The 452,133-nt window shown below is 60.8% G+C and carries 434 protein-coding genes, 10 tRNA genes and 17 pseudogenes (2 of these 461 running past the window's edge); 211 read left to right on the forward strand and 250 right to left on the reverse strand.

The window, feature by feature from the left end:
* Positions 1-79, reverse strand: a pseudogene (gene fabI / locus RGV59_RS24145) (enoyl-ACP reductase FabI) (its annotated part extends 320 nt beyond the left edge of the window); the annotation flags it as partial.
* A 109-nt stretch (positions 80-188) separates the two neighbouring features.
* On the opposite strand from fabI, the gene RGV59_RS24150 reads away from it, so the two are divergent.
* Both RGV59_RS24150 and RGV59_RS24155 read left to right on the forward strand, forming a co-directional pair.
* Positions 189-740, forward strand: a complete 552-nt coding sequence (locus tag RGV59_RS24150) for a hypothetical protein (protein ID WP_173677844.1) — start codon at positions 189-191, stop codon at positions 738-740.
* 85 nt (positions 741-825) lie between these two features.
* On the forward strand, positions 826-2,229 hold the full coding sequence (locus RGV59_RS24155) for a surface-adhesin E family protein (RefSeq protein ID WP_126587374.1): 1,404 nt from the start codon (positions 826-828) through the stop codon (positions 2,227-2,229).
* A gap of 119 nt (positions 2,230-2,348) precedes the next feature.
* On the opposite strand, the gene istB is transcribed toward RGV59_RS24155, so the two are convergent.
* Both istB and istA read right to left on the reverse strand, forming a co-directional pair.
* Entirely contained in the window at positions 2,349-3,104 is a 756-nt protein-coding gene (istB, locus tag RGV59_RS24160) for an IS21-like element ISPsy14 family helper ATPase IstB (protein ID WP_057711072.1), read from the reverse strand.
* Positions 3,105-3,123: 19 nt separating this feature from the next.
* Positions 3,124-4,637, reverse strand: a pseudogene (gene istA / locus RGV59_RS24165) (IS21 family transposase).
* Positions 4,638-4,924: 287 nt separating this feature from the next.
* Here istA and RGV59_RS24170 point away from each other — a divergent pair.
* Complete coding sequence (locus tag RGV59_RS24170; protein ID WP_026139890.1) at positions 4,925-6,130, forward strand: ISL3 family transposase; 1,206 nt, start codon at positions 4,925-4,927, stop codon at positions 6,128-6,130.
* Between the two features lie 83 nt (positions 6,131-6,213).
* Here the strand turns inward: RGV59_RS24170 and RGV59_RS24175 are convergent, their stop codons facing one another.
* The 4 genes from RGV59_RS24175 to RGV59_RS24190 form a co-directional block, all read right to left on the reverse strand.
* Positions 6,214-6,504, reverse strand: coding sequence for a hypothetical protein (locus RGV59_RS24175; RefSeq protein WP_126585723.1), 291 nt, complete (start codon positions 6,502-6,504; stop codon positions 6,214-6,216).
* 148 nt (positions 6,505-6,652) lie between these two features.
* On the reverse strand, positions 6,653-6,967 hold the full coding sequence (locus tag RGV59_RS24180; protein ID WP_046485314.1) for a hypothetical protein: 315 nt from the start codon (positions 6,965-6,967) through the stop codon (positions 6,653-6,655).
* A gap of 105 nt (positions 6,968-7,072) precedes the next feature.
* Positions 7,073-7,381, reverse strand: coding sequence for a putative quinol monooxygenase (locus tag RGV59_RS24185; protein ID WP_108525121.1), 309 nt, complete (start codon positions 7,379-7,381; stop codon positions 7,073-7,075).
* Between the two features lie 98 nt (positions 7,382-7,479).
* Entirely contained in the window at positions 7,480-7,977 is a 498-nt protein-coding gene (locus tag RGV59_RS24190) for a hypothetical protein (protein WP_079444170.1), read from the reverse strand.
* An 83-nt stretch (positions 7,978-8,060) separates the two neighbouring features.
* Here RGV59_RS24190 and RGV59_RS24195 point away from each other — a divergent pair, with 83 nt between their 5' ends.
* A complete protein-coding gene (locus RGV59_RS24195) occupies positions 8,061-8,420 on the forward strand; it encodes a hypothetical protein (RefSeq protein WP_312023627.1) in 360 nt (119 codons plus the stop codon).
* On the opposite strand, the gene RGV59_RS24200 is transcribed toward RGV59_RS24195, so the two are convergent.
* A complete protein-coding gene (locus tag RGV59_RS24200; protein WP_079444171.1) occupies positions 8,417-8,920 on the reverse strand; it encodes a GNAT family N-acetyltransferase in 504 nt (167 codons plus the stop codon). The two genes, RGV59_RS24195 and RGV59_RS24200, sit on opposite strands and share 4 nt — an antisense overlap.
* 255 nt (positions 8,921-9,175) lie before the next feature.
* Between RGV59_RS24200 and RGV59_RS24205 the strand changes: the two genes are divergently transcribed.
* Positions 9,176-9,409 carry a hypothetical protein gene (locus RGV59_RS24205; RefSeq protein ID WP_126585724.1) on the forward strand — a complete coding sequence of 78 codons (234 nt, stop codon included), beginning with the start codon at positions 9,176-9,178 and terminating at the stop codon, positions 9,407-9,409.
* A gap of 20 nt (positions 9,410-9,429) precedes the next feature.
* Here the strand turns inward: RGV59_RS24205 and RGV59_RS24210 are convergent, their stop codons facing one another.
* Positions 9,430-10,314, reverse strand: coding sequence for a DUF2971 domain-containing protein (locus RGV59_RS24210; RefSeq protein ID WP_126585725.1), 885 nt, complete (start codon positions 10,312-10,314; stop codon positions 9,430-9,432).
* Positions 10,315-10,396: 82 nt separating this feature from the next.
* Positions 10,397-10,723, reverse strand: a complete 327-nt coding sequence (locus RGV59_RS24215; protein ID WP_126585726.1) for a hypothetical protein — start codon at positions 10,721-10,723, stop codon at positions 10,397-10,399.
* A gap of 60 nt (positions 10,724-10,783) precedes the next feature.
* On the opposite strand from RGV59_RS24215, the gene RGV59_RS24220 reads away from it, so the two are divergent.
* Both RGV59_RS24220 and RGV59_RS24225 read left to right on the forward strand, forming a co-directional pair.
* Positions 10,784-10,954 carry a phosphoadenosine phosphosulfate reductase family protein gene (locus RGV59_RS24220; protein WP_260473870.1) on the forward strand — a complete coding sequence of 57 codons (171 nt, stop codon included), beginning with the start codon at positions 10,784-10,786 and terminating at the stop codon, positions 10,952-10,954.
* A pseudogene (locus RGV59_RS24225) lies at positions 10,942-11,715 on the forward strand (DNA cytosine methyltransferase); the annotation flags it as partial. The gene RGV59_RS24220 and the pseudogene RGV59_RS24225, both read left to right, overlap by 13 nt.
* Positions 11,716-11,868: 153 nt before the next feature.
* Here RGV59_RS24225 and RGV59_RS24230 read toward each other — a convergent pair.
* Together RGV59_RS24230 and RGV59_RS24235 are read right to left on the reverse strand one after the other, a co-directional pair.
* Positions 11,869-12,024: a hypothetical protein gene (locus tag RGV59_RS24230; RefSeq protein ID WP_185833582.1), complete on the reverse strand. Its 156-nt coding sequence runs from the start codon at positions 12,022-12,024 to the stop codon at positions 11,869-11,871.
* Between the two features lie 100 nt (positions 12,025-12,124).
* Positions 12,125-12,757, reverse strand: coding sequence for a hypothetical protein (locus RGV59_RS24235; RefSeq protein ID WP_126585727.1), 633 nt, complete (start codon positions 12,755-12,757; stop codon positions 12,125-12,127).
* An 89-nt stretch (positions 12,758-12,846) separates the two neighbouring features.
* On the opposite strand from RGV59_RS24235, the gene RGV59_RS24240 reads away from it, so the two are divergent.
* Positions 12,847-13,329: a hypothetical protein gene (locus RGV59_RS24240; protein ID WP_126585728.1), complete on the forward strand. Its 483-nt coding sequence runs from the start codon at positions 12,847-12,849 to the stop codon at positions 13,327-13,329.
* A gap of 88 nt (positions 13,330-13,417) precedes the next feature.
* Here RGV59_RS24240 and RGV59_RS24245 read toward each other — a convergent pair.
* Positions 13,418-13,508, reverse strand: a tRNA-Ser gene (locus tag RGV59_RS24245).
* Positions 13,509-13,660: 152 nt separating this feature from the next.
* Here RGV59_RS24245 and RGV59_RS24250 point away from each other — a divergent pair.
* On the forward strand, positions 13,661-14,332 hold the full coding sequence (locus RGV59_RS24250; protein ID WP_017848008.1) for a Bax inhibitor-1/YccA family protein: 672 nt from the start codon (positions 13,661-13,663) through the stop codon (positions 14,330-14,332).
* A gap of 73 nt (positions 14,333-14,405) precedes the next feature.
* Here the strand turns inward: RGV59_RS24250 and murB are convergent, their stop codons facing one another.
* The 8 genes from murB to RGV59_RS24290 all read right to left on the reverse strand — a co-directional run bounded on the left by murB (position 14,406) and on the right by RGV59_RS24290 (position 21,249).
* The gene (murB, locus tag RGV59_RS24255; protein ID WP_017848009.1) at positions 14,406-15,425 is read right to left on the reverse strand and encodes a UDP-N-acetylmuramate dehydrogenase; all 1,020 of its coding nucleotides are present in this window, start codon (positions 15,423-15,425) and stop codon (positions 14,406-14,408) included.
* Positions 15,422-15,886 carry a low molecular weight protein-tyrosine-phosphatase gene (locus RGV59_RS24260; protein ID WP_017848010.1) on the reverse strand — a complete coding sequence of 155 codons (465 nt, stop codon included), beginning with the start codon at positions 15,884-15,886 and terminating at the stop codon, positions 15,422-15,424. The genes murB and RGV59_RS24260 overlap by 4 nt, the downstream gene beginning before the upstream one ends.
* On the reverse strand, positions 15,886-16,650 hold the full coding sequence (kdsB, locus tag RGV59_RS24265) for a 3-deoxy-manno-octulosonate cytidylyltransferase (RefSeq protein ID WP_017848011.1): 765 nt from the start codon (positions 16,648-16,650) through the stop codon (positions 15,886-15,888). Before kdsB ends, RGV59_RS24260 begins: the two co-directional genes overlap by 1 nt.
* On the reverse strand, positions 16,647-16,832 hold the full coding sequence (locus RGV59_RS24270) for a Trm112 family protein (protein WP_003174668.1): 186 nt from the start codon (positions 16,830-16,832) through the stop codon (positions 16,647-16,649). The genes kdsB and RGV59_RS24270 overlap by 4 nt, the downstream gene beginning before the upstream one ends.
* Positions 16,833-16,855: 23 nt before the next feature.
* Complete coding sequence (gene lpxK, locus RGV59_RS24275; RefSeq protein ID WP_126585729.1) at positions 16,856-17,866, reverse strand: tetraacyldisaccharide 4'-kinase; 1,011 nt, start codon at positions 17,864-17,866, stop codon at positions 16,856-16,858.
* The gene (locus tag RGV59_RS24280) at positions 17,866-18,294 is read right to left on the reverse strand and encodes an ExbD/TolR family protein (RefSeq protein WP_017848013.1); all 429 of its coding nucleotides are present in this window, start codon (positions 18,292-18,294) and stop codon (positions 17,866-17,868) included. The genes lpxK and RGV59_RS24280 overlap by 1 nt, the downstream gene beginning before the upstream one ends.
* On the reverse strand, positions 18,291-18,926 hold the full coding sequence (locus RGV59_RS24285) for a MotA/TolQ/ExbB proton channel family protein (RefSeq protein WP_046382924.1): 636 nt from the start codon (positions 18,924-18,926) through the stop codon (positions 18,291-18,293). The genes RGV59_RS24280 and RGV59_RS24285 overlap by 4 nt, the downstream gene beginning before the upstream one ends.
* Before the next feature lie 109 nt (positions 18,927-19,035).
* Entirely contained in the window at positions 19,036-21,249 is a 2,214-nt protein-coding gene (locus RGV59_RS24290) for a DNA internalization-related competence protein ComEC/Rec2 (RefSeq protein ID WP_126585730.1), read from the reverse strand.
* A gap of 147 nt (positions 21,250-21,396) precedes the next feature.
* Here RGV59_RS24290 and RGV59_RS24295 point away from each other — a divergent pair.
* A pseudogene (locus RGV59_RS24295) lies at positions 21,397-21,912 on the forward strand (DUF2062 domain-containing protein).
* 3 nt (positions 21,913-21,915) lie between these two features.
* Here RGV59_RS24295 and RGV59_RS24300 read toward each other — a convergent pair.
* Positions 21,916-23,286 carry a sensor histidine kinase gene (locus RGV59_RS24300; RefSeq protein WP_046485252.1) on the reverse strand — a complete coding sequence of 457 codons (1,371 nt, stop codon included), beginning with the start codon at positions 23,284-23,286 and terminating at the stop codon, positions 21,916-21,918.
* Entirely contained in the window at positions 23,273-24,001 is a 729-nt protein-coding gene (locus RGV59_RS24305; RefSeq protein WP_102617229.1) for a response regulator transcription factor, read from the reverse strand. The genes RGV59_RS24300 and RGV59_RS24305 overlap by 14 nt, the downstream gene beginning before the upstream one ends.
* A gap of 204 nt (positions 24,002-24,205) precedes the next feature.
* On the opposite strand from RGV59_RS24305, the gene RGV59_RS24310 reads away from it, so the two are divergent.
* The 4 genes from RGV59_RS24310 (at position 24,206) to RGV59_RS24325 (ending at position 28,935) form a co-directional block, all read left to right on the forward strand.
* The gene (locus RGV59_RS24310; RefSeq protein WP_046382920.1) at positions 24,206-26,959 is read left to right on the forward strand and encodes a response regulator; all 2,754 of its coding nucleotides are present in this window, start codon (positions 24,206-24,208) and stop codon (positions 26,957-26,959) included.
* Between the two features lie 73 nt (positions 26,960-27,032).
* Complete coding sequence (locus RGV59_RS24315) at positions 27,033-28,022, forward strand: 2-hydroxyacid dehydrogenase (protein ID WP_017848020.1); 990 nt, start codon at positions 27,033-27,035, stop codon at positions 28,020-28,022.
* A gap of 71 nt (positions 28,023-28,093) precedes the next feature.
* Positions 28,094-28,534 (forward strand): hypothetical protein, encoded by a 441-nt coding sequence (locus RGV59_RS24320; RefSeq protein ID WP_102617230.1) that lies wholly within the window; start codon positions 28,094-28,096, stop codon positions 28,532-28,534.
* Entirely contained in the window at positions 28,531-28,935 is a 405-nt protein-coding gene (locus RGV59_RS24325) for an META domain-containing protein (protein WP_102617231.1), read from the forward strand. Before RGV59_RS24320 ends, RGV59_RS24325 begins: the two co-directional genes overlap by 4 nt.
* 115 nt (positions 28,936-29,050) lie before the next feature.
* Here RGV59_RS24325 and RGV59_RS24330 read toward each other — a convergent pair whose 3' ends face one another.
* The gene (locus RGV59_RS24330) at positions 29,051-29,512 is read right to left on the reverse strand and encodes a TlpA disulfide reductase family protein (protein WP_017848023.1); all 462 of its coding nucleotides are present in this window, start codon (positions 29,510-29,512) and stop codon (positions 29,051-29,053) included.
* A gap of 115 nt (positions 29,513-29,627) precedes the next feature.
* On the opposite strand from RGV59_RS24330, the gene arsC reads away from it, so the two are divergent.
* From arsC to RGV59_RS24345, 3 genes are read left to right on the forward strand one after another with little or no spacing between them, the layout of a single operon-like run.
* Complete coding sequence (gene arsC / locus RGV59_RS24335) at positions 29,628-29,981, forward strand: arsenate reductase (glutaredoxin) (protein WP_017848024.1); 354 nt, start codon at positions 29,628-29,630, stop codon at positions 29,979-29,981.
* The gene (wrbA, locus tag RGV59_RS24340) at positions 29,978-30,592 is read left to right on the forward strand and encodes an NAD(P)H:quinone oxidoreductase (RefSeq protein WP_046485241.1); all 615 of its coding nucleotides are present in this window, start codon (positions 29,978-29,980) and stop codon (positions 30,590-30,592) included. The genes arsC and wrbA overlap by 4 nt, the downstream gene beginning before the upstream one ends.
* Positions 30,576-30,995: a DUF2069 domain-containing protein gene (locus RGV59_RS24345; protein WP_017848026.1), complete on the forward strand. Its 420-nt coding sequence runs from the start codon at positions 30,576-30,578 to the stop codon at positions 30,993-30,995. The genes wrbA and RGV59_RS24345 overlap by 17 nt, the downstream gene beginning before the upstream one ends.
* 84 nt (positions 30,996-31,079) lie before the next feature.
* On the opposite strand, the gene RGV59_RS24350 is transcribed toward RGV59_RS24345, so the two are convergent.
* Entirely contained in the window at positions 31,080-31,751 is a 672-nt protein-coding gene (locus RGV59_RS24350; protein WP_017848027.1) for a DNA-3-methyladenine glycosylase I, read from the reverse strand.
* A 67-nt stretch (positions 31,752-31,818) separates the two neighbouring features.
* Positions 31,819-32,643 (reverse strand): tRNA 2-thiocytidine(32) synthetase TtcA, encoded by an 825-nt coding sequence (gene ttcA, locus RGV59_RS24355; RefSeq protein WP_017848028.1) that lies wholly within the window; start codon positions 32,641-32,643, stop codon positions 31,819-31,821.
* Positions 32,644-32,946: 303 nt separating this feature from the next.
* On the opposite strand from ttcA, the gene RGV59_RS24360 reads away from it, so the two are divergent.
* Complete coding sequence (locus RGV59_RS24360) at positions 32,947-33,549, forward strand: Yip1 family protein (RefSeq protein ID WP_102617232.1); 603 nt, start codon at positions 32,947-32,949, stop codon at positions 33,547-33,549.
* A 129-nt stretch (positions 33,550-33,678) separates the two neighbouring features.
* The gene (locus RGV59_RS24365; RefSeq protein ID WP_026140162.1) at positions 33,679-34,173 is read left to right on the forward strand and encodes a SprT family zinc-dependent metalloprotease; all 495 of its coding nucleotides are present in this window, start codon (positions 33,679-33,681) and stop codon (positions 34,171-34,173) included.
* A 114-nt stretch (positions 34,174-34,287) separates the two neighbouring features.
* Here the strand turns inward: RGV59_RS24365 and RGV59_RS24370 are convergent, their stop codons facing one another.
* A complete protein-coding gene (locus RGV59_RS24370) occupies positions 34,288-35,469 on the reverse strand; it encodes a CaiB/BaiF CoA transferase family protein (protein WP_102617233.1) in 1,182 nt (393 codons plus the stop codon).
* 158 nt (positions 35,470-35,627) lie between these two features.
* Between RGV59_RS24370 and tusD the strand changes: the two genes are divergently transcribed.
* From tusD to RGV59_RS24400, 6 genes are all read left to right on the forward strand, one after another.
* Positions 35,628-36,020: a sulfurtransferase complex subunit TusD gene (gene tusD / locus RGV59_RS24375; protein WP_017848032.1), complete on the forward strand. Its 393-nt coding sequence runs from the start codon at positions 35,628-35,630 to the stop codon at positions 36,018-36,020.
* A 1-nt stretch (position 36,021) separates the two neighbouring features.
* The gene (gene tusC / locus RGV59_RS24380) at positions 36,022-36,372 is read left to right on the forward strand and encodes a sulfurtransferase complex subunit TusC (RefSeq protein WP_017848033.1); all 351 of its coding nucleotides are present in this window, start codon (positions 36,022-36,024) and stop codon (positions 36,370-36,372) included.
* On the forward strand, positions 36,372-36,650 hold the full coding sequence (gene tusB / locus RGV59_RS24385; protein ID WP_017848034.1) for a sulfurtransferase complex subunit TusB: 279 nt from the start codon (positions 36,372-36,374) through the stop codon (positions 36,648-36,650). Before tusC ends, tusB begins: the two co-directional genes overlap by 1 nt.
* Positions 36,647-36,982 (forward strand): TusE/DsrC/DsvC family sulfur relay protein, encoded by a 336-nt coding sequence (locus RGV59_RS24390; protein ID WP_017848035.1) that lies wholly within the window; start codon positions 36,647-36,649, stop codon positions 36,980-36,982. Before tusB ends, RGV59_RS24390 begins: the two co-directional genes overlap by 4 nt.
* Positions 36,979-37,980, forward strand: coding sequence for a glycosyl transferase family protein (locus tag RGV59_RS24395; protein ID WP_046382915.1), 1,002 nt, complete (start codon positions 36,979-36,981; stop codon positions 37,978-37,980). Before RGV59_RS24390 ends, RGV59_RS24395 begins: the two co-directional genes overlap by 4 nt.
* A gap of 88 nt (positions 37,981-38,068) precedes the next feature.
* Positions 38,069-39,064 (forward strand): glutathione S-transferase family protein, encoded by a 996-nt coding sequence (locus tag RGV59_RS24400; RefSeq protein ID WP_102617236.1) that lies wholly within the window; start codon positions 38,069-38,071, stop codon positions 39,062-39,064.
* Positions 39,065-39,168: 104 nt separating this feature from the next.
* On the opposite strand, the gene cysG is transcribed toward RGV59_RS24400, so the two are convergent.
* Genes cysG through ftsK form a run of 6 tightly spaced genes read right to left on the reverse strand, consistent with a single transcriptional unit; the run spans position 39,169 to position 46,668 of the window.
* A complete protein-coding gene (cysG, locus tag RGV59_RS24405; protein WP_017848038.1) occupies positions 39,169-40,563 on the reverse strand; it encodes a siroheme synthase CysG in 1,395 nt (464 codons plus the stop codon).
* Complete coding sequence (gene serS, locus RGV59_RS24410) at positions 40,564-41,844, reverse strand: serine--tRNA ligase (RefSeq protein ID WP_017848039.1); 1,281 nt, start codon at positions 41,842-41,844, stop codon at positions 40,564-40,566.
* Positions 41,845-41,860: 16 nt separating this feature from the next.
* Positions 41,861-42,235, reverse strand: coding sequence for a fluoride efflux transporter CrcB (crcB, locus tag RGV59_RS24415; RefSeq protein WP_017848040.1), 375 nt, complete (start codon positions 42,233-42,235; stop codon positions 41,861-41,863).
* Complete coding sequence (locus RGV59_RS24420) at positions 42,235-43,557, reverse strand: replication-associated recombination protein A (RefSeq protein WP_017848041.1); 1,323 nt, start codon at positions 43,555-43,557, stop codon at positions 42,235-42,237. The genes crcB and RGV59_RS24420 overlap by 1 nt, the downstream gene beginning before the upstream one ends.
* 27 nt (positions 43,558-43,584) lie before the next feature.
* Entirely contained in the window at positions 43,585-44,208 is a 624-nt protein-coding gene (lolA, locus tag RGV59_RS24425; protein ID WP_017848042.1) for an outer membrane lipoprotein chaperone LolA, read from the reverse strand.
* Positions 44,209-44,262: 54 nt separating this feature from the next.
* Positions 44,263-46,668, reverse strand: coding sequence for a DNA translocase FtsK (ftsK, locus tag RGV59_RS24430; protein WP_017848043.1), 2,406 nt, complete (start codon positions 46,666-46,668; stop codon positions 44,263-44,265).
* 496 nt (positions 46,669-47,164) lie between these two features.
* Between ftsK and aat the strand changes: the two genes are divergently transcribed.
* From aat to infA, 3 genes are all read left to right on the forward strand, one after another.
* Positions 47,165-47,845, forward strand: coding sequence for a leucyl/phenylalanyl-tRNA--protein transferase (gene aat, locus RGV59_RS24435; RefSeq protein ID WP_017848044.1), 681 nt, complete (start codon positions 47,165-47,167; stop codon positions 47,843-47,845).
* 55 nt (positions 47,846-47,900) lie between these two features.
* Positions 47,901-48,608 carry an arginyltransferase gene (locus RGV59_RS24440; RefSeq protein WP_017848045.1) on the forward strand — a complete coding sequence of 236 codons (708 nt, stop codon included), beginning with the start codon at positions 47,901-47,903 and terminating at the stop codon, positions 48,606-48,608.
* A gap of 100 nt (positions 48,609-48,708) precedes the next feature.
* A complete protein-coding gene (gene infA / locus RGV59_RS24445; protein ID WP_002553999.1) occupies positions 48,709-48,927 on the forward strand; it encodes a translation initiation factor IF-1 in 219 nt (72 codons plus the stop codon).
* 185 nt (positions 48,928-49,112) lie between these two features.
* On the opposite strand, the gene clpA is transcribed toward infA, so the two are convergent.
* Both clpA and clpS read right to left on the reverse strand, forming a co-directional pair.
* A complete protein-coding gene (clpA, locus tag RGV59_RS24450) occupies positions 49,113-51,383 on the reverse strand; it encodes an ATP-dependent Clp protease ATP-binding subunit ClpA (RefSeq protein WP_017848046.1) in 2,271 nt (756 codons plus the stop codon).
* Positions 51,384-51,412: 29 nt separating this feature from the next.
* Complete coding sequence (clpS, locus tag RGV59_RS24455) at positions 51,413-51,781, reverse strand: ATP-dependent Clp protease adapter ClpS (RefSeq protein WP_010567912.1); 369 nt, start codon at positions 51,779-51,781, stop codon at positions 51,413-51,415.
* Between the two features lie 224 nt (positions 51,782-52,005).
* On the opposite strand from clpS, the gene cspD reads away from it, so the two are divergent.
* Positions 52,006-52,284 (forward strand): cold shock domain-containing protein CspD, encoded by a 279-nt coding sequence (gene cspD, locus RGV59_RS24460; RefSeq protein WP_032804724.1) that lies wholly within the window; start codon positions 52,006-52,008, stop codon positions 52,282-52,284.
* A gap of 79 nt (positions 52,285-52,363) precedes the next feature.
* Here the strand turns inward: cspD and icd are convergent, their stop codons facing one another.
* On the reverse strand, positions 52,364-53,620 hold the full coding sequence (gene icd, locus RGV59_RS24465) for an NADP-dependent isocitrate dehydrogenase (RefSeq protein WP_026140163.1): 1,257 nt from the start codon (positions 53,618-53,620) through the stop codon (positions 52,364-52,366).
* A 505-nt stretch (positions 53,621-54,125) separates the two neighbouring features.
* Here icd and RGV59_RS24470 point away from each other — a divergent pair.
* The 22 genes from RGV59_RS24470 to nuoN all read left to right on the forward strand — a co-directional run bounded on the left by RGV59_RS24470 (position 54,126) and on the right by nuoN (position 80,638).
* Entirely contained in the window at positions 54,126-56,351 is a 2,226-nt protein-coding gene (locus tag RGV59_RS24470; protein WP_017848049.1) for an NADP-dependent isocitrate dehydrogenase, read from the forward strand.
* 215 nt (positions 56,352-56,566) lie between these two features.
* Entirely contained in the window at positions 56,567-57,013 is a 447-nt protein-coding gene (locus RGV59_RS24475; RefSeq protein WP_017848050.1) for an NUDIX hydrolase, read from the forward strand.
* A 59-nt stretch (positions 57,014-57,072) separates the two neighbouring features.
* Positions 57,073-58,197, forward strand: coding sequence for a tRNA 2-thiouridine(34) synthase MnmA (gene mnmA, locus RGV59_RS24480; RefSeq protein WP_046485054.1), 1,125 nt, complete (start codon positions 57,073-57,075; stop codon positions 58,195-58,197).
* Positions 58,194-58,817, forward strand: a complete 624-nt coding sequence (gene hflD, locus RGV59_RS24485; protein ID WP_017848052.1) for a high frequency lysogenization protein HflD — start codon at positions 58,194-58,196, stop codon at positions 58,815-58,817. Before mnmA ends, hflD begins: the two co-directional genes overlap by 4 nt.
* 125 nt (positions 58,818-58,942) lie before the next feature.
* Positions 58,943-60,313 carry an adenylosuccinate lyase gene (purB, locus tag RGV59_RS24490; RefSeq protein ID WP_017848053.1) on the forward strand — a complete coding sequence of 457 codons (1,371 nt, stop codon included), beginning with the start codon at positions 58,943-58,945 and terminating at the stop codon, positions 60,311-60,313.
* An 84-nt stretch (positions 60,314-60,397) separates the two neighbouring features.
* Complete coding sequence (locus RGV59_RS24495; protein ID WP_102617237.1) at positions 60,398-61,567, forward strand: cupin domain-containing protein; 1,170 nt, start codon at positions 60,398-60,400, stop codon at positions 61,565-61,567.
* Positions 61,560-61,982: a GNAT family N-acetyltransferase gene (locus RGV59_RS24500; protein ID WP_017848055.1), complete on the forward strand. Its 423-nt coding sequence runs from the start codon at positions 61,560-61,562 to the stop codon at positions 61,980-61,982. The genes RGV59_RS24495 and RGV59_RS24500 overlap by 8 nt, the downstream gene beginning before the upstream one ends.
* 489 nt (positions 61,983-62,471) lie before the next feature.
* Positions 62,472-63,209: a secretin N-terminal domain-containing protein gene (locus RGV59_RS24505; RefSeq protein WP_017848056.1), complete on the forward strand. Its 738-nt coding sequence runs from the start codon at positions 62,472-62,474 to the stop codon at positions 63,207-63,209.
* 491 nt (positions 63,210-63,700) lie between these two features.
* Positions 63,701-65,026, forward strand: a complete 1,326-nt coding sequence (gene aceA, locus RGV59_RS24510) for an isocitrate lyase (RefSeq protein WP_024076175.1) — start codon at positions 63,701-63,703, stop codon at positions 65,024-65,026.
* 657 nt (positions 65,027-65,683) lie between these two features.
* A complete protein-coding gene (locus RGV59_RS24515) occupies positions 65,684-66,097 on the forward strand; it encodes an NADH-quinone oxidoreductase subunit A (RefSeq protein WP_003219575.1) in 414 nt (137 codons plus the stop codon).
* Positions 66,098-66,107: 10 nt separating this feature from the next.
* Positions 66,108-66,782: a NuoB/complex I 20 kDa subunit family protein gene (locus RGV59_RS24520; RefSeq protein ID WP_003219572.1), complete on the forward strand. Its 675-nt coding sequence runs from the start codon at positions 66,108-66,110 to the stop codon at positions 66,780-66,782.
* 72 nt (positions 66,783-66,854) lie between these two features.
* Positions 66,855-68,639, forward strand: coding sequence for an NADH-quinone oxidoreductase subunit C/D (gene nuoC, locus RGV59_RS24525; protein ID WP_017848058.1), 1,785 nt, complete (start codon positions 66,855-66,857; stop codon positions 68,637-68,639).
* 2 nt (positions 68,640-68,641) lie between these two features.
* Complete coding sequence (gene nuoE, locus RGV59_RS24530; protein ID WP_017848059.1) at positions 68,642-69,139, forward strand: NADH-quinone oxidoreductase subunit NuoE; 498 nt, start codon at positions 68,642-68,644, stop codon at positions 69,137-69,139.
* Entirely contained in the window at positions 69,136-70,491 is a 1,356-nt protein-coding gene (gene nuoF / locus RGV59_RS24535; protein WP_017848060.1) for an NADH-quinone oxidoreductase subunit NuoF, read from the forward strand. Before nuoE ends, nuoF begins: the two co-directional genes overlap by 4 nt.
* A 135-nt stretch (positions 70,492-70,626) precedes the next feature.
* Positions 70,627-73,341, forward strand: coding sequence for an NADH-quinone oxidoreductase subunit NuoG (nuoG, locus tag RGV59_RS24540; RefSeq protein WP_126585732.1), 2,715 nt, complete (start codon positions 70,627-70,629; stop codon positions 73,339-73,341).
* On the forward strand, positions 73,338-74,345 hold the full coding sequence (gene nuoH / locus RGV59_RS24545; RefSeq protein WP_017848062.1) for an NADH-quinone oxidoreductase subunit NuoH: 1,008 nt from the start codon (positions 73,338-73,340) through the stop codon (positions 74,343-74,345). Before nuoG ends, nuoH begins: the two co-directional genes overlap by 4 nt.
* Before the next feature lie 11 nt (positions 74,346-74,356).
* The gene (nuoI, locus tag RGV59_RS24550) at positions 74,357-74,905 is read left to right on the forward strand and encodes an NADH-quinone oxidoreductase subunit NuoI (protein WP_003174725.1); all 549 of its coding nucleotides are present in this window, start codon (positions 74,357-74,359) and stop codon (positions 74,903-74,905) included.
* Between the two features lie 9 nt (positions 74,906-74,914).
* Complete coding sequence (gene nuoJ / locus RGV59_RS24555) at positions 74,915-75,418, forward strand: NADH-quinone oxidoreductase subunit J (protein ID WP_046382908.1); 504 nt, start codon at positions 74,915-74,917, stop codon at positions 75,416-75,418.
* A gap of 2 nt (positions 75,419-75,420) precedes the next feature.
* Positions 75,421-75,729, forward strand: a complete 309-nt coding sequence (gene nuoK, locus RGV59_RS24560; RefSeq protein ID WP_026140165.1) for an NADH-quinone oxidoreductase subunit NuoK — start codon at positions 75,421-75,423, stop codon at positions 75,727-75,729.
* Complete coding sequence (gene nuoL, locus RGV59_RS24565) at positions 75,726-77,579, forward strand: NADH-quinone oxidoreductase subunit L (protein ID WP_017848065.1); 1,854 nt, start codon at positions 75,726-75,728, stop codon at positions 77,577-77,579. The genes nuoK and nuoL overlap by 4 nt, the downstream gene beginning before the upstream one ends.
* A 55-nt stretch (positions 77,580-77,634) precedes the next feature.
* A complete protein-coding gene (nuoM, locus tag RGV59_RS24570; protein ID WP_010566880.1) occupies positions 77,635-79,167 on the forward strand; it encodes an NADH-quinone oxidoreductase subunit M in 1,533 nt (510 codons plus the stop codon).
* Positions 79,168-79,174: 7 nt separating this feature from the next.
* Positions 79,175-80,638 carry an NADH-quinone oxidoreductase subunit NuoN gene (gene nuoN, locus RGV59_RS24575; RefSeq protein WP_017848066.1) on the forward strand — a complete coding sequence of 488 codons (1,464 nt, stop codon included), beginning with the start codon at positions 79,175-79,177 and terminating at the stop codon, positions 80,636-80,638.
* Between the two features lie 88 nt (positions 80,639-80,726).
* Here nuoN and RGV59_RS24580 read toward each other — a convergent pair whose 3' ends face one another.
* Complete coding sequence (locus RGV59_RS24580; protein ID WP_126585733.1) at positions 80,727-81,551, reverse strand: arylamine N-acetyltransferase family protein; 825 nt, start codon at positions 81,549-81,551, stop codon at positions 80,727-80,729.
* A 120-nt stretch (positions 81,552-81,671) separates the two neighbouring features.
* Between RGV59_RS24580 and RGV59_RS24585 the strand changes: the two genes are divergently transcribed.
* Positions 81,672-81,908 (forward strand): DUF6555 family protein, encoded by a 237-nt coding sequence (locus RGV59_RS24585; RefSeq protein ID WP_017848068.1) that lies wholly within the window; start codon positions 81,672-81,674, stop codon positions 81,906-81,908.
* A gap of 224 nt (positions 81,909-82,132) precedes the next feature.
* A complete protein-coding gene (locus RGV59_RS24590; protein ID WP_046382904.1) occupies positions 82,133-82,654 on the forward strand; it encodes a DUF3087 domain-containing protein in 522 nt (173 codons plus the stop codon).
* Here the strand turns inward: RGV59_RS24590 and RGV59_RS24595 are convergent.
* From RGV59_RS24595 to RGV59_RS24610, 4 genes are all read right to left on the reverse strand, one after another.
* A complete protein-coding gene (locus tag RGV59_RS24595) occupies positions 82,651-83,091 on the reverse strand; it encodes an MEKHLA domain-containing protein (protein ID WP_126585772.1) in 441 nt (146 codons plus the stop codon). The two genes, RGV59_RS24590 and RGV59_RS24595, sit on opposite strands and share 4 nt — an antisense overlap.
* Positions 83,092-83,134: 43 nt before the next feature.
* A complete protein-coding gene (locus RGV59_RS24600; protein ID WP_017848071.1) occupies positions 83,135-84,265 on the reverse strand; it encodes an MFS transporter in 1,131 nt (376 codons plus the stop codon).
* A gap of 70 nt (positions 84,266-84,335) precedes the next feature.
* Positions 84,336-85,700, reverse strand: a complete 1,365-nt coding sequence (locus RGV59_RS24605) for an MFS transporter (RefSeq protein WP_046485032.1) — start codon at positions 85,698-85,700, stop codon at positions 84,336-84,338.
* Between the two features lie 176 nt (positions 85,701-85,876).
* On the reverse strand, positions 85,877-86,740 hold the full coding sequence (locus RGV59_RS24610; RefSeq protein WP_102651088.1) for a Dyp-type peroxidase: 864 nt from the start codon (positions 86,738-86,740) through the stop codon (positions 85,877-85,879).
* A gap of 138 nt (positions 86,741-86,878) precedes the next feature.
* On the opposite strand from RGV59_RS24610, the gene RGV59_RS24615 reads away from it, so the two are divergent.
* Both RGV59_RS24615 and RGV59_RS24620 read left to right on the forward strand, forming a co-directional pair.
* Positions 86,879-88,495, forward strand: a complete 1,617-nt coding sequence (locus tag RGV59_RS24615) for an NADP-dependent glyceraldehyde-3-phosphate dehydrogenase (protein ID WP_104902875.1) — start codon at positions 86,879-86,881, stop codon at positions 88,493-88,495.
* Between the two features lie 23 nt (positions 88,496-88,518).
* The gene (locus RGV59_RS24620) at positions 88,519-89,580 is read left to right on the forward strand and encodes an FUSC family protein (protein ID WP_126585773.1); all 1,062 of its coding nucleotides are present in this window, start codon (positions 88,519-88,521) and stop codon (positions 89,578-89,580) included.
* 168 nt (positions 89,581-89,748) lie between these two features.
* Here the strand turns inward: RGV59_RS24620 and RGV59_RS24625 are convergent, their stop codons facing one another.
* Entirely contained in the window at positions 89,749-90,501 is a 753-nt protein-coding gene (locus tag RGV59_RS24625; RefSeq protein WP_017848076.1) for a TetR/AcrR family transcriptional regulator, read from the reverse strand.
* Between the two features lie 356 nt (positions 90,502-90,857).
* On the opposite strand from RGV59_RS24625, the gene RGV59_RS24630 reads away from it, so the two are divergent.
* The 4 genes from RGV59_RS24630 to RGV59_RS24645 are packed head-to-tail and all read left to right on the forward strand — an operon-like array spanning position 90,858 to position 95,478.
* Positions 90,858-91,565, forward strand: a complete 708-nt coding sequence (locus RGV59_RS24630; protein WP_017848077.1) for an ABC transporter ATP-binding protein — start codon at positions 90,858-90,860, stop codon at positions 91,563-91,565.
* Complete coding sequence (locus RGV59_RS24635; RefSeq protein ID WP_126585734.1) at positions 91,562-92,761, forward strand: ABC transporter permease; 1,200 nt, start codon at positions 91,562-91,564, stop codon at positions 92,759-92,761. Before RGV59_RS24630 ends, RGV59_RS24635 begins: the two co-directional genes overlap by 4 nt.
* A complete protein-coding gene (locus RGV59_RS24640) occupies positions 92,754-94,235 on the forward strand; it encodes a TolC family protein (protein WP_126585735.1) in 1,482 nt (493 codons plus the stop codon). The genes RGV59_RS24635 and RGV59_RS24640 overlap by 8 nt, the downstream gene beginning before the upstream one ends.
* Complete coding sequence (locus RGV59_RS24645) at positions 94,225-95,478, forward strand: efflux RND transporter periplasmic adaptor subunit (protein ID WP_079444198.1); 1,254 nt, start codon at positions 94,225-94,227, stop codon at positions 95,476-95,478. The genes RGV59_RS24640 and RGV59_RS24645 overlap by 11 nt, the downstream gene beginning before the upstream one ends.
* A gap of 22 nt (positions 95,479-95,500) precedes the next feature.
* On the opposite strand, the gene RGV59_RS24650 is transcribed toward RGV59_RS24645, so the two are convergent.
* The 3 genes and pseudogenes from RGV59_RS24650 to RGV59_RS24660 form a co-directional block, all read right to left on the reverse strand.
* Positions 95,501-96,895, reverse strand: coding sequence for an FAD/NAD(P)-binding protein (locus RGV59_RS24650; RefSeq protein ID WP_126585736.1), 1,395 nt, complete (start codon positions 96,893-96,895; stop codon positions 95,501-95,503).
* 12 nt (positions 96,896-96,907) lie between these two features.
* Positions 96,908-97,493 (reverse strand): annotated as a pseudogene (locus RGV59_RS24655) (ABC transporter ATP-binding protein).
* Positions 97,490-97,639, reverse strand: a pseudogene (locus tag RGV59_RS24660) (acyl-CoA synthetase); the annotation flags it as partial. The pseudogenes RGV59_RS24655 and RGV59_RS24660, both read right to left, overlap by 4 nt.
* A gap of 401 nt (positions 97,640-98,040) precedes the next feature.
* Here RGV59_RS24660 and RGV59_RS24665 point away from each other — a divergent pair.
* The gene (locus tag RGV59_RS24665; protein ID WP_126585737.1) at positions 98,041-98,940 is read left to right on the forward strand and encodes a hypothetical protein; all 900 of its coding nucleotides are present in this window, start codon (positions 98,041-98,043) and stop codon (positions 98,938-98,940) included.
* 68 nt (positions 98,941-99,008) lie between these two features.
* Here RGV59_RS24665 and RGV59_RS24670 read toward each other — a convergent pair.
* Positions 99,009-99,713: pseudogene (locus tag RGV59_RS24670) on the reverse strand (LLM class flavin-dependent oxidoreductase); the annotation flags it as partial.
* 94 nt (positions 99,714-99,807) lie between these two features.
* Complete coding sequence (locus tag RGV59_RS24675; protein ID WP_017848086.1) at positions 99,808-100,371, reverse strand: helix-turn-helix domain-containing protein; 564 nt, start codon at positions 100,369-100,371, stop codon at positions 99,808-99,810.
* A 92-nt stretch (positions 100,372-100,463) separates the two neighbouring features.
* Between RGV59_RS24675 and RGV59_RS24680 the strand changes: the two genes are divergently transcribed.
* From RGV59_RS24680 to RGV59_RS24710, 7 genes are all read left to right on the forward strand, one after another.
* Positions 100,464-101,393: a DMT family transporter gene (locus RGV59_RS24680; RefSeq protein ID WP_017848087.1), complete on the forward strand. Its 930-nt coding sequence runs from the start codon at positions 100,464-100,466 to the stop codon at positions 101,391-101,393.
* Positions 101,394-101,604: 211 nt separating this feature from the next.
* Positions 101,605-104,526 (forward strand): monovalent cation/H+ antiporter subunit A, encoded by a 2,922-nt coding sequence (locus RGV59_RS24685; RefSeq protein WP_126585738.1) that lies wholly within the window; start codon positions 101,605-101,607, stop codon positions 104,524-104,526.
* On the forward strand, positions 104,526-104,870 hold the full coding sequence (locus tag RGV59_RS24690) for a Na+/H+ antiporter subunit C (protein WP_007986256.1): 345 nt from the start codon (positions 104,526-104,528) through the stop codon (positions 104,868-104,870). The genes RGV59_RS24685 and RGV59_RS24690 overlap by 1 nt, the downstream gene beginning before the upstream one ends.
* Positions 104,867-106,549 (forward strand): monovalent cation/H+ antiporter subunit D, encoded by a 1,683-nt coding sequence (locus tag RGV59_RS24695; RefSeq protein WP_046382882.1) that lies wholly within the window; start codon positions 104,867-104,869, stop codon positions 106,547-106,549. The genes RGV59_RS24690 and RGV59_RS24695 overlap by 4 nt, the downstream gene beginning before the upstream one ends.
* Positions 106,546-107,034 (forward strand): Na+/H+ antiporter subunit E, encoded by a 489-nt coding sequence (locus RGV59_RS24700; RefSeq protein WP_017848090.1) that lies wholly within the window; start codon positions 106,546-106,548, stop codon positions 107,032-107,034. The genes RGV59_RS24695 and RGV59_RS24700 overlap by 4 nt, the downstream gene beginning before the upstream one ends.
* Positions 107,031-107,309 (forward strand): K+/H+ antiporter subunit F, encoded by a 279-nt coding sequence (locus RGV59_RS24705; protein WP_017848091.1) that lies wholly within the window; start codon positions 107,031-107,033, stop codon positions 107,307-107,309. The genes RGV59_RS24700 and RGV59_RS24705 overlap by 4 nt, the downstream gene beginning before the upstream one ends.
* Entirely contained in the window at positions 107,306-107,644 is a 339-nt protein-coding gene (locus tag RGV59_RS24710; RefSeq protein WP_017848092.1) for a Na+/H+ antiporter subunit G, read from the forward strand. The genes RGV59_RS24705 and RGV59_RS24710 overlap by 4 nt, the downstream gene beginning before the upstream one ends.
* A 125-nt stretch (positions 107,645-107,769) precedes the next feature.
* On the opposite strand, the gene RGV59_RS24715 is transcribed toward RGV59_RS24710, so the two are convergent.
* Entirely contained in the window at positions 107,770-108,228 is a 459-nt protein-coding gene (locus RGV59_RS24715; RefSeq protein WP_046385231.1) for an HIT family protein, read from the reverse strand.
* Between RGV59_RS24715 and RGV59_RS24720 the strand changes: the two genes are divergently transcribed.
* Positions 108,157-108,399 (forward strand): hypothetical protein, encoded by a 243-nt coding sequence (locus tag RGV59_RS24720; RefSeq protein ID WP_173678060.1) that lies wholly within the window; start codon positions 108,157-108,159, stop codon positions 108,397-108,399. The genes RGV59_RS24715 and RGV59_RS24720 overlap by 72 nt on opposite strands.
* Before the next feature lie 58 nt (positions 108,400-108,457).
* Here RGV59_RS24720 and cysS read toward each other — a convergent pair whose 3' ends face one another.
* Positions 108,458-109,846, reverse strand: coding sequence for a cysteine--tRNA ligase (cysS, locus tag RGV59_RS24725; RefSeq protein WP_017848094.1), 1,389 nt, complete (start codon positions 109,844-109,846; stop codon positions 108,458-108,460).
* Between the two features lie 14 nt (positions 109,847-109,860).
* A complete protein-coding gene (locus RGV59_RS24730; RefSeq protein ID WP_126585739.1) occupies positions 109,861-111,558 on the reverse strand; it encodes a glutamine--tRNA ligase/YqeY domain fusion protein in 1,698 nt (565 codons plus the stop codon).
* A 248-nt stretch (positions 111,559-111,806) separates the two neighbouring features.
* Here RGV59_RS24730 and RGV59_RS24735 point away from each other — a divergent pair, with 248 nt between their 5' ends.
* Together RGV59_RS24735 and RGV59_RS24740 are read left to right on the forward strand one after the other, a co-directional pair.
* Positions 111,807-112,310 carry a peptidylprolyl isomerase gene (locus RGV59_RS24735; RefSeq protein ID WP_017848096.1) on the forward strand — a complete coding sequence of 168 codons (504 nt, stop codon included), beginning with the start codon at positions 111,807-111,809 and terminating at the stop codon, positions 112,308-112,310.
* On the forward strand, positions 112,307-113,056 hold the full coding sequence (locus tag RGV59_RS24740; protein ID WP_046484993.1) for a UDP-2,3-diacylglucosamine diphosphatase: 750 nt from the start codon (positions 112,307-112,309) through the stop codon (positions 113,054-113,056). Before RGV59_RS24735 ends, RGV59_RS24740 begins: the two co-directional genes overlap by 4 nt.
* Before the next feature lie 266 nt (positions 113,057-113,322).
* On the opposite strand, the gene RGV59_RS24745 is transcribed toward RGV59_RS24740, so the two are convergent.
* The 7 genes from RGV59_RS24745 to RGV59_RS24775 form a co-directional block, all read right to left on the reverse strand.
* Entirely contained in the window at positions 113,323-114,852 is a 1,530-nt protein-coding gene (locus RGV59_RS24745) for a DHA2 family efflux MFS transporter permease subunit (protein WP_017848098.1), read from the reverse strand.
* Positions 114,852-116,048, reverse strand: a complete 1,197-nt coding sequence (locus RGV59_RS24750) for an efflux RND transporter periplasmic adaptor subunit (RefSeq protein WP_017848099.1) — start codon at positions 116,046-116,048, stop codon at positions 114,852-114,854. The genes RGV59_RS24745 and RGV59_RS24750 overlap by 1 nt, the downstream gene beginning before the upstream one ends.
* 15 nt (positions 116,049-116,063) lie before the next feature.
* On the reverse strand, positions 116,064-117,515 hold the full coding sequence (locus tag RGV59_RS24755) for an efflux transporter outer membrane subunit (RefSeq protein ID WP_126585740.1): 1,452 nt from the start codon (positions 117,513-117,515) through the stop codon (positions 116,064-116,066).
* Complete coding sequence (locus RGV59_RS24760; RefSeq protein WP_017848101.1) at positions 117,512-117,985, reverse strand: MarR family winged helix-turn-helix transcriptional regulator; 474 nt, start codon at positions 117,983-117,985, stop codon at positions 117,512-117,514. The genes RGV59_RS24755 and RGV59_RS24760 overlap by 4 nt, the downstream gene beginning before the upstream one ends.
* Before the next feature lie 142 nt (positions 117,986-118,127).
* The gene (locus RGV59_RS24765; protein ID WP_126585741.1) at positions 118,128-121,799 is read right to left on the reverse strand and encodes a translocation/assembly module TamB domain-containing protein; all 3,672 of its coding nucleotides are present in this window, start codon (positions 121,797-121,799) and stop codon (positions 118,128-118,130) included.
* Positions 121,799-123,526: an autotransporter assembly complex protein TamA gene (locus RGV59_RS24770; protein ID WP_017848103.1), complete on the reverse strand. Its 1,728-nt coding sequence runs from the start codon at positions 123,524-123,526 to the stop codon at positions 121,799-121,801. The genes RGV59_RS24765 and RGV59_RS24770 overlap by 1 nt, the downstream gene beginning before the upstream one ends.
* Positions 123,527-123,589: 63 nt before the next feature.
* Positions 123,590-124,240 (reverse strand): GNAT family N-acetyltransferase, encoded by a 651-nt coding sequence (locus RGV59_RS24775; protein WP_017848104.1) that lies wholly within the window; start codon positions 124,238-124,240, stop codon positions 123,590-123,592.
* A gap of 168 nt (positions 124,241-124,408) precedes the next feature.
* Here RGV59_RS24775 and xthA point away from each other — a divergent pair, with 168 nt between their 5' ends.
* Positions 124,409-125,221 carry an exodeoxyribonuclease III gene (gene xthA, locus RGV59_RS24780; protein WP_104902866.1) on the forward strand — a complete coding sequence of 271 codons (813 nt, stop codon included), beginning with the start codon at positions 124,409-124,411 and terminating at the stop codon, positions 125,219-125,221.
* A gap of 134 nt (positions 125,222-125,355) precedes the next feature.
* Positions 125,356-126,687, forward strand: coding sequence for a substrate-binding domain-containing protein (locus tag RGV59_RS24785; protein WP_126585742.1), 1,332 nt, complete (start codon positions 125,356-125,358; stop codon positions 126,685-126,687).
* 128 nt (positions 126,688-126,815) lie between these two features.
* On the opposite strand, the gene RGV59_RS24790 is transcribed toward RGV59_RS24785, so the two are convergent.
* Positions 126,816-128,045 (reverse strand): acyl-CoA dehydrogenase, encoded by a 1,230-nt coding sequence (locus RGV59_RS24790; protein ID WP_017848107.1) that lies wholly within the window; start codon positions 128,043-128,045, stop codon positions 126,816-126,818.
* A gap of 151 nt (positions 128,046-128,196) precedes the next feature.
* Between RGV59_RS24790 and RGV59_RS24795 the strand changes: the two genes are divergently transcribed.
* The 3 genes from RGV59_RS24795 (at position 128,197) to RGV59_RS24805 (ending at position 130,629) form a co-directional block, all read left to right on the forward strand.
* Complete coding sequence (locus RGV59_RS24795) at positions 128,197-129,132, forward strand: LysR family transcriptional regulator (RefSeq protein ID WP_017848108.1); 936 nt, start codon at positions 128,197-128,199, stop codon at positions 129,130-129,132.
* A gap of 185 nt (positions 129,133-129,317) precedes the next feature.
* Positions 129,318-129,713: a MerR family transcriptional regulator gene (locus RGV59_RS24800; protein WP_017848109.1), complete on the forward strand. Its 396-nt coding sequence runs from the start codon at positions 129,318-129,320 to the stop codon at positions 129,711-129,713.
* Positions 129,714-129,729: 16 nt separating this feature from the next.
* Positions 129,730-130,629: a hydroxymethylglutaryl-CoA lyase gene (locus tag RGV59_RS24805; RefSeq protein WP_057004446.1), complete on the forward strand. Its 900-nt coding sequence runs from the start codon at positions 129,730-129,732 to the stop codon at positions 130,627-130,629.
* Positions 130,630-131,230: 601 nt separating this feature from the next.
* Here RGV59_RS24805 and RGV59_RS24810 read toward each other — a convergent pair.
* Positions 131,231-132,913, reverse strand: a complete 1,683-nt coding sequence (locus RGV59_RS24810; protein ID WP_126585743.1) for an AMP-binding protein — start codon at positions 132,911-132,913, stop codon at positions 131,231-131,233.
* A gap of 151 nt (positions 132,914-133,064) precedes the next feature.
* Between RGV59_RS24810 and RGV59_RS24815 the strand changes: the two genes are divergently transcribed.
* Genes RGV59_RS24815 through RGV59_RS24830 form a run of 4 tightly spaced genes read left to right on the forward strand, consistent with a single transcriptional unit; the run spans position 133,065 to position 138,591 of the window.
* Positions 133,065-134,228, forward strand: coding sequence for an isovaleryl-CoA dehydrogenase (locus RGV59_RS24815; RefSeq protein ID WP_057004448.1), 1,164 nt, complete (start codon positions 133,065-133,067; stop codon positions 134,226-134,228).
* 11 nt (positions 134,229-134,239) lie between these two features.
* On the forward strand, positions 134,240-135,847 hold the full coding sequence (locus RGV59_RS24820) for a carboxyl transferase domain-containing protein (RefSeq protein ID WP_046485391.1): 1,608 nt from the start codon (positions 134,240-134,242) through the stop codon (positions 135,845-135,847).
* A gap of 15 nt (positions 135,848-135,862) precedes the next feature.
* The gene (locus RGV59_RS24825; protein WP_046485393.1) at positions 135,863-136,669 is read left to right on the forward strand and encodes a gamma-carboxygeranoyl-CoA hydratase; all 807 of its coding nucleotides are present in this window, start codon (positions 135,863-135,865) and stop codon (positions 136,667-136,669) included.
* A complete protein-coding gene (locus RGV59_RS24830) occupies positions 136,666-138,591 on the forward strand; it encodes an acetyl/propionyl/methylcrotonyl-CoA carboxylase subunit alpha (RefSeq protein ID WP_126585744.1) in 1,926 nt (641 codons plus the stop codon). Before RGV59_RS24825 ends, RGV59_RS24830 begins: the two co-directional genes overlap by 4 nt.
* Here RGV59_RS24830 and RGV59_RS24835 read toward each other — a convergent pair.
* Positions 138,588-139,223: a LexA family protein gene (locus RGV59_RS24835; protein WP_126585745.1), complete on the reverse strand. Its 636-nt coding sequence runs from the start codon at positions 139,221-139,223 to the stop codon at positions 138,588-138,590. The two genes, RGV59_RS24830 and RGV59_RS24835, sit on opposite strands and share 4 nt — an antisense overlap.
* 129 nt (positions 139,224-139,352) lie before the next feature.
* Here RGV59_RS24835 and RGV59_RS24840 point away from each other — a divergent pair, with 129 nt between their 5' ends.
* Together RGV59_RS24840 and RGV59_RS24845 are read left to right on the forward strand one after the other, a co-directional pair.
* Complete coding sequence (locus tag RGV59_RS24840; protein ID WP_126585746.1) at positions 139,353-139,703, forward strand: DUF6124 family protein; 351 nt, start codon at positions 139,353-139,355, stop codon at positions 139,701-139,703.
* A 464-nt stretch (positions 139,704-140,167) separates the two neighbouring features.
* On the forward strand, positions 140,168-141,319 hold the full coding sequence (locus RGV59_RS24845) for a M14-type cytosolic carboxypeptidase (protein ID WP_046485401.1): 1,152 nt from the start codon (positions 140,168-140,170) through the stop codon (positions 141,317-141,319).
* Positions 141,320-141,359: 40 nt separating this feature from the next.
* Here RGV59_RS24845 and RGV59_RS24850 read toward each other — a convergent pair whose 3' ends face one another.
* The 5 genes from RGV59_RS24850 to RGV59_RS24870 all read right to left on the reverse strand — a co-directional run bounded on the left by RGV59_RS24850 (position 141,360) and on the right by RGV59_RS24870 (position 146,806).
* Positions 141,360-141,899: a cytochrome b gene (locus tag RGV59_RS24850; RefSeq protein WP_126585747.1), complete on the reverse strand. Its 540-nt coding sequence runs from the start codon at positions 141,897-141,899 to the stop codon at positions 141,360-141,362.
* Positions 141,896-142,978: a catalase family peroxidase gene (locus RGV59_RS24855; RefSeq protein WP_126585748.1), complete on the reverse strand. Its 1,083-nt coding sequence runs from the start codon at positions 142,976-142,978 to the stop codon at positions 141,896-141,898. Before RGV59_RS24855 ends, RGV59_RS24850 begins: the two co-directional genes overlap by 4 nt.
* Positions 142,979-143,099: 121 nt before the next feature.
* The gene (locus RGV59_RS24860) at positions 143,100-143,864 is read right to left on the reverse strand and encodes an enoyl-CoA hydratase-related protein (protein WP_017848122.1); all 765 of its coding nucleotides are present in this window, start codon (positions 143,862-143,864) and stop codon (positions 143,100-143,102) included.
* A 43-nt stretch (positions 143,865-143,907) separates the two neighbouring features.
* The gene (locus RGV59_RS24865) at positions 143,908-145,206 is read right to left on the reverse strand and encodes a hypothetical protein (protein WP_102617256.1); all 1,299 of its coding nucleotides are present in this window, start codon (positions 145,204-145,206) and stop codon (positions 143,908-143,910) included.
* Positions 145,199-146,806, reverse strand: a complete 1,608-nt coding sequence (locus RGV59_RS24870; protein WP_102617257.1) for an amino acid adenylation domain-containing protein — start codon at positions 146,804-146,806, stop codon at positions 145,199-145,201. Before RGV59_RS24870 ends, RGV59_RS24865 begins: the two co-directional genes overlap by 8 nt.
* Positions 146,807-147,004: 198 nt before the next feature.
* Here RGV59_RS24870 and RGV59_RS24875 point away from each other — a divergent pair, with 198 nt between their 5' ends.
* From RGV59_RS24875 to RGV59_RS24890, 4 genes are all read left to right on the forward strand, one after another.
* Complete coding sequence (locus tag RGV59_RS24875; protein WP_046382864.1) at positions 147,005-147,511, forward strand: sigma-70 family RNA polymerase sigma factor; 507 nt, start codon at positions 147,005-147,007, stop codon at positions 147,509-147,511.
* Positions 147,508-148,245, forward strand: coding sequence for an anti-sigma factor family protein (locus tag RGV59_RS24880; protein ID WP_017848126.1), 738 nt, complete (start codon positions 147,508-147,510; stop codon positions 148,243-148,245). Before RGV59_RS24875 ends, RGV59_RS24880 begins: the two co-directional genes overlap by 4 nt.
* 117 nt (positions 148,246-148,362) lie before the next feature.
* Positions 148,363-149,457, forward strand: a complete 1,095-nt coding sequence (gene zapE, locus RGV59_RS24885) for a cell division protein ZapE (RefSeq protein WP_046485411.1) — start codon at positions 148,363-148,365, stop codon at positions 149,455-149,457.
* A 40-nt stretch (positions 149,458-149,497) separates the two neighbouring features.
* Positions 149,498-150,811, forward strand: coding sequence for a leucine-rich repeat-containing protein kinase family protein (locus RGV59_RS24890; RefSeq protein WP_102617291.1), 1,314 nt, complete (start codon positions 149,498-149,500; stop codon positions 150,809-150,811).
* 122 nt (positions 150,812-150,933) lie between these two features.
* Here the strand turns inward: RGV59_RS24890 and RGV59_RS24895 are convergent, their stop codons facing one another.
* Positions 150,934-151,641 carry a YebC/PmpR family DNA-binding transcriptional regulator gene (locus tag RGV59_RS24895; RefSeq protein ID WP_017848129.1) on the reverse strand — a complete coding sequence of 236 codons (708 nt, stop codon included), beginning with the start codon at positions 151,639-151,641 and terminating at the stop codon, positions 150,934-150,936.
* A gap of 101 nt (positions 151,642-151,742) precedes the next feature.
* Positions 151,743-152,600, reverse strand: coding sequence for a LysR substrate-binding domain-containing protein (locus RGV59_RS24900; protein ID WP_017848130.1), 858 nt, complete (start codon positions 152,598-152,600; stop codon positions 151,743-151,745).
* A 126-nt stretch (positions 152,601-152,726) separates the two neighbouring features.
* Here RGV59_RS24900 and RGV59_RS24905 point away from each other — a divergent pair, with 126 nt between their 5' ends.
* From RGV59_RS24905 to RGV59_RS24915, 3 genes are all read left to right on the forward strand, one after another.
* Positions 152,727-153,836, forward strand: a complete 1,110-nt coding sequence (locus tag RGV59_RS24905; protein ID WP_102617258.1) for a 2-aminoethylphosphonate--pyruvate transaminase — start codon at positions 152,727-152,729, stop codon at positions 153,834-153,836.
* Positions 153,837-153,865: 29 nt separating this feature from the next.
* On the forward strand, positions 153,866-154,693 hold the full coding sequence (gene phnX, locus RGV59_RS24910; protein WP_126585749.1) for a phosphonoacetaldehyde hydrolase: 828 nt from the start codon (positions 153,866-153,868) through the stop codon (positions 154,691-154,693).
* 114 nt (positions 154,694-154,807) lie between these two features.
* The gene (locus RGV59_RS24915) at positions 154,808-155,353 is read left to right on the forward strand and encodes a cytochrome b (RefSeq protein WP_046485421.1); all 546 of its coding nucleotides are present in this window, start codon (positions 154,808-154,810) and stop codon (positions 155,351-155,353) included.
* Here RGV59_RS24915 and RGV59_RS24920 read toward each other — a convergent pair.
* Positions 155,350-156,240: a 1-aminocyclopropane-1-carboxylate deaminase/D-cysteine desulfhydrase gene (locus RGV59_RS24920; protein ID WP_126585750.1), complete on the reverse strand. Its 891-nt coding sequence runs from the start codon at positions 156,238-156,240 to the stop codon at positions 155,350-155,352. The two genes, RGV59_RS24915 and RGV59_RS24920, sit on opposite strands and share 4 nt — an antisense overlap.
* Positions 156,241-156,297: 57 nt before the next feature.
* Positions 156,298-158,337 (reverse strand): NADPH-dependent 2,4-dienoyl-CoA reductase, encoded by a 2,040-nt coding sequence (locus RGV59_RS24925; protein ID WP_046485425.1) that lies wholly within the window; start codon positions 158,335-158,337, stop codon positions 156,298-156,300.
* Positions 158,338-158,548: 211 nt separating this feature from the next.
* Between RGV59_RS24925 and RGV59_RS24930 the strand changes: the two genes are divergently transcribed.
* Entirely contained in the window at positions 158,549-159,679 is a 1,131-nt protein-coding gene (locus RGV59_RS24930) for a carbon-nitrogen hydrolase family protein (RefSeq protein ID WP_102617261.1), read from the forward strand.
* 4 nt (positions 159,680-159,683) lie between these two features.
* A complete protein-coding gene (locus RGV59_RS24935) occupies positions 159,684-160,718 on the forward strand; it encodes an AraC family transcriptional regulator (RefSeq protein WP_046485428.1) in 1,035 nt (344 codons plus the stop codon).
* 8 nt (positions 160,719-160,726) lie between these two features.
* Here RGV59_RS24935 and RGV59_RS24940 read toward each other — a convergent pair whose 3' ends face one another.
* Positions 160,727-160,906: a hypothetical protein gene (locus tag RGV59_RS24940; RefSeq protein ID WP_126585751.1), complete on the reverse strand. Its 180-nt coding sequence runs from the start codon at positions 160,904-160,906 to the stop codon at positions 160,727-160,729.
* Positions 160,907-161,049: 143 nt separating this feature from the next.
* Between RGV59_RS24940 and RGV59_RS24945 the strand changes: the two genes are divergently transcribed.
* The gene (locus RGV59_RS24945; RefSeq protein ID WP_046485430.1) at positions 161,050-162,054 is read left to right on the forward strand and encodes a transketolase-like TK C-terminal-containing protein; all 1,005 of its coding nucleotides are present in this window, start codon (positions 161,050-161,052) and stop codon (positions 162,052-162,054) included.
* A 108-nt stretch (positions 162,055-162,162) separates the two neighbouring features.
* Here the strand turns inward: RGV59_RS24945 and RGV59_RS24950 are convergent, their stop codons facing one another.
* Complete coding sequence (locus tag RGV59_RS24950) at positions 162,163-162,633, reverse strand: MarR family winged helix-turn-helix transcriptional regulator (RefSeq protein WP_108525050.1); 471 nt, start codon at positions 162,631-162,633, stop codon at positions 162,163-162,165.
* A gap of 145 nt (positions 162,634-162,778) precedes the next feature.
* Between RGV59_RS24950 and aceE the strand changes: the two genes are divergently transcribed.
* Positions 162,779-165,439, forward strand: coding sequence for a pyruvate dehydrogenase (acetyl-transferring), homodimeric type (gene aceE / locus RGV59_RS24955; RefSeq protein WP_126585752.1), 2,661 nt, complete (start codon positions 162,779-162,781; stop codon positions 165,437-165,439).
* A 1-nt stretch (position 165,440) separates the two neighbouring features.
* On the opposite strand, the gene RGV59_RS24960 is transcribed toward aceE, so the two are convergent.
* Both RGV59_RS24960 and RGV59_RS24965 read right to left on the reverse strand, forming a co-directional pair.
* The gene (locus RGV59_RS24960; RefSeq protein WP_102617264.1) at positions 165,441-166,241 is read right to left on the reverse strand and encodes a DUF2242 domain-containing protein; all 801 of its coding nucleotides are present in this window, start codon (positions 166,239-166,241) and stop codon (positions 165,441-165,443) included.
* A gap of 89 nt (positions 166,242-166,330) precedes the next feature.
* On the reverse strand, positions 166,331-167,230 hold the full coding sequence (locus RGV59_RS24965) for a LysR family transcriptional regulator (protein ID WP_046382850.1): 900 nt from the start codon (positions 167,228-167,230) through the stop codon (positions 166,331-166,333).
* Between the two features lie 120 nt (positions 167,231-167,350).
* Between RGV59_RS24965 and RGV59_RS24970 the strand changes: the two genes are divergently transcribed.
* Positions 167,351-168,517, forward strand: coding sequence for an MFS transporter (locus RGV59_RS24970; RefSeq protein ID WP_126585753.1), 1,167 nt, complete (start codon positions 167,351-167,353; stop codon positions 168,515-168,517).
* A 48-nt stretch (positions 168,518-168,565) separates the two neighbouring features.
* Here the strand turns inward: RGV59_RS24970 and RGV59_RS24975 are convergent, their stop codons facing one another.
* The 10 genes from RGV59_RS24975 to RGV59_RS25020 all read right to left on the reverse strand — a co-directional run bounded on the left by RGV59_RS24975 (position 168,566) and on the right by RGV59_RS25020 (position 177,966).
* Entirely contained in the window at positions 168,566-170,440 is a 1,875-nt protein-coding gene (locus tag RGV59_RS24975; RefSeq protein WP_126585754.1) for a SurA N-terminal domain-containing protein, read from the reverse strand.
* A 233-nt stretch (positions 170,441-170,673) separates the two neighbouring features.
* Positions 170,674-170,946 carry an HU family DNA-binding protein gene (locus RGV59_RS24980; RefSeq protein ID WP_003174819.1) on the reverse strand — a complete coding sequence of 91 codons (273 nt, stop codon included), beginning with the start codon at positions 170,944-170,946 and terminating at the stop codon, positions 170,674-170,676.
* Positions 170,947-171,094: 148 nt separating this feature from the next.
* Entirely contained in the window at positions 171,095-173,491 is a 2,397-nt protein-coding gene (lon, locus tag RGV59_RS24985) for an endopeptidase La (RefSeq protein ID WP_046382847.1), read from the reverse strand.
* A gap of 161 nt (positions 173,492-173,652) precedes the next feature.
* Positions 173,653-174,936 carry an ATP-dependent Clp protease ATP-binding subunit ClpX gene (gene clpX, locus RGV59_RS24990; protein WP_017848146.1) on the reverse strand — a complete coding sequence of 428 codons (1,284 nt, stop codon included), beginning with the start codon at positions 174,934-174,936 and terminating at the stop codon, positions 173,653-173,655.
* 112 nt (positions 174,937-175,048) lie between these two features.
* The gene (gene clpP, locus RGV59_RS24995; RefSeq protein ID WP_017848147.1) at positions 175,049-175,684 is read right to left on the reverse strand and encodes an ATP-dependent Clp endopeptidase proteolytic subunit ClpP; all 636 of its coding nucleotides are present in this window, start codon (positions 175,682-175,684) and stop codon (positions 175,049-175,051) included.
* 91 nt (positions 175,685-175,775) lie between these two features.
* On the reverse strand, positions 175,776-177,086 hold the full coding sequence (gene tig / locus RGV59_RS25000) for a trigger factor (protein WP_046382846.1): 1,311 nt from the start codon (positions 177,084-177,086) through the stop codon (positions 175,776-175,778).
* Positions 177,087-177,486: 400 nt separating this feature from the next.
* Positions 177,487-177,562: transfer RNA gene (locus tag RGV59_RS25005), tRNA-His, on the reverse strand.
* Positions 177,563-177,639: 77 nt separating this feature from the next.
* Positions 177,640-177,724: transfer RNA gene (locus tag RGV59_RS25010), tRNA-Leu, on the reverse strand.
* Between the two features lie 57 nt (positions 177,725-177,781).
* Positions 177,782-177,857 (reverse strand) — tRNA-His (locus tag RGV59_RS25015).
* A 32-nt stretch (positions 177,858-177,889) separates the two neighbouring features.
* A tRNA-Arg gene (locus RGV59_RS25020) sits at positions 177,890-177,966 on the reverse strand.
* Between the two features lie 275 nt (positions 177,967-178,241).
* Between RGV59_RS25020 and folD the strand changes: the two genes are divergently transcribed.
* The 5 genes from folD to RGV59_RS25045 all read left to right on the forward strand — a co-directional run bounded on the left by folD (position 178,242) and on the right by RGV59_RS25045 (position 183,562).
* Positions 178,242-179,096 carry a bifunctional methylenetetrahydrofolate dehydrogenase/methenyltetrahydrofolate cyclohydrolase FolD gene (gene folD / locus RGV59_RS25025; RefSeq protein ID WP_017848149.1) on the forward strand — a complete coding sequence of 285 codons (855 nt, stop codon included), beginning with the start codon at positions 178,242-178,244 and terminating at the stop codon, positions 179,094-179,096.
* 140 nt (positions 179,097-179,236) lie between these two features.
* A complete protein-coding gene (locus RGV59_RS25030) occupies positions 179,237-179,521 on the forward strand; it encodes a hypothetical protein (RefSeq protein WP_046382845.1) in 285 nt (94 codons plus the stop codon).
* Positions 179,522-179,854: 333 nt separating this feature from the next.
* The gene (gene pbpG / locus RGV59_RS25035) at positions 179,855-180,778 is read left to right on the forward strand and encodes a D-alanyl-D-alanine endopeptidase (RefSeq protein WP_017848215.1); all 924 of its coding nucleotides are present in this window, start codon (positions 179,855-179,857) and stop codon (positions 180,776-180,778) included.
* Positions 180,779-180,989: 211 nt separating this feature from the next.
* Positions 180,990-181,379 (forward strand): DUF2946 domain-containing protein, encoded by a 390-nt coding sequence (locus RGV59_RS25040; RefSeq protein WP_126585755.1) that lies wholly within the window; start codon positions 180,990-180,992, stop codon positions 181,377-181,379.
* 95 nt (positions 181,380-181,474) lie between these two features.
* Entirely contained in the window at positions 181,475-183,562 is a 2,088-nt protein-coding gene (locus RGV59_RS25045; protein ID WP_126585756.1) for a TonB-dependent receptor, read from the forward strand.
* Positions 183,563-183,592: 30 nt separating this feature from the next.
* Here RGV59_RS25045 and RGV59_RS25050 read toward each other — a convergent pair whose 3' ends face one another.
* Both RGV59_RS25050 and RGV59_RS25055 read right to left on the reverse strand, forming a co-directional pair.
* Positions 183,593-184,927 (reverse strand): sensor histidine kinase, encoded by a 1,335-nt coding sequence (locus tag RGV59_RS25050; RefSeq protein WP_102617272.1) that lies wholly within the window; start codon positions 184,925-184,927, stop codon positions 183,593-183,595.
* Positions 184,924-185,583 (reverse strand): response regulator transcription factor, encoded by a 660-nt coding sequence (locus RGV59_RS25055; RefSeq protein WP_017848219.1) that lies wholly within the window; start codon positions 185,581-185,583, stop codon positions 184,924-184,926. The genes RGV59_RS25050 and RGV59_RS25055 overlap by 4 nt, the downstream gene beginning before the upstream one ends.
* Before the next feature lie 131 nt (positions 185,584-185,714).
* Between RGV59_RS25055 and RGV59_RS25060 the strand changes: the two genes are divergently transcribed.
* From RGV59_RS25060 to RGV59_RS25080, 5 genes are all read left to right on the forward strand, one after another.
* A complete protein-coding gene (locus RGV59_RS25060) occupies positions 185,715-186,038 on the forward strand; it encodes a PepSY domain-containing protein (RefSeq protein ID WP_017848220.1) in 324 nt (107 codons plus the stop codon).
* Positions 186,039-186,120: 82 nt separating this feature from the next.
* Entirely contained in the window at positions 186,121-186,591 is a 471-nt protein-coding gene (locus tag RGV59_RS25065; protein ID WP_017848221.1) for a DUF2271 domain-containing protein, read from the forward strand.
* A 25-nt stretch (positions 186,592-186,616) separates the two neighbouring features.
* The gene (locus tag RGV59_RS25070) at positions 186,617-188,797 is read left to right on the forward strand and encodes a PepSY domain-containing protein (RefSeq protein WP_126585757.1); all 2,181 of its coding nucleotides are present in this window, start codon (positions 186,617-186,619) and stop codon (positions 188,795-188,797) included.
* Positions 188,787-189,776, forward strand: coding sequence for an FAD:protein FMN transferase (locus tag RGV59_RS25075; RefSeq protein WP_017848223.1), 990 nt, complete (start codon positions 188,787-188,789; stop codon positions 189,774-189,776). The genes RGV59_RS25070 and RGV59_RS25075 overlap by 11 nt, the downstream gene beginning before the upstream one ends.
* A 13-nt stretch (positions 189,777-189,789) precedes the next feature.
* A complete protein-coding gene (locus RGV59_RS25080; protein ID WP_046485620.1) occupies positions 189,790-190,491 on the forward strand; it encodes a VIT1/CCC1 transporter family protein in 702 nt (233 codons plus the stop codon).
* A gap of 43 nt (positions 190,492-190,534) precedes the next feature.
* Here the strand turns inward: RGV59_RS25080 and RGV59_RS25085 are convergent, their stop codons facing one another.
* Positions 190,535-191,197: a C39 family peptidase gene (locus RGV59_RS25085; protein WP_046382837.1), complete on the reverse strand. Its 663-nt coding sequence runs from the start codon at positions 191,195-191,197 to the stop codon at positions 190,535-190,537.
* A gap of 211 nt (positions 191,198-191,408) precedes the next feature.
* Here RGV59_RS25085 and RGV59_RS25090 point away from each other — a divergent pair, with 211 nt between their 5' ends.
* Complete coding sequence (locus tag RGV59_RS25090) at positions 191,409-191,570, forward strand: hypothetical protein (protein ID WP_167331319.1); 162 nt, start codon at positions 191,409-191,411, stop codon at positions 191,568-191,570.
* Here the strand turns inward: RGV59_RS25090 and RGV59_RS25095 are convergent.
* On the reverse strand, positions 191,567-191,977 hold the full coding sequence (locus tag RGV59_RS25095) for a hypothetical protein (RefSeq protein WP_017848227.1): 411 nt from the start codon (positions 191,975-191,977) through the stop codon (positions 191,567-191,569). The genes RGV59_RS25090 and RGV59_RS25095 overlap by 4 nt on opposite strands.
* Positions 191,978-192,186: 209 nt before the next feature.
* Between RGV59_RS25095 and RGV59_RS25100 the strand changes: the two genes are divergently transcribed.
* The 4 genes from RGV59_RS25100 (at position 192,187) to RGV59_RS25115 (ending at position 199,755) form a co-directional block, all read left to right on the forward strand.
* A complete protein-coding gene (locus RGV59_RS25100; RefSeq protein WP_102617276.1) occupies positions 192,187-195,408 on the forward strand; it encodes an efflux RND transporter permease subunit in 3,222 nt (1,073 codons plus the stop codon).
* On the forward strand, positions 195,398-196,567 hold the full coding sequence (locus RGV59_RS25105; protein ID WP_017848229.1) for an efflux RND transporter periplasmic adaptor subunit: 1,170 nt from the start codon (positions 195,398-195,400) through the stop codon (positions 196,565-196,567). Before RGV59_RS25100 ends, RGV59_RS25105 begins: the two co-directional genes overlap by 11 nt.
* Positions 196,551-197,969: an efflux transporter outer membrane subunit gene (locus RGV59_RS25110; RefSeq protein ID WP_102617277.1), complete on the forward strand. Its 1,419-nt coding sequence runs from the start codon at positions 196,551-196,553 to the stop codon at positions 197,967-197,969. The genes RGV59_RS25105 and RGV59_RS25110 overlap by 17 nt, the downstream gene beginning before the upstream one ends.
* A 1,327-nt stretch (positions 197,970-199,296) precedes the next feature.
* Positions 199,297-199,755 (forward strand): REP-associated tyrosine transposase, encoded by a 459-nt coding sequence (locus RGV59_RS25115; protein ID WP_126585758.1) that lies wholly within the window; start codon positions 199,297-199,299, stop codon positions 199,753-199,755.
* 373 nt (positions 199,756-200,128) lie between these two features.
* On the opposite strand, the gene RGV59_RS25120 is transcribed toward RGV59_RS25115, so the two are convergent.
* Together RGV59_RS25120 and RGV59_RS25125 are read right to left on the reverse strand one after the other, a co-directional pair.
* On the reverse strand, positions 200,129-201,412 hold the full coding sequence (locus RGV59_RS25120) for a Zn-dependent hydrolase (protein ID WP_046485629.1): 1,284 nt from the start codon (positions 201,410-201,412) through the stop codon (positions 200,129-200,131).
* Between the two features lie 132 nt (positions 201,413-201,544).
* A complete protein-coding gene (locus tag RGV59_RS25125; RefSeq protein WP_046485631.1) occupies positions 201,545-203,032 on the reverse strand; it encodes an NCS1 family nucleobase:cation symporter-1 in 1,488 nt (495 codons plus the stop codon).
* 602 nt (positions 203,033-203,634) lie between these two features.
* On the opposite strand from RGV59_RS25125, the gene hydA reads away from it, so the two are divergent.
* The 3 genes from hydA to preA all read left to right on the forward strand — a co-directional run bounded on the left by hydA (position 203,635) and on the right by preA (position 207,872).
* Positions 203,635-205,074: a dihydropyrimidinase gene (gene hydA / locus RGV59_RS25130; RefSeq protein ID WP_126585759.1), complete on the forward strand. Its 1,440-nt coding sequence runs from the start codon at positions 203,635-203,637 to the stop codon at positions 205,072-205,074.
* Between the two features lie 156 nt (positions 205,075-205,230).
* Positions 205,231-206,598 carry an NAD(P)-dependent oxidoreductase gene (locus RGV59_RS25135; protein ID WP_046485765.1) on the forward strand — a complete coding sequence of 456 codons (1,368 nt, stop codon included), beginning with the start codon at positions 205,231-205,233 and terminating at the stop codon, positions 206,596-206,598.
* Positions 206,598-207,872, forward strand: a complete 1,275-nt coding sequence (preA, locus tag RGV59_RS25140; protein WP_126585760.1) for an NAD-dependent dihydropyrimidine dehydrogenase subunit PreA — start codon at positions 206,598-206,600, stop codon at positions 207,870-207,872. Before RGV59_RS25135 ends, preA begins: the two co-directional genes overlap by 1 nt.
* Positions 207,873-208,680: 808 nt before the next feature.
* On the opposite strand, the gene RGV59_RS25145 is transcribed toward preA, so the two are convergent.
* On the reverse strand, positions 208,681-209,301 hold the full coding sequence (locus RGV59_RS25145) for a TetR/AcrR family transcriptional regulator (protein ID WP_046485637.1): 621 nt from the start codon (positions 209,299-209,301) through the stop codon (positions 208,681-208,683).
* A gap of 115 nt (positions 209,302-209,416) precedes the next feature.
* Between RGV59_RS25145 and copC the strand changes: the two genes are divergently transcribed.
* The 9 genes from copC (at position 209,417) to RGV59_RS25190 (ending at position 217,752) form a co-directional block, all read left to right on the forward strand.
* Positions 209,417-209,782 (forward strand): copper homeostasis periplasmic binding protein CopC, encoded by a 366-nt coding sequence (gene copC / locus RGV59_RS25150; RefSeq protein ID WP_126585761.1) that lies wholly within the window; start codon positions 209,417-209,419, stop codon positions 209,780-209,782.
* Between the two features lie 3 nt (positions 209,783-209,785).
* A complete protein-coding gene (gene copD, locus RGV59_RS25155; protein WP_126585762.1) occupies positions 209,786-210,643 on the forward strand; it encodes a copper homeostasis membrane protein CopD in 858 nt (285 codons plus the stop codon).
* 167 nt (positions 210,644-210,810) lie between these two features.
* On the forward strand, positions 210,811-212,073 hold the full coding sequence (locus RGV59_RS25160) for an OprD family porin (RefSeq protein WP_126585763.1): 1,263 nt from the start codon (positions 210,811-210,813) through the stop codon (positions 212,071-212,073).
* Positions 212,074-212,259: 186 nt separating this feature from the next.
* On the forward strand, positions 212,260-213,075 hold the full coding sequence (locus RGV59_RS25165) for an NAD-dependent epimerase/dehydratase family protein (protein ID WP_126585764.1): 816 nt from the start codon (positions 212,260-212,262) through the stop codon (positions 213,073-213,075).
* Between the two features lie 30 nt (positions 213,076-213,105).
* The gene (locus tag RGV59_RS25170; protein ID WP_126585765.1) at positions 213,106-213,981 is read left to right on the forward strand and encodes an SMP-30/gluconolactonase/LRE family protein; all 876 of its coding nucleotides are present in this window, start codon (positions 213,106-213,108) and stop codon (positions 213,979-213,981) included.
* 51 nt (positions 213,982-214,032) lie between these two features.
* On the forward strand, positions 214,033-214,995 hold the full coding sequence (locus tag RGV59_RS25175) for a TRAP transporter substrate-binding protein (RefSeq protein ID WP_126585766.1): 963 nt from the start codon (positions 214,033-214,035) through the stop codon (positions 214,993-214,995).
* A gap of 66 nt (positions 214,996-215,061) precedes the next feature.
* Positions 215,062-215,589 carry a TRAP transporter small permease gene (locus tag RGV59_RS25180; protein WP_057004482.1) on the forward strand — a complete coding sequence of 176 codons (528 nt, stop codon included), beginning with the start codon at positions 215,062-215,064 and terminating at the stop codon, positions 215,587-215,589.
* A 1-nt stretch (position 215,590) separates the two neighbouring features.
* A complete protein-coding gene (locus RGV59_RS25185; RefSeq protein WP_017847471.1) occupies positions 215,591-216,871 on the forward strand; it encodes a TRAP transporter large permease in 1,281 nt (426 codons plus the stop codon).
* On the forward strand, positions 216,871-217,752 hold the full coding sequence (locus RGV59_RS25190) for an aldose 1-epimerase (RefSeq protein ID WP_322247063.1): 882 nt from the start codon (positions 216,871-216,873) through the stop codon (positions 217,750-217,752). Before RGV59_RS25185 ends, RGV59_RS25190 begins: the two co-directional genes overlap by 1 nt.
* 103 nt (positions 217,753-217,855) lie before the next feature.
* Here the strand turns inward: RGV59_RS25190 and RGV59_RS25195 are convergent, their stop codons facing one another.
* The 10 genes from RGV59_RS25195 to pedF form a co-directional block, all read right to left on the reverse strand.
* Positions 217,856-219,334: a DASS family sodium-coupled anion symporter gene (locus RGV59_RS25195; RefSeq protein ID WP_017847473.1), complete on the reverse strand. Its 1,479-nt coding sequence runs from the start codon at positions 219,332-219,334 to the stop codon at positions 217,856-217,858.
* An 80-nt stretch (positions 219,335-219,414) separates the two neighbouring features.
* Positions 219,415-220,785 (reverse strand): hybrid sensor histidine kinase/response regulator, encoded by a 1,371-nt coding sequence (locus RGV59_RS25200; protein WP_017847474.1) that lies wholly within the window; start codon positions 220,783-220,785, stop codon positions 219,415-219,417.
* A complete protein-coding gene (ercA, locus tag RGV59_RS25205; RefSeq protein WP_017847475.1) occupies positions 220,769-221,932 on the reverse strand; it encodes an alcohol dehydrogenase-like regulatory protein ErcA in 1,164 nt (387 codons plus the stop codon). Before ercA ends, RGV59_RS25200 begins: the two co-directional genes overlap by 17 nt.
* A 127-nt stretch (positions 221,933-222,059) precedes the next feature.
* Positions 222,060-222,131: a pyrroloquinoline quinone precursor peptide PqqA gene (gene pqqA, locus RGV59_RS25210; protein ID WP_010209364.1), complete on the reverse strand. Its 72-nt coding sequence runs from the start codon at positions 222,129-222,131 to the stop codon at positions 222,060-222,062.
* A gap of 1,124 nt (positions 222,132-223,255) precedes the next feature.
* Positions 223,256-224,776, reverse strand: coding sequence for an aldehyde dehydrogenase family protein (locus RGV59_RS25215; protein ID WP_017847476.1), 1,521 nt, complete (start codon positions 224,774-224,776; stop codon positions 223,256-223,258).
* A gap of 121 nt (positions 224,777-224,897) precedes the next feature.
* On the reverse strand, positions 224,898-226,673 hold the full coding sequence (locus tag RGV59_RS25220; protein ID WP_046382819.1) for a PQQ-dependent methanol/ethanol family dehydrogenase: 1,776 nt from the start codon (positions 226,671-226,673) through the stop codon (positions 224,898-224,900).
* Between the two features lie 135 nt (positions 226,674-226,808).
* Positions 226,809-227,741: a quinoprotein relay system zinc metallohydrolase 1 gene (locus tag RGV59_RS25225; protein WP_046382818.1), complete on the reverse strand. Its 933-nt coding sequence runs from the start codon at positions 227,739-227,741 to the stop codon at positions 226,809-226,811.
* 16 nt (positions 227,742-227,757) lie between these two features.
* Complete coding sequence (locus RGV59_RS25230) at positions 227,758-228,519, reverse strand: quinoprotein dehydrogenase-associated SoxYZ-like carrier (protein WP_126585769.1); 762 nt, start codon at positions 228,517-228,519, stop codon at positions 227,758-227,760.
* Positions 228,520-228,528: 9 nt separating this feature from the next.
* The gene (locus tag RGV59_RS25235; RefSeq protein ID WP_046382816.1) at positions 228,529-229,404 is read right to left on the reverse strand and encodes a substrate-binding periplasmic protein; all 876 of its coding nucleotides are present in this window, start codon (positions 229,402-229,404) and stop codon (positions 228,529-228,531) included.
* Positions 229,405-229,407: 3 nt separating this feature from the next.
* Positions 229,408-229,869, reverse strand: a complete 462-nt coding sequence (gene pedF, locus RGV59_RS25240; protein WP_017847481.1) for a cytochrome c-550 PedF — start codon at positions 229,867-229,869, stop codon at positions 229,408-229,410.
* A 255-nt stretch (positions 229,870-230,124) separates the two neighbouring features.
* On the opposite strand from pedF, the gene exaA reads away from it, so the two are divergent.
* Positions 230,125-232,032, forward strand: a complete 1,908-nt coding sequence (exaA, locus tag RGV59_RS25245; RefSeq protein ID WP_079444253.1) for a quinoprotein ethanol dehydrogenase — start codon at positions 230,125-230,127, stop codon at positions 232,030-232,032.
* Positions 232,033-232,110: 78 nt separating this feature from the next.
* Entirely contained in the window at positions 232,111-232,758 is a 648-nt protein-coding gene (locus tag RGV59_RS25250) for a pentapeptide repeat-containing protein (protein WP_017847483.1), read from the forward strand.
* Positions 232,759-233,068: 310 nt separating this feature from the next.
* Here RGV59_RS25250 and RGV59_RS25265 read toward each other — a convergent pair.
* The 4 genes and pseudogenes from RGV59_RS25265 to RGV59_RS25290 form a co-directional block, all read right to left on the reverse strand.
* Positions 233,069-233,155: pseudogene (locus RGV59_RS25265) on the reverse strand (outer membrane lipoprotein carrier protein LolA); the annotation flags it as partial.
* A 355-nt stretch (positions 233,156-233,510) separates the two neighbouring features.
* Positions 233,511-233,597, reverse strand: a pseudogene (locus RGV59_RS25280) (outer membrane lipoprotein carrier protein LolA); the annotation flags it as partial.
* Positions 233,598-233,938: 341 nt separating this feature from the next.
* Positions 233,939-234,565, reverse strand: a complete 627-nt coding sequence (locus RGV59_RS25285; protein WP_017847484.1) for a response regulator transcription factor — start codon at positions 234,563-234,565, stop codon at positions 233,939-233,941.
* Entirely contained in the window at positions 234,562-235,824 is a 1,263-nt protein-coding gene (locus tag RGV59_RS25290) for a histidine kinase (RefSeq protein WP_102618997.1), read from the reverse strand. The genes RGV59_RS25285 and RGV59_RS25290 overlap by 4 nt, the downstream gene beginning before the upstream one ends.
* Before the next feature lie 279 nt (positions 235,825-236,103).
* Between RGV59_RS25290 and RGV59_RS25295 the strand changes: the two genes are divergently transcribed.
* The 6 genes from RGV59_RS25295 to RGV59_RS25320 all read left to right on the forward strand — a co-directional run bounded on the left by RGV59_RS25295 (position 236,104) and on the right by RGV59_RS25320 (position 241,145).
* Positions 236,104-237,288, forward strand: coding sequence for an ABC transporter substrate-binding protein (locus RGV59_RS25295; protein WP_102618998.1), 1,185 nt, complete (start codon positions 236,104-236,106; stop codon positions 237,286-237,288).
* Between the two features lie 34 nt (positions 237,289-237,322).
* Positions 237,323-238,282 carry a YVTN family beta-propeller repeat protein gene (locus tag RGV59_RS25300; protein WP_046487263.1) on the forward strand — a complete coding sequence of 320 codons (960 nt, stop codon included), beginning with the start codon at positions 237,323-237,325 and terminating at the stop codon, positions 238,280-238,282.
* Positions 238,279-239,019, forward strand: coding sequence for an ABC transporter ATP-binding protein (locus RGV59_RS25305; RefSeq protein ID WP_046487266.1), 741 nt, complete (start codon positions 238,279-238,281; stop codon positions 239,017-239,019). The genes RGV59_RS25300 and RGV59_RS25305 overlap by 4 nt, the downstream gene beginning before the upstream one ends.
* Complete coding sequence (locus RGV59_RS25310; protein ID WP_017847490.1) at positions 239,016-239,807, forward strand: ABC transporter permease; 792 nt, start codon at positions 239,016-239,018, stop codon at positions 239,805-239,807. Before RGV59_RS25305 ends, RGV59_RS25310 begins: the two co-directional genes overlap by 4 nt.
* 108 nt (positions 239,808-239,915) lie before the next feature.
* Positions 239,916-240,455, forward strand: coding sequence for a PQQ-dependent catabolism-associated CXXCW motif protein (locus RGV59_RS25315; RefSeq protein ID WP_017847491.1), 540 nt, complete (start codon positions 239,916-239,918; stop codon positions 240,453-240,455).
* 24 nt (positions 240,456-240,479) lie between these two features.
* Entirely contained in the window at positions 240,480-241,145 is a 666-nt protein-coding gene (locus RGV59_RS25320) for a response regulator transcription factor (protein WP_017847492.1), read from the forward strand.
* A gap of 266 nt (positions 241,146-241,411) precedes the next feature.
* Here RGV59_RS25320 and RGV59_RS25325 read toward each other — a convergent pair whose 3' ends face one another.
* From RGV59_RS25325 to RGV59_RS25335, 3 genes are all read right to left on the reverse strand, one after another.
* Positions 241,412-243,376, reverse strand: coding sequence for a PAS domain-containing hybrid sensor histidine kinase/response regulator (locus RGV59_RS25325; protein WP_079444258.1), 1,965 nt, complete (start codon positions 243,374-243,376; stop codon positions 241,412-241,414).
* A complete protein-coding gene (gene nosP, locus RGV59_RS25330; RefSeq protein ID WP_102618595.1) occupies positions 243,306-244,463 on the reverse strand; it encodes a nitric oxide-sensing protein NosP in 1,158 nt (385 codons plus the stop codon). Before nosP ends, RGV59_RS25325 begins: the two co-directional genes overlap by 71 nt.
* Before the next feature lie 577 nt (positions 244,464-245,040).
* Positions 245,041-246,216 (reverse strand): porin, encoded by a 1,176-nt coding sequence (locus RGV59_RS25335; RefSeq protein WP_017847495.1) that lies wholly within the window; start codon positions 246,214-246,216, stop codon positions 245,041-245,043.
* Positions 246,217-246,535: 319 nt separating this feature from the next.
* Between RGV59_RS25335 and RGV59_RS25340 the strand changes: the two genes are divergently transcribed.
* Entirely contained in the window at positions 246,536-247,399 is an 864-nt protein-coding gene (locus RGV59_RS25340) for an MBL fold metallo-hydrolase (RefSeq protein ID WP_046382806.1), read from the forward strand.
* Positions 247,400-247,430: 31 nt separating this feature from the next.
* Here RGV59_RS25340 and RGV59_RS25345 read toward each other — a convergent pair whose 3' ends face one another.
* Together RGV59_RS25345 and RGV59_RS25350 are read right to left on the reverse strand one after the other, a co-directional pair.
* Entirely contained in the window at positions 247,431-249,056 is a 1,626-nt protein-coding gene (locus RGV59_RS25345; RefSeq protein WP_126585770.1) for a methyl-accepting chemotaxis protein, read from the reverse strand.
* Positions 249,057-249,471: 415 nt separating this feature from the next.
* Positions 249,472-249,954: an Lrp/AsnC family transcriptional regulator gene (locus tag RGV59_RS25350; RefSeq protein ID WP_017847498.1), complete on the reverse strand. Its 483-nt coding sequence runs from the start codon at positions 249,952-249,954 to the stop codon at positions 249,472-249,474.
* A gap of 195 nt (positions 249,955-250,149) precedes the next feature.
* On the opposite strand from RGV59_RS25350, the gene RGV59_RS25355 reads away from it, so the two are divergent.
* The 5 genes from RGV59_RS25355 to RGV59_RS25375 all read left to right on the forward strand — a co-directional run bounded on the left by RGV59_RS25355 (position 250,150) and on the right by RGV59_RS25375 (position 256,312).
* Positions 250,150-251,385: a 3-methyl-2-oxobutanoate dehydrogenase (2-methylpropanoyl-transferring) subunit alpha gene (locus RGV59_RS25355; protein WP_046487271.1), complete on the forward strand. Its 1,236-nt coding sequence runs from the start codon at positions 250,150-250,152 to the stop codon at positions 251,383-251,385.
* A 1-nt stretch (position 251,386) separates the two neighbouring features.
* Positions 251,387-252,445 (forward strand): alpha-ketoacid dehydrogenase subunit beta, encoded by a 1,059-nt coding sequence (locus RGV59_RS25360; protein ID WP_017847500.1) that lies wholly within the window; start codon positions 251,387-251,389, stop codon positions 252,443-252,445.
* Positions 252,446-253,714 carry a dihydrolipoamide acetyltransferase family protein gene (locus tag RGV59_RS25365; protein WP_102618598.1) on the forward strand — a complete coding sequence of 423 codons (1,269 nt, stop codon included), beginning with the start codon at positions 252,446-252,448 and terminating at the stop codon, positions 253,712-253,714.
* Between the two features lie 4 nt (positions 253,715-253,718).
* Entirely contained in the window at positions 253,719-255,098 is a 1,380-nt protein-coding gene (lpdA, locus tag RGV59_RS25370; RefSeq protein ID WP_102618599.1) for a dihydrolipoyl dehydrogenase, read from the forward strand.
* 194 nt (positions 255,099-255,292) lie between these two features.
* Entirely contained in the window at positions 255,293-256,312 is a 1,020-nt protein-coding gene (locus RGV59_RS25375) for a branched-chain amino acid aminotransferase (protein WP_017847503.1), read from the forward strand.
* A gap of 128 nt (positions 256,313-256,440) precedes the next feature.
* On the opposite strand, the gene RGV59_RS25380 is transcribed toward RGV59_RS25375, so the two are convergent.
* Entirely contained in the window at positions 256,441-257,334 is an 894-nt protein-coding gene (locus RGV59_RS25380) for a GNAT family acetyltransferase (RefSeq protein WP_017847504.1), read from the reverse strand.
* Positions 257,335-257,645: 311 nt separating this feature from the next.
* On the opposite strand from RGV59_RS25380, the pseudogene RGV59_RS25385 reads away from it, so the two are divergent.
* From RGV59_RS25385 to RGV59_RS25395, 3 genes and pseudogenes are all read left to right on the forward strand, one after another.
* Positions 257,646-258,086 (forward strand): annotated as a pseudogene (locus tag RGV59_RS25385) (ABC transporter permease subunit); the annotation flags it as partial.
* A gap of 3 nt (positions 258,087-258,089) precedes the next feature.
* Positions 258,090-258,929, forward strand: a complete 840-nt coding sequence (locus tag RGV59_RS25390) for an ABC transporter ATP-binding protein (protein ID WP_173677838.1) — start codon at positions 258,090-258,092, stop codon at positions 258,927-258,929.
* A 5-nt stretch (positions 258,930-258,934) separates the two neighbouring features.
* Positions 258,935-259,432, forward strand: coding sequence for an Lrp/AsnC family transcriptional regulator (locus tag RGV59_RS25395; protein ID WP_017847507.1), 498 nt, complete (start codon positions 258,935-258,937; stop codon positions 259,430-259,432).
* 2,932 nt (positions 259,433-262,364) lie between these two features.
* Here the strand turns inward: RGV59_RS25395 and RGV59_RS25400 are convergent.
* The gene (locus RGV59_RS25400) at positions 262,365-263,702 is read right to left on the reverse strand and encodes a lysine N(6)-hydroxylase/L-ornithine N(5)-oxygenase family protein (protein WP_126587143.1); all 1,338 of its coding nucleotides are present in this window, start codon (positions 263,700-263,702) and stop codon (positions 262,365-262,367) included.
* A gap of 119 nt (positions 263,703-263,821) precedes the next feature.
* On the reverse strand, positions 263,822-264,304 hold the full coding sequence (locus tag RGV59_RS25405) for a sigma-70 family RNA polymerase sigma factor (RefSeq protein ID WP_017847509.1): 483 nt from the start codon (positions 264,302-264,304) through the stop codon (positions 263,822-263,824).
* 255 nt (positions 264,305-264,559) lie between these two features.
* On the opposite strand from RGV59_RS25405, the gene RGV59_RS25410 reads away from it, so the two are divergent.
* The 13 genes from RGV59_RS25410 (at position 264,560) to RGV59_RS25470 (ending at position 280,259) form a co-directional block, all read left to right on the forward strand.
* Positions 264,560-265,735, forward strand: a complete 1,176-nt coding sequence (locus RGV59_RS25410; RefSeq protein WP_102618600.1) for an efflux RND transporter periplasmic adaptor subunit — start codon at positions 264,560-264,562, stop codon at positions 265,733-265,735.
* Entirely contained in the window at positions 265,732-267,702 is a 1,971-nt protein-coding gene (locus tag RGV59_RS25415) for a MacB family efflux pump subunit (protein ID WP_126587141.1), read from the forward strand. The genes RGV59_RS25410 and RGV59_RS25415 overlap by 4 nt, the downstream gene beginning before the upstream one ends.
* A complete protein-coding gene (locus tag RGV59_RS25420; RefSeq protein WP_126587139.1) occupies positions 267,695-269,110 on the forward strand; it encodes an efflux transporter outer membrane subunit in 1,416 nt (471 codons plus the stop codon). The genes RGV59_RS25415 and RGV59_RS25420 overlap by 8 nt, the downstream gene beginning before the upstream one ends.
* Positions 269,111-269,246: 136 nt before the next feature.
* Positions 269,247-270,866, forward strand: coding sequence for an alpha/beta fold hydrolase (locus RGV59_RS25425; RefSeq protein WP_126587137.1), 1,620 nt, complete (start codon positions 269,247-269,249; stop codon positions 270,864-270,866).
* 107 nt (positions 270,867-270,973) lie between these two features.
* Positions 270,974-271,741, forward strand: a complete 768-nt coding sequence (locus tag RGV59_RS25430) for a FadR/GntR family transcriptional regulator (RefSeq protein WP_046382795.1) — start codon at positions 270,974-270,976, stop codon at positions 271,739-271,741.
* Positions 271,742-271,982: 241 nt separating this feature from the next.
* Positions 271,983-273,185 carry an ABC transporter substrate-binding protein gene (locus RGV59_RS25435; protein ID WP_046382794.1) on the forward strand — a complete coding sequence of 401 codons (1,203 nt, stop codon included), beginning with the start codon at positions 271,983-271,985 and terminating at the stop codon, positions 273,183-273,185.
* A 58-nt stretch (positions 273,186-273,243) separates the two neighbouring features.
* Positions 273,244-274,104 (forward strand): branched-chain amino acid ABC transporter permease, encoded by an 861-nt coding sequence (locus RGV59_RS25440; protein WP_126587135.1) that lies wholly within the window; start codon positions 273,244-273,246, stop codon positions 274,102-274,104.
* Between the two features lies 1 nt (position 274,105).
* Entirely contained in the window at positions 274,106-275,116 is a 1,011-nt protein-coding gene (locus RGV59_RS25445; RefSeq protein ID WP_017847517.1) for a branched-chain amino acid ABC transporter permease, read from the forward strand.
* Complete coding sequence (locus RGV59_RS25450) at positions 275,113-275,862, forward strand: ABC transporter ATP-binding protein (protein WP_126587133.1); 750 nt, start codon at positions 275,113-275,115, stop codon at positions 275,860-275,862. The genes RGV59_RS25445 and RGV59_RS25450 overlap by 4 nt, the downstream gene beginning before the upstream one ends.
* On the forward strand, positions 275,862-276,557 hold the full coding sequence (locus RGV59_RS25455) for an ABC transporter ATP-binding protein (protein ID WP_017847519.1): 696 nt from the start codon (positions 275,862-275,864) through the stop codon (positions 276,555-276,557). Before RGV59_RS25450 ends, RGV59_RS25455 begins: the two co-directional genes overlap by 1 nt.
* Before the next feature lie 13 nt (positions 276,558-276,570).
* On the forward strand, positions 276,571-277,839 hold the full coding sequence (locus RGV59_RS25460; protein ID WP_104902820.1) for a Zn-dependent hydrolase: 1,269 nt from the start codon (positions 276,571-276,573) through the stop codon (positions 277,837-277,839).
* Positions 277,836-279,242: an amidase gene (locus RGV59_RS25465; protein ID WP_126587131.1), complete on the forward strand. Its 1,407-nt coding sequence runs from the start codon at positions 277,836-277,838 to the stop codon at positions 279,240-279,242. Before RGV59_RS25460 ends, RGV59_RS25465 begins: the two co-directional genes overlap by 4 nt.
* 153 nt (positions 279,243-279,395) lie before the next feature.
* Positions 279,396-280,259, forward strand: a complete 864-nt coding sequence (locus RGV59_RS25470) for a LysR family transcriptional regulator (RefSeq protein WP_017847522.1) — start codon at positions 279,396-279,398, stop codon at positions 280,257-280,259.
* Positions 280,260-280,435: 176 nt separating this feature from the next.
* Here RGV59_RS25470 and RGV59_RS25475 read toward each other — a convergent pair whose 3' ends face one another.
* The 10 genes and pseudogenes from RGV59_RS25475 to RGV59_RS25520 form a co-directional block, all read right to left on the reverse strand.
* Positions 280,436-281,947, reverse strand: a complete 1,512-nt coding sequence (locus tag RGV59_RS25475) for a hypothetical protein (protein WP_017847523.1) — start codon at positions 281,945-281,947, stop codon at positions 280,436-280,438.
* 117 nt (positions 281,948-282,064) lie between these two features.
* On the reverse strand, positions 282,065-282,442 hold the full coding sequence (locus RGV59_RS25480; protein WP_046490576.1) for a hypothetical protein: 378 nt from the start codon (positions 282,440-282,442) through the stop codon (positions 282,065-282,067).
* Between the two features lie 247 nt (positions 282,443-282,689).
* On the reverse strand, positions 282,690-283,052 hold the full coding sequence (locus RGV59_RS25485) for a hypothetical protein (RefSeq protein WP_046490578.1): 363 nt from the start codon (positions 283,050-283,052) through the stop codon (positions 282,690-282,692).
* A gap of 30 nt (positions 283,053-283,082) precedes the next feature.
* Positions 283,083-283,294 (reverse strand): annotated as a pseudogene (locus RGV59_RS25490) (hypothetical protein); the annotation flags it as partial.
* A 26-nt stretch (positions 283,295-283,320) separates the two neighbouring features.
* On the reverse strand, positions 283,321-283,698 hold the full coding sequence (locus tag RGV59_RS25495) for a hypothetical protein (RefSeq protein WP_376741862.1): 378 nt from the start codon (positions 283,696-283,698) through the stop codon (positions 283,321-283,323).
* Positions 283,698-284,060 carry a hypothetical protein gene (locus tag RGV59_RS25500; protein ID WP_046490582.1) on the reverse strand — a complete coding sequence of 121 codons (363 nt, stop codon included), beginning with the start codon at positions 284,058-284,060 and terminating at the stop codon, positions 283,698-283,700. Before RGV59_RS25500 ends, RGV59_RS25495 begins: the two co-directional genes overlap by 1 nt.
* A gap of 2 nt (positions 284,061-284,062) precedes the next feature.
* Positions 284,063-285,059 (reverse strand): annotated as a pseudogene (locus RGV59_RS25505) (hypothetical protein).
* Between the two features lie 136 nt (positions 285,060-285,195).
* Entirely contained in the window at positions 285,196-286,260 is a 1,065-nt protein-coding gene (locus RGV59_RS25510; RefSeq protein ID WP_046490586.1) for a lipocalin-like domain-containing protein, read from the reverse strand.
* Positions 286,250-288,712, reverse strand: coding sequence for an ABC transporter permease (locus RGV59_RS25515; protein ID WP_126587127.1), 2,463 nt, complete (start codon positions 288,710-288,712; stop codon positions 286,250-286,252). Before RGV59_RS25515 ends, RGV59_RS25510 begins: the two co-directional genes overlap by 11 nt.
* Before the next feature lies 1 nt (position 288,713).
* Positions 288,714-289,382, reverse strand: a complete 669-nt coding sequence (locus tag RGV59_RS25520; RefSeq protein WP_104902811.1) for an ABC transporter ATP-binding protein — start codon at positions 289,380-289,382, stop codon at positions 288,714-288,716.
* Between the two features lie 279 nt (positions 289,383-289,661).
* On the opposite strand from RGV59_RS25520, the gene RGV59_RS25525 reads away from it, so the two are divergent.
* The 3 genes from RGV59_RS25525 (at position 289,662) to RGV59_RS25535 (ending at position 293,711) form a co-directional block, all read left to right on the forward strand.
* Positions 289,662-290,342: a histidine phosphatase family protein gene (locus RGV59_RS25525; RefSeq protein ID WP_026140097.1), complete on the forward strand. Its 681-nt coding sequence runs from the start codon at positions 289,662-289,664 to the stop codon at positions 290,340-290,342.
* A gap of 186 nt (positions 290,343-290,528) precedes the next feature.
* The gene (arnT, locus tag RGV59_RS25530) at positions 290,529-292,184 is read left to right on the forward strand and encodes a lipid IV(A) 4-amino-4-deoxy-L-arabinosyltransferase (protein ID WP_046490592.1); all 1,656 of its coding nucleotides are present in this window, start codon (positions 290,529-290,531) and stop codon (positions 292,182-292,184) included.
* 9 nt (positions 292,185-292,193) lie between these two features.
* Entirely contained in the window at positions 292,194-293,711 is a 1,518-nt protein-coding gene (locus RGV59_RS25535) for an ArnT family glycosyltransferase (protein WP_126587125.1), read from the forward strand.
* Between the two features lie 23 nt (positions 293,712-293,734).
* On the opposite strand, the gene RGV59_RS25540 is transcribed toward RGV59_RS25535, so the two are convergent.
* The 12 genes from RGV59_RS25540 to RGV59_RS25595 form a co-directional block, all read right to left on the reverse strand.
* The gene (locus RGV59_RS25540) at positions 293,735-294,448 is read right to left on the reverse strand and encodes an AAA family ATPase (protein WP_017847537.1); all 714 of its coding nucleotides are present in this window, start codon (positions 294,446-294,448) and stop codon (positions 293,735-293,737) included.
* Positions 294,448-295,191 (reverse strand): ABC transporter permease, encoded by a 744-nt coding sequence (locus tag RGV59_RS25545; RefSeq protein ID WP_126587123.1) that lies wholly within the window; start codon positions 295,189-295,191, stop codon positions 294,448-294,450. Before RGV59_RS25545 ends, RGV59_RS25540 begins: the two co-directional genes overlap by 1 nt.
* A gap of 8 nt (positions 295,192-295,199) precedes the next feature.
* Positions 295,200-296,402 carry a YcaO-like family protein gene (locus tag RGV59_RS25550; RefSeq protein ID WP_126587121.1) on the reverse strand — a complete coding sequence of 401 codons (1,203 nt, stop codon included), beginning with the start codon at positions 296,400-296,402 and terminating at the stop codon, positions 295,200-295,202.
* Positions 296,389-297,195 carry a SagB/ThcOx family dehydrogenase gene (locus RGV59_RS25555; RefSeq protein WP_046490599.1) on the reverse strand — a complete coding sequence of 269 codons (807 nt, stop codon included), beginning with the start codon at positions 297,193-297,195 and terminating at the stop codon, positions 296,389-296,391. Before RGV59_RS25555 ends, RGV59_RS25550 begins: the two co-directional genes overlap by 14 nt.
* A complete protein-coding gene (locus RGV59_RS25560) occupies positions 297,192-298,052 on the reverse strand; it encodes an McbB family protein (protein ID WP_256351057.1) in 861 nt (286 codons plus the stop codon). Before RGV59_RS25560 ends, RGV59_RS25555 begins: the two co-directional genes overlap by 4 nt.
* Positions 298,053-298,143: 91 nt before the next feature.
* Positions 298,144-298,278 carry a hypothetical protein gene (locus tag RGV59_RS25565; protein ID WP_274521375.1) on the reverse strand — a complete coding sequence of 45 codons (135 nt, stop codon included), beginning with the start codon at positions 298,276-298,278 and terminating at the stop codon, positions 298,144-298,146.
* A gap of 810 nt (positions 298,279-299,088) precedes the next feature.
* On the reverse strand, positions 299,089-300,021 hold the full coding sequence (locus RGV59_RS25570; RefSeq protein WP_126587119.1) for a pyridoxamine 5'-phosphate oxidase family protein: 933 nt from the start codon (positions 300,019-300,021) through the stop codon (positions 299,089-299,091).
* 79 nt (positions 300,022-300,100) lie between these two features.
* The gene (locus tag RGV59_RS25575; RefSeq protein ID WP_126587117.1) at positions 300,101-300,985 is read right to left on the reverse strand and encodes a LysR substrate-binding domain-containing protein; all 885 of its coding nucleotides are present in this window, start codon (positions 300,983-300,985) and stop codon (positions 300,101-300,103) included.
* A complete protein-coding gene (locus RGV59_RS25580; protein WP_102618816.1) occupies positions 300,985-301,905 on the reverse strand; it encodes a LysR family transcriptional regulator in 921 nt (306 codons plus the stop codon). The genes RGV59_RS25575 and RGV59_RS25580 overlap by 1 nt, the downstream gene beginning before the upstream one ends.
* A gap of 18 nt (positions 301,906-301,923) precedes the next feature.
* Positions 301,924-302,556, reverse strand: a complete 633-nt coding sequence (locus RGV59_RS25585; RefSeq protein WP_046490607.1) for a glutathione S-transferase family protein — start codon at positions 302,554-302,556, stop codon at positions 301,924-301,926.
* Positions 302,557-302,688: 132 nt separating this feature from the next.
* Positions 302,689-303,480: an ABC transporter permease gene (locus tag RGV59_RS25590; RefSeq protein ID WP_126587115.1), complete on the reverse strand. Its 792-nt coding sequence runs from the start codon at positions 303,478-303,480 to the stop codon at positions 302,689-302,691.
* Complete coding sequence (locus RGV59_RS25595; protein WP_126587112.1) at positions 303,477-304,154, reverse strand: ABC transporter ATP-binding protein; 678 nt, start codon at positions 304,152-304,154, stop codon at positions 303,477-303,479. The genes RGV59_RS25590 and RGV59_RS25595 overlap by 4 nt, the downstream gene beginning before the upstream one ends.
* Positions 304,155-304,410: 256 nt before the next feature.
* Here RGV59_RS25595 and RGV59_RS25600 point away from each other — a divergent pair, with 256 nt between their 5' ends.
* The 3 genes and pseudogenes from RGV59_RS25600 to RGV59_RS25610 all read left to right on the forward strand — a co-directional run bounded on the left by RGV59_RS25600 (position 304,411) and on the right by RGV59_RS25610 (position 307,078).
* Positions 304,411-305,616, forward strand: coding sequence for a DUF1835 domain-containing protein (locus tag RGV59_RS25600; protein WP_126587110.1), 1,206 nt, complete (start codon positions 304,411-304,413; stop codon positions 305,614-305,616).
* A gap of 188 nt (positions 305,617-305,804) precedes the next feature.
* Positions 305,805-306,005 (forward strand): annotated as a pseudogene (locus RGV59_RS25605) (IS5/IS1182 family transposase); the annotation flags it as partial.
* A gap of 353 nt (positions 306,006-306,358) precedes the next feature.
* A complete protein-coding gene (locus tag RGV59_RS25610; protein ID WP_126587108.1) occupies positions 306,359-307,078 on the forward strand; it encodes a hypothetical protein in 720 nt (239 codons plus the stop codon).
* 236 nt (positions 307,079-307,314) lie between these two features.
* Here RGV59_RS25610 and RGV59_RS25615 read toward each other — a convergent pair whose 3' ends face one another.
* The 4 genes and pseudogenes from RGV59_RS25615 to RGV59_RS25630 all read right to left on the reverse strand — a co-directional run.
* The gene (locus tag RGV59_RS25615) at positions 307,315-308,205 is read right to left on the reverse strand and encodes a DMT family transporter (RefSeq protein WP_260473905.1); all 891 of its coding nucleotides are present in this window, start codon (positions 308,203-308,205) and stop codon (positions 307,315-307,317) included.
* Positions 308,206-308,222: 17 nt separating this feature from the next.
* The gene (locus RGV59_RS25620) at positions 308,223-309,335 is read right to left on the reverse strand and encodes an ornithine cyclodeaminase family protein (protein ID WP_046382765.1); all 1,113 of its coding nucleotides are present in this window, start codon (positions 309,333-309,335) and stop codon (positions 308,223-308,225) included.
* A gap of 627 nt (positions 309,336-309,962) precedes the next feature.
* Positions 309,963-310,877, reverse strand: coding sequence for a LysR substrate-binding domain-containing protein (locus RGV59_RS25625; RefSeq protein WP_046490617.1), 915 nt, complete (start codon positions 310,875-310,877; stop codon positions 309,963-309,965).
* Positions 310,878-310,952: 75 nt separating this feature from the next.
* Positions 310,953-311,060, reverse strand: a pseudogene (locus RGV59_RS25630) (IS5/IS1182 family transposase); the annotation flags it as partial.
* 22 nt (positions 311,061-311,082) lie between these two features.
* Here RGV59_RS25630 and RGV59_RS25635 point away from each other — a divergent pair.
* Positions 311,083-311,310, forward strand: a pseudogene (locus tag RGV59_RS25635) (hypothetical protein); the annotation flags it as partial.
* Between the two features lie 43 nt (positions 311,311-311,353).
* On the opposite strand, the pseudogene RGV59_RS25640 reads toward RGV59_RS25635, so the two are convergent.
* Positions 311,354-311,638: pseudogene (locus RGV59_RS25640) on the reverse strand (Hcp family type VI secretion system effector); the annotation flags it as partial.
* Positions 311,639-311,748: 110 nt separating this feature from the next.
* On the opposite strand from RGV59_RS25640, the gene RGV59_RS25645 reads away from it, so the two are divergent.
* From RGV59_RS25645 to RGV59_RS25665, 5 genes are all read left to right on the forward strand, one after another.
* Positions 311,749-312,108: a hypothetical protein gene (locus RGV59_RS25645; protein WP_238587298.1), complete on the forward strand. Its 360-nt coding sequence runs from the start codon at positions 311,749-311,751 to the stop codon at positions 312,106-312,108.
* Positions 312,109-312,255: 147 nt separating this feature from the next.
* Positions 312,256-313,701 (forward strand): PAAR domain-containing protein, encoded by a 1,446-nt coding sequence (locus RGV59_RS25650; RefSeq protein WP_322247064.1) that lies wholly within the window; start codon positions 312,256-312,258, stop codon positions 313,699-313,701.
* Positions 313,698-314,315, forward strand: coding sequence for a hypothetical protein (locus RGV59_RS25655; protein WP_046487397.1), 618 nt, complete (start codon positions 313,698-313,700; stop codon positions 314,313-314,315). Before RGV59_RS25650 ends, RGV59_RS25655 begins: the two co-directional genes overlap by 4 nt.
* Positions 314,316-314,590: 275 nt before the next feature.
* A complete protein-coding gene (locus RGV59_RS25660) occupies positions 314,591-316,030 on the forward strand; it encodes a PAAR domain-containing protein (protein WP_322247065.1) in 1,440 nt (479 codons plus the stop codon).
* Positions 316,027-316,641: a hypothetical protein gene (locus RGV59_RS25665; RefSeq protein ID WP_126586309.1), complete on the forward strand. Its 615-nt coding sequence runs from the start codon at positions 316,027-316,029 to the stop codon at positions 316,639-316,641. The genes RGV59_RS25660 and RGV59_RS25665 overlap by 4 nt, the downstream gene beginning before the upstream one ends.
* A gap of 23 nt (positions 316,642-316,664) precedes the next feature.
* On the opposite strand, the gene gspD is transcribed toward RGV59_RS25665, so the two are convergent.
* From gspD to RGV59_RS25755, 18 genes are all read right to left on the reverse strand, one after another.
* Positions 316,665-318,788 carry a type II secretion system secretin GspD gene (gene gspD, locus RGV59_RS25670; RefSeq protein ID WP_126586365.1) on the reverse strand — a complete coding sequence of 708 codons (2,124 nt, stop codon included), beginning with the start codon at positions 318,786-318,788 and terminating at the stop codon, positions 316,665-316,667.
* A gap of 5 nt (positions 318,789-318,793) precedes the next feature.
* A complete protein-coding gene (locus RGV59_RS25675) occupies positions 318,794-319,312 on the reverse strand; it encodes a general secretion pathway protein GspN (RefSeq protein ID WP_046382760.1) in 519 nt (172 codons plus the stop codon).
* The gene (gene gspM / locus RGV59_RS25680; protein ID WP_017847564.1) at positions 319,309-319,908 is read right to left on the reverse strand and encodes a type II secretion system protein GspM; all 600 of its coding nucleotides are present in this window, start codon (positions 319,906-319,908) and stop codon (positions 319,309-319,311) included. Before gspM ends, RGV59_RS25675 begins: the two co-directional genes overlap by 4 nt.
* On the reverse strand, positions 319,883-320,881 hold the full coding sequence (locus tag RGV59_RS25685; protein WP_126586311.1) for a type II secretion system protein GspL: 999 nt from the start codon (positions 320,879-320,881) through the stop codon (positions 319,883-319,885). The genes gspM and RGV59_RS25685 overlap by 26 nt, the downstream gene beginning before the upstream one ends.
* Positions 320,878-321,579: a general secretion pathway protein GspK gene (locus RGV59_RS25690; protein WP_126586313.1), complete on the reverse strand. Its 702-nt coding sequence runs from the start codon at positions 321,577-321,579 to the stop codon at positions 320,878-320,880. The genes RGV59_RS25685 and RGV59_RS25690 overlap by 4 nt, the downstream gene beginning before the upstream one ends.
* Positions 321,576-322,184, reverse strand: coding sequence for a prepilin-type N-terminal cleavage/methylation domain-containing protein (locus tag RGV59_RS25695; RefSeq protein WP_046486562.1), 609 nt, complete (start codon positions 322,182-322,184; stop codon positions 321,576-321,578). Before RGV59_RS25695 ends, RGV59_RS25690 begins: the two co-directional genes overlap by 4 nt.
* Positions 322,181-322,513, reverse strand: a complete 333-nt coding sequence (locus tag RGV59_RS25700) for a type II secretion system protein (RefSeq protein WP_046486565.1) — start codon at positions 322,511-322,513, stop codon at positions 322,181-322,183. The genes RGV59_RS25695 and RGV59_RS25700 overlap by 4 nt, the downstream gene beginning before the upstream one ends.
* Positions 322,510-322,935: a type II secretion system protein gene (locus RGV59_RS25705; RefSeq protein WP_126586315.1), complete on the reverse strand. Its 426-nt coding sequence runs from the start codon at positions 322,933-322,935 to the stop codon at positions 322,510-322,512. The genes RGV59_RS25700 and RGV59_RS25705 overlap by 4 nt, the downstream gene beginning before the upstream one ends.
* 7 nt (positions 322,936-322,942) lie before the next feature.
* Entirely contained in the window at positions 322,943-323,353 is a 411-nt protein-coding gene (gene gspG, locus RGV59_RS25710) for a type II secretion system major pseudopilin GspG (protein ID WP_156422917.1), read from the reverse strand.
* A gap of 20 nt (positions 323,354-323,373) precedes the next feature.
* The gene (gspF, locus tag RGV59_RS25715) at positions 323,374-324,576 is read right to left on the reverse strand and encodes a type II secretion system inner membrane protein GspF (protein ID WP_104902794.1); all 1,203 of its coding nucleotides are present in this window, start codon (positions 324,574-324,576) and stop codon (positions 323,374-323,376) included.
* On the reverse strand, positions 324,573-326,282 hold the full coding sequence (gene gspE / locus RGV59_RS25720) for a type II secretion system ATPase GspE (protein ID WP_126586317.1): 1,710 nt from the start codon (positions 326,280-326,282) through the stop codon (positions 324,573-324,575). Before gspE ends, gspF begins: the two co-directional genes overlap by 4 nt.
* 387 nt (positions 326,283-326,669) lie before the next feature.
* Positions 326,670-329,060, reverse strand: coding sequence for a TonB-dependent receptor (locus RGV59_RS25725; protein WP_126586319.1), 2,391 nt, complete (start codon positions 329,058-329,060; stop codon positions 326,670-326,672).
* Between the two features lie 177 nt (positions 329,061-329,237).
* Entirely contained in the window at positions 329,238-329,525 is a 288-nt protein-coding gene (locus RGV59_RS25730; RefSeq protein WP_017847574.1) for a cyd operon YbgE family protein, read from the reverse strand.
* Positions 329,522-329,644: a cytochrome bd-I oxidase subunit CydX gene (gene cydX / locus RGV59_RS25735; protein WP_017847575.1), complete on the reverse strand. Its 123-nt coding sequence runs from the start codon at positions 329,642-329,644 to the stop codon at positions 329,522-329,524. Before cydX ends, RGV59_RS25730 begins: the two co-directional genes overlap by 4 nt.
* Before the next feature lie 22 nt (positions 329,645-329,666).
* Entirely contained in the window at positions 329,667-330,803 is a 1,137-nt protein-coding gene (gene cydB, locus RGV59_RS25740) for a cytochrome d ubiquinol oxidase subunit II (RefSeq protein ID WP_017847576.1), read from the reverse strand.
* The gene (locus RGV59_RS25745; protein WP_104902791.1) at positions 330,796-332,367 is read right to left on the reverse strand and encodes a cytochrome ubiquinol oxidase subunit I; all 1,572 of its coding nucleotides are present in this window, start codon (positions 332,365-332,367) and stop codon (positions 330,796-330,798) included. The genes cydB and RGV59_RS25745 overlap by 8 nt, the downstream gene beginning before the upstream one ends.
* Positions 332,364-332,540, reverse strand: a complete 177-nt coding sequence (cydP, locus tag RGV59_RS25750; protein WP_017847578.1) for a cytochrome oxidase putative small subunit CydP — start codon at positions 332,538-332,540, stop codon at positions 332,364-332,366. The genes RGV59_RS25745 and cydP overlap by 4 nt, the downstream gene beginning before the upstream one ends.
* Positions 332,541-332,699: 159 nt before the next feature.
* Positions 332,700-334,037 (reverse strand): sigma-54 interaction domain-containing protein, encoded by a 1,338-nt coding sequence (locus RGV59_RS25755; protein ID WP_046486586.1) that lies wholly within the window; start codon positions 334,035-334,037, stop codon positions 332,700-332,702.
* Positions 334,038-334,278: 241 nt separating this feature from the next.
* Here RGV59_RS25755 and RGV59_RS25760 point away from each other — a divergent pair, with 241 nt between their 5' ends.
* From RGV59_RS25760 to RGV59_RS25810, 11 genes are all read left to right on the forward strand, one after another.
* The gene (locus tag RGV59_RS25760) at positions 334,279-335,157 is read left to right on the forward strand and encodes an MBL fold metallo-hydrolase (protein WP_017847580.1); all 879 of its coding nucleotides are present in this window, start codon (positions 334,279-334,281) and stop codon (positions 335,155-335,157) included.
* Between the two features lie 53 nt (positions 335,158-335,210).
* Positions 335,211-336,881, forward strand: coding sequence for a bifunctional protein tyrosine phosphatase family protein/NAD(P)/FAD-dependent oxidoreductase (locus tag RGV59_RS25765; RefSeq protein WP_017847581.1), 1,671 nt, complete (start codon positions 335,211-335,213; stop codon positions 336,879-336,881).
* A gap of 28 nt (positions 336,882-336,909) precedes the next feature.
* Complete coding sequence (locus tag RGV59_RS25770; RefSeq protein WP_017847582.1) at positions 336,910-337,716, forward strand: sulfite exporter TauE/SafE family protein; 807 nt, start codon at positions 336,910-336,912, stop codon at positions 337,714-337,716.
* A 396-nt stretch (positions 337,717-338,112) separates the two neighbouring features.
* Positions 338,113-338,346 carry a hypothetical protein gene (locus RGV59_RS25775; protein ID WP_126586321.1) on the forward strand — a complete coding sequence of 78 codons (234 nt, stop codon included), beginning with the start codon at positions 338,113-338,115 and terminating at the stop codon, positions 338,344-338,346.
* A 351-nt stretch (positions 338,347-338,697) separates the two neighbouring features.
* Entirely contained in the window at positions 338,698-340,254 is a 1,557-nt protein-coding gene (locus RGV59_RS25780; protein ID WP_104902790.1) for a methyl-accepting chemotaxis protein, read from the forward strand.
* A gap of 255 nt (positions 340,255-340,509) precedes the next feature.
* A complete protein-coding gene (gene pstS, locus RGV59_RS25785) occupies positions 340,510-341,541 on the forward strand; it encodes a phosphate ABC transporter substrate-binding protein PstS (RefSeq protein ID WP_126586323.1) in 1,032 nt (343 codons plus the stop codon).
* A 74-nt stretch (positions 341,542-341,615) separates the two neighbouring features.
* A complete protein-coding gene (gene pstC, locus RGV59_RS25790; RefSeq protein WP_026140104.1) occupies positions 341,616-342,581 on the forward strand; it encodes a phosphate ABC transporter permease subunit PstC in 966 nt (321 codons plus the stop codon).
* Positions 342,581-343,474 (forward strand): phosphate ABC transporter permease PstA, encoded by an 894-nt coding sequence (gene pstA / locus RGV59_RS25795; protein ID WP_026140105.1) that lies wholly within the window; start codon positions 342,581-342,583, stop codon positions 343,472-343,474. Before pstC ends, pstA begins: the two co-directional genes overlap by 1 nt.
* Before the next feature lie 76 nt (positions 343,475-343,550).
* Positions 343,551-344,312 (forward strand): phosphate ABC transporter ATP-binding protein PstB, encoded by a 762-nt coding sequence (pstB, locus tag RGV59_RS25800; protein WP_017847588.1) that lies wholly within the window; start codon positions 343,551-343,553, stop codon positions 344,310-344,312.
* Positions 344,313-344,416: 104 nt separating this feature from the next.
* Positions 344,417-345,118: a hypothetical protein gene (locus RGV59_RS25805; protein WP_017847589.1), complete on the forward strand. Its 702-nt coding sequence runs from the start codon at positions 344,417-344,419 to the stop codon at positions 345,116-345,118.
* Positions 345,115-345,750 carry a hypothetical protein gene (locus tag RGV59_RS25810; RefSeq protein WP_063837682.1) on the forward strand — a complete coding sequence of 212 codons (636 nt, stop codon included), beginning with the start codon at positions 345,115-345,117 and terminating at the stop codon, positions 345,748-345,750. The genes RGV59_RS25805 and RGV59_RS25810 overlap by 4 nt, the downstream gene beginning before the upstream one ends.
* Before the next feature lie 248 nt (positions 345,751-345,998).
* Here the strand turns inward: RGV59_RS25810 and RGV59_RS25815 are convergent, their stop codons facing one another.
* Positions 345,999-346,898, reverse strand: coding sequence for a LysR family transcriptional regulator (locus RGV59_RS25815; RefSeq protein ID WP_046382743.1), 900 nt, complete (start codon positions 346,896-346,898; stop codon positions 345,999-346,001).
* A 275-nt stretch (positions 346,899-347,173) separates the two neighbouring features.
* Here RGV59_RS25815 and RGV59_RS25820 point away from each other — a divergent pair, with 275 nt between their 5' ends.
* Entirely contained in the window at positions 347,174-348,109 is a 936-nt protein-coding gene (locus RGV59_RS25820) for an amidohydrolase family protein (RefSeq protein ID WP_322247148.1), read from the forward strand.
* 405 nt (positions 348,110-348,514) lie between these two features.
* A complete protein-coding gene (locus tag RGV59_RS25825; RefSeq protein ID WP_017847593.1) occupies positions 348,515-348,784 on the forward strand; it encodes a DUF2790 domain-containing protein in 270 nt (89 codons plus the stop codon).
* Positions 348,785-348,951: 167 nt separating this feature from the next.
* On the opposite strand, the gene RGV59_RS25830 is transcribed toward RGV59_RS25825, so the two are convergent.
* The 4 genes from RGV59_RS25830 to RGV59_RS25845 form a co-directional block, all read right to left on the reverse strand.
* Positions 348,952-350,094: an FAD binding domain-containing protein gene (locus tag RGV59_RS25830; protein ID WP_046486601.1), complete on the reverse strand. Its 1,143-nt coding sequence runs from the start codon at positions 350,092-350,094 to the stop codon at positions 348,952-348,954.
* A gap of 52 nt (positions 350,095-350,146) precedes the next feature.
* Positions 350,147-351,259 carry an alkene reductase gene (locus tag RGV59_RS25835; protein WP_126586325.1) on the reverse strand — a complete coding sequence of 371 codons (1,113 nt, stop codon included), beginning with the start codon at positions 351,257-351,259 and terminating at the stop codon, positions 350,147-350,149.
* 37 nt (positions 351,260-351,296) lie between these two features.
* On the reverse strand, positions 351,297-351,941 hold the full coding sequence (locus tag RGV59_RS25840; protein WP_057005726.1) for a DsbA family oxidoreductase: 645 nt from the start codon (positions 351,939-351,941) through the stop codon (positions 351,297-351,299).
* Positions 351,942-352,052: 111 nt separating this feature from the next.
* Positions 352,053-352,970, reverse strand: coding sequence for a LysR family transcriptional regulator (locus tag RGV59_RS25845; RefSeq protein WP_126586327.1), 918 nt, complete (start codon positions 352,968-352,970; stop codon positions 352,053-352,055).
* A gap of 235 nt (positions 352,971-353,205) precedes the next feature.
* Here RGV59_RS25845 and RGV59_RS25850 point away from each other — a divergent pair, with 235 nt between their 5' ends.
* From RGV59_RS25850 to RGV59_RS25860, 3 genes are read left to right on the forward strand one after another with little or no spacing between them, the layout of a single operon-like run.
* A complete protein-coding gene (locus tag RGV59_RS25850; RefSeq protein ID WP_126586329.1) occupies positions 353,206-354,480 on the forward strand; it encodes a c-type cytochrome in 1,275 nt (424 codons plus the stop codon).
* Positions 354,477-354,941 (forward strand): (2Fe-2S)-binding protein, encoded by a 465-nt coding sequence (locus tag RGV59_RS25855; protein WP_017847599.1) that lies wholly within the window; start codon positions 354,477-354,479, stop codon positions 354,939-354,941. Before RGV59_RS25850 ends, RGV59_RS25855 begins: the two co-directional genes overlap by 4 nt.
* Positions 354,938-357,235 (forward strand): xanthine dehydrogenase family protein molybdopterin-binding subunit, encoded by a 2,298-nt coding sequence (locus tag RGV59_RS25860; protein ID WP_126586331.1) that lies wholly within the window; start codon positions 354,938-354,940, stop codon positions 357,233-357,235. Before RGV59_RS25855 ends, RGV59_RS25860 begins: the two co-directional genes overlap by 4 nt.
* Positions 357,236-357,321: 86 nt before the next feature.
* On the opposite strand, the gene RGV59_RS25865 is transcribed toward RGV59_RS25860, so the two are convergent.
* From RGV59_RS25865 to RGV59_RS25880, 4 genes are all read right to left on the reverse strand, one after another.
* A complete protein-coding gene (locus tag RGV59_RS25865) occupies positions 357,322-358,041 on the reverse strand; it encodes a TetR/AcrR family transcriptional regulator (RefSeq protein ID WP_126586333.1) in 720 nt (239 codons plus the stop codon).
* A gap of 67 nt (positions 358,042-358,108) precedes the next feature.
* On the reverse strand, positions 358,109-358,753 hold the full coding sequence (locus tag RGV59_RS25870) for a DsbA family protein (RefSeq protein WP_126586335.1): 645 nt from the start codon (positions 358,751-358,753) through the stop codon (positions 358,109-358,111).
* A gap of 85 nt (positions 358,754-358,838) precedes the next feature.
* Entirely contained in the window at positions 358,839-359,756 is a 918-nt protein-coding gene (locus tag RGV59_RS25875) for a LysR family transcriptional regulator (protein WP_126586337.1), read from the reverse strand.
* Positions 359,757-359,769: 13 nt separating this feature from the next.
* Positions 359,770-361,002, reverse strand: a complete 1,233-nt coding sequence (locus RGV59_RS25880; RefSeq protein ID WP_104902781.1) for an MFS transporter — start codon at positions 361,000-361,002, stop codon at positions 359,770-359,772.
* Positions 361,003-361,389: 387 nt separating this feature from the next.
* Here RGV59_RS25880 and RGV59_RS25885 point away from each other — a divergent pair.
* Positions 361,390-361,788 (forward strand): annotated as a pseudogene (locus RGV59_RS25885) (transposase); the annotation flags it as partial.
* A 64-nt stretch (positions 361,789-361,852) separates the two neighbouring features.
* Here the strand turns inward: RGV59_RS25885 and RGV59_RS25890 are convergent.
* Positions 361,853-363,436, reverse strand: coding sequence for an ABC-F family ATP-binding cassette domain-containing protein (locus RGV59_RS25890; RefSeq protein WP_126586339.1), 1,584 nt, complete (start codon positions 363,434-363,436; stop codon positions 361,853-361,855).
* Positions 363,437-363,893: 457 nt separating this feature from the next.
* Here RGV59_RS25890 and RGV59_RS25895 point away from each other — a divergent pair, with 457 nt between their 5' ends.
* Positions 363,894-364,556 (forward strand): hypothetical protein, encoded by a 663-nt coding sequence (locus RGV59_RS25895; protein ID WP_126586341.1) that lies wholly within the window; start codon positions 363,894-363,896, stop codon positions 364,554-364,556.
* Positions 364,557-364,917: 361 nt separating this feature from the next.
* Here RGV59_RS25895 and RGV59_RS25900 read toward each other — a convergent pair.
* From RGV59_RS25900 to thrS, 9 genes are all read right to left on the reverse strand, one after another.
* Positions 364,918-364,994, reverse strand: a tRNA-Pro gene (locus tag RGV59_RS25900).
* Positions 364,995-365,084: 90 nt separating this feature from the next.
* On the reverse strand, positions 365,085-365,441 hold the full coding sequence (locus RGV59_RS25905) for a MerR family transcriptional regulator (protein ID WP_003174972.1): 357 nt from the start codon (positions 365,439-365,441) through the stop codon (positions 365,085-365,087).
* Positions 365,422-365,724 (reverse strand): integration host factor subunit alpha, encoded by a 303-nt coding sequence (ihfA, locus tag RGV59_RS25910; protein WP_002553164.1) that lies wholly within the window; start codon positions 365,722-365,724, stop codon positions 365,422-365,424. The genes RGV59_RS25905 and ihfA overlap by 20 nt, the downstream gene beginning before the upstream one ends.
* A 3-nt stretch (positions 365,725-365,727) precedes the next feature.
* Positions 365,728-368,106, reverse strand: coding sequence for a phenylalanine--tRNA ligase subunit beta (gene pheT, locus RGV59_RS25915; protein WP_102618316.1), 2,379 nt, complete (start codon positions 368,104-368,106; stop codon positions 365,728-365,730).
* Between the two features lie 26 nt (positions 368,107-368,132).
* Positions 368,133-369,149, reverse strand: coding sequence for a phenylalanine--tRNA ligase subunit alpha (gene pheS / locus RGV59_RS25920; RefSeq protein ID WP_017847666.1), 1,017 nt, complete (start codon positions 369,147-369,149; stop codon positions 368,133-368,135).
* 109 nt (positions 369,150-369,258) lie between these two features.
* A complete protein-coding gene (gene rplT, locus RGV59_RS25925; protein WP_002553161.1) occupies positions 369,259-369,615 on the reverse strand; it encodes a 50S ribosomal protein L20 in 357 nt (118 codons plus the stop codon).
* A gap of 30 nt (positions 369,616-369,645) precedes the next feature.
* Positions 369,646-369,840, reverse strand: a complete 195-nt coding sequence (gene rpmI, locus RGV59_RS25930) for a 50S ribosomal protein L35 (protein ID WP_002553160.1) — start codon at positions 369,838-369,840, stop codon at positions 369,646-369,648.
* A 60-nt stretch (positions 369,841-369,900) separates the two neighbouring features.
* Positions 369,901-370,452 carry a translation initiation factor IF-3 gene (infC, locus tag RGV59_RS25935; RefSeq protein ID WP_169850653.1) on the reverse strand — a complete coding sequence of 184 codons (552 nt, stop codon included), beginning with the start codon at positions 370,450-370,452 and terminating at the stop codon, positions 369,901-369,903.
* Entirely contained in the window at positions 370,452-372,374 is a 1,923-nt protein-coding gene (thrS, locus tag RGV59_RS25940; RefSeq protein WP_017847667.1) for a threonine--tRNA ligase, read from the reverse strand. Before thrS ends, infC begins: the two co-directional genes overlap by 1 nt.
* Before the next feature lie 367 nt (positions 372,375-372,741).
* Here thrS and RGV59_RS25945 point away from each other — a divergent pair, with 367 nt between their 5' ends.
* Both RGV59_RS25945 and RGV59_RS25950 read left to right on the forward strand, forming a co-directional pair.
* A complete protein-coding gene (locus tag RGV59_RS25945; RefSeq protein ID WP_082118816.1) occupies positions 372,742-373,056 on the forward strand; it encodes a hypothetical protein in 315 nt (104 codons plus the stop codon).
* 289 nt (positions 373,057-373,345) lie between these two features.
* Entirely contained in the window at positions 373,346-373,558 is a 213-nt protein-coding gene (locus RGV59_RS25950) for a cold-shock protein (RefSeq protein WP_003234260.1), read from the forward strand.
* A 72-nt stretch (positions 373,559-373,630) separates the two neighbouring features.
* On the opposite strand, the gene RGV59_RS25955 is transcribed toward RGV59_RS25950, so the two are convergent.
* Together RGV59_RS25955 and RGV59_RS25960 are read right to left on the reverse strand one after the other, a co-directional pair.
* Positions 373,631-373,951, reverse strand: a complete 321-nt coding sequence (locus tag RGV59_RS25955) for an I78 family peptidase inhibitor (protein ID WP_017847669.1) — start codon at positions 373,949-373,951, stop codon at positions 373,631-373,633.
* Between the two features lie 144 nt (positions 373,952-374,095).
* Positions 374,096-374,404: a hypothetical protein gene (locus RGV59_RS25960; RefSeq protein WP_026140116.1), complete on the reverse strand. Its 309-nt coding sequence runs from the start codon at positions 374,402-374,404 to the stop codon at positions 374,096-374,098.
* Between the two features lie 171 nt (positions 374,405-374,575).
* Here RGV59_RS25960 and RGV59_RS25965 point away from each other — a divergent pair, with 171 nt between their 5' ends.
* Positions 374,576-374,788, forward strand: a complete 213-nt coding sequence (locus RGV59_RS25965) for a hypothetical protein (protein ID WP_017847671.1) — start codon at positions 374,576-374,578, stop codon at positions 374,786-374,788.
* Positions 374,789-374,821: 33 nt separating this feature from the next.
* On the opposite strand, the gene RGV59_RS25970 is transcribed toward RGV59_RS25965, so the two are convergent.
* From RGV59_RS25970 to RGV59_RS26000, 7 genes are read right to left on the reverse strand one after another with little or no spacing between them, the layout of a single operon-like run.
* Positions 374,822-375,850, reverse strand: a complete 1,029-nt coding sequence (locus RGV59_RS25970; RefSeq protein WP_046382653.1) for a nucleoside hydrolase — start codon at positions 375,848-375,850, stop codon at positions 374,822-374,824.
* 26 nt (positions 375,851-375,876) lie between these two features.
* A complete protein-coding gene (rbsD, locus tag RGV59_RS25975) occupies positions 375,877-376,281 on the reverse strand; it encodes a D-ribose pyranase (protein WP_017847673.1) in 405 nt (134 codons plus the stop codon).
* Positions 376,278-377,195 carry a ribokinase gene (gene rbsK / locus RGV59_RS25980; RefSeq protein ID WP_046486744.1) on the reverse strand — a complete coding sequence of 306 codons (918 nt, stop codon included), beginning with the start codon at positions 377,193-377,195 and terminating at the stop codon, positions 376,278-376,280. The genes rbsD and rbsK overlap by 4 nt, the downstream gene beginning before the upstream one ends.
* Before the next feature lie 23 nt (positions 377,196-377,218).
* A complete protein-coding gene (locus tag RGV59_RS25985; protein WP_046486747.1) occupies positions 377,219-378,241 on the reverse strand; it encodes a LacI family DNA-binding transcriptional regulator in 1,023 nt (340 codons plus the stop codon).
* Positions 378,242-378,244: 3 nt separating this feature from the next.
* A complete protein-coding gene (locus tag RGV59_RS25990; RefSeq protein WP_126586343.1) occupies positions 378,245-379,222 on the reverse strand; it encodes an ABC transporter permease in 978 nt (325 codons plus the stop codon).
* Positions 379,219-380,772: a sugar ABC transporter ATP-binding protein gene (locus RGV59_RS25995; RefSeq protein WP_017847677.1), complete on the reverse strand. Its 1,554-nt coding sequence runs from the start codon at positions 380,770-380,772 to the stop codon at positions 379,219-379,221. The genes RGV59_RS25990 and RGV59_RS25995 overlap by 4 nt, the downstream gene beginning before the upstream one ends.
* Before the next feature lie 57 nt (positions 380,773-380,829).
* Positions 380,830-381,789, reverse strand: a complete 960-nt coding sequence (locus tag RGV59_RS26000; RefSeq protein ID WP_026140120.1) for a sugar ABC transporter substrate-binding protein — start codon at positions 381,787-381,789, stop codon at positions 380,830-380,832.
* Between the two features lie 563 nt (positions 381,790-382,352).
* Here RGV59_RS26000 and RGV59_RS26005 point away from each other — a divergent pair.
* The 3 genes from RGV59_RS26005 to RGV59_RS26015 all read left to right on the forward strand — a co-directional run bounded on the left by RGV59_RS26005 (position 382,353) and on the right by RGV59_RS26015 (position 384,580).
* On the forward strand, positions 382,353-383,441 hold the full coding sequence (locus RGV59_RS26005; RefSeq protein ID WP_126586345.1) for an asparaginase: 1,089 nt from the start codon (positions 382,353-382,355) through the stop codon (positions 383,439-383,441).
* Between the two features lie 190 nt (positions 383,442-383,631).
* A complete protein-coding gene (locus tag RGV59_RS26010; protein ID WP_017847680.1) occupies positions 383,632-383,883 on the forward strand; it encodes a DUF1654 domain-containing protein in 252 nt (83 codons plus the stop codon).
* Positions 383,884-383,887: 4 nt separating this feature from the next.
* Positions 383,888-384,580, forward strand: a complete 693-nt coding sequence (locus RGV59_RS26015) for an endonuclease (RefSeq protein WP_057005677.1) — start codon at positions 383,888-383,890, stop codon at positions 384,578-384,580.
* A 43-nt stretch (positions 384,581-384,623) separates the two neighbouring features.
* Here RGV59_RS26015 and RGV59_RS26020 read toward each other — a convergent pair whose 3' ends face one another.
* Entirely contained in the window at positions 384,624-385,004 is a 381-nt protein-coding gene (locus RGV59_RS26020) for a hypothetical protein (RefSeq protein WP_026140121.1), read from the reverse strand.
* Between the two features lie 247 nt (positions 385,005-385,251).
* Between RGV59_RS26020 and csrA the strand changes: the two genes are divergently transcribed.
* The 3 genes from csrA to RGV59_RS26035 all read left to right on the forward strand — a co-directional run bounded on the left by csrA (position 385,252) and on the right by RGV59_RS26035 (position 386,313).
* The gene (gene csrA / locus RGV59_RS26025) at positions 385,252-385,446 is read left to right on the forward strand and encodes a carbon storage regulator CsrA (protein ID WP_003192511.1); all 195 of its coding nucleotides are present in this window, start codon (positions 385,252-385,254) and stop codon (positions 385,444-385,446) included.
* A gap of 211 nt (positions 385,447-385,657) precedes the next feature.
* Positions 385,658-385,921, forward strand: coding sequence for a hypothetical protein (locus RGV59_RS26030; RefSeq protein ID WP_017847683.1), 264 nt, complete (start codon positions 385,658-385,660; stop codon positions 385,919-385,921).
* A gap of 95 nt (positions 385,922-386,016) precedes the next feature.
* A complete protein-coding gene (locus RGV59_RS26035; RefSeq protein WP_017847684.1) occupies positions 386,017-386,313 on the forward strand; it encodes a hypothetical protein in 297 nt (98 codons plus the stop codon).
* Positions 386,314-386,330: 17 nt separating this feature from the next.
* Here RGV59_RS26035 and RGV59_RS26040 read toward each other — a convergent pair whose 3' ends face one another.
* Positions 386,331-387,008 (reverse strand): HAD family hydrolase, encoded by a 678-nt coding sequence (locus RGV59_RS26040; RefSeq protein ID WP_017847685.1) that lies wholly within the window; start codon positions 387,006-387,008, stop codon positions 386,331-386,333.
* A gap of 844 nt (positions 387,009-387,852) precedes the next feature.
* On the opposite strand from RGV59_RS26040, the gene RGV59_RS26045 reads away from it, so the two are divergent.
* On the forward strand, positions 387,853-388,206 hold the full coding sequence (locus RGV59_RS26045; RefSeq protein WP_322247066.1) for a hypothetical protein: 354 nt from the start codon (positions 387,853-387,855) through the stop codon (positions 388,204-388,206).
* Here the strand turns inward: RGV59_RS26045 and RGV59_RS26050 are convergent.
* The 40 genes from RGV59_RS26050 to RGV59_RS26245 form a co-directional block, all read right to left on the reverse strand.
* Entirely contained in the window at positions 388,154-388,693 is a 540-nt protein-coding gene (locus tag RGV59_RS26050; protein ID WP_322247067.1) for a lysis system i-spanin subunit Rz, read from the reverse strand. The two genes, RGV59_RS26045 and RGV59_RS26050, sit on opposite strands and share 53 nt — an antisense overlap.
* A complete protein-coding gene (locus tag RGV59_RS26055) occupies positions 388,690-389,199 on the reverse strand; it encodes a glycoside hydrolase family 104 protein (protein WP_322247068.1) in 510 nt (169 codons plus the stop codon). The genes RGV59_RS26050 and RGV59_RS26055 overlap by 4 nt, the downstream gene beginning before the upstream one ends.
* A 60-nt stretch (positions 389,200-389,259) precedes the next feature.
* Positions 389,260-389,532, reverse strand: coding sequence for a hypothetical protein (locus RGV59_RS26060; RefSeq protein ID WP_322247069.1), 273 nt, complete (start codon positions 389,530-389,532; stop codon positions 389,260-389,262).
* Positions 389,525-389,851 carry a hypothetical protein gene (locus RGV59_RS26065; RefSeq protein ID WP_322247070.1) on the reverse strand — a complete coding sequence of 109 codons (327 nt, stop codon included), beginning with the start codon at positions 389,849-389,851 and terminating at the stop codon, positions 389,525-389,527. The genes RGV59_RS26060 and RGV59_RS26065 overlap by 8 nt, the downstream gene beginning before the upstream one ends.
* A complete protein-coding gene (locus RGV59_RS26070) occupies positions 389,848-390,753 on the reverse strand; it encodes a hypothetical protein (protein WP_322247071.1) in 906 nt (301 codons plus the stop codon). Before RGV59_RS26070 ends, RGV59_RS26065 begins: the two co-directional genes overlap by 4 nt.
* 20 nt (positions 390,754-390,773) lie before the next feature.
* The gene (locus RGV59_RS26075) at positions 390,774-391,421 is read right to left on the reverse strand and encodes a hypothetical protein (protein WP_322247072.1); all 648 of its coding nucleotides are present in this window, start codon (positions 391,419-391,421) and stop codon (positions 390,774-390,776) included.
* Between the two features lie 325 nt (positions 391,422-391,746).
* Positions 391,747-395,268: a phage tail protein gene (locus tag RGV59_RS26080; protein ID WP_322247073.1), complete on the reverse strand. Its 3,522-nt coding sequence runs from the start codon at positions 395,266-395,268 to the stop codon at positions 391,747-391,749.
* Positions 395,269-395,321: 53 nt separating this feature from the next.
* Positions 395,322-395,909: a tail assembly protein gene (locus RGV59_RS26085; protein WP_322247074.1), complete on the reverse strand. Its 588-nt coding sequence runs from the start codon at positions 395,907-395,909 to the stop codon at positions 395,322-395,324.
* Entirely contained in the window at positions 395,906-396,688 is a 783-nt protein-coding gene (locus RGV59_RS26090; protein WP_322247075.1) for a C40 family peptidase, read from the reverse strand. Before RGV59_RS26090 ends, RGV59_RS26085 begins: the two co-directional genes overlap by 4 nt.
* 2 nt (positions 396,689-396,690) lie before the next feature.
* On the reverse strand, positions 396,691-397,395 hold the full coding sequence (locus RGV59_RS26095) for a phage minor tail protein L (protein WP_322247076.1): 705 nt from the start codon (positions 397,393-397,395) through the stop codon (positions 396,691-396,693).
* A gap of 48 nt (positions 397,396-397,443) precedes the next feature.
* Complete coding sequence (locus RGV59_RS26100; protein ID WP_322247077.1) at positions 397,444-397,794, reverse strand: phage tail protein; 351 nt, start codon at positions 397,792-397,794, stop codon at positions 397,444-397,446.
* Positions 397,794-401,237: a phage tail tape measure protein gene (locus RGV59_RS26105; RefSeq protein WP_322247078.1), complete on the reverse strand. Its 3,444-nt coding sequence runs from the start codon at positions 401,235-401,237 to the stop codon at positions 397,794-397,796. The genes RGV59_RS26100 and RGV59_RS26105 overlap by 1 nt, the downstream gene beginning before the upstream one ends.
* Positions 401,238-401,283: 46 nt before the next feature.
* The gene (locus RGV59_RS26110; RefSeq protein ID WP_322247079.1) at positions 401,284-401,685 is read right to left on the reverse strand and encodes a hypothetical protein; all 402 of its coding nucleotides are present in this window, start codon (positions 401,683-401,685) and stop codon (positions 401,284-401,286) included.
* Positions 401,686-401,751: 66 nt separating this feature from the next.
* Positions 401,752-401,982 (reverse strand): hypothetical protein, encoded by a 231-nt coding sequence (locus RGV59_RS26115; RefSeq protein ID WP_322247080.1) that lies wholly within the window; start codon positions 401,980-401,982, stop codon positions 401,752-401,754.
* Between the two features lie 41 nt (positions 401,983-402,023).
* Positions 402,024-402,353: a hypothetical protein gene (locus RGV59_RS26120; protein ID WP_322247081.1), complete on the reverse strand. Its 330-nt coding sequence runs from the start codon at positions 402,351-402,353 to the stop codon at positions 402,024-402,026.
* Between the two features lie 39 nt (positions 402,354-402,392).
* The gene (locus RGV59_RS26125; RefSeq protein ID WP_322247082.1) at positions 402,393-402,887 is read right to left on the reverse strand and encodes a hypothetical protein; all 495 of its coding nucleotides are present in this window, start codon (positions 402,885-402,887) and stop codon (positions 402,393-402,395) included.
* A 54-nt stretch (positions 402,888-402,941) separates the two neighbouring features.
* On the reverse strand, positions 402,942-403,328 hold the full coding sequence (locus RGV59_RS26130; protein WP_322247083.1) for a DUF3168 domain-containing protein: 387 nt from the start codon (positions 403,326-403,328) through the stop codon (positions 402,942-402,944).
* Positions 403,321-403,824: an HK97 gp10 family phage protein gene (locus RGV59_RS26135; protein ID WP_322247084.1), complete on the reverse strand. Its 504-nt coding sequence runs from the start codon at positions 403,822-403,824 to the stop codon at positions 403,321-403,323. The genes RGV59_RS26130 and RGV59_RS26135 overlap by 8 nt, the downstream gene beginning before the upstream one ends.
* Positions 403,825-403,827: 3 nt before the next feature.
* Positions 403,828-403,998 carry a hypothetical protein gene (locus RGV59_RS26140; RefSeq protein ID WP_322247085.1) on the reverse strand — a complete coding sequence of 57 codons (171 nt, stop codon included), beginning with the start codon at positions 403,996-403,998 and terminating at the stop codon, positions 403,828-403,830.
* Positions 403,999-404,007: 9 nt separating this feature from the next.
* Complete coding sequence (locus tag RGV59_RS26145) at positions 404,008-404,343, reverse strand: head-tail adaptor protein (RefSeq protein WP_416152042.1); 336 nt, start codon at positions 404,341-404,343, stop codon at positions 404,008-404,010.
* Complete coding sequence (locus RGV59_RS26150; RefSeq protein WP_322247087.1) at positions 404,340-404,657, reverse strand: head-tail connector protein; 318 nt, start codon at positions 404,655-404,657, stop codon at positions 404,340-404,342. Before RGV59_RS26150 ends, RGV59_RS26145 begins: the two co-directional genes overlap by 4 nt.
* On the reverse strand, positions 404,650-405,063 hold the full coding sequence (locus RGV59_RS26155; RefSeq protein WP_322247088.1) for a HeH/LEM domain-containing protein: 414 nt from the start codon (positions 405,061-405,063) through the stop codon (positions 404,650-404,652). The genes RGV59_RS26150 and RGV59_RS26155 overlap by 8 nt, the downstream gene beginning before the upstream one ends.
* 41 nt (positions 405,064-405,104) lie before the next feature.
* Positions 405,105-406,310: a phage major capsid protein gene (locus RGV59_RS26160; RefSeq protein ID WP_322247089.1), complete on the reverse strand. Its 1,206-nt coding sequence runs from the start codon at positions 406,308-406,310 to the stop codon at positions 405,105-405,107.
* Between the two features lie 10 nt (positions 406,311-406,320).
* Positions 406,321-406,980 (reverse strand): HK97 family phage prohead protease, encoded by a 660-nt coding sequence (locus tag RGV59_RS26165; protein WP_322247090.1) that lies wholly within the window; start codon positions 406,978-406,980, stop codon positions 406,321-406,323.
* Positions 406,958-408,169: a phage portal protein gene (locus RGV59_RS26170; RefSeq protein WP_322247091.1), complete on the reverse strand. Its 1,212-nt coding sequence runs from the start codon at positions 408,167-408,169 to the stop codon at positions 406,958-406,960. Before RGV59_RS26170 ends, RGV59_RS26165 begins: the two co-directional genes overlap by 23 nt.
* Positions 408,169-408,360, reverse strand: a complete 192-nt coding sequence (locus tag RGV59_RS26175; RefSeq protein WP_102617988.1) for a hypothetical protein — start codon at positions 408,358-408,360, stop codon at positions 408,169-408,171. The genes RGV59_RS26170 and RGV59_RS26175 overlap by 1 nt, the downstream gene beginning before the upstream one ends.
* Positions 408,357-410,084 carry a terminase large subunit gene (locus RGV59_RS26180; RefSeq protein ID WP_322247092.1) on the reverse strand — a complete coding sequence of 576 codons (1,728 nt, stop codon included), beginning with the start codon at positions 410,082-410,084 and terminating at the stop codon, positions 408,357-408,359. Before RGV59_RS26180 ends, RGV59_RS26175 begins: the two co-directional genes overlap by 4 nt.
* Positions 410,084-410,569 (reverse strand): phage terminase small subunit P27 family, encoded by a 486-nt coding sequence (locus RGV59_RS26185; protein ID WP_322247093.1) that lies wholly within the window; start codon positions 410,567-410,569, stop codon positions 410,084-410,086. Before RGV59_RS26185 ends, RGV59_RS26180 begins: the two co-directional genes overlap by 1 nt.
* Positions 410,570-410,704: 135 nt before the next feature.
* On the reverse strand, positions 410,705-411,055 hold the full coding sequence (locus RGV59_RS26190; RefSeq protein WP_370737516.1) for an HNH endonuclease: 351 nt from the start codon (positions 411,053-411,055) through the stop codon (positions 410,705-410,707).
* Between the two features lie 47 nt (positions 411,056-411,102).
* Entirely contained in the window at positions 411,103-411,432 is a 330-nt protein-coding gene (locus tag RGV59_RS26195) for a phage holin, lambda family (RefSeq protein ID WP_322247094.1), read from the reverse strand.
* Positions 411,433-411,646: 214 nt separating this feature from the next.
* Entirely contained in the window at positions 411,647-412,000 is a 354-nt protein-coding gene (locus tag RGV59_RS26200; protein WP_322247095.1) for an antiterminator Q family protein, read from the reverse strand.
* 3 nt (positions 412,001-412,003) lie between these two features.
* Positions 412,004-412,321 carry a hypothetical protein gene (locus RGV59_RS26205; protein WP_083272296.1) on the reverse strand — a complete coding sequence of 106 codons (318 nt, stop codon included), beginning with the start codon at positions 412,319-412,321 and terminating at the stop codon, positions 412,004-412,006.
* A 16-nt stretch (positions 412,322-412,337) separates the two neighbouring features.
* The gene (locus tag RGV59_RS26210; RefSeq protein WP_322247096.1) at positions 412,338-413,618 is read right to left on the reverse strand and encodes a tyrosine-type recombinase/integrase; all 1,281 of its coding nucleotides are present in this window, start codon (positions 413,616-413,618) and stop codon (positions 412,338-412,340) included.
* Positions 413,615-414,046, reverse strand: coding sequence for a VRR-NUC domain-containing protein (locus tag RGV59_RS26215; protein WP_322247097.1), 432 nt, complete (start codon positions 414,044-414,046; stop codon positions 413,615-413,617). The genes RGV59_RS26210 and RGV59_RS26215 overlap by 4 nt, the downstream gene beginning before the upstream one ends.
* Complete coding sequence (locus RGV59_RS26220) at positions 414,043-414,339, reverse strand: DUF1364 domain-containing protein (protein WP_322247098.1); 297 nt, start codon at positions 414,337-414,339, stop codon at positions 414,043-414,045. The genes RGV59_RS26215 and RGV59_RS26220 overlap by 4 nt, the downstream gene beginning before the upstream one ends.
* Positions 414,336-415,019, reverse strand: coding sequence for a replication protein P (locus RGV59_RS26225; protein WP_322247099.1), 684 nt, complete (start codon positions 415,017-415,019; stop codon positions 414,336-414,338). Before RGV59_RS26225 ends, RGV59_RS26220 begins: the two co-directional genes overlap by 4 nt.
* Positions 415,019-415,771, reverse strand: a complete 753-nt coding sequence (locus RGV59_RS26230; RefSeq protein ID WP_322247100.1) for a DnaT-like ssDNA-binding domain-containing protein — start codon at positions 415,769-415,771, stop codon at positions 415,019-415,021. The genes RGV59_RS26225 and RGV59_RS26230 overlap by 1 nt, the downstream gene beginning before the upstream one ends.
* Complete coding sequence (locus tag RGV59_RS26235; protein ID WP_416152048.1) at positions 415,771-416,430, reverse strand: phage antirepressor KilAC domain-containing protein; 660 nt, start codon at positions 416,428-416,430, stop codon at positions 415,771-415,773. The genes RGV59_RS26230 and RGV59_RS26235 overlap by 1 nt, the downstream gene beginning before the upstream one ends.
* A 150-nt stretch (positions 416,431-416,580) precedes the next feature.
* Entirely contained in the window at positions 416,581-417,003 is a 423-nt protein-coding gene (locus RGV59_RS26240; protein WP_322247102.1) for a phage regulatory CII family protein, read from the reverse strand.
* 82 nt (positions 417,004-417,085) lie between these two features.
* Complete coding sequence (locus tag RGV59_RS26245) at positions 417,086-417,400, reverse strand: helix-turn-helix transcriptional regulator (RefSeq protein ID WP_371918427.1); 315 nt, start codon at positions 417,398-417,400, stop codon at positions 417,086-417,088.
* 20 nt (positions 417,401-417,420) lie between these two features.
* Here RGV59_RS26245 and RGV59_RS26250 point away from each other — a divergent pair, with 20 nt between their 5' ends.
* Positions 417,421-418,272 carry an XRE family transcriptional regulator gene (locus tag RGV59_RS26250; protein ID WP_102618001.1) on the forward strand — a complete coding sequence of 284 codons (852 nt, stop codon included), beginning with the start codon at positions 417,421-417,423 and terminating at the stop codon, positions 418,270-418,272.
* Between the two features lie 87 nt (positions 418,273-418,359).
* Here RGV59_RS26250 and RGV59_RS26255 read toward each other — a convergent pair whose 3' ends face one another.
* A complete protein-coding gene (locus RGV59_RS26255; RefSeq protein ID WP_102618030.1) occupies positions 418,360-418,677 on the reverse strand; it encodes a DUF1654 domain-containing protein in 318 nt (105 codons plus the stop codon).
* A 633-nt stretch (positions 418,678-419,310) separates the two neighbouring features.
* Positions 419,311-419,541, reverse strand: coding sequence for a hypothetical protein (locus RGV59_RS26260; RefSeq protein ID WP_102618002.1), 231 nt, complete (start codon positions 419,539-419,541; stop codon positions 419,311-419,313).
* A gap of 172 nt (positions 419,542-419,713) precedes the next feature.
* Here RGV59_RS26260 and RGV59_RS26265 point away from each other — a divergent pair, with 172 nt between their 5' ends.
* Positions 419,714-420,148: a tellurite resistance TerB family protein gene (locus RGV59_RS26265; protein ID WP_322247103.1), complete on the forward strand. Its 435-nt coding sequence runs from the start codon at positions 419,714-419,716 to the stop codon at positions 420,146-420,148.
* 48 nt (positions 420,149-420,196) lie between these two features.
* Here RGV59_RS26265 and RGV59_RS26270 read toward each other — a convergent pair whose 3' ends face one another.
* A complete protein-coding gene (locus tag RGV59_RS26270) occupies positions 420,197-420,406 on the reverse strand; it encodes a hypothetical protein (protein WP_322247104.1) in 210 nt (69 codons plus the stop codon).
* Between the two features lie 11 nt (positions 420,407-420,417).
* Between RGV59_RS26270 and RGV59_RS26275 the strand changes: the two genes are divergently transcribed.
* The 17 genes from RGV59_RS26275 (at position 420,418) to RGV59_RS26355 (ending at position 430,627) form a co-directional block, all read left to right on the forward strand.
* Positions 420,418-420,564: a hypothetical protein gene (locus RGV59_RS26275; protein ID WP_322247105.1), complete on the forward strand. Its 147-nt coding sequence runs from the start codon at positions 420,418-420,420 to the stop codon at positions 420,562-420,564.
* Between the two features lie 486 nt (positions 420,565-421,050).
* Entirely contained in the window at positions 421,051-421,410 is a 360-nt protein-coding gene (locus RGV59_RS26280; RefSeq protein ID WP_322247106.1) for a hypothetical protein, read from the forward strand.
* Entirely contained in the window at positions 421,410-421,724 is a 315-nt protein-coding gene (locus RGV59_RS26285) for a hypothetical protein (RefSeq protein ID WP_322247107.1), read from the forward strand. Before RGV59_RS26280 ends, RGV59_RS26285 begins: the two co-directional genes overlap by 1 nt.
* A gap of 91 nt (positions 421,725-421,815) precedes the next feature.
* Positions 421,816-422,163, forward strand: a complete 348-nt coding sequence (locus tag RGV59_RS26290; protein ID WP_126589550.1) for a hypothetical protein — start codon at positions 421,816-421,818, stop codon at positions 422,161-422,163.
* 45 nt (positions 422,164-422,208) lie between these two features.
* Positions 422,209-423,024 (forward strand): DUF2303 family protein, encoded by an 816-nt coding sequence (locus RGV59_RS26295; RefSeq protein WP_126589551.1) that lies wholly within the window; start codon positions 422,209-422,211, stop codon positions 423,022-423,024.
* A 76-nt stretch (positions 423,025-423,100) separates the two neighbouring features.
* Entirely contained in the window at positions 423,101-423,577 is a 477-nt protein-coding gene (locus RGV59_RS26300) for a hypothetical protein (protein ID WP_322247108.1), read from the forward strand.
* Between the two features lie 120 nt (positions 423,578-423,697).
* Positions 423,698-424,291 carry a DUF1566 domain-containing protein gene (locus RGV59_RS26305; protein WP_322247109.1) on the forward strand — a complete coding sequence of 198 codons (594 nt, stop codon included), beginning with the start codon at positions 423,698-423,700 and terminating at the stop codon, positions 424,289-424,291.
* A 57-nt stretch (positions 424,292-424,348) separates the two neighbouring features.
* Positions 424,349-424,702, forward strand: coding sequence for a four helix bundle protein (locus RGV59_RS26310; protein WP_322247110.1), 354 nt, complete (start codon positions 424,349-424,351; stop codon positions 424,700-424,702).
* A gap of 213 nt (positions 424,703-424,915) precedes the next feature.
* Complete coding sequence (locus RGV59_RS26315) at positions 424,916-426,073, forward strand: RNA-directed DNA polymerase (RefSeq protein WP_322247111.1); 1,158 nt, start codon at positions 424,916-424,918, stop codon at positions 426,071-426,073.
* 44 nt (positions 426,074-426,117) lie between these two features.
* Positions 426,118-427,053, forward strand: a complete 936-nt coding sequence (locus tag RGV59_RS26320; protein ID WP_322247112.1) for a hypothetical protein — start codon at positions 426,118-426,120, stop codon at positions 427,051-427,053.
* Between the two features lie 80 nt (positions 427,054-427,133).
* On the forward strand, positions 427,134-427,445 hold the full coding sequence (locus RGV59_RS26325; RefSeq protein WP_322247113.1) for a hypothetical protein: 312 nt from the start codon (positions 427,134-427,136) through the stop codon (positions 427,443-427,445).
* A 4-nt stretch (positions 427,446-427,449) separates the two neighbouring features.
* Complete coding sequence (locus RGV59_RS26330; protein WP_322247114.1) at positions 427,450-427,806, forward strand: hypothetical protein; 357 nt, start codon at positions 427,450-427,452, stop codon at positions 427,804-427,806.
* A 49-nt stretch (positions 427,807-427,855) separates the two neighbouring features.
* The gene (locus RGV59_RS26335; protein ID WP_322247115.1) at positions 427,856-428,326 is read left to right on the forward strand and encodes a class I SAM-dependent methyltransferase; all 471 of its coding nucleotides are present in this window, start codon (positions 427,856-427,858) and stop codon (positions 428,324-428,326) included.
* Between the two features lie 50 nt (positions 428,327-428,376).
* The gene (locus tag RGV59_RS26340; protein ID WP_322247116.1) at positions 428,377-428,997 is read left to right on the forward strand and encodes a hypothetical protein; all 621 of its coding nucleotides are present in this window, start codon (positions 428,377-428,379) and stop codon (positions 428,995-428,997) included.
* Between the two features lie 36 nt (positions 428,998-429,033).
* Positions 429,034-429,255 (forward strand): hypothetical protein, encoded by a 222-nt coding sequence (locus RGV59_RS26345; RefSeq protein ID WP_322247117.1) that lies wholly within the window; start codon positions 429,034-429,036, stop codon positions 429,253-429,255.
* Positions 429,256-429,257: 2 nt separating this feature from the next.
* Entirely contained in the window at positions 429,258-429,491 is a 234-nt protein-coding gene (locus RGV59_RS26350) for a hypothetical protein (protein ID WP_058419760.1), read from the forward strand.
* Positions 429,491-430,627, forward strand: coding sequence for a tyrosine-type recombinase/integrase (locus RGV59_RS26355; protein ID WP_198865680.1), 1,137 nt, complete (start codon positions 429,491-429,493; stop codon positions 430,625-430,627). Before RGV59_RS26350 ends, RGV59_RS26355 begins: the two co-directional genes overlap by 1 nt.
* 120 nt (positions 430,628-430,747) lie before the next feature.
* Here RGV59_RS26355 and RGV59_RS26360 read toward each other — a convergent pair.
* Positions 430,748-430,824 (reverse strand) — tRNA-Val (locus RGV59_RS26360).
* 184 nt (positions 430,825-431,008) lie between these two features.
* Between RGV59_RS26360 and RGV59_RS26365 the strand changes: the two genes are divergently transcribed.
* Positions 431,009-432,292 (forward strand): NAD(P)/FAD-dependent oxidoreductase, encoded by a 1,284-nt coding sequence (locus RGV59_RS26365; RefSeq protein ID WP_017847687.1) that lies wholly within the window; start codon positions 431,009-431,011, stop codon positions 432,290-432,292.
* 224 nt (positions 432,293-432,516) lie between these two features.
* On the opposite strand, the gene RGV59_RS26370 is transcribed toward RGV59_RS26365, so the two are convergent.
* From RGV59_RS26370 to leuC, 19 genes are all read right to left on the reverse strand, one after another.
* Positions 432,517-432,593, reverse strand: a tRNA-Asp gene (locus RGV59_RS26370).
* A 105-nt stretch (positions 432,594-432,698) separates the two neighbouring features.
* A tRNA-Asp gene (locus RGV59_RS26375) sits at positions 432,699-432,775 on the reverse strand.
* 55 nt (positions 432,776-432,830) lie between these two features.
* Positions 432,831-432,906, reverse strand: a tRNA-Val gene (locus RGV59_RS26380).
* Positions 432,907-433,013: 107 nt separating this feature from the next.
* Complete coding sequence (locus RGV59_RS26385) at positions 433,014-433,778, reverse strand: SDR family oxidoreductase (RefSeq protein WP_017847688.1); 765 nt, start codon at positions 433,776-433,778, stop codon at positions 433,014-433,016.
* A gap of 11 nt (positions 433,779-433,789) precedes the next feature.
* On the reverse strand, positions 433,790-435,001 hold the full coding sequence (locus RGV59_RS26390; RefSeq protein WP_126586347.1) for an O-succinylhomoserine sulfhydrylase: 1,212 nt from the start codon (positions 434,999-435,001) through the stop codon (positions 433,790-433,792).
* A 65-nt stretch (positions 435,002-435,066) separates the two neighbouring features.
* Positions 435,067-436,572 carry an amidophosphoribosyltransferase gene (purF, locus tag RGV59_RS26395; protein WP_017847690.1) on the reverse strand — a complete coding sequence of 502 codons (1,506 nt, stop codon included), beginning with the start codon at positions 436,570-436,572 and terminating at the stop codon, positions 435,067-435,069.
* Positions 436,573-436,613: 41 nt separating this feature from the next.
* Positions 436,614-437,171 carry a CvpA family protein gene (locus tag RGV59_RS26400; RefSeq protein WP_026140123.1) on the reverse strand — a complete coding sequence of 186 codons (558 nt, stop codon included), beginning with the start codon at positions 437,169-437,171 and terminating at the stop codon, positions 436,614-436,616.
* Positions 437,172-437,428: 257 nt separating this feature from the next.
* Positions 437,429-438,082: an SPOR domain-containing protein gene (locus RGV59_RS26405; protein WP_046486756.1), complete on the reverse strand. Its 654-nt coding sequence runs from the start codon at positions 438,080-438,082 to the stop codon at positions 437,429-437,431.
* Complete coding sequence (gene folC / locus RGV59_RS26410; RefSeq protein ID WP_017847694.1) at positions 438,066-439,373, reverse strand: bifunctional tetrahydrofolate synthase/dihydrofolate synthase; 1,308 nt, start codon at positions 439,371-439,373, stop codon at positions 438,066-438,068. The genes RGV59_RS26405 and folC overlap by 17 nt, the downstream gene beginning before the upstream one ends.
* Complete coding sequence (gene accD / locus RGV59_RS26415) at positions 439,370-440,290, reverse strand: acetyl-CoA carboxylase, carboxyltransferase subunit beta (protein ID WP_017847695.1); 921 nt, start codon at positions 440,288-440,290, stop codon at positions 439,370-439,372. Before accD ends, folC begins: the two co-directional genes overlap by 4 nt.
* A gap of 244 nt (positions 440,291-440,534) precedes the next feature.
* Positions 440,535-441,167 (reverse strand): phosphoribosylanthranilate isomerase, encoded by a 633-nt coding sequence (locus RGV59_RS26420; protein WP_126586349.1) that lies wholly within the window; start codon positions 441,165-441,167, stop codon positions 440,535-440,537.
* 64 nt (positions 441,168-441,231) lie between these two features.
* Positions 441,232-442,056: a tRNA pseudouridine(38-40) synthase TruA gene (truA, locus tag RGV59_RS26425; protein ID WP_046382638.1), complete on the reverse strand. Its 825-nt coding sequence runs from the start codon at positions 442,054-442,056 to the stop codon at positions 441,232-441,234.
* 158 nt (positions 442,057-442,214) lie between these two features.
* On the reverse strand, positions 442,215-444,767 hold the full coding sequence (locus tag RGV59_RS26430; RefSeq protein ID WP_126586351.1) for a FimV/HubP family polar landmark protein: 2,553 nt from the start codon (positions 444,765-444,767) through the stop codon (positions 442,215-442,217).
* A 162-nt stretch (positions 444,768-444,929) separates the two neighbouring features.
* Positions 444,930-445,940, reverse strand: a complete 1,011-nt coding sequence (locus RGV59_RS26435) for an aspartate-semialdehyde dehydrogenase (protein WP_017847699.1) — start codon at positions 445,938-445,940, stop codon at positions 444,930-444,932.
* Between the two features lie 175 nt (positions 445,941-446,115).
* The gene (gene asd / locus RGV59_RS26440; protein ID WP_017847701.1) at positions 446,116-447,228 is read right to left on the reverse strand and encodes an aspartate-semialdehyde dehydrogenase; all 1,113 of its coding nucleotides are present in this window, start codon (positions 447,226-447,228) and stop codon (positions 446,116-446,118) included.
* Between the two features lie 64 nt (positions 447,229-447,292).
* Complete coding sequence (gene leuB, locus RGV59_RS26445; protein WP_017847702.1) at positions 447,293-448,375, reverse strand: 3-isopropylmalate dehydrogenase; 1,083 nt, start codon at positions 448,373-448,375, stop codon at positions 447,293-447,295.
* Positions 448,376-448,427: 52 nt separating this feature from the next.
* Positions 448,428-449,192, reverse strand: coding sequence for a class I SAM-dependent methyltransferase (locus RGV59_RS26450; RefSeq protein ID WP_126586353.1), 765 nt, complete (start codon positions 449,190-449,192; stop codon positions 448,428-448,430).
* Positions 449,193-449,344: 152 nt separating this feature from the next.
* A complete protein-coding gene (gene leuD / locus RGV59_RS26455; RefSeq protein WP_026140124.1) occupies positions 449,345-449,989 on the reverse strand; it encodes a 3-isopropylmalate dehydratase small subunit in 645 nt (214 codons plus the stop codon).
* Between the two features lie 10 nt (positions 449,990-449,999).
* Positions 450,000-451,418 (reverse strand): 3-isopropylmalate dehydratase large subunit, encoded by a 1,419-nt coding sequence (gene leuC, locus RGV59_RS26460; protein WP_046382634.1) that lies wholly within the window; start codon positions 451,416-451,418, stop codon positions 450,000-450,002.
* A 147-nt stretch (positions 451,419-451,565) separates the two neighbouring features.
* Between leuC and RGV59_RS26465 the strand changes: the two genes are divergently transcribed.
* On the forward strand, positions 451,566-452,133 hold the 5' portion of the coding sequence (locus tag RGV59_RS26465) for a LysR family transcriptional regulator (protein WP_017847706.1). 323 nt of this gene lie beyond the right edge of the window; the window shows 568 of its 891 coding nt (coding positions 1-568); its start codon is at positions 451,566-451,568; its stop codon lies beyond the right edge, outside the window.

Genomic DNA, 452,133 nt, shown 5'->3' on the forward strand with positions numbered 1-452,133 from the left:
AGTTGGGCATGGTGCGTTCTGCGCCCAGGTAAGACAGGGTCAACAGGCTGCCATTGCGGCCCTTCATCAGCTCCCGACCGGGAATATTACGAGGCCCATGGGCGGTTGGGGAGATACTTTTTCAAGTGATGGCATTAAGCTATCTCGCACTTAACCATCATGGCATTTAACAGGGTTTGAATTTATCTATGGGTCGTTCCTTTGCTTGGGTCTTTCCGTTGTGCCTGGTGGCTGTTTTTGGTGCGGGTTGTTCTTCTCATAAAGGCCTGCCGCCGGCCAAACCCAAGCCGGTCGTACTGACGGCAGACGACCACCATGCGAAGGTTATTTTCAGAATGCTCAGCACCGAATCGCAGGTGAGCTTCAGCGCTGGGCCCGAGGGGAATTTGAGCAGCGTGGGGGTTGTTTACAACGATTCCCTGGAGCAACAGGCGCCGGCGTTTGTCCGAGGGTTATACAAGGGCCTGGCCCATGGGCTCTATCGTGCCCGGCCGTTCCGGGAGACGTTGGTGCCGGCGAATCAGTTGACGGTGGTGGAAGGCGTTGCGAACTGGCGCAATGATCGCGGGACCTCGTACAGCCTGGAAAAGTGCGGGCCGTTGTCGCGCAGCTTTCTGCCGAAAGCGAACAAGACCTATCTGGTGGAGTTTGATTTGCAGGGGTTCTCGGTGTGTAGCGAGAAGGTTTATGACGTGACGGTGGAAGGGCAGAAGGAGTTGGTTTTACCGGTAGCGAAATGACCGGTCACGACGCGCAAAATACGGCGCGCACCGAGATGACTCTTGAAAAACGGCGCTTACTCCAGAACTTCTCTAAGGAATACCTGTGCAACGAATTGCGTTACTGCTTTCCATGGCAGCCGTCGGGGGGTGTGTTAGTCAGCCAGTGTCGCTGAGCAAAAGTGCGGTAAAGGCATATGGCGTTTTTCTGGGTCAACCTGTGGTAGCTGATACGGTATTCCGTGACGGAGACAGATTGAATTTCCAGCTCGTCGCTCCGAAAACAGATGCAAAACCGGAACGCACCGTTGTGCAATTGGAGGCGTCTTGCAGCGTGGCACAACTGCGTGCCGCTTACATTGATTCTCCCTTTGCGCGGGTTTACATCAATCGGCAAAACGGGGTGTACGTGGGCGCACGCTCCCTGACGTCATCCCTTTATTCAGGGCTCACCAGTAACCCGAGTTTCATTCACGCCTGTTCTGAGACACCGCAGCCCGACTGGAGAGTCGTCAGCGTAAAAGAGGATGACCAATGGGTGATGCTTGATAGGCATAGCATCAAACAGCAAGGCTCGGAAACGCTGTTCTGGGGGGCGTATGACAATAAAAAAATAGTGACGGATGCCTCGCAAGGCACGCCGTCTGCCCAAAAGCGTGAACACTATGCTGTCGATTGCACCGAGCAGAAGTTTCGTCGGCTGGCCAGTTATGACGTTGATATATTTAACAGTGTGATAGACGGTGAGACCCCGCAGAATCCAGTCGTCAAGACTGTTGCGCAAGCCCGCGATGATTACAAGCTGTTGTTCAAGACGCTGTGCGCCGGCGCTGAACAACTGAAGCAACTGCCCACGTATAAACCGCGCTACAAAGTGCGTGCTGTGCCAAGCCCATATAGTGTTGGTACGCCAATGCTTTCTGCAATCAACGCCCTCAATCTGCAACCGGCAGCCAAAAAACTCAGCTATGTTGCGACGAGCCGGACACCCACCCGCAAGGGTGGTGCTTCGTTGGTGTACGAAGAGAATTTCCTCACCACGGACTCAGCGAGCGGGCAAGTAGTTGTCGATGTACGCAGTGAGGCGTACGAGATACGTAGAGTTACTTGGCGGGGGTTGATTGTGCTCGCCAGTACCATCACTACGTTTGACCAGAAAGTGGGCACCTATGAACTCAAAAGCTTGAGTTTTTCCGGGGATTGGCAGCGCATGCCCATAGGCTCTCTCCTGAGTTACTCCGCTCAGGGGCGCCAGCACGGCGCTGAGCAACGTTGGGGCGACGGGAAAGGCTACGCGGTCGACTGCACTGTAAAGCGCGAACTTGACGCCGATGAGCTCAGTGCTGGACTGACTGGAAAAGCCAAGGAAATGGGCTGCACGACTCAAGGCGACAAGCACGCAATCGTTAGAAAATTTTATTATTTGGCTGACTACGGCTATTTTTTCGCATGGGGTACGCAGAGCAATTCGCTCTCTGGTGATGAAGTTCATATTTTGAGCGTTCGCTAAACGATAGCGCTAAAATGCGCATTCCACGCCATCCGGCCACCCAGCCCACCAACATCCGGCCACCTATTCCACGCTCATCCGGCCGGGCAGTCGGAGCGCAGCGACGCAGGCTTGCATTGTTAGTCTGAAGTCTCTGTCGCCGTCAATTTCGTTGCGCGTCTGCGCATCGATTCGCCCTTCAGTTCGATCCGATAAGCGTTATGTACCAGCCGGTCGAGGATCGCATCGCCCAGGGTCGGATCGCCGATCAGTGCGTGCCATTTGTCCACCGGCATCTGGCTGGTTACCAGCGTCGAGCGGTTGCCGTAGCGGTCGTCCAGCAGTTCAAGCATGTCGCGCCGCTGAGCAGCGGTAAACGGCGCCAAGCCCCAGTCATCCAGGATCAGCAGGTCGGTCTTGGCGTAGCCGGCCATTAGCTTGGCGAAGCGGCCGTCGCCGTGTGCCAGGCCCAGTTCTTCCATCAAGCGCGGCAGGCGCAGATAGCGCACGCTGTAACCGTCGCGGCAAGCTTTATGAGCCAGCGCGCAGGCGAGCCAGGTTTTGCCTACGCCCGTCGGCCCGCCGATGATCAGGTTCAGGCCATCGCGCAGCCACTGGCCGCTACCCAGTTGCAGGATCAGCGCCTTGTCCAGGCCACGAGGGCTGCGGTAATCGATGTCTTCCAGGCAGGCGTTATGGCGCAGTCGTGCGGCTTTGAGGCGAGTCGTCAGGCGGGCGTCTTCGCGCTCGGTCAGCTCGCGGTCGACCATCAGGCCGAGGCGTTCGTCGAAGCTGAGATCGTTGATGTCGGGCGTTGCGTGTTGTTCGCCAAGCGCCTTGATCATGCCGTGCAGGCGTAGGATTTGCAGCTTGTCGAGGGTCGGGTTAGGCAGCATGTTCGTGCTCCTTTTTCAGTCAGTGGTAGTAGCCAGGGCCGCGCAGATTGATATGTTCATCGGGCAGTAACGGCAGGTTTTGCTGGGCAAGAGGTAGCCGTTCCAGGCCTTGGCGCAGGATCGATTCGAGGCTCTTGTAACTGCATGCGCCTAGGGCCAGCGCACGTTGGCAAGCGGCTTCCAGCCGCTCTTCGCCGTGCTGTTTGCTCAAGCGCAGGATGCCCAGACAGGCGCGGAAGCCATGCTGCGGATGGATTCGGCGTTCGAGGATGTAGGCGATGACACCGGCCGTATTCGGGCCCGTCTGCTCAGCCCAGCGGATCAGCCGCTGGGGCGTCCACTCGGCGTGTTCGCGGTGACTTTTGGGCATGTGCTCGGTGTGGGTAGTGTGGCGGCCTTTGTGCGGCGAGCGCAGATGGCTGGCCACGCGCTGGTTGGCGTGGAAGCACTCGACGGTCTGCGCGGTCAGGCGTACTTCGAGTTGGTGTTTCACCAGTTGGTACGGCACGGAGTAAAAATGGCCGTCGACTTCGACGTGGTAGTCGATGTGGACTCGCACCTTTTTCCATTCGGCGTAGACATACGGATGTTCTGGTAGCGGTTGCAGCGCGGGTTGGTCGATGGTCTCGAAGGCCGAGCGGCGTGAGCCGGGCAGTTTCTTGAAGGGCTTCTGATTGAGGCGATCCAGCAGCAGTCCGATGGCGGTGTTGAGTTCACCCAGCGAAAAGAACTGCCGATTGCGCAGCACCGCCAGGATCCAGCGCTCGACCACTTGAACACCGACTTCGACCTTGGCTTTGTCCTTGGGTTTTCGTGAGCGAGCGGGCAATACGGCGACGCCGTAGTGCTCGGCCAGATCGCGGTAGCTGGGGTTGATATCGGGCTCGTAACGGTGCGCCTTGGTCACGCCACTGCGCAGATTGTCGGGCACCAGGATCTGTGCGGTGCCGCCGAAAAAGCAAAACAGCGGGCATGCGAGCCCAGCCAGTCGGGCAGTTTCTGCGACCAGGTCGCCTCGGCGAAGGTGTAGCTGGAGGCGCCGAGGACGGCGACGAAGATCTGGGCCTGGCGGATCTCTCCGGTTCGCCGGTCGATGATCGGCACGGTCTGACCCGCGTAATCGACGAACAGCTTTTCGCCGGCGCGATGTTCCTGGCGCATGACCACGTCGACCTTGGCGGCCCAGAGCCGGTAGTGCTCGCAGAACCAGCTGTATTGGAAGCCTTGCGGATGGGCGAGTCGATATTCTTGCCAAAGCAGGGCCAGGGTTACGCCGGGGCGGCGCAACTCTGCGTGGACATGAGTCCAGTCCGGCATCGGACGTTGATCGCTGGGGACGTCGGGTGGTGGCGGAAAAAGACGCTGCTGCAACTGCGCCTCGCTCGCCGCACACGGCCAAGTCAGCCCGCTGGCAGCAAAGCGATTGAGGTACTCACCGATAGTTGCGCGACCCACCTGCAAGCTGACAGCGATCTGGCGAGCAGATAGGCCGACCTCAAACTTGAGACGTAGCACTTCCTTAATTTTACGCATGGATAACCGCTCCACGACGACCTCTCTGCTTCGATAAAAGAGGTCGATGGTAGTGAATTAATCCTGCGTTGCTGCCTGCCTTGTGGGTGGCCGGATGGCCGTGGAACGGGTGGCCGGATCATCGTGGAATCAGTGGCCGGATGTTCATGGAATGGGTGGCCGGATGCCCGTGGAATCCGCAGCTAAAAAAAGGTTCTTCACGGAATCCCGGGAAACACAGAAACAAGAACGCCGATTTGATGGATGATGTTCGTGCGAGCAAACACATCTAAAAAACCGGCGTTCTTATGCGCAATATTAATACTTTCCTTCCTTTTTGGGAGGGCTTTTCTGTCGTTGCGATCAAACCTGACGGCGATGCCCTTCAAATCGATCTGATCCCCCAGGCCACGCGATTTCCCACCTGTGGTGGCTGCCAAAAGCTCTGTTCAACAACTCATGAGTACTGCGATCGAGTCGTGCGTGACTTGCCGATTCTCGGTCGCGCAGTCCGCCTCAACGTGCAGCTCAGGCGTGTTAGTTGCCGTGATTGTGGCAAGCGCATGGAGGTCGTCAGTTGGCTGGATCGCTATGCCCGCATGACGCGCCGGCTGGCGGAGGCCGTTATTCAAGCCTGCGAACGCCTTCCTACACTGCATGTTGCGCAAATGTTCGGGCTGCACTGGGACACCGTTCGGTTGCTGGAGCGGCGCGCTCTGCAAGCGGCGTTGAGTGCCTTACCCAAGGCCCAGCCACGGCGCCTGATAATGGACGAGTTCGCGTTATTCAAAGGTCATCGCTACGCCAGCGTGGTGTTGGACGCTGATACTCGGCGAGTGCTTTGGATCGGCGAAGGCCGTAGCCGAGCGGCAGTCAGACCGTTTTTCGAAGAGCTGGGGCCAGAAGGGTGCGCCCGAATTGAAGCGGTAGCGATGGACATGAACACGGCTTATGACCTGGAAGTTCGCCAACACTGCCCAAAAGCACGAGTGATTTATGACCTTTTCCATGTGGTCGCCAAATATGGCCGAGAAGTGATTGATCGTGTTCGCGTTGACGAGGCGAACCGATTGCGCCATGACAAGCCCGCTCGAAAGATCATAAAGCAAGCGCGATGGTTGCTATTGCGTAACCCGGAGAACCTGAAAAAGCCGGAACAGCAGGTTCATTTACAGGATCTGCTGGCCGCTAACCAATCGTTAATGACGGTCTACTTGATGAAGGCCGAGCTCAAAATGCTCTGGGCGCCGAGCGATGCCTGGGACTGGAGATCAGCCTGGAAGCAGTGGCTGCGTCATGCTCAAGAAAGCGAAATACCCGCACTGATCCAGTTCGCAAAGCGACTAAAGGGCTACTGGCGGGGCATCGTGAGCCGGGTACGCTGGCCAATGCACACTGGTCAGTTGGAAGGAATAAACAATCGAATAAAGGTCATCAAACGAATGGCGTACGGTTACCGGGACAGCGAATTCTTTTTCATGAAGATCAAGAGCGTCTTTCCCGGCAATCCGTGAAGAACCTAAAAAAAGAGGGGTGGTCAGGCACAAGAAGCCATCAACGCATTGGTATGGTCGATCTGGCTCTGCATTTGTATGTCTTACTGTGTAGCCTTAGAAGCGACCTTCAGAGCCGCGTCGAGATCCTGCTCAGCGATGGAAAGAATGATCCTTAGATTCTCCATCTCGTAATGATGATCCTTGGATACCGCAGCCATTTCGAGCAGATTCTGTTTATTGATTTCCTCAATTTCGGCGCGGAGCTCCTGGCTTAGGGCGTTCTGACGAACCACGCTCGAACCGAGGGTCGCTGCGACCTCTGCTCTCGCTTTTTTGCTCTCGATTAACGTTAGTACCAGTACACCGGTCACGATCAGAAGCGCACCGATCACGAACACCCAGCCAGCAGAATAACCGCCAGTCCCGCTACAACACTTCGCATGTCGTTCCCTCTTTGGTTTGGCGGGACTGTAGCACCTGGCCGCAGAAAGCAAAAAGCCCAGCGCGAGGCTGGGCTCAAAGCAACTAATCTGCAAGAGACTAAGCGTCTGGAACTTCTTTATCGAGTGCAAGCTTTGGATCAGCCACCTCTACCCAGCCCTTCTTCAAATACTCATCTGCCACAATTCTACGTATCAAAAAACAGTAGATGATTGGCAGTCCAGCAATAGGTATAGCTGCCCAAGGCGGGCCTGCAAACAGCCCCAACCCTATAGCAATACCCCAGATCAATAAATGGCGCCAAAGGCCGGCGAAGCAAAGATAGAGTGGGCCTAGGAACAATATTGCCAGAACCTGAAACGCATCGACTTCTTCAACCTTGCCATTGTCTAGACTTTTGAAGTATCGGGCCATTGCACTCTCCGTGTGGGGGTTAATTCGGAAAAATAGCACTGGGAAAGCCAGATGCAAAGAGCCCTGCGTGGGGCTGGGCTCTTCTGTTGTGAGCTCAGCCCTTCTTCAGTGCGATGAAAGCACCGCCGATTCCAAAAACAGCACTGTAGCCGGCCCCGCACGGAACGTCGGGTTGTGCTTGGCTGCCTCAAGCATATGCGGAGCGAGATCATGGGCATCAAGCGCTTCTTTTGATGCCCACTTCTCGATCAATACAAAGCTATCGCTATTTCCGACTACAGGATGGATATCATATTGAATGCACCCTTGCTCAGCCCTGACCAAAGGAGCGAGTTTTTCAAAAGCCGCGAGCTGGCCCGAGCCTCGACCTGGCTGGGTATTGATGATGACGACAAGCCGAACTTCATCAGACATAGGTAACACGCCGCATACTAAAGAGGGGAAAATACAGTACGCTACAACCAAGTACAGATGCAAAAAGCCCAGCGATGAGCTGGGCCTAACTGGTTCAACTAGGCTCCGGTCACGGGAACTCTGCCAGCGTTGCAGTAAGGTAGTTGAATCTTTGATTTAGACTTATCGGCGGACTTCACCGTCCCATAGGCGGTTGCTAGTGTGGACACCGCGTCCACTGCCATCTTCAGTCCGGGTGTCGAATCGGCGCCCACCTTTGCCAAGCTACCGTTATCGTTTAGGTCTACCGAGAATTTAGAGGTTTCGAGCCATCCAGCCTCGTAACGGATATAGCTTTCCTGGGCCGCCGGGATTAGCTTCGTTTCAGTGACTTGGACCGCAAAGCAGCCAGTGTTTTCGTCGCCGCCGGCGTAACGTAGCATCTCACCTTCTTTATTCAGGATTTTGTCCTGAATGTAATGCTCCTTTACCTGAACTAGCCGAAAAAAAGGAACACCCTCACAACCATTCTTGCAGTCAGATTGCTCATACGTGACAATTTTCCCTGAGCATCCTGCCAGCACTGCTATCACTGAAAAAATCATAAACCGTTTCATGCCCACTTCCTCCCCTATATGGCTTATTGCCACAACAAGATCGTAGCGGGCGCTAGCGGAAGCGCCATTTTCTACGATCTCACATGCTGACCTGTCCAGGCATCCAGCGTGAATGGAATGCCAGTGGCGCCGGGGAGCGCGTCGATAGTAGCCTCTGGCTTTCACTCAACCAAGGAATGGTCATGTCGATCAGAAGTCTTGCAAAGAACCTACCCGCCGATCCAAACAACAAGGGTCACGTACTCGGATGGGGCATGTGCCGCAATGCGACATGGGACTTTGTAGATATTTATGCCTCAAAAGATGCGGCAGATGCCGAAACTGCAAGGCTCGGCGAGGGTTATTCGGTTGATTTTGGCTCTCATGAGCTGGGTACCGACAACTACCTTGGCGGGCTTACGCCACCGGGCGCGCCAGACAAGCAACGGGGCACTAAAGGTTAACGTATGCGAGCCATAGTAAGGGCGTCGACCAGCACGCCGTCACGGACGGCGTATTTCCGTAGAGTCCCCTCCACTTCAAACCCAAATTTCTGGTAGAGGGCCAGAGCGGCTTCGTTGTCTGAATACACAGTCAGCTCAACCCGGACCAGGTTCATCCAGTTGTCAGCGATGTCTAACACAGCGGCCATCAACTTGGATCCGACACCTTTACCGTGCCAGTCCTGAGCCACGCCCATGTAGACCGACCCGACATGGCTTTGGCGGATTCGCGCGTATTGGTCCAAGCCTATATTGCCGATAACCTTAGCCTGATTGATGGCAACTAGCTGAACGCGACGCTCATCACAGCCCGCTAGACGACTACGCCAAATATCGTTTGGCTGATAGGGCATCTGAAGCACTTGGCGGCATACAGCCGGCTCGTTGTAGAGCGCGGTCACGCCTTCCACGTGAGCATCAGTGAATCGCTCAATGACGATTTCTGCGGATGAGACGGTCACTGTTTTCAATCCTCTGTGAAGCGAATGGCAAAGTAGTTTAGAAAATCACGCCGCCAAAAAGCCAGTACCAAATATATGGCCTTCAAAGGCATTAGCTGACACTAAGCGGAGCAGGAGTTGCATCGCATAGCCCGCATCCAGTAACGCAAACGACAAACCTGGCTCGCACTGCCGGCCAGCGGGATAGAAGAGGTAGGCCATGGCTGTCGAGCAGAAAGCGCGGTCAGCAAAAACCGCGGCGAAGAGGAATTGCGGATGCACGCCCTTGCCGATACACGGAAGGTGCTTTCTGACCTGATGACTTGGCACCAAATCGAGGAACAAGGCGAGGCAATGACATTGGCCCTGCATCATCTGCATGCACTAGGGCCGGCAGGATCAGCGCCGTTCTTCACACCGCCGCGACGCGAAATCACTATCAGCGAAAACGTATCACGGAAACTGAAAAAGCTGGGCATAGCTGAGATAGATCCTGATGAGGTCGATTAACGTCCGGAGTTTATTCCCTGCTAGCACTTGTGATTGACGAACTCAGACATGGGATGCTTTTCAATTGCCCACCTCGCGAGTTCACCTAATTGCCCACCTTCTTCTTTGAACATATGAGCAGTTCGGGGTGAAATCACAGGACTTCCGACCAAAGGGCCTTTAAATTTGATCAATTCATATCGGAACGCATACTCCCAATTTGCGATTGCCGCCAGGCTGAGCTCTATATCGGTATTTTTAATCAAGTCCCATACCAGTCGCTGATTTTCGATACTCATACGCTCGCCGATATAGACCGCTTTGATACATTCGCGAGGAAGGTCCATCGTCACAATCGGAAAGTTCGAAGCTTCGCTATCAGCGACTTTGCAGTCAGACAATGACCGGACCAGTCTGACTTCGCGTTCATAACTCCAGACGTTTGACTTAACGCACAGGTCTGATATCGGTACATGACGGTCAAAAAAATCTTCAATATTAAATACAGGCCTACGTTTCTGGTATTTGACGGGGTTTAATCCAGTAAAGAATTCGTGCAATTCATCAAATTCTATGATTGCCCCGGCGTAATCCTGAGCGTAATGCCCCCACATCAAAAGGCTGTCCGGATTTCTACTCAAGCAGAGGATGCCCAAACTTCGATTCAAAGAGCTGACGATTTTACGGGCTTGAATGTCACTACGATGCTCCTCGGGACCAGGGATGTGGCTTCGATCAATACCCTTCCGCCTAGGGCTCGTTACACAAAATGAAAACTCGCGATCCTTTTCTTCAATATCGGCAGGAATAATAAATTGAGGAAGTAGCTCGAACGGATCATTGAACGCGCCAGGCTGTGTGAACTTAATGCTGCCTTTGAGAATTCTCAACGCTGTACCGGCGGTGACGTATTTGTACAGAGCCACTTGCAACACTCCTTGACCCGGCCCCATGCCGGTCACCCGTAATACCCCATATCAAAGGGCCATGTCAGATAACGATTCCAGCTCAAGAAGACTTTTGCCCGTTGCCGATGCTTTTCGCGCGATCCATACCCCAGTCAATGGCCTCATCAACTGTCATGCCTTGAACGTCGGAAGTGTAGTCCTCGAGCACTGGCTTCCCTTCGGCCGTGTAAACACCAACAAAAAGCTGAATCTGGCCATCACCTCGGTGTCGTCCACAAGATTCCACAAATACCCCGTTGCTCAGCGTCAGCTCTTTGCTTTTATAGGGCTCGCGTACAGCCGCCCAATCGAAATACGCCTTTGTCCTTTCGCGTGAAATCAATCCCATCGCCTCAACCTCCTCATATTTGAGCCAGAAGTAAGGCACATCATTCCATTTACCGCCAGCAGGCGAAGATCCCCTATGCCTACTCACAACATCGTCAGCATGAGCGGCGGCAAAGACAGCACAGCTACGCTGCTGGTCGCCCGCGAGCTGGAGGTGCCGAACCTAAGTACTGTGGTGGCTGACACCGGGCATGAGCATCCAGAGAGACTTACGACTACATCCACTACCTGGCCGAAGCCACTGGAGTTCCCATCTGCTCCCACGGGGTGAACGATATATGCGGGCCGATCGGCACCGTAACAGCTAGCGGCGGCGGCCAGTCCATCAGCACCGCGGTGATGATCCAGGCCAACGGTGGCTTCAACACCACCCACGCCAAGGACATCCACGAACCGATGACCACAGTGACCAACACCGGCAGCCAGCAGCAACTGGCTGTGGCGAACCTGGTGCACTTGCGCGGCAACTGTGATGCACGCGACTTGAACGACCCGCTGCACACCGTCAGCGCCAGCGGCCAACACCACGGGTTGGTCAGCGCATTCACGGAGCGGGCATTCGGCGGCAGCGTGGGCCAGGGCCTGGATGATCCGGCGCCGACCATTACTGCCGGAGGCGGCGGTAAAAGTTCACTGGTGCCGCTCATGCTGTCGCCAGAGCATGAAGCTGGCGCCCTTCGCGTCGCCACCTTCCTGATCAGCTACTACGGCACCGAGAACACTAGCGCTTGTGACTCACCAGCACCGACCATCACCACCAAGGACCGCCTCGCAACGGTCACCGTAATGGTGAAAGGCACGCCATACGTGATCGTCGACATCTGCTTGCGAATGCTGAAACCCAAAGAGCTGTACAAGGCTCGGGGCTTCCCGGCCGACTACATCATCAGCCACGGCGCAGACGGCAAGCCGTTCACCAAGACCCAACAGGTGCACATGTGCGGCAACAGCGTCAGCCCGCCGCCGATGGCCGCGCTGGCACGGGCCAACGACCCGTGGCGGGTAGCGGTCTCGATTCATAAAGCAGCATAGATTTTATAGAAACCCGACGAACGGTCGAGAAATACCACCAGAAAAGGCGCCCGGCCTTTCCACTATCAATACATGTGAATCATTTCTAGATTCATATCAACGCGAGTAGGTGCTGTTTCTATGAGTAAAAAATGTGAGTGCTGCAAAACCATTTCAGACCGGGAAAAAAGGGAACACTTCTGTGCTGGAATCTTCTTTTCCGTCGTTGTGGCTGGTTTCTTCTACTACTGGGGATACTGGCATTTCTAAGTCGAGCGCTGTGACAAGCGCCTGATGACCACAAGCCGATGGCTGCACCAACGCAGCCATCGGCAACCTCAATACACTAGCAACCACCCTCCCTTGTTCGCTCCCCCTCCCCTTCAAAGTCAGCCGCTATAGCGGCAAGGAAGAATGAACCCGTCACTTGCTACTTGGAGATGTGTTTTAAAAGGTCTCGGCATCGCTGTTCGAAATCTGAAAAAGCTTTCTCAACCTTAACCGCTCCCTGACTTCCGGCTTGGTGAACAGATAATAGCGATTTCCTATCTTCCCCAACCGCCATTTGCATCATCTCATTCACAACATCCCTCACCATCTTTTCCAGCGACATTGGATTACTTGGCAGCATAGACAGCTCTAAATCTGACAACAGGATAGAAACAACATTCCAAGTCCTGGTCATCTCATTTACTTTAACAAACCACTCGCGCTGGATTTCATACGGATACAGCTCAGCCAACGCATTATCGTCTCGAGACCTTAGGTAGTGAGAAAAATGCTCACACATGCTGTTCAAGTAAACAAGTGGAGGACTTGCATTTAAGGCATGGGACCTTAGCTCCATGACGGCGTCATAGCGCTTCTGCAATTTGAACTGATGCTTCCAGCTATTTAAAGCAACGAGAGCCACTACCGCAGTAGCCACAGTGGCAATACTGGAACTTGCACTAAGAAAGCTCACCAAACCAATCTGCCCATCCTTGGAAAATATGAAACCAAAGACACTTCCGGAAAGAAACAGCAAGACGCAATAAATAGTCGTCGCTATTTTATCAGTCATTATTTTTCCTAAATTCCATCCACTTTTTATCTGCGGAGAATACTCGTACACCCGAAAATAAACAAAGACCCATCCTGTTCTCGGCACCGATGGTGCACGCCATCCTGGAAGGCCGGAAGACGGTCACACGGCGGGCAATCAAGGTTCAGCCGCATATCGATGCCAGTGGCAATTTCTGCGTAGGCCGCTCCAACTACGGCCGGGACGGTTACGGCAGACCTGTGACCAAGCACGTCGTCAACGGCTGCTGCCCCTACCTGATTGTCACTGAGGATGGGCGGCAGGTGACCAAGCCGATGCTGCGGCTGCGCTTTGACGATGCCAGGAACCTGGCGATTGCGACAGCGCGCGAGAAAGGAGACGGGATTCTCGCTGCGAGCATTCGCCAGTTCCAACTCCGCGATATCCGGCCGAAAGCCGCCAGCGAGATCCTAGACCTGGGCGATGCCAGCCGCTTCCTGGGGCACACGGACAAGCGCATCACGGAGACGGTCTACAGACGCATTGGCGAGATCGTAAAGCCGACTCGTAGATCTCGAATCTGGCGGAGTTGCGGAAACCGCCTGAAATGAAGCGGAAACGATCAGATGCTTCACTGCCGACACTCCTAAACCCCAGAAACGCAAAAGCCCCGCATCAGCGGGGCTTTCGTGTAAATCTTGGCGGGAAACCAGGGATTCGAACCCTGGGAACGCTATTAACGTTCGCCGGTTTTCAAGACCGGTGCATTCAACCACTCTGCCAATTTCCCTTTTGCATCACAGGATTATAGCAGCCCATCCTGTCTCAGCGGGCGCCATAATACCCGAATGAAACACACTGTCAAACTCTCGCCATCGCTTGTTACAGAGCGTCTGTTATGATCTTTGCGACTGAACGTTTCAAAACCGAAGGAGTGTCGCCATGCGCGAACAGAATTACGCAGTGAATGGTAACGCGCAGGCTGAGCAGCTTGAAGTCAGCCGCGTCTTGCGCAACACCTATGGCTTGCTCGCCCTTACCCTCGCATTCAGCGGCGTGATGGCGTTCATGGCGCAGCAGATGCGCGTCGGCTACCCGAATGTCTTTGTCGTGTTGATCGGCTTCTACGGTCTGTTCTTCCTGACCAACAAGCTGCGTGACTCGGCCTGGGGACTGGTGTCGGCGTTTGCCTTGACCGGTTTCATGGGCTTTATCCTCGGCCCGATCCTTAACCGTTACCTCGGCATGGCCGGCGGCGCGGAAGTGGTCAGCTCGGCGTTTGCCATGACAGCCCTGGTGTTTGGTGGTTTGTCGGCGTATGTGCTGATCACCCGCAAGGACATGAGTTTCCTGGGTGGCTTCATCACCGCCGGCTTCTTCGTGTTGCTGGGGGCGGTGGTCGCTGGCATGTTCTTCCAGATCAGCGGTCTGCAGTTGGCGATCAGCGCAGGTTTTGTGCTGTTCTCCTCCGTGTGCATCCTGTTCCAGACCAGCGCCATCATCCACGGCGGTGAGCGCAACTACATCATGGCGACCATCAGCCTGTATGTGTCGATCTACAACCTGTTCATCAGCCTGTTGCAGATCTTCGGCATCATGAGCCGCGACGACTGATTGCCAGCAGTATAAAAATGCCCCGTATCGCAAGATACGGGGCATTTTTGTTTCAGGACGCTTTGTTCAGGGCTCAGTACTGGTTGGGCTCCATCTCCAGATCGACCTTGAAACGCTGGGCAATATCCTGCTGGATACGTAGCGCCAGGTTGGCGATGTCATGCCCGGTGGCGCCGCCGTAGTTGACCAGCACCAATGCCTGCATCTTATGCACGCCGGCATCTCCATCACGAAAGCCCTTCCAACCGGCCTTGTCGATCAACCAGCCGGCAGCGAGTTTCATCTGTCCGTCGGCCTGGGGATAGGCCACCAAGTCCGGATACAAGCCCTGCAACTCGGCGGCCAGCGCCTGGGACACCAATGGGTTTTTGAAGAAGCTGCCGGCATTGCCCAGCTCTGCGGGGTCCGGCAGTTTTTCCCGACGGATGCCGCAGATCGCCCGGCTGACATCGCTCGGGGTGGCGTCGGTAATCCCCTGCCCGGCCAGGCGCTGTTGCACGGGGCCGTAGTCGAGCTTGAGGTGGCTGACGCGGCTCAGGGCAAACCGCACCCGCAGGATCAGCCAGCGTCCGGTTTCGTGTTTGAACAGGCTGTCCCGGTAGGCGAAGTTGCATTCTTCCAGGCTGAAATCACGTAACTCGCCGGTCTGGCGATCCAGGGCCGTCAAGCCGGCGAACACATCCTTGATCTCCACTCCGTAGGCGCCGATGTTTTGCATCGGTGCGGCGCCCACGGTGCCCGGGATCAGGCTGAGGTTTTCGAGGCCGCAGAAGCCATGTTCCAGGGTCCACAGTACGAACGGGTGCCAGGCTTCGCCCGCTTCGGCCTCGACCACCACATGCTGGCCGTCATCCTGCAGCACCCGAATACCCTGGGTCGCCATGCGCAATACCAAGGCCGGAATATCCCGGGTCAGCAGCAGGTTGCTGCCACCACCGATCACCAGCAGCGGTACTGCCTGGGCGGCGGCATAGGCCAGGGCCTCGCGAACATCCGCGTCGCTGTGGGCCTCGGCGAAGAGCTGGGCACGCACGTCGATGCCGAAGCTGTTGAATGGCTTGAGCGATACCTGCGCAAGCACTTGCAAGGTCATAACCGCCCCTTCAATTCGATCACCAATAAATCACAGGCTCGTTCGATCAGGTCCAGGACCCGCTCAAAGCCTTGTTCGCCTTCGTAGTAAGGGTCTGGCACCTCGTCCACTTCAGAGTCGTAGCGGCGCAGGAACAGGTCGAGCTCGGCCTTGCCCTGCCCCGGCTGCATCGCTTTGAGGTTACGCAGGTTGCTGTGGTCCATGGCCAGGATCAGGTCATAACGCGCAAAGTCGGCGCGGGAGACCTGCTGCGCACGCTGGGCCGACAGATCGTAACCGCGCTGCCGCGCTGCCTGTTGGCTGCGTGAGTCCGGTGGGTTGCCGATATGCCATTCCCCCGTGCCGGCGGACGCTACGTCGACCTGGCCAGCCAAACCCGCTTCGCGCAATTTATGGCGCAATACGCCTTCAGCGGTGGGCGAGCGGCAGATGTTGCCCAGGCAGACAAACAGAACCTCCATCAGGCCCCCAGCAGGCGGCGGACGCGCTCGAGGTCTTCGTGGGTGTCGACACCCGCAGGCGGTGCTTCCAGAGCATCGCCGACATGGATACGCACGCCGTGCCACAGGGCACGCAGTTGTTCCAGGGATTCGGTGTTTTCCAGCCAGCACGGGCCCCAACTGACGAAGTCATGCAGGAAACCGGCGCGGTAGGCATAGATACCGATGTGACGGCGGTACGGCACGCCTTCTGGCAACCGGTCAGGATGCCTGGCAAAAGCATCCCGCGCCCAGGGCAACGTCGAGCGGCTGAATGTCAGCGCCAGGCCGTTGATGTCGCTGACCACCTTGACCACGTTCGGGTTGAACAGCGTTTCAATGTCTTCGATGGGCTCGGCCAGGGTCGCCATGCGCGCTTCGCCATGGGCCGCCAGGTTGGCGGCCACCTGGTCGATCACGCGCGGCGGGATCAACGGCTCGTCACCTTGCACATTGACCACGATGGCATCAGGCGCCAGGCCAAGTTGTGTGGCCACTTCGGCCAGGCGGTCGGTGCCGGAATTATGGTCTTCGCGGGTCAGTACCGCTTCGGCACCGAAGGTTTTGCACGCATCGATAATGCGCGGATCATCGGTGGCCACCACCACGCGTTCGGCGCTGCTTTTGCAGGCCTGTTCCCACACCAGCTGAATCATCGGCTTGTTGCCGATCAGTTGCAGCGGTTTACCCGGCAAGCGGGTCGAGGCGTAGCGCGATGGAATGACAACGGTAAAGGCTGTAGTCATTTATCCAGGCGCTCGTCGGTGGTCAGCGTGCGGGCTTCGCTTTCCAGCATCACCGGGATGCCATCACGGATCGGGTAAGCCAGGCCGGCGCCTTTGCTGATCAGTTCGGTCTTGTCCGCGCTGAGCTTGAGTGGGCCTTTGCAGATCGGGCAAGCGAGGATGTCGAGCAGTTTGGTGTCCATGAGTGTTTCCTGGAATGAAGCGTTTAAGGCAAGAGACGGGCGGGCAACAGACGCATCAGTTGCATGTCGAACCAGGCGACAAACGCTGGCGACGGCACCGCATCCACCGCAAGGTACCACCAGTCGGACTGGGCAAAGGCGCGGCACTTCACCGCGTCCTTCTCGGTCATGACCAGCGGCAATGATGGCGTGAAATTCAAGACTTCCGCGCTGTAGGACGCATGGTCGGCAAAAGCATGGGGTATCGGCTGCCAGTGTAGCGTTTCAAGGGTGTTGAAGAAACGTTGCGGGTTGCCGATACCGGCGACCGCATGCACCTGCTGGCCCGCCGGGAAGTAATCGACCGGCTGGCGTTCGCCGGTTTGCAAGTTGACCAACGCCGTGGGCAGCAGACGAAAGGCGAAACCATCTTCGCGATCGGCCCCGGCGCCATTATAGAGCAGCGCATCCACGCTCTTCAGGCGCTCCGCCGGTTCGCGCAACGGCCCGGCAGGCAGGCAGCGGCGATTGCCCAGGCCCCGGGCGGCGTCGATCAGCACCAGCTCAAGGTCGCGAGCCAGGCGGTAATGCTGCAGGCCGTCGTCGGAGAGGATCAGGTCCAGGGTTTCGCTGGCCAGCAGCGTCTTCACTGCGCGGCTGCGATCGGGGTCGATCATCAAGGGGACGCCGCAGCGCTGCACGATCAGCAAGGGTTCATCGCCAGCCACTTCAGCAGCGTGGCCGGCCTCGACCCGCCACGGCAACTGCGGTGGCTTCGCGCCATACCCGCGACTGACCACGCCCACACGCAAACCTCTGCGCTGGCAATGCTCGATCAACCACAGGATCAACGGCGTCTTGCCAGTCCCGCCCACGGTGATATTGCCGACCACCACCACCGGCACCGGCGATTGGTAGATCTCGCCCTCGCCCGCCAGGAAGCGCGCGCGCTTGCGCTGCACCACCGCGCGATACAGCGACTCCAGCGGCCGCAGCAACGTCAGCGCCGGATGGCCTTCGTACCAGGCCTTGAGCAAGCGATCGGACATGGCCATCAGGGTTGGCTCACCGCCTCGACGGTGCTCATGCGCAAGTGGCTGAACCCCAGCTTGCCGGCAGCGTCCATCGCAGTAATGACAGCCTGGTGCTGGGTCTTGCCATCGGCACTGATCGACAGCGGCATCTTGGTATCGCCACCGGACTCTTTCTGCAGGGCCTCCATCAGGCTGTTGAGGTCGTTCTTCGCGAGCAACTGGTTATTCACCGAAAACACGCCGTCGGCACTGATGGCGATATCCAGTTGCTTGACTTCCTGGTCCTCGGCCGGCGAGCCGCTGACCGCTTCCGGCAAATCGACCCGTAGCTCGGTCTGCCGCGTAAAGGTGGTGGTCACGACAAAAAACAGCAGCAGGATAAACACCACGTCGATCAGCGACGCGAGGTTGATATCAACATTTTCCCGTTGCTTGCGGCGAAATTTCACGCTTTGTCCCCGACCAAGTCCACGTCACGGTCGCCCTGCACCACTTCCACCAGCTTGATGGCTTCCTGCTCCATGCCGACCACCAGTTCATCGATCCGGCGCTGCAGGAAACGGTGGAAGAACACCGAGGGAATACCGACCATCAGGCCCGCCGCCGTGGTGATCAAGGCCTTGGAGATACCACCGGCCAGCACCGCGGCGTTGGTGCTCATGCCCGAGCCCATGAACGAGCTGAAAATATCGATCATGCCCAGTACCGTGCCCAGCAGGCCGAGCAACGGTGCCATGGCGGCGATAGTGCCTAGGGCGTTGATATAACGCTCCAGCTCATGGATGACCCGCGCCGCGGCCTCTTCGATGCACTCTTTCATGATCTCGCGACCATGCTTGGAGTTGGCCAGCCCGGCCGCGAGGATTTCACCCAGGGGTGAATTGGCACGCAGTTCCTTGAGTTTCTGCTTGTCGAGCTGCTTGTTCTTGATCCAGCCCCAGACCTGCCCCAGCAGATGCTCGGGTGTGACACGGCTGGCGCGCAAGGTCCACAGGCGTTCGGCAACGATGCCGAGTGCGGCGATGGAGCTCAAGATGATCGGCAACATCATCCAGCCACCGGATTTGACCAATTCCCACACAGTGAATGTCCCCTCGAAAAAGTGCGCCACTTTACCATATAGGTCAGGCAGCGGGGCTCGTCGACCCACGACCCGCCGATCACAGGCTTCGGCCATTGGTAACGTGCGGTTACGGTAGCGCTTCTCGCCAGAAGCGGCGTTGACTGCGCGCAACAATCGGTGGCGCGAAGGCGCCCAATCGCAAACGTACCGCGCCCTGTTCGGCGCTGTCATACACCTGCGTTCCCAACGCTTGATAGCGCTCCACCACCTGTGGATGAGGATGACCGAACGCATTGCCGCGCCCTCGGGAAATCAGCACCGACTTCGGCGCCAGCCGCTGCAGAAACGGCCAGGATGACGAACTGCGGCTACCATGGTGAGGGGCTTGCAGCCAATCGGTCGGCACCGCCAGGGTCGAGGCCAGAAACGCCTGCTCTGCGGCGCGATCGATATCGCCGGTGAGCAACAGGCGCTCGCCATTGGCCTGTACGTGCAATACACAGGATTTCGGGTTGCCATCAACTGCGTCTGGCCATTGCCACAATTCAAAGGACACGCCGTCCCACGCCCATTGTTCACCGCTGATACAAGGCTGAGTGTCGAGAAGCGCCGGCAACCCTTCGGTTTCACCACCGACGACCCGTTTGATCGGCAGCCCACGGGCGACAGCCGCCGCACCGCCGGCATGATCGGCATCGGCATGGCTCAGTAACATCATGTCCAGAGCGTCTACCCCGAGCCTCTTCAGCGACGGCAACACCACCCGCGCGCCGAGATCGACCGCCCCGGAGCGCGGGCCGGCATCGTAGAGCAAGGTGTGATGGCGGGTGCGCAGGATCAACGCCAGCCCCTGCCCGACATCCAGTTGCAGTACGTCCACCTGCCCGTGGGGCACCGGCTCGCGCGGCGGGAACACCGCCAACAACAGCATCGGCCAGCCGAGCAACCGAAACGGCACACCCTTGGGCAGCAACAGCAACACCGCACCGACCAGGCTAACCAGCCAATAACCCATGGGCACCTCGGCCGGTATCCACGCGGGCAATTGCCCCGCCAGCAGCGCCAGGGCGTTGAACAAGCCGTCCAGCGCCCCACCCGCCAGCCACAACAAGCCCGCGCCCACGAACGGCACCGCCAGCAATGCCGTCCCGAGCAGGGCCAGGGGCAACACCACCAGGCTGATCCACGGCACCGCAAATAGATTGGCCAGCGGCGCGCTGAGGCTGATGGGCAAACCCAGCACCAGCAACACCGGGAAAAGACCGATGGCTATCAACCATTGCGGACGGGTCCATGCCTGCCAAGCGCTCCAGCGGCCTAACCGACCGCCGAACGTCAGCCCCAGTACCGCCACGGCCGCAAAGGACAACCAGAACCCCGGCTGCAAGCTGGCCAAGGGTTCAAGGATCAGCACACCATTGAACGCCAGCAACAGCGGCCACCAGATGCCCAGATGACGGAAACGCAAACGCCACAGCAACACCAGCCCCACCATTACACAGGCGCGCTGCACCGGCACGCCGAACCCCGCCAGCAGGCCGTACCCCAACGCCGCGGTAAACGCCAGGCCACACGCCCACGGCAGCCACGGCCAGGTGCGCGGCCAGCAGCCGTAGCGCGCCAGAGCGGCGACGAGCGCGTAGATCAACCCCGCCAACAGGCCAATGTGCTGGCCGGAAATGACCAGCAAATGCACCGTGCCGGTGTCCTGCAAGACACGCCAGTCGTCGACCGTCAGCCCGGAGCCGTCCCCCAGCACCAGGGCCGCCAACCCCGCCTCGCGCCCTTGGGCGTCCACCGCCGTCAAGCGCTGACGGACCGCGTCGCGCCAAGCATTGCGGGCCGGCGCCAAGCGTTCGCCGTCCTTTACCGAGCCGGTGGCACCGATGCGCTGGGCGAGCAGCCAGGCTTCATGGTCGACGCCATGGAAGTTGAGCAGCCCCGACGGACGTTTAAGCGTCACCGCGAGGCGCCAACGCTCACCGCTGCGTACCGGTGGGCCACCGTGCCAGTACAGCCGAATGCGCACGGGCAAGCGGGCGTTGCGCGACCGGCTGTCGCTCAGTTCGAAACGCACGCCGCTGTCAGTCTGCTGCGGCAACCCGCTCACACGCCCCTCCAGCCAACGCGTCTGGCCGTCGAGCGGCGGACGCAAGCGGTCATCCAGCGCCCACTGCGCGCTCACACATGCCCAACACAAGCCGAACAGGAAAAACGCCAGCGGATAAGTGCGAAACGGCAGCAACATCAACGCCACCAGGGCCAGGGCCAACAGCATCCCGGCAGGCGGCAGTGCGGGTAGAAATCGCAGCGCAAGCAGCCCGAGTGCAAGCGCGAACATCCCTGTCCTCATGGATCATTCCTTTGACGTGATCCATTCAGTCTTAGCTGCCCCCCGGCCGCAGCCTATGATGTTTTGTCACAAAGTCTGAATTTTCTGTTTATAGAATGCGCGCATACTTGCCCCTCGACTTGATCTGGACCCCTTATGCCCCGGCGCTTATTCAAACGGTACATGCCCGACCCCACCAGTATCAGGGAACACAAGTCATTACAGTTTCTGGGCACCTTGCTGCATGACCCGAACCTCTGGCACCTGAATCGGCACTCGGTAGCCCGCGCCATGGCGGTAGGCCTGTTTGCGGCGTTTATCCCGATCCCCTTGCAGATGCTCTTGGCGGCGGTGCTGGCGATCACGGTGCGGGGCAATATGCCGATTGCCATCAGCCTGGTGTGGCTGACCAACCCGATCACCATGCCAGTGGTGTTCCTGTGTACCTACATGACCGGCGCCTGGCTGATGAACGTGCCGGCGCGCAGCCTGCCCGACGACCTGACGTGAGAGTGGATCAGCGGTCAGTTGAGCACGCTGTGGCAGCCGTTCCTGCTCGGCTCGCTGGTACTGGGTGTGGTGTTGGGCGCGCTGGCCTATTGCCTGACCATGGGTTATTGGCGCTGGTGGGTCGCGCACCAATGGAATAAACGCAAACTGCGTCGCGCTTGAGTCCTAGGCTGCCCACAAACGCAGATGCACACGCAAGCCCTGGCCGGTATTCTCCGCCCACAAGCTGCCGTCCTGACGTTGCACCGCATTGCGCGCGATGCTCAACCCCAGCCCGAAGCCACCGTCGCCAGGCCGTGAGCCGTCCAGGCGGATGAACGGCGCGAAGATCCGTTCCAGATCGCGTTCGTCAATACCTCCGCCCTGATCCTCCAGCCATAGGTGCCAATATGCGCCATCACGGCGCCCATCGAGGCTGACGACACCGCCGGCAGGTGAATGCCGTATGGCGTTGCGCAGGATATTTTCCAGCGCCTGGGCCAGGGCGTTCAGATTGCCGCGTACCCAACAATCCGGCCCCAGCAGGCATGGCAGCAGCGAGGCTGGCCAATCGCTTTCGAAACAGGCGTTGTCCTTGAGCATGTCCCACAACGCCTGAACCTGAATGTCTTCGACAGGCAGCGGCGTCCGCTCGGTGTCCAACCAGGCCAATTGCAGGCTGTCCTCGACCAGGCGCTGCATGATGTCGATCTCCCGCCCCAGCCGTTCACGCAGTTGCGCCAGATCCTGCTCGCTGTCACAGGCCACACGCAAACGGCTGAGGGGGGTGCGCAGTTCATGGGACATGTCCCGCAACAGCTGTTGCTGCAATACCACCGTGCCCTGCAACCGCTCGGACATATGGTCAAACGCCCGCCCCAGCTCGCCCAATTCATCCTGGCGGCTGGTGGCATCGTGGGATAGCCGCGTGTTCAATTGATCGGCACGCCAGGCGTTGGCCTGCTCGCGCAGTTGATTGAGCGGCATGATCAGCAGCCGGTACAGGCCGATGCACAACAACAGGGTAAACAGACCGGGAATCACGCCATTGGTCACCACCCGCCAGAACAGTTGGTAGCGCCCCGGCATAAAGCGCTGGGGCAACTCGATCACCAACGAGCCGACACTGGGGTCCAGGGGAAACGGGATTTTCAACCATGGCAGGCCTTTGGCGTGGCGGCTGACCGGCCAGTCCAGGCCGCGCAGAAAAGTCAGGCGCTGGCTTTCCTTGTCGGTCAACGGCGTGCTGGCGAGGGATTGCAGGTCGTTGCCGATCACGCCGATCCAGGTGCGCTCACGCGCAGCCATCAGTTGCAACCAGGCGTCCACGCCGTCAGCGCCCTGGGTACTCCAGGCCAACTCCGCTCCCGCCGCATAACCGCTGAGAATCTCGCGGGAGGTGTCGGACAGATAAGCGTTCTGCTGCTCCATGTACCGGCCCCAGGACCAACTGAGCCAGATCATCAACAAGCAGAAGGCAATCAGCAGGCAGGCCAACTTCCAGAATAACGAGTGCCTGCCCGGCAGACGTTTCAAGCCTCCCTCAAAGGCCGTCATCGTGACCGCTCAACACATAGCCCTTACCCCAGACGGTACGCACTTCACGCTCGCTATAGCCGATGGTCTTGAGTTTGCGGCGAATCTGGCTGATATGCATGTCGAGGCTGCGGTCATGGGGCGCATAACCGCGCTGCAGCACGTGCTGATAAAGGAAGGCTTTGCTCAGCACTTCCTCGCCGTTGTTGTGCAAGGTCTGCAGCAGGCGGTACTCGCTGCGGGTCAGCCCGGCCCACTGCTGCTGGTAGAAGACGTCGGACAGTTCATCATCAAAGCGCAGGCTCCGGGCGTCGTCGCGCGCGGGCGGCAAACTCAGCGGCGGACGACGATCCAGGGCCACCCGGCGCAGGATGGCTTCAATACGCACGCGCAACTCGATCATGCTGAACGGCTTGGGCAGGTAGTCGTCCGCACCCAGGCGAAAGCCGTTCACGCGATCGGCTTCGGCGCCCAGGGCCGACACCAGGATCACCGGGACCGCATGGCTCTGGCGCAGATGCGTGAGGATCGACAGCCCGTCCAGCCCCGGCAGCAGAATATCCATCAACACCACGTCGAAGACGTGCTCGCGGGCCATCTGCAGGCCTTGCTGGCCGTTCCGACACCACGTGACCTGAAAGCCACAGCGCCCCAGATGCTCGTGGACATAGGCGCCCAGCACGGGGTCATCTTCGATGGTCAGGATAGTGGGTAGACCAACTTCCACGGGATTCATTAGCGCCTGCAAGTCATTCTCAATCACTGATTATTCAAGATTCCCCCGCGCCAGGCAATCGCCACGTCGCGCCAAATGGCCCGAAGATTGCCCGCTGTCATTAATTTGCAAGATTCCACGCCGCGCAAATGGCTACACTGCGCAGGGGTGCGGGCCGGATGCCTGCACGGGCGATCGATCACAACGTGGTAGCAGGAGAGTGGCGTGCTTAGAAGAATGGGGATAAAAGGCCGCGTACTGTTGCTGACCTTATTACCGACCAGTCTGATGGCCTTGTTGTTGGGCGGCTATTTCACCTGGATGCAGCTCTCGGAGTTGCAGTCCCAGTTGCTGCAACGTGGCGAAATGATCGCCGAGCAGTTGGCCCCACTGGTGGCTCCGGCGCTGAGCAGCAAGAACGCCGACCTGCTCGAACGCATCGCCACCCAATCCCTGGAACAACAGGACGTGCGCGCCGTTTCCTTCCTTGCGCCGGACCGCTCGTCGATGGCCCACGCCGGCCCGACCATGCTCAACCAGCCGCCGGTGGGTAACAGCTCGCACCTGTTGCAGCGCACCGGTAACGACGCCACGCGCTATCTGCTGCCGGTGTTTGGCCGTCATCGCAACCTTGCCGGCGAGCTGATTCCCGATGAATCCGACCGCTTGCTTGGCTGGGTCGAGGTGGAACTGTCCCACAACGGCATGTTGCTGCGCGGTTATCGCAGCCTGTTCGCCAGCCTGCTGCTGATCGCCATCGGCCTGATCTGCACGGCGACCTTGGCCCTGCGCATCAGCCGCACCATCAATTCGCCGATCGGCCAGATCAAGCAAGCCGTGGCCCAACTCAAGGACGGCAACCTGGAAACCCGCTTGCCGGCGCTGGGCAGCCAGGAGCTGGACCAACTTGCCTCAGGCATCAACCGCATGGCCGAGACCCTGCAGAACGCCCGGGAAGAACTGCAGCACAGCATCGACCAGGCCACCGAAGATGTGCGCCAGAACCTGGAAACCATCGAGATCCAGAACATCGAGCTAGACCTGGCGCGCAAGGAAGCCCTGGAGGCCAGTCGCATCAAGTCGGAGTTCCTGGCGAATATGAGCCACGAGATCCGCACCCCGCTCAACGGCATCCTCGGCTTCACCCATCTGCTGCAAAAAAGCGAGCTGACACCGCGTCAGCTGGATTACCTGGGCACCATCGAAAAGTCCGCCGATAACCTGCTGGGCATCATCAACGAGATCCTCGATTTCTCGAAAATCGAAGCCGGCAAGCTGGTACTCGACAGCGTGCCCTTCAACCTGCGTGACCTGCTGCAAGACACCCTGACCATCCTCGCCCCCGCCGCCCATGCCAAACAGCTGGAACTGGTGAGCCTGGTGTACCGCGACACGCCGCTGGCATTGGTGGGTGACCCGCTGCGCCTCAAGCAGATCCTGACCAACCTGATCAGCAATGCGATCAAGTTCACCCGCGAAGGCACCATCGTGGCCCGGGCGATGATCGAGGATGAACAGGAAGACAGTGTGCAACTGCGCATCAGCGTGCAGGACACCGGCATCGGCCTGTCCAACCAGGACGTGCGCGCGCTGTTCCAGGCGTTCAGCCAGGCCGACAACTCGCTGTCGCGCCAACCGGGCGGCACCGGCCTGGGCCTGGTGATTTCCAAGCGCTTGATCGAGCAGATGGGCGGTGAAATCGGCGTCGACAGCACACCCGGCGAAGGCTCGGAATTCTGGATCAGCCTGAACCTGCCCAAGACCCGCGACGACGTCGAAGACCTGCCCTGCGCGCCGCTGCTCGGCCGCCGCGTGGCCGTGCTGGAAAACCACGAACTGGCGCGCCAGGCCTTGCAACACCAGCTCGAAGACTGTGGCCTGGATGTCACGCCGTTCAATACCCTGGAAAGCCTGACCAACGGCATCACCGGCGCGCATCAGACCGAACAGGCGATCGACCTGGCGGTACTCGGCGTCACCGCCAATGACCTCCCGCCCGAGCGCCTCAACCAGCATCTGTGGGACCTCGAACACCTGGGCTGCAAGGTGCTGGTGCTGTGCCCGACCACCGAGCAAATGCTGTTCAGCCCGTCGGTGCCCAACCCCAACAGCCAGTTGCAGGCCAAGCCCGCGTGTACGCGCAAGCTGCGCCGCGCCCTGACCGACCTGATCAGCCCGCGCCCCACGCGCTGCGAACCGGGCGAACCGTTGTCCAGCCGCGCGCCGCGGGTGCTCTGCGTGGATGACAACCCGGCGAACCTGTTGCTGGTGCAAACCCTGCTGGAAGACATGGGCGCCAAGGTCCAGGCCGTGGAAAGCGGCTATGCGGCCATCAATGCCGTCCAGCAGGAAACCTTCGACCTGGTGCTGATGGACGTGCAGATGCCCGGCATGGACGGTCGTCAAAGCACCGAGGCGATTCGCCAGTGGGAAAGCGAGCGCCACGGCACACCGCTGCCGGTGGTGGCCCTCACCGCCCACGCCATGGCCAACGAAAAGCGTGCGCTGCTGCAAAGCGGCATGGACGACTACCTGACCAAACCCATCAGCGAACGGCAATTGGCCCAGGTGGTGCTGAAATGGACCGGCCTGGCCCTGCGCAACCAAGGGCCGGAGCGCCCGACCGAAGGCCTCGGCCCAGGCGTGCGATTGCTGGTGCTGGACCACGAGGAAGGACTGCGGCTGGCCGCGGGCAAGGCGGACCTGGCGGCGGACATGCTCGCCATGTTGCTCGCCTCCCTCGAAGCCGACCGCCTGGCCATTACCCTCGCCCGTGAGGCCAATGACAACCATGCCTTGATCGAACGCGTCCATCGCCTGCATGGCGCCACCCGCTACTGCGGCGTACCGCAACTGCGCGCCGCCTGCCAACGCGCCGAAACCCTGCTCAAGCAGGACGACGCCAAGGCCATGGCCGCGCTGGACGAGCTGGACATGGCCATTGCCCGGTTGGCCAGTGAAGCGCGGGTCAGCGCCTGAGATTTTTTTACAACGCCGGGCCCGATCCCACAGGGTCCGCGTTACCAAAACGTACATTGCAGGGAGCTTTTTCATGCGCGTCATTCTTTTCAGCAGCCAGACCTACGACCGCGACAGTTTTCTCGGCGTGCCGCTGCCGCCCGGCCTGGAACTGCAATTCCAGCCCGCCCGGCTCACCCTCGACACCGTGGCGCTGGCCGAACGCCACGAAGTGGTCTGCGCGTTTATCAACGATGACCTCAGCGCGCCCGTGCTCGAGCACCTGGCCACGGGCGGCACCCGCTTGATCGCGCTGCGCTCGGCCGGTTACAACCATGTCGACCTCGCCGCTGCCAAACGCCTGGGCCTGACCATCGTGCGTGTGCCCGCCTATTCGCCTCATGCCGTCGCCGAACACGCCGTGGCACTGATTCTCGCCCTGAACCGGCGCCTGCACCGTGCCTACAACCGCACCCGCGAGGGCGATTTCAGCCTGCATGGCCTGACCGGCTTCGACCTTGTCGGCAAGACCGTCGGCGTGGTCGGCACCGGGCAGATCGGCGCCACCTTCGCCAAGATCATGGCCGGTTTCGGCTGCCACCTGCTGGCCTACGACCCGTTCCCCAACCCGCTGGTCCAAGCGCTCGGTGCGCGCTATGTGAGCCTGCCCGAGCTGCTGGCCGAAGCGCAGATCATCAGCCTGCACTGCCCGCTCACCACCGACAGCAAGCACCTGATCAACGCCCGCTCCCTGGCGCAGATGCAGCCCGGCGCAATGCTGATCAACACCGGGCGCGGCGGCCTGGTGGACACCCCCGCGCTGATCGAAGCGCTCAAGGACGGCCAACTCGGCTACCTGGGGCTGGATGTGTATGAAGAAGAAGCCCAGCTGTTTTTCGAGGACCGCTCCGACCTGCCCCTGCAGGACGACGTGCTCGCGCGCCTGCTGACGTTCCCCAATGTGATCATCACCGCGCACCAGGCATTTCTCACCCGCGAAGCCCTGGCGGCGATCGCCGAGACCACCCTGGCCAACATTGCGGCCTGGGCCGATGGCCGGGCGCAGAATCGTGTCGACGGATGATCAGCGGTCACATACCAGGCGCATGATCCGCAGGCGCGCGTGCTAGGATGCCGCGCCTATTTGGAGGAACCATGGCCGAACACGATTTCCGCTTCAGCTTGCTGAGCCCGCAACACACCCTGATCGAATGCCGCGCCCTGGTGCCGGGCCGCTATCAGGTCACCGGCAACGGTGGTTCGATCAAGCATGGCGACGTACTGATCGTCACCCTGCGCGGCAGTAAAACCCTGTCGATGCGCCTCACCGTCGAAGGTGACGCGCGCTACTCCATCCGCCCGGCAGGCCAGTGGGTCGCCATGGCCCAGGGGCCGAAGTTCGGCGAACTGGAGATTCACACCTGGAAGGTCAACTGCGACAGCTGCGAGGCCGTGCTGGAGTTTGAATTCGCAGTGGAGACCAAGCTGACCAAGGATCCGCTGCAACCGGCCGCCAATGCGCGCATTGCCGAGTTGGGCTGGGCCAGCGAAGGCGCCAAGCACCGCTGCCCGAAATGCCAGAAGGCCGCGCAATGAAAGCCCTGCTTCTGCTGGCCGCCGTCGGCGCGAGCCTGATGGGCTGCGCTGGCGATGCGGCAAAGCTCGAGCGGGATCACAGCTACGTGGTGGAATGGATCGGTGAGCGGCCGCTGATGGATTACGCGCACCTGAGTGTCACCCTGGGCGCCGATGGGCGCGCCTACGGCAACGGCGGGTGCAACCACTGGTTCGCACCGTACACCGTGGAGGGCGACAAACTCAGCTTCGGCAAGATCGGCAGTACGCGCAAACTCTGCGGCGACGCCCTGATGGAGCAGGAACACCGCTTCTTTCAGGCCCTGCAAGGCGTTGAGCGCTGGGACATCTCGCCGATCGAGCAGACCCGCTTCTGGCCGGCCGAAGGCAAGCCTATCCGCCTGTGGCTGGAAGAAGGCTGATAGCAGGCTCAATGGAATCTAACTGTGGGAGGGGGCTTGCTCCCGATTGCGCTATGTCAGTACCGAATATGTTGGCTGACACACCGCCATCGGGAGCAAGCCCCCTCCCGCATGTTCAACCGCGCAGGGCCTTGAGCTTGGCCAGCACGCCTTGCGCCGTCTGTTCGCCCATCAACTGCTCACGCACCTTGCCCTTGTCGTCGATGATGTAAGTCACCGGCAACGCTTCGCTGCGTGGAATATCAAAGATCCCGTCCGGGTTCTGCGCCAGCACGGTGAACTTGATGCCCAGCTTGTCACTGGCTTCCTTCAGTTCCGCGCCCTGCACATTGTCGAAATTGACCCCGAACACGCCGACGTTCTGCCCTTTGAGCTGTTCAGCCAAGGCATTGAGCTCCGGGATTTCCGTGCGGCACGGGCCACACCATTCCGCCCAGTAGTTGACCACCAGCCATTGCTTGTCCAGGCGTTCGGCCGCCACTTTCTGGCCATATTGGTCAACGCCGTAGTCATTACCGCAGCCGCTGAGCAGCAGGGTTGTGATGATCGCCAATGCACCGATCAGTCGCCTTGTCATGGGGTAATCCTTCGCAAAAATGAACGTTGGCTGCGACGGATCGCCTCTTACGGTTTAAGGACCGGGCGCAGCGCAGGTAGAATACCCGCCACCTTACGCAAGATGCGACCCGCACATGACCGATCTGACGCTTTATCACAACCCGCGCTGCTCGAAATCCCGCGGAGCGCTCGAACTGCTGGAAGCACGCGGCCTCGCGCCGACGGTGGTGCGCTACCTGGAAACCCCGCTGAATGCCGCGCAACTGAAGGCCCTGCTGGGCAAACTGGGGATCAGCGCACGCCAATTGCTGCGCACCGGCGAAGAGGAATACAAAACCCTCAACCTGGCAGACGCGACGCTCAGCGAAACACAGTTGATCGCCGCCATCGCCGAGCACCCCAAGTTGATGGAACGGCCGATCCTCGAAACCCCCGACAAAGCCATCATCGGCCGCCCACCGGAGAGCGTGCTGGAGATCCTGCCGTGAGTGCGCCGTATGTGCTGGTGTTGTATTACAGCCGCAACGGCTCGGTCAGCGAAATGGCCCGGCACATTGCCCGAGGCATCGAACAAGGCGGGATGGAAGCGCGCCTGCGCACCGTACCGGCGATCTCCAGCGAGTGCGAAGCCGTAGCGCCGAGCATTCCGGCCGAAGGCGCGCTGTATGCCAGCCTGGATGATCTGAAGAACTGTTCAGGCCTGGCCCTGGGCAGCCCGACCCGCTTCGGCAATATGGCCGCGCCATTGAAGTACTTTATCGACGGCACCAGTAACCTGTGGCTGACCGGCGCCCTGGTCGGCAAACCGGCCGGGGTGTTCACCTCCACCGCCAGCCTGCACGGCGGCCAGGAGACCACGCTGATGTCGATGCTGCTGCCGCTGCTGCACCACGGCATGCTGATCACCGGCCTGCCCTACAGCGAACAAGCGCTGCTCGACACCCAGGGTGGCGGTACGCCTTATGGCGCCAGCCACCATGCTGGCCCCGACGGCAAGCGCCTGCTGGATCAACATGAAATCGCCCTGTGCAAGGCCCTCGGCCTGCGCCTGGCGAAAACCGCTGCGTTGCTGGAGAACGGCCGTGGCCAAAAAACCTAAGATCCTGCCACCCCAGGCATGGCTGGAGCCGCGGGTCAAAGTCGCACGCGCCCTGAGCCTGCTGGCGTTTTTCGGCCTGGTGGGCCTGCTCTGCGTGTATTACCTGTTCGTCGCCGACCTGCACGGCGCACGGCCGTGGGTGATCCTGCTGATCGAACTGGTGCCGCTGCTGGTGCTGGCGCCGGGGATACTGATCGGCAGCGCACGCGGACATTCATGGATGTGCTTTGTGGTGAACCTGTATTTCATCAAGGGCGCACTGGCGGCGTATGACCCGAACCGCCAGTGGTTCGGCGTGCTGGAAATGCTCGCGAGCCTGGCGCTGTTCTGTACGGCGCTGCTGTATGTGCGCTGGCGGTTCCAGTTGGATCGGCGCTTGGCCGGCGAGGGTCAGCCAGCCTGACCCGCCGTCATCGCGGGCAAGCCCCACATCTGGAATGCAGTTTCCTGTGGGAGTGGGCTTGCCCACGATGGCATCACCTCGGTCTCAATGATTGACCGTATACGCCAGCATCATCGACAACTGACACATCGGCCGCCCGCTCTCGGCATGCCACTGGTTGAACGCCCCCTGCACCGTCGCCAGGTCGCGCAGGCTGGTGGGGGCCTTGTCGACGATCTTCTGCGCGTGCAGTGCCGCGACCACGTCATCGCTCGGCACGAACGTATCCTTGCCCACCATGCGCAGAAAGCGCGGCGCCGACAGCCCGCCCAACTGATGACCGTGCTTGCTCAGGTATTTCCACAAGCCGACGATATCGGTCACCGGCCAGTCGGCGATAAACGCGCCGAAACTACCCTTCTCCTGGGCGATATCCAGGATCATCTGCGCGTTGCGCGGCACACTCTTGAGCTTGCCCAGGTGGCGGATGATGCGCGTATCCTGCATCAAGCGCTCCAGGTGCTCGGCGCCCATCAGCACGACTTTTTCCGGGTCGAAGCCAAAGAACACCTGCTCGAATGCAGGCCATTTGGCATCCACCACGCTGTGCTTGAGCCCGGCGCGGAAAACCCGCAGCGCCAGGGTTGACAGGTAGCGATCATCACTGATCTGGCGTAATTGCGCCGGCGTCTTGGGCACAGGCAGACGGGCTTCCAGTTCGGCCGCCGAACCGAAGCGGTTCAGACAATATTCGTGCAGCCACTTGTAATCGCGCATGCCCTCTCCTGGGGATTGAAATGAAAACGGCGCCTGTGAGCGCCGTCGTTCAGAGCGTTGAGAAACGTCAGAGGTTCACCACGTTGACGAAGCGCGAAGCGGCGTTCTCGTCGATACGCAGGCTGGTGAAGTCGAACAGGTTACGGTCGGCCAACTGCGACGGGATCACGTTCTGCAAGCTGCGGAAGATACTCTCGGTACGCCCTGGGGTCTTGCGTTCCCAGTCCTGGAGCATCTCCTTGACCACCTGGCGCTGCAGGTTTTCCTGGGAGCCGCACAGGTTGCACGGGATGATCGGGAATTGCTTGAAGTCGGAGTAGGCCTGGATGTCCTTCTCGTTGCAATACGCCAGCGGGCGAATCACCACGTTGCGTCCGTCATCGGCGCGCAGCTTGGGCGGCATGGCCTTGAGGGAGCCGTTGAAGAACATGTTGAGGAAGAATGTCTCGACGATATCGTCGCGGTGATGCCCCAGGGCCATCTTGGTCGCACCGATCTCATCGGCAAACGTGTAGAGCGTGCCACGGCGCAGGCGCGAACACAGCGAGCAGGTGGTCTTGCCCTCCGGGATCAGCTCCTTGACCACCGAATAGGTGTCTTTTTCGACGATGTGGTACTCGATGCCCAGTGTCTTGAGGTAGGCCGGCAGCACGTCTTCGGGGAAGCCCGGTTGTTTCTGGTCCATGTTGACGGCAACGATCTCGAACTTGATCGGCGCAACCTTTTGCAGGTGCAGCAGCACGTCGAGCATGGTGTAGCTGTCTTTGCCGCCGGAAAGGCAGACCATGACCTTGTCGCCGTCCTCGATCATGTTGAAATCGGCGACCGCTTCACCGGCCAGGCGACGCAGGCGTTTTTGCAGTTTGTTCTGGTTGACCGTAAGAGTGCCCATGGCGCTTGGATCCGCTAGAGGTGTGTGACGAAAAGCGCGGTATTTTACCGGTAAGGTTGACCAAGTTCCAATGTGAGAGGGAGCAAGCCTCCTCCCCCACTTGAGTGCATTGCCAACGACAGACCGCGCCGCGATTAAGCCCACTGTTTACAGCGCAATTTGCTCTAAAGCCCTACGGTTTTTCCGGTCATCACTTCCTATACTGCGACTTGAGGTCGCACATAACTATCCAGACCTTTCAGGCCATCTGGCCCGTGGGCGCTCCGATGGGGGGCGATGGTAATAACGACAGGAGTGACTGGCATGATCCATCACGTCGTGGGGCTTTTTACCCATCCCGACCAGGAATGGCGGGAAATTCGTGGCGATAAAGAAGAAAGCGTCGGCCACATGTACCTCACTCACACCTTGATTCTCGCGGCGATCCCCGCCGTATCAGCTTTTATCGGCACCACCCAGGTCGGCTGGGTCATCGGCAGTCGCTCCCCGGTCATGCTGACCCAGGAAAGCGCCTTGTGGATGACCGTCATGTCATACCTGGCGATGCTCGGCGGCGTAGCGGTCATGGGCGCCTTCATTCACTGGATGGCGCGCACCTACGACTCCAGCCCCAGCATGGCGCGTTGTGTCGCCTTTGCCACCTACACCGCGACACCGTTGTTCATCGGCGGGCTGGCGGCGCTCTACCCGCACATGTGGCTGGGGATGGTCGTCGGCACGGCAGCGATCTGTTACACGGTGTACCTGCTGTATGTGGGGTTGCCGACGTTCATGAGCATCGATCCGGACGAAGGCTTTCTGTTTTCCAGCTCGGTGTTGGCCGTGGGTCTGGTCGTGCTGGTGGCAATCATGGCGTTCACCGTGATCGTCTGGGGTCTGGGCGTTGGCCCGATCTATACCAACTAAGCGGTTTCACCCAGCAGGCAAGGCCACCGCAAGGTGGCTTTGTGCGCCATGCATGACCATTCGGCGCCTGACCGATTCGGAAACACCCGCCTTTGCGGCATACTGGCCACCTCTGGAGAGATGTACAGCATGCCCGAGCAACTCAATACCCGCGTCGAAGATTGTTTCCTGCTAGCCGAATCCTTTTTCAAACGAAGCTTCAAACGCCCCCAGGTCAGCCTCAAGTTGCGGGGCCAGAAAGCCGGTGTCGCGCATTTGCACGAAAACCTGCTGCGCTTCAACCCACAGTTGTACCGAGAAAACAGCCAACACTTCCTGAAACAGACCGTGGCCCATGAAGTGGCGCACCTGATCGCCCACCAATTGTTTGGCGAGCGCATCCAGCCCCATGGCGAGGAATGGCAACTGATCATGCGCGGCGTGTATGAACTGCCGCCAGACCGTTGCCACACCTATGAGATCAAGCGCCGCCAGGTGACCCGCTATATCTACCGCTGCCCATGTGCCGACAGCGACTTCCCGTTTTCGTCACAGCGCCATGGGCTGGTGAGGCAGGGGCGGCGTTATCTGTGCAGGCGCTGTCGGCAGACGTTGGTGTTTACCGGGGAAACTCGCGTTGAGTGAAATATGCGGTGTGTGTGAGGGCCTCATCGGGGGCAAGCCCCCTCTCACATTTTGACCCTGTTCACAGAGCTAATTGTGGGAGGGGGCTTGCCCCCGATGAGGCCCGCCCAGTCACTACACAATCACCTTGGCAGCACGCAACGCGCTGATGCGCTGTGAGCTCAAGCCCAACTCCATCAGCACTTCATCACTGTGCGCGCCCACCGCGGCCCCGATATGCCGAGGGGCTGGCAACCCTTCGGAGAACTTCAGCGGGCAAGCCATCTGCGCCTGGGTCGAGCCGTCGGGCCGCGGCACCTGGGTGACCAGTTCCCGCGCCTTCAACTGCGGATGCTCCACGGCTTCGCTCAGGCTCAGCACCGGTTCGACGCACGCATCGACCCCGGTAAACAACTCGCACAATTCCTCGAAGCTGCGCTTCTCGAACTCAACCTGCAGCGCCTGCTTGAGCGCCTTTTGCTGCTCAGGCTCGGACGACAAGCCTTGTGCCGCCAGTTCCGGTCGCCCCAACGCGGCGCACAATTGCTGCATGAATGCCGGTTCCAGACTGCCGACCGACATCCAGCGCCCATCGCGGGAACGGTAATAATCGTAGAAACTGCCGCCATTGAGCACATGGGTCTCCCTCCCCGGCTCCACGCCACAGGCCAGGTAGCCAGCGCCGGCCATGGCATTCAAGCTGAACGAGCAGTCGGTCATGCTCACATCCAGGTACTGGCCAACGCCGCTCTGTTGCCGCGCAATCACCGCCGCGAGCAGGCCCACCACCGCGTGCAGCGAGCCGCCGGCGACATCCGCCAATTGCACGCCCAACGGCAGCGGCCCGCTGTCCCGCCGCCCGGTATGGCTGGCCACTCCGGCCAACGCCAGGTAGTTGATGTCGTGCCCGGCGCGGTCCTTGTAGGGGCCGGTCTGACCGTACCCAGTGATCGACACGTAAATCAGCCGCGGGTTGATCGCCTTCAACGCCGCATACCCCAGGCCCAGGCGCTCCATCACCCCGGGGCGAAACTGTTCGAGCACGATGTCGTAGCCCTTGACCAGCTCGCGCACAATCTCCAGCGCCTCGGCCTGCTTCAGATCCAGGGCGAGGCTGCGCTTATTGCGATTGAGGTAAGCATGGCTCGCCGAGGTGCCCTGATCATGGGGCGGCAGCACGCGCAGCAGGTCCATGCGCGTGGGCGATTCGATGCGCAGCACCTCGGCGCCCATGTCCGCCAGCATCAGCGACGCAAACGGGCCGGGCAGCAAGGTGGAAAAATCCAGTACTTTGAGCGACGCCAAGGGACCTGACATGGAGACTCCGTTTCCGATTCGACTGGCGACAGCGTAGTCAGCCTTCAGCGCCGACGGCAATCGTCAGAACGATCATCGGCAGTGACCGTTTTGATCACGGCGGGCTTTTTCCCGGCGGCGGCCTTATCATTGGCCTACGTTTGCTTGCAGGGGGTTCCATGAAATTTGCGATAGCACTGTTTTCCGCCGCCCATGCGCCCTCCTCGCGTCGCGCCTTGCTGTTCGCCCAGGCGGCGCTGGCCGGCGGACACGAGATTGTGCGCCTGTTTTTTTATCAGGACGGCGTCTACAGTGCCTCCAACACCATCGTTGCGCCACAGGATGAGCAAGACATCGCTCGCCAATGGCGTGAGTTTGTCAGCGTGCATCAGTTGGACGCCGTGGTGTGCATCGCCGCCGCTCTGCGCCGTGGCGTGCTCGACAGCGAAGAAGCCGCGCGTTACCAGCGCAGCGCGGTGAACCTGGAGGCGCCATGGGAGCTGTCGGGCCTTGGGCAATTGCACGACGCGACCCAGGCCGCCGACCGCCTGATCTGTTTTGGAGGGCCGTGACATGTCCAAATCCTTGCTGGTGATCAGCCGCCAGGCACCGTGGTCCGGGCCGAGCGCGCGGGAAGCCCTGGATATCGTATTGGCCGGCGGCGCGTTCGATCTGCCCATCGGCCTGTTGTTCCTGGATGACGGCGTGTTCCAACTGGCGCCGCACCAGGACGCCAAAGCCGTGCAGCAAAAAGACCTCGGCGCCAACCTGCAGGCACTGGGGCTGTTCGGTATCGATGAGGTGTTTGCCTGCGGCCATAGCCTGGCTGCGCGCGGGCTGACGCACCCGGTCAATGCACAGCCGCTGAACGACGAACAGATTTCCCAGTTGATTGACCGTTACGACCAGGTGATAACCCTCTGATGTCGACTTTACATGTGGTGTCCCACTCCCCGTTTACCGATAGCCGCCTCGACAGCTGCCTGCGCGTCTGTGGCAGCGACGATGCGATCCTGCTCTGTGGCGACGGCGCCTACGGGCTGCGTCACCCGGCGCTGCTGACCAAAGGCGTGAAGGTCTTTGTGCTGGCCGAAGATAGCCTGGCGCGCAACCTGCCGCTGCCCGACTGGGCCGACTGCGTGGATTACCCAGGTTTCGTGCAACTGTCGATCGACTACGACAAGGTCAACACCTGGCTATGAACACCCTGACCGTGGGCGCGCGCACCCTCGAACTGGACAAGGACGGCTACCTCGTCGACCTGAACGAGTGGTCGGCCGACGTGGCCAACGCCCTCGCCGCCGCCGAAGCCCTCGAGCTGACCCCGGCGCATTGGGAAATCCTCGAGCTGCTGCGCCAGTTTTATCAAGAGTTCCAGCTGTCCCCCGCCACACGCCCGCTGATCAAGTACACCGCCTTGAAGCTGGGCGCGGACAAGGGCAACAGCCTGCACCTCAACAAACTGTTCAACGGCACTCCCGCCAAACTCGCCGCCAAGCTGGCCGGCCTGCCCAGACCGACGAATTGCTTATGACCGACTTTGCTCCGCTGACCCTCGAAACCCCTGCCGAGCACCCGTTTGCGCCGTTCGTGCGTATCCTGGGCAAAGGCAAGCGCGGTGCGCGCAACCTGACCCGCGAAGAAGCCCGCGAAGCCATGGGCATGCTGCTTGACGAAAAAGTCGAAGACACCCAGCTCGGTGCCTTCCTCATGCTGCTGCGCCACAAAGAGGAAAGCCCGGAAGAACTCGCCGGTTTCACCGAAGCGGTGCGCGAGCGCCTGCACGCCCCGGCGCTGAAGGTGGATATCGACTGGCCGACCTATGCCGGCAAAAAGCGTCACCTGCCGTGGTTCCTGCTGGCCGCCAAGTGCCTGGCGCAGAACGGTGTACGCATCCTCATGCATGGCGGCGGCGCCCACACGGCCGGCCGGCTGTACACCGAGCAATTGCTGGAAGGTCTACAGATCCCGCTGTGCCGCAATTGGCAGCAGGTCGAGACGGCCTTCGAGCACGGCAACCTGGCATTCATCCCGCTGGGCGACTGGGCCCCGCAACTGCAACGCATGATCGACCTGCGCAACACCCTGGGCCTGCGCTCGCCGATCCACTCCCTGGCACGCCTGCTCAACCCGCTGAATGCACGCTGCGGCCTGCAAAGCATCTTCCATCCCGGCTACCAGGGCGTACACCGCGATGCCAGCGGCCTGCTCGGCGACACGGTGATTGTGGTCAAGGGCGATGGCGGCGAAATCGAGATCAACCCCGACACGATCAGCCACCTCTACGGCAGCACCGGTGGCGAAAGCTGGGACGAAGAATGGCCCGCCCTCGCCGCCCAGCGCCATGTCAAACCGGCCAGCCTGGAGCCCGAGCAGTTGAAAGCGCTGTGGCGCGGCGAGGTCGAGGACAGCTACCCGCAACTCGCCTTGATCGCCACCATGGCCCTGGCCTTGCGCGGCCTCGGGCATCCGCGGGAGCAAGCGTTCGAATTGGCCCAGCAATACTGGGACGCACGGGATAAATCGATTTAATCGATCATTCCCCCGCAATCTTTGCGCTTTTAGTTCGAACTCATCCCTTTAGACTGGACTCCAACGCTTATTAGCCAAGGAGCCAGTCATGGGTTTGCTGATTGAAGGACGCTGGCACGACCAGTGGTACGAAAGTAGCGCGGATGGCGCGTTCCAGCGGGAACAGGCACAACGCCGCCACTGGGTGACCGCTGACGGCCAGCCCGGCCCCAGCGGCGAAGCTGGCTTCAAGGCCGAAGCCGATCGTTACCACCTGTATGTGTCGCTCGCCTGCCCGTGGGCCCATCGCACGCTGATCCTGCGCAAACTCAAGGGGCTGGAAGGTCTGATCGACGTGTCTGTGGTCAGTTGGCTGATGCTGGAAAACGGCTGGACCTTCGACAAAGCCCGCGGCTCCAGCGGCGACTCGCTGGATGGCTTCGCGTTCATGCACCAGCGCTACACCGCCGACACGGCCGATTACACCGGGCGCGTCACGGTGCCGGTGCTGTGGGACAAACAACTCAAGCGCATCGTCAGCAATGAATCAGCGGAGATCATCCGCATGTTCAACAGCGCGTTCAACGGGCTGACCGGCAACACCCTGGACTTCTACCCCGAGGCTCTGCGCCTGAGCATCGATGCGCTGAACGAGCGCATCTACCCCGCCGTGAACAACGGCGTGTACCGCGCAGGTTTCGCCACCTCGCAGCAGGCCTATGAGCGTGCGTTCGATGATGTGTTTGCCGAACTGGACCACTTGGAACAGCACCTGGGCGAGCATCGCTACCTGGCCGGTGAGTACCTGACCGAGGCGGATGTTCGGCTGTTTACCACGCTGATTCGATTTGATGCGGTGTATTACAGCCACTTCAAATGCAACCTGCGGCGGATTGCGGATTATCCGAATCTGTCGAATTGGTTGCGGGAAATCTATCAATGGCCGGGAGTGGCCGAGACGGTGGACTTTGCGCACATCAAGGGGCATTACTATGCCAGCCACCGCACCATCAATCCGACGGGGATTGTGCCCAAGGGGCCGTTGCAGGTGTTTGATACCGAGCATGATCGCGTGCGGTTGAGCGGTAAGGGCGTCTGGCGCTGATCCAGAGGATGGGTTGGATCTAATGGCCTCATCGGGGGCAAGCCCCCCCACATTGGAAGGCATTCCAAAATGTGGGAGGGGGCTCGCCCCCGATGCATTCAGGCTCAGACCTGGGCCTGGGCGCCTTCAAACCATTTGAGCTTCTCGCGCAGCACCACCACTTCACCGACGATCACCAGCGTCGGCGCATGCACTTCATGCTCCGCCACCAGGCGCGGCAGGTCGGCCAGGGTGCCGGTGAACACGCGCTGGTTGGACGTGGTGCCCTGCTGGATCAACGCCGCTGGCGTGTCCGCCGAACGTCCATGCTTGATCAACTGTTCGCAGATGATCGGCAAACCGATCAAGCCCATGTAGAACACCAGGGTCTGCGACGGGCCCACCAGATCACCCCAAGGCAGGTCCGAGGTGCCGTTCTTCAGGTGCCCGGTGATAAAGCGTACCGATTGCGCATAGTCACGGTGGGTCAGCGGAATCCCGGCATACGCCGCGCAGCCGCTGGCCGCCGTGATCCCCGGCACCACCTGGAACGGAATGCCATGGGCCGCCAGTTCTTCGATCTCTTCGCCGCCACGGCCGAAGATGAATGGATCGCCGCCCTTGAGGCGCAGCACGCGCTTGCCTTGCTTGGCCAGGTCGACCAATTGCTGGTTGATCTGGTCCTGGGGCACGGCGTGATCGGCGCGACGCTTGCCCACGTAGACGCGCTCGGCATCACGACGGCACAGCTCAAGAATCGCTGGGGCCACCAGACGGTCGTAGAGCACCACATCGGCTTGCTGCATCAAACGCAAGGCGCGGAAGGTCAACAGGTCCGGATCGCCGGGGCCGGCGCCCACCAGGTAGACTTCGCCCGGCGCATAAGGCGGCGCGCCGTTGACCTTTTCGATCAGCAAACGCTCGGCTTCATCGCCCTGCCCGGCCAGTTGCCGGTCGGCAATCGGGCCCTGGAAGACTTCTTCCCAGAACGCGCGGCGCTGCTGCACGTCCGGGTACAAACGCTTGACCTGGGCCCGAAAGCGCGCCGCCAGCCCGGCCAACTGGCCATACGTGGACGGAATCCAGGTTTCCAGCTTGGCCCGGATCAAGCGCGCCAACACCGGCGCATCGCCGCCGCTGGACACCGCGATCACCAAGGGCGAACGGTCGACAATCGCCGGGAAGATCACGCTGCACAGGGCTGGCGCATCCACCACGTTGACCGGTACGCAACGGCGCTTGGCATCACTGGACACTTGCGCGTTCAGCGGTTCGTCATCCGTTGCGGCGATGATCAGGGTGCAACCGTCAAGGTCGGCCTCCTGATAACCGCGCACGATCAGTTCCCCGCCACTGCCCAGCACCAGTTCACGCAACTGGTCTTCGATCTGGGGAGCAACCACCCGCAGCAGCGCACCGGCGTCGGCCAGCAGGCGGGACTTGCGCAAGGCAATCTCCCCGCCACCGACGACCAACACACGACTGCCGCGCAGGTTATGAAACAGCGGCAGAAATTCCATTTAGCCGATGACCTCGATGCCCGCCATGTACGGCTTGAGCACGTCCGGCACACGGATCGAACCGTCGGCCTGCTGGTAGTTTTCGAGCACGGCCACCAGGGTACGGCCTACAGCCAGGCCCGAACCGTTGAGGGTATGCACCAGTTCCGGCTTGCCGGTTTCCGGGTTGCGGAAACGCGCCTGCATGCGACGGGCCTGGAAATCACCGCAGTTGGAGCACGACGAGATCTCGCGGTATTTGTCCTGGCTCGGCACCCACACTTCGAGGTCGTAGGTCTTCACGGCGCTGAACCCCATGTCGCCGGTACACAGCGCCAGCACGCGGTACGGCAGCTCCAACAGTTGCAGCACGCGTTCGGCGTTGGCGGTCAGACCTTCGAGGGCTTCCATGGAGGTCGACGGCTCGACAACCTGCACCATCTCGACTTTGTCGAACTGGTGCTGGCGGATCATGCCGCGGGTATCGCGCCCCGATGCACCGGCTTCACTGCGAAAGCACGGCGTGTGGGCGACGAGCTTGAGCGGCAGGTGCTTGGCGTCGAGGATCTCGCCGGCGACGATGTTGGTCAGCGACACTTCGGCGGTCGGGATCAGGTACAGGTCGGCTTCGCCATCGCGGCTGATCTTGAACAGGTCTTCCTCGAACTTCGGCAACTGGCCGGTGCCCTGCAGGGCCGGCGCCTGAACCAGATACGGGGTGTAGGCCTCTTCGTAGCCGTGCTCGCCGGTGTGCAGGTTGATCATGAACTGCGCCAGGGCGCGATGCAGGCGGGCAATCGGGCCGCGCAGCAAGGCAAAGCGCGCACCGGACAGCTTGGCGGCGGTTTCGAAATCCAGGCCGCCGTTCAGTTCGCCCAGGGCGACGTGGTCCTTGATCGCGAAATCAAAGGCCTTTGGCGTGCCCCAGCGGCGCACTTCGACGTTGCCGTCTTCGTCCGCACCGACCGGCACCGACTCGTGCGGCAGGTTCGGAATGCCCAGCAGGATCGAATCCAGCTCGCCCTGGATCTTGTCCAGTTCGAGTTTGCCGTCGGACAGCTCGGTGCCCATGCGCTCGACATCCGCCATCAACGGCGCGATGTCTTCACCGCGCTGCTTGGCTTGCCCGATGGACTTGGAACGCGCATTACGCTCAGCCTGCAGTGCTTCGGTGCGGGTCTGGACGGTCTTGCGCTGTTCTTCCAGCGCTTCGATGCGCGCAACATCCAAGGCAAAGCCACGGGATGCCAGGCGGTCCGCTACGTCCTGAAGGTTGCTACGTAACAGTTTGGAATCGAGCATGTCGGTCTCTCGTTTATCAAAGTTTGGTCAAGGACAGGCCGGCCCAGGTGGCGAGCAGCCCGCCGAACACGCTGATGCCCAGGTACCCGAAGGCAACCAGGGCCTGCCCGCTTTCCAGCAGGCGCACCGTATCCAGTGAAAAGGATGAAAAGGTCGTCAGACCGCCTACAAAGCCGACAATCAAGCCGGCACGAATTTCAATCGGCACTTCCGGGCGCAACAGGAACCAACCGTACAACAGCCCGATGATCAGGCAGCCCACCAGGTTGACCGCCAGGGTCGCCGTATAAAAATGCCTCGGCCAGTTGGCGTTAACCCAATTACCAGTGGCGAAACGCAATAATGTACCAGCGATGCCGGCAACGGACACGGCAAGAATCGTCTTGAGCACTACTTTCTCCGCTGTTTGGGGCTGAGACGGTCGAGTTGAGCGAGGTGATTGAGCTTTTCACCGATCTTCAGCTCCAGGCCACGGGGCACTGGCTGGTAGAACGGCTGCGGCTCGAGCGCGTCGGGGAAGTAATCTTCGCCGGCGGCATAGGCGTCCGGCTCATCGTGGGCGTAGCGGTATTCATCGCCGTAACCCAGTTGTTTCATCAATTTGGTCGGCGCATTGCGCAGGTGCAGCGGCACCTCGAGGGAGCCATGTTCGGCCGCGGCACGCAGTGCCGATTTGAAGCCCATGTACACCGCGTTGCTTTTCGGCGCGCAGGCCAGGTAGGTAATGGCCTGCGCCACCGCCAGCTCGCCTTCGGGGCTGCCCAGGCGCTCCTGCACTTCCCACGCCGCGAGGCACAGGCTCAAGGCGCGGGGGTCGGCGTTGCCGATGTCTTCGCTGGCCATACGCACCACGCGGCGCGCGAGGTAGAGCGGGTCGCAGCCACCGTCGATCATGCGCGCGAACCAGTACAACGCGCCGTCGGGGTTGGAGCCGCGCACCGATTTGTGCAGCGCCGAAATCTGATCGTAGAACGCTTCGCCACCCTTGTCGAAACGCCGGCGTGTGTCGCCGAGCAGGCTTTGCAGGAGTTCGACGCCAATCTCGCTGCCGTCCTCGGCCAGGTCGGAGGCGTTCTCCAGCAGGTTCAGAAAGCGCCGCCCATCGCCGTCGGCGGCGCTGAACAGGATCTTGAAGCCTTCATCGCTGAGGCTCAACTGCCGCTTGCCCAAGCCCTTGTCTTCGCTCAAGGCGCGCTGCAGCAGCTTTTGCATCGCCGCTTCATCCAGGCTCTTGAGCACATACACCCGCGCCCGCGAGAGCAAGGCGTTGTTCAATTCGAAGGACGGGTTCTCGGTGGTTGCACCGATAAAAATCAGCGTGCCGTCTTCGACATACGGCAAGAACGCGTCCTGCTGCGACTTGTTGAAGCGATGCACTTCGTCGACGAACAAGATGGTGCGCTTGCCGTATTGCCCGGCCTGCTGCTTGGCCACTTCCACGGCCTGGCGGATCTCTTTGACCCCAGCCAGCACCGCCGAGACCGTTTCGAAGTGGGCATCCGAGACTTTCGCCAACAGCCGCGCCAGCGTGGTTTTACCCACCCCCGGCGGCCCCCAGAAAATCATCGAGTGCAGCGCACCCTGCTCCAGGGCTTCGCGCAAAGGCTTGCCGCGAGCGAGCAGGTGTTCCTGACCGACGTACTCATCCAGGTTGGTCGAACGCAAGCGTGCGGCCAGGGGTTGAGCGATCGGGTCACTTCGAAACAGGTCCATGGGCAGCGTTTGAAACCTCTAGGCAGGTTATTCCTGGATCACGTCGGCACCCTTGGGGATGTCGAACTTGAACGTGGACGCGGGCACCGGCACGTTGGCCTTGACCCCGGTGAACAGGATATCGGTGCGCTGGCCGACGCTGTCGATCAGGCGCATGTTATTGATCACGCCGTTACCGAACGAAAGGTGCAGGCTGTCGAACAGCGTGTCCTTGGATTTCGGCTTGAGGGTGAATTCGATCACGTTGCTGGTTTGCTTGGAGGTGATCTCGAAGCTGTCGTTGATCTTCGACACATCGCCCGACAGCAACAGCGCCGGGGTCTGGTTCAAGCGCGGATCGAGCTTTTTGATGGTCGCCTGTTCCAGGTCCGGGTCCCACAGCGTGACTTTCTGGCCATCGGAAACGATGGTCTGCTCGGCCTTCCCTTCCGTGTGCCAGTAGAACAGCCCAGGGCGCTGCACGGCCATTTCACCGGCGGTTTCCTGCAACTGGGTGCCGCCGGCATCCAGGGTCAGCTGGGAGAAGCGCGCGGTCAGGGTCTTGGATTTGTCCAGCAGGTTGGTCAGGCTGGCGACGGAGGCCGGATCAGCGTGAGCCGAAACAGCAGTCAGGGCCAGTGCCGGCAACAACAGCATGCGGATAAGACGCATGGGAGTCCTCATTGAGTCGTTAGGGCGCGCCGCGTGCTGCCACGCGGCGCGTGATCAGTCGCGCATCTGCCCGGGGGCGATGACTTCGCGCGAGCCGTTGGTGTTCATTGCGGTGACGACGCCGGCATTTTCCATGGCTTCGATCATGCGGGCGGCGCGGTTGTAGCCGATTTTCAGCTTGCGCTGCACGGCGGAGATCGAGGCGCGACGGCTTTCCAACACGAAGGCCACCGCTTCGTCGTACAGCGCGTCGGTTTCGGCATCATCGTCGCCACCACTGCTGCCGCCGTCGAAGCCGCTGCCGGCTTCTTCAACACCGGCGAGGATGTCGTCGTTGTATTCCGGCGCACCGCGCAGTTTCCAGGCTTCCACCACGCGATGCACTTCATCGTCGGAAACGAACGCGCCATGCACGCGAATCGGTAGGCTGGTGCCCGGCGGCATGTAGAGCATGTCACCGTGGCCCAGCAATTGTTCGGCGCCGCCCTGGTCGATGATGGTCCGCGAGTCGATCTTGCTCGACACCTGGAACGCCATGCGCGTCGGGATGTTGGCCTTGATCAGACCGGTGATCACATCCACCGACGGCCGCTGGGTCGCGAGGATCAAGTGGATACCGGCAGCACGCGCCTTCTGTGCGATACGTGCGATCAACTCTTCAACCTTCTTGCCGACGATCATCATCATGTCGGCAAATTCGTCGACCACCACGACGATGGTCGGCAACTTGGTCAGCAATGGCGCTTCGTCGTGGATGCTTTCGCGCTTGTACAGCGGGTCGGTCAGCGGCGTGCCGGCGTCCTGGGCTTCCTTGACCTTGGCATTGAAGCCCGACAGGTTGCGCACGCCCATCTTCGCCATCAGCTTGTAGCGCCGCTCCATCTCGGCAACGCTCCAGCGCAGGGCGTTGGCGGCGTCCTTCATGTCGGTGACCACCGGGCAGAGCAAGTGCGGAATGCCTTCGTAGATCGACAATTCGAGCATCTTCGGGTCGATCATGATCAGCTTGGCGTCTTCCGGGCCGGACTTGAACAGGATCGACAGGATCATCGCGTTGACCCCCACCGACTTACCCGAACCGGTGGTACCGGCCACGAGCAGGTGAGGCATTTTCGCCAGGTCGGTGATTACCGGCTTGCCGCCGATGTCATGGCCCAGGGCCAGGGTGACCGGCGATTTGAAGTTGTCGTATTCCGGGGTCGACAGCACCTCGGAGAAGCGCACGATCTGACGGTCTTCGTTGGGAATCTCGATGCCCACGGTGGTTTTGCCGGGGATCACTTCCACCACGCGCACGCTAGTCACGGCCAGGGAGCGGGCGAGGTCTTTGGCCAGGTTGGAGATTCGGCTGACCTTGACCCCGGCCGCTGGCTGGATTTCGTAACGGGTAATCACCGGGCCGGGGTGGATCGAGTCCACCGAGACTTCGACGCCGAATTCCTTGAGTTTGATTTCCAGCAGATGGCCGACGGCCGCCAGGGACTCCGGGGAATAGTTGAGCTGTTTCTTCTCGGCCGGGTCGAGAATCGAGATCGGTGGCAGCGTGCCTTCGACCGCGCTGTCGACAAACAACGGTGCCTGTTTTTCTTTCTGCACGCGATGGCTCGGTTCGGGAGCCTTGGGCGGCGCCGGGGCAATCACCGGCGGCACCTGTTTCTCGCGCTCCGACATGTGCTTGCTCAGGGCTTGTTCGCGTTCGATCAGGCGTTCCTTGACCTTGGCCTGTTCACGCCGGTCCGGCGTGCTCGGGGCCACGACCTCGTTGACGCGGGTGTCCACCTCGCGCAATTGGGCCACCATGCGCTTGCGCTCCACCCGGGCCGCCCACCAGCGGTTCGCGGCGCCCTGGAACAGCTCCAGCAGGTCGAGGGTGATTTTGCCGGTCACGTCCATCACCTTGAACCACGACAGGTCGGTGAACACGGTAAGGCCGAACAGGAACAGCGCGATAAACATCAGGGTGCTGCCCTGGATATTCAGGGTCTTGCGGGCCAGGTCGCCGAGGCTCTCACCCAGCGCGCCGCCAGCACCCGCCGGCAGGCCGGTCGGCGCATGGAAATGGATATGCGCCAGCGCCGCGCCGGACAGCACCAGGAACACCAGGCCGATCAGGCGCCAGGAAAACAGCCAGCCACTCCACTGCCACGGCTCATGACGCTGGCGGAAGATCTGCCAGGTCTTGATCGCCAGCAGCAACGGGAAGATGTACGCGAAATAACCCAGCACCATGAACAGGATATCGGCGCTGTAGGAACCGGCAGGCCCACCGAAGTTCTGCACGTCATCGATCTTGCTGTTGTGGCTCCAGCCCGGATCGTCCTTGCCATAGGTGAGCAAGGCCATCATCAGGAACAGGCACAGCGCGCCGATGGCGATCAGCGCACCTTCCTTGAGCCGATAATGCAGGTGCTGACGCCAGGCCGGCACGACTGTTTTTTGTGTCGCGGTGGATTTCTTCAAAACGGGTCTTTTCCTGCGCCTTTAGCGCGTCCATCTGTTGAATGACTGCACACTGCCGCCCAATCCGAGCAGCCGAAAAATAAACGAACGCCGTTAAATCTACCTTTAACACCGAGCGATTGACGAGTGAAACGGCGATAACGCCAGAATGCCCGCATTGTACGGGTTTGTGTCCGCGATGCCACGCCCTTGCCCCTTGCGCGGCAGCCTGGACAATTCACGGGTCACACACTGTTCAATTTGAGCATGCATTGTCTTTGCTGACAAAGGCTTATGCGCTGTTTTTAGCAATCCAGGCAAGCTTGGCAATTGGCCTGCATGGGGCAGCCCCGAATACGACCACGTCTCAGAGAGAGAGTTGCAGAAACACCCGCTCATGCTAATCCACAGCAATGCCCGATTCGGGCTGGCCCCCTGACGCCGTGTCGACAATAATCAACCTCCTGGGCAGGCCCGACGCCTGCCACTCCCCTCCCCTTCCGTAAGCCTGGATGCCATGCTGACCTGGTTACAACGCGACACCCTGACCTTCCCGCCGCTGGCCAAAGCCATGCGCGAACCCAACGGCCTGCTCGCCGCCGGTGGCGACCTGTCGGCCGAGCGACTGATCCAGGCCTATCGCCACGGCTGCTTTCCGTGGTTCTCGCAAGGCCAGCCGATTCTCTGGTGGTCACCGGACCCACGCACGGTGATTTTCCCCGACGAACTGCACGTATCCCGCAGCCTGGGCAAATTATTGCGCCAGCAGCGCTATCGCGTGACCTTCGACCAGGACTTCGCTGCGGTCATCCAGGCCTGCGCTGCGCCTCGCGCCTATGCAGATGGCACCTGGATCACCGAAGGCATCCAGAGCGCCTACCAGGAGCTGCACGCACGGGGTTACGCGCACTCGGTCGAGGTCTGGGACAACGGCGAACTGGTGGGCGGCCTGTATGGGCTGGCGATGGGCCGGCTGTTTTTTGGCGAATCCATGTTCAGCCGCGCCGATAACGCCTCGAAGTTCGGTTTTGCCACGCTGACCCGGCAGCTGCAGGCATGGGGTTTTGTGCTGATCGACTGCCAGATGCCCAACGATCACCTGCACAGCCTGGGCGCCCGCGCCATACCGCGCAGCGAGTTCGCCGGCTTCCTGCGCGACTATCTGGACCAACCCAACGCTGGACCGTGGGTTTCCTAGGCGACTTCCTCGCACCTGGCTTACACTTATTTCAAAGCTTATCCGAGGGTTGATCATGACCGAGCTGGCGCGCTTGAAGTTTTATGCCACTCAAGCCCACTCTTGCAGCTATCTGCCCGACGAACAGGCCACTACGCTGTTCCTCGACCCCAGCCAGCCGATGGACGTGCATGTGTATGCCGACCTTTCGGAAATGGGCTTTCGGCGCAGCGGCGATCACCTGTACCGACCGCACTGCCAAAACTGCAATGCCTGCGTGCCGGCACGTATTCCCGTGGCGCAGTTTGTGCCGGACCGCAATCAGAAGCGCATCCTCAAGCGCAACGCCGACCTGACGGTCACGGCGGCCAACCCCCGGTTCAGCGAAGAATACTTCGATCTTTACCAGCGCTACATCGAACAACGCCACGCCGACGGCGACATGTTCCCACCCAGTCGCGACCAGTTTTCCACCTTCCTGGTGCGTGAACTGCCCTTTTCACGCTTCTACGAATTCCGACTCGACGGGCGCCTGCTGGCCGTCGCCGTGACCGATTTGCTGCCCAACGGCCTGTCGGCGGTGTACACCTTCTATGAACCCGACGAAGAGCGGCGCAGCCTGGGACGCTTCGCGATCCTCTGGCAAATCAGCGAAGCCCGGCGCCTGGAACTGGAGGCGGTGTACCTTGGATACTGGATCAAAAACTGCAAAAAGATGAACTACAAGACCCAATATCGGCCGATTGAACTGCTGATTAATCAAAGATGGGTCACGCTTAACTAGAACCTCTTGGCTTAAACACCCTTTTTCGGGCACAATGCACGCCGCTTTTGCCTGGCGCAGTTGCACCGGGCCATTCACTGGATACCGAGGGCTTTACTGCATGTCGAAAGAAGACAGCTTCGAAATGGAAGGCACTGTCGTCGACACCCTGCCCAACACCATGTTTCGTGTGGAGTTGGAAAATGGGCACGTCGTAACCGCGCATATCTCCGGCAAGATGCGCAAGAACTACATTCGTATTCTTACCGGTGACAAAGTGCGCGTCGAGCTGACGCCCTATGACTTGAGCAAAGGGCGCATCACTTACCGCGCCCGCTAATCAAGTCAATACAAGACGCCCGGTTATGCCGGGCGTTTTTGTGTGTATAGAATTTACCTGACACCCGAAACCCAATGCGGGAGGGAGCTTCCCCCCTCCCACATTGGATCGCCATTGTTCTGGCAATTACATTTCAAGACAGTAAAAAGGCGCCTTTCGGCGCCTTTTGCGTAGCTGCAGAACGATCAGGCCATTTCGGCCGTGGTTTCGAACTCGAAGGTCAGCTCGCCGTCCTTCAGGTCGATATGCACCACGCCACCATGGTCGGAGAGCTCGCCGAACAGGATCTCTTCGGCCAATGGCCGCTTGATCTTGTCCTGGATCAGACGCGCCATCGGGCGAGCGCCCATTGCCGCGTCGTAACCACCTTCGGCCAGCCAATTGCGCGCCGCGTCCGTCACTTCCAGCTGCACGCGCTTGTCTTCCAACTGCGCTTGAAGCTCGGTGAGGAACTTGTCCACCACGTTTTTGATGACCTCATGGCTGAGGCGACCAAACTGGATAATGGTGTCCAGACGGTTGCGGAACTCCGGCGTGAAGCTCTTCTTGATCACTTCCATCGCATCGGAAGAGTGATCCTGATGCGTAAAGCCGATCGACGCCCGCGCCGCGGTTTCAGCACCGGCGTTGGTGGTCATGATCACGATCACGTTGCGGAAATCCGCCTTGCGCCCGTTGTTGTCGGTCAGGGTGCCGTGGTCCATGACCTGCAGCAGCAGGTTGAAGACTTCCGGGTGAGCCTTCTCGATTTCATCGAGCAGCAATACGCAATGCGGTTGCTTGGTGATCGCCTCGGTCAACAGGCCGCCCTGATCAAAACCGACATAGCCCGGAGGCGCACCGATCAGGCGCGACACGGTGTGACGCTCCATGTATTCGGACATGTCGAACCGCACCAACTCAATGCCCATGGCCTTGGCCAACTGCCGGGCCGCTTCGGTCTTGCCGACGCCGGTCGGGCCGGCGAACAGGAACGAACCGACGGGCTTGTCCGGCGACTTGAGGCCCGCCCGCGACAACTTGATCGCAGTGGACAGCGAGTCGATGGCCGCATCCTGGCCAAACACGGTGAGCTTGAGGTCGCGCTCCAGGTTACGCAGCAGCTCTTTGTCGGAGGTGGTGACGTGTTTTGGCGGAATCCGCGCGATCTTGGCCACGATATCCTCGACCTGAGCCACGTCGATGCGCTTCACACGCTTCTCGACCGGCTGCAGACGCTGATAGGCACCCGCCTCGTCGATCACATCGATGGCCTTGTCCGGCATGTGCCGATCGTTGATGTAGCGCGACGCCAGCTCGGCAGCGGCCCGCAACGCTTCATCGGTGTACTCGATGCCATGGTGCGCTTCGAAACGCCCCTTCAGCCCACGCAGGATGCCGATGGTGTCTTCAACCGAAGGCTCGGACACGTCGACTTTCTGGAAGCGACGCGCCAGGGCACGGTCTTTCTCGAAGATCCCGCGGAATTCCTGGAACGTGGTCGAGCCGATGCAGCGGATATCACCCGACGACAACAACGGCTTGAGCAGGTTGGAAGCATCCATCACACCACCGGAGGCCGCACCAGCCCCAATGATCGTGTGGATTTCATCGATGAACAGGATCGCCTGCGGGCGTTTTTTCAGCTCGCCGAGCAGCGCCTTGAAGCGCTTCTCGAAATCGCCGCGGTACTTGGTCCCGGCGAGCAACGCGCCGAGGTCAAGGGAGTAGACGACGCTGCTGGCCAGCAAGTCCGGCACCTGGTTGTCGACGATACGCTTGGCCAGGCCTTCGGCAATCGCGGTTTTACCCACGCCCGCCTCACCTACCAGCAACGGGTTGTTCTTGCGACGACGCGCTAGGATCTGCGCCACGCGCTCAACTTCAGCCTCGCGCCCCACCAGCGGATCGATCCGCCCCTGGCGCGCCAGCTCATTGAGATTGCTGGCATAGGCATCCAATGGGTTGCCCGAAGAAGAAGACTCACCGCCCTCGTCGTCCTGCATTTCCTGCTCACCCTCGGAATGATCGCCGTGCCCAGGCACTTTGGAGATACCGTGGGCGATGTAGTTGACGACATCGATACGGGCAACGCTCTGCTGCTTGAGCAGGAACACTGCCTGGCTTTCCTGTTCGCTGAAGATGGCGACAAGCACATTGGCGCCCGTGACTTCACGCTTACCGGAGCTCTGTACGTGGAAAACAGCACGCTGCAATACCCGCTGAAAGCCCAGGGTCGGCTGGGTTTCACGGTCCTCGTCATGCACGGGGATCAGTGGCGTCGTGGAGTCGATGAACTCCTGCAGGTCATGCTTGAGTTTGTCGAGGTTGGCGCCGCACGCACGCAAAACGGTGGCGGCAGCTTCGTTATCCAAAAGTGCCAGCAGCAGGTGCTCGACGGTCATGAATTCATGACGCTTCGAACGGGCCTCTTTGAAGGCAAGATTGAGGGTGACTTCGAGCTCGCGGTTTAACATAGCTTCACCTCATACCCAAGTGGTCGGCGTTAACCGTCCTTCTCGATTTCACAGAGTAGCGGATGCTGGCTTTCCCTGGCGTACTGGTTGACCTGCATGGCCTTTGTCTCGGCGATGTCGCGGGTAAACACTCCACATACTGCCCGTCCTTCTGTGTGAACGGCCAGCATTACCTTGGTCGCCAACTCGCGGTTCAGGTTAAAAAACACCTCGAGTACTTCGACCACGAAATCCATCGGTGTGTAGTCATCGTTGAACAAAACCACCTTGTACATCGGCGGCGCCTGTAGAGCAGGCTTGGCCTCCTGAACAGCAATGCCTGCAGAACCGTCGTCATCGTGCTCGTGATCCGGTCGATCCTGATTGAATGTTAGTCGAATCTGGCTGATTGCATGCATGGAAAGAAAGGTTCGTCAGTGGTTCAAATACAGTGGTGGGGGCGACCTGTCAGAATTTCAACTCTGACCGTTCGGTCACCTTGACTATCGGCAAATCGGTGTTACAACCAATAGAACCCACAGTGGGTAAAAAAGGTCCGCGCAGTCAACCTTATTTATTCGGGTTAGGACGGATAAACTGGATGATACTCCAGTGATGGAGTCTGGTGCAGAGGGATATGGGTATGTCTGGCGTCAAGATCAGTGGCAAGGTCAAATGGTTCAACAATGCCAAGGGTTACGGCTTCATTAATGAAGAAGGTAAGACCGAGGACCTTTTTGCGCATTATTCCGAGATCAAAATGGATGGCTACAAAACGCTGAAAGCGGGCCAAACTGTGAGTTTTGAGATCATTCAAGGACCGAAAGGGCTGCACGCTGTGAATATCTGTGCAATCGCGATCACTACACCTGCAAAACCCGTTGTATCCGCCGCTCAAAAAGAAAAGAAGCTAACGGCCTGATTCACTGCCAAGCGAGAAGCATGCAAATAAAAAACGGCCACCCAACCCATTGGAGTAGCCGTTTTTTATGCCTGCGTGTTTACATGTGCGAGATCAGCGCATCGCCAAAGCCCGACGACGACACCAACTTCGCGCCCTCCATCAGGCGCTCGAAGTCATAGGTCACGGTCTTGGCCGAGATAGCACCATTGGTGCCCTTGATGATCAGATCGGCCGCTTCGGTCCAGCCCATGTGGCGCAGCATCATTTCCGCCGACAGGATCAGCGAACCCGGGTTGACCTGGTCCTTACCGGCATATTTCGGCGCGGTACCGTGGGTGGCTTCAAACATTGCCACGGTGTCGGACAAGTTGGCGCCCGGCGCAATACCGATACCACCGACTTCCGCCGCCAGGGCGTCAGACAGGTAGTCACCGTTGAGGTTAAGGGTCGCGATCACATCATATTCAGCCGGACGCAGCAGGATCTGCTGCAGCATGGCATCGGCAATCGCATCCTTGACCACGACATTCTTGCCGGTCTTCGGGTTCTTGAACTGCATCCACGGCCCGCCATCGAGCAGGGTTGCGCCGAATTCTTCAGCCGCCACTTCGTAGGCCCATTCCTTGAAGGCACCTTCGGTGAACTTCATGATGTTGCCTTTGTGTACGATGGTCAGCGACTCGCGGTCGTTATCCACGACATATTGCAGGGCCTTGCGCGCCAGGCGCTTGGTGCCCTCTTTGGACACCGGCTTGATGCCGATACCGCAATCCTGGTCGAAACGGATCTTGGTGACACCCATTTCCTCCTTGAGGAACTTGATCACTTTGATCGCTTCCGGCGAACCGGCTTTCCACTCGATCCCGGCGTAAATATCTTCGGAGTTTTCGCGGAAGATGGTCATGTCCACGTCGCCAGGCTTTTTGACCGGGCTCGGCACGCCTTCGAACCAGCGCACCGGGCGCAGGCACACATACAGGTCGAGTTGTTGGCGCAGGGCCACGTTCAACGAACGGATGCCACCACCGACCGGCGTGGTCAGCGGGCCTTTGATGGAGACTACGTAATCGCGCACCGCGTCCAGGGTTTCCTGGGGCAGCCAGGTGTCCTGGTCATAGACTTGGGTCGCCTTCTCACCGGCGTAAACTTCCATCCACGAAATCTTGCGCTTGCCGCCGTAAGCTTTTTCAACAGCGGCGTCGACCACCTTGATCATCACTGGGCTGATGTCGACACCGATACCGTCACCTTCGATATAAGGGATGATCGGTTGGTCAGGAACATTGAGAGAATGGTCTGCATTGACGGTGATTTTGTCGCCGACTGCCGGAACCTGAATCTTCTTGTATCCCATGCTGAACTCCATCTATGGATTGAACATCTGGCTGCGTTCGAGCCTACTCCAGATAAATGACGACTTAAACCTCACGCCACGCTCATTTGCATCGAAAACAGCATATTTAGTCGCCTACAAGCTTGAAAGCAAAGGGAAAAGCGCCAATCTTGAGCACATCATGCGACTTTAGGCGCAACTTGGTCCCTGCGACCTTTAGACCAATGGACGACCCACCTTTTGTATGAAGGCTCGGCGTAAGCATAGCGACCTATGTATAATGCCGCCGCTGACCAAAGAGTCACGACGGCCGACTGCCTGCTTCTTCAATAGAAAGCAGCGCCCAGCGCCAGAAAAGCCGGACTAAACAATAGTCCACCCGCTTGACGCTCGACTGATGCAACCCAACATCACCGCGAAGAAACCTCGACCTTTCGCTCATGGATGACTTTGAACGAACGCGCTCTACCCGGCGCATCTCGAGTTTCTGCGCACGCTTTCAGCAAAGAAGAGAGTTAATCCGAATATGCCCACCCGCTCGAAGATCATCTACACCTTCACCGACGAAGCACCAGCCCTCGCCACCTATTCACTGCTGCCTATCGTAGAGGCCTTCACCGCTTCCGCTGATATTGCCGTGGAAACCCGCGACATCTCCCTCGCCGGGCGCATCCTCGCAAGCTTCCCCGAGCAACTGGGCACCAAAGCCGTCCCGGACCACCTCGCCGAACTGGGCGCCCTGGCCGTTACGCCTGAAGCCAACATCATCAAGCTGCCTAACATCAGCGCCTCGACGCCTCAACTGCAGGCGGCGATCAAAGAACTGCAAGCCAAGGGCTACGCCCTGCCGGACTACCCGGAAACCGTAACCACCGACGCGGAAAAAGAAACCCGTGCACGTTACGACAAGATCAAGGGCAGCGCCGTGAACCCGGTACTGCGCGAAGGCAACTCCGACCGCCGCGCACCGCTGTCGGTCAAGAACTACGCACGCAAGCACCCGCACAAGATGGGCGCCTGGGCTGCCGACTCCAAGTCCCACGTCGCTTACATGAGCCACGGCGACTTCTACGGCAGCGAAAAAGCCGTACAGATCGAGGCAGCCGACGCGGTCAAAATCGAACTGATCGCTAAAGACGGCACCGCGACCGTACTGAAGGAAAAGACTTCCGTACAAGCTGGCGAAATCATCGACAGCTCCGTGCTGAGCAAGAACGCCCTGCGCAGCTTCATCGCCGCTGAAATCGAAGACGCCAAGAAACAAGGCGTACTGCTGTCGGTTCACCTGAAAGCCACCATGATGAAGGTCTCCGACCCGATCATGTTCGGCCAGATCGTTGCCGAGTTCTATAAAGACGCCCTGACCAAGCACGCCGCCGTGCTGGAGCAGATCGGCTTCAACCTGAACAACGGCATCGGCGACCTGTACGCTCGCATCAAGGCCCTGCCGGCCGAGCAGCAAGCGCAGATCGAAGCCGATATCCAGGCGGTCTACGCCGCTCGCCCTTCCCTGGCGATGGTCAACTCCGACAAAGGCATCACCAACCTGCACGTGCCGAGCGACGTGATCGTCGACGCCTCGATGCCGGCCATGATCCGTGACTCCGGCAAAATGTGGGGCACCGACGGCCAGCTGCACGACACCAAGGCCGTGATCCCGGATCGCTGCTACGCCACCATCTACCAAGCTGTCATCGAAGACTGCAAGGCCAATGGCGCGTTCGATCCGACCACCATGGGCAGCGTGCCGAACGTTGGTCTGATGGCACAGAAAGCCGAAGAGTACGGCTCTCACGACAAGACCTTCCAGGTCAAGGCTGACGGCGTCGTCCGCGTTACCGACAGCAAGGGCAACCTGCTGATGGAACAGGCCGTCGAAGCCGGCGACATCTTCCGCATGTGCCAGGCCAAAGACGCGCCGATCCAGGACTGGGTCAAACTCGCCGTCAACCGCGCCCGCGCCAGCAACACCCCGGCCATCTTCTGGCTGGACCCACAGCGCGCCCACGACGGTGCGGTGATCGAGAAAGTCCAGACCTACCTGAAAGACCACAACACCGACGGCCTGGACATCCGCATCATGTCGCCGGTCGACGCGATGAAGTTCACCCTGGAGCGCACCCGCAAGGGCCTGGACACCATCTCGGTGACCGGTAACGTACTGCGCGACTACCTGACCGACCTGTTCCCGATCATGGAACTGGGCACCAGCGCCAAGATGCTGTCGATCGTGCCGCTGATGAACGGTGGCGGTCTGTTCGAAACCGGCGCTGGCGGTTCGGCACCCAAGCACGTGCAGCAACTGCTGGAAGAAAACTTCCTGCGTTGGGATTCCCTGGGCGAGTTCCTGGCCCTGGCCGCATCGCTTGAGCATTTGGGCGTGACTTACAACAACCCGAAAGCTCTGGTACTGTCCAAGACCCTGGACCAGGCCACCGGCCAGTTCCTCGACAACAACAAGTCGCCATCGCGCAAAGTCGGCAACATCGACAACCGCGGCAGCCACTTCTACCTGGCGCTGTACTGGGCCCAAGCCCTGGCCGCACAGACCGAAGACACCGCGCTGCAAGCGCAATTCGGCGAACTGGCCAAGACCCTCGCCGCGAACGAGGCAACCATCGTTGCCGAGCTCAACGCCGTACAGGGCAAGCCAGTGGACATCGGCGGCTACTACGCGCCGAACCCGGAGCTGACCAGCAAAGTCATGCGCCCGAGCAACACCCTCAACGCGGCAATTGCCAAGCTGAAGTAAGGTTGTAAGGATGCAAACAAACCCCGGCCCCGTGCCGGGGTTTGTGTTTCCAGCGAATAAACCGGATTCAAATGTGGCAGGGAGCTTGCTCCCGATGGCAGTGAGTCAGCTACCAACAAGTCGACTGCCCCACCGCCATCGAGAGCAAGCCCCCTCCCACACCGACTGCAATCCTGCCTGAAGACCGCACCGCACTCAGAATCGAGAGGCATCCAATGACCTGGCAACCCCACATCACCGTCGCCACCATCGTCGAAGACAACGGCCGCTTCCTGATGGTCGAAGAACTCAAGGGCGGCCGCGCCGTGCTCAACCAGCCCGCCGGCCACCTCGACCCGCACGAAACCCTGACCGAAGCCGCCGTGCGTGAAACCCTCGAAGAAACCGGCTGGGACGTCGAAGCCACCGGCATCGTCGGCATCTACCTGTACACCGCGCCGAGCAACGGCGTGACCTACCAGCGGGTCTGCTTCACCGCCAAGGCGCTGAAACACCGCCCGGACTATCAACTTGACGACGGCATCGTGCGCGCCCGCTGGCTGAGCCGTGACGAGCTGATGGGCCTGCGCGACGCCTGGCGCAGTGAGCTGATCATCCGGTGTATCGATGATTATCTGGCCGGCTTTCGCCACAGTCTCGAATTGATCCGACCTTCTCTTTAGCCTTGAAGGCTCGGGCCTGTTAGAATCGCGTCCTTTTTCAAGACACCCGTTGAAACCCTATGCGTGATCCAGCCCCTTCTGACACACAAAAGAAGCGCGTCATCGTCGGCATGTCCGGCGGCGTGGATTCTTCCGTTTCCGCCGTTCTGCTCATGGAGCAGGGTTATGAGGTGGAAGGCCTGTTCATGAAGAACTGGGAAGAAGACGATGGAACGGAATATTGCACCGCCATGGACGACCTGGCGGATGCCCAGGCCGTGTGCGACAAGATCGGCATCAAGCTGCATACCGCCAACTTCGCCGCCGAGTACTGGGACAACGTGTTCGAGCACTTCCTGGCCGAATACAAGGCCGGCCGCACGCCGAACCCGGACATCCTGTGCAACCGCGAGATCAAGTTCAAGGCGTTCCTCGACTACGCCATGATGCTCGGCGCCGACCTGATTGCCACCGGCCACTACGTGCGCCGTCGTGACATCGACGGGCGCACCGAACTGCTCAAGGGCCTGGACCCCAACAAGGACCAGAGCTACTTCCTGCACGCCGTCGGCGGCGAACAGATCGCCAAGACCCTGTTCCCGGTCGGCGAACTGGAAAAGCCCGAAGTGCGCCGGATCGCCGAGCAGCACGACCTGGCCACCGCCAAGAAGAAGGATTCCACCGGGATCTGCTTTATCGGCGAGCGCCGTTTCAGCGACTTCCTCAAGCAATACCTGCCAGCGCAACCGGGCGAGATCAAAACCACCGAAGGCGAGGTCATCGGCCACCATCACGGCCTGATGTACCACACCATCGGCCAGCGCCAGGGCCTGGGCATCGGCGGCTTGAAAGACGCCGGCGACGAGCCGTGGTACGTGCTGGTCAAGGACCTGGAGCACAACGAACTGATCGTGGGCCAGGGCAATGACCACCCATGGCTGTTCTCCCGCGCACTGCTCGCTTCGGATATCTACTGGGTCAACCCGGTGGACCTGAGCGCGCCGCGCCGCCTGACCGCCAAGGTGCGCTATCGCCAGAGCGACCAGCCCTGCACCCTGGAAAAAACCGCCGACGGTTACCGCGCCACCTTCGATGACCCGCAACGCGCGGTCACGCCTGGCCAGTCCGTGGTGTTCTACGATGGCGAGGTGTGCCTGGGGGGCGGCGTGATTGAAGTCGCCGAACCCTGGAGCAACCCGGCATGAGCCCGATCCAGGAGCAACTGACGGCACTCGGCGGGGTCTTCCTCGCCGCAGTGCTGGTGGACAAGATCGCCAAGACCGGCCAGGTTACCGAGGCCGGCCTGACCTGCATGCTCGGCAGCCTGCTGGTTCGCGACCCCAAGGATACCCTGGAAGTCTATGGCGGTGACGACCTGGCGCTGCGTGAAGGCTACCGCGCACTGGTCGGCGCACTGGAACGCGACCCGAGCACCTTGCAGCGCGAACCGCTGCGCTACGCCCTGTCGATGCTCGGCCTCGAGCGCCAACTGGCCAAGCGTGACGACCTGCTGGAGACCATCGGCAAGCGCCTGCCGCAGATCCAGTCCCAGGTTGAACACTTCGGCCCGGCCCACGAAAACGTCATCGCCGCCTGCGGCGCGCTGTACCAGGACACCTTGAGCACATTGCGCCAGCGCATCCAGGTGCATGGCGACATGCGCAACCTGCAACAACCGAACAACGCCTCGAAGATCCGCGCCCTGCTTCTGGCCGGTATCCGCTCGGCGCGGTTGTGGCGCCAGTTGGGCGGTCATCGTTGGCAGTTGGTCATCAGCCGTCGCAAATTGCTCAAAGAGCTTTACCCGTTGATGCGCAACGAATAAGTCGCAGCCACGGGCTATTTTCAAGCCGTTACGCGTAATACGCCGGTCAGTTGGCAACGGACCGGCGGATTTTTTCATGTATGATACGCGCCCCATTTCGTTGCCCGACTGTCCGAGAACACCCCATGCAGCTCTCTTCGCTCACTGCGGTTTCCCCTGTTGACGGCCGCTACGCCGGCAAGACCCAGGCCCTGCGCCCGATTTTCAGTGAATACGGCCTGATCCGTGCCCGCGTACTGGTTGAAGTGCGCTGGCTCCAGCGCCTGGCCGCTCACCCTGCCATCAGTGAAGTGCCGGCGTTCTCCGCCGAAGCCAACGCGGTATTGAACACTCTGGCGGAAAACTTCTCTCTGGAGCACGCCGAGCGTGTCAAAGAGATCGAGCGCACCACCAACCACGACGTCAAAGCCATCGAATACCTGCTCAAAGAGCAAGCGGCCAAGCTGCCGGAACTGGCCAACGTCAGCGAATTCATCCACTTCGCCTGCACCAGCGAGGACATCAACAACCTGTCCCACGCCCTGATGCTGCGCGAAGGCCGTGATGAGGTGATGCTGCCGCTGATGCGCCAGACCGCCGAAGCCATCCGCGAACTGGCGATCCGCTTCGCCGCTGTGCCGATGCTGTCGCGCACCCACGGTCAACCGGCCTCGCCGACCACCCTGGGCAAAGAACTGGCCAACGTGGTGTATCGCCTGGAGCGCCAGATCGCTCAAGTGGCGGCCGTCCCGCTGCTGGGCAAGATCAACGGCGCCGTGGGCAACTACAACGCCCACCTGTCGGCCTACCCGGAGGTCGACTGGGAAGCCAACGCCCGCGCCTTCATCGAAGACGAACTGGGCCTGGGCTTCAACCCGTACACCACGCAGATCGAACCGCACGACTACATCGCCGAGCTGTTCGACGCGATTGCGCGCTTCAACACCATCCTGATCGACTTCGACCGTGACGTCTGGGGCTACATCTCCCTGGGCTACTTCAAGCAGCGCACCATTGCCGGCGAAATCGGTTCGTCGACCATGCCGCACAAGGTCAACCCGATCGACTTCGAAAACTCCGAAGGCAACCTTGGCATCGCCAACGCCCTGTTCCAGCACCTGGCCAGCAAGTTGCCGATCTCCCGCTGGCAGCGCGACCTGACCGACTCCACCGTACTGCGCAACCTCGGCGTGGGCTTTGCCCACAGCGTGATCGCCTACGAAGCCAGCCTCAAAGGCATCAGCAAGCTGGAACTCAACGAGCAGAAAATCGCCGCTGACCTGGATGCATGCTGGGAAGTTCTGGCCGAACCGATCCAGACCGTGATGCGCCGCTACAACATCGAAAACCCGTATGAGAAGCTCAAAGAGTTGACGCGCGGCAAAGGCATCAGCCCTGAAGCACTGCAAACTTTCATCGACGGCCTGGACATGCCCGCCGCTGCCAAGGCCGAGCTGAAACTGCTCACCCCGGCCAACTACATCGGCAACGCCGTGGCCCAAGCCAAACGCATCTGATCATCGCAAGCCCCTTTGAGACGCCCGGCCGCGCCGGGCGTTTTTATTCCAGTCTGAAAAGTGCTTTTTTTCAATAGGTTACACATGAATCCTGATATCCCTCTTCAACTTCTGGGCGGCATCACGGCACGGGAATTCCTGCGCGACTACTGGCAGAAAAAACCGCTGCTGATCCGTCAGGCCATTCCTGATTTCGAAAGCCCGATCGACGCCGATGAACTGGCCGGCCTGGCCCTGGAAGAAGAAGTCGAGTCGCGCCTGGTGATCGAACACGGCGAGCGTCCGTGGGAACTGCGCCGCGGCCCGTTCGCCGAAGACACCTTCAGCACCCTGCCCGAGCGCGAGTGGACCCTGCTGGTGCAGGCGGTCGACCAGTTCGTGCCGGAAGTCGCCGAACTGCTCGAACAGTTCCGCTTCCTGCCCAGCTGGCGCATCGACGACGTGATGATCAGCTTCGCCGCGCCCGGTGGCAGCGTGGGTCCGCACTTCGATAACTACGACGTGTTCCTGCTGCAAGCCCATGGCAAGCGCAACTGGAAGATCGGCCAGATGTGCAGCTCTGACAGCCCGATGCTGCAACACGCCGACCTGCGCATCCTCGCCGAATTCGAAGAGATCGCCGAATGGGTGCTGGAACCGGGCGACATGCTCTATCTGCCGCCACGCCTGGCCCACTATGGCATTGCCGAAGATGACTGCATGACCTACTCGGTCGGCTTCCGCGCGCCAAGCGCCGCCGAAGTGCTGACCCACTTCACCGACTTCCTCAGCCAGTACCTGACCGACGAAGAGCGTTACACCGACGCCGACATCCAGCCGACCAGCGACCCACACCAAATCCAGAGCGATGCCCTCGACCGCCTCAAGAGCCTGCTGGCCGAGCACATGAGCGACGAGCGCATGCTGCTGACCTGGTTCGGCCAGTTCATGACCGAGCCGCGCTACCCGGAACTGGTCGCCGGCCCGGAAGAACTGCTGGAAGAAGACGTGGTCGGCAGCCTGGAAGATGGCGGCGTATTGATCCGCAACCCAAGCGCGCGCATGGCCTGGTCCGAAGTCGACGACGACCTGCTGCTGTTCGCCAGCGGCCAGAGCCGTTACCTGCCGGGCAAGCTGCGCGAACTGCTGAAAATGATCTGCGCAGCCGACGCCCTGCACATCGACAACCTGAGCGAATGGCTGGCGGACGACGATGCCCGCGACCTGATGTGCGAGCTGGTCAAGCAGGGAAGCCTGGGGTTTGCCGATGAATAAGATTCACGTCAATGTCGCGAACTGGCATAAGGATATCGCCGAGATTCGGCGCATTCGTGAAGCGGTATTTATCGCCGAACAATCGGTCCCACCCGAACTGGAATGGGACGCAGACGACGCGGACGCCGTGCATTTCCTCGCGTTCGAGGGCGACTTTCCGATTGGCACCGCTCGCCTGCTGCCCAGCGGCGAGATCGGCCGCGTGTCGGTCCTCAAGGATTGGCGCGGGCTTAAAGTCGGCGACAAGCTGATGGAAGCCGTGATTGGCGAAGCCGAGAAGCGCGGCCAGAACAAACAGTTCCTCAGTGCGCAGGTCTATGCCGCGCCGTTCTATGAGCGACTGGGCTTCAAGATCGTCAGCGAGGAATTCCTTGAAGTCGGGATTCCGCACGTCGATATGGTGCGCGAGGGCTGATCCGGGACCGCGTCGCTGCTATCGGGGGCAAGCCCCCTCCCACATTTTGACCGAGAGCATCCCTTGGAATGCCGTCAAGTGTGGGAGGGGGGCTTGCCCCTCCCACATTTTGACCGAGAGCATCCCTTGGAATGCCGTCAAGTGTGGAAGGGGGCTTGCCCCTCCCACATTTTGACCGAGAGCGTCCCTTGGAATGCCGTCAAGTGTGGGAGGGGGGCTTGCCCCTCCCACATTTTGACCGAGAGCGTCCCTTGGAATGCCGTCAAGTGTGGGAGGGGGCTTGCCCCTCCCACATTTTGACCGAGAGCGTCCCTTGGAATGCCGTCAAGTGTGGGAGGGGGCTTGCCCCCGATAGCATTACCAGCAGCACCCCAAAACACCCTGCCATCCACCGATGCCAGGGTGTTTTGCCGTCTACGATTCAACTTGCGACCCGCCAGGCCGACAAACTGGCACTATCAAGCCTTATGACTCGCAGAGATAACGGACATGTCCCTACGCACCCTGCTCACCGCCCTCCTCCTGACCGCCAGCTTCACAGCGGCGGCCGACACCGAAGTCGTCAATTTGAGCCACCGTACCAGCGCCGACCTGCTGCCCGTGGCGCAGAACTTCCTCGGCAAGGACGGCACCGTCAGCGCCTACGGCAATCAACTGATCGTCAATGCCGACCCTGTCAGGATCCAGGACCTGCGCACCCTGCTCTCGCAACTGGACATACCGGCCAAGCGCCTGCTGATCACCGTCGACACCAACGAAAACAACCAGCAAAGCAGCGGCGACAGCCAGACCCGCATCATCAGCTACGGCACCGCCAGCCGCGACGGCGGCATCCAGCAGATCCAGGCCAGTGAAGGCGTGCCCGCACTGATCCAGGTAGGCCAGAGCGTGCCACTGACCACCACCCAGCCCGATGCCTACGGACGCCCGCAGAACCAGACCCAATACCGCAACGTCACCCAGGGTTTCTACGTGACCGCCAGCGTGACCGGCGACACCGTACACCTGGCGATCAGTACCAACCGTGACCGCATGAGCCAGGAGCGTCCCGATGTAGTGAACGTGCAAAGTACCGACACAACCGTCAGCGGCCGCCTGGGCGAGTGGATTCCGCTGGCCGGCATCAATCGCGAAACCCAGGCCGACAAATCCTCTACGACCCGCACTTACGCTACCCAGGGCCGCGACGACCTGACTTTACGGGTTAAAGTCGACACCTTGAACTGAAGCACCGATAACTGACTGATGAGTCGTATAAGACTAAAGATGTAGTGCCTGAAAAAAAGCACTACAAAACATTTGACGATCCAAAAAAGCATGGGCATGATGGCCTCGCTCCCGCTAATCAGAGGCCCTGGCAAGGGCCTTCGGATCGTCGCTCTAAGCTACCCAACTGAGCCGATTCGTGTCTGTACCGCCCACAAGGTGTGTTTGACGAGGTTGCGACTGGAACGAAGTTGTCCCGAGGGACGGAAGCTAACCAGGTAACCCGGCTACACACTGATGAATCGCCCCAAGGCCCACGACGCCCGAAGACCGTTCGCAGTTTGCCCCTACCTGCCCCACTCCCCCTCGTTATTCGTTCATCCCGTCGCTTCCCCGCCAGACTTGACTTGAACACCTGTGCTTCTGGTCAGCGAGCAGCCAAGCCCACGCACTGTATACGTGGCTGGCAAACGGAATTTTCCACCCAGACCTATGCGACGAGGTTTATCTCCATGGCACTGACACGCGAACAGCAAATTGCAGCCCTTGAAAAAGACTGGGCTGAAAACCCACGCTGGAAAGGCGTGACCCGCGCTTATTCCGCTGCTGACGTCGTCCGCCTGCGTGGCTCGGTTCAACCTGAGCACACTTTTGCAAAACTCGGCGCCGAGAAGCTGTGGAACCTGGTCACCCAGGGCGCCAAGCCATCCTTCCGTCCCGACAAAGATTTCGTCAACTGCATGGGCGCCCTGACCGGTGGCCAGGCAGTCCAACAGGTAAAAGCCGGTATCCAGGCGATCTACCTGTCCGGCTGGCAAGTGGCAGCGGACAACAACTCCGCTGAATCCATGTACCCCGACCAATCGCTGTACCCGGTGGACTCCGTACCGACCGTGGTCAAGCGCATCAACAACTCGTTCCGTCGCGCCGACCAGATCCAGTGGAAAGCCGGTAAAGGCCCAGGCGACGAAGGCTACATCGACTACTTCGCACCGATCGTGGCTGACGCCGAAGCCGGTTTCGGCGGCGTGTTGAACGCCTACGAGCTGATGAAGAGCATGATCGAAGCAGGCGCCGCCGGCGTTCACTTCGAAGACCAACTGGCCTCGGTGAAAAAATGCGGCCACATGGGCGGCAAGGTACTGGTACCGACCCAGGAAGCTGTACAGAAGCTGACCGCTGCCCGTCTGGCGGCTGACGTTGCCGGCACACCGACCATCATCCTGGCCCGTACCGACGCCAACGCTGCCGACTTGCTGACTTCGGACTGCGACCCGTATGACCAACCGTTCGTCACTGGCGAACGTACCCAGGAAGGCTTCTACAAAGTGCGCGCCGGTCTCGACCAGGCCATCGCTCGCGGCCTGGCCTATGCGCCTTACGCCGACCTGATCTGGTGCGAAACCGCCAAGCCGGACCTGGCAGAAGCCCGTCGCTTCGCCGAAGCGATCAAAAAGGAATACCCGGACCAACTGCTGTCCTACAACTGCTCGCCTTCCTTCAACTGGAAGAAAAACCTGGACGACGCGACCATCGCCAAGTTCCAGCGCGAACTGTCCGCCATGGGCTACAAGCACCAGTTCATCACCCTGGCCGGCATTCACAACATGTGGCACAGCATGTTCAACCTGGCGCACGACTACGCCCGCAACGACATGACCGCCTACGTGAAACTGCAGGAGCAGGAATTCGCTGACGCCGCCAAGGGTTACACCTTCGTGGCTCACCAGCAGGAAGTGGGCACCGGCTACTTCGACGACATGACCACCGTGATCCAGGGCGGCACCTCGTCCGTGACCGCGCTGACCGGTTCGACCGAAGAAGAACAGTTCCACTGAGTGACTGAGCAAACGGCCATTGCGGCCCCGGTAAACAGCTAACCGCAATGCCGCACGACCTGACGCCCCGACTGGTTCGGGGCGTTTTTTTGCCCAAAGAAAATCCCCCTGACACCACAAAGCTCAAAAATGTGGGAGGGGGCTTGCCCCCGATTACGGTGTGCCAGTCAATACCTCTGCTGCTGATCCACCGCCATCGGGGGCAAGCCCCCTCCCACATCGAGGAATGGGCCAACCAGAAGAATTTGTGTGAAACATTGATCCAAAGCGGTATTTGGTTCAGATAAATCAGTTAAAAGATGCGCTCCGGCAACTAGCGGTAATCAAGCAAGTAACGACAACTTCCTGCACCACACCGCAACCACCCGCTTAACGCCCACCCAAATAACATTCATTATCATTTGGACCATGAAAGCGTCGTTACAGGTTAAACAAAACATATTTGATAAAAAGCCGGCTAATGCCCGTAACTCAAGGGCTGTAGCCCTACGGAGGCGTACTATGTGCTTATTCCACCGAATAATTTCGCTATATGAATTTTACTTGCCCGGTGTTTAGCCATAAAATCACCGCGATTGATTGCGCTGCGACATATCGTCACTGCATTGTTACTTTTTCGAGCTCAGAGACCTTTGCTCTCTGCTAAGGATTACCAGCATGACCGAAGCGACAGGACTCATGGCCCACAACTGGGGCTTTGCCATTTTCCTCCTCGGTGTTGTCGGCCTCTGTGCCTTCATGCTCGGCGTCTCCAGCCTACTCGGGTCAAAAGCCTGGGGCCGCAGCAAAAACGAACCGTTCGAGTCCGGCATGCTGCCCACAGGTGGCGCCCGCTTGCGGCTCTCAGCCAAATTCTATCTGGTCGCGATGCTCTTCGTGATCTTCGATATCGAAGCCCTCTTTCTCTTTGCCTGGTCTGTGTCCGTCCGCGAAAGCGGCTGGACCGGATTCGTCGAAGCCCTCGTTTTCATAGCAATTCTGTTGGCAGGCCTTGTCTACCTATTTCGAGTGGGCGCCCTTGATTGGGCTCCGGAAGCTCGTCGCAAGCGGCAAGCGAAGCTGAAACAATGAGGCTTTGGCGATGCAATACAATCTCACCAGGATCGACCCGGATGCTCCTAACGAGCAGTACCCCATCGGCGAACGGGAAACCGTTTCCGATCCGTTAGAAGACCAAGTCCACAAAAACATCTACATGGGCAAGCTGGAAGACGTGCTGAGCGGCGCGGTCAACTGGGGGCGTAAAAACTCCCTGTGGCCGTACAACTTCGGTCTGTCCTGCTGCTACGTGGAAATGACCACCGCCTTCACGGCGCCCCACGACATCGCGCGCTTCGGCGCCGAAGTGATCCGGGCCTCGCCGCGTCAGGCGGATTTCATGGTTATCGCCGGTACCTGCTTTATCAAGATGGCGCCGATCATTCAGCGTCTCTACGAGCAAATGCTCGAGCCGAAGTGGGTTATCTCCATGGGTTCGTGCGCCAACTCCGGTGGCATGTACGACATCTACTCCGTTGTTCAGGGGGTGGACAAGTTCCTGCCCGTGGACGTCTACGTGCCTGGCTGCCCGCCCCGCCCCGAAGCATTTCTGCAAGGCTTGATGCTGTTGCAGGAATCGATTGGCAAGGAGCGTCGCCCACTTTCCTGGGTTGTCGGAGATCAAGGCGTTTACCGCGCCGAGATGCCGTCACAAAAGGAACAGCGCCGCGAACAGCGTATTCAGGTCACCAACCTGCGCAGCCCCGACGAAGTCTGATCCAGAGCCGCTTCTTTTATAGAACGAAAACCTGGCTTCATTCTTTACGTTGACCGAAAGCGATAAAAAACCATGACTACAGGCAGTGCTCTGTACATCCCGCCTTATAAGGCAGACGACCAGGATGTGGTCGTCGAACTCAATAACCGTTTTGGCCCTGACGCCTTCACCGCCCAGGCCACACGTACCGGCATGCCGGTGCTGTGGGTGGCGCGCGCCAAGCTCGTCGAAGTCCTGACCTTCCTGCGCAACCTGCCCAAGCCGTACGTCATGCTCTATGACCTGCATGGCGTGGACGAGCGTCTGCGCACCAAGCGCCAGGGGCTGCCGAGCGGCGTCGACTTCACCGTGTTCTATCACCTGCTGTCGATCGAACGTAACAGCGACGTGATGATCAAGGTCGCCCTCTCCGAAAGCGACCTGAGCGTGCCGACCGTCACCGGCATCTGGCCCAACGCCAGCTGGTACGAGCGTGAAGTCTGGGACATGTTCGGTATCGACTTCCCGGGCCACCCGCACCTGTCGCGCATCATGATGCCGCCGACCTGGGAAGGTCACCCGCTGCGCAAGGACTACCCTGCCCGCGCCACCGAATTCGACCCGTTCAGCCTGACCCTGGCCAAACAGCAACTGGAAGAAGAAGCCGCACGCTTCCGTCCGGAAGACTGGGGCATGAAGCGTTCCGGCACCAACGAGGACTACATGTTCCTCAACCTGGGCCCGAACCACCCTTCGGCGCACGGTGCCTTCCGTATCATCCTGCAGCTGGACGGCGAAGAAATCGTCGACTGCGTGCCGGACATCGGCTACCACCACCGTGGTGCCGAGAAGATGGCCGAGCGCCAGTCCTGGCACAGCTTCATCCCGTACACCGACCGTATCGACTACCTCGGCGGCGTGATGAACAACCTGCCTTACGTGCTCTCGGTCGAGAAGCTGGCCGGCATCAAGGTGCCCGACCGCGTCGACACCATCCGCGTCATGATGGCCGAGTTCTTCCGGATCACCAGCCACCTGCTGTTCCTGGGGACCTACATCCAGGACGTCGGCGCCATGACTCCGGTGTTCTTCACCTTCACCGACCGTCAGCGCGCCTACAAAGTCATCGAAGCCATCACCGGTTTCCGCCTGCACCCGGCCTGGTACCGCATCGGCGGTGTGGCCCACGACCTGCCGCGCGGCTGGGAAAAGCTGGTCAAGGAATTCGTCGACTGGCTGCCCAAGCGTCTCGACGAATACACCAAGGCCGCCCTGGACAACAGCATCCTCAAGGGTCGGACCATCGGCGTCGCCGCCTACAACACCAAAGAGGCCCTGGAATGGGGCGTCACCGGTGCCGGCCTGCGTTCCACCGGTTGCGATTTCGACCTGCGCAAGGCCCGTCCGTACTCCGGCTATGAGAACTTCGAATTCGAAGTACCGCTGGCTGCGAACGGCGATGCCTATGACCGCTGCATGGTCCGCGTCGAAGAGATGCGCCAGAGCATCAAGATCATCGACCAGTGCCTGCGCAACATGCCGGCCGGCCCGTACAAGGCGGATCACCCGCTGACCACGCCGCCGCCGAAAGAGCGCACGCTGCAGCACATCGAAACCCTGATCACGCACTTCCTGCAAGTTTCGTGGGGCCCGGTGATGCCGGCCAACGAATCCTTCCAGATGATCGAAGCGACCAAGGGTATCAACAGTTATTACCTGACGAGCGATGGCGGCACCATGAGCTACCGCACCCGGATTCGTACTCCAAGCTTCCCGCACTTGCAGCAGATCCCTTCGGTGATCAAAGGCGAGATGGTCGCGGACTTGATTGCGTACCTGGGTAGTATCGATTTCGTTATGGCCGACGTGGACCGCTAAGCATGAATAACACGCTTATCCAGACAGACCGTTTCACCTTGAGTGAAACCGAGCGCTCGGCCATCGAGCACGAGCTGCATCACTACGAAGACCCGCGCGCGGCGTCGATCGAAGCCTTGAAGATCGTCCAGAAGGAACGTGGCTGGGTGCCGGACGGCGCTCTCTACGCCATCGGCGAGATCCTCGGCATCCCCGCCAGCGACGTTGAAGGCGTGGCCACGTTCTACAGCCAGATCTTCCGCCAGCCGGTGGGCCGCCACATCATTCGCGTATGCGACAGCATGGTCTGCTACATCGGTGGTCACGAGTCGGTGGTCAGCGAGATCCAGAACAAGCTTGGCATCGGCCTCGGCCAGACCACCCCGGACGGCCGCTTCACGCTGCTGCCGGTGTGCTGCCTGGGCAACTGCGACAAGGCGCCGGCGTTGATGATCGACGACGACACATTCGGTGACGTGCAGCCTGCTGGCGTGACCCAATTGCTCGAGGGCTACCCATGACCCTGACTTCCTTCGGCCCGGCCAACCGCATCAAGCGGTCGCCCGAGACTCACCCGCTGACCTGGCGCCTGCGTGACGATGCCGAGCCGGTATGGCTCGAGGAGTACCAGGCCAAGAACGGTTACGCCGCTGCGCGCAAAGCCTTCGCCGACATGGCCCAGGACGATATCGTCCAGACCGTGAAGGACGCCGGCCTCAAGGGCCGCGGCGGCGCAGGCTTCCCCACTGGCGTGAAGTGGGGCCTGATGCCCAAAGACGAATCCATCAACATCCGCTACCTGCTGTGCAACGCGGATGAAATGGAGCCAAACACCTGGAAAGACCGCATGCTGATGGAGCAACTGCCCCATCTGCTGATCGAAGGCATGCTGATCAGCGCCCGCGCGCTGAAAACCTACCGCGGCTACATCTTCCTGCGTGGCGAATACACCACCGCCGCCAAGCACCTCAACCGTGCCGTGCAAGAAGCCAAGGCTGCGGGCCTGCTGGGCAAGAACATCCTCGGTTCGGGTTTCGACTTCGAACTGTTCGTACACACCGGCGCCGGGCGTTATATCTGCGGTGAAGAAACCGCACTGATCAACTCCCTCGAAGGCCGCCGCGCCAACCCGCGCTCCAAGCCGCCCTTCCCTGCCGCCGTCGGCGTGTGGGGCAAGCCGACCTGCGTGAACAACGTCGAAACCCTGTGCAACGTGCCGGCGATCATTGCCGACGGCGTGGACTGGTACAAATCGTTGGCCCGCGAAGGCAGTGAAGACATGGGCACCAAGCTCATGGGCTTCTCCGGCAAGGTCAAGAACCCTGGCTTGTGGGAACTGCCGTTCGGCGTGACCGCGCGCGAACTGTTCGAGGACTACGCCGGCGGCATGCGCGACGGCTACACCCTCAAGGCCTGGCAGCCAGGCGGCGCCGGTACCGGCTTCCTGCTCCCCGAGCACCTCGACGCACAGATGTATGCCGGCGGCATCGGCAAGGTGGGCACCCGGATGGGTACTGGCCTGGCGATGGCGGTGGACAACACCGTGAACATGGTCTCGCTGCTGCGCAACATGGAGCAGTTCTTTGCCCGTGAATCCTGCGGTTTCTGCACCCCGTGCCGCGACGGTCTGCCGTGGAGCGTCAAGCTGCTGATGGCGCTGGAAAAAGGCGAAGGCCGCGAGGGTGACATCGAAACCCTGCTGGGGCTGGTCGGTTTCCTCGGCCCAGGCAAGACCTTCTGTGCTCACGCACCGGGCGCCGTGGAGCCATTGGGCAGCGCAATCAAATATTTCCGCTCGGAGTTCGAAGCCGGCATCGCGCCTACCAGCGCCGCCGTCCCGCCTCTGGCGAGGCCGATCGTAGTCGGCGCGTAACGCTTAAACAGGCGAAGGGTCCGTGCCCTTCGCCTCGTCATGTGCTGACGCCGTCAAGGCTGTGTTGATGCACATGAATAACAAGATTCCATTAGCCACGCCCGCTGACAACGGGCCAACGAAGATCTTTGAACCATGGCCACTATCCACGTAGACGGCAAAGCGCTCGAAGTCGACGGGGCAGACAACCTGTTACAGGCGTGTCTGTCACTAGGCCTCGACATCCCTTATTTCTGCTGGCACCCCGCTCTTGGTAGCGTCGGTGCCTGTCGCCAGTGTGCGGTCAAGCAGTACACCGACGAGAACGACACCCGTGGTCGCATCGTCATGTCCTGCATGACCCCAGCCACCGACAACACCTGGATCTCCATCGACGATGAAGAATCCAAGGCGTTCCGCGCCAGTGTCGTCGAATGGCTGATGACCAACCACCCTCACGACTGCCCGGTCTGTGAGGAAGGCGGCCACTGCCACCTGCAAGACATGACGGTGATGACCGGCCACAACGAGCGCCGCTATCGCTTCACCAAGCGCACCCACCAGAACCAGGAACTGGGCCCGTTCATTTCCCACGAAATGAACCGCTGCATCGCCTGCTACCGCTGCGTGCGCTTCTATAAAGACTACGCGGGCGGCACCGACCTCGGCGTCTTCGGCGCCCACGACAACGTGTACTTCGGTCGCGTTGAAGACGGCGTACTGGAAAGCGAATTCTCCGGCAACCTCACCGAGGTCTGCCCGACCGGTGTGTTCACCGACAAGACGCACTCCGAGCGCTACAACCGCAAGTGGGACATGCAGTTCGCCCCGAGCATCTGCCATGGCTGCTCCAGCGGTTGCAACATCTCCCCGGGCGAGCGCTACGGCGAACTGCGTCGCATCGAAAACCGTTTCAACGGTTCGGTCAACCAGTACTTCCTGTGCGACCGTGGCCGTTTCGGCTATGGCTACGTCAACCGCGAAGACCGCCCACGCCAGCCACTGCTGGCCAGCGGCGCGAAGCTGAACACCGACGAAGCCCTGGATAAAGCCGCCGACCTGCTGCGCGGTCGCAACATCGTCGGCATCGGTTCGCCGCGTGCCAGCCTCGAAAGCAACTACGCGTTGCGCGAACTGGTCGGCGCCGAGCACTTCTACTGCGGTATCGAAGCCGCTGAACTGGAGCGCATCCGCCTGGTCCTGCAAGTGCTGAACGACAGCCCGCTGCCAGTGCCGAACATGCGCGACATCGAAGACCACGATGCGATCTTCGTGCTCGGTGAAGACCTCACCCAGACCGCCGCACGTATGGCCCTGTCGCTGCGCCAGTCGGTCAAAGGCAAGGCCGAAGCCATGGCCGACGCCATGCGCGTACAGCCTTGGCTCGACGCCGCGGTGAAAAACATCGGCCAGCACGCGCTGAACCCGCTGTTTATCGCCAGCCTGGCCGAAACCAAGCTCGACGACATCGCCGAAGAATGCGTACACGCAGCGCCAGATGACCTGGCCCGCCTCGGTTTCGCCGTGGCCCACGCCCTTGACGCCAGTGCGCCGGCCGTCGAAGGCCTGGACGCTGAAGCAATGGCACTTGCCCAACGCATCGCCGACGCCCTGCTGGCGGCCAAGCGCCCACTGATCATCGCCGGCACCTCGCTGGGTTCCAAAGCGCTGATCGAAGCGGCGGCCAACATCGCCAAGGCCTTGAAGCTGCGCGAGAAGAACGGTTCCATCAGCCTGATCGTGCCGGAAGCCAACAGCCTCGGCCTGGCCATGCTCGGTGGCGAGTCCGTCGACAGCGCCCTGCAAGCCGTGATCGACGGCAAAGCCGACGCCCTGGTAGTGCTGGAAAACGACCTGTACACCCGCACGGATTCGGCCAAGGTCGACGCCGCGCTGAACGCCGCCAAAGTGCTGATCGTCGCCGACCACCAGAAGACCGCTACCAGCGAGCGTGCCGACCTGGTATTGCCGGCCGCGACCTTCGCCGAAGGCGACGGTACCCTGGTCAGCCAGGAAGGCCGCGCCCAGCGCTTCTTCCAGGTGTTCGATCCGAAGTACATGGACGCCAGCATCCTGGTTCACGAAGGCTGGCGCTGGCTGCATGCCCTGCGCTCGACTCTGCTTAATCAGCCGATCGACTGGACCCAACTCGACCACGTCACCGCAGCCGTCGCGGCGAGCGCCCCGCAACTGGCGCGTATCGTCGACGCTGCACCGTCCGCCGCGTTCCGCATCAAGGGCATGAAACTCGCCCGTGAACCGCTGCGCTACTCCGGTCGTACCGCCATGCGGGCCGACATCAGCGTGCATGAACCGCGTACTCCGCAAGACAACGACACCGCGTTCGCCTTCTCCATGGAAGGTTACTCGGGTTCGGTCGAGCCGCGTCAGCAAGTGCCATTTGCCTGGTCGCCGGGCTGGAACTCGCCGCAGGCCTGGAACAAGTTCCAGGACGAAGTCGGTGGTCACATCCGCGCTGGCGACCCGGGCACCCGCCTGATCGAACCCCAGGGCGATGCGTTGAACTGGTTCGCCGCCGTACCGCGTCCGTTCAACCCGGCCCAGGGCACCTGGCAGGTTGTGCCGTTCTTCCACCTGTTCGGCAGCGACGAGACCTCGTCCAAAGCCGCACCGGTTCAAGAACGCATCCCGGCTGCCTACGTGTCCCTGGCCAAGTCCGAAGCCGACCGTCTCGGCGTCAACGATGGTGCCCTGCTCAGTCTGAACGTCGCTGGCAAGACCCTGCGTCTGCCGCTGCGCATCAACGACGAGTTGGGTGCCGGCCTGGTTGCACTGCCAAAAGGCATCGCCGGTATTCCACCGTCGATCTTTGGCCAAACCGTTGACGGTCTGCAGGAGGCAGCGCAATGACCTGGTTCACCCCTGAAGTCATCGATGTGATCATTGCGGTCGTCAAGGCCATCGTGATCCTGTTGGCCGTGGTCGTGGCGGGCGCCCTGCTCAGCTTCGTCGAACGTCGCCTGCTGGGCTGGTGGCAGGACCGTTACGGTCCGAACCGCGTTGGCCCGTTCGGCATGTTCCAGATCGCTGCCGACATGCTGAAAATGTTCTTCAAGGAAGACTGGACCCCGCCGTTTGCCGACAAGGTGATCTTCACCCTGGCACCGGTCGTGGCCATGAGCGCCTTGCTGATCGCCTTCTCGATCATCCCGATCACCCCGACCTGGGGCGTGGCGGACCTGAACATCGGCTTGCTGTTCTTCTTCGCCATGGCCGGCTTGTCGGTCTACGCGGTGCTGTTCGCCGGCTGGGCCAGTAACAACAAGTTCGCCCTGCTGGGCAGCTTGCGGGCCTCGGCCCAGACCGTGTCCTACGAAGTGTTCATGGGCCTCGCGCTGATGGGCATCGTGGTGCAGGTCGGCTCGTTCAACATGCGCGACATCGTCGAGTACCAGGCGCAGAACCTGTGGTTCATCATTCCGCAGTTCTTTGGCTTCTGTACGTTCTTCATCGCTGGCGTCGCCGTGACTCACCGTCACCCGTTCGACCAACCGGAAGCGGAACAGGAACTGGCCGACGGTTACCACATTGAATATGCCGGCATGAAATGGGGCATGTTCTTCGTCGGTGAGTACATCGGCATCATCTTGATCTCGGCCCTGCTGGTCACGCTGTTCTTCGGCGGCTGGCACGGTCCGTTCGGCATCCTGCCGCAGCTGGCGATCTTCTGGTTCTTACTGAAGACCGCGTTCTTCATCATGCTGTTTATCCTGCTGCGCGCTTCCATTCCGCGTCCACGGTATGACCAGGTGATGGATTTCAGCTGGCGCTTCTGCCTGCCGCTGACCCTGATCAATTTGCTGGTGACTGCTGCCGTTGTGTTGTTGAACACGCCCGCGGGCGCGGTTCAGTGAGGATTTGACCCATGTTCAAATATATTGGCGACATCGTTAAGGGTACCGGTACCCAGTTGCGAAGCCTGGTGATGGTGTTCGGTCACGGCTTTCGCAAACGCGACACCCTGCAATACCCGGAAGAAGCGGTGTACCTGCCGCCGCGCTATCGCGGCCGCATCGTACTGACCCGCGACCCCGATGGCGAAGAGCGTTGCGTAGCCTGCAACCTGTGCGCCGTGGCGTGCCCGGTGGGTTGCATCTCCCTGCAGAAAGCTGAAACCGAAGACGGTCGCTGGTACCCGGACTTCTTCCGCATCAACTTCTCGCGCTGCATTTTTTGCGGCCTCTGCGAGGAAGCTTGCCCGACCACCGCGATCCAGCTCACACCGGATTTCGAGATGGCCGAGTTCAAACGTCAGGACCTGGTGTACGAGAAAGAAGATCTGCTGATCTCTGGTCCCGGTAAAAACCCTGATTACAACTTCTATCGTGTTGCAGGTATGGCCGTTGCCGGTAAGCCGAAAGGCGCCGCACAAAACGAAGCCGAGCCGATCAACGTGAAGAGCTTGCTGCCTTAAGGAAGAAAGATGGAATTCGCTTTCTATTTCGCATCGGGTATTGCAGTGGTGTCCACGCTTCGCGTGGTCACCAACACCAACCCCGTGCACGCCCTGCTCTACCTGATCATTTCGCTGATCGCCGTGGCCATGACCTTTTTCAGCCTCGGCGCACCGTTCGCCGGTGTACTGGAAGTGATCGCCTACGCTGGCGCCATCATGGTGCTGTTCGTGTTTGTGGTGATGATGCTCAACCTCGGGCCGGCCTCGGTCGCCCAGGAACGCGTCTGGCTCAAGCCGGGCATCTGGCTCGGCCCGGTGGTCCTCGCCGCGCTGCTGCTGGCTGAACTGCTGTATGTCCTGTTCGCTCACCAGAGCGGCCAGGCCATCGGCCACACCACCGTTGACGCGAAGGCCGTGGGCGTCAGCCTGTTCGGCCCGTATCTGCTGGTGGTCGAACTGGCTTCGATGCTGCTGCTCGCCGCAGTCATCACCGCCTTCCACTTGGGCCGTAACGAAGCCAAGGAGCAATGATGATGCCTGCTATCCCTTTGGAGCATGGTCTGGCGGTCGCCGGCATCCTGTTCTGCCTTGGCCTGGTCGGCCTGATGGTTCGCCGTAACATTTTGTTCGTGTTGATGAGCCTGGAAGTCATGATGAACGCTGCGGCACTGGCATTCATCGTGGCAGGTAGCCGTTGGGGCCAGCCGGATGGACAAGTCATGTTCATCCTGGTGATCAGCCTGGCAGCCGCCGAGGCCAGTATTGGCCTGGCGATCCTGCTGCAACTGTATCGTCGCTTCCACACGCTTGATATCGACGCTGCCAGTGAGATGCGCGGATGAACATGATCTTTCTGACTTTCGTATTTCCCCTGATCGGTTTCCTGCTGCTGTCGTTCTCTCGCGGACGCTGGTCGGAAAACCTCTCGGCCCTGGTCGGCGTGGGCTCCATCGGCCTGTCGGCGATTGTCGCCGCCTACGTCATCTGGCAATTCAACGTCGCGCCGCCGGAAGGCGGCCACTACACCCTGGTGTTGTGGCAGTGGATGTCGGTGGAGGGCTTCAAGCCCAACTTCGCCCTCTACGTCGACGGCCTGTCGATCACCATGCTCGGCGTGGTGGTGGGTGTAGGTTTCCTGATCCACCTGTTCGCGTCCTGGTACATGCGCGGTGAAGCCGGTTACTCGCGCTTCTTCGCGTACACCAACCTGTTTATCGCCAGCATGCTGTTCCTGGTGCTGGGCGATAACCTGTTGTTCCTGTACTTCGGCTGGGAAGGCGTGGGCCTGTGCTCGTACCTGTTGATCGGTTTCTACTACAGCAACCGCAACAACGGTAACGCGGCACTCAAGGCCTTTATCGTGACCCGGATCGGCGACGTGTTCATGGCCATCGGCCTGTTCATCCTGTTCCAACAGGTGGGCACGCTGAACATCCAGGAACTGCTGGTGCTGGCACCGCAGAAATTCCAGGTCGGCGACTTCTGGATCACCCTGGCGACCCTGATGCTGCTGGGCGGCGCTGTCGGTAAATCCGCGCAACTGCCGCTGCAAACCTGGCTGGCGGATGCAATGGCCGGCCCGACACCTGTTTCGGCACTGATCCACGCCGCAACGATGGTGACCGCGGGTGTCTACCTGATCGCCCGTACCCACGGCCTGTTCACCCTGGCGCCGGACGTCCTGCACCTGGTGGGCGTGGTCGGCGGCGTGACCCTGGTACTGGCCGGCTTCGCCGCGCTGGTGCAGACCGACATCAAGCGTATCCTCGCCTACTCGACCATGAGCCAGATCGGCTACATGTTCCTGGCCCTGGGCGTCGGCGCCTGGGACGCGGCGATCTTCCACCTGATGACCCACGCGTTCTTCAAGGCCCTGCTGTTCCTCGCCTCCGGTGCGGTGATCGTCGCCTGCCACCACGAGCAGAACATCTTCAAGATGGGCGGCCTGTGGAAGAAACTGCCACTGGCCTACGCCAGCTTCATCGTCGGTGGTGCCGCACTCGCAGCCCTGCCATTGGTGACCGCCGGTTTCTACTCGAAAGACGAAATCCTCTGGGAAGCCTTTGCCAGCGGTAACCAGAACCTGCTCTACGCAGGCCTGGTGGGTGCGTTCATGACCTCGCTGTACACCTTCCGCCTGATCTTCATCACCTTCCACGGTGAAGCCAAGACCGAAGCACACGCAGGCCACGGCATCTCCCATTGGCTGCCACTGTCGGTGCTGATCATCCTGTCGACCTTCATCGGCGCCATGATCACCCCGCCACTGGCCGGCGTACTGCCGGAAAGCGTCGGCCATGCCGGCGGCGAAGCCCAGCACAGCCTGGAAATCGCCTCGGGCGCCATTGCCATCGCGGGTATCCTGCTGGCGGCCCTGCTGTTCCTCGGCAAGCGTCGCTTCGTCACTGCCGTCGCCAACAGTGGCATCGGCCGTTTCCTTTCGGCCTGGTGGTTCGCCGCCTGGGGCTTCGACTGGATCTACGACAAACTGTTCGTCAAGCCTTACCTTGCGATCAGCCACGTACTGCGCAAAGACCCGCTCGACCAGACCATCGGTTTGATCCCGCGTGCCGCCAAGGCTAGCCACACCGCCCTGAGCCGCAGCGAGACTGGCCAATTACGTTGGTATGCAGCTTCCATGGCGGCCGGTGCCGTTCTGGTGATCGGCGCCATCGTTGTGGTAGCGGTCTGACCATGTCTAAGTACATTGCGAACTTTGCGAACTTGCGAAAGGAAACGAGCCCGTCATGATTCTGCCCTGGCTAATCCTGATCCCCTTTATCGGCGGCCTGCTCTGCTGGATGGGTGAACGCTTCGGCGCCACCCTCCCCCGCTGGATTGCGTTGCTGACCATGTCCCTGGAACTCGCGCTCGGCCTCTGGCTGTGGGCCCATGGCGACTATTCATTTGCTCCGGCGCCTGGCGCCGATCCGACCTGGGCGCTTGAGTTCAAGCACGTCTGGATCCAGCGCTTCGGCATCAACGTACACCTGGCCCTCGACGGCCTGTCGTTGCTGATGATCCTGCTGACCGGCCTGCTGGGTGTCCTCTCGGTACTCTGCTCCTGGAAAGAGATCCAGCGTCACGTGGGCTTCTTCCACCTGAACCTGATGTGGATCCTGGGCGGCGTGGTCGGCGTGTTCCTCGCCCTCGACCTGTTCATGTTCTTCTTCTTCTGGGAAATGATGCTGGTGCCGATGTACTTCCTCATCGCGCTCTGGGGTCATAGTTCTTCGGACGGCAAGAAAACCCGGATCTACGCGGCGACCAAGTTCTTCATCTTCACCCAGGCTTCCGGCCTGATCATGTTGGTGGCGATCCTCGGTCTGGTCTTGGTCAACTTCAACAGCACGGGCGTGATTACCTTCAACTACGCCGATCTGTTGAAAACCAAGATGTCCCTGACCACCGAGTACATCCTGATGCTGGGCTTCTTCATCGCCTTCGCGGTGAAGCTGCCGGTGGTGCCGTTCCACTCCTGGCTGCCGGATGCCCACGCCCAGGCGCCGACCGCCGGTTCCGTGGACCTGGCCGGTATCCTGCTGAAGACGGCGGCCTACGGCCTGCTGCGTTTCGCCCTGCCGCTGTTCCCGAATGCCTCGGCCGAGTTCGCGCCGATCGCCATGACCCTGGGTCTGATCGGGATCTTCTACGGTGCGTTCCTGGCCTTCGCGCAAACCGACATCAAGCGTCTGGTTGCCTTCTCGTCCGTTTCCCACATGGGTTTCGTACTGATCGGTATCTACTCCGGCAGCCAGGTGGCGTTGCAAGGCGCCGTGATCCAGATGTTGGCGCACGGTGTTTCAGCCGCCGCACTGTTTATCCTCAGTGGTCAGTTGTACGAGCGCCTGCACACCCGTGACATGCGTGAGATGGGTGGCGTGTGGTCGCGCATCGCCTACCTGCCGGCGATCAGCCTGTTCTTTGCCGCCGCGTCCCTGGGTTTGCCGGGCACCGGTAACTTCATCGGCGAGTTCCTGATCCTGATGGGGACCTTCGTGCAGACACCGTGGATCAGCGCCATCGCCACTTCCGGCCTGGTATTCGGCTCGGTCTACTCGCTGATCATGATCCACCGCGCGTACTTCGGTCCGGCCAAGTCCGACACCGTCCTGCGCGGGATGGATGCTCGCGAACTGATCATGGTGCTCGGTATGGCGGTCCTGCTGATCTACATCGGCGTGTACCCGCAACCGTTCCTGGACACTTCTGCCGCAACGATGCATGGCGTGCAGCAGTGGTTCGGCACCGCCTTCTCTCAACTCGCTTCGGCCCGGTAAGAGCGCTATGGAATTCACGATCCAACACTTTATCGCGCTTGCGCCGCTGCTGATCACCAGCCTCACCATTGTGGTGGTGATGCTGTCGATCGCCTGGCGTCGCAATCATGCGCAAACCTTCCTGCTGTCCTGTGCGGGTTTGAACCTGGCCTTGCTGTCGATCATCCCGGCACTCAAGGTCGCGCCCCTGGCGGTGACCCCGCTGATGATGATCGATGACTTCGCGCTGCTGTATATCGCGTTGATCCTCGTCGCCACCCTGGCCTGCGTCACCCTCGCCCACGCCTACCTCGGCGAAGGCGGCACCGGCTACCCGGGCAACCGCGAAGAGCTGTACCTGCTGATCCTGCTGGCTGCGGCCGGCGGCATCGTGCTGGTCAGCGCGCAGCACCTGGCTGGCTTGTTCATTGGCCTGGAACTGCTGTCGATCCCGACCTACGGCCTGGTGGCCTACGCCTTCTTCAACAAGCGTTCCCTGGAAGCCGGCATCAAGTACATGGTGCTGTCGGCCGCCGGTTCCGCGTTCCTGTTGTTCGGTATGGCCCTGCTCTACGCCGAAGCCGGCAGCCTGAGCTTCACCGGTATCGGCCACGCCCTGGCGGCCACCAGCATGCCTGCGCCGATCGCCCAACTGGGCCTGGCGATGATGCTGATCGGCCTGGCTTTCAAACTGTCGCTGGTGCCCTTCCACCTGTGGACACCGGACGTGTACGAAGGCGCTCCGGCGCCGGTGGCCGCGTTCCTGGCCACGGCGACGAAAGTTGCGGTGTTTGCGGTGGTGGTGCGTCTGTTCCAGATCTCCCCAGCGGCCAACACCGGCGTGTTGAGCGACGTACTGAGCGTGATCGCCGTTGCCTCGATCCTGTTCGGTAACCTGCTGGCGCTGACCCAGAACAACCTCAAGCGTCTGCTGGGTTACTCGTCCATCGCCCACTTCGGCTACCTGCTGATCGCCCTGGTGGCGAGCAAAGGCCTGGCCCTGGAAGCGATCGGCGTGTATCTGGTCACCTACGTGATCACCAGCCTCGGCGCCTTCGGTGTTATCACCCTGATGTCCTCGCCTTACAAAGGCCGTGACGCCGACGCCCTGTACGAATACCGCGGCCTGTTCTGGCGCCGTCCGTACCTGACCGCCGTGTTGACCCTGATGATGCTGTCCCTGGCCGGTATCCCGCTGACTGCGGGCTTTATCGGCAAGTTCTACATCATCGCGACCGGCGTTGAAGCGCATCAATGGTGGCTGGTTGCCTCGCTCATCCTGGGTAGCGCCATCGGCGTGTTCTACTACCTGCGCGTGATGGTCACCCTGTACCTGATCGAGCCAAACCTGCGTCGTGTGGATGCCGAGCTGCACTGGGAACAGAAAGCCGGTGGCGTGATGCTGCTGGCCATCGCCGTGCTCGCCTTCTTCCTCGGCGTGTACCCACAACCGTTGCTCACTTTGGTGCAGCACGCGGTACTGGGCGTTTGATCGCTTAGCGGTACGCAGTAAACAGAAACGGCACCTTCGGGTGCCGTTTTTGCGTTTATGGGCCAGAGAAGATGCGGCCTCAATGCGTCTAAAGATTGGCCGACACTAAACCATCGAGCGTTTCGCGAAGCCGCTGATGCACCGGTAAGCGAAGGCCAAAGGTGCCGCGCAGCACATCAAGCAATTCATCGGCACTGGCTATCGCGCGTTTTTCGCTGGGACCGTCCAGGGAGTGCATCGCGTAGTGGCCGTTGTTCAAGGTGTGACGCTTACCCGGCGCGAGCAGTGCCACTTTCAACTGACCGAGAAACGGCGAGTCCGCGTGGGTGGAGACGTACCAGTTGCCGATTTCATAATCGATGTCTGCCTGCACCTGCAGGTCGAACACATACAAGCCACGCCACTCCCCGCCGACCTCGGCCCACAGGGTGTAGCTGCCGTGCTTAACGGTCAGCCGAAAGGGTTCGTGGGCGGTGGCCTGGATCGCTTCGCTGTCCAGCAGCAACGGGCTGCTCGGCACCATGCCGCCAAAGCCGACGTCGCAGATATAGCGCACACCGTCCACCGTCACGAGGCTCAGGCGATGGGTACGCGCGGTGTGTGCATCCGGTGGCCCGCCCATCACGACCCGTCCGGTGATGCCGCGTGCGTCGAAGCCCAGCTCCTGCAGCAGTTCCAGGAACAGTTGGTTCAGTTCATAGCAATACCCGCCGCGTCCATCGAGCAAGACTTTTTGTTCGACGCTGGGCAGGTCGATCGGCACCGGCAAGCGCAGCAGGGTCGACAGGCTTTCAAAGGCGAACGTACACACATGCCGCAATTGCAGGTCCCGCAAGGTTTGCAGGGTCGGCGGCGGCGGCGCAGCGTAGCCCAGGCGTTGCAGGTACAGGTGGCTTTGGGTCAGGCGGGACATGACGCGATCCTTGGGCGCGTGGCGAAGGCCCCACTATGCCGCCCGGACCGGCAATTTGTCATTTCGAATGAACCTTTTTAAACGCTTTCCTATCCATCTATAACAAGACAGGGAGGCAACATGAGTAGCGCAAAAATCTACACCATTACCTATCAACTGCACGGTCAACCGAAGTCTTTCGTGGTGCGTGCCGAAGTGATGAATAACGCCGAGGCCTGGCACTGGGCGGCCGTTGATGCCGATATTGCGCATGTCAGCCGCATCGGTCGGGTCGGCCACGAACAGGTGAAAAAAACCACCCGGCCCTGGGCCGAGAAGTACGGCATCACCGACGTCAACTGGGCACCGCCCAAATAAACAAACGCCCCGTTCAACGACGGGGCTTTTTTTTCGACAGCATTTGGTTGCTCACGCTCTTTCGGGGCATTGCGTGTGCGATCCGGGCCGGGGCTGCTTGTAATCGATCATAGAGAACGCCCCACACGCCTTCGCTCAACGTGTTTACCGCACACCCCATCGCCAAGCATGAGAAGATGCCGCCCTGCCCTATCCCCTACAAACGCCAAGGAGATTTTCCCCGGATGTTCGAACTCAAACCCTGCGACCCCATCACCTACCGCCAGCAGACCCGCCGCAGTACGTTGATCGTGGCCGTGTTGTTCGTGGCCCTGGCGATGCTGTTGTCGAGCCTGGCGGTGATGCTGTTTGGCGAAGCCGGCGGCGACAACTTTCGCTACAACGTGGGTGGGGTGTTTGCCGGGGTGTTGATCACCCTCGCCCTGGTGCGCGGCCCGTTCTGGACCCAGCCATGGCTGGCGCCGGCGGTGTATGGCTGGCAGCTCAAGCGCAACCTGATGCGCGTGACCAACGTGATGCACAAGGTCACCGACCGCGTGCAAGCCAATGACCCGACGGCGCTCAAGGTGCTGCGGTTCTATCACCTGGGGCTGACGCAGATGCATGAGCTGGATGCCAACTCCAGCGCCCAGGTGCAGTTGGTCGGCGAGATCGAGGCACATAGGGCGAAGATGCAAGCGTTGGGGCTCGATACCGAGCAAACCCGTTTCGACCCGTCCTGGCTGGACAGTTTCAAGGGCGCTTAAGCCAACACCCCGATACGCTGCGCATCCGGCCAGAACAGCGCCGCCTGCCCACACGGCAGGCCGGCGGCATCGAGTAACGTCCACACCACACCGGCATGGATCATGAACGGCTGCTGATGTGCATCCACCCGCCAGCCGCTGTAGCCATGGGCGATGCCGTTGGCGCTGACGTGCTCCAATAACACCTGGCGCGCGGCGCGGTCGAGTTCCGAGGCGCTGAAGCGTGACGGCATGCCAATGAAGGTCTCCTGCGGGTATTTGAAGCACGCCAAGGCGCACGCATTGGCGTAGTTAAACCGCGGGTCTGCCGCGCCATCGTGGGCCAGCAGGCTGTAGGGCGCATGGGCATGCAGCCAGGTCAGGCGTTGCTGTGCGTCCAGATGCTCGGGCGCCGGCAAGCCCTGGCCGGTCCAGTGTCGATAGGCGTCATCCAGCACGCGTACACAGTCTTCTTGTCGGGTCACACACTACCTCACATTGTCAGTTGGAACGCTTTGCCCGCCAGCAGAACACGGCGCTGATGGCTATCGCGGCGCCCGCCAGGCCAAACACCCAAGGGGCCGCGGCGACCGGCAGCAACAACCCCGCCAGCAGCGGCCCGAGGCCGGCGCCGATATCGCGCCATACCGCGTTGGAGGCCAATGCCGACACGCGCATCGAACCGGGGTTGCGTTCGGCCACCAAGGTCGTCACCAGGGGCAACTGCAACGCCCGCAACACCAGCACTGCCGCCGCGCCGACGATCACCCAATAACTGCCGAATGCCGCCAGGGCCAAAGCGCTCAGGAACGAAAACAACAACAGCATCGACGTGGCGCCGAAGCGTTGCGCGGCGCGACCGCCCAGCGGGCTCAGAAGCATCTCCGAGACATAACGCAAGGCCATCAAGGCACCGGCGATCAACACCGCGTCGCCCCCGAGAAGCTTCTGTGCCTGGATCGACAGGCCAAAGATAAACAGCCCATCCAGCGCCACGCCTTCAATAAACGACCACAGCGCCACGCTGTCGGGCCACTTGAAACGGCGCCCCGGACTGCTGTGCAAATCATGGCCGACAGTAGGCAACCCCCGCGCCATCCACAAGCCCAGCAGGCAGCATCCAGCGAGAATCAGAAAGATCGGACGCGGTCCGGCCCATAAGGTCAGCCAGCCGCCGAGCGGCAATGCGAGCATCGGCCCGAGGGCGATCAAGGCCCGCGACCGCCCTGCCCGGCGTGCGGCACCCGTCGGCTCGGCGGTCGCCAGCACTTGGGTCGACAGATTCAACGCGGCAAAACACAGGCCCCAGACCAGCCGCAAGCCCAGCAATGCAGCGAAGCCCGACAGCATCGAGTTACCCAAGGCACACAGCGTCGCGGCACCGGCGGCGATCATGCAGGTCAGACGATCGCCGTGGCGCGCATAGAAATTGAGCACGTGGCGGTAACCGAAAATCCGCACCAATCGGTTGGCCGCCAGCAGCACCCCAGCCTGGGCCAGCGTGATGCCGAACGCCTGGGATTCCATGGGCAGCAGCAGATAAAGCAACACGTCACTGGGCAGGCATAAAGCCAAGGTCAGCGCGGCGCGGCGGGAGGTGATGTCGGCAGTGCGTTGGGCCTGGCTTGCCATAAATCTGAAACATCCCGAAATATTCAGGTCGCCACCGTAGCCTTCTCGAACGGCTTTTTACAACGCTCGATTAAACCTTTTTGTCATACGGCAACAACCGCAGGCCGCTGGCCACACTGCCCACCAACGCAAACGCACAGCCCAGCCACAACGCGTAGTGCGGGCCGCTGCCCAGGGACCAGTGAAAACACAACGCCACCAACGACGCTCCCAGCGTCTGCCCCAGCAACCGCGAGATCGCCACAATGCCACTGGCCCCGCCGCTGCGGGCCAAGGGCGCGCTGGTCATCAATGCCTTGAGGTTGGGCGACTGGAAGAACCCGAAACCGGCTCCGCACAAGGCCATGCGCCAGCCGATCTCGAACGCCGACGCATCATTGTGCAACGTCGCCAGGGCCGCCATGCCCACGCTCAGCATCAACAGGCCGATCCCACACAACAGGCCGAGGGACACGCGGTCGGCCAGGCGCCCGGCGACCAAGGCCATCACCGCCACCACCGCAGGCCAGGGCGTCATCAGAAAGCCGGTCTCCACCTGGCTGTGCCCGAGCACTGCCTGCAGCAGAAACGGCAGCGACACAAAGGCCAGGCCCTGGGCACTGAAGGCGCAGATCGCCGTGAGCGAAGACAGCGCAAACACCGGGCGCTTGAACAAGTCCACTGCCAGCATCGGCGCCGGGTGCCCGGCCTGGCGGCGCAGCAGCAGCGCGCCGCAGACCAGCGCCAGCGCGATCAGGCCCAGGGTCAACGCACCTTGGGCGCCATGCACCGCCGTCCCCAGGCCAAGCACCAGCAAGGCGAACAGCCCGGCACACAACAGCGCGGCGAGGCGATCGAAGGCATGCCCGGCCATGGGAATGACCGGCAATGAGCGCAGGCCCAACATCAGCGCCAGCAAGCCCAGCGGCACGTTGATCAGGTACAGCCAGTGCCAACTCGCCACCGACAGGATCGCCGACGCCGCCGTCGGCCCGAGCGTGAACGCCAGCCCCACCACCAGCGAGTTATAGCCCAGGCCGCGCCCGAGCATGCGCGACGGATAGATATGCCGCAGCAACGCCGTGTTGACGCTCATGATCGCGGCCGCACCGAGCCCCTGCACCACCCGCGCCGCCGTGAGCGTCACCAGCGACCCGGCGATCCCGCAAAACAGCGACGATACGATAAACAGCAACAAGCCACCGAGGTACACCCGACGGTGCCCGAGCACATCGCTCAGCGAAGCGAAGGGCAACACCGTGGCAATGATCGCCAACTGGTAGGCGTTGACCACCCAGATCACCGACGCGGAGTCGGTGCCAATGCCGTCGGCCAGGGTCGGCAGCGCCGTGTTGACGATGGCCGTGTCCAGGGTCGCCATGCCGATGCCCAGGGAAATGGCGATCACCGCCGGCAGGCGTTTATTCAGGGGCAGCCCATCGGCAACAGAAGACATGCACAACCCGCACAGGTGACAAAAGGCCTCTAGATTACGGGCTGCGGCGATTTTTTCCAGTCGCCAATGCGTTGGCTGTCAACATCTTCATGTTGCCTGCAGCCGTAAAAAAAACGCGCCAACTCCGTATCGGTGATGGCGCGTGGGCTGACGCAATGACCCAGGCAAGCGCCTGGTCAGATCAACACGGCACTCAGGTCCAGGCGCCCGTCCTTGAGCGGCGGGCACCAGTAATAGCCGCCGGTCAACGGTGTGCTGATGCGGTACAGGCCGTCGACGATGCCGTCTTCCAACCCGCTCATGCGGTGCAGTTGCGCTTCAAACGCATCGAAGGAATGCCCGAACGCGAGGAACATCAAGCCAGCCTGGCCGTTTTCTGCCCAAGGCATCGAGCGGCGCACCACGAACGCTTCCGGGGTGAAGCTTTCCTGGGCGGTGCGTTTGGTGTGGGCGGACTCGGGCGCGTCTTCCAGTTCTTCGTTGTCGCCGTGGCGGCGACCGATGATGTGGTCACGTTCCTGGGCAGGCAACGCGGCAAAACCATCGAGGTCGTGCTGCCATTGCTGGATCGCGGCGAAGCTGGCGCCGCTGTCGGTCAGCGCGGCTTCGACGGCGGCATCGTCGTGGGGGTTTTCGGTGCCGTCTTCGTAATCGGTCAGGTCAAAACCGCTCTTGTAGCGGAAGCCTTCAGTCGACTGCACCAGGCGGAACGCCGGGGCCAGGGCTTTCTCCAGCGCACGGCTGCGCAAGAGCAATTCGCCGCGATCCACGCCATGCAGCCACACCCACAATGCTTGCTGCGTGGAGGGGTTGTGCGCGCCCGGCGCGCTGACGGCGGGGAATGCGCGCAGCCCTTCGATCCGCGCGCCCAGTGCGTTGACCAGCGGCTCACCCAGACCGACCACTGCGGCCGAATCCGTCCACTGCACCAATGCGTTCAACGCAGCAGGTACAGCGGCCAGGGAGTCCACGGCAAAAAACAGATGGCGTGCCTGTAACGGCACCGGTGCGGCAAGAATGCCCGGCTGGTACTGACTCATGTGAACTCCTTCAAGAAAGCCTCGCAGTTTACCCGCCATGTGCAGCCGTGCGTACAAGAAAGCGCGCAAGCCTTGCCACAGAACCCGTTGTTGGGTGACTCTCTAGTCATGTTTTGCAACTATTTCAGGGGTAGCGACATGACCACCGATAACCTGCTCGCCCAGCTGTTTCCTTCCTGCGCCGCCGATATTCCCGAGCAATTCCGCCTGGGAGCGCCCATCGAACAGCGCGATTACCTGGTCGACGGCCAGTTGCGGGTGTGGAACGGCCCCTTGGCCCAAGTGCTCAGCCCGGTGCAACTGGGCGATGAGCGCGTACAAATCGGCAGCACGCCACTGCTGGATGCCGACACCGCCCTCAGCGCCCTCGACGCCGCCGTGCGCGCCTATGACCGTGGCCAGGGGGAATGGCCGACGATGCGCGTGGTCGACCGCATCCGCCACGTCGAAGCGTTTTTGCGGCGCATGCGCGAACAGCGTGATGCGGTGGTCAAGCTGCTGATGTGGGAAATCGGCAAGAACCTCAAGGACTCGCAGAAAGAGTTCGACCGCACTTGCGACTACATCACCGACACCATCAATGCCCTCAAGGAACTCGACCGCCGCAGCAGCCGCTTCGAGCTGGAACAGGACACGCTCGGCCAGATCCGCCGCGTACCGATGGGCGTGGCGCTGTGCATGGGGCCGTACAACTACCCGCTGAACGAGACGTTTACCACACTGATCCCGGCGCTGATCATGGGCAACACCGTGGTGTTCAAGCCGGCCAAGCTCGGCGTGCTGTTGATCCGCCCGCTGCTGGAGGCATTCCGCGACAGCTTCCCGGCCGGGGTGATCAACGTGATCTATGGCAGCGGCCGCGAAACCGTCAGCGCGCTGATGGCCAGCGGCAAGATCGATATCTTCGCGTTCATCGGTACCAACAAGGCCGCCAGCGACCTGAAAAAACTGCACCCGCGCCCGCACCGCCTGCGCGCAGCCCTGGGCCTGGACGCGAAAAACCCAGGCATCGTGCTGCCCCAGGTCGACCTGGACAATGCCGTCAGCGAAGCGGTCACCGGCTCGCTGTCGTTCAACGGCCAGCGCTGCACCGCGTTGAAAATCCTGTTTGTGCATGAAGACGTGGTCGACAGTTTCATCCAGAAATTCAACGCCAAGTTGGCGACCTTGAAGCCCGGCATGCCGTGGGACGACGGCGTGGCGCTGACGCCGCTGCCGGAAGTGGGCAAGGTCGATTACCTCAAGGCACTGGTGGCCGATGCAGCCCAACACGGCGCCCGCGTGATGAATGCCGATGGCGGCGTCAGTCGCGGTTCGTTCTTCTACCCGGCGGTGCTGTACCCGGTCAACCCGCAGATGCGCGTGTACCACGAGGAACAGTTCGGTCCGGTGGTGCCGATCGTGCCCTACCGTGACCTGGAGACAGTGATCGATTACGTACTGGAATCGGATTTCGGCCAGCAACTGAGCCTGTTCGGCACCGACCCGGCCGAAATCGGACGGCTGGTGGACACCTTCGCCAATCAGGTCGGCCGCATCAATATCAACGCCCAGTGCCAGCGCGGCCCGGACACCTTCCCCTTCAACGGCCGCAAGAACTCGGCCGAAGGCACACTGTCGGTACATGACGCCTTGCGTGTGTTCTCGATCCGCACCCTGGTGGCGACCAAGTTCCAGGACAGTAACAAGGCACTGCTCAGCGAGATCCTGCACAACCGCAACTCGAGCTTCTTGACCACTGACTACATTTTCTAGAGGACGCCTCGCCGTTGATTAACCTGCACTTGCCTGTATTTGCCCGGCGCCTGCTGCGCCCGCTGCTCGACCCTTACCGCCGCTATCGCCATGCCAAGCTGATCCACGCCGTGCGCGTGTCCATCGGCTTGCTGGCGACGATCCTGCTGACCACCGGCATCAACCTGCCCCACGGCGAGTGGGCGTCGGTGACCATGCTGGTGGTGATCGGCGGCCTGCAGCACCACGGCAATATCGGCAAGAAAGCCATGGAGCGCGCCTACGGCACACTGATCGGCGCCAGCGTCGGCTTGCTGCTGGTGGTGCAGGAGACGTATGTGGGGCAGCCGCTGCTGACCTACTTGTTGATGTCGGTGGTGTGCGGGTTCTTCTCGTATCACGCCATCGGCAAGGGCGGATACACCGCCTTGTTGTCGGCGATCACCGTGTTTATCGTCGCCGGGCATGGCGACAATCCGCTGTCGGACGGGCTGTGGCGCACGGTCGATATCCTGATCGGTATCGCGTTGGCCCTGGCGTTTTCCTTCGCCTTGCCGCTGTATGCCGTGTACTCCTGGCGCTACAACCTGGCCAGTGCCTTGCGCGACTGTGCCGCGATCTATAACCGCATCATCAGCGGTCAATCGGTCACCGACGACGAACACCTTAAACTGCTCAGCCACGTGAATACGGCGATGCTGCAACTGCGTTCGTTGATGCCCTCGGTGTCCAAGGAGGTACGGATCTCCATGACCCAGTTGGACACGATCCAGCGGCATTTGCGCATGTGCATCAGCACCCTGGAGATTCTGGGCAACACCCGGCCGGACCCTCGCGACGAGCAGGCGATGGCGCGGATGCAGGTAATGTTGAAGGGCGAGCATCGGAAGATTCGCGTGCAATTGGTGGGCATGGCGCGCGCGCTGAGGTCGGGCGTGACACCACGGTTGGAGCGGCCGAGCCAGGCCACCGCTACCGAGCCGACATTGGATACGCCGGTCTACAGTGCATTGGATGGGTATCGGTTGCTGACCGTGCAATTGGCGGCAAATGTGGATGAGATGCGCCAGCAGTTGGCCAAAAGTGCTGGCCGCTGGAAGATCTGAACCTGAGGGCATTTAGCGCGTTTACCTGCGCCAACACTTTCACACTTTTTCTTACATATTTTTCACGACTTATTCACATCGCGGGACGTAGGGTGAAGCCTCATCCGTTACAAACGTTGTACATCAAGCCCGCCGCCCCAGCGGGCTTTTTTTTGTCCCGGATTCGAGCTAGCGCGCCACCTTGCCGGCGGGCGCGGACGCTTGCTCGCGAATGGCGCGCTGGGTATCGAGCACCTTGGCCAACGCCACTTGCGCCTCGGGGCTTTGCTGCGGCACGCGAATCGCCGCCGAGACCAGCGTGATCAACTTGGCCATTACTTCGGCATCCGTGGCCGGGCGGCCCAGGCTCATGGAGTTCATCAGCAGGCGCAGTTCGGTGCCGGCCATCACACCGGAAATCGCCTTGAGGGCAAATTGCAGGCGTACCCCCAGTTCGTTGCGCGGCAAGTCCGGCAAGGCCAGGGCGAAGGCTTCGAAGAAGCGCTGGAACACCGGCTGGTAATGGACCTTGAGGTATTCCTGGATAAACGGCGAGGTGTCGCTGTAGACCCGCCCCAGGAAACGAATGAACGAACGCCCTTCCCCACTCGCCGGGTCGCTGCGCTCCAGGCCCATGGCCGGGGCGAACAGCACACCGAGCAGCGTGTCGCAATCGAGGGGGCCGTCGGATTCGGCTTCGCAGCGTGCCAGCAGTTCCAGGCGCTGCTCGTTGAGCGGCTCCAGGCGCTGCATCAGCAGGGTTTTCATCAGGGCGTCCTTGTCCCCGAAGTGATAGTTCACCGCAGCCAGATTCACCTGGGCACGCTCGGTAATCTGCCGCAACAAAACAGCGTCATACCCGTATTTGATGAAGAGAGCCTCTGTCGCATCCAGCAATCGAGTCTTGGTAACGTTTGGAGAACTGACTTTCTTCACGACCATAAAAGTTCCACGCGGGAAATATTGTTTTAAAAATAAATTTGATTTTTTATACCGGGGCCACCGCTCGAAAGCAAGTAGTGACACTGCGCCATATCAGCGCAAGCCTTGGCAGACGGGCCCGTCGAGGCTGACCAAAGGATTTTTGCGCGGTGGGTTTTGCCCCCGGTGCATTTATTTCAAAGGGTAAAAACCCTCTACAACGATGGCTGGCGGAGCCGGTTGAACGCGGTTAGTATTCAAAGAATATTTTAAAAACAAGAAATCAAACCAGTCCGTGACGTGTCCCAGGCAGCTCCCGAACTTGTTACAAATCTTTACCGGGGCAGCACGGCAGCGTCGAGACTGCAGGCGTAGTCATGATGACAGATACCCCCGCGCACCCAGGCTTGATCTCCCTGCAAGGCATCGGCAAACGCTATCAGCTCGCCGGACAGCACCTGTCCATCCTCAACGATGTGTGCCTGTCCATCGCCCGCGGTGACAGCTGCGGCATCCTCGGCGCCTCCGGCTCCGGCAAAAGTACCCTGCTCAACATCCTCGGCCTGCTGGATCTGCCCAACTGCGGCCAGTACCGCTTTGCCGGCCACGACATTTTCAGCGCCAGCCCGGATGAACTGGCGGCGATCCGCAACCAGCAGATCGGCTTCGTGTTCCAGAGTTTCAACCTGCTGCCGCGCCTCAGCGCATTGGACAATGTCGCCCTGCCCCTGAGTTATCGCGGCGTGTCGCGCCACGAGTCGGTGGAGCAGGCCCTGCGCATGCTCGAACAAGTCGGCCTGGCCGAGCGCGCGCACCATCGCCCCGCCGACCTCTCCGGCGGCCAGCGCCAACGTGTGGCGATTGCGCGGGCGCTGGTGGGCAAGCCCTCGGTCATCCTGGCCGACGAACCCACCGGCAACCTCGACAGCAGCACCGCCCAGGACATCATGGACCTGCTCCTGGCGCTGAACCGCGAGCAGCAGGTCACGCTGATCATCGTCACCCACGACGCACACATCGCCGAACGCCTGGAGCGCAAGATCCTGGTGCGCAACGGCGTGGTGCATGAGGCCGGGCGCCCATGAGCCTGCGGGTCGAGCAGAGCCTGAGCCAATTACTGCATGAAGCGTTCGTCAGCCTGCGCACCCTGGGCAAGCGCTCGATCCTCGCGCTGCTGGGCATCGTGATCGGCAGTTCGTCGGTGGTGGCGCTGATCAATATCGGGCATAACGCGGCGGTGGATGCCGCGCTGATTTTCAAGGACATGGGCACCGACACCCTGGTCGCGCAGTTTCCGCCCAAAGCCGACAGCAGCGTACCGATGCGTACCCGCCTAGACCTCGACGCCGTGCGCCAGGCAGTGCCCGGGATCGCGCACATCGGCGCGCTGAGCCTGTTCAGCGGCCCCATCGTGTTCCAGGGCCGCAGCGTCAACGCCAACTTCGTCGGCAGCACAGCGGATATCCCCGCGGCCCTGCGCCTGGCGCTGCGCGAGGGGCGCTTCCTGTCGGCGTTCGATGCCAACGAAACCTACGGCGTGATCGGCGACCAGATCGCCCAGGCCCTTGGCCCCCCCGGCGCGCCGTTAAAGCTGGGCGACCGCGTGCGTATCAACGACTACCTGTTCCAGGTGGTCGGCATCCTGCACCACCAGCCCCGGGCGATGCTGATGCCGGTGCAGGCCAACGAATCGCTGTTCATTCCCGCCGACGGCATGCGCCGCATCTACGCCAGCCCGCAAATCGGCAACGTGATCATCCGCGCCGCACCGGGCCAGGACATGGAACGCATCGCCCGGGACGCCGCCGCCGCGCTGCAACGCCAATTGACCGAGCACAGTGTCGACATCACGGTGCCCCAGCAAATGATCGACGGCATGACCCGGCAGAGCCGCACCTTCGCCTACCTGCTGCTGGCCCTGGGCGCGATCTCGCTGGTGGGCGGCGGTGTCGGGGTGATGAACGTGATGCTGATGAACGTCTCCGAACGCCGCCGCGAGATCGGCATTCGCATGGCGCTCGGCGCGCGCCAGCGGGATATCCGCAACCTGTTCCTGCTCGAAGCCATCACCCTCACCGCCGTCGGCGCGCTGTGCGGCGCGGTGCTCGGCATGACCGCCGCGTGGCTCTACGCCTGGCTGTCGGGCTGGGCCTTCGCCCTGGCGGTCGCCGCCCTGCCCCTGGGGGTGGGCAGCACCTTGCTGGTGGGGTTGTTCTTCGGCATTTACCCGGCGGTCTCGGCCTCACGGTTGCAGCCGGTGGAGGCGTTGCGCGATGAATAAACGCCTGCTGCTGCTCCTGGCGCTGATCAGCCTGCCGAGTGTCGCCGCCGACGTGGTGATCCGTCCCGCAGCGCCCAGCACCACGCGCAGTGGCTATGATCGCGGCGTCTCGCTGAATGCCCAGGTCACCGCCGTTACCCTGGGCGACGCGGTGTACTTGGGCCTGCGCAACAATCCGGCGATTCGCAGCGCCTACCTGCAGCGGGTCGCGCAGAAATTCGACCTGCGCGTGGCCGAAGACGTGTTCAACCCCAAGCTCACCCTCAACAGCTATTACCGCAGCTCCCGCGGCTCCGCCGACAATGCACGCAATACCAACGTGGCCCCTGCCACCAGCCTGCTGGGCGAGTACGGCACGCGCCTGAGCATGGCCTGGACCCAGCAACTGAATAACGCCAACCGGGCCGGTCGCTACCGCAGCGACGGCCTCGACCTGGCGCTCATCCAACCGCTGATGCGCGGCGCCGGCTGGGACGCGACCACCGCGCCGTTGCGCCTGTCGCGCCTGTCGGAGCAGGCCAACCGCCTGAACCTCAAGGCCACCGTGGCACAAACCATCAGCCAGATCATCGCCACCTACCGCGAGTTGCTGCGCGCCCAGGAGCAACTGAGCATCGTCCAGGACGCGCTGAAACGCGCCAACACCTTGCTGGAAGTCAACAAGGCGCTGATCAGCGCCGGGCGCATGGCCGAGTTCGAGATCGTGCAGACCGAAGCCGATATCGCCACTCAGCAACTGGGCGTGGAAGAAGCGCAGAACCAACTCGACACCAGCCGCCTGGCCTTGCTGCGCCTGCTGGCCCTCGACCTGTCGACGCCGATCCGCGCCACCGAAGCCCTGGAGGCCAAGCCCATGCAGATCGACAAACGCGAGGCCTTCAACCTGGCGCAGAACCAGCAACCGGAGTACCTCGCCACCCTGCTCGGCAGCCAGCAGGCCGACCTCAACCTGGTGATCGCCAAAGACTCCGGGCGCTGGCAAGTGGACCTGGTGGCCGGGGCGAACCAGATACGCAACAACTACGACAACGACACCGGCAGCGGCGACAACCGCAGTTGGGACAGCTACGCCGGGGTGCAGGTGCAAATCCCCATCGGCGACATCAGCACGCGCCAGGCCGAAGTGCGCGCGCGGGTGAATGTGGAGGATCAGGCCATCCGCATCACCGACGCCCGCCAGGAACTGGAACGCAGCGTGAACAACGTGGTGCGCGACCTCGGCACGCGCTGGCGCCAGTACGAAATCTCCCAACGCGCCGTGGAATTGTCGCGGCGCAAGATCGAGATCGAACGCGAAAAACTCAGCGCCGGGCGCTCCACCAACTTCCAGGTGCTGAGTTTCGAGACCGACCTGCGCAACGCCGAAAACACGCAGCTCAATGCGCTGATCGCTTACTTGAACGCCCAGACCCAGCTCGATCTGACCCTGGGCATGACGCTGGAAAGCTGGGAAATCGCCCTCAATGACTACTAACCAAAAACGCCTGCTGGCGGCTGGATTGATCGTGTTGCTGGCGGCCGCCGGCGTTGCGGTGCAAAGCCATCGCAGCGCCGCCGACCCGATCCTCCCGACCGAACAGTGGCTGGCGGTGACGCCTGGCGCGCTGGTGCATCAGATCGGCCTGGTGGGCAAGATCGAGCCCGACACCACCCTCACCCTCACCGCGCCGTTCGACGGCAATGTGCAGGCCAACCTGGTGGAGCAAGGCCAACGCGTCGACGCCGGGCAAGTGTTGCTGCGCATGGACCCGGCCCTGCTCGAAGTGCAACTGCGCGATGCACTCTCCGCGCAACTCAAGGCCCGGCGCACCGTGCAGGAAATGCAAGACTGGGACAGCAGCCCCACCGTCAGCCGTGCACGCCGCAGCCTGCGCACCGCGCAAATGAGCGCCGACAACACCCAGCGCAAACTCACCGAAAGCGAAAACCTGTTTCAGCGCGGCATCATCCCGCGCAACGAACTGGACGACCTCAAGCAACAGACCCAGCAGCAACAACTGGACCTGATCGCCGCACGCGATGAACTGCAACAGGCACTGGAGCAAGGCAAGGGCGAATACCGACAGATCGCCGAGATGGAGCTGACCAATGCCACGGTGAAGTACGACGCGCTCTACCGACAGCTCGAAGACAAGGAGGTCAAGGCACCCTTCTCCGGCATCGTGGTGCCCGCACCCGGAAGCAGCAACGCGGCAGCAGGCGCGGGCAACACCAACGCCCCGGTGCAGGCCGGCAGCAAGGTCAGCCAGGGCCAGGTGTTGTTCGGTCTGGCCAATATCGAACGGCTGAAAATCGTCGCCAGGGTCTCCGAGCTGGACATCAACCAACTGCACCAGGGCCAGGCGGTGGAAGTGATGGGCGATGGCTTCGACGGCGAACGGTTGAGCGGCTCGGTGAGTGTGGTCAGCGGTTTGGCGATTGCCGGCGATACCCAGGGCAGCGCGCAGTTCCCGGTAACCCTGTCGATCCCCAGGCTGACCCCGCAGCAATTGCAGCGGGTACGGCTGGGGATGAGTGCGCGACTGACCATCGTCACTTACAACAACGCGCAGGCGATCGTGATTCCGAGCCAGGCGATCCAGCCGGACATGACCGTCGAATATCGGCCGACGATGGACCAGCCGGTGGAGCGCGTGACCGTGACCACCGGGCAATCGACGCCGCAGGGCGTCGAGGTGTTTGGCCTAAAACCCGGTTTTGTGAAGACCCCTAGGTAGAGGAAGTTGCCCCCTCCCACCTTTAGATCGTTGTCAGCTTCAACGCCAGCGCCTTGGCCTGAAGCGCCACATCGGTCACCGCCGTGCTCTCCCACCACATCCCGCGCAGCGGCGGGCCCATGGCGAACAGGCGCCGGCTGGCCTGGCCCTGGGCATCCAGCACCGCCCCCGAGGCATCCGCTGCGATCCCCAGCGCCAGCGGCCCGGGCTGGATCAACCCGCGTTTGAGCAACTGCTGGGGCAACGGCCGGGCTACGCGGCGCCAGTCGTATTCGATGCCGCTGGAATTGATCAGTGCCGCGCCCGCAACCTGGGTGATCGCTTGCTCGCCACGGTAACGCAAGCGGATGCTGACGCCGTTGACCGCAGGCGCCAAGCCCTTGAACGACGCCGCGCGAATGCGCAGGCGCCCTTCCTCATGCAGACGCGCCACCAACTGCGCACTCAGCGGCGGCGAACGGTGGTGATGACTTTCCCACCACGGCCGCACATGCCGCACGAACTGGCGCTTCTCGCGCTCGCTGGCCTGGCTCCACAAACGGCCGATATGCGCGCGCACGGTGTCCAGCGGCGCCTGCCAATCGATGCCCTGCGCCGTCGCGATGCGACACTGCCGACGCACCTCGCGCAGCAACTGCCGAGGGCTGCGCAGGCGGTGGTCGGCGGCGAGAAAATCGTCCCAGCCCGGTGGCTGTCGACGCACATGGGGCAGCAGGCCGTGGCGCGAGAACACCTCGATCGGGCCCCGGTGCCCAGCCTGTTCCAGGGACACCACGGCGTCGACCATGGTCAGCCCGGAACCGATGATCAGCACCGTCGCGCGCGGGTCGAGTTGGCTCATGGCCTGCACGTCCCACGGGTCGACTGCGGCAGCGTTCAAGCCGCTGGATTCGGTCTGCGGCGTGCGCGCCGCCGGGAACATGCCGGTCGCCAACACCGCCTGGGCACCGCGCAATTGCTGGCCGTTATCCAGGGTCAGCAGCGTCGAGGCGGAGTCCACTTGCAGGTCGACCACTTCGGCGCGGATATGCTCGACGGTAGACGTCGACAGCGCCTTGGCCTCGGCCAAGCGTTGCTGCGCGTACAACCCGAACATCCCGCGCGGCGGGAACAGCTCGCTGATCGGCACATGCTGCTGGTCCGACTCCGGCCAGCCGCCGGCGCCGATGTAGTCGGTGAGCCATTGGGTCAGGTCGTCGGCGTTGTCCGGGTCGACACTCATGCGCGCCGCATTGCCGTTCAAGGTATGGCCCAGCTCGACCGCACTGTAGGCCTCGCCGCGGCCAAGTTCGGCGCGCGGTTCGATCACCAGGATCTGCCGCGAGCCGGGCAAGCGCAGCAGTTGCACGGCCAGCATCGTACCGCTCAGGCCGCCGCCGATGATCAGGACATCGGCGTTGCGGATGGATTCAGTCATGCCTGTTCGCCTTTACTGTTTACCCAGATAGATGTCATGCAAATCGCCCCGCGCCAACAGTTCAGCGGCGCTGCCGCTCAAGACCACGCGGCCAGTATCCAGCACGTAGCCGTGGGACGCATAGTTGAGCGCGACGTTGATGTTCTGCTCGGCGATCAGGAAGCTCACCTGCTGCTCGCGGTTGAGCTGCGCGACGATCTCGAATATCTCCTGCACGATCATAGGCGCCAAACCCATGGACGGCTCGTCGAGCAGTACCAAAGTAGGACGGGTCATCAACGCCCGGCCGATGGCGACCTTCGAGTACATGCACCATGCCCTGGCGCACCCGTTGGCTGGGGTCGACGCCGGCCAGGTCGTGGCCGGCGTATTCGATCACGCCACGGCTGACTTCGGCACGCTCGGCGCGCACCAGCCCGGAGATCGCCTTGAGCGTGGTGCTCTTGCCGGCGCCATTGGCGCCGAGCAAGGCGACGATCGCGCCCTTGGGCACGCTCAGCGACACCCCGGCCACGGCGAGGATCGCGCCGTCGTAGATCACTTCGATGTCGTTGACCGTCAGCGAGATATCCCGCACCTGGAGAATGGCTTGGCTCATGCGATGTCCCGTTTGAATTCAGCCAGCCACACCGGCTCGACAACGGACTTGCCCGTGCTGGGTGGCTGCCAGATAGAGGCCAGGCGTTGAAAGCCCAGCAGTTTGCGCACGCGGTTTTTCAGCAGACGGCGCAGAGCCGACGGAGGTTTGAGTACATGCACGCTCATAGGGGTGATGCTCCTATTGGGTGGGTAAGCGTGCGGTGGTCCGCTGGCTGAATGAGGATTGAACGGAAAGTCGATAGCGTTGATATAAAGGCTAAGCAGGAACCATGCCGATATAAAACGCCGCATAACCCAGGCGTTCATCAACAGTTATGAAGCTGACACAGCACAAAGTGCTTCTTCGCTGTTGCTGGAGCAACAGCGAATACCCTGCCGAGCGGGGTCGGAATTGATAAGTGAGCGGCATTCAAACATGTGTTCCGAATAACCATTTTCGCTATTAGAAACGATCACGTTATACCTGTCATTTTTGACAGTAGATATTGTATTGCCCGCTTAATAGACTCAAGCCGAACCCACGTCACAACAAAGGAGAGCCGCTTATGAGCAGCTCGAATAAAACCAAGCCAAAAGCCACTTCAGGCACAGCCAGTGCAATAGTGAATGACGACGAGGACTTTAACAGTTTCGAGGGCACACGCTTCTATTTCTATCTGGATGAAAAAACAAACAGATGGTATATCTCAGGCGCAAGCGATGAAGACCATCTTGGTCAATATCAATATATTTCGCTGTGGTTGCCTAACGAGGGTGACGTTGTAAAAAAAACCTACGCAATCGTTGACGACCATGGTGCGCAGGGGAAAGCCAATGCGTCATGGACAAAAGCAACTTCCTCGTCATTTCGCCCTTACACCGCCATCAGCGGAAGTGTGACGGTCACGCTGAACAGCAACCTGCAGACAGTGGAGTCAACCTTCGAGTTTGCAGCACAAAGCGGTTCAAAAACAGTCTCTCTTACCCAGGGCGAGATGAAACTCCAAGGATTTACCGAGGACGAAAAAGCCAGAGCCAGCGGTTCAATAGTATGCGACTTCAGCGAGTTAATTACTGAGCGCTATGAATCTACTGAGACAGCGTTCAGCCTAGGAGACGATTCAGGTAGTTTCCCTGCTTATCTACAGGCCTGGTCACGACAGTTCACGTCGAAACCCGACCTCAAGGACTATCGATTATCCATCAACATAGCCAAAGGCCTTGCACCCGGCACTTACAGCTTTAGTCCAGACAGTAAACAGGTGCGGATATTCTTCTTCAATATCCCTGAAAGCCTCGTCTGGCCGGCCGACAGCGGCACGATCACATTTAAATCCATTCCAAACTTCGAGAGCTTTGCAGGAAAACTCTCAGGACAATTTAACTTCACGGCAACCGTCGAACTTGACGATGGCAGAGTACGCGTCTTAAAAGTAGAAAATGGAATTTTCGATATGGAACGATGAGAACCGTGAGTCGTCGTCGGGTGTTGTGAGTTATTCACACCACCCGACGGTCCTTTCACACGGTTGAATCAGGCACGCTCAACAGCTCTATCTTTCTGCACATTAGCTAACGTTCGATAGCGACTGCCTGGATGGGACACCGGCAACCTCGGGCCTTCACCAAACAACTTCTCGCGCAACGTGCCCTGGGCGTATTCCTTCTTGTACACCCCACGCTTCTGCAACTCCGGCACCAGCAGTTCCACCGCGTCGATAAAGGTTTCGTGGGTCAGCGCATAGGCCAGGTTGAAGCCGTCCACATCGGTGTCTTTCACCCACTCCTGCAGCAAGTCCGCGACCGTCTCCGGGCTGCCGACAAACAGCGGGCCAAAGCCGCCGATACCGACCCAGTCGGCCAGTTCCTTGGGCGTCCAGACCTTGCTCGGGTCCGCCGTGGAGAAGGCTTCCACCGCCGACTGAATCGCATTGGTATGCACATGCTTGAGCGGTTCGTCGGGCTTGAACTGGCTGAAATCGATGCCGGTCCAGCCGGAGATCAGCGCCATGGCGCCTTCGTAGCTGACGTAGGATTTGTACTCGTCGAACTTGGCCTTGGCCTTCGCGTCGGTCTCGCCGACGATCACCGTCTGCAGGTTGAAGATCAGGATCTTGCGCGGATCACGCCCGGCCTCGGCCGCGCGGCGACGAATGTCGGCGACGGTGTTTTTCAGCTGCGTCTTGGACGGTGCGGCGACAAACACGCACTCGGCCTGCTCGGCAGCGAACTGCTTGCCACTTCAATAAGATCAGTAGGTTGCCGTCATTTCAATGCAAAGGAACCCGCCTGCGATCGAGCAAAGTGTCCATCCGCTGTTGGCGGGTCAACAGTCAGATCACCACATTGCGCACAAAGCGCACCGCCACGTCGCCGTCATTGCGATAGGCGTGGGCCTGGCGGCTGGCGAACATGAAGAACTCACCGGCGCCGACCGGTTTTTCCTGACCATCCAGCACCAATGTCAGGCGGCCTTCGAACACGAACAACTGCACGCTCCAGCCATCCGGGTCCGGCTCGGGGCTGTAGCAATCGCCCGGCTCCAGGCGCATCTCCCACAGCTCGACTTCACGCCGCGCCGTGGCCTTGGCAAGCAATACAGCTTTGCTGCCGGGGATGTCACCGGCCCAGGCCAGTTCGTTGATACGGCTATGGTCAGGTGCATCCGGGGCCTGGATCAGGTCGCTGAAAGCCACATCCAGCGCTTCGGCGACGCGGTCGAGGGTGGACAGGCTGACGTTTTTCTCGCCAGCCTCGATGGCCACCAGCATGCGTCGGCTGACCCCGGACTTTTCCGAGAGCGCGGTCTGGCTCAAGTCGGCGGCATGACGCAGGCGACGAACATTCTGGCTGACATGCTGCAGGACCGAGGCCCGTTGCGGATTTTCTTTGTGCACTATATTGCTCAATGGGTGGGTGTGCGCAGTATACTGCCCAGCGTGCGGCGCATTGTGCGTTCCGCGCCCTTCCCTTGCAAGACTGAGCCGCCATGACCACCCCGAATGCTCCCTCGCGTTTCAACCGCTTCAGCAAAGCCGAATGCATCCTGGTGTTCATCACCATGATCTGGGGCGGCACCTTTTTGCTGGTGCAGCACGCCATGACTGTCAGCGGGCCGATGTTTTTCGTGGGCCTGCGGTTTGCTGCGGCGACGATCGCGGTTGGTTTTTTCTCTTTGCGCACCCTGCGCGACCTGACCCTGTTCGAGTTGAAAGCCGGCGTGTTTATCGGCGTGGCGATCATGTTTGGCTACGGGCTGCAGACCATCGGCCTGCAGACAATTCTGAGCAGTCAGTCGGCGTTCATTACCGCGCTCTATGTCCCGTTCGTGCCGTTGTTGCAATGGCTGGTGCTGGGTCGCCGGCCAGGGTTGATGCCGAGCATTGGCATCATGCTGGCGTTCGCCGGGTTGATGCTGTTGACCGGCCCGGCCGGTGCTTCGCTGAATTTCAGCCCCGGCGAGATCGCCACGCTGATCGGCGCGGTGGCGATTGCCGCCGAGATCATCCTGATCAGCGCATTTGCCGGGCAAGTGGACGTGCGCCGGGTGACCGTGGTGCAACTGGCCACGGCGTCGTTGTTGTCGTTCCTGATGGTGGTGCCGATGGGCGAGGCGTTGCCGGGGTTCTCCTGGTTGCTGTTGTTCAGCGCGGTGGGCCTGGGCTTGACCAGCGCGGTGATCCAGGTGGCGATGAACTGGGCGCAGCAAAGCGTTTCGCCGACGCGGGCCACATTGATTTATGCCGGGGAACCGGTGTGGGCCGGCGTGGTTGGGCGGATTGCCGGGGAGCGGTTCCCGCCGATTGCCATGGTCGGGGCGGCGTTGATCGTAGCGGCGGTGGTGGTGAGTGAGTTGAAGACGCGCGGGCAGAAGGCGATCGAATTGCAAAATGCGCGGGAACAGGAACAGCAGGGGTAAGGTCCGAGCCCGGGCGGTGGCTGTCAAATCGCCATCCCGGGCACGCCCAGCGTCCACAATCAGGCGCTGGTGCGCGTGGTGGGGGGTTAGCTGAAACAATGCCAAATGGGCGTTTTCAGCCTACCTTGTAGGATCCTGCCACACGTTGCCGTTTGGTGATCAAGAAAGCGGCACGTATGATGCATCCCAAACTCCCGCAGATTAGAAGCCTATGTCCCTGATAGTTCTACTGCTTCTGCCTTTTATCGGCAGCTGTCTGGCGGCCTTGCTGCCGCACAACGCACGTAACACCGAATCCTTGCTGGCCGGCCTCATCGCCCTGATCGGTACTGTTCAAGTCGCCCTGCTCTACCCTCAAATCGCCCACGGCGGGGTGATCCGCGAAGAATTCATGTGGTTGCCCAGCCTGGGCGTGAATTTCGTCTTGCGCATGGACGGCTTCGCCTGGCTGTTCTCGATGCTGGTGCTCGGCATCGGCACGCTGGTGTCGCTGTATGCGCGTTACTACATGTCGCCGGACGATCCGGTGCCGCGCTTCTTTGCGTTTTTCCTGGCATTCATGGGGGCCATGCTCGGCCTGGTGATCTCCGGCAACCTGATCCAGATCGTGTTTTTCTGGGAACTGACCAGCCTGTTCTCGTTCCTGCTGATCGGTTACTGGCACCACCGCGCCGATGCGCGACGCGGTGCCTACATGGCGTTGATGGTCACTGGCGCGGGCGGTTTGTGCCTGCTGGCCGGCGTGATGCTGCTGGGGCATATCGTCGGCAGCTATGACCTGGACCTGGTCCTGGCGGCGGGCGATCAGATTCGCGCGCACTCGCTGTACCCGGTCATGCTGGCCCTGGTGCTGATCGGCGCGTTGAGCAAAAGCGCGCAGTTCCCGTTCCACTTCTGGCTGCCCCACGCCATGGCGGCACCGACACCGGTGTCGGCCTACCTGCATTCGGCGACGATGGTGAAGGCCGGCGTGTTCCTGCTGGCCCGCCTGTGGCCGTCGCTGTCCGGCAGCGAAGAATGGTTCTGGCTCGTCGGCGGCGCCGGCGCCCTGACCCTCCTGCTCGGCGCTTACTGCGCCATGTTCCAGAACGATCTCAAGGGCCTGCTGGCCTACTCCACCATCAGCCACCTTGGCCTGATCACCCTGCTGCTCGGCCTCAACAGCCCACTGGCCGCCGTCGCCGCAGTGTTCCACATCCTCAACCACGCTACCTTCAAGGCCTCGCTGTTCATGGCGGCCGGCATCATCGACCACGAAAGCGGCACCCGCGATATCCGCAAGCTCAGCGGCCTGGTGCGCCTGATCCCGTTTACCGCAACCCTGGCGATGGTGGCCAGTGCGTCCATGGCCGGCGTGCCGTTGCTCAATGGCTTTCTGTCCAAAGAGATGTTCTTCGCTGAAACCGTATTCATCTCGTCGACCGCCTGGGTGGAAATCGCCCTGCCGGTGATCGCGACCATCGCCGGCACGTTCAGCGTGGCCTACGCGCTGCGTTTCACCGTGGATGTGTTCTTCGGCCCGCCCGCGACGGACCTGCCCCACACCCCGCACGAGCCTCCCCGCTGGATGCGCGCGCCGGTGGAGCTGTTGGTGTTCACCTGCCTGCTGGTGGGGATCTTCCCGGCCCAGGTGGTCGGCTCGATCCTCGCCGCCGCCGCGCTGCCGGTCGTCGGCGGCGTGTTGCCGCAATACAGCCTGGCCATCTGGCACGGCTGGAACGCGCCGATGATCATGAGCCTGGTGGCGATGTGCGGCGGGGTGCTGCTCTACCTGCTGCTGCGCAAGCAACTCAAGCGCGGGCGCTTCAAGTACCCGCCGGTGATCAGCTACTTCAACGGCAAGCGCGGCTTCGAGCGCTGCCTGGTGCTGATGATGCGCGGTGCGCGCAAAATCGAGAAACGCATCAGTACCAAGCGCCTGCAGACGCAGTTGTTCCTGCTGGTGCTGGTCGCCGTGATCGGCGGGCTGATCCCGCTGCTCAACAGCGGCCTCAGTTGGGGCGACCGGCCGAAGATCCCGGGCTCCATCGTGTTCGTCACCCTGTGGCTGCTGGCGATTGCCTGCGCCCTCGGCGCCGCCTGGCAGGCCAAGTACCACCGGCTGGCGGCCCTGACCATGGTCAGCGTGTGCGGCATGATGACCTGCATCACCTTCGTGTGGTTCTCGGCGCCGGACCTGGCGCTGACGCAACTGGTCGTGGAAGTGGTGACCACCGTGCTGATCCTGCTGGGCCTGCGCTGGCTGCCACGGCGGATCGAAGAAGTGTCGCCACTGCCCAGTACGCTGCGCAAGGCACGCATTCGCCGCTTGCGCGACTTCCTGCTGTCCACCGTGGTCGGTGGCGGCATGGCGCTGCTGTCCTACGCGATGCTGACCCGCCAGACGCCCAACGACATTTCCTCGTTCTACTTGAGCCGCGCCCTCCCCGAAGGCGGCGGCAGCAATGTGGTGAACGTGATGCTGGTGGACTTCCGTGGCTTCGACACCCTCGGCGAAATCACCGTGCTCGGCGCCGTGGCGCTGACCGTGTACGCCCTGCTGCGACGCTTCCGCCCCTCCAAGGAAAGCATGCAACTGCCCGCGCAACAGCGCCAACTCGCGCCGGACGTGGCCACCGACCTGATCAACCCGCGCCAGGCCAGCGACACCGCCCTGGGCTACATGATGGTGCCGGCGGTGCTGGTGCGCCTGCTGCTGCCGATTGCGCTGGTGGTGTCGTTCTACCTGTTCATGCGCGGCCACAACCAGCCGGGCGGTGGTTTTGTCGCCGGCCTGGTGATGTCGGTGGCGTTTATCCTCCAATACATGGTCGCCGGCACCCAGTGGGTAGAGGCGCAGATGAGTCTGCGGCCGATGCGCTGGATGGGCTTCGGCCTGTTCTCGGCGACCCTCACCGGGCTCGGCGCATTGTTCGCCGGCTACCCGTTCCTCACCACCCACACCTGGCATCTCAGCTTGCCGGTGCTGGGCGACATCCATATCGCCAGCGCCCTGTTCTTCGACGTCGGCGTGTACGCCATGGTCGTCGGCTCGACGCTGCTGATGCTCACCGCCCTCGGTCACCAATCAGTGCGGGCCCATAAACCGAGCAACCAGCCGAAAACCGTTGCCACACAGGAAGGAGCCGCCTGATGGAAGAAGTCATCGCAATTGCCATTGGGGTCCTGGCGGCCTCCGGCGTCTGGTTGATCCTGCGGCCACGGACGTTCCAGGTGGTGATGGGCCTGTGCCTGTTGTCGTATGGGGTCAACCTGTTCATTTTCAGCATGGGCAGCCTGTTTATCGGTAAGGAGCCGATCATCAAGGACGGCGTGCCGCAAGACCTGTTGCACTACACCGATCCCCTGCCCCAGGCCCTGGTGCTGACGGCGATCGTGATCAGCTTCGCCATGACCGCGCTGTTCCTCGTGGTACTGCTGGCGTCGCGGGGCCTGACTGGCACCGACCATGTGGACGGCCGGGAGCCCAAGGAATGACCTGGGTCAACCAACTGATCGTCGCGCCGATTCTGCTGCCGTTGCTGACCGCCGCGCTGATGCTGATGCTCGGCGAGAAGCACCGCCCGCTCAAGGCGCGTATCAACCTGTTCTCGAGCATGCTCGGCCTCGCTATTGCCATCTTGCTGTTGTACTGGACGCAACAAGGCGGCCCCGGTTCGATCGGCGTGTACTTGCCCGGCAACTGGCAAGTGCCGTTCGGCATCGTGCTGGTGGTGGACCAACTGTCGGCGCTGATGCTGGTACTCACCGGGATCATCGGCGTGAGTGCGCTGCTGTTCGCGATGGCGCGCTGGGACCGTGCGGGCACCAGTTTCCATGCGTTGTTCCAGATCCAGATGATGGGCCTCTACGGCGCCTTTCTCACCGCCGACCTGTTCAACCTGTTCGTGTTCTTCGAGGTGTTGCTGGCGGCCTCCTATGGCTTGATGCTGCACGGTTCCGGCCGGGCGCGGGTGTCGTCGGGGCTGCATTACATCGCGATCAACCTGCTGGCCTCGTCGCTGTTCCTGATTGGCGCGGCAATGATCTATGGCGTCACCGGCACACTGAACTTCGCGGACCTGGCGCTGAAAATCCCGCTGGTGCCAGAAGCCGATCGCGGCCTGTTGCATGCGGGTGCGGCGATCCTCGCCACCGCATTCCTGGCCAAGGCCGGCATGTGGCCGCTGAACTTCTGGCTGGCGCCGGCGTACTCATCGGCCAGCGCGCCGGTGGCAGCGATGTTCGCGATCATGACCAAGGTCGGCGTGTACACCGTGCTGCGCCTGTGGACCCTGCTGTTCTCCGGCCAGGCCGGGGCGTCGGCGCTGTTCGGCGGCGACTGGCTGGTGTACGGCGGCATGGCGACCATCATCTGCGCGGCGCTGGCGATGCTGGCGGCGCAGCGCCTGGAGCGCATGGCCAGTTTGAGCATCCTGGTCTCGGCCGGCATCCTGCTCTCGTCGGTGGGGTTCGCCCAGCCGAGCCTGACAGCCGGAGCACTGTTCTATCTGGTCAGTTCCACGCTGGCGTTGAGTGCGCTGTTCCTGCTGGCCGAATTGATCGAACGCTCGCGCTCGGCCAACGACCTGCCGCTGGATGAAGAGATCGATGCGCTGCCCAAAGCCATGGAATCCCTGCATCCGCGCCCCGGCGTGAACCTTGATGACGAACAGAAAGCCGTGGTCGGCCAGGTGATTCCCTGGACCATGGCCTTCCTCGGCTTGAGCTTTGTCGCCTGCGCCCTGCTGATCATCGGCATGCCGCCGCTGTCGGGGTTTATCGGCAAGCTCAGCCTGTTGAGCGCGCTGGTCAATCCGCCGGGCTTGGGCCATGCGCTGGATGAGCCTGTCCGCCCTGCCGCGTGGGGCCTGGTGACGTTGCTGATCCTGTCCGGCCTGGCCTCGCTGATCGCCTTCGCCCGCCTGGGCATCCAGCGCTTCTGGACCCCGGAAGAACGCCCGTCACCGCTGCTGCGCCGTTATGAGTGCGTGCCGATCTTCTTCCTGCTCGGCCTGAGCATCCTGCTGACCTTCAAGGCCGAGCCGCTGATGCGCTACACCCTGGACACCGCCAAGAGCCTGAACAACCCGGAACAGTATGTGATGGCGGTCATGGCCACGCGCCCGGTGCCCAGCCCTGAAGCCAAGACCGCGGCGCTGGAGGTGCAGCCATGAAGCGCCTGTTCCCGGCCCCGTGGTTATCGCTGGCGTTGTGGGTGTTGTGGCTGCTGCTGAACCTGTCGATCAGCCCCGGCAACCTGTTACTGGGCGCGCTACTGGGTTTGCTCGCGCCGCTGCTGATGGCGCCGCTGCGCCCGCTGCCGATCCGCATCCGCCGCCCCGGGGTGATCATCCGCCTGTTCTTCCGGGTGGGGCGTGACGTGATCATCTCCAACCTGCAAGTCGCCTGGGGCGTGCTGGTGTGCGGCTCGCGGCCACCGCGTTCGCGCTTTATCAAAATCCCCCTGGACCTGCGCGACGCCAACGGCCTGGCCGTGTTGTCGATGATCACCAGCGTGACCCCCGGCACCGTCTGGTCGGAACTCGCCCTGGACCGCAGCATCCTGCTGCTGCATGTCTTCGACCTGGACGATGAAGCGCAGTTTATCCAGCACTTCAAACACGACTACGAACGGCCCTTGATGGAGATCTTCGAATGAGCGCCCTGCTCTCCAATGCGATCCTGTTCAGCCTGTTCCTGTTCTCGCTGGCCATGGCGCTGACACTGGTGCGCCTGTTCAAAGGCCCATCGGCCCAGGACCGGGTCCTGGCGCTGGACTACCTGTACATCCTGGCGATGCTGATGATGCTGGTGCTGGGCATTCGGTATGCCAGTGATACCTACTTCGAAGCGGCGCTGTTGATTGCGCTGTTTGGCTTTGTCGGGTCATTTGCCCTGGCCAAATTCCTGCTGCGTGGCGAGGTGATCGAATGATGCCGTTATGGGTTGAAGTGTGCGTGGCCGTGTTGCTGGTGCTGAGCAGCGTGTTTGCCCTGATTGGCGCAATCGGGTTGCTGCGCATGAAGGATTTCTTCCAGCGCATGCACCCGCCGGCACTGGCCTCGACGCTGGGCGCGTGGAGCGTGGCGTTGGCGTCGATCATCTATTTTTCGGTGCTCAAGTCCGGGCCGGTGTTGCATGGCTGGTTGATCCCGATCTTGTTGTCGATCACCGTGCCGGTGACGACGCTGCTGCTGGCGCGCACCGCGCTGTTCCGCAAGCGCATGGCCGGTGACGATGTGCCCGCCGAGGTCAGCAGCCGTCGCTGAGTTCTGATGCGACACGGTCAAAAAAATGTGGGAGGGGCTTGCCCCCGATAGCAGGGTGTCAGTGAATGCAGCTGTCGCTGACACACCGCTATCGGGGGCAAGCCCCTCCCACATTTGGATCGAGGCTAGGCGAAGGATCGGATGTGCGCCGCCAACTCCGCCAATTCGGCATCATCCGCCCGCACAAAATCGTGGGACGAGATGTACCCCTCGTAGCGATCAAAGAACTTGTCGACCCTGGAACTGATGGGCTTGAAGTCACTGTCCTGCCCGGTCCCATGCATGGGAAACAGCTTCGCATGCAGGTGATCCACCCCGTAGCCTTCCAGAATCATCCCCGTGCGCGCCACATCGGGAAACGCCCGGTCGATCTGCTGCGCGGTTTTCTTCGCCGCCACCACCAGACCTGCCAGCACTTCATCCGACTGGGCGAAGGCATAGCTTCCGTAGTGCTGCTTGGGGATCACCACGCTGAAACCGGGCGTGTTGGGGAAAATAGACAGGAAGGCCATATGCTGTTGGTCTTCCCACAGAATATGGGCCGGGGAGGTTTTTCGGACAATGCTGCAGAAAATACAATCCATTTGAATCACCGTCAGTTTCATCATGGGCTTGGTCTGGTCGACCATCTAAAGCCAGGATTGGGCGGGCGTCAAAACAAATGGGCTTTTTCCAGAACGTCGCAGGTTGGCTACGGCTCGAAGCCGTGTTCCGACAGCGTTGCGAAGACCGGCCCTTCGCGCATGTTTCGCTGAGCCCAAAATGAAAAACGCCCCGAACCAGTCGGGGCGTTTTTCATTCAGCGTTTACTGATCAAGCCTGATCAGCCAAGCGCCACGTCGTCCCACCCTTGCCGTCTTCCAACACCACACCCATCGCGGTCAGTTGGTCACGGATCCGGTCGGACTCCGCCCAGTCCTTGTTGGCCCGCGCCGTCAAGCGCGCCTGGATCAGCGCGTCCACTTCAGCCGCATCCACACGCCCTTCGGCGCCGGCTTGCAGGAAGTCGTCGGCTTCCATCTGCAACACGCCCAGCACGCTGGCCAGTTCTTTCAGGCGTGCAGCCAGACCGGCCGCTGCGTCGAGATCGCTCTCACGCAGGCGGTTGATCTCGCGCACCATCTCGAACAGCACCGCGCAGGCTTCCGGTGTGCCGAAGTCGTCGTTCATCACTTCGGTGAAGCGGGCCACGAACGCTTCGCCGCCGGCCGGCGCCACAGAGGGCAGGCCTTTCAACGCGTGGTAGAAACGCTCCAGGGCGCCTTTGGCGTCCTTGAGGTTGTCTTCCGAGTAGTTGATCGCGCTGCGGTAGTGGCTGGACACCAGCAGGTAGCGGACCACCTCCGGGTGGTACTTTTCCAGCACGTCACGGATGGTGAAGAAGTTGTTCAAGGACTTGGACATCTTCTCGCCATTGATGCGGATCATGCCGCAGTGCATCCAGGCGTTGGCGTAGGTCTTGCCGGTGGCGGCTTCGCTTTGGGCGATTTCGTTTTCGTGGTGCGGGAACTCGAGGTCGCTGCCGCCGCCATGAATGTCGAAGGTCTCGCCCAGGCAGCAGGTGGACATCACCGAGCATTCGATGTGCCAGCCCGGACGCCCGGCGCCCCAAGGCGATTCCCAGCTTGGCTCGCCGGGCTTGGTGCCTTTCCACAGCACGAAGTCGAGCGGGTCTTGCTTGGCTTCGTCGACTTCGATGCGCGCGCCGATGCGCAGGTCTTCGATTTTCTTGCGCGACAGCTTGCCGTAGCCCATGAACTTGGCGACGCGGTAGTACACGTCGCCATTGCCTGGAGCGTAGGCGTAGCCCTTGTCGATCAAGGTCTGGATCATCGCGTGCATGCCCGGGATATGGTCCGTGGCACGCGGTTCCATGTCCGGCTTGAGGATGTTGAGGCGCGCCTCGTCCTCGTGCATGGCGGCGATCATGCGCGCGGTCAGGACGTCGAACGGCTCGCCGTTTTCCTTGGCGCGGTTGATGATCTTGTCGTCGATGTCGGTGATGTTGCGCACATAGGTCAAGTCGTAGCCGCTGAAACGCAACCAGCGGGTCACCAGGTCAAAGGCGACCATGCTGCGGCCGTGGCCGATGTGGCAGTAGTCGTACACGGTCATGCCGCACACGTACATGCGTACCTTGTTGCCATCCAACGGCTTGAAGACTTCTTTGCTCTTGCTGAGCGTGTTGTAGATCGTTAGCACGACGGTTCCTTAAATCACTGGCCCCACGAATCACGCAAGGTCACGGTACGGTTGAATACCGGATGGCCAGGTTTCGAGTCCTTGATATCCGCGCAGAAGTAGCCTTCGCGCTCGAACTGGAAACGGTCTTCCGGCTGTGCATTGCCAAGGGATGGCTCGGCACGACAACCCGTGAGTACTTGCAGGGAGTTCGGATTGATGTTGTCGAGGAAGCTCGCGCTGTCTTCGGCTTTCTCAGGGTTCGGCGAACGGAACAGACGGTCGTACAGACGCACTTCGCACTCGACGCTGGCGGCGGCCGGCACCCAGTGGATCACGCCCTTGACCTTGCGGCCTTCAGGGTTTTTGCCCAGGGTTTCTGGATCATACGAGCAGCGCAGTTCGACGATGTTGCCCGCGGCGTCCTTGATCGCTTCGTCGGCGCGGATCACGTAGCTGCCGCGCAGGCGCACTTCGCCGGTAGGTTCCAGGCGCTTGTAGCCTTTTGGCGGCTCTTCCATGAAGTCGTCACGGTCGATGTAGATTTCACGGGCAAACGGCAGTGCGCGCACGCCCATGTCTTCTTTCGGGTGGCGTGGCAGTTCGAGGTTCTCGACCTGGCCTTCCGGGTAGTTGGTGATCACGACTTTCAGCGGGCGCAGCACGCACATGGCGCGCGGGGCGCTGTGGTCGAGGTCGTCACGGATGCTGAATTCGAGCATGCCGAAATCGACCACGCCGTCGGAACGGTTGGTGCCGACCATTTCGCAGAAGTTGCGGATGGACTTGGGCGTGTAACCGCGACGGCGGAAGCCCGACAGCGTCGACATGCGCGGGTCGTCCCAGCCGTTGACGTGCTGTTCATCCACCAGTTGCTTGAGCTTGCGCTTGCTGGTGATGGTGTAGTTCAGGTTCAGGCGGCTGAATTCGTACTGGCGCGGGTGTGCCGGAACCGGCAGGTGCTCCAGGAACCATTCGTACAGCGGACGGTGGCTTTCGAACTCCAGGGTGCAGATGGAGTGGGTGATGCCTTCGATGGCGTCCGACTGGCCGTGAGTGAAGTCGTAGTTCGGGTAGATGCACCACTTGTCACCGGTCTGGTGGTGATGGGCATGGCGGATGCGGTACATGATCGGGTCGCGCAGGTTCATGTTCGGCGAGGCCATGTCGATCTTGGCACGCAGTACACGAGCACCGTCTGCGAACTCACCGGCGCGCATGCGGGCGAACCAGTCCAGGTTCTCTTCCACCGAACGGTCGCGGAACGGGCTGTTCTTGCCCGGCTCGGTCAGCGTGCCACGGTATTCCTTGGCCTGTTCAGGGGTGAGGTCGTCGACGTAGGCCTTGCCGGCCTTGATCAGCACGATGGCCCAGTCGAACAACTGGTCGAAATACTTGGACGCATAGCGCACTTCACCGGACCATTCGAAGCCCAGCCACTTGATGTCGCTTTCGATGGCGTCGATGTATTCCTGGTCTTCCTTGGCCGGGTTGGTATCGTCGAAACGCAGGTGCGTGACGCCACCGAACTCCTGGGCCAGACCGAAGTTCACACAGATCGACTTGGCGTGACCGATGTGCAGGTAGCCGTTGGGCTCCGGCGGAAAGCGCGTGATGATCTGCGTGTGCTTGCCCGAATCCAGGTCCGCCTGGATGATCGGGCGCAGGAAATTGACCGTGGCGGCAGGACCGGCCTTGGCGTTCGAGGTAGGGTCGACAGTGGGCTTGCTCATATTATCCTTGAACAGACGAGTACGTGGCCTTGGGCAGGCCAGATAAAACAAAGGGCTCATCATAGCCGAAGCGGTCAACCGCCTGACAGGGTGCGGCCAAAAACTGCTGCTTTAATTGCCCGGGCGGTAAAAAACCACCTCGAAATTCCCGCAGGGCACGCTAAACTGCGCGTCTTGGCCAACGTTTAGCCAAACAGGTCAGGCGCACAGCGCCCGAACCCACGAATTCCCTGAAAAGAGTAGTACACATGACTCAAGTCAAACTGACCACCAACCACGGTGACATCGTCATCGAGCTGAACGCCGAGAAAGCGCCGATCACCGTCGCCAACTTCATTGAATACGTGAAAGCCGGCCACTACGAAAACACCGTTTTCCACCGTGTCATCGGCAACTTCATGGTCCAGGGCGGCGGTTTCGAGCCTGGCATGAAAGAAAAGAAAGACAAGCGCCCAAGCATCCAGAACGAAGCGGACAACGGCCTTTCCAACGACAAATACACCGTCGCCATGGCCCGTACCATGGAGCCGCATTCGGCCTCCGCGCAGTTCTTCATCAACGTCGCCGACAACGCCTTCCTCAACCACAGCGGCAAGAACGTGCAGGGCTGGGGCTACGCGGTGTTCGGTAAAGTCACCGAAGGCACTGACGTCGTCGACAAGATCAAAGGCGTTGCCACCACCAGCAAAGCCGGCCACCAAGACGTGCCAGCAGACGACGTGATCATCGAGAAAGCCGAGATCATTGAGTGATATTGCTGATTTCAGACTTGCATCTGGAAGAGGAGCGCCCGGACATTACCCGGGCGTTTCTGGATTTACTCCACGGCCGCGCCCGTGGCGCCCAGGCGTTGTACATCCTCGGGGACTTCTTTGAAGCCTGGGTTGGCGACGATGGGATCACCCCTTTCCAGCGCTCGATTTGCGCGGCCCTGCGCGAACTGAGCGACAGCGGCACCGCGATTTTCATCATGCACGGCAACCGCGACTTCCTGCTCGGCAAGACGTTCTGCAAAGCCGCAGGCGCCAAGCTGCTCAAGGACCCGAGCGTCGTGCAACTCGCCGGCGAGCCCGTGCTGTTGATGCACGGCGACAGCCTCTGCACCCGCGACGTCGGCTATATGAAGCTGCGGCGCATCCTGCGCAACCCGATTGTGCTGTTTATCCTGCGTCACCTGCCCTTGCGCACTCGCCACAAACTGGCGCGCAAGCTGCGCAACGAAAGCCGGGCGCAGACGCGGATGAAAGCCAACGACATTGTCGACGTCACCCCCGAAGAAGTGCCGCGGGTGATGCAGCAGTTCGGTGTGCGTACCCTGGTCCACGGCCATACGCACCGCCCCGCCATTCATAAGTTGCAGATCGGCGAGCAGGCGGCCAAGCGTATTGTGCTGGGGGATTGGGACAAGCAAGGCTGGGCATTGCAGGTGGATGAGCAAGGGTTTCAGTTGGCGGCGTTTGACTTCGTCAATCCGCAACTGGCACTGCCGGGCGCCTGATCAAATGTGGGAGGGGCTTGCCCCCGATGGCAGTGGGTCAGCTTCAAATAGGTTGACTGATACACCGCTATCGGGGGCAAGCCCCCTCCCACAGTTGATTGCATTCCAACCTTGGTTGATTGCATTCCAACCCTGGTTGATTGCATTCCAACCTTGGTTGATTGCATTTCAGCCCTGGTTGATTGCATTCCAACCTTGGTTGATTGCATTTCAGCCCTGGTTGATTGCATTCCAGCCCTGGTTGATTGCATTTCAGCCTTGGCCGATCAGTGCCCTGATGCAGCCGGGCCCGCCTTCGCGGTAAACGGCGGTTTGGCGAACCACACCAGCAGCATCAAGCCCATGAACATCCACCCCAGCAACGTGAAGTAATCCACGGTGGACATCATGTACGCCTGGCTGGTGAGGATCTGGTCGAGTTGGGCGTAGGCCTTTTGCCCCGCGCCGCCCAACGCATTCAACGCATCGCGGGTCGCCGCGTCGTAGGTGGTCATGTTCTCGCTCATGTACGCATGGTGCTGGTCCGCGCGGCGAATCCAGATCCAGGTGGTCAGCGAGGCCGCGAAGCTGCCGCCCAGGGTCCGCAGGAACGTCGCCAGGCCGGCGCCGTCGGCGATCTGGTGCGGCGGCAGGTCGGACATCAGGATGCTCAAGGTCGGCATGAAGAACAGCGCCACGCCGATGCCCATGAACAGCTGCACCAGGGCGATGTGCTGGAAGTCCACCTCATTGGTGAAGCTGGCGCGCATGAAGCAGCTCAAGCCAATCGCCAGGAACGCCAGGCCCGCCAGGACGCGCAGGTCGAATCGGTGCGCGTACTTGCCGACAAACGGCGACATCAGTACCGGCAGAATACCGATCGGCGCCACGGCCAGCCCGGCCCAGGTCGCGGTGTAGCCCATCTGGGTTTGCAGCCACTGCGGCAGGATCAGGTTGATGCCGAAGAAGCCTGCGTAGCCGAGGACCAGCACGATGGTGCCGATGCGGAAGTTGCGGTAGGCAAACAGCCGCAGGTTGACCACCGGGTGTTTGTCGGTCATCTCCCAGATGATGAACACCGCCAGGGCAATCACCGAAATCGCCGCCCCCACGATGATGAAGTTGGATTCGAACCAGTCCAGGTCGTTGCCCTTGTCGAGGATGATCTGCAACGCGCCGACCCCGACGATCAAGCTCAACAACCCCACATAGTCCATCGGCTGGTAGCTGGTGACCACCGGGCGTTTCTTCAACTGCGAACGCACCACCATCACCGCAAAGATGCCGATGGGCACGTTGATGAAGAAGATCCACGGCCAGCTGTAGCTGTCGGTGATCCAGCCGCCGAGGATGGGACCGGCAATCGGCGCCACCACCGTGACCATCGCCAGCAGTGCCAGGGCCATGCCGCGCCTCGCCGGCGGGTAGACCGCGATCAGCAACGTTTGGGTCATCGGGTACAACGGCCCCGCCACCAGGCCTTGCAACACCCGAAAGCCGATCAGCTCGGGCATCGACGTGGAAATACCGCAGAGAAACGAGGCCAGCACAAACAGCACGGTGGCCCAGAGAAACAGCTTCACCTCGCCGAAGCGCCGGCTCAACCAGCCGGTCAGCGGCAGGGCAATGGCGTTGCTCACCGCAAACGAGGTGATCACCCAGGTGCCCTGCTCCGAACTCACGCCAAGGTTGCCGGAAATGGTCGGCAACGCCACGTTGGCGATCGTGGTATCGAGCACCTGCATGAAGGTCGCCAGCGACAGGCCAATCGTGGCCATCACCAAGCTGGGTGGCGAGAAGGACGCGTTCTGGCTCATCAGCGTTGCACAGCCTTGGGCGCGGCGAGGCTGTTGTCATGAATCAACTGGCTGATCATGGCGTCGGCTTCGGCCAACTGGCGGTCATACACATTGGTGGTGAACGAGGCCTTTTGCGGCGCCTGTTGCGCCAGTACCGGGCCGCTCTGGTCATGCAGGTCGACGCTGACCACCGTGCTCAAGCCCACCCGCAGGGGGTGTTTGGCCAGTTCTTCGGCATTGACGTGGATGCGTACCGGCACCCGTTGCACGATCTTGATCCAGTTGCCGGTGGCGTTCTGCGCAGGCAGCAAGGCAAACGCGCTGCCAGTGCCGGCGCCGAGGCTGTCGATGGTGCCGCTGAACTTCACATCGCTGCCGTAAATGTCCGCTTCGATGTCCACCGGTTGGCCGATACGCATATTGCGCAGTTGGGTTTCCTTGAAGTTGGCGTCGATCCACAGCTGGTTCAGCGGGATCACCGCCATCAACGCCGTCCCCGGCTGCACGCGCTGGCCCAGTTGCACGGTGCGCTTGGCCACATAGCCGGTGACGGGGGCGATCAGGGTGCTGCGCGCATTAGCCAGGTAGGCCTGGCGCAGTTGCGCGGCGGCGGCTTGCACGTCCGGATGGGACGAGATCACCGTGTCGTCGACCAGGGCGTTGCTGCTTTTGAGCTGCTGCTCAAGGTTGGTCAGGGCATTCTTGGCCGCGGTCAGGCTGTCACGGGCGTGGGACAGTTCTTCCTGGGAAATCGCCCCGCCCTGGGCCAGGGTCTTACGCCGGTTGTAGTTGTCCTGGGCAGTTTGCACGTCGGCTTTCTGCGCATTGACCTGGGCTTTCATGCCGTCGACGTTGCTGTACAAGCCCCGCACCTGGCGCACGGTGCGGGCCAGGTTGGCCTGCGCACTTTGCAGGCCGACCGCCGCGTCGTTGGGGTCGAAGTTGATCAGCACCTGGCCTTCGTGGACCAGGTCGCCATCGTCGGCGCCGATGCTGACCACGGTGCCGGTGACCAGCGGGGTGATTTCCACCACGTTGCCGTTCACGTAGGCGTCGTCGGTGCTTTCATTGAAGCGGCCGTAGAGTTCATACCAGCCCCACACGCCGACCACGCCGAGGATGACGATCAGCACCAGGCCGACCAGCATGACTTTGCGTTTGCGCGGGTTGTTATCGGGCGTTCCCGTTGCGTTGTTGCTTTCGGCAGTGGCCATGTCAGTTACCTCAAATTATTCCGTGCGTGTAGCTGGGGTGGTCGATGCCACATTTGCGGCGTCGTAGCCGCCACCCAGGGCTTGCATCAATTGGATCGACAGATCGATTTGCGCGGCGTTCAAGGTCGCCAGCTGACGCTGGGCCTGCAGCAATTGCTGCTCGATGCTGAGCACGTCCAGGTAGTTGCCGATCCCGGAGCTGTAACGCTGCATCGCGGTGTCGTAGGACTGCTGGGCAATGTCCGCGGCGTGTTGCTGGGCCTGGATCTGCCGACCGGTTTCGCGCAGTTGTGAAAGGCTGTTGCCGATATCGCCGAGGGCTTGCACCAGGGTTTTGTTGTACTGGGCCACGGCCAGGTCATAGTCGGCATCGCGCGCATCGAGGTTGGCGCGCAGGCGGCCGCCATCGAAAATCGGCAGCGAAATCGTCGGCGCAATGTTGAAGAAGCGGCTGGCCGAACCGAACATCGCATCCCCCAGCAACGACTCGGCCCCGGCGCTCGCGCTCAGGTTGAGGTTGGGGTAGAAGCTGGCCTTGCCGGCGGCGATATTCTTGCTCGCCGCTTCCACCCGCCAACGTGCGGCGATCAGGTCCGGGCGCCGGCCCAGCAGTTCGGCGGGCAGCACCGAGGGCACGGCGACGGCGCTGGGCTTGAGCACCGCCGGGCGCGCCAGTTCGTTGCCGCGGTCCGGGCCTTTGCCGAGCAATACCGCCAGGGCGATTTTCGCGCTCTGCAGTTGTTTTTCCGCATCGATCAGTTGCGACTGGGAGCTGGCTTCCAGGCTTTCGGTCTGCTGGTACTGGTACCGGCTGTCGATGCCCGAGTTCAGACGGCGCTGGCTCAGGCTGAGCATTTGCCGGGTGCGCTTGAGGTCGTCATTGGCCAGGTCCCGCACGATATGCGCCTGGCCCAGGTCGCTATAGGCCTTGGCCACATCGGCCGCCAGGGTCAGGCGCGCGGCCTGCTGGTCGACTTCGGCGGCGCGGGCCTGGCCCAACGCGGCTTCCCAGGCAGCACGCTGGCCGCCCCAGAGGTCGAAGTTGTAGTTGAAGCTGGCGCCGATGTTTCGCACCGTCGAGTAGGCATCGCCCTGCCCCAGCGGGTCCTTGTCCCTGGCCAGGCGCGAACGGCTCACACCGGCGCTGGCGTCCAGGGTCGGCAGGCGTGCGGCGTTGGAGGCATAGGCGGCGGCTTCGGCCTGGTGGGCGCGGGCGCTGGCCACTTGCATGTCGGGACTGTTTTGCAGGGCTTCCTGGATCAAACTGTCGAGCTGCGGATCGCCGAGGCTTTTCCACCAGTCGGCGCTGGGCCAGGCGGCGCTCGACAGGGTCACGCCGGTCAACGACTTACCGGTCTGCAGGGTGTTCGCGTCGAGGCGTTGGCCCTGGGTGTCGAGGCCGCTGAAATTGGCGCAACCGGCCATGCTCATGGCCGCCAGCACCAGGCAAAGGGCACGTGTATTCATGCTTTACCTACCCGCTGCAGGGTGATCGGATCACCGGCAGCTATCAGCATTTTCTTGAGGAGCTTTTCCAGGGTTTGCAATTCATCCGGCTCCAGTGCGCCGGCCAACTGGTTCAACGCCTCGGCGCCGATGTACGGCAGCCTGTCCGCCAGGCGCTGGCCGTCGTCGGTCAACACCAGTTGCACTTGGCGACGGTCCAGCGCCGAACGCTTGCGATCAAGCAGGCCTTTTTGCTCCAGGCGATCGAGCATGCGGGTCATCGAACCGCTGTCCAGGGACAGGTGGCGACACAGCTCCGCCGGGGTGTCGACACCGAACTGCGCCATGATGATCAACACCTTGAACTGCGCGGCGGTGATGCCGTGCGGTTCCATATGGGTGTCGATGATTTTGTCTTTAAGGATCGCCGCACGGCCCAGCAACAGCCCGAGGCGGCAGTTGTGGAAGTTGTCCGGGGTGAAGTGTTTCATCGGAAGTCACCTTATTACTGCCTAGGCAGCGAATGTGTGACGAGATATTACTGCTTAGGCAGCTAATGTCAAATGAAATGATTAGCTTGCTTGGTATATGCGAGCGCAGACACGCGCTCCCACTTTTTTACCGAGTCCGGCGCTAGAAATCGCGCTTGTAGAAAATATCCAACGAACTGGCCACCCCACTGGCCACTTCCAGGTACACCTTCTTGCTCAACAGGTAACGCAAGGCAATGGTGCTGGCCGGTTCGAACACCCCGACCCCATAACGCAGGCTGAGCTTCTCCGAGATCTTGCCGCTGGCGACCACGGCGGTGTTGGTGCCGCTGCCTTGGGTGTCGAGCTCGAAATCCTGGATGCCGAGGTCCTTGGCAATGTCCGAGGTCACGCCGGCACTGCCCATCAAGCCCAGGCCCAGGGCGGCTTGGGCGAGCATATTGTTGTCTTCACCGGTGGTGCTCAGCGGACGGCCGAGCACCAGGTAGGACAGCGCCTGCTCCTGGCTCATGGCCGGCTCGGAGAAGATCTGCGTAGTGGGCTGTTCGGCGCTGCCGCTCAGGCGGATACCGGCGACGACATCGCCGGTCTTGCGGATCGCTTCGATATCCAGATAAGGCTGGTCGAGTGGCCCGGCGAACAGCAAACGCGCACGGCGCACATCTAGCTTCTGGCCGTAGGCACGGTAGCGGCCGTCGTTGAGCCACAGCTCGCCGCGGGTGTCCAGGTTGTCGCCGATATGCACATGCCCCTGCACCTTGGCGGTGAGGCCGAAGCCCGAGAAGTTGAGCTGGTCTTCACCCACCGCCACATCGATATCCATCGCCATTGCCATCGGCGGCTTGCCCTCTTCGGTCTGGCTGCCGACGATCACCGTGTCATCGGAGACCTTGACCGTCGACGGCGGCAGTTCGCGCACGGTGATGTCACCCCGCGGGATCTGCACCTTGCCGGCGATCGCGAGCTTGTCGTTCTTCAGGCTGATCTTCAGGTCGGGCGCGACTTCCAGCACCGCGTAAGGTTCGACGGTGACCGGCAGATGCGAGCCTTGCAGGCTGAGGTCGACCGCCAGAGCTCGCCCCCAGTCGATGTGGCCCTTGAGGCTGCCCTGCCCGGCCTTGCCGCTGTGCCAGTTGCCATCGAGTTGCACGCTTTCGCCGGCAATCAGCGCCTGTACGTTCAAGCCTTCGAGGCTGATGGGCAGTTCCGCCCCGGAAATCTCGCCGCCCACCAGGTTCATGCTGCCGTTGACCAGCGGCGCCAGCAGGCCACCGGAGATGCGGCCATTGCCGTTGAGCTTGCCGTTGAGTTTTTCCACCATCGGCACAAACGGCCGCGCCACGGTGAGGTCCAGACCGGTGAGGCTGAAAGTACCGGTGATCGGCTTGTTTTTCGCCAGCGGGTTGATCTGTGCCTGCAACCGCAACTCACCGAGCTTGCCGCCTTGGAAGTTGAGTTGGGTGTCGATGCGCTTGGGGTTGAGGGTGGCGTCCAATTGCAGCGTGTCGTAGGGGAAATCCAGCCACTGGTGCTTGTCCTTGACGCGCAACGTGCCGCCACTGGCATCCACTGCGATCACGCCTTTGGGGCCGCTGGCCGGCAGGTCGAGCTGTACGTCGGCGTTGAGCGTGCCCTGCCAGGCGAAGTCCTTGGGCAACCAGGCCGCCAGGCTATCGATGGGGAATTGCTTGAGGTGGTAACGCAGCTTCGGTTCAGGCATCAGGCGCTGATCTTCAGCACACAGGCTGGCCGGGCCCGCGACCCAGCAGTGGGCGGCGAAGGTCAGCCTGCCATCGGCCAGGCGCTCGATTTTCGCCGGGGCCTGCAGCTTCCAATCCTGGCCGCCGGCCTGCACGTCACCGCTGGCCAGGCGTCCGCGCCAGTTGCCTTGGTCGAGGTTGCCATCCAGGGCCAGGGCCAGCTTGACCAGTGGGCCGGCCAGATCCAACTGGACCTTCTGTTGCCTGACATCGCCCTGGGCGCTGGCTGTCAGGGTGCCGACTTGGCTGTCGCCGCTTTGGATGCCGCTGCCCTTGAGGTCGATCTTTGCGCGCTGGGCGTTATCGAGCGTGGCGTCGAGGCTCAGGCTTTGCAGGCGATTGTCGGCAAACGCCAGTTGCTGGCCCTTGAGGTCGAGTTTGCCTTGAGGCGCTTTGAGGCTACCGGCCACATCGAGTCGGCCATTGACCTGCCCGCGTAACTGCGGCCACAGCTGGGCCAGCCGCGTCAGTTTGATATCGATCTGCCCGGCCAGGCGTTGTTGCAGGCTGCCGCTGCCGTTGATGCGGTTGTCGCCCAGGCGGATATCCAGGTTGGCCAGGGTCCATTGCTCACCCGCGCCTTCGGCCTTGGCGGCCAATACGGCGGGCTGCCCGCGCAGACGGCCCTTGAGGCCGAGGTCGGCGCTCAGTTTGAGCTGCTGGTTCTTGAACTCGCCTTTGCTGCGCAGCGGTCCGGCCAGCGTGCCCGGCAACTCCGCAACCCAGTACGCTGGGTTCAGCGCCGACAGGTCGAGCGCCGTGTCCCAGGCGAGGCCGTCGGCGAACTGCAGGTTGAGGTGGCCTTCGGCCTTGCCTTGGCCAGCGGTCAGTTTCAGCTCGGGCAGGAACACTTGTTTGAGGTCGCCGCTGAACGGCGTGACCACATTGAATTTGCCCGCGGGGCCATCGAGGTCGGCCTTGAGGTTGCCGAGGTAGTTGCCGTCTTTATAGGAAATTTCACCATTGAAGGTGCGCAAGATGACTTGCGGCTCGTCGATCAAGGGGTAGAGGCGATGCCAGGGGAAGTCCAGCCAATCGATTTTCGCATCGGCTTGAAAGCCCTGCTGCCAGTCCAGCTGTGCCGTGAGTTTCAGGCTTTGCTTGTCACCGGCGCTCAGATCCAGGCCGGCGATCTGCGCGCCCTTGGCATCGACCTTACCTTGCAGCAGTAAGTCCACCGGGCCCTTTTCTGCGGGCAGTACGGCTTTGCCGAGCAATTGGTAACCGCTGTCCAGGTCGCCTTTGGCGGTGAGGTCAAGTTGATTGAGTTGCAGGGTGTCAGGCAAATCGGCGCTGGGTTTGAAGGCGTCGGCGGTGATGTGCAACTGTGCCGGCAGGTTTTCCACCAGCGGCTGCAACTCGCCGCTGAGCTTGGCCGGCAGGTAGCCGCTGCTGTCGGCGTCGAGCTTGAGGGTCTTGAGCAGGTCGCCATCGGCCCTGAACGCCACCGTCCACGGCGCGCCGCCGGGGGCGTAAGGCAGGCTCAGGTTGCCGCTGGCGGTCAACGGCCAGTCGCCGCTGGGTTGGAGTAGCCCGGACAGGTCCAGCACCAGATCATCGCGTTGCAGATGCACGGAATCGATCTGCAGGCCCGCGGCGGTCCAATGCGCCGCCAGTTGCATACCCTTGAGTTCCTCACTGCCGTTAAACAGCAGGCTGCCGACGCGAACGTCGCCCAACTGGAGCGCAACCGGCAACTTCAGCGCCGGCAGCTGGATCGGCCCGCTGCTCGGCTCCGTGCTCGGCGCAAATTGCAGGCTGACTTGATCCACCGCCAACCGGTCAATGCACAGCGTCAGGCGCAGCAGGCAGGCCGGCGACCAGTCGAACGTCGGCGCGTTGAGCTCGACACGGTCACTGCCCTGCTGCCACAGCAGATGCTCGGCACTCCATTGGCCGCCCAAACGGCCCTGAAAATTGTCCACGCTCAAGCCCGGCACCTGGCCCAACGCCCAACGGCTGCCCGCCTGGGTTCCGAGTACGGTCCACAGCGCCAGCAACACCACGGCCAGGAGGGCAACGGCAGCCAGCCCGGCTATTTTCAAACCACGCATCACAGCTCAGGCCCCATGGAAAAGTGCAAACGGATACCGCCCGGGTCTTCCAGGGCATGGGCCAGGTCGAGGCGAATCGGCCCGACGGGCGACACCCAGCGCAGGCCGACGCCCACGCCGGTTTTCAGGCTTGGCATTTCCAGGGTGTTGAAGGAGTTGCCCTGGTCGATAAAGGTCGCGATCCGCCATTTTTCGGCGATGGAATATTGATACTCGGCGCTCAAGGCCACCATGTAGCGGCCACCGATGCGGTCGCCACGGTCGTTCTCCGGCGACAGGGTCTGGTACTCGTAACCACGCACGCTCTGGTCGCCACCGGCAAAGAAACGCAGCGACGGCGGCACCGACTTGTAGCCGTTGGTGGCGCTGCCGCCGATCTGCGCCCGCGCGAGGAAGCGGTGCTTGTCCCACACGGTGGTCAGGCCTTTGACCATGGCCGTGCCGTAAAGCAGGTTGGTGTCGGAGCCGAAGCCTTCCTTGGCCAGCTTGGTGTCGAATTGCAGGCGATAGCCGTGGTGGGGATCGATGCGGTTGTCGCTGCGCAAATAGGAATAGCTGAGCCCCGGCATCAACAGGTTGCTCAGGCCCGAGTCATCGCCCAGGCGATACTCTTCACGCTGCCACTTGAGGGAGACCACCCGGGTCCAGCCGCTGGGCAACTTGCTGTGCCATTCCGGGCCGAGGGTGAGCAATTTACTCAGGGTGTCGGTGTTGGCCAGCTCTTCATTCTGGTAGCCGCCGGCAAAACGCAGTTTGTCGGTAAGCGGTGGGTCGAGCGGGATGTCGTACCACAGGCCGACGTTCTGCCGTGGCGCCGACAATTCGGCTTCCCAGCCGTAACTGTGGCCCTGCGGATTGACCCAGTGGCGCGTCCAGTTGGCTTTGCCGCGCGGGCCGACGTCGGTGGAAAAGCCGAGGCCCAGGCCCATGGTGCGTGGCTTGCGGGTTTCCAGTTGCACCGCGACCGGGATCACATCGTTGGCCGACGCAGCCGGCGCGGCGTCCACCCGCACGCCCTCGAAAAAGCCGCTGGCTTGCAGGTTCTGGTTCAACTCGGCGATCAGTTCGGAATCGTAGGGCGCGCCGTTTTTGAACGGCACCATGCGTTGCAACAGTTCTTCATCGAACGGCGTATCGCCGGCAAAATTGACCTTGCCCAAGGTGTAGCGCGGGCCGCTGTCATACACCAGTTCGATATCGGCGACGCCCGCCTTGGGGTCGACCGACAGGGTCTGGCGGGTAAAGCGCCCATTGAAAAAGCCGTAGCGCGAGGCCTGGTTCTGGATCAGACGCTTGGCGTCTTCGTAATGGCCGTGGTTGAGCACGGCACCGGATTCAAGGTCGCGGCTGGCAGGCACACGAAAGGCTTTGAGGGCGGCGGCCGGGCCGTCGACCCGAATGGTCACGTCGCGCAAATGCACCGGTTCGCCGGGCTCGATGGTCAGGGTCAGGCGCGGGTTCTTGCCGCCCTGCACATCACTGCTGATCTGCGGCTGATAGAAGCCCAAGGCCTGGGCCGCTTTGCGCGCCTGTTCTTCGGCGCCACGGCTGAAGCGCAGCAACGCTTCTTCATCGCGATCGCCTACCCCGCCGATGTAGCCTTCGATGTTGGCTTTCAACGCGTCGTTTGAGGGTTTGACTCGCACGTCCAGTTCGCTTTGCGCCAAAGCGCCGCAGCTTGTGAACAGCAGAATCAAGCCGCTGGTAAATCTTCCTGGAAACTTCATAGGCGCGGATGCTACACGAGCTGAGGAGACTCTTTGAACTCGGATTTATCTGAAAATCCTGACTCAAGTCGTTACAGCCTGTAACGGCTGTGGATTGGCATGGAAAAACACATGCTCCAGGATCGGTCCTACAGCAACTTCGCCGATTTCCTCATAACCCTGACGCTTGTAGAACTCCAGGTAACGTGAGTTGCCGGTATCGAGCACCACACCGGACGAATGCGGGTCCTCGGCGCACCAGTTGTGTACCGCGCCGAGCAGTTGCTCACCGAAGTGCTTGCCCTGGAATTGCGGGTGAATACCCAGCAACGGCAACACATGCACCGAATCGCTGGGCAGGCACGCCAGCACCGCCTGGTGATAATCCAGGTAACGCCGCGTCCCCCGCACACCGGTGCTCAACCACATGCGCAATTGCCACGCCCAGCTCTCGGTGATGCCCAGGCGCCGCTGGGGTGGCGCGATCAACGCAACGCCGATCAGTCGATCGTCGACGAACAGGCCGATGGCGGGAAGCTTCTGGAAGAAATGCTGTTTGACCAACTCGCGCACGGTGGCACGGACCCGCTGCTCATACCCCGGCCGCTCAGCTTCGAAGATGTAGGCGAACGTCGGCTCATGACGATAAGCCTGGTACAGCAGGGAGCGCGCTTCGCTGGAATAGTCGCTATTGAGCAGGCGGATTTCGGCAATCGCAGTTGAAGTGTCAGACATACAGTGAATCTCCCTGGGCGCCATTCAAAAGACGGCGTTCTTATGGGTACGAACTTACGCAGCGCGAGTCGTTCCCAGACATTAGCAGCGCATCCGTCCTACCGCCACGCTGGCCCCCGTCCGACTTGTCGGCTAGCATCGCCCTTTTGCCAGACTGGACAGCCGACCATGAAAATCGTCTCTTTCAATATCAACGGGCTACGGGCTCGCCCGCATCAGTTGGCGGCGCTGATTGAAAAGCATCAACCCGATGTGATCGGCCTGCAGGAAACCAAGGTCCACGACGACCAGTTCCCGCTGGCAGAAGTGCAGGCCCTGGGGTATCACGTGTACTACCACGGCCAGAAAGGCCATTACGGCGTGGCTCTGCTCTCGCGCAAAGAAGCGTTGAGCGTACACAAAGGCTTTGCCAGCGATGAAGAAGACGCCCAGCGCCGCTTTATCTGGGGCACCTTCGCCGATGCGCAAGGCAACCCGATCACCATCATGAACGGCTATTTCCCCCAAGGCGAAAGCCGCGACCACCCCACCAAGTTCCCGGCCAAGCAGCGCTTCTACGCAGACCTGCAACAGTTGCTGGAAAGCCAGTTCAGCAACGACCAGGCGCTGGTGGTGATGGGCGATGTGAATATTTCCCCGGAAGACTGTGACATCGGCATTGGCCCCGACAATGCCAAGCGCTGGCTGAAAACCGGCAAGTGCAGCTTCCTGCCGGAAGAGCGCGAGTGGATGGCCCGCCTGAAGAACTGGGGCCTGGTGGACAGCTTCCGCCACCTCAACCCCGACGTGACCGACCGCTTCAGCTGGTTCGACTACCGCAGTCGCGGGTTTGAAGATGAACCCAAGCGTGGCCTGCGTATCGATGTGATCCTGGCGTCCAACGGCTTGCTGCCCAGGGTCAAGGATGCTGGGGTGGACTACGAACTGCGCGGCCTGGAAAAACCCTCGGACCATGCACCGATCTGGCTGGAATTGAGCTGACTTCACGGACGGCGCGCTTAAACAATGTGGGAGCAAGCCCGCTCTCACATTTTTACGGTTGAGTGACAGTCATATTACTGAAACCCAACTGACTTAATCTCGCGGCACTCCCTTTGCCTTGAGACGGTGCCGGCATGATCCTGCGCGTTCTGTTACTGCTGACCCTTTTTCCCCTGAGTGCCGTTAGCGCGCCGCTGCCCATCCCCGATCAGGGCCCCGCCTTGCGCATCCAGGGCTCCAACACGATCGGCGCGGCGCTTGGCCCGGCGCTGGTCAAAGGGTTGATGGAGCAGCAGGGCCTGCAAGGGGTCCACGCTGAACCCGCCGAAGGCGCCAATGAACAGCGCGTGATCGGCAAGACCCGCCAGGGCAAGACGCTAACCATCGAGGTCGACGCCCATGGTTCCAGCACCGGTTTTGCCGCCCTGCACAAAGCCAGCGCCGACCTCGCCGCCGCCTCCCGCCCGATCAAAGACAGCGAACTGGTGGACCTCGAACCCCTGGGCGACCTGAAAAGCCCCGAGGCCGAACAGGTGATCGCCATCGACGGCCTGGCCATCATCCTCAACCCGCGCAACCCGCTGAATACGCTGAATACCGAGCAACTGGCGCAAATTTTCAACGGTGAAATCAGCACCTGGGAAGCACTCGGCGGCATCGGCGGGGCGATTCATTTATATGCGCGGGATGATCGGTCGGGCACCTATGACACCTTCAAGGACCTGGTCCTGAGCCGTCGCGGCAAGGCGCTCGCCGCTTCGGCCAAGCGGTTCGAGTCCAGCGAGCAACTGTCGGACGCGGTGAGCCAGGACCCGCAAGGCATCGGTTTCATCGGCCTGCCCTATGTGCGCCAGGCCAAAGCGGTGGCGATCGTCGACGGTGACTCGCAACCGATGCTGCCGCTGAACAGCCTGATTGCCACCGAGGACTACCCGCTGTCGCGCCGCCTGTTCTTTTACCTACCGCCGACCTCGCACAATCCGTGGGCCAAGGCGCTGGTGGACTTCACCCAGAGCAGCAAGGGCCAGGCGATCGTGGCGGCCAACGGGTTTATCGCGCAGCGGGTCCAGGCGATAAGCGTGGAACCACGCCCGTCCATGCCCGAGGACTATCAGGCAATTGCCCGCGAGGCCCAGCGCCTGACGGTGAATTTCCGCTTCGAAGAAGGCAGCGCCAGCTTGGACAACAAGGCGCGCCAGGATGTGCAGCGCGTGGTGGCGTATATAAAAGGCCACGGCAAGCTCGACAAGCAGGTGACGCTGGTAGGGTTTGGCGATATCAAGAATGACCCGCAACGCGCGGCGCTGTTGTCCAAACTGCGGGCGATGGCGGTGCGTCGGGAATTGGTCAAGAGCGGCGTAGTGCTCCGCGATATCCGCGGGTTTGGCGCACAGATGCCGGTGGCGGCGAATACCGCGGATGAGGGCCGGATCAAGAATCGGCGGGTGGAGGTTTGGGTGTACTGAGGTTTGTGTTTTGTGTTGTTCGCACGGGCCTCGTCGCGGGCAAGCCCCCTCCCACACTAGACCGCGTTCTCATGCACAACTCGGTCAACTGTGGGAGGGGGCTTGCCGCGACGGCAGGCGACGCGGTGTTACTGCCCGCCGCGCATCAGCTCTTTAGGCACATACTTGCCGATCTCGAACTTGCCGATCGCCGCACGGTGGACTTCGTCCGGGCCATCGGCCAGGCGCAGGGTGCGTTGCATGGCGTACATGTAGGCCAACGGGAAGTCGTTGGAGACGCCGGCGCCGCCATGGATCTGGATCGCGCGGTCGATCACCTTCAACGCCACGTTCGGCGCCACCACCTTGATCTGGGCGATTTCGCTTTTCGCCACTTTGTTACCCACGGTGTCCATCATGTAGGCGGCTTTCAGGGTCAGCAGGCGTGCCATGTCGATTTCCATGCGCGAGTCGGCGATCTTGTCGATATTGCCGCCCAGGCGCGCCAACGGTTTGCCGAACGCGGTGCGGCTGATCGCGCGTTTGCACATCAGTTCCAACGCACGCTCGGCCATGCCGATGGAGCGCATGCAGTGGTGAATGCGGCCAGGGCCAAGACGCCCCTGAGCAATTTCAAAACCGCGGCCTTCACCCAGCAGGACGTTTTCATACGGCACGCGCACGTTGTCGAACAGCACTTCGGCGTGGCCGTGGGGCGCATCGTCGTAACCGAACACCGGCAGCGGGCGCACGATTTTCACGCCGGGGGCGTCCACCGGCACCAGGATCATCGAGTGCTGCTGGTGGCGCGGCGCATCGGGATTGCTCAGGCCCATGAAGATCAGGATCTTGCAACGCGGGTCGCAGGCGCCGGAGGTCCACCATTTTTTGCCGTTGATCACCCACTCATCGCCCTGGCGCTCGGCGCGGGCGGCCATGTTGGTCGCGTCCGAGGAGGCCACGTCGGGCTCGGTCATGGCGAAAGCCGAGCGGATTTCACCGCGCAACAGCGGTTCGAGCCAGCGCTGTTTCTGTTCGGCGTTGGCGTAGCGCACCAGCACTTCCATGTTGCCGGTGTCCGGGGCGGAGCAATTGAACGGCTCCGGGCCCAGCAGCGAACGGCCCATGATTTCCGCCAGCGGCGCGTATTCAAGGTTGGTCAGGCCAGCGCCCAGTTCGGATTCGGGCAGGAACAGGTTCCACAGGCCTTCGGCTTTCGCCTTGGCTTTGAGCTCCTCCATGATCGCGGTGGGCTGCCAGCGGTCGCCTTCGCTGACCTGGCGTTCGAACACCGGTTCGGCCGGGTAAACGTAAGCGTCCATGAACGCAGTGACGCGTTCACGCAGTTCCTGAACCTTGGGCGAATAGGCGAAATCCATGAGCAGCTCCCTTCTTTGAGAGGTTGTTTAGGTCATGCAATCGATGCTAGAACAGCGTTGATAATTTACCTAGCCTATTCTCGGCGTGTATTAACATTCATCACCGATATATGATCGGGGCATGGCCACCTAACAATAAGAGCGCAACGAAATGAATCTGAGCAAGGTCGACCTCAACCTGTTTATCGTCTTTGACGCGATCTACACCGAAGCCAACCTGACCCGTGCCGGGCAGATTGTCGGCATCACCCAACCGGCGGTGTCCAACGCTCTGGCACGCCTGCGCGAGACCTTCAACGACCCGCTGTTCGTGCGGACCGCCCAAGGCATGGTGCCCACGCCGATGGCGCAGAACATCATCGGCCCGGTGCGCAACGCACTGTCATTGCTGCGCGTGTCGGTGCAGGAAAGCCGGATTTTCAACCCGCAACAGGCGGCCAAGACCTACCGCATCAGCATGACCGACTTGACCGAAGCGGTGATCCTGCCACTGCTGTTCCAGCGCTTGCGTCGCCTGGCGCCGACGGTGGTGATCGAGAGTTTCCTGTCCAAACGCCGCGAGACCACCAAGGAGCTGGCCGCCGGGCGCCTGGATTTTGCCGTCGACGCACCGCTCAACACCGACCCGCAGGTGCGTCACGTCAAGCTGATGGAAGACCGCTACGTGTGCGCCATGCGCAAGGGCCATCCGATGGCGGGCAAGGACAAGTTCACCCTGGACGATTACCTGTCGCTGACGCATATCCATATCTCCAGCCGCCGCAACGGCCTGGGCCATGTCGACCTGGCCCTGGGCAAGATGGGCATCCAGCGCAAGATCGCCCTGCGCTCCCAGCACTACCTGATGGCCTCGCAAGTGTTGCAACAGACCGACATGGTGATGACCGTGCCCGAGCGCTTCGCCCGCCGCCATGAACTGCACTGGTTCAACCTGCCGGTCAACGACGTGCCGCCGGTGGAAACCCACCTGTACTGGCACGAGAGCACCGACCAGGACCCGGCCAACCGCTGGATGCGCGAGCAAATGATCGAGTTGTGCCAGCAGGTCACGGCGCACGAGAAGAAACTCGACAAGCTGCAAGCCTGAACCTGTCGCCCTGTAGGAGCGAGCTTGCTCGCGAAAAACCCGAGGGCGCCTTTGGGTATCAGGGCTACCGCGTTAGCGTTGACGTTTTTCGCGAGCAAGCTCGCTCCTACAGGGATTGACGATCAACCTTGACGTTTACGTCAACCTGACATTAGCTTAGCGCCAAGACTTTCTTGAGCGCCTTCATGAGCACGACCTACAGCATTTCCGACCTCGCCCGCGAGCTCGACATCACCACCCGCGCCATTCGCTTCTATGAGGAACAAGGCCTGCTGGCCCCGGAACGCCGGGGTCAGGAACGCATCTACTCGGCGCGGGACAAGGTCAGCCTCAAGCTGATCCTGCGCGGCAAGCGCATCGGTTTTTCCCTGGCCGAATGCCGTGAACTGATCGAACTCTACGACCCCACCAGCGGCAACCATGTCCAACTCAACAGCATGCTGGTGAAAATCGCCGAGCGTCGCGAACAGTTGGAGCAGCAGTTACTGGACATCGAACAAATGAAGCTGGAACTGGACACCGCCGAAGAGCGCTGCACCCAGGCCCTGGCCGAAACCATCCAAGGCCAGGCTGGCCATTGATCATAAGGTAGTTGCCATGTCCCTCCCCTCCCACGTGCGCCTGGTCGAAGTCGGCCCGCGCGACGGTTTGCAGAATGAAGCCCAACCCATCAGCGTGGCCGACAAGGTGCAGTTGGTGGATGCCCTCAGTGCCGCGGGCCTGAGCTACATCGAAGTCGGCAGTTTTGTTTCGCCCAAATGGGTGCCGCAGATGGCCGGTTCCGCCGAAGTCTTTGCGCAGATCCAGCGCCAGCCCGGCGTAACCTACGGCGCACTGGCGCCAAACCTGCGCGGCTTTGAAGATGCGCTGGCCGCCGGGGTCAAGGAGGTCGCGGTGTTTGCTGCGGCGTCCGAGGCGTTTTCGCAGCGCAACATCAACTGCTCGATCAGCGAAAGCCTGGAGCGATTCGTGCCGATCATGGCGGCCGCCAAACAGCAGGGTGTCAGTGTGCGCGGCTATGTGTCCTGCGTGCTGGGTTGCCCTTACGAAGGCGCGGTCGCCCCGGAACAAGTGGCGGCGGTGGCCCGCGAGCTGTTTGCCATGGGCTGCTATGAAGTGTCCCTGGGCGACACCATCGGCACCGGCACCGCGGGAGCCACGCGCCGGCTGTTCGAGGTGGTGGGCGCGCACGTGCCACGGGACAAGTTGGCGGGGCACTTCCATGACACCTATGGGCAGGCCGTCGCCAACGTCTACGCCAGCCTGCTGGAAGGGATCAACGTGTTCGACAGCTCTATCGCCGGCCTCGGCGGTTGCCCATACGCCAAGGGCGCCAGCGGTAACGTCGCCACCGAAGATGTGGTGTACCTGCTCAACGGCCTCGGGATCGAGACCGGCATCGACCTGGAGCGATTGATTCTCGCGGGCCGGCAGATCAGCGACGTACTCGGCCGGCCCAGCGGCTCGCGCGTTGCCCGGGCGCGTAACGCCAGTTGAGTAGCTTAGCCGTGACAATGTGTTACCGCAGGCCGGCCGGACGAGTAACACGGGAACATATTTTCTTGTGTTTACCGTAGGACATTTCTCACAAAAAACTCAACTCATTGATTTTAAACGATTTTTAAAAGTTGGCACGGCTTCTGCTATCTCTATGGCATAACAAGAATAAAAAGCGCCAAACCTAATAAAAATAAGACGAAACGACTCTGACATAACAAAAACAACACGGCAGAGACGCAGCTAACAGATTTTTTTGGAGAAGATGTGCTTCGCAGGGTACGGCATGCCGAAACCCGCAACCGGATAGAGAAAAATAAAACTACCTCAGGTAGCTACCCACTGGTTGGATCGTGTACGAAGAAGCAGATCAGCGCTCAAAAAAATACGTTTGCTCTTGACCCTGGATGGGGTCGCCAAAAACAGCGGTAAAGGGTAACGGTTGCCAAAAACAACAATAGACCGCCCCTCAATAATAAAAAAAGAGCACGTAACAACAAATTAAAGGGGACCTTCGGGTCCCCTTTGTGCTGTCTGGGATTACGCAATTTAAACTGTGGGAGGGGCTTGCTCCCTCCCCCACAAGTTTTCAGCGAAACGACTAAGACTGCGTTCGCAGCTCTTCGATCGAGATCTCGCGCATGCGGAATTTCTGGATCTTGCCGGTGACCGTCATCGGGAATTCGTCCACGAACTTGAAATGCTTGGGCGTCTTGAAGTGCGCGATACGCCCCTTGCACCACGTGTGCAACTCCAGCGCGCTGGCCACATGCCCGGGGTGACACTTGACCCAGGCAACAATCTCTTCGCCATAACGCTCATCCGGAATACCAATGACCTGCACATCGGCCACCGCCGGGTGCGTGAAGAAAAACTCTTCCAACTCGCGCGGGTACACGTTCTCGCCACCGCGAATGATCATGTCCTTGTTGCGCCCGACGATGCACACGTAGCCGTGCTCGTCCATGGTCGCCAGGTCACCGGTATGCATCCAGCCGGCGTCGTCGATTGCGTCGCGGGTGCCGTCGGGGTTGTTCCAGTAACCGAGCATCACGCTGTAGCCACGGGTACACAGCTCACCGATCTCGCCACGCGCGACGGTGTGACCGGCGAGGTCGACGATCTTGCTTTCCAATTGCGGCTGGGTGCGGCCGACCGTGGTGACGCGGCGCTCCAGATCGTCATCGGGGCCGGTCTGCAGGGACACCGGGCTGGTTTCGGTCATACCGTAGGCAATCTGCACTTCGCTCATGTGCATTTCGCCGATGACCCGACGCATCACTTCGATCGGGCAGGTGGCACCGGCCATGATCCCGGTGCGCAGGCTGGACAGGTCGAACTCGCCGCGTTGCGGATGGTCGAGCATGGCGATAAACATGGTCGGCACGCCGTACAGGGCGCTGGCGCGTTCTTCGGCGACGGCGGCCAGGGTCAGCAGCGGGTCGAAGCCATCGTTCGGGTAAATCATGGTGGTGCCGTGGGTGATGCAGCCCAGGTTGCCCATCACCATGCCGAAACAGTGATACAGCGGCACGGGGATCACCAGGCGGTCCTGCGCGGTCAAGCCCAGGCTTTCGCCGACCATGTAGCCGTTGTTGAGGATATTGAGATGACTGAGGGTGGCGCCCTTGGGGAAGCCGGTGGTGCCGGAGGTGTACTGGATATTGACGGCCTGGTCGAAGTGCAGGCTGGCTTGGCGCGCGGTCAATCGCTCAGGCGGGATGCCCGCACCAAGGGCCGCCAGTTGCGACCAGGGCAAAAAGCCCGTGGGCGGGCGCGGCGCAAGGCTGATCACGCCGCGCAGGTCCGCCAGTTTTTCGCAGTTCAAGCGGCCGACGGGTTGCTCCGCCAGCTCGGGCAGCAGTTCCTGCAACATCGCGTGGTAATCGGAGGTCTTGAACGAACCGGCACACACCAGCCATTGGCAGCCGGATTGCTTGAGCACGTATTCCAGCTCAGTGCTGCGATAGGCCGGATTGATATTGACCAGGATCACCCCGAGCTTGGCGCTGGCCAGCTGGCTGATGCACCACTCGGCGCAGTTCGGCGCCCAGATGCCCAGGCGATCACCGCGCTGCAGGCCCAACGCCAGCAGCGCGCGGGCGTGCAGGTCGACGGTCTCGGCCAGTTGCCGCCAGGTGTAGCGGCGTTGCTGGTGACGCACCACCAAGGCTTCCCCATCGGGAGACTGCGCAACCGTGTGATCGAAGGCCTGACCGATCGTCATGGCCAACAAGGTCTTGTCCTGAGAGCCACGGCTGTAGCTCTGATTCGGTTGATCCATAACGACCCCTGTTGTCTTTTTTGTAGGTTGACGTAAACGTAAACTACGATTGACAGCGCCGCAACGCAAGCTTACGTTAACGTAAAGGTGAGCATCCCCTCCCCCGGTGCCGTCACCCCACAACAACAAAGCTCAATAAAGGTGCCTGTCCATGAGTTACCCCTCCCTGAACTTCGCCCTCGGCGAAACCATCGACATGCTGCGCGACCAAGTGCAGTCCTTCGTGGCCAAGGAGATTTCTCCGCGCGCGGCACAAATCGACATCGACAATCTGTTCCCCGCCGACCTGTGGCGCAAGTTCGGTGACATGGGCCTGCTGGGCATTACCGTGGCCGAAGAATACGGCGGTGCCGGCCTGGGCTACCTGGCCCATGTGGTGGCCATGGAAGAGATCAGCCGTGGTTCGGCGTCGGTGGCGTTGTCCTACGGCGCCCACTCCAACCTCTGCGTGAACCAGATCAACCGCAACGGCAGCCATGAACAGAAACTCAAGTACCTGCCGAAGCTGATCAGCGGCGAACACGTCGGCGCCCTGGCCATGAGCGAGCCGAATGCCGGCTCCGACGTGGTCTCGATGAAACTGCGCGCCGACAAGCGCGGCGATCACTACGTGCTCAACGGCAGCAAGACCTGGATCACCAACGGCCCCGACGCCAGCACCTACGTGATCTACGCCAAGACCGACCTGGACAAAGGCGCCCACGGCATCACGGCGTTCATCGTCGAGCGCGACTGGAAAGGCTTCAGCCGCAGTAACAAGTTCGACAAGCTCGGCATGCGCGGCTCCAACACCTGCGAGCTGTTCTTCGATGACGTGGAAGTGCCGGAGGACAACATCCTCGGCGTGCTCAACGGCGGCGTCAAAGTGCTGATGAGCGGCCTGGACTACGAACGCGTCGTACTGTCCGGCGGCCCGACCGGGATCATGCAAGCCTGCATGGACCTGATCGTGCCGTACATCCACGACCGCAAGCAGTTCGGCCAGAGCATCGGCGAATTCCAGCTGATCCAGGGCAAGGTCGCCGACATGTACACCCAACTCAACGCCAGCCGCGCCTACCTGTACGCGGTGGCCCAGGCCTGCGAGCGCGGCGAAACCACGCGCAAGGACGCGGCCGGGGTGATCCTCTACAGCGCCGAACGCGCCACGCAAATGGCCCTCGACGCGATCCAGATCCTGGGCGGCAATGGCTACATCAATGAATTCCCCGCTGGACGCCTGCTGCGCGACGCCAAGCTGTACGAAATCGGCGCCGGCACCAGTGAGATCCGGCGCATGTTGATCGGTCGCGAACTCTTCAACGAAACCCGCTGAAGGAGCGCGCCATGGCCACCTTGCACACCCTGCTCAACCCGCGTTCGGCGGAGTTCGCCGCCAACAGCGCGGCGATGCGCCAACAGGTCGACGCCCTGCACACCCTGCTCGCCCAGGTGCAGCAAGGCGGCGGCGCCAAGGCCCAGGAGCGCCACACCTCGCGCGGCAAACTGCTGCCGCGCGAGCGGATCAACCGCTTACTCGACCCGGGCTCGCCGTTCCTGGAACTCAGCCAACTGGCCGCCCATCAGGTGTATGGCGAAGACGTGCCGGCCGCCGGGGTGATTGTCGGGATCGGCTGCGTGGAAGGCGTCGAATGCATGATCGTCGCCAACGACGCCACGGTGAAAGGCGGCTCCTACTACCCGCTGACGGTCAAGAAACACCTGCGCGCGCAGACCATCGCCGAACAGAACCGCCTGCCATGCATCTACCTGGTGGATTCCGGCGGCGCTAACCTGCCGCGCCAGGATGAGGTCTTCCCCGACCGCGAGCACTTCGGGCGGATCTTCTTCAACCAGGCCAACATGAGCGCCCAGGGCATCCCGCAGATTGCGGTGGTGATGGGCTCGTGTACTGCCGGCGGCGCCTATGTGCCGGCGATGGCGGACGAAGCAATCATGGTGCGCCAGCAAGCCACCATCTTCCTCGCCGGCCCGCCGCTGGTGAAGGCCGCCACCGGCGAAGTGGTCAGCGCCGAAGACCTCGGCGGTGCCGACGTACACTGCAAGATCTCCGGCGTGGCCGACCACTATGCCGACAGCGATGAACACGCCCTGGCCCTGGCCCGGCGCAGCGTGGCCAACCTCAACTGGCGCAAACAAGGCCAGTTGCTGCAACGCACGCCAGTGGCGCCGCTGTACAGCGGCGAAGAGTTGTACGGCGTGATCCCGGCCGATGCCAAGCAGCCGTTCGACGTGCGCGAAGTGATTGCGCGGCTGGTGGACGGTTCGGTGTTCGATGAGTTCAAGGCGCTGTTCGGCACCACCCTGGTCTGCGGCTTTGCACACTTGCACGGCTACCCGATAGCGATCCTGGCCAACAACGGGATTCTGTTCGCCGAAGCCGCGCAAAAAGGCGCGCACTTTATCGAGCTTGCGTGTCAGCGCGGGATTCCGTTGCTGTTCCTGCAAAACATCACCGGTTTTATGGTCGGCCAGAAGTACGAGGCCGGCGGTATCGCCAAGCACGGCGCCAAGCTGGTCACGGCGGTGGCCTGCGCCAAGGTGCCGAAATTCACCGTGATCATCGGCGGCAGTTTTGGCGCGGGTAACTACGGCATGTGCGGCCGCGCCTACGACCCGCGGTTTTTGTGGATGTGGCCCAACGCGCGCATCGGCGTGATGGGCGCCGAACAGGCGGCCGGCGTGTTGGTGCAGGTCAAGCGCGAGCAGGCCGAACGCGCCGGCAACGGCTTCAGCGCGCAAGAGGAAGCGGCGATCAAACAGCCGATCCTCGACCAGTACGAAACCCAGGGCCACCCGTATTACTCCAGCGCACGCCTGTGGGATGACGGCGTCATCGACCCGTTGCAGACCCGCGACGTGCTGGCCCTGGCCCTGTCTGCCGCACTGAACGCCCCCATCGAGCCGAGCCGCTTCGGCGTGTTCCGCATGTAAATGGAGCTGTACCCCATGAACGATTTCAACACCCTCGAACTGATCACCGACAGCCGTGGTTTCGCCACGCTGTGGCTCAGTCGCGAAGCCAAGCACAACGCCTTCAACGCCGAGATGATCCGCGAACTGATCATCGCCCTCGACCAGGTGCAGGGCAATGCGGCGCTACGCTTTCTGGTCCTGCGCGGGCGCGGCAAACACTTCAGCGCCGGCGCCGACCTGGCCTGGATGCAACAGTCGGCCGAACTGGATTACGCCACCAACCTCGACGACGCCCGCGAACTGGCGGAGCTGATGTACAACCTGGCCAAGCTGAAAATCCCGACGCTGGCGGTGGTGCAAGGCGCGGCCTACGGTGGCGCGCTGGGCCTGATCAGTTGCTGCGACATGGCGATCGGGGCCGATGACGCGCAGTTCTGCCTGTCCGAAGTACGCATCGGTTTGGCGCCTGCGGTGATCAGCCCGTTTGTGGTGCAAGCCATCGGGGAACGCGCGGCGCGTCGTTATGCGCTCACGGCCGAACGTTTTGGCGGCGAACGCGCGCGCGACATCGGCCTGCTGGCGGAAAGCTATCCGGCCGAAACCCTGGATCAACAGGTCGACCACTGGATTGCCAACCTCCTGCAAAACAGCCCGGCAGCGATGCGTGCAAGCAAGGATCTGCTGCGCGAAGTCGGTAACGGCGCCCTCACCCCGGCGCTGCGGCGCTATTGCGAAAATGCCATCGCCCGGATCCGCGTCAGCGCCGAAGGCCAGGAAGGTTTACGCGCATTCCTGCAAAAACGCCCGCCCAGCTGGCAGTCGCAGGAGCCACGCTCATGAGCACACTGACCACGATACTGGTGGCCAACCGTGGCGAAATTGCCTGCCGCGTGATGCGTACCGCCAAGGCGATGGGGTTGACCACCGTGGCGGTCCACAGCGCCACCGATCGCGATGCGCGCCATAGCCGCGAAGCCGATATCCGCGTCGACCTGGGCGGCAGCAAAGCGACCGACAGTTACCTGCAAATCGACAAACTGATCGCCGCCGCCCAGGCCAGCGGCGCCCAGGCGATTCATCCGGGCTACGGCTTCCTTTCCGAAAACGCCGGTTTTGCCCGCGCCGTCGAGGCGGCCGGGTTGATCTTTCTCGGCCCGCCCGCCTCGGCAATCGACGCCATGGGCAGCAAATCCGCCGCCAAGTCACTGATGGAAACCGCCGGCGTGCCGCTGGTGCCGGGCTACCACGGCGAAGCTCAGGATCTGGATACCTTCCGCGCCGCCTGCGCGCGCATCGGCTACCCGGTGCTGCTCAAGGCCACGGCCGGTGGCGGCGGCAAGGGCATGAAAGTGGTCGAGGACGTCAGTCAACTGGCCGAAGCCCTGGCTTCCGCCCAGCGTGAGGCGCTGTCGTCCTTCGGTAACGCGCAGATGCTGGTGGAGAAGTACTTGCTCAAGCCACGCCATGTGGAGATCCAGGTATTTGCCGATCAGCAGGGGCACTGCCTGTACCTCAACGAGCGCGATTGTTCGATCCAGCGGCGCCACCAAAAAGTCGTCGAGGAAGCCCCGGCGCCCGGCTTGAGCGCCGACCAGCGCCGGGCGATGGGTGAAGCCGCGGTGCGTGCGGCCCAGGCCATCGGTTATGTGGGCGCGGGCACGGTGGAGTTTTTGCTGGATGCCCGTGGCGAGTTTTTCTTTATGGAGATGAACACGCGGCTGCAAGTGGAGCACCCGGTGACCGAGGCGATTACCGGCCTCGACCTGGTGGCCTGGCAGATTCGCGTGGCCCAGGGCGAAGCGCTGCCGATCACCCAGGCGCAGGTGCCGTTGATCGGCCATGCGATCGAGGTGCGCTTGTATGCCGAAGACCCGGCCAATGATTTCCTCCCCGCGACCGGCCACCTGACGCTGTACCGCGAATCCGCACCCGGCCCGGGCCGCCGCGTGGACAGCGGCGTCGAGCAAGGCGACAGCGTTTCGCCCTTCTACGACCCGATGCTCGGCAAGCTGATTGCCTGGGGCGAAGACCGCGAACAAGCGCGGCTGCGGCTGTTGAGCATGCTCGACGAGTTCGCCGTCGGCGGGCTCAAGACCAACCTGGGCTTTGTGCGACGTATCATCGCCCATCCGGCGTTTGCCGCCGCCGAGCTGGATACCGGCTTTATTCCGCGCTATCAGGACGAACTGCTGCCGCTGCCCGGAGCATTGAGCGACGAATTCTGGCAGGCCGCGGGTTCGGCCTTCATGCAGAGTCTGCCGACCGGCGACGGACCGTGGGCAGACACCCGCGGCTTTCGCGCAGGGCTGCCCGCCGAAGTCTCGCTGCACTTGAGCTGCAACGGCCAGGATCGCCTGGTGACGTTGGCGCAACACACGCCGCGACTGCAAGGCGAACAGCTGCTGATCGACCATCAGGGCGTGCGCCGTGCCCATCTGGCCGTGCGTAGCGCAGGCACGCTGTTCCTGCGCTGGGAGGGCGACATACATGCCGTCAGCCTGTTCGATCCGATTGCGGCAGTCGAAGCCAACCAATCCCACCAAGGCGGCCTCACCGCACCGATGAACGGCAGCATCGTGCGGGTACTGGTGGACATCGGCCAGACCGTCGAAGCCGGCACTCAGTTGGTGGTGCTGGAAGCGATGAAGATGGAACACAGCATCCGCGCGCCCCAGGCCGGCGTGGTCAAGGCACTGTTCTGCCAGGAAGGCGAAATGGTTGCCGAAGGTTGCGCGCTGGTCGAGCTTGAACCAGCGGACTAGAACTTCGCCGTGGCCTGCACGACGACGCCGAGGATGCGGCAATCGCCGCTGAACAGGCGCTTGGGGTAAGTCGGATTGAGCGGTACCAGGTACAGCTGGCCGCTCTCTTCGCGCAACTGGCGGAAGGTCGCCTGCGGGCTGTGCGCCCACTGCGCGACCACCAGCTTGCCGGGTTCGGCGTCGATGGCCGGGTCCACCAGGATCATCATCCCGGCACCGATGCTCAGGCCACTGGGCGCGGTCATCGCGTCGCCGACCACGGGCAGCCAGTAAGCCTCGCCCCGGGCATGGTAGTCCGTCAGTTCGAAGCGCGCCGCGCCGTAGGCCGGGCGCTCTTCGCGAAGTTCGCACACGCCTTTCCAATCGCTGACCGGGTAGCGGAAGTACGGGTTGTAGTGTGGTGGCCCAACCGGCAGCGCATCGGCCTTGCGACGAATATCCAGCGCGACTTCCAGGGAGCCCAGCCCCAGCGCTTCCAGCACCCGGTTCATATCCGCCAGGCTTGGCACCCGGCGCTTGTTCAGCCAATGCCCGACACCGCCCTGGGACATGCCCAGGCGTTCGGCCAGTTCATCCTGCGTGACCTTGCGGTCTTTCATGTTGGCCCTGACCAACGCGATCCATTTATCCATGGGGCCTGACAATACGTCGCGTATTTTTCAGGGCAATAAACAGTTTGTAGTAATCCATAAAACGACATAAATACGATACGTACTATCATCGGGTATCAGCGTTTCGACACCCAACCCGAGTACCGCCCTATGACGACAAGCCCGTATCGCCTGCCCTGCGAACCCGAATCCCATGAGCTGCTCGACATGCGCAGCAGCGGCGCCGCCCAACGTGCGCTGGATTACTATTTGAAAGAAGAGATGTGCGCCTCGGCCCCGAACGACGCCTTCTTCAGCATCAAGCCCGGCGTCAGCCCGGAGGAAGCCCTGGTGCATGCCTCGGACCTGTTGCGCAGCGCGGCTGCCACAGCCTACGAATCGGCGAGCAGCCATCAAGGCAACCAGCGTGACCTGGCATTTTCAGTGGTGTATTTGATTGATATGGCGAAGGCGATGGTGGAGCGATCGTTGCAGGCGCCGCAGACTCAGGACGGTGCATGAGCCACGCGAAAGAAAAATATTTCTATCCCACGGATAAAAACATTTGACTTGCAAATGATAATGATTATTATTGGACCAAGCTGATCGCGAGATCAGTCGATAGACCAAGGGACCTTAGGTCGGACTCTTGGAATATCTCCTCATCAGGCTAATCACGGTTTTTGACCCGGCTCTTTGGCCGGGTCTTTTTTTTGCCAGCGTCTCTGGCTTTGCTTCAGGCTAATGAAGACTGTGTGTTGCTTGATGGCACGCATGATAGCAAAAGACCATCGTCAAAAGAAAGTCGGGCGACCGCTCTGGCTCAGACCTTTGCGAAATAGCACTTGAGAATCAATCTCATAAATTCTAAGCTGCTGCGGCGTCAAGGATGACGCCCCCTCCTCCCGCAACAATTTTGCATCCGGATTTTGCCCGGCCTCTGTGTAAGATAACCGCCACAACACTCATACTCAGGCAGCCAGACTATGACCGTGGCCTTGACCTCCATCAAAATCAGCACCAACTTCGACAGCGGCAACATCCAGGTTCTGGATGCCAGCGATGCCTATCACTTGTTGCTGGCAATCAAACCCGATACCCGCAGTCACCATTTCCAATGGTTCCATTTCAAGGCCGAAGGCATGCACGTGGGCCACACCCACACCTTCCGCCTGAGCAATGCCGGGCAATCGTCCTATAAACACGCCTGGAGCGGCTACAACGCCGTGGCGTCGTATGACCACGTCAATTGGTTTCGGGTGCCTACGCGTTTCGACGGCGAAACCCTGCACATCAGTCTCGAAACCCGTGAGAAACACGCCTGGTTTGCCTACTTCGAACCCTACAGTCGCGAACGCCACGACTGGCTCATCGACCAGGCGCTGAACCATGCGGGTACCCGCTTGCTGGCCACCGGTAAAAGTGTCGAAGGCCGCGATATCCAACTGTTGCGCCGTGGCAAAGGTGGTGAAGGCCGGCGCAAGGTGTGGATCATCGCCCAGCAGCACCCCGGCGAGCACATGGCCGAATGGTTTATGGAAGGCATCATCGAACGCCTGCAGCAGGACGGTGACGCCGAGCTGAAAAAGCTGTTGGCCGTCGCCGACCTGTACCTGGTGCCGAACATGAACCCCGACGGCGCGTTTCACGGCCACCTGCGCACCAACGCCATGGGCCAGGACCTCAATCGCGCCTGGCAGAGCGCCAGCCAGGAGATCAGCCCGGAAGTGCTGTTCGTCCAGACGCAAATGGAAAAGTATGGCGTCGACCTGTTCCTCGACATCCACGGTGACGAGGAAATCCCCTACGTATTCGCCGCCGCCTGCGAAGGCAACCCCGGCTACACCCCGCGTATCGAAGCCCTGGAAAAGCACTTTCGCAGCCACCTGAGCGCCTTGACCCGTGACTTCCAGACCACCCACGGCTACACCCGCGACCTGCCGGGCGAAGCCAATATGACCCTGGCCTGCAATGCCGTCGGTGAGAAGTACGACTGCCTGTCGCTGACCCTGGAGATGCCCTTCAAGGACAACGACGACGCGCCCAACCCGAACACCGGCTGGTCGGGCAAACGCTCGATGCAGTTGGGCAAGGATGTGTTGAGCAGCGTGGCCGATATCGTCGGCCTGTTGCGCTGAATGTGGCGAGCGTGCTCGCCACACGGATCAAGCGCGGGCCTCAGTCCTGGGTGCCCGTCATGCTCTGCAGCACGCCGTCACGGCGAATCAACCCATGGAACAGCGCCGCCGCCAGGTGCAACAACACCGTGAAAAACAGCACGTAGGCAAGATAGCCATGGGCCTTGCGCAGCACCGCGAACAGCGGTGCGTTGGCCGACACCAGCGCCGGCAGTTGCACCGAATGGCTGAGCATCACCGGGTCGCCCGCCGCCGAAATCATCGCCCAACCGAGCAGCGGCAACACCAGCATCAAGGCATACAGCAGCCAATGGGAAGCCTTGGCCGCCAACACTTGCCATCGCGGCAAATCGCTAGGCAACGGCGGTTGGCGCGTGAAAAAACGCACCGCCAAACGCACGATCACCAACGCCAGGATCGCGATACCCAGCGGCTTGTGCAGGAGGATCAACCATTCATGCCGTTCGGAAACCGACGCTGCCAGGCCCGCGCCGATGAACAGCATGGCGATGATCATCAGCGCCATCAGCCAGTGCAGCAGGCGCGCCAGGGGGGCGAAAAACCGTGGTTGGGCATTCATGGCTTCGACTCCTGAGGGGGGCGGTGCAACGGGCTGACTTCTGCGGCGCGGCGCAGGTAGGAACTGGCGTAGGCGGCCGAACGCGCAGCCAACAGCGGGTCATTCGAAGCCTCGATGCCGCTTGGCAGAATCAGCGGATCGAAGTTGATGTCGCGGCAATCGCCGTCTGCTTGCGCTTGGCTGCTTTGCAGCACCAGGGTGCCGGCGTTGAGTATTTTGTGCTCACCGATCCAGGGTTTGCTTGCATCGTCGAGCGGATCGCCGGGGTTGGCCAGGGTCAGGTTCAACTGCCAACGCAGCGGTCCTGAAGCCAGACGTTGCACCAGGTCTTTTTCCAGGAAGTCACTGCCGGCTGGCGCGGTATCGCCCACAGCATCCTGGCTTTGCGCGACAACCGCCCAACGCACGGCCTGGCGCTTGCCATCGGCGCCCACCAGGAAAAACGCGTTGATACCGTTGTAGGTTTCCGTCGCATAGCTGGCGGATGGCTTGGCCGTCTTGACCCACGCCAGGAACGGCGCAGCCTCGGGATGGGCCGCAAAGAACGCCGGCATATTCGCCGGGTTGGGCTTGCCGGTGGCCGGATCGGGCGCGCCGGCCTTGAGCAGTTGGTAGAACGCCTCGGGGGTGCCCACCGGAAACACCGGCATGCTGTTCATCCCGGTGCGCCACTGCTGGCCGTTGGCCTGGCTGAATTGCACGGCAAAACTGCGGATCGGCACACTGCTGTCCGGCGCGTAGGGGTTACCGCTGGGCAAGGCAAACCGGCCGATCAATGGGGTCCTGGCCGCATTGAATACCTGGGCACTGGAGTAGGCACGCGCCTCGGCGCTGCTCTCGAAGTACCCCGCGACACACATGCCCTTGGCATGGTTGCGCCGAAACCCCGGGTGGATGCCGTTATTGGTTTCCAGGGCATTGACCAGGGTTTTGGGCTGCAGGCGTTGTGGGTCGAAGGTGCCGTTGACGTAGGCAAACGCCCCGGCGACAGCCGCTACCACGCCACCGATACACGCCAGCCTGATCGCCAGGCTGGCCGTGCTGAGTGGCGGACGGGGCGGTGATGAGTGATCTACCATGAAAAGCTCCAGGGCACATGGCCAAGGGGAAATTGAGCTATGAGACGAATCCCATGTAGGTTTATTCCTCCTTCACTGTAGTTTTTTTTCAGAGCAGCCCAACGCCGAGTCCTTGGCCCTCCTACACCCGATTGAACGCGGCCGGTCGTTTGTCGAGAAACGCCTGCATGCCCTCCTGCTGATCGGGCGTGGCGAACAGACTGTGGAACAGTCGACGTTCCAGCCGCACGCCCTCGTGCAGCCCGAGCTGCAGGGATTGCTCGACCGCCTCGCGCGCCGCCCGGGTGGCCAGGCGAGAAAAACCGGCGATTTGCGCGGCCACTGCCAGCGTCTGCTCCAGCAAGCTCGCCGCCGGATAGACCCGCGACACCAACCCGGCCTGTTCAGCCTCGTGAGCCGTCATCGGCCGCCCGGTCAGCACCAGATCCATGGTCTTGGCCTTGCCGATCAAGCCTGTCAGACGTTGGGTCGCCCCCATGCCAGGGATCACGCCGAGCTTGATCTCCGGCTGGGCAAAGGTGGCGCTATCGGCGGCAAAGATCATGTCGCACATCAGCGCCAGTTCGCACCCTCCGCCGAAGGCGTAACCGTTGACGGCGGCGATGGTCGGCGTGCGCAGGCGGGTAAATGCCTCCCAGCCGACGAAGTAATCCTCGTTGAGCATGTCCTGATAGGTCTTGCCGCTCATCTCCTTGATATCGGCTCCGGCGGCAAAATACTGCGCACCGCCGGTAATGACAAAACACCCGACCTGGGGGTCCTGGTCCAGGGCCTCCAGACAGGAAACCAGCTCGGTCATCAGCGCCGAGTTCAGCGCATTCTTGACCTGGGGACGATTGAGCCTGACCAGGACCACCCGACCCTGACGCTCGATCACTACATTCATAGGCACCTCCATTGATTGATATCGTTTAATGAACACATGCGCTTCACGAATCCCAGATCGCGCCATAGGCGGGTATCCCCCGGGCTTCCAGCTCTTGCACGACCTGCCGCGTCAGTCGTTGGTTGGCGATACAGATCACAGCCTCCGCGCCACAGGCTTGCACCGCGCCGTAGGCCAACTGCACCAGGTCAGGTTTGCCGCGCTCATCGGTGTCCCAGATCAACGCGTCGGGCTGGGCACGCAGGATCTCGTCGACCCATTCGTCGCCGTAGGTCTTGCGCGGGCTGCGGGTCGACCAGATCAGCTGGATCGGCAGCCGCGCCGCGAGTAAATGCGGCATGACCGGGCCGATCCCGCTGCCGGTGGCGACGTACACCACCGACTTGAACAGGGTTTCCACATGGGCCACGCCAGCGGTGGTGATGCCCTTGACCCACACATGGCGCGGCAGGTCCTCGATAAACCGCCCCGTCCAATCCCCGGCGCGGGAAATGGTCAGCCGAAACCCGGTTTGGCCCGGTGTGGGGATGTTGGCAAACGAGTGCCACTCCAACAGCGGATGTCGGCTGATCGCGGTCGACGAACCGGCGAATGGCGTGGTGTGGGTAAAGCGCGTAATCACCGCATGCCCGGAAGGCCGCGTGTGCTCAACGGCGACCTTGCGCAGCCGCAGCCAGGGCAGCGCGATGCTCAGCGTCAACAGCACCAGCATCCAGAACGCGCCACTGTGCAGCAGGCTCGCACCGCGTTCGACGGACGCCAGCAAGGTCTGCGCCCAAAACAACAGCAACGCGGCCCACCCCGCAAACCGATGAACCCGCTCGAAGCCATTGTGAAATCGCCCCCGGATGCGCGGTTGCGCCATGCCCACCATCAACAGCAACACGCCGAGCAGCGTCACGCCAAGCCACAACCCAGCGGACGAAACGCTGCCCGGCCGCTGCAGATAGTCCGTGGCCTGCACACCGACCCACCCCGCGAACCAGCCCGTGGCCGCCAGGGCCGCGCCACTGTGCAGCCCGCCGACGTGGTACACCTTGGCCGCGCTGCGCCGCACACGCAGCGGCCAGGTGACGGGGATGCGCGTCGCCAGCCAGAACAACGCATTGATCAGGTATTGCTGGCGAATCAGGATGGCCAGCGACAGGTTGATCAGCACCAGCGCCGACAACGTCTGGGCGCTGACGCCCTGCAGGCCGACGCCCAGCACCGCAAACGCCAGGTTGCTGAGCAACACCAGCGCTGCCAGGCGGTTGTAGTAGGAAAACACCGGCAACGCCGTCCAGCGCCGCCAGAGCGCCGGTTTGGGCGGCACCACGGTTTGACTCAGGGCATCAAGCATGGCCGGGCTCCTGCACCGCGAACGCCTGCATGGCCACCCATCTTTCACGCGCCCGTTGCAGCAACAGCGCCTTGTCGATCTTGCCGCGGGCGGTCAGTGGAAAATGCTCCACTGCGTCGATCAGCGCCGGCACGCAGTAGTAGGCCAGGCGCTGCTCGCATTGGCGTCGGCAGGACGCCACGTCGGCGCTGGCCGGCGAAACAAAGGCGACCAAGGTGCGGCTGTCGAGTTTTAGCGTGACGGCCCGCGTGCAGCCATCGCCGGCTTCCAGGGCGCTGGACACCGCGTCCAGTTCCACCCGGAACCCTCGGACTTTCACTTGGTCATCGACGCGCCCCAGGTGCTCGAGTTGCCCGTCGGCCGTCCAGCGCCCCAGGTCGCGTGTGCGGAACATCATAGCGTCGCCGCCCACAAAGGGGTCCGGACGGTACCGTTCGTGGGTCAATGCGCGGTTGTTCAGGTAGCCCGCCGTTACCCCGGCGCCGCCCGCCCACATTTCCCCGGCTTGCCCCGCCTCACAGGGGTAGCCCTGTTCGTCGAGCACGTACACGCTGTTGTTGGGGGTCGGCTGGCCGATGGTCAATGGGGTGCCAGGTACATGCCGATGCAGCGTATTGACGATGGTGGTTTCGGTGGGGCCGCAGCCGTTGTAGAACGTGCAATGCGCCGCCCAACGCTCGGCCAGGGCCTGGGAACAGGGTTCTCCGGCGACCGCGACCACCTGGAGATCGGGGCACTGCCGAGGATCGAGGCCGGCCAGGATCGAAGGGGTTGCGATCAACACATGGCACTGTGCAGCGGTCTGCGCAATGGCTTTGCCGCGAATCAGCAACGTCGCGCCATGGGCCAGGCAGCCGAGTATTTCCCAGGCCGCCATGTCGAAGCCGATATTGAGGATCTGCCCGACGTTGCGGCCCGGCGCCATGCCCATCCGCCCAGGCTGCGTCAACAGGATGTTGCATACGTTACGGTGACTGACACACACGCCGTTGGGGCGCCCCGTGGTGCCGGACGTGAACAGCACGAAACACAGGTCATGGGTGTCGACGACGGCGCCCACCGGCTTATTGTCCTGGGCGATCCAGGGTACTTCGGCCAGGAACGTGTCCAGGCACAAGCTGCGATGGGCGGCGTCTGACGGGATGCGATCCGCCAGGTGCGACAGGGTCAGGATCAGCGGGCTGGTCAATGACTCGAGGACCATGGCCAGTTGCAGGGGCGGGACGATTCTGGCGTCCTGCGGCACATACGCGGCGCCGACCTTCAACACGGCCAACAGGCCCACCAGCATGGGGATCGAACGCTCGACGAACAGCGCCACAGTGTCGCCGCGTTTGACGCCCTGCTCGATCAAGCCCGCGGCCAAACGATTGGCTTGGCGGTTGAGTTGTTCATAACTGATGCGCTGCCCCGCACACACTGCCGCCGTCGCATGCGGCGCCAGCGCCGCTTGCGCTTCGATGGCGTGGTGGATACAGGCGGCGCTCGGCGGGGTCGATGGGCCAAAGCCCCATTGTTCAACCAAGGCGCGCTGCAGGACAGGCAGAGGCGCCAGCATGGGCGGGGAAAAAAGCGGTTTTTCGGTCGGTGAAAACATCATGGATACACCCTCATCGGTTGACTGCCGAAAAATGGCTGGCAGGTATGAGGGTGGATTGAGGTACGAGCCCGCGATTACAGGCGCTCAGGCTTTACAGAAACTTCTCACCGACACGCGTAAAGTTTCTTTTCATCGCGAGTGGAATAACCTACGGGGAGCAGCGTCTACCTGCACACAACCGGTTAGACTCGACTCCCCATGCATGAACTCGACGAACAGTTACGTGAACTCATCCCCAGGCTGCGGCGCTTTGCCCTGTCCCTGAGCCGTAACGCCAGCAGCGCCGACGACCTGGTGCAATCGACCCTGGAACGGGCGATCACCCGCTGGGCCGACAAAACCGTCGACGGCGACCTGCGCGCCTGGCTGTTCTCGATCCTCTACCGGCAGTTCCTCGATGCCCATCGGCGCACCCGGCGTTATGCGCGCATGCTCGAGTTCTTCACCGGCCGCGACGATGTGCAGCCGTCGGTCGAACGCACGGTAATCGCCCAGTCGACCCTGCAAGCCTTCGACCGGCTCAACAGCGAACAGCGCGCCCTGCTGTTGTGGGTGTCGGTCGAAGGCTTGAGCTACAAGGAAGTCGCGCAGATTCTCGACGTGCCCATCGGCACTGTGATGTCGCGTCTGTCCAGGGCGCGCCAAGCCCTGCGTCAACTCAGCGATGGCGAAATGACCAGCCCTTCCCTGCGGATACTCAAATGATCAGCCTGCCCCCCAGCGAACGCGATTTGCATGCCTATGTCGACCAGCAACTGCCGGAGAGCGATCGACGCGTGCTGGAAACCTACTTGGCCGCCCACCCCGAGGTCGCCGCCCAGGTGCATGCCTGGCAGCAGGACGCGCACGTATTGCGCGCCGCCTTGAGTGGCGCGTTGCAGCAGCCGGCCAACCCGGCCCTGGACCCGGCGCTGATCCGCCAGCGCATCAAGCAGCAGTCGCGCCGCCATTTCGCCACGGCGGCGGTGCTGCTGATGGCGGTCAGCCTCGGCGGCCTGGGTGGCTGGCAGGCGCGCGAAGCCACGCAACCGCCCATGCTGCCCATGGCCGATGCCATGCAGGCTTACCGCCTGTTTGCCCAGGACGGCGTGCTGCCCGCCGACTATCACGCCCAGGGCAACGCCACGATGCAAACCTGGCTCGACCGCTATTTCAACCAGGCCCAGCGTCTGCCCGACTTGAGCCAGGCGGGTTTCACCGCCGTCAGCGGGCGCTTGCTCAGCACCGAACAAGGCGCGGCGGCGATGGTGCTGTACGAGGATCGGCAAGGCCGGCACATCAGTTTCTACATCCGCCCGCCGGGCCCGGAAAATAACTTCCTGCCCCGCGGCAGCCGCAGCGCCGATGGTTTGCTCGCCGAGTACTGGTCCGGCGGCGGGTACAACTACGCAATGGTCAGCCCGCAGGGGCTGCCGACCACGCCGCTGCTGCAGTTCTGAAGCCCACGCCCCGTAAAGGCCATGCGTTTTCGAGATGGCTGGCGGCGCGCTTCGCTATTGGTCAAATCCCGATTGTCGCCCTAAAGTGAGCGACCACCGCACACAGAGTGACTCCCCTTGGCGCCGCGTTCCCTGATCCGTCGTTTGCTCGGTAAAAAACACCCCACCCACGACGACTCACCCATCCCCACCTTCTTTCAGACCAAGGCCGAGCAGCACGGCTATACCCTCAGCGCCGCACAGGCCCGGGCGATTGCGGCGATGGCGCGCGAGACCCACCACCTGCTCGCCGGCCAGCCCACCCGCAGCCTGTATTTGCACGGGCCGGTGGGGCGCGGCAAAAGTTGGCTGCTGGACGGGTTTTTCCAGGCATTGCCGATCGCCGAAAAACAACGCGTGCATTTCCATGATTTTTTCGCCCGCCTGCACCGGGGCATGTTCGCCCACCGTCAGCACCACGATGCGCTGGCCGTGACCCTGGATGCGCTGCTGGATGGCTGCCGCGTGCTGTGTTTCGACGAATTCCATGTCCACGATATCGGCGATGCGATGCTGATCAACCGCCTGTTCAAGGCGTTGTTCCAACGTCGCGTCCTGGTGCTGGTGACGTCCAATTATCCACCGCAAGGGCTGTTGCCCAACCCGCTGTACCACGAGCGATTCAAGCCGGTGATCGACCTGATCGCAGCGCGCATGGACGTGCTGGAAGTCAGCTCGCCCAAGGACTTTCGCAGCCTGCCCCAGGCCCATGCCGAACAGCGCTTCAGCAGCGGTCGGTACGTGTGGCCGGGTACACCGGCGCAGCGAACCGCGCTCGGGCTGCCGGCCACGGATTGCCCGGCGCAGGCGCTGACGGTCGGCAACCGCCAGTTGCGCTGCCGCAGCCAGCAGGCACGGCGCATCGCCTTCACCTTCCATGACCTCTGCGAACAACTCACGGCGGTGATGGATTACCTGCTGCTGTGCCAGGACTTCGACGAGTGGATCATCGACGGGCTGCCGCACCTGGCAGACTGCCCGATCGCCGTGCAACAGCGCTTTATCAACCTGGTGGACGTGCTCTACGACCAGGATAAACAGCTGATCCTGATCGGCGCGCACCCGCTGGAGCAGGCCTTGAGCGGCCAGGCCATCGATCTGGCGCGCACCGCCAGTCGCCTGAACCAATTGCAGGCGGTCCGCCCGCAACACACGCCCGACCCGGTATCATGAGCGCCTTTTTACGCCCCCTTGCCGAGTGACCGCGCCGTTCATGAATACCCTCGTCCAACTCAAGGCCGGCCAATTGGCCGGCATCCAGCGCCTGGACCTGTCCTGTGGGCTGACCGAATTCCCCCGGGAAATCTTCGAACTGGCCGACTCCCTGGAAATCCTCAACCTCAGCGGCAACGCCCTGAGCAGCCTGCCCGACGACCTGCATCGCCTGCCGCACCTGCGCGTGCTGTTCTGCTCGGACAACGCCTTTACCGAACTGCCGGCCTGCCTGGGCCAATGCGCAAAGCTGAGCATGATCGGCTTCAAGGCCAACCGCATCCGCCACGTGCCGGCCGCCGCGTTGCCGCCGCTGTTGCGCTGGTTGATCCTCACCGATAACTGCATCAGCCAACTGCCCGACGAATTGGGCGAGCGGCCGCTGCTGCAAAAACTGATGCTGGCCGGCAACCACCTGGCGCACCTGCCGCCAAGCCTGGCCAATTGTCACAACCTGGAGCTGATCCGCATCGCCTCCAACCGCCTCACCGGCTTGCCCGATTGGCTCCTGGCGCTGCCCAGCCTGACCTGGCTGGCCTACGCCGGCAACCCGGTGGAAATGGCGGCGGACGTGGCCGCCGACGATGCGACGCCCGACATTCCATGGTCGGCGCTGGAACTGGCCGAGGTGCTCGGGGAAGGCGCCTCCGGGGTGATCCGCAAGGCACTCTGGCAGCCCTCGGCCAAGCCGGTGGCGGTCAAGCTGTACAAAGGCAGCATCACCAGCGACGGCTCACCGCTGCACGAAATGCAGGCATGCATTGCCGCCGGGTTGCACCCCAACCTGATCAAGGTGGAAGGCCGCGTGGTTGGCCACCCCGACGACCAGGCCGCGCTGGTGATGGACCTGATCGAGCCGAGCTACCGCAACCTCGCCGCCCTGCCGAGCCTGGCGTCCTGCACCCGCGACATCTACGAACCGGCTACCCGCTTCAGCCTCGCGGTGGCATTGCGCATGGCTCGCGGCATCGCCTCGGTGGGCGCGCACCTGCACCGCCATGGCATCACCCATGGCGACCTGTACGGCCACAATATTCTGTGGAACGCGGCGGGCGACTGCTTGCTCGGGGATTTCGGCGCGGCGTCGTTCCATGCCACCGCCGACACCCTGGAAACCCGGGCACTGCAACGCATTGAAGTGCGTGCGTTCGGAGTGTTGCTCGGGGAGTTGTTGCAGCGGATCGACGTAGGCTTGAGCGACACCACACGCCAGATCCTGGAAGGCTTGCAGGCGCGCTGCTGTCAGCCCGAAGTGCTGGCGCGGCCGGGCTTCGAGGAAGTCGAAGCGCTGCTGCAATCTATTCCACAGCACTGAACCCAATGTGGGAGGGGGCTTGCCCCGATGGCTGTGGCCCATTCAACATTGTCGTTGACTGACACACCGCTATCGGGGCAAGCCCCCTCCCACAGTTTTGAGCGCGTTTATTCAGGCATGGATCAGCCGGCCAGGCCGACGAACATATCCTGCACGTCATCGTGGTTGTCCAGGCCTTCGAGGAAGGCTTCGACTTCAGCCATCTGCTCGTCGGTCAACCCCGTCACCGGGTTCTTCGCGATATAGCCCAGTTTGGCCGACAGCACGGTAAAACCCTGCTCCGGCAGCGCTTTCTGCACGGCGTCGAGGTCGGTGGTTTCGGTGATGAACAGGGTGGTGCCCTCTTCTTCGCCCTCTTCGAAATCCTGGGCGCCGGCTTCAATGGCCGCCATTTCAGGATCGGCGTCCGGGCTGTCCGGCGCGGCTTCGATCAGGCCGACGTGGTTGAAGTCCCAGGCCACGGAGCCGGAAGCGCCCAGTTGGCCCTTGCGGAACGCCACGCGGATTTCCGCCACGGTGCGGTTGATGTTGTCGGTCACGCACTCAACGATCAGCGGCACCTGATGCGGGGCGAACCCTTCGTAGGTCACGCGGTGGTACTGCACGGTTTCCCCGAGCAGACCGGCGCCTTTCTTGATGGCACGGTCCAGGGTTTCCTTGGGCATCGAGGCTTTTTTGGCCTGCTCCACCACCAGACGCAAGTGGGCGTTGGTCGCGGTGTCGGCACCGTTACGGGCAGCGATGGTGATCTCTTTCACCAGTTTGCCGAAGATCTTGCCCTTGGCATTGGCTGCCGCTTCTTTATGTTTGACTTTCCACTGTGCGCCCATGACTTGCTCTCTTCCTCATGCATCGCGCCGAGACGTCTACTGGCCGGCGCTTTGGGGGCAGAGTTTATAGGGCAAAAACGCAACGTTCCACCAAAAAACCTTCACGGCGCCAGCTCGAAAAACGCCTGAATCAAACGCAGCGACCGACGGCGCTCCATGCACCCCAACATGTGTCGGTTGAGCAGCCCCTGCCCGTGGATCGGCAGCGCACGCACGCGTGGGTCCGGGCTGACCTCCATCGAGGACACCACGCCAACCCCCAACTCGGCGGCAACGGCTTCGGTCACCGCTTCACGGCTGTCCAGCTCCAGCAGCACTTTCGGCTGCACCCCGGCGCCGAGGCAGGCGTGATCGAAGGTGCGCCGGGTAATGGAGCCCGGCTCGCGCAGCACCATGATTACCTCGTGCAATTGCTCCAACTGAATGCCCTGGGCCAGCGTCGCCCACGGGTGGCTGGCCGGCACCAACGCGCAGATCCGCGATTCGCCCAGCGCCTGCAAGTGCAGGCCGTTGCGTGGTTCGACTTCGGTGAGCACCGCCACATCCGCATGCTCGGACAGCAGCGCCGCCAGGGTTTCCTGGGCATTGCCCAGGCGCAGGTTCACGGTGATCCCTGGGTAGCGCGCGCGCAGGCTGGCGATCATCGGCATCACCAGGTGCGGTCCGTCCGCCGCCACTTCGAGGCGCCCGCTGAGCAACTGCCGATTGGCCTCCAGCAGGGCCTGGGCTTCGTCCACCAGGCCAAAGATCGCCCGGGTGATCGCTGCCAGGCGTGTCCCCTCTTCGGTCAACTCGACGCGCCGCGCAGTGCGGCGCAACAAGGGGATCTGGTAGTGCTCTTCAAGGGCCTTGATGTGCCCGGTCACCGCCGGCTGGCTGATGAACAACCGCGCCGCCGCGCGGGTAAAGCTGCCCTCACGGGCCACTGCATCGAATGCGCGCAGTTGGAACAAGTTCATGTTGAGTGACCTTTCTATCGGCCTGACTGATAGCTCGCATAACAACAAACAATTTGATTGATGACAAGCCAAACTGCAATTTAGGCGCCGTAACGTCCACCCCCGGACACTTTGCGAGGACTTGAAATGAGCAGCGCCGCGCCGATCCTGCTGACCCCAGGCCCCCTGACCACCTCTGCCCGCACCCGCCAGGCAATGCTGGTGGACTGGGGTTCATGGGATGAGCGCTTCAATCAACTGACCGCCAGCGTCTGCTCGCAACTGCTGGCGATCCTCAACGGCGCCGCCACTCACCATTGCGTGCCGTTGCAAGGCAGCGGCACCTTCGCCGTCGAAGCGGCCATCGGCACCCTGGTGCCACGCAACGGCAAGGTGCTGGTGCTGATCAACGGCGCCTATGGCAAGCGCCTGGCGCAGATCTGCGAAGTGCTCGGCCGCGATTTCAGCACCTTTGAAACCGCCGAGGACGAACCCACTACCGCCGCCGACGTCGACCGCCTGCTGCACGCCGACCCGGCCATCACTCACGTCGCGTTGATCCATTGCGAAACCAGTACCGGCCTGCTCAACCCGCTGCCGCAGATCGCCCAGGTGGTCAAAGAGCATGGCAAGCGCCTGATCGTCGACGCGATGAGTTCCTTCGGCGCGCTGCCGATCGATGCCCGCGAAGTACCGTTCGACGCCCTCATCGCCGCCTCGGGCAAGTGCCTGGAAGGCGTGCCGGGCATGGGCTTTGTCTTCGCTGAAAAACACGCGCTGGGCGCCGCCCAAGGCAACTGCCACTCCCTGGCGCTGGACCTGTTCGAGCAGCACGAGTACATGGCCAGGACCGGCCAGTGGCGCTTCACCCCGCCGACCCATGTGGTCGCCGCGCTGCACGAAGCGCTGCTGCAATACCACGAAGACGGCGGCCTGCCCGCGCGCCAGCGACGCTATGCCAACAATTGCCAGGTGCTGCTGGACGGCATGGCCGAACTGGGCCTGCGCAGCTTCCTGCCGGCGGCGATCCAGGCACCGATCATCGTCACCTTCCACGCGCCGACAGACCCGCGCTACCAGTTCAAGGCGTTCTACGAACGGGTCAAGGCCAAGGGTTTCATTCTGTACCCCGGCAAATTGACCGAAGTGGACACCTTTCGCGTGGGCTGCATCGGCCACGTCGATGCGACCGAGATGCGCGCGGCGGTCGCGGCCATTGCGCAGGCGCTGCACGCGATGCAAGTGCTGGACATCTGATTGCCCTTTTTACCCCCAGGATCTGAACCATGAACTATCAACACCCTAATACCCTGCAGGCTGTCATCCTCGACTGGGCCGGCACCGTGGTCGACTTCGGTTCGTTCGCGCCGACGCAGATTTTTGTCGAAGCCTTCGCCGAGTTCGGCGTCCAGGTCTCCATCGAAGAAGCCCGTGGCCCGATGGGCATGGGCAAATGGGACCATATCCGCACCCTGTGCAACCAGCCGCAGGTCGCCGAGCGTTACCGCCAGGCGTTCGGCCGCACGCCCAGCGACGAGGACGTGAGCGCGATCTACCAGCGCTTCATGCCGCTGCAGATCGAAAAGATCGCCGAGCACTCGGCGCTGATCCCCGGCGCCCTCGACTGCATCGCCGCACTGCGTGCGCAAGGGCTCAAGATCGGCTCCTGCTCCGGCTATCCCAAGCAAGTGATGGACAAGGTCGTCGCGCTGGCCGCCACCAACGGCTACGTCGCCGACCATGTAGTCGCCACCGACGAAGTGCCCAACGGCCGCCCATGGCCGGCGCAGGCCCTGGCCAACGTGATCGCCCTGGGCGTTGACGATGTGGCGGCATGCGTCAAGGTCGACGACACCGTACCGGGCATTCTCGAAGGCCGTCGCGCCGGGATGTGGACCGTGGCGCTGACCTGTTCCGGCAACGCCCTGGGCCTGACCTACGCGCAGTTCCGCGCCCTGGACAGCGCCGGCCTGGCCCATGAGCGCACGCGTATCGAAGCGATGTTCGAAGGTTCGCGCCCGCACTACATGATCGACACCATCAGCGACCTGCCAGCGGTGATCGCCGACATCAACCAGCGCCTGGCCCGCGGTGAAATGCCGCAAAGCCACTGATCGAGGTCAACTCAACGGCATTCGCGCCGGGCAAACCCTGCAAAACAGGCTTACAGTAAAAGGACTTCGTCGCCAAAGAACGGAGGTTTGCCCTGATGAGTGAGGAATCAAGCGATGCCGTGGAAAAATTCCGAGTCACGTTACAGCACCATGTCGGTTGCGTTGCACTGGTTGATGGTGGTGCTGCTGGCGGTGGTCTACGCCTGTATTGAGTTTCGCGGGATCTTCCCCAAAGGCAGTGGCGGGCGGGCGCTGATCGTGGAAATGCACTTCATGTTCGGCCTGACCGTGTTTGTGCTGGTCTGGCTGCGCCTGTTTGCCCGCTCGCTGGGGGTCGCGCCGAAAATCGTACCGGCACCGCCGCAATGGCAGAGCCTGCTGGCGACCCTGATGCACTTTGCACTGTATGCCTTCATGATCGGCATGCCGATCGCTGGCTGGCTGATCGTCAGCGCCCAAGGGCATTCCGTGATGTTCTATGGGATCGAGTTACCGCCCCTGATCGGCGAAAACAAGGACTTGTCCAAGCAGATCAAAGAGTGGCACGAGCTGGGCGGCTCCATCGGTTATTGGTTGATCGGCCTGCATGCCGTGGCGGGTCTGTACCACCACTACTTCATCCGCGATAACACTGTGTTGCGCATGCTGCCCAAGCGTTAGGCAGCCAACCCTCGGCGGCCTTGCAAGCCGCCGGTGTGGACGAAGATCAGACGCGTGCCGGGAGGGAAGCGTCCGGCTTCGACCTGTTGCTTCAACGCCAGCAGTGCCTTGCCGGTATAGAGCGGCTCCAGCGGCAGGCCGCAGGCCCGTTGCGTGGTCTCGATAAAGTCGAGCAACAACGGGTCGACCTTGGCGAAGCCGCCCCGGCTGGCGTCCAACAGCGCATAGCCGTCCTGTACGATAGCGCGCACGTTCTGCGCCACGCCGTGATCGTCCGGCACCGCCATTGCACCGTACACCGGATGTCTCCCCGCCTCGGCCAACGCCAGCCCGGCCACAGTCGTGCCGGTGCCTGCCGCCAGCCACCATGCGTCGTAATCGTCCCACCCCACGTTGCTCAATTGCGCACGCGCCTGCTCGACCAATACGCCGCAACCCAACGCCCCGGCGATGCCCCCGCCGCCTTCGGGCACCGGGTAGAGATGGGGATAGTGTTCGTGCCACGGCTGCCAGAAACCGGGTTCACGCCGCGCGCGGTAGCCGCCATAGCCCAGCCAATGCAACTGCATGCCGAAGGCTTTCAAATCGAGAACGGTGGGCGTGTTTTGGGGATGGCCGCGCAACAGGCCGACGGTGGAAAAATCAAAACGCTTGCCGGCCGCCGCCAGCGCATGCAGGTGGTTGGAGTACGCCCCGCCGAGGCTGATGATCCCGTCGGCACCGGCCTGTTGCGCCAGGGCCAGGTGTTCGCTGAGCTTGAACCACTTGTTGCCGCTGATCAGCGGGTCGATGCGGTCCAGGCGCAGCACGGCCAATTCGACCCCGTTCAGCCAATCCAGCGGCAGCGGTTCCAGGGGCGCATGGGGGAGCCAGTCGAAAGGGCCCATCGGCGCAAGTCCGTATAAAAAAGGGGCAGTAGTCTAACACTGCCCCTTCTCGGCGTTTTACAACTCAGCTGCCAGGCGCGAGCCCTGGTTGATGGCGCGCTTGGCGTCGAGTTCGGCGGCGACGTCGGCACCGCCGATCAGGTACACGTTCTGGCCCGCTGCGACCAGGCCGTCCTGCAATTCGCGCAACGGGTCCTGGCCGGCGCAGATCACAATGTTGTCCACCGCCAACAATTGCGGCTCGCCCTCGGCGCCGATGCGGATATGCAGGCCCGCGTCGTCGATCTTCAGGTACTCGACGCTGTTGAGCATCTGCACCTGCTTGTTCTTCAACCCGGTGCGGTGAATCCAGCCGGTGGTCTTGCCCAACCCGTCACCGACCTTGGAAGCCTTGCGCTGCAGCAGGAACACCTCGCGCGCCGGCGGGTGCGGTTGTGGCTTGATCCCGGCGACGCCGCCACGCGCTTGCAACTGCGTGTCGATGCCCCACTCTTTCCAGAACGCATCGCGGTCCAGGCTGGTGGACACGCCCTGATGCACGAGGAATTCCGACACGTCGAAGCCGATACCGCCGGCACCGATCACCGCGACGCGCTTGCCCACGGGTTTGCGCTCGAGGATCACGTCGAGGTAGCTCAGCACCTTCGGGTTATCGATGCCCGCAATTGCCGGCGTGCGCGGGGCGATACCGGTGGCGAGGATGATCTCGTCGTACCCGCCTGCCGTCAGTTGCGCGACGTCGACGCGGGTGTTGAGGCACACCTCCACATGGGTGGTCTGCAATTTGCGGTTGAAATAACGCAGGGTCTCGAAAAACTCTTCCTTGCCCGGCACGCGCTTGGCGATGTTGAACTGGCCACCGATCTCGCTGGCCGAATCGAACAACGTCACCTGATGGCCGCGTTCGGCCGCCACCGTGGCAGCGGCCAGGCCCGCGGGACCGGCGCCGACCACGGCGATTTTCTTGATCTGTTTGACCGGCAGGTAGTTGAGCTCGGTCTCGTAGCACGCGCGCGGGTTGACCAGGCAGGTGGTCAACTTGCCGCCGAAGGTGTGGTCGAGGCAGGCCTGGTTGCAGCCGATGCAGGTGTTGATTTCATCGGCACGACCGGCCGCGGCCTTGTTGACGAACTCCGGGTCGGCGAGGAATGGCCGCGCCATCGAGACCATATCGGCATCGCCTGCGGCGAGGATCTGCTCGGCAATCTCCGGGGTGTTGATGCGGTTGGTGGTGATCAGCGGGATCTGCACCGCGCCGCGCAATTTGGCGGTGACTTTACTGAACGCGCCCCGCGGCACCTTGGTGGCGATGGTCGGAATGCGCGCTTCGTGCCAACCGATCCCGGTGTTGATGATGCTCGCACCGGCCTGCTCGATGGCCTTGGCCAGTTGCACGATTTCTTCCCAACTGCTGCCGCCTTCCACCAGATCGAGCATCGACAGGCGGAAGATAATGATGAAGTTCGGGCCGACCGCTTCGCGCACCCGGCGCACGATCTCCACCGCCAGGCGCATGCGGTTTTCGTAGCTGCCGCCCCAACGGTCGGTGCGGTGATTGGTGTGGGCGGCGAGGAACTGGTTGATGAAGTAGCCTTCGGAACCCATGATTTCCACGCCGTCGTATTCGGCGGACTGCGCCAGTAGCGAGCAGGTGACGAAATCCTGGATCTGTTTCTCGATGCCCGCTTCGTCCAGTTCCTTGGGCTTGAACGGGTTGATCGGCGCCTGGATCGCGCTCGGTGCCACCTGCTTGGGGCTGTAGGCATAACGGCCGGCGTGGAGGATCTGCATGCAGATCTTGCCGCCGGCTTCGTGTACGGCGCGGGTCACGATCTTGTGCTTCTGCGCCTCTTCGTCGGTGGTCAGCTTGGCCGCGCCGGAATACACCCCACCTTCATCGTTCGGGCCAATGCCGCCGGTGACCATCAGGCCCACGCCGCCACGGGCGCGCTCGGCGAAGTAGGCCGCCATGCGTTCGAAACCGCCCGGTTTTTCTTCCAGCCCCGTGTGCATCGAGCCCATCAGGGTACGGTTGCGCAAGGTGGTAAAACCCAGGTCCAACGGGGCCAGCAGGTGCGGGTACGCAGCAGCGGTCATGGTCAAGCTCCACAACGGATCATCACGGGACGTGGCACGCTCTTACGGCTTGCCATCGGTTTATGTCCCACAGACTAAGAGGCGTTCGGCTAGCACTCAATGACCGAAACTGACAAGTTATTGATCCAAATGCACAGCGCCCCTTGGCAAGCCGAGCCGCGGGCCCTACCCTAGTCGCGAACCCTGCACTCGGTCTGTTGTCTGTTTCCCCATGCGTAAACTTCTCGCTTTTACCGTCACCCTGGCGCTGGTTGCCGCCGTCGCCGCCTATCTGGTCTGGACCCAGGAACGCCCCGTGGCGCATTACCTGTCCGACCTGCGCATCACCCTGGCCGTCAACGAAGGCCAGCCTGCCGATCGCGGCAACCTGCTGGGCATTCAGCCGGAACTGTTCCCCGGCGACTACCAGAGCCTGGAACGCCTGCACCTGAAGCTCGCGGCCTACCTGCAAACGGCGCGAAACCAGGGGCTGATCAATGAAAAAACCATCGTGGTGCTGCCGGAACATATCGGCACCTGGCTGATGCTCAGCGGCGAAAAAAACGAGCTGTATCAGGCGACCCACCTGAAAGATGCGATGAACTGGCTGTCGATCAGCAACCCGCTGCAGTTCATGCGCGCCTGGATCAGCGCCACCGGCGACAACCGCATGGACGACGCGTACTTGCGCATGAAAGCCCCGGCAATGGCGCGGGACTACCAAGTGCTGTTCGGCGGCCTGGCCAAGGAGTTTGGCGTGACCCTGGTGGCCGGTTCCATCGCGTTGCCCAACCCCAGCGTGAGCGAGGGGCAACTGCAGGTCGGGCATGGCGCGCTGTACAACGCCAGCCTGGTATTTGCGGCCGATGGCCTGCCCCTGGGCCAGCCGCAGCGTCAGCTCTACCCGATCTACGACGAGCGCGGCTTCATTGCGCCCGGGGATGAAAACACCGTCAGCGTGGTCGACACCCCGGCCGGACGCCTGGGCATCCTGATCGGCAGCGACAGCTGGTACCCGGACAACTACCGCAAGCTCAATGAGCAAGGTGCAAGGTTGATCGCCGTCCCCGCGTTTGTTATCGGCCGCGACACCTGGGGCCGCCCTTGGCGCGGCTTCAAAAGCGTGTCGACGCCCGCGGAAATCAGCCTCAAACCCGAAGAACTCAGCGAAGGCGAAGCCTGGCGGCGCCTGACCTTGATCAGCCAGCCGCCCATCAGCCAGGCCATCGCGGGCATGAGTGTGTTTCTGCGCGGGCAGTTCTGGGACCTGGGCAGCGCCGGCCAGAGCTTTCTCAGCAGCAACGGCCAGGTGTTCGCCGACGGCGACGCCCGTGGCGCGCGCTTGCTGAATATCTGGCTGTAACGCCGTGAAGCCGGTACGCCTGGGGGATCTGTCGGTGGGCTTCGTGCACACCCTGGCCGACGCCATCAGCAGCCACGGCCTGGACCCGCAACCGCTGTTGCTGCAATACGGCCTGGACCCGCTACGGCTCGCCGAAGCCGGCGCGCGCTTGTCGATCCCGCGTTACATGCGCTTGGGCCATGCCGCCATTCAACTGACCGGCGATCCGGGCCTCGGCCTGCGCATGGGCCAGTCGAGCCGCTTGAGCCAGGCCGGCCTGGCCGGTGTCACGGCCGCCCAGGCGCCCAACGTGCGCGAAGCGGCCCGCACCCTCACGCGCTTTGAAGCGCTGTACGGCTCCAACTATCGCGGGCAGTCGAGCTTTCATGAAGACGCCGAAGGCGCGTGGCTGCGTTTCTACTCCATCAGCCCGTACAACGCCTATAACCGCTTTGTGGTCGACTCGATCATCGCCGGCTGGCTGCACCAACTGTCGAGCCTGGCCCAGCAGCCGGTACAGGCGCAGCGCATCGAGATCGAATTCGAAGCACCGGACTACAGCGAACAATACAGCGTGCTGGGTGACAGCCCGGTCCACTTCGGCGCCGAGGCCAATCAACTGCGCCTGAGCCAGACAACCCTGGCGCTGCGCAACCCGGAGCATTGCCCGAGCACCTGGCAACTGCTGTTACAACTGTGTGAAAGGGAGTTGGAGCAGTTGACCCGCACCCGCAGCCTGCGCGAGCGCATTACCCGCTTGCTCGGGCCGATGCTCAATGGCGGCCGGGAACCCGACCTGGAAGAAGTGGCGGCGCGCTTGAAGCTGCCGACCTGGACCCTGCGCCGCAAACTGGCCGATGAAGGCACTCAGTTCCGGGCGATCCTCAACGATACCCGCCGCGACCTGGCCATGACCTATATCCGCGATACGGAACTGGCATTCGGCGAGATCGCCTACTTGCTCGGTTTTGCCTCGGCCCAGGCCTTTCAACGGGCGTTCAGGCGGTGGAACAACCAGACCCCAGGGGAATTTCGCCGCAGTCAGCGGCAATCCGCCTGAAGCCGGTCTTACAGCTCAGTAGCGTCGTCGGCGGGGTCCAAAGGGTCCCATTCAAAGGCCTGGTACTCCAGCAGTTCTTCTTGGTAATCGTCCATGGTGAACTCCTTTTTGAGTTGAAAGCAGCCGCAGGTAAATGACCTGCACAGCCAGCCTAATGTGCCGTGATGACGGAAAAATGTCGGTGTCATGACGTTCCTGCACGTTCAGATTAAACGTAGCAGCGTTGTGCGGATTTAGCACTGGGCCATCGAAAAACAATTGCAACCATTGCAATTGCAATTATAAGTCGATTTCCCTTAGGGTAAGCCTCCCTTGCCGAGGAGTCAGACCGATGATTGCCACCACCGCGCACGCCGCACAGCTTTGCTGTGATGCGTTGAACCAGGCCGGACATACACGAAGTTCGCCATTGCATACCGTCATGAGCATGGCCAACACCCTGGAAGCCAGCCGGCAGGCCTGGGTGATTCGCGGCCAGTCCCGTTCCCGGCGTGTGGGCAGTTGGCCCGTCTGGTTTGCGCGCAAAACTGCGGAAAAACCGTTGCTGTACCTGCACAGCGCGGTGTCGTCGGCACAACTGTGTGCCTTGTCGGCCGAGACGGCGCAGCGCGGCATCCTGTGCAACGACATCGAAACCCAACCCTCGGCCTGGCCCAAGGGCGCACAGCCTTCTCTCCCGCTGTGGCTGGCGAGCAATCCGCATTGCACGCCCTACGATCCTGCCACGGGCGAGGAAGTCCGGGCGATCGTGCTGGCGGGACTGCGCACCTTGTATATCGACGGCAAGCCCGGGTTTTACTACCTGGCGCTGCATGACGACGACAACGCAGTACCGTTGACCGAGCAGGACCGTGAAGATGCGCTCAAGGGTATGTATCCGCTCCAGCGCGATGCCCCAGGGGACGTGCGCTTGCTCGGCGCAGGTCGGGCGCTTGAAGAGGTCGTGCAGGCCAAACGCTTGTTGGCACAGGACTGGAATATCACCGCGCAGCTGTGGAGTTGCCCCAGCTACACGCGGCTGGCCCGAGAGGCCGCGGCGGCCGAACGCTGGAATCGCCTGCACCCCACCGCCCCCAGACGCAGCAGCCACTTGCGCGAGTGCCTGGCCGGGAATGCCGCGCCGGTGATTGCAGTGACCGGCTATGCACAGCCGATTGTCGACCCGTTGGCGGCTTACGTGGATGCGCGGTTCGTGGGGCTGGGCGCGGGCTCGGTGCAGGCATCGGCGCCCAGTCGCTATTGGATTGCGGTGTCTGCATTGAGCGCCCTGGCGAAGGACGGGCTCATCGCTGCACAGCAGGTCGAACGGGCGATGAAGCGCTACTCACTGCAATGAGCCGGAATGCGAACAACGGCGCAAGGGGCTTGCTCCCGATAGCGGCGGGTCAGTCGACAGCTGCCTGTTATCGGGACCACGCCATCTTCCACGTTGAATCGTCGTGTCTCAGGATTTGCGCCGGCTACGGACCTGCACACCGGCCTCCATCGCCAACCCGGCAGTACGTTCCAGGGCTTCGGCAAACCCCTGGCGCTGCTCCGGTGCGATCTGCGACAGGAACAGCTCATCCACCGTGCTTTCGTAGATGCCCCACATCTTTTTGCGCAACACCCGGCCGGCCTCGGTGATCGTGGCAAACGCGGCACGGCCGTCGCCGTCGGAGCGGGAGCGCACCACCAGGCCGTCTTTTTCCAGGCGGTCCACCAGGCGCGTCAGGTTGTAGCGCTCGATGGCCAGCACATCGGCCAATTCATGCATGCGCCGAGTACCTTCGGGGCCGCTTTCCAGGCCCCACAATGCGTCGTACCAGGCGTAGGGCGGCAGGTCGGCCGCAGCCAGGCGCCGCTCGATTTCACGGATGACCGTCCTGTGGGCCCTGACAAAACGGAACCAGACATCAGGCTCTTTCGACGACATGCAACACCATCCGGGGAATTTCAAGAAGGTTGCAATAGTAGCTCATCCCGCGCTAGATTCAGACATGTAGTTGCAATTGCAACTATATGTGCGCCGCTCCCACAAGGAGCTCGCTGCTTGATATTCGCCGACCCTGGAGCCTCACATGACCCCGAATACCGCAGTAAGACTGGACGACGACCCACAGGAAACCCGCGAATGGCTGGAAGCCATCGAATCGGTGCTGTCCACCGAAGGCCGCCCGCGTGCCCACTACCTGATCGACCAGTTGCTGGATTTCGACGTGGCGCAACATGGTGACGTCTACGGGCGGGTAACCACGCCCTACATCAACACAATCCCGCTGGACCGCCAGTTGCCCTACCCTGGCAACCTGGCCCTCGAACGCCGCACCAGTGCGTTTATCCGCTGGAACGCCATGGCCATGGTGCTGCGCGCCGGTAAACACTCCGGCGTCGGTGGGCATATCGCCACCTACGCGTCGGCCGCCGTGCTGTATGACGTCGGCTTCGACCACTTTTTCCGTGGGCGCACCGACACCTTCGATGGCGATCTGGTCTACATCCAGGGCCACTCCTCCCCCGGCATCTACGGCCGCGCGTATCTCGAAGGCCGCATCAGCGAGGCCCAGCTCGACAACTTCCGCCGCGAAACGGGCGGTGCAGGCTTGTCGTCCTACCCGCACCCACGGCTGATGCCGGATTTTTGGCAATTCCCCACCGTGTCCATGGGGCTCGGACCGATCACCGCCGCCTACCAGGCGCGCTTTATGCGCTACCTGGAGTTGCGTGCGCTCAAGCAGCACCAGGGCCGCAAGGTCTGGGCGTTCCTTGGTGATGGCGAAATGGACCAGCCGGAATCCCTGGCCGCCATTTCCCTGGCCGGGCGTGAAAAACTCGACAACCTGATCTTCGTGGTCAACTGCAACCTGCAGCGCCTGGACGGCCCGGTACGCGGCAATGCCAAGGTGATCCAGGAATTCGAAAGCCTCTACCGCGCGGCCGGCTGGAATGTGATCAAGGTAATCTGGGGCGGCGGCTGGGATGCGCTGCTGGAAAAAGACCAGAGCGGGCTGCTGCGCCAACGCATGATGGAGTGCGTGGACGGTGATTATCAGAACTACAAATCCCAGGACGGCGCCTACGTGCGCGAACATTTCTTCGGCAAATACCCGGCGTTGCTGGCATTGGTTGCGGACCTGTCAGACGAGGACATCTGGAAACTCTCACGCGGCGGTCATGACCCGGACAAGGTCTATAACGCCTATGCTGCCGCCATGAGTCATTCAGGCCAACCCACGGTGATCCTGGCGAAAACCGTCAAGGGCTTCGGCATGGGCGAAGCCGGCGAAGGCCAGAACATCAACCATCAGCTGAAAAAAATGGGCGCCGACGCCGTCAGAGCGTTCCGTGATCGCTTCGGCCTGGAAGTCCCCGACGAGCAGTTGGCTGAAACTCCTTACCTCAAGCCGGCTGCCGACAGCGAAGAGGCGCGCTACTTCGCCGCCCGGCGCCAGGCGTTGGGTGGCTACGTGCCGGCGCGCCACAGCGCCGTCGAATCGCTGCGGATTCCTGAACTGAGCGCTTTCGCGACCCAGCTCAAAGACACCGGCGAGCGCGCCATCTCCACCACCATGGCCTTTGTGCGGATCCTCGGCACACTGCTCAAGGACCCGCACCTGGGCAAGCTGATCGTGCCCATCGTGCCGGACGAATCACGCACCTTCGGCATGGAAAGCCTGTTCCGTCAGATCGGCATTCACTCCGCCGTCGGCCAGCTCTACACCCCACAAGACGCCGGGCAACTGAGCTACTACAAAGAGAGCAAGGACGGACAGATCATGCAGGAAGGTCTGAATGAGTCCGGTGCGATTGCCTCTTGGATCGCGGCGAGTACGTCCTACAGCAACCATGCTCTGATGACCGTGCCCTTCTACATCTTCTACTCGATGTTCGGCTTCCAGCGCGTCGGCGACCTGGCCTGGGCGGCAGGCGATGCCCGGGCACGCGGCTTCCTGCTGGGTGCCACGGCCGGGCGCACCACCCTGATGGGCGAAGGCTTGCAGCACGATGATGGGCATAGCCATATCCTGGCGTCGGTGATTCCGTGCTGTGTGTCGTATGACCCAACTTTTGCCTACGAACTGGCGGTGATCATTCGCGAAGGCATGCGGCGCATGTATGTCGAGCAGGAGGACATTTACTACTACATCACCCTGCTCAACGAGAACTACCCGCACCCGGCAATGCCCGAAGGCGTGGAAGAAGGCATTCTCAAGGGCTTGTATCCGCTGAGCACACACCAGCAGGCACAGGTGCAATTGATGGGCAGCGGTTCGATCCTGCGGGAAGTGATCGCCGCAGCAGCGTTGCTCGACAAGGATTTCGCCGTACACAGCAGCGTATGGAGTGCGCCCAGCCTGACCGAGCTGCGCCGTGACGGGCATGAAGCCGAACGCTGGAACCTGTTGCACCCGGAACACGAGCCGCGCTTGAGTTACGTCGAGCAATGCTTGGCCGGGCATACGGGTCCGGTGCTGGTGGCCACTGACTACATGAAGCTGTTCGCCGACCAGATCCGCCCCTTTGTGCCGAACCGACGCTTTGTAGCGCTGGGCACGGACGGCTTCGGGCAGTCGGATACCCGGGAGGCCTTGCGCGAGTTCTTCGAGGTGGACCGGCATTTCATTGTGCTGGCGGCACTGAAGGCGCTGGCCGATGACGGACTGATAGGTCGCGAGAAAATCAGTGAGGCGATCAGTCGCTACGGGATCAATGTCGACAAGACCAATCCCGTAGCGGTCTGACTCACTGCGCGGGCGTCGGCAGGGGCGGAATCGCCTCTGTCGGCGGCGGCAGGTCCGGCGTGGTTGGCGCAGGTGCCGGTGCCGGCGCAGGGCTCGGTTCTGCCTGCGGGACGATCGGCGCAGGCTCCGGTGCCGGTGTAACCGGCGTCGAGACGGCCGGCGCTACAGGTTCTTCCTTCGGCGCTGGCACCTTCTCCGCTGCCGGGGCAACTTTGGGTTCCGGCACCCCCAGTTCAGCCTTGGGCTGTTCTGGAATATGTTCGGTCTTCTTCACCTCTTGGGGCAGGAACACATCCACCAGCGCGAAGTAGCGCTCGTAGAACTTCGGCGCCGAGACAGTCTCACTCGCCACCTTCACCATCGAGTCGTCGGTGGAGCCGATCGGCATCGACACCGAGCCCAGCACACCCACACCCAGGCTGGCGGAGTTGTTGACCTTCTTCAGCGCATAACGATCCTGCAGGGCGTTGGCGAACATCGTCGAGTGGCTTTTACCTTTGCCATCATTGGCACACACCACATTGAAGCTGATCTGCATGTGAGTTTCGCCGGTCTGCTGGAAACTCTTGTTACCCACCACCAGCTTCGGATCGCTACTGGTGATGATGTAGCCCTGGCTCAGCAAGGCACGGCGGGCGGCCTCGCACGCGGCGATGTCACTGACCGGGTAATTACGGGAGAACGTACCGGAGTCGTCGAAATTCTCGTGCTCGTAAATAGCGGTCTTGGGTGACGAGCAGCCCGTGGCGCCCGCCAACACCAGCGCCAACCCGAGGCTACGCAAGTGAAATGATGTCGACATTGAAAATCCTGAGGAAAACGGTCTGGGCAGTATTGTGCAACAGAACGAGGCCTTGGCGCGCGCATTCCTGTCGATAAAACGTCACAAGCCTACACAGCGGTGCCTGCAGGGAAAAGCCCGGCGCACATATGGTCAATAAACACGCGCAACTTGGCAGATGCATGACGACTTGACGGCCACAATATCCAGAAACTGCCACGGTGTTCGAGATAATCATCCAACACCCGTAGCAAGCGCCCCTGCCCCACGGCCTCGTTGACCATGTAGTCGGGCAGACAGGCGATGCCCAATCCCTCGTGTACCACATGGTTGAGGGACTCAATGGTGGTACTGACCAGCGGTGTACGCAAGGTCGGCTCGGCGGCGCCCGGCAGGTGACGCAACGGCCAGTTTTCCAGCTTGCCGGTGGCGCAGAATTTGTGCCGCAGGCACGCGTGATCATTGAGATCCTGCGGTTGCTGCGGGGTGCCGTGTTGAGCGAAGTAGCCCGGCGTGCCCACAAGCACCAACTGGTAATAGCCCAGATGCCGCGCCATCAAGCGCGAATCTTCGGGCTTGCCTGTGCGAATCACCGCATCGAAACCTTCCTCGATCACGTCCACCATGCGGTCGGAAAAATCCACATCCAACTCGATATCCGGGTAGGCGCGCATAAAGTCGCTGAGCACCGGCATCAACAAGCCGCGTACCTGCGGCAGGCTGACGCGCAACTTGCCGCGGGGCGTGGCGCTGGCGTCCGTCAATTCCTGCTCGGCCGCCTCGACCTCGGCCAGAATGCGCCGGGAACGCTCAAGAAATAGCGAGCCTTCGCTGGTCAGGGTGATACTGCGCGTGCTGCGGTGAAACAGCCTGACGCCCAGGCGCTCTTCCATGCGCGCGATACTTTTGCCCACGGCCGACGACGATACCCCCAGCACGCGACCGGCGACGGTGAAGCTGCGCGTCTCCGCCACCTGCACAAATACCGACAGGCTGCTCAAGCTGTCCATGATCACGCCTCGACTGATTACGGACACCTATGTCCGCTAAGTTCGGAACCTTAGCCTGTTTTTCCGCACAGCACAGCCCCTTACTCTGCCGCCTTGCCCCTTTTATATGGATCAAGCGTCATGAGCGACAACCCTTCACTTACCCATTGCCCGGCGAACGCCGAGCCTGACGTGCTGCCGCTGGGAGGCTTGTTGGCCCTGGCTTGCGCGGGTTTTATCACCATCCTCACCGAAGCCATGCCCGCGGGGCTCCTGCCGCAGATGGGCGCAGGCCTGGGTGTGTCGCCCGCCCTGGTTGGCCAACTGGTCACGCTCTACGCACTCGGATCATTGCTCGCGGCCATCCCCTTGACGCTGCTGACGCGGGGTTGGCGCCGACGCCCCCTACTGCTGGTGGCCATTGCTGGCTTCGCCCTGGTCAACAGCGTGACGGCCATATCCAGTCACTACGGGCTGACCCTGGTAGCGCGCTTTTTCGCCGGGGTATTCGCCGGGTTGCTCTGGGCCCTGTTGGCCGGTTACGCCAGTCGTATGGTCGCCCCTCACCTGCAAGGCCGGGCGATTGCCATCGCAATGCTTGGCGCACCGCTGGCCCTGACCCTGGGCGTGCCGGCCGGCACCCTGCTGGGCACCCTCGTTGGCTGGCGCTTGAGTTTTGCGATCATGACCGGGCTGACGCTGGCATTGCTGCTCTGGGCGCGCTGGCAACTCCCGGACTTTGCCGGCCAAGCAGCACAACAGCGCCTGGGCCTGCGCCAGGTGATGAGGTTGCGCGGTATTCGCCCGGTGCTTTGGGTGACCTTTACCTACGTGCTGGCGCACAACATTCTCTATACCTACATCGCCCCCCTGCTGGAGCCCGCCGGCATCCAGGCCGATATCGACCGGGTACTGCTGGTGTTTGGCCTGACGGCGTTGTTGAGCATCTGGCTGGTGGGCCTGCTGATCGATCGATGGCTGCGCTCGCTGGTGCTACTCAGTTGCATGCTGTTTGGCCTTTCGGCGCTGGCGTTGGCGTTCTGGATCGACTCGCCGGCGATCATCTACATCGCCGTCGCGGCCTGGGGGCTGGCATTCGGTGGCCTACCAGCCTTACTGCAAACCGCCCTGGCCAAGTCGGCAGGCGAGTCGGCGGACGCCGCGCAGTCGATGCTGGTGACGGTATGGAACCTGGGCATTGCCGGTGGCGGTCTGGCGGGCGGGTTGTTGCTGCAGAGCTGGGGCGTGCTCGCGTTTCCCTGGGCGGTAGTGGCGTTGATGTTGCTGGCCCTTTGCAAACGCCCATGAAAAAGCCCCCGGTCTTTTCAGGCCGGGGGCTTTTTATTCAAACCGAGATCAGTACTTCTTGATCTCAGCCTTGGTTTCCAACTGCTTGCGGTACGCCGCGAAATCCTGCTGCCCAACACGGGAAGCGAGGAAACGGCGGTATTGCGCCTTCTCATCGTCCGATGGAGCCGCCGCTTCGGTGACGCCGTTCAAGCGCACGATCACCAGGCTGCCATCAGCGAGGGTCACGGTGGTGAAGGTCGGCTTGTCCTTGGACGCAGGCTTGGGCATGCGGAACAAGGCTTGCAGCACCACCGGGTCGATCGTTTCCTGGCTACGGGTAGCCGCTTGGGTGACTTTCCAGACCTGGCCATCAACGGGCTGGTTCAGCGGGGTCTTGCCATCACGCAGGCTGGCGATCAACTCGTCAGCGTGAGTCTTGGCGGCCGCGCTGGCGCGTTCCTTGGTCATCTGGGTGCGGATCGCCGCTGCCACGCTTTCCAGCGGCAGTTGCGTAGGCTTCAGATGCTCTTTGGCCCGCAGCACGATGATGGTTTCCGGGTCGAGCTCGATGGCGGTGCTGTTGGCACCCTCATCCAACACTTCCGGGCTGAACGCGGCAGTGACCACGGCACGGTTGGCCGCGACACCCTCACCGCCTTCGCGACCAAACGGCGCAGAGGTGTGAACGGTCAGCTTCAGATCGGAGGCCGGCTGAGCCAGGTCGGAGGCTTCGAACGCCGCATCTTCCAATTGCTTGGTCGCTTCGACAAAACGCTGTTCAACCTGTTGGTTCTTGAGCTCGTGAGTCAGCTTGTCTTTCAGGCTGGCGAACGATGGCACTTCTGGCGCTTCAACGCCCAACAGCTTGATCAGGTGCCAACCGAAGGTGCTGCGCACCGGTGCCGAGACCTGGTCCTTATTCAAGGCGTACAGGGCAGCTTCGAAGTCCGGATCGTAGACGCCAGGACCGGCAAAACCAAGGTCACCGCCATTGCTGGCCGAACCCGGGTCCTGGGAGAACTCCTTGGCCAGGGCTTCGAACTGTTCACCCTTGGCCAGGCGCGCCTGGATTTCCTCGATCTTGGCCTTGGCTTGAGCGTCGGTGACCTTGTCGTTGACTTCAATCAGGATGTGCGCCGCACGACGCTGCTCAGCGAGGTTGGCGGTTTCTTTCTCATACGCTGCCTGCAGTTCATCGTCCTTGACGGTGACCTGGTCGAAGAAAGACGACTTCTTCAACTCCAGATAGTCGATGACCACCTGGTCCGGGGTCATGAACTCTTTGGCGTGCTGGTCGTAGTAAGCCTTGACCTCGTCGTCGGTGAGTTTCACCGCCGCAGGGTTGGCCTTGATATTGACGGTGGCGAAATCGCGGGTCTGTTTTTCCAGGCGGGCGAATGCCAGCACCTGCGCATCAGTCACGAAGGCGCTACCGAGGATGCCCAAGCGAGTCTGCTCGATCAGCATTTGCTGGGTCATCATCTGACGGAACTGCAGACGGCTGTAGCCCAGTTGACGGATCACCTGGTCAAAACGCTCGGCGTTGAACTTGCCGTCCACCTGGAACTCCGGCGTCTGCAGGATCACTTGGTCCAGCGCGGCGTCAGAGAAGGCAAACTTGGAATCAGCGGCACCTTGCAGTACCAGCTTGCGATCGATCAGGCTCTTGAGCGCCGCGTCGCGCAGCAGTTTTTCGTCCAACAGGGAAGCATCGAAATCCTTGCCCATCTGTTGCATCAGTTGGCGACGTTGCATGTCGACGGCCTGGCTCAGTTCGGTCTGGGTGATTGCTTCACCGTTGACCTTGGCCACGTCCTGCTTGGTGTTGGTCGAAGCCTGAAAAATAGCCTCGATACCGGTGAACGCCATCAATGCGACGATGATCCCGATAATGGTCTTGGCAATCCAGCCTTGTGAATTGTCCCTGATATTTTGCAGCATGCGTCCCCCAGAAACGGTTGAACTTCAAAAATTGGCAACCGTGGAGCGTGGGTAGAGTCCGGATAGAAGAAAGGCGCATCCGAGGATGCGCCTTCTCTCGTAACTGGCGGAGCGGACGGGGGTTAGAACCCACACCCCCGGCGTGGTGACCCGATGGATACGTGGGTCAGCTGCCGCTCCGCTGCCAGGCCAGACCTGCGTCGGACCCGGGTAGGTAAAGGCTTGATCGAGGCTTAGTTAACGGCTTCTTTCAGGGCTTTACCGGCTTTGAAACCTGGTTTCTTGGCAGCAGCGATTTGCAGTGCTTTGCCAGTCTGTGGGTTACGGCCAGTGCGAGCTGGGCGGTCAGTCACAGAAAAAGTACCGAAGCCTACCAGTACCACCGAATCGCCGGCCTTCAGAGCGCCAGTGACGGATTCGATTACTGCGTCCAGCGCACGGCCAGCAGCAGCTTTCGGGATATCAGCGGATGCGGCGATAGCATCAATCAGTTCCGACTTGTTCACTCTAAGTCCCCTTATATATCTATTGAGTATGATTCTAAGTTTTTTGGTGAAAGCAAAAACCAGTGCTGAATGGCCTACAGACACTTAAGAGCCGCTTTATAACAAGGGCTCTAAAAAGCTGTCAAGGAAGCCCCCAGGCTTTAACGCATTAATGCGTGCTAATTCTTTCCTTGGAATCAGACTCGCGCTTTTCGTCCTTCGCGACTATCTCCGGAGCCACATCTGGCAAGGGCTCCGGCGCGTATTGCAGCGCAATTTGCAGGACCTCGTCAATCCATTTAACCGGTTTAATCTGAAGATCTTGCTTGATATTGTCAGGAATTTCCTTCAAGTCGCGGACATTCTCTTCAGGAATGATCACGGTCTTGATTCCACCCCGGTGTGCGGCGAGCAATTTTTCTTTCAGACCACCGATGGCCAATACCTGGCCACGCAGGGTGATTTCCCCGGTCATGGCCACATCGGCGCGTACCGGAATGCCGGTCAGGGCCGATACCAGGGCCGTACACATGCCTACGCCAGCGCTAGGGCCGTCTTTCGGGGTCGCCCCTTCCGGCATGTGGATATGGACGTCGTGCTTCTCATGGAAGTCCAGGGGAATCCCCAGGCTCCGGGCGCGGCTGCGCACCACGGTCTGCGCGGCGGTGATGGATTCGACCATCACGTCACCCAGGGAACCGGTCTTGATCAATTGGCCTTTGCCCGGGATCACCGCGGCTTCGATGGTCAGCAACTCGCCACCCACCTGGGTCCACGCCAGGCCAGTCACCTGCCCTACCTGATCCTGCTGTTCCGCCAACCCGTAGCTGAATTTACGCACGCCCAGATAGTGCTCCAGCACATCGGCGGTGATCTTCACCGAGAAGCGTTTTTCCAGCGCATGTTCCTTGACCGCCTTGCGGCAAATCTTCGCAATCTGGCGCTCAAGCCCCCGTACACCGGCCTCGCGGGTGTAGTAACGCACCATATCGCGGATCGACTCGACCTCGAATTCGATCTCGCCTTTTTTCAGGCCATTGGCCGAAATCTGCTTGGGCGCGAGGTATTTGACGGCGATGTTGATCTTCTCGTCTTCGGTGTAACCCGGCAGACGAATCACCTCCATCCGGTCCAGCAACGCTGGCGGAATGTTCATGGAGTTGGAGGTACACAGGAACATTACGTCGGACAGGTCGTAGTCGACTTCCAGGTAATGGTCGTTGAAATTGTGGTTCTGCTCAGGATCGAGCACTTCGAGCAAGGCCGATGCAGGATCGCCACGCATGTCGCTGCCCATTTTGTCGATTTCATCGAGCAGGAACAGCGGGTTGCGCACGCCGACCTTTGTCATCTTTTGAATCAATCTTCCTGGCATCGAACCGATATATGTGCGGCGATGACCACGGATTTCCGCTTCATCACGCACGCCGCCAAGGGCCATTCGCACGAATTTACGGTTGGTGGCATTGGCAATCGACTCGGCCAGGGAGGTTTTACCCACACCCGGCGGACCGACCAGGCACAACACCGGGCCACGAATTTTCTTCACGCGCTTTTGCACGGCAAGGTATTCGAGAATGCGTTCTTTGACTTCTTCGAGGCCGTAATGGTCGGCATCGAGGATATCTTCGGCGCGAGCCAGGTCCAGGCGCACCTTGGTCTGAGCCTTCCACGGCACCTGCACCAGCCAATCGATGTAGGAGCGAACCACGGTGGCTTCGGCCGACATCGGCGACATTTGCTTGAGCTTGTTCAGCTCGGCGTTGGCCTTGGTCAGGGCGTCTTTCGGCAGGCCGGCGGAATCGATGCGCTTTTTCAGCTCTTCGATCTCGTTGTGGCCTTCCTCGCTGTCGCCGAGTTCCTTCTGAATGGCCTTCATCTGCTCATTCAGGTAGTACTCGCGCTGGCTGCGCTCCATCTGTTTCTTCACGCGACCACGGATGCGCTTTTCAACCTGCAGCAGGTCGATTTCGGCATCGAGCAGCGCCAGGACGTGTTCGACACGGGCCGGCAGGTCGATGATTTCGAGGATGTCTTGCTTCTGCTCGATTTTCAGCGCCATGTGCGCGGCCATGGTGTCGACCAGGCGGCTAGGCTCATCAATGCTGTTGAGGGAAGACAGGACTTCAGCCGGGACTTTCTTGCCCAACTGCACATACTGCTCGAATTGCGAGAGCAGGCTGCGTACAAATACTTCGGACTCGCGCTCCGGGGCCTCGACTTCGTCGATCAGTGCCACTTCGGCGCGCAGGTGGCCGTCCACCTCCATGAAGCGCTCGACCGCACCGCGCTGCTCACCTTCCACCAACACCTTGACAGTGCCGTCGGGCAGCTTGAGCAATTGCAGGACAGTCGCAACAGTACCGACGCGATACAGGGCGTCTTCGCCTGGATCATCATCAGCAGGATTTCTCTGGGCCAACAGCAGGATCTGCTTGTCGCCCGTCATCGCGGCCTCGAGGGCTTCGATAGACTTCTCGCGCCCCACGAACAGCGGGATAACCATGTGCGGATAGACGACGACATCACGCAACGGCAGGAGAGGCAATTCGATGGTTGTCTTCATGATTTCGCCTCTATGACAGTTGAAAAGTAAGCATGAAACCAAGATGGGGGCTGCCGGCAAAAAAAACAAGCTCAATGCCAGCAGTTAAATGCAGGAAAAACACGCCCTTAAAACAAAAGGGGCCCCTAAAGGCCCCTTGTTGTTATGCAGCAGCCGGACGCTTACGCGTCTGGCGCAGCCTTGGCAGCCGGCTCACTGTTTTCATAGATATACAGTGGCTTGGACTTGCCTTCGATAACACTTTCGTCGATCACCACTTTGCTCACCTCGGACTGCGAGGGGATTTCGTACATGGTGTCGAGCAATACGCCTTCGAGGATCGAACGCAGGCCACGCGCACCGGTTTTGCGCTCCAGTGCCCGTTTGGCCACTGATTTGAGTGCGTCGGTACGGAACTCGAGGTCTACGCCTTCCATTTCGAACAGCTTGGCATATTGTTTGGTCAGGGCGTTTTTCGGCTCGGTGAGGATCTGAATCAGAGCAGCCTCATCCAGCTCGTCCAATGTCGCCAGGACCGGCAGACGACCAACGAATTCCGGGATCAGACCAAACTTGACCAGATCGTCAGGTTCGACTTCACGCAGGGACTCGCCCACCTTCTTGCCTTCTTCCTTGCTGCGCACTTCCGCACTGAAGCCGATGCCGCCACGGGTGGAACGGTTTTGAATAACCTTTTCCAGACCGGAGAACGCACCGCCGCAGATGAACAGGATATTGCGCGTATCAACCTGAAGGAATTCCTGCTGTGGATGCTTGCGGCCGCCTTGTGGCGGTACGGAAGCAACCGTGCCTTCGATCAGTTTCAACAAGGCTTGCTGCACGCCTTCACCGGAAACATCCCGAGTGATCGACGGGTTGTCGGACTTGCGCGAAATCTTATCGATTTCGTCGATGTAGACGATACCCATCTGGGCCTTCTCTACGTCGTAGTCGCACTTCTGCAGCAACTTCTGAATGATGTTCTCGACGTCCTCACCCACGTAGCCAGCCTCGGTGAGGGTGGTGGCGTCGGCGATGGTGAACGGAACGTTCAGCAGGCGAGCGAGGGTTTCCGCAAGCAGGGTTTTACCCGAGCCTGTAGGACCGATCAGCAAGATGTTGCTCTTGCCGAGCTCGACTTCGTCGTTTTTCTTGTCACGCTGGTTCAAACGCTTGTAGTGGTTGTACACCGCTACGGCCAGAACCTTTTTTGCACGCTCTTGACCAATCACGTACTGATCAAGGATGCCGCTGATTTCTTTAGGCGAAGGCAATTTATGCGCGCTGCTTTCGGCCTGGGCTTCCTGCACCTCCTCACGGATGATGTCATTGCACAGGTCGACGCACTCGTCGCAGATAAAGACCGAGGGGCCGGCAATCAATTTGCGTACTTCATGCTGGCTTTTGCCACAGAAGGAGCAATAGAGCAGCTTGCCGTTGTCCTCGCCGTTGCGGGTGTCAGTCATTCGTTCGATCCAAATCCGATAGGCTTGCAACACAAGATGAAGGCTTATGCGGGCTTTTTCAAGCCCGCAGGTGATCGGACTTGCCGACCTGGCCTATTTTGAGCTGCTTATATTAAGCGGGGCGCTTGTCAATCACTGCGTCGATCAACCCGTAATCACGCGCGGCTTCGGCGCTCATGAAATTGTCACGGTTGGTATCACGCTCGATTTCTTCCAAGGTGTGCCCGCTGTGCTTGGCCATCAGCGTGTTAAGACGCTCACGAATAAAGAGGATTTCCTTGGCATGGATTTCGATGTCCGATGCCTGGCCCTGGAAACCGCCCAGTGGCTGGTGAATCATCACGCGCGAGTTCGGCAGGCAGTAACGCTTGCCTTCGGCACCTGCGGTCAGCAGGAAAGCACCCATGCTGCAGGCTTGACCAATGCAGGTGGTCGACACGTTTGGCTTGATGAACTGCATGGTGTCGTAGATCGACATGCCCGCGGTCACCGAACCGCCCGGCGAGTTAATGTAAAGATGGATGTCCTTGTCCGGGTTTTCCGCTTCAAGGAACAGCAGTTGCGCACAAATCAGGTTGGCCATGTAGTCCTCTACCGGCCCCACCAAAAAGATCACTCGCTCCTTGAGCAGGCGCGAGTAGATGTCGTAGGCGCGTTCGCCACGAGCGGACTGCTCGACAACCATCGGGACCAGGCCGCCTGCGGCCTGGATATCAGAGTTCTGCTGAATATAGGAATTACGGAACATGCTCTGCAGTTACTCCCAAATAGTCATGTCTTGAAAACGCATAAGCCAGCGCGAGGCTGGCTTATGGTTGTATTTCAAACGAGTTGGACAATCAGTCGGCTTGTGCTGCTTCCGCCGGCTTGACTGCTTCTTCGTAAGAGACCGCTTTATCGGTCACCTTAGCCTTCTGCAGAACAGTATCCACAACTTGTTCTTCCAGCACAACCGAACGTACTTCGTTCAGCTGCTGGTCGTTCTTGTAGTACCAAGCCACAACCTGCTCAGGCTCCTGGTAGGCCGAAGCCATTTCCTGGATCATTTCACGAACGCGGTCTTCGTCAGGCTTGAGGTCGAACTGCTTGACCACTTCAGCCACGATCAGGCCCAGCACGACGCGGCGCTTGGCTTGCTCTTCGAACAGCTCGGCCGGCAGTTGGTCAGGTTTGATGTTGCCACCAAACTGCTGAACGGCTTGTACGCGCAGACGATCCACTTCGTTGGACAGCAAAGCCTTAGGCACTTCGATCGGGTTGGCGGTCAGCAGACCGTCCATGACCTGGTTCTTGACCTTGGACTTGATGGCCTGACGCAGCTCGCGCTGCATGTTCTTGCGAACTTCGGTGCGGAAGCCGTCGATGCCGGTTTCCTTGATGCCGAATTGAGCGAAGAACTCTTCGTTCAGCTCTGGCAGCTTAGGCTCGGACACGCTGTTGACCGTCACGGTGAACTCGGCGGCTTTGCCGGCCAGGTCCAGGTTCTGGTAGTCAGCCGGGAAAGTCAGGTTCAGAACGCGTTCTTCGCCCGCTTTTGCGCCAACCAGGCCGTCTTCGAAACCCGGGATCATGCGGTTGGAACCCAGCACCAGCTGAGTACCCTTGGCGGAGCCGCCAGCGAATGCTTCGCCGTCAACCTTGCCCACGAAATCGATGTTCAGCTGGTCTTCGTTCTGGGCAGCACGTTCGGCCACTTCGAAACGGGTGTTCTGCTTGCGCAGGATTTCCAGCATGTTGTCCAGGTCGGCATCAGCCACTTCGGCGCTCAGGCGCTCGATCGCGATACCGTCGAAGCCGGCAACTTCGAACTCTGGGAACACTTCGAATACAGCAACGTATTCCAGGTCCTTGCCCGCTTCCAGGGACTTAGGCTCGATCGAAGGCGAACCAGCCGGGTTCAGCTTTTGCTCGACAACCGCTTCGTAGAACGACGCCTGGATCACGTCGCCTACCGCTTCCTGACGCGCATCAGCACCAAAACGGCGCTTGATTTCGCTCATTGGCACTTTGCCTGGACGGAAGCCAGCGATCTTGGCCTTTTGGGCAGTCTGCTGCAGACGCTTGTTGACCGCAGTCTCGATGCGCTCTGCCGGCACGGTGATGCTCAGGCGGCGCTCGAGAGCAGTAGTATTTTCAACAGAAACTTGCATGGATATTCCTCGTTGCACAGACGTTAGCCGGCCGTTTCCGACCCCAGAATCAAGGGCATGCATTCTAGTGGGTCAAACTCAAGAAGTCACCCTACTGGAAACGGGTAAAAAAACAGCAGGCAATTTATCGGTACGAAGACACTGTTGCGCCTCGCCCCGGTGACAAATACAGCCAATCGCGCCAGGGCTCTGCGCCGACCCTTCTATATATAGAAGAAGTCGCCAATCATCTCCCTGACGGCCGCCCCTGCGAACAGGACCGGCAGGCAGCGCGGCATCATCGAGACACATAAATACGACGAAACGCCCTGCCTTGCGACCCAGAACCTGCAGCCGCGGAATACTCGAACCACTAAAACAAAAAAGGCGCCAGACTGTTAAATCTGGCGCCTTTCGAATATGGGGTGGACGAAGGGGATCGAACCCTCGACAACGGGAGTCACAATCCCGTGCTCTACCAACTGAGCTACGCCCACCATATTGCGTTAACAAAGAAACCAAACCACTTCTTTGTCGAGCCTGACCCCGCCTTCCGGCCGGGCAAAGCTTTAATTGGTGCGGATGAAGAGACTCGAACTCTTACGCCTCGCGGCGCTGGAACCTAAATCCAGTGTGTCTACCAATTCCACCACATCCGCGCTTGAAGCTCTTAAAGCAAAGGCGCCAGATGATTAATCTGGCGCCTTTTCAAAATATGGGGTGGACGAAGGGGATCGAACCCTCGACAACGGGAGTCACAATCCCGTGCTCTACCAACTGAGCTACGCCCACCATCTAACGCTACTTGTGCCAAAGCTGCCTAATGGCGCACCCGGCAGGACTCGAACCTGCGACCATCCGCTTAGAAGGCGGATGCTCTATCCAGCTGAGCTACGGGCGCCTGATTAATCTGTACTCTTGGAGGATTACAAACTAAGTGCTTCCAGCCTTGCAGAACAACAATCCTGCTAGACCTTCTTAACCAGTGCTAGGCTGTGCCCGACAAGTGCGACGAATAGTATAGACGCGCCGGAAAGCCGTCAAATCTTTTTTGAAAAAAATTCATTTTATTTAAGGGGTTAGGCCAATTTGCAGACCAAGCGCCTTTGCCCCCACGTCTTGGCATGCGAGAATGCGCGCACTTTTCTTCCCCCTCTCGATGGTTAATCACGCGTAATGACTGCACAACTTATCGACGGCAAATCAATCGCCGCCAGCCTGCGCCAGCAGATCGCCAAACGCGTCACCGAGCGTAGCCAGCAAGGCCTGCGCACGCCTGGCCTCGCGGTGATCCTGGTCGGCAGCGATCCTGCGTCTCAGGTTTATGTCTCGCACAAGCGTAAGGACTGTGAAGAGGTCGGCTTTATTTCCAAGGCCTACGACCTGCCTTCCGAGACCACCCAGCAGGCCCTTACCGATCTGATCGACGGCCTCAACGATGACCCGAACATCGACGGCATCCTGGTGCAACTGCCATTGCCCGCGCATCTGGACGCCTCCCAGTTGCTCGAACGCATCCGCCCGGACAAAGACGTCGACGGCTTCCACCCGTATAACGTCGGCCGCCTGGCCCAGCGCATCCCGCTGCTGCGCCCATGCACGCCCAAAGGCATCATGACCCTGCTGGAAAGCACCGGCGTCAACCTTTACGGCCTCGACGCCGTGATCGTCGGCGCCTCCAATATCGTCGGGCGCCCGATGGCCATGGAACTGCTGCTCGCCGGCTGCACCGTGACCGTGACCCACCGCTTCACCAAGGACCTCGCCGGTCACGTCGGCCGCGCCGACCTGGTGGTAGTGGCTGCCGGCAAGCCGGGCCTGGTCAAAGGTGAGTGGATCAAGGAAGGCGCGATCGTCATCGACGTCGGCATCAACCGTCAGGCAGACGGCAAGCTGGTCGGCGACGTGGTGTACGAAACCGCCCTGCCCCGTGCCGGCTGGATCACCCCGGTACCGGGTGGCGTTGGCCCGATGACCCGTGCGTGCCTGCTGGAAAACACGCTGTATGCAGCGGAAACCCTGCACGGCTGATCGACAGCCGCGCTGAAAAGAGCCCTGCCTTGTCGCAGGGCTTTTGGTTTCTGATGAACCTCACGCTCTGCTATCGTGCATCCGCGGCTGACATCTTCGGCACCCGCCAGATGCCGCAGGAACCCCAGGAGTGCTTAGCCATGCGCAACCTACATGCCGCCCCTCTGCTGATCCTCATCGCGGTATTGATCCCCGCTTGCACCACCCAACTGACTGAAGCGGGCAAACAGGTCAACCTCGTCACGGCCTCATCCGCCCACGCTTGCCACGTCGTCAAAGCCTTCACGGTGCAGGGCTCATCCAACGGCGACGCTCTGAACACCGCATTCAATAAAGCCGCCGAGGCTGGCGCTGACAGCCTGAGCATCGTCAATGTGGGGGACGCTGGCAAAATGCAGGTAGCCGCCTTGAACTGCCGACGCTGACGGGTTTGCCCAATAGAACACGCACCCGAACATCCGGCTCGTTCACCCAGGCGCAGCACCCGGTTTCGCGTTTCTTCGACATCCTTTTCACCCGCCATCGACAGGATCGGGCGCAACTTACCTCTACTCCTTTGAAAATCCCCATTAGACCCGCCCTCATAGCGGGCCTTTTTTTGCCCGCGATGGGCTACAAGCCTAACCAATCATCGTCTTACAGCCTTTATTTAAAGGCTCTCTATCGTTTTCTGATCCATACTCCTAAAATGTAACGTCATTTTTCATAAAGCCCGTTGCAGAACGGTATTTCTTACTTTTTTTAGCGAGTTCATCCGCGTGAAAATTCGTCTCTCTCTCGTCAGCCTTTTATTTGCTTTCACCGGCACCTTTGCGCACGCCGCCGAAACCACCCTGGCCCCGCGTGACACCTCAAAACTGCAAATCGCTTCCGGCAGCGCCATGCTGGTCGATCTGCAAACCAACAAAGTCATCTATTCCAGCAACCCGGACGTGGTGGTGCCGATCGCTTCCGTGAGCAAGCTCATGACCGGGCTGATCGTGCTGGAAGCCAAGCAGAACATGGACGAGTACATCGACATCAACATCACCGACACGCCGGAAATGAAAGGCGTGTTCTCCCGCGTGAAAATCGGCAGCCAAATGCCGCGCAAGGAGATGTTGCTGATCGCCCTGATGTCCTCGGAAAACCGCGCCGCCGCGAGCCTGGCTCACCACTACCCGGGCGGCTACGCAGCCTTCATTGCGGCGATGAACGCCAAGGCCAAGGCGCTGGGCATGACCAGCACCCATTACGTCGAACCTACCGGCCTGTCCATCCATAACGTGTCGACCGCCAGGGACCTGAGCAAGCTGCTGGCCTACGCGCGCAAATTCCCGATGCTGAGCCAATTGAGCACCACCAAGGAAAAGACCGTGGCGTTCCGCAAGCCCAACTACACCTTGGGTTTCTCCAACACCGACCACCTGATCAACCGCGCCAACTGGGACATCAAGCTGACCAAGACCGGCTTCACCAACCAGGCCGGTCACTGCCTGGTGCTGGTGACCAGCATGGGCAACCGCCCGGTGTCGCTGGTGATCCTCGACGCCTTCGGCAAGTTCACCCACTTCGCCGACGCCAGCCGTATCCGCAACTGGGTCGAGACCGGCAAGAGCGGTTCGGTGCCGGACGTTGCGTTGCGCTACAAGGCCGACAAGAACCTGAAGAACCGCCCGAACGCGACAGAGGTTCGTCGCTGATCGGCGCAACCCCAAAACAGCCCGCCTGACCAATGCCCCGACATGCTCGGGGCATTTTTTTTCGGCATAAGCCACGTAAAAACAGACCGTTGCATCGCTACCCGGGACTGCAGATCACGCCCACGATCTGCGGCAAAATAGCGCACAGACAGGCTTTTACTTTGCGCCTGAACTGCCGCTAAATGTTCACCCCTTTCAGTCGACTTCGTTCATGGCTCGTCTCAAACGCATCAGTCCCTGGCTAGCCTGCCTGGCCATCGTGCTGAACATGCTGGCCATGCCGCTCAGCCGCGCCATGCAGACGCCGGACATGGGACTGTTGATGTGGGGCGGATTCTGCTCGGGGGGCGCCTCGCAAGCGCTGCCTCCCAACTTGAGCAAGCTGATCGACCCGCTCCAGTCGGCGCCGTCGAAAACCGCCATGAAACACAGCGATTGCTGCTGCGGTCATGCCGGACTGGCGGCGCTGCCGTCCGACTACTACAGACATTTCCTACCGCGATACGCCCCCGACACCACCCTCGACAACCCCGAGTTGCCGACGCTGCACCCCAGAATCCGCTGGCCGAGCCTGAGCCCGCGCGCCTCCCCTACCGTTTGATCGACACCCGCGCCGCCCCATAGGCGGCGCGATCTGCTTGTCAGCCGCCCGCCTGGGCGTCCTCGAAGTGTCTTGATCATCAGGAATGGTGCGTTATGCCTGCTCGAATGACTTTGCCTCGCGCAAAGCGTGTCTCTGTGTCCCGCCCGCTATGGCCCTTGCTGTCCATCAGCCTGTTCGCCCTCAACCCGCTGTCCTCGGCACTGGCCGAAACCGGTAAAACCGAAGACTCCACCCTCACCCTCGGCACCGTCACGGTCCAGGGCGCCAGCGCCAGCAGCGGCCCGCTGAGCACCAGCAGCGTGCTCAGCTCGGTGGACATTCTCGGCGCCGACATCCTCGAAAAAATGCCGGTCAACTACAGCTGGGAACTGTTCAGTCGCGCGCCGGGGGTGATCCTCACCGAGTTCAACCAAGGCACCACCTCCGGCAAGATTTCCTTTCGCGGCTTCAACGGCGAAGGCGAAGTCAACGCAGTGAAGTTGCTGATCGACGGCATCCCGAGCAACAGCAACGACGGCAACATGCCGTTCATGGACATGATTTTCCCCATGGAGCTGGACAGCATCGAAGTGGTGCGCGGCACCAGCGATGCGCGCTACGGCCTGAACAACATCGCCGGCAACGTCAATATGCTGACCCGCACCGGCGGCGACTACACCAAGGCGCGGGTGCGCTACGGCAGTTACAACACCCAGGAAACCCAGCTGGCCAAAGGCATCGAAGGCAGCAACTGGACGCAGAACTACTTCTTCGCCTACCAGAAATCCGACGGTTACCGCGATCACGCCGAGGCGGACAAGTTTTCCATGTCCGGCAAATGGTTCTACACCCCGGACGACAACAGCTACCGCATCGGCCTGATCGCCCGTCACTACGAAACCGAGGCGCAGGAACCCGGCTACTTGAGTGAAGAGGACGCCCACCAGCACCCGACCATGACCAACAGCTACAACGCCACCGACAAAGGCACGCGGCGGATGAACCAGGTCAGCCTGCACTTCGACACCGACCTGGCCGAGACGCTGGCCTGGTCGGCAAAAACCTACGTCAACACCTTCGACGACCGGCGCTGGACGCAATACTGGCGCACCAGCGCCCAGCAGGAGCGCGACGCCTACGAAACCCAGTACGGCGCCCTCACCTCCCTGACCTGGCGCCCGCAAGTCAGCTGGCTGTACGACTTCGCCCTGGAAGGCGGCGCGGACATGCAGCAGCAGCAGAACAAGAGCGAGCGCTACCGCACCAAGGACCGCCTGCGCCTGGCCCAAACCCGCGACCAGCGATTCGACTTCGACACCTACGGCGCCTATGTCCAGGCCGAGATCAAGCCGTTCGAGTCGCTGAAAATCGTCCCGGCGTATCGCGTCGATAAGATCCAGGGCGACTTCACCAACGAAATGACCGGCATGGACTACGACATCAACGACTATGGGCTGATCAAACAACCCAAGCTCAGCGTGGTGTATTCACCGTGGGACGTGGCCAGCATCTATGCCAACTGGGGGCGGACCTTCCAGGTTGGCACCGGCGCGGCGGCCTATAAGATTCCACCGCGGGATACCAACCTGGCGCCGTCGATCAACGACGGCTGGGAAACCGGGGTCAAGTTCACCCCGGCGGACTGGATCGACGGCCGCATCGCCTATTGGCAGCAAGAAGCCAGCGGTGAAGTCAGTCGCCGCCTCAACGACCCGAGTGGCGAGTCGGACAACGTCGGCGAAACCCGGCGCTGGGGTTACGACGCGCAAGTCAATCTGCACCCGGACGAACGCACCGAAATCTGGATGGCCTACTCCTGGCAGTACTCGAAAATCCTCCAGCCCAGCGCGACCTTGCCCAACAGCAAAGGCCAGGAAATCGACCACATCCCGCATCACCTGTACAACGCCGGCGTCAGCTACAAGGCCACGCGGGCCCTGCAGTTGACGGCGTGGATGAACGGCCAGACGAATTACTACCTGGAACGCGAGAACACCAAGGGCACTTACGGCGGCTACGTCTTGATGAACCTCGGCGCGACTTACCAGGTGACCGAATCGGTCAGTGTCGACCTGCAGTTGAAAAACCTCACCAACCGCTACTACGAATACGTCTGGTATGACCCGGACGGCGCCCAGGCCTCGCTGCACTCACCCGGCGACGGGCGCGCGCTGTACACCGGCGTCACCGTCGACTTCTGATCGGCAGCGCCGCCGGGGCGCGATGAACGTTCAGGCCGGCAAGCGCAAAAACTGAACGTTCACTTCAAACCCGTCGTCCCGGCCTGTCGCCGGCGACGCCAGGGTCATGTGCGCCTTGACCCCATGGACGATGGTCTTGGCAATCGCCAGGCCCAACCCGCTGCCGCTGGCTTCGCTGCTGCCGCGCACGAAGCGTTCGGTCAGGCGCTGCAACACCGGCGCCGGCACGGCCGGTCCGCCGTTGACCACCCGCAGCAACGCATCGTCCGTGAGGCTGACGTCGACCGGTTGATCCGCCGCGCCGTACTTCAACGCATTCTCGATCAAGTTGCGCAGCAGGATGCCAAACGCGTCCGGGTCGATCGCGCAATACACGCTGCCCTCGCTCGGCAGTTGCAAGCGGATGCGCTGCCCACTGCTGCGGTTCCACTCATCGACCCCATGGGCCAGTAAGGGAATCAGGTCCTGGGGCGCCTCGGACAACAGCCCGCCGCCCTCGGCCTTGGCCAGTTGCATGAGTTTTTCCGAAAGCCGCGCCAGTTCGCGCAAGGCGTGTTCGATCTTCGCCGCACGCACGCGCAACGGGCCTTCCGGCGCTTCCTGGCGCAAACGCTGGATCTGCGCCAGCGTCGCCGCCAATGGTGTGCGCAACTCGTGGGCGCTGTTGGCGGTGAAGCTGCGCTCGGCCTCCAAGGCCTTGCGCAAGCGCTCCAGCAGGTGGTTGACCGCGTCGGCCAACGGGTCGATTTCAGCCGGCAGCCGTGCCACGCTGATCGGCGACAAATCCCCCACACCACGGGCTTCCACGGCACGGCGATAAGCCAATACGCTGCGCAGGCTGAAGCGCACAAACAACCATGTGCCCAACAGGCTGATGGGGATCAGCGCCAATAACGGCATCAACAGGGCCAACAAGGCTTCCCGTGCCGCCTCACGGCGATGCCCCAGCGGCTCGGCGATCTCAATGAACAGCGTATCGCGCAGCGCACTCGCACCATACAGCCGGTATTTTCGGGTGGTGGAAAACCCTTCGCTCGGGTGTTCGCTGAAGATCTTCGGGTTGGCGTCATGGGACTGCATCAGAATCTGGCCCTGGGCATCGCGCACCAGGTACGTCAGGTATTCCTTGTGCATCTTCAGGGTGGCGACGTGCTGGGCAGTGCGCGGCTCTTCGCGGTTGCTGATTTCCAGCACGGCCAGGGGCAGGATGCGTTGCGCGGTCTCTTCCAGGGCGCTGTCGAACGCCTCGTTCAATTCGTGTTGCACCATCAGCCAGGCGCCGACAGTCGCCCCCAGCCAGAGCAAGGTCATGCCCAGGGTCAACCCGAGGCCGAGGCGCTTTTGCAGGCTGATCGGCGACTTCATCCGGCCATCAACCGATAACCCATGCCACGCACGGTTTCCAGCAGGTCGCGCCCGAGTTTTTTGCGCAGGCGGCTGATATAGACCTCGATGGTGTTGCTCTCGATTTCCGCACCGAAGGCGTACAGGCGCTCTTCGAGCTGCGACTTCGACAACAACGCCGTGGGGCGCTGCACGAACGCCTCGAACAGCGCCCATTCGCGCGCCGTCAGGTCGACGGTGATGCCGGCACGCTGCACGGTGCGCGCGTTCATATCGATCTGCAACTCGCCGAGTTTGATCTGCGGGTTGGGGTTGCCGCTGTAACGGCGGGCCACGGCGGCCACCCGGGCCGACAGCTCGAACAGGTCAAACGGTTTGACCAGGTAATCGTCGGCCCCGGCGTTGAGGCCGGCGATACGATCGGATATCTGGTCCTGGGCGGTGAGGATGATCACCGGGGTCACATTGCCGGCCGAACGCTGCTGGCGCAGAAAGTCCAGCCCGCGACCGTCGGGCAGCATCAGGTCGAGCAGGATCAGGTCATACGGCGTGCTGCGCACGCTGTTGTTCGCATGCTCCAGGCGCTGCACCCAATCGACCGCATGGCCGTCGTCGGCAATCTGTTCGCGCACCGCCTCGCCCAGCCCGGGTGCATCCTCGACCAATAAAACCCGCATCTGGCACCTCCTGTGGTGGTTGTCGTGCCGCACCTTACCGCGCTTACCTGACGTGAATCTGAAGATTCAGCTGGTTGTCAGGAATGCTCTTTAGGGTAAGCCGCAAATGCCAATCCGGCCGGAGACAGATCATGAAATCAGCTTTTATTGTCAGCACCGCATTGCTGGGCGTCCTGCTCGGCGCAAACGCCTTGGCCGACGACGACTGCAGCGAGCCGGTCAGCGACTGGCAACCACGCGAAACCCTGCGCCAGCAAGTGGAACAGCAATACGGCTGGAGCGTGCAACGCATCAAGGTCGACGACGGCTGCTATGAACTCAGGGGCACCGACCGCAAAGGCAATGCGATCGAAGCCAGCTACGCACCCGCCTCGCTTCGTCTGCGCAAACTGGAAATCCATTTTGGCGCCAACGGCGACGCCCGGGATTACCTCAACCGCCCTGGATCGGAATGATCAGCGGTTTTTCCACGGCTTTCAGGTTGCTGTCAGCCAGCAGGTCCAGGCTCTCGCCATAACGTTCAACCAGGACATCATCATGAAAAAGATCATTGCTGCAACCTGCCTCGCCGGCGCCATTGCCCTGCCGGGGCTGGCCCAGGCCCGCGAAGTGACCCTGACCACCCAACTCAAGGACTACAGCGGCAACGGCGCGTACCTGGCGATCTATGTCACCGACGCCAACGGCCAGTACCAGAAAACCCTCTGGGTCGCCGGCAAAAAGGCCAAGTACTACCGGCACCTGAGCGACTGGGCGCGTGGCAGCGCCATGAAGCCGAGCGAGTTTGACGGCCTCAGCGGCGCCAGTGTCGGCAGCGGCCGCAGCCTCACCGTCAGCGTGGAACTGGCCGACACCTTGATCGACGCCGGGTATCAGATCCGTATCGACAGCGCCGTGGAAGACAAGCGCGACAGCCGCGCCGACGTCAGTGTCCCGCTGACATCGGCCGGGTCGGGCAAGCCGGTCAGCGGCAGCACTTATGTCGAGTCCTTTACCTACGACCTGTAACACCTGCGACTTCTGGAGGCTGAACATGCTTCGCCAGTTCCATTCACTGCCCGGTCTGATCGCCGCCCTGTTGGTCATGATATTGGCCATCAGCGGCGCAGTGCTGTCCGTCAATCCGGCTTTGGAACGCCTGCACGGCACGTCAACCGCGACTGGGCAGCTCAATGTCGGCCAGTTGGCGGGACGCATCGCCAACCACTTTCCGGGGGTGGAGCAGATCCAGCGCAGCGCCTCCGGAACAGTGATCATCTACTACAACCAGGACGGCCAGGCGGGTGCGCAAACCGTCGATCCACTGACCGGCCAGGGCCTCGGGCCCTATGAGCCATCCGCCGTTTCGCGCTGGGTAAAAGACCTGCACCGCTCGCTGTTCATGGGTACCACCGGGCATGGGATCGCAGGCGTCGGCGCACTCTTCATGTTGATGCTTTGCGTGTCCGGCGCGCTGTTGCTGGCGCGCCGCCTGGGTGGCCTGCGCAACCTGTTGCGGCCGCTGCGCGGCTCGTTCAGCCAGCGCTGGCACGCCGAAGTCGGGCGCCTTGCCGTGCTCGGGCTGCTGCTGTCGGCCTTGACTGGGCTGTACATGTGCGCCACGACCTTCGGTTTGATCGCCGACGGCAGTCAGGCTGAGCCGGCCTTCCCCGCGCATATCAGCGTCGGCGCGGCGCAGCCGGTGGCCAACCTGCAAGCCTTGCAGGCCATCGATCTGAACGACCTGCGCGAACTGGTTTACCCGAGCCCCGGTAACCCCGAGGACGTGTTTTCCCTGCGCACCGCCCAGGGTGACGGCTACGTGGACCCGGTCAGCGGCACGCTGTTGTCGTATCAGGCCCACGATTCAATGCACAACCTGTATCAACTGATCTATCAATTGCACACCGGCGAAGGCCTCTGGTGGCTGGGCTTGATCCTCGGGGTTAGCGCCCTCAGCGTGCCGTTGATGAGCGTGACCGGCATCCTGCTGTGGTGGCGGCGCCGCAAGGCCGCGCCGAAGATTCGCCATAACAGCCCGGCCCACACTGCCGACAGCGTGATTCTGGTAGGCAGTGAAACCAACAGCACCTGGGGTTTTGCCAATACCTTGCACGCGGCGTTGCACCGGGCCGGGCACCGGGTTCACAGCGCCGCGATGAGCGATTGGAAGGGCGAGTACCGCGCTGCCCAGCGCCTGTTCATCCTCACCGCCACCCACGGCGACGGCGATGCGCCGGCCTCGGCCGCGCAGTTCCTGGCACGGCTGCAGCAAGTGGGCCTCAAACCCGGCCTGCCCTTTGCGGTACTCGGGTTTGGCGACCGGCAGTTTCCGCGATTCTGTCAGTACGCCCATCAGGTGCAGGACGCGATGGTACAAGCCGGCGGCACGCCATTGCTGGGGCTGGAAACCGTGAACCGTCAATCCTCGCAGGAATTTGCGCGCTGGGGCGATGCGTTGGCGGCGCCACTGGGCCACGAGCTGCCGCTGATCCACACGGCGCAGCGCCCGCGCAGCCGTCGTCTGGAATTGACCGAGCGCATCGTCTATGGCGAAGCCGTGAACGCACCGACCCACGTCCTGCGCTTCAAGGCCCCAGGCGCGCTACCGAGCTTCCAGGCCGGCGATCTGGTCGGCATTTTGCCGCCGGACAACCCGGTGCCGCGCTTTTACTCGCTGGCCAGTTCCTCTGAAGACGGCACGCTGGAAATCTGCGTGCGCAAACACGAAGGTGGCCTATGCTCGGGGTTCCTGCATGAGCTGAAGATCGGCGGGTCGGTCGAAGCGTTCATCCAGCCCAATCCGCAATTTCGTCCGGCGTCGGGCGCGCACCCGGTGATTCTGATCGGTGCCGGCACCGGTATCGGGCCCCTGGCCGGTTTTATTCGTCATAACACCGCCAAACACCCGATGCACCTGTATTGGGGCGGACGCAACCCGGCTTCGGATTTTCTCTATGAACCGGAGCTCAAGCGTTACCTGGCCGACCGCCGCCTGACCGCATTGTGCGCGGCGTTCTCCCGGGTTCAGGAGCGCAGCTATGTGCAAGACCGGTTGCTCGGCGATGCCCTGGCGTTGCGCGCCCTGATCGAAAACGGCGCCCAAGTGCTGGTGTGCGGCAGCCGCGAGATGGCCAAAGGCGTGATGCAAGCGCTGGATAACGTGTTGGCCCCGCTCCACCTGAGTGTGCTGGCCCTGAAAGCACAAGGACGCTACCGTGAAGATGTCTACTGAGCCCCAACGCTACAGCCTGAACGGCGAGACCATGGGCACGCGCTATACCGCCGTGTTCTATGCCGAGGCCGGCGTCGACACCGACGCGATCAACCGCGGCCTGGCGCAGGCCGTGGGCCGGGTGGACCAGCAGATGTCCACCTGGAAGGCCGATTCCGACCTCAACCGCCTCAACGCCGGCCCCGAGCAAACATGGTTGCCGGTGCCCCAGGAACTGGCCACGGTGTTGGCCGCCGCGTTGCGGGTCAGCCAGCAATCCGGCGGGGCTTTCGACATCGCCGTCGGTGATCTGGTGGACGCCTGGGGCTTCGGTCCCGGCGCACCCTCAGTCACCGAACAGACCATCGACGCCCTGCCGTCACGCAGCGGTCTGTCGGCCACTGCGGCGTTGACGGTGGACACGCAACGCCACCAAGTGCGCAAACGCGCGCCGCTGCACCTCAACCTCAACGGGATCGCCAAAGGCTTTGGCGTCGACGAACTGGCGCGCTGCCTGGACGGCTTCGGGCTGACCCGCTACCTGGTCGGCATCGATGGCGAAATGCGTGCCCGCGGCGTCAAGCCGGATGCTCAACCGTGGGTCGTGGCCATTGAAAAACCAAGCCGTGGCCAGCGTGAAGTGATGGGGGTCATGGAACTCAGCGACGCCGCCATCGCCACCTCCGGCGACTACCGACACTGGATTGACGTGAAAGACCGACACTATGCTCACACCATGAACCCGGCCACCGGCGCCCCGCTGTGCAATACCGTCGCCGCCGTCACGGTGGTGGCCGCCTCGTGCATGCTCGCCGATGCCTGGGCCACGGCGTTGATGGTGCTGGGCGAAATCGAAGGCCCACGCCTGGCGCAGGCACGCGGGATGGACGCGCTGTTCGTGCTGCGCGAGGGTGAACAACTCAAAGAAATATCGATTGTCGGCGGTATTCTGCAGGCGCAGATTGAAAGCCGTCCGCCCCAACCCCGTCCACGAACGTGAGTCCCGCACACCGATGAAATTCATGCACCGGCACACCGAATCCCACCGCAGTGACCGTATCGGCTGGCTGCGCGCCGCGGTCCTGGGCGCCAATGACGGCATCGTCTCCACCGCCAGCCTGTTGATCGGTGTCGCCGCCGCCAACGCCAGCCACGCCTCGCTGATCGTCACCGGCATGGCCGGGCTGGTGGCGGGGGCGATGTCGATGGCGGCCGGCGAATACGTTTCGGTGCATTCCCAGGCCGATACCGAGCACGCCGATCTGGCACGGGAACGAGCGGAACTGGCGAGTAACCCGAAAGCGGAGCATAGCGAGCTTGCCAACATCTACATGCAGCGTGGCGTATCACCCGAATTGGCTCATCAGGTCGCCGACCAATTGATGGCGCACGACGCCTTGGGGGCTCACGCCCGGGACGAGCTGGGCATCAGCGAAGCCCTCGCCGCCAAACCGCTGCAAGCGGCGCTGGCCTCGGCGGCGAGTTTCGTGGTCGGTGCCGCGTTGCCGCTGGCGGTGACGCTCATCGCGCCAGAGCACAGCGTGGTGCCGTGGATCTGCGGCATGTCCCTGCTGTTTCTTGCCAGCCTTGGCGCCGTGGCGGCCAGGGCCGGCGGGGCGAAAGTCTTCGTCGGCGCCTGGCGCGTAACCCTGTGGGGCGTGCTGGCCATGGGCATTACGGCCAGCGTCGGGGCATTGTTCGGCGCTGTGGTGTAGCGCGAAAACACACCGCGCTCCAACGTGGCGGGCGCGGTGTGTCTTACTTTCTTTCGGCCAATACCTTGAGTGCCTGCGCCGCAGCCTGCTCTTGCCCGGCCTGCGCGGTGGCATTGGCCGCTTCGCGCCAGCGCTGCGTGTCCACATTGGCCGGCAACTGGCTCGGGCGCTGGGTGAGGATTGCCCAGTGACCGGCGCTGCTCCACTTCGACTCAAAGTCACTGAAGCTCATCAACAGCCGCCGATCCATGCCTGAGCGCAGCAGCACCGTGCTTTTCTGCTGGTTGAAACCCACCACGACCACGTAGTGCGTGCTGGACAACAGGCCGCCGCCGATCCGCGCCATCACCGGGTAACCCGCGCTCACCTGCGCCAGCACCGAGGTGAGCTTGGCGTCGAGCGGATACACCATCAACCCGTATTCACGGGCCAGCACCTGCATGTTGCGCTCCAGGTTCGCTTCGTCGCCCGGCAAGTGCAGCGGCTTATCCAGCAACCCCGGTGTCATGACAATGCCTTGTTGCGACAGCATGCTGGCTAACGCCGTGGGACCGCTTTGATAAGCGTCGCTGCGAAACGTCGGCACGCCATTGAGCTCGACACGCTCCGGCAGGCCCGGCAGTTTCGACGGCTGCCCGGAACAGGCCGCGAGCCCCAGGGTGCAGGCCAGCAGCAAGGAGGTTGTAACGTTGGACCGTAACCGCAATTTTCTACCCTCTTGATCAACTGCCGGTAAGGGCCCTGATCATAGGACGCTCTTCCGCTCGGGTATAGCCTTGAACCGCAGTAAAACGCCCGGGATAGAGCAAAGAAGTTGGATCGACACGACCATTGGTCAATAGCAGGCAACCGTCATCTGACTAGACTGTCCATTGAGAAGACTGTGTGTGCGCCCTGCTGGGCGAAAGGAGGCCAGAATGAGCCTTGCAACGACGATTGTCCTGTTGATCTGCGGTTGGCTCGCGGTGGCTGCCGCCATGTTGTGGGGGGTGTTGCGCATTACCCGTCGGCACCATCACCCCCACGTCAAACCGGCTGCATCCGCCAAGCCGCACAAGACGGCGGTGCATCACGCCTAGCCAGGCATGCAATTGAAGTCCTGCGTTGCCGCGACTTCCTTACCGTGACCATCCAGGAGCGATGCGCGCACGGTGGTGCCCAGGCTGGATTCGATCAGGGTGTAGTGCTCACCCGCCTTGAAGTCTTTGTACTCCACGCGGCCCTGGCAGTCCTGCTGGTTTTCGTCGCCCGGCTCTTCCTCGAACAACGTCACATCCAAACGATGGGCTCCCGGCGGCACTTCGAAAAAGCGCCCGTCATCCACGCGTTTGCCGTCGACGCGCTCGGCCATCAGGTCATTCGGCGCTTCTTCTTTCAATCCGATCCAGGCTTCGCTGGGGTCGGCTTTGGGCATCGGGCCGGCGCAGGCCGACAGTAACAACACAGCGCTCAAGGCGGGAATCAGCAATAAAGGTTTGAGTGACATGGCAGAACTCCAAAGAATTTCAGTTAAAAGACGCATCGCATCCGATGGGTCACAAGCTTGGAGAGCCGCCCTTTGTAGAACAAATGAATACACATGAAACGATCTTCAGCCCATACCTAAATCTTCCTTCACCTGGCTGAAAGGTGCGTGTTAGGTGGGTCGGGCAAGACTGCCGGGGTTTGCAATCCTGCTCCCTCGGAGGTTCACGCATGCTCGGGCTGGTAAAGACCGCACTGCAAAAGCCGTACACGTTTATCGTGTTGGCCATATTCATCTGCATCATCGGGCCGATGGCGGCCCTGCGAACCCCCACCGATGTATTCCCCGATATCGGCATCCCCGTCGTTGCAGTGGTCTGGCAGTACAACGGCCTGTCGCCGGACGCCATGGCCGGGCGGGTGATCTACACCTACGAACGCTCCCTGAGTACCACCGTCAACGACATCGAACACATCGAATCGCAATCCCTGCCGGGCATGGGCATCGTCAAGATCTTCTTCCAGCCCGGCGTCGACATCCGCACCGCCAACGCCCAGGTGACAGCGGTGTCACAAACCGTGCTCAAGCAAATGCCCCCCGGCATCACGCCGCCGCTGATCCTCAATTACAGCGCATCGACGGTGCCGATCCTGCAAATGGCGTTCTCCAGCCCGACACTGTCGGAAGCCAAGATCCGCGACCTGGTGCAGAACAATATCCGCCTGCCCCTCAGCGCCCTGCCCGGCCTGGCCATGCCCACGCCCATGGGTGGCAAGCAGCGGCAGATCACCCTCGACCTCGACCCGCAGGCGCTGGCCGCCAAAGGCTTGTCGGCGCAGGACGTGGGCAATGCCCTGGCGTTGCAGAACCAGATCATCCCGGTGGGCACCGCCAAGCTCGGCCCCAACGAATACACGATCCTGCTCAACAACAGCCCCAAGGCCATCGATGAACTCAACGACCTGCCGATCAAGACCGTCGACGGCGCGCTGATCACCATCGGCCAGGTGGCCCACGTGCGTGACGGTTCGCCGCCGCAGACCAACATCGTGCGTGTCGACGGCCATCGCGCGGTGCTGATGCCAGCGCTGAAAAACGGCAGCATCTCCACCCTGTCGATCATCGACGGCATCCGCCAGATGCTGCCGCGCATCAACGAAACCCTGCCGCCGTCGCTGAAGACCTCATTGCTCGGCGATGCGTCGGTGTTCGTCAAACAATCGGTGGGCAGCGTGGCCCAGGAAGGCATCATCGCCGCGCTGCTGACCAGCGCGATGATCCTGCTGTTCCTCGGCAGCTGGCGCTCGACGCTGATCATCGCCGCCTCGATCCCCCTGGCGGTGCTGTCGGCCATCGCGCTGCTGGCGGTCAGCGGGCAAACCCTCAACGTGATGACCCTCGGCGGGCTGGCGTTGGCCGTAGGGATTCTGGTGGACGACGCCACGGTGACCATCGAAAACATCAACTGGCACCTGGAACAGGGCAAGGCGGTGAAGGCTGCGATCCTCGACGGCGCCGCGCAGATCGTCGGCCCGGCGTTCGTCTCGCTGCTGTGCATCTGCATCGTGTTCGTGCCGATGTTCTTGCTGCAAGGCATCGCCGGGTACCTGTTCCGGCCGATGGCCCTGGCGGTGATCTTCGCCATGGCCAGCTCGTTCATCCTCTCGCGCACCCTGGTGCCGACATTGGCGATGTACCTGCTCAAGCCGCACGCGCCGGAACCGGGCACCGGCCACCACCCAGAAGATGCGTTCATCAACCACCACGAAGGCGAGCAGCACACCAAACCACGCAATGCCGTGCTGCAGTCGGTGCTGAATTTCCAGCAGGGTTTCGAGCGGCACTTCTCGAACATCCGCGACACCTACCATGGCCTGCTGACGTTGGCCCTGGGCAATCGCAAGCGCTTCATCGTCGGCTTTTTAGCCTGTGTGCTCGCCTCGTTTTTGCTGCTGCCCAGCCTGGGCCAGGATTTCTTCCCGGCCACCGACGCCGGGGCGCTGGCGCTGCATGTGCGTTTGCCGCTGGGTACGCGGATCGAGGAAAGCGCTGCGGCGTTCGACCGGATCGAGGCGCGGATACGCGAAGTGATCCCGGCCGACGAACTCGACACCATCGTCGACAATATCGGCATTCCGCTGAGCGGTATCGACATGGCCTACAGCAGCAGCGGCACCATCGGCCCGCAGGACGGCGATATCCAGGTCAGCCTGAAACAACACCACGCGCCCACCGCCGACTACGTGAAAAAACTGCGTGAGGCGTTGCCGCAAAGTTTCCCTGGCAGCCACTTTGCGTTCCTGCCGGCGGACATCAGCAGCCAGATCCTCAACTTCGGCGCGCCGGCGCCGCTGGACGTGAAAATCTCCGGGCGCAGCGATGCCGAAAACCGCGCCTACGCCGTGGAACTGGAACGCCGTCTGCAACACGTACCGGGCATCGCCGACCTGCGCATCCAGCAGTCCACCGGCTACCCGTCGCTGCAAGTGAATGTCGACCGCCTGCGCGCCAACGGCCTGGGCATCACCGAGCGCGATGTGACCAACAGCATGGTCGCGTCGCTGGCCGGCAGCTCGCAAACCGCACCGACGTTCTGGCTCAACCCGGCCAACGGCGTGTCCTATTCCATCGTCGCCGCCACCCCGCAATACCGCCTCGACAGCCTGCCGGCGCTGGAAGCGCTGCCGGTGACCGGTGCCGATGGCCAATCGCAAATCCTCGGCGGCGTGGCCAGCATCTCCCGCGTGCAAAGCCCGGCGGTGGTGACCCACTACAACATCGAGCCGACCCTGGACCTCTACGCCAACGTGCAAGGCCGCGACCTCGGTGGCGTGGCCCGCGACGTGCAAAAAGTGCTGGACGACACCGCGTCCATGCGCCCCAAAGGCGCGACGATCAGCCTGCACGGGCAGATCGATGCGCTGCATGAAGCCTTCAGCGGTTTGAGCGTCGGCCTGCTCGGCGCGGTGGTGCTGATCTACCTGCTGATCGTGGTCAACTTCCAGTCGTGGGTCGACCCGTTCGTGATCATCACCGCGTTGCCGGCGGCATTGGCGGGGATCGTGTGGATGCTGTTCCTCAGCGGCACGTCGTTGTCGGTGCCGGCGTTGACCGGGGCCATCCTGTGCATGGGCGTGGCCACCGCCAACTCGATCCTGGTGGTGAGCTTCTGCCGGGAACGCCTGGCCGAACATGGCGATGCGGTCAAGGCCGCACTGGAAGCCGGCTACACGCGCTTTCGTCCGGTGTGCATGACCGCCCTGGCGATGATCATCGGCATGCTGCCGCTGGCCTTGTCCGAGGAGCAGAACGCGCCGCTCGGCCGCGCCGTGATCGGTGGTCTGATCCTCGCCACCACCGCCACCCTGTTATTTGTTCCCGTGGTCTTCAGCCTGGTCCACGGTCGTCAGCCTACTCGCGCAACTGTTGGAGAAACGCCCCATGTCGTCTGATCACAAACCCTCGCGCAAGCGTCTGATGCTCATGGGTGTCGGCGGCCTGACCCTGGCCGCCCTGCTGGTCGCCAACGGCCTGTACGCCCGCACAATGCACGAACGCGCCGTCACCGCCTGGACCGAAACCGCCGCCGTGCCGCAGGTGATGGTGTTCCAGCCGCTGCAGAACGTGGCCGGTGACACCCTGCGCCTGCCCGCTCACCTTGAAGCCTGGAGCAAGGCGCCGATCCATGCGCGGGTCAGCGGCTACTTGAAGGACTGGAAAGTCGACATCGGCAGCCAGGTCAAAGCCGGGCAAATCCTCGCCGAAATCGACAGCCCCGATCTCGATCAACAACTGGCGCAGACCCATGCGCGCCTGGTGCAGCAACAGGCCAATGCGCGGCTGGCCGCCACCACCGCGACACGTTGGCAAAACCTGCTGGCCAGCCATTCGGTGTCGCGCCAGGAGGCCGATGAAAAAACCTCCAACGCCGCAGCGGCCAAAGCCAACGCCGAAGCCGCCGCTGCCGATTACGCACGCTTATCGGCGCTGGAAAGCTACAAGACCATCCGCGCGCCGTTCGCTGGCACCATCACCGCGCGCAACACCGACATCGGCCAGTTGATCAAGGCCGATACCGACAGCGACCCGGAGCTGTTCAACATCGCCGACACCCACCAGTTGCGCCTCTACGTACCGGTGCCGCAGAACTACGCGGCCGTCATCCACCCCGGGCTTGAAGCCGAGCTGAGTGTTCCCGAGCACCCCGGCGAACACTTCAAGGCACACCTGATCGGCGACTCCACCGCCATCGACCGCCGCTCCGGCACCCTGCTCGCGCAGTTTGTCGCCGACAACCCCAACGGCGAGTTGCTGCCGGGCGATTACGCCGAAGCGACCCTGCCGATTCCGGCAGACACCCATGGCGTGAGCATCCCGGCCAGCGCGCTGATCTTCCGTGCCCAAGGCACTCAGGTCGCGGTGCTGGATGCGCAAAACCACATACACCTGCAGGCCATCCATATCGGCCTGGACCTGGGCGAACGCCTGGTGATCGACCAGGGCCTGAAACCCGCCGACCGCGTGGTCGACAACCCGCCCGACGCCCTGCGCGAAGGCGACCCCGTGCAACTGGCCGACGCCTCCGGAGGTGCCCATGCGCCCAAGGCTTAAACCACTTGCTGCGGTGATGCTGCTGGCGTTGCAAGGTTGCTCGCTGGCGCCGACCTACAACGTGCCGGCGATCGACCTGCCGGCCAACTATCGCGAACAGACCAGCGATGGCCCCTGGCACAGCGCGCAGCCGTCCGACCAACTGGCGCCGCAGTGGTGGACGCTCTACCGCGAACCGCGCCTGGATCAGTTGCAACAGCAATTGCTCAAGGCCAACCCGGACCTGGCGGCAGCGCTGGCGCACTTCGATGCATCCCAGGCGTATGCCAGCCAATTGCATGCCGGGCTGTTCCCGCAAATCACCGCCAGCGCACAACCGCTGCGTCAGCGCCAATCCGACTTGCGTCCGCTGCGCGGCACCACGCAGCCGTCGGTTTACAACAGCAACACGGCGGGGTTTTCGTTGAGCTACGACTTGGACCTGTGGGGCAAAATCCGCAACCAGGTGGCGGCGGGGGATGCGCAGGCGCAAGCGTCGGGCGACGATCTGGCGGTGGCGCGTTTGAGCTTGCAGCATCAGTTGGCGACCTTGTACGTGCAGCTCAATGGGTTGGATGCGCAAAGTCGGATTCTCAACAGCTCGCTGGAGGATTTCAGCCAGGCCCTGCAACTGACCCGCAGCCGCTACGAGGGCCAGATTGCTTCGGAACTGGACCTGACCCGCGCGCAAAACCAGCTCGCCCAAGCCAAGGCGCAACTGGATGAAGTGCGCGGGCAACGCAACCTCACCGAGCATGCCATCGGTGAACTGGTTGGCGTGGCGGCCAGCGACTTCACACTGCCGGCGAGCCAACAACTGATCGCCCTGCCGGGGATTCCGTCGCAACTGCCGAGCCACCTGCTGCAACGTCGCCCGGACATTGCGGCGGCAGAGCGCCGAGTGTTTGCGGCCAACGCAAATATCGGCGTGGCCAAGGCCGCGTGGTACCCGGACTTCAGTCTGACCGGGTTGATTGGCGGGCAGACCCAAGGCGTGGGGAATTTACTGTCGGCGGGCAATCGGTATTGGGCGCTGGGGCCGCTGATGAACTTGCCGATCTTCGATGGCGGTCGCTTGAGCGCCAACGAACGCCAGGCCAAGGCCGAGTTCGAACAAGCCTCGGCACAGTACCGCAGCCAGGTACTGAAAGCCGTGCGCGAGGTCGAAGACAACCTGGCACAGCTAAGGGATTTGCAGCAGGAGGCGCAGGATGAACAAGCCGCGGCAGATGCGGCGCAGCATACGCAAGCGTTGGCGATGAACAGCTACCAGGCCGGCGCGGTGAGCTATCTGGATGTAGTGACCGCGCAGACAGCGGCGTTACAGGCACAGCGGACCTTGCAGGCGGTGCAGACACGGCAGTTGCAGGCGAGTGTGGGACTGGTCACCGCGCTGGGCGGCGGCTGGCAACCTGGCGCCTGACGCTTTTTTTGTGCAAACCAGCTCAAAGGTGGGAGCTGGTTTGCCTTTGATGAGGCTGGATCAGCCAAACATCATCGACTGATCCAGCGCACATTCAGTCTTCCGGCCGACTGTTGAGAAACACGGTCACTGCTGTGTAATCACTGTCATTGGCGTGTCGGTACGCGGTATTGCTGTGATAGCGGCGGCGTCAGTTCCGGCCTCATCGGGGGCAAGCCCCTCCCACACTGGTCCGGCGCTAGACACACAATGCATGAACACCGCAGAGCCCATGTGGGAGGATTCAAGCCCATCCCACACTGGTCCGGCGCTAGACACACAATGCATGAACACCGCAGATCCCATGTGGGAGGATTCAAGCCAACCCCACACTGATCCTGCGCCAGACACGCAATGTATGAACACCGCAGATCCCATGTGGGAGGATTCAAGCCCATCCCACACTGGTCCGGCGCCAGACACACAATGTATGAACACCGCAGATCCCATGTGGGAGGATTCAAGCCAACCCCACACTGATCCGGCGCCAGACACACAATGTATGAACACCGCAGAGCCCATGTGGGAGGATTCAAGCCCATCCCACACTGGTCCGGCGCCAGACACACAATGCATGAACACCGCAGAGCCCATGTGGGAGGATTCAAGCCCATCCCACACTGGTCCGGCGCCAGACACACAATGTATGAACACCGCAGATCCCATGTGGGAGGATTCAAGCCAACCCCACACTGGTCCGGCGCCAGACACACAATGTATGAATACCGCAGATCCCATGTGGGAGGATTCAAGCCAACCCCACACTGGTCCGGCGCCAGACACACAATGTATGAATACCGCAGAGCCCATGTGGGAGGATTCAAGCCCATCCCACACTGGTCCGGCGCCAGACACACAATGTATGAACACCGCAGATCCCATGTGGGAGGATTCAAGCCCATCCCACACTGGTCCGGCGCTAGACACACAATGCATGAACACCGCAGATCCCATGTGGGAGGATTCAAGCCAACCCCAGACTGGTCCGGCGCCAGACACACAATGTATGAACACCGCAGAGCCCATGTGGGAGGATTCAAGCCCACCCCACACTGGTCCGGCGCTAGACACACAATGCATGAACACCGCAGATCCCATGTGGGAGGATTCAAGCCAACCCCACACTGGTCCGGCGCCAGACACACAATGTATGAACACCGCAGAGCCCATGTGGGAGGGAGCTTGCTCCCGATAGCGTTCGCACAGACACATCCTGCCAAAAGCCTGCCCTTCAACCTGCAGTTCACCCATCTAGCCTCTCAAAACACACCCAGAGAGAGGCCAGGGAATGCCCGACTTACCCGCTTCACACCGCCTGCGTATCGGCCGATTCAGCGAACCCAACCGTACCTACCTCATCACCACCAACACCCACGAACGCATCCCGATATTCAAGAATTTCCATCTCGGTCGCTTGGTGGTCTGGCAGTTTCGATTAGCTCAGTACCAAGGGCTGGCGAACTCCCTGGCATGGGTGATCATGCCGGACCATTTCCATTGGCTGCTCGAACTGAAAAAAGGCTCGCTGGCTGACCTGATGCGCCAGGTGAAGTCCAAAAGCACACGGAGCGTCAACGGTGCGAGCGGACGCAAGGGGCGGCTTTGGCAGGAAAGTTTCCATGACCGGGCACTGCGCAAGGAAGACGACCTGGTGAAAATGGCCAGGTATGTGGTGGCCAATCCATTGCGGGCGGGATTGGTTAGCCGGATTGGCGACTACCCGTTGTGGGATGCCATTTGGGTATAGACACAGTTCAACTGTGGGAGGGGGCTTGCTCCCGATGGCGGTGGGTCAATCACATATGTGTCGGTTGAACCACTGCTATCGGGAGCAAGCTCCCTCCCACACTGATCCTGTGCCAGACACACAATATATGAACACCGCAAAACCCATGTGGGAGGGGGGCTTGCTCGCGATGGCGGTGGGTCAATCACATGTGTATCGGCTGAACCACTGCTATCGGGAGCAAGCTCCCTCCCACACTGATCCTGCGCCAGACACACAATATATGAACACCGCAAAACCCATGTGGGAGGGAGCTTGCTCCCGATAGCAGTGGTTCAGCCAGCTCATCTGTAACTGACCGGAGCAAGCCCCCTCCCACAGGTTTTACCGCATTTCAGGCCGCGCGTTTGCCGCTGGCGATGGCGGCCGAGGCGGCCACCATGGCCCGCAACAACACCGCACACCCCGCCGCCAGGTCATCCGGCGCGGCGTTTTCGATTTCGTTGTGGCTGATGCCGCCTTCGCATGGCACGAAGATCATCCCCGCCGGGCCGAGTTCGGCGACGAAGATCGCGTCGTGCCCTGCCCCGCTGACGATGTCCATGTTCGACAACCCCAACCCATTCGCCGCATCGCGCACTGCGTCGACGCAACCCTTGTCGAAATACAGCGGCGGGAAGTCGGCGGTGGGTGTCATTTCAAAACTCAACCCATGCTTGGCGCAGGTCTCGTCGATCACCTGGCGTACCTGGGCGATCATCGAATCCAAGCGCGCCGGTTCCAGGTGGCGGAAGTCGAGGGTCATACGCACTTCACCCGGGATGACGTTGCGTGAGCCCGGATAAGCCTGCAAGCAACCGACAGTGCCACACGCATGCGGCTGATGCCCCAATGCCGCCGCATTCACCGCCGCGACCACGGCGGCCGCGCCGACTAGGGCGTCCTTGCGCAGGTGCATCGGCGTCGGCCCCGCGTGGGCTTCAACGCCGCGCAGGGTCAAGTCGAACCACTTTTGCCCGAGGGCACCGAGCACTACGCCGATGGTTTTCTTTTCATCCTCAAGAATCGGCCCCTGTTCGATATGTGCCTCGAAATAGGCGCCGACTTTGTGCCCACTCTCCGACCGCGTCCCCGCATAGCCGATCGCATTCAGTGCCGCGCCGACGCTGATACCCTGCGCATCGACCTTGGCGAGGGTGTCGGCCAGGCTGAATTTCTCGGCAAACACCCCCGAGCCCATCATGCACGGCGGGAAGCGTGAGCCCTCTTCGTTGGTCCACACCACCACTTCCAGCGGCGCCTCGGTTTGCACCTTGAGGTCGTTGAGGGTGCGCAACACTTCCACACCGGCCAGCACGCCGAAGCAGCCATCGAACTTGCCACCGGTGGGCTGGGTGTCGATATGGCTGCCGGTCATCACTGGCGGCAGGTCGGGGTTACGCCCGGGGCGACGGGCGAAGATGTTGCCGATACCGTCGACGGTCACGCTGCACCCGGCCTCTTCGCACCATTGCACGAACAGGTCGCGGGCCTGGCGGTCGAGGTCAGTGAGGGCCAGGCGGCACACGCCGCCCTTGGCGGTGGCGCCGAGCTTGGCCAGCTCCATCAACGACTGCCACAAACGGTCGCGGTTGATGTGCTGATGGGTCGATTGCAGAACGTCCAGGGCAGCGTTCATGGGGATCTCCTCAGGCTACATGTTATGAATGGAATGCAGTTCAAAGGTGGGAGGGGGCTTGCTCCCGATTGCAGTGGGTCAGTCACCCATGCAGTGGTGGAATGACCACCTGTTTGACTGCATGCCATCGCGTTACAGCAGGGATTTGGCCGGCATCGGCGTCAGGCCACGCCTGGCATTCAGGCCGTAATACAACACGCCGCCCAACGCCGAACCGGTAAACCAGCCATAGCTGTAGAACCAGCTGAACACGTCGCTGCCCAATGACAGCAAGGTCAGCACCACCGGCACGCCAAACGCGACAAACCCGCTCCAGTTCCACGCTGGGTACACGTCGTCACGGTACAAACCGGCGAGGTCCAGGCGCTGTTTGCGCGTGATGAAGTAGTCCACCACCATGATCCCGGCGATCGGCCCCAGCAGGCTGGAATAGCCGAGCAACCAGTTGGAATACACCGTCTCCAGGCTCACATCGGAAACGATCAGCCCGAGCTTCTTCAGCAGCTCGTGGCCCATCAACACCAACCCCACCAGGCCGGTGAGAATCACTGCCGAAGTGCGGTTGATCAGCTTGGGCGCGATGTTCTGGAAGTCGTTGGTGGGCGACACGATGTTCGCCGCCGTGTTGGTGGACAAGGTGGCGACGATGATCAATGCCATGGCCACGGCGACCCACACCGGGCTCTGGATATGCCCGATCAGCGTCACCGGGTCGGACACGCTGACGCCCACCAGTTTCACCGACGCGGCGGTCATGATCACACCGAGGGCGGCGAACAGGAACATGGTCAGCGGCAGGCCGAAAATCTGCCCGAGGATCTGGTCCTTCTGGCTCTTGGCGTAGCGGCTGAAGTCGGGAATATTCAGCGACAAGGTGGCCCAGAACCCCACCATCGCGGTCAGGCCGGCCATGAAGTAACCGGTCAGGCTTGCACCTTCGGGGCGTTTGGGCGGGATCGCCATCAACTCGCTGAGGGACACGTTCGGCATCGCCCACACCAGCAGGCCAATGCCCACCGCCACCAGCAGCGGTGCCGACAGGGTTTCCAGGCGCTTGATCGACTCGGCGCCGCGCAGCACCACCCACAGGTTGAGGGTCCAGAAGATCATGAAACCGATCACCTCACCGGTGCCGCCCAAGGCCTTCCACCCCTCGAAAATCGAGCCCAGGAACAGGTGAATCGCCAGCCCGCCGAACATGGTCTGGATGCCGAACCAGCCGCACGCCACCAGCGCTCGGATCAGGCACGGCACGTTGGAACCGAGGATGCCGAACGACGAACGCAGCAACACCGGGAACGGAATGCCGTACTTGGTACCGGGGAAGGCGTTGAGGGTCAGCGGGATCAGCACCACGATATTGGCCAGGAGGATCGCCATCAGCGCCTCGCCCACCGACAAACCGAAGTACGCGGTAAGCACCCCGCCCAGCGTGTAGGTGGGCACGCAGATCGACATGCCGACCCACAGCGCGGTGATGTGCCACTTGTTCCACGTGCGTTCATGCACCTTGGTCGGTGCCATGTCGTGGTTGTAGCGAGGGCTGTCGAGGACGTCGGGGCCGGCGTCGAGTTCGTACAGGCCGTTGCGTTCAATAACTTGCGATCTGTTCTGTTGCATGGCCGCTCCACGGTTTTTTCGAATTATTGTTGCTCACCTGCAAGGTCGGTGCAGGTGGCCGGAGTACCTCGTAAACAACATGACATCAAGGGTCCGGCCAGCCGCCACTGCACTCAATAAACGTGCCGACAACCCGCCCTGACCCTGCACCGCATATATAACTCGCTGATGTTTATCAGCTTTATTTCAAACGCCGATGAGTCCTTCGGTACTTGCCGCGTGACGCAGGCTGGATAACGCGCAAGTTGTCCGAACGTTCAGGACTCAATCTGGTGCAACACAATTATTTTTATTTACCGCCGCCGTCAAGTGGCATGTCTCAAGCGCCTGATTTGCAATAAGAAATGTTGTTCATATTTGGAACCTGTCAAGTGCGTCAAAATGGTGATCAGTCGCCACATTTTGGTGATTTTAATTTTTTATCCTTATATTTCAATTAGTTAAAACACAACTAAGCGTAGGAAAAATCTTCTTGCTCATTCTAAAAACACCGGCTAGTTTCTATTCCTGTCACCGATGACAGGTTTTTACCAAGCCTGCGCTGAAAACAACTACAACACTTAGAACTGGCACCAGCCGGTCAAGCCTGTGAGGAACTCGACATGTCGCTGTTGATCCGTGGCGCCACCATCATTACCCACGACGAAAGTTACCGCGCCGATGTTTTATGCACAGACGGTCTGATTCGCGCAATTGGCACGGGCCTGGATATTCCCGCTGGCACCGAAGTACTCGATGGCAGCGGCCAATACTTGATGCCCGGCGGCATCGACCCGCACACCCATATGCAACTGCCCTTCATGGGCACCGTGGCCAGTGAGGATTTTTTCAGCGGCACGGCGGCGGGTCTGGCGGGGGGCACCACCTCGATCATCGACTTTGTGATTCCCAACCCACAGCAATCCTTGCTCGAAGCCTTTCACCAATGGCGCGGCTGGGCGCAGAAGTCGGCGGCCGACTATGGCTTTCACGTGGCGATCACCTGGTGGAGCGAGCAGGTGCGCGAGGAAATGGCCGAGCTGGTCAGCCATCACGGCGTCAACAGCTTCAAGCATTTCATGGCCTACAAGAACGCGATCATGGCGGCCGACGATACCCTGGTGGCCAGCTTCGAACGCTGCCTGGAGCTGGGCGCGGTACCCACCGTGCATGCGGAAAACGGCGAGTTGGTATATCACCTGCAACGCAAGCTGATGGCCCAGGGCATCACCGGGCCGGAAGCGCACCCGCTGTCGCGTCCGTCCCAGGTCGAGGGCGAAGCGGCCAGCCGCGCGATCCGTATCGCCGAGACCATCGGCACGCCGTTGTACCTGGTACACGTCTCGACCAAAGAGGCGCTGGATGAAATCACCTATGCGCGCGGCAAGGGCCAGGCGGTGTACGGCGAAGTGCTCGCCGGGCATTTGCTGCTGGACGACAGCGTCTACCGCCACCCCGACTGGCAGACCGCCGCCGGCTACGTGATGAGCCCGCCGTTCCGCCCGCGCGGGCATCAAGAGGCGCTGTGGCATGGCCTGCAATCCGGCAACCTGCACACCACCGCCACCGACCACTGCTGCTTCTGCGCCGAGCAAAAAGCCGCCGGGCGTGACGATTTCAGCAAGATCCCCAACGGCACCGCCGGTATCGAAGACCGCATGGCGCTGTTGTGGGATGAAGGGGTCAACACCGGGCGCCTGTCGATGCAGGCGTTCGTCGCGCTGACCTCCACCAACACCGCGAAGATCTTCAACCTCTACCCGCGCAAAGGCGCAATCCGCGTCGGTGCCGATGCCGACCTGGTGCTGTGGGACCCCGAGGGCACGCGCACGATTTCCGCCAAGACCCACCACCAGAACGTCGACTTCAACATCTTCGAAGGCAAGACCGTGCGCGGCGTGCCGAGCCACACCATCAGCCAGGGCAAGCTGGTCTGGGCCGACGGCGACCTGCGCGCCGAACGCGGTGCCGGGCGGTATGTGGAACGGCCGGCGTATCCGTCGGTGTTCGAGCAGTTGAGCAAGCGGGCTGAGCGTTCCAAGCCGGTTGCTGTGAACCGCTGAGACCGCTATCGGGGGCAAGCCCCCTCCCACAATTGACCGCATGCTTTCAGACACAATGCGATCACTGTGGGAGGGGGCTTGCCCCCGATGAGGCCAACCCAGGCAACAAAAATGCCCGCCAGAGGCAATCCGAAAAAAAACCGTGAGGCCCACACCGTGATCCAGACCCTGACCCACCTCCCCCATCCCCATGAAGACGGGGCGACCCTCGCCAGTCATTTCACCGACCTGGCACCGCCCCTCAACGCTCGCCAGGCGCAACTGGAAGCCTCGCGATGCCTGTATTGCTACGACGCGCCGTGCGTGAATGCGTGCCCCAGCGAAATCGACATCCCATCGTTCATCCGCAACCTCCACACCGACAACGTGCAAGGCGCCGCGCAGAAGATTCTCTCGGCCAATATCCTCGGCGGCAGCTGCGCCCGGGTCTGCCCCACCGAGATCCTGTGCCAGCAAGCCTGCGTGCGTAACCACGGCGAAGAATGCGCGCCGGTGCTGATCGGCCTGTTGCAACGCTACGCCATCGACAACGCGCACTTCAGCGAACACCCGTTCCAGCGCGCCGCCACCACCGGCAAGCGCATCGCCGTGGTCGGCGCCGGACCGGCCGGCCTGGCCTGCGCCCATCGCGCCGCGTTGCACGGCCACGATGTGGTGATCTTCGAAGCCCGGGAAAAAGCCGGCGGCCTGAATGAATACGGGATCGCCAAGTACAAACTGGTGGATGACTTCGCGCAGAAGGAGCTGGAGTTCCTGCTACAGATCGGCGGCATCGAGATCCGTCACGGCCAGCGCCTGGGCGACAACCTGTCGTTGAGCGAACTGCACCAGCACTTCGATGCGGTGTTCCTCGGCCTCGGCCTGGCCGCCAGCAAGCAACTCGGCCTGCCCCATGAGGACGCCCCCGGCCTGCTCGCCGCCACCGACTACATCCGCGAACTACGCCAGGCCGACGACCTCACCCAATTGCCCCTGGCCGACCGCTGCATCGTGCTCGGTGCCGGCAACACCGCCATCGACATGGCCGTGCAAATGGCCCGCCTCGGCGCCCGCGACGTCAACCTGGTGTATCGCCGGGGCCTGGCGGACATGGGCGCCACCAGCCATGAGCAGGACATCGCCAAGGCCAATCAGGTTCGCCTGCTGACCTGGGCCCAGCCGGAGGAAGTGCTGCTGGACGAGCAAGGCCATGTGCGCGGCATGCGTTTCGCCCGCACGCACCTGGACAACGGGCGCCTGCAACCCACCGGCGAAACCTTCGAACTGGCCGCCGATGCGATCTTCAAGGCCATCGGCCAAGGTTTCGACAACGCCGCACTGCACGACCCGCTGGCCCAGCAACTGCAGCGGGTCGGCGAACGCCTCTTCGTCGACGAACACCTGCGCACCAGCATCCCCGGCGTGTATGCAGGCGGCGACTGCGTCAGCCTCGGCCAGGACCTCACCGTACAGGCGGTGCAACACGGCAAGCTGGCGGCAGAAGCCATGCACGCCCAACTCATGCTCAACGTGGAAGCTGCGTAATGGCCGATCTCTCGATTGTCTTCGCCGGTATCAAAGCCCCCAACCCGTTCTGGCTGGCCTCCGCGCCGCCCACCGACAAAGCCTACAACGTGGTCCGCGCCTTTGAAGCAGGCTGGGGCGGCGTGATCTGGAAAACCCTCGGGGAAGACCCGGCGGCGGTCAACGTGTCGTCGCGTTACTCGGCGCATTACGGCGCCAACCGCGAAGTGCTGGGCATCAACAATATCGAGCTGATCACCGACCGCTCTTTGGAGATCAACCTGCGCGAAATCACCCAGGTCAAAAAGGACTGGCCGGACCGCGCGCTGATCGTGTCGCTGATGGTGCCGTGCGTCGAAGAGTCTTGGAAAAACATCCTGCCGCTGGTAGAAGCCACCGGCTGCGACGGCATCGAGCTGAACTTCGGCTGCCCCCATGGCATGCCCGAGCGCGGCATGGGCGCGGCGGTCGGCCAGGTGCCGGAGTATGTGGAGCAAGTGACGCGCTGGTGCAAGACGTACTGTTCGCTGCCGGTGATCGTCAAGCTCACGCCGAATATCACCGACATCCGGGTGGCGGCGCGTGCGGCGTATCGCGGCGGTGCGGACGCGGTGTCGCTGATCAACACCATCAACTCCATCACCAGCGTGGACCTGGAGCGCATGGTCGCCCTGCCGACGGTCGGCACCCAGAGCACCCACGGCGGTTACTGCGGTTCGGCGGTCAAGCCGATCGCGCTGAACATGGTCGCCGAAATCGCCCGCGACCCGCAGACCCACGGCCTGCCGATCTGCGGCATTGGCGGCATCGGCAACTGGCGCGATGCGGCGGAATTCGTCGCCCTCGGCTGCGGCGCCGTGCAGGTGTGTACGGCGGCGATGCTGCATGGCTTTCGCATCGTCGAAGAAATGAAGGACGGCCTGTCGCGCTGGATGGACAGTCAGGGTTACACCAGCCTGCAGGATTTTTCCGGGCGCGCCGTGGGCAACACTACGGACTGGAAGTACCTGGATATCAACTACCAGGTGATCGCCAAGATCGATCAGGCCGCCTGCATCGGCTGCGGGCGTTGCCACATTGCCTGCGAAGATACGTCGCACCAGGCCATCGCCAGTTTGAAACAGGCGGACGGCACGCATAAGTACGAAGTGATCGATGACGAATGCGTGGGCTGCAACCTGTGCCAGATCACCTGCCCGGTGGCCGATTGCATCGAGATGGTACCGGTGGACACCGGCAAGCCGTTCTTGAACTGGACCCAGGACCCGCGTAATCCCTATCGGGAAGCAGTGTAGTCCAGTAGAGCGCTATCGGGGGCAAGCCCCCTCCCACAGTTGACCGCATTCTTTCAGACAAAATGCAGTTCATTGTGGGAGGGGGCTTGCCCCCGATAAGGCCCTCAGCCTCACCACAAGCCTCAAGGCTCAAACAGTTGACCGCATTCTTTCAGACAAAATGCAGTCAATGTGGGAGGGGGCTTGCCCCCGATGAGGCCCTCAGCCTCACCACAAAACTCAAGGCTCAAACAGTTGACCGCATTCTTTCAGACAAAATGCAGTCAATGTGGGAGGGGGCCTGCCCCCGATGAGGCCCTCAGCCTCACCACAAAACTCAAGACTCCAACAGTTGACCGCATTCTTTCAGACAAAATGCAGTTCATTGTGGGAGGGGGCTTGCCCCCGATGAGGCCCTCAGCCTCACCACAAGTCTCAAGGCTCAAACAGTTGACCGCATTCTTTCAGACAAAATGCAGTCAATGTGGGAGGGGGCTTGCCCCCGATGAGGCCCTCAGCCTCACCACAAAACTCAAGGCTCAAACAGTTGACCGCATTCTTTCAGACAAATGCAGTCAATGTGGGAGGGGGCTTGCCCCCGATGAGGCCCTCAGCCTCACCACAAGACTCAAGTCTCAAACAGTTGACCGCATTCTTTCAGACAAAATGCAGTCAATGTGGGAGGGGACTTGCCCCCGATGAGGCCCTCAGCCTCACCACAAAACTCAAGACTCAAGGCTCAAACAGTTGACCGCATTCTTTCAGACAAAATGCAGTCAATGTGGGAGGGGGCTTGCCCTCGATGAGGCCCTCAGCCTCACCACAAGCCTCAAGGCTCCAACCCAATCCCCCGCAAAATCACCCCCGTCACCGTCTGAATCGCCCTCTCGAACTGCATATCCGACAACGGCTGGTGATCGTTCAGAATCTTCACCTGATGATCAAAGTCGGCGTAGTGCTGGGTCGAGGCCCAGATCATATACAGCAGGCTCGCCGGCTCGACCGGCAGGATGCGTTTGTCTTCCACCCATTGGCGAATTTTCGCTTCCTTCATCTTGGCCCAGTCGTACAGGCTTTCATCCAGCGCCTCACCGAGCGTCGGCGCGCCGTGGATGATTTCGTTGGCCCAGACCTTCGACCCATACGGCCGCGTGCGCGAGCGTTGCATCTTGGCGCGGATGTAGCTGCTGAGCACCACTCGCGGGTCATCGAAGGTTTCGAAGCTCAGGGCATCCTGCTTCCACACTTCCAACAGATCGAACAGCACCGCGCTGTACAGCTCGCTCTTGGTGGTGAAGTAGTAATGCAGGTTGGAACGCGGCAGTTGCACTTCGGCGGCAATATCGGCCATGGCGGTGCTGCCATAGCCCTTCTCGGCGAAGATTTTTTCCGCCGCCAGCAGGATTTTTTCGACGTTGACCCGACGAATTCCGATCTTGTGCTTGCCCATAAGGGCTCCCTGACAAAGACATAACGGAAAGACTACCACCCGCTCTAGATCGGGGCGACAGGAGGAGCCGAAACTTCGTACACTGCCCGTCCTATCCTTTGATTGGTATTGCTCAATGTTGATCAAGAAAACCCTGACCACCGTCGCTCTGCTGGCCTCGCTGCTGGGCGCCTCGGCGGCGTTTGCCCATGCTCACCTCAAGAGCGCGACGCCTGCGGCAGACAGCAGCGTCGCCGCACCGAACGATGTGCGCCTGACCTTCAGCGAAGGCGTGGAGGCGACCTTTTCCAAGGTTTCCCTGAGCAAGGACGGCACCGAAATCGCAATCAAGGGCCTGGCAACGCCGGATGCCGACAAGGAAACCCTGGTGGTGACGCCCGCCGCTCCTCTGGCAGCCGGCACCTACAAAGTGGTGTGGAACGCGGTCTCGGTCGACACCCACAAGAGCAACGGCGAATACAGCTTCAAGGTCGGCCAATAACCTATGGCGACGCTGCTGGTGCTGTGCCGTTTCCTGCATTTCATCGTCGTCTTGTTGATGTTCGGGGCCTGTGTATTCAGGCCCTGGCTGATGGGCAATGCACCGCAGCCGACGCTGGACCGGCAAGTGCTGCGTATCAGCCGAGCACTGGCCTGGCTCGGGCTCGGCTCCGGCGTGGCCTGGTTGCTGCTGATCACGGTCAGCATGGCCGGCAGTTGGGACGCCGCACTGCAACCGGCCACTGTGCAATTGGTGCTGGGCAAGACCTTTTTCGGCCAAGTGTGGCTCTGGCATCTGCTGCTCAACGTGCTGCTGTTGATCGCCTTGATCAAACCCTGGTCGGCGTTGCGCCTGCCCTTGATCGGCCTGCTGCTGGCGACCCTGGCCCCGGTCGGTCACGGCGCCATGCTCAACGGGCTCAGCGGCCAGTTGCTGATCCTCAATCAGGTCGTCCACCTGGCGTGCGTGGGCGCCTGGCTTGGCGGTCTGCTGTTGCTGGTATTGATCCTGCGCCAACCGCAGCGTCATGGGCTGGAGCCGATTCTGCGGCGTTTCAGCGGCGCGGGTTATGGCCTGGTCGCCGGCTTGCTGGTCACCGGCTTGATCAACGTGCGTGTATTGACCGGGCAACTGTGGCCCACCCCGCTGTTCAACGGTTTCGCCCTGATTCTGCTGATCAAGGCGATGCTGGTGCTGGGCATGTTGGCCCTGGCGCTGCTGAACCGCTTGCGTATCGAGCGCTGCGAACAACGACTGGAGACCTTGAAGGCCAGTGTGATGGCTGAATGGTTACTAGGTATTTTAGCGGTTGCCGCCGTCTCCCTCCTCGGCACCTTGCCCCCGATGGCGATGGCCGGCTGAATCCATAGTCAGCTTCCCCACTGGACCACGACCACTTCTGCTCAGTGAAGCGTAGTCATCGTATAACTTCTGATTGACAAGCCACAAAAACCCCGCAAATATCACCCCTATGTTGTACGACGACGTATGACAAATAATAAAAACAACAAACCCAAGGGAGCGTCACTGTGCGTCCATCCGCCCGCAATTCCTCCTCGCATCTCGGCCTTATCGGCCTCGGCAGCCTGGCTTTCACCCTGCCCCTCATCGCCCAGGCCGAAGGGTTTGTCGACGACGCCAAGGCCACGCTCAACTTACGCAACGCCTACTTCAACCGCAATTTCACCAACCCGTCCAACCCCCAGGCCAAGGCCCAAGAGTGGACGCAGAACTTCATCCTCGACGCCAAATCCGGTTACACCCAGGGCACCGTGGGCTTCGGGATTGATGTGCTGGGCCTGTACTCGCAAAAGCTCGACGGCGGCAAAGGTACCGCTGGCACCCAGTTGCTGCCGGTTCACGACGACGGTCGCCCCGCTGACAACTTCGGGCGCCTGGGCGTGGCGCTGAAAACCAAGCTGTCGAAGACCGAACTGAAAATCGGCGAATGGATGCCCGTGCTGCCGATTTTGCGTTCCGACGATGGCCGTTCCCTGCCGCAAACCTTCCAGGGCGGCCAGGTCACCTCCAATGAAATCGCCGGTCTGACCCTCTACGGCGGGCAGTTTCGCGGCAACAGCCCGCGCAACGATGCGAGCATGGAAGACATGTTCATGAACGGCAAAGCCGCCTTCACCTCAGACCGCTTCAACTTCGGCGGCGCCGAATACACCTTCAACGACAAGCGCACCCAGGTCGGCCTGTGGTACGCCGAACTGACCGACATCTACCAACAGCAGTACCTCAACCTGACCCACAGCCAGCCGCTGGGCGACTGGACCCTGGGCGCCAACCTCGGCTTCTTCAACAGCAAGGAAGACGGCAGCGCCCTGGCCGGCGACCTGGACAACAAAACCGCGTTCGCCCTGCTCTCGGCCAAATACGGCGCTAACACCTTCTACGTCGGCCTGCAGAAACTCAGCGGCGACAGCGCATGGATGCGGGTCAACGGCACCAGCGGCGGCACCCTGGCCAACGACAGCTACAACGCCAGCTACGACAACGCCAAGGAAAAATCCTGGCAACTGCGCCACGACTTCAACTTCGCGGCGCTCGGCGTTCCGGGCCTGACCCTGATGAACCGCTACATCAGCGGCAGTAACGTCCACACCGGCACGATCACCGATGGCAAGGAATGGGGCCGCGAATCGGAACTGGCCTACACGGTGCAGAGCGGTGTCTTGAAGAACCTCAACGTGCGCTGGCGCAATTCGACCATGCGCCGGGACTTCAGCAATAACGAGTTCGATGAGAACCGGGTCTTCGTCAGCTACCCGATTTCGTTGCTTTAAAGATCTAAAACCCGGGCACATCCATTGTGGGAGGGGGCTTGCTCCCGATGACGGTGTATCAGGCAATGTCTCTGTGACTGACCCACAGCCATCGGGGCAAGCCCCCTCCCACATTGACAAGCGGGGACTCTCTAACAATACTTCGGCATAGTCATACGACAACCTACAACAAAAACTGGAATCCAGATGACCACCACTACCCCAGCGCCCTTCAACCGCCTCCTCCTCACCGGTGCCGCCGGCGGCTTGGGCAAAGTGCTGCGCGAACGCCTGCGGCCGTATGCCCAGGTGCTGCGCCTGTCGGATATCGCCGACATGGCCCCCGCCGGCGCCAATGAAGAAGTGCAGCCCTGCGACCTGTCCGACAAACACGCGGTACACCACCTGGTCGAAGGCGTCGACGCCATCCTGCATTTCGGTGGCGTATCCGTGGAGCGCTCGTTCGAAGAAGTCCTCGGCGCCAATATCTGCGGGATTTTTCACATCTACGAAGCCGCCCGCCGCCATGGCGTCAAGCGCGTGATTTTCGCCAGCTCCAACCATGTGATCGGCTTCTATCAACAGGGCGAGCACCTCGACGCCCACTCGCCGCGTCGCCCGGACAGTTACTACGGGCTGTCCAAGTCCTACGGCGAAGACATGGCCAGCTTCTACTTCGACCGCTACGGCATCGAGACCGTGAGCATCCGCATCGGCTCGTCGTTCCCCGAACCGCAGAACCGCCGGATGATGCACACCTGGCTGAGCTTCGATGACCTGACCCAACTGCTCGAACGCGCGCTGTACACGCCGAACGTCGGCCACACCGTGGTCTACGGCATGTCGGCCAACCTCGACACCTGGTGGGACAACCGCTACGCCGCACACCTGGGCTTCACCCCCAAAGACAGCTCCGAAGTATTCCGCGCCCAGGTCGAGCGCCAGCCGCCGCTGGCCGCCGACGACCCGGCCAAGGTCTACCAGGGCGGTGCGTTCTGCGCCGCCGGGCCGTTCGGTGACTGACGTCACACTAACCCAAGGGAGTGAGTTGCCATGACTGCTGAATTGATTGTCGACGCCCGCAACGCCGTAGGCGAATGCCCGGTGTGGGTGCCCGAAGAAAACGCCCTGTACTGGGTGGATATTCCCAACGGCGGCCTGCAACGCTGGAGCGCCGCCACCGGCCATATCGACGCGTGGAAAGCCCCGCAGATGCTCGCCTGCATTGCCCGCACCGATGCGGGCAACTGGGTCGCCGGGATGGAAAGCGGCTTTTTCCAGCTCACCGCGCACAACGACGGCAGCCTCGACACCACGCCCCTGGCCGAGGTCGCGCACCCGCGCGCGGACATGCGCCTGAACGATGGGCGCTGCGATCGCCAGGGCCGGTTCTGGGCCGGCAGCATGGTGCGGGACATGAGCGCAAATGCGCCCGCAGGCATCCTCTACCGTTACGCGTCGGGTGCCGCGCCGCATGCGCAGTTGGACGGCTTTATCACCCTCAATGGCCTGGCCTTCAGCCCCGATGGCCGCACGATGTATGTCTCGGACTCGCACCCGCTGGTGCAACAGATCTGGGCCTTCGACTACGACACCGACACCGGCACACCGTCCAACCGCCGCGTGTTTGTCGACATGCAGCCACACCAAGGCCGCCCCGATGGCGCGGCCGTGGATGTCGACGGCGGCTACTGGATCTGCGCCAACGACGCCGGCCTGATCCACCGCTTCACCCCCGACGGTCGCCTGGACCGCTCCCTGCGCGTGCCGGTGAAAAAACCCAGCATGTGCGCCTTTGGCGGCAGTCGCCTGGACACCCTGTTCGTCACCTCGATCCGTGACGACCAGAGCGAACAGTCGCTGTCCGGCGGCGTATTCGCCCTCAACCCCGGCACGACAGGACTGCCCGAACCCCGCTTCACCCTCTAGCTGCATCGCTGTGCCGTGAATACAACAATAACAAGACAGGAGTGACCGCCCATGGACTTCAAACGCACCTTGCTCGCCGCCGCAATCTTCACCCTCAGCAGCGCCGCCCACGCGCTGGAAATCAAATTCGCCGACATCCACCCCGCCGGCTACCCCACCGTCGTGGCCGAAGAGAACATGGGCAAGGCCCTCACCCAAGAAAGCAACGGCGAACTGACCTTCAAGTACTTCCCCGGGGGCGTCCTGGGTTCGGAAAAAGAAGTCGTCGAACAAGCCCAGGTCGGCGCGATCCAGATGACCCGGGTCAGCCTCGGCATCGTCGGCCCGGTGGTGCCGGACGTGAACGTGTTCAACCTGCCATTCGTGTTCCGCGACCAGGCGCATATGCGCAAAGTCATCGACGGCGAGATCGGCGATGAAATCCTCGCCAAGATCACCGACTCCGAATTCGGCCTGGTCGCCCTGGCCTGGATGGACGGCGGCACGCGCAACCTCTACAGCAAAAAACCGGTGCGCAAGATCGAAGACCTCAAGGGCATGAAGATTCGCGTGCAGGGCAACCCGCTGTTCATCGATGCCTTCAACGCCATGGGTGCCAACGGTATCGCCATGGACACCGGCGAGATCTTCAGTGCCTTGCAGTCCGGGGTGATCGACGGTGCCGAGAACAACCCACCCACCCTGCTGGAACACAACCACTTTCAAAACGCCAAGTACTACACCCTCACCGAGCACCTGATCCTGCCCGAACCGATCGTGATGTCGAAAATCACCTGGAACAAGCTCACCCCCGCGCAACAGCTCATGGTGAAGAACGCCGCCAAGGCCGCCCAGGCCGATGAGCGTGTGCTGTGGGATAAAAAATCCGCCAGCAGCGAGGAAAAACTCAAGGCGGCTGGCGTGGAGTTCATCCGCGTCGACAAACAGCCCTTCTACGACGCCACCGCCGCGGTTCGCGCCAAGTACGGCGCGCCTTACGCCGAGATCATCGCGCGCATCGACGCCGTTCAATAACCCGCCCTGCCTCTCGCATAAGGCCCGGCGCGGTCGGCATCGACGCGCCCGGTCACGGTGAACGCCATGAAGAATCTAGTGCTGCGCATCAACGACCGCCTCTACATGACCTGCATCTGGGTCGCCGGCCTCTCGGTCCTCGGGGTCGCGCTGATCATCCCCTGGGGCATCTTCGCCCGCTACATCCTCGGCACCGGCTCCAGCTGGCCGGAGCCCACCGCCATCCTGCTGATGCTGGTGTTCACTTTTATCGGCGCCGCCGCCAGCTACCGCGCCGGGGCGCATATGTCGGTGGCGATGATCACCGACCGCCTGCCTGCGCGCCAACGCCAGGTCGTCGGCATCCTCTCGCAACTGCTGATGGGCACCATCTGCCTGTTCATGACCATTTGGGGCAGCAAGCTGTGCCTGTCCACCTGGAACCAGTTCATGAGCGCCATCCCCACCCTGCGCGTGGGCATCACCTACATGCCGATCCCGATCGGCGGGTTGCTGACCCTGGTCTTCGTGGTGGAAAAACTCGTGCTCGGTGACCAGAGCAACCGACGGGTCGTGCGCTTCGATCTGGTTGAAGAAAGCGAAGGGGCTGCGTGATATGGACGCATTGATTCTGTTGGGCAGCTTTGTCGGCTTGATCCTGATCGGCATGCCAGTGGCCTATGCCCTGGGCCTGTCGGCGTTGATCGGCGCGTGGTGGATCGACATTCCGTACCAGGCCCTGATGATTCAGATCGCTGGCGGGGTGAACAAGTTTTCGCTGATGGCGATTCCGTTCTTCGTGCTGGCCGGCGCGATCATGGCCGAGGGCGGCATGTCGCGGCGGCTGGTGGCGTTCGCCGGGGTGCTGGTGGGTTTTGTGCGCGGCGGCTTGTCCCTGGTGAACATCATGGCCTCGACGTTTTTCGGTGCGATCTCCGGCTCCTCGGTGGCCGACACCGCCTCGGTCGGCTCGGTGCTGATCCCGGAAATGGAGCGCCGTGGCTACCCCCGGGAGTTCGCCACGGCGGTGACCATCAGCGGCTCGGTGCAGGCGCTGTTGACCCCGCCCAGCCACAACTCGGTGCTCTACTCCCTGGCGGCGGGCGGCACGGTGTCGATCGCCTCGCTGTTCATGGCCGGCGTGGTCCCGGGCCTGCTGATGAGCGCGTGCCTGATGGTGCTGTGCCTGATCTTCGCGAAGAAGCGCGACTACCCCAAGGGCGAAGTCATCCCGCTCAAGCAAGCGCTGAAAATCTGCGCCGACGCACTGTGGGGCCTGATGGCCATGGTGATCATCCTCGGCGGCATCCTGTCGGGCATCTTCACCGCCACCGAGTCCGCCGCGATCGCGGTGCTGTGGGCATTCTTCGTGACCATGTTCATCTACCGCGACTACAAATGGAACGAGCTGCCCAAGCTGATGCACCGCACGGTACGCACCATTTCCATCGTGATGATCCTGATCGCCTTCGCGGCCAGCTTCGGCTACATCATGACCCTGATGCAGATCCCGGCGAAGATCACCACGCTGTTCCTGACCCTGTCGGACAACCGCTACGTGATCCTGATGTGCATCAACGCCATGCTGCTGTTGCTCGGCACGGTGATGGACATGGCGCCGCTGATTTTGATCCTCACGCCGATCCTGCTGCCGGTGGTGCTCGGCATCGGCGTCGACCCGGTTCACTTCGGCATGATCATGCTGGTCAACCTCGGCATCGGCCTGATCACGCCACCGGTCGGCGCGGTGCTGTTCGTGGGGGCGGCGGTGGGCAAGGTGAGTATCGAGAACACCGTGAAGGCGCTGCTGCCGTTCTATGGCGTGCTGTTTTTGGTGCTGATCGCGGTGACTTACATTCCGGCGTTATCGCTGTGGCTGCCAGGGCTGGTGCTGTGATGCTGATTGAACTGGAAGATCACCTGACCCACCTCACCCTCGCCCCGGCCGTGGGCGGCAGCATCGTCAACTGGCGCGTGCGCGCCAGCGGCCAGCCCCTGCTGCGGCCTAGCGATCAAGCGGCGCTGGACACCGGCCTGCCCGGCAAACTGGCCTGCTATCCCCTCGCGCCGTGGTCCAATCGCATTGCCAACGGCGGTTTCGACACGCCGGCCGGCTGGCTGGCACTCACGCCCAACAGCGCGACCGATCCGCTGCCGATTCACGGTTCGGCCTGGCAACAGGCGTGGCGCGTGGTCAGCCAGTCGGCGGATGAAGTGCTGCTTGCGCTGGAATGCGCCACGCCGTTCGCCTATCGCGCCGAGCAGCGGTTTGGGTTGAGCAACGGCGTGTTGAGTATCGGGCTGAGCGTGACGCATCTGGCCGAAGCCGCCGCGTGGCACGGTTTGGGCTTGCATCCTTACTTCCCGCGCCGGGCGGGTACGCGGTTGCAGGCCAAGGCTGGGCAGGTATGGATGAGTGATGCGTCCAAGCTGCCGACGGCGCTGGCACCCGTACACGCCGATTGGGATTTCCAACAGCTCAAGGGATTGCCCCAAGCGTTGGTCGACAACGGTTTTTGCCAATGGGACGGGCATTGCCGGATCGAACAGCCGGAGCTGGGTTACACCCTGGAATGCCAGGCCACGGGCGCCGATTACTTCCTGCTGTACTGCCCGCCGGGGTTGGGGTTCTTCTGCATCGAGCCGGTGAGCCATCCGGTGAATGCCCATCACTTGCCGGGCAGGCCGGGCCTGAAACTGCTGGAACACAACCAGCAGACCCAACTCAATTTCACCCTGAAATACATTCCAACTGTGGGAGGGGCTTGCCCCCGATAGCAATATGTCAGCCACTACATGCATGACTGACCCACCGCCATCGGGGGCAAGCCCCCTCCCACATTGGATCTCCTTTGCATTGGCGACCCCATGACACGCCCTATCAGATCCAGCCAAGCCAACTCCAGTAGGTCGCCGCAAACACCAACATCAACAAGTAACCCATCAGCGTCACCAACACCCCCACCTTGGCAAACTGCCGCGCCGTGAATGTCCCGGTCCCCAGGCACACCATGTTCTGCGGCGCATTGATCGGTAGGATAAACCCGTAGCTCACCACAAACCCCAACAGCATGGTCATCCCCAACCGGTTGAACTCCCCCGGCAGGGTCTGCAACACCGCAATCAGGATCGGCAACAACGCCGAGGTCAACGCCGTCGCACTGGCAAACCCCAAGTGGATCACGATCAAAAACGCCCCGAGGATGGCAAACACACCCAACGGCCCGACCTGGTCCAGCCCGGTGTGCGCCACCACTTGCGAACCCAGCCACTGCCCGGCCTGGGTGGTCAGCAACGCCGTGCCGAGGCTGATGCCGACGCCGAACACAATCACCGTGCCCCACGGAATCCGCGACTGCACATCCTTCCAGGTCATCACGCCGATCCCCGGCAACAGCAGGAACACCAGCCCGGCGTAGGTGGTCGAGGTGGTGTCGAAATTGTGCAGGCGCCCTTCGGTAGCCCACGCCAACAGCAACAGCACCGACACGGCAAGCAGGCGTTTTTGCGGGCCGGTCATCGGGCCGATGTCCACCAGCGACTGGGCCACGGCTTCTTTGCCGCCGGGGATGCTGTCGCTTTCCGGCGGCAGTAGTTTGATCACCAGGAACAGCAACACCGCCGACATGATCAGCGCCCATGGCGCGCCGGCAATCAGCCAGTCGATCCACGACACGCGCTGGCCGAGCATCTTGTCCATGAACCCAACGGTCAGCAGGTTCTGCGCGGCGGCGGTCTGGATGCCGACGTTCCAGATGCTGGTGCCCTGGGCCACCACGATCATCAGGCCGGCGGCGATGTTGGAGCGTTTATCGACGCCAAACGCCGCCACCACGCCCATCATGATCGGCACCACGCAGGCACTGCGCGCGGTGGCGCTGGGTACGACGAGGCTCAGGAGAATAGTCACCGCGATCGCCCCCAGCAGAATGCCGCGGGTGCTGGTGCCGACCCGGGTCAGCGTGACCAGGGCGATGCGCCGATCCAGGCCGGTGTGGGTCATGGCGGCGGCGATGAACAACGCCCCCGCCACCAGCGCCAGCGCCGGGTTGGAGAAGCCGGTCAGCGCCATGCCGATGGCCGGGCTGGAGCCGATCAGGTGCGCGGGGTCTTGCAGCGACGGCGCGGTGCCGAGCAAGAACGCCATGAGCGAGGTGATCATGATCGCGCTGGCCTCATAGGACACCGCCTCGCTGATCCACACCACCACCGCAAACGCGAGGATCGCCAGCATGCGATGCCCGGCCACCGGCAAATCCGCGGGCAGCGGTAACAGCAGCACCCCGACCATCACCAGTACAGCGACGACCAGGCCCAAGGGCAACTTGAATGATGCAGCGGTTGTTGCGGGGGCGCTCATGGGGGAGTCTCCGTCGGCGTCAAATCAGGCTGGGAGCATGGCGCAAAATGCCGCACGCGGTGTTGACAGGTATCAAACCTCTAGGCCAATAACTGACTCAACACCGCCCGCAACTTCCCGGGCTTGACCGGTTTGTTCAACAACGGTGCGTCCAGCCGCCGCAGGATGCGCCGGCACTGGTCGGTGCGGTCGGCGCTGATGATCACGGCGGGAATCGTCTGGGCAAAATGCTCGCGCAGGTACTTGACCACCTCACAGCCCACCACGCCGTGGTCCAGGTGATAGTCCGCCAGGATCAGTTCCGGCGCCCTGCCCTGCAACGCCAGCAACGCGCCGGCCTGGTCGGTGGCCGTGACCACCTCGCAGCCCCACTGCCCGAGCAGCGCGCTCATGCTTTCGAGGATGCTGACTTCGTTGTCCAGCACCAGCAAACGCCGCCCCGGCAGCGGGTTGCCGGTGGTCGGTTGCGTGGGCAGTTGGCTGATGGCCAACGGCATTTCTTCGCTGATCGGCACTTCGAGGCTGAACATCGACCCGCGTCCCGGCCACGAGCGCACCGCCACCGGGTAACCGAGAATCTCAGCGATCCGCTCGACAATCGCCAGCCCCAGGCCCACGCCCTTGCGGTCCGAGGCGCGGCCGACGTCCAGTTGGTTGAATTCGAGGAAGATCGCGTCGAGCCGGTCGGCCGGGATGCCGCGCCCGGTGTCCCACACTTCCAGGCGCAGGTGATCGCCGCGACGACGGGCGCCGAGCAGGATGCAGCCATCGTCGGTGTAGCGGCAGGCGTTGCTGAGGAAATTACGCAAAATCCGCGTCACCAGGCGCAGGTCGGTCCGGATCGCGTAATGGCCGGTGTGTGCGCGCAGATTCAGTCCGGCGGCCAGGGCGACGGACTGGAATTCGGAGACCAGCGGCGCAAACAGCTCGTCCAGGCGATACAGCGCCACGTCCGGCTTGACCGCTGCCTGGTCGAGCCGCGAGATATCGAGCAAGTCGGTGAGTAAATCCTCGGCACCTTCCAGGGCCTGGTGCGTGCGCTCCACCAGCACCTGCTCGACGCTCGGCAACGACCGTTCGCGCAGGGTGGCGATCAGCAACCGTGCGGCGTTGAGCGGCTGCAACAGGTCATGGCTGGCGGCGGCGAGGTACTTGTCCTTGCTGCGGTTGGCGGCCTCGGCGGCGTCGCGGGCGTCGCGCAGTTCCTGTTCGACCTGTTCGCGCTGGGCGACCTGCTGTTGCAGGTTGCGGTTGGCTTCGAGCAGTTCGTCGGTGCGCGCCGCCACCCGCTGCTCCAGTTCGTCGTTGAGGCGGATGTAGCGGTTGCGCTCGGCCTCCAGCTCATCGAGGCGGGCCGTGAGTTCCGGGTAGTGGCTCTTGCGCGCAGACTGGTCGCCCAACCCCAGCAGCCCGGCCAGGGCGCGCTGCTGGTCGTCAGAGAGCTTCGCCATAGACGACCTCGACGTCACGCTGGCTCGATTCGCGGGGGTTGGTGAGGATGCACGGATCGTGCATGGCGTGCTGGGACAGGAACGGAATGTCCGCCACCCGCACGCCGTGCAGGCCGAGGGTTTCGTGGAAGCCGATGGCACGCTTCAGCGCGATCAGATGCTCGACCAGCCGCCCGCGGATCTGCGGATGAGTCAGGCCGCGGCAGTCGATGCCGAACGTCTCGGCAATCACCTTGAAGCGCTCCGGCGCCGAGTTGTAGTTGAACGCCACCACATGCTCCACCAGCACCGCGTTGCACAGGCCGTGAGGCAGGTCGAGGAAGCCGCCGAGGCTGTGGGACATGGCATGCACCGCGCCGAGGATCGCATTGGAGAACGCCAGCCCCGCCTGCATGCTGCCGAGCATGATCTTCTCGCGCAGGGCGATGTCCGCCGGGTTGGCGATCATCTGCACCAGGTTGCCGTTGATCAGGCGCATGGCTTCCAGCGCGTGGGGGTCGGTCAGCGGGCCGTGGCCGGTGGAGACGAACGCCTCGATCGCATGCACCAGCGCATCGATGCCGGTGCAGGCGGACAGGAACGGGTCCATGCTCGCGGTGGTTTCCGGGTCGATCAGCGACACGTCCGGCACCACCGCCTTGCTGACGATGGAGAACTTCATGCGCTCCTGCTGGTTGGAAATGATCACGAACTGCGAGACATCCGCCGAAGTGCCGGCGGTGGTGGGGATCAGGATCAGCGGGGGGCTGGGCACGCGAATGGTGTCCACGCCTTCGAATTCGAGGATGTTGCGCCCATGGGCGACCACAATGCCGATGGCCTTGCCGCAGTCCATCGGGCTGCCGCCGCCGATGGCCACGATCACGTCGCAATGGTTGTCGCGGTACACCTCGGCACCGAGCATGACTTCTTCGACGCGGGGGTTGGGCGAGACGCCGCTGTACAGGCAGTAATCGATGCCGATGGCCTGCAGGCTGGCTTCCACGTCGGCGACCCAGCCGGCGGCGATCACACCGGGGTCGCTGACCACCAGCACTTTGCGCGCACCGAAGGTCTTGGCGTAATTACCGACGTTGTGCCGGCAGCCGGCACCAAAGATGATTTCAGGCGAAACGAACTTACGCAGAAGGCTGAGATTTGGGCTCATTGGAAAGCCTATTTTTATTATTTTTGAGAGATGCGCTCCACACTAACCCATCCGCGCGCGAATGCAATCAGACCAAAGAGTCATTCCCCAAACGACCCCGGCCAGCGCGAGGCTGGCCGGGGGTGAATCAGCGGCTGGCGAAGTACATGGTCACTTCAAAGCCGATACGCAGGTCGGTAAACGCGGGTTTAGTCCACATGGGGCGATCCTCTTGTTGTGCCGGAAGATTCCGGTAATGGCATTAATGCATGGGGGGATGGGGGTGCGAATGCTACTTTCGAACGAGCCTGAAGCATGCCTTGGTAGCAGATGTACACCGATCAAAAATGTGGGAGGGGGATTGCCCCCTCCCACAGTTGGTTGCATTTCAAGTCGGGGTTAGAAGAAGCCCAGGGGGTTAGTCTGCAGGTAGTGATCCAACAGGCAAAGCCCGCTTACTGTGCCGGAACGGGTGTACGCCGATCAAAATGTGGGAGGGGGTTGCCCCCTCCCACATTGGGTTGTATTTCAAGTCGGGTTAGAAGAAGCCCAGGGGGTTGGTCTGTGGGTAGTGATCCAACAGGCAAAGCCCTCTTGCTGTGCCGGAACGGGTGTACGCCGATCAAAATGTGGGAGGGGGCTTGCCCCCGATGGCAGTGGGTCAGCCAAGACATGCCTGACTGAGCCACCGCTATCGGGGGCAAGCCCCCTCCCACATTGGGTTGTATTTCAAGTCGGGGTTAGAAGAAGCCCAGGGGGTTGGTCTGTGGGTAGTGATCCAACAGGCAAAGCCCTCTTGCTGTGCCAGAACGGGTGTACGCCGATCAAAATGTGGGAGGGGCTTGCCCCCGATGGCAGTGGGTCAGCCAAGACATGCCTGACTGAGCCACCGCTATCGGGGGCAAGCCCCCTCCCACATTGGGTTGTATTTCAAGTCGGGGTTAGAAGAGGCCCAGGGGGTTGGTCTGCAGGTAGTGGTCCAACAGGCAAAGCCCTCTTGTTGTGCCGGAACGGGTGTACGCCGATCAAAATGTGGGAGGGGGCTTGCCCCCGATGGCAGTGGGTCAGCCAAGACATGCCTGACTGAGCCACCGCTATCGGGGGCAAGCCCCTCCCACATTGGGTTGTATTTCAAGTCGGGGTTAGAAGAGGCCCAGGGGGTTGGTCTGCGGGTAGTGATCCAACAGGCAAAGCCCTCTTGCTGTGCCGAAACGGGTGTACGCCGATCAAAATGTGGGAGGGGGCTTGCCCCCGATGGCGGCTTGTCAGCCAAGACATGCATGACTGATCCACCGCTATCGGGGGCAAGCCCCCTCCCACATTAGGTTGCATTTCAAGTCGGGGTTAGAAGAAGCCCAGTGGGTTGATGTCGTAGCTCACCAGCAGGTTCTTGGTCTGCTGGTAGTGATCCAACATCATCTTGTGGTTCTCACGCCCCACGCCGGACTTTTTGTAGCCGCCAAACGCGGCGTGCGCCGGGTACAGGTGGTAGCAGTTGGTCCACACGCGGCCGGCCTTGATCGCCCGGCCCATGCGGTAGGCGCGGTTGATGTCGCGGGTCCACAGGCCGGCACCCAGGCCGAACTCGCTGTCGTTGGCAATGGCCAGGGCTTCGGCTTCGTCCTTGAAGGTGGTGATACCCACCACCGGGCCGAAGATTTCTTCCTGGAACACGCGCATTTTGTTATGGCCCTTGAGCAGGGTCGGCTGGATGTAGTAACCGCTGGACAGGTCACCCTCCAAACGCTCGGCCGCGCCGCCGGTGAGCAGTTCGGCGCCCTCTTCCTGGGCGATTTTGAGGTAGGACAGGATCTTGTCGTATTGCTGCTCGGACGCCTGGGCGCCGACCATGGTTTCGGTGTCCAGCGGGTTGCCACGCTTGATCTTGACGATCTTTTTCATCACCACTTTCATGAAGTCGTCGTAGATCGACTCCTGCACCAGCGCCCGCGACGGGCAGGTACACACTTCGCCCTGGTTGAAGAACGCCAGCACCAGGCCTTCGGCGGCTTTCTCGATGAACTGCGGCTCTGCATTCATGATGTCTTCGAAGAAGATGTTCGGCGACTTGCCGCCCAGCTCCACGGTCGACGGAATGATGTTCTCGGCCGCGCAATGCATGATGTGCGCGCCGATTGGGGTAGAGCCGGTAAAGGCGATCTTGGCGATGCGCTTGCTGGTGGCCAGCGCTTCGCCGGCTTCACGGCCAAAGCCCTGGACGATGTTCAGCACGCCCGCTGGCAGCAGGTCGTTGATCAGCTCGGCAAACACCATGATCGACAGCGGCGTCTGCTCGGCCGGCTTGAGCACGATGCAGTTGCCGGCGGCCAGGGCCGGGGCGAGTTTCCAGGCGGCCATCAGCAGTGGGAAGTTCCACGGGATGATCTGCCCGACCACGCCCAGCGGCTCGTGGAAGTGGTAGGCGGCGGTGTGTTCGTTGATCTCGGCGGCGCCGCCTTCCTGGGCGCGGATGCAGCCGGCGAAGTAACGGAAGTGGTCGGCGGCCAGCGGCACGTCGGCGTTGAGGGTTTCACGCACGGCTTTGCCGTTGTCCCAGCTTTCGGTGACGGCCAGCACTTCGAGGTTCTGTTCGATGCGGTCGGCGATTTTCAGCAGCACCAGGGCGCGATCCTGGGCCGAGGTCTTGCCCCAGGCGTCGGCGGCGGCGTGGGCCGCGTCGAGGGCCTTGTCGATGTCGGCGGCGTTGGAACGCGGGAATTCGGCGATCACTTCACCGGTCACCGGCGAGGTGTTGGTGAAGTATTCACCGCTGATCGGCGCAACGAATTCGCCGCCGATGAAGTTGCCGTAGCGTGACTTGAAGCTGACGATGGCGCCAGGGGTGCCAGGTTGTGCGTAGATCATGTTAAAGCCTCTGTCTGGGTCCGGGCCTGTCGGTCAACAGGCGATGACCCGATAGTAAAGAGCCCCCGCTGCCGGGCGAATGCGCCGTTGGCAGGAGGGCTCTTGTCATTTGGTCGTAGATTCAGTGTTTGGCGACCAGTTCTTTAGGCAATTTGAAGGTCCAGAGCATGCCGCCCTGGTTGAAGTCCTTGATGCGCTTGGCCACTTCACCGCCCCACAACGGCACCGCGCCGCCCCAGCCGGAGAGCACCGAGACATACTGCTCGCCGTCCATTTCCCAGGTCACAGGCGAGCCGAGCACGCCGGAGCCGGTCTGGAATTCCCAGACCTTCTCGCCGGTCTTGGCGTTGAACGCCTGCAGGAAGCCTTCCGGCGTACCGGTGAACACCAGGTTGCCCTTGGTGGTCAGGACCCCGCCCCACAGCGGCGCGAAGTTCTTGTGGCGCCAGACTTCCTTGCCGGTTTTCGGGTCGATGGCGCGCAGCACGCCGATGTAGTCTTCGTTCAGCGGCTTGATGGTGAAGCCCGCACCGAGGAACGCCGCACCTTTTTTGTAGGTGATGCCTTCGTTCCACATGTCCATGCCCCATTCGTTGGACGGCACGTAGAACAACCCGGTGTCGCGGTTATAGGCCATCGGCATCCAGTTTTTCGCGCCGAGGAACGCCGGGGCGACGAACACCGAGGTGCCCTTGGCTTCGCTGCCTGGCGCGCCGGGGCGGCTGGCTTCGTTGTAGATCGGCCGACCGTCTTTATCCAGGCCGGTGGCCCAGGTGATCTTGTCGACGAACGGGAAGCCGCGGATGAACTTGCCGTTGGTGCGATCGAGCACGTAGAAGAAGCCGTTACGGTCGGCGGTGGCCGCCGCTTTGATCTCTTTGCCGCCTTCGGTGTAGTTGAAGGAGACCAGTTCGTTCACGCCGTCGTAGTCCCAGCCGTCATGGGGCGTGGTCTGGAAGTGCCACTTGATGGTGCCGTCATCCGGGTTCAGCGCCAGACGCGAGGACGAGTAGAGGTTGTCGCCAGGGCGCAAGTGCGAGTTCCACGGCGCCGGGTTGCCGGTGCCGAACAGCAGCAGGTTGGTTTCCGGGTCGTAGTAGCCGCCCAGCCACGGTGCCGCGCCGCCGGTTTTCCACAAGTCGCCAGGCCAGGTCTTGCCCGCCTCGCCGCCGGAAATGCCGTTTTCCACGGCCTTGCCGTCCTTGTAGACATAGCCCATATGACCTTCAACGGTCGGACGAGTCCACAGCAGGTCACCGTTTTTCGGGTCGTAGGCTTCGATCTTGCCCACCACGCCGAATTCGCCGCCGGCCACGCCGGTAATCAGCTTGCCGTTGATCACCAGGGGCGCGGCGCTGATCGAGTAGCCTTCCTTGTGGTCGGCGACTTTCTTGCTCCACACCACTTTGCCGGTGTCTTTGTTCAGGGCCACCAGCTTGGCGTCGAGGGTGCCGAAGAACACCAGGTCGCCGTATAGCGCCACGCCGCGGTTGATCACGTCACAGCACGGGCGGATGTCATCGGGCAGACGCGCATCGTACTGCCAGAGCTTCTTGCCGGTGCGTGCGTCCACCGCGAACACCCGCGAGTAGGACCCGGTGAGGTACATCACCCCGTCCTTGATCATCGGCTGCGCCTGCTGGCCGCGCTGTTTCTCGCCGCCAAAGGAGAACGCCCAGACCGGGCGCAGGTCCTTGACGTTGTCCACATTCAGGGTATCGAGCGGGCTATAGCGCTGGCCTTGGACGCCCAGACCGTTGGTGACGATCTGCCCGGGGTTTTTCGGGTCCTGGAGAATCTCCTGATCGGTCACGGCCGCCATGGCCTGGCCGGATAACAGAATGGCACCGAGCAACACACTCAAGGCGAAGGGTTGGCGGCGTGCGGGTTGGGTCATGACGGCTACCTCTGCGGTTTTTTGTTATACCCGGGAAATTTTCCCGGTCTGGTACAGATTCTTGGGCGCAGGGGCGGTTGTCACAATTGACCGCAGTATCGAGATTGCTAGTTCCTTAGTAGCGGGTCCGGTCCGTCAGCGCGCCGAATCCACGCGCTGCATCTGCTCGCGCTCGTAACGCGGGTACAGGTGGCTGACACTACGGATCAGTTCATAGCGGCTCAGGTTGATCGCGGCGAAGCGCTCGGGGATGGGGCTGCGGATCATCTCGGCCATGTCGCTGCCGTGGGCGGCGCCGTCGCGCAGCAGTTGGTCGAGCCAGGTCAGGTAGTCGCGCATCTGCGCGAACGGCTGTGCATCGTTGGCCACCGGGCCATGGCCGGGGACGACCAGGGTCCAGGGCAAGGCCTGCAGGGTGTCGATGTCCGCCAGCCACGCCGCCAGCCCGGGGCTGTTGGGGGTGGTGAGGGCGCGTTGGAAGAACACCAGGTCGCCGGCAAACAGCACGCCGGTAGTCTGGTCGAGGATGGCCAGGTCGGCGTCGGTGTGGCCGGTCAGCGCGAGCAGGCGCAGGTCGTGGCGGCCAAAGCTAAGCACACCGGGTTCGAGCACTTGCGTGGGCAATTGCACTTCGGTGCCGCGCATCCAGTCGCCGACCATGCGGTAGAGGTTCTCCGCCATGCCGTCGCCCTGCTCATGCAGCAGGCGCGTGGTGCCGGCCAGGGCGCCGATGGGCACGTCCTTGAAGGCCTGGTTGCCCAGCGCATGGTCGGGGTGGTGGTGGGTCAGCAGCACCTGGATCACCGGTTTGTCGGTGACGCTGGCGATCGCCCGGCGCAGGGCTTCGCCGTAGCGCCGCGACGGCCCGGTGTCGATCACCACCACGCCGGCCTCGGTGACGATGAACGCGGTATTGACGATATTGCCGCCGTTGTCCTTGGCGAAATTGTCGGTGCTGCCTTCCAGCAGCCAGGTGTCGTCGGCGATCAGTCGTGGCTTGAGGGCGTAGTCGAGGTCGGCCACGGCGGGCAGGCTCAAGCTCAGGCACAACAATAGAATCCAGCGCATGCCGCGCTCCTTCTGGTCAGGGAATGGCTGCGTCGAATTCATTGCCGCTGTTGTCGCGCAGCACCAGGCGCGTCGGCCCGGGTGCGTCGATGTCAAAGGCCAGGTTGGGGTTTTCGCTGACCGCCGGGAACAGCACCAGCTCGGCCAGCACCTGGCCGTCCTGGCCACGCAGTTGCGCGTGGTTGAGATAGAACTCGGGGATGCCGCTGACCATGCCGTTATCCATCGGGTGCGCCACCTGTACGCGCACCCGGCTGAATTCGCCGCGTGGGTAACGCCCGCCGAGGACTTCGCCGATATGCTCTTCCCAACCCGGCTGGGTGCGGACCACGCTGGGCGCGGTGCAACCGCCGCCGGCCGCGTCGATCAGGGCCGAGCCGACGTGCCACAACCCGTCATCGGTGAGCACCGCCGCACGCAGGGGCGTGGCCTGTTCGATGCGGATACGGATCGACAGCCAGGGCAGCACCCCGGCCTTGGGCTGAAAATCGACAATCCTGGGCAACGGGTTGAGTTCGGCCCAGGCAAGGATCTTCACCACGTGCCCCGTGAACGCCCGCGCGTCGATTTCCAGGGGCACCTGGCGCGCATCTTCGGCGAACGGCGGCGCCAGCAGCTTGACCCGCTCATCGAACACGAACGGCGCATCGGCCAGCAACTGCTTGTGGTAGAACGCCCACATCACCGACGGCACCGGGTCCGTGCCCGGTTCGACGGCCACGGCGTGGGCCGCCAACGGTAACCAGCAGGCCAACATGCAGTTCAGTCGCCAGTTCATCGCCTGCTCCTATTGGTACATTTCGGGCACTTCGTACTGCAGGCCGTAATGGCTGTAGATGGTTTGCAGCGAACCGTCGCGGATCAGGCCTTCCAGCGCCTCTTCCACCGCATAGGCCAACTGGCGATTGCTTTCGTGTACCGCCATGCCGATCTCCCAGCGCTGCCGGCCCATGCTCGGGTAAGCGTTTTGCGCCAGGGCCAGTTGCGGATCGCGTGCCTGATGCACCTGCCAGTCGATCTCGCCGCGCATCGCCATCACCGCGTCGACTTCACCGGCCTTCATCGCCGCGAACGCCTGGGGTACACCGGGGTAGTGATGGGTCTGGCGGGCGAGCATGCCGTTGAACACCGAGGTCAGGTAGAACGACGGCACGCTGTCGACTTCGACGCCGATCGGGTGCTCCTCGAACACCGCCACGCTGGCGACCTTGTCCAGGCGGCGGCGGTCGTAGGCCACCTGCCATTGTTCGTTCTGGTACGGCCCGAACATCACCACATGGCCGTTCTCCAGTTCGCCCTGATCGTTACGCCTTTGCGCGTAGTCGTGGTCGTAGGGTGCGCGCATCATCAGGTCGGCCAGTTGCTGGTTATGCAACTGGCTGCCGCGCCAGATGTAGTCGCGCAGGTCGTCGTCGAGTTTTTCCCCGGCCGGCGCCCAGATCAATTTGAGCTGCACCCCCAGCGCCTTGGCCAGGGCCTCGGCCAGCTCCACGTCGACCCCGCGCGGGGTGGCACCGTCTTCGAAACTGTAGGGGGCAAAGTCCTTGTACACCGCCACTTTCAACTCACCGGCGGCGATCATCTGGTCATAGCTGCGCACCTGCGCCTGTGCCGTCTGGCAACACAGCAGGGCCAGGCCGAGCACATAAGCGAACAGGCGCATGGCTTACTCCTCGACGTGAACGCTGTCCAGGTAGGTGCGTACCGCCCATAAGGCTTCCTGGCTCAGGTAATCGGCCATTTTCGGCATATATACCCGGCCGTCGCGCACCGCGCCGTGACGCACGCGCTGCACAAACCACTCATCACCGGCCTCGCCCACATCCAGCATGCGCAAGTCGGGGGCGATGCCGCCGGACTTGGCTTCCAGGCCGTGGCAGGCGGCGCAGTTCTGATTGTAGGCGGACGAACCGATTTCCAGGGCCCGGTCGTGTTCAGGCGACGTGCGGTAAGGGTTAACTGCCGCCCAGCCGTCCTCGTCGACCGGCACGCCGGCGTCCTTGATCGAGGTCAGGCCCTTGGTTTCCACTGCTTGCGGGACCACGTTGCCGTGGGCCCAGGCCGAGCCTGCACCGATCACACCGGCCAACAGCCCGGCGACGAGCAAGGCATTGCGTTTTGTTGTCATTATTTTTGCCCTCAGGATTGCACGCAAAACCTCATTGCAGAGGTTATGGCAACCATCTTAGAAACCCTGGGGCATAGGCCGTATGCTGCTTTGGTGGCCGGCTTGTCCTCCCTTGGTAGTAGGGCTTGTGGGGCACGCCTAAAACAGCGGCGCCTCGGGAAGTCTTCCCGGCAACAGCGGGACTTTTTCCGTATCCGCGCAGCGCCCTGGCGCTCCACCCTGTGCAGGCCAAAACCTCCACTGGGAACTGCAACCATGATAATAAGATCGCTACCCGCCCGTTCGCCGCTGAGCCTTGCCGTGCAGGCTTTCCTGCTGGTCGGCAGCCTGTCCTTGAGTGCGGCCAGCTTCGCCGCCGCCGACCCTGCCGCGCCGTCCACCGCAAAGGCGACGCGCAACGTCACCTGGGAAGACATCGCCAACGACCACCTGAGCACCAAGGACGTGCTGCAATACGGCATGGGCACCAACGCCCAGCGCTGGAGCCCGCTGGCCCAGGTCAACGACAAGAACGTGTTCAAGCTCACCCCGGCCTGGTCGTACTCGTTCGGCGATGAGAAGCAGCGCGGCCAGGAATCCCAGGCCATCGTCAGCGACGGCGTGGTCTACGTCACCGGCTCCTACTCCCGCGTGTTCGCCCTCGACGCGAAAACCGGCAAACGCTTGTGGACCTACAACCACCGCCTGCCCGAAAACATCCGCCCGTGCTGTGACGTGGTCAACCGCGGCGCGGCGATCTTCGGCGACAAGATCTACTTCGGCACCCTCGACGCGCGCCTGATCGCCCTCGACAAGAACACCGGCAAAGTGGTGTGGAACAAGAAGTTCGGCGACCACGCCGCCGGTTACACCATGACCGGCGCCCCGGTGCTGATCAAAGACAAGGTCAGCGGCAAGGTGCTGCTGATCCATGGCAGCTCCGGCGATGAGTTCGGCGTGGTCGGCCAACTGTATGCGCGCGACCCGGACACCGGCGAAGAAGTGTGGATGCGCCCGTTCGTCGAAGGCCACATGGGCCGCCTGAACGGCAAGGACAGCACCCCGACCGGCGACGTCAAAGCGCCGTCGTGGCCGGATGACCCGACCACCGAAACCGGCAAGGTCGAGGCCTGGAGCCACGGCGGCGGCGCACCTTGGCAGAGCGCGAGTTTCGATGCCGAGACCAACACCATCATCGTCGGCGCCGGCAACCCCGGCCCGTGGAACACTTGGGCGCGCACGTCCAAGGACGGCAACCCGCACGACTTCGACAGCCTCTACACCTCGGGCCAGGTCGGTGTCGACCCGAGCACCGGCGAAGTGAAATGGTTCTACCAGCACACCCCGAACGATGCCTGGGACTTCTCCGGCAACAACGAGCTGGTGCTGTTCGACTACAAGGACAAGGACGGCAAAGTGGTCAAGGCCACCGGTCACGCCGACCGCAACGGGTTCTTCTACGTGGTCGACCGCAACAACGGCAAGCTGCAGAACGCCTTCCCGTTCGTCGACAACATCACCTGGGCCAGCCATATCGACCTGAAGACCGGTCGTCCGGTGGAAAACCCGGGCCAGCGTCCGGCCAAACCGTTGCCCGGTGAAACCAAGGGCAAGCCGGTGGAAGTCTCGCCACCGTTCCTCGGCGGCAAGAACTGGAACCCCATGGCCTACAGCCAGGACACCGGCCTGTTCTACATCCCGGGCAACCAATGGAAAGAGGAATACTGGACCGAAGAGGTCAACTACAAGAAGGGCTCGGCGTACCTGGGCATGGGTTTCCGCATCAAGCGCATGTATGACGACCACGTCGGCACCCTGCGGGCGATGAACCCGACCACCGGCAAGGTGGTGTGGGAGCACAAGGAAGCCCTGCCACTGTGGGCCGGCGTACTGGCGACCAAGGGCAACCTGGTGTTCACCGGCACCGGCGACGGTTTCTTCAAGGCCTTCGACGCGAAAACCGGCAAGGAGCTGTGGAAGTTCCAGACCGGCAGCGGCATCGTCTCGCCGCCGATCACCTGGGAACAGGATGGCGAGCAGTACATCGGCGTCACCGTCGGCTATGGCGGCGCGGTGCCGTTGTGGGGCGGCGACATGGCCGAGCTGACCAAGCCGGTGGCACAGGGTGGGTCGTTCTGGGTGTTCAAGATCCCGAGCTGGGATAACAAGACCGCCCAAAAATAACCCGTCCCCAGCCCCGTCGTAGCAGCTGGCGCTCGACAGCTGCTACGTCACGGGGTTGCTTCGTCTGGAGGTTCCAAGATGAACTATCTGCCCTTGTTACTCCTGCTCGCCCTGCCCCTGGCCCACGCCGATGACGGCGACGACACCCCGCTGGTCATCAACGGCTGCACCCTCGCCGAACACAGCCAATGCCCCGGCGCCAACCTCAGGGGCGCCAACCTGAGCAACCAGGACCTCAGCAAAATGAACCTGGCCGGCGCCGACCTGCGCGATGCGGACTTGCGCCACGCCAACCTCGACCTGGCCAACCTGGAAAAAGCCCAATTGCAGGGCGCCAACCTGACCCGCGCCAGCCTGCAACAAAGCAATCTGCGCCTGGCCGATTTCACCGGCGCCACGCTGATGGCGATCCAGGGTTGGGGCCTGTTCGCCCAGGGAGCGCAGTTTGAAAACGCCAACCTGAGCGCGGCCTACCTGCAATTCGCGCGGCTGTCCGGGGCAAAAATGCGCAAGGCCAACCTGCGCGCCGCCGACCTGGAAATGACCTGGCTGAGCAAGGCCGACCTGCGAGGGGCGGATCTGAGCGATGCGAATCTGCAAGAGGCCAAGTTCGGTGAGAGCAACCTGGAAAGCGCGATCCTCACGGGCGCGCGGCAGCATTATGCGAATTTCCAGGATGCGAACATGGAAGGCTGCAAGGACTGCCCCACCACCTGGAATCGTTAGCACACCGCCATTTGAATGTAGGAGCGAGCTTGCTCGCGAAAAACCCGAGAGCGGCGCGGGGGGTCTGGTTTTTCGCGTTATCGTTGACGGTTTTCGCGAGCAAGCTCGCTCCTACAGTGGGGTCTAGGTGCCCGCGCTAGGCATGGGCACGGACCGGTAACTTCTGTAGGAGCGAGCTTGCTCGCGAAAAACCGGAGCGCGCCACGGGGAATCAGGTTTTTCGCGTTATCGTTGACGGTCTTCGCGAGCAAGCTCGCTCCTACAGTTGGTCTAGGTGCCGCGCTAGGCATGGGCACGGACCGGTAACTTTTGTAGGAGCGAGCTTGCTCGCGAAAAACCCGAGAGCGCCGCGGGGGGTCAGGTTTTTCGCGTTATCGTTGACGGTCTTCGCGAGCAAGCTCGCTCCTACAGTGGGGTCTAGGTGCCCGCGCTAGGCATGGGCACGGACCGGTAACTTTTGTAGGAGCGAGCTTGCTCGCGAAAAACCCGAGAGCGCCGCGGGGAATCAGGTTTTTCGCGTTATCGTTGACGGTTTTCGCGAGCAAGCTCGCTCCTACAGGGGGGTCTAGGTGCCCCGCTAGGCATGGGCACTGACCGGTAACTTCTGTAGGAGCGAGCTTGCTCGCGAAAAACCCGAGAGCGCCGCGGGGAATCAGGTTTTTCGCGTTATCGTTGACGGTTTTCGCGAGCAAGCTCGCTCCTACAGGGGGGTCTAGGTGCCCCGCTAGGCATGGGCACTGACCGGTAACTTCTGTAGGAGCGAGCTTGCTCGCGAAAAACCCGAGAGCGCCGCGGGGGGTCAGGTTTTTCGCGTTATCGTTGACGGTTTTCGCGAGCAAGCTCGCTCCTACAGGGGGGTCTAGGTGCCCCGCTAGGCATGGGCACTGACCGGTAACTTTTGTAGGAGCGAGCTTGCTCGCGAAAAACCCGGGACCGCTGCGGGGGGTCTGGTTTTTCGCGTTATCGTTGACGGTCTTCGCGAGCAAGCTCGCTCCTACAGTGGGGCCTGGGTGCCCCGCTAGGCATGGGCACTGACCGGTAACTTTTGTAGGAGCGAGCTTGCTCGCGAAAAGCCCGAGACCGCTGCGGGGGGTCTGGTTTTTCGCGTTATCGTTGACGGTCTTCGCGAGCAAGCTCGCTCCTACAGTGGTAACAGTGGTAACAGGGGTACATGGGGGGATCAGCCCGCTACGCGTACCACGCCGAGGTCGATTCCCAGGTGGACCAGTTCGGCATGGGAACTGACCTGCAATTTGCTCTTGAGCAGGGTCAGGTGGTTGGACACGGTCTTGCTGCTGATATTCAACTGGTCGGCAATCACTCGGGTCGGCGTGCCTCTGGCCAGCATCAGGAAAATCTCCAGCTCACGCGGGGTCATGCCTTGCAAGCGTTGGTCGCTTGGCGTGTAGGCCAGTTGGGTGGCGAGGGACTGTTCGATATAGGCGTGGCCGTCGAGGACGCGCCGCACCGCTTCGATCAACACCTCGGGCGCCGAGCTTTTGGTCAGGTAGCCCGAGGCGCCGGCTTCCAGGGCCTGGCGCACCAGCGGCAGTTCGTCGTGCATGCTGAAGAACAGCACGCGCAGTTGCGGCAGGCGCTGGCGCAGGCGGCGCGTGGTTTCCAGGCCGCTGATGCCGGGCAGGCCGAAGTCCATGATCACCAAATGCGGCAGTGCTTCCTGGACCCGGCTCAAGGCCTCTTCGCCGCTGGCCGCTTCGCGCACTTCGATGGCCGGCAACAGCGCGCGCAACAGGCTGGCATAGCCCTGGCGCACCACCGCATGGTCGTCCACCAACAGAATATTCATGAGGCCTCCAATGGCATGTTCAACGCCAGCGCCCAACCGACGCCGGGGTGGCTGAGGATTGTCAGTTCGCCGCCCAGGCAGCGCGCGCGTTCGTACATCGAATACAGGCCGACGCCGGGACGCTGCGGCGTTTGCGCGCCGCAACCGTTATCGCGCACCCACAGGCGCAGGCGCGAACCGTGACGATGCAGGCGCACGCGCACCTGGCTGGCATCGGCATGCCGCACGATATTGGTCAGGGCTTCCTGCAGCAGGCGATAGAGGTGCGTCTTGCTCGCCCCGGACAACGCCGGCAGGTCCGCGCTGACCCGCAGCCGGCAATCGATGCCATGGCTGGCCTGCCACTGCGTCACCAGCATCGCGAACGCCTCGGCCAGCGGCAGGTGCTGCAGGGCCACCGGGTACAGGTCGTGGACCAGTGCGCGAAAGCCTTGCTGCAAGTGATCGCAGTGATCCTCCAGCTGCGCCACCGTGCGCGCGAGCAATTGCGGTTGGTCGGTGACCAGACGCAACAGGCAGGCCTGGGCGCGAATACCGGCCAGGTATTGGCCGAGGTCATCATGCAGGGTCTGGGCCAGGTGGTTGCGCTCCTGCTCTTGCACCGCCATCAGGGTTTGGGTCAGTTGGGTATTGTCGGTGTGCGCCTGCTCCAGGGCGTCGGTCATGCGGTTGAAATGCAGCGCCAGTTGCCGCGCTTCCGGCGAACCGGCGCTGCGCAGGCGCACATTGAGCCGGCCGGCGCACACCTGTTGCAAGGCGCGCAGCAGTTCGTCGAGTACGCCCATGCCACGGCGCACCGCCCAGCGGATAGTCAGCAGGCTCAGCGCCAGGGCCAGGGCGCACAGGCTCAACAGTTGTTGCAGGGAGTCCCAGACTTCATCGATCTCATCCCGCGGGTCGACGGCGATGGACACGCGGCGGCCGTCCGGCAGGTCCAGCACCTGGGCACTGCGCCGCGCCTCGGCAAACAGCAGGCGCCCGAGCCAGGCGTCCAGGCCGGACGGCAGCGGCGCCGGCAAGGTCTCGTCGGGGGCCAGCCAATGCACGCGCACATGGCGCAGGCTGGCGGTGAGATGCGGTTGCAGGCTGGCCGGGTCGCGCTCGGCGGTTGCGCTGAGGTAATGCACCACCGCTTCGGCCGATTGCAGCTCACGCTCCACATCCGTCAGGGCCTGATGCAACAACAGCGCGGTGCAGGCGCAGGTGACCAAGGCGAAGAAACCGCACACCCACAGGTTGATGCGCCACAGTGCCGACATACCTAGTGCGCCACGCTGGCGGGCACGCTCAGCGCCGGGCGTGGTGCGTGCAGCTTGTCGACGCCGATCAGGCTCACGATCAGCAGGAACGGCAAAAGCAGCGCCTTGAGGATTTGCATGATCGTTCATCTCCCGGATGGACACGGTGGGGGTAACCCATGCTAAGACCGCGTCACCTGCGCGGGGCTACTACCTTGGTACTGGCTCAGCGGTACTTTCTGCATATTTGCAGCAGACATAAGGCTTCCTATGCTGGCGCTACCTGACATGGAGTGCCTTATGCGCCAGCTCGCCCCCTACGCCGTGCTCTACCTGCTGGCGATTGCCTGCGCCGCCGGGGTGGCCACTGCCAGCCAGGCCGCCGAGGCGCCGTTGGCGGTGCAGATCGGCTACCTGGGCTATCGGCCCGACCCTGGGCCGCTGCTGTCGAACGTGATCCCCGAGCCCACCGACGCCGGGCAACGCGGTGCGGAACTGGCGATCATCGACAGCAACAGCACCGGCGCCTTTCTCAACCAACGCTACAGCCTGACCAGTGCCACGCTGGACAGCCCCGACGCCCTGCTCGCCGCCGCCCAGGCCCAGCACGACCAGGGCCTGCGCCTGTTCGTGGTCAACGCCCCCGCCGCCAGCCTGCGCCAGCTCAGCGCGGCCCTGCCCGACAGCCTGCTGTTCAACGCCGGCAGCCCCGATGACAGCCTGCGCAGCACCGACTGCCTGGGCAACGTGCTGCACACGCTGCCCAGCCGGGCCATGCTCGCCGATGCCCTGGCGCAATTTCTGGTGGTGCGCAAATGGCAGAAGGCGCTGCTGATCGTCGGCCCCACCGAGGATGACCAGGCCTACGCCGCCGCCCTGCGCCGCGCCGCCAAGCGCTTCGGCGTGCATCTGGTGGCGGAGAAAGCCTGGCGCTTCGATAACGACCAACGCCGCAGCGCCCAGGCAGACATGCCGCTGTTCACCCAGACCGCCGAATACGACGTGGTGCTGGTGGCGGACGAGCGCGGCGACTTCGGCGAGTACGTGCCCTACCAGACCTGGTACCCGCGCCCCGTCGCCGGCACCCAGGGCCTGACGCCCACCGGCTGGCACAAGACCGTCGAGACCTACGGCGCCGCGCAACTGCAAAAACGCTTCGAAGCCCTGGCCGGGCGCTGGATGAACGACCGCGACTTCGCCGCCTGGATGGCTGTGCGCAGCGTTGCCAGTGCGGTGAACAAGCTGCGCCAGGTCGACCCCATGACCATCCGCCAACTGGAGATCAGCGAGCAACTGCCGCTGGACGGCTTCAAGGGCCGCAAGCTCAGCTATCGCGCGTGGAACGGCCAACTGCGCCAACCGATTCCGATCGTGCAGCCCCGCGCCCTGGTCAGCACCTCGCCTCAGGACGGTTTCCTGCACCCCTTCAACGAAATGGACAGCCTGGGCTACGACAAACCCGAGGTGACCTGCCGCTTCCCTTGATCGCTCCCCTACTCACAATAATAAGGAATCCGCCATGCGCCGCACCCTGCTCTCATGCGCCCTGCTGCTTGCCGCCGGGCACGCCGTGGCCAGCACCGCCTGGGTCTCCAACGAGAAAGACAATACCCTCAGCCTGATCGACATGCAGACCCTGCAAGTCACCGACACGCTCAAGGTCGGCCAGCGCCCGCGGGGCCTGCTGCTGTCCCATGACAAAAAGCTGCTGTACATCTGCGCCAGCGACTCGGACCGCGTGCAGGTGATGGACGTGGCCACGCGCAAGATCATCAAGGAACTGCCCTCCGGCAAAGACCCCGAGCAGTTCGCCCTGCACCCCAATGACCGCTGGCTGTATGTGTCCAACGAAGACGATGCACTGGTCACGGTGATCGACACCGAGACCTCCAAGGTGCTCGGCCAGATCAACGTCGGCGTAGAGCCCGAAGGCATGGCCGTGAGCCCGGACGGCAAGTGGGCGGTGAACACCAGCGAAACCACGAACATGCTGCACTGGATCGACACCAGCACCCAGACCCTGGTCGACAGCACCCTGGTGGACCAGCGCCCGCGCTTCGTCGAGTTCAACCACGATGGCTCGCAGCTGTGGGCCTCGGCGGAGATCGGCGGCACCGTGACCATCCTCGATGTGGCCAGCCGCGCGGTCCTCAAAACCCTGACGTTCAAGATCAAGGGCGTCCACCCGGACAAAGTGCAACCGGTGGGGATCAAGCTCAGTTCCGACGGCAAGTACGCCTTTGTCGCCCTGGGCCCGGCCAACCATGTGGCGGTGATCGACGCCAAGACCTTCGAGATCCTCGACTACCTGCTGGTAGGCCGCCGCGTGTGGCAGATGGCATTTACCCCGGACGAAAAACAGTTGCTGGCCACCAATGGCGTCAGCGGCGATGTGTCGGTGATCGATGTGGACAGCCTCAAGGTGCTCAAGTCGGTGAAGGTCGGGCGTTATCCATGGGGCGTGGTGGTCACGCCATGAACGCCCTGGAGGTGCGCGACCTGAGCTTCGCCTATGGCGCGCGCCAGGCCTTGCACGAGGTGAGCTTCAGCCTGGCACCGGGGCGATTCGCCGCGTTGCTGGGGCCCAACGGCGCCGGCAAGTCGACCTTGATCGCCCTGCTCACGCGCTTGTACGACCTGCAAAGCGGCGACATCCGCGTCGGCGGCCACTCCCTGCGCGATGCACCGCGCGCAGCCCTCACGCAACTGGGGGTGGTGTTCCAGCAAAGCACCCTGGACCTGGACTTGAGCGTCGAACAGAACCTGCGTTATCACGCCGCGCTGCACGGTTTGTCGCGGCGCCAGACCGACGTGCGCGTCGCAACCGAGCTGGCGCGCCAGGCCCTCACCGAGCGGCGCCGCGAAAAAGTCCGCGAGCTCAACGGCGGGCACCGGCGCCGCGTGGAAATCGCCCGGGCGTTGTTGCATGAACCGCGCTTGCTGCTGCTGGATGAAGCCAGCGTCGGCCTCGACCCCGCCAGCCGCCTGGCGCTGAACCAGCACGTGCGCAACTTGTGCCTTGAGCAAGGCATCAGCGTGCTGTGGACCACCCACCTGCTCGATGAAGTGCAGCCCGACGATGCGTTGATGATCCTGCACCAGGGCCGCTTGGTGGCCAGCGGGCAGGTCGATGCGCTGATCCTCGAACAGGGTGGCGACCTCGGCAGCGTCTTTGCGCGCCTGACCCGCCCCACAACGACGGGAGCCCCGGCATGAACGCTTACTGGCAATGCTTGCGCGGCATCGTGCTGCGCGAGTGGCTGCGCTTTGTATTGCAGCGCACGCGGTTTCTCAGCGCCCTGGTGCGCCCGCTGTTGTGGCTGCTGGTGTTCGCTGCCGGGTTCCGCGCCGCGCTGGGTATCTCGGTGATCGAACCTTACGACACCTACATTCCCTATGAGGTCTACATCATCCCGGGGCTGGCTTGCATGATCCTGCTGTTCAACGGCATGCAGGGTTCGCTGTCGATGGTCTACGACCGCGAGATGGGCAGCATGCGCGTGCTGCTGACCAGCCCGCTGCCGCGCACGTTTTTGCTGTGCAGCAAGTTGCTCGCCACCGCGCTGATTTCACTGTTGCAGGTGTACGGGTTCCTGGCGATCGCCTGGGTCTACGGCGTGCAACCGCCGGCCATGGGGCTGTTGATCGCCCTGCCGGCCTTGCTGCTGGTGGCCTTGATGCTGAGCGCGCTGGGTTTGCTGCTGTCGAACGCGATCCGCCAACTGGAGAACTTTGCCGGGGTGATGAATTTCGTGATCTTCCCGCTGTTTTTCATATCGTCGGCGCTGTACCCGTTGTGGAAGATGCGCGACTCCAGCGAGTGGTTGTATTGGCTGTGCGCAATCAACCCCTTCACCCACGCCGTCGAGCTGGTGCGCTTTGCCCTGTATGAACGCTTCGCCGGCCTGGCCCTCGCGGTGTGCCTGGGCTTGACCGTACTGTTCGCGGTGTTGGCGGTGCTGACCTTCAACCCCCAGCATGCGGCGTTGCGCAAAAAAGGCTGAGGGCGGCAAAAACTACTACTTTAGTACTGGTTTTCCTGTCTATCGTCGCATTCCCAAGGGCTCGGGACTCACGTGTAATGGGTGCATAACGATAAGGATCGCCCTGCCATGCTGCCTGCCCGACTGCCCTTGTTGGCGCTGCTGTGCCTGTTTGCCGCCAACGTACAGGCCGATACGCCATTGTTTTCCGCCGACGGCTATCGCATCAGCCTGTATCGCAGCCCCACGCCCGATCATGTGCAGGGCGCGACGATCATCGACACCCCTGCCCTGCAAGCCCTGCTGACCCAAACCCCAGCCCCGGTGCTGATCGATACGTATCGCCGCCAGTGGCTGCAAGGCCGCTTCATCGAAGACCAGCCCCACGCCAACCTGCCCGGCAGCCGTTGGCTGGCCAACACCGGCGACGGCGACCTTACGCCGGAGTGGCAAAGCTATTTCGTGCGCCACCTGTACACCTACAGTGGCGGCAACCTGGCACGACCATTGGTCTTCTATTGCCGCTCCGATTGCTGGCTGAGTTGGAACGCGGTAAAACGTGCCGCCAACCTGGGCTATACCTCTGTGTATTGGTATCGCGATGGCCTGGATGCCTGGGAAGCGGCGAAGCTGCCGGTGTCGGTGGCGCAACCCGAGCCATTTGAATAACCACAATAAGAAAGGTGAACGGCCATGTACAAAATCCTGATTGCCGATGATCACCCACTGTTTCGCGAAGCGATTCATAACGTCATCAGCGATGGTTTCCCCGGCAGCGAAGTGATGGAGACCGCCGACCTGGACAGCGCCCTGGCGCTGACCCAGGAACACGACGACCTCGATCTGATCCTGCTCGACCTGAACATGCCCGGCATGCACGGTCTCAATGGCCTGATCAATCTGCGCAACGAATCGCCGACCATCCCGGTGGTGATCGTGTCCGCCGAGCAAGACAAGCAAATCGTGCTGCAGGCCATCACCTATGGCGCCGTCGGTTTTATCACCAAGTCGTCGCCGCGCCAGCAAATGACCGAGGCGATCCAGCAGATTCTCAACGGCAATGTGTACCTGCCGCCGGACATCATCCGCACCCAGAAACCCGGCACCCACCGGCGCCTGAACGAAAACCCGGGCTTCGCTCCGGAATTGCTGCAGGCGTTGACCCGCAAGCAGTTGCTGGTGCTGGAGCGGATGACCAAGGGCGAGTCGAACAAGCAGATTGCCTACACCCTGGAGATCGCCGAGACCACGGTGAAGGCCCATGTGTCGGCGATTTTGCGCAAGTTGAATGTGCATAATCGGGTGCAGGCGATTTTGAGCGCGGGGGATATTGATTTTGGTTCTTATCTGCGTCGCTGATCTTTCGGAAAGCGCATAGAACCCTTGTGGGATGGGGTTTGTGTGGGGCTTGTGTGGGAGGGGGCTTGCCCCCGATAGCGGTGGATCAGTTATAGGTGCAGTGACTGACAGTCAGCTATCGGGGGCAAGCCCCCTCCCACATTGGATCTCCATTTGATCCCTGGATCTCCATTTGATCCCTGGATCTCCATTTGATCTCTGGTTCTCCATTTGTTCTCTGGATCTCTGGATCTCTGTTTGATCGCTATTTGAGGAGCGTTCGGTGGTCACTTGCCTAAGAGGTGGCTCATCGCGGTCTTGAGCTTCATCGGCCGCACCGGCTTGTGCATTAAGGTGTGCCCCAGTTCGCGGATCTGCAGCTTCAGTTCGTTGCTGTAATTGGCGGTGATCATCATGGCCGGGATTGGGCTGGCGCGCCGGGCGTTGATGCGTGCCACGGCGTCGACGCCGTTCTGCTCATCGTCCAGGTGGTAATCGGCGATCAGCAGGTCGGCCTCGGCGTGATAGTTGTCCACCTGCCGCGCCAGGTCTTGTTCCGATAACGCGGTGACCACCCGGCAGCCCCACCCCTCCAGCAAGGTCCGCATTCCCGCGCAGATCGCCGCGTCGTTATCCAGCACCCACACCCGCGCGCCTTGCAGGCGCTCCAGCATCGGTTCGCTCATGGACGGCTGCGGCAGCGATTTGGGCGCGGTGGCGCTCAAGGGCACGTCCACCGCGAACATCGAGCCCTTGCCCGGCCACGACTTGACGGTGATGCGATGGCCGAGGATGCCGGCGATTTTTTCCACGATGGCCAGGCCCAGGCCCAACCCGCGATCCTGGTCGCGCCGCTGCACATCGCCGCGTTTGAACTCCTGGAAAATTTCCTCCAGGCGATCTTCGGCAATGCCCATGCCACTGTCCCAGACCTGGATCGACAAGCGCTGGTGCTGGCGGCGGCAGCCCAGCACCACGCGCCCCGAGTAGGTGTAGCGAATCGCATTGCTCAGCAGGTTGCGCAGAATCCGCGCCAGCAGCTGGATATCGCTGCGCACCAGCGCCGAGCAGCCGACGAAGTGCAACTCCAGGCCTTCGCTGCGCGCCAGTTGGGTGAATTCGACGGCGAGGTTGTCGAGCAGCTCGCTGAGGGCGAACGGGGCGATATCGGCTTTGATCACCCCGGCATCCAGCTTGGAAATATCGACCAGGGTGCCCAACAGGTTTTCCACGTCTTCCAGCGAGTTGCTCACGTTGCGCACCAGGGTTTCATTGGCCTGGGGTTCGCGGCGTTCGAGCAAGGCGCCGGTGAACAACCGCGCGGCGTTCAGTGGTTGCAACAGGTCGTGGCTGACGGCGGCGAGGAATTTGGTTTTCGACAGGTTGGCCTGCTCGGCTTCGAGCTTGGCTTCGCGCAGGCGCGATTCCACGCGGCGGCGCTCGTCGATTTCGCGCAGCAACTGGTCGTTCAGCGAAGTCAGTTCCGAGGTGCGCTGGGCGACGCGCAGCTCCAGGTTCTGATAGGCCTGGTGCAAGGCTTCGGCGGTGCGCCGGCGCTCGGTGATGTCGCGGATCAGCACAAAGATCCCCACCACTTCGCCACTGGCCAGGCGGTTGGGCACGTAGGAGCGCAGCATGTAGCGCTCCTGGTTGTTGATGTTGGTTTCGGCGAATTCGAAGGTCACGCTCTCCCCCGCCAGCGCCCGCGAGACGTAGGCATCCAGGCGCTGACAGTGTTGTTCGCTGTGGACTTCGCGCAGGCTCTGGCCGAGCATCATGCCCCGCGGCCAGCAGTACCATTCTTCATAGACCTTGTTGGTGAACTCATACACCAGGTCGGCATTCAGGTAGCCGATCAGCGCCGGCACATGGTCGGTGATCAGGCGAATCCAGCGCTCGCTCTCCTGCGCCTTTTGCGCCGCGGCCTGCTCGCGGCGCAGGGTTTCGGCGCGCAGGCGGGCGTTGATCAGTAAGTGGTTGCTGGCGCGCAGTTCGGCCATCGCCTGGTTCAGCGCGTCGGTGCGCTCGCGCACTTGTTCGGCGAGCACCACCGAGTGCTGGAACGTGGTGTAGGGGTCGTTGCCCTGGGTCACCCCGGACTCGATGCGCTCGATCAGCGCCGCGTTGATCCGCGTCAGCTTGTAGTTGTCCAGGCGCAGTCGCGCCAACTCGGCCAACAGTTCATTGCGATCCTGGGGCTCGCCCTCGGGCAATGGCGACGCCGGTGAAGGTCTGGTTGATATGCATGCCATTGAACTGTTCTCCGTAGGTGTTGAACCCCATCACCCGCTGGTCGCGCAGGAAGCCGCCGATCTGCTCCAGGGTGCCGCTGTCTTCCAGCTCCAGGCGGCGCAGGAAGCAGTCGCAGCCAATGGTCAGCAGCAGCTCGCCGAGGCGCGATTGCAGGCCGTCGAACAGGGTTACCAGGTTCGGCAGGATCGGCCCGGGTGTCATCACCGTGAGGACGATGCCGTTTTCCACGGCGCAGTAGAAACTCAGGCTCAGGTCGTCATGCACCTGCTGGATCGCCCTGACGTAGTACTGGTCGTGGATACGTACCGCCAGCGGGTGCGCGGCGAAGATGCGGTGGTCGAGGTCGGCCACGGCCACGCCGATGTGTCGCGCGTACTCCTCGGCGGCGGGCTCGGCGTTGAGCTCGAACACTCGCCGCGACGGGCTGTCGGCGCCGGTCACCACGAGTTTTTCCGCACGCGGCAGAATGTGGTGGGTGGTGAACACCTCGAAGTCCAGCCAGGTATTGACCAGCACCACCACGGCCGCGCCGCTGTGGAACGCGCCGTTGAAATACACATGGGTGTGCGTGAGGTAATTGTCGTCGCCGGCCGAGCCGCCGAAATGCGGGATATCGCCGAGCGCCGCGCTGAGGGCCGCGAGCACCATTTCTTCACGGCTGGACAGGCCGTCGAGCAAGGTCAGGGCGAAGGTGTTGCCCTTGATCGGCGCCAGGGTGTTGCTGCGACAGCCGCCCACCAGGCGTTCGACCATGTGCTGGGCGTCGATCAGGCTGAAGTGTTCCACCTGGTCGATCAGTTCGGTGGCAATCGAAAAATGCGCGTGGTTAAAGCCCATCGCCGTCACGCAATTGCGCCCGTAGCCTTGGGGTGTGATCTCGCCGGCGCTGGTGCAACCGACGAGGCGCACATTGCCGAAACAACGTTGCAGGGCTTGGCCGAGCGCCTGCAGGTCGTAGGAAGCCGAGCAGAAAAACAGCACGAAGCCCAGGTACGGATGCAGCAGTTGCTCGGCCAATTCTTCGGCGGCCTGCCCGGCATCGGTGGCCAGAGACATGGCACTGACTACGCCTTCATGGTTGTGCATCGTCGACTCTCCGCTCTGAGGCATGAGTGTACGAAGGCTGGGGGGGCGGAACCTATGCTACTTGGGTACTGGGTGGGGGGATGCGATGGGATGAGACGCTCAGGATGCAGGTAATCAAATGTGGGAGGGAGCTTGCTCCCGATGGTGGTGGATCAGCTACAAATGAGCCAACTGAACCACCGCTATCGGGGGCAAGCCCCCTCCCACATTTTGACCGCGTACCACTTAAAGACCAGGGCAGTCAGGTTTTACCAGGTGAGCACGGCACCGACGGCGAAGGTGTCGGTGGCCAGAGACATGGCACTGACTACGCCTTCATGGTTGTGCATCGTCGACTCTCCGCTCTGAGGCATGAGTGTACGAAGGCTGGGGGGGCGGAACCTATGCTACTTGGGTACTGGGTGGGGGGATGCGATGGGATGAGACGTTCAGGATGCAGGTAATCAAATGTGGGAGGGAGCTTGCTCCCGATGGCGGTGGATCAGCTACAAATGAGCCAACTGAACCACCGCTATCGGGGGCAAGCCCCCTCCCACATTTTGACCGCGTACCACTTAAAGACCAGGGCAGTCAGGTTTTACCAGGTGAGCACGGCACCGACGGCGAAGGTGTCGGTGTCTTCATTTTGTGCGCTGGTGTCATGCCCCTTGATCTGGAACTGGTTGTATTCAGCGACCAGCTTCAGGTTGTCGTTCACGTCGTGAAACAGCGCAATGCCACGGGTGTCATAGTCCGCGCCGCTGCCCACCACGCCGTTGCCGTCGTCCTTGGTCTTGCCATACGACAGCGCCAGGCGGTTCTTGCCCAATTTGTAGGAACCCTGCAGCAGGTAGCCGTTGCTGTCGACATTGCGCAGGGTCGCTTCGCCGGCATTGTTGGTGAAGAACGGGTTGATGCCCTTGGCCTGGAAGCCCGAGCCGGTCAGGGACAGGCCGCCCATTTTCGCCTGTACGCCGTAGCCCACGCCTTTGGAGGTGACGCTGTCGACATTGGAATCGGTGTTGTCCGAAGTCTGGTAGCTGCCGTTGAGCCAGCTGTAGATCTTCGCCCCGCCCAGGTCGAACTGGTAGGTGATCTCGCTCTCGGTACGCGGGTTTTTCTGGTAGGCCTTGCCTTGGGGGCTGCTGTCGTTGGTATCGACCGGGTCGAGGATGCCGACGGCAACACGCAGGCCGTCCATCACCGGGGTGCGGTAGGTGATCTGCGAGGTCGGGAACGGGTATGGATAGCCGCTGCCGATATTGCCGAACGAAACCCCGCCGCCGTCGACCAGGCCGAGGCTGTCGCTGACCTGGCCGTAGCCCGCGAGCAATTCGTCGAGCAGGATGTTGGAGCGGGCGAACAGGCCGAAGTCCTTGCCGATCAGCACTTCGCCCCACTCCGGGTTGGCTACGGTGCCGTAGAACTGGCGCACATCGATGGCAGTGTCGGTGCCGTTGGTCTGGCTGTCGTTGATGGTCACCCAGAACGAGGCACGGGCGCCGAGCTTGAGGTCGTCGGCCTGCTTGGTCATGTTGAAGCCCAGGTAGTTGGGCAAAAAGCCCATCTTCACCCGGGCCTGGCGGCGGTCGTATTGGTCACCGGCGCGGTCTACGTTGCTGTTGACGTAGAAGGCGTTGATGTAGCCATCGGTGGAGAAGGTGGTTTCGTCTTTGTCGTACAGCATGATTTCGGCGCTGGCGAACGGGCTCAGGCCCAGGCCGACGAGAAACACAGGCAACAGACGCAGGGGGAGTTTCTTATTGTTATGCATGGTGCGCTCCGCAACGGGGACATGATGTCGGAGGCGATTATCGAAAGCTGCCAGGCCACGGCCTACGCTGCCTTGGCGCCAATTTCAGGGTGCTTTGGACGGGCAGCGGGGGCTCGGCAAATTCGGTGTAAGACCGGCCCGTTCACAGACGCGGCACTTAGGGTGTAAGACCGACCCTGAACGACATGCCGAAAGACCGTATCATGTCCTGTTACAGGTCGACCCTTTGCCTCGCAGCGTTTTTTTCCCTTAATCTGCCAAGTCCATGTGGGACACATCGCGAATGTAACCCGCAGCCCGCCACCAAGGACCGCCGCCCATGCCCGCGTTGATTCAGGCTTTTCTGGACGAGGCATCGTCGACCTACACCTATGTGGTGCATGAGGCCGACGATGGCCCCTGCGCCATCGTCGACTCGGTGCTCAATTACGACCCGGCCTCCGGGCGCACCGACACACGCCAGGCCGACAAGGTGATCGCCTACGTGCGCGAACATCGCTTGCAGGTGCAATGGCTGCTGGAAACCCACGCCCATGCCGACCATCTGTCCGCCGCGCCTTACCTGCGCCGGACGTTGGGCGGCAAGATCGCCATTGGCCAGGCCATCAGCAAGGTGCAGCACGTGTTCAAGCACCTGTTCAACCTGGAGCCGGAATTTCGCGTCGACGGTTCGCAGTTCGACCACCTGTTCGCCCCGGATGAAATCTTCCCTATCGGCAACTTGAAGGCCCAGGCCTTGCACGTGCCCGGCCACACCCCGGCGGACATGGCCTACCTGATCGACGATCAACTGATCCTGGTCGGCGACACCCTGTTCATGCCCGACGTCGGCACCGCCCGCTGCGACTTCCCCGGTGGCGATGCACACCAGCTGTATGCGTCGATGCGCAAGCTCCTGGCCTTCCCGCCGCAGACCCGACTGTACGTATGCCACGACTACCCGCCACAAGGCCGTGAGGCCCGGTGCCAGACCACCGTGGCCGAGCAGCGCGCGGGCAATATCCATGTGCATGACGGGGTGGATGAAGCGGCGTTTGTGCAGATGCGGACCCAGCGCGATGCCGGGCTGGGGATGCCGACACTGCTGCTGCCGGCGATCCAGGTGAATGTGCGGGCGGGGAATCTGCCGCCGCCCGAAGAGAATGGGGTGGTGTACCTGAAGATCCCGCTCAATCAGCTCTGAACGCGCTCAACCGGCCACCTGCGTCGCGGGTTCACGCGATGGAGAACTGAGCCACAATCTGCTTGAGATCCATCGCCAGCTTCGACAGTTCGTGGCTGGCAATCGACGTTTGCCCGGCGGCCGACGAACTCTGGATCGACAGGTCGCGAATGCTGATCAGGTTCTGGTCGACGGAGCGCGCCACATGCGCCTGTTCTTCGGAGGCCGTCGCGATCAACTGGTTCCGGTCGTTGATGTCGGCAATCGCTTCGGTGATCTGGGTGATGGCCTGGCCTGCTTCGTGGGCGATTTTCAGCGAGTCCACCGCTTCGCTGCGGTTCATGGTCATCGACGACACCGCCTCGTTGGAACAGACCTGGATCTTCGCGATCATCTGCTCGATTTCCTGGGTCGAGGTCTGGGTCCGGTGAGCCAGCGCCCGCACTTCATCGGCCACCACCGCAAACCCTCGGCCTTGCTCGCCGGCCCGCGCCGCTTCGATGGCGGCGTTCAGCGCCAGCAGGTTGGTCTGTTCGGCAATCGAGCGGATCACTTCCACCACCCGTGCGATGTCCTGGGCCTGCTTGGCCAGGCCTTCGACTTCCATACCGGTCTGCTGCACGGTGGCGCTGAGTTTTTCAATCGACGCGATGGTCTGGGTCACACGCTCCTGGCCGATTTGGGCCGAGCGTTGGGAGTCCTGGGTCGACTGGGAGGCCGAGACGGCATTGCGCGCGACTTCTTCCACCGCCGCAGTCATCTCATTGACCGCCGTGGCGGCCTGGTCGGTTTCCATGCTCTGGCGCTCGATACCGGCGCTGGACTCACGGGTAATCGAACTCATCTCTTCGGCAGCCGAGGCCAACTGCCCGGAGGCTTCGGAGATGTGCTGCAAAGTGGTTTTGAGGTTCATCTGCATCGCGGCAGTCGATTGTTGCAGCTCCGTCAGCTCATCCTTGCCGTTGACGGCGATGGCCACGCGCAGATCACCGTCGGCGATCTTGGAGGTCGACACCAGCAACTCACGCACTGGGGTAATGATACTGCGGGTAAACAGGCTCGCGACGACCACGGTCAACAGCACTGAAGCGCCCATCAGCACCCAGGTAAACAGACGAGTCGCGTTGTATTCGCTGGAGGCGATCCGCACCGCCTCATTGGAGCCGCGCCCGTTCAGGGTGATCAGGTCGTTGATCGAGTCCTGCGCCTTGAGGGCGACGGGGGCTTGCACGTCGCTCAGATAAGCGGCGATCTGCGCGGAGGAGCCTGTGGTAGAGAGTGTCAGAAACTCGTCGATCTTCTGGTTGTAAGTGCCAATACTGCTCATGACTTCGTCATATTTGGCCTGCTCCTCGGGGCTCGACACCATGGGAGCGTAGCTCTGGGCGATCTTCATCAACTCCGATCGGATACTTTGAAGGCTATCCCGTGAACTTTGATCCTGCCGGGCACTGTCCATGGCAAAACGGCGCAACTCCAGACGCAACTTAAACAGGGCTGAATCGATTCTTCCGGCCAGGCGAATACTGGGCAGCCAGTTGCTTTCAATCTCGATGGTTGAAGAATAGACGGAATCGACTTTTACCAGCGTCATGCCCCCTTGTATTAACAGCAGAATGCAAACCACTCCGAAACAAAGGGTGGTACGTAGATTCAATTTCAGGGATCTCATAGACATCTCGATTCACCTTTTACGTGGACTTGTTAGTTAGGTGGCTTATAGCAACTAATTTGTTTAATAACGCGTGAAAAATTCGTGAGCGATCAAGGAAATTTTTATGATGCAAGAAAAAAACCCCGTTCTTTTTAATTACTTAGCTAAACAACAAAACTCATCCAGCCTGAAGCCCAAAGCGCGTTGGAAGTCAATCGGCCCAGGCGGCAATATTTAGAATACGAAGTTAGATTAAAGTCGTAGGGTACACGGCACCTTGGCGGCTGATTCTCCATGACTTGTCCGGCCACTTGAATGGGGAACGTAGCCGATACAATAGAGCGCTCAGGTAAAACATACATTGACAGGTGTCAATACTAAAAAGCGCGCGCGCCAATAAAGAGCAATGCATGAGTTGCGTTGCGCCGCGAACCTTGTCTCAGACCATCAATCCATCCGGCGGCAGTGGCAACGCGGTCTTATAGCGCACTTGTTTAAGAGCGAAGCTGGAGCGGATATTGGCAACACCTGGCACTTTGGTCAGAAAGTCCATCATGAAACGCTCCAGCGACTGGATCGTCGGCACCAACACACGGATCAAATAGTCCGGGTCGCCGGCCATCAAGTAGCACTCCATCACCTCGGGCCGGTCGGAAATCGCCCCTTCGAATTGCTGCAAGGCCAGTTCGTTCTGCTTTTCCAGGCTGACATGGATAAACACGTTGACGTGCAGCCCCAGCAGGTCGGCATCGAGCAAGGTTACCTGGTCGCGAATCAGGCCCAGTTCTTCCATCGCCTTGACCCGATTGAAACACGGCGTGGGCGACAGGTTGACCGAGCGGGCGAGGTCGGCGTTGGTGATGCGCGCATTCTCCTGCAGGGCGTTGAGAATGCCGATATCGGTACGGTCCAGTTTGCGCATGAGACAAAATCACCTGTTTATTATGTTTATGCAGTTTTTTTATCCGCAAATGAGCCCGAGCGCAACGAAACACAGATAAATATTCTTCTACGCCCCGCCTATGATTGTTGTAGGACAAGATTTCTCCTACCCGGAGGATGACGGTCAGCTAGCGCGCCCACTACAAGAAATTCACAAGATCGAGCGTAGAAAGCCATGAACCAGCCGTATGCACCACTGCGCCTGCACGTTCCCGAACCCTCGGGCCGCCCAGGCTGCAAGACTGACTTTACCTACCTGCGTCTGACCGACGCCGGCCTGGTGCGCAAACCCAGCATCGACGTAGAACCCGCCGACACCGCCGACTTGGCCAAGGGCCTGATCCGCGTGCTCGACGACCAGGGCCAGGCCCTCGGTCCGTGGGCTGAAGACGTGCCTGTCGAGATCCTGCGCCGGGGCATGCGCGCCATGCTCAAGACGCGCATCTTCGACAACCGCATGGTGGTCGCCCAGCGTCAGAAGAAAATGTCGTTCTACATGCAGAGCCTCGGCGAAGAAGCCATCGGCAGCGCCCAGGCCCTGGCCCTGAACATCGACGACATGTGCTTCCCCACCTATCGCCAGCAAAGCATCCTGATGGCCCGCGACGTGCCGCTGGTGGACCTGATCTGCCAACTGCTGTCCAACGAGCACGACCCGCTCAAGGGCCGGCAACTGCCGATCATGTATTCGGTGAAAGACGCCGGCTTCTTCACCATTTCCGGCAACCTTGCCACCCAATTCGTACAAGCCGTGGGCTGGGGCATGGCCTCGGCGATCAAGGGCGATACCAAGATCGCCTCGGCCTGGATCGGCGACGGCGCCACTGCCGAATCGGACTTCCACACCGCCCTCACCTTCGCCCACGTCTACCGCGCGCCGGTGATTCTCAACGTGGTCAACAACCAGTGGGCCATCTCCACCTTCCAGGCCATCGCCGGCGGTGAAGCCACCACCTTCGCCGGACGCGGCGTCGGGTGCGGCATCGCCTCGCTGCGCGTGGACGGCAACGACTTCATCGCGGTGTACGCCGCTTCCGCCTGGGCCGCCGAACGCGCGCGCCGCAACCTCGGCCCGACCCTGATCGAATGGGTCACCTACCGCGCCGGCCCGCACTCCACTTCGGATGATCCCTCCAAATACCGCCCCGCCGATGACTGGAGCCACTTCCCGTTGGGCGACCCGATTGCGCGCCTCAAACAGCACCTGATCAAGACTGGCCAGTGGTCCGAAGAGGAACACGCGGCGGTCAGTGCCGAACTTGAAGCCGAAGTGGTCAAGGCGCAAAAAGAAGCCGAACAGTACGGCACCCTCGCCGGCGGCCAGATTCCAAGCGCCGCGACCATGTTCGAAGACGTTTACAAAGAGATGCCGGAGCACTTGAAGCGCCAGCGTCAAGAGTTGGGGGTCTGACATGAACGATCACAACAACAGCATCGAATTGGAAACCGCCATGACCACCACCACCATGACCATGATCCAGGCCCTGCGCTCGGCCATGGACGTGATGCTTGAGCGTGACGACAACGTGGTGGTGTTCGGCCAGGACGTTGGCTATTTCGGCGGCGTATTCCGTTGCACCGAAGGCTTGCAGAACAAGTACGGCAGTTCGCGGGTGTTTGACGCGCCGATCTCCGAAAGCGGCATCGTCGGCGTGGCGGTGGGCATGGGCGCCTACGGCCTGCGCCCGGTGGCGGAAATCCAGTTCGCCGACTACGTCTACCCAGCCAGCGACCAGATCATCTCCGAAGCGGCACGCCTGCGTTATCGCTCGGCCGGCCAGTTCACCGCGCCGTTGACCCTGCGCATGCCCTGCGGCGGCGGCATCTACGGCGGCCAGACCCACAGCCAGAGCATCGAAGCGGTGTTCACCCAGGTCTGCGGTCTGCGCACGGTGATGCCGTCCAACCCCTATGACGCCAAGGGCCTGTTGATCGCCTCGATCGAAAACGACGACCCGGTGATCTTCCTCGAGCCCAAGCGCCTGTACAACGGCCCATTCGACGGCCACCACGACCGCCCGGTAACGCCGTGGTCGAAACACCCGCAGGCGCAAGTGCCGGACGGTTACTACAGCGTGCCGCTGGACGTGGCCGCGATCGTGCGTCCGGGTTCGGCCGTCACCGTGCTGACCTACGGCACCACCGTGTACGTGTCGCAAGTCGCCGCCGAAGAAACCGGTATCGACGCCGAGGTCATCGACCTGCGCAGCCTGTGGCCGCTGGACCTGGAAACCATCGTCAACTCGGTGAAAAAGACCGGACGTTGCGTGGTGGTGCATGAAGCCACCCGCACCTGCGGCTTTGGCGCCGAGCTGGTGGCGCTGGTGCAGGAACATTGCTTCCACCACCTGGAAGCGCCGATCGAACGCGTCACCGGTTGGGACACCCCCTACCCGCACGCGCAGGAATGGGCGTATTTCCCAGGGCCGTCCCGTGTGGGCGCGGCGTTGAAACGGGTCATGGAGGTCTGAATGGGCACGCACGTTATCAAGATGCCGGACATTGGCGAAGGCATCGCAGAAGTTGAACTTTCGGCCTGGCATGTGAAGGTCGGCGACCTGGTCGTCGAAGACCAGGTGCTGGCGGATGTGATGACCGACAAGGCGATGGTGGACATTCCCTCGCCGGTCCACGGCAAGGTACTTGCCCTCGGCGGCGAGCCGGGTGAAGTCATGGCCGTGGGCAGTGTGCTGATCAGCATCGAAGTGGAAGGCGCGGGCAATACCAAAGACGTGCCGATGGCGGCTGAACCGGCCAAGGCGGCGCCTGCGCCGGTGGCGCAAAGCAAGCCGGCCCCGGCGGTAGAAAGCACACTGGCGCTCAAACCGTCCGTCGCGCCCCAGGCCCCCGTGGCCCGCGATGCCAACGAGCGTCCGCTGGCCTCCCCCGCCGTGCGCAAGCATGCGCTGGATGCAGGCATTCCCCTGCGCCTGGTGCAGGGGTCCGGTCCGGCGGGCCGGATTCTGCACGAAGATTTGGACGCTTACTTGCTCCAGAGTCCGGCGAAAAAAACTACGGCCGCCAACCCCTACGCCGAACGCAACGACGAAGAACAGATCCCGGTGATCGGCATGCGCCGCAAAATCGCCCAGCGCATGCAGGACGCCACCCGGCGCGCCGCGCATTTCAGCTATGTGGAAGAGATCGACGTCACCGCCCTCGACGAACTGCGCGTACACCTCAATGAAAAACACGGCGCGACACGCGGCAAGCTGACGCTGCTGCCGTTCATCGTGCGCGCCATGGTCGTGGCGTTGCGCGATTTCCCACAGATCAATGCGCGTTACGACGACGAAGCCCAGGTCATCACCCGCCTCGGTGCGGTGCATGTGGGCGTCGCCACCCAGAGCGATGTGGGCCTGATGGTGCCGGTGGTGCGCCACGCCGAAGCACGCAGCCTGTGGGGCAATGCCGAGGAAATCGCGCGTTTGGCCAACGCCGCGCGTAATGGCAAGGCCAACCGCGACGAACTGTCGGGGTCGACCATCACCCTGACCAGCCTCGGCGCCTTGGGCGGCATCGTCAGCACGCCGGTGCTGAACCTGCCGGAAGTGGCCATCGTCGGCGTCAACCGCATCGTCGAGCGGCCGATGGTGATCAAGGGCCAGATCGTGATCCGCAAGATGATGAACCTCTCCAGCTCGTTCGATCACCGCGTGGTCGACGGCATGGACGCGGCGCAATTCATCCAGGCCATTCGCGGCCTGCTCGAACAACCCGCCAGCCTGTTCCTGGAGTAAGGGCATGACTCAGACATTGCACACCACCCTGCTGATCATCGGCGGCGGCCCTGGCGGTTATGTGGCGGCGATCCGCGCCGGCCAGCTGGGCATCCCGACCATCCTCGTGGAAGGCCAGGCGCTGGGCGGCACCTGCCTGAATATCGGCTGCATCCCGTCCAAGGCCTTGATCCACGTGGCCGAACAGTTCCAGCAGACCGTACACCACAGCCAGGGCTCCCAACTGGGCATCGAAGTGGATGTGCCGACCCTGGACATCCGCAAAAGCGTGGCTTGGAAAGACGCCATCGTCGACCGCCTGACCAGCGGGGTTGCCGCGCTGCTGAAGAAACACAAGGTGCAGGTCATCCACGGGTGGGCCAAGGTGGTGGACGGCAAGACCGTCGACGTCGACGGCCAGCGTATCCAGTGCGAAAACCTGCTGCTGGCCACCGGCTCGAAAAGCGTCAACCTGCCGATGCTGCCGATCGGCGGGCCGATCATCTCGTCCACCGAAGCGCTGGCGCCGACCCGCGTGCCCAAGCGCCTGATTGTGGTGGGTGGCGGTTATATCGGCCTGGAACTGGGGATTGCCTACCGCAAGCTGGGCGCCGAAGTCAGCGTGGTCGAAGCGCAGGAGCGTATCCTGCCGGCCTACGACGCCGAGCTGACCCAGCCGGTGGCCGAGTCGCTCAAGCAATTGGGCGTGAAGCTGTACCTCAAGCACAGCGTCACCGGCTTTGAGCACAACCGCCTGCAAGTGCGCGACCCGAAGGGCGACACCGTGTCGCTGGAGACCGATCAGGTGCTGGTCGCCGTCGGTCGCACCCCCAACACCCGGGGCTGGAACCTCGAAGCGCTGGACCTGGAGATGCACGGCGCGGCGGTCAGGATCGACCACCGCTGCCAGACCAGCATGCGCAATGTGTGGGCCATCGGCGACCTCAGCGGCGAGCCGATGCTCGCGCACCGGGCCATGGCCCAGGGCGAAATGGTCGCCGAACTGATCAGCGGTCAACACCGCGAATTCAACCCGGCGGCGATCCCGGCCGTGTGCTTTACCGACCCGGAGCTGGTGGTGGTCGGCAAGTCGCCCGACGAGGCCAAGGCGGCGGGGCTGGACTGCATCGTGTCGAGCTTCCCGTTCGCGGCCAATGGTCGGGCCATGACCCTGGAGTCGAAAAGCGGCTTCGTGCGGGTGGTGGCGCGGCGTGACAATCATCTGATTGTCGGCTGGCAGGCGGTTGGCGTCGGCGTGTCCGAGCTGTCCACCGCCTTTGGGCTGAGCCTGGAAATGGGCGCACGCCTGGAAGACGTGGCCGGCACCATCCACGCCCACCCGACCCTAGGCGAAGCCGTCCAGGAAGCCGCCCTACGAGCGCTGGGCCACGCCCTCCACCTGTAAAAAACGCCCCGCGGGCTTTTGTGGGAGGGGGCTTGCCCCCGATAGCGGTGGCCCAGTCAACGCATGTGCCGACTGGCGCGCCCTCATCGAGGGCAAGCCCCCTCCCACAAAAGCCCGCTCCCACATGAAGCAAGAATGCAGTATTGTTGCGCCCATTCAGAAAAAAACCGACTTGACCAGAGATAGAGGGTGTCATGGGTAACGAAAGCATCAATTGGGACAAGCTGGGTTTTGACTACATCAAGACCGACAAGCGGTTTATCCAGACCTGGAAAAACGGCGAGTGGCAAGCGGGCACCCTGACCGAAGACAACGTGCTGCACATCAGCGAGGGCTCCACCGCCCTGCACTACGGCCAACAGTGCTTTGAAGGCCTCAAGGCCTATCGCTGCAAGGACGGCTCGATCAACCTGTTCCGCCCGGACCAGAACGCAGCGCGCATGCAGCGCAGTTGCGGTCGCCTGTTGATGCCGCAAGTGCCGACCGAAGCCTTCATCGACGCCTGCAAGCAAGTGGTTCGTGCCAACGAGCGGTTCATCCCGCCGTATGGCAGCGGCGGCGCGCTGTACCTGCGCCCGTTCGTGATCGGCACCGGTGACAACATCGGCGTGCGTACCGCGCCGGAGTTCATCTTCTCGGTGTTCGCGATCCCGGTCGGCGCCTACTTCAAGGGCGGCCTGGTGCCGCACAACTTCCAGATCTCCGGCTACGACCGCGCCGCGCCACACGGCACCGGTGCCGCCAAGGTCGGTGGCAACTACGCCGCCAGCCTGCTGCCAGGTTCCGAAGCGAAAAAAGCCGGCTTCGCCGACAGCATCTACCTGGACCCGGCCACGCACTCGAAGATCGAGGAAGTCGGTTCGGCCAACTTCTTCGGGATCACCCGAGACAACAAGTTCATCACGCCGAAGTCGCCTTCGGTACTGCCAGGCATCACCCGCATGTCGCTGATCGAACTGGCCAAGACCCGCCTGGGCCTGGAAGTGGTCGAAGGCGAAGTGTTCATCGACCAACTGGATATCTTCCAGGAAGCCGGTGCCTGCGGGACGGCTGCCGTGATCTCGCCGATCGGCGGTATCGAGTACCAGGGCAAACTGCACGTGTTCTACAGCGAGACCGAAGTCGGCCCGATCACCCAGAAGCTCTATAAAGAGCTGACCGGCGTGCAATCCGGCGACGTCGAAGCGCCAGAAGGCTGGATCGTCAAGGTCTAACCCCGCCACACCGCAATACCCTGTAGGAGGGGGCTTGCCCCCGATAGCGGAGTGTCAGTCACTGGAGGTATCGACTGACCCACCGTCATCGGGGGCAAGCCCCTCCCACATTTGATCTGCGATCATTCTCAGGATTGAGTCGGGATATTTTCCACCATCTTCTTGCCCATGCTGATCCTCGGCTCCACCCCGTACCCCAACGCCTCGTAGAACCCCACCACCGTGTCATTGCCGCCGGTGATCTGCAGGTTGATCTTCATACACCCCAAGGCGCTCAAGGCCTGCTCCGCGTGCCGCACCAGCGACGCACCCAGCCCTTGCCGGCGATAGTCGGCGCGCACCGCCACCGAATACAACCAACCACGATGCCCGTCGTACCCCGCCAGAACAGTACCGATCACGACGTTCTTATCCGTCGCCACGAAGAACAGCCCGTCATTGACCGCCAGCTTCTTATCGATCGCCAGGGTCGGCAGGTTGTGCGCGGTGTCATAACCAAAAGCGTCCTGCCACAACGTAACCACCTGCGCCCGGTGCAGACGGTCGCGGTAGACGCCGATGGGGTGACGCGACGACAGCGCTTTCTCCATCACCAACGTGCGCTCGTTGCCATGGTAGACGTCGCGCACGGTGTGAAAGCCCAATTTGGTATAGAACGACTCGGCGCTCAGCGAAGACGGCACGTTCAACACCGTCACCCCGGCCTCGCGGGCGCGCAATTCGATTTCGATCATCAGCAGCCGACCGATGCCCTGCCCTTGCAGCGCCGGGTTGACGAACACCGAGCGCACCACATTACCGTCAAGGGAAGCGGTGGCGACGATCACCTCGTCCTGAACCGCCACCAGCACCGACCGACGCCGGAGCAGTTCGAGCACCGCATCGGGTGTGAAGTTGCCCGCCACCCGGGCGATCACATCCGCCGGGTAATCCCGCGCATTACTGCTGTGCAAGGCGGCGAGGATGACCCGGCTGATCCCATCTGCATCGGCGGCCTGGGCAATACGAACGGCGATAGACATGCACTCTCCTTCCTGACTCGGATACCACAACCACCCCCATACTAATGTGGGAGCTGGCTTGCCTGCGATAGCGCTCCGTCAGCCAACCTATCCGCCACCGCTTGATCGCATTCCAGCCCGCACAGCCGATTCGGCTGCCACACCCCACTTTTCAGCTTTCCCGGCTGAGCGCCGCCTCGGTTTCAGCCGGGATTCCTCCGTCAGCCCGCACAAAATAGCTCCACTGCTCAACCCATGGATTCGTGCCCCCATGCAAACCACCAACACCGTCTTGATGATTCGCCCGGCGCGCTTTGCCTTCAACCCGGACACCCCTGCTCAACCAGTTCTTCCGCAACGCGTTGAACTGCACGCTGCTGGCGTTCGTCCTCAACACCTGTGCCTACACCGTGGAAATCTTCGCCGGGGCGATCCGCAACATTCCCCATGGCGAAATCGAAGCGGTACGCGCCTATGGCCTGCACGGCTGGCGACTGAACCTGTTTGTGGTGGTGCCCGCCGCGCTGCGCCGTGCGTTGCCGGCCTACAGCAATGAAATGATCCTGATGCTGCACGCCACGTCGCTGGCGTTTACCGCCACCGTCGCCGACATCCTCAAGGTGGCCCGCGATGCGAATGCCGAGACGTTCCTGACGTTCCAGGCCTTCGGTATCGCCGCGCTGCTCTACATGCTGCTGTCCTTTGCACTGGTGGGCCTGTTTCGACTGGCCGAACGTCGCTGGATGCGTTTTCTTGTTCCTACCCGAGGCTAACCCATGAATCAGTCCGCGCAGGCCCTGGCCACTTATCCCGTCGATACACTCGCAGACCCTATCGCCAAGGCGGCGACGGCGGCGGTCAAACTGCAAGTCGAAGGCATCCACAAACGCTACGGCGAACATGAAGTGCTCAAGGGCGTTTCCCTCAACGCACGCAACGGCGATGTGATCAGCCTGATCGGCGCCAGCGGCTCGGGCAAAAGCACGATGCTGCGCTGCATCAACTTTCTCGAACAGCCGGACGCCGGGGTCATCACCCTGGACGGCATCAGCATCGAAATGCGCCAGGGCCGCGCCGGCACCCGCGCACCGCACCAGGCGCAACTGCAGAACCTGCGCACACGCCTGGCCATGGTGTTCCAGCATTTCAACCTGTGGAGCCACATGACCGTGCTGGAAAACATCACCATGGCCCCGCGTCGGGTGTTGGGCGTGAGTGCGGCCGAGGCGGAACGACGTGCGCGGCTGTACCTGGACAAGGTCGGCTTGCCGGGCCGGGTGGCGGATCAATACCCGGCGTTTCTGTCCGGCGGCCAGCAGCAGCGCGTCGCCATCGCCCGCGCCTTGGCGATGGAACCGGAAATCATTCTGTTCGACGAACCGACCTCCGCCTTGGACCCTGAGCTTGTAGGAGAAGTCCTCAAAGTCATACAGACGTTGGCTGAGGAAGGTCGTACCATGTTGATGGTCACCCACAAAATGGGCTTTGCCCGCCAGGTGTCCAGCCAAGTGCTGTTTTTGCACCAGGGCCGCGTCGAAGAACAAGGCGGTGCCGAAATTCTCGACCATCCCAACAGCGAACGCTTGCAGCAATTTCTTTCCAACCGCTTGAAGTGAAACCCATGGATACCAAGGCCAACGGACCCCATTCCTCCCCTGCGCTGGATCGCATCGATGAGGCGATCATCGACGTGCTGCGGCATCAGGGGCGTATCACCTACGAGAAGCTCTCGTCGCTGGTGCATCTGACCCCCAGGCCGTGCCTGGAACGGGTGCGCAAGCTCGAACGGCGCGGGGTGATCCGCGGGTACGGGGCGATCATCGACGTGCAGATGGTCTCACCGGGGCTGTCGCTGCTGGTGCTGGTGGCCTTGTCCAACCAGAGCGGGCGCTCGGCGCAAAAGGCCTTCGAAGCCTGCGTCAAATCCTGCCCGCAGGTGTTCGAATGCCAGTTGATCAGCGGGCCGTTCGACTACAGCCTGCGCATGCGTTGCCGGGATATGGAACATTACCGGGTGCTGACGGAGACCTGGTTGAACAACGATGAGTTGCACATCGACAAATTGGTGGCCCACCCCGAACTCGCGGTAGTCAAAAACACCGCCACCGAACTGGCCTGATCCCCAGACACCAAAGATCAAATGTGGATCAGATAGGGCTCATTCTGCTCTTGGGCGCGGCCTTATAGCCGACCACATCCTGGAAGCCGAATGCGGTCAAGAGTGTGGGAGGGGGCTTGCCCCCGATTACAATCTGCCAGCTACAAATTAGTTGACTGATACACCGCCATCGGGGGCAAGCCCCCTCCCACATTTGGATCTCCGTGGATCAGATAGGGCTCATTCTGCTCTTGGGCGCGGCCTTATAGCCGACCACATCCTGGAAGCCGAACGCGGTCAAGAGTGTGGAAGGGGGCTTGCCCCCGATTGCAATCTGTCAGCTACAAATTAGTTGACTGATACACCGCCATCGGGGGCAAGCCCCCTCCCCCATTTGGATCTCCGTGGATCAGATAGGGCTCATTCTGCTCTTGGGCGCGGCCTTATAGCCGACCACATCCTGGAAGCCGAACGCGGTCAAGAGTGTGGGAGGGGGCTTGCCCCCGATTGCAATCTGCCAGCTACCAATTAGTTGACTGACACACCGCCATCGGGGGCAAGCCCCCTCCCACATTTGGATCTCCGTGGATCAGATAGGGCTCATTCTGCTCTTGGCCGCGGCCTTATTAGCCGACCACATCCTGGAAGCCGAACGCGGTCAAGAGTGTGGGAGGGGGCTTGCCCCCGATTGCAATCTGCCAGCTACAAATTAGTTGACTGATACACCGCCATCGGGGGCAAGCCCCCTCCCCCATTTGGATCTCCGTGGATCAGATAGGGCTCATTCTGCTCTTGGCCGCGGCCTTATAGCCGACCACATCCTGGAAGCCGAACGCGGTCAAGAGTGTGGGAGGGGGCTTGCCCCCGATTGCAATCTGTCAGCTACAAATTAGTTGACTGATACACCGCCATCGGGGGCAAGCCCCCTCCCACATTTGGATCTCCGTGGATCAGATAGGGCTCATTCTGCTCTTGGGCGCGGCCTTATAGCCGACCACATCCTGGAAGCCGAACGCGGTCAAGAGTGTGGGAGGGGGCTTGCCCCCGATTGCAATCTGCCAGCTACCAATTAGTTGACTGACACACCGCCATCGGGGGCAAGCCCCCTCCCACATTTGGATCTCCGTGGATCAGATAGGGCTCATTCTGCTCTTGGCCGCGGCCTTATTAGCCGACCACATCCTGGAAGCCGAACGCGGTCAAGAGTGTGGGAGGGGGCTTGCCCCCGATTGCAATCTGCCAGCTACCAATTAGTTGACTGACACACCGCCATCGGGGGCAAGCCCCCTCCCACATTTGGATCTCCGTGGATCAGATAGGGCTCATTCTGCTCTTGGCCGCGGCCTTATTAGCCGACCACATCCTGGAAGCCGAACGCGGTCAAGAGTGTGGGAGGGGGCTTGCCCCCGATTGCAATCTGCCAGCTACCAATTAGTTGACTGATACACCGCCATCGGGGGCAAGCCCCCTCCCCCATTTGGATCTCCGTGGATCAGATAGGGCTCATTCTGCTCTTGGCCGCGGCCTTATAGCCGACCACATCCTGGAAGCCGAACGCGGTCAAGAGTGTGGGAGGGGGCTTGCCCCCGATTGCAATCTGCCAGCTACCAATTAGTTGACTGATACACCGCCATCGGGGGCAAGCCCCCTCCCCCATTTGGATCTCCGTGGATCAGATAGGGCTCATTCTGCTCTTGGGCGCGGCCTTATAGCCGACCACATCCTGGAAGCCGAACGCGGTCAAGAGTGTGGGAGGGGGCTTGCCCCCGATTGCAATCTGCCAGCTACCAATTAGTTGACTGATACACCGCCATCGGGGGCAAGCCCCCTCCCCCATTTGGATCTCCGTGGATCAGATAGGGCTCATTCTGCTCTTGGGCGCGGCCTTATAGCCGACCACATCCTGGAAGCCGAACGCGGTCAAGAGTGTGGGAGGGGGCTTGCCCCCGATTGCAATCTGCCAGCTACAAATTAGTTGACTGACACACCGCCATCGGGGGCAAGCCCCCTCCCACATTTGGATCTCCGTGGATCAGATAGGGCTCATTCTGCTCTTGGCCGCGGCCTTATAGCCGACCACATCCTGGAAACCGAACGCGGTCGAGATTGTGGGAGGGGGCTTGCCCCCGATTGCAATCTGCCAGCTACCAATTAGTTGACTGATACACCGCCATCGGGGGCAAGCCCCCTCCCCCATTTGGATCTCCGTGGATCAGATAGGGCTCATTCTGCTCTTGGGCGCGGCCTTATAGCCGACCACATCCTGGAAGCCGAACGCGGTCAAGAGTGTGGGAGGGGGCTTGCCCCCGATTGCAATCTGTCAGCTACAAATTAGTTGACCGATACACCGCCATCGGGGGCAAGCCCCCTCCCACATTTGGATCTCCGTGGATCAGATAGGGCTCATTCTGCTCTTGGCCGCGGCCTTATAGCCGACCACATCCTGGAGGCCGAACGCGGTCAAGAGTGTGGGAGGGGGCTTGCCCCCGATTGCAATCTGTCAGCTACAAATTAGTTGACTGATACACCGCCATCGGGGCAAGCCCCCTCCCCCATTTGGATCTCCGTGGATCAGATAGGGCTCATTCTACTCTTGGGCGCGGCCTTATAGCCGACCACATCCTGGAAGCCGAACGCGGTCAAGAGTGTGGGAGGGGGCTTGCCCCCGATTGCAATCTGCCAGCTACAAATTAGTTGACTGATACACCGCCATCGGGGGCAAGCCCCCTCCCCCATTTGGATCTCCGTGGATCAGATAGGGCTCATTCTGCTCTTGGGCGCGGCCTTATAGCCGACCACATCCTGGAAGCCGAATGCGGTCGAGAGTGTGGGAGGGGGCTTGCCCCCGATTGCAATCTGCCAGCTACAAATTAGTTGACTGACACACCGCCATCGGGGGCAAGCCCCCTCCCACATTTTCTACCCCGCCTCCAAAAGTCGCTACAAGCGTTCATCAGCTCGCCGTAGCAAGCAGCAAATCCTGCACCGAACGCCCCTGCCCACGGTGGCGATCATGCGCGTACAACGATGCGGCAATCTCATCCGCCCGGATCGGCAGCACCGACAGCAAGGTATCGCTCAACCCATGGCTAGCCTGGCTGAAACCCTGGATGTAGATGCCGGCCTTGCACCGCTCATCCGTCACGATGCGGTAGTCGCGGCTGACTTCGAAATCGCTCATATAGGCCTGCAGCGGCGCCAGCAACTCGCGGTGCATCTGGCGCTCGTAGCCGGTGGCCAGGATCACCGCGTCGTAATGGCTGACGCTGGTTTCGCCGCTGGCGTTATTGCGCAGGGTCAACTCGATGCCCAACGGGCCGGCGCTGACGTTCTCGACCACGGTCATGGTGCGGAAGGCCTGGCGCGCGGTGCCGGAGACTTTCTGGCGATAGAAGATGCCATAGATGCGCTCGATCAACTCCAGGTCGACCACCGAATAGTTGGTGTTCTGGTACTCGGCGATCAGCCGCTCACGCTCGGCGCCGACCTGCTGGAACACCAGGTCGGTAAAGGCCGGCGAAAACACTTCGTTGACGAACGGGCTGTCATCCGCCGGCTTCAGCGCCGAGCCGCGGAGGATCATATCGACTTGTACCGCCGGGAAGCCGTCGTTCAAATCGATGAACGCTTCGGCCGCGCTCTGGCCGCCGCCGATCACCGCAATACGCATCGCCTTGCCCTGCACGCAAGGCTGCCGGGCCATGCGCGCCAGGTACTGGGAATGGTGGAACACGCGGGGGTCATCCCTGAACGCCTTGAACACGTCGGGCACGCGCGGCGTGCCGCCAGCGCTGACCACCACCGAACGGGTGGTGCGGACATGCTGTTCACCCAACGCATCGCGGGAAATCACGCGCAGTGCTTCAACCTGCTGCTGATGCAGGATCGGTTCGATGGCCAACACTTCCTCGCCGTAGCGGCTCTGGGCCTGGAATTGCCCGGCGACCCAGCGCAGGTAGTCGTTGAACTCCATGCGGCACGGATAGAACGTGCCGAGGTTGATGAAATCGACCAGACGGTTGTGGGCTTTCAGGTAGTTGACGAAGGAATACGGGCTGGTGGGGTTGCGCAGGGTCACCAAGTCCTTGAGGAACGAAATCTGCAGTTCGCTCTGGGTCACCAGGGTATTGCCGTGCCAACGGTAGTCGGCCTGCTTGTCGAGAAACAGCACGTCCAGTTTGCCCTGGGTCTTTTCGCGCTCCTGCAGGGCGATGGCCAGCGCCAGGTTCGAAGGGCCGAAACCGATACCGATCAAGTCGTGAACCGCGGGCGAAGCAATTGCCTGTGTCATTCCAGTGTCCTCTGGATAAGCCCCTTGGCGGTGGGGCGGGAATACCTTCACGACCTGCACAACAGGTCATGTGTTGATAGGAAACGAGGACAATGAATTAAAATTTAACCACTCGACGCTCAGGGTGCGTCCCACTCGCGCATCCGCACCCGGCAGTGCTTCATCGCATTGACGATGTGTTTTTCCACCAGGCTGCGGGAAATCCCCAGGCGCTCGGCAATCTGCGCGTGGGACAGGCCGTCGAGCTTGCGCAGCAGGAAGCTGTCGCGGCAGACCGCCGGCAACTCGGCCAAGGCGCGTTCGAGCATCTGCAGGCGCTGAGTGTGATCGTGGGTGGCGTGGGGCGAAGCGTTGGCGAAGCGCTCTTCGGCGTCCAGCACCTCCAGCGGCTCGACCTGACGCAAGGCGTTGCGTCGATGGCCGTCGATCACCAGGTTCAGCGCGGTACGGTACAAAAAGGCGCGGGGCTGGTCGATGGGGGTGTCACTGGCGCGTTCCAGCACCCGCACATAAGCGTCATGCACCACATCTTCGGCCACCTGACGGTTGCCCAGCTTGGCGTTGAGGAAACACACCAGCTCGCGATAGTAGTTTTCCAACATGACTCCCGACCACCTGACGGCGGTATTAGGTCCTTGAATGCTTAAAAAGACAGCCCATGAGTGATGGCAGTTTGGGTAAGTGCAATTTATAGTAATTCTCATCTACTTTTAAAGAAGACTTGCTTCAGCGGGCAATTTTTTTACTCGCCAGCACTGTAACTACTTGTGAAACAGCCTAAATCTTCGGGCCATGCTCTCGTTTAACTGTCAGCCCCCCGCAACTGCGGTCCGAACTTTCCTGGCTGGAACCAACCCATGAAACGCCCTCGACCTGCCCGACACGCCCTGCTGGTTGTGGCGTGCCTGATCCCTGTTATCGGCATCGCCGCCTGGCAATTGCAGCCGCCGGGGCGCGACAACCTGGCCACCGTTACCGTGACCCGCGGCAACATTGAAAACAGCGTCACCGCCCTGGGCACCCTGCAACCGCGACGCTATGTGGATGTGGGCGCCCAGGCGTCCGGGCAGATCCGCAAGATCCATGTCGAAGCCGGCGATCAGGTGCAGGAAGGCCAGTTGCTGGTAGAGATCGACCCCTCAACGCAAAAAGCCAAGCTCGACGCCAGCCGCTACGCCATCGAAAACCTCAAGGCCCAATTGCAGGAGCAGAAAGCCCAGCACGCACTGGCGCGCCAGAAGTACCAGCGCCAGCAGCGCCTGGCCGCCGGCAACGCGACCCGCGAAGAGGACGTGCAAACCGCCAAGTCCGAACTGAGCGCCACCCAGGCGCGGGTCGACATGTTCCAGGCGCAGATTCTCCAGGCCCAGGCCAGCCTGCGCAGGGACGAGGCGGAATTGGGCTATACGCGCATCTATGCGCCGATGACCGGCACCGTGGTGGCGGTGGACGCACGGGTCGGCCAGACCCTCAATGCCCAGCAGCAAACGCCGCTGATCCTGCGCATCGCCAAGTTGTCACCGATGACCGTGTGGGCCGAGGTCTCGGAAGCCGATATCGGCCACGTCAAACCCGGTATGAACGCCTATTTCACCACCCTCAGCGGCGGCAACCGCCGCTGGACCAGCAGCGTGCGGCAGATCCTGCCGATCCCGCCCAAGCCGCTGAACGAAACCCAGGGCAGCGGCAGCCCCAGCAGTTCGAACAAAAGCGGCAGCGGCCGCGTGGTGCTGTACACCGTGCTGCTGGACGTGGACAACAGCGACAACGCCTTGATGGCCGAAATGACCACCCAAGTGTTTTTCGTCGCCGGCCAGGTCAAGGATGCGCTCACCGCGCCGGTCGCCGCCCTGCAAGACAGCACCAGCGCCGACCGGCAGACCGCCCGCGTGGTCGCGGAGAACGGCCGCATCGAAGAGCGCGTCGTGCGCCTCGGCATCAGCGACCGCCTGCGCGTCGAAGTGTTGGAAGGCCTCAGCGAAGGCGATCACCTGCTGATCGGGCCGGGCGACGGCAGCGGGGGATTGAATTGAGCACGCCCCTGATCGAACTCAAGCACATCCGCAAATCCTACGGCGGCGGCGACAGCCCGCAGGTCGACGTATTGCGCGGCGTCGACCTGTCGATCCATGCCGGGGAATTCGTCGCCATCGTCGGCGCCTCGGGTTCCGGCAAATCCACGCTGATGAACATCCTCGGCTGCCTCGACCGCCCCACCGCCGGCGACTACCTGTTCGCCGGCGAAAACGTCGCGCACCTGGACAGCGACGCGCTGGCCTGGCTACGCCGCGAAGCCTTCGGCTTTGTGTTCCAGGGCTACCACTTGATCCCGTCGGCGTCGGCCCAGGAAAACGTCGAAATGCCGGCGATCTACGCCGGCATCAGCGCCGCCGAACGCCACGCCCGCGCCAGGGCCCTGCTCACGCGCCTGGGCCTGGCCGACCGCACTGGCAACCGTCCGCATCAACTGTCCGGCGGCCAGCAGCAACGGGTCTCCATCGCCCGCGCGCTGATGAACGGCGGGCATATCATCCTCGCCGACGAGCCCACCGGCGCCCTCGACAGCCACAGCGGCGCCGAGGTGATGCGCCTGCTCGACGAACTGGCCAGCCAGGGCCACGTGGTGATCCTGATCACCCACGACCGCGACGTGGCGGCGCGGGCCAACCGCATCATCGAAATTCGCGACGGCCTGATCATCAGCGACTCGGCGGACAGCACCCGCCACCGCCCGGCCAGCGCCGACAGCGCGGCGCTGCAAGCCGTCGACCTGCGCCAGCGCCTGGCCGAAGGCGCCGAGCACAACGGCGCGTGGAAGGCCGAACTGCTCGACGCCGTGCAGGCCGCCTGGCGCGTGATGTGGATCAACCGCTTCCGCACCGCCCTGACCCTGCTCGGGATCATCATCGGCGTGGCCTCGGTGGTGGTGATGCTGGCGGTGGGTGAAGGCAGCAAGCGCCAGGTCATGGCACAGATGGGCGCATTCGGTTCCAACATCCTCTACCTCAGCGGCTCCTCGCCCAACCCGCGCACGCCGCTGGGCATCGTGACCCTCAACGATGTCGCGGCATTGGCGACGCTGCCGCAGATCAAGCGGATCATGCCGGTCAACGGCAGCGACGCCGGCATCCGCTACGGCAACCTGGATTACCTGGCCTATGTGGGCGGCAACGACGTCAACTTTCCGCAGATCTTCAACTGGCCGGTGGTCGAGGGCAGTTACTTCACCGAAGCCGACGAGCGCGCCGGTGCCACGGTCGCGGTGATCGGCCACCGCATCCGCGAGAAACTGTTCAAGCAGGTCAGCCCGATCGGCCAATACATCCTCATCGAAAACGTGCCTTTCCAGGTGATCGGCGTGCTCGCGGAAAAGGGCTCCAGCTCCGGCAATAAAGACAGCGACGACCGCGTGGCCATTCCCTACACCGCCGCCAGCGTGCGCCTGTTCGGCACGTACAACCCCGAATACGTGGTGATTGCCGCCGCCGATGCGCGCAAGGTACGGGAAGCTGAACACGCCATCGACCAACTGATGCTGCGCCTGCATAACGGCAAGCGTGACTACCAACTGACCAACAACGCGGCAATGATCCAGGCCGAGGCGCGCACACAAAACACGCTGTCGCTGATGCTCGGTTCGATCGCCGCGATTTCGCTGCTGGTGGGCGGCATCGGGGTGATGAACATCATGTTGATGACCGTGCGCGAACGCACCCGCGAAATCGGTATCCGCATGGCCACGGGCGCGCGCCAGCGCGACATCCTGCGCCAGTTCCTGACCGAGGCGCTGATGCTCTCGGTGGTTGGCGGTCTGTGCGGTATCGGCCTGGCGCTGCTGGTCGGCGGCGTGCTGATGCTGGCCAAGGTCGCGGTGCAGTTTTCCCTGGTGGCGGTGCTCGGCGCGTTTGGCTGCGCACTGGTCACCGGCGTCGTATTCGGCTTTATGCCGGCCCGTAAAGCTGCCCGGCTCGATCCGGTTAAGGCGTTGACCAGTGAATAAACGATCCCCCGCCCTCCCTGTGTGCGTACTCGGCCTGTGCCTGCTGCTCAATGCCTGCGCCGCCAGCCTGCCCGCCGTCGACAGCGGCGTGGCAGCACCGACCGCCTGGCAGTACGCCGAGCGTGACGCCGCCCAACTCAACAACCAGCGCTGGTGGACGCAATTCGGCAGCCCGCAACTGAACCGCCTGATCGAACAGGCGCGCCGTGACAGTTTTGACGTGGCGGCCGCCGTCGCACGGGTGCGCCAGGCCCAAGCCACGGCAGTGATCGCCGGCGCACCGCTGTTGCCGGAAGTGAAGTTCAACCTGTCCACCAGCCATCAGAAGTTACTGCGCGGCCAGGGCGGGCCGGACCTGGACGCGACGCAAAGCAATGACACGGTCAACAGCTTCGGCGCCAACCTCAGCGCCAGTTATGAAGTGGATTTCTGGGGCGGCCGCACGGCCGCGCGGGACAGCGCCCTGCATAGCCTGCGGGCCAGCGCGTCGGACCAGGCCACCGTGGAACTGACCCTGCTCAGCAACGTCGCCGACCGCTACGCGCAAACCCTCGCCGCACGCCAGCGCGAGCAGATCGCCGAGTTGAACCTGGCGAATGCACGCAATGTGCTGGAACTGGTGCAGACCCGCTACGACGCCGGTTCCGCCACGGCCCTGGAACTGGCCCAGCAGCAAAGCCTGGTCGCCAGCCAGCAACGGCAATTGCCGCTGATTCAACAACTGGCGCAAGAGTCGCGGATCACCCTCGCCGCCCTCCTCGGCCAGCCGGTCCAGGCGCTGGACCTGGGCACCGAGCCCTTCCAGGCCCTCACCTGGCCGCGCATCGGCTCGGGCGTGCCCAGCCAACTGCTGAGCCGGCGCCCCGACCTGGCCAAGGCCGAAGCCGAACTGGCGGCGGCGCAAGCGGATGTTCGCGTCGCCCGCGCGGCCATGCTGCCTGCGGTGACGCTCGGCGCGACCTTCGGCTCCGACGCCGGCAAAGCCGTGGAGATCCTGCGCAGCCCGTATTACACGCTGACGGGCGGCCTGGTCGCACCGATCTTCAACAACGGCCGTTTAACCGCCGAACGGGACAAGGCCCGCGCGCGCCAGGACGAGCTGCTGCAGACCTATCGCGGGGCGATCATCAACGGTTTCGCCGATGTGGAAAAAGCCCTCAGCAACATCACGCGCCTGGACCAGCAGCGCCAATGGCAAACGCAAGAGCTGCAGGCGGCGCAGAACGCCTTGCGCATCGCCGAAAGCCGCTACCAGGCGGGAGCCGAAGACTGGCTGAGCGTGCTGGACAGCCAGCGCACCCTGTACACGGCCCAGGACCTGAATGTGCAACTGCGCTTGTCGCGCCTGCAAGCCAGTATCGCCTTGTACAAAGCCTTGGGCGGCGGCTGGGAATCCGACATCCGATAAACGAAAGTCGCATTTCGTACACTCGCCGTTTTGTCCTCCTACATTTTTCCCCCCACGGTCCTTGGTAAAAAAGTCGTCCCGAATGAGCAGCCACAACAGTGGCTTCTTTTTCTCACACGACAGGCCAGGATCGCTGATGAAACCCCTTCCAGCTGCAAGCGCAATCACCTACCGTTGCCTGGTGCTGGTCGCAGCCCTGGCGCCCACCGGCGCTTACGCTGAAACGCCGCGCTCGCCGTTCGGCATCGAATGGTTCCTGGACTGCCCGCAGCCGACGCTCGAACGCCTGGACCCGGAAGTCATCGAGCGCACCCAATGCGGCATCGTCACCGCGCCCCTGGACCATGGGGCGCCGGAGCGCGGTCGCATCAGCTTCGACATCACCCGTGTCGGCGCCAAACTGCCGCTGTCACGCCAGGGCGCGATATTCGCCAACCCGGGGGGCCCCGGGCTCGACGCCGGCGGCGCCTTCGCCGTACACCTGGCCACCGTCTGGAAGCACTACGCCCGGCAACCCGACTGGGGCGACACTTACCGCCAGTTGGCCGATACCTATGATGTGATCGAAGTCACCCCGCGGGGCCTGGGCCGGCTGCCGGGCTCACGCCTGGAGTGCCGCTCCGACGCGCGGATCGTGCCGCAAGCGGACGTCAGCGAAGACCGCAGCGCGGCCAACCTCGCCGCCGCGCGCCAGAATGCACGGTTGATCGCCCAAGCCTGCGCCAGCCACCCGCTGACGCCTTACATCACCACCGAGCAAACCGCCCGCGACCTGGAATTTGTGCGCAAGCAATTGGGCGAGTTGCAGTTCAACTACCTGGGCAACGCCTACGGCACCTGGCTCGGCGCCTGGTACGGCGGCCTGTTTCCGGCGAACGTGGGGCGCATGGTGCTCGACTCGAACATCAACTGGACCTCAACGTTCGAGCACGCCAGCGTGATCGTCGCCAGCGAAAAGGAGAAGATTTTCGAGCGCTTCGTGGCCCAGGCCGCCGCCCTCGACCCTGGTGTGTATCAGCTGGGCGACACGCCGGCCGCCGTGCGCCGTGTGTTCATGGAACTGCTGCCCAGCGTGCGTACCGCGCTGCGTTCCAGCAACCGTTTCTACAGCGACTCCGCCGGCCTGATGGGCGCCCACGTGCTCAGCCGCTGGCTGCGGGACACTCCCGACGGCGACGACCTGGCGCTGGAAACGCGTGCCCGCGCACACCGCTTCAGCCCCGACCCGGTGATCGAAGAGCGCGCCAAGTCGATGTTCAGCCTGCTGCTGCAACGCGTGCGCGAACCCTTGCAGGCCAACGTGCCCAAGCCCGGGCCGTTGCGCATGTCGGCCGCCGACTCGGTCAAAACCGCGATCCTGTGCAATGACTCGACCTACTCCAACGAAGACCTCTGGCAGCAGAAAGAAACCGAATCGCTCGCCAAGTACCCGGTCGCCGGCAGCGCCCTCGAGGCGCGCCAATGCACCACCTGGCCGCAACAACACAGCCGGGGCTTGCCGTACAAGGAACTCGCCCGGCTCGACAGTCTGCTGATGGTCCAGGCCGAATTCGACGACCAAACCCCGTCCACCGGCGCCGCCTGGGCCTTCGAGCGCACCTTCCCGGCGAGCCGCGTACAACTGAAGAACGCCTATGCCCACGGGGTTTCGTTCAGCGGCGTGAGTGCCTGTGTGAACCAGTGGGTGGGCGATTATCTGATGCATGGGAACAAACCGCCGCGCTCGACGGTGTGTACGGATGCCACTGTGCAATGAGTCTCCGTTTGCGACCTTTCCACACCAGAAACGACACCCTGCGTTGACGCTACGGCCCAATCGTTATTAAGTGCTATTTATCCGCATTAATACGATAAATAGACCCCATGCTCACTCGCCCGCTACGACGCAAACGCCAGAAGCTGTCCGACGTGATTGTCGAGTCGGTCAAGCGCTCCATCGTCACCGACGCCTTGAAGCCCGGCGACCGCCTGCCCACCGAGCGCGAGCTGATGGAAAGCTTCCAGTGCTCCAAGGGCTCGGCCCGCGAAGCGCTCAAGGCCCTGGAAGTCGAAGGCCTGGTCAGCACGCGCACCGGCCCGAGTGGCGGAGCCTACCTGAACCAGGCCGGCACCGAACCGGCCAGCCGCGCACTGCGCAACTACCTGCACTTCCAGCACCTGGATGGCGAGCAGGTGTACCAGTTGCGCAAGGTCATCGAAGTGGAACTGGCGGTGTCGGTGCTCGGGCGCCTGAGCGAAGACGACTACCAGGCCCTGCAGGCCAACGTGGATTTTTGCAGCGCGCCGGAAGACAGCGAGGCCGGCCAGCGCGAACAACGCCTGGCGGAACTGGAGTTCCACAACCTGCTCGCCAAGGCCTGCCCCAACCCGCTGCTGAGCTTTACGGCGCAATTTCTCAACGACCTGCTGCGCGACCTGGTGGTGCTGAAAAAAGCCTACAAGCCCAAGCGCAAGCAGTTCGACGCGGCCAACCTCGACTATCACAAGCAACTGTTGAGCGCCTTTCGCGCCGGCGATGAAAGCGCGGTGCGCAGCCTGATGCATGAACACATGTGCGACGCCGAACACCATATGACCGCGCTCGAAGGCCAGGTCAGCCCGCATTTTCTACTGGAGTTCGATCACTCTTAAGAACACCCCAGATCCAATGTGGGAGGGAGCTTGCTCCCGATGAGGCCGGCACAGTCACCGTTATATCGACTGACACACCGCTATCGGGAGCAAGTCAAATCGTCGCACCGCCCCTCCCACAGTTGACTGCATTCCAACCCGCACACTGCGTTACCCCAATAAAAAAATGCCTGCCCACAGGCCCTGCTCCACCGTATCGCCCTTGCCGCTCCTGCCAATAACTAAACCAGGGAGTCACCCCATGCAGCGTCGTACGTTATTGAAAGCCAGCCTCACCCTCGCTTCCGCCCTGAGCCTGCCGCTGAGCGTGCGCTCGGCATTCGCCGCCGAGCCTTTTACCTTTTACGGCCTCAAGTCCATGTCTGGCGCCTTTGCCAGTTATGGCAAGTTCGCCGACATGGGTTCGCGCCTGGCGGTGGCGCAGCACCCCGAGATTCTTGGGCGCCCGCTGAACTACAAGGTCATCGACACCGAAGGCAACGCGGGCAAGGCGGTGCGCAAGGTACAGGAAGCGATTGCGCAGGACGGCGCGCGGTTCTTCCAGGGCTGCACCCTGTCGTCGTCGGCGCTGGCGGTGGCCAAGGAAGTCGACAAGGCCGGCGGCGTGTTCATGACCCCGGTGGGTGCCGATGAGGTCACCGGCAAAGACTGCAACCACGCGACCTTCCGCTGGTCGGTGCCGACCTACGGCGCGATCCGCGAAACCCTGGTGCCGCTGATCAAGCTGCTGCCGGACGCCAAGCGCTGGTACACCATCACCCCGCAATACGTGTTCGGCGAAGCCTTGCTCGAAGGCGCCAAAAACGTGCTCAAGGAACATGGCCTGGAACACGTCGGCAACAGCTACCACTCGCTGCAGGAGCAGGAATTCTCCGGCTACCTGACCAACGCCATCGCCACCAAGCCCGACGTGCTGGTGCTGCTCAACTTCGGCAGCCAGTCGTCCAACACCCTGCGCCAGGCGGTCAACTTCGGCATCAAGGAGCGCATGAAAGTGCTGCTGGTGTGGTCTGCCGGCCTCGACCAGTTCCAGGAACTGGGCAGCGATGTGCTCGAAGGCGTGTACCTCGGCGCGCAGTACTGGCACCAGGTCGACAGCCCGCTCAACCGCGAACTGGTCAAGCTGACCCAGGCCAAGTACGGCATCAACCCCACTTACCCGCTGGCCGCCGACTACATCAGCACCAAGGTCATGCTGGACACCATCATCGCCACCGGCAGCTTCGACGGGCCGACCGTGGCCAAGGCCATGCAGGGTCTGAGTTTCGAGGGCCCCACCGGCAAGGAGTCGATCCGTGCCGGCGACCACCAGGTGATCAAGGATTACTACCTGCTGATCGGCAAGGCCGCCGCCGACATGGCCGACAAGGACGACCTGGCCAAAGTGCTCAGCGCCGGCCAGTCATTCCCGCCGGTCGAGGCCACGGGCTGCACGCTCGGCTGACCCCCTGACTATTTGCACCGCAGGGCCGCGCGAGCGGCTTCCTGCCGAGGGTTCCTGCATGCTCAATCTTTACCTGTTCCAGATACTCAATGGCCTTGGCCTGGGGATGATCTACTTTCTGATCGCGGTCGGGCTGACGATCATTTTCGGCCTGCTCAACTTCGTCAACTTCGCCCACGGCGCGTTCTTCCTGCTGGGCGCCTACATCTGCTACACCGCCGTGAGCCTCACCGGCAGCTTCTGGCTGGCGCTGCTGCTGGCACCGCTGGTGGTGGCCGCGCTGGCGTGGGTGATCGAGCGTTTGCTGATCCAGCGGATTTATCACTTGCCGCACATGTTCCAGATCCTGGTGACGCTGGGGATCGCGCTGATCATCCAGGAAGCCAGCGTGATGATCTGGGGCCCGGTGGGCAAAAGCGTCGCCGTGCCGGAACTGCTGCGCGGAGTGCTGGTGCTGGGCGATTTCGTCTATCCCTATTACCGCCTGTTCCTCATCGTATTTTCCGGGCTGGTGGGCCTGGGCCTGTGGCTGCTGCTGGAACGCACACGCTTCGGCGCACTGGTGCGCGCCGGCAGTGAGAGCACCGAAACCGTGTCGCTGCTGGGCACGAATATCTTCCGCCTGTTCTCCATGGCCTTTGCCCTCGGCGTCGGCCTGGCCGGCATGGCCGGCGTACTGTTCGCGCCGTTGCGCGGTGCCCAGCCCTTTGTCGGCCCGGAAATTCTCGGGATCGCCTTTGTGGTTGTCGTCATCGGCGGCATGGGCTCGTTCAGCGGTGCGCTGGTCGGCGGTTTGCTGGTGGGCGTGGTGCAAAGCCTGATGACCACACTCTGGCCCCAGGGTGCGAGCCTGATGATCTACGGCGCGATGGCCGTGGTGATTCTGGTCCGCCCCTACGGCCTGTTCGGGAGAGCCTGACATGAGCGAGAAAAATCCCCTGCCGTTCGCCAAGACCCAATCCAAAGCGATGTTGCTGTGGGTGCTGGCAGTGCTGATCGGCCTGCCGCTGGTCCTGCCCTCGGCGACCCTGGCCAGCGAAATCCTGATCTTTGCCATGGCCGCCCTGGCCTGCAACCTGTTGCTCGGCTACACCGGGCTGTTGTCGTTCGGCCAAGGCATCTTCTTTGGGGCCGGTGCGTACTGCGCGGCGCTGCTGATGATTCACCTGCAACTGGGTCTGTTCAGCGCGCTGCTCGGCGCCGCCGTGGCCGGCGGCTTTCTGGCGCTGCTGGTGGGTGCCCTGGCGATCCGCCGCACCGGTATCTACTTCGTCATGCTGACGCTCGCGTTCAGCCAGATGGCGTATTTCGTCGCCTACACCCTGAGCGACTGGACCGGCGGCGACAACGGCCTGCTCAGCGTGCCGCGCCCGGAGATCCGCATCGGCGACAGCGTGTTGCTGTCGTTGGCCGACGCCCGCGCGTTCTACGGTTTTGTCGCGGTGCTGTTCCTGCTGATCTTTATCGGCGCACGCCGCGTCATCGCCTCGCCGTTCGGCAGCACGCTGATGGCGATCCGCGAAAACGAAACCCGTGCCTCGGCCATCGGCTATGACACGCGCCACTTCAAGATCCTGGTGTTCGTGCTGTCCGGCGCGGTCACCGGGATTGCCGGGGCGCTGTACGCCATGTTGCTGCACTTTGTGCCGCTGTCGAATATCGACCTGGCGATGTCCGAGAACATCCTGATCATGACCATCGTCGGCGGCACCGGCTCGCTGTTCGGTTCGTTGCTGGGCGCCGGTTCCATCGTGCTGCTGGGGGATTTCCTCTCCGACCTGTGGCCGCGCTGGCTGATGTTGCTGGGGATGATCCTGATCCTGGTGGTGATCTTCATGCGCGGTGGTTTGTGGGGCGGCCTGGCGTCGCTGTTCGAGAAAGTACGCGGCCGCCGCAAGGCCGTCGTCGTCGCCAAGGAGCAAGGGCTATGAGCATCCTGTTGGAAACCAAAAACCTGGAGCTGGCCTATGGCGCGTTCCATGCGGTCAACGGCGTCAACCTGAAGGTCGCGGCCGGCACCATCCACACCATCATCGGCCCCAACGGCGCGGGCAAGACCAGCCTGTTCCATTGCCTGACCGGCGAACGCCAGGCCACCGCAGGGGCGATCCATTTCGACGGCCAGCCACTGATGCGCAAACCGGCCCACGCCCGCGTCGGCCTCGGTATGGCGCGTTCGTTCCAGCTCACCAGCCTGTTCCAGAACCTCAGCGTGCGCGAAAACCTGCGCCTGGCCGCCCAAGGTCGCGACGGTGCGCACGCCTTGAATTTCTGGCGTCGGGTCGAGAGCAAGCGCGAACACCTGGAGATGGCCGACCAGGTACTCGAACGCCTGCAACTCACAGCCCGCGCCGCGACCCTGGCCGGCGAGTTGTCCCATGGCCAGCAACGGGTGCTGGAGGTGGGCATGTCGATCTGTTCCAAGCCAAAACTGTTGATGCTCGACGAGCCCACCTCGGGCATGGGCATCGATGACATCCCGATCATGACTCAACTGATCAGCGACCTGGGCCGCGACCACACGGTGCTGCTGATCGAACACAACATGAGCATCGTCATGTCCATCAGCCAGCGCATCACGGTGATGAGCCACGGCCAGATCCTGGTGGAAGGCACGCCGGAGTTCGTGCGCGCCGATGAACGTGTGCGAACGGCTTATCTTGGGGAGGCTGCCTGATGCTGATCGTCGAGAATATCCATTCCTACTATGACAAGAGCCACGTGCTCGAAGGCGTGTCGCTGACCGTCAACCCCGGCGAACTGGTGACCCTGCTCGGCCGCAACGGCGCCGGCAAGACCACCACGCTGCGCAGCATCCTCGGCATCATCTGCCCGCGCCAGGGCCAGATCCACTTCAACGGCCAGGCGCTGGTGGGCCAGAAGATTTTTGAAATCGCACGCCAGGGGTTGGCGTTGGTGCCGGAGAACCGCGGGATCTTCCGCCTGCTCACCGTCGAGGAAAACCTGCGCATCGCCGCGCGCAAGAGCAGCCGCTGGCAACTCGAAGACGTCTACGGCATGTTCCCGCGCCTCAAGGAGCGACGCAAAAACGCCGGCCACGCGCTCTCCGGCGGCGAGCAACAGATGCTCGCCATCGCCCGCGCCCTGCTCAACGATCCCAAGCTGCTGATCCTCGACGAACCCACCGAAGGCCTGGCCCCGGTGATCGTCGACGAGTTGGTGAAGATCCTGCGCAAGGTCAAGGACGACGGCCTGCCGGTGCTGCTGGTGGAACAGAACCTGATGGTCTGCGACAAGCTCGCCGACCGCCATTACGTGCTCGAACAGGGCCGCGTGGTGTACGAGGGCAGCGCGCAAGCCTTCCGCGCCGACCCGACGATCAAGAACCGCTACCTGGCCCTGAGTGCCTGACCGGAGTTCGAAGATGAATAGCTTTGCACAACCGCTCCAGAGCAACGCCCCACTGATCAACCGCGACCGCCTGTGGCAATCGCTGATGGACCTGGCCCGACTCGGCGCCACCGTCAAAGGCGGCGTGTGCCGCCTGGCCCTCACCGACCTCGACCGCCAGGCCCGCGACCTGTTCGTGCAGTGGTGCGAGGCGGCCGGGTGCAGTGTCAGCGTCGACGCCATCGGCAATATTTTTGCCCGGCGCCCAGGGCGCAATCCAGCCCTGCCGCCGGTGATGACCGGCAGCCACATCGACACCCAGCCCACCGGCGGCAAGTTCGACGGTTGCTTCGGGGTGATGGCCGGCCTGGAAGTGATCCGCACCCTCAATGATTTGAAGATCGACACCGAAGCGCCGATCGAGGTGGTGGTATGGACCAATGAAGAAGGCTCCCGCTTCCCGCCGTGCATGATGGGGTCCGGGGTGTTCGCCGGGAAGTTCGACTTGCAGGACACCTTGGACAAGCAGGACGACCAGGGCCTGTCGGTGGGCGCCGAATTGCGGCGCATCGGTTACGCCGGTTCGCGTGCGGTGCTCGGCCATCCGGTCGGTGCGTATTTCGAGGCGCATATCGAACAAGGCCCGGTGCTGGAAGACCGCGCCACCACCATCGGCGTGGTGATGGGCTGCCTGGGCCAGAAGTGGTTCGACCTGACCCTCACCGGCGTCGAAGCCCACGCCGGCCCGACGCCGATGCACCTGCGCAAGGACGCCCTGGTCGGCGCCGCCGAGGTGGTCAGCGCGGTCAACCGCATCGCACATCAACAGCAACCCCACGCCTGCGGCACGGTTGGCTGCCTGAGCCTGCGCCCCGGCTCGCGCAATGTGATTCCGGGCCAGGTCCAGATGACCATCGACCTGCGCCATCTGCATGCCGACAAGCTGCAGGCCATGGTCGATGAAGTGCGCGGCGTGATCGAAGCCAGCGCTGCACGCCACGGCCTGACGTTCGAGTTGACCGCCACCGCCGACTTCCCGCCGCTGGACTTCCACCCGGCCTGCGTCAACGCCGTGCGCGACGCCGCCGACGCCTTGGGCCTGAGCCATATGGACATCGTCAGCGGCGCCGGGCACGACGCGATTTTCGTCGCCGAACTGGGCCCGGCCGGGATGATTTTTGTGCCATGCGAAGGCGGCATCAGCCACAACGAAATCGAGAACGCCGCACCGGATGATCTGGCGGCAGGTTGCGCAGTGTTGCTGCGCGCCATGGTCAATGCGGCACAGGGGGATCAAGCATGAGTGAGATCGGCCAACTGACGGCGGTGCAACTGCTGCAGCATTTTCGTGACAAGAGCTTGTCGCCGGTGGAAGTCACCGAAGACGCGCTGTTGCGCATCGAGCGCTATAACCCGCTGGTCAATGCCTATTGCCATGTCGATGCCGAGGGCGCACTCAACGCCGCACGCGCCTCGCAAGCGCGCTGGTTGAAAGGCGAACCCTGCGGCGCGCTGGATGGCGTACCGGCGTCGATCAAGGACCTCACGCTGACCCTCGGCATGCCCACGCGCAAGGGCTCGCGCACCTCTTCGGCCAAGGGCCCGTGGGACGTGGACGCGCCCTTCCCGGCGTTTATGCGCAAGGCCGGTGCGGTGCTGCTGGGCAAGACCACCACCCCGGAATTCGGCTGGAAAGGCGTCACCGACAACCCGCTGTACGGCATCGCCCGTAACCCGTGGGACACGCGCATGACCACCGGCGGTTCCTCCGGCGGCGCGGGCGCGGCGGCTGCGCTGAACCTGGGGGTGTTGCACCAAGGCAGCGATGCCGGCGGCTCGATCCGCATTCCCTGTGCGTTTACCGGCACCTTCGGGATCAAGCCGACCTTCGGCTATGTGCCGCAGTGGCCGGCCAGTTCGATGACGATCCTGTCGCACCTGGGGCCGATGACCCGCACCGTGGAAGACAGCGTCTTGATGCTGCAAACCGTCGCACAACCGGATGCGCGAGACGGCTTGATCGGCGCACCAAGGACCACGCCCTGGTTGTCGGAGACCGCGGACTTGAAGGGCCTGCGCATTGCCTACAGCCCCACCTTCGGCTACGTCGATGTTGATCCGCAGGTGGCCAAAGTGGTCGCCCAGGCTGTGGCCGGCCTGGTGCAGTTGGGCGCCCATGTCGAACAGATCGACCCGGGTTTCAGCGACCCGCAGGAGGTGTTCAACACCTTGTGGGCGGCCGGCGCGGCACGCCTGACCGGCCCGATGAGCGCGGCGCAAAAACAGCTGCTCGACCCCGGCCTGCTGCGTATCGCGCAACGCGGCGAGGGCCTGAGCCTGGACGATTTCAGCGCGGCCCTGGAAGCACGGGCAGCCCTGGTGGCGCGGATGGCGGCGTTCCATGAGCACTACGATGTGCTGGTGTCGCCGATGATGCCGATCACCGCGTTCGAGGCCGGGCACAACGTGCCGCCAGGCTCCGGAATGCACGAATGGATGGAGTGGACACCGTTCACCTACCCCTTCAACCTGACCCAGCAACCGGCAGCGTCGGTGCCGTGCGGGTTGGCGGCGAATGGCTTGCCGGTGGGGTTGCACGTGGTGGCGGCGCGGTTTGCCGATGAGACGGTGTTGCGGGTTTGCCAGGCATATGCAAAGGCATTCCCTACCGCCCCCCTGCCAGCCCCGATCACCAGACCAGCGTAGATCCAACCCAACGGTGGGAGGGGGCTTGCTCCCGATTGCAGTGTGTCAGTTGACTGATCGGGTTCTGGCACACCCCCATCGGGAGCAAGCCCCCTCCCACAGTTCTTGAGCGCATTCCACTACAATAGGCCCCCAATCATCCCCGGGGGCTTCATGGACATCGAACTGGCACGCACTTTCCTCGAAATCACCCGCTGCGGCAGCCTGGCCGCGGCGGCCGAGAAACTGCACGTCACCCAGACCGCCATCACCGCACGCGTGAAGAACCTCGAAAGCCAGCTGGACAGCACGCTGTTTGTGCGCAACCGCGCCGGTGCGCGACTGACCGCCGACGGCGAGGCCTTTGTGGTGTACGCCAACCAGCTGCTGCAAACCTGGGAAGCCGCGCGCCGCGACCTGCCATTGCCCGAGGGCTATCGCAATGTGCTGCATATCGGCGGTGAGGTCAGCCTGTGCAACCCGTTGATGCTCGGCTGGGCCCAGGCCTTGCGCGAACATATCCCAGGCTATGCGCTGCGCACGGAAATCCGTGAGGGCGAATACCTGCTGCGCCAATTGGAACTGGGTGTGCTCGACGCCGCGCTGGTGTTCCAGCCGCAGTACTGGCCAGGTTTGCAGGTGGAGCAGGTGCTGGAAGAAAAGCTGATCCTGGTGCAACTGGTGAGCAAGCCGGGCCCGTATGTGTACATCGACTGGGGCCCGGGGTTTCGCCAGCAGCATGACGCCGCGCTGCCCGACAAGGCCCGCGCCGCGCTGAGTTTCAACCTCGGGCCCTTGGCGCTGCAGTACATTCTGGAGAACGGCGGTGCCGGATATTTCCGTACCCGAGTGGTGCAAAGCTACCTCGACAGCGGCGTGATGCAACGCGCGCCCAAGGCGCCGGAGTTCAGCTTCCCGACGTTCCTGGTGTACTCACGGGCGCGGGATTCGGCCGTGTTGCAGCAGGCGCTGGAGTTGCTGCGCGGTGTGGTCAAGGCGGAAAGCGACTGGTCGCAACGCTGGGACCCGCTGATTTGAATGTTCACGCCTGAGCCCGTCCTATTACGGGCTCGCCTATTGGAGCAAAAACTCGCACATTCGCCACCGCCCGAGAGCATGGCACGCGTGCCGTTGAAACTGGCGCTGACGCCATAATGCAAAAAGGGCATACAGGCGCTCGGCCTGTATGCCCTGGGTACTACCGGTTTACTGCATCAGCTCTTGGTGCTGCTGAGCAGCGTCTGTTTGCACAAGTGGCCGAAGCTGACGTACTCGACATTGTCACCACCGACACCGATGCCCGGATACTCCAGTACTTCCATGCGCCACACGCCGTAGTTAAAGTCGCTGCGCCAGGTGTTTTTGTAGCCCTGGGCATAATCGACAAAGGTGGTCTGGAAATCACCGGAGCACGTGCCCACGTTGATCGTGCCGCTGGCTTGACCCGAGCTGTCGGTGGCTGCCGAGTAGGCCTTGTAGACGATATTGCCGGTGTCCGGGTTGATATGCTGATCGAGATACACAATCGGATGCAGCCCTACCAGCGGCGCACCGGTGCTGTCCGACAGGCCCATGGTCCAAGTCAGGTCGCGATAGGCTTGGGTGGTCATGTAGCCATAGCCCACATTGGAAGCGGAGAACGGGATGCGCAACACGTTCGCCTCGCCTTTTACATCAGGGCTGTTCACCCGCGGGCTGGAACCCAGCGACAGGTTGTATTTGCCCGTCGCGCTCCACGGTTCGTTCGGGTGCTGGTTCGGACGCACGCGCACCTTGACCACCCCTCCGACGCCAGGGCTCGGGATCGAGGTCGATAGCACATTCGCGCCCACGGTGACCCACTGCGCGCCATCGAAACGCTCCAGTATCCATTTGCCCCGCGCGCTGCCGCTGGCGGCGTCGGCAGTCAATGCGATCCCCACGCTCTGGCCACGTACTGCGGTGAAGTCGAAGTAATCAACGTCATCGAGACTGTCGGCATTGCCACTGATGTAGTTCAGCGTGTCAGGCAGTTTGAAGGCGGTGTCCGGCGTGTCATTGGGTTCGAAGGCGTCGAGGTTGGTATCGACCGCCACACCGAACTGAAAGCCCGACCCCTGGACCGCCGCGTTGGCTTCCATGAACCAGTAGTAATCACCGGCCGGCACCACGCCGCCAAGGCTCTCATCAGCGGTGCCCGGGTTATTGGAGGTGCCCAAGGGCAGCGGATTGCCCTGGCCGTCGTCCTGGAACAAGGTCAACGACATGTCGGTGCCCGCCGTCTGGCTGACCAGCAGAGCGTTGATCCGGGCCTTCTTCGGCAGGTTGAAGTGGTAGCACAGCAGGTCGCCGGTTTGCACGCCGGTGATCGTATAGAGCGCGTTGACATCCAGCGTGGTTTCACAGCCCTGAACCAGCGCCGCCTGCACTGCAGCAGCCTGTTTGGCAGTGGCTTTCTGTACTTGGGTGACGGGGGCCGGCGCGGTGTTGTCTTCCACCACCGAGTCGGCCTTGGCCTTCGCGGCGAATACCGCTTTCTTCGACTGAGCGCCTGCCCGCAGTTGCTGTTTCAGCGCCGTGGGAGCCTTGTTGGCGGCGATTTTTGCACTGGATTTCAACGCCTGTTTGACGCTGGGTTGAAGCGCTTGCGCAGCCAGGTGAGGGTATTGCTCGGCCAGGGCGAAGGCCGAAACGAAGCAGGAGGCCGCCATGGCTGCGCCCAGCATAAGGTTTTTTTTCGATTTCATTTTTTATCCATCCATAGTTAAAAACTGAAGGTCAGGTGACATCCGGTCACCTGGGATGGACTGTAGGATATTACTGTATGTATGTACAGTATTTTTTTGAAAAGAATGCAGTGCCTTTCAGATGATGATGTTGCACCACCTGCGCCAAACCGACCAAACCACCGTTGCGATGGTCCAAATGAACGCAAGGTAATAGGGCCACAACACCCAACGTTTGAGCGCTAAAGGAATAGACGCCAGTTCGGCTTCGGTCACAAGACCGGCTTTCACATGGCGTTTAGAGTCTGCAAGGTATTCAAAAATCAGCATCATGCGATATTGTCTGTCGATCCATTGGTTTCGTCGCCAAAAGCGCTTGTTGTTGCGAACTTCTTCATTTTCACTGAAGTAACTTTCCAACTCGTCGAGTTTTGTATATTCGGCAAATAGCATAAGTCCCAAGACGACAAACATTCCAAAAAACCAAACAATGGTATAGGCGAGAAAAAAATCCATGGTTAAGCCCCCTCTGGCTGGAATATCAAATCACCAATGAAGTTGGCGTCGAAATATAGGCAAGCGAATACTGTCCGGACACAAGCCCTAGGGGGCTCAATCACATTTAGGAAGTTGCCTACACAGAAGAAGATCGGCGCCTACAGAAAAGTGCTAATACCTGGTCATCTCCAGAGCCCTTAAACCTCACCGACCCTTCCAGTACGGAATACTCAGGTTCATCCAGGTGGCGGTGAGGACAGGTGAGCTACCATCGGTACCAAATTTCCCAAACGACTGATGCGATCAGCCAAATAAAAGAAAGACGATACGGCCACAGTGCCCAACGCTTGAGGGATATCGGGATTGAAGCCAGCTCTGCCTCAGTCACATCGCCCCTCTTTACATGCAGTTTGGGCATTCCTAACAATTGATTGATCAGGAGCATGCGCTGAAACCTGTCGATCCGCATATTTCTTCCCCAAAAACGTTTGTTATCGCAAACCAGCTTGTTTTCACTGAAGTAGCTTTCCAACACTTCGAGCTTTTTGCACTCTGCATATAACATCAGCCCCACGCCAACCAGAGCGCCTACACACAGCAAAATACTAAAGACGAGAAAAAAATCCATAGTCAGGCCCCCTCTGGTTGAAAGATAAAATCACCATCGTTCTCTATGATCTTGCCGCCTAGAAACCCCACCTTCAAACTGCACCGGCCCTTGCCAGTACGGAATATCCAGGCCTTCGGGTTGACAGCTTCAGTTATGGACAGCGGCGTTGTGCAGGGTTTGGGTTGACCTTCGCGGTCGTTCCAGGTGCCGGTGAAGTAACCCGTACTGTCCTTTTTCCTTACGCGAAACAGCATCAACTGCTCAGGTGTAGGAAAACGAGCGACCACTAGAGCCAAGTGCACCAATAGCCCCAGCTAATAGCCAAAATCATCGCAAGGCGATATGGCCACACGGCCCAACGCTTAAGTGATAACGGAACGCAGGCCAACTCTTCCTCAGTCACAAGACCTTCTTTCACGTAGCGTTTTGACATTAGCAGGATATCAATCATCAGGCCCATGCGATGAAATCCGCCGAACCGCGGGTTTGGCCCCCAGAGTTGCTTACGTTTACGAACCTCTGCGTTTTCACTGAAGTAACTTTCCAGCTCGTCGAGTTTTGTACGTTTGGCAAAAAGCATCAGTCCCAGGACGACGAACGTCCCAATAATCATTACAATGGTGTAGGCAAGAAACAACGACATCGTAGCATAGGAAATATCCATCACCACTTATACCAAACGGACCAAACGCCTAATGCAACAAGCCAGATATAAGAAATGCGATATGGCCACAACGCCCAACGCTTGAGCGCTATAGGAACAGACGCCAGCTCGGCCTCGGTCACAAGACCTGCTTTCAAAAAGGGTTTTGGGTTTGATAGAAAATCAATCATCAGGCCCATCCGATGAAATCTGTCGATCCGCTGATTTCTTTTCCAAAATCGCTTATGGTAACGAACCTTTTCGTTCTCACTGAAGTAACTTTCCAACTCGTCGAGTTTTTTATATTCGGCAAATAGCATCAATCCCAAGAGGATAGACATCCCAACAAACAGCACAATGGTATAGACGAGAAAAAAATCCATAGTCAGGCCCCCTCTGGTTGAAAGATCAAATCACCATCGATCTCCATGATCTTGCCGCCCAGAAACGCACCGCTATCCCCGCCTGCATTTCCTCCTATATACCCTCCCCCGGCGCCGCCAATAATTCCACAGGCCAACTCAGCGCGTCCTTTCGCGTAAACACCCAAAAAAACCGTACATATGCGGCGCGCGGCTTTAGCTCCTACCGCTGCTCCCCAAGCACCCCCCTCTACCCCACCCGCCAACCTCCCCAGTCTCCACATACTTCGCCCGCCGACACTGCGCCTCCCGCCCCACCATACACGCCTCCTTGATCTCCAAACCCGCTGCGCCCACATCCAGCGCCAGCCCAACATAAGTGCCCTTGCCCAACCACTTCGACGTCTGCGAAATCGCCTTCAAGCGCTGTGCATACCCGGCGATCTCGCCTTTATTCAGATAGCTTTTGGTCGAAATCCCCAGCACCTTCTTCAGCGATTGATTGCCGCGCAATCCCGTGCCAAATCGTGCGGCACCGCGCAGTTGCGTGCCCAGCAGCGCCAGCAGCACTTGGCGCTGGCGGATAAACGCCTGGCGATCCAACCCGCCGGCTTTCAGGCGTTGATGCAGACGTTCGATTTCCTCCAACGTATTCACGACTTCATCCAGGTGTCGCGACCACACCGATGTCGCACTGCCGATACCTATCGAGCCATACGTCAGAAGGCTCTGCAGCAGGTCGTAGTTATCGATCATCGTCTGTGCAGCCGCAGCGTCCAGCTCCAGGTTGCGATCAATTTCCTCGGCATAACGCACCCACCAGGATTCGTTCCAGGAGCAACTGACGCTCTCGGTGTCTGGAACAATCACCATCCGCCCCGGCGTCACCCACCCGCGGCGCAGGTGATGATTCAACACATCAAAATGGTCAGAGTGTTGGCGGCTCATGCCGTGGCCCATCAGCCAGGTTTTCAAACTGCTGTAGCTGATTGGCTTGTCGTTGATGTATCCCCGCGCCATGCCTTACATCCTTGATGCGATGAAGTTGGCGTCGAAATATAAGCAAGCAAACACCGCCCCGGCACAAGTCCGAGGGGGCTAAATCACATTTGGGAAGTTGCCTACGCAGAAGAGGATCAGCACCTACAGAAAAGTGCTAATACCCGGTCATCTCCAGATACCCAACCCCGCCTTCAAACTGCACCGGTCCTTCCCAGTACGGAATATTCAGGTTCATCCAGGCCTTCGGGTTGACGGCATCGGTGGTGATATCCAGCTGCTTGCCGGGAATTTTCAGCGACCAGCGTGTGGGGATACGTCGCCCGTCGATGTCAGTGGTGGCCAGTGGCGTAAGCTGGATATCGGCATCGTGCAGGGTTTGGGTATGGCCCTCGCGGTCGATCCAGGTGCCGGTGAGATAACCCGTGCCGTCCTTTTGCCTTACGCGAAACAGCATCAACTGCTCGCCACGGTCCAGGTGCAGGGAAAACCAGTCCCAGCCGGTCTGGCCGGCGGCCAGGGGTTGGCTGCTCCACTCGCGGTCGAGCCAGGCCGGGCCCGTGACCTGGTACACCTTGCCGTCGAGGCTGACGCTGCCGTTGGCGGTGAAAAACGGCTGGCTGTAGTAGTACGAGGCCTGGCCCTGGTCGGACTTGCGGCTGTAGCCGTTGTCACCTTGCAGCACCAACGGGCGACTGGACGTCAGTTGCAAGTCGTAGGCGAATTGCGGGCCGCTGGCCTTGAGTTGCATGTCCGCCAAAGGGCCGGCGGCGCCTGGGCGGGTGGCGAAGCTCCAGTCATCGATCCACGCACTGAACGGCGCGGCCCGGGCCCCGGCCTGGCCGACGCCGCCACGGGCGTAGCGCTCGGCGGCGTAGTGCCGGGTGGCCGAGGTGACGGCGGCGTGGCCGAGCCAGATCGTTGAGTCGTGCCAGCCCAGTTGCGTCGGCCCGGCCTTGAGGGCATTGCGAAACAAGGTCCATTGCACGCCGAACACATGGCCCTGGGCGTCTTGCAGGTTGGCGGTGACGTACCACCACTCGATGCGAAAACCGGCGTGAGGGCCGTGGTCCTCGGGAAAAGCGAAGACCTTGCCGGGCACCACCTGGGCAAAATCCGCCGCATCACTGCCCAGGCCGGCGAAACTTTCCTCGGGCGCGGGGGCTTTGTCACAGCCGCTCACCAGCAACAGAGCGAGGCACAGCAGCGCCTTAATCTTCATGGGCAAACGTCCTCAACAAATCCGCCGGGCGACTGCGGTACAACTGCCACAGCGGCCATGCCGACGCCAGCAACGTGGCCAGCAACGCCAGCCCCAGTAGTTGCGCCAGCTGCCAGGGAAAAATATGCAACGGCAGGCGCCAGCCAAATGCCTGCACATTGATCACCGCATCCAGGCACCACGCCAACAGCAACCCCAAGGGCAACGCCAGCAGCAGCGTCAGCACCGCGAGCAGCCAGGTCTGTCCCAGGTTGAGCAGCATCAATTGTCGGCGCGTCACGCCCAATGCCCACAGCGGGGCGAGTTGGCCGAGGCGGCTTTGGCTCTGGGTCAGCAGGCTGATGAACAGCGCCACGCCCGCCACGCCCAGCGTCAGGCTGTTCAAGGCGGCGGTGGCGGCAAAGGTGCGCTCGAACACTTGGCTCGACCAACCCTTGAGGGTCTGTTGGTCAACGATACGGCTGTCGTCCAAGGTGAACTCGCGCTGCACCTCATGCACCAGCGGCGCCACGTTTTGCGGCAGTACGCGCAGGTTGAAGCGCGCCGGCGACAGCGTCGGCCAATGCGCCAACAGGTGCTGCGCATTGACCAGCACGTGGCCCTTGGGGTTGCCATAGTCGGCGTAGATCCCCACCACCTGCGGCGACCACACACCGTCGGGCGTGGGGATGTTGACGGCGTCGCCCACTTGCACATTCAAGCGCCGCGCCAGTTGCTCGCTGAGCATCAGCGTGTCACTGCGCAGCAACTGGTCCCACGGCGCGATCACGGCTTCGAGCAACGGCCAGTGCTGGCGATAGGTCGGCGCGTCGACCACGCCAAACACATCCGCCGGCCAGCCCTGTAATTGCACGGCGACCTGCCAGGTGGGCAGCACCGCCTGCACCAGCGGTTGTTGCGTGAGCCAGGTATTCAAGCGGTCGGCCTGGGCCGGGGTGCTTGGGTTGAGGTACAGCTCGGCGGTGAGGCGTTGTTCCAGCCAATTGCTGAAGGTCAGGCGAAAACCCGAGGTCATGGAACCCGCGCCGATGTTGGCCGCCAGCGCCAACAGCAACGCCATCAGCGCCAGGCTCAAGGCCGGCAACTGTTGGCGGCAGTCGGCGAGAAACCACTGCCCGAGCACCGAGCGGCTGCGTCCCAGCAGCGCTTTCAACAGCGCATTGAGCAGCACCGGCAGCCCCAACGCGGCACCGAGCAGCAAGGCCGCCATCAGCACAAATCCGGCAGCCAGGCTGTTACCCCACCATAGCGCCAACAACGCGATCAGCAACGCCGCACTCGCCACCCGGCCCTGACGCCGCAACCAGCGCCCATGGGCCTCATGCCAGGCCTGAGGGTTGGCCAACGCCAGCAACGGCAAGCGCGCCGCGCGCCACACACTGCCGGCCCCGGCGAGCAACGCCCCGAGCAGGCTCAGGCCCAACCCGGCGAGCCACCACCACGGGCTGAGGCTCAACTGCCCTGGCACTTCAGCGCCGTACAGGCCGCGCAGGCTGGCGGCCACATCCGGCAGTAAGACACTGGCGAGCACATAGCCGCTGGCGACACCGAGCACACCGCCAAGCAGGGCCAGGGCGCCCAGTTCCATGCCCAGGCCGAGGAGCAACATCCGCCCGCTGACCCCGCAAGCACGCAAGGTGCGCAGCAGCCCGCGCCGCTGTTCCAGGGCCAGGCCGATGGCGGCATGGACGATAAACAGCCCGACCACAAAGGATAAAAAACCCAGCGCATCCAGGTTCAGGTGAAAGCTTTCGGTGAGGCGCGCGAGGTTATTGTCCTGCGCCTGTTTGAGTTGCAGTCCGGCCGGCGGCGTGGGATGGGTGGCGGCGAACGATGTGTCGAGCAACAACCGCGACAGGCGCCCCGGCATGTCCAGCAACGGTTGGGCAAAACCGATGTCGGTCAGCAACAGGCCGGGGGCCATGTCCGCTTGAACCTGCAACGGCGGCAAGGCTTGCCCGCTGGCCGTCAGCGGCCGTTCACCGGCCTGCAACCCCAGTGCCTGCAAGGTGTGCGGGGCGATCCAGGTGCGCCCCGGCGGGTCGAAGAATGCGACCATTTGCGCCTGGCTCAAGCGCTGCCCCGCCACCGCGCCGCTGCCGGGCAGCGACACCGGATCGATGCCCATCAATTGCAGGCGCCGGTCCTCATGCCCCTTGAGCTGCACCCGCCCTTGCACCACCGGCGACACCGGCCAGCCGGCGCGGCGCAACTGGGCAAACAGCGCCTGGGGGAAGCTGGCACCGTCGGGCATGCTGAGGCTGGCCTGGGGTTCGCCGCCGATCAACTGACTGGCTCGGGCGTAGCTGTCCCGCGCCTGGCTGTTGAGCGCTTGCACCCCGGTCAGCAGCGCGGTGGCCAGCCACAGCCCGGTCAGCACACTGAAAAACTGCACGGGGTGGCGCCGCCAGTGGCTGAGCAACGCGCGTAAAGTCCAATAGAACACCGCCATCTCAGCCGACGTCCGCAGGCAGCACGTGGCCGCGGTGCAACACCACCTGCCGGTCGAGCCGTGCGGCAATGCGCGGGCTGTGAGTGACCATCAACAAGCTGGTGGGGGTGTCGCGCAACAGGTCCAGCAGCAGTTGCAGCACCTCATCGCTGGTGGTCTCATCCAGATTGCCCGTCGGTTCGTCCGCCAGCAGCAAGCCGGGTCGAGACGCCAGCGCCCGCCCCACCGCCACCCGTTGCTGCTGGCCGCCGGAGAGTTGTTCCGGGTAGCGCTTGAGCAGATCCCCCAGGCCCAGACGCTCGACCAACTGCGCTTGCCAACGCGGATCAAAGCGCCCCGCCAGGCGCGCCTGGAACGCCAGGTTGTCGTCGACGCGCAAGCTGCCGATCAGGTTGAACTGCTGGAACACTAGGCCGATCTCAGTGCGCCGCCAATCGGCCAACTGCCGCTCGCTCATCTGATCCAGACGCTGCTCACCCACGCAGATACTGCCGCCGTCGACACGATCCAAGCCGGCCACCAGGTGCAACAGCGTGCTTTTCCCGCTGCCGGACTCGCCCATCAGCGCCAGGCTGCCACCCTGCGCCAAGTGCAGATCAACCCCGGCCAATACCGTCAGCGGGCCCTGCGCAGTGACGTAGCATTTATGGACACCTTGCACTTGCAACATGGGAACGCTCGCTCGCCAGTGGACTGCAATCGAGGATAACGGCTGACCGCCCTCGCCACGCAAATTTTTCACATACATTTCACCGGTTACCTACCGACCACCGAATAAAGTGCCGAACAAGCGTCAATAACGCTCAACTTATTAGTTGTCGGCATACATAACTTTTAACGCTCCAGTTTTCAGCAAAAAGACAGCAACTGTATGACAGGCTCTTGCTCCACTACGGGCCCAGTCAAACGGTTGTGCCTGACTAATAAAAAGCTGCCTGACATCCCCACGGTGAATAGTGTGGTTAACCTGACCCTGACCAAACCGCGTTCGTATCAAGCTCGGGCAAAACGCCTGAAAAAACTCTGGCTGGGCACGACAGCGCTCGCCCTGTTCGGCACATTGCTGACAGGTTTGCTGGCCTGGCCTGTATCGCCACCGGACCTGAGCACGGCCAATCGCCTGCTGACCTCAGGTCTGCTGGCTAATTGGCGCGATGGCAATCTGGTGGTGCTGGTCCGCCATGAAGAACGCTGTGACCGTTCCTCCAATCCTTGCTTCGGCCCCGCCGATGGCCTGACGATCAACGGCACCCAACAGGCCGTCGAAATCGGCAAAGCCTTTAAAATACTGGGCATGGAGGGTACAGACGTGTTCAGCAGCCCGACCACCCGCACCGCCCAGACCTCGCTGTTCATGTTTGGCAAGACCGAACTGTCGCCAAGCCCGCTATCGATCTGCGGCGATGCCATGGGTGAGGAAATTCTCAGCCACAAGCAACCCGGGCACAACTTTTTGCTGATTACCCACAGCGCCTGCATCAGCGACATCGAACGGGACCTCGGCTTCCCCCACGCCAAATCCACCGAATACGGCAGCGCGTTATTCGTCAAGGTGCTGGGCAACGGCAAGCTCAAGGCCGTGGGCATTATAAACAGCGGAGACTGGCCAGAGGCGCTCAAGCAACTTTAGACACTTTTACCTACACAAGAGGCAGATGTTCAGCCAAACGACAGCCAACTTCTGGCATGTTTAACTGCGCCTGTTAGTTAAGGACGTCATGAATACTTTCAGCCCATTAGTGAACACTGTGACCTTTTATCGCACTTTTTCCTTATATCCTTTTCCTGCACTTAAACGTCAAGGAGCGACGTTCGCATGACCCGATTCAAACCCCTTCCCTTACTGCTACTGGCCTTCGTCGCGTTTTATCTCCTGCCCCTGGGCCTGCACGGTCTATGGATACCCGATGAAACCCGCTACGCCCAGATCAGCCAGGAAATGCTCATGAGCGGCAATTGGACCGCACCGCATTTCATGGGCGTGCGTTATTTTGAAAAACCCGCCGCCGGCTACTGGCTGATCGCCCTCGGTCAGGCGGTGTTCGGCCAGAACCTATTCGGTGTGCGGATCGCCTCCGCGTTGGCCGGCGGCCTGAGCGTGCTGCTGGCCTACCTGATCGCCCGCCGCCTGTGGAACGACCCGCGCAAAAGCTTCGCCTGCGCCCTGCTCTACTTGAGCTTCGGCCTGGTGGCGGGGCAAGCCGGCTACTCCAATCTTGATCCGCAGTTCACCTTCTGGGTCAACCTCAGCCTGGTAGCGCTGTGGTTTGCCCTCGACAGCCGCACCCCGCGAGCCCGACTCGGCGCTTGGGCCGTGCTGGGGCTGGCCTGCGCGATGGGCTTCATGACCAAGGGCTTCCTCGCGTGGCTGCTGCCGGTACTGATTGCCGTGCCTTATATGCTCTGGCAGCGGCGCCTGGGTGAGTTGCTGCGGTACGGCCCGCTGGCGATCGTCGTGGCAGTCCTGGTGTGCCTGCCGTGGGTGTGGGCGGTCCATGTGCAGGAACCTGACTACTGGAATTTCTTCTTCTGGCACGAGCACATCCGCCGTTTTGCTTCGGGCACTGCACAACATGCGCGGCCGTGGTGGTTCTTCCTGCCGATCATGGTCGTCTCGTGCCTGCCCTGGGCGGGGTTGCTACCGACCACGCTGCACCAGACCTGGAAAGAAAAGCGCCAACCGGCGACGGCCTTTCTCGCCCTGTGGATGCTGCTGCCGCTGGGTTTCTTCAGCCTGAGCAGCGGCAAGCTGCCGACCTACATCATGCCGTGCCTGTTACCGCTGGCGTTGTTGATGGGGCATGCCTTGATCGATGCGATACAGCAGGGCAAAACCCGCGCGATCTGCATCAACGGCCTGCTCAACTTCGTACTTGGCATGGCCGCGATGGTGACGTTGATCTGTCTGCAGATCGGCGACCCGCTGTACGGCAACAGCCACGCGGAGATGTTCAGCCTGTCGTTGACCTTCATTGTGCTGCTGGGCTGGGTGCTGACCAACCTGCTGCAAGCCTTTCGCCCGCTGACACTCTGGGCGACGCCGGCCCTGGGCATCGGTTTGCTGGTGCTACTCCTGCCAGCGGGCATGCCGGCGCGGATATCGAATAACGAAATGCCCGATCAGTTCGTGCTTGAACACCTGGATGAACTGCAGCAAACCCAAGCACTGCTGAGCAACGAGTTAGGCTCGGCATCCGCACTGGCCTGGCGCCTGAACCGGTCGGATGTCGCGTTTTATGACACCGAAGGCGAGCTGCAATATGGCCTGCAATACCCAGACGCCATACACCGCAAGGTCGGGCTGGATGACGTCCAGTCGTGGCTGGCCGAAGCCCGCCGCCAAGGCGCGGTCGGGGTGCTGATGCGCGTCAGGAGCACCAGCGAACACCTTGAGGAAGGGCAACTGCCACCCGGCGGCAAGCGCTATCGCAAGGGCGACCTGGTGCTCACCCTTTATCCAAAACTCCCTTAGGAACCGTCCATGAGTGTCTGGAAAACCGAACGTGGCGCCCTGCTGCTATTGCTGGGCGTGTCGGCCCTGCTCCTGCTGCTGGGCCTGGGCAGTCGCGACCTATGGGGGCCCGAAACCCGTTGGGCGAACATCGTCGTGCAGATGCTGCAAAGCGGTGACTACTTCGATCCGTACCTCAAAGGCACGCCGTATTACGACAAGCCTTTGCCCTCCTACTGGCTGATCAGCGGGTTTGCCAACCTGATGGGCGGCCTGGGGCCGTGGTCGCTGCGCCTGTCGTCGGTGATTGCCGGATGGTTGAGCATCTGGCTGGTGTACCTGATCGGCGAGCGCCTGTTTCGCAAAGGCACCGGGCTGATTGCCGGGTGGATGCTCGCCACCACCTTCTACTTCCTGTTCTGGGCGCGCGTGGCCACGGCGGATGTGCTCACGGTGTGCGGCGTGCTGGCGGCGGTGTGGTGGTACTGGCGCGGGCCGGATGACACACGGTTGTGGCGCTACACGGTGTTTTTCCTGCTGTTGGCCGCGACCTCGCTGTTCAAGGGCTTGATCGGTTTTGTGCTGCCGGGCCTGGTGCTGCTGCCGCATCTGCTCAGCGAGCACCGCTACAAACGTCACCTCAACCTGCGCCTGGTGCTGGCCCTGTTGATTGCCGCCGGGTGCTATGCCATCCCCTTCGTGCTGTCGCACTTCTACGGAGCGCCGACCTACGGCGAAAGCGGGCTGGCTCTGGTATTCCGCGAAAACGTCGTGCGTTTCTTCGACCCCTTCGACCACATGGGGCCGATCTACACCTATCTGATCTACCTGCCCGCCTACACCCTGCCCTGGGCACCGTGCTGGTTGCTCGGCCTGTGGCTGGCCGTGCGGCATTGGCGCCAGACCCCGCCCAACGTGCGCTGGCTGGTATGGGGCCTGGGCCTGCTGTTCGTGTTCTTCACCGCCAGCGGCAGCCGCCGCAGTTACTACGTGCTGCCGCTGGTCCCGTTCGCCCAGTTGCTGGGAGCCTGGTGGCTGAGCGAACGGCTGGCGAAAAAAACCGCCAGCTGGCCGCGCTGGCAGAAAGGCTTTGGCATTGCCGCCGCACTGATGCTGTTGGTGCTCGGCGTGGTGTACCCGTGGACCAACGGCAACGGCGGCGTGACGCGTCTCGTCGAGGACGTGCAAGCTCAAGCCGAGAAGACCGCGCCATGGAACCAATGGCAAATGGTGCTGGTGGAAGTCGATAACAAACTGCCGATGTACCTGCAAAACGGCGGTCAGCCGTTCTACTACATCGCCGAAACCCAGGACTTCCCCCGCCAGGGCGACAGCGCTGCGTTCATGACCTGGCTGGAACACACCAGCGGCCGCCGCTTCGATCCGCAACACACGATTATCATCGCGCAGTACTCCAAGGACGATCCCACGCCCCTGGCCTACCTGGGCGCGGATCATCAGGTGATCACCACCCAGCCTGACAATGGCGAGCGGCTGTTTCACCAGCGTGCGGGGGGGAGCGTGGCGTTTATCCCGATGAGGAAATAACCGGGCTTCACGAGTGCCTGCCTTTAACCTTTTGGCAGGCTCGCCGCATGAATAAATGCCTCATCCAAACTGGATGCACCATATGCGTTCATGAAACCCTGCGCATCAGTGAAGCGATTGAAACGCTGCTGACTCAGCATGTAAAAGTCATCGCAGTGAGCAACGATCTCATCGACGTTATGCGATGAAACTAAAACAGCGACACCTTCTGCAGCAGCCCCCTCCAGGCATTTCCAGATGTGATAACGAAACTCAGGGTCGACACCTGCGGTGGGCTCATCCAGTATCACCAGATCTGCGTTAACGGAGAGTAGGGATAATGTAAAAAACCATCGCTTTTCTCCGTAACTGCAAAGGGAGGATTTTTTCTTCCATATTTCACAATAGCGTTCAGCTATCCCCGGACTCCATTTCTCAATTTTTTCCAGCGCGTGCTTTTGTGTGACTTTTGTATCGGAGCAAAATAGCATCATCATCTTAAAAACATCAAACATACGCAGCACCGGCGGCGTAGCAATGATTTGCGATAGATAAAGCAGCCTTGAGAACGAATTAGATATCTCACCGGAGTTTATTTTTTTCAGACGACACACCGCATCAAAAAAAGTCGTTTTACCAGAACCATTAGGTCCTAACAGGCCTGAGATCGATCCAGCCTCGATCGTCAATGACGCGTTTTCAAACACGACATGACGCGCGTACTTGATACCAAGTGATTTTACGACAAGCCGCTTCATCAATAACGACTCCAAACTGGGTTAATGCGCAAAAAACGTAAGGTTGTCAAAAATGAAAGAATAAAAAAACACATAACCGCTATAACAAGGAGTAAACATTCGGCGACACCGACCAATATAATCCGATTAGCCCACCACATCGGGTTGAGAAACCTAATCACTTCAAATAGCGGGTGAGACGAATTCATACCGACAATTCCGAGTGCCAGCATCAGGAAAGACAATATAGAGAACAGCGTGTTGGCATTTTGAAAGCCTATCGGAATCAACGTCAACAGAAGCGAGGGAATGGAAAACAGGAGAAAGCATATATAGAACCTTGCAAGAACAGTAAGAAACTCAGCCACCTCCATCACACCAAAGTAATTTCGCGTAAACAAATAAAAAGCTGAGCAATAGATAATTGACATAACAGAATAGGCAAAAAATTGCCCGACAAGAAAGACAGCCTTTGTACGCCAGGTATATACGAAAGACCTTAGAAAGCCACTCTCTCTTCTCCCCACTATATAAAAAGCCAAGCCAAAGAGAGCAACACTCGACGATACGAACGCATAAAACCACGAGGTACTATCCAGATAACTTTTAGGTACTTCGCCACCACCCGCCCTAGCATAGCTTATCAAATAGAAAGTTACCGCAGGAGATATAACGATCCAAAACAGGGCGACGGGCTCCTTTAACTGCTCTTTAATAAATAGTCCCGCCAACAAAAACGGCTTATACAAAGGGTAGTATTTCATCACTCACCTCAGGGAAACGGCACCATTTTCTCCAAGCGTGACGGCAGTATCGCGCCAGCAAATTCCTTGGAGTACTTATTGCTCAGATTTATATTTTGTGAATTGTTCATATGAAGAAAAAGATCAGGCGAAACGTATTTACTAAAAACACAGCCAACACCATTAACCATCGAACGCCTTACATAAAAATAACCTAAAACACCCTGTTCATTTAACGCAGACAAAAAACCGGGCAACGTAAACTCCACCGGCGATACCGACCTCTTTCCGTCAGCAACAACCTGAACATCAATAATCTCCTGATACGTTTTATATAAATTACATTCTAAAAAATATCGTAAATAGTAGTCCTCAATCCGTTTCTCATCAGAATCAACAGACTTAAACAAATCCATAAATCGATAAGTTTGCCAAAGCTCCAGTATTGATTTTTCAAGCGCATCACTAACCGTCGCCGAATAGGACATTCCTGCGCAATAATTCACATGATGATTTTCCTTGCTTTGGCCATACACAACCAATATGCAAACACCCGGAAATCTAGCATCAGAAATATCAAACACCGAGATCTCACCCGCAGAAATAAGAGCATGATATAAGTGCCTGATTTTTTTGCACGACAATAGCTCTAACGCTCGATCAGTGGACACTACGGAGCGACATTTTTTCGTCAACCAAAACCTTACAAGGAATTGCCGCTCAAGATACTCCTTCACGGCGCCTAAAAAAGCTAAATTGGGGCACCAATGGAAACTGCACCCACAGGTATCTCTCAGCGGATAAATAAAATTATCATCATCAAGACCATATGAAGAAAGAGAAATACAGACTGTGGGAATCAAGCACATAGAGAAATCTAGAGCTCTCACAACCTTACTTAAAGTAAATTTATGCTCTTCAACCTCCCTAATAGAAACTTTTCTAGATGCCGTCTGAATAAACGCACGGGCAAAGCTATTAACTTCTGCGCCCGTCAATGACTCACTGAGAAAACCATACTTACTCGAAAGAATTTCTCTATAAAAATGACGACGTTCAAAATATTCACCTAAGGCAGTTTTGATTGAATTCGAACCTCCCCCCACGCCGGACCCATTTACCGATAGCGCATCAGATACTTCTACAGAGTGTGGTAACGCGAGCAATCCTGCGGGCTGAAACAGCAATGAACCAGGCAGGTCTGGCTTCTGCATTAAATTAATAACTTTCATGCTGCCTGCCTATAAAATGAACACACATAGGAAAGAACAGGGCTGGATTCAACCCTAGCACCTTACAAAGCATAGAATCTGTATACGCAGACCAGAGTCGGCATGCCAGTCCCAGAGATTTAGCTTGGAGTTCCACCAGCATGTAAATTGAGCCAATTTCCATCAGCGCCATTCGGTAGCCACGATACCGGTACTTGAACAAGTTCTTCGGCATATAGGCAACGTAAATCAGAGCCAAACTGGGGCTGCCAATATCATTGGGCGGAGTCAGGATGGCCGCTTTGAGTTTTTCAAGATCAGTCTCAACCTGCATCACTTCAAACCTTCTAGACTTTGGAAGTAAATGCAGAATCTTTCCCGCACCCGGCCAGGTACTACATTCATTAGAAAGAGAACAAAGAAAAACTTCGGCCGGGTAAAGCGCCCCACCACTTGGATAGCCCCTCTTGTAAGATTCCGTATTCATTGATAGCAATGGACTAACCAACTTTTCGACGTCTGCAAACTCCAACTCTCCTGGCACAAATCTCTCACAAGACTCATTTCGGCATAGCAGCCCTTTCCTGTGTTCATCGGAGAGCTTTAGTTCAACCGTCAAATCCATGTCAGGATAGAGAACCAATTCGTTCCCTGTTAATTGTGCAAGATGCCCCTCATCCAGAAAATGCAAGCTGGTGTGATGTTGAAATGCCTTATGGAGAGTAAAATTACCCTTACTATGAAATTCAAGTACCTCTTCATAGACCGACGCATCTATAAACCTGAGATAATAATCATGCGGGACTTTTTTCATATTTCCGCCCCCAAACAATCACACATATACCAGTGCGAGTTCGGCTCTTCAAAAATCCTACCATCACTTAACTGGAGGTATGTCGCATACAGAATATTATCCTGATACTTGCGCACCATGCCAACATCAGTAAAAAACTTAACGTTCCTGACTATAGCACCGATCACAATCAATTCTTGATAAAGACTTAATGCCTTGAAAGGCACACTGACATGCTTTCCTTTACAAAATGCCAGAACGCTTGCCCAGTTATTTTTAGAATGCGTAACAGACTCATTATTGACCAGCCTGTCAACGGTGCAAAAATGGCAAGGATTTCCGATTTCTGCAATATATGGCTGTCCTATACAAAAAAAACCACCCATCGGCCAACAAACGCTAATAGCACTTTGTGGCGAAGCTTTCGCCAAATCAAAATGCAGCTTCTTTATAGAATCATATTCATAACCATAACATATCAACACCACAAAACATCTGCCGCCTCTAACGGACTCAACGACGTCGTTTGAAAACTCTTTGAACTCTAAAACCCCAGAAAACTCCTGCCTAAAAACATCCTCAAAAAAGCCTTTCCTTCCCAAAGAGTGCACAACCACTGTCTTTTCAAAATATAATTCCTCAACAGCGCCAAAAGGAATGATCCCCTTCAAAAATTCAAACGCACTGTTTGCCTCCAGACCATTTTCAGAAAGTACCTCGTCCACATCGTCCTTGGTCATAACACTCGACAGTTTAAGCTGCCGAAGTGCTTTCAGCAGCGGTTGCGAGTGCACCTTTGAAACACCCATATCAGAGATAATTAAGCTTTCCGTTTCAAAATTCAAAATTTCATAGTTAGGTATGGTTATATTCATCATGCATTCCCCTGTAGAGGTTTTCTAGCCTCCGCCGGAAAACCTCGTTAAGTGGGTGACGGTTAAATTTACTCACTCGTCGGTTGTTGCTCGGTTATTGAATTGTGACCACACCCACCACTACCGCCGTTGCATCCACCGCCGCCTCCACATCCACCGCTTCCGCCGCACCCACCCTGGCTTCCTGATGCGCCGGCGTTACCTGCATACGGATTGAACCCGTACTCATTATCAAAACTAAAAAACAGCTCTCCAAACTCTTCACTTTTCATCTCAATTCTCCTGAGTCCACACAGATACTATCTTTGCCCACTTATAAACAAGTGACGATAGCAATCTAGCTTTCCTGGAAAAAAATGCAATTTTTGCATACTTCATAATGTAGGAAAATTTACCAACGACTTTAGGAAAGCTCCTTCATAAAAATCAGAAAACAAATAACTCTACGTAAGATAAAAAATCGCTACCCACGCTGAACAGGAACACTTAACCCTCGCAGAATTAATACCTTACGAAGCCTCAACCTGCACATATAACTTTTATTTTAATCCAGGACGAGCGTGTAGGACGCAGAACACATTCAAAGAATTTTATAAGAGAATCCGACATACGGTCTAACTTCAACTATTCGCCATATGTTCTTAGAGGAAAGGTCTGCGCGTTTTTTGCTGATCGAACCGGGATTCGGGCGGCGGAATAGTGATGCTCATCGGCGCTTTCCATTATGTTGCAGGGAAAACTCGGTGGTGGTGTCGATACTCTGGGACAAGGGCAGCAAAAACAGCGTCGCCGTACTCAGCAGAATTCCCGGGAAAGATGGCAAATCGCGCTGGCTATTGAAGCGGATCAACACCGAATAATCCCCTGCCTTGCCCCGGCCGGTTTCGACACTGTGAAACACCCCGGTTTCGCGTAACCGGTTACGAATTTACGCGGCATTCAGCGAGTCGTCGACCATGACATGGATCGGCTTGAGGTAGTCCTGACCGTCGGGCAACGTCCGCTCGGACAGGGTATTGGTGGCCGCACAGCCAGTGCCCTACCAACGCCCCATCGCCAGGCTGTACGGCGAAAACTCCGCAAACCGCCACCTCAACGCCAACGCCGCCGGGCGGCGGACCACCTGTTCCACCGTGACCGTCCACAACCGCTGCGCGCCCTCGAACCGCGCCACCTCGGGGCCGTTGAGGATCAACGAAGTGTGCCCGGCCAGGTGCATCACGTCGCCCGATGCAAAGTCGATGAACAACAACCCCGCCACCGGGTTGGCGTGCAGGTTGCCTAGGGTGTTGAAGAACAGGTTGCCGGCAAAGTCGGGGATGGTCAGCACGTCGCCCTCCACACGCACGAAGCCGCGGTTGCCGCCGCGATGGGAGACGTCCACCGAGCGTTCGCCGTCGATGTCCACATAACTGGCGACGAAGAACGTGTCGGCGTTGCGGATCATTGCGCGCGCGGCGTCATCCAGGCGGTTGCTGCGCTCGGCCACGCCCCCGGGTTGGCGGGCGATCCCATCGACAGGGCGCAGTTGGATGTATTTGGGGCAATTGCCGAAGGACTGAACCACATCGACCGCAAACCCCTCGGCATCCAGCGCGCCGACCCGACCATTCAGGCGATTGCGGCGGCGCGTATCGAGGTCGATGCCGAGCAAGCCGACGGCGGCCCCTGGCTGCAGGGCGGAGCGCGCCGGGTCGCCGCTGCCGGGCAGGCTGTCGATCTGTAAGGTGTGCGGGTCGGGTGAATGGGCAAACCCCGGCGCGCCTTCGATCATCGTCGCCCAGGGCATGCCATGCGCGTCCACCACGCCGAGCATCAGGTATGGCAACAGCGGATAGAACCCTCGGTGTTGCTCGAGCAGATGATCACGGATCACCTTGGCGCCAATCATGTCCATACGCTCGGCGGCACCGGCGCTGGCTTGCATCTGCCGTTCGCCGGCGTGCCAGGGGGAGTGTTCGATCAGGTTCATGGCGATCACCTCGTGTCAGATAGCCAGATGCTGCGCCCCGCCACGCGGCGAGAGAATACCCACGTTCGGCAATCGAGCATTACGCCAACTGAAATGCCGGATGCTCGCGCAACGCCGCCACGCAGTGATCGACAAAACTGCGCACGCGCATCGGCGCCTGGCGGCCTTCGCGGTAGACCACGTTGACCGGCAACGGCGCCAGTTCGTGGGCGGGCAGGACGCGGCGCAATTGCGCGCTGACCAGGTGCTCGTGAACCGGGTAGCTCAGGCACCGGATGATCCCCGCGCCATGCACGGCCGCATTGATCGCACCTTGCACCGAGGTGCAGCGCAGGCGTGTACGCGCCTTGAGGTGGGTATGGGGGAAATCCCAGTGGACCTGATCGGCGCTGGCGATCAGGCGATGCTGCTTGAGCTCGTGCGGGTGCGCGGGTTCGCCGTGGGCCGCAAGGTAATCGGGGCTGGCGCAGAGGACCTGCCGCACCTGGCCGACTGGCCGCGCGATCAGCGACGAGTTGGGCAGCGTACCGACCAGGATCGCCACGTCCAGCCCCTCTTCGTGCAGGTTCGGGTAATAGTCGTGGTAGCGGGCTGTCAGGTAAACATCGGGATGGCGATCCATATAACCGGCCAGGATCGGCGCCATCACATACCGGCTGAACAAAAACGGCAGGAACACCCGCAGATTGCCCTGGGCCTGCACATGCGAGCCGTTGGCCGAGGCTTCGGCGGCGTCCACGGCCGCCAGCAGGCGGACACAGTCGGCGAGGTAGGCACGGCCGGCTTCGGTGAGACGGACACCCCGCGTGCTGCGTTGCAGCAACGCCACCTGCAGACGTGCTTCCAAACGCGCCAACGCGCGCACCAGCGTCGCGCCGGACACCCGGGCGCTGCGCGCCGCCGCCGCCAGGCTCGGTTGCCCGGCCAGCGCGGCAAACAGCTGCATATCGCGATAGCGCTCCATCAGTTCGGCCGCTGCGGCGCCGGGTTCAGGCCACGGTCCTGCGCGAAATGCTGGGTGAGGAAGTCGACGAAGGTCTGCACCTTCGCCGGTACGCGGGCGCCCTTCTGGAACACCACCTGGATCGGCAGCGGCGCGGGCTCGAACGCGTCGAGGACAATCTCCAGTTCACCGGCCGCCACCGCCGCCGCCACCTGATAGGACAGCACCCGGGTCATGCCCCAGCCGATGCGCGCCAGGTTGATCGCGGCGTTGTTCGCCGTGACCACCAGGCGCGGCTCGATGGGCACCGTCAGTTCCTGCTCGCCGTCGACGAATTGCCATGCGCTGATCAATTGGCTGGCCGACGACGTAGCGATTTTGGCCTCACGCAACTGCGTGGGATGTTGCGGCCGCCCGTGCCGGTCGAGATAGCCGGGCGACGCACACACCACTCGCCGCACTTCACCGACCTGGATCGCCTGTTGCCCCGGCTCCTGCAGATGGCCGATACGCACGGCCACGTCGACACCTTCGTCGGTCATGTTCACCACGCGATCGACCAGCAAAGCGTTGATGTTCACCAGAGGAAAACGATCGAGGTACGCCCCCAGCAACGGCGCCACATACAGCTCGCCAAACAGCACCGGGGCGGTCACGGTCAGTTGGCCGCAGGGGATGGAATAACTGCCCGCCGCCGCTTCCTCGGCTTCATTCAGCTCGGCGAGGATGCGTCGACAATCTTCCAGGTAGCGCTGGCCGGCTTCGGTCAGGTGCAGGCTGCGAGTGGTGCGCGCCAGCAGTTGGGTGCCGATGCGCTGTTCCATCGCGGCAATCGCCCGGGTCACGCTGGGCGGCGAGGTTTTCAGGCGGCGTGCGGCGGCGGCGAAGCTCTCCTCCTCGGCCACCGCGAGGAACACCTGCATTTCATGAAAGCGGTCCATCGGTGTCCCTCTTGAAGGTTACTGTGATTGCAGGCCCACCGCCGTGCGTGGCATGCCGACAAACCCCGGCAAGGCTTCGATACTGGCCAGCCAGGCGCGTACTTGAGGGTAGTCGGCCAGCGACACATTGCCTTCCGGCGCGTGGGCCACGTAGGTGTAGAAAGCGATGTCGGCAATGCTCGGCTGCTCACCGACCAGGAAGCGGCTTTGGCCCAGCTGCTGCTCTACCAATTGCAGCAAGGCGTGGGAGCGACTGATGGCGGCGACGGTATCGACATCCGCGCCAAACACCACCGCCAGCCGCGCGGTCGCCGGCCCGGCGTGGAGCTGACCGGCGGCGGCCGACAACCAGCGCTGCACACGCGCCTGCCCCAGCGGGTCGCTCGGCAGCCATTGGCCGTTGCCGTACTTGCTCGCCAGGTACAGCAGAATCGCGTTGGAATCGGCGAGTACGGTGCCGTTGTCATCGATCGCCGGCACCTGGCCGAACGGGTTGATCGTGTCGACGAATTCAGCGGTTTTGTGCGCGCCTTGCTTGAGGTCGACCAGGATGAATTCGCTGGGCAGGCTCAACAGCGACAGCATCAGCTCGACCCGGTGGGAATGGCCGGACAGGGGGAAACCATAGAGTTTGATCGCAGGCTGGGACATGAAAGGCTCCAAAGAAGTGGGGGTCTTGACGCCAGCCATGTTCCGCCGTGGCGCCTATCGATGGAATCACCAGGATTTACAATCGAGCATTTCACGCGGTGAAACAATCACCGACAGTCCATCGCCTGGCCGTCAGCGCTCTTGCAGTCGATCGCGCAAAAACCGATGGTTCCTGGAAAACAGGCGCCGGTAGGTGAGCAGCACCGCGCCGACCGTGCCCAACGCCGACGAAGCGGCGATCAGAAACATGATCACGATCTGGTAGCGCACCGCATCCACCGGGCTCTCGCCCGCCAGCACCTGGCCGGTCATCATGCCGGGCAGGCTGACGATGCCGACCACGGCCATCTGGTTCAGCGTCGGGATCATCCCGGCGCGCACCGCCTGGCGGATCGCTTCCTGCGCCGCTTCCCAGCGTGAGCCGCCGAGGGCGAGGATCATCTCGATGGTGTTGCGGCCCGAGGTCAGTTCCTGGGTCATGCGCTCGATGCCCAGGGACACGCCGGTCAGGGTATTGCCGAGGATCATGCCGAGGATCGGGATCGCGTACTGCGGCTCGTACCACGGGTGGATGCGAATCACCGCAAACAAGCCCACCGCCGTGACCAGCCATGAACTGGCCCACACCGACACGATGCTGTCGATCCTTTGCCCACGGTAAGTGCGCCGCCCGCGCCCCGCCGCCGACAGGCCGGCAATCAGGGTCATCGCGCACATCAGCGGCAGCACCACGTACCAATAGGCGAACGCGAACACCCAGCCCAGCAGGTAACCGATCGCCAGCAGTTGCACCACGGTACGCACGGCAGCCCACAGCAACTGGCGCTCCAGGCCCAGGCGCAACGCCAGCGACAGCGCGCCGTTGATCAGGATCAGCGCGGCGGCGATGGCCATGTCCAGCGCGGTCAGGTTCTGGTAGTTCATGCTTGGGTGGCTCCGCTCAGCACACCGGCGCTCATGTGCAGGTGGATGTCACTCATGCGCTGGGCCTGTTCCAGGTCGTGGGACACCCAGACATACGCGCGGGTCGGGTCATCGGCGAACCAGGTATCGATCAGCGCTTCGACATCACGCGAGGACGCGGGGTCGAGGGCGGCGGTGGGTTCATCCAGCAACAGCACCTCAGGGTTGAGCTGCAGGCTGCGGATCAACGCCACCACCTGGGACTCGCCGCCCGACAGGTCACTGGCATTTTTTGCCAGGAAGTCCGGCGACTTGCCGGCATGCTGCAGCAGCGCGGTGACGGTCGCCAGCTCGAAATGACGTTTACGCAGGCTCTTGAGGCTGAACGGGAAACGCAGGTTGTCCAGCACGGTGCCGTCGATCAGCGCCGGGCGTTGGGACAGGTAGCAGATGCGGCTGCGGTACTCGGGAATGTCTGCGTTAGCGATCGGCCGGTGATTCCACAGGACCTGCCCCGATGTGGGCGCGTCCAGCAACGCCAGTGCGCGCAGGAACACGCTCTTGCCGGAACCGGACGCGCCGGTGATCGACACGCGGTCGCCGCGGTGCAGGGCGAAGTCAGTGGGCTGGAGCAAGACCGCCTGGCGACGCTCATCCCTGCGCGCCAGGGCGCGGGTTTCGATCAGTGCGCTCATGGACGCGAGGCTCCTCATGTTTCGGTCAGGCGCAATGGTGAAGCAGGCGCGCAGGCTTTTCATAGCAATAGTTCAAGCGATGGCGACCGGTCCTGTGGCGGGCGCCTTGCAATCAGCCCCTGCCCTGCCTATATTTGCCGCCTGGCGCTCTCTACGCCACCCTCCGCGGAAAGGGCTGCGCCCAAGACAGTGAAGCACTCAATCATTTCTACGACTCCCAACCTTAAAGCGGAAAAGGTGTGTGCAAGGAGCTCGTATGTCGCAACGCCGCGTATCCTCGACCACTGATGGCCGTCTCAACCTTGAGCAGCAGCGCAAGCGCGCCAAGGAACTGTTGCCGCGCCTGAAAAGCGAAAACCCCGACGCCACCTTGTCCCAGGCGCAATGGCAGATCGCCAAGCAGCTGGGTTTCAGCAGTTGGCCGCAGCTCAAGGCCCATGTCGACGCCATCGACTTCGCCGCCCGCCATCCCGATTTCGCCGCCAGCGATGAAGCCCGCACCAGCCATTGGCGCTGTGGCAACGACATTGCCCACAGCCTGCAACTGGCGGGGTTCAAGGGGCACTTCCAGATGCTCACCGACCCGCTGTGCATGGGCCCGGTTCGCGACCTGCCCCGCGAGGCATTCCGCGCCATGCGCAGCGCGTTCATCAGTCACGCCTTTGCCCTGGGCGAAGCGGATGTGGCGCGCCGTGTCGCCGACGAATACAACCAACTGGAAACCTTGGCCAGCGCCGAACACAGCGTGCTGTGGTGCGAGGCGGATGCGTATGACCAACTGTTCCTGATCCGCGCCCTGGCCGCTCTTGACCAGGCACCGCGCAAGCTGGAACTGATCGAAGTGGACCGCATCCCGGGGGTAGAACGGTTTATCGGCATTGGCCAATTGGCCCCCGACGTACTGGCGTGGTTATGGCCGCAGCGGCGCCTGATCGACGACGAGGCGGTGCAGTTGGCCAAACAGGCGTGGTCGGCGTATTGCGCCAGTTCCCCCGTGCAGTGGGCGGAACTGGCCCACGGGACGCACACGGCGCTGCCCTTTCTTGCACGCGCTTTACTGCGCCAGTTGCAGGAGTTGCCCGGCAGTCAGGATGGTTTGTCACTGACCGAACGCCTGTCCCTGGCCTACATCGCCGAAGCGGGGCCGGTAGCGTTCGGGCGCGTGTATGCCGAGTTGATGGCCAAGCGCGAACCGCTGCCGTTCCTCGGCGACATGATGTTCCATGCACTGCTGCGGCCGTTGATCGACGGCGAGCATCCTTTGTTGACGGAAACCGAGGCCCATCTTGAATGGCCTCGGCGGGTGCTGGCGCTGACAGCGCTGGGGCACACCGTGCTGGGCGGCGATGCTTATTGGCTGGACCACGCCAGCCATGAACGCTGGGTCGGCGGTGTTTGCCTGAGGCCCGGCCAATCGCATTGGGCCCTTGATGAACAGCTGTCGCCGGTATGGCGGCCTTGATTCGCGGGGTGGGGGATTTCGTCCGGGCCGGACATAATATCTGTGAGGCCCAGTGCAAGGTGCTTTCAAGGTAATCACCACCGTTGATGACGACGAAGACTGGCGTCAAAAAGCGTTAAGGAAACTCTAAAAAAATTCCCAGATTTGGTGAAATACCTGCCTCGCACAAATCGAACGGTTGAGCCCCGATGAAACAGATGTCCTTCGCCGATGCCGGGTATGCCGACAAACGTAGGCAGACCCGCCATGAGCGCTTCCTGATCGAGATGGATCAGGTCGTGCCCTGGAAGGGCTTGATTGCCCTGATCGAGCCGCATTATCCGAAAGGCGAAGGCGGTCGTCCGGCGTATCCGTTGCTGGCCATGTTACGGGTTCACTTGATGCAGAACTAATGCGGACTGATCGCCCTGAAATACAGCGATCAGAGGAAAAAACCATGAATTAAAGACAGGAAAGGTCTGTTTTCGACCGACTCAGCATTTTTTGAACCTCAAGCAGCGAGGACATCAAAAATCGATGAGTACTTCAGACCTTCCCTAAGGGCTGCTGGGCTTACGTTGATGACATTGCGCCTGATCATGGCCCTGCATTCGTAAAATGCCAGAGCATCGACCAATAGAGAAACTAATACCGAAGATAGCATTACTCCATTGCAGCCGATGCTGTCTTCCAATAAAAATTTGCGCTTGTTAAATCATCCTAAGGAGCAGGAAAACAAGTCTCTTGTTAGTACTGAGCGCATATGACAGACACACCCATTTACCCGCTGCTTATTGAACAGAACCGCTCTGAAAATTACAGGGGAACACCAAAACTAGAGGCGACCCTCAAAAAGAATCTTATGAAGAAAACGCCTATCCGCACAGCACTCACATACTCTAACGCCGTACTTTTCATTTCGTTAGGAATCGCAGCGCTGCTCCTTGACGAAAACGGAACAGTGATTGCTGGCGAACAAACATTTGAAAATCCTATAGAAGCCATTATAACCAGCTCGCGAAAGTCGACCCTAAGTATAAATCAATCTTATAAAACTCACGATGCTTTACAGGAGCTCTCTGATCATGGCATAGCTTTTGATATGTTACACAGCGACTCAGAAAGTCATTCCATTTGCTGCATTGATCAATGCGATAAATCTCTAGCAGAAAATATCTTAGAAAGATCGCAGCTACTTAGGCGCGAAAGATCCGCACTATCAGACAACGACCTCATGAGGGTAAGCACTATAGGAAACCCAGCTCCTGCCCACCTCGACTCGATTGTAGAGATGATTATGTGTCATAGCGAGCTGCACAAATCCAAAGTATCCCACAGCGAGATCCGCAGAAGCGGCGTGTCTGTTACTGTTGAGGCAGAATATGCAAGCATTTTGGCGCAGATGTTGCGCGATAACCTCCAGAAGCGACCTGTGCATTCTATGCAGACCCGCACGGAGACTGTGGGGTGCGCGTTTTCTTGATGTCATCGCGAGCAGACTGCCGCGATTTAGCCAGTAGAGGGTAGCGTTTGGGTCGTCGCTTGATGGCCCGTGGCTCTATGCGGTTTGGGTGATTTCGACTTTCTGATCTTGGCGTTGTGGCCAAAGTAACCGTCCGGCCACACCCCAAGGCTTAGGGTTACGCACGAAGGGATCTGGCGGGGGGGCAAGTAACTGCCATCCGTACCGGGACCTGTCCAAAGATTCAAACCCAAACTCTATTTTCGAAACCCGAAGATATAGATCATACCGCCGCTGGCCAGCACCATCCCGGCGACTTCGATCAGACTGGGTACTTCCGACAGGACGAAGATAGCCAGCACGGACGCTATGCAAGGGACCAGACCGCCAAAGATGGAGCCACGGGTTGCACCAAGCACTGTCACAGCCTTCGTATAGAACAGCAGGGCCAGAATCGCCGCAAATACGCCCTGGAATAGGGATTGGAAAACTATTTCAGAAACGGGTGCGGAGAGGATACCTGGGGTTCCCCAAATGAAATATAGAGGTAGGTAGAGCAACATGGAAATGACGGATACCGAAGCTGTGGCCTGGAACGCATCCACGTCCCATGCACGCGAGGCAATGGTATAGATCCCCCATAATGCTCCGGCAGCAATGAATAGCAGGTCTCCCAGCCAGGCCTGTCCACCGCTTTCCGACATGCTTCGCCACCCCGAAAGGGTCGCCCCTACCATGATGACAAAAATCCCGATCAGTACCGCTTTTTCCGGCCTGTCACGAAGGAAGAACCAGCCCCCAATTGTGGAAACCGCAATCATCGCACTGGGGATGAGAACGCCGGCATGTCCGGCGGGGGCATATGCCAATCCGAGGATTCCCAGAAGTACGTGCGGAATACCCTGCCCCACTGTAAGGACCAGGGTTTTCGGCAGACCAAGCATGCCTGTCCCTTTCTTTAGAACAAAGGGCAGCAAAATCAATCCGGCCACCATAAAGCGTAAGGCCGCGATGTCATAGGGAGACAGCGTTTTTTGAACCCCAAAACGGGAAAGAACAGGCCAGGCTCCCCAGATAAGAGCAGATAAAAACCCAAAGAACACTGCTACAGATAGTGCTTTTCTGTCTATCAGAGTTGCGCTTGTCATGGCCTGTCTTTCTCTACTCATGCTAATTTTAAGGTACGGTCGTGCACTGTATTCTTGACGGTATCAAGAGCGTTCGCGGAATTTGAGAAAAGATATGGGTTCATGGGGTCATCACATCCCGCTTCAATCAGGATCCGCTGACCAAGCCCTAGTCTCTCCGCCTGATCGATCAAGACCTCGGTCATTATCTGATCTTCCAATGAAATACCGGTGCTATCAAAGATGGTCTGTTTCATCTGATATTGGATATAGGCTTGCGGCTCTTTCACTATTTTGTGCAGCTCAGGGCCGATATAGCCGTATTCGTCTTTACTCAATTGCTGGCATTCACCTTCGTTAATGGCCTGTTCCAGATAATCCGTGACAAGGAACGAGCTTTTGAGCAGCTCTGTTGATAATTCATATTTGCGCGGCGTGTCGGCACCAATAGCATTGATGTGTACATGTGGTTTCATCCCGCCAGCGTGGAGAACCGGGCCTGCATCAAGGCCAATGGAGGTGGCAACACAGATGATGTCGGACTCTGCCAGTACCCTGTCTTTGGAAGCGATGATCGGTGTAATTCCCAGGGCGGATACCCGCTTGGCGAAAGTTTTTTCCACTGCGGGGTCAATATCGTGGATCAAGACTGCGTCAAAGTCATAAATTCGACTGAGGGCATGGGCCTGGGTCACTGCCATGGCGCCAGCTCCGATCAGCCCAAGGGTTTTGCTTTCAGGATGAGCCAGCAACTTCGAAGCCACAGCGGATGCTGCGCCCGTTCGTACTGCTGTTGCAAATACTCCATCGATCACCGCAATAAGGTGGCCGTCCCTTACGTCATATAGGGAGTTAGTGGCCATGACCGTCGGCATGCCCCGGTTAAACGGATTTCCCGGATGGTAGCCAACAACTTTTAACGCGACATTTTTATCCCGGCGGTAAGCCGGCATAAACTCTATCAGCCCCATTTCCGGAGTTTCATAGACAAAACCGGTGCGCGGTTGTATTTCAACCTGGCCATCACCAAACACGTTGAGGGCATCACGTAGTTTTGCAATCGTTTCATCCATTAAAGTGTCGAGCCCGACGGCTGCGACAATTTCACCAATGTTTTCCTCAGAGAGGATAATAGTTGCTCGCTGTGCCACTTTGTCGCTCCTATATGTTCACATGATAATTGGTTTCAGTCTTATTCTGATGCTTGGTGCTGCGTACTTCGATTCGGCGGTATGCTGCGTTGAACGGTCGAACCTCACCGGAAATTATCTTGGAATAGAAAGATCAATAGAATGGCTCTATTACTTACATCTGATGTCTTCAGGCACGATGACCACCGACTGCCTTGCTCATGGGGTGCCGACCATCGCGCGGAGGTATGGAGATTGTTGCAGCTTATGAACCATGCTGCCCGCGAGCCAGGTGGCTTCGATTGACGAGTATTACGCTCACATTGCGGCTTAGAAAATACGAGACTCTCAGGTTAGAGTCGATGGAGTAATTCTTCGATAGGCATTAGTTTTTCTAAAGAGATGACATCACCAACCTATCCAGCAACATCGCACAGCAGAAGACTTTATTCGCCTTGTCGAACCTGTGGACGGTGCAAAAATGGTTGTTGAATGCGGGAGAAGTGCGTCTCTAATGCGGACTGATCGCCCTGAAATATAGCGATCAGAGGAAAAAACCATGAATTAAAGACAGGAAATGTCTGTTTTCGACCGACTTAGCATTTTTTGAACCTCAGGCAGTGAGGGCATCAAAAATCGGTGGGTACTTCAGACCTTCCTTAGCGAACAGGCCAAGGAACTCATTAGCCAATCTTCGAATTTTTCCAAAGCCACCATTTTCTGCGTGTACTCAGGCTTAAAAAAAGTGTAACAATTATCCTCCGGAAAACTAGTATCCAGCACCCTTACCAGTTGACCACTTTGTAATTCGTGATCGACTAGAATTGACTCTGTTAGAGCCAGCCCATGACCATGAATGGCTGCGGTCAAAGCCAGGTGCCCTTCTGTAAAAACGATACTCGCCTTACCAAGGTCCAGGGACAAGCCTAAATCAGCAAAGACATTTTTCCAGCTTTTATGAAGTTTTCTATGACTTTCAATTTTCGTTTCATAACTGATCAATTTATGTTCACAAAGGTCGGCATACGTTTCAATTTTAGGTGTTTTTTTAATATATGCGGGACTTGCGACTATGATAACTTCTGAGCAGCCAAGCACTTTGCTATTTGATGGAAGATTTTCTCCCTTGCCAAATCTTATTGACGCGTCAATACCATGACTGCGAAAGCTTCTAACGTCACAAGACGCATCAATAACAACATTAAGATCCAAGTGTTTTTCGTAAAATTTATCCAGATTTGGAATAAGCCACTTTACGGCAAATGAAGGTGGGGCAGAAATAGAAAGTGTTGTTCTTTGCGTCCCGATGATCTCTTCCGCGACAGCGGCCAGTTCCCCTAGTGCTTTCTGAGCTACGCTGGCGAGCCGCTGGCCAGCCTCGGTTAGCGTTAGCCCTTTGGCGTCCCTTATGAAAAGCGAGCAGTTCATGTAGTTTTCAAGAATCTTGATCTGCTGGCTGGTGGCTCCCTGAGTCACGCATAGCTCAGATGCAGCCCTGGTTACACTGAGATGCCTGGACACGGCCTCAAACGCTTTCACAGCATTGAGTGGCGGGGTTTTCATGGCTCAATCCTTAAGAAGGTCTCGTATCCATCGAACAATCACGCCATCGAATCTAATCTAAGAGTCCCCTGTTTCCTAGGCACTGTACGAAAAGTATTGCCGCAGACACCGCATGGCACAGGCCAACGAGACCATCGCCGCAAAATTTTTCGCGAGCGTCTGAAAGCGCGTAAAAAGACGTTGCGCTGCCGGTATTTAGGGTGATCTGCAGGATGGTTTGTCACTGACCGAACGCCTGTCCCTGGCCTACATCGCCAAAGCCGGGCCGGTAGCGTTCGGGCGCGTGTATGCCGAGTTGATGGGCAAGCGCGAACCACTGCCGTTCCTCGGGGACATGATGTTCCATGCACTGCTGCGGCCGTTGATAGACGACGAGCATCCTTTGTTGACGAAAACCGAGGCTCATCTTGAATGGCCTCGGCGGGTGCTGGCGCCCGGATGCGCAAAGACCCGCTATCCGGGCACAAGGTGCGGCTTCAGGCTTTAACGTTCTGCCGGATATTCCAGCCGAACTTCACTGGCCCACCGTCCTTGGCGCCGTCGGCCTTCTGCGGCTGGTAGCTGACGTCGACGCTGGCGAAGTTCAAGGCGATGCTGTCGTAGAGCACCTCATCCTTACTTTCAGCAGCGGTGCCGTAGGACACCACCATGACTTCCTTCAGGGTGATCACCAGATACTCCACCGGGCTGGAACCGCCCGCCTTGCGCACTACCAGTCTTGCTTCGGGATAATGCTTGCCGGTCGCGCAGGCCATCATCAGCAGGCATCTTTATTGAAAACCATTGGGAATTCATCAAGCGGTACATGCCAGTAATCGGAGCAGACATTCTTGTCGCATGCACCTCAATAGGATTGACGGCGATCCTGACAATGCTCACCTATCTCTCGACGTCCCCCATTGGTTTTGCTACCAAGACATCATTTTTCGGCGCTACGGGGCTTGGTGCAGTATTTGCCCTTGCCAAATACGAAGTGTTATACGGACGCATCCACTGGGTCTGGCTGAACATGGCGATATACCTCATCTGCCTGCTGGTATCACTTCCCGCAATCGCCTACCGCCCCAACGCTTATCTCTACTCCATGGCCCTCCTCAGCCCCCTGATCGGCCTCCTGATCCTCAACAGCAAGCGCTGCCGCGAACTGCGCCACAAGATGCTAGAAATCCGCCACAAGCGCGAAGCCATCATCGCCACCCTGAAAAAACAAGGCCGCTGGAAATGGTGGTAACCCGCGCGGTTGCTGACACCCCCGACTTTCGGCCTCACCAACCCGATAACCGAAGCAACCTACATCCGGCTCGGAAGCATCTGGCTTCTCGCCCTCGCCTGCCATGCCTAGCCTGCTGGTCCCGCCCACAATAAGGACACCGCTGGCATGCGGCGCTATTTCATTACCCGAGGAGCCAAGACCACCGCTGGCGGGACCGTCGTCGGCGGTTTGACGGGCTTTCGCATCACCCAAGTGGACATCGCCCTTGAAGGTCATGAGGTGCGTTGCCCGGTGTGCAAAACCACCGGAGTCATAGTTTGTGTTGGCCCGCGCCTGGAGCAGTGGGCACTAGGACGACGGGTGGCGCTCTCGGACGATCTCTGCCGCTGTAAATGCGACCCGCCCCCGCGCCTGCTGGCCGACCAGTTCGAGCGGTTTCAGACCCTTACCGCCGAAGACTCCGCGGTACACCGCCGAAGCGCGACTGCATCGGAAGCACCAGCGCCAACACCCGCGAAAAATCCTACCCCGAGCTCAACGCCTTCCGCTTTCAGCGAAATACTCGAGTCAGCCTGCGAGCGCAATTGGCGTTTCTACCAGAAGCAGGCAGAAGACGTGATCGCCCCCGGCGGCAAGCTGATCGCCGACCCCAGGTTGCGCAACCGGCTCATCAACTCGGCGTATGCCCAGCTCTGGCGCCTCGATAACCGTTTTCAGTGGGCGGGCCTTGCGGCGTTTGCCTCCAAGCAAGTGGGGTGCGGTTTGCTGCACGCGGCAGAATCCATCGAGAAAATTCAGGCGGAATTTGAAGCGGCGGAGCAATTGCGAAGGAGTGCCCGGAAAGGGGTTTGGGGGTTGTTCAGCGCCGAGGAGCGTGAACGGCAGGCAAAGCTGCGGGAGTACGAGCGGCGCCTGCGGGAGTATGAACAGGCCAGCCGTAATAACCCGGTGCCTGATGTTGATTGGCGGCGCGAGGGTGAACCGCTATCGAGCGTGCAGCTGCTTTATCAACATGTGTACGAGATGATGGCGATGGGCAATACCACGCTGTTTTTGGATGTGTTTCCGTTGCATGCGTTTTACAAGGAGCGGGGGTTGGGGTTGTTGGAGAGATGTTTACCGCTACGCAGAAAGATTCATGGAAATGGTCAGTCTCCGGTGCTGTGGCCGGTGGGGCACGAGAGGCTTGAGTTCGGCACCAACCATAGGGAAATCCTACGTTCTTTCAGGGCTATTGACGCTGGCAACATTGCGGAGGGTGTTGAGCATCTGGCTCGTCACGAACAGAAAAACATTCTTCAACCGACAATGTACAACGATCTGAAATTGATAACTCTGTTGCGTGCCAACCATCTTTCCTACGTCACAGATATACCGTCCGGGGCCGCGCAAGCCATCGAACTGACGCTTGCCAGCCAATGCCACCCTGCAGATGAAAGACGTACGATTGCCTTTAGTAACAATCCATTCGCCAACTTGGCCGATATCAATCAGCGTATGGCGTTCGTCCTCAAGGCCGCCGCGCAGTTTGACGACCTGCTACATAGCACCGAGCGAAATCGCATAGAACAGGCGATTGAAGCCATCGCCGAAGGCCGGGATGTTCGATGAGTAGGCTCACGAAGGTGAGCTGGCAAGGCATCGCACCCGTGCTGTTCGCTGCCGCGTTACTGGCGGGAATAACAATGCGTTTTTTCGCCGACGAGCCAGAAGTCGCATTGATGCTTGGAGAACCTTGGGAGGACATGCGCAAGCGCTCCAGCGCCGCCATTGACCCCGCAATTCCTGGGCATCATTGGTTCAGGCTTCCCAAAGCCGATGCTCGCCTTCAATTCATCGACCCTGAATATGCGTTCACGACCCCGGTGTCCCGCTTCTTCACCGTGGACTTCGACAGCGATCAGCGGGTTAGCGGCATTCGTATGTCCCCTCAAATCGAACCACTGCTACTCGATGATGCCCTCAAGGTTGTATTGGATCTACAAGAGCAATGGCGCAAAGGCGGCTGGGTCTCCATCCGAGCCAAATATGATCCCCCCTTTGCTGACACACCAGAATGGCGCGCCCAATTGCAGGACCCGTACCAGGGAGGGACCTCGTACTGGCAGGCTGGAAATAAATACCAAGTGATGCTGGTGGCCCATCGATTCAAGGATGACCGGCACCCCAATGAGGAGCGTTATCTGATCACGCTGAACCTGGGCGAGCCTTGGGTGCGCCCATGAATCTACATTCAGGCTGTCGGGGTATCGGATGTGAACTGATCATTGTTGCGCTACTACTGGGGAGGCTAAGTTTTTTCAGCATAGAACCATAAATTGCGTTGATGCTCAGCGAGCGCAGGGAGGGCAGGTTTCGATGCGTTGCCCACAGAATGCAAAAACATCCCGAAGGGTAATTACAGAACCAACCTACAAAAACCCGCGAAGCGTCCGACTACCGGGCTTTTCTCGCCGAGCCTAGCGTGCTGGTCCCTGCTAACAAAAAGGACACCGCTGGCATGCGGCGCTATTTCATTACCCGAGGAGCCAAGACCACCGCTGGCGGGACCGTCGTCGGCGGTTTGACGGGCTTTCGCATCACCCAAGTGGACATCGCCCTTGAAGGTCATGAGGTGCTTTGCCCGGTATGCAAAACCACCGGAGTCATAGTCTGTGTTGGCCCGCGCCTGGAGCAGTGGGCACGAGGGCGACGGGTGGCGCTCTCGGACGATCTCTGCCGCTGTAAATGCGACCCGCCCCCGCGCCTGCTGGCCGACCAGTTCGAGCGGTTTCAGACCCTTACCGCCGAAGACTCCGCGGTACACCGCCGAAGCGCGACTGCATCGGAAGCACCAGCGCCCGCGAAAAACCCCGCCCCGAGCTCAACACCTTCCGCTTTCAGCGAAATACTCGAGTCAGCCTGCGAGCGCAATTGGCGCTTCTACCAGAAGCAGGCAGAAGACGTGATCGCCCCCGGCGGCAAGCTGATCGCCGACCCCAGGTTGCGCAACCGGCTCATCAACTCGGCTTACGCCCAGCTCTGGCGCCTCGATAACCGTTTTCAGTGGGCTGGCCTTGCGGCGTTTGCCTCCAAGCAAGTGGGGTGCGGTTTGCTGCACGCGGCAGAATCCATCGAGAAAATTCAGGCGGAATTTGAAGCGGCGGAGCAATTGCGAAGAAGTGCCCGGAAAGGGGTTTGGGGGTTGTTCAGCGCCGAGGAGCGTGAGCGGCAGGCAAAGCTGCGGGAGTACGAGCGGCGCCTGCGGGAGTATGAACAGGCCAGCCGTAATAACCCGGTGCCGAATATTGACTGGCGGCAAGAGGGGGAGCCATTTTCAAGCGTGCAACAGCTTTACCTGTATGTGTATGAAAGTTTGACGATGGGCAATACCACGCTGTTTTTGGATGTGTTTCCGTTGCATGCCTTTTACAAGGAGCGGGGGTTGGCGTTGTTGGAGAGATGTTTGCCGTTGCGCAAAAAAATTTATGGGTCAGGTCAACAATCAGTTATATGGCCTGTCGAACCGGAGATACTCGAGTTCGGTGATGATCACCAAGAAATCCTGCTCGCTTTCGAAGCCATAGACGCTGGCAATATCGCCAAAGGTGTTGAATATCTCGCAGCCCACGAGCAGCAGAATATCCTTCAACCGACCCTCTATAACGATACGAAACTGGTTGCCCTGCTGAGAAGTAACCACTTTTCCTACATTACCGACATACCGTCCGGAGCAGCCCAGGCAATCGAACTGACGCTTACCAGCCAATGCCATCCTGTCAATGACGGTCGCACAATTGCCTTTAGTAACAACCCATTCGCCAACCTATCCGATATCAATCAGCGTATGGCGTTTGTCCTCAAGGCCGCCGCGCAGTTTGACGACCTGCTAAATAGCACCGAAAGAAATCGCATAGAACAGGCGATTGAAGACGTCGCCGAAGGTCGGGGTATTCGATGAGCGGGCTCTCAAAAATGAGCTGGCGGCGTGCTGCTCTTGTACTGTTCGCCACTGTCCTGCTAACGGGAATAGCACGATTTTTCATCAGCGAACCAGAAATTGCACTGATGCTTGGCGAACCCTGGGAAGACATGCGTCAACGCTCCAGCGCATCCATCGACCCCGCCATTCCCGGGCATTATTGGTTCAGGCTCCCAAAATCTGAGGCTCGCCTTCGCTTTATCGATCCTGAATATGGATTCGTGACCCCCCAGGCTCGCTTCTTCACAGTGAGCTTCGAGAGTAATGGAAGGGTCAGCAGTGTCCGCATTTCCCCTCAGGTCGAACCGCTTTTGGTCGATGACACGCTTGAAGTCGTACTGGATTTACAAGAGCAATGGAGCAGGGGCGGTTGGCTACCCATCCGGGTCAAGGACAACCCACCATTCGCAGACACGCCGCAATGGCGTGCCCAATTGCGGGACGTGAACAAGGGGGGAACGTCGTACTGGCACGCTGGAACAAAGTACCAAGTCAGAATGGCGGTTCATCGTTTCAGGGACGACCGGCATCCGAATGAAGAGCGTTACCTGATCAAACTGCAACTGGCCACGCCATGGACACAGCCATGAAGCGGCATTTTGACCGCGCGCCTTCAGTTCGCTGGCCGCAGCAGCTGCATCTGCTGGCGATAGTCATCCGTCACCTGCCGCGCCTGGCTGCTGCTGGTGATCACCTTCGGCGTAATCAGCACAATCAGCTCAGTGCGGTCCTTGGATTTGCTGGTGTTGCCAAACAACCAGCGCAGGCCGGGGATTTTCCCCAGGTACGGCACGGCACTGACGCTCTCACTGTTGTCCTGCTTGATCAACCCGCCGAGCAATACGGTCTGCCCGCTCTGCACGGCGACTTGCGTCGAGACTGAACGCGTGGAGATACGCGGATTCACCGGCGTGTCGCTGCTGCCGGTCTGGTTCTCGGCATCGCTGACCTGCTGCTGGATATCCATGTACACCAGGCCGCCCGGATTGATGCGCGGCACCACGTCCAGAATCACCCCGGTCTGCACGTATTCGACGCTGCTCAGGGTGGTGTCGGCATCGCCGGTGTTCACCGTGGTCTGGCTGATAGGAATGTTGTCGCCCACCTGGATCTGCGCCGGCTGGTTGTTCATCACCACCAGCGACGGCGCCGACAGCACCTGGGTGCGGCCGTTGGTTTCCAGGGCATGCAAGGCCACTTGCAGGTTGGAACTGACGAAGGAATAGAACAACGAATCCGACGCCCCCAACCCTGCCCCGCCACCGCCCAACGCGCCCTGGCTGCCGGAAGCGTTGGCGACTGTGGTGCTGGTGGAATTGCCGGCCAGGCGACCGAGGTACCACTGCACGCCAAGGTCCAGTTCACCGGTGAGTTTGACTTCGAGGATGCGCGTCTCGATCTGCACTTGCAGCGGCGGATTGTCGAGGCGTTTGATCGCGGTTTCGATCTCTTTCCATTGCGCCGGGCGGGTACGCACCAGCAGTTGGTTACTGCTTTTTTGCGCGGTGATGCGGGTGCCGGCTTCGAGGCTTTTATCCGGTGCCGGTTCGGGCGTTTCGGCGACGGGCTCGGGTTCGTCGGCAGGCGGCGGCGGGTTCTGCAGGCCACCGGCATTGTTGTTGAGCGATGACAACGTGGTGGTGCGCAACCCCGGCGCGACCTTGGCCGGCGTATCGTCCTTGATCGCGCCGTTGCCGTAGATCTGCCGCAGGTACTTGGCCAGGTCCGAAGCCTTCATGTTGCGCACGTCGTACACGTACATCTGCGGTTCGTTGCCGCCGCCTTCGTCGATGGTGCGAATCCAGTCGCCCACCTCGCTGAGGTACTGCGGCTGGGAAGAAATCGCCACCACCGAGTTGGTCCGCTCGATCGGCAGAAAGCGCAGCATGCCCGCCAGGGGCATGCCGCTGTCCGGGCCGAACATGGCTTGCAGCTCGGGCATCAGCTCGGCCACCGACGCGCGTTGCAAGCCGAATACGCCCACCGACATGCCCTTGAGCCAGTCCACATCAAAGGTGTCGATGGTGGCCTGGTAGTTGGCCAGTTCTTCCGGGGTGCCGGCCAGACTCAGCACATTGCGCGCCGGGTCCACCAGCAGAAAAGCGTTTTCGCGGGCGAACGGCTTGAGCAGTTTCTGCATCTCGGTGGCGGAGATATAGCGCAACGGAAACAGCCGCGCCGACAGGCCGTTGGACGGTGGCGCCAGGTTCATCTGCGGCACCAGCTTGCCCGCCACCGCCTGGTTGGCCGGCAGGATCACGTAGCGGTTGCCCTGTTTGATCATGGCGTTGTCGGTCCAAGACAACAGGGTTTCCAGGATCGACAGCGCCTGCTGTTTGTCCACCGGCTTGGAGGTGGAAAAGCTGACATTGCCTTTCACGCCTTGGGCGATGCTGTAGTTCTCGTGCAACAGGTCGCCCATCACGCTGTTGATCACCGCTTCGATCGGCTGGTCGACGAAGTTGAATACGATATCGCCGCCCTGCTCTTTCGCCGGCAGGCTGGCGCTGGGTGGGCGCACGAATTGCTGGCTGCCCCGCCTCACCTGGCGTTGGGGCGCTACCTTCGCCGCGGGCTGCGGGCTTTGCGCCGCCGGCACCTCACTCGGCGGGCGTTGCGCGCCGGTGCCTTGCATGGCTTCGTGGAGTAACGCGTCGTCCGCGTCGAGGCGGTCGGGCAGTGAGCCACAGCCGCCCAGGGAGACGGCGGTAGTCAGGCAAAACAACGAGGTGCGCAGATCGATCAAGGGAAGGGCTCGCGAGGCAGGGAAATCGGTGGCCGGGTCGACGGCGGCGGCAAACGCTTGGCGTACAGGTTCAAGGTTTGCGTGCGGCCGTCCAGGGTGAAACGGGCGGATTGCGGCGTGAGGTGGTCCAGGCGCCAGCCGTTGGGCAGCACCTGGCCCAGGCGTACCGTCAGCGGGCGGCCGTCGGCCTGCTTGAGCATCGCCATTTGCAGATTGCCGGTGATCAGGATGCCGCTCAGGGTCAGGTTGGCCAAGCTGCTGGCCTGGGTGTTGCCGACGGCGCGATCGGGGCTGCGATCCGCGCTGAACAGCGGGGTTTGCCAGGTGCCGGCGAGGCTGTCCAACGTCACGCTGGGGGCGACTTGCACCCGCGCAGAGGAATGCCCGCGCACCGCCGGTTCGGGCAGCCACTGCGGCTCGTCGCCGATGCTGCTCAGGATGAACGCCATCAACAGGCCCAATGCCCCGACCAGGCCGAGCAAGCCCCATTCCAAGGGGCGCAAGACACCGATCATCGGGCCACCTGCGGTTGCAGGTAACCGCGCACCAGCACCTGCACCACCAACTGCCCCGCCCCGCCGCTGGCCGGCGCCTGTTTGCCACGGCGGATGCGCAGCTCATCGACGAACAGAAACGGCGGCTGGTATTCCAGCTCATGCAGGATCGCGGTCAGCGGTTCGATGGCGCAATCGAGGGTCAGGCTGACCTGCACCTGTCGATACGGTTCGCCGTCGTCCTGCTCCGGGGTGATGGGTTTGCGCTGGGTCAGGCTGCAGCCGCCGCCGAGGTTGGCGTGGCGGCTGATCAGATCGGCGAGGCGTTGCATGAGGTCGGCGGCGACCCCATCCGGGTCATCCCCCGGCAGCAGGCTGGTTTGGCTGGCCGGGTCCTGGCGAGCCTGCTCCAGTTGCTCGCGCAGCGCATCGCCCTGGCGCAACACGCCGGCATAGCGTTGCTGCTGTTCGCGCAGTTGTTCGGCCTGTTCGCCCATGGCACGCAAGGGCCCGGCGAACCAGCTGTCGATCAACAGCCAGTACGCCGCGCCGAGCACCACGGCCAGGATCAGCAACGCCGTGCCACGGCGTTCACGGGGTGTGAGGGGTCGGCGCATCGGCGGCCTCCGGGCGAAGGTGGGCACGCAAGGCAAACTGATCCTTGCCGCTGCGCGCATCGGGTTGAATCACGCCTTCGAACTGCGCATTGTCCAGGCGGTGACAGCCTTTGATCCGGGTGATCAGGGCGCTGGCCTTGGCGCTTTGGCCGGAGAAGGCAATCTCGCTGCCCTTGATGTCCAACTGGTCGAGCCAGGTGTCGGCGGGCAGGCATCGGGTGAGGTCGTCGAGCAGCGCCACCAGCGGCGGCTGGGCCACCTTGCGCCGGGTCAGGTACTGCACCGCGCCACGGGTGGCGAGCAGTTGCTGACGCAGCGCATGCACCTCGGCGACCTGGGCCTTTTGCTGCTGGACGCTGTCGTACATGGTGTCGAGCACGCGCTGGCGGTCGTTGAGCCACAGCAACATCGCCGCGATCAGCAACGCGCCGCACAGCCACGGCAAGCTGCGTTGCAAACCCTTGCCCGGCGGACGCGGACGCGGGCGCAAAGGCGCGGGCAGCAAGTCGATGCCCAGGTCGCCGACATCCACGCGATGCGGCTGCAGGCCGAGGGCGGCGCAGTCGCTGAGGATCTGATCGAGGCGCTCGCGCAGGATCGCCACCAGCATCACCTGCAGTTGGGTCGGCGTGCGCCGTTCCTGGCGTGCGACGAAGTACAGCCGGTCGGCCTCGAACGGCGTGTAGCGATCCAGTTCATAGCCGACCACGGCGCTAAGGTTGCGCGCAGCGGCTACGGGCAAGTGGATGGTTTGCAGCAGCACGGCGTCGGCCGCGAGCACCAACACATGCCGCGCGTTGCCCGGCGCCGACGCGACCGGCTCGCTCAACGGCCAGTGCCAGCGCTGCTCGGGCGGCTCGTGCAACGCCAGCCACGCCGGCACACACGCGCGCAGCTCCGCGAGCCACAGGCGCCAACCTTGTTGCAGCAGGCTGCCACGCCAATAACGGGCGATGGGTTCCAGTCGATTCATTCTTGCCAACGCAACACCCGGTAGGGTTGTGCGCCGTCCTCCGTTGGGCTCAATAAAACCGTGACTTGCAGGCGTGCTTCATAGCCGCCGGGGCGTTGTGCGCGGCTGTCGACCACCAGCACCTCGCCAGGGTCGGCGCCCTGTGCGCTCTGCTGCGGCAGGTTGAGGGCCTGGCGCATCAGCGCGCTGGCGAACGCCGGAGCGGGCCGATCCAGGTCGCTCCACAAGGTGAGCTCGGGCAGCAATTGGCGGTACAGCGCCTGGCTCATGCCGGGCAATTGGCGTACTTCTTCGAGCACGCGAAACGGCGCCAGCCCCTGCTTGCGCCGTGCGTCCAAGGCCTTGGCCACTTGCGCGGCCTGGGCCGGGCTGGCGCCGCAGGCCAGGGCCAGGCGCGTGAGGTCGTGCGCCTCGGCGTTGACCAGGTACAGCTTGCCGCGCTCGCTGCGCAGGCTGACGTGCAACTGCGCGTCATCGAAGGTCAGGAGCCTTTCACGGCCGTCGGCGATCCAGTGCCGATCGGCCATCGCCAGGGCGACGCCGGCTTGCGCTGCGAGCACCGTCTGGGTGTGCTGGCGATGCCACAGCGCCTGGCGACTTTCCAGCTGCACCCAACCGGCCAAGCCGCCCAGCAACACGCTGAGCAAGGCCAGCACCCACAGCACCAGCAGCAGCGCCGCCCCGCGTTGCCGCCTCATTCGCCCGACGCTCCGCTGGCCAGGTTCAAGCGCAAGGCAATCACCTGAGTGACCCACGGCACCGGCCCGTCGACATGCGCGGCGATCCGCACCGCAGCGGGCAAGCGCCGGGGCCACGGCCACTGGTCGATCCATCCGGTGGGTTGGCCCAGGGGCGATACGCCGCGATAACTGAACCGCAGCGCCGCAAGGTTCGTCAGCAGCACTTGCGGCGCATCGCGGGAAGCATCGGCCTGCCTTTCCAACCGCGAGAACCCCACCTGCAGATCCTCGGCGACCCGTTGCAGGGTGAAGCGCTGAATCCCGCCGCCGAGCACACCGGGCAGGGTCGCGACAAACTGCAGACGCTCGGGCTCCCCTAAGAAAAACCCAGCGCTCTGGCGGTCATCTTCGCTGGCATCCAGCGGCAACGCCTCACTGATCGCGGTGCGCAGGAACTGCTGGGCGGCGCGCATTTCGTCCAGGCTCACGGTGTACTGTTGGGCCTTGGCCACCGCGCGATTGGCGCCGAGCAACGCACCGCTGAGCAGCACCAGCAGCACCGCGAGCAAGCTCAGCACCACGAGGATTTCCAGCAGGGTGAAGCCCTGCTCGCGGCGCCTCACTGGCGCACCTTCAGGGTGCTGAACCGGGCCTGGCGCGCCCCCTCGCTGACGATCAGGTCGAGACGATACAGATGGGCTTGCTGACGCACGCAGGTCAGTTGCCAGTGGATGCCGTCCAGCGCGCCCTGGCTGACACCTTCGACCAGGCGCCCCGCCGCTTCCTGGTCCAGCACACTCAGGGCGGCATGGCTCAGGCGGTCGCTGTGAGCCGCTTGCGCCAACGAGCGCGCGCTCTGGCCGAAGGCGACCAACAGCACCGTGCTGCACACCGCCATCAGCGTCAGGGCGGCGAGCATTTCCAGTAACGTGAAACCGGCCTGGCGCTTCATGGCAGCGCCTTGGACTGCACGCTGCCGGTCAGCCAGCCAATGTCGATGCGCCAACGCCGGCTGCCGTTGGCCAGCAGCAGATGGCCGCCGGTGGAACTGCCGTCGGGATAGAACTCCACGGCGGCGCCGACCTGTTCGGCGGTATGCACGGTGACCTGCAGCTGCGGCGGCCAGGCGTGCGGGGCGCGGCCCGGGGCCTGGAAGGTCAGGCGCTGCAGATCGAATGCGGTCCTGGCCACACGCGCGTCGACAATCGCCGCGGCCCGCGTGGCGCGCAGGGCGTCGACCATCTGCCCGACCACGCGGCGCTCGTTCGCCGCCTGCACGGCCTGGCGCACACCGAGCCCCAACAAGCCGACAGCGAGGCTGATCAACAGGATGACCACCAGCATCTCCAGCAAGGTAAAGCCGCGTTGGGGCATCGGCGGGTTATTCCCAGTTGCCCAGGTCGGCGCTGTAGCCGTCGCCGCCCGGTTGGCCGTCCTGGCCGTAGAAGATCAGGTCGAAGGCGCCGTGTTCGCCCGGGAAGCGATAGCCGAATGCATGGCCGAACGGGTCTTTCAGCTCCGACAGCTTGGCATACGGCCCGGCCCAACTGCTGGCGTTGCCGGGCTTGTCCACCAATTGCTGCAGGCTGTTGGGCGGTGAGCCGACATCGAGGGCGTAGCTGTCGATTTTCATGCTCAGGCTGGCCAGTTGCGCCTTGCCCGCGCCGTACTTGCCCTTGTCCACATTGCCACCGACCTGGCGCACCACGATGGTCGCGACAATGCCCAGCAGCACGATCACCGCGAGCATTTCCAGCAGGGTGAAACCGCTTTGACGGCGTTGAGTTCTCATCGATCGGGTTCCTTGAAGGTTCATATATGGCTGGTCAGGCTCATCAGCGGCAGCATGATCGCCAGCATGATCACGGCCACCAGCAGCGCCATGACCACGGTGAGGGACGGCACCAGCGCGGCGAGCAGGCGCTCGATGCCACGCCTGGCTTCGATGTCGAAGATGTCGGCGACCTTGAGCAGCATGCTGTCCAGCTCACCGGCCTGTTCGCCGACGTCAATCATTTGCAGGGCCAGCTCGGGCAGCAGCGGTTGCGCACCGAACGCACTGGCCAGGGTGCCGCCGCCTTTCACCGACTCGGCGGCCTCGGCCACTTGGGCCTGCAACGCGCGGTTGGTGCAGACCTGTCGGGCGATGACCAACGCAGGCAGCAAGGCCACGCCGTTGCTCAGCAAGGTGCCCAGGGTGCGTGTCAGGCGCGCCGCTTCGACCCGCTGCAACAGCGGGCCGAGCACGCGCAGGCCGAGCAGGCGGCGGTCGTAGCGTTCGCGGCGCCGGGGGTCGCGCAGGCGTGCCGCCAGGGTGCCCAGCGCGACGCTCGACCCGGCCAACAGCAGCAGGCCGTAGGCGCCGAGGAATTGGCCGAGGGCCAGAATCACTTCGGTGATCAACGGAATCGGCACGTCCAGGTCCTGGAAGATCGGCACGAACTGCGGCACCACATACGCCAGCAGCAACGCCAGGGAGCCGAGCACGCCGACCACCAGGAACGCCGGATAGATCAGCGCATTGATCACCTCGCCGCGCAGCCGCTGGCTGCGTTCGAGGTAGTCGCTGAGTTGGCGCAGGGTGCTTTCCAGCGCGCCGCCGGCTTCACCGGCACGCACCATGCTCAGGTACAGCGGGGAAAAGGTGCTGCCCTCTTCTTCCAGCGCGGCGGATAACGGTCTACCCGCCTTGACGTGGTCACGGATACGCTCGATCAGTACACGCACTTGAGGCTGGCCGGGCTGCTTGAGCAGCAAGCCCAGGGAACGTTCCAGCGGCTGACCGGCGCCAAGCAACGTCGCCAACTGCTGGGTGAAACTCACCAACGTCGCGCCCGTCAACGGCCCGCGCCGCAAGGCATGGCGCAGGCCCTGGCGGCCAGCGGCGTCGATCTGCAACAGCAGCCAGCCGCGCTTGTGCAGGATCGCGATGGCGGCGCTCTGATCCTTGGCTTGCAGCGTGCCGCGCTGGGTCACGCCCTGGCTGTCGAGGGCACGGAAGGTGAACAGACTCACGCGCCCTCACCACGGGTGACGCGCAGCACTTCTTCCAGCGAGGTGACGCCCGCCACTGCCTGACGCAGGCCTTCTTCATGCAAGGTGCGCAGGCCCGCACGTCGGGCGGCCTGCTCCAGCGTCGCGGCATCGGCGTGGCGCATCAGCAGGCCGCGCAGTTCGTCATTCATCACCAGCAATTCAGTGATCGCGCTGCGGCCGTGGTAGCCGCCTTCGGCGCCGGGGCGGTAGAGCAAGATCGGGCGCTCATCGGTGAAACGTTGCAGGCCATGTTCCTCGATCAACTCCGGCGGCGCTTCGAAGGCCACGCGGGTCGCCGGGTCCAGGCGCCGTACCAGGCGCTGCGCGAGGATGCCGCTGACGGTCGAGGCGATCAGGTAACTTTCCACGCCCATGTCCAGCAGGCGTGTGATGCTCGCGGCGGCGCTGTTGGTGTGCAGGGTGGAAAGCACGAGATGGCCGGTGAGCGACGACTGGATCGCGATGCGGCAGGTTTCCAGGTCGCGGATCTCGCCGATCATGATCACGTCCGGGTCCTGGCGCACGATGGAGCGCAGCGCGCCAGCGAAGTCCAGGCCGATGGCCGGCTTGACCTGGATCTGGTTGATGCCTTCGAGCTGGTATTCCACCGGATCTTCGACGGTGATGATCTTGCGCTCGGCGCTGTTGAGCCGCGCCAGCGCGGTGTAGAGCGTGGTGGTCTTGCCGGAGCCGGTGGGCCCGGTGACCAGCAGGATGCCATGGGGCCGTTCGAGCACATCGAGGAAGGCGGCCAGGCGCTCGCCGTCGAAGCCCAGGCTGGGGAAGTCGAACTGCACGGTTTGCCGGTCGAGCAGGCGCATGACCACCGACTCGCCGAAGCTGGTCGGCACCGTGGACACCCGCAAGTCCAGCGCCTTGCCCTGGATGCGCAGCATGATCCGCCCGTCCTGGGGCAAGCGCCGCTCGGCGATGTCCAGGCGCGCCATGATCTTCACCCGCGAGATCACCGCCGCCGACGAACTGGCCGGCGGCGCTTCGGCGTCGTGCAGCACGCCGTCGATGCGGTAGCGCACCTTGAGTTGGTTTTCGAAGGGTTCGATATGGATGTCCGACGCACGCTGCTCCACCGCCCGCTGCAGGATCAGGTTGACCAGGCGGATCACCGGCGCTTCGGAAGCCATGTCCTTGAGGTGTTCGATATCTTCCAGCGCGCCGCCCTGCTCATCGAGGTTCTCGATCAGGGTACCCATGGCGGAACGGCCCTGGCCGTAATAGCGCTCGATCAGCGTCTCGACTTCAGTGCGCGGGCCAATGGCCAGCCACACCGGCACATCACAGGCGTAGGCCAGGGCCTGGAAGGGATAATGCTGCGTCGGGTTGGCCGCGAGCACGCGCAGCCCGCCGTGGGCCCAGCCCATGGGCACCACTTGGTAATGGCGCATGAAGCGCTCGGTGAGCGTGGGCAACGGGTCGAGCAACGGCGGCGCGGCATCGGCGAGCAACAGCGGCGCGCCGAGCAACTCGGCCCAGGCGCGCGCCAGTTCGACTTCGGACACCAGCCCCAGGCGCGTGAGCAGGCCGAGCAGGTCGCTGCCGTCCAGGGACAAGCGTCGGGCGCGCTCCAGGTCGACGGTTTTCAGCCCGGCGTGCTGCATCAGCCACGCGCACACGCGGTCGGTGTGCGGTATCTGCGTATGGCAGGCATCGATGGGCATTGACGACATAGTGGGGTGTCTAGTTGCGAGAAAGTATGGCTATTTGGAACTACTGGATATAAAAATAAAATGCCATTAGTTCGCCACGCCGCAGTCGGAGTTAACTGGGTTAATCGACTGGAAGTTCCAGCGCTAGTTCCTGAAGCGGGGAAACAAACTGAAAAGAATAGCCTGCGACCGCCTTTAAACAGCCGCGAAAGCCTTGATTTAAAGCCCCCAAGCCGACACCCAAGGATTCAGCTAATTGCAATTAGCCACTTCGCTAATCAGAGCCTGACGCCGAAGTTTTTCCTCGACGCGCATCAAGCTCAAACTTTCAAACAACCTTGTTATTGATCTTCATTGCCGCTTAGCGCTGGGTTTGCCGCGTGGTAGCAAACACAGACGATCTGCCCGTCAGAAGTCGACCGTCGCCGACAACAGGTAAGTCCGCGGCGTCGACAAGGTCAGCCCCGGTTCGCTGTCGTCCGACGCGCCCGCCGAGCTCCAGTAGCGTTTATCGGCGACGTTTTCCACATTCGCGCGCAGGGTGATGTGTTTGTCATCGACCTTGAACGCATACCGCGCGCCCACGTCGATGCGGTTCCAGGCGTCGATTTCCTTGGCGTTGGCCTGGTCCAGGTATTGCGAGCTGGAGTAGATGCCGCGCGTGGTCAGGGTCAGGCCTTCGAGGCGCGGCACGTCCCATTCCGCGCCGAGGTTGACGTTGTACTTGGGCGTGGCCGGGGCGCGGTTGCCGTCGAACGTACCGTTGGTGGTGTGGGTCAATTCGCTGTCGATGTACATCACGCCACCCAGCAGGCGCAGGCCCTTGAGCGGTTCGCCGAACAGGCTGAGTTCCACGCCGTCGTTCTGGCGCTTGCCGTTGGGGCCGAACACCCGCGAGGTCGCGTTGGTTTCATAGGCCGGCTGCTTGATGCGGAACACCGCGGCGGTCACGGCGAACGCTCCGGCGTCGTATTTGGCGCCGACTTCCACCTGGCGGCTGATGAACGGCGGGAAGATTTCATCTTCGTTGACCGAGGTGGAAGGCGCGACCTTGCCCTGGCTCAGGCCTTCCAGGTAGTTGGCGTACAGCGACAGCGCGTCGGTGGCCTTGAACAGGATGCCGCCGGACGGCGAGATTTTTTCTTCGTCGTAGGCGGTGTCGCCTTTGACGTTGTTGGTCCAGTCCTCCACCTTCACCCGCTGCCAGCGTGCGCCGAGGGTCAGCAGCAGGCGATCGTCGAAAAAGCCCAGGGTGTCGGACAACGCCACGCCGCTGAATTTATTCTCGGTGTATACCTGCGCATCCTGGCGGATGGCGGTGGACGGCGTCGGTGTTTGCACCGGGTTGTAAAGATTGCTCGGCGCCGCCGCATAGCGTGCGCCGCCGTTGGTGAAGTCCATGTAGAAGTAGCTGGCCGCCAGGTTGACCTCGTGGCTCACCGGCCCGGTATGGAACCCGCTGCGCACGCCTGCCGTGGCGGTACGCACATTTTCATCGCGGCTGAAGTCGCGCGGCTGCACGCTGAAATCCCCTGCACTGTTGCTGACGGAAACGGCGTGACGCAGGAAGTCGTGGTTGCTTTTGCGCGCGCCGACACCGCCGTAGAGCATCAGGTTATCGCTGAGGTCGAACTCGGCATTGAGCGTGCCGAACGTGTCGTTGGTGCTGGCCTTGCTCCACGATTGCGCGTAGTTGCGGCGTACATCGTTGGCGCTTGGCACCGGGGCCGCGGCGGCCACCTGCACGCGCTCCTGCGGGGCGTTGGTGTCGCGCTCGGTGTGGCCGATATCGCTGGAAAGGCGCAGGCGCTCACCGCGAAAATCCAGGCCCAGTACTGCCATCTCGCGATCGACACTCTGATGGTCCCACTCGGTGTCGCCGGCCTGTTTCACGCCGTTGAAGCGCAGGCCGAACTTGTTGTCCTCGCCGAAACGCCGGCCCACGTCCACCGCGCCGCCAGCCTGGCTATCGGAGGCCCAGGTACCGGTGAACGAGGTGATGTCCTTGTCGGTGGCGCGTTTGGGCACCACGTTGATCCCGCCGCCCACACTGCCGCGCGGCGAGATGCCGTTGATCAATTGACTGGGGCCTTTGACGATGTCGACGCGGTCGGCCATTTCCATGTCGATGGTGTAGGTCGGCAACACGCCGTACAGGCCGTTGTAGGCCACGTCACTGTTGAACAGGCTGAACCCGCGAATGGTGAACTGTTCATAGCGCCCACCCGCCGGGTTGGTGGCGCGCACCGACGGGTCGCTGGCGATCAGGTCGCCGAGGGTCCGCGCCTGCTGGTTCTTCACCGCCGCCTGGGTGTAGGTGGTCATGCTGAAGGGCGTGTCCATGAAGTCCCGCGAGCCCAGCAGGCCCTGCGAACCGCGTCGCGCCACTTGCCCACCGGCGTAGATATCGCCGTCGGCTTCGCTGCGGGTCCCGAGGATGGCGGTCGGCGCCAGTTGCAGGCTGCTGCCCTGCGGCACCGGCACCAGCATGTAGGCCTGCTCCCCCATCGGCTGCAGTTGCAGGCCGGAACCTTGCAGCAGGCGGGCAAAACCTTCTTCCACCGCGTACTCGCCGGATAAACCACTGCTACCGCGGCCACTGACCAGCGCCGGGTCCACCGCCAGGTTGACCCCCGACAACCCGGCGAAACGGGTCAACGCGGCACCCAGGCTACCGGCCGGCACTTGGTAGCTGCGGCGGGTGGCGGTATCTTCGGCATAGCTGATCGGGGTAAACAGTGGGCTGGCGCTGAGGCTCAGCATCAGGCTCAGTTTGAGCAAGGGGCGGACGGCGGGCATGGGCGGAAGCTCTCGATTTTGTTCACTTACCTGGAATGACAGGCGAGGTGAAAAAAAGGGACAGGCTTCCGCGCTTTTTTCTAGCAAATAACCACTAAGGCTCAATCAACCGACAGGTTGACTCGACGATCCCGGCGCCGCGCAGAGCCGCCACGGTGGCGTCGGGATCGTCCGTTCTCAGTGTAGGAACTTCAACCAGCCAGCCAGTGCCAGCGCGGCAAAGCAGGTCCAGCCCGAGAACAACCAGCGCCACACGCGCGCACGCGGCACGAACCCCACGCCCCGCACAAAGGCCACACTCATCGCCGCGAACAAGGCCATTGCCAGCCCATGATCAGCTTTGCCGTCCGGGGTGGCCATCAGGGGCGGATAGAGCGTACACACCAGCATGATCGCGATCGCGATAAGCAAGCTCAGCGGGTGAATGCGTGAGGGCGCCGGAGCCTCGGCGACACGCGGCATCATGGCCGCGGCTCCTCACGGTCGCTCAGGGCACGCCCCGCTTCGTTCTCGCCCCACATCGCATTCAATATGGCCAGCAACAAGGCGAAACCGACTCCCAGCATCCAGGCGAAATACCACATAGTCTTTGCTCCTCTGATGGCGTTAGTAGGCCGAATGTTCGTTGGCTTTGATCTGTGCCACGGTGACCTTGCCGCGCATGACGCGATAGGCCCACGAGGTGTAGATCACGATCAGTGGCATGAAGATCAACGTGGCCCAGAACATGATCGCCAGGCTCAGATGACTGGCCACGCTGTCCCACACGGTCAGGCTTGCCGCCGGTACGGTCGACGACGGCATGACGAACGGGAACATCGACACACCAGCGGTGCTGATCACCCCGACCACTGCCAGCGACGAGGCGACAAACGCAGCCAGCGTACGGCGCATCAGCATCAACAATGCGGCACCGGCGGCGCCCGCCAGGCCCAGCGCAGGCAGCAGCCACAGCGCTGGATAATGACCATAGTTGGCCATCCAGGCGCCGGCTTCGCGTACCACGGTCTTGTTGAGAATGTCCGGCAGCCCGGCGATGTCCACCACCGAGGTAATGCGATAGCCGTCGATCGACTGCAACCACACCCCGGCAATGACGAATGTGCACATCAGCACCAGCGCCGCGCCAACCCCGCCCTTGATGGCGCGAGCCTGGATCACGCCTTCAGTGCGGTGCGCCAGGTAGGTACCGCCTTGCAGGGTGATCATTGCACTGCTCACCACACCGGTCAGCAGGGCGAAGGGGTTCAGCAATTGCCAGAAACTCCCGGTGTATGTCGATACCAGCAAGTTACTGAAGTGGAACGGTACGCCTTGCAGCAGGTTGCCGAACGCGATGCCGAACACCAGCGGTGGTACGGCGCCGCCGATGAACAGGCCCCAGTCCCAGGTGCTGCGCCATTTGGCATTGTGAATCTTGCTGCGATAGTCAAACCCCACCGGGCGGAAGAACAGCGCCCACAGGACCAGAATCATCGCCCAATAGAACCCGCTGAACGCGGTGGCGTACACCACCGGCCACGCGGCGAACAACGCCCCGCCCGCGGTGATGAACCACACCTGGTTGCCGTCCCAGTGCGGCCCCACGGTGTTGATCGCGACGCGGCGTTCCACGTCCGAGCGGCCGACGAAGGGCAGCAAGGTGCCGACGCCCATGTCGTGGCCGTCCATGATGGCGAAGCCGATCAGCAGTACGCCGACCAGTGCCCACCAGATAAGTTTCAGGGTGACGTAATCAAACATGGTGGAGTTCCTTCATGTTGGCATCGTGGGCATAACGGCCGGTTCCGAGGCTACCCGGCCCCTGGCGGGCGAACTTGACCATCAGGAACATTTCAACCACCAGCAGCACGGTGTAGAAACCGACGAATCCTGCCAGCGAGCCATAGATGTTATTGACGCTAAGGGTGGAAACACTCATGTGAGTGGGCAGCACGCCGTAGATGGTCCAGGGTTGACGGCCATATTCAGCGACGAACCAGCCCAACTCACAGGCCAGCCAAGGCGCAGGCAGCATGCACAGGGCCCAACGCAGCAGCCAGCGGCGGCGTGTGCAGGCCGACTGCAAGGTGCTCCAGAAAGCCAGACCGAACAGCAGCAGCATGGCGAAGCCCATCGCGACCATGACCCGGAACGACCAGAACATCGGGGTCACGTGCGGTACGGTATCGTTCACCGCCTTGTCGATGATCTCCGGCGTGGCCTGGTTGACGTCTTCAACGTACTTTTTCAGCAGCAGGCCAAAGCCGAGGTCCGCTTTGTACTCTTCGAAGGTATCGAACGCCGCCTTATCGGTGCGATCGGCCCGCAGGGCTTCAAGCGCATTGACGGCGGTAATGCCACGCAGGATGCGCGCGCGGTTTTTCGCTTTGATGTCATGAATGCCTGGGATCTGCTTGCTGACCGAGCGCGTGCCGATCAGGCCCATCACCCAGGGCACATCGACTTCCCAGTTATTCTTGGACTCGGCTTCGTTGATGCTGGCCAGCAAGGTCAGGCCCGCCGGCGCGGGTTTGGTTTCCCACATGGCTTCCATGGCCGCCAGCTTGGTTTGCTGCGCCTCACCCACGGTGTAACCCGATTCATCCCCCAGCACGATCACGCTCAGCACCGACGCCAGGCCGAACGCCGCCGCCACCCGGAAGCTGCGTTTGGCAAACTCGACATCACGACGCTTGAGCAGGTACCAGCTGGAAATCGACAGCACGAACATCGAACCGGTGACATAACCGGCCGACACCGTGTGTACAAACTTGGCCTGGGCGACCGGGTTGAACACCACCGCCCAGAAATCGACCATCTCCATGCGCATGGTGATGTAGCTGAATTCCGATCCCACCGGGTTCTGCATCCAGCCATTGGCGATCAGAATCCACAGCGCCGACAGGTTGGTACCGATGGCCATCAGCAACGTGACCAGCAAGTGGTGCTCTTTCTTCAGGCGATCCCAGCCAAAGAAGAACAGACCGATCATGGTCGATTCGAGGAAGAACGCCATTAAGCCTTCGATGGCCAGCGGCGCACCGAAGATGTCGCCCACGTAGTGGGAGTAGTACGCCCAGTTGGTACCGAACTGGAATTCCATGGTGATACCGGTTGTCACACCCAGGGCGAAGTTAATGCCGAATAACTTGCCCCAGAAGCGCGTCATGTCCTTCCAGATGACATTCCCGGTCATCACATAGACGCTTTCCATGATGACGAGCAGCCAGACCATGCCAACCGTCAGCGGTACGAATAGAAAGTGGTAAAGCGCAGTAGCTGCGAACTGCAGCCGTGACAAATCCACCAGTTGTTCTGAGATCACTTGCTTGCCCCTTGAGTCGAGGTGGGTACACCGAAACGGTTGCCGACGATGTTCGGGTCGACACTGACGTGCGAATCCCGGATGAACAGCCACCACAGCACGCTCAGCAGCACGAGCTTGATCAGCACCGCGGTGAGTAGATGGCGTAGTAGGCGTTTGTCGGAAATAGTCATGTCTATGCAGTAAGCACAGGGCATGCCAAAGCCAGATCTTCTATTTTTATCGTTATAAAACAATTAGTTATTGGTTTTTTAGCGGTAGCCCTGGCGCACCGCTGCTGGTCAATACGCTGCCAGTCTGGCAGCTTGGCAGTCACTGGCAGTCGTAGAGGGCTAGGCCAGGCCTTGTTCCTTCAGGCGCCGGTACAAGGTCCGGTCGCTGATCCCCAGGTGCTTGGCCAGTTCACTGCGGGTGCCTTTGAATGTGGCCAGGGCCTGCGCCAGTGTGCTGCCGTCGAACGGCGTCGAAGCCGCAGGCGCAGGCGCAGCCTGAGGTGGCGGCGCCACGGTGGCCTGGGGTAAATGGATGGCGCGGATGACCCCATCGTCAGCGAACAGGCTCGCCCTTTCCAGGACGTTGCGTAACTCACGCACATTGCCTGGCCATGAGTACTGCTGCAGGGCTGCCAGGGCTTCGGCATCGATGGTCAGTCGACGTTTGCCGGCACCACGCCGTTGCAGGAATGAATTCACCAGCAAGGCGATGTCTTCTACCCGGTTGCGCAAGGGCGGCAAATGAATGGGGAAGGCGCTGATGCGGTAGTACAGGTCCTGCCTGAACTCGCCTTTTTCCATCATTTTTTCCAGCGGCTTGTGGGTGGCGGCAATCAACCTGAAATTGGCGTGGAAGGTCTCGACACTGCCGACCCGGCGATAGGTGCCCGATTCGATCAGGCGCAACAGTTTGACCTGCATGGCCAACGGCACATCGCCAATCTCATCCAGGAACAATGTGCCGCCCTGGGCGGTTTCGACCAAGCCGGGCTTGCGGCTGATGGCACCGGTGAAGGCGCCTTTTTCATGGCCGAACAGCTCGCTCTCAAAGAGTGTTTCGGTCAAGCCCGAGCAATCCACCACGACAAACGGCCCGCTGGCCCGTTCGCTGGTTTCATGGACGGCGCGCGCGAACAGCTCCTTGCCGGTACCCGACTCGCCCAGGAGCAGCACCGGCAGCATGGACGGCGCCACCCGCTGCAGTTCCGACAGGGCAAGGTTGAAGGCCGGTGAACAGCCGACCAGCCCTTCGTTGCTCGGCCGCGCCGAGGCGCTGCGCACCAGCGTCAGGCGCTCAACATAAGCGGTGATCGCCCCATTTTCGTCGAGGATCGGCCGTAATTCGACATCGACATGCTCAGGCCCCCGAGGCGTGTGGTGGATGTGCAAGACACGATCCGGCCCGCGCTTTTCCTGGGCCTTCTTCATCGGGCAATTCTCACCCGCCTGGTCACAAGGGACGTCGTAATGGTGTGAGATCTGATAACACTTATGGCCGATAAAGGGTTTGTCAGCGCTGCCGAACTGGCGCTGATAGGCCGTGTTGGCTGCCAGGATGTTGTAGTCCGGATCGAGCACGATCATCGGATTGGGTTCGTGTTCCAGAAACGAAACAAGCGACTGTACTTGATCCGGGTGTGGGACGGCGTTGGCTAGGGTAGGCAGAAAAGTCTTCATCATGGCTCCTGGAATCCATTTTTCCATCCTGTTGTGGCACTGCCACCTCTGTCAAGGCACTGCCAATGGCAGAAGAATCCCCCAGATACAGGCCTGAATACCCCTATACAGAAACACAAAGCCCAATAAAATCAATTGGATATTAGGCTATTTCGGCAAAACCATGGCCTGGCAAACTTATTGCTATGTCAGTCCTTAGTCTAAGCGGCTCGAAAAAAAGCCCCCCCTAAGGAGACAGTTCATGCGCGTCAAACTTCACGTCGAAGGCTTCTTCGACTCTGCTACCAACACCGTCAGCTATCTGGTACTGGACGAGACCACCCTCCACTGCGCGATCATCGACAGCGTATTGGATTACGACCCTAAATCCGGCCACACCGCCACCACGTCCGCCGACCGCCTGATCGCGCGGGTGAGCGAGCTGAATGCGCAGGTCGAGTGGATTCTCGAGACCCACGTCCACGCCGACCACCTGACCGCCGCGCCCTACCTGAAAGAAAAGCTCGGCGGGAAGATCGGCATCGGCAGCCAGATTTCGACGGTACAAAAGGTCTTCGGTACGCTGTTCAATGCCGGTAGCGATATGCCGCGCGATGGCAGTCAGTTCGATCACCTGTTCGTCAACGACGAGTCGTTCAGCATTGGCACGCTGCATTGCACCGCACTGCATACACCCGGCCATACGCCGGCCTGCATGACTTATGTCGTCAGCGATGGCAGCGAAACGGCGGCCTTCGTCGGCGACACGCTGTTCATGCCCGACTACGGCACCGCCCGCTGTGACTTCCCCGGCGGCAATGCGCGCACGCTGTTCCAGTCAATCAACAAAGTGTTGAGCCTGCCGGCGGATACATTGCTGTATATGTGCCACGACTACCAGCCGGGTGGCCGCGAGGTGCAATTCGTCAGCACCGTTGCCGAACAGCGCGAGCAGAACGTGCATGTGCGTAATGGCATCAGTGAGGAGGAGTTCGTGGCGATGCGTACCAAGCGGGATGCCTCGATGGACATGCCGACCCTGATCCTGCCCTCGGTCCAGGTCAACATGCGAGCCGGGCATTTGCCCGAGCCTGAATCGAACGGGATTCGCTACCTGAAAATTCCACTCAACGTCGCCTGACATTCCCCCACCCTAAAAAAATCATAAGAAAAATACCCATAACGGAGACACTTATGGATATCCGCCGCCTTGCGCCTGCTTTATCAGTATCAGAACAGATTTTCCCCAGCCAATTGGCCGAACTGAAAGCCGCCGGCTTTCGTGCCGTCATCTGCAACCGCCCCGATGGCGAAGGCAGTGACCAACCGTTGTTTGCCGAAATCAAACGCGCCGCCGACGCGGTCGGCATCGAAGCGCACTACCTTCCCGCCGAGTCGGGCAAAGTCACCGACGAGCAGGGAATTGCCTTCGGCGAGTTGCTGGAAACGCTGCCCAAACCGGTGTTGGCTTATTGCCGGTCCGGGATGCGCTCGACAACGATGTGGGCGCTGTCGCAAGCAGGTCAGCACGACCTGCCGCACATCGTCGAAAGCGCCAAAAAAGCCGGCTTCGATATGAAAGGCGTGATCCGGCGGATCGCGAACCAGGGCCGCACGCCGGTCGAAGTGGCCGAAGCACAACATACCGTGGTCATCATCGGCGCCGGCGCGGCGGGTATCGCCACCGCCTCCAGCCTGCTGGCCCGCGCGCCGGGGCTCGACATTGCGATCGTCGATCCGGCCGATGTGCATTACTACCAACCCGGCTGGACGCTGGTCGGCGGGGGGGTGTTCGATGCGCGCCAAACGGCGCACACCATGGGCACCACCCTGCCCCGCGGCGTGCATTGGATCAAGGCGGCGGTGGCGGCTTTCGAACCTGAGCGAAACGCAGTGATTCTGGATGGCTGCCGGGTCGTCAAATACGAGCAACTGATTGTGTGCCCCGGCCTGAAGCTCGATTGGCATGCCATCGAGGGGTTGTCGGAGACCCTCGGCCGCAACGGCGTGACCTCCAATTACCTGTATCACCTGGCGCCTTATACCTGGGAAAAGGTCCAGCAACTGCGGGGTGGCCGGGCGATTTTCACGCAGCCGCCGATGCCGATCAAATGCGCTGGGGCGCCGCAAAAAGCCATGTACTTATCGGCCGACCACTGGAAACGCAGCGGTGTGCTGGATGCCGTCGAGATCGAGTTCTACAGCGCCGGCGCGGTGCTGTTCGGGGTTCCCGACTATGTGCCCGCGCTGATGGAATACGTCACCGCTTACGGCATCGACCTGAATTTCGGCAACACCCTCACCCGCGTCGATGGCCCGGCGCGGACGGCCACGTTCAGCGGCGTGAACCCGGATGGCAGCCCCCGCGTGCTGACCCGTGAGTTTGATTTGCTGCATGTGGTGCCACCGCAGGTCGCGCCGGACTTCATTCGGGTCAGCCCGTTGGCTGACGCGGCCGGCTGGATCGATGTCGACCCCGCCACGCTGCGTCACAAAACCTTTGCCAATATCCATGCGCTGGGCGACGCGGCCAACACGAGCAACGCCAAGACTGCGGCCGCTGCGCGCAAGCAGGCGCCGGTGGTGGCGCATAACGTGCTGGCGGCCATGGGCAAGGCCAACGGTTGCGCACAGTACGACGGTTACGGCTCCTGCCCGCTGACGGTGGAGCGCGGCAAGATCGTCCTGGCGGAGTTCACCTACGGCGGCAAGGTCGCCCCCAGCTTCCCGTCATGGCTGATCGACGGCACCCGCCCTTCCCGGCTGGCGTGGCTGCTCAAAGAGCGGATTCTTCCGCCGCTGTATTGGAAGGGTATGCTCAAGGGCCGCGAATGGCTGGCGAAACCCGAGTTGACCGACCAATGAAATCAGCGCTGAACGCAAGGAGACTGAGATGATCATCGTCTTACTGCTCGGGCTGACAGTCGGCGTGATTCTGGCCCTGACCGGCGCCGGCGGCGGCATACTCGCGGTGCCGTTGCTGGTGTTTGGGGCGGGCTTGAGCATGGCCGAGGCCGGGCCCATCGGGTTGTTGGCGGTGGGCCTGGCCGCGACGCTGGGCGCGGTGATGGGCCTGAAAAACGGCACCGTCCGCTACAAAGCGGCGCTATTGATCGCCACCGCCGGGATCATCTGCTCGCCCCTGGGCCTGTGGTTGGCGCAGCGCACGCCGAATCGTCCGTTGACGATCCTGTTTGCCTGCGTGCTGATGTACGTGGCGTTCCGGGTATTCAAACGGTCGTTGCCGCCGTCCCCGGCGTCGAAGGCCGCCGTCGCGACCAAACCGCCGCCCTGCGTATTGGACGCCCAACGCGGCAAGCTGAACTGGACGGCGCCGTGCGCCTGGGCGCTCACGGTGTCGGGCGTGATCGCGGGCGGGCTTTCGGGCTTGCTCGGCGTGGGTGGCGGCTTTGTGATGGTGCCGGCGCTGCAGCGCTACACCAATTTGACCGCGCAGTCGGTGCTGGCGACGTCGCTGGCGGTGATTGCGCTGGTGTCGATGGCCGGCGTGGCCGCCAGCTCGGCGGCCGGGCATTTGCAGTGGGCCGTGGCCCTGCCGTTCTCCGTGGGCGCCTTGTTTGGAATGGCCGGCGGACGCCTGATCGCGGCGCGGCTGGCAGGCCCGCACTTGCAACGCGGATTTGCCGCCGTGTCGATGCTGGTGGCGGTGGCCCTGCTGGTCAAAGCGCTTGGATCGTGAGCGCGGATTCCCGACTTTCCAGGCGTGCCTGAAACACGCCTGTCAGGGTTCAACGTCACGCTTCGGTCGTGCCTGGCAGGCGTGGGCATTGGCGGGCCATCGTGGCAACCGTTGATCACCCGGGCCGCCAAGATACAAGTACCCGCGCGGCACGTTATTAGATAAAGGCCAAATAAATATCCAACTTATCGGCTGAATCGAATCACTGGCTTAATCCGAGAAAATACTATAAGTACGCGCGCAACATTATAAATCGCATGAATAGGCGCCCCAAAGGAATTGAACTTTACCGCCTCACCCGTTAGCCATTAGTCGAATACTGCCTTTCGCGGACAGCGTTTTATAGTGTGTAATAGAAAAACCATCCACTATTAAAATTGATTCCCGGTACTTTGAATGTTGCCCATCCTCTCTTCACCGAATACCCTTCCGATAAATGAGGAGCTGTTGCAATTACTCCAAGCGACGGCTAACGCCCAAACCGCCTGGATGACAACTGTCAATCATTTGGAAGCGGCCTGTGATGAGGTATGGCTGGCTCGCATGTGGGAAGTCGAACACCTTGAAAATCAATACAGGGCCTGCCAGGACCAGCTGTTTTCCTATCTGAAAAAAGCGATCAAGATCTAGACTTATCAGTACGGCCCTGCACTCTTTTCGGTCGTTCGCGCGCCGAAAACAGGCCCGCCAGAACTCGGGCCGGCTGAATATTCGACTAAAGTACAGCACCGCACTATGCGTGTCGAAAAAGCCACCTTAGTTGAATAGCCGACAACTCCGCCAACGCCCGACAGACGTGGAGCTGTATCCTTTCAGTTGCACCGCCAATCAATCTCCCTCGCATCCTGATATTTTTCATACATGGCCCGATTTGCCATCTGGATCAGCCTGACCGTCACACTAGTGCTAAAGCATTGGGAGGGATGGTCGACATTCAGGTGATAAAGGATCAATCAACCTGAGTTACTCACTGGAGTCCATATGTTCGGCTGGATCAGCAATATCCGAGTCAGTGCTAAATTAAGTTTGGGATTCGGCCTGGTACTGGGGCTTGCGTTGTTGCTGGCCGCGACCGGCTGGTACGCAGTGGTGACATTGACCGACCGCGGGCTCAAGGTTGAGGAAATTGCTCAGGTCAGCGATTACACCAAAGACTTGCGAATCATTCGCCTACGCATCGGTACGAGCACCCAACCGGATGCCTATCAACCGCTGCAGCAAACCCTGGATCGCCTCGCAGCCCACTTGGACAGTATCGGGGATACGTTCGTCGACCCACAGGATCAAAACCTGATTCAACAGCAGGAAAATGCAGTCAAAGGGTACGGGCAACTGCTGCATGAATTGGCCACCCCCAACATTGACCAGGCGCCCTTGTTTAAACGGATGGGCCAGTTGGGCGACGTGTTGCTCGACACCACACAAAAGCTGATTGAATCGCAAAACACCAAACGCGATACCGATGCCGCGTCCGCCAAGGCCTCGCTGAGCCTCGTCGCGACCCTGGCGCTGCTGCTGGGCGCGCTCGCCGCATGGGTGATCACACGGCAAATCGTCAATCCACTGCAACACACACTCCAGGCGGTGAACCGCATTGCCCGGGGCGATTTGACCGAGCATGTGACGGTGACCCGGCGCGATGAGCTGGGCCAACTGCAGTCGGGCCTTCAGCAGATGATGCTCAACCTTCATGAGCTGATCGATGGCATTCGATCCGGCGTCATTCAGGTTGCCAGCGCGGCCGAACAACTGTCGGCGGTGACCGAGCAAACGAATTCGGGGATCAGCACCCAGAAAGCCGAAACGGATCATGTCGCCACCGCAATGAACGAGATGACTGCCACCGTCCACAACGTCGCACGCAACGCCGAGGAAGCTTCCGTCGCTGCGTCGGCCGCCGATCAGCAAGCCAGCGAGGGCGAGCAGATCGTGGGTGAAGCCATCGAGCAGATCCAGCGCCTGGCGACAGAACTCAACCAGTCGGCAGACGCTGTGCGCTACCTCCAGGAACAGAGCGATAAAATCGGCGGTGTCCTGGATGTGATCAAAGCCGTCGCCCAGCAAACCAACCTGCTGGCGCTGAACGCCGCGATTGAAGCCGCCCGCGCCGGAGAGGCCGGCCGTGGTTTTGCGGTGGTGGCCGACGAAGTGCGCAATCTCGCCCTGCGCACCCAGCGCTCCACCGAAGAAATCGAGAGCCTGGTCGCCGGTGTGCAAAGCGGCACCCAAGCCGTGGCCTCGGGCATGGAAAGCAGCCTGCTGCTGAGCGAAAGCAGCGTGGAATGCACCCACCGTGCCGTCAGCGCGCTGGAGAACATCACCAGCAAGGTCTCGATCATTCAGGCCATGAATCAGCAGATTGCGACGGCGGCGGAAGAGCAAAGCGCCGTCACCGAGGAGATCAATCGCAGCGTGATCAACGTTCGCGACATCTCCGACCAGACGGCCAACACCTGCGAGGAAACCGCCGCGTCGAGTAACGAACTGGCGCGGCTGGGACATGAGCTGGAACGGCTGGTGGAGCGTTTCAAGGTCTAGGTGCGGCGGCCTGGGCTTTGCCAGAGGCCATCACTCCCCTTTCTGATCGTCTGTCAGGAGCGGGCAAGGCTCAGACTTTGCCCCCTCAGCCCCTCCCCCAAAAAGCAAAGGGCGAAACAAGGCTAGACCACCTAATGCACAACGGCCAGGCCCTAGCGCCTGGCGCGGTTGGCGCGACCCGCCATTCAACTTTCATAAAAGCTTAACGAAAGTGCTGCAAAGTTCGGGAGCCCGTTATCACAATGAGTTCCTTCGATGAAAAATTTGATGAAGTCTGCTGCACTCGCCGTTGCGGTTTCTCTTTGTGCAACTTCCATGGCTTTTGCTGAGGAAAGCGTTCGCCTGAGCGGCTCAGGCGCTAGTTTCCCGGCACCGATCTACCTGACCTGGTTCAAGGATTTCAGTAAGAAAACCGCAGGCGTCACTGTGGATTATCAATCCAAGGGCAGTGGCGCCGGTGTGCAGGACTTCCTGAACAAAACCGTCGATTTCGCCGCCAGTGACTCGGCAATGAAAGACGAAGATATCGCCAAGGTTGCCGAAGGCGTGCAGTTGCTGCCGATGACGGCAGGTGAAATCGTGTTGGCTTTTAACCTGCCGGGCAATCCTAAAGAACTTAAATTGCCACGCGACGTTTACTCCAACATCTTCTTGGGCAAGATCACCAAGTGGAACGACCCGAAAATCGTTGCTGCCAACCCGGGCCTGAAACTGCCTGATATGCCGATTACCGTTGTCGTGCGTGCAGACTCCAGTGGTACCACTGCGGTATTCACAAAGCATCTGGCGACGATCAACCCACAGTTCCAGAAAGATTTGGGTGAAGGCAACACTGTCAACTGGCCTGCCAGCGACAAATTCATCAAATCGCCGAAGAACGATGGTGTGACAGCGACCGTGCGCCAGACTCCGGGCGCTATCGGCTATATCGAATACGGTTTCGCCAAGCTGGCCAAGGTTGACTTTGCCCAACTGCAGAACAAGGCCGGCAAGTACGTTGTCCCTAACGCAGAAAGCGGTGCCGAGGCCCTCGCGGCAGTGAAAATGCCGGAAAGCCTGGTGGCCTGGCTGCCGGATCCGGACGGCGCCAAGTCCTACCCGATCACGTCCTACACCTGGATGATCTTCCGCAAGCACAACGAGAACCCGGCCAAGGCCAAGGCGATGCGCGAAATGGTCGAATACAGCCTGACCGAAGGGCAGAAAATCGCCGACTCGATGGGTTACATCCCGCTGCCGAAATCGGTTGTGGATGAGGTTCGCAAAGCATCCGCCAACATCCAGTAACGCACGTGAGGCCTCTCTCGGTATGCGCGCTCAGCCATACCGGGAGCGTTTCCCCCTTGTTCCGGAGTTAGCCAATGAGCACACCTTTTGTCGTACCGGTTAACCAGGATTCTGCCTGCCAGCCACCCTCTGCAAAGGATTTCCTGGTTGATCGCACCTTCCGTGCGCTCGCACGAATAGGGGTGATTCTGATTCTGGCGTTGGTCTTCGCCTTGGTATTCGAGGTGGGACGCAAGGCCCTTCCAGGCATGGAAAAGCACGGTTTTGATGTGCTTCTCGGCAGCGTCTGGGACGTTAACCAAGGCAAGTACGGCATTTTGCCGGCCATTTGGGGCACGCTCTACAGCGCCCTGATCGCGTTGCTGATCGCAGGCTTTTTCGGCGTCAGTATGGCGATTTTCCTGACCCAGGATTTCCTGCCGGCGAAGCTGGCAGCCGTGTTTCGAACCATCGTCGAATTACTCGCGGCCATCCCCAGCGTCGTTTATGGCCTGTGGGGGATTTACGTGGTGATCCCAACGATTCGCCCGCTTACGGCGTGGCTGAACAGCGAACTGGGCTGGATACCTTTTTTTGGCACGACCTTGAGCGGGCCGGGGCTGCTTCCTGCGGCGTTGGTACTGGCCATCATGATTCTGCCGACCATTGCGGCCGTGTCGCAGGACGCCCTCACCGGTGTCCCGATGAAAACCAAGCAAGCCGCCTACGGCATGGGGACGACCCATTGGGAAGCGATTCTGAAGGTGATGGTGCCATCCGCTGCCACCGGTATTTTCGGCTCCCTGGTCCTCGGCCTGGGTCGCGCGCTGGGGGAAACCATGGCGCTGGCCATGCTGGTGGGCAACGCGAACAACATCTCGCTTTCTCTGTTTGCCCCGGCCAATACGCTAGCGGCCTTGTTGGCGCTGAACTTCCCCGAAGCCGGGCCGAACGAAATCGAAGTATTGATGTACGCCGCACTGGTACTGATGTTTATCACGCTCCTGGTGAACATCATCGGTTCCATGATCATGGTCTATGCCCAACGTGGTACTAAATGATGACTGACATCACTTCCTCTACAGCCGCTTTACCAAGCCTGCAGCGCAAGTTTGAAGGCCGCGCCCTGCGCAGCCTGGTGTTGACCACACTGGTCTGGGGTGGTGCTCTACTGGCCAGCGTGCCGCTGATTTCCGTGCTCTACATGCTGATCACGCGCGGAGGGGCACGCCTGAGCCTGGAGGTATTCACCGAACTGCCGCCAACCGGTTTCGAGACCGGCGGTGGCTTCGGCAACGCGATGGCAGGCACCTTCGTCATGGTCGGTATCGCGGCGGCAATCGCAGTGCCGGTCGGCATCATGGCGGCCATTTTTCTGGCTGAACTGGGGCCAGACAGCAAGCTGGCAAACGCCGCGCGCTTTGCCGCCAAGATGCTTACGGGCCTGCCATCCATTCTGGCCGGGGTGTTTGCCTACGCGCTGGTGGTGATGACCACCGGTACCTATTCAGCACCGGCGGGTGGCGTGGCACTGGCGGTACTGATGTTGCCCATCGTCGTGCTGACGGCTGAAGAGTCGATGAGGATGGTGCCTAAAATCATGAAGGATGCGGCCTACGGCATGGGCTGTACCCGCTCGCAGGTCATCTGGAAAATCGTCTTGCCTACCGGCATGCCGGCAATCCTGACGGGCGTCATGCTCGCCGTGGCCCGCGCCGCGGGCGAAACCGCGCCGTTGTTGTTTACCGCGCTGTTCAGCAACTACTGGATTTTTCACGACGGCAGCCTGGCAGTCATGAATCCGACGGCATCGCTTGCCGTGCTGATTTACAACTTCTCCGGTATGCCCTTCGACAACCAACTCGAGCTCGCATGGGCAGCCTCGCTGGTGCTGGTGATGATCGTATTGGTCGTGAATATTGTCAGCCGCATTTTCGGCAAGCCCAAGTATTGAGAACGGGAGCATCTGAATTTTGAACGTATCAACTGCGCAAATAGCCGCTCCGTTTGTCACCCAGGCGCCTGTCGTCATGGACTGCAAGCTGGACAAAATTTTCTACGGCAACTTCATGGCGGTACGTGACAGCCATGTGCCGATCGAAAAAAACAAGATCACCGGTTTCATCGGCCCTTCTGGCTGCGGCAAAAGTACCGTGCTGCGTAGCCTCAATCGGATGAACGATCTGGTGAAAGGCTTTCGGTTTGAAGGGCACGTGCATTTCCTTGGGCAAGACGTCTATGGCAAGGGCGTTGACCCGGTGGTCGTGCGGCGTTACATCGGTATGGTTTTTCAGCAGCCGAACCCATTTTCGATGAGCATTTTCGACAACGTTGCGTTCGGCCTGCGCCTCAATCGCTACAAAGGCGACCTGGGAGACCGTGTAAAGCACGCCCTGCAAGGCGCGGCGCTGTGGGATGAGGTCAAGGACAAGCTCAAGGTCAGCGGCCTGTCACTCTCCGGCGGCCAGCAACAACGGCTTTGTATCGCTCGCGCCATCGCGACCGAACCTGAAGTGCTGTTGCTGGATGAGCCCTGTTCGGCACTCGACCCGATCGCGACGCGCCGGGTCGAGGAGTTGATGGTTGAGCTGAAGAAGGATTACACCATCGCCCTGGTCACCCACAATATGCAGCAAGCCATCCGTGTTGCGGACACGACGGCGTTTTTCTCGGTTGATATTTCCCAGGGCACGCGCACCGGTTATTTGGTTGAGATGGGCCCAACGGCGCAGATTTTCGATAACCCGCGCGAACAAATGACCGGGGATTACATCAGCGGCAAGTTCAGCTAAACAGCAAACGTCCAGTCAAGACCGCATACCGCTATAGTGCCAAAGGTGCTTTAGCGGGCATCCGGTCGTTTTACCTGCTTATCTACCGTTTCCCAGGATTGCCAATGCCTGCACCCCGTCGTCTTGATTTACCTGCAATCGAACGCGCGCTACGCGAGGTGCAGAGCCGCTTTTCCGAGCTCAGCAGGCACTTTACCGAGCCGCGCGACCCCTTGACTGACGAAGTGCTGCACAATGTACTTGAAGGTTATGCGTTGATTGACAGCTATGTCGCAAGCGGCGTAGACCTGTTCGACCTTCAGCAACTGAACCTGATGCTGGAGATCAACGCCACCGTGCTCTGTGGTCGGGACCCGGTACGCCGACGGGAATACGCTCAACATCTGGCGGCGACCGAGGAACACTTCTTCAACAACGTCGAGGGGGGGATAAAAGACTTGTTCAATTGGTACTGTGCGTATCGCAGCGAATCCGTCTGGAAACGTGCAGCCGGTGTCTACGTGCGAATCCTCAGCAAGCCGCAGTTGTTTATTGAAGGCAATAACCGCAGTGGGTCGCTCATCGTCAGCTATTTGCTCATGCGCGCAGGTTTGCCTCCATTCGTGCTGACGCTGAAAAACGCCGAGGGCTACTTCAACCCGTCATCGGTCATACGCAACTCCGCCAAGCATGGCGTCAAGGCGTTGTATGAATTGCCCAAGATCAAGAAAAAGTATGCAGCCTTCCTGGAAGATCAGGCATCTGATTCAATGAAATTTCTTCTCAACGACAAGGCCTCGCCCCTTTACCAGGAGGGTCATCGATGAGCCGGTATCCCACGCTCGCTAAATGCCGAGCTTCCGGCAGCCGGGTATGGCACGCCATGCGGCGCGCCGTCCCGATGCACGTATTCAGGCGTCAGCGCATACGCATTTCGTTCGATATCGATGACACCCTGGCCTGCCAACTCCACCACTGCGCAGTCGAGCCAAGCCGGCTGCCGGCCTGTGTGCATCGTTGGCTGGGTGAACCATTGCGTATCGGCACACGCTCCCTGACCCAAGAGTTACGTCGCCAGGGCTGCAGTATCTGGGTCTACACCTCGTCCGGTCGCACTCCGTCCTACATCAGGCGTTGGCTTTTGCTGTACGGCATCCGCGTCGACGGGGTGGTCAACAGCATGCTGCATAACCGTGCCCTGACGGTGCATGGCCTGTCGAACGCGCCCTCGAAATTTCCGCCGGCATTCGATATCGACTTACATGTCGACGATTCCGAAGGCGTGCGGACTGAAGGGCGTGATCACGGTTTTCGCGTTGTTGTCGTGCATCCGGAGGATGAGCGCTGGGCACAGAAAGTCCTCGATGCCGTGGCGGAAGTCCAAGCACAGCTCGCTTGGCAACAACCGTTCAGGAACAAGAAGCCAGCACAACAATGCTCGGAAATTGTGCCCTCGTGAGTTTTAGTAACCCTGGCTTATCACCGCGGCCCATGGCTGCAAAAAAAACTTCACCGTCTGGACATTCTCTTGTGTGTTCATCGAAATCGCTCCATTGCCTTTACCCAGGATCGTGTCCGATCTAACCGGACACGTTGTGGGCCTGCGGGTGAGGAAGAGGGTATTCGCACGCCGCGCGGGTATTGGCTGGCAGTCAATTCGATCAAAAGCGACGCGCAACGCGATCTTGCCTGATGCGCAGGACGAGCTTAGGGCGCGAGTATTTCCTGAAGAAACGCGATGAATACACTGATGCGGCTGGAACCACGGTGGTTGGGCAGATACAGCGCATTGATGCAGGTGCTTGCACTGCCTGGGTTGACTTCATATTGCTCCAGCACCCGCGTCAGCCGACCTGCACTGACGTCCTCACGTACCAGCCAATCGGCCAATAGCGTCACCCCGCCACCGGCCAAGGCAGCCTCGCGCAGAATGTCGGCATTGTTGCTTTGCAGCCGTCCCTGCACATTCACGCGGATGACGTCCTCATCGCCCAGGAATGTCCAGTCGTGGTGGCCCGTGTGGTAATCGAAACGCAAGCACGGGTGCTCGAGCAAGTCGCGAGGGTGTCGCGGCAGTCCGGTTCGTGTCAGGTATTCGGGACTCGCCACCACCCAACGCTGGAAATAGCCCAGCCGCTTGCTGACGATGTCATCACTGACAACCGATGAACCAAGACGTACTGACACATCGATTTGTTCGCTGAGCAGGTCACTGACCTCGTCGCTCAGCGAGAGACTGATTTCCAGACCGGGATGGCGTTCAAGCAACCGCCCCAAGTGCGGGGCGATGATTCGCCGGCCGAATTCCACCGGGACACTGACCCGCAAACGCCCCTGAGCTTCGCTGCCACGGTCGGCAACGACGGCATCCGCGCCATCGATGGCCTCAAGGATCGCCACGACTTTATCGAAATAGTGCTGCCCCGCCACCGTGACGCTCGTATTGCGCGTGGTGCGGTTGAGCAGGCTGGCACCCAACTCACTTTCCAGCCCCGCGACCTGCCGTGTCACAGACGATGTGGAGATGCCGAGCTTACGCGCCGCAGATGAGTAACCCCCACAGCGCACCGTTTCGACAAACATTTTCAGCGCCAGCAACTTGTCCATGCACGGATTCCGAGATCGAAAGGTAAAGGTAGCGACTGTGCATGACCAGGCAATGGGAGTCTTGCATGGCTGTGCTCAATGGCCTGATTGATTAAGGAGGCTTGCGATCTCCCTATTGATCGGATGATAATCAGATTTGATCAAATAATCGATCGATTAATAGAGCGGCGTCTCGAAGCGGGTACATGCCACGGCGAGAACCGGTCGCTCTGACCCGTTTATCACCCGCCTCGGCGGCACCGATCAAGAAAGGTGCCGATGTCCCGGTGCGATCGGTGGACATCCATGCACATTACTACCCTGAAGAGTTCTTACACCTCCTGGGAAGTGAGGGCAAAACGTTCGGTGCAAGCTATACCCGCCAGGAGACTACTTTCAGTTTCTCCACCCCGGCCGGAGGATTGGGGCCATTGCCGTTGAAATTCATCGACGTACAGGCGCTGTCCCTTAGCGTGCCAATGGTGTACTGGGCAGATCGACAACTCAATGCCCGCCTGGCACGTGCCTGGAACGATGCTGCGTCGATGGTCCATCGCCAACACCCACAACGTTTTGTGGTGCTGGCCACGTTGCCGATGCTAGAGGCTGACGATGCCATCGCCGAGCTGGAACGCGCCGCCGAATTGCCTGGGGTTCGTGGGGTGTACATGGGCACAAACATCAACGGCCTGGACCTGGACAATCCGCGCTTCGCGCCCGTCTTTGCCCGTATAGAACAGCTCGGACTCCCAGTATTCCTGCACCCGCAACAAACGGTCGGCGGCAACCGTCTGAGCAACTACTACTTGAGCAACTTGCTGGGCAACCCGTTCGATACAGCTATCGCGGCGTCACACCTGATCCTCGGCGGAGTATTGGATCAATACCCTCAACTGCATGTGTCATTGCCTCACGCCGGTGGGGCTTTGCCAATACTCGTGGGACGTCTCGATGCCGGGTGGACCTCACGTCCTGAGACACGACGCCTGGCCCAGAAGCCGAGCAGCTACTTGACGCGATTCAGCTACGACACCGTGTCGCACTCCGGGCCGGTGCTGGACTATTTGATCGCCAACGTCGGTATCGACCATCTGGTCCTGGGCAGCGGCTACTGCTTCGACATGGGCTATGAACAGCCGGTGCGTTTTGTCGAAAGCGTAGGCTTGGGCCCGCGCGAGAAAGCGGCAGTACTCGGCGCCAACGCGGCCAGAATCCTGAAACTCCCCGTATAGCGTTGGCGAAACTCTCGATTTCCCTTTGGCCGGCCTGACCGGCCTTTTTTTGCGAACCGTTCAAGACTTCACCAGATCGTCTCTGCCGTTCGCTCGGGACCCCAGCCAAGATGATCGAACCGAATAAACAAATACTGATCAATCATAACCATGGGCCCATACAGCTTTAAATAAATCAGTCAAAAGACTATAAAAAACCAACCGACCCGCATTGCCGACAGCAAGCACTACACCCATTAAATTATATTGGCCCATCTGTAGACAAACATGGATAAACATCATTTTCGGTAATAATCAGTATCCCGCCTGAGCATTTCTACAAACAACCTGGCGACAGCATAATCAGCTCCAGAAGCAAACAAAGAGATCTTGTCCCCTCTCTCACTCTTACTGGAAGACACCCTGATGAAATATGCAATGCTCGCCTCACTGATGATGTTTAGCGTATACGCTTCAGCCCATGATGGCGCCAACAACAATGCCTCTGCCCCTGAACCTGAGCGGTACAATTATTCCGAACACCTGGATATCGCCAAGGTCATCGACATCACTACAGCCGAGGACACAAACAACGCTTGTGGCCCAGTGGACGCGCACATGGTGTATGTGGATCACAAGGGTATAACGCACGACCTGCAATACAAAATACTCGGTGGCGCTTGCCAGAATGGTTAAAACTTCAAAGTTTACAGGTGCTAAAAAAGAGGAGACCGCTTCGATCTGAAGCTAATCTCCTCTTTTTATATTCAGTCTAGAAAGACTGCAACAGCCCAACGATCACAGCCCACTTTCATCCCGCCAACGCAAGGCTCTCGCCAATAAGTCCGATGTGAGCCGCTCCATCAGGCTTGGGCGATCCCCATAATCCGATTGCCCATACTCACCCCCCAATCCGCCATACGCATGCCTTCTGCAAGTTGTTGGTGCTGCCAGGCAAGCAGGGCTTTATCGAGGTCGCCGATGTCGTCGATTGTTTGCGCCAGGGCCAGTGCATTGCGGGCTGCCTTGGCCGTGCTTCCGGCGGTATGAGGACGCGGCACAAAAGCGGCATCGCCAGTCAACAGCACACGGCCAAACACCATCTGAGGAACTTTGAGATCAAGGATCGCTTGCACAAAAATATCTTGGGTCTGGCGAATCAGTTCCCGAAAAGCCGGGTTCGCCTGCCGCTCCCCCATTCCCCGTATGTAAGCATCCTGCCCAGTGGCCAAGGCTCCGGGTGGAATGGAGTGACTACGCCGACGGCCATCGCTGTCAGTGAGCACAGCGTCCAGTTCCGCCCCTTGCGCAGCTTTCAGATACCACAGCCAATTGAACCGACGCTCGCCCGGATTAACGGAGCCATTCACGCTCGGCACCATGTATTCCAGCATCAGCGATTCAGGGTCTTGTTGAAAAACAAAGTCCTCGTAAAGCTGCATTTTGGCGAAGTCTGGAAGTTGCTCTTCATCGACCAGCCCGCGCCACACCACATACCCCGAATAGCTGGGTACTGTTCCAGGCAACACCACGCTTCGCACGGTTGAACCCGAGCCATCAGCGCCAATCAGCAGGTCTGCCTCGGCAGTGCTGCCGTCGGCAAAAATCGCAGTCACCCGATGTTCATTCTGAGTCAGATCCACCAACGTCTTGCCACGGTGATAATGCTCAGCAGCAAATGCAGAAAATAATGAGCTGTACAGTGTGTTCCAGGACGTCTGGGTTTGCGGCATCGGCTCTTTATGCACGACGCTACCCTCTCGATCCAGATAGAGACGATCGTGGGAGCGGACGCCGAGCGCACCTGCCGGATGAATGCCCGCATAACGAAAATGGTGCAGGACGTCCGCTTGCAGAACGATGCCCCCGCCACGACTATCCATCGCCGCAGGGGATCGCTCGTAAATATCGACCTGCCAACCAATCGCGCGTAACGCCGTGGCGGCGAACAGCCCGCCCAGGGAACCACCAATGACCAAGGCCTTTGGAACGCCTGAACTCTTCATTACCTTTCTCCTCGTTGCAGGGTGATTCCCGCAGCTGCGGTTTACCGTTGCGTTATGCCAACACCGGATAGTCGATGTACCCCTTGGCGTCGCCGCCAAAAAAGCTGTTGCCGTCAGCCACGTTGAGTTCGTTGCGACCACGCAAGCGAGCCGGTAAGTCGGGGTTGGCAATGAACGGGCGACCAAACGCAATGAGGTCTGCACGGCCCTGCGCAATGGCCTGTTCGGCCGTTTCGCCGGAATAGCCACCCGCCAACATCAGAACGCCGTGGAAGTCAGTACGCAGTTGCTTGATGATCGCGTCCCAGCGTGGATCGTTACTCTCATCGAGCACTGTGCCGACCATCATCGGTTCTACCAGGTGCAGATAAGCGAGATGCCAGTGATTGAGCCGGGATGCGATGTAGCCAAAGGTTTGTTCCGGGGTGTCATCGCCCATTCCCATGAAACGTCCCATCGGTGTCAGGCGGACAGCAACGCGTTCGGCACCTACTTCCGCGGTCACGGCTTCCACGACTTCAAGCAGCAACCGCGCACGGTTTTCGATACTTCCCCCGTAGCGATCACTTCGCTGATTGCTGGCGCTGTTGATGAATTGGTCGAGCAGGTAGCCATTGCCCGCGTGAATTTCCACACCATCCATACCGGCCAGAATCGCGTTGCGAGCGGCCCTGCGAAAGTCGCCAACGATCGCTTCGATCCCAGGAATGTCCAGCTCCTGAGGGACAGGTACATCACCCCATACGCCCTCGCCCTCTTCATTCAGGATGAAGGTCTTGCCGGGCACTGGCTGCGCGGTCGGTGCCACCGGCAAGCCGCCGTTAGGCTGGAACACCGGGTGCGACACTCGCCCCACATGCCAGAGCTGCAGGAAAATGCGCCCGCCTTCTGCGTGTACGGCCTCGCTGACAGCCTTCCAGCCCTGAATCTGCTCGTCGCTATGGATGCCGGGCGTCCAGGCGTAACCCTGGCCCTGCTGCGAAATCTGTGTAGCCTCGGTAATGATCAATGCAGCACTGGCACGCTGACGGTAGTACTCGACGTTCATCGATGTCGGTACGTTGCCAGGTTGCCCCGCTCGCGAGCGAGTCAGAGGCGCCATGGCGACGCGGTGATCGAGGGTGAATTGGCCGAGTTTGAGAGGGCTGAACAAGTGATGAGTCATGATGATGTCCTGAATGGATTGGGATTGAAAAACCGCCTTAGGCGGCTTGGCTTCGCTTCAGTATCTGGATCATTATTTCGATGGGCTGCGCGCCACTGATCACGTCATCTGCGATCTGGATACTCGGCACCGAGCGCACACCGGACGCCTTGGTTTGGGCTTCGAGCTTCAAGACTTCAGCGGTGCCTTCGTCGGCCTTGAGAAAGTCGACAATGACCTCTCGGTCCAGCCCGGTTTCGGCAGCGATGTCGGCCAGCACAGTGAGGTCGCCGATATCCCGCCCTTCGCTGAAGTACGCCTTGAAAATGGCCTTGACCAGCAAGGAAGCGTCTCGACCCGCCTGTTGCTCGCGCCATACCAACCGATGCGCGGCCAGGGTGTTGGGGGTTTTTTCGACGCGCTCATAATCGAACTCAAGGCCGACGGCCTTACCGGCGTGGGTGACCTGTGCGTCCATGGCCTGGCTACGCGCCCAGCTGCCGAACTTGCCAGAGCGATAGGCTTTGCGATCCATGCCTCGAACCGGCATGTCCGGGTTCAACTGATAAGGCAGGAAACTGATTGGGCGGTCCGTTGAAAAACCCGAAGCGGCCAGCGCGCGTTCAAGATTTTCCTCACCGATCCAGCACCATGGGCAGATGAAGTCGTAAGTCACCTGAATTTTGGATGAATGCAAACTCATGACGGTCTCCGTGGTTGAATGTTTCACCTCCCCAAGGTAGGTGCCGGAGCGCCGACAGAGAATCCACCTGCTGCACAACGTTGCTTTTCGCAAAACGCAACGATGAGCCGATCACGTCGTCGGCTGTGTTCGCGACTTGAGCAATTCGGTGAGGAAATCAATGAACGCATTGATACGTTTCGAGCCGCGATGATTGGGCAGGTACAAGGCCGAGATCGCTGAACTGGCGCTGTTCGGATTGACGACAAAAGCGTCAAACAAGGAAGTGAGTCGACCACTGTCGACGTCATCATTGACCAACCAATCGGGTAACAGCGCCACCCCGCATCCGGCCAGCACCACTTCGCGCAGGACCTCGGCATTGTTGCTCTTGAATTGCCCTTCGACGGGCACGCGCAGCTCTTGGCCCTGCTCTGTAAATGTCCAGAACTGCTGTGGCGCGCCATAGTTGAAGCACATGCACTCGTGTTGCATGAGGTCCATGGGCCGGTCGGGAAATCCTCGAGCGTTCAGGTACTCGGCGCTGGCGACTACGCGGCGGCGAAAGTTGCCGATGCAGCGGCTGACCACCGTTTCCATCGCCGCTGGCGACCCCAGCCGGATCGATAGATCGATGCGTTCGCCGAGCAGATCGACGATGTCGTCCGATAGCGTCATATCCAGTACGAGCAGGGGATAGCGCGCTAAAAGCGCGCCGATATGAGGGGCAATAAGACGCTGTCCAAACGCCACGGGCACGGAGATACGCAACTGTCCCGCGGGCACTTCACCGCGGTCCGAAACTGACTCGTCGGCGTCAGCCATGGCGCTCAGAATATCCCGGCTTTTCAGGTAGTACACACTACCGGCATCGGTCAACGTGACTTGCCGGGTAGAGCGATTCAGCAGCACGGCCCCCAGGTCATCCTCAAGCCTGTCGATCATTCTGGTGACTGAAGAGGTCGCCAGATTGAGTTGCCTGGCGGCAGACGAAAAGCCCTTGGAATCTACTGACTGGATGAATATTTTCAGTGCGAGCAGCTTGTCCATGAAACCCCTTCCGTCATTACGCTCCTTGAGCGCCTATCTTTGGACATCGGCGCACCCTGCGCGAGTTAACGGTTGTTAATTCTGCCGCCGTTGCGCCTGGCGCAATGTAGCGTTGCGCCTTGATGGGGTACTCCATCACAAGCGCCCTCTCTAAGCTCACGACATGGAAAATCGCCGCCCATCGCACGCGGCGGATTGAAAAATCTGTCGTTAATTCAGCTCGAGAGGTAAGGCGATGAAGCGCAAGACGATCATCGGTGCCGTTCTGGCAATCGGCGTCGCGGGGTTAGGCTTTGCGTTCTGGATGATGTGGAGGCCGGAAATTGCCACTGTCAGCCAACACCTGAATGCTGATCGCGAGACGCTGGACAGAGGCCGCCGCGTGGTCGAAGCGGGCGACTGTGCGGTCTGTCACACACGGCCAGGGGGCGCCTACATGGCCGGAGGTTTGCCGCTGGTAACGCCCTTCGGAACCCTCTTCACCACCAACATCACCCCGGACCCGCAGTCCGGTATCGGTCAGTGGTCGCTGGACGCCTTTGAACGGGCCATGCGTGAAGGCATCGCGCGTGACGGCCACTTTCTCTATCCGGCCTTCCCCTACGTGCATTACCGGAAGCTGAGCGATGCCGATATTGCCGACGCCTATGCCTTCCTGATGAGTGTGGACCCGATCAAATACACCGCACCGGAAAATCATATGGTCTTCCCCATGAACTTCCGTCCGCTGGTGTCTTTCTGGAACTTACTGTTCCTGCATGGGGATCCGCTGGAACCACTTCCCAACCGATCAGCACAATGGAACCGCGGACGTTATCTGGTCGAGGGCGCGGGGCACTGTTCGTCGTGCCATTCGCCCCTGAATCTGATTGGTGGGGAGAAAGGCAGCGAACTGTTCAACGGTGGCGTCGTCGACGGCTGGACAGCTCCCGCCCTGCGCGGAATGACCGAGGCACAACACCCCTGGAATGAAGCCCAGTTGGTCGCCTATCTGACGGGCGAGGTCGCCGAAGGACATGGCGCAGCGGCGGGCCCGATGTTGCCGGTCAGCCTGAGCATCGCGCAATTGCCGGCGGAAGACGCGCATGCCATCGCGCAGTACATTCTTGACCTCAAGAAAACTTCATCGGATGCCCCATCGCTGCCCTGCACCTCTGGGGTCAAGCCCAGCGCCACGGCGCTGCGGGGCGCCGCGTTGTTCGAGGGGGCCTGCGCAAGTTGCCATGGCCGCGCGGCGCCGATGCGCGTCATTGAATCGCGGCCGGCACTGGCGAACACCTCGGCGGTGAGGGCGGACTCGCCACGCAATTTGATCCAGACCATCCTGCAGGGCATCCCGATGTCCAGCGCCGCCTCCAGCCACTACATGCCTGCCTTCGCCCACAACCTGGACGACACCCATGTGGCCGCACTTGCCGAGTACTTGCGCAATGAAAGCTGTGCAAACCGACCCTGGACGGATCTCGACAAGACAATCAAAAGTATTCGGGCTCAGGAGCAGCAACCGTGATCACACTTGACATCAACGGCAAGACTCACGAACTGGACATCGCGGACGACATGCCCCTGCTATATGCCTTGCGCAACCAGGTGGGGCTCAATGGCGCCAAATACGGCTGCGGCCTGGGTCAGTGCGGCGCGTGTACCGTGTTAGTCAACGACAAGCCGGTGTTTTCCTGCCTGACGCCGTGCGGCGCACTGGCGGGCAAATCGGTACGCACCGTCGAGAGCCTGGGCAGCGTCGACCAACCGGGGCCGTTGCAAAAAGCCTTTATCGATGAACAGGCCGCCCAGTGTGGTTATTGCATCGCGGGAATGATCGTGAGGGCGCAGGCGCTGCTGGAGGCCAACCCTCATCCGGACGATGAAACGATCCGCCGCCACATGGCACCGAATTTATGCCGCTGCGGCACCCACGTGCGGATCTTCGCCGCGATCAAGTCGGTTGTCGCGCAGGGAGGCAAGGTATGAAAACCCCCACGCAAAACGTCAATCTGAGCCGCCGCGCCTTCGTGATAAACGGGGCTTTGGTGATGGGGTTCGCAATGCTTCCAGGTATTCCCCGGGCCTTCGCTGACACCGAGGTGGACACCTTGGGTACGACAATCCTGGCGCCTGATCTGCCCGGCAGCCTGCGGGCTACGCCCTATCTGGACGCCTGGATCCGCATCGATGCGAAAGATGGCATCACCGTCTACACCGGCAAAGTGGAGCTGGGCACGGGGGTTAAAACTGCGCTCCTGCAGATCGCCGCCGAACGCCTTGAAGTGTCACCTGGGCTCATCCGTTTTCTCACTGCCGACACCGCACTGACACCCAATGAAGGTTACACCGCCGGCAGCCATACGATCGTCGACAGCGGCACTGCACTGTTCAACGCCGCGGCCCAGGTGCGGCAGTTGTTACTCGAGTCCGCAGCACGGCAATGGCAGCGCAGCATCGACAGCCTGACCACGCGGGATGCGGTGATCTACGATACACAAGGCCGCAGCATGACCTACGCACAGGCAGTGGTGGGGGTTCAACTGCATCGCTTTGCGTCGGCCAACTCGCCCTTCAAGCCCGCTGGCACTTTCACCCTGATCGGCAAATCGTTGCCTCGGCTGGACATCCCGGCCAAAGTCAGCGGCGGTGCGGCCTATGTGCAGGACATGCGGCTGCCCGATATGCTGCACGCCCGGGTGATACGCCCGCCCCGGCGCGGCAGTCAGCTTCTGGAGATCGACGAGGCCGCCCTCAGGCAACTTCCCGGCGAGGTGAAACTGGTCCGCAATGGCAGCTACCTCGCCGTGGTCGCCACCGATGAATGGCTGGCGGTCAAAGCGATGCGCGAAGGCTACGCCAAGGCCCGCTGGACAGAAGGTAACCCGCTGCCTGACTCGACACACATCCATCAACTCCTCACCGAATTACCGGCGCGGCGCTATCCGGTGAGCGCCAAGGGTGACCTCCCGCAACCGCTGCCGCGTGCTTACAAGGCCCGGGTGACCAAGCAATACCTGATGCACGGTTCCATCGGGCCCTCCTGCGCAGTGGCCTGGTTCAAGGATGGAACACTGACCGTCTGGACCCATACCCAAGGTGTCTACCCTCTGCGCGCGGGTATCGCCGAGATGGTCGGCCTGCCAGTGGCTCAGGTGCGTTGCATCCACGCTGAAGGTTCCGGTTGCTATGGCCACAATGGCGCCGATGACGCCGCCGCCGATGCCGCGCTGATTGCCATGGCCATTCCCGGCAAGCCGATACGGGTGCAATGGATGCGCGAACAGGAAAACCTCTGGGAGCCGTACAGCTCGGCCATGCTTGCCGAGGTGGAAGCGGGACTGGACGACAGTGGGCGTCTTCGTGACTGGAAATACGAGCTCTGGAGCACCCCGCACAACGAACGTATCGTCAATGCCGGGCGCCTGTTGCCGGCGTGGCTGTTGGCCAACCCCTTCACCCCCGCCCCTTCAGTCCCGATTGCTCAGCCCGAAGGTGACGGCGACCGTAATGCCGTTCCGTTGTATGAGATACCCAACCTGAAGGTCGACATGAACTTTGTGCTGACCATGCCATTCAGGACCTCGGCCATGCGTTCGCTCGGTGCCCATATCAACGTGTTCGCCATCGAGAGCACCGTCGATGAACTGGCGGCTAGGGCCACCATCGACCCGGTGCAATTTCGCCTGAATCACTTGAGCGATCCGCGAGCACGGGCGGTGGTGGAGCGCGTGGCCGCTGAGTTCCGCTGGCCGCACAAAGCAACGGGACCCGGCAGCGGAATCGGCTTCGCCTTTGCCCGCTACAAAAACATCATGGGTTACTGCGCGATCGCCGTGCAGTTGCATGTGCAGCGCCAGACCGGGCAAGTGATGATCGATCGCGTAGTCGCCGCCGTCGACGTGGGGCAAATTGTCAGCCCCGACGGGCTGCTCAATCAGATCCAGGGGGGCATCGTGCAGTCTGCGAGTTGGACGCTCTATGAACGAATCCTCTATGACGCCAGCGGCATGCACAGCTTCGACTGGAGCGGCTATCCGATCATGCGTTTTCCGGATTTACCGCAACAGGTCGAGGTCCATATGATTGATCAGCCGGATCAGCCATTTCTGGGTGCCGCAGAAATCGTCCAGGGCCCCATGGCCGCAGCACTGGGCAATGCCATCAACGATGCCACCGGCAAGCGCTTGCTCGATCTGCCCCTGGCACGACGTGGCTGGCAGGATGCCCTGGTCATGACCGATCCGGGCGGTGTCGACGTTATGCCCTTCAGCCAAAAGTAAGCCACCCGATTCCGGCGAAACGTCTGAATCGGTAGCCAGGCGCACGCTCTTGAGCGCCTGGAGCTCATGCAGCAACTAGTTAACGATCAATTCAAGCGAGGCTTCTTACCCAAATCGTTATCGACTTGCTGCAGCACGTGGGGACTGCCGTTAAGGAACGCATCGACCATTTGCTCGATCAGCGCATCTATGTCTTCAGTCACTGGAAGATCGTAAATCCATTTGCGAACACCGATATAGAAAATACTGGCATGCAGACTCCAGATCAGCTCGAGCTCTTTTTCATTGATCGTGTCACCTGAGGATGGCGCCAATCCATGAGTCTGACGGATTTCTGCAATGACAGGGATGAAGACCCGCTCACGCAATTTAGCCAGATACCGATCATTGATACCTTCACGTGTCAGCCCGGCGAATACGAAGATACGAATCCACTCTCGCCGCAGAATCACACGAGCGTATGAGGTGTAGAAATGAACCAGGCGAGACTGAAGGGGTTCGGAGCGATCCTTGATCATCGCCTCCCACGAGGAATCCCACTGATATACCTCGTCGTACACGCGGTCTATCAGTGCCTCTTTGCTGGGGAAATATCGATAGAGTAACGGTTGGGTAATATCCAGTTGTCGCGCCAGCTCACGGGTACTGCCCGAGAATCCGCACGTCGCAAAATGCTCGATAGCTTTCTGCACGATTTGCTTTTCCCTGACCTCAGGCGAAAGGCGTCGAGTCGTCGATTTGACGGGGTCTGTTGATTTCGCTGATTTTCCCGACTCGTTCTCGTCTCTATCTTTTGAGTCTTGCATAACGCCTCGCTGGAGCTTCATTAAGGCATCATACAAAACAAAAGAATGCACTGGCTATGAACCACACCTATTTGGCCAGACGACTTTCAATATCCTTCTTGAACAACGCAGGTCGGCTTAAATAATGCCCCATGGCCAACACTTCCATTTGGCCGTCGATCTCCAGCGCAAATGCCGGAAAGCCGCGCGCATTCAGAGTTTCAAGCATCTCGTTGCTGTGCTCGATGTGGTCTTGCAATGAGTCTGCAGTGATCAAATCAAAAGTTGCCATAAACGATTCGGGTTCAAACCCAAGCTCATTGGCAATGCCGGCGATTACCCCTCGGTCAGCAATGGCCTGACCTTCTTGGTAGTAGGCAATTTGCAGGCGTTTGAGCATTTCGATGCCACGTCCGGACAGCTGTTGAGCGGTCAACATCGCTGCAATCGGTGGTGAAGAGTCCAACTGGACATTTTCATGTTCCAGTACGCCTTGAACATAGGCGTCCGCGAAGGTTTGTTTGCTGAATGCCGTAATCCGGGCTTCGTGAGGACGAACAAAATCGCGCCACTCACCCGACATCAACTTGCTTTTGTCCCCCGAGAGCATGCCCACGCCATGGGCCTGAATTTCCAGGCCAGGAATAGCGGTGGCCGCCGTGATCATCGGCGCCGCCCCATAGCACCAGCCACAGAACGGGTCGTAGACGTAATGCAATGTCGCAGTGCTCATTCAAATCTCCGGGATCTGCCGTGCCACATGGCGAAAGGGGTTCGTTACGTCGTGGATCAAACATGCGAAAACAGCAACGAGGCGATCAGCGCTCGGCCAAGCCTTCAGGCCCGAGCAATTCGCTGATGAAATCGATAAACGCATTGACGCGTTTGGAGCCACGATGATTGGGAAGATACAACGCAGAAATGGCCGAACTGGCATCGTTCGGATTGATAACAAAGGACTCGAACAATGACGTCAAATCACCGCTGCCAATATCGTCGTTGACGAGCCAGTCAGGTAACAGAGCCACCCCGCCACCCGCCAGCGCAACCTCACGTAAAACTTCCGCATTGTTGCTTTTGAAGCGCCCCTCAATCGGTACCCGAGTCTCCTCACCTTCCTTTAAGAAAGTCCACACCTGCTGCTTTGGGCCGTAACTAAAACGCAGACACTCGTGTTGCATGAGGTCCATGGGATGTTCAGGAAAACCATATGCATTCAGGTACTCGGCACTGGCCACAACCCGGCGTCTGAAATGACCGACGGGACGACTGACGACACCATCCATGGCTGCTGCCGATCCCAATCGGATCGCCAGATCGACGCGTTCCCCCAGTAATTCGACGATGTCATCGGAGAGCGTCATGTCCAACACAAGTTGAGGGTATCGCTTCAACAGCGAGGCAATATGCGGCGCAATCAGACGGCGCCCCAGCGCTACAGGCACGGAAATACGAAGATGACCCGCAGGGAGTTCTCCGCGGTCAGTGACCGAGGCATCCGCCTCGGCGACAGCATTCAGCACCTCCCGCGCTTTCAAGTAGTAGGCGGCCCCGGCATCTGATAATGAGATTTGACGCGTGGATCGATTAAGCAGGACAGCGCCTAGTTCCGCCTCAAGCCCATCGATCATCCGAGTCACAGAAGACGTCGCCAGGCCTAACTGTCGAGCGGCAGAAGAAAAGCCCTTCGAATCCACAGCCTGGACGAACATCTTCAATGCGAGCAGCTTGTCCATGACACTCCTTGACTCACCCGTTGTTCATCTTGAGCATTGCGCCAGTTCGGGTCCGACGAGAAACCACCGAGAAGACGACCAAAGCGACCAGTGACAATCCGCTTCCCACCGCAGCAATCGCCAGCCAGCCGGCATGTTCATAAAGCGAACTGGCCACCGAAGAACCGATTGCACCACCGATAAAGATACTGATCATGTACAACGCATTCAGACGGCCTCTGTTAGCAATGCCCAAGGCGTAGACGGCTCGCTGACCCAACACCATGTTCATTTGTACTGCAAAATCCAGCGCTACACCGGTGACCGCTAACCCAATCACACCGTAAAAGGGATTGATGAAGGCCGGTAGGAAACTCAATACCCCCAGCACCATGGCCAACTGCGACGCTCGTCGAGTATGTCCTGCATCAGCGAGTCGACCACTGATAGGTGCGGCAATTGCACCGATGGCGCCGACCAGAGAGAAAATCGCAATCTGACTTTGCGTGAGGCCGAACTCACGACTCAATATCAACGGCACAGCGGTCCAGAACAAACTGAACGCCGCAAACATCAGCCCTTGATAAAGCGCGCGCTGACGCAGTACGGGCTCGCGACAAAACAGTTGTCCCAGGGACATCAGCAATTGACCATACGACGCGCGATGGGTCGGTTGCCATTTAGGCATGGTCATGCCAATCACGATGGAGATAACGAGCATCAAGGCGGCGGCCCCGATAAACACTGCCCGCCAGCCCAAATGATCGGCAACCAGACTCGACAGCGGCCGCGCAAGCAGAATCCCTAGCAGCAAGCCACCCATAATCCCGCCAACTACCCGACCGCGAGATTCTTCCGGTGTCAGATGTGCCGCCAACGGGATAAGCATCTGCACGGAGACTGAGCTGAAACCGATGAGTGCCGACACCACTAGAAATACACTCGGCTGCTTGGACAAACCGGCGGCTACCAGGCTGAAGATCGTAATCACAATTGTCGCGATCATCAGCCGACGGTTTTCTACCAGATCCGCCAAGGGCACCAGGAAAAACAATCCGAGCGCATAACCAATCTGAGTCAGCGAAACGATGAAACTCGCGCTTCCACTCGACATGCCAATATCCGGGGCGATCAAGCTGATAATCGGTTGGGCGTAATAGATGTTGGCCACGATGGCACCACAACAAAAAGCAAACAGAAGCACGAGCCCCTTTGTCATCGACGCTTTTTGTATCGTCGCTGCTGTATCTCTTGTAGAAACGCCCATGCCATAGACTCCTGAGGTTCGACAGCGGTGACTCTTCAGAAAAGGTCACGCGCATTGATGTTTTCCAGGTCAACAACATAGGCGGCACTGCATCTTGAGAGAATATGGTCAGGACGCAACGTCGCGTTGCGTCTTGCGCAAGAGGTACCCAGGCTCGGTGCGCGCTCCCGCTTGATTCGAGGACGAGGAATTGATCGAGACGCCTCATTGTCGGCCCCTCCTCCTCATAACTTTTGACTTGCCTGGCCCCGCTCATCTGATGTCCACAACTCACCTATCAGCCGACTGGTGAACGACGGGCGAGGAATCGCCACGCGCCCAGTAAACTGACTCGCCGATGATCCAAAGGCCAAATACAACTTCCGATGGGATCTGGCTGCTTACACGGTGGCCGAGCTGTTGCATGGCGAAGAAAATGCGGTGTACGCGGACGCTGGATACACCGGTATCGAGAAGCGTGAAGAACATGAAAGTCGTGAGGTGATCTGGCAAATCGCGGCGCGCCGCAGCACCTATTCCAAGTTGAATAAACGCAGTGTGCTTTACAAAGCCAAGCGCAAGATTGAGTACTGCAAAGCTCAGACACGAGCCAAGCTTGAGCATCCATTTCGGGTGATAAAGCGGCAATTTGGTGACGTGAAAGTGCGCTTTCGCGGTCTGGTGAAAAACACAGCTCAGTTGACTACGCTGTTCGCTCTGTCAAACCTGTGGAAGGCTCGAAAAAGACTGATGGGTATGGGCGAAAGCGCCCGCAAAACACGATATATATCGGGCCGTTTCGGCTGATAGCGATGAGTGTCGGGAAAGTTACGACTTGCCGCCGCAACGCGGCAAGTTGATCGGAGCATCCCTAGCTTTTGAGATGAAATTCGCTGTCCAGACGAATACCCTGTAAGAAAACTTCGTCGTGGGACACCACGATCAATGCCCCTTGGTACTGAATCAGCATCTGCTCCAGCGCGATTCTGCTGGGCAGATCCAGATGGTTATCCGGCTCGTCCAGCAACAGCAATTGCGGAGGGCGTTGTGCATACAGCTGCGTAGCCAAGGCTATTTTCAGCCGTTCGCCACCGCTTAGCTGGCAGGTCTTGAGCATCGCACGATTCGCATCAATTCCCATTTGAGCCAGGCGGGTCCGCGCCTCGGCCTCGGGCAACTCCGGATTACTCCCGTAGAGCCATTGCACTGCCGTGCGTTCGGGGTACTGCAATCCGGCGTGTTGATCCAGCCAGCCAACATGGCAACTGCGGATGACTTCGCCTTCGTGTACCGGCAGTTGGCCGGCGATCACTCGCAACAAGGTCGATTTGCCGCTGCCGTTGGCGCCCAAGATCGCCATGCGCATAGGCCCGGTCAGCGTCAGATTGATCGGTGCCGCGTAACCGAACGGGAGAATCACGTCGTTGAGTTGCACAATCAACTTGCCATTGGGCACTACGCTTTCCGGGGACAACATCATTCGTTGAACGTCCGGCGCGCACCGCGCACGGGCCTCAGCAATCCGTTGTTGCTGCTGTTCCCGGGCTACCAGTTGATTGAGGCGCAATTTTCCCTGACTGTTTTCACTTCGCTCTTTCTGGGCGTTGGTGATCAGCTTGGTCTGATTGCCGTCACGGGCCTGGCGGTCGCCGCGGGCATTGCGCCGTTGCTGACGCTCCATCTGCACAACCATCTCACGTTGCTCACGCTTGGCCTGCGCCCGCTCCCCCTGCAATGCCGACTGGAACGACTGCTGCTCCTGCTCGCGTGCCGCAGCATACTGACTGTAGTTACCGCCATAAACCGACAGCCCCATGGGCGAAAGCTCGACAATTTCGTTCACGTGCTCCAGAAGTCCGCGGTCGTGGCTGATCAACACCAGGCCGTTGGGCCAGCGATCAATCTGCTGCGCAAGCTTGTGTTGCTGATCGATATCTAGGTGGTTGCTGGGTTCATCCAGAATGAGCCAGTCGGCCCGAGACAACCACGCCCCAAGCAGAGCCACACGCTGCCGCTCGCCTCCACTGAGGGCGTCGGTACGGGAGTCTGCATTCAAACGGCCCAGACCGATCTTCTCCAGCTCCGCCTGAAGGCGTGTGGCGCAATCCCATTGGTCAACCGCTAGCGAATGGTCTTCATCGTCAACGCTGCCCAAGGCAATGCGATCCAGCGTTGCCAGAATATGGTCAACACCGGCCAGTGCAGCAACGCTAGGATAACGCTCGGGCTCCAGTAACTGCGCCACGGCGTAAACCTGCCCTTCGCGACGAACGATGCCGCTGGTGGGCAGTTGCTCCCCCGTCAGGAGTCGGCCAAGCAACGACTTGCCACAGCCATTGGCGCCCACGATGCCCGTGGCCCTGGTACTGAAGGTGTGGGTCAATTGATCGAACAGAACGCGCCCGTCGGGCAGGTTGTACGACACTTGATCAAGTTGAAGTAACCGTTGAGTCATGACGCGTCCTTAAACAACCGGCCCGATAGGCACTGAATCACTCCCTGATGGTGCGCAACAGCACCCGGCGGATGGGCAATGACCGTGAACACCTCCACCGGCCCCAGCAAAGCCGCGAGACGCAGGTTGATTTCGTCAAACTCGATCCGATGACCATTGAGTGTGAGCTGACTGTCGGCCCGCCCCAGATACGACAACTGGACTGAATCGCCTCGGACTCTCTAGACACCTTGCGAGCTCAATGGACTGCCCCCAGCATCGTAGACATCTCCAGCCTATGCCCCGATACGGGTATTCGCTGGTAAATTAGCCCAACGTCAAAAACTCTTAACCTTTTCATGTGAGCTCTTAAGCTCAAGTAGGTATGTGTCGCATGAAGATATGCAATTGGGCGTTTCTCGTCAAAGGGCCACGCTCCTCCTTAGAGTGCCTGCCTCAGATCACGCCTTGGTGGTCATTGAGCCTGTCGACTGAGCACCTCGAGTGGGAGGTATTCTTACCCGACGAACAACACGAAGAGGATTTCGAAAAGCAACTCGATATGGCCATTCAGGCAATTGTCAGAATGAACGGTATTGCTGTCAGCGCCGGACATCCCGGCCTGATCGAAATGACTCACCACGTCGAATACGACGCGCAAAACAACAGGTCTCTGGCCATTCCACTGCGAGTGGCCCTTAAAGTCACCAAGCTCAGCGGATTTGGTCCGACGGAGCCCGCATCGATTGATTTCTCCAGGATCAGTGCGGTCAAGCTCTCGATATTGGCCACCTTGCTGGATTACTGGGGACAACCAAATGCAGAGTCCTACGAAGGGTTGTATAAAATTTACGAACTCATTCAGTCAGTCGCCCCAGAGTTGCCCCGGGCCATATCCAACAACAAACTTTCTCGTCTAAAACAAACCTGCAACAACATTTCCTCAGGCCCTACAGCCAGACATGCAGACCTCAATGCGGATCCGGTGAGCAAACCTCTACCGCTTTCAGAAATAAGACAGACCATCGGCTATCTTTCCGAACTCTTCATTCAGTCCATCACGCTGCCTCCCCAGCAGGCTGACGACCCCACCTATGACCAAACCGCCGAAATCGCGCACCGGCCCGATGGGAGGGCATAGGGCATAATTGGTGCTTTCATCATCAGGAACTTCATAACCCCCATCAACACGCACCTCTCCCGATGACACCATGTATATCCGACGACTGTACCGGAGCCTGAGCGATTCCCGGACCATTTCACTAGCAACAGTGAGCTCCGCACTGCCTATAGCCATCGCTAGTAGCTCGCTTCACTTTAACAAGCGACTTCGCACCTTCAAACTCTTGCACTAATACCACTGCCCAAGGGCACGAGAGTCGAACGCCGCTCAAGCGGCATATTTACCGAGACCCAAACAATCCGTGGGAGTAAATGTGGGAGTATTTTTGAGACATGAAAAAGCCCAATCTTTTCAGATTGGGCTAAGTCATTGAAAAATATGGTCGGGACGGAGTGATTCGAACACTCGACCCCTAGCACCCCATGCTAGTGCGCTACCGGACTGCGCTACGCCCCGACTAGGCGTGTTACTGGGTTCGCTTCGCAATGAAGCGATCAGGAATATACCGCAAGCTTTTGAAATGTGGAAGTATTTTAAAAGCCTGAATCATTTTTTCAGAACCACCAGCACATCTTCGAGTTCGGAGATCATTTGGCGGATCAGTTGCTTGTATTGGGTGGTGTCGTCTTTGGCTTCATCACCGGACATGCGCTGGCGCGCGCCGCTGATGGTGAACCCCTGGTCGTACAGCAATGCACGGATCTGTCGGATCATCAGCACATCCTGGCGCTGATAATACCGACGGTTCCCGGTGCGTTTGACGGGGTTGAGTTGAGGAAACTCCTGCTCCCAATAGCGCAGCACATGCGGTTTTACCGCACAGAGCTCGCTGACTTCACCGATGGTGAAGTAGCGTTTGCCTGGGATGACGGGTAGCTCGTCGTTATGACTTGGTTCCAGCATAAGCCTCAACTCGGGCCTTCAACTTCTGCCCTGGACGAAAGGTGACCACACGGCGAGCCGTGATCGGGATTTCTTCTCCCGTTTTTGGATTGCGGCCAGGCCGCTGGCGTTTGTCTCGCAGGTCAAAATTGCCGAAACCGGACAATTTGACCTGTTCGTTGTCTTCCAGAGCGTGTCTGATTTCTTCAAAGAACAACTCGACCAATTCCTTGGCCTCGCGTTTGTTCAGACCCAACTCTTCGTACAGACGTTCCGCCATCTCAGCTTTCGTCAAAGCCCCCATACGTCACTTCCTTAACGTGGCGTTCAACCTTTGTTCGAGCGAGGTGAGGATATTTTGTGTCGTGGTATTCACCTCATCGTCATTAAGAGTGCGCGATGGATGCTGCCAGGTCAAGCCAACTGCAAGGCTTTTTCTATGCGGATCAATGCCTTTACCCTGATAGACGTCAAATAGCCTGAGGTCCGTCAGCCATTCGCCTGCATTTTCACGGATGACATCCAGAACGGCCGTGGCGGACACTTCACGATCGGCGATCAGCGCCAGGTCGCGACGCACTTCCGGGAAGCGCGACAGCTCGCTGAATTTCGGCATCTTGCCCAAAGCGACTTCGGCCAGGACCAGTTCGAAAACGAAGACCGGACGGTCGAGACCGAGGGTTTTCGACAGTTCCGGGTGAAGGGCACCGACGAAACCCACCAGTCGACCTTCGCGCTCGATGCGCGCCGTCTGGCCCGGGTGCAACGCTGGGTGGCTGCCTGGCACGAACGAGAAGTCGTTCAGTGCTCCGGCAAACCCCAATACGGCTTCCACGTCCGCTTTAACGTCGAAGAAGTCCACTGCATCACGGCCTTGGGCCCAGCCTTCCGGCAAGCGGCTACCGCAAACAACACCGGCAAGCATCGGCTCTTGCTTCAAGCCATCCAGCTGGCCGACGAAACGCAGGCCGCTTTCGAACATACGCACGCGGTCTTGCTGGCGGTTCAAGTTGTGGGAAAGTGCTTTCACCAGGCCTGGCCACAACGACGAACGCATGGCGGCCATGTCGTTGGAGATCGGGTTGGCCAACAACAGCGGCTCGACGCCTGGGTTGAACAGTTCGAACTGCTTAGGATCGATGAAGCTGTAGGTCACCGCTTCCTGATAGCCACGGGCAACCAGCAGACGGCGCAGCTCCGGCAGGTGCGCGCGCGCTTCGGCCTTGGGTTGCGGCGCCAGGCGCGCTTGCGGGTAGCGAACCGGCAGACGGTTGTAGCCGTAGAGACGGGCCAGTTCTTCGATCAGGTCGACTTCGAGGCTGATATCGAAGCGATGGCTTGGCACCTCAACGTGCCATTGCCCGGCTTCACCGGCGGCAATGCCCAGGCCGAGGGCCGAAAGCAGACGCTCGATTTCCGCTGGTTCGATCACCAGGCCAAGCATTTGCTCAACGCTTTTGGCGCGCAGGGTGATCGGTGCAATCGACGGCAGGTATTGTTCGCTGACGGTTTCAGTGATCGGGCCCGCTTCGCCACCGGTGATTTCCAGCAGCAGGCCAGTGGCGCGCTCCATGGCTTCACGCGCCAGTTTCCAGTCCACGCCACGCTCGTAGCGGTGCGACGCATCGGTGTGCAGGCCGTAGGAACGAGCCTTGCCGGCGATGGCGATCTGGTCGAAGAATGCGCTCTCAAGAAAGATGTCACGCGTGGTCGCGGACACACCGCTGTGTTCGCCACCCATCACGCCGGCAATCGCCAGGGCGCGGGAATGGTCGGCGATCACCAGGGTGTCGGCACGCAGGCTGACTTCCTGGCCGTCGAGCAGAACCAGCTTCTCGCCTTCTTCCGCCATCCGCACACGGATGCCGCCATTGATTTCGGCGAGATCGAACGCGTGCAACGGCTGGCCGAGTTCAATCATCACATAGTTGGTGATATCGACGGCGGCGTCGATGCTGCGCACGTCGGCGCGCCGCAGGCGCTCAACCATCCACAGCGGCGTTGGCTTGGACAGGTCGACGTTGCGGATCACACGCCCCAGGTAACGCGGGCACGCGTTGGGTGCCAGTACTTCGATCGAGCGCACTTCATCATGCACCGCAGCAACTGCGGCAACCACCGGCCGGGTGACGGGCGCGTCGTACAGCGCGCCTACTTCACGTGCCAGACCCGCCAGGGACAGGCAGTCGCCACGGTTCGGGGTCAGGTCGACCTCGATGCTGGCGTCTTCCAGTTCCAGGTAGACACGAATGTCCTGGCCCACGGGCGCGTCGGCCGGCAGCTCCATCAGGCCATCATTGCCCTCGCCCACCTGCAGTTCCGCCTGGGAGCACAGCATGCCGTTGGACTCAACGCCACGCAGCTTGGCTTTCTTGATCTTGAAGTCGCCCGGCAGTTCGGCGCCGATCATGGCGAACGGGATCTTCAGGCCCGGGCGCACATTAGGCGCTCCGCACACGACCTGGAACGTCTGCGCGCCATTGCTGACCTGACACACACGCAATTTGTCGGCATCGGGGTGCTGCTCGGTGCTCAGCACCTCACCCACGACCACACCGCTGAATACGCCGGCGGCCGGAGTAACGCTATCGACCTCAAGACCGGCCATCGACAGACGAGCAACCAGCTCGTCGCGGCTTACCTGCGGGCTTACCCAGCCGCGCAGCCATTGTTCACTGAATTTCATCCTGCTCTCCTAAAGATTCGTTACGACTAGCGAAATTGCGCGAGGAACCGCAAGTCGTTGTCGAAGAACAGACGCAAGTCGTTCACGCCGTAACGCAGCATGGCCAGACGCTCAACGCCCATGCCGAAGGCAAAGCCCGAGAACTCTTCCGGGTCGATCCCGGACATGCGCAGCACGTTGGGGTGAACCATGCCGCAGCCCATCACTTCCAGCCAGCCGGTCTGCTTGCAGACGCGGCAGCCTTTACCGCTGCACATCACGCATTCCATGTCGACTTCGGCGGAAGGCTCGGTGAACGGGAAGAACGATGGACGGAAACGCACCGCCAGCTCTTTCTCGAAGAACACCCGCAGGAACTCTTCGATGGTGCCTTTGAGGTCGGCGAAATTGATATCGCGATCGACCAGCAGGCCTTCGACCTGGTGGAACATCGGCGAGTGGGTAATATCGGAGTCGCTGCGGTACACACGGCCTGGGCAGACGATGCGGATCGGCGGCTTGTTCGCTTCCATGGTGCGGACCTGTACCGGCGAGGTATGGGTGCGCAACAACATGTTCGCGTTGAAATAGAAGGTGTCGTGCATCGACCGGGCCGGGTGATGGCCTGGGATGTTGAGCGCCTCGAAGTTGTGATAGTCGTCTTCGACCTCAGGACCTTCGGCGATGCCGTAGCCGATATGGGTGAAGAACTGCTCGATACGTTCCAGAGTCCGGGTGATCGGATGCAGACCGCCCGAGGCCTGGCCACGGCCAGGCAAGGTTACGTCAATGGACTCGGCGGCGAGCTTGGCCGAAAGTTCGGCCTCCTCGAGCGACGCCTTGCGCGCATTGAGAACCTCTGTGACACGCTCCTTGGCGACGTTGATCAGCGCACCGACTTGCGGACGCTCTTCAGCCGGCAAATTCCCCAGGGTCTTCATCACCTGAGTCAATTCACCCTTTTTGCCAAGGTAGTGAACCCGGATTTGCTCCAGGGCATTGATATCTTCAGCGCTTTGCACAGCCTCAAGAGCTTGAGCGACGAGCGCGTCCAGGTTTTCCATGTACAGACTCCAGATACAAAATAGGGGAAGAGCTTGAAGGCTCTTCCCCTATTTATGACGTTTAACACCTTGGGCCACAGGAGTAGCCCAGGGTGACTGTCGGGGGTACTTAAGCCAAGGTGGCTTTAGCTTTCTCGACAATCGCAGCAAACGCCGCTTTTTCGTTCACTGCCAGATCAGCCAGAACCTTACGGTCGATCTCGATGGACGCTTTTTTCAGGCCAGCGATGAAACGGCTGTAGGACAGACCGTTAACACGAGCACCAGCGTTGATACGAGCGATCCACAGAGCGCGGAACTGACGTTTTTTCTGACGACGGTCACGGTAGGCGTATTGGCCTGCCTTGATTACCGCTTGCTTGGCGACACGGAATACGCGTGAACGCGCGCCGTAGTAGCCTTTAGCAAGTTTCAGAATTTTTTTGTGACGTTTACGGGCAATGACGCCACGCTTTACACGAGCCATGAGTTACTTCCTCTATTCTTGATCCAAAAATTAACGAAGGCGCAGCATGCGCTCGACTTTTGCCACGTCAGACGGATGCAGCAAGCTGCTACCGCGCAGTTGACGCTTACGCTTGGTCGACATTTTGGTCAGGATGTGGCTCTTGAAAGCGTGCTTGTGCTTGATACCGTTAGCAGTTTTCAGAAACCGCTTAGCAGCACCACTTTTAGTCTTCATCTTTGGCATGTTCGGATACTCCGCATTCAGTTGATAAACATAATCAGAAGGCCTGCCGTGCCCTATTGATTACTTCTTCTTTTTCGGGGCGATGACCATGATCAGTTGGCGTCCTTCCATCTTAGGATGCTGTTCGACCGAACCGTACTCGAGCAGGTCAGCTTCAACCCGCTTGAGGAGTTCCATCCCCAGCTCCTGGTGGGCCATCTCACGGCCGCGGAATCGCAAGGATACCTTGGCCCTGTCCCCATCACTCAGGAAACGTACCAGGTTGCGCAGTTTTACCTGGTAATCCCCTTCCTCCGTCCCTGGACGAAACTTGATTTCTTTTACTTGAATCTGCTTCTGGTTCTTCTTCGCCGCAGCAATCTGCTTCTTCTTTTCGAAGATCGACTTGCCGTAGTCCATCACCCGGCAAACAGGTGGGACTGCGTCGGCGGAAATTTCCACCAGGTCCAGTTTGGACTCTTCAGCGATACGAAGCGCTTCATCAATCGAGACGATGCCAATCTGCTCGCCGTCAGCGCCAATTAACCGAACCTCGCGTGCCGAGATATTCTCGTTGATCGGGGCTTTCGGTGCAGCTCGTTTATCTTGTCTCATTTCACGCTTAATAATAATTACTCCGAATCTGGGCGACCACGCCGGGAAACCGCTTGCGCGAGGAACTCAGCGAACTGGGCGACGGGCATCGAGCCCAGGTCAGCACCTTCACGAGTACGCACAGCGACAGTCTGCATCTCGACTTCCCGATCTCCGATAACCAAAAGATAGGGAACCTTGAGCAAAGTATGCTCGCGGATTTTAAAGCCGATCTTTTCATTTCTCAAGTCGGACTTGGCACGAAATCCGCTTTCGTTGAGAGTTTTTTCAACTTCAGCAGCAAAATCGGCCTGTTTATCAGTGATATTCATGATCACTGCCTGAGTCGGAGCCAACCACGCGGGGAATGCGCCCTCGTAGTGCTCGATCAGGATACCGACGAACCGTTCGAACGAGCCGAGGATCGCCCGGTGCAGCATAACCGGGTGTTTACGGCTGTTGTCTTCGGAGACGTATTCGGCTCCCAGACGGATCGGCAGGTTAAAATCGAGCTGCAAAGTACCACATTGCCAGACACGACCAAGACAATCTTTCAGCGAAAACTCGATTTTCGGACCGTAGAAGGCGCCCTCACCCGGCTGCAGATCATACGCAAGGCCCGCGCTGTCTAGCGCAGCGGCCAGTGCGGCTTCGGCGCGATCCCACAACTCATCGGAACCGACGCGTTTTTCCGGACGAGTGGACAGCTTCATTTCGACTTCGGTAAAGCCGAAATCGCGATAGACGTCCATGGTCAGCTTGATGAACGCAGCGGATTCGGCCTGCATCTGCTCTTCGGTGCAGAAGATGTGGGCGTCGTCCTGAGTGAAGCCGCGCACGCGCATGATGCCGTGCAGCGCACCCGACGGCTCGTTACGGTGGCAGGCACCGAACTCGGCCAGGCGCATCGGCAGCTCGCGGTAGCTCTTCAGGCCTTGGTTGAACACCTGCACGTGGCAAGGGCAGTTCATCGGCTTGATGGCGTAGTCGCGGTTTTCCGACTGGGTAGTGAACATGTTGTCGGCGTAGTTGGCCCAGTGCCCGGACTTCTCCCACAGGCTGCGGTCAACAACCTGGGGAGTCTTGATCTCCAGGTAGCCGTTTTCGCGCTGAACCTTGCGCATGTACTGCTCGAGCACCTGATACAGGGTCCAGCCGTTCGGGTGCCAGAACACCATGCCCGGCGCTTCTTCCTGGAGGTGGAACAGGTTCAGGCGCTTGCCGATCTTGCGGTGGTCGCGTTTCTCGGCTTCTTCGATGCGCTGGACGTAGGCGGCCAGCTGCTTCTTGTCAGCCCAGGCCGTGCCGTAGATCCGCTGCAGTTGCTCGTTCTTCGCGTCGCCGCGCCAGTAGGCACCGGACAGCTTGGTCAACTTGAACGATTTGAGGAAACGCGTGTTCGGCACGTGCGGGCCACGGCACATGTCGACGTATTCTTCGTGGTAGTACAGGCCCATGGCCTGCTCGTCCGGCATGTCTTCCACCAGGCGCAGCTTGTAGTCTTCGCCACGGGCAGTGAACACGTCGATCACTTCGGCGCGCGGCGTGACTTTCTTGATCACGTCGTAATCTTTTTCGATCAGCGCATGCATGCGCTGTTCAATCGCGGCCAGATCGTCCGGAGTAAAAGGACGCTCGTAGGCGATGTCATAATAGAAGCCATCGTCGATGACCGGGCCGATCACCATTTTCGCCGTCGGGTACAGCTGCTTGACCGCGTGGCCAATCAGGTGTGCGCAAGAGTGGCGAATGATCTCCAGCCCCTCTTGATCCTTGGGCGTGATGATTTGCAGGCTGGCATCGGCGGTGATCAGGTCGCTGGCGTCAACCAGCTTGCCGTCGACCTTGCCGGCCACGGTGGCCTTGGCCAGGCCGGCACCAATGGATGCGGCGACCTCGGCTACGGAAACCGAATGATCGAATGAACGTTGACTGCCATCGGGAAGAGTAATAGTTGGCATGGCGCCTCCTCTCCTAGTGGTGACCCCTACCAAAGGTCACGTGGGTTGGGATGAGCCAGTACAAGATCCAATACCAGGCCGTTCAGTGATGAACGCCTGCCTTACAGCGGCAGGAGCCTTTCGGCCAACCGGTGATCGAACCAGAGTGACTGGAGTGGACAAAAAGAAACATGGCAAGGCGGCATTTGGCGCGCCCGGAAATAGCCAAGCACACGATGCTAGCACAGATGAACGGTCATCGCGCCCACGGCGCCACAGCCAATAACAAATTCCCGCTTTTATAGCGGCAAAAGTGAACTTGAGCTGTACGTCCCCCGTCAAATCCGCCGAGAATCGCCATTCGTCCTCACGACTTTAGGAGCATTTAATGATGCGTTTTTCCTCGACCTTCGCGCTTGCAGCATCCCTTACCCTTCTCTCCCTCGGCGCACAGGCCGCCGCTCCTTCGAACTGGCCTGCGGGCGCCAGGGACGCATTCGTCAAAGACTGCAGCTCAGCCGCCAGCCAGAACGTGGATATCAAAACCGCCAAAGCACACTGCGAATGCGGCGCCGACAAGATCAATGCTGAATTGAGCACCGCGGAAATCAAGGAACTCATGACCAACCAGAACGCGAGCCAGGCGCTTAAAAACAAAGCAGTCTCGGCTATTTCGTCCTGCAAAGTCGTGAAGAAAAAGTAAGAATCGCTGCAATTCGGATGGCAGTTTTTCGGTAAAAACCCTCTTAAAACTGCCATTTCGCACAAAATACACAGCTTTTACGGCTTTTTTTACCAGCTGATATTTCGTGCGAAAGCCCCGTAGATCGGGGCTTTCAGCCAACCGAAGGACTAAACCCGGGGCTATTGATTAGCAAACAGTGCCTTGGGGGGGCTCCCAAGCCGAACATTTCGACTATGATAGCCCTGTGTGCCCAGTTGGCCTGAGCAGCACAGCACTACTGAAAATATATGTTTCTTGGAGATACACCATGTCTAATCGCCAAACCGGCACCGTTAAATGGTTCAACGATGAAAAAGGCTTCGGCTTCATCACTCCTCAAGGTGGCGGTGACGACCTGTTCGTACACTTCAAAGCTATCGAAAGCGACGGTTTCAAAAGCCTGAAAGAAGGCCAAACCGTTTCCTTCGTGGCTGAGAAAGGCCAAAAGGGTATGCAAGCTGCACAGGTTCGCGGCGAGTAATTCTCCGCTGAGCTAAAAAAACCCCGTCAATGTGACGGGGTTTTTTATGGGTGCTGCAAAAGCCTGTGGCTATCAGCCGCAATTGACCCGGGTGATCACCAGGTTATCGTCGGTGTTGAGGTTAAGGCGGTCGGAGCGGTATTCCAGGGTGATCATATCGTTAGGCTTGAGAATTCGGGCGTTCTGCGCACCGGCACGGGTACGCGCTTGCTCCAGCAACTGGGGCGAGGCTTTCTGGCCGATCGTGAACTCGGCGGCCTTCGCCTCACAGCGGCTATGACCGGCATCGGTCACGGCGGCATCTTTGGCTGGCTCAGAGGTACCCGGGGTGCTGCAACCCGCCAACGCGAGTGCCGCCAACAAAGTACCGAATGATGCGAGCTTCCAAGGCATGAAGCCTCCTATGATAAAAAATGGACAGAGATCGTGCGACAGCGATCAGGCGGATTGGTTTCAAGACGTAAATCGCCTGCTGGCAAGTCTGCCTGACTCAGGGCAGGCATTCGCCCGATCAATCGTCACCAGATATGAACGAATTCAGTAGATGTCGATGTAGTCAAACGGTGGCTTTGGCCAGTTCTGCTTCAAGGCATTGAAAATCTGTGTGACCCAGACCTCATCGCTGGCGGCCACGTTTCCGACGTAACCGGAGCCCTTGGCCCAGGTTTCCAGGCGAAACAGCAACCCATCGATATCGACGCCGCCGACGGCCTTGCCGGAGGAGATGTAGGCAATACCTGCCCTGGTGACTCGCAATTGAGTGTGTTCATCATCACTGGCACTGGCAAGCAGTTGGCGCACGGCGGCCAATGTCAGGTTCTCGGGGTTGTTCAAGTCGATCTGCACGCGGTGTTCCCCGGTCATTAAAACAGGCTGACAGTGTCGCACACTGCTTGCCTCATTTCGAAATACCTCATGCGTAAGTAGCAGTGCCAAACGCCGTACAAAATGCTTAACTGCCGACGTAAGAACCGCGTTTTAGCGCATCACCCCGTACTTCCAGCTCGTGAGACACCCATGACCACCGTAACGCTCCAAGCCGACATCAAAGCCAAGTGGCCCCAAGGGCAGAGTTCCTACAGCCCCGGAAGCCCGGAAGAATTGGCGATCATCGGTATCGACCTGTTGGTCAAGGAGTTGGGCACCCAGGCCGCGCAAGCGTTCATTGGCCAGGTTTTCGAGAAATACCCGGCCGATCACATGGGCGCACACAACCCCGGGCGCGATTAAGCACCGGCCGGCGAGCGCCGACCGGCAATCACCTTACTTCAGGCGCGCCAGGCGCTCGGTCAACAGATCGAAAAAGCCCTGGGCGTCGCCATTCTCAACCCAGAACACATTCTTTTCCTGCTTCAGGCCGTCATACCAATCGACGATGGTCTGGCCAAAGGTCGGCCCTTCGCGGCTGTCCACCACCATATTGGCCTGACGCCCGCTGAACAACGAAGGCTTGAGCAGATACGCGATGACTGTGGCGTCATGCACCGGGCCGCCAGGAATGCCGTAGTGCTCCATATCGCCTTTGACGTATTCATTGAGAATATCGCCGACGACTTTGCTCGCGTTGTTGTTGATGTCGGCGATCTTCTTCAGGCGCGCTTCACTGGTCAGCACCTTATGGGTCACGTCCAACGGCAGATAGGTCAGCTTGACGCCACTCTTGAGTACAATCTCGGCTGCGACCGGGTCAGCGAACAGGTTGAACTCGGCCACCGGCGTGATATTGCCGCCGTTGAAGTGCGCGCCGCCCATCACCACCACTTCCTTGATGCCCTGGGTGATCTCAGGCGCCTGGGTCAGCGCCAGCGCCAGGTTGGTCTGCGGGCCAAGCATGGCGATGGTGATGCTGTGCGGCTTGGCGGTGCTCAGGGTCTTGATCAGGTAATCAACGGCATTGCCTTCGGCCAGGGCCTTTTTCGGCTCATGTACGGCGACACCGGAGATGCCTTCCTTGCCATGGATATTTTCGGCGTAGATCGGCGTGCGCAGCAGCGGTTTCGGCGCGCCCGCGTACACGGGGATGTCCTCTCGCCCTGCCCACTCACGAGCCAGGCGCGCGTTACGCGAGGTCTTGTCCAGGCGCACATTGCCGGCGACGGTGGTCAGCGCCCGAATGTTCAACTCCTCCGGGGAGGCCATGGCAAACAGCAAGGCCACTACATCGTCGGCACCTGGGTCGGTGTCGATGATCAGGTCGATTTTTTCCGCCGCTTGGGCGCTCACTGCGGTGAGTGCAGACAAAAGCAAAACACTCCGGAACAGATTTCTCAGGGTTGGAAGATTACGCGGCATGAAACACTCCTTGTCGTTGGGGAACTCTAGAACGTGACGCCGGACACCAGTGCGATATTGCAATAAGGCTGGCACTCGCCCGTGCGGACAATGGCACGCGCGCTGCGGCTCAGTTGCTTGAATGCGTCATGACTGAGCAGACGCCGCTCGCCGAGCGCCGCCTGGTCGGTCAGGGCATTGAGTGCGCTGAGCGCCGGCGGCTGCTTGAGCAGGATTTCTTCGGCCAGCACGTGGCTTTCCACCTGCATTTCGCTGAGCACAATGCGCAAGGTGCTGATGAAGTCGGGAATGCCCTGGGTCAGGGCCAAGTCGATCAACTCGACGCCCGACGGCACGGGCAGGCCAGCATCGCCGATAACCAGGATATCGCCATGCCCGAGGGAGGCGATCAAGCGTGACAGGGCGATATTGAGCAGCGGTGTCTTTTTCATGAGGGCACAAAACCTTGAACGTCGTGCAGCGTAGGAATAGAGGGTTGCGCGCCGGCGCGGGTGACTGACAGCGCGGCCGCCACCTGACCAAAACGAATCGCCTCGGCTTCGCTTTTGCCATGGGCCAGCGCTGCGGCAAAACCGCCGACGAACGTGTCGCCGGCAGCCGTGGTGTCCACCGCCTTGACGTTGGGCGCTGCCAGGTGCTCAACACGGTTGCCATCGCTGAACAGCGCGCCCTGAGCGCCGAGGGTGATGATCACTTTAGCGGCGCCGGCCTTGATCAACTGCGCCGCGGCGAGCTTGGCGCTGTCCAGGGAGTCCACCGCCACGCCGCTCAGGGCGGTGGCTTCGCTCTCGTTGGGGATCAGGTAATCGATCGAGGCATACCACTGCGCCGGCAAAGGACCGCTGGCCGGGGCCGGATTGAGGATCACCGTCTTGCCCAGTTCACGCCCGCGCTTGAGCGCATACCCGACGGTCTCCAGCGGCACTTCAAGCTGACAGACGATTACGTCGGCGGCCTGCAACACCGCATCAGCCGCCCGCAACGAAGCAGGCGTCAGCTCACCGTTACTGCCGGCAACGATCACGATCGCGTTCTGGCTGCTGTCGTCCACCACAATCAACGCCACACCGCTGGACCCGTCGACACGGCTCACAGCCTGGCAATCGATGCCTTCGACCAGCAATGCATCGCGCAATTGGATGCCGTAGGCGTCAGAGCCGACGCAGCCGATCATCGCCACCTCGGCCCCCAGCCGCGCCGATGCGACGGCCTGGTTGGCGCCCTTGCCACCGGGGACGGTGGAGAACGATTGGCCGATCAGGGTTTCACCGGCGCGGGGCAGCCGGCTGGCGCGGGTGACCAGGTCCATGTTCAAGCTGCCTACTACCACTACTTTTGCTGGCATACATCAGTACTCATCAATTCGGTTCAGCGGTATTGCGCGAATACACCGGCAAGTGGCGCCGTCGACTCACGCAAGACAATACTCGGCGTCACGATGCGTTGATCGATCGGCAGTTGGGGGGTCGCAATTCGTCGCAGTAACAACTCGGCCGCCGTCTCGCCCAATTGCACGATCGACTGCCCGACCGTGGTCAGCGCCGGGTACACGTAACGGCCCATTTGGATGTCATCGAAGCCGATCACCGACAATTCGCTCGGCACGCGGATGTTGCGCTCGGCTGCCGCACGCAACACGCCGAAACCGATCATGTCGTTGCTGGCGAAAATCGCGCTCGGCGGGTTTTCCGACAGCAACTTCACTGCCGCGGCATAACCGCCGGTGCTGGTGAAGTCGCTTTCCAGGGTGCGATTGGCGGCAACGTCGATACCCGCCTCGCGCAAAGCGCGGTGATACCCCGCCAGACGCATTTGTGCCACACGGGTATGGCCAGGGCCGCCGATGCAGGCGATGTCCCGATGGCCCAGTTCAAGTAAATGCCGGGTCGCCAGGTAGGCGCCCTGCTCGTGATCTATACGCACCAGGTCGACATCAATACCGTCCAACGCCCGGTCGACAATCACCATGGGCGTGCGGACCGCGCTCAAGCCCGCGGCCAGGCCGCTGTCGTCGCCGCCCACCGAGGTCACGATCAAGCCATCGACGCGCTTTTCCAGCAACACTCGCAAATAGCTGCGTTGCTTTTCGGCGTTATCGTCGGAGTTGCAGAGGATCACGCAATAGCCATTACGCTCGCAGTAATCCTCGATCCCCCGGGCCAGCTCGGCGAAATACGGGTTGAGGCTGTTGGGCACAAGCAGGCCGATAGTGGCAGTGGTCTTGGCCTTGAGCGAACGCGCCACGGCGCTGGGCACATAGTCCAGTTGCTTGATCGCCGCTTCCACCTTGAGGCGCACCGGCTCGCTGACCGGGCGCGTCTTGTTCACCACATGCGACACGGTGGTGTAGGAAATACCTGCAAGTGCTGCCACATCCTTAATCGTCGCCATGGTTCAGCCCCGCCGACTGGCGCGTTGACTGCGGTAGGTATCGAGGACCACGGCAATCACGATCACGGCACCGGTGATGATGCGCTTGGTGGGTTCTGTGGCACCGATCTGCGCCAGGCCAGCCGCCAATACCGAAATAATCAACACACCGAAGAACGTGCTGATCACCGAGCCGCGCCCGCCCATCAGGCTGGTGCCGCCGATCACCACGGCCGCGATCACTTGCAGTTCCAGGCCGGACCCGGCGTTCGGGTCCGCCGCTTCCAGGCGCGAGATCTGGAACAGCGCCGCAACACCTGCCAGCAGGCCCATCAGGCTGAACACCAGGATCTTGTAAGGTTTGGGATTGATCCCGGCCAGACGCACGGCTTCTTCATTGGTACCGATACCGATCAAGTAACGGCCGAATACCGTGCGAGTCAACACCAGTTGGGCGACGATGATCACCAGCAAAGCGATGATGAACGAAGGCGAAATCCCGAAGGCGATCGGATTGGACAGCCAGGCAAAGGAGTCACCGATATAAGCCGTGCGCGAGCCGGTCATCTGGTACGCCACGCCGCGTGCCATTTCCAGTACGCCAAGGGACACGATAAACGACGGAATCCGCCAGGCCACGGTGATCGAGCCGGTGATGGTGCCGGCCAACGCGGCGCAGCCCATGCCGAGCACGGCGGCCGGCAACACGCTCCAGCCCCAGCCGAGAATCGCCACGCTGACCGCCGACGCCGCCAGCGCCAGCACCGAGCCCACCGACAGGTCGATTCCGCCGATGATCAGGATGAAGGTCATGCCCACCGCCAGCACCATCAGGTCCGGGATCTGGTTGGCCAGGGTGCTGAAGGTGTCGTAGGACAAGAAGTGATCGCTGAGCACCGAAAACAGCGCAATCATCGCCAGCAGCGCACCCGCCAGCCCCAGGTAGGTGCCCAGGCCGTAAAAGTTACCGCCTGCTTTAGCAGGGGAAGTTGTTGTTTTCATTGGGCATCCCTAAGCGCTGCGTCATTGAGCAGCGCGTCACGTTTCTGATAGCCGGCGAAGGCGGCAGCGAGCAATTCATCCTGGGTCCAGCGGTCGCGCTCGAAGGTCTCGATCAACCGCCCGGCAGAGAGCACGCCGATGCGGTCACAGATCAACATCAGTTCGCGCAGGTCGCTGGACACCACCACCAGTGCTTTGCCCTGGCGGGTCAACTCGCCGAGCAAGGCGTAAATGTCGAACTTGGCCCCCACGTCGATGCCACGGGTCGGCTCATCGAACAGCATCACCGAGCAGTCGCGCTCCAGCCAGCGGCCAATCACAACTTTCTGCTGATTACCGCCGGACAATTCGGACACCAACTGCGCCGGACTGGAACTGCGGATACGCATGGCATCGATCTGACGCTTGGCCAGGGCGGTTTCGTCGCGACTATTTACCACACCGCCGCCGGAAATTTCCGGCATGTTGCCCAAGGCGATATTCGCGCTGATGGATTGCGTCAGCAGCAGGCCTTCGCCCTTGCGGTCTTCGGTGATCAAGGCGATGCCGTGGCCCACTGCGTCGACCGGCGAGCGAATGCTCACCACTTGGGCCGGCGACCCCAGGGCAATGGTGCCGCTGTCGGCCAGGTCGGCACCGAAGATCAGGCGCAGCAATTCCGTGCGGCCGGCGCCGATCAGGCCGGAGATGCCATAGATCTCGCCGGCACGCACTTCAAAGGAGACGTCGCGGACCTTGTCCGCACGGGTCAGCCCTTTCACCGTCAAAGCCGGGCCGCCGATGGTACGGGGCCCCAGGTCAATGTGCTCGCCCAGCTCGCGGCCGACCATCAAGGTCACCAGTTGCTCGCTGTTGTAATTGGCCATCGGCTCGACGCAGACCAGTTTGCCGTCACGCAGTACTGCAATGCGTTGGGCGACACGGGCCAACTCTTCGAGCCGGTGCGAAATATAAATGATCGCCACGCCCCGGGCCTGCAGGCGGGTGATTTGCTCAAACAGCATCTCGACTTCACGGGCGGTCAACATAGCCGTGGGCTCGTCGAGAATCAGCACATGGCAGTCGCCGATCAGGTTGCGGGCGATCTCGACCATTTGCTGATGGCCGATACCCAGGCTGCCGACCAGGGTGTCCGGGTCAATCGCATCCAGGCCGACCTGCGCCATCGCTTCGATCGCCGCGCTACGCAGCTGCTTGCGGCTGATCCAGCCACAGTGGCTGGGCAAGTTGTCCAGGAACAGGTTTTCGGCCACGGTCAGCGTCGGCAGCAGGTTGAGCTCCTGCATGACCATCCGCACGCCCAGCTCTTCAGCCTGGGTGCGACTGCCGGGACGGTAGTCCTGACCGTTGAATTGCATGTGCCCGGCGGTCGGCGTGACCAGCCCGCCGATAATCTTCGACAAGGTACTTTTGCCTGCGCCGTTTTCACCGGTCAGCGCCAGCACTTCCCCGCGATTGAGCGTCAAGGTGATGTCGGACAGAACCGGCTGGGCATAAGTCTTACCGATACCGCTGACCGAGAGGACAGCGTTCGGGGCGGAAGATGACATAGGAAAATCTCCAGGCGTCCGCTCAGGGTGAGCGGACGCTGTTGGGTGCAGCCGGGATTACTTCTTGAGGACGAGTTCGACCGGGGTTTCGATCACGCCGTCTTGAGCGTCGACCTTCTCACCCTTGACCAGCTTGAGCGCGTTCTGGATACCGAACACGGCCTGCTGTGCGGCAGCCTGGTCGGCGGTCGCCAGGACACGGCCGTCCTGCAGCATCGGCTTGATCGCGGCGATGTTGTCGTAGCCTACGACCAGAACCTTGCCGGCTTTGCCTGCCGCACGCACGGCCGAGACGGCGCCCAGGGCCATGTTGTCGTTACCGGCCAACAGCGCCTTGAGGTCGGGGTATTCGCTCAGCATCGCAGAGGCGACCTTCTGGCCCTGGTCGATTTCCCAGTTGCCCGATTGGGTGGAGACGATCTTCATGCCGGCCGCGTCCATCGCATCCTTGTAGCCTGCGGTGCGCTGCTGCGCGTTGGTAGTGGTCGGTACGCCTTCGATGATGCCGACCTTGTCACCCGCGGCCAGTTGCTTGGCCAGGTAATCACCCACCAGCTTGGAGCCTTTGCGGTTGTCCGGGCCGACGAAGGGAATATCGAGGTTTTTGCTTTTCAGCACGCCCGGGTCCAGGCGGTTATCGATGTTGACGACCTTGATGCCGGCATCGGAGGCTTTTTTCAGCACGGTGACCAGTGCCTTGGAGTCAGCCGGTGCGATGACGATGGCGTTCACTTTGGCGAGGATCATCTGGTTGACGATATCGATCTGCGCGCTGGTATCGGTTTCGTTCTTGATACCGTTGGTGATCATGTCGAAATCAGCGGCGTGGGACTTCTGGTAGTCCTTCGCGCCCTCTTGCATGGTGACGAAGAATTCATTGGCAAGGGATTTCATCACCAGGCCGACCTTGGGTTTGGCGGCGGTGTCGGCGGCGAATGCAGAAGAGAGAGGCAGAGCAGCAGATGCGGCGGCAAGCACAGCGACAGCAAGAAGACGTCCAGCGAATGGCAGCTTCATGGGTTCACTCCGATCTTATGATTATTGGGAGCAACGCTTGCACCGAAGAACACTTCGGCAGCCCACCCACCCGGGTGACTGATACGAGCTTTCAAGACGTTCAGGGCGTACCCGCGAAACATCTCGCAAACGTTTGCGTTAAACAAACTATGAGAACCTTGCCAGGATTTGTCAACGGAAGAAAACCGCCCTCCACCCAAGCCCTCTAGCGCCTGCGTTCCAGCCTGTCTCGCGGGGTTATTAAACATCACCGTCGCCGGATCGTTCTCTAAAACGACAGGCAGTGCCGCCGATGTCATACGCCTCCGGCGACTATCCCGTCATTATTTTCGGACAACCGAACGCAACAGCCACGCTTTGTTCGGAAAGCCGGACAAGTGCATGGACAAACCTTCTTAAAGGTAATTTTAATTTGTTTTAAATCAACATCTTAGATAATAAACACGAAGGCGTTCAGGCTGGTACAAATCCTGCTCCCTTCCTGCACCTCGAGGCGTTCAGAACCGCCCGAGCGCTCTAGATGAACTTGCTACCGCACTCATCAAAAACCAGAGAGAAAAATAATGAAATCTGCACTGAAGACCTTTGTTCCGGGCGCACTCGCCCTCCTGCTGCTGTTCCCCGTTGCCGCTCAGGCAAAAGAAGTCGAAACCAAAGCCAAACTCTCCAACGTGGTGATCCTCGCCACCGGCGGCACCATTGCCGGCGCTGGCGCCAGCACCGCTAACAGCGCCACCTACCAGGCAGCCAAAGTCGGCATCGAGCAATTGATCGCCGGTGTTCCCGAGCTTAGCCAGATCGCCAATGTGCGCGGCGAGCAAGTCATGCAAATTGCCTCCGAAAGCATCAATAACGAAAACCTGCTGCAACTGGGTCGCCGCGTCGCCGAACTGGCTGACAGCAAGGACGTCGACGGCATCGTGATCACCCACGGCACCGATACCCTGGAAGAAACCGCTTACTTCCTGAACCTGGTGGAAAAAACCGACAAACCCATCATTGTTGTCGGCTCGATGCGCCCAGGTACCGCCATGTCGGCAGACGGCATGCTCAACCTGTACAACGCCGTCGCCGTCGCTGGCAGCAAGGATGCCCGCGGCAAGGGCGTGCTGGTGACCATGAACGACGAGATCCAGTCGGGTCGCGACGTGAGCAAGATGGTCAACATCAAGACCGAAGCGTTCAAGAGCCCATGGGGCCCGTTGGGCATGGTGGTTGAAGGCAAATCCTACTGGTTCCGCCTGCCGGCCAAGCGTCACACCGTGGACTCCGAGTTCGACATCAAGACCATCAAGAGCCTGCCCGACGTCGAAATTGCCTACGGCTACGGCAACGTAAGCGACACTGCCGCCAAAGCCCTGGCCCAGGCCGGCGCCAAAGCCATCATCTTTGCAGGCACCGGCAACGGTTCGGTGTCCTCCAAGGTCGTCCCGGCCCTGCTGGAACTGCGCAAGCAAGGCGTACAGATCATTCGCTCGTCCCACGTGAATGCCGGCGGTTTCGTGCTGCGCAACGCCGAACAGCCTGACGACAAGTACGACTGGGTGGCTGCCCACGACCTGAACCCGCAGAAAGCGCGGATTCTGGCAATGGTTGGCCTGACCAAGACCCAGGACAGCAAAGAGCTGCAACGGATGTTCTGGGAATACTGATTCCTGGTAACACCTGTGCAGGGGCGGATTCGCCCGCCCCTGCTTCCCCGCAAAACCCTCGCTACATATCTCCCCGCCCTACATCAATTCGCTTGAATCGCTGTCAGACGAGCTTGTTGAATTTTAAGCAGTTGCGAAATCGCCTACAGTTAAATACTGTATGCACGTACAGCTTACTAAGGAATACTCCGTGGCAAAGTCCTCTTCCGCAGCGCCAACCCCGCCTGATGCTTACGAACGCCTGGCCCTTCGTGTGCAAAAGATCATCAATTCGACCAACGCCCAGAAAGCCAAGGCAGCCTTGATCTTCCGCCTGCCGGATGAACCGGAGGACGAATGGCAACGTCTGCTGGAGGAAATTGCGGAGAACGACAACGTCACACTCGCCTACCGGGACGACGGTGGCGTGCAGATTTTCTGGGTTGTGCCGAAGGAAGATTGATTCAATGAGTGTCCGTTTTACTGCTGTGTTTTTGTGCCTGTTTTTTGCCATCGCCGCCCACGCCCAAGCGCCCCGAACGTTCAGCGAAGCCAAGAAAATCGCCTGGAAGCTCTACGCACCACAATCCACCGAGTTCTATTGCGGCTGCAAATACACGGGCAACCGCGTAGACCTGAAAGCCTGCGGCTACATCCCACGCAAAAACGCCAGCCGCGCCGCGCGCATCGAGTGGGAACATATCGTGCCGGCCTGGCAGATCGGGCATCAGCGCCAGTGCTGGCAGAATGGCGGGCGCAAGAACTGTACGCGGTATGACGACGTGTTCAAACGCGCCGAAGCCGACCTGCACAACCTCGTGCCGAGCATCGGCGAGGTCAATGGCGACCGGAACAACTTCAGTTTTGGCTGGCTGCCGGTGCAAAGCGGGCAGTACGGTTCATGCCTGACCCAGGTCGACTTCAAGGCCAAAAAGGTGATGCCGCGTCCGTCCATTCGCGGGATGATCGCACGGACGTATTTTTACATGAGTAAACAATACGGCTTGCGCCTGTCGAAACAGGATCGCCAACTGTACGAAGCCTGGAACAAGACCTATCCGGTGCAGACCTGGGAGCGCCAACGCAATCAGACGGTAGCCTGCGTGATGGGGCGCGGCAACGAGTTCGTCGGCCCGGTGAATCTGAAAGCCTGCAACTGAAACCGAGCGGGAAAAATCGGTATTTTCCCGCCCAATCGGCCGGTTACTGCGCGACCTTGTGTTCGATGATCTGCGACTCGGTGTCGTTTTTCTTGGCACGGGCAAGTTTTTCCGTCAGCAAGGCCTGCTTGGCTTCAGCCTCGGCCCTGGTTTGGAATGGCCCCAACAGCACCACATCCTTGCCGTCTTCCTTCACGATATAAAAATTGAAACCATGCTCCAGCAACCAGGCGGTCAGGTCGGTGATCGCCTGCAGCTTGTGATCCGGCGGGCCCACGCGCAGGTCCCACTCCTGAGCGGCAATCGCACCGGTTTGCGGCTGGCTTTCAGTCACGGCGGGCTTGGCCCTGGGCTCTTCGACACGCTTGCCTTCACCGCAACCGGCCAATGCCAACACCGCCATTGCCATCGCTACTTTACGCACTGCCCTGCTCCTTTAAGGATAAAGAGGCAACTTTATCATCCACTGTCTATTCTGGCCGTCATAAACGTTGGGTTAAACAATGCGAATCATGTATCGCAGACCTGTATGATGACGCCATGGGAATTAATGTCGCCTCTATGCGTCCTAAAAGAGGCAGTCACAGGGAAGCGCTTAGCAGTAAGCTACACACATCCGACACCTGCCCTGTCTGAAACATGTGTCCTTAAAAGTAATCAAGGAGAAGTCCATGCTGATACTCACCCGTAAAGTTGGTGAAAGCATAAACATCGGTGATGACATTACGATCACCATCCTGGGCGTCAGCGGCCAGCAAGTACGAATCGGCATCAATGCACCGAAGGATGTTGCCGTGCATCGCGAGGAAATCTACCAGCGCATCCAGGCCGGCCTGACGGCGCCGGACAAAAACCAGACGCCTTGAAGCGCCTTCAGTAGCCAGCCTTTTCGTTCACGGTCACGGCTGGCGAAAACCCTATTGGCCTGCTCGCGTTCTTTTCGCGTTCAGCGTATCCAGTCCTTTCATCGTCGCTAAAAAGATGAAACTGTCATTACGCCCGGAACTTGTTACATGATTTGCAGCCGAACCTCGTGAGAACCTCTTCCGCCATACGAGTGCACTCAGGAGCACATCGATGAGGCCTAGCACGAAGCGACCTTTTGCCGCCCGCTCCTGGATGATCGCCCTGTTCATCGGGCTCGTCTTTGCGGGATTGGAATGCGGCTTGAGGTTCGAAATCAAAGACATCTACGTCACCGATGTGCCGTCGTGGCTGGACTTGACGCTGTTGCTCGGCGGCTACCTGTTTGTGTTCTGCCTCAAGCCGATCCAGAAAACCGTCCAGCGCAAAATGTGCCAGCGCGCAGCTCCCGGCGAACACCGGAGAACTACCCGCTGACGGCTGATGCCTGGCTATCAGATCGCCGGTATTTACAGCCCTGCAGCAGCACCTATGCTTGGCCTTGCACGGTCGGCTGAAAGGCGTTGAAACAGATGGACACCCTGAGCAAATCCCAAATCGAATCTGCACTGGCATCGCGCTTGCCCAGCTATAAGGTCGTCTGCACATTACATGCTGACGGCACCCTCTCAGCCATTCTCAGCGGCCCGAACACCGACCACTTCGCAATCACCGGCATCGTGCGCGCGCACTATCGCGGCGAAGAAGCGATTGCCCGACTTGCCAATGAGATACTCAGAGAGATGGTGCTGTCGCGCCAGGGCGTGAAAAATTATCCTTTGCACACGCCCGGCGCCCCAGGCACGTGTGAAGAAGGCCACGGCCGATAGAACGCACCCTTTTCCTCTCACTCCATTCGGCGCTCGACGCGCAGCAGGCCTTCAGCGTCGCGCCGCACCTGAAACTGCTCATACCCGTCAATCCAGGCATGCGCAGTCACCATGGGTGTCAGGTGCGTCGAGGTCACGACCATCACATCCGCGCCCGCCGCCTCCCCCGCTCGGATCCCCACCGTCGCATCTTCGAATACCAGGCAGTCCTGGGCCGCGACACCCAGACGTTGCGCACCCAGCCTATAGCAGGCGGGATCCGGCTTGCCGTTGGCGACATCCTCGGCCGTCACCCACACCGCCGGCGGACTGATGCCCGCCGCCTGCAGGCGCCGCAGCGCCAACTCCCTGGGAGCGGACGTCACCAACGCCCATTGATCGCTGGGCACATCATTCAAGAACGCAACGGCGCCGGGAATCGCCACCACACCCTCGACATCATTCAGCTCAGCCTCGGTGATCCATTGCGCCTCAGCCTCAGGATCGACCCCAGGCAACGCCTGACGCCTGATCGTATCGATCGCCCGTGCGCCATGAATGGTGGTCAGGAACGCCGCCACATCCAGGCCATGACGTTCAGCCCAGATACTCCACACCCGTTCGGCAGCCGCAATGGAGTTGAGCAAGGTGCCATCCATATCGAACAGGAAGGCGCGATAACGCTGGGCAAATACGGCTGAACCGGGGATGGGCACGGTGTGGCTTCCTCGCAGGCGACGACAAAAATAGACTCGAGGCAATCTACGGATCACCTCGACGCTTGTAAACGCCAACAGCGCTCACGCGACGCATCCACGGCGCTACAGCGGCAGCGCCCAGGGCGGGGCGACGTGTTTCGAGTGTTTTTTTCCAAGGCGGGAGAATTGTCGCTGCAGACCGACAAACCGTGGGGGGGGGTGATCGCCTTGTGTCGGCCCGGCGTGAAGATTCTCATTCAGCCACTACACTCAACAATGCAACCGCACGTTCTGTGCATCGTTCAGGGCAATATTGCCGACAAAGAGGCTAGCCACTATGTACGCCGGACAAACGCATATGGAAACGTTCAATGGCGAAATTCTCGGCCAGATGCTCGTCCAGATCATCTGTCTGCTAGCGGTGGCTCAGCTTTTCTTCTGATCGCCCGCTTCACCGTCCGCCGCGAACGGGGCGTGGCGAAACTGCGCGCAAATTTCAGGCGCACACAAAAAAGGGCCCACCTTTCGGTGAGCCCTTCTAGACCGCCCAGCAGAGCGGATTTTGTTTGGTAGGCGCGATTGGACTCGAACCAACGACCCCCACCATGTCAATGTGACCATGAAATATCCGTAAGCGCATGATCTATAAAGGAAAAGAACCATTTTTAGCTTGGCTAAAAATCGCTAATTCGCGCTATAAGAATCAATAACTTAGCGTTGTATATTCCTACAGTGGTTGCCCTCCCCCGGCGTCCTGCCGACCGAACACCAAACCAAAACCAGCTACAGCTCGTCGCCTCAAATCGCGCAACGATCAAACCTCGATTACTGTACACCCATACAGTATTTTGATTTACCCACCATGCATATCGACGAAGACACCTGCGAGTGGCTTGACCTCCCATCGCCCCTGGAAATGTACAAACATCACGCGGCGTTGCTCGAAGACGAGATCGCCGCGCTTCATCTACAACTGCGCAAGGCCCGGGATAACGTCCGGGGCCTGGTGCAAATGAACGACGAGCTTGCCACCGGTAAAGCCATTGCCGAGACCGCGCTTAAAAAGGCTCTTGCTGACGCGGGCAGGCTCAATCAAGAAACCTCAGAAATGGGCCGTCGCATAAATGGCCTGATGGCCGTTGTCGAACAGCGTGACCACCTGTTCAGGGAGAACCAGCGGTTGCTGATGGAGCGGAATCAGGCGCGATCGTCCTGACATATGCCTGGCACGCCCGCAGCGCAATCAGTCCTTGGTCCCCGTCACCGGTGATGGCGAGAATTCGTTGAGCATGCGCTGGGTCAAGTTGGGCGCGCGCGGCTCCATGAACCACGCCGGCGGTGCCGGGGGTGGCAGGCACGTTGCAGCCACTGGCTGAATCCGCGGCGTCGAGAAGGACTGACAGCCGGACATCAGAAGTGGCAAGGCGATCGCGCAGAACAGCCTGGTTGCGTTGGGCATCGGATAATTCCCTGGTGTGTTGTTGGTCCTGGCCGGCGAGCTGCTGCTCCAGGGCCAGGCGCTTGTCGGTCTCGGCGCGGGCTTGGGCGTCGGCCGCGCGGGTGATCGCCGCCAGGTCATCCTTGTGCAGGCCGGCCTGCTCGGAGAGCTTCTTGCCCATGCGCCAGTCCTGCACCTGCCAGGCGCCGCCAAAGCCGATGACCATCGCCAGCAGGATCGCGGCCAGGATCTGCCCGGGCGTCACGACATCACCCCGCCCGCCAGCAGGTACTGCTTCAGCAGATCCTCCAGGCGGTGTTCGCGCTGCCCGTATCCAGCGCCGGGCAGGCTGGCCCAGATGTTCCGGCACTTCGCGATAGCCGTTTCGATCCGCCCGGCCACCACATCAGGCAAAGCCCGGCACTCGCGGATGTGCTGCAGCGCCAGAAGGTCTTGGCTGATCGGGCTGAAGTCAGGCAGCTTGAGCAGAGCCTTGTAGTGCGGCCAGTCCTTCAGCATCTGCTGGTATCGCCCGGAAGCATTGGACGTCAGCCCCTTGCTGTTGATGACCTTCGACGCGCGCCCATTGGCGAACGGGTGATCTGTGAAGTCCTTGAAGACCTCGGGCTTACGATCGGCGCCGGTGACGATCACGTCGTAACCATCCATGGCAGTGGCCGGAGATGTGCTGGTGCCCTCGGACCAGGCGAGCATGTCGAGGAACGCCAACGCGTTACGGCCGCCGGCGAGTGATTCGGAAAGTCGGGCCATTGCTTTTCTCCAGGCAAAAAAATACCCGCTCGTGGCGGGTGTTGGTTTTCGTATCGGCTATCAGCTCGGCCTAACCGGACGCAGCCCGGGTTCGGGATATCCTTCGGCGCCTAGCTTCCACGCGCGCAACTGAGTGCGGTAGTCGCGCCATTGACGATCTGTCCCCTGGACCGTTTCGCCATCTTCGATAGCTTCCAGCAACTCGCCTACAAAGCGGCGCTCGGCCTCAACCCACTGAGTTTCAAGCGCGATCAACGGAGCCAGCCGCGCGGACTCGTTCTCTGTCTTGATACTTGCTGCCTTGCGCAGTTTTGACCAATCGATATTACTCACTGACTTGTTCCTTCTGAACAATAGGCAAAGGCTTTGGGAGTTCGATCAGGCCGTTTTGGGTGATGGTGAGAGGTGCTGGAAATGCTTGCTCCTGGCTGTAGTTCCAGGGGTTCGGCAATATCAGGCCTATTTCAAGATTGCCGTTCGAGCGAGTCACGTCACCCGAAAACCACTCCGACTGAATGGCGTCTCGCGGAAGCACGTCTCCCTCTTCAACCTGGGAAAAGTCGAACGCTTCACCGTCAACTATAATCGTTTCTCCCTCCTTCTGGTAAGTGACTGAATCGTCTCGTCGTTGCGGGCTGAATGTAATTTTCATACTTTCCATCTTCCGGTAACTGTATATACGACGGCGCAGTTTCTAGTCCCTGCTGTAGTTGAGAAGAAATAGAAGTTTCCTGTGCCAATGGATGGAGTACCTATCCATATTGTTGCATCGGCAGTCACCGCAGATAGCAAAATAGACGGGGTGCCTACAAAGGTGGCCGCTGTCGGGCCAATACCTTGGAGAATCGAGTTAAAAACTGCGCCGTTTGGGCTGGCAATGCTTATCCCTGATTTATCTACTACTCCCCAGCAGAACAGAGTACCGTCTGCAAATTTTGTAAATTCTCCATTAGCATTTGATCCGCGCTCAATAATAGACCCGCTATCCATAGAGCCTGAAATATTTGCAATTGCGGCATTTCCAAGCCCAAGAGCGGCGCGAGCTCCTGACTGTGTATTGCTACCCGTACCACCTTTGGAGACTGGCAATATGTTCTCGGTTGAAACTGCGCCAAGACCAAGAGCAAGTCGCGCATCAGTCTGATTAGATGAGCCGGTACCGCCCTTCGCAAACGGCAGGATGTCATAGTTTCCGGTAGTGCCCAGCGCCGCAAGCTTCGGACCGAACTGATTATTCAGGGAGTTGAAGGCATCCGACAGCATCTTGTCATAGCCCTGTACAGGCATGATGGCATAAGCGGCGCCGGTTACTGTCGGCCCTTTGTAGGCCGGGAGGATCGAGATTACTGTAGAGCTCGCGACGTTGGCTACCTCGTATGTCGCACCGTCGGGACCAACGAATGAATCTCCATTCCTGCTGCTAGCGGCGAAATCTACATTTGTGCCTACAACAGTGGTGCTGCCATTTTGAACCGCAACTGTTCCAGCCCTTTGCCAAACCATGTTTTTCTCCAGACAATAAAAAAATCCGCTTAGCGCGGCATAGCGAATCAAATAGATATAAGCGTTGCGTATTATGTAGCAATCTTACCAAATACGGCCTGGAGCAATAGGTAAAACGGATTTGAAACTGTTGTAACACTTAATCTCAAAACGGACGATGCAAAATCGTATCTAAGTCCCGTACCGCGGGACTCGTTATTTGCTCCCATCATTGGCATTCTTGCATTGTTTATCATGAGATAATCGCCAAGAGCGTAGTCCATCGTAATCGAATACCAATTGGTCGGTAAACCCTGAGAGCTATAGGTTGTATGTGTATAAGTCCAGTTTTGAACTGAGCGCGTAAAAATTACGGCCTGTGTGCCTGAATCAAATATCTGCTTAGATTCTGCATCCCACATACGGAAGCCATAGGACGTTATAGGTGTTGAGGAAAATGCCGCCACAAAGATATCGCCAGAGTGAGCTTGTCCCGAAACAACAGTGGCGCTGCTCCAAGCTCCAGCGGAACCGCCTAAGATAACGCCCAGCTGTATAAATGACCCGTTATTCAAAGGTCGTATAAAAACAAGCGGAGGCTCTTGAGTAGTTACAGCGTTCTGAAACGTGACGGCTACGTTCGCGGTATAAGCACTCTTGTGAAACACGCAAAGTCTGGCGTATTCCGAGTCAAGAGACACCACGCCTGAATCATTGACAACTGATAGACCATATTTCATCAAGACCACCTCGCGACCATTAATCGCATAGTCGCCTGTGAGTACGAGTCACCAGGGTTAGATGCAAGGTAGTTTCGAACATAAGCAACCTCTTGTCCAATTTGACACTCAAGCTGCCTGTTGTTGGTAACCTGAGAAGTGTCATTGTTAATTGGCAGCAAGAAGCAAATTGAATTACTTGGGGTGCACCCAGGAACAGAAAATTCTTTTTGACTCCTCGGCGCCCCAGCATAAGAGACCAGCACGGAAAGCACGATTCTATACGTGGAAAAACTGGTATCAAACTCGAGAGTTCCGTTCGATGACCATAGCCGTAATCCAGAACTCATTCGGTTTGATCTCCTAGCTGTATGCGCTTCACATTGTTGTTATCCCAAAATCTGAGCGACCGATTCGTCATTATTGATCGCCCCTGCCCCGGGGCAATTCCGTTGATTTCAAACGTACCGTCCTTTTTGAGAATCCACCCCTGCTGACCAGCGATGTAGTTCGTAGAGCTGATGTACTCGCCGATCTTGGCGTTGGTGATTGTGCCGTCTTGGATAAACGCCGAAGCGACAAACGTCTGGCCGCCGGACACCGAGAACGGCGACACCGGAGTGCCATTGTTCAGGTTCAACAACATGAACGTGTCGGCCCTTACCACGAACTGCGACGACACGCCGGATGGATCAACCTGCAGGCCAAGGCCGAACGCTGCCGCGTACTTCTGGCCGCCGGTCGTGGTTTCCATCTTCACCGACCACAGGGTCGACAACTGGCCGTTGGTGTTGGCTAGCGCAGAAACAGTCTCCTGAATGGCAGAGGTGTTCTGACCCACCGTTGCTTGCAGTTGCGTGGTCTTCGTCGCCTCAGCCTCAATCGCGGTTGCCCTGACCTTGCCTTCCTCGACAATGGCGGAAGTACTTGACCAGCCCTTGAGAGCATCAGCCTTCGCACCGCTACCACTATCGTCGCGCGCAGAGGCGCGCAAAGCATTGGTAGTGCTGGCCTGCGCCGTGACCACGCCGTCGATCCTGGTGATATCGGTGGTGTTGGTGCCGACCTGCTGCGCCAAGCCGTTTACCGTTTCGACCGATTGACCAACGTCAAGCCAGTACGTGGCATTCGGCGGCGGGTTGTTAACCGGCACAGTCACCTTGGCCTGGTATATGCGGTCAGCATCTACCACCATCTGGCCTTTCAGGTAAATCTGGGTGGAGATGTAACCACCAAGCCCGTCAAGACCGTCAATTTGATCTTGGAGGCCGTCCAACTCGCTGATCACATCCTCGCCAAGCTGCGTCTTGGTGACCTTTCCGGTAAGAATTTCGAGCAAAGGCCCAGCATCAGAACTGGCCTGCCCAATCACCCCATTCACAACCGGGTAGAACGGCCCGATGTTGCCGGTGCGGTCCACCAGGCGCGCCCAGAAGAACAGCGTCGCGCCAGCCAACAGTTGCTGCATGCGGTAATCGGCCTGTGGGTACGCCAGGTCGGCCAGCTTGGTAGCCACCGACAAATCATTGGCCGGGCCGTACCATAGCTCGGTGCGCTGCGTGTCCTCGGCGCCGGCGGGAAAGCCCCACTTTATGCCGATGCCGAACAGCTCGCTAGTGGTGGTCAAGAACGCTACCGCCGGCGGCAGGCCGACCTTCCCTTCCAGGTTGGTCAGTGCCGACGTGGTCGGGATCGAGGACACATTGAGCGCGCTCACCGCCCGCACCCTGGCCATGTATTGGCCTGAGTAAATGCCGCGCACGTCGACCATCTGCTCGGCGGTGCGCGGCACAGTGACCCATTCGCGCGCGCCCCACTTCCATTCAACGTCATAAGCCACAGCGTTCGGCGCCGCGTCCCACGCGATGGACATGACGGTGACCGCAATCCCCTGCTCGACGACAACGTGCTGGCTGAGCATCACCCGGGCCGGAGCGTCCTGACTGCCCACGGGAATTCCGGTGATTGGCCGAGGGTCCACCACGGCTCCGTTGTCGATTGCTTCAAACTTGCTCGGGTCGTGCTGAATAACTTCAAACTGGAACTGGTGCCATTCCGGCCGCGTGACGTTGCGGACGTAGAACTGCATCAGCTTGAGGTCTTCGTAGTCCAATATCCAGCCACACTCAGCCTGGGGCTGCTCGCTGAATTCGGCCATCACTGTGACGTCGCGCCCAGCAACCGACTTCACCACCCGCCCTTCGGACTTGCCGCTAGGCAGGTTGACCATCAGCCGCGCGCCGACCGGCACCACGGTATCGCGATCGAGCGTAACCACCCGTCCAGCGGCCGCAGCTATCCGGCCGCCGTTGTTCCGGCCAACCAGCATAGGGTCGGCTACCGCGATGACCTGGCCAGGCTTTGGAATATCACCGTCGAGCCCGACCCGAAACACACCGCCCTGGGTCTGCAGCTTTTCGGTCAGCGCCGCCCACTGCCCAGCGCGCTGCGCCTGACCCAGGGATGTGCAGCCGATGGCGTCGATGGAGGTGTCGCGCACGATTCCGCCAAGCTCGACCATAGCCTCATCATCAAACACCGGCTCCTTGTCGGTTTCAAAGCCCTGATCCGGATTGTCCCAGGACACCATGTAGAGCGTGTGCCGATCGCGAGCGCGGGTGCCTTCGTACTTGATAGCGCCATTGCTCAGGATCTGCGTCTGGTTGTACGTGTACACCGGGTCGCCGGGCATATCGGCATTGACCACGATCTGGCTGCCGTCCCAGTAGGCCAGGCCATGGAATATTGACGCCAGGTCCTGAAGCACGGCGTAGGCTTCGGCCTGCTTCTGGAAATAGAGGTTGCAGGTGAAGCGCGGCTCCATGCCCCCCTTCCCATCCGGAACCATTTGGTCGCAGTACTGCGCGATGCGATAGAGCGACCAGCGATCAACCATTGTCGCGTCGATCCGGTCGCCGAGCCCGTAGTACGGGTGCAGCACCAGATCGTAGAAGATCCACGCCGGGTTGTTGGTGTAGGCCTCCTTGAAGGTGCCGTCCCAAATGCCGTTGCTTGTGCCGGTGCCCGACGTTGCGTAGGTGCGGGTTGTCGCGTCGTAGTTGCTCGGCACACGAATAATGCGGCCACGCATGAGGACGGCGATCTTGGCTATATCTCCGCCGAAAGTCTGGGCGTCGTACTCAAGACAACTGACGGCGGTGAGCGGGTATTCCTGATCGCTGTCGACCACCTCGGCAATTGCCTTGACGATCATCTGATCTACGACCAAATCGGAGTTAGCGTTTGGGGTCAGGCGGCGAACACGAATAGTCCAGCGGTTGCCGGTGGGCAACTCCAGGCGGTGCGCCCGCTCGTACTCCGTGATGTTCTTGCGATCTACGGCCGATACCAGCACTTCAACGTAGGGGCCGTTGTCGGTGGATATGTCCACGGCGTAATCGATATGCACGCCATTGATGTTGCCGGCGGCGTCCTGACGGCGAAGTGTTGGCCAACTCAGGCGGATGCGCACGGCATCGCTCATCGAGTTGGTGATGGTGTGCAGCCAAGGCGTTCCGTAGATCAACTCCTTCTTGACGTCGATCTCGTTACTGGATTCCTGTATTCCCTCCAGGCGCTCCTGATTCAGCTCACCAGAACGGAATTGCCACTTCACGCTGGGATAGTTGATCGTGCCGTCCGCAGCCTTCACGGGGGTGCCGTTGAGCTTGACTGAGCGCAAGTCGTCGACCAGGCCAACAATAGGGCCCCAACTCCACAGGTAGGTGATTCGCACGGTGGAGATCGACGGCACGCTATTGGAGGCGATGCTTGGCTGCTTCTGTTTGGCCTCGCCGCCCTTTCCGCCAATCACGGCCCGGCGCTTACGAGGTGCTGCCCGGCGCGCCTTCTTTGCTACTGCGCTCATGCGCCCTCCAGAATGCAAAAACCCGCCGAAGCGGGTTAGTTGTGGTGACTGAATCAGATGTTGTCTTGGGTGTAGATCCCGCCAGACTCGACCGCGCCGCCGATCTCGCGCTCGCCGTAAAGCAGTGGGTATGGGTTGCCCTGGGCAATAGTCGTCACCGCCGCGCCGAAGCCGTAGCTCGGGTTGTTGCCGTCGTCGTTCTGGCCATCGGCAGTGGCCTTGGTGGTCGGCGACAGCATTTGCACAACGCCGCCCAGGCCAACAGCGGCGCCGGCGGCGAGAAGGCCCATCCCAAGAGTTGAGGTGGTACCACCAGTAAACAGGCCGGCCACGATCAGCACCACGCCGAGCAGAGTCTGAAACATGCCCGCCTGTTTGCTGCCCTGGATAATCGGCTGAATGCGGATGTCGCCCTCACCTCGGCCCACAAGGTCAAGCTCCTGCTCGCCCAGATTGCGCTCATCGACGAACACGGCGAACACAAGGCCGCGCTCTTCGGCGGTGCGCAGGTACTTCTCGAAGCCCGGCTTCATCATGCACAGCGCCGCCATGGCATCACGGAAGCTGTGAACGTCCAGGGTATACTGCTTGCCAAACTTCTTGCCCAGCACGCCGCCGAGCTTGATGGTACGCATGGTCATGGGCGGTAGTCCTTGTGCCGGAGGATCAATTTCACGCGGTTCGCCATCGACCAACCGTAGATTTCACGGACAGCCAGGCGGCCAGGCATGTGGTGGTAAATGAACGGGCCGGAGCCACCAAGTTTCGGCGCCGATTCGCTGATCAGCGACGGCTCATCGCCCAGGTAAATCACTGCGTGATTCGGGAAATAGCACTCCCGGCCTGGCGTGGGGATCTGCAACACCAGCATGTCGCCGCGCTTCGCCTCGTTTACCTGGTAGAAACCAGTCGCCGCGAAGTTGTCCTCGTAGAGGCTTGGGCCGTCTTTCTGCTCCCACCACAGGTCGGAGCGCTCGAAGTTTGGCAACTCCAGGCCCGCCTCGCGCGCGTACCAGTCGCGGCACGCGGCCCAGCAGTCAAGCAGTCCATGGGAGAAGTCTCGGCCCAGCAGCGGCGCCTGGAAGCCCGAAGGCTTGAACCACTCGAAGTCACCGCCGGGCCAGCCGACAATGCCCCAGGGCAATTCGTGCAACTCGCAACTGACGCGGTCGGCCATGCTCGGCGCCGGCGCCTTGTCGGGGTGGCTATGGATGATCGCAAGAACCTCGCCTCGATCTTCCGCCCGGGCCATGTCCTTATGGTCGATCTGGAAGTGTTCGCGCGGCGTGGTAGCCAAGTTTACGCAAGGCACGTACTCACGGCCGGCGGCGGACTTGATGACCACCCCGCAAGCCTCGGCCGGATACACCTGCTCAGCGTGCGCGCGGATCTCATCCTGCAGTTTTTGATTGATTCGCATGGCTACCTCGAACTTGCAATAAGGCTTGCGCCCATGGACCCGCCGAAGCGCCGCGTGTTGCCGCGAAGTTTGCAGCTGCTCCACCAACCACCACAGCGATCCAGGGCCGGGTTATCCGTGGGCTGGTTCTTTTTGTCGAACATCGCGGCGCCGGTGTAGGCGCAGGCCTCTTGCCGGTAGCCGCCCCGGCAGGCCCAGCGGCAGAGCTTGGTAATCTGCTGGGAGGGCAGCATCTGCCCTTCCATATCCGTGGGGCTGGACAGCGAGAACGTGACCGAGATGCTGGGCAGCGCCTCAGTCTTCTGCTCGATAAACCAGAGGTTCGTTTTCGACTGGTCGCTGGCTTCCGGGTTACCGTCAGGGAAATTCGCGGCGTCCAGGAAGTGGCGGAACGTCTCGATCACCTTGACCCGGGCGCCGGCCAGATCGCGGAACTGGAAGCACAGGGCAGTGATCGCCCCGCGCACGCCGCCGAGCTCATCATCCACCTGCAGCGTTGGTGTGGCCGGGCGCCCATCACCGCGGATGTCGAAGCCCTTGGCCTCGATCTGGAGCGGCGAGTAGAGCTGCCCCTGCCATATGATGTCGCCCTCGTGGGCATGGCCGTGGAACCGCCAGAGCGAGCCGCCCATGCGCGTAGCGTCCAGCTCGTACAGCCTGATCTGGTTACCAGGCTCGAGCTTTTGAAGATCGGTGTTGTAGTTCATAGAGCCCCAGAAACAAGAAACCCCGCACTTGGCGGGGTCAGGTAAGGGTTATGGTCGGGGTTTGAATACCTGCTTTGCGGTAAAGGTGACCGTATAAATCTCAGCGCCGAGGGTTTTCTTCTTGTATCCATTGACGCTATACCAGCCTTCCGGTTCGCCTGGCGGGGCAAAGCGGAAAGCCTTGTAGCCTTCATGCCGATCCAAGAAAGCGATCAGCTCGGGAAGCTCCTCTCCCGGCAGATCCTCACCGGTATGCACCAAGTTCCAGACTTGGCTTTTGGTATTGATGCCAATTCCCCCAGCCTGGACCAGCCCGTCGCCAAACTCGTTTTCCCAAGTGCGCTGGCTGACATCACCATCGGCGCCGACCTCAACATCAAAAGTAAATGTCTCTGCCATCAACGCCTCCACAGCCGGCCACCCTGGCCCATTTCACGATCAAGAAATTTACCGAACTGCGTCTCCAGCCCGGACGACATCGCCTGACCTTGGCGTGCTGCTTCCTGATCCGTCATACCTGGCTGAGCCTGAACTGTTACCTGGGGGCTATAGACAATTTGGGTTGGTCCACCAGTTGATCCTCCCGCCTCCCTGCCAGAACCAACCATTGCTGCGCGCCCGTCGCCGGCAGACTCCAAGCTGCCCACGCCTATCTGGGCCTGGGGCTGCGAACCGCTCAGGCCGTTGTCGATCCTCGACAGCATTGCATCCAGCTTAGCGCTGGTTTGAGCCGTGGTAACCCGCTCGCCCTTTTGCAGGAACCAACTGCCGTCTTCGGGAACCGAATCGATACCGTCGTGCGCCATACCCGCCAGCGCGGTCATGCCCACCGCTGATGCCAGGGGACCGGTGACAGCCATTGCAGTTGCCATTGCCGCCGGAGCTGCTGCTGGGCCAATGATCGGGATGCCGGCGGTAGCGGCGTAGGCGTTGAGTCCCGCCGTCAGGGACATGGCTTGCGCATTGGCGCCGAGGGTGCCGGCGGCGCTTGCCTGGGTGGTCTTACCCACCAACAGCTGTACACCCTGGTAGATCAGCCATTGGGCGGCTATATCACTCAGCGCGTTCAGCATCGACTTGGCGAAGTTGCCGACCATATCGCCCAGTGCGTCGTCCGCGTCCTGGGCACCGCTGGCCACGTCAGAGAAGAACGTGCCGAGGCCGCTGGTACCTTCTTGCAACGCTGTATTGGTAAGGTCAGCAGCCTGCGTCGAGTAGTCCCGAGCCGCGTCGGCGTAGTTCGCCCACGCCTCATGGACACCGCTCATCCAGTTAGTTTGCTGCTCATCTGTGGCCGCGTAGAAGTCCTGCTGGTGTTGCAAGCGCTTGTCGTATTCACTTTTGAGTGTTGCCGTCTCGCTCTTGTATAGCTCTGGCGATATCTCACCGCTGTTGTTCTGCTTCACCAACTCTTTAACGTCGGCGGCGTACTTCTGCCGTAGCGCCAGGTCAGCCCGCATGCGGTCACGGGCTTTATCGCCCATACCGATTCCGGCCAGTTCCTGGTCAAACCCATCCTTGGAAGTTTGGGTAGTCAGCGCCTGAGCATTCTTGAATGCCGTCAGCTTCAGGTCATCTTCGTTGGCCTTCTTCAGCTTGTTCAGCGCATCCAGCTCAGCGGCCATGCCCTGGAGTTTTTTCTTTTGCGCCTCGCTCAGCTTGCCGAGCTTGCCCTCCTGGAGTTCGAAGGACAGCTTCATCACCTCCGTGGCTTCGTTCTGCTTGTTGCCGGTGGTGTTGATCAGATCGATCTGGCGCTTGTAGCCTTCCTCGGCAGTATCGAAGGATTTGAGCTGCTGCTTCGCGGCAGACTCTGACTCGGTCGTATTCTTCCTCAGCGCCTTTGCAGCCGCGTCATCCTTGGCTTTCTGCGCATCCTTTGCGGCGGCCGCTGAGCGGATCGCCACAACCATGTCTTCGGTCAGATCGGTGTTTTCCGCAATAAAGCGGTTGGCGGCTTCAAGACTGGTTTTGTCCTGAGCAGCACCGAGTTGCTTCTGCAACTGCTCCAGATACTTCTGCCCAACCTGTGCAGCAGCAGCCTTTGCTGCGGCATTCTCCAGCTCCGATCGAGTGTTGGCATCGGTTGCGCCGGTTAGCTGATTAAGCTTGGCACGCTGGTCGTCGAGAGCCGCACTTAGATCGGTGACAGGGATCTGGCTCTTCTCAATGGCAACAGCCATCGATTCAGTAACGCCAGGTATAGTGCGCAACTGATCAGCAACTAGTTTCCAGTCAACCGTGATACCGGCCGCCTGATCTTTGGATGCTTGGCGAACAAGGTCCAGGGCCTGCTGCGCTTGAGCCGGCAACGGCGTTAAGCCAGCCATGAGGCCATCCGCGCCAGCGGCACCCATCCCTCGGAGATCGCTTTCGAACTTATCAGCGATTGCGCCAGACATTTGCCCGAGCTTGGACTGCATATCCTCTATTTTCGACTCAAGCTCGCGCAAAGTTACGGACTGAGTAGCGCGATTCAATTTCAAAAATCGCTCAGCGATCTTGTCAATTGGGTCTGCGAGATCTCCTAGTTTTTTCTCCAGCGTACTGGTGTTATCGCGAAGCGTCAGGAAAGCAGTAGCAACACCAATGGCCAGAACCGCAATGCCAAGTGGACCACCTAGGACGCCCGCCAGGCTAAACGACGCACGTCCAGCGGCGGCTTGCGCAGTAGCGGCGGCAGCCGTAGCGCGGGACTCAACCATTCTGGCTTCCGCGAGCTGCAACGACATTTGTGTTTGAACTGCTGTGCCTCGGGCGGCGACAGCTTCTTTTTCAGCCAAAAATACTGTCGTTTGGGCTTTTTGCTGCTCCGCCTGGGCGGCAAGTAAAACGGCCGATGCCTGAGCCTTTCTGGCGATTGCTTCGGATATGGCATTCTTGGTCGCCACCAGCGACGCCGCAGCAGAGCCGGCAAGCTGGCGACCGTATCCAGCAAGAGCACCGACAGCAACAACGCCTGCGATATCCGCGAGGGTTTCGAAATTGTCACCAAGTACGCTGATACCCTTCGCCAGCAAACCTGTGCCATCCGTGGTTTCGTTCAGCTTGCCGATGTATACCGTGAATGAGTTTTCCAGATTCTGGAGCGCATCGCGCACCGCAACACCCATGCTATCGGCCAACAGGCCGTTAGCACCGGCAGACTTCTGAAGTCCCTCCGTCAATATGTCGAGACTCAGTTTTCCCTGAGCGCCAAGGCTGCGGATCTCTTCAGAAGTCTTCCCGGTAGACTTGGCAATGGTGTCCACGACAGTAGGCATGGCCGCAAGAATTGCCTGCCATCCATCGGCCTCTACCTTGCCAGTCTGGAGTGCCTTCGAATAAGCATCGATGGCCGAGCTAGCCTTATCTGCTGATGCAGAGTTGGTCACCAAAAGGAAGCTGAAACTGTCCATAACATCCAGCGCCTGGCTGGTGTTGTAGCCCATCGACTTAAGGCTATCCGATGTGCGGATGTACAGTTCTTGTGCTTCAGCAAGGGGGCGATAGGTGCGCTTCGCCGTATCGAGGAGGCGGTCTTGAACCTGGTTGTACTCGCTGACACTGCTGGTCGCCATTCCAAGGCGATCCGACATTTGCGAGTAGGAGTCGGCGGTTTTTATGATGGTGCCTACCGACACCGCACCGACAGCCAAAGCCATGGCGCTCTTGATGAGCCCGCCAGCCTCCTGAGCACTAGACCCAGCGCGATCAAATGCGGCATCAACGCGACCGAGGCTCTTGTCTATTTTCCCAGACGCTTGCCCGACGGTTGAATCCGCTCGCGCCATTTCCTGACGCAACTGGGCAGTAGTCGCCTCGATGCGGACGAGCATCCCTTGTACGTCGGTGTCAGCCATTTGTTTTCTCCAGGCGAAAAAAAACCCGCCAAGCGGGTCTCTTTTTTTAGTAACTCGTCGGGGTTAGTTGGAACCCCGAATGGTTTGTGTAGATGCGCCTTTTCGCGACCTGGCCAGCAGCGACAACAACTTCTGACTCCAGCAAGCCTGCTCCACCGCAAGGCACTGCTGCGGCTATACCAAGGACGTGCGATCCAGCCTTAATGCCGAATGTCGCCGTTTCGCCCGAGCCGAACTCCGCAGCAAAAGTGCCATCTATATAAAACTTATAATTACAAGCAGCTCCCAGCACCCCTGTATCCCGAGTGACAACAAGAGTTGACTCTTGCTTGCTGGTAAAAGCGTGCAATCGACTAGAGGGAACCTTCGACGCCTCGCTAGATGAAATGGGAGACGTTGAACAGCCTGCAACCACTAACAAAGCCAACGCCAATGCAATAAATTTCATGTCGGTCCCTCGCTGAGAAATGACAGGACTTTATCATCATCGAGCTCGAAAGCGCATATGCCTAACTCACCCGCCAGACCTTGCTAGCTGCCCAGCCTGCCGCCCAGTCAGCGCCTGCCGCAGCTTATCGGCCACAGTCGACGCGGACGGCTTATCGGCCTTGGCTTTCGCCTTTCCGCCACCAAAGGGGTTGGTCATCTGCGCCCATTCGATCTTGGCATCCATGGCCAGAAACAGTTCGGGCATCGGCGTGGACCAGGCCAGGTCAGGCGGCCAGCCCAGCCAGCCGGTGGCCACTGCGTAGAGCCGGTCGACGTAGCTGCCGTTCTCGACAGCACTTACGCCGCCGCCGGCTTTTCCTTTCCCGCATCAGGGCCCTTCGGATTGTACAGCGCGACCAGATAGCCGTTGAGCTGCACGGACACGTCCAGCACGCCAGTCTGCCAAACCTGCTCAGCGACAGCCTCGGCAGCCTTGCCTTTCAAGCCAGCACCGCCCGCGATGATCACGGCGCAACCGTCGATGCTCAGCGCATTGATGGCCTGTGACGCCCCGCGCAGGCCGCCGAAGTGCGCCTCGATAGCGCGCACCGCGCCGAGCGTAGGCGTGAGGGTGTAGGTCTCGTCGCCGAGCTTGATTTCGACGGTACCGTAAAGGGTCTTGCTCATGTGTCGAATCCTTGGGGTTTGGGGCCGAAGCCCCTCGGGTTAGGCGGCGGCCGGGAGAATTTCCAGGATGTCGGAGTTGATGCCGATCGTGACGTTGCGGCGAACCACGTTGTCAGCGGCGCCAGGGGCGACGGTGTTGTTCATCACCTTCCCGCGCAGGTAGAAGGTGGTCGGCAGCAGCGCCGGGGTGGCATCAGGATCGCCATCGTTCAGGGTGATCTTGATGTTGTAGTCGCCCTTGCTGCGATCCTTGTGAGCGATCTTCAGCTTGGCCTGGCCCAGGTCGCCGTTATCCAGGCCAACGGCCAGGGTCAGGTCGCCAGCGTCAGCGGTGCCCTTGTGCTTGCGCACACGGCCATCGCGCAGCGACGTAAAGGTCACAGAGCTGAACGTGTCACCGAACTCGCCCAGGTCTTCCACCTCGCCGATATCGACATAAGTGTCAGCCTTATAGAGCGCTTCAGTGTCCGCGCCGTTCTTGCTACCGATGCCGATCCGGCAGCCGGCGGCGGTGTTGAGGTTGTCATCGGCCATGGGGGTTCCTCCAAAGGCACATTGGATAAAGCCGCGAGGCGGCCGGTGTTGGGTTTAGTGGGTGGTGATAATGCGGACTGTGATCGATCCCTGATACGTGACGCCGTCAGCATCGCGCTGGGCGTCGGCTTGCTCAACACGGACAGATACAGCGCGCCCGACGGTCAACGGCAGGCGGCGCTCATCCAGGGCGGCCACGACTTCACCGGTTATCCGTTTCACCTCGGCCTGGCCGTGGGCATCAGACCATACCGACAGGTAAATCAGGCGCTGCTCGCGCTTCCGGCCGGCGACGGGCGAGATGTTCGTGGACAGTTCTCGGTCAATGGATACGTATGGCATCGCCGTGTCCAGCGGCGCACCATCGTAGACGGGGCACGAGACCTCGGCCTCCAGCCTGGCGAACAGCGCCTCCTGCAACGCAACAGACGGATCAGCCATTGGATAGCCCCTTACTCGCCTTGCTCAGCGTTCGACCGATCGCAGCCCGAATGTTGGCCACGACATACTCCCGGTTCACGTCCTTCGAAGGACGAAGCCAGGGGTGCGCCGGGCGGGCCGGAATGTCTGGATACTTGCCAAAGAAGTTGGTGCCGTCAGCCTTGTTCGTGGGGCGGCGCGTGCGGCCCCCGGCGCGCTTGTTTCCGGTGTAGCCCTTGGTACCGTATTCGATGAAGCGCAGGTAGAAGAACCGTTGCTTGTTCTTCTTCCCGCGGATGCCGATTTGGGCGTCGAGGCCGCTCTGCGAAACGAAAATTGTAAGCGCAGCGGCGGCGGCACCAGTGTCTTTCGGGATCAAATCCTTCATCGTCGAAAGAATCCGCTCAGCGCTGTCGCGCATTACCGGGGCCAGTTCGTTATCCATGGATTGGTGGATGGTGCGCAGCGTCCGGCGCAGCTTGAAGTCTCCGGACATGCGCGAGCGGCGGGCGGCCATGGCCTACTCCTTGGTCTTGGCTGCCTTTTCAGACGCAGGCGCTGTATCGGGCACTGGCTGTACCAGTTGACGCAACACAAGGTCGGCGCCGAGCTTGGCATCCACCGTAAACTCTTCACCCTTCTCCCGGTCGCCGGTAGCGCCGGACAGGGTGCCCAGGGCAATAACTTTCATGATTTACCTCTAAGGGTTGGGGACGTTTGAACACAGCAGCCGAAGCATGTCGCGCTCGTTGTTAGGCAGTGGAGCCTCGATCAGGTAGGTTGCGATGGCGCGACCTCCAACCATTTCGACGAGTCGATTTCCCGCGACAACATCCTTGCGCGGACGGACTCGGATTTCAGCGGTGACCACGGCCTTCAATTGCTCAGCCACAGGCGAAACCCGCCCAGTTGGCAGAACGATCTCAGCCCAAAGCTTGCCGATATCGAGCCAGGCTGTATCGAAGCCACCTGATTTGTTCTTGGTCAGAACCGGCCTGTACATCGTGCAGCGGTGACGCATTGGGCCGGCTCTCATACATTCACCCAGCGGTGAGGCTTCCATAGCGCATTGGTTGCCATTGGCAACTCAGCAGTGATTGTTCCAACAACCACCGTCTCGCGACTGCTGTACCAATGACCTATCAGCAGCAGCGCTCCCTGCTTAATCGCCTTTGTCATCAGAAGCGCATTGCCGACGGGGTCTGGCAAAGCCGTCTCTGGATCGACAAGCGTGCGATTGGTCCAGGTCTCAAACGCGCTGAGGGCTGCGTCCGTGTAGCCCTGTATCAGCGAGTCCTCATCGTCATGGTCGACCCGTAAGTGAGCCTTGACGATGGGGAGATCAATCACCCTTTGGCACCAGCGCCTGAAGGGCTTCCTTGTTTGCGGACGGATCGAACTCGATCCCTTTGCCGGTGAGCCAGGCCTTCAGGTCGGGAACCTTCATCTTGAGCGGATCGGTTTCTTTCTGCGCATCGATAGCCGCGTCGATTTCTTCCTGCGAGCTGCGCGATGCGTAACCCTCGGGTGGGTAATTCACCGCCAGGTAGCCGGCTGCTAAAAACTCAGCAATGGTCGGCCCATCCAGCTTCAGACCATTGGAGTCCAGTTGATTGGGATAGGACGCCACGCCCAGGTGCTCGACCGCCACCAGCGCGCAACGCTCCGAGACATCCTGCTCGCCGGCAGGAACCTCAACTACATGGTTGCCATCCGCAGAGAATGGGAACGGTTTTTTCACAATAATGATCGGCATAAATCCTCCGGCAGTCTGGGCGCCCGTAGGCGCCCGCCCATTCAGGCAGCGGCGCTCAGGGTGAGAATCTTCACGGCCTGAGAGTCGACCAGCATGCCGCCGACGCGCTTGGTGGTGTAGAAGCCAACAAAAGGCTTGTTGGTGTAGGGGTCGCGCAGCACGCGGGTGCCGATACGGTCGACAACGGTGTAAGCGCGCTTGAAGTCACCGAATGCAATTGCATTGGCATCGGCGGCAACGTCGGGCATATCTTCATTTTCGGTGATCCCGTAACCCAGAAGGACCGACGGTGCACCAGCTTCCAGGCCTGGGCGCCACAGGTAGTTGCCCTCGCTGTCCTTCAGCTTTCGGACATAGGCAACAGTCAGGTTGCCCATCATCCAAGTGCCGTTTGCACGGTATCCCGCCTTGAGGGCGTGAATGAGGTTGATCAAGCTATCGCCAGTGATCGCGCCGGCGGCGCCAGAGACGAGCTTTTGCAGAACACCGAAAGCACGATCGTCGTCGCCCTTCACATCCAGGCTGTAAGCCAGCAGCCCTTTTGGCTTGTTGACGCCGTCACCCTTCAGGAAAGCATTGCCTTCCTTCTCAGAGAAGTCGCGGGCAACCTCGCCGTTCAACCAGCCCTCGGCATCGAAGAAGATGTCGTCAAGGCTGGTCTGAGTGGCCTGCGGGTTGGCGTACAGCTCGCCCATAAAGGCAGAGATGTTACCCAGCTTCGGGGTATTGGTTGCCGGGCGCGGATCGGTTTCGCCAACCCAGCCAGCACCGTTACCACCAAGGTTCACCAAACGCTTGTAGTCCGGGCTGCCAACCGTGATTTGGTTGCACACCTGGCGCATCGGCGAGGTATCGCGCAACAGTTCGATAATGCTGCGGTCCAGTTCTTCAGGAACCGCAAAACCGCCGTCGGCTTCAACGCCTACCTGCAATGCCTTGGCCTGCAGTTCGCCCAGGCCGGTCTCGATACCCTTGCGCACGAATTGCATGAACGCGGTTTTGTGCTCGCTGGCAGCCTTGGTGCCAGTGCCGTCTGGGCGCTTGAGGGCCAACAGCTCTTTTTCCAGGTTGCTTTTCAGCTCATCCAGCTCGCTCAGCTTTTCGTTGAGCGTATCGACCTGACCGGACAATTTGCCTTTTTCTTCTTCCAGGCCATCGATGCGCTTGTCGTTGGTCTTCTTGAACTCGTCGAACTTCTTGCCCAGGGCTTCAGCTACGTCTTCAATATCTTTCTTTTCAACAGCCATGAGAGGCTCCTTAAATGCGGGTCAACAGTGATTTGAGTGATTGCATTGCTTCTTCGGCATCCGCCTCTCGCGGTGAAACTGCGCCGTAGCCCTTGGCCATAAAGGCCTTGGCCTGGGAGCCAGAAAACCCAACCTCTCGAAGGGCTCGCTCCACTTTGCTGGGCGGCGGTGTTTCGCCGCGGGCCAGCAGAGATTTCACATCAGTGATCCGGGCCTCGTCATTGGCCGGGAAGGTGACCGGGGATACTTCCCAGAGGTCGATAGCCTTCAGCAGCCAGATACCCTTTTCCTTGTCATAGTCGTAGCCACCATCCTCAAGCATGTAGCCGATGGATAGGCCGGTAAGGCTTCCTGCCTTCATGTGTCCGTGCGCACGCTTGGCCAGAGGATCTGCCTCAACCAAGAGGCGGCCTTTGACATAAAGCCCTACGTCGTCCTCGCGCATCTCGGTGTAAACGCCAATCGGCTCGCTCATTTGGTGCTGCCAGAGCATCGCCGGCAGACGCCCTTTTTCCTTCCACCTGGCGAGACTTGCCGCAAATGCACCGCGGACAACTACATCGCTGTAGCTGTCCACGACGCCGAATACTGAGCCGTAGCCTTCGAACTCGCCGCTGTCGCTGACCGACTTAATGGTCAGCGGCACGTCAAGGCGCTGTTTTGTCTGCATCGTCGGCAGCCTCTGGATTGGTGGTCATGTTCATTGGGGTGAGGTAGATATCGCCGCCTTCGCGGGGGTTTTCGTCCTCCAGCTCGCGGCAGTCGTTGGGGCTCAAGATCCCCCACTGGATGCCCTTGCCGTAAGACTCGTACCGCCCCTTCAGATCGCCACGCATCAGCGCGCCGGCGTTGAACTTGGCGTAATGGGTAAGTCGGTCTTTCTCGTTGAGCAGACCGACTTGGATGCGATGCTCGATGCGAGTCATGATCGGAACCAGCGAGTAGTTCACGAAGCTCATGCCCATGTGCTCAATGTTGTTGAGCGTCATCTTCTCCATGCTGGCAACCAGGTGCGGCGGCACCCGGAACAAGCCGCAGATCTGCGCTTCTGTCAGCTTTTTGGATTCAATGAACTGGGTATCCTGGGCGTTAAGGCTGATTGGCTTCCAATCCAGCCCCATCTCCAGAATCATTGGCTTATAGGCGTTGGCCACACCCATGTGCTCGCCCTGAAAGTCCGCCTTGAGCCGCGCAAATGCTTCGTCGGTGAGCTGCTGTTCAGTGCGCAAAACACCGCTGGTAACGGCACCATTCGTGAAGAGCTTGGCGGCGTGAGCATCCATTGCCTGGCCCAGGCCCAGCGCTTGGCGCGCATAGGCGATTGGGTTTAACCCGTTGAGCCCGTCAAGCGTAAATAGCCGCACATGCCACAGCTCATCCTGGGTCAGCGTCCGTGTCCCCGACTTAAAGTTGACGGTGTATTCAACCGTCCAGTCGTCTTTGAGTTTTGGCGTAACGATGTCAGGGCTGAGCGGCAATAGTTCAACCACGTTACCCAGCGCCATCACCTTGTAGGCGTAGAAGTTGCCACGAAGGCACAGGCACGCCACCAACATCTCCCAGAACTCCTGGGCGGTCATGTAGCTATTCGGCGCCATAGTAATGAGTGGGTAGAGCCGGTGTGTCGTTGCGGGCAATCGAACTCGACCGGTCTGCTTAAGTAGCCGACATGGCAGCATCCCCATCGACTCGGCCAACACCCGAACGCAGTTGAATACGACCAGTTGCTGCATGGCGCTGGTAGTTGTTACTCGCTGACCGGCATTGCTTTCGTAGCCCGCACCCAGCGCCTGAGCCAGCTTCTCTGGCGTATCAATGACCTGGGCTCCGCTCTTCCTTCCAAGCATCGCGCGAAGCATCAGCGGCCCCCTCGAACAATAGAGGCCACTGACAAGGTGATTAACAGCGCACCACAGACAGTCAACGCCAGTGGCTCACCCATCCAGGACCAAAGACCACGGGTCAGCAATGCCAAACCAAGGACGCCGACGAGATCGGGGGCAGCCTCTTTCAGCGCCTCCAGCTTTGGCGGCTTGATTTCGTCGGTCATAGGGTTCGAATTCCGTGCTTTGAGATGTGGTCAGAGAGAGTGTCTTCGGGGTGAAGGTTTGCCAGGACACGCCCGATCGCCATGATCAGAGCTACGGCGCCGTCGATTTTGTTGTCGTCGCCTTGCTTGATTGGACGGACAATGTCGTCGTTCCCCGGCATGTTCTTGCCGATCACGTTGGCGATACACCAGGTCATAATCGGGTTGCCGTCATGGTGAAAACGGCCCGCCTCAATGGCGGCCTCCAACTCCTTCATGGGGTCGGACATGTTGGTGTAGTTCTGAGTGATCGTGATCGGTTCGAAACCTTGGTCATCGAGGTCGTGACTCAGTCCTGTAGCGCCGTGAGGGTCAATCGGGCACTCACGCACCGGGGCATGGTGGCTTGCCTCCTTGGTGTCCTCAAGGATCTCGCGGTAGTCGACTTCAGCACCGTCGGTGACATCCAAATGCTTGGAATGAATCCAAGCCTGGAATCGCTCAGCCATCCGTTTGTTGTCGGTGTTGAAAGCGGTGTCGTAAGGAACCCAGAACTTCGGCGCGATGCTGTAGTAGTGATTTTTCCCATCGATGACGCGCCAGAACAGTCTCGCCCTTGAGTTCATGTCGAGCTTTCGTGCCAAGTCGAAACCTGCAATCCACTCCTGCCCCTCGAACTGCTCCAGGGTCAGCGACGTGTCTTCGCAAGCCTTCCAGCTTTCCATGTTGTAGAAACCGGACTTGGCGCTAACCCAGAGGTTTAGGTGCTTCGTTTTGAAGGTGTTGGCAAAGCGTGCTGAGCGAATTGCTCTGGCCTGCTGACTTTCCAAGTACTCCTGAAACACAGAAACGCCGTGGTTCGGGTTGGCCTTGGCCAGCATCTTCGGATCGGTCCAATCGTCACCCTCGTCCAGGGTCCAGATCCAGCCGAATAACTCTTCGTCCGGCACGGTGCCGGCCAGCATCTCGACGACCTGGCGGCGCTTGTCGTAGCACGGGCCCTCAATGTCGGCGCCGGCGGTCGTGATGATGAACATCAACGGCTGACGCCGGGCGCCCATGCCTGTGAGCATGGTGTCGTACTGGGCCGACGTTGGGTGCTCGTGGTATTCGTCGACGATGGCGCAGCTTGGCGAGGCCCCGTCGCCCGGGTTACCGATCAATGGCTCGAACCGGCTGAAGTCGGACGGGATGTTCATGTTCGAGGCGTTAACCTCGATCCCTGCGGCTTGAATCAGCATCGGTGACTTGCTGACCATGAGCTTCGCGGGCCGGAAAACCTCCCACGCTTGCTTCTCTGTGGTCGCACCGGCGTATACCTCGGCACCAAATTCGCCATCGGCAACGAACATGCTGATGCCGACACCGCCCGCAACAACAGATTTTCCGTTCTTCCTGGGCACTTCCCAGTAGCTTTCACGGAACCGGCGGTGTCCGCCCTTCTTCTTGACCCAGCCGAATGTCACGGCCAGACCGAAAAGCTGCCAAGGCTCCAGCGTAATCAGCTGACGCTTGAATGCCCACTCGCCCTTGGTGTGCGGGAGAAGCTGCATCAGCTTGAGCTTCTTCTCTGCCTTGGCCGGGTCGAACTTGAAACGGAACCCGCGCTTGCGGCTCGCGGCCAGATCATCGAAGTGGCGCTGCACCGCCTGGTGGATATAACGGCACGCAGGAACCTTACCGCGGAGCAATGACCGACCCCACGCCGTTGCCTTGTCGACATTGGGGTGGGCAGATTTGGTCATCAGGTTCTCAACAGGTTCGCAAATTCGTTGGTTTCTTTCTCCTTGTTTCCGCCGATCAACCGGGTGCGGCTGGCCGGGTCCAAGCCCAGCATCGAACCGAACGTCACCATCTGGCGCATCGTTTCGTTCGCAGCGGTCAGGGCCGGGTTTTTCATTGGCCCGCCAGTGGCACCCTCAACCACGATGCCGTTCTTCTGGATAGATTCCTGTGCCAGCCGCCAGTTGTCGTAGGCGCTACAGAAGGCCTCAACGTTGTGCAGGTCCGTGATTGCCACCACGTTCTCGCGCAGCAACTCAGGGACAATCATGTTCCACATAGTGGCGGCCCGAGGGCTGAACCACTCCGGTGGGTCGATCTGGGTGATCTTGGAAAACTGAGGTTCGGCTGTATTCAGCGCGCGCTTGCCAGGGTTTCCGGCGAGTAATTTTTTGGCCGTTGGCTTGGGTTTGCGACCACGGCCGGCGACCGTGGCGGTGCCTCCCATCGCGCAACTCCTGAATTTTTAATTTCGCGGGTGTAAGAAAAAGGCCAAGGGGACGGTCTAGCTCACGAAAAGCCCGAACTTTTCACCCTCCCCCTCCCGTATTGAGATTCATCCTCATTACGGCGCTCGAATCGGTCAATTCGCACGATTTCTCGATGGATTGCCCCAGCCGCCGTCCTCGGACGCCGTCTTTCTGCTGTGGCAGGGATGGCACAGGGCTTGCCAGTTCGAACTGTCCCAGAACACGGCCTTGTCACCCTTGTGAGGAACGACGTGGTCAAGGTCAGTAGCCGCGACCACCAAGCCCTGACGCTCGCACTCAGCACAGAGAGGATGCTTGGTCAGGTACGCCTTGCGAGCCTGCTGCCACTTGTAGCTGTACCCACGCTGGGCGCTGGTCTCACGCTGCTGCTCACGGCGCTTGGCCTCGGCGCTCTTTCCGATGTCCTTGTGGGCATCGCAGTAGCGCGGGTTTCGGGTAAGCACGTTGCAGCCCTGAGCGTTACAAGGTTTCTTTGGCCTGAGCGGCATGATCAAGGCGCCCTGTTTGGCAACTTGAAGTCAGTCACCCTATCGGCAATTGCACGAACCTTCTCGACACCGAGCAAGCCAACCCAACCACCAACGAACGCAGCCATGCTTTGAGGAAGTCCGAAGAACTCGAAACCGCTGATGATGGTCAGGGTGAGCCCGCCGCAGATGGCGCCCTCGACCAGCATCTGGCGGCGCGTACCACCGCCGTAGGTGATACGCAACACAGCCATGGCACAGGAAAGGCCAGCCGCGTACAGAAGGGGCGAATGCTGGCTCAACCACGCAAGCACAATCGCCCAGGTGTCTGGCTTGTCTGGCATGTTCGGCATCTCAGGTTCCTCCCTTTCGGGGAGCGAATAGATCCAGCTCCAGCAGCACTCCCAGCTCGGAGCGATGGGTGTGGTGGAGCCGAAAACGAAAAAGCCCCGGCAAATGCCGAGGCTCAAGGAAGTGTAGAAAGCAAAAAGCCCAACTCTAGGGTCTGGCTTTGCTCGCGGAAAAACCGCAAAGTAACTTAAATCTATATATCGTCCCCCGGGCCTGTCAAGCAGCCTGACGACGAATATCTAAAGCCCCATCAATCCAGGCAATGCCGGCCTTCCACAGCCCGCGCGTCTTCTCTTCGCCGAAGCCCATCTTCTTTCCGACTTCCATCAATGAACTGTCGCGGGTGGTGTAGTACTTCATCAGCACCTGGCCGCATTCGTGGTACCGCTTAAGCAGACGGCCCATCAGCCCATCGATCATAAGCGCGTCGTCATCGGTGATCATCGGCGACAGGATGGTGTTCTCGCGAGAGGCGCAGCAGGACACACCGGAGCCCAGGACAACCCAGCGGCCCCAATGCTCGAGCAGATCCTCGGCGGTGCGTTCTTTAAAGCTCGGTGTGAAGGCCATGGCTCAATCCCCTTTGTAAGATGAGCGGCCTGGGCCGCGGCTATTGTTCTGTTGGTAGTCATCAGCCATGCGGCGCGACGGGCTGACCGTAATCATCAACCTACTGCGCTCCCGCCTGACCATCCGACCGAGCTGAACCACCAGGTCCTCGATCAGCAGCGGCTCAAGCGTCTGGGCATGGACGAAGCCGGACGAGTGACATCCGATGCAGTCGAGCTCGTGAAAGACGCCCTTGATCATCCCTTTGCCGGCGCATGACGGGCAGTCCGTGAGCGGTATCAAGCTGCGCACCAAGGCGGGGCCACTGCTCTTTTTCATCATTTTTAAACCTCGCCTTTTATGGTTTCTGGATTTGGCTAGAGGCCGCGCCATTCAAGGCCTCGGCGCCATTGTGCGAATTTCCGTTTCTAGTCATGGTCGAGCGGTGAATCAGGTTGAAGCCCTTCCCGTCTAACCATTCATGCCACTTGTTCAAGGCCTCACGCTTGAGCAGTTCCGCCGAGGTATGGATGTAGGTCTGCACGTTGCGGGTCATGGTGTGGTTGACCAGCATCTCGCCGATGAGGAAGTCGACGCCCAGGTCGGTCCACCCGGTGCGGGCAACCTTGCGCAGGTCGTGGCTGGTCCACTCGCCCTTACCCAACCGGGTGAACACGGCACAGGCCTGACTATCACTGATCGGGCCACGGTTGCGCGCCGGGAACATGTAGGTGCCCTTGTAGCCCTTGGCCGCCTGCCAATCCCGGTACCGCTCCAGCAGAGCGCATACCTGATGGGTCAGCGGCAGGTGATGCTCGCAGCGGGTCTTGGTGTTCTCGGTGGGGATGAACCACTCACCCTGCTCGCCCAAGGTCAGGTGCGACCATTGGGCCTGCCTGGTCTCCCCGGAGCGAGTGCCGTGGCACAACATCATCAGGGCCAGCATGCAGTCCCGAGGGTGTTGGTCGAAGCCGGCGGCCAATTGCCCGATCACTTCCTCGAGCTGGACGGCGCGCAGCCGTGATGGCTTGGGTTGGATGCGGGCCTTGGTGAAGTCGGTGAACTTGAACCCGGCGATGGGGTTGGTGGTGATCAGCCGCAGTTTCTCGGCCTGGCGGAATGCGACCACCAGCACACCCCACATCAGGCGGACGTAGGACAGGGACATTTCGGCCTGCATCGGCCACATCACCAGCTTGTCGAGTGTCGAGCGGTCCACCTCTTCCACCGACAGATCGGCGAGCCGTGGCTTCAGGTGGCAGGAGATGATCGAGGTGTTGGTAGAGCGGCGCTTGGCCGACAGGCTGCGGTCAACGGACTGGCGGGCGGTGAACCAGTCCAGCAACTGGCCAACGGTCTGCAACGTGCCAGCGGCGGCTGATGCCTTCGGGTCGGCTGCCAGGCGTTCGCGGATCTTCGGCAGCGCGCTGACCAACCCCTTCACCGGCAGCTCTGGAAATCCGGCGATCTTCTCCCACTTCTTGCCCACCACAAGGTGCCAAGTCCCGCGATCACGGTTTTGATGGAAGCGGAAATACACGCCTGGGTACCGAGCATCACGCAGGTCACGGATATGGGTATTGCCGGCCTGCCGCCGGATCTCTGCGTCGGTAAACGAAGTGAGCAGTGTCTGGGTCATGCGGCGGCCTTGGTTTGAGGTTGAAGAAGGTAGGCCCTGATGGCCTCAATGGCGTCGACGTGCCCACGGCAGACGATGGCCAGGTAACCCTGATCAGTCAGCGCCTGTAGGTATGCGTCCTGGGCCGGGGAGACGGCGGCGTCATACGGCGCCCGGGCCTTGAATTCGATGTACAGGCCGAAGTAACCGCCGCGGGCCATCGGCAGCACCAGGTCAGGAACTCCAGCCTTCACGCCCTGCTCTTTCAGCTTGATCGCCACCAGCTTGTGCCGGTGGCCACCGTTCGGGACGTGGAAGATCAGCTTCGAGGCGGCGGGATAACGCAGGCTGATCTCCTTGATCAGCGCGGCCTGCTCGAGGCCCTCGCGGTCGATTGACTTGGCACGCACCGGCTTGACGCTGAAGGCCTTCGGGCTGAACGGTTTCAAAGCTTCACCTTCCCTTCGCGAATCAGGATGTCCTGGGTACGCATCACGCCCTCGGCGAGGTAAAGACGCACGTCGTCATGGGTCAACTGCACCGGCGCACGCAGGCGGCCGTCGGCGATGTCGTGGCAGTAACTGCAGGCCCAGGCAGCCTGGAAGTCATTGGGCTTCATGCCCACGCCACAGGTACCGGCCAGGCGGTAGTGAGCCAGTACTGTGGTGGATGGCTCGCAGGAGCAGCCGGGAAACCGTACTTGGCACTCGCGATCGCGGGCGGCTTTGGTGAGTTTGCTCATCTGGAGCCACCTGCTAGCCGGGCGCGCAGTTCGGCGATAGCTCCCTTGCCGACTTCGGGAGTGATTCGGCCATCTACCTTGGCCGGCAGCGCCTTGGGCATTGACTGAAGCGGCAAGCCGTCGAGCAAGCGCCGAATAGTGATCGTGTAGTTCCGGTCGAACAGCTTCAGGCTCAGCGCGGCATCGAGCTTGTTCAGGCTCTCAAAACCGCATTCTTTGGCCGTGTGCCAGACAGCATCGTGCGACCACTTGCCCTGCCCCGCCATGCCTGGATGGGCGTTCCTCACGGCTTCACGGTGAGCCGCTGCCAAGGGAGGCAGGCCGAGCATTTCCGGGGTCGGCTTGCACCATTCAATGAACTGACCCGGGCTCGGGATGAAGTCGGACACCTGCTTGCGCGCCTTGATCATGCCGAATTCGATCTGGCCCTGGGTGCGGATGCCTTCGTCGAGGAAGGCTTGCATCCACTGGACCTTGGCGGCTCGGTAGGTCTCCTTGTCCGGCCAGGCTTGGCGCCATGCTGAGCGAATGAGACGAAGCTCAGTGAACAGATCGTTTATAGCGACCGCCATCTGGTGTCGGCCTTCGTCCTGGGGCGCCTGGATCTCATCTTTCGGGATGAACTCACCGGCTGCGGGGTTAGCCCAAAGGCCCTGGGTAACGGCGGATACTTGCTTCATCACGATTGCACCCCGTTCTGCCAGTCGATGTCGTCGTCATCGAAGTCCGATGCCGGTGCTGGCTTCTGACGTATCGGCGTGACGTTGGTGGCGGCAGCGCGGGCCTTGTCGTTGTTCACCCACTTGACCAGCATGCTCACCCACTCAGCCTGAGTGTTGACCTGGTGCTGTGGCTCGTAGTGGCCGGTGAATGCGACCCGCACTTTCTCGGTGAACAGGTCAAGCGACAGGCCATGATGAAAGGCGTAGGTTTTCAAGAGCTTTTCGTCCGGCACCCAGTCGAGGGTCATCTCGCTGGGCATGCGAGGGTCGACTGGCTCCCGCGCAGAGAGAGGGTTTTGATCTTCTCTTCTCTTCTCTTCTTTAGGTAACGCACCGCTAACGCTCGAAGCGTTAATTTTTCCGTTGCTTGCCTTGTGGTTTGCCACTCGCTTTGCGGTAAGAAGCCTGTTTTTTGCGGTCTTCCCGTTGTGGCGGTCGAAGTGCGGGAGGCTGATAACGCCGTCGATCTCGATCATCCAAGCAACAGATTTCATGTGTTCGCAGAAACCGATAACGCCAACGAGACGATCAAGTAACTTTTTGCTAACGCTCGGAGCGTTACCGTTCTCTGTTTGCTGGTCGAACCAGCCCCACACACGCATCAGCTTGCCGACGACAGCATCAGGGTCGATATCGGCCAAGTCAGCGATCTGGCAAACCTCGGGCTTATCCAGGGTGGTGAGTTCGAATTTTATCCAGTCGCCGGCCATTACAAAGCCTCCTGAAGGACTGTTGCGAGATGGGTGATGCCTTTGCGGGTGACCATGACCTGCTCGACCACCTTGAGATCTTCCTCGGCGCCCTTGCCTACCTTGACCAGCTTGTGCTCGAGCAGGCCGGCGGTGAGGCGGGGTTGGTACGCAGACCAGGCCGAGAACGCGGCGCGGCGGTATATCCAGCGGTTGTCGCTGAGCCACTTGAAGAGTTTCAGCGGGCCGATGCCCAACTGCTTGGCAGCCGAGGTGATGCAGATAGAGCCGTCGGTGGCGGACAGGCGCTCCAGGGCTTGAACCTTGGGCGCCTGCTGCTGGATTACCTGGTGCAGCGAAGCGTTCTGCTTGGCCTGATCGGCGGCTAGTTGGAGGGCTTCGGCGAAGTTGGTGGGGATTTGGAGCTGCCCGACAACCTTCGACTCCAACTCCTGCCACCGGTCGATCACACGAGCTCGGTGCTCGTCGCTGTAACCCGCGATCACTAGATGGGTGTCACGCTCCGTAAGGTCGTAGACATCAATTGGACGCCCGCCAGTCGACTCTCGGCGGCTTTTACGATCAGATCGTAAAAGCCCTTTACTGAAGAGCCGCTCGATTGTCGCGATGACATCGTTGTGGCGAGCCTCTACCAGATCTGCGATCTCGCGCGAAGACATTGTGTGGCGCGACACCTTTTCAGAATTGCCAAAAAGTGTCGCGACACTAGGGGTATTGCCAGGGGTAGCTGTCATGTTCATAATGGCCCCACGAATTGTTTCTGCTGTTGAAAGAACCGCCCTGCCAGGCGGTTTTTTTATGCCTGTGATTCAGGCGGCCTTCAGCGATTCGCGCAAAACTTGCAGAGCGTCTATCGCCTCAAGGATTGCTTTATCGCCCTGGGCTTTTTCGTGCTGGCTGATGTGGTTGTCCGCCGTAGCATCGAAAATCAATCGACCAACATCACCGCATTCCGCGGACAATAGGCCCAGCGCGGTCATCAGCGGTTTGGCTTTAGGCTTTTCACGAGCCACGAGGTCAAAACCGAATTGGTCAGCGAGCGCCACCAGCGGGCGCATGTCTTGTGTGTGGAGCAGCACGCCAAACAGATGCTCGATCGTTAGGTGGTGCGCCGCGTTGTCCGGGTTTGAGCGCTGCAGAAGGCTCACGTGAGCCATGCACATTTTTCCTGCCAGCTCCTCTGCCCCGCTATCCTTGATGGTGGTGTGGCAAGCCCTCAAGAAATCTTCCATTCGTAAAACCTCAAATCTGTTTCAGTGGTGCCCCGACGGTTCAGGGGCGATCATTTAGTCAATGCGATGGCGGACAGGGATTTCAGGCGGCTGACTGAGATGAAATTCCCTCAGGCGGAAATACCTCATCAAGAACGCACTCAGCTCCAAGGGTGTTCAACGCAGACACGATCAACCGCGCCTCGCTAAGTCCTGGGCAACGCAGACCGGACTCGTAATTCGCGAGGCGCGATTGATTCCACCCAAGCGACCGACGAAGTGCAGCCTGGGTAATCCCGGCTTTCTCTCGAATGTTTCGGACGTGGTTCATGAAAATCGCTCCTATAGCTATTGGCCCAAGGATAAACACGCATCGTGTTAAAGGCAAACACAATAAGTGAGTGCGCAGATATTTCATTTCGTGATGGAATCCAGCGTATGAATGAAACTATTGGTAAGCGCATTAAGCGCCTTAGAACTGCCGCGAAAATGTCCCAGGCCCAGCTGGCAGATGCCTGTGGATGGAAATCGCAATCGCGAATAGGAAACTACGAGGCGGACTCGCGAGAGCCGTCGTTTGCGGATATTGAGTCCATTGCGAAGGCACTCAGGGTTGATAAATCTGAGCTTTTACTAGACCTTCGCGGCGCGCCAATAAGCGACGCCAAGTCCGGCACGACCAGCCTTGCACCTGTGACGCCGAAGACGTCCTCTGCTGACTTGGTCGCCCAAATGCTGGCGAGGCACGGTAAGAATCTTCCAAGCGAGGCACGCCAAAGAATCGCTGACGCGGTGCGGGATGCTGCGGAAGAGGTCATTTCGGGAAATGTGATCCAGGCAGACTTTTCGGGTCTCAAGGCTAGGCCGGAAGAGATCATCATTCGCCAATATGACGTGCGCGCCTCTATGGGCCACGGCCAAGTGCCGGGCGACTACAACGAGGTGATTAGGAACCTGGTCATCCGTGAGGACGTGCTGCGAGAAAAAGGCATCACCTACACATCCACTCACTCCTTGGCAATGATTACCGGTTGGGGCCAGAGCATGGAGGGTACGATCAACGATAAAGACCCGCTGATCGTCGACAAGGGCGTCAACGAGTACGCAGGCGACGGTATCTACGTCCTCACCTGGCATGAGCACCTATTCATTAAGCGAATTCAAATGCTGGATTCCGAGCGTTTCTTGCTGGTGTCCGACAACCCGCATGTAAGGGATCAAGAAGCCCGTATTGAGGATGTGACAGTCCACGCCAAGGTTCTGCTGATCTGGAATGCGAGAAAGGCTTAAGTCATACCCCTCGCTAAACCAAATCAGCAGCTGCACCGCTACCTGCAAGGCATTTCCCCCGCCGTTGAGCTGGCTCTTCGGCATTCGTCAGAAAAGCGCTGGCTCTTCAATGGGCTCGACTTCGCCTGTATCAATCAGCCGATCCTCATCGCTTGGCGCCTCCCATTCCAGTAAGACACCGCCATCATCCTGGAAGATCATATTCACGCCGTCGGTCTCGGCTATCTGCCCCATTACCTCCTCCCATTCCGCGTCCCGATCCGTTTCCAGTCTATGAATAAGCGCTGCGCATCTTTCCTGGGCGCGTGGCGAATTTATCATTGACGAAACACGCAGACCTAGCCGTTCCACGCTGCTCATCTCCTGCCGTGCTGCTGGTTTAGCCTGCTTCGCTGCTTTTGCCATATCACCCTCCCGATAGCTGTACATACATCCAGTTGTAGCAAAATCATATATCACGCTGCGTGAATTTATAACCCTCCAGATAGAGAAATTCAGCGGGGGAACTCACGAAAATAAATCACGATGCGTGTTGACACGCGAAACACGATGCGTGATATTTAAGGCCGTCGCAGCAACACACAGCAGCCACGAAGGCATCACCGCTCTTTAACAGTCAGCGCAACACAGAAACACCAACAGACCGCATTGCCTCTACCGGCGACCGGCGATCAGACGGGTCAGATAGCCCGCCCACGACAGGAGAACCCTGTACGGCTGATCGAGAGCGAAACGCTCGAACCGCGCGAACGACCTGGCAAGCAGTGCGCCCCGCCCCTCCGGCGGCAATAGGACGGACAGCATCACTGAAGCACCTTCTTGCGAGGGTGCTTTGGGATGACAGAGAGGATAGGAATATGAAAAGCGGCGCTGAAGAGCTACCGAAAATAGAATCGCCTTCACTGCAAGTCCGCATAGAAGCGGCACTCATGACGCTGGCTTGCCAGGGCGACCCAGGGCTACGGACAAAGCTCAGCCTTATGCACCCTAGCCAAGACATCGACAAACAAAGCTGCTTGAAATTTGCAACGATCGTTCTCAGCCGGACGATAGCTGCTTCATTACGAGCTTTGCCTCCTCAGGCGATTGAGACGATTTCGAAAGAGTTAACTGAATATCTCTTTTCAGAATTCGAATGTCCGTGACTGCGTGCCAGAAGCCGTTCGCTACGAAGATCGCATCACCAATCTTGATCGGCTCGTCGCTCTCGTAGGTCTTCGGGCAGGAATCATCAAAGTCGAATCCGTACTTCAGTTTGAATTTGCGCATAGCAAGTTCGCCCTCCTTTGCAGGCTGCGTTGTGTGAGAGCGCTCAGCCTATCGCAAAGCCCGTCACCTGGGCAGTGGTGAGCTGGCCGCCGGCCACCCTATTGGCAACGCATCACTTCTGCACCTTGGTAACAGGGTGCAGCGGGATGTCACCCAACCCAGAGGAATAACCATGTTAGGTAAATTGTTCGGCAAGAAATCCGGCCAGGCCCGTGCGGCAGTCGCCAAGCTGGCAAACCGCGACCTGATGGAAGCGGTGGTGTACGGATCGATCTACGTTGCGGCCGCCGACGGCGACCTGGAAGAGAGCGAGCTGTCGAAGGTCGAAACCATCCTGAGCAACAACCCGGCGCTCCAAGGCTTCGGTGCTGAGCTGTCCAACACCATCGACCGCGCCAAGACCGACTTCAAGTCAGGGGCTCGCATCCTGCGGCAGAACGCCGAGAAAGAGCTGGGCGACCTGGCTCACTCCCCGGCCGAAGCGCTGACCGTACTCAACGTGATGCTCACCGTGGCCGAGGCCGACGGCGAGATCGAGCCGGCAGAGCTGACCGCCCTCGAGCGCAGCGCAAAGCTGCTGGGGCTGAATCTGAAAGACCACCTGTAAGCAGCACTTCTGCCCATTCACTGAGTGGGCAGCGGGACGTGAATGTTGTCAGTTGCTTTCGTTTTCTTCGGCAACTCGTCGCTCTTCGGCAAGCTCGGATTTTGCCTCTTTCAACAGAGCAATCAGGTCATCGACCTCCTGATCAGCAAAGATCAACACGTGCTCCTCGCGATCCCCTTGATCCTGCTTGATGCAGATGTTCCCGGCCTCAGAGACGTAGACCTCTGCCCCGTATCGCGGCTCAATTTTTCCAACCATGGAGTGCACCTATGCGATTTACCTACGAAGTGAAGGGTGGAATGTACATCTACAAGGGGCCGAGAGGCCATGGCGGAATCGCCTACTCGCTCGACCAGGTTAATGAGCGCCTGACCAAGGCATATGGTGCTGACGGCTACGAGCTTGCCGAATCCTGAACAACCAGCGCCACGACAGCCTGTCGTTAACTGCCCGAGCACCTGGTACTCCCCAGCACCAGGCCGCATCGGAGAGTGATCGAAGCGTGCCCAAGCGGGCTGCAGCGCTAGGATCGCAAAGCCCCGTAAATCTCCTGAGCTGGGTTTGCCAGCCAATACAAGAAACGCGGCGGGAAACAAGCAGGGGTAGCGCCCTGGTGTTTCGATCACTCTCCGATGCGGACGAACACCCGGCGCGCGCCGGCCACCTGCATTTGAACCTACCCAGAACGGAGGATTGGCAGCCATGTAAACAACAAACCCAGGCGCTCGACCGCCACCCCCTGCGTGACATAGGGAGGTCTATGTACCGCAACGAAAGCCCGGTCCCGATCGGGCTTTTTTACGCCTCGCCTTTATCCGTCAGCACCCTCCCCTGGGCCAACCGGCACACACCAGGCGGTCAGGTTGCTGACGAATAAACGCAACCCACCATAAGGAATCGTGATGAACCAAACCATTCGCCAAAAACAAGCGGTCCTGCAGGCGTTGCGGGATCGGTTTGCACTGTCCACCTCGGAGATGTACGTGATGATCGGTCGCGAAGAACCAGTGAAGACGCCCCGTTTCAACGTAGTGCCGCTCGGTAAGAACCTGTTCGATGTGGTCGAGCGCTCCAGCGGCGTATCCCGCGGCGAACGCATCGGCCACGACGGCGCGTGCCACTTCGCTGATCAGCTCGAGCGCAACGCCGACTTCTTCGATGCGGCGAAGGCAACGTCGAAGCGTTTCGGGTGGCGCATGGCGCGCTGGACGGCTGGCTTCGCGGCACTGCTGGTGGTGTTCGCCTACTACGGTGCGCAGTAATGATCGGCGTACCGATGGTCAACCCGAAAGACGCGGTGATCGCCGACCTCAACCGCCAGATTGATGCGTTCTACGGCGCGGGTAAGAAAGCCCAGGTCATCCCGCGCGGCGTCAGCGCTGACGGGCCTTTCAATGGCACCACCGCCCACCACGAACGCCTGCGTGCCCAGCGCGACAAGCTGGCACCGTTGGTGCGCGCCGAAGCGGCCAAGGGTGTCGTAGCCAGCGTGGCAGCAAAGAACCTGGGCATGCACATCAAGCGCGTGACGCTGATCGCCCAGGAAAACGGCTTCAAGTTCGCCGACACCCCATGAGGCGCATCAGCAACCAGGTGCGCCAGCGCCTTCGCCAGTCGCAATTCAACCTACCACCCAGCGGCCTGCAGGCCATCCCGGAGAAACAGCCATGTCCACCGCAACCAATACCGCCGAGTTCCTTGAGGAGCTGAACGGCGGCGCATTCGCCAGCCAGATCGGTCACGCCCTTTCCGAAGTAGCCGCCGGTGTTGTTGACCACGGCAAGGCCGGCAAGCTGGTCATTACCCTGGACTTCAGTCAGATCGGCGAATCCAGCCAGGTGAAGATCAAGCACAAGCTCGACTACAAGGTGCCGACCAAGCGCGGTACCCGCAGCGAGAACACCAGCCTAGACACGCCGATGCACGTTGGCTCCGGCGGAAAGATCACCCTCTTCGCTGAAAAGCACGATCAGCTCTTCACCCGCGAAGAAGCGCCAATCAAGCCCCGTATCTGATCAATCCCGCCTCACCCTCCCTTCCGCAACCCAAGGAAATAACCGATGTCACTTACCAAAGATGCAATTCAGCTCATCACTGATACCGCGCTGGAAGCCACCGGCAAAAAGCTGGAAACGCTGGTCCCTACCGTGGTGTTGCCGGAAAGCGCAAAGGTCATCGATCTTGAGCGCTTCCAGGCTGGCCGCAGCCGCTTCCGCGGCACATACAGCACCCACTCACTGGCTGATTTCGGCGCTTACGTCGTTGAACGCGCAGCGCCTGGAGCCCGCGGCTTCATCAATCAGGACGAAATGAGCTGCGGCCTGCTGTTCAACCTCGGCACTGCCGCAGCACCTGGCCACGCCGACGACCGCGCCATCCTTCGCCTGAAGGCAACAGCCGGCTACACCGCCGCCCAGGCAATCGGTGGGCGCGGTATCAGTCAGAAGGATTTGAGCGATTGGATCGAGGACTGGCACCAGTACCTCACCCCGGTCGACGAAGCCGGTAACCCCATTCCTGTGGCCAAAGCCATCGCTGCCGTCCGCACGATCACCATCAAGGCGTCCAGCGAATCGGAAACTACGGTGGGCGAAACCAGCGCAAGCCGCAGCGCTATGGACCAGATCGAAGCGCGCAGCAAAGAAACCCTGCCTGTGTCGTTGCAATTCCGCACGGTGCCGTTCGAAGGCCTGACCGAACAACAGATCACCCTGCGCCTCTCGGTCATCACCAGCGGCTCCCAGCCGGTACTGAAACTGCGCTGGGTTGGTGAAGAGGTCCAGCGCGAAGACATCGCCCAGGAGTTCAAGGCAGTACTTCAACGCAATATTGGCGAAGCTGCCGTGTTGTCGCTGGGCGCATTCGATCCGAAGTAACACCAAGGCCGGGAGACCGGCCTTCCTACTCGCTGCATCCGGTAACCGGAGGGCGGCGCTTACCCGGAGTAAACCCATGACCAAGCAAGCACAGCAAACAATCGCCGCTTCCGAACTCCCTGAGCGCGGCCAACCTCTGGCCGGCGGCGTGTTCGTAACCCGCTACTGGCTCGGCGGCGTAGAGCGCGCCCTGATCCTTCTGCCTGACGAGCTCAACGGTGTCTGGGGCGAGTATGGCGTCGAGATCAAAGGTGCCGGCAGCTACAGCGACGGCGAAGCGAACACCCGCGCCATGGCCGAGGCCGGCAGCGAGATCGCCGCAAAAGCACTGGAACTGGGCGGCTTTATCCCATCCTGCCTCGAGGGTCAGTTGCTGATGGCGGCCAAGGCTGATGGCCTGGTGGAGCTTCGCGATGACCGCTACCACCACCTGAGCACGCAGCGCTCCGCCTACTACGCCTACTCCATGGACTTTGCTGTTGGCTGGCTCGGCTACGACGACAAGTGCTACGAGCGGCTCGCGCGCCCTGTCCGCAGCCTCCCTATTCAGTAATTCATTTCTTCATTGATTTTTCGCAGGTGATTCCCGGGAGCGCCAGGACGGCGCTCAGACCAGAAGCTCGTCGGGAAGCGCCGGCTACCTGCACCCTTATCTCGCTCACAGGAGCATCCCATGCAAGCAAATCAACTGACCACCTACACCCGCGGCGATCTTATGATCAGCAGCCCGGATGAAGCTGTAGTGCTGAAGCTGGCAACGCTGGCCATCACCACCGCGCCGACTATTGCGGCAAGCGGCATCCCAGCCATCGGCGAATACTGGCCCGGTGAGGGCGGCGTGAACGGCGGCCTGTTCCCTGGCGGAGGAAAGCCCTACTACCTGATTGTGCCGATCGGCAGCGATGCAGAGGCGACCCATGAGTGGGGTAGCTACGGCGATGAACTTGACGGCGCGAAATCCCCATGGGACGGCCAGGCGAACACCGCTTACCTCGCCAGCAGCAACCGAGAGCACGACCACCCTGCCGCCCAGTTCTGTGCAGCCTTCGAGCGTGATGGGCACAAGGACTTCTACCTCATGGCTCGCCGTGAGGCTTCCTTCCTCGAAATAACCGTGCCGGACGTGTTTGCCCAGGCGTACCACTGGACCAGCACGCAGCGCTCCGCCAACGGCGCCTACTTCATGGGCTTTGTTGTTGGCTGGCTCGTCAACGGCGACGAGGTCTACGTGCGGCTCGCGCGCCCTGTCCGCAGAAAGTTTATTTGATCATTCAATTCTTCATTCATGGGCGCGGCAGCGTCCTCGCTTTTCAGGAGTCCAGGGATGGCGCTGCATACGGATTTGGAAATCCACAAAGTCGCCGAGGAACTGCTCGGGCTTTCGCTTGACCTGGTGCGCAATATCCCACGCGACCTGAAACAGGTTGTCGGGGCAAAGATCCGGGACGAGTGCTTGCAGGTCTTGGTGCTGATTGGCAGGGCCAATATGACCCGGGACAAACTGCCACAGATCAACCTGCTGCTGGAAAGCATTTGGATGCTCAACTACCTGCTGCGCGCCCTCACCAACCGAGGGTTGATCAGCAAGGGGCAGCACGCCAAAGCAATGATGATGACGGCCTCAATAGGCCGCCAGGCCAACGCCTGGAAGAAGTCCGCAGCCGCGCCCGCTGCTTGAGGGTCAAGGCCCTCTTGCCTGTGCGCCAAATCTGGTCGAGCCGCTGACCTCTGGGTCACCGCCATGCGCAAAAACAGATACCGCCGGTCTAAAGCGTCCGTGCAGGTCTGGCGCAGTTTCCAAGCTGATCGGCGCTGCCTTCGGTTTGGCGATGTAGATAGCTCGACAGGTCGCAGCGCTCCGCCAACAACGCCTACAACATGGACTTTGAAGATGGCTGGCTCAACAACAACGACAAGAACAACGAGCGGCTCGCGCGCCCTGTCCGCAGATTTAAGTGTTGCCCCCTTCCAGTTCGAGGATCTCGTCCAGGCTTACTATGACTGCCGACGCAACAAGCGGAACTCCGCAAGTGCCCGGCTGTTCGAGAAGGACATGGAGATCAACTTGCTGGAGCTGCACGACGACCTGATTGCCGGCACTTACCGGCCAGGCCGATCCATCTGTTTCGTGGTCACCCGACCAAAAGCCCGCGAGGTATGGGCAGCAGCCTTTCGGGACCGCGTCGTCCACCACCTGCTGTACAACCATGTGGCACCGCGCTTCTACGCAAGCTTCATAGCGGACAGTTGCGCATGCATTCCAGGGCGCGGCACGCTGTACGCCGCTAAGCGCCTTGAGTCGAAGATCCGCAGCGCCTCGCAGAATTGGTCAAAGCCGATCTTCTACCTCAAGTGCGACCTGGCCAACTTCTTCGTCGCCATCGACAAGGCGGTGCTGCGCAAGCAACTGGAGGCCAGGATCACCGAGCCCTGGTGGCTGGCCCTGGCCACGCAGATCCTCATGCACGACCCGCGCGAGGATTACGAGACCCGCAGCCCCGCGCGCCTGTTCAACCGGGTGCCGCAGCACAAGCGCCTGGTTGCGCAGCCCGCGCGCCTCGGCCTGCCGATCGGCAACCTGTCGTCGCAGTTCTTCGCCAACGTCTACCTCGACGCCCTGGACCAGTTCGCCAAGCACCAACTGGGCGCCAAGCACTATATCCGCTACGTCGACGACTTCGTGTTCCTGCATGAGTCGCCGCAGCAGCTCAATCGGTGGCTGACTGAGGTCGAAGCATTCCTACCCAGGCTCGGCGCCAAGCTGAACCCCACCAAGACGATCCTGCAGCCCGTGGATCGCGGCATCGACTTCGTTGGCCACGTCATCAAGCCGTGGCGGCGATCGACCCGTAAGCGGTCGCTTGCCCAGGCGCTGAAGCGAACAGCCGCGGCGCCGGCCGAGGATCTGCGCGAGACCGCCAACAGCTACTTCGGCCTGCTCAGCCAGGCCAGCCATAGCCATAAAGACCGGGCAGCACTCGCTCGGGTCGTGCTGAAGCGCGGCAACAGCGTCAACGCGGCGCTGACCCAGACCTACCAGAAGAAGTAACTCCACCACTCCACCGCCCGGGCATGGCCCGGCAAGGACTCCCCATGCCTACAGAAAACAAACTGCTGAGCCTGGCCACCGGTCACGATCTCAATCAATGGAGGCTTGTGCCGGTTGAACCGACCGAAACCATGGTGATAAACGGCTTTGAATCGGAGCCGGACGAGTGCTTTTCCAATGAGGAAGTCTGGGAGCAGTACCAGGAGATGAGCGGCTGCCAGCAAGCAGCGTTCCGCGCGAAACTGTGCTGGGCCGCCATGCTCGCTGCCGCCCCTGTGTCACCGCAAGCTGAACTCGACCGCGCTGTCGCCGAGCGCGGCGCCAACCCAGAACCCGACCCAGTGCTTTGCAAGTTCTACGACGTGTCGGACTGGCCTGGCCTTGTGCGCGAGCTGGTCGGACATATGGCTCAGCTTCAGGACTCAGCCAAGCGCAACGTCAAGCCTTGGGAAGACACATTCCCGCCGACCCTTTTGCCGGCTTACATCGAGCGAGTCAATTCAGAGAATTCAGCCGCCCAGCCAAAAGGCGAGCAGTTGGCCTGCATGCCGGTGGAGCGCTGCTACGACGTCCGCGCGAAGATGATCATTGCTTTCAACGAAGCCAGGAAAAACGGCGGTGATTTGGATGACGCCCTCGACGCCGCATACAAGTCGGCCTTGCGCTATTCGCCAACCCCAATGAGCGCCGAGCAGCCCGCGCCGGTAGCGGTGGTGCCCGATGGCTACTGCATCATGCCCCGCCAACTTACCGCTGAGAATGGCGCCAAATCCTTGCTGCTCGGCGAGTTCAAGCTGCTGATCACCAAAGAATGCCCTGAATGCTGCGAGCTTGAAGAGCCAACCGAAGGCTGCTCAATCTGCGATGGCGAAGGCGAGTACGGGCAGAAACACACCATCCCGTGGGATCAGATCAAGTTCATCTACAGCAAGGCCGTATCGGGCCTGGCCGTGAAGGCTGAGTCAGCCAAACCCCGATAGGAGTACATCCGTACTCCACCCGCAAAACCTGTAGCCCCTCCCCCTTCAAAGTCAGCCGATATAGCGGCAAGGACGAAGTCATGCCCGTGGAAAATGGAAAAGAAGTATTCGAATTGAACGGCGGCCAACCTGCACCACCTCCATTACTCGCCTTCATGGTCGGCGACTGCGATTGGGTTGCGGCTGTAGATGAGGTAGGCGCACGTCGGGTGCTCGAAGAAATGAACGGCGAAGAGCCAGGCGCCTATGACGACTTGGATGTTGAGCTGGTCAGTGATGAATGGCTCGACAAGCCGTGGTGCGATGAAGATGACCGCACGAAGATCGTCGGCACGTTGCGCGAATGGCTGGCCGCCGCCACGGAGCCGGCATATCTCGCTGGGACGGAGTGAAGACATGAAGCTCACAGAGAAACAGCAACTCGTCCTCGATGAGCTGCGCAAGATCGGGCGGAAAAACGCCAACCTCTATCGAGACAGCCAGCCGTACCTGCATCAGAAGGATTGCGAGAAGCTGGCACTTGGTGACCAGGCGTGCGTGTTCGGCATGGGCGGCCTTAGCTATCAGGTTGGGCACCGCCTCGGCGTATCAGCATCTTCCGTGCTCAGCATCTTCAAGACCCTTCACCGAAAGGGCCTGGTGATTCGCGAAGAGAGCTATCCGGATTATCAGCGTGCGCGCTACTGGTGGCCGATTGGCCTGGCTGCCGAACTCGTCGCTGAACTGAAGACTGAAGACGTGGTGACGCCATGATCGCCAGCCTCTGGTTCGCCTACGTCTTCATCTACAAGGGGCAGAGGCCATGAACGCCCAAGTCCTCGATCCCTGCAGCGCCAGCCGCATGATGTGGTTCGACAAAGGCGACCAGCGCGCACTGTTCGGTGACATCCGCGATGAAGAGCATGTGCTGTGTGATGGCCGGGTGCTGAAGGTTGAGCCCGATGTGATCATGGATTTCCGTCACCTGCCCTTCCCCGACGCCAGCTTCAACATGGTGGTGTTCGATCCTCCGCACCTGGTGCGCGCCGGCCGCGAAAGCTGGCTGCGGCTCAAGTACGGAATCCTCACCGATGACTGGCGCGACGATCTGCGCAAAGGGTTCGCCGAGTGCTTCCGCGTTCTGAAGCCAGGCCAGTTCCTGATCTTCAAGTGGAACGAAACCCAGATCCGGGTCAGCGAAATTCTTGCCCTTACCGATGAGCAGCCGCTGTTTGGCCACAAGTCCGGTAAGCGAGAGAAAACGCACTGGATCACGTTCATGAAGCACCCCTAACCCCAATCCCCCTACATGCCTGCCGGTGAGCGGCGGGCGAGGTATTCGCTATGTCCGAAGAAACTGAAGCGCTGTATGTCGTCCACGCCCAGGGCCCCGACGATCTGTACGCGGCCGCCAGCAAAGAGGAAGCTGACACGCTGGCTGCCAAGCAGAACGAACTGGTGCCGATGGCGAATTGCATTGTGATCGTCAGTCCGTGGGCTCCGGTCGAGCACTGGAAAACCCTCGCCGAGCAGAATGCGGAAGACGCAAAGTACCTGCGCAGCGGGTGGCACGCCGACCTGAACCGGCTCAACGCTGCAAAAGCTGAAATCACCGCACTGAGCAAGAACGTGATCGACATGACCCGTGAGGACTTCGACGCAACGCTGAACAACCTCCGCCGGATGGGCGCCAGCATCGACGGCGACAACGCCTACAAGCGCGATCTGTGCGACTCGATTTTCGGGGCCCTGGCCTTCGGCGCACAAAACACCAACCCGCCACCGGCAGATCACTGGGGCCAGCGCTTCTGGGACATCGGCCGGGAGGAACGTGCGATGCAGGAAGAGCTGCTCGAAAGCCTATCCAACTTGGTCGGACTGGCGAAACTCGGGGCCGCCAGGCTCGACAAGTACCACGCAGCCCTTGCCCACGCCGAAGCAGTAATCGCCAAGGCCACCCGCTAACCAACCTTCTGCCGCCCAGCGCGGCAAGGACACCCCATGTTCGCAACGAAACTCACCCTGATCCTGCTGGGCGCTTTGCTGTACCTGGCCTGCACCGGTTACTGGTTCACCTGGCTCGGGCCTGACCTGCTCAGCACCGGCACCACCGAGGCGCTACTCGGCGCATTCGCCGGCACCTGTGCCTGGATGCTGATCTCCTTCGGCCTGGTCATCCACATCATCAAGACAGCGCGGCCCACAGCGGGCGGCGGGAGGTAGTTATGGCAAAAGTCCTGGCGCAAATTACGGTCAAGCTGCCACGCCTCATGGAGGCAGGCGAATACAGGAAGTTGCGGTACGTCGGCGGAAAGCCGAGCCTGCAGCAGTTGAAAAAATGGATCGAGGAAGGCGAAGTGATTGGAGAGGTAAAGGGCGGGATGTATTTCGTCGATGTGCAGGCTGCGGTCATGGGTTCGAGCGACCCGCTGCTGGCCAAGATGCTGGAGCTCGGCTGATGGCTGCCCGGCCCCGCACGCTGCAAAACAGAAAGCTGCCGCCAAACCTTTACCCGAACGGGAAGTATTGGCGGTATCGCAACCCGGTCACCGGGGTGATGACCAGCATAAACCGCCCACTGGAGGAGGCAATCAAGCTGGCCCGGGCGGCAAACCTCAAGTTCGCCGAGCTGGTTGTTGATGACGGTTCATTGCTGGCCGTACTGACCGGCGACCGCTTACCAATTGTGAGCAGCCTGCTGAAGCGCTTCGAAGAGGAATGGCTGCCTGACCGGTCATACGCGGCGCGCACGCTGGAGGAAATCAAGTTCAAGCTCGAGCGCTATCGGCAGGATCTGGGTGACAGGCTGATCGGGCAGTTGGATGTGCTGGCCATGGCCGAGTACCTCGACAATTTCAGCAACAACGCATACACGAAGCACCGCGGGCTATGGGTGCAGATATTCGCCTTTGCGGTAGCCAAGGGCCTGGCCGAGCGCAACAACGCTGAGCTGACCCTGGTGAAGAAGGAGGCGGAGAAGAAGCGGCAGCGGCACACGCTCGATGGATTAAAGCTGATCATCGAGGCCGTGACTACTCCGCCTTGGCTGAAGCGCGCGATTCGTCTTGCACTGACCAGCCTTCAGCGGCGGGACGACATCGTGACCTGGCTGAAGTCTGCAGCCGACATGGAGAAGAACACGCTTACCGTATCGCCGGGGAAAACCCAGGGTTACGAAAACCCAGTGCATTTGAAGATCACCATGGGCGCAGCGCTGCGGGAGGTGGTCGGGGAATGCATGCGCTCGCCACTCGCATCACCCTACCTGATCCACTACAAGCCCAAGGCCCGCCGGCGGGAGCAGATCGACGCCAAAGACCACTGGACGTCGGTGACACCTGATTACCTGACCAAGGAATTCAGTAAGGCCAGAGACGCCGCGCACGCCTACGACCATGTGCCGGCCGGTGAGCGCCCCACTTTTCACGAGATCCGCGCATTGGGTGCATGGCTGTACGAGCAGCAGAAATTCCCGCAGGAGTACATCCAGGCGCTCATGGGTCACGCGGACGAGAAGATGACAAAGCACTATCAGGAGGGGCACGACGAAAAGAAGATCGAGTACCTGGAGGTGGGTGCCGAATTGGCGTTCTAAGGTGGGAGTTTTGCAAAAGTTTTGCAAAAGTTTTGCAAAAGTTTTGAAAATCGCAGGCAACAAAAAAGGGCCCACCTTTCGGTGAGCCCTTCTAGACCGCCCAGCAGAGCGGATTTTGTTTGGTAGGCGCGATTGGACTCGAACCAACGACCCCCACCATGTCAAGGTGGTGCTCTAACCAACTGAGCTACGTGCCTGCTGTGAGGCGGCATTCTACGGAATTCCGGAGGGCTGTCAACATCTTTTTTGCAGCTAACCCTATGAATATGCGAATTTTTTATTTTCGGCCCGTACACCCGTATTTTTCGGGCGGCTGGCAGGCAATTTTCAACTCAGGTAGGATCGGGGCACTCGTAAAAAATATAAAACAGAGGTTCCAGGATGGCGAACACCCCCTACCCCCAGTCGTATTACGCCGCGTCGGCGAATGCGGCTCCGCCTCGCCCAGTGCTGCAAGGTGAAGTCGAAACCGATGTGTGCGTGATCGGTGCTGGCTACACCGGACTCTCCAGCGCGCTGTTTCTGCTGGAGAACGGTTTTCGCGTGACAGTCCTGGAGGCAGCCAAGGTGGGGTTTGGCGCGTCTGGCCGCAACGGCGGGCAGATCGTCAACAGCTACAGCCGCGATATCGATGTGATCGAGCGCAGCGTCGGGCCGAAGCAGGCGCAGTTGCTGGGACAGATGGCGTTCGAGGGCGGCAGGATCATTCGTGAGCGGATCGCCAAGTACCAGATTCAGTGCGATCTGAAGGACGGTGGAGTATTCGCCGCGCTGAACAGCAAGCACATGGGTCACCTGGAGTCGCAGAAGCGCTTGTGGGAGCGTTATGGCCATACGCAGCTGGAGTTGCTGGACGAGCGGCGCATCCGCGAGGTGGTGGCCTGTGACAATTACGTCGGCGGCCTGCTGGACATGAGCGGCGGACATATCCACCCGCTCAACCTGGCGCTGGGCGAAGCAGCAGCCGTAGAGTCCCTCGGCGGCACGATTTATGAGCAGTCAGCCGCATTGCGTATCGAGCGCGGCGCCAACCCAGTGGTACACACCGCCGAGGGCAAGGTCAGGGCGAAGTTCATCATCGTCGCCGGCAATGCCTACCTGGGGAACCTTGTGCCGGAATTGGCGGCCAAATCGATGCCGTGCGGCACGCAGGTGATCACCACCGCACCGCTGGGGGACGAACTGGCCAAAACGCTATTGCCACAGGACTACTGCGTCGAAGATTGCAACTACCTGCTCGACTACTACCGCCTGACCAGTGACAAACGCCTGATCTTCGGCGGTGGCGTGGTCTATGGCGCGCGGGACCCGGCCAATATCGAAGCAATCATCCGCCCGAAGATGCTCAAGGCCTTCCCGCAACTCAAGGATGTGAAGATTGACTACGCCTGGACCGGCAATTTCCTGCTGACCCTGTCGCGCTTGCCGCAAGTCGGTCGCCTGGGCGACAACATCTATTACTCCCAAGGCTGCAGCGGCCACGGCGTGACGTACACGCACCTGGCGGGCAAGGTACTGGCAGAGGCCCTTCGAGGCCAGGCAGAGCGTTTTGACGCGTTTGCCGACCTGCCGCACTACCCGTTCCCCGGCGGGCAACTGCTGCGCACGCCGTTTGCCGCGATGGGCGCCTGGTATTACGGGCTACGGGATAAGCTGGGGTTCTGATGGGAAGGCTTGCCTGGGATGCTGGCACGGCGCACTCAGCCGACATCATCGCAGGCAAGCTTGCGTCCACAGGGGCTGAGGTAGCTTGCCGACACGCGCCGATCAATGCTGAATCGCAGACACAAAAAACCCCGGTCTTTCGACCAGGGTCTTTGCTATCGGGTCAAAGGCAGCCAACGGCTTTCTTTGTGCTGCAAGGCGTTCAGTGGGCCTTGAAGCAGATATGGCGCAGCGGACGGGACTCGAACCCGCGACCCCCGGCGTGACAGGCCGGTATTCTAACCGACTGAACTACCGCTGCGTATCGCTTGACCGGCCGAACGTAAACCCTCGACCGTCTTTAAACATCTGGCTGATCAGCCTTGGCTGTTCAACCTCAAGCCCGACGAATCGAACCTGGAAAATATGGCGCAGCGGACGGGACTCGAACCCGCGACCCCCGGCGTGACAGGCCGGTATTCTAACCGACTGAACTACCGCTGCGCGTCGGTGCAACCTTTAACGTTGCGTCTTACCCTAGGGCAAAACTCTCAAGAAGTGGTGGGTGATGACGGGATCGAACCGCCGACCCTCTGCTTGTAAGGCAGATGCTCTCCCAGCTGAGCTAATCACCCTTTGCTTCGTTGAGGCCGCGAAATTTACGCAGATAGCGGACCTAAGTCAATAGCCTGCTTGAAGTTTTTCTGAAAAAGACAAAATAGTTTCAAGACGGCTACCCACCCTACTCGCTGTAAATCATCTTCTTGCTCATGCCGCCGTCCACCACAAACTCCTGCCCCGTGACGAACCCGGCCTGGCGCGACAGCAGCCATGCCACCAGCGCCGCCACGTCCTCCACCGTGCCAACCCTGCCCGTCGGGTGCTGGGCGTGGTCGGCGTCGGTCAGCGGCTCTGCGCGACGGGCTGCCGGATCACGCGCATCGATCCAGCCAGGGCTGACGGCGTTGACCCGCACTTCCGGGCCAAGGCTCATCGCCAAGGCGTGTGTCAGGGCCAGCACGCCGCCCTTGCTCGCCGCGTAGGCTTCGGTGTCCGGCTCCGACTGCCGAGCCCGGGTCGAGGCCAGGTTGACGATCGCACCGCCATGGGCGCGCAGGTACGGCGCACAGTGCTTGGCCAACAGCATCGGGCCGCTGAGGTTCACCGCCAGCACGCGATTCCAGGAGGCCAGGTCAAGGCTTTCAAGGGTGATATTGCGCGGGTCGGCCACCGCCGCATTGCACACCAATGCGTCCAGGCGCCCGAACTGCCCGAGCACTTCAGCGACGCCCTGGGCGACTTGCTTCTCGTCGGCCACGTCCATGGTGATAAACCAGGCGTTCTCGCCGAGCACCTTGGAGACCTTGGAGCCGCGCTCGCGGTCCAGGTCGGCCAACACCACCTGCCAGCCTTCGCTGATCAGCCACGCCGCGATCCCCAGGCCAATGCCCCGGGCAGCGCCCGTCACCAGCGCGACGCGGCCGTTACCGCCCGCAGCCGCTTCCATGGACCACTCGATCACAAAGCCGCCAGCCCACGGGCCAGATCAGCCTGCAAGTCAGCGACGTCTTCAAGCCCCACCGCAACACGGATCAGGCTGTCGCGAATACCCGCCGCTTCCCGCTCCTGCGGCGCCAGGCGGCCGTGGGACGTGGTGCCGGGATGGGTAATGGTGGTCTTGCTGTCACCCAGGTTGGCGGTGATCGAGATCAGGCGCGTCGCGTCGATAAAGCGCCAGGCGCCCTCTTTGCCGCCTTTCACTTCAAAACTCACCACCGCACCGAAGCCGCGCTGCTGGCGCTGGGCCAATGCGTGCTGCGGATGGCTCTTGAGACCGGCGTAGTGAACCTTCTCGATACCGTCCTGCTGCTCCAGCCACTCGGCCAGGGCCTGGGCGTTCGCGCAATGGGCTTTCATCCGCAGGCTGAGAGTCTCCAGGCCCTTGAGGAAGATCCATGCATTGAACGGGCTCAGGGTCGGGCCGGCCGTGCGCAGAAAACCCACCACTTCTTTCATCTGCTCGCTACGCCCCGCCACCACACCGCCCATGCAACGGCCTTGGCCGTCGATGAACTTGGTCGCCGAATGCACGACAACATCCGCACCCAGCTTCAACGGCTGTTGCAACGCCGGCGTGCAGAAGCAGTTGTCGACCACCAGCATGGCGCCTTTGGCATGCGCGACTTGCGACAGCGCGGCGATGTCCACCAACTCGGCCAGCGGGTTGGACGGCGACTCGACGAACAGCAGCTTGGTATTGGCTTTGATTGCTGCATCCCAGCCGGAAAGATCCGCCAAAGGCACGTAGTCCACTTCAATACCGAAGCGCTTGAAATACTTTTCGAACAGGCTGATGGTCGAACCGAACACACTGCGTGACACCAGCACATGGTCGCCGGCGCTGCACAAGCTCATGACCACCGCCAGGATCGCCGCCATGCCGGTCGCCGTGGCGACCGCCTGCTCAGCGCGTTCCAGTGCGGCGATACGCTCTTCGAACGCGCGCACGGTCGGGTTGGTGTAACGGGAATAGACGTTGCCCGGCACTTCACCGGCAAAACGCGCAGCGGCGTCGGCAGCGGTGCGGAACACATAGCTGGAGGTGAAGAACATCGGATCACCGTGCTCGCCTTCCGGCGTGCGGTGCTGACCGGCGCGCACAGCCAGGGTATCGAAAGCTACGCCATCGAGGTCGCTGTCCAACCGACCGGCATCCCATTCCTGACTCATGCTGCGACTCCTTACTCAATGCTTTGTTTAAGATACAAAACCGGCCCCTCAGGGCCGGTGTTCACTCAATTGTTGTACAGATCGATGATCGCACTGACCGCCTGGGTCTTGATCTTCGACGAGTCGTTACGCGCCTGCTCGATCTTGTTCAGGTAAGCCTCATCGACATCACCGGTCACGTATTTGCCGTCGAACACCGCGCAGTCGAACTGCTCGATCTTGATCTTGCCACCGCCGACCGCTTCGATCAGGTCGGAAAGGTCCTGATAGATCAGCCAATCGGCGCCGATCAGATCGGCTACGTCCTGGGTCGTGCGGTTGTGGGCGATCAGCTCGTGGGCGCTCGGCATGTCGATGCCGTACACGTTCGGGTAACGCACGGCAGGCGCGGCGGAGCAGAAGTACACGTTCTTCGCGCCAGCTTCGCGGGCCATCTGGATGATCTGCTTGCAGGTGGTGCCACGCACGATGGAGTCATCCACCAGCATCACATTCTTGCCGCGGAATTCCAGTTCGATGGCATTGAGCTTCTGGCGTACCGACTTCTTGCGCGCCGCCTGGCCAGGCATGATGAACGTGCGGCCGATGTAGCGGTTCTTGACGAAGCCTTCACGGAACTTGACGCCCAAGTGGTTGGCCAGCTCCAGCGCAGCGGTACGGCTGGTATCCGGGATCGGGATCACCACGTCGATATCGTGTTGAGGGCGCTCGCGCAGGATCTTGTCGGCCAGCTTCTCGCCCATGCGCAGGCGCGCCTTGTACACCGAAACGCCGTCGATGATCGAATCCGGACGCGCCAGGTAGACGTGTTCGAAGATGCACGGGGTGAGTTTCGGCGCAACAGCGCACTGACGGGTGTGCAACTTGCCATCTTCGGTGATGTACACCGCTTCGCCCGGTGCCAGGTCGCGGATCAGGGTGAAGCCCAGCACGTCCAGGGACACGCTTTCGGAGGCGATCATGTACTCGACGCCTTCATCGGTGTGACGCTGGCCGAACACGATCGGGCGGATGCCGTGCGGGTCACGGAAACCGACGATGCCATAACCGGTGACCATCGCCACTACCGCGTAACCACCGACGCAACGGTTATGCACGTCGGTGACGGCGGCAAACACATCTTCTTCGGTCGGCTGCAGCTTGCCGCGCTGGGCCAGCTCGTGAGCGAACACGTTGAGCAACACTTCCGAGTCAGAGTTGGTGTTGACGTGGCGCAGGTCAGATTCGTAAATCTCCTTGGCCAGCTGTTCAACGTTGGTCAGGTTACCGTTATGCGCCAGGGTGATGCCGTAAGGCGAGTTGACGTAAAACGGTTGAGCTTCGGCCGAGGTCGAGCTACCGGCAGTCGGGTAGCGCACATGGCCAATGCCCATGTGCCCGACGAGGCGCTGCATGTGACGCTGATGGAACACGTCACGTACCAGACCATTGTCCTTGCGCAGGAATAACCGGCCGTCATGGCTGGTCACAATACCGGCAGCGTCCTGGCCGCGGTGCTGGAGGACGGTTAGCGCGTCATACAGCGCCTGATTGACGTTCGACTTACCGACGATACCGACGATGCCACACATGCGACGCAACCCCTACTTAATGAATCTTGACTGAACACTGCTTACTGAGGCGTTTTGGCCGGTAAGAGGTGCTCCTTGAACGGAAGATCAGCGGGCACGCTGATCCCGCTGGCCAGCCACTGACTGCTCCACCCCAAAATGAGGTTCTTGGACCAATCTGCAACCAATAGAAATTTTGGCACGAGTACCGACTCCTGCCACCACGAATCCTGCTGTACTGGCCCCAGGCTCAACAGCCCGACCGCCACGACCACCAGCAACGCGCCACGCGCAGCGCCGAAGGCCATGCCGAGAAATCGATCGGTCCCGGAGAGGCCGGTGACACGTATCAACTCGCCAATAAGATAATTGACCATTGCTCCCACCAGCAGCGTGGCGATGAACATGATGGCGCAGCCCGCGATGACGCGAGCCGAAGGTGTCTCGATGTACCCGCTCAAGTAGACCGACAGCGAACCGCCGAACATCCAGGCGACGACTCCTGCAATGATCCAGGTCAGCAACGACAGTGCTTCTTTTACGAAGCCGCGGCTTAGACTGATCAAAGCGGAGATGGCGACGATTGCGACGATCGCCCAATCAACCCAGGTAAATGGCACGGTGCAGCCTACAGACGGATAAGGCGGCGCATTTTAGCAGAGCGCCGGGCTATCGGTAAGCTGTGATTGCGGGTGCTTTGCAAAACAATAGTTTGTGACGAGTTAAGCGCATTTCAAGGCCCACTCGAAACCAAAGTGGAAGGGGGCTGGCTCCCGATGGCGGTGGGTCAGTCAGCACAACCGATACTGATCGACCGCCATCGGGGGCAAGCCCCCTCCCACATTTGACTGCATTCCAAGCTGAAAGCGGCGTGAACTCAGCCGCGTTCAGGCTGGAAACGCACCACAAAACCGTTGAGATTCTGCTGACGCCCCAACAAATCGCGCAGGCGGTCCGCCTCGGCACGCTCGATCAACGGCCCGATAAACACGCGGTTCTTGCCATCGGCGCTGCGGATGTAAGCGTTGTAGCCCTGGCTGCGCAGTTTTTTCTGCAAGGCCTCGGCGCTTTCGCGATTGGCCAGGCTGGCCAACTGGATCGACCAACTGATCGGCAGGCCATTCGGGTCGATACGGCTCTGACCCACGTCCGGCTTGCCCGGCGCAGCGGGTTGCGGCGCGACCGGCTTGGGGGCAGGCGCTGGCGCGGCGGGCTTGGCAGCGACGGCAGGCGCCGGCTTGACCACTGGAACACTCGGCTGCACCGGCATCGAAGGGGCCGGCTGCGCGGCCAACTCCTCATCGGCCGGCACCGGCTCTTCTTCAGGCAATGCCTGCGGCTCAGGCACCACCACCGGCTCAACCTGCACCTGAGGCACGGCCGGCGCCTGGGGCGCTGCCGGGGCCTCGACGACCACCTGGCGCTGTTCGTCCTGACGGGAAAACAGCATCGGCAGGAAAATCACCGCCAAGGCCACCAGCACCAGGGCACCGACCATCCGCTGCTTGTATGCGCTATCCAGTAATGCCATGTGCAGCTTCCTCCGTGGAGCGCCGGGCCAACCATTCGAGCGCCTCGGCAACACAATAAAATGACCCGAACAACAGAATCTCATCCTCGGGCGTGGCAACCGCACACTGCGCTTCAAGGGCCGCAGTGACACTTGCATACGACGCCACGCGCGCACCAAGGTTCTGCAAGGCCGCCTCAAGCTCGGCGGCCGGACGGCTACGCGGCGTGTCCAGGGGCGCCACGGCCCAGGCCTGGACATTCCCCAGCAACGGCGTCACTACGCCCTCCAGATCCTTGTCGGCCAGCAAGCCGAACACCGCCAGGCGGCGACCGACCGGCGCTGTACGCGACAGGCGTTGCGCGAGGTATTCGGCGGCGTGGGGGTTGTGCCCCACATCCAGCAGCAGGTTCAGGCGCTTGCCCTGCCAATCGAAGGTTCGGCGATCCAGACGCCCAACGATCCGCGTCGCCAGCAATGTACGAGCAATCTGCGCAGGATTCCACGGCAGATCCAATAGCAGATAGGCTTGCAGAGCGAGCGCGGCGTTTTCCATCGGCAGGTTCAGCAGCGGCAAGTCATGCAACTCTACGAGCTGGCCGCGCGCATCACGCCCGCGCCACTGCCAATGCTCAGCACCGACCTCAAGATTGAACTCACGCCCGCGCAGGAAGAATGGGCAATCCAGCTCCCGCACCCGGTCGAGCAACGTCTGCGGCGGGTCCAGATCACCGCACAGCGCAGGCTTGCCCTGGCGGAAGATGCCGGCCTTTTCATAGGCCACGGATTCACGGGTATCGCCCAGGTAGTCGACATGGTCGACACCGATGCTGGTGACCAGCGCCAGGTCGGCATCCACCACGTTGACCGTATCCAGGCGCCCGCCCAGGCCCACTTCAAGCACGACCACGTCCAGGCGCGCCCGTTCGAACAGCCAGAACGCCGCCAGAGTGCCCATCTCGAAGTACGTCAGGGAAATCTCACCGCGCCCGGCATCGAGCGCGGCGAAGGCTTCGCAGAGCTGCTCGTCAGTGGCTTCCACACCATTGAGTTGCACCCGCTCGTTGTAGCGCAGCAGGTGCGGCGAGCTGTACACGCCGACCTTCAGGCCTTGGGCCTGCAGCAGCGCTGCGACAAAGGCACAGGTCGAGCCCTTGCCGTTGGTCCCCGTCACCGTGATCACTCGCGGCGCCGGGCGGCCCAACCCGAGGCGGGCCGCTACCTGTTGCGAGCGCTCCAGGCCCATGTCGATGGCGGACGGATGCAACTGCTCAAGGTAGGCGAGCCATTCGCCCAGGGTACGTTGGGTCATAGGTTTGCAGGCACCGGCGGCACGACGATCGGCTCAACCTTCGGCGCGATGTAGACCGGCGTCGGCAGGCCCATCATTTGCGCGAGCAGGCTACCCAGGCGTGGACGCAACTCGCCACGGGCGATGATCATGTCGATCGCACCGTGCTCTAGCAGGAATTCGCTGCGCTGGAAGCCTTCCGGCAGTTTTTCGCGAACGGTCTGCTCGATCACACGCGGGCCGGCAAAGCCGATCAGGGCCTTGGGCTCGCCGACGATCACGTCGCCCAGCATCGCCAGGCTGGCGGAAACACCGCCGTACACCGGATCGGTCAGCACGGAGATGAACGGAATGCCCTCTTCCCGCAGACGCGCCAGCACCGCGGAGGTCTTGGCCATTTGCATCAGGGAGATCAGGGCTTCCTGCATGCGCGCACCACCGGAGGCTGAGAAGCAGATCATCGGGCAGCGGTTTTCCAGGGCGTAGTTGGCGGCGCGCACGAAACGCTCGCCGACGATGGCACCCATGGAACCGCCCATGAAGGAGAACTCAAACGCCGACACCACGACCGGCATGCCCAGCAGCTTGCCGCTGACCGAAATCAGCGCGTCTTTCTCACCGGTCTGCTTCTGTGCAGCGGTCAGGCGGTCCTTGTACTTCTTGCCGTCACGGAACTTGAGGCGGTCAACCGGCTCCAGGTCCGCGCCCAGCTCGTTACGGCCGTCGGCGTCGAGGAAAATGTCGATGCGCGCGCGAGCGCCGATACGCATGTGGTGGTTGCACTTAGGGCAAACGTCCAGGGTCTTTTCCAGCTCCGGGCGGTACAACACCGCGTCGCAGGATGGGCATTTGTGCCACAGACCTTCAGGAACCGAGCTTTTTTTCACCTCGGAACGCATGATCGAAGGGATCAGTTTGTCTACTAACCAGTTGCTCATGCTTTCTTTCTCCAGTACCGGTGGCTTGAACACAGCCCCGCGTATGCCCTTGAGCTAAATTCATATGTGGCGATGACACATGCAAGACGGGGTCAGACGTTCGACCAGCCATTTCCCGCATGTTTCCTCAGCCTTCCAGACAACCTGCCCGTGCAGGGTTGCCACTTCATTTCCGGGCCTCCCGCAGGGGGCACCGGGCTGTTTTACACAGTGGTAGTTATGGACGGCGGCAGACTGCCAGCCGTCACATCGCGCCATCGCTGTTGCGCACAGCCTGCATGAATGCGCGAATCTTGCCGTGGTCCTTGATGCCCTTGCCCTGCTCTACCCCACCGCTGACATCCACGGCATACGGCCGGACCTGCTCGATCGCCGCCGCGACATTGGCGGGGGTAAGCCCGCCGGCCAGGATGATCGGTTTGCTCAACCCCTCGGGGATCAGCGACCAATCGAAGGCTTCGCCGGTGCCGCCGGGTACGCCTTCGACGTAGGTGTCCAGCAGTATCCCGCGCGCGCCGGTGTAGGCCGCGCAAGCGCCGGCGACATCATCCCCGGCTTTGACTCTCAACGCCTTGATATACGGACGCTGGTAGCTTTCGCATTCGTCAGGGCTTTCATCGCCGTGAAACTGCAACATGTCCAGTTGCACGGCATCCAGGGTTTCGTTGAGTTCGCAGCGGCTGGCATTGACGAACAAGCCCACGGTGGTCACGAACGGCGGCAGTGCGGCGATGATCGCCCGCGCCTGCAGCACATTCACCGCCCGCGGGCTCTTGGCATAAAACACGAAACCGATGGCATCCGCCCCCGCTTCGACTGCCGCCAGCGCGTCTTCTATGCGGGTAATCCCACAAATCTTGCTGCGAACGGCTGACATGTCGTGGAAACCTCAGGGGTTGAACCGAGAAAGTCCCGGATGGTAACAAAAGCTTTTCCGGGCGTCAGCCGCCAAGTTCGCTGAAACCTGTGAGGAAGTGTGGCCCGATGAAGCGCTGCGGCAGCTCGAACTCGTCGCGGTACTCCACTTCCACCAGATACAGGCCAAACGGATGCGCCGTGACACCGCCGGTCCGCCGAATACGGCTTTCCAGTACTTCCCTGGCCCACTCCACCGGGCGCTCGCCGGTGCCGATGGTCATCAACACACCGGCAATGTTGCGCACCATATGGTGCAGGAACGCTCCGGCGCGGATATCCAGCACGATCATCTTGCCGTGACGCGTCACCCGCAAGTGATGGACTTCCTTGATCGGTGACTTGGCCTGGCACTGGCCGGCACGGAACGCGCTGAAATCATGGACGCCAACCAGATGCTGCGCGGCTTCGGCCATGCGCTCGGCATCCAGCGGGCGGTGGTTCCAGGTGATTTCTTCGTTGAGGTGCGCCGGGCGGATCTGATCGTTGTAGATCACATAGCGGTAACGCCGGGCGATCGCCTTGAAGCGCGCATGAAAGTGCGCCGGCATGACCTTGGCCCAACTGACACTGACGTCATGGGGCAAATTGATATTAGCGCCCATCACCCACGCTTTCATCGAGCGCTCGGCCTGGGTGTCGAAGTGAACCACCTGGCCGCAGGCGTGGACGCCCGCGTCGGTACGCCCGGCGCACATCAGCGATACCGGCGAGTCGGCGACTCTGGACAGGGCCTTTTCCAGGGTTTCCTGCACCGTCAGCACGCCGGACGCCTGGCGCTGCCAGCCGCAATAGCGCGAACCTTTGTATTCCACGCCCAGGGCGATGCGGTAAAAGCCTGCAGCCGCCATTTCGGCAGCCGGGTTATCTATATTTGCCAAGAACTGAGAGCCTGATGAGTTGCGCAAAGGCGGGCATTATAAGGCGCTGCGCCCCAGACGCCATGTGTTTGGTACCGGCAATGCAAAACGGCGGCCCGAAGGCCGCCGTCTGGGTCACCCCGTGGCGATTACACCAGTCGGCCAAGCATTTCCTTGGCTTCGCCGCGCTGGGTTTCATCGCCCTCGGTCAGCACTTCGGAAAGGATATCCCGCGCGCCATCCGTATCGCCCATGTCGATATAGGCCTGGGCCAAATCCAGCTTGGTTGCGACCTCATCGGTGCCGGAGAGGAAGTCGACCTCCGGTTCGTCACCGCCCAGCGCCGCGTCTTCGGCGGTGAAGGACGGCTCGATCGGCGGGTTTTCCAGGCTCTGGGACAGACGATCGAGCTCGGCGTTGACGTCATCCAGTTCCGAGGCGAACGCATCGGGTTTGGCCGCCGGGGCGTCCGGCTCGTCAGCCAGGGACAGGTCGAAGTCTTCCGGCAGGTCGAGGTCGTCCAGGGCAGCCGGGGTCAGGGTCGGCGGTTCGACCGGCGACACGTCCTTCATCTGATCTTCAAGCCCCGAGAGGAAGTCGTCATCGGACTGGGACGCCGGCGGGTCCAGTTGCAGGTCGAGGTCAAAGTCCGACAAATCTTCCGGGCTTGGCTTGGCATCGGTCTGTTGCTGCAGCAGCGCTTCGAAGGTCTGCTGATCGGTCTTGTCCAACGCCGCTGGCGAAGCCGCCTCCAGCTCGTCCAGACTCAGATCGAAATCAGTATCGAACGGCTCCGCTTCTGCCGTCGCTTGCGGCGCGGCGGCCGGCTTGTCTTCCAGCAGATCCTTGACGTATTGAGCGTCCATCGCGGCGGCGGCCACGGCGGCACTCACTCCCGCCGCCAACACGGCCATGGCCGGGAAGCGCGACTTGAGCTGCTCGACCTGGGCATGGTTTTCACCATTGGCCACCAACTGACGCTCCTGGACGACAAAACCGTCCTTGTCGTTCTGCAGGCCGTAGACTTCCATCAGTTTCAAGCGCAGGTCGCTGCGCTTGGGTTCGTACTTGATGGCTTGCTCCAACACATCGGCCGCCTGGTTCAAGTGACCGCGGTCGATATGGGATTGGGCCTGGACCAGCGCATCATTGGAGTTTTCCGGCGCTACGGCGCCAGCCAGTGGCGCAAGCACCGAGGCCGCGCTTGGTGCCGCTGCCGGCGCGACCACAGGTGCCGGCGTAGGCGCAGGCGCGGCGGTCAACGTCACGTTCGGGGCCGGTACTTCCAGGCCAGCGAAGCTGTCCGGTGGCAGATCAAGGTCGATGTTCGAGGTGAATTCCGGCTCTTCGGACAGGGCCCGCGCCATGCGCAGGTGCTTTTCTTCTGCGCGACGGGCATTGCGATGACGCGCCCACAGCAACAGGAGCAACAACGCCACCAGGCCGGCCGCGCCGCCGATGACGCCAAGCACAATCGGGTTGGTCAGCAGTTCGTTGAATTTGTCTTCGCTGGTCGCAGGCACGGCGTCGGGCTTGATCGGCTCGGCCACCGGGGCCGCGGTGGCGGCCGGCTCAGCGGGCGCGACTGCAGCGGCCGGCGGCTCACCTGCCAACTGCGCGGGCATGACCGCAGTCGCCGGGGTTGCCGGGGCGCCTTTTTCAGCCTGCAACCTGGCCAGTTGATCGTTTTTCAGCTGGATCAGCTTTTGCAGCTTGTCCAATTGGCTCTGCAGGTCTGCGGCGCGACTTTTCAGTTCTTCGTTGTCACGGCGTGTGGTGTCGAGCTGTTCCCGGGCCATCGCCAGCTTGTCGCTCAGGGCCTGGCCATCACCCGCCTTGCCCTTCGCGCCCTTCTTGGCGGAGTCGGCCGAAACCAGACTCAAGTTGTCCTTGGCGTTGGTGCTCGCCGGCGCATTACCAGCCTGGGTGCGCTTGGTGGCGTCCAGTTGTTGCTTACCGGCCGCCTGATGGGGCGCGGCACGGCGGCCCTGGCGCCAGGCGACGTTCTGCGCGGTCACTTCGGCAATGGCCTTGGACTGCGGTAACGCCGTGCTTTGTACGGTATCCGGCAGGCGCAGCACGTGGCCGGTTTTCAGACGGTTGATGTTGCCGCCGATAAAAGCGTCAGGGTTGAGTGCCTGGATCGCCAGCATGGTCTGCTGCACCGAAGCGCCATTACGGTGCTTCTCGGCGATTTCCCATAGCGTGTCACGGGCCGTGGTGGTGTGCTGGGCCGGCACGCTCAACGCGGGCGCGCTCAAACGCGGCGTGGCTGCGCTGTTGGTCGGCGTCGACTGGTCGAACTTGGCCGGGTCGAGCAGCACGCTGTAGTCACGCATCAAGCGGCCATTGGGCCATTGCACTTGCAGCAGGAACCGCACGTAGGCATCAGGCAACGGCTTGCTGGACGTGACACGCACCACACTGCGCCCGGCCGGGTTGATCACCGGAGTGAACGTCAGGTCATTGAGGAACGCCTGGCGATCGACGCCGGCATCGACAAACGCCTGGGACGACGCCAGGCTCGGGGTGATCTCGGAGGCCGTGAGGCCGCCGACGTCGAGCAATTCGATTTCCACCGACAACGGCTGGTTCAACTTCGACTTGAGGGTCATCTCCCCCAGCTGCAGCGCCTGCGCCATACCGGAGGACAGCGCCGAGGCGGCCGCTATTGCTAACACCAGTTTGCGAACTTGAACCATAGCCTCATCCTTTGTTTGAACACTCCCCGGCCTGCGAGAAGGTTGGTAACCGTTGCCATAAGGCACGGCGAGCCGATAGGTCACCGACACGCAACTGTTCCTGCTTGGGGCCAAGCATAGCGCCTGGTTAGAATCAATCTACAAATTGCCGCCAAGTATCTTTTACACAAGGCCTTTTATCAACAACTGCGCCAGCTGCACCGCATTCAGTGCGGCGCCTTTACGCACGTTATCTGACGTCAACCACAGATTTAGTTCCGCCGGATCGTCCACCCCCGCACGCACTCGTCCGACGTAGACTACATCCTGGCCGACGGCATCACCCACCGCTGTCGGGTAATCCCCCTCCTCCACCCGCTCGATACCCGCTGCGGCGTCGAGCGCACGGTTGACGGCGGCAAGGTCGACCGGCGAACCCAATTGCAATGACACAGTCAAGCTATCGCCAAAAAACACCGGGGCTTGAACGCAAGTCGCAGAAATCTTTAGTAAAGGAGTTTCCAGCACCGCGCGCAGTTCGTGTACGAGACGTTTCTCCAGCGCTGTATGACCTTGGGCATCCGGCGTGCCGACTTGTGCCAACAGGTTGAATGCCATCTGCCGATCAAAGAATTTGGGCTCCAGCGGGCGCACATTCAGCAACTCGGCGGTTTGGCGCGCCAGCTCGCTGACTGCTTCACGGCCCTGGGCAGACACCGCCAGATTGGCGGTAACGCTGACACGCTGGATATCCAGAATCCCGCGCAGCGGCGCCAGCACCACCGCCAGGTTGGTCGCGGACGGGCTCGGGCTGCCGAGCTGGAACGGCTTTTTCAAGCCCTCCAGCACATGGGCATTGGCTTCCGGCACCACCTGAGGCGCTTGCGCGGCCGGCAATGCGCCCGACAAATCGATCACCGAACAGCCGGCCGCCGTGGCGCGTGGGGCGAAGCTCAGGGTCACCGCCGGGCCGGCGGCGAAAAACGCCAGTTGCGCCTTGCTGAAGTCAAACTCATCGACTTCCCGCACGCGCACGTTCTTGCCACGGAACGGCACCGACGCGCCCGCGGAGTTGCTGCCCGCCAGCAGGTACAGGGTGCCCACCGGGAAAGCCAGCTCTTCGAGGATCTGCACCAGGGTTTCACCGACGGTGCCGGTGGCGCCGATCACGGCGATATCAAAGGTCTGGGTCATGGGAGCTGCCTCGGGCATTGCGGGGGGAGCGGCACTTTACCGGGTGGTGGGGGGTGAGGCAATTGGGCTGGGCCTTGCGGTGCGACGATTCGACTTGCTCCCGATGCCTTCCTGAAAGCCAACAAAAAACCCGCGCCTGTCACCAGTCGCGGGTTTTTCTTAGTGCCTCAAGCGATCAACGCTCCAGCAGAATCCGCAGCATGCGCCGCAGCGGTTCGGCCGCGCCCCACAGCAACTGGTCGCCGACGGTGAACGCGCCCAGGTACTGGGTGCCCATGTTCAGCTTGCGCAGACGCCCCACCGGAACATTCAGGGTGCCGGTGACCTTGGTCGGGCTCAGCTCCTGCATGCTGATTTCGCGGCTGTTCGGCACCAGCTTGACCCAAGGGTTGTGCTGGCTGATCAGCCCTTCGATATCGGCGATCGGCACGTCTTTGTTCAGCTTGATGGTCAGCGCCTGGCTGTGGCAGCGCATGGCGCCGATACGCACGCAGATGCCGTCCACCGGGATCGGGCTCTTGAAGCGACCGAGGATCTTGTTGGTCTCGGCCTGGGCCTTCCACTCTTCACGGCTCTGCCCGTTCGGCAGTTCCTTGTCGATCCACGGGATCAGGCTACCGGCCAACGGCACGCCGAAGTTCTCGGTCGGGTAAGCGTCGCTGCGCATGGCTTCGGCCACACGGCGGTCGATGTCGAGGATCGCGCTGGCCGGGTCGGCCAGTTGATCGGCGACCGCCGCGTGGGTCGCGCCCATCTGCTTGATCAGTTCGCGCATGTTCTGCGCGCCGGCGCCGGACGCCGCCTGATAAGTCATGGCGCTCATCCACTCGACCAGGCCGGCTTCGAACAAGCCGCCCAGGCCCATCAGCATCAGGCTGACGGTGCAATTGCCGCCGATATAGTTCTTGGTGCCAGCGTCGAGTTGCTGGTCGATGACCTTGCGGTTGACCGGGTCGAGCACGATCACCGCATCGTCCTGCATGCGCAGGCTGGACGCGGCATCGATCCAGTAACCCTGCCAGCCGGCTTCGCGCAGCTTGGGGAACACTTCGCTGGTGTAGTCGCCGCCCTGGCAGGTCAGAATCACATCGAGGGTTTTCAGCTCTTCAATGCTGTAGGCGTCCTTGAGCGGCGCAATATCCTTGCCCACGGACGGCCCTTGGCCACCCACGTTCGAAGTGGTGAAAAACACCGGCTCAATAAGATCGAAATCCTGCTCTTCCAGCATCCGCTGCATGAGCACGGAACCGACCATACCGCGCCAACCGATCAGACCTACACGTTTCATCGCAACTACACCTTGTTAAAAAGTGGGCCGACTTGCAGCAACAACTGCAAGCGGGCCCGAGAGATTACAGATTCCGCAACGCGGCGACTACTGCGTCACCCATTTCTTGCGTACCGACTTTGGTGCAACCCTGCGACCAGATGTCTCCGGTGCGCAAGCCCTGGTCCAACACCAGGCTCACGGCCTTCTCGATGGCATCCGCCGCGTCGCCCAGGTTGAAGCTGTAACGCAGCATCATCGACACCGACAAAATGGTCGCCAGCGGGTTGGCGATGCCAAGGCCTGCGATGTCTGGCGCCGAACCGTGGCACGGCTCGTACATACCCTTGTTGTTAGTGTCCAGGGATGCCGACGGCAGCATGCCGATGGAACCGGTGAGCATCGACGCCTGGTCGGACAGGATGTCGCCGAACAGGTTGTCGGTGACGATCACGTCGAACTGCTTCGGCGCGCGCACCAGTTGCATGGCGGCGTTGTCGACGTACATGTGGCTGAGTTCGACGTCCGGGTAGTCCTTGGCGACTTCTTCGACGATTTCGCGCCACAGCTGGCTGGAGGCCAGGACGTTGGCCTTATCGACCGAGCAGATCTTCTTGCTACGCACGCGGGCCATGTCGAAACCGACCCGGGCGATACGGCGGATTTCGCTCTCGCTGTACGGCAGGGTGTCGTAGGCCTGGCGCTCGCCATTCGGCAGCTCGCGCACACCGCGCGGCGAGCCGAAGTAGATACCGCCGGTCAGCTCGCGCACGATCAGGATATCCAGGCCCGCCACCACTTCCGGCTTGAGGCTCGACGCGTCGGCCAGTTGCGGGTAGAGGATTGCCGGGCGCAGGTTGCCGAACAGGCCCAGTTGCGCGCGGATCTTCAGCAGGCCGCGCTCAGGGCGGATGTCACGCTCGATCTTGTCCCATTTCGGGCCACCCACGGCGCCGAGCAACACGGCGTCGGCCGCACGGGCGCGGTCCAGGGTCTCGTCGGCCAGGGGCACGCCGTGCTTGTCGATGGCCGCGCCGCCGATCACGTCGTGGCTCAATTCGAAGCCCAGGTTGTACTTGGTGTTGGCCAGTTCCAGGACTTTGACCGCTTCGGCCATGATTTCCGGACCAATACCGTCGCCTGGGAGAATCAGAATCTGCTTGCTCATGCGTTCCTCATTTCATCATGCGACCCGCCCTGGGGCAGGTCGGGAAAAATACTCAGCGTTCGGCCCAAACCACCAGCACGTCGGTGCTGAAGGTGCCGTCGGCTTGAATTTCGTAATAATCGCGGACTTCCTGGCCCATTGCCTGTTGCAGCTCAAGAATCGCCGCACGCAAAGGCGCTGGTGTACGCATGCGCTCGACCCACGAGGTGTATTCCAGGCGCAGGCGCTGGCGGCTGCTGTTGCGCACATGCAGACCGGCTTCGCTGAGCTGGCGCATCCATTCGGCGGCGGAGTAATCGCGCACGTGGCTGGTGTCGCGCAGCACTTCGACGGTTTGCAGGTAAGTGTCCAACAGCGGGCTGCCCGGTGACAAGACATCGACAAACGCCGCCACGCCACCCGGCTTGAGCACCCGGCGCACTTCGCGCAGGGCCAGGCCGAGGTCGCTCCAATGGTGCGCCGAATAGCGGCTGAACACGAAGTCGAATTCGCCATCGGCGAACGGCAAGCGCTCAGCGGCGCCGTGGACCGTGCGGATATTGCCCAGGCCACGGTCTGCGGCAGCGGCGGCGACCACGTCGAGCATCTGCTGCGACAGGTCGTAGGCCACCACTTCTTTTACCAGCGGCGCCACATGGAAACTGACATGACCGGCGCCGCAGCCCAGATCCAGCAGTCGCGCAGCGCCGTGCCCGGCCAGTTCGGCCTGGAGCAGCGCAAATTCAGTACCTTGGGCGTGTACGGCACTGCTCAGGTAGACCGAGGCCTGTTCACCGAATTGTTTTTGCACGACTTGGGTATGGGCGGTGTGGGTCATGGGAGTTTCCTCAATGGACCTTGCGGTGTTTGTTCTGGCCCCATCGGGGGCAAGTCGAATCGTCGCACCGCCCCTCCCACATTTGAAGGTGTTCACACATCAAAATGTGGGAGGGGCTTGCTCCCGATGGCGGCGGTCCTGCCTACATCACATCAAGCGTCGCGAAACAACCAAGGCTGGCTGGCCCGGTGCCTGGTTTCAAACGCGGCAATCGCATCGCCGTCCTGCAAGGTCAGGCCGATGTCGTCCAGGCCGTTGAGCAGGCAGTGCTTGCGGAAGGCATCCACTTCAAAGTGGTACACCTTGCCGTCCGGACGGGTCACGGTCTGCGCGGCGAGGTCGACGGTCAGTTCGTAGCCGGGGTTGGCTTCCACTTGCTTGAACAGTTCATCCACTTCGGCATCGCTCAAGATGATCGGCAGCAAGCCGTTCTTGAAGCTGTTGTTGAAGAAGATGTCGGCGTAGCTCGGCGCGATGATGCTGCGAAAACCATATTCTTCCAGGGCCCACGGCGCGTGTTCGCGGCTGGAGCCGCAGCCGAAGTTTTCCCGCGCCAGCAGCACGCTGGCGCCCTGGTAACGTTCGGCGTTGAGCACGAAGTCCTTGTTCAGCGGGCGCTTGGAGTTGTCCTGATAGGCGTAGCCCACGTCCAGGTAGCGCCACTCGTCGAACAGGTTGGGGCCGAAACCGGTGCGCTTGATCGACTTCAAGAACTGCTTGGGGATGATCTGGTCAGTGTCCACGTTGGCACGGTCCAACGGCGCGACAAGACCAGTGTGTTGGGTAAAAGCTCTCATCGGGTATTCCTCAGATCAATTCGCGAACGTCGATGAAACGACCGTTGACGGCAGCGGCGGCGGCCATGGCCGGGCTCACCAGGTGAGTACGCCCACCGGCGCCCTGACGCCCTTCGAAGTTACGGTTGGAGGTCGACGCGCAATGCTCGCCGGACTCCAAGCGGTCCGGGTTCATCGCCAGGCACATGGAGCAGCCCGGTTCACGCCATTCAAAACCGGCTTCGAGGAAGATCTTGTCCAGGCCTTCCGCTTCGGCCTGGGCCTTCACCAGGCCCGAACCCGGCACCACGATGGCCTGCTTGATGGTCGAGGCGACTTTGCGGCCCTTGGCGATCACTGCCGCGGCGCGCAGGTCTTCGATCCGCGAGTTGGTGCAGGAACCGATGAACACGCGATCCAACTGAATGTCGGTGATCGCCTGGTTGGCTTTCAAGCCCATGTACTTCAAGGCGCGCTCGATGGAACCGCGCTTGACCAGGTCGGCTTCCTTGGCCGGGTCCGGCACGTTCTGGTCGACGGCCAAGACCATTTCCGGCGAGGTGCCCCAGCTGACTTGCGGCTTGATCTGGCTGGCGTCCAGTTCCACCACGGTGTCGAACACGGCATCGGCGTCGGAGACCAGGTCTTTCCAGGCCTCAACGGCGGCATCCCAGTCGGCGCCTTTGGGGGCGAACGGACGGCCTTTGACGTACTCGACGGTTTTTTCGTCCGCCGCCACCATGCCCACGCGGGCACCGGCTTCGATGGACATGTTGCAGATGGTCATGCGGCCTTCGATGGACAGGTCGCGAATGGCGCTGCCGGCGAATTCGATGGCATGGCCGTTACCGCCGGCGGTGCCGATCTTGCCGATCACGGCGAGCACGATGTCCTTGGCGGTCACACCGAAAGGCAATTGGCCTTCGACGCGCACCAGCATGTTCTTCATTTTCTTGGCGACCAGGCACTGGGTGGCGAACACATGTTCCACCTCCGAGGTGCCGATGCCATGGGCCAGGGCGCCGAACGCGCCGTGGGTGGAGGTGTGGGAGTCACCGCAGACCACGGTCATGCCGGGCAAGGTCGCGCCCTGCTCCGGGCCGATCACGTGGACGATGCCTTGGCGCACGTCATTCATCTTGAATTCGGTGATGCCGTATTCGTCGCAGTAGTCGTCGAGAGTCTGCACCTGCAAACGCGACACGGTGTCGACAATGGCGTCGATCCCGCCCTTGCGCTCCGGGGTGGTCGGCACGTTGTGATCCGGGGTGGCGATGATCGAGTCGACGCGCCAAGGCTTGCGCCCGGCCAGCCGCAGGCCTTCGAACGCTTGGGGCGAGGTCACTTCATGGATGATGTGACGGTCGATATAGATCAGCGACGAGCCATCGTCGCGCCGTTTCACTTCATGGGAATCCCAAAGCTTGTCGTAAAGCGTTTTGCCGGCCATCAGTCGGTCCTCATCAGCGGTCTTTCTATGCCCCGGGTCTTGAGACATTCAATAACCCTTTGGCTTGTGAGGCTGATGGTATGGCGCTACATTAAATAACTCAAATTCATATTTTTTATGCTTTGGATTACCAACTGGAATACCACAATGGACCTGGCCAACCTCAATGCTTTTATTGCCATCGCCGAGACCGGCAGCTTCTCCGGCGCCGGTGAGCGCCTGCACCTGACCCAACCGGCCATCAGCAAACGCATTGCCGGCCTCGAGCAGCAACTGAAAGTGCGCCTGTTCGATCGCCTGGGCCGTGAAGTCGGCTTGACCGAAGCCGGGCGCGCCCTGCTGCCGCGCGCCTATCAGATTCTCAACGTCCTGGACGACACCCGGCGCGCCCTCACCAACCTCACCGGTGAAGTCAGCGGGCGCCTCACATTGGCCACCAGCCACCACATCGGCCTGCATCGCCTGCCGCCGATCCTGCGCACCTTTACCCGGCAATACCCCAACGTGGCGCTGGATATTCAGTTTCTCGACTCGGAAGTGGCCTACGAAGAGATCCTGCATGGCCGCGCCGAAGTGGCGGTGATCACCCTGGCGCCCGAGCCGCACAACTTGGTGCGCGCCACCCCGGTGTGGGACGACCCGCTGGATTTCGTGGTGGCGCCGGAGCACAGCCTGACCCGCAACGGCTCGGTCACCCTGGCGGACATCGCCGGGC

The organism is Pseudomonas sp. FG1, assembly GCF_034313875.1.
Taxonomy (GTDB): domain Bacteria; phylum Pseudomonadota; class Gammaproteobacteria; order Pseudomonadales; family Pseudomonadaceae; genus Aquipseudomonas; species Aquipseudomonas veronii.

Bases quoted from the DNA above. Each gene is read 5' to 3' on its own strand.
- RGV59_RS24150 (WP_173677844.1), top strand. From the start codon at position 189: ATGGGTCGTTCCTTTGCTTGGGTCTTTCCGTTGTGCCTGGTGGCTGTT.
- istB (WP_057711072.1), bottom strand. From the start codon at position 3,104: ATGCTGCCTAACCCGACCCTCGACAAGCTGCAAATCCTACGCCTGCAC.
- RGV59_RS24170 (WP_026139890.1), top strand. From the start codon at position 4,925: ATGCGCAATATTAATACTTTCCTTCCTTTTTGGGAGGGCTTTTCTGTC.
- RGV59_RS24180 (WP_046485314.1), bottom strand. From the start codon at position 6,967: ATGGCCCGATACTTCAAAAGTCTAGACAATGGCAAGGTTGAAGAAGTC.
- RGV59_RS24185 (WP_108525121.1), bottom strand. From the start codon at position 7,381: ATGTCTGATGAAGTTCGGCTTGTCGTCATCATCAATACCCAGCCAGGT.
- RGV59_RS24190 (WP_079444170.1), bottom strand. From the start codon at position 7,977: ATGAAACGGTTTATGATTTTTTCAGTGATAGCAGTGCTGGCAGGATGC.
- RGV59_RS24195 (WP_312023627.1), top strand. From the start codon at position 8,061: ATGCTGACCTGTCCAGGCATCCAGCGTGAATGGAATGCCAGTGGCGCC.
- RGV59_RS24205 (WP_126585724.1), top strand. From the start codon at position 9,176: ATGCACGCCCTTGCCGATACACGGAAGGTGCTTTCTGACCTGATGACT.
- RGV59_RS24220 (WP_260473870.1), top strand. From the start codon at position 10,784: ATGAGCGGCGGCAAAGACAGCACAGCTACGCTGCTGGTCGCCCGCGAG.
- RGV59_RS24230 (WP_185833582.1), bottom strand. From the start codon at position 12,024: ATGGCTGCGTTGGTGCAGCCATCGGCTTGTGGTCATCAGGCGCTTGTC.
- RGV59_RS24235 (WP_126585727.1), bottom strand. From the start codon at position 12,757: ATGACTGATAAAATAGCGACGACTATTTATTGCGTCTTGCTGTTTCTT.
- RGV59_RS24240 (WP_126585728.1), top strand. From the start codon at position 12,847: ATGGTGCACGCCATCCTGGAAGGCCGGAAGACGGTCACACGGCGGGCA.
- RGV59_RS24250 (WP_017848008.1), top strand. From the start codon at position 13,661: ATGCGCGAACAGAATTACGCAGTGAATGGTAACGCGCAGGCTGAGCAG.
- murB (WP_017848009.1), bottom strand. From the start codon at position 15,425: ATGACCTTGCAAGTGCTTGCGCAGGTATCGCTCAAGCCATTCAACAGC.
- RGV59_RS24260 (WP_017848010.1), bottom strand. From the start codon at position 15,886: ATGGAGGTTCTGTTTGTCTGCCTGGGCAACATCTGCCGCTCGCCCACC.
- kdsB (WP_017848011.1), bottom strand. From the start codon at position 16,650: ATGACTACAGCCTTTACCGTTGTCATTCCATCGCGCTACGCCTCGACC.
- RGV59_RS24270 (WP_003174668.1), bottom strand. From the start codon at position 16,832: ATGGACACCAAACTGCTCGACATCCTCGCTTGCCCGATCTGCAAAGGC.
- lpxK (WP_126585729.1), bottom strand. From the start codon at position 17,866: ATGGCCATGTCCGATCGCTTGCTCAAGGCCTGGTACGAAGGCCATCCG.
- RGV59_RS24290 (WP_126585730.1), bottom strand. From the start codon at position 21,249: ATGTTCGCGCTTGCACTCGGGCTGCTTGCGCTGCGATTTCTACCCGCA.
- RGV59_RS24300 (WP_046485252.1), bottom strand. From the start codon at position 23,286: ATGACGGCCTTTGAGGGAGGCTTGAAACGTCTGCCGGGCAGGCACTCG.
- RGV59_RS24305 (WP_102617229.1), bottom strand. From the start codon at position 24,001: ATGAATCCCGTGGAAGTTGGTCTACCCACTATCCTGACCATCGAAGAT.
- RGV59_RS24315 (WP_017848020.1), top strand. From the start codon at position 27,033: ATGCGCGTCATTCTTTTCAGCAGCCAGACCTACGACCGCGACAGTTTT.
- RGV59_RS24320 (WP_102617230.1), top strand. From the start codon at position 28,094: ATGGCCGAACACGATTTCCGCTTCAGCTTGCTGAGCCCGCAACACACC.
- RGV59_RS24325 (WP_102617231.1), top strand. From the start codon at position 28,531: ATGAAAGCCCTGCTTCTGCTGGCCGCCGTCGGCGCGAGCCTGATGGGC.
- RGV59_RS24330 (WP_017848023.1), bottom strand. From the start codon at position 29,512: ATGACAAGGCGACTGATCGGTGCATTGGCGATCATCACAACCCTGCTG.
- arsC (WP_017848024.1), top strand. From the start codon at position 29,628: ATGACCGATCTGACGCTTTATCACAACCCGCGCTGCTCGAAATCCCGC.
- RGV59_RS24350 (WP_017848027.1), bottom strand. From the start codon at position 31,751: ATGCGCGATTACAAGTGGCTGCACGAATATTGTCTGAACCGCTTCGGT.
- ttcA (WP_017848028.1), bottom strand. From the start codon at position 32,643: ATGGGCACTCTTACGGTCAACCAGAACAAACTGCAAAAACGCCTGCGT.
- RGV59_RS24360 (WP_102617232.1), top strand. From the start codon at position 32,947: ATGATCCATCACGTCGTGGGGCTTTTTACCCATCCCGACCAGGAATGG.
- RGV59_RS24365 (WP_026140162.1), top strand. From the start codon at position 33,679: ATGCCCGAGCAACTCAATACCCGCGTCGAAGATTGTTTCCTGCTAGCC.
- RGV59_RS24370 (WP_102617233.1), bottom strand. From the start codon at position 35,469: ATGTCAGGTCCCTTGGCGTCGCTCAAAGTACTGGATTTTTCCACCTTG.
- tusD (WP_017848032.1), top strand. From the start codon at position 35,628: ATGAAATTTGCGATAGCACTGTTTTCCGCCGCCCATGCGCCCTCCTCG.
- tusC (WP_017848033.1), top strand. From the start codon at position 36,022: ATGTCCAAATCCTTGCTGGTGATCAGCCGCCAGGCACCGTGGTCCGGG.
- tusB (WP_017848034.1), top strand. From the start codon at position 36,372: ATGTCGACTTTACATGTGGTGTCCCACTCCCCGTTTACCGATAGCCGC.
- RGV59_RS24390 (WP_017848035.1), top strand. From the start codon at position 36,647: ATGAACACCCTGACCGTGGGCGCGCGCACCCTCGAACTGGACAAGGAC.
- RGV59_RS24395 (WP_046382915.1), top strand. From the start codon at position 36,979: ATGACCGACTTTGCTCCGCTGACCCTCGAAACCCCTGCCGAGCACCCG.
- RGV59_RS24400 (WP_102617236.1), top strand. From the start codon at position 38,069: ATGGGTTTGCTGATTGAAGGACGCTGGCACGACCAGTGGTACGAAAGT.
- cysG (WP_017848038.1), bottom strand. From the start codon at position 40,563: ATGGAATTTCTGCCGCTGTTTCATAACCTGCGCGGCAGTCGTGTGTTG.
- serS (WP_017848039.1), bottom strand. From the start codon at position 41,844: ATGCTCGATTCCAAACTGTTACGTAGCAACCTTCAGGACGTAGCGGAC.
- RGV59_RS24420 (WP_017848041.1), bottom strand. From the start codon at position 43,557: ATGGACCTGTTTCGAAGTGACCCGATCGCTCAACCCCTGGCCGCACGC.
- lolA (WP_017848042.1), bottom strand. From the start codon at position 44,208: ATGCGTCTTATCCGCATGCTGTTGTTGCCGGCACTGGCCCTGACTGCT.
- aat (WP_017848044.1), top strand. From the start codon at position 47,165: ATGCTGACCTGGTTACAACGCGACACCCTGACCTTCCCGCCGCTGGCC.
- RGV59_RS24440 (WP_017848045.1), top strand. From the start codon at position 47,901: ATGACCGAGCTGGCGCGCTTGAAGTTTTATGCCACTCAAGCCCACTCT.
- infA (WP_002553999.1), top strand. From the start codon at position 48,709: ATGTCGAAAGAAGACAGCTTCGAAATGGAAGGCACTGTCGTCGACACC.
- clpA (WP_017848046.1), bottom strand. From the start codon at position 51,383: ATGTTAAACCGCGAGCTCGAAGTCACCCTCAATCTTGCCTTCAAAGAG.
- clpS (WP_010567912.1), bottom strand. From the start codon at position 51,781: ATGCATGCAATCAGCCAGATTCGACTAACATTCAATCAGGATCGACCG.
- cspD (WP_032804724.1), top strand. From the start codon at position 52,006: ATGTCTGGCGTCAAGATCAGTGGCAAGGTCAAATGGTTCAACAATGCC.
- icd (WP_026140163.1), bottom strand. From the start codon at position 53,620: ATGGGATACAAGAAGATTCAGGTTCCGGCAGTCGGCGACAAAATCACC.
- RGV59_RS24470 (WP_017848049.1), top strand. From the start codon at position 54,126: ATGCCCACCCGCTCGAAGATCATCTACACCTTCACCGACGAAGCACCA.
- RGV59_RS24475 (WP_017848050.1), top strand. From the start codon at position 56,567: ATGACCTGGCAACCCCACATCACCGTCGCCACCATCGTCGAAGACAAC.
- mnmA (WP_046485054.1), top strand. From the start codon at position 57,073: ATGCGTGATCCAGCCCCTTCTGACACACAAAAGAAGCGCGTCATCGTC.
- hflD (WP_017848052.1), top strand. From the start codon at position 58,194: ATGAGCCCGATCCAGGAGCAACTGACGGCACTCGGCGGGGTCTTCCTC.
- purB (WP_017848053.1), top strand. From the start codon at position 58,943: ATGCAGCTCTCTTCGCTCACTGCGGTTTCCCCTGTTGACGGCCGCTAC.
- RGV59_RS24495 (WP_102617237.1), top strand. From the start codon at position 60,398: ATGAATCCTGATATCCCTCTTCAACTTCTGGGCGGCATCACGGCACGG.
- RGV59_RS24500 (WP_017848055.1), top strand. From the start codon at position 61,560: ATGAATAAGATTCACGTCAATGTCGCGAACTGGCATAAGGATATCGCC.
- RGV59_RS24505 (WP_017848056.1), top strand. From the start codon at position 62,472: ATGTCCCTACGCACCCTGCTCACCGCCCTCCTCCTGACCGCCAGCTTC.
- aceA (WP_024076175.1), top strand. From the start codon at position 63,701: ATGGCACTGACACGCGAACAGCAAATTGCAGCCCTTGAAAAAGACTGG.
- RGV59_RS24515 (WP_003219575.1), top strand. From the start codon at position 65,684: ATGACCGAAGCGACAGGACTCATGGCCCACAACTGGGGCTTTGCCATT.
- RGV59_RS24520 (WP_003219572.1), top strand. From the start codon at position 66,108: ATGCAATACAATCTCACCAGGATCGACCCGGATGCTCCTAACGAGCAG.
- nuoC (WP_017848058.1), top strand. From the start codon at position 66,855: ATGACTACAGGCAGTGCTCTGTACATCCCGCCTTATAAGGCAGACGAC.
- nuoE (WP_017848059.1), top strand. From the start codon at position 68,642: ATGAATAACACGCTTATCCAGACAGACCGTTTCACCTTGAGTGAAACC.
- nuoF (WP_017848060.1), top strand. From the start codon at position 69,136: ATGACCCTGACTTCCTTCGGCCCGGCCAACCGCATCAAGCGGTCGCCC.
- nuoG (WP_126585732.1), top strand. From the start codon at position 70,627: ATGGCCACTATCCACGTAGACGGCAAAGCGCTCGAAGTCGACGGGGCA.
- nuoH (WP_017848062.1), top strand. From the start codon at position 73,338: ATGACCTGGTTCACCCCTGAAGTCATCGATGTGATCATTGCGGTCGTC.
- nuoI (WP_003174725.1), top strand. From the start codon at position 74,357: ATGTTCAAATATATTGGCGACATCGTTAAGGGTACCGGTACCCAGTTG.
- nuoJ (WP_046382908.1), top strand. From the start codon at position 74,915: ATGGAATTCGCTTTCTATTTCGCATCGGGTATTGCAGTGGTGTCCACG.
- nuoK (WP_026140165.1), top strand. From the start codon at position 75,421: ATGCCTGCTATCCCTTTGGAGCATGGTCTGGCGGTCGCCGGCATCCTG.
- nuoL (WP_017848065.1), top strand. From the start codon at position 75,726: ATGAACATGATCTTTCTGACTTTCGTATTTCCCCTGATCGGTTTCCTG.
- nuoM (WP_010566880.1), top strand. From the start codon at position 77,635: ATGATTCTGCCCTGGCTAATCCTGATCCCCTTTATCGGCGGCCTGCTC.
- nuoN (WP_017848066.1), top strand. From the start codon at position 79,175: ATGGAATTCACGATCCAACACTTTATCGCGCTTGCGCCGCTGCTGATC.
- RGV59_RS24580 (WP_126585733.1), bottom strand. From the start codon at position 81,551: ATGTCCCGCCTGACCCAAAGCCACCTGTACCTGCAACGCCTGGGCTAC.
- RGV59_RS24585 (WP_017848068.1), top strand. From the start codon at position 81,672: ATGAGTAGCGCAAAAATCTACACCATTACCTATCAACTGCACGGTCAA.
- RGV59_RS24590 (WP_046382904.1), top strand. From the start codon at position 82,133: ATGTTCGAACTCAAACCCTGCGACCCCATCACCTACCGCCAGCAGACC.
- RGV59_RS24600 (WP_017848071.1), bottom strand. From the start codon at position 84,265: ATGGCAAGCCAGGCCCAACGCACTGCCGACATCACCTCCCGCCGCGCC.
- RGV59_RS24605 (WP_046485032.1), bottom strand. From the start codon at position 85,700: ATGTCTTCTGTTGCCGATGGGCTGCCCCTGAATAAACGCCTGCCGGCG.
- RGV59_RS24610 (WP_102651088.1), bottom strand. From the start codon at position 86,740: ATGAGTCAGTACCAGCCGGGCATTCTTGCCGCACCGGTGCCGTTACAG.
- RGV59_RS24615 (WP_104902875.1), top strand. From the start codon at position 86,879: ATGACCACCGATAACCTGCTCGCCCAGCTGTTTCCTTCCTGCGCCGCC.
- RGV59_RS24625 (WP_017848076.1), bottom strand. From the start codon at position 90,501: ATGGTCGTGAAGAAAGTCAGTTCTCCAAACGTTACCAAGACTCGATTG.
- RGV59_RS24630 (WP_017848077.1), top strand. From the start codon at position 90,858: ATGATGACAGATACCCCCGCGCACCCAGGCTTGATCTCCCTGCAAGGC.
- RGV59_RS24635 (WP_126585734.1), top strand. From the start codon at position 91,562: ATGAGCCTGCGGGTCGAGCAGAGCCTGAGCCAATTACTGCATGAAGCG.
- RGV59_RS24640 (WP_126585735.1), top strand. From the start codon at position 92,754: ATGAATAAACGCCTGCTGCTGCTCCTGGCGCTGATCAGCCTGCCGAGT.
- RGV59_RS24645 (WP_079444198.1), top strand. From the start codon at position 94,225: ATGACTACTAACCAAAAACGCCTGCTGGCGGCTGGATTGATCGTGTTG.
- RGV59_RS24650 (WP_126585736.1), bottom strand. From the start codon at position 96,895: ATGACTGAATCCATCCGCAACGCCGATGTCCTGATCATCGGCGGCGGC.
- RGV59_RS24665 (WP_126585737.1), top strand. From the start codon at position 98,041: ATGAGCAGCTCGAATAAAACCAAGCCAAAAGCCACTTCAGGCACAGCC.
- RGV59_RS24680 (WP_017848087.1), top strand. From the start codon at position 100,464: ATGACCACCCCGAATGCTCCCTCGCGTTTCAACCGCTTCAGCAAAGCC.
- RGV59_RS24685 (WP_126585738.1), top strand. From the start codon at position 101,605: ATGTCCCTGATAGTTCTACTGCTTCTGCCTTTTATCGGCAGCTGTCTG.
- RGV59_RS24690 (WP_007986256.1), top strand. From the start codon at position 104,526: ATGGAAGAAGTCATCGCAATTGCCATTGGGGTCCTGGCGGCCTCCGGC.
- RGV59_RS24695 (WP_046382882.1), top strand. From the start codon at position 104,867: ATGACCTGGGTCAACCAACTGATCGTCGCGCCGATTCTGCTGCCGTTG.
- RGV59_RS24700 (WP_017848090.1), top strand. From the start codon at position 106,546: ATGAAGCGCCTGTTCCCGGCCCCGTGGTTATCGCTGGCGTTGTGGGTG.
- RGV59_RS24705 (WP_017848091.1), top strand. From the start codon at position 107,031: ATGAGCGCCCTGCTCTCCAATGCGATCCTGTTCAGCCTGTTCCTGTTC.
- RGV59_RS24710 (WP_017848092.1), top strand. From the start codon at position 107,306: ATGATGCCGTTATGGGTTGAAGTGTGCGTGGCCGTGTTGCTGGTGCTG.
- RGV59_RS24720 (WP_173678060.1), top strand. From the start codon at position 108,157: ATGCTGTTGGTCTTCCCACAGAATATGGGCCGGGGAGGTTTTTCGGAC.
- RGV59_RS24715 (WP_046385231.1), bottom strand. From the start codon at position 108,228: ATGGATTGTATTTTCTGCAGCATTGTCCGAAAAACCTCCCCGGCCCAT.
- RGV59_RS24730 (WP_126585739.1), bottom strand. From the start codon at position 111,558: ATGAGCAAGCCCACTGTCGACCCTACCTCGAACGCCAAGGCCGGTCCT.
- RGV59_RS24735 (WP_017848096.1), top strand. From the start codon at position 111,807: ATGACTCAAGTCAAACTGACCACCAACCACGGTGACATCGTCATCGAG.
- RGV59_RS24745 (WP_017848098.1), bottom strand. From the start codon at position 114,852: ATGAGCCAGAACGCGTCCTTCTCGCCACCCAGCTTGGTGATGGCCACG.
- RGV59_RS24750 (WP_017848099.1), bottom strand. From the start codon at position 116,048: ATGGCCACTGCCGAAAGCAACAACGCAACGGGAACGCCCGATAACAAC.
- RGV59_RS24755 (WP_126585740.1), bottom strand. From the start codon at position 117,515: ATGAATACACGTGCCCTTTGCCTGGTGCTGGCGGCCATGAGCATGGCC.
- RGV59_RS24760 (WP_017848101.1), bottom strand. From the start codon at position 117,985: ATGAAACACTTCACCCCGGACAACTTCCACAACTGCCGCCTCGGGCTG.
- RGV59_RS24765 (WP_126585741.1), bottom strand. From the start codon at position 121,799: ATGCGTGGTTTGAAAATAGCCGGGCTGGCTGCCGTTGCCCTCCTGGCC.
- RGV59_RS24770 (WP_017848103.1), bottom strand. From the start codon at position 123,526: ATGAAGTTTCCAGGAAGATTTACCAGCGGCTTGATTCTGCTGTTCACA.
- RGV59_RS24775 (WP_017848104.1), bottom strand. From the start codon at position 124,240: ATGTCTGACACTTCAACTGCGATTGCCGAAATCCGCCTGCTCAATAGC.
- xthA (WP_104902866.1), top strand. From the start codon at position 124,409: ATGAAAATCGTCTCTTTCAATATCAACGGGCTACGGGCTCGCCCGCAT.
- RGV59_RS24785 (WP_126585742.1), top strand. From the start codon at position 125,356: ATGATCCTGCGCGTTCTGTTACTGCTGACCCTTTTTCCCCTGAGTGCC.
- RGV59_RS24790 (WP_017848107.1), bottom strand. From the start codon at position 128,045: ATGGATTTCGCCTATTCGCCCAAGGTTCAGGAACTGCGTGAACGCGTC.
- RGV59_RS24795 (WP_017848108.1), top strand. From the start codon at position 128,197: ATGAATCTGAGCAAGGTCGACCTCAACCTGTTTATCGTCTTTGACGCG.
- RGV59_RS24800 (WP_017848109.1), top strand. From the start codon at position 129,318: ATGAGCACGACCTACAGCATTTCCGACCTCGCCCGCGAGCTCGACATC.
- RGV59_RS24805 (WP_057004446.1), top strand. From the start codon at position 129,730: ATGTCCCTCCCCTCCCACGTGCGCCTGGTCGAAGTCGGCCCGCGCGAC.
- RGV59_RS24810 (WP_126585743.1), bottom strand. From the start codon at position 132,913: ATGGATCAACCGAATCAGAGCTACAGCCGTGGCTCTCAGGACAAGACC.
- RGV59_RS24815 (WP_057004448.1), top strand. From the start codon at position 133,065: ATGAGTTACCCCTCCCTGAACTTCGCCCTCGGCGAAACCATCGACATG.
- RGV59_RS24820 (WP_046485391.1), top strand. From the start codon at position 134,240: ATGGCCACCTTGCACACCCTGCTCAACCCGCGTTCGGCGGAGTTCGCC.
- RGV59_RS24825 (WP_046485393.1), top strand. From the start codon at position 135,863: ATGAACGATTTCAACACCCTCGAACTGATCACCGACAGCCGTGGTTTC.
- RGV59_RS24830 (WP_126585744.1), top strand. From the start codon at position 136,666: ATGAGCACACTGACCACGATACTGGTGGCCAACCGTGGCGAAATTGCC.
- RGV59_RS24835 (WP_126585745.1), bottom strand. From the start codon at position 139,223: ATGGATAAATGGATCGCGTTGGTCAGGGCCAACATGAAAGACCGCAAG.
- RGV59_RS24840 (WP_126585746.1), top strand. From the start codon at position 139,353: ATGACGACAAGCCCGTATCGCCTGCCCTGCGAACCCGAATCCCATGAG.
- RGV59_RS24845 (WP_046485401.1), top strand. From the start codon at position 140,168: ATGACCGTGGCCTTGACCTCCATCAAAATCAGCACCAACTTCGACAGC.
- RGV59_RS24850 (WP_126585747.1), bottom strand. From the start codon at position 141,899: ATGAATGCCCAACCACGGTTTTTCGCCCCCCTGGCGCGCCTGCTGCAC.
- RGV59_RS24855 (WP_126585748.1), bottom strand. From the start codon at position 142,978: ATGGTAGATCACTCATCACCGCCCCGTCCGCCACTCAGCACGGCCAGC.
- RGV59_RS24860 (WP_017848122.1), bottom strand. From the start codon at position 143,864: ATGAATGTAGTGATCGAGCGTCAGGGTCGGGTGGTCCTGGTCAGGCTC.
- RGV59_RS24865 (WP_102617256.1), bottom strand. From the start codon at position 145,206: ATGCTTGATGCCCTGAGTCAAACCGTGGTGCCGCCCAAACCGGCGCTC.
- RGV59_RS24870 (WP_102617257.1), bottom strand. From the start codon at position 146,806: ATGATGTTTTCACCGACCGAAAAACCGCTTTTTTCCCCGCCCATGCTG.
- RGV59_RS24875 (WP_046382864.1), top strand. From the start codon at position 147,005: ATGCATGAACTCGACGAACAGTTACGTGAACTCATCCCCAGGCTGCGG.
- RGV59_RS24880 (WP_017848126.1), top strand. From the start codon at position 147,508: ATGATCAGCCTGCCCCCCAGCGAACGCGATTTGCATGCCTATGTCGAC.
- RGV59_RS24890 (WP_102617291.1), top strand. From the start codon at position 149,498: ATGAATACCCTCGTCCAACTCAAGGCCGGCCAATTGGCCGGCATCCAG.
- RGV59_RS24895 (WP_017848129.1), bottom strand. From the start codon at position 151,641: ATGGGCGCACAGTGGAAAGTCAAACATAAAGAAGCGGCAGCCAATGCC.
- RGV59_RS24900 (WP_017848130.1), bottom strand. From the start codon at position 152,600: ATGAACTTGTTCCAACTGCGCGCATTCGATGCAGTGGCCCGTGAGGGC.
- RGV59_RS24905 (WP_102617258.1), top strand. From the start codon at position 152,727: ATGAGCAGCGCCGCGCCGATCCTGCTGACCCCAGGCCCCCTGACCACC.
- phnX (WP_126585749.1), top strand. From the start codon at position 153,866: ATGAACTATCAACACCCTAATACCCTGCAGGCTGTCATCCTCGACTGG.
- RGV59_RS24915 (WP_046485421.1), top strand. From the start codon at position 154,808: ATGCCGTGGAAAAATTCCGAGTCACGTTACAGCACCATGTCGGTTGCG.
- RGV59_RS24920 (WP_126585750.1), bottom strand. From the start codon at position 156,240: ATGGGCCCTTTCGACTGGCTCCCCCATGCGCCCCTGGAACCGCTGCCG.
- RGV59_RS24925 (WP_046485425.1), bottom strand. From the start codon at position 158,337: ATGACCGCTGCTGCGTACCCGCACCTGCTGGCCCCGTTGGACCTGGGT.
- RGV59_RS24930 (WP_102617261.1), top strand. From the start codon at position 158,549: ATGCGTAAACTTCTCGCTTTTACCGTCACCCTGGCGCTGGTTGCCGCC.
- RGV59_RS24940 (WP_126585751.1), bottom strand. From the start codon at position 160,906: ATGACACCGACATTTTTCCGTCATCACGGCACATTAGGCTGGCTGTGC.
- RGV59_RS24945 (WP_046485430.1), top strand. From the start codon at position 161,050: ATGATTGCCACCACCGCGCACGCCGCACAGCTTTGCTGTGATGCGTTG.
- RGV59_RS24950 (WP_108525050.1), bottom strand. From the start codon at position 162,633: ATGTCGTCGAAAGAGCCTGATGTCTGGTTCCGTTTTGTCAGGGCCCAC.
- aceE (WP_126585752.1), top strand. From the start codon at position 162,779: ATGACCCCGAATACCGCAGTAAGACTGGACGACGACCCACAGGAAACC.
- RGV59_RS24960 (WP_102617264.1), bottom strand. From the start codon at position 166,241: ATGTCGACATCATTTCACTTGCGTAGCCTCGGGTTGGCGCTGGTGTTG.
- RGV59_RS24965 (WP_046382850.1), bottom strand. From the start codon at position 167,230: ATGGACAGCTTGAGCAGCCTGTCGGTATTTGTGCAGGTGGCGGAGACG.
- RGV59_RS24970 (WP_126585753.1), top strand. From the start codon at position 167,351: ATGAGCGACAACCCTTCACTTACCCATTGCCCGGCGAACGCCGAGCCT.
- RGV59_RS24975 (WP_126585754.1), bottom strand. From the start codon at position 170,440: ATGCTGCAAAATATCAGGGACAATTCACAAGGCTGGATTGCCAAGACC.
- lon (WP_046382847.1), bottom strand. From the start codon at position 173,491: ATGAAGACAACCATCGAATTGCCTCTCCTGCCGTTGCGTGATGTCGTC.
- clpX (WP_017848146.1), bottom strand. From the start codon at position 174,936: ATGACTGACACCCGCAACGGCGAGGACAACGGCAAGCTGCTCTATTGC.
- clpP (WP_017848147.1), bottom strand. From the start codon at position 175,684: ATGTTCCGTAATTCCTATATTCAGCAGAACTCTGATATCCAGGCCGCA.
- tig (WP_046382846.1), bottom strand. From the start codon at position 177,086: ATGCAAGTTTCTGTTGAAAATACTACTGCTCTCGAGCGCCGCCTGAGC.
- folD (WP_017848149.1), top strand. From the start codon at position 178,242: ATGACTGCACAACTTATCGACGGCAAATCAATCGCCGCCAGCCTGCGC.
- RGV59_RS25030 (WP_046382845.1), top strand. From the start codon at position 179,237: ATGCGCAACCTACATGCCGCCCCTCTGCTGATCCTCATCGCGGTATTG.
- RGV59_RS25040 (WP_126585755.1), top strand. From the start codon at position 180,990: ATGGCTCGTCTCAAACGCATCAGTCCCTGGCTAGCCTGCCTGGCCATC.
- RGV59_RS25045 (WP_126585756.1), top strand. From the start codon at position 181,475: ATGCCTGCTCGAATGACTTTGCCTCGCGCAAAGCGTGTCTCTGTGTCC.
- RGV59_RS25050 (WP_102617272.1), bottom strand. From the start codon at position 184,927: ATGAAGTCGCCGATCAGCCTGCAAAAGCGCCTCGGCCTCGGGTTGACC.
- RGV59_RS25055 (WP_017848219.1), bottom strand. From the start codon at position 185,583: ATGCGGGTTTTATTGGTCGAGGATGCACCCGGGCTGGGCGAGGCGGTG.
- RGV59_RS25060 (WP_017848220.1), top strand. From the start codon at position 185,715: ATGAAATCAGCTTTTATTGTCAGCACCGCATTGCTGGGCGTCCTGCTC.
- RGV59_RS25065 (WP_017848221.1), top strand. From the start codon at position 186,121: ATGAAAAAGATCATTGCTGCAACCTGCCTCGCCGGCGCCATTGCCCTG.
- RGV59_RS25070 (WP_126585757.1), top strand. From the start codon at position 186,617: ATGCTTCGCCAGTTCCATTCACTGCCCGGTCTGATCGCCGCCCTGTTG.
- RGV59_RS25075 (WP_017848223.1), top strand. From the start codon at position 188,787: ATGTCTACTGAGCCCCAACGCTACAGCCTGAACGGCGAGACCATGGGC.
- RGV59_RS25080 (WP_046485620.1), top strand. From the start codon at position 189,790: ATGAAATTCATGCACCGGCACACCGAATCCCACCGCAGTGACCGTATC.
- RGV59_RS25090 (WP_167331319.1), top strand. From the start codon at position 191,409: ATGAGCCTTGCAACGACGATTGTCCTGTTGATCTGCGGTTGGCTCGCG.
- RGV59_RS25095 (WP_017848227.1), bottom strand. From the start codon at position 191,977: ATGTCACTCAAACCTTTATTGCTGATTCCCGCCTTGAGCGCTGTGTTG.
- RGV59_RS25100 (WP_102617276.1), top strand. From the start codon at position 192,187: ATGCTCGGGCTGGTAAAGACCGCACTGCAAAAGCCGTACACGTTTATC.
- RGV59_RS25105 (WP_017848229.1), top strand. From the start codon at position 195,398: ATGTCGTCTGATCACAAACCCTCGCGCAAGCGTCTGATGCTCATGGGT.
- RGV59_RS25110 (WP_102617277.1), top strand. From the start codon at position 196,551: ATGCGCCCAAGGCTTAAACCACTTGCTGCGGTGATGCTGCTGGCGTTG.
- RGV59_RS25115 (WP_126585758.1), top strand. From the start codon at position 199,297: ATGCCCGACTTACCCGCTTCACACCGCCTGCGTATCGGCCGATTCAGC.
- RGV59_RS25120 (WP_046485629.1), bottom strand. From the start codon at position 201,412: ATGAACGCTGCCCTGGACGTTCTGCAATCGACCCATCAGCACATCAAC.
- RGV59_RS25125 (WP_046485631.1), bottom strand. From the start codon at position 203,032: ATGCAACAGAACAGATCGCAAGTTATTGAACGCAACGGCCTGTACGAA.
- hydA (WP_126585759.1), top strand. From the start codon at position 203,635: ATGTCGCTGTTGATCCGTGGCGCCACCATCATTACCCACGACGAAAGT.
- preA (WP_126585760.1), top strand. From the start codon at position 206,598: ATGGCCGATCTCTCGATTGTCTTCGCCGGTATCAAAGCCCCCAACCCG.
- RGV59_RS25145 (WP_046485637.1), bottom strand. From the start codon at position 209,301: ATGGGCAAGCACAAGATCGGAATTCGTCGGGTCAACGTCGAAAAAATC.
- copC (WP_126585761.1), top strand. From the start codon at position 209,417: ATGTTGATCAAGAAAACCCTGACCACCGTCGCTCTGCTGGCCTCGCTG.
- copD (WP_126585762.1), top strand. From the start codon at position 209,786: ATGGCGACGCTGCTGGTGCTGTGCCGTTTCCTGCATTTCATCGTCGTC.
- RGV59_RS25165 (WP_126585764.1), top strand. From the start codon at position 212,260: ATGACCACCACTACCCCAGCGCCCTTCAACCGCCTCCTCCTCACCGGT.
- RGV59_RS25170 (WP_126585765.1), top strand. From the start codon at position 213,106: ATGACTGCTGAATTGATTGTCGACGCCCGCAACGCCGTAGGCGAATGC.
- RGV59_RS25175 (WP_126585766.1), top strand. From the start codon at position 214,033: ATGGACTTCAAACGCACCTTGCTCGCCGCCGCAATCTTCACCCTCAGC.
- RGV59_RS25180 (WP_057004482.1), top strand. From the start codon at position 215,062: ATGAAGAATCTAGTGCTGCGCATCAACGACCGCCTCTACATGACCTGC.
- RGV59_RS25185 (WP_017847471.1), top strand. From the start codon at position 215,591: ATGGACGCATTGATTCTGTTGGGCAGCTTTGTCGGCTTGATCCTGATC.
- RGV59_RS25190 (WP_322247063.1), top strand. From the start codon at position 216,871: ATGCTGATTGAACTGGAAGATCACCTGACCCACCTCACCCTCGCCCCG.
- RGV59_RS25195 (WP_017847473.1), bottom strand. From the start codon at position 219,334: ATGAGCGCCCCCGCAACAACCGCTGCATCATTCAAGTTGCCCTTGGGC.
- RGV59_RS25200 (WP_017847474.1), bottom strand. From the start codon at position 220,785: ATGGCGAAGCTCTCTGACGACCAGCAGCGCGCCCTGGCCGGGCTGCTG.
- ercA (WP_017847475.1), bottom strand. From the start codon at position 221,932: ATGAGCCCAAATCTCAGCCTTCTGCGTAAGTTCGTTTCGCCTGAAATC.
- RGV59_RS25215 (WP_017847476.1), bottom strand. From the start codon at position 224,776: ATGATCTACGCACAACCTGGCACCCCTGGCGCCATCGTCAGCTTCAAG.
- RGV59_RS25220 (WP_046382819.1), bottom strand. From the start codon at position 226,673: ATGACCCAACCCGCACGCCGCCAACCCTTCGCCTTGAGTGTGTTGCTC.
- RGV59_RS25225 (WP_046382818.1), bottom strand. From the start codon at position 227,741: ATGCGCTGGATTCTATTGTTGTGCCTGAGCTTGAGCCTGCCCGCCGTG.
- RGV59_RS25230 (WP_126585769.1), bottom strand. From the start codon at position 228,519: ATGAACTGGCGACTGAACTGCATGTTGGCCTGCTGGTTACCGTTGGCG.
- RGV59_RS25235 (WP_046382816.1), bottom strand. From the start codon at position 229,404: ATGCGCCTGTTCGCTTATGTGCTCGGCCTGGCCCTGCTGTGTTGCCAG.
- pedF (WP_017847481.1), bottom strand. From the start codon at position 229,869: ATGACAACAAAACGCAATGCCTTGCTCGTCGCCGGGCTGTTGGCCGGT.
- exaA (WP_079444253.1), top strand. From the start codon at position 230,125: ATGATAATAAGATCGCTACCCGCCCGTTCGCCGCTGAGCCTTGCCGTG.
- RGV59_RS25250 (WP_017847483.1), top strand. From the start codon at position 232,111: ATGAACTATCTGCCCTTGTTACTCCTGCTCGCCCTGCCCCTGGCCCAC.
- RGV59_RS25285 (WP_017847484.1), bottom strand. From the start codon at position 234,565: ATGAATATTCTGTTGGTGGACGACCATGCGGTGGTGCGCCAGGGCTAT.
- RGV59_RS25290 (WP_102618997.1), bottom strand. From the start codon at position 235,824: ATGTCGGCACTGTGGCGCATCAACCTGTGGGTGTGCGGTTTCTTCGCC.
- RGV59_RS25295 (WP_102618998.1), top strand. From the start codon at position 236,104: ATGCGCCAGCTCGCCCCCTACGCCGTGCTCTACCTGCTGGCGATTGCC.
- RGV59_RS25300 (WP_046487263.1), top strand. From the start codon at position 237,323: ATGCGCCGCACCCTGCTCTCATGCGCCCTGCTGCTTGCCGCCGGGCAC.
- RGV59_RS25305 (WP_046487266.1), top strand. From the start codon at position 238,279: ATGAACGCCCTGGAGGTGCGCGACCTGAGCTTCGCCTATGGCGCGCGC.
- RGV59_RS25310 (WP_017847490.1), top strand. From the start codon at position 239,016: ATGAACGCTTACTGGCAATGCTTGCGCGGCATCGTGCTGCGCGAGTGG.
- RGV59_RS25315 (WP_017847491.1), top strand. From the start codon at position 239,916: ATGCTGCCTGCCCGACTGCCCTTGTTGGCGCTGCTGTGCCTGTTTGCC.
- RGV59_RS25320 (WP_017847492.1), top strand. From the start codon at position 240,480: ATGTACAAAATCCTGATTGCCGATGATCACCCACTGTTTCGCGAAGCG.
- RGV59_RS25325 (WP_079444258.1), bottom strand. From the start codon at position 243,376: ATGGCATGCATATCAACCAGACCTTCACCGGCGTCGCCATTGCCCGAG.
- nosP (WP_102618595.1), bottom strand. From the start codon at position 244,463: ATGCACAACCATGAAGGCGTAGTCAGTGCCATGTCTCTGGCCACCGAT.
- RGV59_RS25335 (WP_017847495.1), bottom strand. From the start codon at position 246,216: ATGCATAACAATAAGAAACTCCCCCTGCGTCTGTTGCCTGTGTTTCTC.
- RGV59_RS25340 (WP_046382806.1), top strand. From the start codon at position 246,536: ATGCCCGCGTTGATTCAGGCTTTTCTGGACGAGGCATCGTCGACCTAC.
- RGV59_RS25345 (WP_126585770.1), bottom strand. From the start codon at position 249,056: ATGTCTATGAGATCCCTGAAATTGAATCTACGTACCACCCTTTGTTTC.
- RGV59_RS25350 (WP_017847498.1), bottom strand. From the start codon at position 249,954: ATGCGCAAACTGGACCGTACCGATATCGGCATTCTCAACGCCCTGCAG.
- RGV59_RS25355 (WP_046487271.1), top strand. From the start codon at position 250,150: ATGAACCAGCCGTATGCACCACTGCGCCTGCACGTTCCCGAACCCTCG.
- RGV59_RS25360 (WP_017847500.1), top strand. From the start codon at position 251,387: ATGAACGATCACAACAACAGCATCGAATTGGAAACCGCCATGACCACC.
- RGV59_RS25365 (WP_102618598.1), top strand. From the start codon at position 252,446: ATGGGCACGCACGTTATCAAGATGCCGGACATTGGCGAAGGCATCGCA.
- lpdA (WP_102618599.1), top strand. From the start codon at position 253,719: ATGACTCAGACATTGCACACCACCCTGCTGATCATCGGCGGCGGCCCT.
- RGV59_RS25375 (WP_017847503.1), top strand. From the start codon at position 255,293: ATGGGTAACGAAAGCATCAATTGGGACAAGCTGGGTTTTGACTACATC.
- RGV59_RS25380 (WP_017847504.1), bottom strand. From the start codon at position 257,334: ATGTCTATCGCCGTTCGTATTGCCCAGGCCGCCGATGCAGATGGGATC.
- RGV59_RS25390 (WP_173677838.1), top strand. From the start codon at position 258,090: ATGAATCAGTCCGCGCAGGCCCTGGCCACTTATCCCGTCGATACACTC.
- RGV59_RS25395 (WP_017847507.1), top strand. From the start codon at position 258,935: ATGGATACCAAGGCCAACGGACCCCATTCCTCCCCTGCGCTGGATCGC.
- RGV59_RS25400 (WP_126587143.1), bottom strand. From the start codon at position 263,702: ATGACACAGGCAATTGCTTCGCCCGCGGTTCACGACTTGATCGGTATC.
- RGV59_RS25405 (WP_017847509.1), bottom strand. From the start codon at position 264,304: ATGTTGGAAAACTACTATCGCGAGCTGGTGTGTTTCCTCAACGCCAAG.
- RGV59_RS25410 (WP_102618600.1), top strand. From the start codon at position 264,560: ATGAAACGCCCTCGACCTGCCCGACACGCCCTGCTGGTTGTGGCGTGC.
- RGV59_RS25425 (WP_126587137.1), top strand. From the start codon at position 269,247: ATGAAACCCCTTCCAGCTGCAAGCGCAATCACCTACCGTTGCCTGGTG.
- RGV59_RS25430 (WP_046382795.1), top strand. From the start codon at position 270,974: ATGCTCACTCGCCCGCTACGACGCAAACGCCAGAAGCTGTCCGACGTG.
- RGV59_RS25435 (WP_046382794.1), top strand. From the start codon at position 271,983: ATGCAGCGTCGTACGTTATTGAAAGCCAGCCTCACCCTCGCTTCCGCC.
- RGV59_RS25440 (WP_126587135.1), top strand. From the start codon at position 273,244: ATGCTCAATCTTTACCTGTTCCAGATACTCAATGGCCTTGGCCTGGGG.
- RGV59_RS25445 (WP_017847517.1), top strand. From the start codon at position 274,106: ATGAGCGAGAAAAATCCCCTGCCGTTCGCCAAGACCCAATCCAAAGCG.
- RGV59_RS25450 (WP_126587133.1), top strand. From the start codon at position 275,113: ATGAGCATCCTGTTGGAAACCAAAAACCTGGAGCTGGCCTATGGCGCG.
- RGV59_RS25455 (WP_017847519.1), top strand. From the start codon at position 275,862: ATGCTGATCGTCGAGAATATCCATTCCTACTATGACAAGAGCCACGTG.
- RGV59_RS25460 (WP_104902820.1), top strand. From the start codon at position 276,571: ATGAATAGCTTTGCACAACCGCTCCAGAGCAACGCCCCACTGATCAAC.
- RGV59_RS25465 (WP_126587131.1), top strand. From the start codon at position 277,836: ATGAGTGAGATCGGCCAACTGACGGCGGTGCAACTGCTGCAGCATTTT.
- RGV59_RS25470 (WP_017847522.1), top strand. From the start codon at position 279,396: ATGGACATCGAACTGGCACGCACTTTCCTCGAAATCACCCGCTGCGGC.
- RGV59_RS25475 (WP_017847523.1), bottom strand. From the start codon at position 281,947: ATGAAATCGAAAAAAAACCTTATGCTGGGCGCAGCCATGGCGGCCTCC.
- RGV59_RS25480 (WP_046490576.1), bottom strand. From the start codon at position 282,442: ATGGATTTTTTTCTCGCCTATACCATTGTTTGGTTTTTTGGAATGTTT.
- RGV59_RS25485 (WP_046490578.1), bottom strand. From the start codon at position 283,052: ATGGATTTTTTTCTCGTCTTTAGTATTTTGCTGTGTGTAGGCGCTCTG.
- RGV59_RS25495 (WP_376741862.1), bottom strand. From the start codon at position 283,698: ATGGATATTTCCTATGCTACGATGTCGTTGTTTCTTGCCTACACCATT.
- RGV59_RS25500 (WP_046490582.1), bottom strand. From the start codon at position 284,060: ATGGATTTTTTTCTCGTCTATACCATTGTGCTGTTTGTTGGGATGTCT.
- RGV59_RS25510 (WP_046490586.1), bottom strand. From the start codon at position 286,260: ATGAAGATTAAGGCGCTGCTGTGCCTCGCTCTGTTGCTGGTGAGCGGC.
- RGV59_RS25515 (WP_126587127.1), bottom strand. From the start codon at position 288,712: ATGGCGGTGTTCTATTGGACTTTACGCGCGTTGCTCAGCCACTGGCGG.
- RGV59_RS25520 (WP_104902811.1), bottom strand. From the start codon at position 289,382: ATGTTGCAAGTGCAAGGTGTCCATAAATGCTACGTCACTGCGCAGGGC.
- arnT (WP_046490592.1), top strand. From the start codon at position 290,529: ATGACCCGATTCAAACCCCTTCCCTTACTGCTACTGGCCTTCGTCGCG.
- RGV59_RS25535 (WP_126587125.1), top strand. From the start codon at position 292,194: ATGAGTGTCTGGAAAACCGAACGTGGCGCCCTGCTGCTATTGCTGGGC.
- RGV59_RS25540 (WP_017847537.1), bottom strand. From the start codon at position 294,448: ATGAAGCGGCTTGTCGTAAAATCACTTGGTATCAAGTACGCGCGTCAT.
- RGV59_RS25545 (WP_126587123.1), bottom strand. From the start codon at position 295,191: ATGAAATACTACCCTTTGTATAAGCCGTTTTTGTTGGCGGGACTATTT.
- RGV59_RS25550 (WP_126587121.1), bottom strand. From the start codon at position 296,402: ATGAAAGTTATTAATTTAATGCAGAAGCCAGACCTGCCTGGTTCATTG.
- RGV59_RS25555 (WP_046490599.1), bottom strand. From the start codon at position 297,195: ATGAAAAAAGTCCCGCATGATTATTATCTCAGGTTTATAGATGCGTCG.
- RGV59_RS25560 (WP_256351057.1), bottom strand. From the start codon at position 298,052: ATGATGAATATAACCATACCTAACTATGAAATTTTGAATTTTGAAACG.
- RGV59_RS25565 (WP_274521375.1), bottom strand. From the start codon at position 298,278: ATGAGTACGGGTTCAATCCGTATGCAGGTAACGCCGGCGCATCAGGAA.
- RGV59_RS25570 (WP_126587119.1), bottom strand. From the start codon at position 300,021: ATGAACCTGATCGAACACTCCCCCTGGCACGCCGGCGAACGGCAGATG.
- RGV59_RS25575 (WP_126587117.1), bottom strand. From the start codon at position 300,985: ATGGAGCGCTATCGCGATATGCAGCTGTTTGCCGCGCTGGCCGGGCAA.
- RGV59_RS25580 (WP_102618816.1), bottom strand. From the start codon at position 301,905: ATGGACCGCTTTCATGAAATGCAGGTGTTCCTCGCGGTGGCCGAGGAG.
- RGV59_RS25585 (WP_046490607.1), bottom strand. From the start codon at position 302,556: ATGTCCCAGCCTGCGATCAAACTCTATGGTTTCCCCCTGTCCGGCCAT.
- RGV59_RS25590 (WP_126587115.1), bottom strand. From the start codon at position 303,480: ATGAACTACCAGAACCTGACCGCGCTGGACATGGCCATCGCCGCCGCG.
- RGV59_RS25595 (WP_126587112.1), bottom strand. From the start codon at position 304,154: ATGAGCGCACTGATCGAAACCCGCGCCCTGGCGCGCAGGGATGAGCGT.
- RGV59_RS25600 (WP_126587110.1), top strand. From the start codon at position 304,411: ATGTCGCAACGCCGCGTATCCTCGACCACTGATGGCCGTCTCAACCTT.
- RGV59_RS25610 (WP_126587108.1), top strand. From the start codon at position 306,359: ATGACAGACACACCCATTTACCCGCTGCTTATTGAACAGAACCGCTCT.
- RGV59_RS25615 (WP_260473905.1), bottom strand. From the start codon at position 308,205: ATGACAAGCGCAACTCTGATAGACAGAAAAGCACTATCTGTAGCAGTG.
- RGV59_RS25625 (WP_046490617.1), bottom strand. From the start codon at position 310,877: ATGAAAACCCCGCCACTCAATGCTGTGAAAGCGTTTGAGGCCGTGTCC.
- RGV59_RS25645 (WP_238587298.1), top strand. From the start codon at position 311,749: ATGCTCACCTATCTCTCGACGTCCCCCATTGGTTTTGCTACCAAGACA.
- RGV59_RS25650 (WP_322247064.1), top strand. From the start codon at position 312,256: ATGCGGCGCTATTTCATTACCCGAGGAGCCAAGACCACCGCTGGCGGG.
- RGV59_RS25655 (WP_046487397.1), top strand. From the start codon at position 313,698: ATGAGTAGGCTCACGAAGGTGAGCTGGCAAGGCATCGCACCCGTGCTG.
- RGV59_RS25660 (WP_322247065.1), top strand. From the start codon at position 314,591: ATGCGGCGCTATTTCATTACCCGAGGAGCCAAGACCACCGCTGGCGGG.
- RGV59_RS25665 (WP_126586309.1), top strand. From the start codon at position 316,027: ATGAGCGGGCTCTCAAAAATGAGCTGGCGGCGTGCTGCTCTTGTACTG.
- RGV59_RS25675 (WP_046382760.1), bottom strand. From the start codon at position 319,312: ATGATCGGTGTCTTGCGCCCCTTGGAATGGGGCTTGCTCGGCCTGGTC.
- gspM (WP_017847564.1), bottom strand. From the start codon at position 319,908: ATGCGCCGACCCCTCACACCCCGTGAACGCCGTGGCACGGCGTTGCTG.
- RGV59_RS25685 (WP_126586311.1), bottom strand. From the start codon at position 320,881: ATGAATCGACTGGAACCCATCGCCCGTTATTGGCGTGGCAGCCTGCTG.
- RGV59_RS25690 (WP_126586313.1), bottom strand. From the start codon at position 321,579: ATGAGGCGGCAACGCGGGGCGGCGCTGCTGCTGGTGCTGTGGGTGCTG.
- RGV59_RS25700 (WP_046486565.1), bottom strand. From the start codon at position 322,513: ATGAAGCGCCAGGCCGGTTTCACGTTACTGGAAATGCTCGCCGCCCTG.
- RGV59_RS25705 (WP_126586315.1), bottom strand. From the start codon at position 322,935: ATGCCCCAACGCGGCTTTACCTTGCTGGAGATGCTGGTGGTCATCCTG.
- gspG (WP_156422917.1), bottom strand. From the start codon at position 323,353: ATGAGAACTCAACGCCGTCAAAGCGGTTTCACCCTGCTGGAAATGCTC.
- gspE (WP_126586317.1), bottom strand. From the start codon at position 326,282: ATGTCGTCAATGCCCATCGATGCCTGCCATACGCAGATACCGCACACC.
- RGV59_RS25725 (WP_126586319.1), bottom strand. From the start codon at position 329,060: ATGCCCGCCGTCCGCCCCTTGCTCAAACTGAGCCTGATGCTGAGCCTC.
- RGV59_RS25730 (WP_017847574.1), bottom strand. From the start codon at position 329,525: ATGATGCCGCGTGTCGCCGAGGCTCCGGCGCCCTCACGCATTCACCCG.
- cydX (WP_017847575.1), bottom strand. From the start codon at position 329,644: ATGTGGTATTTCGCCTGGATGCTGGGAGTCGGTTTCGCCTTGTTGCTG.
- cydB (WP_017847576.1), bottom strand. From the start codon at position 330,803: ATGTTTGATTACGTCACCCTGAAACTTATCTGGTGGGCACTGGTCGGC.
- cydP (WP_017847578.1), bottom strand. From the start codon at position 332,540: ATGACTATTTCCGACAAACGCCTACTACGCCATCTACTCACCGCGGTG.
- RGV59_RS25755 (WP_046486586.1), bottom strand. From the start codon at position 334,037: ATGAAGACTTTTCTGCCTACCCTAGCCAACGCCGTCCCACACCCGGAT.
- RGV59_RS25760 (WP_017847580.1), top strand. From the start codon at position 334,279: ATGCGCGTCAAACTTCACGTCGAAGGCTTCTTCGACTCTGCTACCAAC.
- RGV59_RS25765 (WP_017847581.1), top strand. From the start codon at position 335,211: ATGGATATCCGCCGCCTTGCGCCTGCTTTATCAGTATCAGAACAGATT.
- RGV59_RS25770 (WP_017847582.1), top strand. From the start codon at position 336,910: ATGATCATCGTCTTACTGCTCGGGCTGACAGTCGGCGTGATTCTGGCC.
- RGV59_RS25775 (WP_126586321.1), top strand. From the start codon at position 338,113: ATGTTGCCCATCCTCTCTTCACCGAATACCCTTCCGATAAATGAGGAG.
- RGV59_RS25780 (WP_104902790.1), top strand. From the start codon at position 338,698: ATGTTCGGCTGGATCAGCAATATCCGAGTCAGTGCTAAATTAAGTTTG.
- pstS (WP_126586323.1), top strand. From the start codon at position 340,510: ATGAAAAATTTGATGAAGTCTGCTGCACTCGCCGTTGCGGTTTCTCTT.
- pstC (WP_026140104.1), top strand. From the start codon at position 341,616: ATGAGCACACCTTTTGTCGTACCGGTTAACCAGGATTCTGCCTGCCAG.
- pstA (WP_026140105.1), top strand. From the start codon at position 342,581: ATGACTGACATCACTTCCTCTACAGCCGCTTTACCAAGCCTGCAGCGC.
- pstB (WP_017847588.1), top strand. From the start codon at position 343,551: ATGGACTGCAAGCTGGACAAAATTTTCTACGGCAACTTCATGGCGGTA.
- RGV59_RS25805 (WP_017847589.1), top strand. From the start codon at position 344,417: ATGCCTGCACCCCGTCGTCTTGATTTACCTGCAATCGAACGCGCGCTA.
- RGV59_RS25810 (WP_063837682.1), top strand. From the start codon at position 345,115: ATGAGCCGGTATCCCACGCTCGCTAAATGCCGAGCTTCCGGCAGCCGG.
- RGV59_RS25815 (WP_046382743.1), bottom strand. From the start codon at position 346,898: ATGGACAAGTTGCTGGCGCTGAAAATGTTTGTCGAAACGGTGCGCTGT.
- RGV59_RS25825 (WP_017847593.1), top strand. From the start codon at position 348,515: ATGAAATATGCAATGCTCGCCTCACTGATGATGTTTAGCGTATACGCT.
- RGV59_RS25830 (WP_046486601.1), bottom strand. From the start codon at position 350,094: ATGAAGAGTTCAGGCGTTCCAAAGGCCTTGGTCATTGGTGGTTCCCTG.
- RGV59_RS25835 (WP_126586325.1), bottom strand. From the start codon at position 351,259: ATGACTCATCACTTGTTCAGCCCTCTCAAACTCGGCCAATTCACCCTC.
- RGV59_RS25840 (WP_057005726.1), bottom strand. From the start codon at position 351,941: ATGAGTTTGCATTCATCCAAAATTCAGGTGACTTACGACTTCATCTGC.
- RGV59_RS25845 (WP_126586327.1), bottom strand. From the start codon at position 352,970: ATGGACAAGCTGCTCGCACTGAAAATATTCATCCAGTCAGTAGATTCC.
- RGV59_RS25850 (WP_126586329.1), top strand. From the start codon at position 353,206: ATGAAGCGCAAGACGATCATCGGTGCCGTTCTGGCAATCGGCGTCGCG.
- RGV59_RS25860 (WP_126586331.1), top strand. From the start codon at position 354,938: ATGAAAACCCCCACGCAAAACGTCAATCTGAGCCGCCGCGCCTTCGTG.
- RGV59_RS25865 (WP_126586333.1), bottom strand. From the start codon at position 358,041: ATGCAAGACTCAAAAGATAGAGACGAGAACGAGTCGGGAAAATCAGCG.
- RGV59_RS25870 (WP_126586335.1), bottom strand. From the start codon at position 358,753: ATGAGCACTGCGACATTGCATTACGTCTACGACCCGTTCTGTGGCTGG.
- RGV59_RS25875 (WP_126586337.1), bottom strand. From the start codon at position 359,756: ATGGACAAGCTGCTCGCATTGAAGATGTTCGTCCAGGCTGTGGATTCG.
- RGV59_RS25880 (WP_104902781.1), bottom strand. From the start codon at position 361,002: ATGGGCGTTTCTACAAGAGATACAGCAGCGACGATACAAAAAGCGTCG.
- RGV59_RS25890 (WP_126586339.1), bottom strand. From the start codon at position 363,436: ATGACTCAACGGTTACTTCAACTTGATCAAGTGTCGTACAACCTGCCC.
- RGV59_RS25905 (WP_003174972.1), bottom strand. From the start codon at position 365,441: ATGCTGGAACCAAGTCATAACGACGAGCTACCCGTCATCCCAGGCAAA.
- ihfA (WP_002553164.1), bottom strand. From the start codon at position 365,724: ATGGGGGCTTTGACGAAAGCTGAGATGGCGGAACGTCTGTACGAAGAG.
- pheT (WP_102618316.1), bottom strand. From the start codon at position 368,106: ATGAAATTCAGTGAACAATGGCTGCGCGGCTGGGTAAGCCCGCAGGTA.
- pheS (WP_017847666.1), bottom strand. From the start codon at position 369,149: ATGGAAAACCTGGACGCGCTCGTCGCTCAAGCTCTTGAGGCTGTGCAA.
- rplT (WP_002553161.1), bottom strand. From the start codon at position 369,615: ATGGCTCGTGTAAAGCGTGGCGTCATTGCCCGTAAACGTCACAAAAAA.
- rpmI (WP_002553160.1), bottom strand. From the start codon at position 369,840: ATGCCAAAGATGAAGACTAAAAGTGGTGCTGCTAAGCGGTTTCTGAAA.
- thrS (WP_017847667.1), bottom strand. From the start codon at position 372,374: ATGCCAACTATTACTCTTCCCGATGGCAGTCAACGTTCATTCGATCAT.
- RGV59_RS25945 (WP_082118816.1), top strand. From the start codon at position 372,742: ATGATGCGTTTTTCCTCGACCTTCGCGCTTGCAGCATCCCTTACCCTT.
- RGV59_RS25950 (WP_003234260.1), top strand. From the start codon at position 373,346: ATGTCTAATCGCCAAACCGGCACCGTTAAATGGTTCAACGATGAAAAA.
- RGV59_RS25955 (WP_017847669.1), bottom strand. From the start codon at position 373,951: ATGCCTTGGAAGCTCGCATCATTCGGTACTTTGTTGGCGGCACTCGCG.
- RGV59_RS25965 (WP_017847671.1), top strand. From the start codon at position 374,576: ATGACCACCGTAACGCTCCAAGCCGACATCAAAGCCAAGTGGCCCCAA.
- RGV59_RS25970 (WP_046382653.1), bottom strand. From the start codon at position 375,850: ATGCCGCGTAATCTTCCAACCCTGAGAAATCTGTTCCGGAGTGTTTTG.
- rbsD (WP_017847673.1), bottom strand. From the start codon at position 376,281: ATGAAAAAGACACCGCTGCTCAATATCGCCCTGTCACGCTTGATCGCC.
- rbsK (WP_046486744.1), bottom strand. From the start codon at position 377,195: ATGCCAGCAAAAGTAGTGGTAGTAGGCAGCTTGAACATGGACCTGGTC.
- RGV59_RS25985 (WP_046486747.1), bottom strand. From the start codon at position 378,241: ATGGCGACGATTAAGGATGTGGCAGCACTTGCAGGTATTTCCTACACC.
- RGV59_RS25990 (WP_126586343.1), bottom strand. From the start codon at position 379,222: ATGAAAACAACAACTTCCCCTGCTAAAGCAGGCGGTAACTTTTACGGC.
- RGV59_RS25995 (WP_017847677.1), bottom strand. From the start codon at position 380,772: ATGTCATCTTCCGCCCCGAACGCTGTCCTCTCGGTCAGCGGTATCGGT.
- RGV59_RS26000 (WP_026140120.1), bottom strand. From the start codon at position 381,789: ATGAAGCTGCCATTCGCTGGACGTCTTCTTGCTGTCGCTGTGCTTGCC.
- RGV59_RS26005 (WP_126586345.1), top strand. From the start codon at position 382,353: ATGAAATCTGCACTGAAGACCTTTGTTCCGGGCGCACTCGCCCTCCTG.
- RGV59_RS26015 (WP_057005677.1), top strand. From the start codon at position 383,888: ATGAGTGTCCGTTTTACTGCTGTGTTTTTGTGCCTGTTTTTTGCCATC.
- csrA (WP_003192511.1), top strand. From the start codon at position 385,252: ATGCTGATACTCACCCGTAAAGTTGGTGAAAGCATAAACATCGGTGAT.
- RGV59_RS26030 (WP_017847683.1), top strand. From the start codon at position 385,658: ATGAGGCCTAGCACGAAGCGACCTTTTGCCGCCCGCTCCTGGATGATC.
- RGV59_RS26035 (WP_017847684.1), top strand. From the start codon at position 386,017: ATGGACACCCTGAGCAAATCCCAAATCGAATCTGCACTGGCATCGCGC.
- RGV59_RS26045 (WP_322247066.1), top strand. From the start codon at position 387,853: ATGCATATCGACGAAGACACCTGCGAGTGGCTTGACCTCCCATCGCCC.
- RGV59_RS26055 (WP_322247068.1), bottom strand. From the start codon at position 389,199: ATGGCCCGACTTTCCGAATCACTCGCCGGCGGCCGTAACGCGTTGGCG.
- RGV59_RS26065 (WP_322247070.1), bottom strand. From the start codon at position 389,851: ATGAAAATTACATTCAGCCCGCAACGACGAGACGATTCAGTCACTTAC.
- RGV59_RS26075 (WP_322247072.1), bottom strand. From the start codon at position 391,421: ATGAAATATGGTCTATCAGTTGTCAATGATTCAGGCGTGGTGTCTCTT.
- RGV59_RS26080 (WP_322247073.1), bottom strand. From the start codon at position 395,268: ATGAGCGCAGTAGCAAAGAAGGCGCGCCGGGCAGCACCTCGTAAGCGC.
- RGV59_RS26085 (WP_322247074.1), bottom strand. From the start codon at position 395,909: ATGACCATGCGTACCATCAAGCTCGGCGGCGTGCTGGGCAAGAAGTTT.
- RGV59_RS26090 (WP_322247075.1), bottom strand. From the start codon at position 396,688: ATGCGAATCAATCAAAAACTGCAGGATGAGATCCGCGCGCACGCTGAG.
- RGV59_RS26095 (WP_322247076.1), bottom strand. From the start codon at position 397,395: ATGAACTACAACACCGATCTTCAAAAGCTCGAGCCTGGTAACCAGATC.
- RGV59_RS26100 (WP_322247077.1), bottom strand. From the start codon at position 397,794: ATGGCAGAGACATTTACTTTTGATGTTGAGGTCGGCGCCGATGGTGAT.
- RGV59_RS26105 (WP_322247078.1), bottom strand. From the start codon at position 401,237: ATGGCTGACACCGACGTACAAGGGATGCTCGTCCGCATCGAGGCGACT.
- RGV59_RS26110 (WP_322247079.1), bottom strand. From the start codon at position 401,685: ATGAAATTTATTGCATTGGCGTTGGCTTTGTTAGTGGTTGCAGGCTGT.
- RGV59_RS26120 (WP_322247081.1), bottom strand. From the start codon at position 402,353: ATGAGCAAGACCCTTTACGGTACCGTCGAAATCAAGCTCGGCGACGAG.
- RGV59_RS26125 (WP_322247082.1), bottom strand. From the start codon at position 402,887: ATGGCCGATGACAACCTCAACACCGCCGCCGGCTGCCGGATCGGCATC.
- RGV59_RS26130 (WP_322247083.1), bottom strand. From the start codon at position 403,328: ATGGCTGATCCGTCTGTTGCGTTGCAGGAGGCGCTGTTCGCCAGGCTG.
- RGV59_RS26135 (WP_322247084.1), bottom strand. From the start codon at position 403,824: ATGGCCGCCCGCCGCTCGCGCATGTCCGGAGACTTCAAGCTGCGCCGG.
- RGV59_RS26140 (WP_322247085.1), bottom strand. From the start codon at position 403,998: ATGAAAGTTATTGCCCTGGGCACCCTGTCCGGCGCTACCGGCGACCGG.
- RGV59_RS26145 (WP_416152042.1), bottom strand. From the start codon at position 404,343: ATGAGAGCCGGCCCAATGCGTCACCGCTGCACGATGTACAGGCCGGTT.
- RGV59_RS26155 (WP_322247088.1), bottom strand. From the start codon at position 405,063: ATGCCGATCATTATTGTGAAAAAACCGTTCCCATTCTCTGCGGATGGC.
- RGV59_RS26160 (WP_322247089.1), bottom strand. From the start codon at position 406,310: ATGGCTGTTGAAAAGAAAGATATTGAAGACGTAGCTGAAGCCCTGGGC.
- RGV59_RS26165 (WP_322247090.1), bottom strand. From the start codon at position 406,980: ATGCAGACAAAACAGCGCCTTGACGTGCCGCTGACCATTAAGTCGGTC.
- RGV59_RS26170 (WP_322247091.1), bottom strand. From the start codon at position 408,169: ATGCTTCGCGCGATGCTTGGAAGGAAGAGCGGAGCCCAGGTCATTGAT.
- RGV59_RS26175 (WP_102617988.1), bottom strand. From the start codon at position 408,360: ATGACCGACGAAATCAAGCCGCCAAAGCTGGAGGCGCTGAAAGAGGCT.
- RGV59_RS26180 (WP_322247092.1), bottom strand. From the start codon at position 410,084: ATGACCAAATCTGCCCACCCCAATGTCGACAAGGCAACGGCGTGGGGT.
- RGV59_RS26185 (WP_322247093.1), bottom strand. From the start codon at position 410,569: ATGGGAGGCACCGCCACGGTCGCCGGCCGTGGTCGCAAACCCAAGCCA.
- RGV59_RS26195 (WP_322247094.1), bottom strand. From the start codon at position 411,432: ATGCCGAACATGCCAGACAAGCCAGACACCTGGGCGATTGTGCTTGCG.
- RGV59_RS26200 (WP_322247095.1), bottom strand. From the start codon at position 412,000: ATGGCCTTCACACCGAGCTTTAAAGAACGCACCGCCGAGGATCTGCTC.
- RGV59_RS26205 (WP_083272296.1), bottom strand. From the start codon at position 412,321: ATGATGAAAAAGAGCAGTGGCCCCGCCTTGGTGCGCAGCTTGATACCG.
- RGV59_RS26210 (WP_322247096.1), bottom strand. From the start codon at position 413,618: ATGACCCAGACACTGCTCACTTCGTTTACCGACGCAGAGATCCGGCGG.
- RGV59_RS26220 (WP_322247098.1), bottom strand. From the start codon at position 414,339: ATGAGCAAACTCACCAAAGCCGCCCGCGATCGCGAGTGCCAAGTACGG.
- RGV59_RS26225 (WP_322247099.1), bottom strand. From the start codon at position 415,019: ATGAAGCAAGTATCCGCCGTTACCCAGGGCCTTTGGGCTAACCCCGCA.
- RGV59_RS26230 (WP_322247100.1), bottom strand. From the start codon at position 415,771: ATGGCCGGCGACTGGATAAAATTCGAACTCACCACCCTGGATAAGCCC.
- RGV59_RS26235 (WP_416152048.1), bottom strand. From the start codon at position 416,430: ATGTCTTCGCGCGAGATCGCAGATCTGGTAGAGGCTCGCCACAACGAT.
- RGV59_RS26240 (WP_322247102.1), bottom strand. From the start codon at position 417,003: ATGGAAGATTTCTTGAGGGCTTGCCACACCACCATCAAGGATAGCGGG.
- RGV59_RS26245 (WP_371918427.1), bottom strand. From the start codon at position 417,400: ATGAAATATCTGCGCACTCACTTATTGTGTTTGCCTTTAACACGATGC.
- RGV59_RS26250 (WP_102618001.1), top strand. From the start codon at position 417,421: ATGAATGAAACTATTGGTAAGCGCATTAAGCGCCTTAGAACTGCCGCG.
- RGV59_RS26255 (WP_102618030.1), bottom strand. From the start codon at position 418,677: ATGGCAAAAGCAGCGAAGCAGGCTAAACCAGCAGCACGGCAGGAGATG.
- RGV59_RS26260 (WP_102618002.1), bottom strand. From the start codon at position 419,541: ATGCGCAAATTCAAACTGAAGTACGGATTCGACTTTGATGATTCCTGC.
- RGV59_RS26265 (WP_322247103.1), top strand. From the start codon at position 419,714: ATGTTAGGTAAATTGTTCGGCAAGAAATCCGGCCAGGCCCGTGCGGCA.
- RGV59_RS26270 (WP_322247104.1), bottom strand. From the start codon at position 420,406: ATGGTTGGAAAAATTGAGCCGCGATACGGGGCAGAGGTCTACGTCTCT.
- RGV59_RS26275 (WP_322247105.1), top strand. From the start codon at position 420,418: ATGCGATTTACCTACGAAGTGAAGGGTGGAATGTACATCTACAAGGGG.
- RGV59_RS26280 (WP_322247106.1), top strand. From the start codon at position 421,051: ATGAACCAAACCATTCGCCAAAAACAAGCGGTCCTGCAGGCGTTGCGG.
- RGV59_RS26285 (WP_322247107.1), top strand. From the start codon at position 421,410: ATGATCGGCGTACCGATGGTCAACCCGAAAGACGCGGTGATCGCCGAC.
- RGV59_RS26290 (WP_126589550.1), top strand. From the start codon at position 421,816: ATGTCCACCGCAACCAATACCGCCGAGTTCCTTGAGGAGCTGAACGGC.
- RGV59_RS26295 (WP_126589551.1), top strand. From the start codon at position 422,209: ATGTCACTTACCAAAGATGCAATTCAGCTCATCACTGATACCGCGCTG.
- RGV59_RS26300 (WP_322247108.1), top strand. From the start codon at position 423,101: ATGACCAAGCAAGCACAGCAAACAATCGCCGCTTCCGAACTCCCTGAG.
- RGV59_RS26305 (WP_322247109.1), top strand. From the start codon at position 423,698: ATGCAAGCAAATCAACTGACCACCTACACCCGCGGCGATCTTATGATC.
- RGV59_RS26310 (WP_322247110.1), top strand. From the start codon at position 424,349: ATGGCGCTGCATACGGATTTGGAAATCCACAAAGTCGCCGAGGAACTG.
- RGV59_RS26315 (WP_322247111.1), top strand. From the start codon at position 424,916: ATGGCTGGCTCAACAACAACGACAAGAACAACGAGCGGCTCGCGCGCC.
- RGV59_RS26320 (WP_322247112.1), top strand. From the start codon at position 426,118: ATGCCTACAGAAAACAAACTGCTGAGCCTGGCCACCGGTCACGATCTC.
- RGV59_RS26325 (WP_322247113.1), top strand. From the start codon at position 427,134: ATGCCCGTGGAAAATGGAAAAGAAGTATTCGAATTGAACGGCGGCCAA.
- RGV59_RS26330 (WP_322247114.1), top strand. From the start codon at position 427,450: ATGAAGCTCACAGAGAAACAGCAACTCGTCCTCGATGAGCTGCGCAAG.
- RGV59_RS26335 (WP_322247115.1), top strand. From the start codon at position 427,856: ATGAACGCCCAAGTCCTCGATCCCTGCAGCGCCAGCCGCATGATGTGG.
- RGV59_RS26340 (WP_322247116.1), top strand. From the start codon at position 428,377: ATGTCCGAAGAAACTGAAGCGCTGTATGTCGTCCACGCCCAGGGCCCC.
- RGV59_RS26345 (WP_322247117.1), top strand. From the start codon at position 429,034: ATGTTCGCAACGAAACTCACCCTGATCCTGCTGGGCGCTTTGCTGTAC.
- RGV59_RS26350 (WP_058419760.1), top strand. From the start codon at position 429,258: ATGGCAAAAGTCCTGGCGCAAATTACGGTCAAGCTGCCACGCCTCATG.
- RGV59_RS26355 (WP_198865680.1), top strand. From the start codon at position 429,491: ATGGCTGCCCGGCCCCGCACGCTGCAAAACAGAAAGCTGCCGCCAAAC.
- RGV59_RS26365 (WP_017847687.1), top strand. From the start codon at position 431,009: ATGGCGAACACCCCCTACCCCCAGTCGTATTACGCCGCGTCGGCGAAT.
- RGV59_RS26385 (WP_017847688.1), bottom strand. From the start codon at position 433,778: ATGGAAGCGGCTGCGGGCGGTAACGGCCGCGTCGCGCTGGTGACGGGC.
- RGV59_RS26390 (WP_126586347.1), bottom strand. From the start codon at position 435,001: ATGAGTCAGGAATGGGATGCCGGTCGGTTGGACAGCGACCTCGATGGC.
- purF (WP_017847690.1), bottom strand. From the start codon at position 436,572: ATGTGTGGCATCGTCGGTATCGTCGGTAAGTCGAACGTCAATCAGGCG.
- RGV59_RS26405 (WP_046486756.1), bottom strand. From the start codon at position 438,082: ATGGCATTACTGGATAGCGCATACAAGCAGCGGATGGTCGGTGCCCTG.
- folC (WP_017847694.1), bottom strand. From the start codon at position 439,373: ATGACCCAACGTACCCTGGGCGAATGGCTCGCCTACCTTGAGCAGTTG.
- accD (WP_017847695.1), bottom strand. From the start codon at position 440,290: ATGAGCAACTGGTTAGTAGACAAACTGATCCCTTCGATCATGCGTTCC.
- RGV59_RS26420 (WP_126586349.1), bottom strand. From the start codon at position 441,167: ATGTCAGCCGTTCGCAGCAAGATTTGTGGGATTACCCGCATAGAAGAC.
- truA (WP_046382638.1), bottom strand. From the start codon at position 442,056: ATGGCGGCTGCAGGCTTTTACCGCATCGCCCTGGGCGTGGAATACAAA.
- RGV59_RS26430 (WP_126586351.1), bottom strand. From the start codon at position 444,767: ATGGTTCAAGTTCGCAAACTGGTGTTAGCAATAGCGGCCGCCTCGGCG.
- RGV59_RS26435 (WP_017847699.1), bottom strand. From the start codon at position 445,940: ATGACCCAGACCTTTGATATCGCCGTGATCGGCGCCACCGGCACCGTC.
- asd (WP_017847701.1), bottom strand. From the start codon at position 447,228: ATGAAACGTGTAGGTCTGATCGGTTGGCGCGGTATGGTCGGTTCCGTG.
- leuB (WP_017847702.1), bottom strand. From the start codon at position 448,375: ATGAGCAAGCAGATTCTGATTCTCCCAGGCGACGGTATTGGTCCGGAA.
- RGV59_RS26450 (WP_126586353.1), bottom strand. From the start codon at position 449,192: ATGACCCACACCGCCCATACCCAAGTCGTGCAAAAACAATTCGGTGAA.
- leuD (WP_026140124.1), bottom strand. From the start codon at position 449,989: ATGAGAGCTTTTACCCAACACACTGGTCTTGTCGCGCCGTTGGACCGT.
- leuC (WP_046382634.1), bottom strand. From the start codon at position 451,418: ATGGCCGGCAAAACGCTTTACGACAAGCTTTGGGATTCCCATGAAGTG.